The organism is Promicromonospora alba, assembly GCF_042654905.1.
Taxonomy (GTDB): domain Bacteria; phylum Actinomycetota; class Actinomycetes; order Actinomycetales; family Cellulomonadaceae; genus Promicromonospora; species Promicromonospora alba.
This window is the reverse complement of record NZ_JBHSFI010000003.1, coordinates 628,763-1,080,928: the sequence shown is the minus strand read 5'-3', so window position 1 is coordinate 1,080,928 and position 452,166 is coordinate 628,763. Positions and strand designations below refer to the sequence as shown.

The 452,166-nt window shown below is 71.1% G+C and carries 417 protein-coding genes, 3 tRNA genes, 1 other RNA gene, 3 pseudogenes and 1 riboswitch (2 of these 425 only partly in view); of the genes and pseudogenes, 247 read left to right on the top strand and 177 right to left on the bottom strand.

Features of this window, described 5'->3' with window-relative positions; translation table 11 throughout:
- On the top strand, nt 1-101 hold the 3' end of the coding sequence (locus ACFO6V_RS10110; RefSeq protein WP_377134818.1) for a hypothetical protein. The gene continues 973 nt to the left of window position 1, outside the view; the window shows 101 of its 1,074 coding nt (coding positions 974-1,074); the start codon falls outside the window, past its left edge; the stop codon is at nt 99-101.
- A 90-nt stretch (nt 102-191) separates the two neighbouring features.
- Nucleotides 192-1,076 (top strand): DUF2189 domain-containing protein, encoded by an 885-nt coding sequence (locus ACFO6V_RS10105; RefSeq protein WP_377134816.1) that lies wholly within the window; start codon nt 192-194, stop codon nt 1,074-1,076.
- A 132-nt stretch (nt 1,077-1,208) separates the two neighbouring features.
- On the opposite strand, the gene ACFO6V_RS10100 is transcribed toward ACFO6V_RS10105, so the two are convergent.
- From ACFO6V_RS10100 to ACFO6V_RS10085, 4 genes are all read right to left on the bottom strand, one after another.
- A complete protein-coding gene (locus tag ACFO6V_RS10100) occupies nt 1,209-1,766 on the bottom strand; it encodes a DUF4870 domain-containing protein (protein ID WP_377134814.1) in 558 nt (185 codons plus the stop codon).
- Nucleotides 1,767-1,802: 36 nt separating this feature from the next.
- Nucleotides 1,803-2,669 (bottom strand): DUF3097 domain-containing protein, encoded by an 867-nt coding sequence (locus ACFO6V_RS10095; protein ID WP_377134811.1) that lies wholly within the window; start codon nt 2,667-2,669, stop codon nt 1,803-1,805.
- Between the two features lie 81 nt (nt 2,670-2,750).
- On the bottom strand, nt 2,751-5,672 hold the full coding sequence (locus ACFO6V_RS10090) for a helix-turn-helix transcriptional regulator (RefSeq protein WP_377134809.1): 2,922 nt from the start codon (nt 5,670-5,672) through the stop codon (nt 2,751-2,753).
- 87 nt (nt 5,673-5,759) lie between these two features.
- The gene (locus ACFO6V_RS10085; protein ID WP_377134807.1) at nt 5,760-5,945 is read right to left on the bottom strand and encodes a hypothetical protein; all 186 of its coding nucleotides are present in this window, start codon (nt 5,943-5,945) and stop codon (nt 5,760-5,762) included.
- A 361-nt stretch (nt 5,946-6,306) separates the two neighbouring features.
- Here ACFO6V_RS10085 and hrcA point away from each other — a divergent pair, with 361 nt between their 5' ends.
- The 3 genes from hrcA to ACFO6V_RS10070 are packed head-to-tail and all read left to right on the top strand — an operon-like array spanning nt 6,307 to nt 9,265.
- Nucleotides 6,307-7,326 (top strand): heat-inducible transcriptional repressor HrcA, encoded by a 1,020-nt coding sequence (gene hrcA / locus ACFO6V_RS10080; protein WP_377134805.1) that lies wholly within the window; start codon nt 6,307-6,309, stop codon nt 7,324-7,326.
- A gap of 39 nt (nt 7,327-7,365) precedes the next feature.
- Nucleotides 7,366-8,487, top strand: a complete 1,122-nt coding sequence (gene dnaJ, locus ACFO6V_RS10075; RefSeq protein WP_377134803.1) for a molecular chaperone DnaJ — start codon at nt 7,366-7,368, stop codon at nt 8,485-8,487.
- Nucleotides 8,488-8,497: 10 nt separating this feature from the next.
- Complete coding sequence (locus tag ACFO6V_RS10070; protein ID WP_377134801.1) at nt 8,498-9,265, top strand: 16S rRNA (uracil(1498)-N(3))-methyltransferase; 768 nt, start codon at nt 8,498-8,500, stop codon at nt 9,263-9,265.
- A gap of 109 nt (nt 9,266-9,374) precedes the next feature.
- On the opposite strand, the gene ACFO6V_RS10065 is transcribed toward ACFO6V_RS10070, so the two are convergent.
- Nucleotides 9,375-10,238, bottom strand: a complete 864-nt coding sequence (locus ACFO6V_RS10065; RefSeq protein WP_377134799.1) for an OmpA family protein — start codon at nt 10,236-10,238, stop codon at nt 9,375-9,377.
- Nucleotides 10,235-11,965: a helix-hairpin-helix domain-containing protein gene (locus tag ACFO6V_RS10060; protein WP_377134796.1), complete on the bottom strand. Its 1,731-nt coding sequence runs from the start codon at nt 11,963-11,965 to the stop codon at nt 10,235-10,237. Before ACFO6V_RS10060 ends, ACFO6V_RS10065 begins: the two co-directional genes overlap by 4 nt.
- A gap of 250 nt (nt 11,966-12,215) precedes the next feature.
- On the opposite strand from ACFO6V_RS10060, the gene ACFO6V_RS10055 reads away from it, so the two are divergent.
- The 5 genes from ACFO6V_RS10055 (at nt 12,216) to era (ending at nt 16,636) form a co-directional block, all read left to right on the top strand.
- A complete protein-coding gene (locus ACFO6V_RS10055; protein WP_377134793.1) occupies nt 12,216-12,566 on the top strand; it encodes a histidine triad nucleotide-binding protein in 351 nt (116 codons plus the stop codon).
- Nucleotides 12,567-12,760: 194 nt separating this feature from the next.
- A complete protein-coding gene (locus ACFO6V_RS10050; protein WP_377134791.1) occupies nt 12,761-13,825 on the top strand; it encodes a PhoH family protein in 1,065 nt (354 codons plus the stop codon).
- Nucleotides 13,822-14,274 (top strand): rRNA maturation RNase YbeY, encoded by a 453-nt coding sequence (ybeY, locus tag ACFO6V_RS10045; protein WP_116676321.1) that lies wholly within the window; start codon nt 13,822-13,824, stop codon nt 14,272-14,274. Before ACFO6V_RS10050 ends, ybeY begins: the two co-directional genes overlap by 4 nt.
- Before the next feature lie 5 nt (nt 14,275-14,279).
- Complete coding sequence (locus ACFO6V_RS10040; RefSeq protein WP_417715005.1) at nt 14,280-15,671, top strand: hemolysin family protein; 1,392 nt, start codon at nt 14,280-14,282, stop codon at nt 15,669-15,671.
- Nucleotides 15,668-16,636, top strand: a complete 969-nt coding sequence (gene era / locus ACFO6V_RS10035; protein WP_377134786.1) for a GTPase Era — start codon at nt 15,668-15,670, stop codon at nt 16,634-16,636. The genes ACFO6V_RS10040 and era overlap by 4 nt, the downstream gene beginning before the upstream one ends.
- A gap of 178 nt (nt 16,637-16,814) precedes the next feature.
- On the opposite strand, the gene ACFO6V_RS10030 is transcribed toward era, so the two are convergent.
- Nucleotides 16,815-17,462, bottom strand: coding sequence for an FMN-dependent NADH-azoreductase (locus ACFO6V_RS10030; RefSeq protein ID WP_377134783.1), 648 nt, complete (start codon nt 17,460-17,462; stop codon nt 16,815-16,817).
- An 80-nt stretch (nt 17,463-17,542) separates the two neighbouring features.
- On the opposite strand from ACFO6V_RS10030, the gene ACFO6V_RS10025 reads away from it, so the two are divergent.
- Nucleotides 17,543-17,887: a winged helix-turn-helix transcriptional regulator gene (locus ACFO6V_RS10025; RefSeq protein WP_377134780.1), complete on the top strand. Its 345-nt coding sequence runs from the start codon at nt 17,543-17,545 to the stop codon at nt 17,885-17,887.
- A 7-nt stretch (nt 17,888-17,894) separates the two neighbouring features.
- Here the strand turns inward: ACFO6V_RS10025 and ACFO6V_RS10020 are convergent, their stop codons facing one another.
- Nucleotides 17,895-19,100, bottom strand: a complete 1,206-nt coding sequence (locus ACFO6V_RS10020; RefSeq protein WP_377134778.1) for an FAD-dependent oxidoreductase — start codon at nt 19,098-19,100, stop codon at nt 17,895-17,897.
- Between the two features lie 82 nt (nt 19,101-19,182).
- Between ACFO6V_RS10020 and ACFO6V_RS10015 the strand changes: the two genes are divergently transcribed.
- Nucleotides 19,183-19,788, top strand: coding sequence for a PadR family transcriptional regulator (locus tag ACFO6V_RS10015; protein WP_377134775.1), 606 nt, complete (start codon nt 19,183-19,185; stop codon nt 19,786-19,788).
- Between the two features lie 52 nt (nt 19,789-19,840).
- Complete coding sequence (locus ACFO6V_RS10010) at nt 19,841-21,421, top strand: alpha/beta hydrolase family protein (RefSeq protein ID WP_377134773.1); 1,581 nt, start codon at nt 19,841-19,843, stop codon at nt 21,419-21,421.
- Here the strand turns inward: ACFO6V_RS10010 and ACFO6V_RS10005 are convergent.
- Nucleotides 21,403-22,200, bottom strand: a complete 798-nt coding sequence (locus tag ACFO6V_RS10005; protein ID WP_377134771.1) for a 4'-phosphopantetheinyl transferase family protein — start codon at nt 22,198-22,200, stop codon at nt 21,403-21,405. The genes ACFO6V_RS10010 and ACFO6V_RS10005 overlap by 19 nt on opposite strands.
- A gap of 220 nt (nt 22,201-22,420) precedes the next feature.
- Here ACFO6V_RS10005 and ACFO6V_RS10000 point away from each other — a divergent pair, with 220 nt between their 5' ends.
- Complete coding sequence (locus tag ACFO6V_RS10000; protein ID WP_377134770.1) at nt 22,421-24,580, top strand: DUF7937 domain-containing protein; 2,160 nt, start codon at nt 22,421-22,423, stop codon at nt 24,578-24,580.
- A gap of 383 nt (nt 24,581-24,963) precedes the next feature.
- The gene (leuA, locus tag ACFO6V_RS09995) at nt 24,964-26,682 is read left to right on the top strand and encodes a 2-isopropylmalate synthase (protein ID WP_377135207.1); all 1,719 of its coding nucleotides are present in this window, start codon (nt 24,964-24,966) and stop codon (nt 26,680-26,682) included.
- Between the two features lie 62 nt (nt 26,683-26,744).
- Here leuA and ACFO6V_RS09990 read toward each other — a convergent pair whose 3' ends face one another.
- Entirely contained in the window at nt 26,745-28,346 is a 1,602-nt protein-coding gene (locus ACFO6V_RS09990) for a serine/threonine-protein kinase (protein ID WP_377134767.1), read from the bottom strand.
- A gap of 91 nt (nt 28,347-28,437) precedes the next feature.
- On the opposite strand from ACFO6V_RS09990, the gene ACFO6V_RS09985 reads away from it, so the two are divergent.
- Nucleotides 28,438-29,394, top strand: coding sequence for a hypothetical protein (locus tag ACFO6V_RS09985; RefSeq protein ID WP_377134765.1), 957 nt, complete (start codon nt 28,438-28,440; stop codon nt 29,392-29,394).
- Between the two features lie 157 nt (nt 29,395-29,551).
- Here ACFO6V_RS09985 and ACFO6V_RS09980 read toward each other — a convergent pair whose 3' ends face one another.
- The 4 genes from ACFO6V_RS09980 to ACFO6V_RS09965 are packed head-to-tail and all read right to left on the bottom strand — an operon-like array spanning nt 29,552 to nt 32,105.
- A complete protein-coding gene (locus ACFO6V_RS09980; protein WP_377134763.1) occupies nt 29,552-30,196 on the bottom strand; it encodes a GNAT family N-acetyltransferase in 645 nt (214 codons plus the stop codon).
- Between the two features lie 41 nt (nt 30,197-30,237).
- Nucleotides 30,238-30,753, bottom strand: coding sequence for an SRPBCC family protein (locus ACFO6V_RS09975; RefSeq protein ID WP_377134760.1), 516 nt, complete (start codon nt 30,751-30,753; stop codon nt 30,238-30,240).
- On the bottom strand, nt 30,750-31,157 hold the full coding sequence (locus ACFO6V_RS09970) for an ArsR/SmtB family transcription factor (protein ID WP_377134758.1): 408 nt from the start codon (nt 31,155-31,157) through the stop codon (nt 30,750-30,752). Before ACFO6V_RS09970 ends, ACFO6V_RS09975 begins: the two co-directional genes overlap by 4 nt.
- A gap of 33 nt (nt 31,158-31,190) precedes the next feature.
- Entirely contained in the window at nt 31,191-32,105 is a 915-nt protein-coding gene (locus tag ACFO6V_RS09965; RefSeq protein WP_377134756.1) for a DMT family transporter, read from the bottom strand.
- A 72-nt stretch (nt 32,106-32,177) separates the two neighbouring features.
- On the opposite strand from ACFO6V_RS09965, the gene ACFO6V_RS09960 reads away from it, so the two are divergent.
- The 16 genes from ACFO6V_RS09960 to ACFO6V_RS09885 all read left to right on the top strand — a co-directional run bounded on the left by ACFO6V_RS09960 (nt 32,178) and on the right by ACFO6V_RS09885 (nt 49,532).
- Nucleotides 32,178-32,780: a TetR/AcrR family transcriptional regulator gene (locus ACFO6V_RS09960; protein WP_377134754.1), complete on the top strand. Its 603-nt coding sequence runs from the start codon at nt 32,178-32,180 to the stop codon at nt 32,778-32,780.
- A gap of 85 nt (nt 32,781-32,865) precedes the next feature.
- Entirely contained in the window at nt 32,866-34,488 is a 1,623-nt protein-coding gene (locus tag ACFO6V_RS09955) for an FAD-dependent monooxygenase (RefSeq protein ID WP_377134752.1), read from the top strand.
- Nucleotides 34,485-35,108 (top strand): TetR/AcrR family transcriptional regulator, encoded by a 624-nt coding sequence (locus ACFO6V_RS09950; protein WP_377134750.1) that lies wholly within the window; start codon nt 34,485-34,487, stop codon nt 35,106-35,108. Before ACFO6V_RS09955 ends, ACFO6V_RS09950 begins: the two co-directional genes overlap by 4 nt.
- Before the next feature lie 21 nt (nt 35,109-35,129).
- Nucleotides 35,130-36,260, top strand: a complete 1,131-nt coding sequence (locus ACFO6V_RS09945) for an acetamidase/formamidase family protein (protein WP_377134748.1) — start codon at nt 35,130-35,132, stop codon at nt 36,258-36,260.
- A gap of 186 nt (nt 36,261-36,446) precedes the next feature.
- Nucleotides 36,447-37,589, top strand: coding sequence for an amidase (locus tag ACFO6V_RS09940; RefSeq protein WP_377134746.1), 1,143 nt, complete (start codon nt 36,447-36,449; stop codon nt 37,587-37,589).
- Between the two features lie 82 nt (nt 37,590-37,671).
- The gene (locus ACFO6V_RS09935) at nt 37,672-38,136 is read left to right on the top strand and encodes a DUF4383 domain-containing protein (RefSeq protein WP_377134744.1); all 465 of its coding nucleotides are present in this window, start codon (nt 37,672-37,674) and stop codon (nt 38,134-38,136) included.
- 70 nt (nt 38,137-38,206) lie between these two features.
- Nucleotides 38,207-38,974: a metallophosphoesterase family protein gene (locus ACFO6V_RS09930; RefSeq protein ID WP_377134742.1), complete on the top strand. Its 768-nt coding sequence runs from the start codon at nt 38,207-38,209 to the stop codon at nt 38,972-38,974.
- Between the two features lie 81 nt (nt 38,975-39,055).
- Nucleotides 39,056-39,574, top strand: coding sequence for a 2-oxo-4-hydroxy-4-carboxy-5-ureidoimidazoline decarboxylase (uraD, locus tag ACFO6V_RS09925; RefSeq protein WP_377134740.1), 519 nt, complete (start codon nt 39,056-39,058; stop codon nt 39,572-39,574).
- Entirely contained in the window at nt 39,571-39,864 is a 294-nt protein-coding gene (locus ACFO6V_RS09920; protein WP_377134738.1) for a hydroxyisourate hydrolase, read from the top strand. The genes uraD and ACFO6V_RS09920 overlap by 4 nt, the downstream gene beginning before the upstream one ends.
- On the top strand, nt 39,865-40,833 hold the full coding sequence (pucL, locus tag ACFO6V_RS09915; protein WP_377134736.1) for a factor-independent urate hydroxylase: 969 nt from the start codon (nt 39,865-39,867) through the stop codon (nt 40,831-40,833).
- A complete protein-coding gene (allB, locus tag ACFO6V_RS09910) occupies nt 40,830-42,296 on the top strand; it encodes an allantoinase AllB (RefSeq protein ID WP_377134734.1) in 1,467 nt (488 codons plus the stop codon). The genes pucL and allB overlap by 4 nt, the downstream gene beginning before the upstream one ends.
- Nucleotides 42,293-43,582, top strand: coding sequence for a pyridoxal-phosphate-dependent aminotransferase family protein (locus ACFO6V_RS09905; RefSeq protein ID WP_377134732.1), 1,290 nt, complete (start codon nt 42,293-42,295; stop codon nt 43,580-43,582). Before allB ends, ACFO6V_RS09905 begins: the two co-directional genes overlap by 4 nt.
- On the top strand, nt 43,579-44,871 hold the full coding sequence (locus tag ACFO6V_RS09900) for a Zn-dependent hydrolase (RefSeq protein WP_377134730.1): 1,293 nt from the start codon (nt 43,579-43,581) through the stop codon (nt 44,869-44,871). The genes ACFO6V_RS09905 and ACFO6V_RS09900 overlap by 4 nt, the downstream gene beginning before the upstream one ends.
- Nucleotides 44,868-45,701, top strand: coding sequence for a MurR/RpiR family transcriptional regulator (locus tag ACFO6V_RS09895; protein WP_377134728.1), 834 nt, complete (start codon nt 44,868-44,870; stop codon nt 45,699-45,701). Before ACFO6V_RS09900 ends, ACFO6V_RS09895 begins: the two co-directional genes overlap by 4 nt.
- An 11-nt stretch (nt 45,702-45,712) precedes the next feature.
- The gene (locus tag ACFO6V_RS09890) at nt 45,713-46,537 is read left to right on the top strand and encodes an FAD binding domain-containing protein (protein ID WP_377134726.1); all 825 of its coding nucleotides are present in this window, start codon (nt 45,713-45,715) and stop codon (nt 46,535-46,537) included.
- A 115-nt stretch (nt 46,538-46,652) separates the two neighbouring features.
- Nucleotides 46,653-49,532, top strand: coding sequence for a molybdopterin-dependent oxidoreductase (locus ACFO6V_RS09885; RefSeq protein ID WP_377134724.1), 2,880 nt, complete (start codon nt 46,653-46,655; stop codon nt 49,530-49,532).
- Here the strand turns inward: ACFO6V_RS09885 and ACFO6V_RS09880 are convergent.
- On the bottom strand, nt 49,492-50,466 hold the full coding sequence (locus tag ACFO6V_RS09880) for a DUF2332 domain-containing protein (protein WP_377134722.1): 975 nt from the start codon (nt 50,464-50,466) through the stop codon (nt 49,492-49,494). The genes ACFO6V_RS09885 and ACFO6V_RS09880 overlap by 41 nt on opposite strands.
- A 196-nt stretch (nt 50,467-50,662) precedes the next feature.
- Here ACFO6V_RS09880 and ACFO6V_RS09875 point away from each other — a divergent pair, with 196 nt between their 5' ends.
- The 10 genes from ACFO6V_RS09875 (at nt 50,663) to ACFO6V_RS09830 (ending at nt 58,920) form a co-directional block, all read left to right on the top strand.
- Nucleotides 50,663-51,175: a nucleoside deaminase gene (locus ACFO6V_RS09875; protein WP_377135205.1), complete on the top strand. Its 513-nt coding sequence runs from the start codon at nt 50,663-50,665 to the stop codon at nt 51,173-51,175.
- Nucleotides 51,176-51,325: 150 nt separating this feature from the next.
- Complete coding sequence (locus tag ACFO6V_RS09870) at nt 51,326-52,372, top strand: ABC transporter substrate-binding protein (RefSeq protein WP_377134720.1); 1,047 nt, start codon at nt 51,326-51,328, stop codon at nt 52,370-52,372.
- Nucleotides 52,373-52,404: 32 nt separating this feature from the next.
- Nucleotides 52,405-53,289 (top strand): ABC transporter ATP-binding protein, encoded by an 885-nt coding sequence (locus tag ACFO6V_RS09865; protein WP_464720923.1) that lies wholly within the window; start codon nt 52,405-52,407, stop codon nt 53,287-53,289.
- The gene (locus ACFO6V_RS09860; protein ID WP_377134718.1) at nt 53,282-54,064 is read left to right on the top strand and encodes an ABC transporter permease; all 783 of its coding nucleotides are present in this window, start codon (nt 53,282-53,284) and stop codon (nt 54,062-54,064) included. The genes ACFO6V_RS09865 and ACFO6V_RS09860 overlap by 8 nt, the downstream gene beginning before the upstream one ends.
- Nucleotides 54,061-54,924 carry an ABC transporter permease gene (locus tag ACFO6V_RS09855; RefSeq protein ID WP_377134716.1) on the top strand — a complete coding sequence of 288 codons (864 nt, stop codon included), beginning with the start codon at nt 54,061-54,063 and terminating at the stop codon, nt 54,922-54,924. Before ACFO6V_RS09860 ends, ACFO6V_RS09855 begins: the two co-directional genes overlap by 4 nt.
- Nucleotides 54,925-54,958: 34 nt before the next feature.
- On the top strand, nt 54,959-55,687 hold the full coding sequence (locus ACFO6V_RS09850; RefSeq protein WP_377134714.1) for a nucleotidyltransferase family protein: 729 nt from the start codon (nt 54,959-54,961) through the stop codon (nt 55,685-55,687).
- Nucleotides 55,688-55,828: 141 nt separating this feature from the next.
- Nucleotides 55,829-56,584 (top strand): cytochrome d ubiquinol oxidase subunit II, encoded by a 756-nt coding sequence (locus tag ACFO6V_RS09845; RefSeq protein ID WP_377134712.1) that lies wholly within the window; start codon nt 55,829-55,831, stop codon nt 56,582-56,584.
- 82 nt (nt 56,585-56,666) lie between these two features.
- The gene (locus ACFO6V_RS09840; RefSeq protein ID WP_377134710.1) at nt 56,667-57,296 is read left to right on the top strand and encodes a hypothetical protein; all 630 of its coding nucleotides are present in this window, start codon (nt 56,667-56,669) and stop codon (nt 57,294-57,296) included.
- A gap of 77 nt (nt 57,297-57,373) precedes the next feature.
- Complete coding sequence (gene recO, locus ACFO6V_RS09835; RefSeq protein ID WP_357509112.1) at nt 57,374-58,120, top strand: DNA repair protein RecO; 747 nt, start codon at nt 57,374-57,376, stop codon at nt 58,118-58,120.
- The gene (locus ACFO6V_RS09830) at nt 58,120-58,920 is read left to right on the top strand and encodes an isoprenyl transferase (RefSeq protein ID WP_377134707.1); all 801 of its coding nucleotides are present in this window, start codon (nt 58,120-58,122) and stop codon (nt 58,918-58,920) included. Before recO ends, ACFO6V_RS09830 begins: the two co-directional genes overlap by 1 nt.
- Before the next feature lie 191 nt (nt 58,921-59,111).
- Here ACFO6V_RS09830 and ACFO6V_RS09825 read toward each other — a convergent pair whose 3' ends face one another.
- From ACFO6V_RS09825 to ACFO6V_RS09805, 5 genes are all read right to left on the bottom strand, one after another.
- Nucleotides 59,112-60,161 (bottom strand): iron-siderophore ABC transporter substrate-binding protein, encoded by a 1,050-nt coding sequence (locus tag ACFO6V_RS09825; RefSeq protein WP_377134705.1) that lies wholly within the window; start codon nt 60,159-60,161, stop codon nt 59,112-59,114.
- Nucleotides 60,162-60,276: 115 nt separating this feature from the next.
- Complete coding sequence (locus ACFO6V_RS09820; protein WP_377134703.1) at nt 60,277-61,071, bottom strand: ABC transporter ATP-binding protein; 795 nt, start codon at nt 61,069-61,071, stop codon at nt 60,277-60,279.
- Complete coding sequence (locus ACFO6V_RS09815) at nt 61,068-62,123, bottom strand: FecCD family ABC transporter permease (RefSeq protein WP_377134701.1); 1,056 nt, start codon at nt 62,121-62,123, stop codon at nt 61,068-61,070. Before ACFO6V_RS09815 ends, ACFO6V_RS09820 begins: the two co-directional genes overlap by 4 nt.
- Nucleotides 62,123-63,169, bottom strand: coding sequence for a FecCD family ABC transporter permease (locus tag ACFO6V_RS09810; RefSeq protein ID WP_377134699.1), 1,047 nt, complete (start codon nt 63,167-63,169; stop codon nt 62,123-62,125). The genes ACFO6V_RS09815 and ACFO6V_RS09810 overlap by 1 nt, the downstream gene beginning before the upstream one ends.
- A 54-nt stretch (nt 63,170-63,223) precedes the next feature.
- A complete protein-coding gene (locus ACFO6V_RS09805) occupies nt 63,224-63,808 on the bottom strand; it encodes a hypothetical protein (RefSeq protein ID WP_377134696.1) in 585 nt (194 codons plus the stop codon).
- A 297-nt stretch (nt 63,809-64,105) separates the two neighbouring features.
- On the opposite strand from ACFO6V_RS09805, the gene ACFO6V_RS09800 reads away from it, so the two are divergent.
- Nucleotides 64,106-64,897: a helix-turn-helix transcriptional regulator gene (locus ACFO6V_RS09800; RefSeq protein ID WP_377134694.1), complete on the top strand. Its 792-nt coding sequence runs from the start codon at nt 64,106-64,108 to the stop codon at nt 64,895-64,897.
- Here the strand turns inward: ACFO6V_RS09800 and ACFO6V_RS09795 are convergent.
- On the bottom strand, nt 64,867-66,279 hold the full coding sequence (locus ACFO6V_RS09795) for a glycine--tRNA ligase (protein WP_377134691.1): 1,413 nt from the start codon (nt 66,277-66,279) through the stop codon (nt 64,867-64,869). The genes ACFO6V_RS09800 and ACFO6V_RS09795 overlap by 31 nt on opposite strands.
- Before the next feature lie 146 nt (nt 66,280-66,425).
- On the opposite strand from ACFO6V_RS09795, the gene ACFO6V_RS09790 reads away from it, so the two are divergent.
- The 7 genes from ACFO6V_RS09790 (at nt 66,426) to amaB (ending at nt 73,919) form a co-directional block, all read left to right on the top strand.
- Nucleotides 66,426-67,418 carry a metal ABC transporter substrate-binding protein gene (locus ACFO6V_RS09790; RefSeq protein ID WP_377134689.1) on the top strand — a complete coding sequence of 331 codons (993 nt, stop codon included), beginning with the start codon at nt 66,426-66,428 and terminating at the stop codon, nt 67,416-67,418.
- A gap of 14 nt (nt 67,419-67,432) precedes the next feature.
- Nucleotides 67,433-68,236: a metal ABC transporter ATP-binding protein gene (locus tag ACFO6V_RS09785; protein WP_377134687.1), complete on the top strand. Its 804-nt coding sequence runs from the start codon at nt 67,433-67,435 to the stop codon at nt 68,234-68,236.
- 2 nt (nt 68,237-68,238) lie between these two features.
- Complete coding sequence (locus ACFO6V_RS09780) at nt 68,239-69,168, top strand: metal ABC transporter permease (protein WP_377135200.1); 930 nt, start codon at nt 68,239-68,241, stop codon at nt 69,166-69,168.
- Entirely contained in the window at nt 69,168-69,566 is a 399-nt protein-coding gene (locus ACFO6V_RS09775; protein ID WP_377134685.1) for a Fur family transcriptional regulator, read from the top strand. The genes ACFO6V_RS09780 and ACFO6V_RS09775 overlap by 1 nt, the downstream gene beginning before the upstream one ends.
- 167 nt (nt 69,567-69,733) lie before the next feature.
- Nucleotides 69,734-70,951, top strand: a complete 1,218-nt coding sequence (locus tag ACFO6V_RS09770; protein WP_377134683.1) for an NAD(P)/FAD-dependent oxidoreductase — start codon at nt 69,734-69,736, stop codon at nt 70,949-70,951.
- Nucleotides 70,952-70,968: 17 nt separating this feature from the next.
- Entirely contained in the window at nt 70,969-72,378 is a 1,410-nt protein-coding gene (hglS, locus tag ACFO6V_RS09765; protein WP_377134681.1) for a 2-oxoadipate dioxygenase/decarboxylase, read from the top strand.
- A complete protein-coding gene (gene amaB, locus ACFO6V_RS09760) occupies nt 72,375-73,919 on the top strand; it encodes an L-piperidine-6-carboxylate dehydrogenase (protein WP_377134679.1) in 1,545 nt (514 codons plus the stop codon). Before hglS ends, amaB begins: the two co-directional genes overlap by 4 nt.
- 99 nt (nt 73,920-74,018) lie before the next feature.
- Here the strand turns inward: amaB and ACFO6V_RS09755 are convergent, their stop codons facing one another.
- On the bottom strand, nt 74,019-75,128 hold the full coding sequence (locus tag ACFO6V_RS09755; RefSeq protein ID WP_377134677.1) for a helix-turn-helix domain-containing protein: 1,110 nt from the start codon (nt 75,126-75,128) through the stop codon (nt 74,019-74,021).
- A 377-nt stretch (nt 75,129-75,505) separates the two neighbouring features.
- Between ACFO6V_RS09755 and ACFO6V_RS09750 the strand changes: the two genes are divergently transcribed.
- The gene (locus tag ACFO6V_RS09750) at nt 75,506-76,732 is read left to right on the top strand and encodes a hypothetical protein (protein ID WP_377134675.1); all 1,227 of its coding nucleotides are present in this window, start codon (nt 75,506-75,508) and stop codon (nt 76,730-76,732) included.
- A 25-nt stretch (nt 76,733-76,757) separates the two neighbouring features.
- Here the strand turns inward: ACFO6V_RS09750 and ACFO6V_RS09745 are convergent, their stop codons facing one another.
- Nucleotides 76,758-78,653, bottom strand: coding sequence for a serine/threonine-protein kinase (locus tag ACFO6V_RS09745; RefSeq protein WP_377134673.1), 1,896 nt, complete (start codon nt 78,651-78,653; stop codon nt 76,758-76,760).
- Nucleotides 78,654-78,780: 127 nt separating this feature from the next.
- On the bottom strand, nt 78,781-79,974 hold the full coding sequence (gene dusB / locus ACFO6V_RS09740) for a tRNA dihydrouridine synthase DusB (protein WP_377134671.1): 1,194 nt from the start codon (nt 79,972-79,974) through the stop codon (nt 78,781-78,783).
- Between the two features lie 122 nt (nt 79,975-80,096).
- Between dusB and ACFO6V_RS09735 the strand changes: the two genes are divergently transcribed.
- From ACFO6V_RS09735 to ACFO6V_RS09720, 4 genes are all read left to right on the top strand, one after another.
- The gene (locus ACFO6V_RS09735) at nt 80,097-80,984 is read left to right on the top strand and encodes a hypothetical protein (protein WP_377134669.1); all 888 of its coding nucleotides are present in this window, start codon (nt 80,097-80,099) and stop codon (nt 80,982-80,984) included.
- Complete coding sequence (locus ACFO6V_RS09730; RefSeq protein WP_377134667.1) at nt 80,981-81,418, top strand: GntR family transcriptional regulator; 438 nt, start codon at nt 80,981-80,983, stop codon at nt 81,416-81,418. Before ACFO6V_RS09735 ends, ACFO6V_RS09730 begins: the two co-directional genes overlap by 4 nt.
- Nucleotides 81,419-81,639: 221 nt before the next feature.
- Complete coding sequence (locus tag ACFO6V_RS09725) at nt 81,640-83,076, top strand: basic amino acid/polyamine antiporter (protein WP_377134665.1); 1,437 nt, start codon at nt 81,640-81,642, stop codon at nt 83,074-83,076.
- 120 nt (nt 83,077-83,196) lie between these two features.
- Nucleotides 83,197-84,411, top strand: coding sequence for an arginine deiminase (locus tag ACFO6V_RS09720; RefSeq protein ID WP_377134663.1), 1,215 nt, complete (start codon nt 83,197-83,199; stop codon nt 84,409-84,411).
- A 23-nt stretch (nt 84,412-84,434) separates the two neighbouring features.
- On the opposite strand, the gene ACFO6V_RS09715 is transcribed toward ACFO6V_RS09720, so the two are convergent.
- Nucleotides 84,435-86,210: a glycoside hydrolase family 13 protein gene (locus tag ACFO6V_RS09715; protein ID WP_377134661.1), complete on the bottom strand. Its 1,776-nt coding sequence runs from the start codon at nt 86,208-86,210 to the stop codon at nt 84,435-84,437.
- 96 nt (nt 86,211-86,306) lie between these two features.
- Nucleotides 86,307-87,350, bottom strand: a complete 1,044-nt coding sequence (locus tag ACFO6V_RS09710) for a LacI family DNA-binding transcriptional regulator (RefSeq protein ID WP_377134659.1) — start codon at nt 87,348-87,350, stop codon at nt 86,307-86,309.
- 184 nt (nt 87,351-87,534) lie between these two features.
- Here ACFO6V_RS09710 and ACFO6V_RS09705 point away from each other — a divergent pair, with 184 nt between their 5' ends.
- From ACFO6V_RS09705 to ACFO6V_RS09690, 4 genes are all read left to right on the top strand, one after another.
- Nucleotides 87,535-88,755 (top strand): sugar ABC transporter substrate-binding protein, encoded by a 1,221-nt coding sequence (locus ACFO6V_RS09705; RefSeq protein ID WP_377134657.1) that lies wholly within the window; start codon nt 87,535-87,537, stop codon nt 88,753-88,755.
- Complete coding sequence (locus ACFO6V_RS09700; RefSeq protein ID WP_377134655.1) at nt 88,755-90,323, top strand: ABC transporter permease subunit; 1,569 nt, start codon at nt 88,755-88,757, stop codon at nt 90,321-90,323. The genes ACFO6V_RS09705 and ACFO6V_RS09700 overlap by 1 nt, the downstream gene beginning before the upstream one ends.
- Nucleotides 90,323-91,234, top strand: coding sequence for a sugar ABC transporter permease (locus ACFO6V_RS09695; protein ID WP_377134653.1), 912 nt, complete (start codon nt 90,323-90,325; stop codon nt 91,232-91,234). Before ACFO6V_RS09700 ends, ACFO6V_RS09695 begins: the two co-directional genes overlap by 1 nt.
- Before the next feature lie 131 nt (nt 91,235-91,365).
- Nucleotides 91,366-92,550, top strand: a complete 1,185-nt coding sequence (locus tag ACFO6V_RS09690) for an SGNH/GDSL hydrolase family protein (RefSeq protein WP_377134651.1) — start codon at nt 91,366-91,368, stop codon at nt 92,548-92,550.
- Nucleotides 92,551-92,811: 261 nt separating this feature from the next.
- On the opposite strand, the gene ACFO6V_RS09685 is transcribed toward ACFO6V_RS09690, so the two are convergent.
- Nucleotides 92,812-94,302 carry an RNA-guided endonuclease InsQ/TnpB family protein gene (locus ACFO6V_RS09685; protein ID WP_377134649.1) on the bottom strand — a complete coding sequence of 497 codons (1,491 nt, stop codon included), beginning with the start codon at nt 94,300-94,302 and terminating at the stop codon, nt 92,812-92,814.
- Nucleotides 94,303-94,419: 117 nt separating this feature from the next.
- On the opposite strand from ACFO6V_RS09685, the gene ACFO6V_RS09680 reads away from it, so the two are divergent.
- Complete coding sequence (locus ACFO6V_RS09680) at nt 94,420-95,736, top strand: DUF6055 domain-containing protein (protein WP_377134647.1); 1,317 nt, start codon at nt 94,420-94,422, stop codon at nt 95,734-95,736.
- A 30-nt stretch (nt 95,737-95,766) separates the two neighbouring features.
- Here the strand turns inward: ACFO6V_RS09680 and ACFO6V_RS09675 are convergent, their stop codons facing one another.
- From ACFO6V_RS09675 to ACFO6V_RS09665, 3 genes are all read right to left on the bottom strand, one after another.
- Nucleotides 95,767-97,068, bottom strand: a complete 1,302-nt coding sequence (locus ACFO6V_RS09675) for a deoxyguanosinetriphosphate triphosphohydrolase (protein ID WP_377134645.1) — start codon at nt 97,066-97,068, stop codon at nt 95,767-95,769.
- A 123-nt stretch (nt 97,069-97,191) separates the two neighbouring features.
- Nucleotides 97,192-97,365, bottom strand: coding sequence for a DUF4236 domain-containing protein (locus ACFO6V_RS09670; protein ID WP_116676262.1), 174 nt, complete (start codon nt 97,363-97,365; stop codon nt 97,192-97,194).
- A 155-nt stretch (nt 97,366-97,520) separates the two neighbouring features.
- Nucleotides 97,521-97,973 carry a VOC family protein gene (locus ACFO6V_RS09665; protein ID WP_377134642.1) on the bottom strand — a complete coding sequence of 151 codons (453 nt, stop codon included), beginning with the start codon at nt 97,971-97,973 and terminating at the stop codon, nt 97,521-97,523.
- Between the two features lie 43 nt (nt 97,974-98,016).
- On the opposite strand from ACFO6V_RS09665, the gene ACFO6V_RS09660 reads away from it, so the two are divergent.
- Entirely contained in the window at nt 98,017-98,892 is an 876-nt protein-coding gene (locus ACFO6V_RS09660) for a helix-turn-helix domain-containing protein (protein ID WP_377134640.1), read from the top strand.
- A 111-nt stretch (nt 98,893-99,003) separates the two neighbouring features.
- On the top strand, nt 99,004-100,998 hold the full coding sequence (dnaG, locus tag ACFO6V_RS09655) for a DNA primase (protein WP_377134638.1): 1,995 nt from the start codon (nt 99,004-99,006) through the stop codon (nt 100,996-100,998).
- Between the two features lie 75 nt (nt 100,999-101,073).
- Here the strand turns inward: dnaG and ACFO6V_RS09650 are convergent, their stop codons facing one another.
- The 3 genes from ACFO6V_RS09650 to ACFO6V_RS09640 form a co-directional block, all read right to left on the bottom strand.
- The gene (locus tag ACFO6V_RS09650; protein WP_377134636.1) at nt 101,074-102,048 is read right to left on the bottom strand and encodes an NAD(P)/FAD-dependent oxidoreductase; all 975 of its coding nucleotides are present in this window, start codon (nt 102,046-102,048) and stop codon (nt 101,074-101,076) included.
- An 86-nt stretch (nt 102,049-102,134) separates the two neighbouring features.
- Entirely contained in the window at nt 102,135-103,577 is a 1,443-nt protein-coding gene (locus tag ACFO6V_RS09645) for an MDR family MFS transporter (protein WP_377134634.1), read from the bottom strand.
- Nucleotides 103,578-103,660: 83 nt separating this feature from the next.
- On the bottom strand, nt 103,661-104,212 hold the full coding sequence (locus tag ACFO6V_RS09640; protein WP_377134632.1) for a MarR family winged helix-turn-helix transcriptional regulator: 552 nt from the start codon (nt 104,210-104,212) through the stop codon (nt 103,661-103,663).
- 107 nt (nt 104,213-104,319) lie between these two features.
- Between ACFO6V_RS09640 and ACFO6V_RS09635 the strand changes: the two genes are divergently transcribed.
- Both ACFO6V_RS09635 and ACFO6V_RS09630 read left to right on the top strand, forming a co-directional pair.
- Nucleotides 104,320-105,726, top strand: coding sequence for an FAD-binding oxidoreductase (locus ACFO6V_RS09635; protein WP_377134630.1), 1,407 nt, complete (start codon nt 104,320-104,322; stop codon nt 105,724-105,726).
- A 111-nt stretch (nt 105,727-105,837) separates the two neighbouring features.
- Nucleotides 105,838-106,572, top strand: coding sequence for a lytic polysaccharide monooxygenase auxiliary activity family 9 protein (locus ACFO6V_RS09630; protein ID WP_377134628.1), 735 nt, complete (start codon nt 105,838-105,840; stop codon nt 106,570-106,572).
- A gap of 149 nt (nt 106,573-106,721) precedes the next feature.
- Here ACFO6V_RS09630 and ACFO6V_RS09625 read toward each other — a convergent pair whose 3' ends face one another.
- Together ACFO6V_RS09625 and ACFO6V_RS09620 are read right to left on the bottom strand one after the other, a co-directional pair.
- Nucleotides 106,722-107,654: an aldo/keto reductase gene (locus tag ACFO6V_RS09625; protein ID WP_377134626.1), complete on the bottom strand. Its 933-nt coding sequence runs from the start codon at nt 107,652-107,654 to the stop codon at nt 106,722-106,724.
- A gap of 40 nt (nt 107,655-107,694) precedes the next feature.
- Nucleotides 107,695-108,561 (bottom strand): aldo/keto reductase, encoded by an 867-nt coding sequence (locus ACFO6V_RS09620; RefSeq protein WP_377134624.1) that lies wholly within the window; start codon nt 108,559-108,561, stop codon nt 107,695-107,697.
- 119 nt (nt 108,562-108,680) lie between these two features.
- On the opposite strand from ACFO6V_RS09620, the gene ACFO6V_RS09615 reads away from it, so the two are divergent.
- Nucleotides 108,681-109,559 (top strand): LysR family transcriptional regulator, encoded by an 879-nt coding sequence (locus ACFO6V_RS09615; protein ID WP_377134622.1) that lies wholly within the window; start codon nt 108,681-108,683, stop codon nt 109,557-109,559.
- Between the two features lie 91 nt (nt 109,560-109,650).
- Nucleotides 109,651-111,087 carry an alpha/beta fold hydrolase gene (locus ACFO6V_RS09610; RefSeq protein ID WP_377134620.1) on the top strand — a complete coding sequence of 479 codons (1,437 nt, stop codon included), beginning with the start codon at nt 109,651-109,653 and terminating at the stop codon, nt 111,085-111,087.
- A 71-nt stretch (nt 111,088-111,158) separates the two neighbouring features.
- Here ACFO6V_RS09610 and ACFO6V_RS09605 read toward each other — a convergent pair whose 3' ends face one another.
- Both ACFO6V_RS09605 and ACFO6V_RS09600 read right to left on the bottom strand, forming a co-directional pair.
- Entirely contained in the window at nt 111,159-113,246 is a 2,088-nt protein-coding gene (locus ACFO6V_RS09605) for an NPCBM/NEW2 domain-containing protein (protein ID WP_377134618.1), read from the bottom strand.
- Between the two features lie 222 nt (nt 113,247-113,468).
- A complete protein-coding gene (locus ACFO6V_RS09600) occupies nt 113,469-114,356 on the bottom strand; it encodes an AraC family transcriptional regulator (protein WP_377134616.1) in 888 nt (295 codons plus the stop codon).
- Between the two features lie 130 nt (nt 114,357-114,486).
- Between ACFO6V_RS09600 and ACFO6V_RS09595 the strand changes: the two genes are divergently transcribed.
- The 8 genes from ACFO6V_RS09595 (at nt 114,487) to ACFO6V_RS09560 (ending at nt 126,209) form a co-directional block, all read left to right on the top strand.
- On the top strand, nt 114,487-118,041 hold the full coding sequence (locus ACFO6V_RS09595) for a DUF5107 domain-containing protein (RefSeq protein WP_377134614.1): 3,555 nt from the start codon (nt 114,487-114,489) through the stop codon (nt 118,039-118,041).
- A gap of 57 nt (nt 118,042-118,098) precedes the next feature.
- A complete protein-coding gene (locus ACFO6V_RS09590; RefSeq protein ID WP_377134612.1) occupies nt 118,099-119,403 on the top strand; it encodes an ABC transporter substrate-binding protein in 1,305 nt (434 codons plus the stop codon).
- Entirely contained in the window at nt 119,400-120,341 is a 942-nt protein-coding gene (locus ACFO6V_RS09585) for a carbohydrate ABC transporter permease (protein ID WP_377134610.1), read from the top strand. The genes ACFO6V_RS09590 and ACFO6V_RS09585 overlap by 4 nt, the downstream gene beginning before the upstream one ends.
- 1 nt (nt 120,342) lies before the next feature.
- Complete coding sequence (locus ACFO6V_RS09580) at nt 120,343-121,233, top strand: carbohydrate ABC transporter permease (RefSeq protein WP_377134608.1); 891 nt, start codon at nt 120,343-120,345, stop codon at nt 121,231-121,233.
- On the top strand, nt 121,230-123,326 hold the full coding sequence (locus tag ACFO6V_RS09575; protein WP_377134606.1) for an alpha-galactosidase: 2,097 nt from the start codon (nt 121,230-121,232) through the stop codon (nt 123,324-123,326). The genes ACFO6V_RS09580 and ACFO6V_RS09575 overlap by 4 nt, the downstream gene beginning before the upstream one ends.
- A 10-nt stretch (nt 123,327-123,336) precedes the next feature.
- Entirely contained in the window at nt 123,337-124,197 is an 861-nt protein-coding gene (locus ACFO6V_RS09570) for a hypothetical protein (RefSeq protein ID WP_377134604.1), read from the top strand.
- Nucleotides 124,198-124,353: 156 nt separating this feature from the next.
- The gene (locus ACFO6V_RS09565; RefSeq protein WP_377134602.1) at nt 124,354-125,103 is read left to right on the top strand and encodes a sugar phosphate isomerase/epimerase family protein; all 750 of its coding nucleotides are present in this window, start codon (nt 124,354-124,356) and stop codon (nt 125,101-125,103) included.
- Nucleotides 125,100-126,209: a Gfo/Idh/MocA family protein gene (locus tag ACFO6V_RS09560; protein ID WP_377134600.1), complete on the top strand. Its 1,110-nt coding sequence runs from the start codon at nt 125,100-125,102 to the stop codon at nt 126,207-126,209. The genes ACFO6V_RS09565 and ACFO6V_RS09560 overlap by 4 nt, the downstream gene beginning before the upstream one ends.
- A 28-nt stretch (nt 126,210-126,237) precedes the next feature.
- Here the strand turns inward: ACFO6V_RS09560 and ACFO6V_RS09555 are convergent, their stop codons facing one another.
- The gene (locus tag ACFO6V_RS09555) at nt 126,238-126,885 is read right to left on the bottom strand and encodes a TetR/AcrR family transcriptional regulator (RefSeq protein ID WP_377134598.1); all 648 of its coding nucleotides are present in this window, start codon (nt 126,883-126,885) and stop codon (nt 126,238-126,240) included.
- Here ACFO6V_RS09555 and ACFO6V_RS09550 point away from each other — a divergent pair.
- The gene (locus ACFO6V_RS09550) at nt 126,859-127,608 is read left to right on the top strand and encodes an NADPH-dependent F420 reductase (RefSeq protein WP_377134595.1); all 750 of its coding nucleotides are present in this window, start codon (nt 126,859-126,861) and stop codon (nt 127,606-127,608) included. The two genes, ACFO6V_RS09555 and ACFO6V_RS09550, sit on opposite strands and share 27 nt — an antisense overlap.
- A gap of 36 nt (nt 127,609-127,644) precedes the next feature.
- On the opposite strand, the gene ACFO6V_RS09545 is transcribed toward ACFO6V_RS09550, so the two are convergent.
- Nucleotides 127,645-128,448, bottom strand: a complete 804-nt coding sequence (locus tag ACFO6V_RS09545; RefSeq protein ID WP_377134593.1) for an SDR family NAD(P)-dependent oxidoreductase — start codon at nt 128,446-128,448, stop codon at nt 127,645-127,647.
- Between the two features lie 49 nt (nt 128,449-128,497).
- Between ACFO6V_RS09545 and ACFO6V_RS09540 the strand changes: the two genes are divergently transcribed.
- On the top strand, nt 128,498-129,259 hold the full coding sequence (locus ACFO6V_RS09540; protein WP_377134591.1) for a class I SAM-dependent methyltransferase: 762 nt from the start codon (nt 128,498-128,500) through the stop codon (nt 129,257-129,259).
- 13 nt (nt 129,260-129,272) lie between these two features.
- Here the strand turns inward: ACFO6V_RS09540 and ACFO6V_RS09535 are convergent, their stop codons facing one another.
- Nucleotides 129,273-130,244, bottom strand: coding sequence for an NAD(P)-dependent alcohol dehydrogenase (locus ACFO6V_RS09535; protein ID WP_377134589.1), 972 nt, complete (start codon nt 130,242-130,244; stop codon nt 129,273-129,275).
- A gap of 188 nt (nt 130,245-130,432) precedes the next feature.
- Between ACFO6V_RS09535 and ACFO6V_RS09530 the strand changes: the two genes are divergently transcribed.
- Both ACFO6V_RS09530 and ACFO6V_RS09525 read left to right on the top strand, forming a co-directional pair.
- A complete protein-coding gene (locus tag ACFO6V_RS09530; protein ID WP_377134587.1) occupies nt 130,433-131,479 on the top strand; it encodes a CobW family GTP-binding protein in 1,047 nt (348 codons plus the stop codon).
- Nucleotides 131,480-131,522: 43 nt separating this feature from the next.
- On the top strand, nt 131,523-132,740 hold the full coding sequence (locus tag ACFO6V_RS09525; RefSeq protein ID WP_377134585.1) for an MFS transporter: 1,218 nt from the start codon (nt 131,523-131,525) through the stop codon (nt 132,738-132,740).
- Nucleotides 132,741-132,750: 10 nt separating this feature from the next.
- Here ACFO6V_RS09525 and ACFO6V_RS09520 read toward each other — a convergent pair whose 3' ends face one another.
- The 3 genes from ACFO6V_RS09520 to ACFO6V_RS09510 are packed head-to-tail and all read right to left on the bottom strand — an operon-like array spanning nt 132,751 to nt 133,920.
- Entirely contained in the window at nt 132,751-133,194 is a 444-nt protein-coding gene (locus tag ACFO6V_RS09520; protein WP_377134583.1) for a hypothetical protein, read from the bottom strand.
- A complete protein-coding gene (locus ACFO6V_RS09515) occupies nt 133,181-133,444 on the bottom strand; it encodes a hypothetical protein (protein WP_377134581.1) in 264 nt (87 codons plus the stop codon). Before ACFO6V_RS09515 ends, ACFO6V_RS09520 begins: the two co-directional genes overlap by 14 nt.
- A 32-nt stretch (nt 133,445-133,476) precedes the next feature.
- Nucleotides 133,477-133,920: a VOC family protein gene (locus tag ACFO6V_RS09510; protein ID WP_377134579.1), complete on the bottom strand. Its 444-nt coding sequence runs from the start codon at nt 133,918-133,920 to the stop codon at nt 133,477-133,479.
- A 130-nt stretch (nt 133,921-134,050) separates the two neighbouring features.
- On the opposite strand from ACFO6V_RS09510, the gene ACFO6V_RS09505 reads away from it, so the two are divergent.
- The 3 genes from ACFO6V_RS09505 (at nt 134,051) to ACFO6V_RS09495 (ending at nt 137,084) form a co-directional block, all read left to right on the top strand.
- Nucleotides 134,051-134,626, top strand: coding sequence for a CGNR zinc finger domain-containing protein (locus ACFO6V_RS09505; RefSeq protein WP_377134577.1), 576 nt, complete (start codon nt 134,051-134,053; stop codon nt 134,624-134,626).
- A 153-nt stretch (nt 134,627-134,779) separates the two neighbouring features.
- On the top strand, nt 134,780-135,364 hold the full coding sequence (locus ACFO6V_RS09500; RefSeq protein WP_377134575.1) for an AAA family ATPase: 585 nt from the start codon (nt 134,780-134,782) through the stop codon (nt 135,362-135,364).
- Between the two features lie 205 nt (nt 135,365-135,569).
- Complete coding sequence (locus ACFO6V_RS09495; RefSeq protein WP_377135198.1) at nt 135,570-137,084, top strand: HNH endonuclease; 1,515 nt, start codon at nt 135,570-135,572, stop codon at nt 137,082-137,084.
- Between the two features lie 4 nt (nt 137,085-137,088).
- Here the strand turns inward: ACFO6V_RS09495 and ACFO6V_RS09490 are convergent, their stop codons facing one another.
- Complete coding sequence (locus tag ACFO6V_RS09490; RefSeq protein ID WP_377134573.1) at nt 137,089-137,424, bottom strand: CPBP family intramembrane glutamic endopeptidase; 336 nt, start codon at nt 137,422-137,424, stop codon at nt 137,089-137,091.
- A 326-nt stretch (nt 137,425-137,750) separates the two neighbouring features.
- Nucleotides 137,751-138,713 carry a zinc-binding dehydrogenase gene (locus ACFO6V_RS09485; RefSeq protein WP_417715004.1) on the bottom strand — a complete coding sequence of 321 codons (963 nt, stop codon included), beginning with the start codon at nt 138,711-138,713 and terminating at the stop codon, nt 137,751-137,753.
- Between the two features lie 153 nt (nt 138,714-138,866).
- Here ACFO6V_RS09485 and ACFO6V_RS09480 point away from each other — a divergent pair, with 153 nt between their 5' ends.
- From ACFO6V_RS09480 to ACFO6V_RS09455, 6 genes are all read left to right on the top strand, one after another.
- Nucleotides 138,867-139,745, top strand: a complete 879-nt coding sequence (locus ACFO6V_RS09480) for a bifunctional helix-turn-helix transcriptional regulator/GNAT family N-acetyltransferase (RefSeq protein WP_377134569.1) — start codon at nt 138,867-138,869, stop codon at nt 139,743-139,745.
- Between the two features lie 77 nt (nt 139,746-139,822).
- On the top strand, nt 139,823-140,242 hold the full coding sequence (locus ACFO6V_RS09475; RefSeq protein ID WP_377134567.1) for a CBS domain-containing protein: 420 nt from the start codon (nt 139,823-139,825) through the stop codon (nt 140,240-140,242).
- Between the two features lie 22 nt (nt 140,243-140,264).
- Nucleotides 140,265-141,398 carry an FUSC family protein gene (locus ACFO6V_RS09470; RefSeq protein WP_377134565.1) on the top strand — a complete coding sequence of 378 codons (1,134 nt, stop codon included), beginning with the start codon at nt 140,265-140,267 and terminating at the stop codon, nt 141,396-141,398.
- Between the two features lie 90 nt (nt 141,399-141,488).
- Entirely contained in the window at nt 141,489-141,746 is a 258-nt protein-coding gene (locus tag ACFO6V_RS09465; protein WP_377134563.1) for a CBS domain-containing protein, read from the top strand.
- Between the two features lie 7 nt (nt 141,747-141,753).
- Nucleotides 141,754-143,148, top strand: a complete 1,395-nt coding sequence (locus tag ACFO6V_RS09460; protein ID WP_377134561.1) for a cytochrome P450 — start codon at nt 141,754-141,756, stop codon at nt 143,146-143,148.
- On the top strand, nt 143,148-143,564 hold the full coding sequence (locus tag ACFO6V_RS09455; RefSeq protein ID WP_377134559.1) for a DUF6098 family protein: 417 nt from the start codon (nt 143,148-143,150) through the stop codon (nt 143,562-143,564). Before ACFO6V_RS09460 ends, ACFO6V_RS09455 begins: the two co-directional genes overlap by 1 nt.
- Nucleotides 143,565-143,573: 9 nt before the next feature.
- Here the strand turns inward: ACFO6V_RS09455 and ACFO6V_RS09450 are convergent, their stop codons facing one another.
- A complete protein-coding gene (locus ACFO6V_RS09450) occupies nt 143,574-144,761 on the bottom strand; it encodes an ROK family transcriptional regulator (protein WP_377134557.1) in 1,188 nt (395 codons plus the stop codon).
- A gap of 90 nt (nt 144,762-144,851) precedes the next feature.
- Between ACFO6V_RS09450 and ACFO6V_RS09445 the strand changes: the two genes are divergently transcribed.
- Nucleotides 144,852-147,608 (top strand): hypothetical protein, encoded by a 2,757-nt coding sequence (locus ACFO6V_RS09445; protein ID WP_377134555.1) that lies wholly within the window; start codon nt 144,852-144,854, stop codon nt 147,606-147,608.
- A gap of 20 nt (nt 147,609-147,628) precedes the next feature.
- Here ACFO6V_RS09445 and ACFO6V_RS09440 read toward each other — a convergent pair whose 3' ends face one another.
- Nucleotides 147,629-148,846, bottom strand: a complete 1,218-nt coding sequence (locus tag ACFO6V_RS09440; protein ID WP_377134553.1) for an MFS transporter — start codon at nt 148,844-148,846, stop codon at nt 147,629-147,631.
- 58 nt (nt 148,847-148,904) lie between these two features.
- Here ACFO6V_RS09440 and ACFO6V_RS09435 point away from each other — a divergent pair, with 58 nt between their 5' ends.
- The 3 genes from ACFO6V_RS09435 to ACFO6V_RS09425 all read left to right on the top strand — a co-directional run bounded on the left by ACFO6V_RS09435 (nt 148,905) and on the right by ACFO6V_RS09425 (nt 151,279).
- Nucleotides 148,905-149,486 carry a sugar O-acetyltransferase gene (locus ACFO6V_RS09435; RefSeq protein ID WP_377134551.1) on the top strand — a complete coding sequence of 194 codons (582 nt, stop codon included), beginning with the start codon at nt 148,905-148,907 and terminating at the stop codon, nt 149,484-149,486.
- A 17-nt stretch (nt 149,487-149,503) separates the two neighbouring features.
- Complete coding sequence (locus tag ACFO6V_RS09430; protein ID WP_377134549.1) at nt 149,504-150,049, top strand: TetR/AcrR family transcriptional regulator; 546 nt, start codon at nt 149,504-149,506, stop codon at nt 150,047-150,049.
- A gap of 72 nt (nt 150,050-150,121) precedes the next feature.
- A complete protein-coding gene (locus tag ACFO6V_RS09425) occupies nt 150,122-151,279 on the top strand; it encodes an NAD(P)-binding domain-containing protein (RefSeq protein WP_377134547.1) in 1,158 nt (385 codons plus the stop codon).
- Here the strand turns inward: ACFO6V_RS09425 and ACFO6V_RS09420 are convergent.
- Entirely contained in the window at nt 151,213-151,863 is a 651-nt protein-coding gene (locus tag ACFO6V_RS09420) for a DUF1345 domain-containing protein (RefSeq protein WP_377134545.1), read from the bottom strand. The two genes, ACFO6V_RS09425 and ACFO6V_RS09420, sit on opposite strands and share 67 nt — an antisense overlap.
- A gap of 77 nt (nt 151,864-151,940) precedes the next feature.
- A riboswitch (guanidine-III (ykkC-III) riboswitch) is annotated at nt 151,941-152,004 on the top strand.
- 11 nt (nt 152,005-152,015) lie between these two features.
- Between ACFO6V_RS09420 and ACFO6V_RS09415 the strand changes: the two genes are divergently transcribed.
- Genes ACFO6V_RS09415 through ACFO6V_RS09400 form a run of 4 tightly spaced genes read left to right on the top strand, consistent with a single transcriptional unit; the run spans nt 152,016 to nt 155,004 of the window.
- On the top strand, nt 152,016-152,330 hold the full coding sequence (locus tag ACFO6V_RS09415; RefSeq protein ID WP_377134543.1) for a DMT family transporter: 315 nt from the start codon (nt 152,016-152,018) through the stop codon (nt 152,328-152,330).
- A gap of 46 nt (nt 152,331-152,376) precedes the next feature.
- On the top strand, nt 152,377-153,315 hold the full coding sequence (locus tag ACFO6V_RS09410) for an alpha/beta fold hydrolase (protein WP_377134541.1): 939 nt from the start codon (nt 152,377-152,379) through the stop codon (nt 153,313-153,315).
- Nucleotides 153,284-153,913 (top strand): maleylpyruvate isomerase family mycothiol-dependent enzyme, encoded by a 630-nt coding sequence (locus tag ACFO6V_RS09405; protein WP_377134539.1) that lies wholly within the window; start codon nt 153,284-153,286, stop codon nt 153,911-153,913. The genes ACFO6V_RS09410 and ACFO6V_RS09405 overlap by 32 nt, the downstream gene beginning before the upstream one ends.
- Nucleotides 153,910-155,004 carry a hypothetical protein gene (locus tag ACFO6V_RS09400; protein ID WP_377134536.1) on the top strand — a complete coding sequence of 365 codons (1,095 nt, stop codon included), beginning with the start codon at nt 153,910-153,912 and terminating at the stop codon, nt 155,002-155,004. The genes ACFO6V_RS09405 and ACFO6V_RS09400 overlap by 4 nt, the downstream gene beginning before the upstream one ends.
- A 62-nt stretch (nt 155,005-155,066) precedes the next feature.
- On the opposite strand, the gene ACFO6V_RS09395 is transcribed toward ACFO6V_RS09400, so the two are convergent.
- Complete coding sequence (locus tag ACFO6V_RS09395) at nt 155,067-155,207, bottom strand: hypothetical protein (RefSeq protein ID WP_377134534.1); 141 nt, start codon at nt 155,205-155,207, stop codon at nt 155,067-155,069.
- Between the two features lie 120 nt (nt 155,208-155,327).
- Between ACFO6V_RS09395 and lanKC the strand changes: the two genes are divergently transcribed.
- Both lanKC and ACFO6V_RS09385 read left to right on the top strand, forming a co-directional pair.
- A complete protein-coding gene (lanKC, locus tag ACFO6V_RS09390) occupies nt 155,328-157,901 on the top strand; it encodes a class III lanthionine synthetase LanKC (RefSeq protein WP_377134532.1) in 2,574 nt (857 codons plus the stop codon).
- 278 nt (nt 157,902-158,179) lie between these two features.
- Complete coding sequence (locus tag ACFO6V_RS09385; RefSeq protein ID WP_377134530.1) at nt 158,180-159,982, top strand: prolyl oligopeptidase family serine peptidase; 1,803 nt, start codon at nt 158,180-158,182, stop codon at nt 159,980-159,982.
- Between the two features lie 231 nt (nt 159,983-160,213).
- On the opposite strand, the gene ACFO6V_RS09380 is transcribed toward ACFO6V_RS09385, so the two are convergent.
- Nucleotides 160,214-160,501, bottom strand: coding sequence for a LysR family transcriptional regulator (locus tag ACFO6V_RS09380; protein WP_377135196.1), 288 nt, complete (start codon nt 160,499-160,501; stop codon nt 160,214-160,216).
- A 289-nt stretch (nt 160,502-160,790) separates the two neighbouring features.
- On the opposite strand from ACFO6V_RS09380, the gene ACFO6V_RS09375 reads away from it, so the two are divergent.
- The 5 genes from ACFO6V_RS09375 to ACFO6V_RS09355 all read left to right on the top strand — a co-directional run bounded on the left by ACFO6V_RS09375 (nt 160,791) and on the right by ACFO6V_RS09355 (nt 167,459).
- Nucleotides 160,791-162,080 carry a glycosyltransferase gene (locus tag ACFO6V_RS09375; protein ID WP_377134528.1) on the top strand — a complete coding sequence of 430 codons (1,290 nt, stop codon included), beginning with the start codon at nt 160,791-160,793 and terminating at the stop codon, nt 162,078-162,080.
- Nucleotides 162,081-162,174: 94 nt separating this feature from the next.
- Nucleotides 162,175-162,969 carry an ABC transporter ATP-binding protein gene (locus ACFO6V_RS09370; RefSeq protein WP_377134526.1) on the top strand — a complete coding sequence of 265 codons (795 nt, stop codon included), beginning with the start codon at nt 162,175-162,177 and terminating at the stop codon, nt 162,967-162,969.
- Nucleotides 162,966-165,503, top strand: coding sequence for an FtsX-like permease family protein (locus ACFO6V_RS09365; RefSeq protein WP_377134524.1), 2,538 nt, complete (start codon nt 162,966-162,968; stop codon nt 165,501-165,503). Before ACFO6V_RS09370 ends, ACFO6V_RS09365 begins: the two co-directional genes overlap by 4 nt.
- Nucleotides 165,504-165,543: 40 nt before the next feature.
- Nucleotides 165,544-166,839, top strand: coding sequence for a sensor histidine kinase (locus ACFO6V_RS09360; protein ID WP_377134522.1), 1,296 nt, complete (start codon nt 165,544-165,546; stop codon nt 166,837-166,839).
- Nucleotides 166,824-167,459 (top strand): response regulator transcription factor, encoded by a 636-nt coding sequence (locus ACFO6V_RS09355; protein WP_377134520.1) that lies wholly within the window; start codon nt 166,824-166,826, stop codon nt 167,457-167,459. Before ACFO6V_RS09360 ends, ACFO6V_RS09355 begins: the two co-directional genes overlap by 16 nt.
- A 51-nt stretch (nt 167,460-167,510) precedes the next feature.
- Here ACFO6V_RS09355 and ACFO6V_RS09350 read toward each other — a convergent pair whose 3' ends face one another.
- From ACFO6V_RS09350 to ACFO6V_RS09290, 13 genes are all read right to left on the bottom strand, one after another.
- Nucleotides 167,511-168,848 (bottom strand): TIGR01777 family oxidoreductase, encoded by a 1,338-nt coding sequence (locus ACFO6V_RS09350; protein WP_377134518.1) that lies wholly within the window; start codon nt 168,846-168,848, stop codon nt 167,511-167,513.
- On the bottom strand, nt 168,845-169,714 hold the full coding sequence (locus tag ACFO6V_RS09345) for a prenyltransferase (RefSeq protein WP_377134516.1): 870 nt from the start codon (nt 169,712-169,714) through the stop codon (nt 168,845-168,847). The genes ACFO6V_RS09350 and ACFO6V_RS09345 overlap by 4 nt, the downstream gene beginning before the upstream one ends.
- Entirely contained in the window at nt 169,704-170,045 is a 342-nt protein-coding gene (locus tag ACFO6V_RS09340; RefSeq protein WP_377134514.1) for a lycopene cyclase domain-containing protein, read from the bottom strand. Before ACFO6V_RS09340 ends, ACFO6V_RS09345 begins: the two co-directional genes overlap by 11 nt.
- On the bottom strand, nt 170,042-170,368 hold the full coding sequence (locus ACFO6V_RS09335; protein ID WP_377134512.1) for a lycopene cyclase domain-containing protein: 327 nt from the start codon (nt 170,366-170,368) through the stop codon (nt 170,042-170,044). Before ACFO6V_RS09335 ends, ACFO6V_RS09340 begins: the two co-directional genes overlap by 4 nt.
- The gene (crtI, locus tag ACFO6V_RS09330) at nt 170,368-171,921 is read right to left on the bottom strand and encodes a phytoene desaturase family protein (protein ID WP_377134510.1); all 1,554 of its coding nucleotides are present in this window, start codon (nt 171,919-171,921) and stop codon (nt 170,368-170,370) included. The genes ACFO6V_RS09335 and crtI overlap by 1 nt, the downstream gene beginning before the upstream one ends.
- Nucleotides 171,918-172,802 (bottom strand): phytoene/squalene synthase family protein, encoded by an 885-nt coding sequence (locus ACFO6V_RS09325; protein WP_377134508.1) that lies wholly within the window; start codon nt 172,800-172,802, stop codon nt 171,918-171,920. Before ACFO6V_RS09325 ends, crtI begins: the two co-directional genes overlap by 4 nt.
- Nucleotides 172,799-173,842 carry a polyprenyl synthetase family protein gene (locus tag ACFO6V_RS09320; RefSeq protein ID WP_377134506.1) on the bottom strand — a complete coding sequence of 348 codons (1,044 nt, stop codon included), beginning with the start codon at nt 173,840-173,842 and terminating at the stop codon, nt 172,799-172,801. The genes ACFO6V_RS09325 and ACFO6V_RS09320 overlap by 4 nt, the downstream gene beginning before the upstream one ends.
- The gene (idi, locus tag ACFO6V_RS09315) at nt 173,839-174,402 is read right to left on the bottom strand and encodes an isopentenyl-diphosphate Delta-isomerase (RefSeq protein WP_377134504.1); all 564 of its coding nucleotides are present in this window, start codon (nt 174,400-174,402) and stop codon (nt 173,839-173,841) included. The genes ACFO6V_RS09320 and idi overlap by 4 nt, the downstream gene beginning before the upstream one ends.
- A 70-nt stretch (nt 174,403-174,472) precedes the next feature.
- Entirely contained in the window at nt 174,473-175,363 is an 891-nt protein-coding gene (locus ACFO6V_RS09310) for a VOC family protein (protein WP_377134502.1), read from the bottom strand.
- Between the two features lie 69 nt (nt 175,364-175,432).
- On the bottom strand, nt 175,433-175,927 hold the full coding sequence (locus ACFO6V_RS09305; RefSeq protein WP_377134500.1) for an NUDIX hydrolase: 495 nt from the start codon (nt 175,925-175,927) through the stop codon (nt 175,433-175,435).
- Between the two features lie 90 nt (nt 175,928-176,017).
- A complete protein-coding gene (locus tag ACFO6V_RS09300) occupies nt 176,018-177,262 on the bottom strand; it encodes an RICIN domain-containing protein (RefSeq protein ID WP_377134498.1) in 1,245 nt (414 codons plus the stop codon).
- A 72-nt stretch (nt 177,263-177,334) separates the two neighbouring features.
- Entirely contained in the window at nt 177,335-178,819 is a 1,485-nt protein-coding gene (locus ACFO6V_RS09295) for an RICIN domain-containing protein (protein WP_377134496.1), read from the bottom strand.
- Nucleotides 178,820-179,067: 248 nt separating this feature from the next.
- Complete coding sequence (locus ACFO6V_RS09290; RefSeq protein ID WP_377134494.1) at nt 179,068-179,670, bottom strand: VOC family protein; 603 nt, start codon at nt 179,668-179,670, stop codon at nt 179,068-179,070.
- Between the two features lie 115 nt (nt 179,671-179,785).
- Between ACFO6V_RS09290 and ACFO6V_RS09285 the strand changes: the two genes are divergently transcribed.
- Nucleotides 179,786-180,688, top strand: a complete 903-nt coding sequence (locus ACFO6V_RS09285; protein ID WP_377134491.1) for an ATP-grasp domain-containing protein — start codon at nt 179,786-179,788, stop codon at nt 180,686-180,688.
- Between the two features lie 68 nt (nt 180,689-180,756).
- On the opposite strand, the gene ACFO6V_RS09280 is transcribed toward ACFO6V_RS09285, so the two are convergent.
- Genes ACFO6V_RS09280 through ACFO6V_RS09270 form a run of 3 tightly spaced genes read right to left on the bottom strand, consistent with a single transcriptional unit; the run spans nt 180,757 to nt 182,815 of the window.
- Nucleotides 180,757-181,197, bottom strand: a complete 441-nt coding sequence (locus tag ACFO6V_RS09280; RefSeq protein ID WP_377134489.1) for an HIT family protein — start codon at nt 181,195-181,197, stop codon at nt 180,757-180,759.
- 7 nt (nt 181,198-181,204) lie between these two features.
- A complete protein-coding gene (locus ACFO6V_RS09275; RefSeq protein ID WP_377134487.1) occupies nt 181,205-181,612 on the bottom strand; it encodes a pyrophosphohydrolase domain-containing protein in 408 nt (135 codons plus the stop codon).
- Between the two features lie 60 nt (nt 181,613-181,672).
- Nucleotides 181,673-182,815: an epoxide hydrolase family protein gene (locus ACFO6V_RS09270; RefSeq protein ID WP_377134485.1), complete on the bottom strand. Its 1,143-nt coding sequence runs from the start codon at nt 182,813-182,815 to the stop codon at nt 181,673-181,675.
- Between the two features lie 63 nt (nt 182,816-182,878).
- Here ACFO6V_RS09270 and ACFO6V_RS09265 point away from each other — a divergent pair, with 63 nt between their 5' ends.
- On the top strand, nt 182,879-183,844 hold the full coding sequence (locus ACFO6V_RS09265) for a helix-turn-helix transcriptional regulator (protein WP_377134483.1): 966 nt from the start codon (nt 182,879-182,881) through the stop codon (nt 183,842-183,844).
- On the opposite strand, the gene ACFO6V_RS09260 is transcribed toward ACFO6V_RS09265, so the two are convergent.
- A complete protein-coding gene (locus ACFO6V_RS09260; RefSeq protein ID WP_377134481.1) occupies nt 183,816-185,612 on the bottom strand; it encodes a P-loop NTPase fold protein in 1,797 nt (598 codons plus the stop codon). The genes ACFO6V_RS09265 and ACFO6V_RS09260 overlap by 29 nt on opposite strands.
- A 138-nt stretch (nt 185,613-185,750) precedes the next feature.
- Nucleotides 185,751-185,823 (bottom strand) — tRNA-Asn (locus ACFO6V_RS09255).
- Between the two features lie 249 nt (nt 185,824-186,072).
- Between ACFO6V_RS09255 and ACFO6V_RS09250 the strand changes: the two genes are divergently transcribed.
- Nucleotides 186,073-187,194 carry an N-acetylglucosamine kinase gene (locus ACFO6V_RS09250; RefSeq protein WP_377134479.1) on the top strand — a complete coding sequence of 374 codons (1,122 nt, stop codon included), beginning with the start codon at nt 186,073-186,075 and terminating at the stop codon, nt 187,192-187,194.
- Here ACFO6V_RS09250 and ACFO6V_RS09245 read toward each other — a convergent pair.
- Nucleotides 187,183-187,752, bottom strand: a complete 570-nt coding sequence (locus tag ACFO6V_RS09245; protein ID WP_377134477.1) for a hypothetical protein — start codon at nt 187,750-187,752, stop codon at nt 187,183-187,185. The two genes, ACFO6V_RS09250 and ACFO6V_RS09245, sit on opposite strands and share 12 nt — an antisense overlap.
- Before the next feature lie 255 nt (nt 187,753-188,007).
- Here ACFO6V_RS09245 and ACFO6V_RS09240 point away from each other — a divergent pair, with 255 nt between their 5' ends.
- Entirely contained in the window at nt 188,008-189,012 is a 1,005-nt protein-coding gene (locus ACFO6V_RS09240) for a M15 family metallopeptidase (protein WP_377134475.1), read from the top strand.
- A 265-nt stretch (nt 189,013-189,277) separates the two neighbouring features.
- Nucleotides 189,278-192,352: a pectate lyase family protein gene (locus ACFO6V_RS09235; RefSeq protein ID WP_377134473.1), complete on the top strand. Its 3,075-nt coding sequence runs from the start codon at nt 189,278-189,280 to the stop codon at nt 192,350-192,352.
- 81 nt (nt 192,353-192,433) lie between these two features.
- Here the strand turns inward: ACFO6V_RS09235 and ACFO6V_RS09230 are convergent.
- Nucleotides 192,434-192,507 (bottom strand) — tRNA-Ile (locus ACFO6V_RS09230).
- A 161-nt stretch (nt 192,508-192,668) separates the two neighbouring features.
- On the opposite strand from ACFO6V_RS09230, the gene ACFO6V_RS09225 reads away from it, so the two are divergent.
- The 3 genes from ACFO6V_RS09225 to ACFO6V_RS09215 all read left to right on the top strand — a co-directional run bounded on the left by ACFO6V_RS09225 (nt 192,669) and on the right by ACFO6V_RS09215 (nt 195,870).
- A complete protein-coding gene (locus tag ACFO6V_RS09225) occupies nt 192,669-193,907 on the top strand; it encodes an RtcB family protein (RefSeq protein ID WP_377134471.1) in 1,239 nt (412 codons plus the stop codon).
- 86 nt (nt 193,908-193,993) lie between these two features.
- Nucleotides 193,994-194,902 carry a DUF5819 family protein gene (locus tag ACFO6V_RS09220; protein WP_377134469.1) on the top strand — a complete coding sequence of 303 codons (909 nt, stop codon included), beginning with the start codon at nt 193,994-193,996 and terminating at the stop codon, nt 194,900-194,902.
- A complete protein-coding gene (locus ACFO6V_RS09215) occupies nt 194,899-195,870 on the top strand; it encodes an HTTM domain-containing protein (RefSeq protein ID WP_377134467.1) in 972 nt (323 codons plus the stop codon). Before ACFO6V_RS09220 ends, ACFO6V_RS09215 begins: the two co-directional genes overlap by 4 nt.
- Before the next feature lie 40 nt (nt 195,871-195,910).
- On the opposite strand, the gene ACFO6V_RS09210 is transcribed toward ACFO6V_RS09215, so the two are convergent.
- From ACFO6V_RS09210 to ACFO6V_RS09180, 7 genes are all read right to left on the bottom strand, one after another.
- Nucleotides 195,911-196,408, bottom strand: coding sequence for a DUF3145 domain-containing protein (locus ACFO6V_RS09210; RefSeq protein WP_357449700.1), 498 nt, complete (start codon nt 196,406-196,408; stop codon nt 195,911-195,913).
- A 278-nt stretch (nt 196,409-196,686) separates the two neighbouring features.
- Entirely contained in the window at nt 196,687-197,172 is a 486-nt protein-coding gene (gene def / locus ACFO6V_RS09205) for a peptide deformylase (RefSeq protein WP_377134464.1), read from the bottom strand.
- A 156-nt stretch (nt 197,173-197,328) separates the two neighbouring features.
- Entirely contained in the window at nt 197,329-198,573 is a 1,245-nt protein-coding gene (fabF, locus tag ACFO6V_RS09200; protein WP_357449694.1) for a beta-ketoacyl-ACP synthase II, read from the bottom strand.
- Between the two features lie 130 nt (nt 198,574-198,703).
- Nucleotides 198,704-198,952 (bottom strand): acyl carrier protein, encoded by a 249-nt coding sequence (locus tag ACFO6V_RS09195; RefSeq protein WP_116676165.1) that lies wholly within the window; start codon nt 198,950-198,952, stop codon nt 198,704-198,706.
- Nucleotides 198,953-199,079: 127 nt separating this feature from the next.
- Nucleotides 199,080-200,081, bottom strand: coding sequence for a beta-ketoacyl-ACP synthase III (locus ACFO6V_RS09190; RefSeq protein WP_377134460.1), 1,002 nt, complete (start codon nt 200,079-200,081; stop codon nt 199,080-199,082).
- A complete protein-coding gene (locus ACFO6V_RS09185) occupies nt 200,078-201,064 on the bottom strand; it encodes an ACP S-malonyltransferase (protein WP_377134457.1) in 987 nt (328 codons plus the stop codon). The genes ACFO6V_RS09190 and ACFO6V_RS09185 overlap by 4 nt, the downstream gene beginning before the upstream one ends.
- A 119-nt stretch (nt 201,065-201,183) precedes the next feature.
- Complete coding sequence (locus tag ACFO6V_RS09180; protein WP_377134455.1) at nt 201,184-202,497, bottom strand: PucR family transcriptional regulator; 1,314 nt, start codon at nt 202,495-202,497, stop codon at nt 201,184-201,186.
- Between the two features lie 99 nt (nt 202,498-202,596).
- On the opposite strand from ACFO6V_RS09180, the gene ACFO6V_RS09175 reads away from it, so the two are divergent.
- Nucleotides 202,597-203,286, top strand: a complete 690-nt coding sequence (locus ACFO6V_RS09175; RefSeq protein WP_377134453.1) for a tetratricopeptide repeat protein — start codon at nt 202,597-202,599, stop codon at nt 203,284-203,286.
- Between the two features lie 91 nt (nt 203,287-203,377).
- On the opposite strand, the gene aceE is transcribed toward ACFO6V_RS09175, so the two are convergent.
- Nucleotides 203,378-206,128 carry a pyruvate dehydrogenase (acetyl-transferring), homodimeric type gene (gene aceE, locus ACFO6V_RS09170; RefSeq protein WP_377134451.1) on the bottom strand — a complete coding sequence of 917 codons (2,751 nt, stop codon included), beginning with the start codon at nt 206,126-206,128 and terminating at the stop codon, nt 203,378-203,380.
- A gap of 437 nt (nt 206,129-206,565) precedes the next feature.
- On the opposite strand from aceE, the gene ACFO6V_RS09165 reads away from it, so the two are divergent.
- From ACFO6V_RS09165 to ACFO6V_RS09155, 3 genes are all read left to right on the top strand, one after another.
- The gene (locus ACFO6V_RS09165; protein ID WP_357504485.1) at nt 206,566-206,973 is read left to right on the top strand and encodes a DUF3052 domain-containing protein; all 408 of its coding nucleotides are present in this window, start codon (nt 206,566-206,568) and stop codon (nt 206,971-206,973) included.
- Between the two features lie 21 nt (nt 206,974-206,994).
- Nucleotides 206,995-207,486, top strand: a complete 492-nt coding sequence (locus tag ACFO6V_RS09160) for a peroxiredoxin (protein ID WP_377134448.1) — start codon at nt 206,995-206,997, stop codon at nt 207,484-207,486.
- Nucleotides 207,487-207,549: 63 nt separating this feature from the next.
- Nucleotides 207,550-207,623: transfer RNA gene (locus ACFO6V_RS09155), tRNA-Val, on the top strand.
- A 117-nt stretch (nt 207,624-207,740) separates the two neighbouring features.
- Here ACFO6V_RS09155 and ACFO6V_RS09150 read toward each other — a convergent pair.
- Entirely contained in the window at nt 207,741-208,178 is a 438-nt protein-coding gene (locus ACFO6V_RS09150; RefSeq protein ID WP_377134446.1) for a hypothetical protein, read from the bottom strand.
- Between the two features lie 158 nt (nt 208,179-208,336).
- Nucleotides 208,337-208,993 (bottom strand): hypothetical protein, encoded by a 657-nt coding sequence (locus tag ACFO6V_RS09145; protein WP_377134444.1) that lies wholly within the window; start codon nt 208,991-208,993, stop codon nt 208,337-208,339.
- A gap of 78 nt (nt 208,994-209,071) precedes the next feature.
- Here ACFO6V_RS09145 and ACFO6V_RS09140 point away from each other — a divergent pair, with 78 nt between their 5' ends.
- The 3 genes from ACFO6V_RS09140 to ACFO6V_RS09130 all read left to right on the top strand — a co-directional run bounded on the left by ACFO6V_RS09140 (nt 209,072) and on the right by ACFO6V_RS09130 (nt 211,060).
- The gene (locus tag ACFO6V_RS09140; protein ID WP_377134442.1) at nt 209,072-210,118 is read left to right on the top strand and encodes an HAD domain-containing protein; all 1,047 of its coding nucleotides are present in this window, start codon (nt 209,072-209,074) and stop codon (nt 210,116-210,118) included.
- A gap of 147 nt (nt 210,119-210,265) precedes the next feature.
- On the top strand, nt 210,266-210,676 hold the full coding sequence (locus ACFO6V_RS09135; RefSeq protein WP_377134440.1) for a GNAT family N-acetyltransferase: 411 nt from the start codon (nt 210,266-210,268) through the stop codon (nt 210,674-210,676).
- 144 nt (nt 210,677-210,820) lie between these two features.
- Nucleotides 210,821-211,060 (top strand): Atu4866 domain-containing protein, encoded by a 240-nt coding sequence (locus ACFO6V_RS09130; protein ID WP_377134438.1) that lies wholly within the window; start codon nt 210,821-210,823, stop codon nt 211,058-211,060.
- A gap of 51 nt (nt 211,061-211,111) precedes the next feature.
- On the opposite strand, the gene ACFO6V_RS09125 is transcribed toward ACFO6V_RS09130, so the two are convergent.
- Nucleotides 211,112-211,897, bottom strand: a complete 786-nt coding sequence (locus ACFO6V_RS09125) for a tryptophan-rich sensory protein (RefSeq protein ID WP_377134436.1) — start codon at nt 211,895-211,897, stop codon at nt 211,112-211,114.
- Between the two features lie 95 nt (nt 211,898-211,992).
- Here ACFO6V_RS09125 and ACFO6V_RS09120 point away from each other — a divergent pair, with 95 nt between their 5' ends.
- Nucleotides 211,993-213,486, top strand: a complete 1,494-nt coding sequence (locus ACFO6V_RS09120) for an SDR family oxidoreductase (protein ID WP_377134434.1) — start codon at nt 211,993-211,995, stop codon at nt 213,484-213,486.
- A gap of 348 nt (nt 213,487-213,834) precedes the next feature.
- Nucleotides 213,835-214,482 carry a PAS and ANTAR domain-containing protein gene (locus ACFO6V_RS09115; protein ID WP_377134432.1) on the top strand — a complete coding sequence of 216 codons (648 nt, stop codon included), beginning with the start codon at nt 213,835-213,837 and terminating at the stop codon, nt 214,480-214,482.
- A 101-nt stretch (nt 214,483-214,583) separates the two neighbouring features.
- Here the strand turns inward: ACFO6V_RS09115 and ACFO6V_RS09110 are convergent, their stop codons facing one another.
- The gene (locus tag ACFO6V_RS09110) at nt 214,584-214,892 is read right to left on the bottom strand and encodes a hypothetical protein (protein WP_357504512.1); all 309 of its coding nucleotides are present in this window, start codon (nt 214,890-214,892) and stop codon (nt 214,584-214,586) included.
- Between the two features lie 185 nt (nt 214,893-215,077).
- Here ACFO6V_RS09110 and ACFO6V_RS09105 point away from each other — a divergent pair, with 185 nt between their 5' ends.
- The gene (locus tag ACFO6V_RS09105; protein WP_377134430.1) at nt 215,078-215,815 is read left to right on the top strand and encodes a hypothetical protein; all 738 of its coding nucleotides are present in this window, start codon (nt 215,078-215,080) and stop codon (nt 215,813-215,815) included.
- Between the two features lie 22 nt (nt 215,816-215,837).
- Here the strand turns inward: ACFO6V_RS09105 and ACFO6V_RS09100 are convergent, their stop codons facing one another.
- From ACFO6V_RS09100 to ACFO6V_RS09090, 3 genes are read right to left on the bottom strand one after another with little or no spacing between them, the layout of a single operon-like run.
- On the bottom strand, nt 215,838-216,497 hold the full coding sequence (locus tag ACFO6V_RS09100; protein WP_377134428.1) for a response regulator: 660 nt from the start codon (nt 216,495-216,497) through the stop codon (nt 215,838-215,840).
- Complete coding sequence (locus ACFO6V_RS09095; RefSeq protein ID WP_377134426.1) at nt 216,497-217,678, bottom strand: sensor histidine kinase; 1,182 nt, start codon at nt 217,676-217,678, stop codon at nt 216,497-216,499. The genes ACFO6V_RS09100 and ACFO6V_RS09095 overlap by 1 nt, the downstream gene beginning before the upstream one ends.
- On the bottom strand, nt 217,675-218,508 hold the full coding sequence (locus ACFO6V_RS09090) for a CPBP family intramembrane glutamic endopeptidase (RefSeq protein ID WP_377134424.1): 834 nt from the start codon (nt 218,506-218,508) through the stop codon (nt 217,675-217,677). Before ACFO6V_RS09090 ends, ACFO6V_RS09095 begins: the two co-directional genes overlap by 4 nt.
- Nucleotides 218,509-218,748: 240 nt before the next feature.
- On the opposite strand from ACFO6V_RS09090, the gene ACFO6V_RS09085 reads away from it, so the two are divergent.
- Genes ACFO6V_RS09085 through ACFO6V_RS09075 form a run of 3 tightly spaced genes read left to right on the top strand, consistent with a single transcriptional unit; the run spans nt 218,749 to nt 220,924 of the window.
- Nucleotides 218,749-220,047: an inorganic phosphate transporter gene (locus ACFO6V_RS09085; RefSeq protein WP_377135194.1), complete on the top strand. Its 1,299-nt coding sequence runs from the start codon at nt 218,749-218,751 to the stop codon at nt 220,045-220,047.
- Entirely contained in the window at nt 220,044-220,319 is a 276-nt protein-coding gene (locus ACFO6V_RS09080) for a hypothetical protein (RefSeq protein WP_377134422.1), read from the top strand. Before ACFO6V_RS09085 ends, ACFO6V_RS09080 begins: the two co-directional genes overlap by 4 nt.
- Nucleotides 220,320-220,333: 14 nt before the next feature.
- Nucleotides 220,334-220,924, top strand: a complete 591-nt coding sequence (locus ACFO6V_RS09075; protein WP_377134420.1) for a uracil-DNA glycosylase family protein — start codon at nt 220,334-220,336, stop codon at nt 220,922-220,924.
- 16 nt (nt 220,925-220,940) lie between these two features.
- Here the strand turns inward: ACFO6V_RS09075 and ACFO6V_RS09070 are convergent, their stop codons facing one another.
- On the bottom strand, nt 220,941-221,555 hold the full coding sequence (locus ACFO6V_RS09070) for a VOC family protein (RefSeq protein ID WP_377134418.1): 615 nt from the start codon (nt 221,553-221,555) through the stop codon (nt 220,941-220,943).
- 120 nt (nt 221,556-221,675) lie between these two features.
- On the opposite strand from ACFO6V_RS09070, the gene ACFO6V_RS09065 reads away from it, so the two are divergent.
- A complete protein-coding gene (locus ACFO6V_RS09065; RefSeq protein ID WP_377134416.1) occupies nt 221,676-222,638 on the top strand; it encodes a squalene cyclase in 963 nt (320 codons plus the stop codon).
- Nucleotides 222,639-222,650: 12 nt separating this feature from the next.
- Here the strand turns inward: ACFO6V_RS09065 and ACFO6V_RS09060 are convergent, their stop codons facing one another.
- Entirely contained in the window at nt 222,651-223,079 is a 429-nt protein-coding gene (locus ACFO6V_RS09060) for a DUF6069 family protein (RefSeq protein WP_377134413.1), read from the bottom strand.
- 111 nt (nt 223,080-223,190) lie between these two features.
- Between ACFO6V_RS09060 and ACFO6V_RS09055 the strand changes: the two genes are divergently transcribed.
- Nucleotides 223,191-223,682, top strand: a complete 492-nt coding sequence (locus ACFO6V_RS09055; protein WP_377134411.1) for a MarR family winged helix-turn-helix transcriptional regulator — start codon at nt 223,191-223,193, stop codon at nt 223,680-223,682.
- Between the two features lie 91 nt (nt 223,683-223,773).
- On the opposite strand, the gene ACFO6V_RS09050 is transcribed toward ACFO6V_RS09055, so the two are convergent.
- Both ACFO6V_RS09050 and ACFO6V_RS09045 read right to left on the bottom strand, forming a co-directional pair.
- A complete protein-coding gene (locus ACFO6V_RS09050) occupies nt 223,774-224,427 on the bottom strand; it encodes a TMEM175 family protein (RefSeq protein WP_377134409.1) in 654 nt (217 codons plus the stop codon).
- 358 nt (nt 224,428-224,785) lie between these two features.
- Nucleotides 224,786-226,522, bottom strand: a complete 1,737-nt coding sequence (locus ACFO6V_RS09045) for an L-aspartate oxidase (RefSeq protein ID WP_377134407.1) — start codon at nt 226,520-226,522, stop codon at nt 224,786-224,788.
- A gap of 202 nt (nt 226,523-226,724) precedes the next feature.
- Here ACFO6V_RS09045 and ACFO6V_RS09040 point away from each other — a divergent pair, with 202 nt between their 5' ends.
- On the top strand, nt 226,725-227,879 hold the full coding sequence (locus tag ACFO6V_RS09040) for a sensor histidine kinase (RefSeq protein WP_377134405.1): 1,155 nt from the start codon (nt 226,725-226,727) through the stop codon (nt 227,877-227,879).
- Nucleotides 227,876-228,538, top strand: a complete 663-nt coding sequence (locus ACFO6V_RS09035; protein WP_377134403.1) for a response regulator — start codon at nt 227,876-227,878, stop codon at nt 228,536-228,538. Before ACFO6V_RS09040 ends, ACFO6V_RS09035 begins: the two co-directional genes overlap by 4 nt.
- Nucleotides 228,539-228,589: 51 nt before the next feature.
- Here ACFO6V_RS09035 and ACFO6V_RS09030 read toward each other — a convergent pair whose 3' ends face one another.
- Nucleotides 228,590-228,979, bottom strand: a complete 390-nt coding sequence (locus ACFO6V_RS09030) for a DUF6223 family protein (protein WP_377134401.1) — start codon at nt 228,977-228,979, stop codon at nt 228,590-228,592.
- A gap of 160 nt (nt 228,980-229,139) precedes the next feature.
- On the bottom strand, nt 229,140-229,790 hold the full coding sequence (locus ACFO6V_RS09025) for a biliverdin-producing heme oxygenase (RefSeq protein WP_377134399.1): 651 nt from the start codon (nt 229,788-229,790) through the stop codon (nt 229,140-229,142).
- Nucleotides 229,791-230,110: 320 nt separating this feature from the next.
- On the opposite strand from ACFO6V_RS09025, the gene aspS reads away from it, so the two are divergent.
- The 7 genes from aspS to ACFO6V_RS08990 all read left to right on the top strand — a co-directional run bounded on the left by aspS (nt 230,111) and on the right by ACFO6V_RS08990 (nt 244,542).
- Nucleotides 230,111-231,493, top strand: coding sequence for an aspartate--tRNA(Asn) ligase (gene aspS, locus ACFO6V_RS09020; RefSeq protein ID WP_377134397.1), 1,383 nt, complete (start codon nt 230,111-230,113; stop codon nt 231,491-231,493).
- Between the two features lie 201 nt (nt 231,494-231,694).
- On the top strand, nt 231,695-235,492 hold the full coding sequence (locus ACFO6V_RS09015) for a DUF4132 domain-containing protein (RefSeq protein WP_377134395.1): 3,798 nt from the start codon (nt 231,695-231,697) through the stop codon (nt 235,490-235,492).
- A 78-nt stretch (nt 235,493-235,570) separates the two neighbouring features.
- Nucleotides 235,571-236,686, top strand: coding sequence for an ATP-binding protein (locus ACFO6V_RS09010; RefSeq protein WP_377134393.1), 1,116 nt, complete (start codon nt 235,571-235,573; stop codon nt 236,684-236,686).
- Nucleotides 236,683-239,484: a DUF5682 family protein gene (locus ACFO6V_RS09005; RefSeq protein WP_377134391.1), complete on the top strand. Its 2,802-nt coding sequence runs from the start codon at nt 236,683-236,685 to the stop codon at nt 239,482-239,484. The genes ACFO6V_RS09010 and ACFO6V_RS09005 overlap by 4 nt, the downstream gene beginning before the upstream one ends.
- A complete protein-coding gene (locus tag ACFO6V_RS09000; protein WP_377134389.1) occupies nt 239,481-240,737 on the top strand; it encodes a VWA domain-containing protein in 1,257 nt (418 codons plus the stop codon). Before ACFO6V_RS09005 ends, ACFO6V_RS09000 begins: the two co-directional genes overlap by 4 nt.
- A complete protein-coding gene (locus ACFO6V_RS08995; RefSeq protein ID WP_377134387.1) occupies nt 240,734-242,611 on the top strand; it encodes a hypothetical protein in 1,878 nt (625 codons plus the stop codon). The genes ACFO6V_RS09000 and ACFO6V_RS08995 overlap by 4 nt, the downstream gene beginning before the upstream one ends.
- A gap of 50 nt (nt 242,612-242,661) precedes the next feature.
- Nucleotides 242,662-244,542, top strand: coding sequence for a bifunctional 3'-5' exonuclease/DNA polymerase (locus ACFO6V_RS08990; protein ID WP_377134385.1), 1,881 nt, complete (start codon nt 242,662-242,664; stop codon nt 244,540-244,542).
- 61 nt (nt 244,543-244,603) lie between these two features.
- Here ACFO6V_RS08990 and mtnN read toward each other — a convergent pair whose 3' ends face one another.
- Nucleotides 244,604-245,317, bottom strand: a complete 714-nt coding sequence (gene mtnN, locus ACFO6V_RS08985; RefSeq protein ID WP_377134383.1) for a 5'-methylthioadenosine/S-adenosylhomocysteine nucleosidase — start codon at nt 245,315-245,317, stop codon at nt 244,604-244,606.
- Nucleotides 245,318-245,462: 145 nt separating this feature from the next.
- Nucleotides 245,463-245,912: pseudogene (locus tag ACFO6V_RS08980) on the bottom strand (S-ribosylhomocysteine lyase); the annotation flags it as partial.
- Nucleotides 245,913-246,032: 120 nt separating this feature from the next.
- On the opposite strand from ACFO6V_RS08980, the gene ACFO6V_RS08975 reads away from it, so the two are divergent.
- From ACFO6V_RS08975 to ACFO6V_RS08965, 3 genes are all read left to right on the top strand, one after another.
- Entirely contained in the window at nt 246,033-246,974 is a 942-nt protein-coding gene (locus ACFO6V_RS08975; RefSeq protein WP_377134381.1) for a Nif3-like dinuclear metal center hexameric protein, read from the top strand.
- Between the two features lie 119 nt (nt 246,975-247,093).
- Complete coding sequence (locus ACFO6V_RS08970) at nt 247,094-247,852, top strand: zinc ribbon domain-containing protein (protein ID WP_377134379.1); 759 nt, start codon at nt 247,094-247,096, stop codon at nt 247,850-247,852.
- The gene (locus ACFO6V_RS08965; protein WP_377134377.1) at nt 247,849-248,601 is read left to right on the top strand and encodes a histidine phosphatase family protein; all 753 of its coding nucleotides are present in this window, start codon (nt 247,849-247,851) and stop codon (nt 248,599-248,601) included. The genes ACFO6V_RS08970 and ACFO6V_RS08965 overlap by 4 nt, the downstream gene beginning before the upstream one ends.
- A gap of 67 nt (nt 248,602-248,668) precedes the next feature.
- Here ACFO6V_RS08965 and ACFO6V_RS08960 read toward each other — a convergent pair whose 3' ends face one another.
- Together ACFO6V_RS08960 and ACFO6V_RS08955 are read right to left on the bottom strand one after the other, a co-directional pair.
- Nucleotides 248,669-249,982 (bottom strand): MFS transporter, encoded by a 1,314-nt coding sequence (locus ACFO6V_RS08960; RefSeq protein ID WP_377134375.1) that lies wholly within the window; start codon nt 249,980-249,982, stop codon nt 248,669-248,671.
- 58 nt (nt 249,983-250,040) lie between these two features.
- Nucleotides 250,041-250,868, bottom strand: a complete 828-nt coding sequence (locus tag ACFO6V_RS08955) for a YaaA family protein (RefSeq protein WP_377134373.1) — start codon at nt 250,866-250,868, stop codon at nt 250,041-250,043.
- A 48-nt stretch (nt 250,869-250,916) separates the two neighbouring features.
- Between ACFO6V_RS08955 and ACFO6V_RS08950 the strand changes: the two genes are divergently transcribed.
- Nucleotides 250,917-251,300 carry a tautomerase family protein gene (locus tag ACFO6V_RS08950; RefSeq protein WP_377134371.1) on the top strand — a complete coding sequence of 128 codons (384 nt, stop codon included), beginning with the start codon at nt 250,917-250,919 and terminating at the stop codon, nt 251,298-251,300.
- Between the two features lie 53 nt (nt 251,301-251,353).
- Nucleotides 251,354-251,752, top strand: an RNA gene (gene rnpB / locus ACFO6V_RS08945) — RNase P RNA component class A.
- 3 nt (nt 251,753-251,755) lie between these two features.
- On the opposite strand, the pseudogene ACFO6V_RS08940 reads toward rnpB, so the two are convergent.
- Nucleotides 251,756-251,971: pseudogene (locus ACFO6V_RS08940) on the bottom strand (tyrosine-type recombinase/integrase); the annotation flags it as partial.
- A 334-nt stretch (nt 251,972-252,305) separates the two neighbouring features.
- Nucleotides 252,306-254,315 (bottom strand): cytochrome P450, encoded by a 2,010-nt coding sequence (locus tag ACFO6V_RS08935; protein WP_377134369.1) that lies wholly within the window; start codon nt 254,313-254,315, stop codon nt 252,306-252,308.
- Between the two features lie 294 nt (nt 254,316-254,609).
- Here ACFO6V_RS08935 and ACFO6V_RS08930 point away from each other — a divergent pair, with 294 nt between their 5' ends.
- Nucleotides 254,610-254,780, top strand: a complete 171-nt coding sequence (locus tag ACFO6V_RS08930; RefSeq protein ID WP_377134367.1) for a hypothetical protein — start codon at nt 254,610-254,612, stop codon at nt 254,778-254,780.
- 194 nt (nt 254,781-254,974) lie between these two features.
- On the opposite strand, the gene ACFO6V_RS08925 is transcribed toward ACFO6V_RS08930, so the two are convergent.
- A complete protein-coding gene (locus tag ACFO6V_RS08925) occupies nt 254,975-256,207 on the bottom strand; it encodes a cytochrome P450 family protein (RefSeq protein WP_377134365.1) in 1,233 nt (410 codons plus the stop codon).
- Nucleotides 256,208-256,480: 273 nt separating this feature from the next.
- Here ACFO6V_RS08925 and ACFO6V_RS08920 point away from each other — a divergent pair, with 273 nt between their 5' ends.
- Both ACFO6V_RS08920 and ACFO6V_RS08915 read left to right on the top strand, forming a co-directional pair.
- Nucleotides 256,481-256,612, top strand: coding sequence for a hypothetical protein (locus ACFO6V_RS08920; RefSeq protein ID WP_275001698.1), 132 nt, complete (start codon nt 256,481-256,483; stop codon nt 256,610-256,612).
- Nucleotides 256,613-256,614: 2 nt separating this feature from the next.
- On the top strand, nt 256,615-256,881 hold the full coding sequence (locus ACFO6V_RS08915; protein ID WP_377134363.1) for a hypothetical protein: 267 nt from the start codon (nt 256,615-256,617) through the stop codon (nt 256,879-256,881).
- A gap of 380 nt (nt 256,882-257,261) precedes the next feature.
- On the opposite strand, the gene ACFO6V_RS08910 is transcribed toward ACFO6V_RS08915, so the two are convergent.
- From ACFO6V_RS08910 to ACFO6V_RS08900, 3 genes are all read right to left on the bottom strand, one after another.
- A complete protein-coding gene (locus ACFO6V_RS08910; protein ID WP_377134361.1) occupies nt 257,262-257,783 on the bottom strand; it encodes a DUF402 domain-containing protein in 522 nt (173 codons plus the stop codon).
- Between the two features lie 296 nt (nt 257,784-258,079).
- Nucleotides 258,080-258,409, bottom strand: coding sequence for a hypothetical protein (locus tag ACFO6V_RS08905; RefSeq protein WP_377134359.1), 330 nt, complete (start codon nt 258,407-258,409; stop codon nt 258,080-258,082).
- Nucleotides 258,406-258,996: a helix-turn-helix domain-containing protein gene (locus ACFO6V_RS08900; RefSeq protein WP_377134357.1), complete on the bottom strand. Its 591-nt coding sequence runs from the start codon at nt 258,994-258,996 to the stop codon at nt 258,406-258,408. The genes ACFO6V_RS08905 and ACFO6V_RS08900 overlap by 4 nt, the downstream gene beginning before the upstream one ends.
- 109 nt (nt 258,997-259,105) lie before the next feature.
- On the opposite strand from ACFO6V_RS08900, the gene ACFO6V_RS08895 reads away from it, so the two are divergent.
- The 3 genes from ACFO6V_RS08895 (at nt 259,106) to ACFO6V_RS08885 (ending at nt 262,794) form a co-directional block, all read left to right on the top strand.
- Nucleotides 259,106-260,344: a DUF1684 domain-containing protein gene (locus ACFO6V_RS08895; protein WP_377134354.1), complete on the top strand. Its 1,239-nt coding sequence runs from the start codon at nt 259,106-259,108 to the stop codon at nt 260,342-260,344.
- 289 nt (nt 260,345-260,633) lie between these two features.
- Nucleotides 260,634-261,947, top strand: coding sequence for a glycoside hydrolase family 10 protein (locus ACFO6V_RS08890; RefSeq protein WP_377134352.1), 1,314 nt, complete (start codon nt 260,634-260,636; stop codon nt 261,945-261,947).
- Between the two features lie 319 nt (nt 261,948-262,266).
- Nucleotides 262,267-262,794, top strand: a complete 528-nt coding sequence (locus ACFO6V_RS08885; protein WP_377134350.1) for a flavodoxin family protein — start codon at nt 262,267-262,269, stop codon at nt 262,792-262,794.
- A gap of 38 nt (nt 262,795-262,832) precedes the next feature.
- On the opposite strand, the gene ACFO6V_RS08880 is transcribed toward ACFO6V_RS08885, so the two are convergent.
- From ACFO6V_RS08880 to ACFO6V_RS08870, 3 genes are all read right to left on the bottom strand, one after another.
- Complete coding sequence (locus ACFO6V_RS08880; protein WP_377134348.1) at nt 262,833-263,702, bottom strand: universal stress protein; 870 nt, start codon at nt 263,700-263,702, stop codon at nt 262,833-262,835.
- Between the two features lie 184 nt (nt 263,703-263,886).
- Nucleotides 263,887-264,831, bottom strand: coding sequence for a phosphotransferase (locus ACFO6V_RS08875; RefSeq protein ID WP_377134346.1), 945 nt, complete (start codon nt 264,829-264,831; stop codon nt 263,887-263,889).
- Between the two features lie 106 nt (nt 264,832-264,937).
- Nucleotides 264,938-265,678, bottom strand: a complete 741-nt coding sequence (locus tag ACFO6V_RS08870; RefSeq protein ID WP_377134344.1) for an SDR family NAD(P)-dependent oxidoreductase — start codon at nt 265,676-265,678, stop codon at nt 264,938-264,940.
- Between the two features lie 101 nt (nt 265,679-265,779).
- Here ACFO6V_RS08870 and ACFO6V_RS08865 point away from each other — a divergent pair, with 101 nt between their 5' ends.
- The 3 genes from ACFO6V_RS08865 (at nt 265,780) to ACFO6V_RS08855 (ending at nt 268,172) form a co-directional block, all read left to right on the top strand.
- Complete coding sequence (locus tag ACFO6V_RS08865; RefSeq protein WP_377134342.1) at nt 265,780-266,109, top strand: helix-turn-helix domain-containing protein; 330 nt, start codon at nt 265,780-265,782, stop codon at nt 266,107-266,109.
- A gap of 192 nt (nt 266,110-266,301) precedes the next feature.
- Nucleotides 266,302-267,072 (top strand): ThuA domain-containing protein, encoded by a 771-nt coding sequence (locus tag ACFO6V_RS08860; RefSeq protein WP_377134340.1) that lies wholly within the window; start codon nt 266,302-266,304, stop codon nt 267,070-267,072.
- A complete protein-coding gene (locus ACFO6V_RS08855) occupies nt 267,069-268,172 on the top strand; it encodes a Gfo/Idh/MocA family protein (protein ID WP_377134338.1) in 1,104 nt (367 codons plus the stop codon). The genes ACFO6V_RS08860 and ACFO6V_RS08855 overlap by 4 nt, the downstream gene beginning before the upstream one ends.
- An 86-nt stretch (nt 268,173-268,258) precedes the next feature.
- On the opposite strand, the gene ACFO6V_RS08850 is transcribed toward ACFO6V_RS08855, so the two are convergent.
- The 3 genes from ACFO6V_RS08850 to ACFO6V_RS08840 all read right to left on the bottom strand — a co-directional run bounded on the left by ACFO6V_RS08850 (nt 268,259) and on the right by ACFO6V_RS08840 (nt 271,865).
- Entirely contained in the window at nt 268,259-269,050 is a 792-nt protein-coding gene (locus tag ACFO6V_RS08850; protein ID WP_377134336.1) for an enoyl-CoA hydratase-related protein, read from the bottom strand.
- An 11-nt stretch (nt 269,051-269,061) separates the two neighbouring features.
- On the bottom strand, nt 269,062-270,246 hold the full coding sequence (locus tag ACFO6V_RS08845) for a ferredoxin reductase domain-containing protein (protein WP_377134334.1): 1,185 nt from the start codon (nt 270,244-270,246) through the stop codon (nt 269,062-269,064).
- 80 nt (nt 270,247-270,326) lie between these two features.
- A complete protein-coding gene (locus tag ACFO6V_RS08840; protein ID WP_377134332.1) occupies nt 270,327-271,865 on the bottom strand; it encodes an amino acid adenylation domain-containing protein in 1,539 nt (512 codons plus the stop codon).
- Nucleotides 271,866-272,370: 505 nt separating this feature from the next.
- Between ACFO6V_RS08840 and ACFO6V_RS08835 the strand changes: the two genes are divergently transcribed.
- The 5 genes from ACFO6V_RS08835 (at nt 272,371) to ACFO6V_RS08815 (ending at nt 277,817) form a co-directional block, all read left to right on the top strand.
- On the top strand, nt 272,371-273,537 hold the full coding sequence (locus ACFO6V_RS08835) for an acyl-CoA dehydrogenase family protein (RefSeq protein WP_377134330.1): 1,167 nt from the start codon (nt 272,371-272,373) through the stop codon (nt 273,535-273,537).
- A 42-nt stretch (nt 273,538-273,579) separates the two neighbouring features.
- Entirely contained in the window at nt 273,580-274,359 is a 780-nt protein-coding gene (locus ACFO6V_RS08830) for an electron transfer flavoprotein subunit beta/FixA family protein (protein WP_377134328.1), read from the top strand.
- 14 nt (nt 274,360-274,373) lie between these two features.
- A complete protein-coding gene (locus ACFO6V_RS08825; RefSeq protein ID WP_377134326.1) occupies nt 274,374-275,336 on the top strand; it encodes an electron transfer flavoprotein subunit alpha/FixB family protein in 963 nt (320 codons plus the stop codon).
- Between the two features lie 5 nt (nt 275,337-275,341).
- Complete coding sequence (locus ACFO6V_RS08820; protein ID WP_377134324.1) at nt 275,342-277,126, top strand: cytochrome b/b6 domain-containing protein; 1,785 nt, start codon at nt 275,342-275,344, stop codon at nt 277,124-277,126.
- Nucleotides 277,127-277,238: 112 nt separating this feature from the next.
- Nucleotides 277,239-277,817, top strand: a complete 579-nt coding sequence (locus tag ACFO6V_RS08815; RefSeq protein ID WP_377134322.1) for a dihydrofolate reductase family protein — start codon at nt 277,239-277,241, stop codon at nt 277,815-277,817.
- On the opposite strand, the gene ACFO6V_RS08810 is transcribed toward ACFO6V_RS08815, so the two are convergent.
- Nucleotides 277,798-278,442: a dihydrofolate reductase family protein gene (locus ACFO6V_RS08810; RefSeq protein WP_377134320.1), complete on the bottom strand. Its 645-nt coding sequence runs from the start codon at nt 278,440-278,442 to the stop codon at nt 277,798-277,800. The two genes, ACFO6V_RS08815 and ACFO6V_RS08810, sit on opposite strands and share 20 nt — an antisense overlap.
- Before the next feature lie 139 nt (nt 278,443-278,581).
- On the opposite strand from ACFO6V_RS08810, the gene ACFO6V_RS08805 reads away from it, so the two are divergent.
- Nucleotides 278,582-279,568 (top strand): ArsR/SmtB family transcription factor, encoded by a 987-nt coding sequence (locus ACFO6V_RS08805; protein ID WP_377134318.1) that lies wholly within the window; start codon nt 278,582-278,584, stop codon nt 279,566-279,568.
- A gap of 46 nt (nt 279,569-279,614) precedes the next feature.
- Here the strand turns inward: ACFO6V_RS08805 and ACFO6V_RS08800 are convergent, their stop codons facing one another.
- A complete protein-coding gene (locus ACFO6V_RS08800) occupies nt 279,615-280,280 on the bottom strand; it encodes an SDR family NAD(P)-dependent oxidoreductase (RefSeq protein WP_377134316.1) in 666 nt (221 codons plus the stop codon).
- 149 nt (nt 280,281-280,429) lie between these two features.
- Between ACFO6V_RS08800 and ACFO6V_RS08795 the strand changes: the two genes are divergently transcribed.
- Together ACFO6V_RS08795 and ACFO6V_RS08790 are read left to right on the top strand one after the other, a co-directional pair.
- A complete protein-coding gene (locus tag ACFO6V_RS08795; RefSeq protein WP_377134314.1) occupies nt 280,430-280,840 on the top strand; it encodes a winged helix-turn-helix transcriptional regulator in 411 nt (136 codons plus the stop codon).
- A gap of 68 nt (nt 280,841-280,908) precedes the next feature.
- Complete coding sequence (locus ACFO6V_RS08790; RefSeq protein WP_377134312.1) at nt 280,909-281,238, top strand: hypothetical protein; 330 nt, start codon at nt 280,909-280,911, stop codon at nt 281,236-281,238.
- Here ACFO6V_RS08790 and ACFO6V_RS08785 read toward each other — a convergent pair.
- Nucleotides 281,224-282,135: a LysR family transcriptional regulator gene (locus ACFO6V_RS08785; protein ID WP_377134310.1), complete on the bottom strand. Its 912-nt coding sequence runs from the start codon at nt 282,133-282,135 to the stop codon at nt 281,224-281,226. The two genes, ACFO6V_RS08790 and ACFO6V_RS08785, sit on opposite strands and share 15 nt — an antisense overlap.
- A 203-nt stretch (nt 282,136-282,338) precedes the next feature.
- Between ACFO6V_RS08785 and ACFO6V_RS08780 the strand changes: the two genes are divergently transcribed.
- From ACFO6V_RS08780 to ACFO6V_RS08765, 4 genes and pseudogenes are all read left to right on the top strand, one after another.
- A complete protein-coding gene (locus ACFO6V_RS08780) occupies nt 282,339-283,073 on the top strand; it encodes an SDR family NAD(P)-dependent oxidoreductase (protein ID WP_377134308.1) in 735 nt (244 codons plus the stop codon).
- Between the two features lie 21 nt (nt 283,074-283,094).
- Nucleotides 283,095-283,733 (top strand): annotated as a pseudogene (locus tag ACFO6V_RS08775) (NADPH-dependent F420 reductase); the annotation flags it as partial.
- A gap of 61 nt (nt 283,734-283,794) precedes the next feature.
- Complete coding sequence (locus ACFO6V_RS08770) at nt 283,795-284,739, top strand: SDR family oxidoreductase (RefSeq protein WP_377134306.1); 945 nt, start codon at nt 283,795-283,797, stop codon at nt 284,737-284,739.
- A gap of 69 nt (nt 284,740-284,808) precedes the next feature.
- Nucleotides 284,809-285,231, top strand: coding sequence for a hypothetical protein (locus tag ACFO6V_RS08765; protein WP_377134304.1), 423 nt, complete (start codon nt 284,809-284,811; stop codon nt 285,229-285,231).
- Between the two features lie 4 nt (nt 285,232-285,235).
- On the opposite strand, the gene ACFO6V_RS08760 is transcribed toward ACFO6V_RS08765, so the two are convergent.
- Nucleotides 285,236-285,727: an SRPBCC family protein gene (locus ACFO6V_RS08760; RefSeq protein ID WP_377134302.1), complete on the bottom strand. Its 492-nt coding sequence runs from the start codon at nt 285,725-285,727 to the stop codon at nt 285,236-285,238.
- Nucleotides 285,728-285,950: 223 nt separating this feature from the next.
- Here ACFO6V_RS08760 and ACFO6V_RS08755 point away from each other — a divergent pair, with 223 nt between their 5' ends.
- Nucleotides 285,951-286,526 (top strand): pyridoxamine 5'-phosphate oxidase family protein, encoded by a 576-nt coding sequence (locus ACFO6V_RS08755; RefSeq protein WP_377134300.1) that lies wholly within the window; start codon nt 285,951-285,953, stop codon nt 286,524-286,526.
- A 99-nt stretch (nt 286,527-286,625) separates the two neighbouring features.
- On the opposite strand, the gene ACFO6V_RS08750 is transcribed toward ACFO6V_RS08755, so the two are convergent.
- The 3 genes from ACFO6V_RS08750 to ACFO6V_RS08740 all read right to left on the bottom strand — a co-directional run bounded on the left by ACFO6V_RS08750 (nt 286,626) and on the right by ACFO6V_RS08740 (nt 288,764).
- Nucleotides 286,626-287,066 (bottom strand): roadblock/LC7 domain-containing protein, encoded by a 441-nt coding sequence (locus ACFO6V_RS08750; RefSeq protein ID WP_116676091.1) that lies wholly within the window; start codon nt 287,064-287,066, stop codon nt 286,626-286,628.
- 306 nt (nt 287,067-287,372) lie between these two features.
- Nucleotides 287,373-287,942 (bottom strand): TetR/AcrR family transcriptional regulator, encoded by a 570-nt coding sequence (locus ACFO6V_RS08745; protein ID WP_377134298.1) that lies wholly within the window; start codon nt 287,940-287,942, stop codon nt 287,373-287,375.
- Nucleotides 287,943-287,993: 51 nt separating this feature from the next.
- On the bottom strand, nt 287,994-288,764 hold the full coding sequence (locus ACFO6V_RS08740; protein ID WP_377134296.1) for a C40 family peptidase: 771 nt from the start codon (nt 288,762-288,764) through the stop codon (nt 287,994-287,996).
- 221 nt (nt 288,765-288,985) lie between these two features.
- On the opposite strand from ACFO6V_RS08740, the gene ACFO6V_RS08735 reads away from it, so the two are divergent.
- Both ACFO6V_RS08735 and ACFO6V_RS08730 read left to right on the top strand, forming a co-directional pair.
- Nucleotides 288,986-289,648 (top strand): histidine phosphatase family protein, encoded by a 663-nt coding sequence (locus ACFO6V_RS08735; RefSeq protein ID WP_377134294.1) that lies wholly within the window; start codon nt 288,986-288,988, stop codon nt 289,646-289,648.
- A 60-nt stretch (nt 289,649-289,708) separates the two neighbouring features.
- Complete coding sequence (locus tag ACFO6V_RS08730) at nt 289,709-290,452, top strand: class I SAM-dependent methyltransferase (protein WP_377134292.1); 744 nt, start codon at nt 289,709-289,711, stop codon at nt 290,450-290,452.
- Nucleotides 290,453-290,455: 3 nt separating this feature from the next.
- Here the strand turns inward: ACFO6V_RS08730 and ACFO6V_RS08725 are convergent, their stop codons facing one another.
- The gene (locus ACFO6V_RS08725) at nt 290,456-291,217 is read right to left on the bottom strand and encodes a MerR family transcriptional regulator (protein ID WP_377134290.1); all 762 of its coding nucleotides are present in this window, start codon (nt 291,215-291,217) and stop codon (nt 290,456-290,458) included.
- Between the two features lie 134 nt (nt 291,218-291,351).
- A complete protein-coding gene (locus tag ACFO6V_RS08720) occupies nt 291,352-293,442 on the bottom strand; it encodes a HelD family protein (RefSeq protein WP_377134288.1) in 2,091 nt (696 codons plus the stop codon).
- A gap of 201 nt (nt 293,443-293,643) precedes the next feature.
- On the opposite strand from ACFO6V_RS08720, the gene ACFO6V_RS08715 reads away from it, so the two are divergent.
- Together ACFO6V_RS08715 and ACFO6V_RS08710 are read left to right on the top strand one after the other, a co-directional pair.
- Complete coding sequence (locus tag ACFO6V_RS08715) at nt 293,644-294,000, top strand: DUF3467 domain-containing protein (RefSeq protein ID WP_377134286.1); 357 nt, start codon at nt 293,644-293,646, stop codon at nt 293,998-294,000.
- Between the two features lie 268 nt (nt 294,001-294,268).
- Entirely contained in the window at nt 294,269-294,637 is a 369-nt protein-coding gene (locus ACFO6V_RS08710; RefSeq protein ID WP_377134284.1) for an STAS domain-containing protein, read from the top strand.
- A gap of 51 nt (nt 294,638-294,688) precedes the next feature.
- Here the strand turns inward: ACFO6V_RS08710 and ppgK are convergent, their stop codons facing one another.
- Nucleotides 294,689-295,435 carry a polyphosphate--glucose phosphotransferase gene (gene ppgK / locus ACFO6V_RS08705; protein WP_377134282.1) on the bottom strand — a complete coding sequence of 249 codons (747 nt, stop codon included), beginning with the start codon at nt 295,433-295,435 and terminating at the stop codon, nt 294,689-294,691.
- Nucleotides 295,436-295,449: 14 nt separating this feature from the next.
- On the opposite strand from ppgK, the gene ACFO6V_RS08700 reads away from it, so the two are divergent.
- Nucleotides 295,450-295,635: an SPOR domain-containing protein gene (locus ACFO6V_RS08700; protein ID WP_377134280.1), complete on the top strand. Its 186-nt coding sequence runs from the start codon at nt 295,450-295,452 to the stop codon at nt 295,633-295,635.
- Nucleotides 295,636-295,700: 65 nt separating this feature from the next.
- On the opposite strand, the gene panB is transcribed toward ACFO6V_RS08700, so the two are convergent.
- Complete coding sequence (panB, locus tag ACFO6V_RS08695; protein WP_377134278.1) at nt 295,701-296,531, bottom strand: 3-methyl-2-oxobutanoate hydroxymethyltransferase; 831 nt, start codon at nt 296,529-296,531, stop codon at nt 295,701-295,703.
- 104 nt (nt 296,532-296,635) lie between these two features.
- On the opposite strand from panB, the gene glnA (ACFO6V_RS08690) reads away from it, so the two are divergent.
- The 7 genes from glnA (ACFO6V_RS08690) (at nt 296,636) to ACFO6V_RS08660 (ending at nt 307,786) form a co-directional block, all read left to right on the top strand.
- The gene (gene glnA, locus ACFO6V_RS08690; protein ID WP_357455313.1) at nt 296,636-297,970 is read left to right on the top strand and encodes a type I glutamate--ammonia ligase; all 1,335 of its coding nucleotides are present in this window, start codon (nt 296,636-296,638) and stop codon (nt 297,968-297,970) included.
- 102 nt (nt 297,971-298,072) lie between these two features.
- A complete protein-coding gene (locus ACFO6V_RS08685; protein ID WP_377134276.1) occupies nt 298,073-301,381 on the top strand; it encodes a bifunctional [glutamine synthetase] adenylyltransferase/[glutamine synthetase]-adenylyl-L-tyrosine phosphorylase in 3,309 nt (1,102 codons plus the stop codon).
- A 168-nt stretch (nt 301,382-301,549) separates the two neighbouring features.
- Complete coding sequence (locus ACFO6V_RS08680; RefSeq protein ID WP_377134274.1) at nt 301,550-302,431, top strand: serine/threonine-protein kinase; 882 nt, start codon at nt 301,550-301,552, stop codon at nt 302,429-302,431.
- Nucleotides 302,428-303,675, top strand: coding sequence for a hypothetical protein (locus tag ACFO6V_RS08675; protein WP_377134272.1), 1,248 nt, complete (start codon nt 302,428-302,430; stop codon nt 303,673-303,675). Before ACFO6V_RS08680 ends, ACFO6V_RS08675 begins: the two co-directional genes overlap by 4 nt.
- Nucleotides 303,676-303,718: 43 nt before the next feature.
- The gene (locus tag ACFO6V_RS08670) at nt 303,719-304,309 is read left to right on the top strand and encodes a hypothetical protein (RefSeq protein ID WP_377134270.1); all 591 of its coding nucleotides are present in this window, start codon (nt 303,719-303,721) and stop codon (nt 304,307-304,309) included.
- On the top strand, nt 304,302-306,827 hold the full coding sequence (locus ACFO6V_RS08665) for an Hsp70 family protein (RefSeq protein ID WP_377134268.1): 2,526 nt from the start codon (nt 304,302-304,304) through the stop codon (nt 306,825-306,827). Before ACFO6V_RS08670 ends, ACFO6V_RS08665 begins: the two co-directional genes overlap by 8 nt.
- A 5-nt stretch (nt 306,828-306,832) precedes the next feature.
- On the top strand, nt 306,833-307,786 hold the full coding sequence (locus ACFO6V_RS08660; RefSeq protein ID WP_377134266.1) for an OmpA family protein: 954 nt from the start codon (nt 306,833-306,835) through the stop codon (nt 307,784-307,786).
- On the opposite strand, the gene ACFO6V_RS08655 is transcribed toward ACFO6V_RS08660, so the two are convergent.
- Both ACFO6V_RS08655 and ACFO6V_RS08650 read right to left on the bottom strand, forming a co-directional pair.
- On the bottom strand, nt 307,787-308,356 hold the full coding sequence (locus ACFO6V_RS08655) for an AAA family ATPase (protein ID WP_377134264.1): 570 nt from the start codon (nt 308,354-308,356) through the stop codon (nt 307,787-307,789). It lies immediately after the preceding gene.
- 9 nt (nt 308,357-308,365) lie between these two features.
- On the bottom strand, nt 308,366-309,265 hold the full coding sequence (locus ACFO6V_RS08650; protein WP_377134262.1) for a LysR family transcriptional regulator: 900 nt from the start codon (nt 309,263-309,265) through the stop codon (nt 308,366-308,368).
- Between the two features lie 81 nt (nt 309,266-309,346).
- Here ACFO6V_RS08650 and ACFO6V_RS08645 point away from each other — a divergent pair, with 81 nt between their 5' ends.
- The 4 genes from ACFO6V_RS08645 to ACFO6V_RS08630 all read left to right on the top strand — a co-directional run bounded on the left by ACFO6V_RS08645 (nt 309,347) and on the right by ACFO6V_RS08630 (nt 313,204).
- A complete protein-coding gene (locus ACFO6V_RS08645) occupies nt 309,347-310,393 on the top strand; it encodes an EamA family transporter (RefSeq protein WP_377134260.1) in 1,047 nt (348 codons plus the stop codon).
- A gap of 183 nt (nt 310,394-310,576) precedes the next feature.
- A complete protein-coding gene (locus tag ACFO6V_RS08640; RefSeq protein WP_377134258.1) occupies nt 310,577-310,810 on the top strand; it encodes a DUF433 domain-containing protein in 234 nt (77 codons plus the stop codon).
- Complete coding sequence (locus ACFO6V_RS08635; protein WP_377134256.1) at nt 310,807-311,187, top strand: DUF5615 family PIN-like protein; 381 nt, start codon at nt 310,807-310,809, stop codon at nt 311,185-311,187. Before ACFO6V_RS08640 ends, ACFO6V_RS08635 begins: the two co-directional genes overlap by 4 nt.
- Before the next feature lie 193 nt (nt 311,188-311,380).
- Nucleotides 311,381-313,204, top strand: a complete 1,824-nt coding sequence (locus ACFO6V_RS08630) for a GTP-binding protein (RefSeq protein ID WP_377134254.1) — start codon at nt 311,381-311,383, stop codon at nt 313,202-313,204.
- Between the two features lie 49 nt (nt 313,205-313,253).
- Here ACFO6V_RS08630 and ACFO6V_RS08625 read toward each other — a convergent pair whose 3' ends face one another.
- A complete protein-coding gene (locus tag ACFO6V_RS08625) occupies nt 313,254-313,412 on the bottom strand; it encodes a hypothetical protein (protein ID WP_377134252.1) in 159 nt (52 codons plus the stop codon).
- A 343-nt stretch (nt 313,413-313,755) separates the two neighbouring features.
- On the opposite strand from ACFO6V_RS08625, the gene ACFO6V_RS08620 reads away from it, so the two are divergent.
- Nucleotides 313,756-314,307, top strand: a complete 552-nt coding sequence (locus tag ACFO6V_RS08620) for a hypothetical protein (RefSeq protein ID WP_377134250.1) — start codon at nt 313,756-313,758, stop codon at nt 314,305-314,307.
- A gap of 180 nt (nt 314,308-314,487) precedes the next feature.
- Here ACFO6V_RS08620 and ACFO6V_RS08615 read toward each other — a convergent pair whose 3' ends face one another.
- Nucleotides 314,488-314,964, bottom strand: coding sequence for a tyrosine-type recombinase/integrase (locus tag ACFO6V_RS08615; protein WP_377134248.1), 477 nt, complete (start codon nt 314,962-314,964; stop codon nt 314,488-314,490).
- 215 nt (nt 314,965-315,179) lie between these two features.
- On the opposite strand from ACFO6V_RS08615, the gene ACFO6V_RS08610 reads away from it, so the two are divergent.
- Both ACFO6V_RS08610 and ACFO6V_RS08605 read left to right on the top strand, forming a co-directional pair.
- Nucleotides 315,180-315,455 carry a hypothetical protein gene (locus tag ACFO6V_RS08610; protein ID WP_377134246.1) on the top strand — a complete coding sequence of 92 codons (276 nt, stop codon included), beginning with the start codon at nt 315,180-315,182 and terminating at the stop codon, nt 315,453-315,455.
- Nucleotides 315,456-317,599: 2,144 nt separating this feature from the next.
- The gene (locus ACFO6V_RS08605) at nt 317,600-318,232 is read left to right on the top strand and encodes a hypothetical protein (RefSeq protein WP_377134244.1); all 633 of its coding nucleotides are present in this window, start codon (nt 317,600-317,602) and stop codon (nt 318,230-318,232) included.
- Nucleotides 318,233-318,569: 337 nt separating this feature from the next.
- On the opposite strand, the gene ACFO6V_RS08600 is transcribed toward ACFO6V_RS08605, so the two are convergent.
- The 3 genes from ACFO6V_RS08600 to ACFO6V_RS08590 all read right to left on the bottom strand — a co-directional run bounded on the left by ACFO6V_RS08600 (nt 318,570) and on the right by ACFO6V_RS08590 (nt 324,134).
- Nucleotides 318,570-321,836 (bottom strand): NACHT N-terminal Helical domain 1-containing protein, encoded by a 3,267-nt coding sequence (locus tag ACFO6V_RS08600; RefSeq protein WP_377134242.1) that lies wholly within the window; start codon nt 321,834-321,836, stop codon nt 318,570-318,572.
- A gap of 484 nt (nt 321,837-322,320) precedes the next feature.
- Nucleotides 322,321-322,875 (bottom strand): GNAT family N-acetyltransferase, encoded by a 555-nt coding sequence (locus ACFO6V_RS08595; RefSeq protein WP_377134240.1) that lies wholly within the window; start codon nt 322,873-322,875, stop codon nt 322,321-322,323.
- On the bottom strand, nt 322,872-324,134 hold the full coding sequence (locus ACFO6V_RS08590) for a helix-turn-helix transcriptional regulator (RefSeq protein WP_377134238.1): 1,263 nt from the start codon (nt 324,132-324,134) through the stop codon (nt 322,872-322,874). The genes ACFO6V_RS08595 and ACFO6V_RS08590 overlap by 4 nt, the downstream gene beginning before the upstream one ends.
- 187 nt (nt 324,135-324,321) lie before the next feature.
- Here ACFO6V_RS08590 and ACFO6V_RS08585 point away from each other — a divergent pair, with 187 nt between their 5' ends.
- Together ACFO6V_RS08585 and ACFO6V_RS08580 are read left to right on the top strand one after the other, a co-directional pair.
- Nucleotides 324,322-324,609, top strand: a complete 288-nt coding sequence (locus tag ACFO6V_RS08585; RefSeq protein ID WP_377134236.1) for a hypothetical protein — start codon at nt 324,322-324,324, stop codon at nt 324,607-324,609.
- Nucleotides 324,606-325,727 (top strand): HAD family hydrolase, encoded by a 1,122-nt coding sequence (locus tag ACFO6V_RS08580; RefSeq protein ID WP_377134234.1) that lies wholly within the window; start codon nt 324,606-324,608, stop codon nt 325,725-325,727. The genes ACFO6V_RS08585 and ACFO6V_RS08580 overlap by 4 nt, the downstream gene beginning before the upstream one ends.
- A gap of 245 nt (nt 325,728-325,972) precedes the next feature.
- Here the strand turns inward: ACFO6V_RS08580 and ACFO6V_RS08575 are convergent, their stop codons facing one another.
- Nucleotides 325,973-326,254, bottom strand: coding sequence for a hypothetical protein (locus ACFO6V_RS08575; protein WP_377134232.1), 282 nt, complete (start codon nt 326,252-326,254; stop codon nt 325,973-325,975).
- Nucleotides 326,255-326,383: 129 nt separating this feature from the next.
- Between ACFO6V_RS08575 and ACFO6V_RS08570 the strand changes: the two genes are divergently transcribed.
- Together ACFO6V_RS08570 and ACFO6V_RS08565 are read left to right on the top strand one after the other, a co-directional pair.
- Entirely contained in the window at nt 326,384-327,010 is a 627-nt protein-coding gene (locus ACFO6V_RS08570; RefSeq protein ID WP_377134229.1) for a hypothetical protein, read from the top strand.
- Between the two features lie 41 nt (nt 327,011-327,051).
- Nucleotides 327,052-327,372 (top strand): response regulator transcription factor, encoded by a 321-nt coding sequence (locus ACFO6V_RS08565; protein WP_377134227.1) that lies wholly within the window; start codon nt 327,052-327,054, stop codon nt 327,370-327,372.
- 28 nt (nt 327,373-327,400) lie between these two features.
- Here the strand turns inward: ACFO6V_RS08565 and ACFO6V_RS08560 are convergent, their stop codons facing one another.
- The 4 genes from ACFO6V_RS08560 to ACFO6V_RS08545 all read right to left on the bottom strand — a co-directional run bounded on the left by ACFO6V_RS08560 (nt 327,401) and on the right by ACFO6V_RS08545 (nt 334,003).
- The gene (locus tag ACFO6V_RS08560; protein ID WP_377134225.1) at nt 327,401-328,264 is read right to left on the bottom strand and encodes a Dyp-type peroxidase; all 864 of its coding nucleotides are present in this window, start codon (nt 328,262-328,264) and stop codon (nt 327,401-327,403) included.
- A 275-nt stretch (nt 328,265-328,539) separates the two neighbouring features.
- The gene (locus ACFO6V_RS08555; RefSeq protein WP_377134223.1) at nt 328,540-329,166 is read right to left on the bottom strand and encodes a hypothetical protein; all 627 of its coding nucleotides are present in this window, start codon (nt 329,164-329,166) and stop codon (nt 328,540-328,542) included.
- A 568-nt stretch (nt 329,167-329,734) separates the two neighbouring features.
- Nucleotides 329,735-333,346: a MobF family relaxase gene (gene mobF / locus ACFO6V_RS08550; RefSeq protein WP_377134221.1), complete on the bottom strand. Its 3,612-nt coding sequence runs from the start codon at nt 333,344-333,346 to the stop codon at nt 329,735-329,737.
- A 453-nt stretch (nt 333,347-333,799) separates the two neighbouring features.
- The gene (locus tag ACFO6V_RS08545; RefSeq protein WP_108493932.1) at nt 333,800-334,003 is read right to left on the bottom strand and encodes a helix-turn-helix transcriptional regulator; all 204 of its coding nucleotides are present in this window, start codon (nt 334,001-334,003) and stop codon (nt 333,800-333,802) included.
- A 93-nt stretch (nt 334,004-334,096) separates the two neighbouring features.
- Here ACFO6V_RS08545 and ACFO6V_RS08540 point away from each other — a divergent pair, with 93 nt between their 5' ends.
- Nucleotides 334,097-334,678, top strand: a complete 582-nt coding sequence (locus ACFO6V_RS08540; RefSeq protein ID WP_377134219.1) for a helix-turn-helix domain-containing protein — start codon at nt 334,097-334,099, stop codon at nt 334,676-334,678.
- Nucleotides 334,653-335,816 (top strand): site-specific integrase, encoded by a 1,164-nt coding sequence (locus ACFO6V_RS08535; protein WP_377134217.1) that lies wholly within the window; start codon nt 334,653-334,655, stop codon nt 335,814-335,816. Before ACFO6V_RS08540 ends, ACFO6V_RS08535 begins: the two co-directional genes overlap by 26 nt.
- Here ACFO6V_RS08535 and glnA (ACFO6V_RS08530) read toward each other — a convergent pair.
- From glnA (ACFO6V_RS08530) to ACFO6V_RS08510, 5 genes are all read right to left on the bottom strand, one after another.
- Nucleotides 335,813-337,237, bottom strand: a complete 1,425-nt coding sequence (gene glnA, locus ACFO6V_RS08530; protein ID WP_377134216.1) for a type I glutamate--ammonia ligase — start codon at nt 337,235-337,237, stop codon at nt 335,813-335,815. The two genes, ACFO6V_RS08535 and glnA (ACFO6V_RS08530), sit on opposite strands and share 4 nt — an antisense overlap.
- 271 nt (nt 337,238-337,508) lie before the next feature.
- Nucleotides 337,509-338,252, bottom strand: a complete 744-nt coding sequence (locus ACFO6V_RS08525) for a DUF4191 domain-containing protein (RefSeq protein WP_377134214.1) — start codon at nt 338,250-338,252, stop codon at nt 337,509-337,511.
- Nucleotides 338,253-338,294: 42 nt separating this feature from the next.
- Complete coding sequence (lipA, locus tag ACFO6V_RS08520; protein ID WP_357511376.1) at nt 338,295-339,296, bottom strand: lipoyl synthase; 1,002 nt, start codon at nt 339,294-339,296, stop codon at nt 338,295-338,297.
- A gap of 91 nt (nt 339,297-339,387) precedes the next feature.
- The gene (gene lipB / locus ACFO6V_RS08515; RefSeq protein ID WP_377134210.1) at nt 339,388-340,116 is read right to left on the bottom strand and encodes a lipoyl(octanoyl) transferase LipB; all 729 of its coding nucleotides are present in this window, start codon (nt 340,114-340,116) and stop codon (nt 339,388-339,390) included.
- Between the two features lie 21 nt (nt 340,117-340,137).
- Nucleotides 340,138-340,857, bottom strand: a complete 720-nt coding sequence (locus ACFO6V_RS08510) for an HNH endonuclease family protein (RefSeq protein WP_377134208.1) — start codon at nt 340,855-340,857, stop codon at nt 340,138-340,140.
- A gap of 165 nt (nt 340,858-341,022) precedes the next feature.
- Between ACFO6V_RS08510 and ACFO6V_RS08505 the strand changes: the two genes are divergently transcribed.
- Both ACFO6V_RS08505 and ACFO6V_RS08500 read left to right on the top strand, forming a co-directional pair.
- Nucleotides 341,023-342,111 carry a Gfo/Idh/MocA family oxidoreductase gene (locus ACFO6V_RS08505; RefSeq protein WP_377134206.1) on the top strand — a complete coding sequence of 363 codons (1,089 nt, stop codon included), beginning with the start codon at nt 341,023-341,025 and terminating at the stop codon, nt 342,109-342,111.
- A gap of 119 nt (nt 342,112-342,230) precedes the next feature.
- Nucleotides 342,231-343,697: a serine/threonine-protein kinase gene (locus ACFO6V_RS08500; protein WP_377134204.1), complete on the top strand. Its 1,467-nt coding sequence runs from the start codon at nt 342,231-342,233 to the stop codon at nt 343,695-343,697.
- On the opposite strand, the gene ACFO6V_RS08495 is transcribed toward ACFO6V_RS08500, so the two are convergent.
- The 3 genes from ACFO6V_RS08495 to lpdA all read right to left on the bottom strand — a co-directional run bounded on the left by ACFO6V_RS08495 (nt 343,681) and on the right by lpdA (nt 348,071).
- Nucleotides 343,681-344,661: a TIGR01777 family oxidoreductase gene (locus ACFO6V_RS08495; protein WP_377134202.1), complete on the bottom strand. Its 981-nt coding sequence runs from the start codon at nt 344,659-344,661 to the stop codon at nt 343,681-343,683. The two genes, ACFO6V_RS08500 and ACFO6V_RS08495, sit on opposite strands and share 17 nt — an antisense overlap.
- A gap of 100 nt (nt 344,662-344,761) precedes the next feature.
- Nucleotides 344,762-346,573 (bottom strand): 2-oxoglutarate dehydrogenase, E2 component, dihydrolipoamide succinyltransferase, encoded by a 1,812-nt coding sequence (sucB, locus tag ACFO6V_RS08490; protein WP_377134200.1) that lies wholly within the window; start codon nt 346,571-346,573, stop codon nt 344,762-344,764.
- A 31-nt stretch (nt 346,574-346,604) separates the two neighbouring features.
- Nucleotides 346,605-348,071, bottom strand: a complete 1,467-nt coding sequence (gene lpdA, locus ACFO6V_RS08485; RefSeq protein WP_377134198.1) for a dihydrolipoyl dehydrogenase — start codon at nt 348,069-348,071, stop codon at nt 346,605-346,607.
- A 255-nt stretch (nt 348,072-348,326) separates the two neighbouring features.
- Between lpdA and ACFO6V_RS08480 the strand changes: the two genes are divergently transcribed.
- Nucleotides 348,327-348,683, top strand: coding sequence for an oxidoreductase (locus tag ACFO6V_RS08480; protein WP_116676058.1), 357 nt, complete (start codon nt 348,327-348,329; stop codon nt 348,681-348,683).
- Nucleotides 348,684-348,763: 80 nt separating this feature from the next.
- Here ACFO6V_RS08480 and ACFO6V_RS08475 read toward each other — a convergent pair whose 3' ends face one another.
- Nucleotides 348,764-350,305 carry a leucyl aminopeptidase gene (locus ACFO6V_RS08475; protein WP_377134196.1) on the bottom strand — a complete coding sequence of 514 codons (1,542 nt, stop codon included), beginning with the start codon at nt 350,303-350,305 and terminating at the stop codon, nt 348,764-348,766.
- 167 nt (nt 350,306-350,472) lie between these two features.
- On the opposite strand from ACFO6V_RS08475, the gene ACFO6V_RS08470 reads away from it, so the two are divergent.
- The 5 genes from ACFO6V_RS08470 to ACFO6V_RS08450 are packed head-to-tail and all read left to right on the top strand — an operon-like array spanning nt 350,473 to nt 353,348.
- Nucleotides 350,473-350,832 (top strand): hypothetical protein, encoded by a 360-nt coding sequence (locus tag ACFO6V_RS08470; protein WP_377134194.1) that lies wholly within the window; start codon nt 350,473-350,475, stop codon nt 350,830-350,832.
- On the top strand, nt 350,829-351,260 hold the full coding sequence (locus tag ACFO6V_RS08465; RefSeq protein WP_377134192.1) for a hypothetical protein: 432 nt from the start codon (nt 350,829-350,831) through the stop codon (nt 351,258-351,260). Before ACFO6V_RS08470 ends, ACFO6V_RS08465 begins: the two co-directional genes overlap by 4 nt.
- A complete protein-coding gene (locus ACFO6V_RS08460) occupies nt 351,257-352,348 on the top strand; it encodes a quinone-dependent dihydroorotate dehydrogenase (RefSeq protein WP_377134190.1) in 1,092 nt (363 codons plus the stop codon). Before ACFO6V_RS08465 ends, ACFO6V_RS08460 begins: the two co-directional genes overlap by 4 nt.
- The gene (locus ACFO6V_RS08455) at nt 352,345-352,554 is read left to right on the top strand and encodes a hypothetical protein (RefSeq protein ID WP_377134188.1); all 210 of its coding nucleotides are present in this window, start codon (nt 352,345-352,347) and stop codon (nt 352,552-352,554) included. The genes ACFO6V_RS08460 and ACFO6V_RS08455 overlap by 4 nt, the downstream gene beginning before the upstream one ends.
- Nucleotides 352,551-353,348 (top strand): putative hydro-lyase, encoded by a 798-nt coding sequence (locus ACFO6V_RS08450; RefSeq protein WP_377134186.1) that lies wholly within the window; start codon nt 352,551-352,553, stop codon nt 353,346-353,348. Before ACFO6V_RS08455 ends, ACFO6V_RS08450 begins: the two co-directional genes overlap by 4 nt.
- Here ACFO6V_RS08450 and yczR read toward each other — a convergent pair.
- Nucleotides 353,333-354,838: a MocR-like transcription factor YczR gene (gene yczR, locus ACFO6V_RS08445; RefSeq protein ID WP_377134184.1), complete on the bottom strand. Its 1,506-nt coding sequence runs from the start codon at nt 354,836-354,838 to the stop codon at nt 353,333-353,335. The genes ACFO6V_RS08450 and yczR overlap by 16 nt on opposite strands.
- 60 nt (nt 354,839-354,898) lie before the next feature.
- Between yczR and yczE the strand changes: the two genes are divergently transcribed.
- From yczE to ACFO6V_RS08430, 3 genes are read left to right on the top strand one after another with little or no spacing between them, the layout of a single operon-like run.
- Nucleotides 354,899-355,582: a membrane protein YczE gene (gene yczE / locus ACFO6V_RS08440; RefSeq protein ID WP_377134182.1), complete on the top strand. Its 684-nt coding sequence runs from the start codon at nt 354,899-354,901 to the stop codon at nt 355,580-355,582.
- A 55-nt stretch (nt 355,583-355,637) separates the two neighbouring features.
- Complete coding sequence (locus ACFO6V_RS08435) at nt 355,638-357,491, top strand: SigE family RNA polymerase sigma factor (RefSeq protein ID WP_377134179.1); 1,854 nt, start codon at nt 355,638-355,640, stop codon at nt 357,489-357,491.
- 47 nt (nt 357,492-357,538) lie between these two features.
- Nucleotides 357,539-358,552 carry an aldo/keto reductase family protein gene (locus ACFO6V_RS08430; protein WP_377134177.1) on the top strand — a complete coding sequence of 338 codons (1,014 nt, stop codon included), beginning with the start codon at nt 357,539-357,541 and terminating at the stop codon, nt 358,550-358,552.
- A gap of 102 nt (nt 358,553-358,654) precedes the next feature.
- Here ACFO6V_RS08430 and ACFO6V_RS08425 read toward each other — a convergent pair whose 3' ends face one another.
- Nucleotides 358,655-359,275 carry a DUF3043 domain-containing protein gene (locus ACFO6V_RS08425; protein WP_377134175.1) on the bottom strand — a complete coding sequence of 207 codons (621 nt, stop codon included), beginning with the start codon at nt 359,273-359,275 and terminating at the stop codon, nt 358,655-358,657.
- Nucleotides 359,276-359,331: 56 nt separating this feature from the next.
- Between ACFO6V_RS08425 and ACFO6V_RS08420 the strand changes: the two genes are divergently transcribed.
- Nucleotides 359,332-360,711 (top strand): dipeptidase, encoded by a 1,380-nt coding sequence (locus tag ACFO6V_RS08420; RefSeq protein ID WP_377134173.1) that lies wholly within the window; start codon nt 359,332-359,334, stop codon nt 360,709-360,711.
- Between the two features lie 2 nt (nt 360,712-360,713).
- Here the strand turns inward: ACFO6V_RS08420 and ACFO6V_RS08415 are convergent, their stop codons facing one another.
- The 3 genes from ACFO6V_RS08415 to nadA all read right to left on the bottom strand — a co-directional run bounded on the left by ACFO6V_RS08415 (nt 360,714) and on the right by nadA (nt 363,184).
- Nucleotides 360,714-361,265 carry an acyl-CoA thioesterase gene (locus tag ACFO6V_RS08415; RefSeq protein WP_377134171.1) on the bottom strand — a complete coding sequence of 184 codons (552 nt, stop codon included), beginning with the start codon at nt 361,263-361,265 and terminating at the stop codon, nt 360,714-360,716.
- Nucleotides 361,266-361,349: 84 nt separating this feature from the next.
- Nucleotides 361,350-361,943 (bottom strand): DJ-1/PfpI family protein, encoded by a 594-nt coding sequence (locus ACFO6V_RS08410; protein ID WP_377134169.1) that lies wholly within the window; start codon nt 361,941-361,943, stop codon nt 361,350-361,352.
- Nucleotides 361,944-361,969: 26 nt separating this feature from the next.
- Nucleotides 361,970-363,184, bottom strand: a complete 1,215-nt coding sequence (gene nadA / locus ACFO6V_RS08405; RefSeq protein WP_377134167.1) for a quinolinate synthase NadA — start codon at nt 363,182-363,184, stop codon at nt 361,970-361,972.
- A gap of 49 nt (nt 363,185-363,233) precedes the next feature.
- On the opposite strand from nadA, the gene ACFO6V_RS08400 reads away from it, so the two are divergent.
- A complete protein-coding gene (locus tag ACFO6V_RS08400) occupies nt 363,234-363,833 on the top strand; it encodes a hypothetical protein (protein WP_377134165.1) in 600 nt (199 codons plus the stop codon).
- Between the two features lie 141 nt (nt 363,834-363,974).
- A complete protein-coding gene (gene erpA / locus ACFO6V_RS08395) occupies nt 363,975-364,328 on the top strand; it encodes an iron-sulfur cluster insertion protein ErpA (protein WP_108495706.1) in 354 nt (117 codons plus the stop codon).
- Nucleotides 364,329-364,437: 109 nt separating this feature from the next.
- Here erpA and ACFO6V_RS08390 read toward each other — a convergent pair whose 3' ends face one another.
- Complete coding sequence (locus ACFO6V_RS08390) at nt 364,438-364,686, bottom strand: sulfurtransferase TusA family protein (protein WP_377134162.1); 249 nt, start codon at nt 364,684-364,686, stop codon at nt 364,438-364,440.
- Complete coding sequence (locus ACFO6V_RS08385; RefSeq protein WP_377134160.1) at nt 364,686-365,888, bottom strand: cysteine desulfurase family protein; 1,203 nt, start codon at nt 365,886-365,888, stop codon at nt 364,686-364,688. Before ACFO6V_RS08385 ends, ACFO6V_RS08390 begins: the two co-directional genes overlap by 1 nt.
- A 270-nt stretch (nt 365,889-366,158) precedes the next feature.
- On the opposite strand from ACFO6V_RS08385, the gene ctaC reads away from it, so the two are divergent.
- The 5 genes from ctaC (at nt 366,159) to ACFO6V_RS08360 (ending at nt 370,296) form a co-directional block, all read left to right on the top strand.
- Complete coding sequence (gene ctaC, locus ACFO6V_RS08380; RefSeq protein WP_377134158.1) at nt 366,159-367,070, top strand: aa3-type cytochrome oxidase subunit II; 912 nt, start codon at nt 366,159-366,161, stop codon at nt 367,068-367,070.
- A complete protein-coding gene (ctaD, locus tag ACFO6V_RS08375) occupies nt 367,070-368,887 on the top strand; it encodes an aa3-type cytochrome oxidase subunit I (protein ID WP_377134156.1) in 1,818 nt (605 codons plus the stop codon). Before ctaC ends, ctaD begins: the two co-directional genes overlap by 1 nt.
- Nucleotides 368,884-369,285 carry a cytochrome c oxidase subunit 4 gene (locus ACFO6V_RS08370; RefSeq protein WP_377134154.1) on the top strand — a complete coding sequence of 134 codons (402 nt, stop codon included), beginning with the start codon at nt 368,884-368,886 and terminating at the stop codon, nt 369,283-369,285. Before ctaD ends, ACFO6V_RS08370 begins: the two co-directional genes overlap by 4 nt.
- A 242-nt stretch (nt 369,286-369,527) precedes the next feature.
- Complete coding sequence (locus ACFO6V_RS08365) at nt 369,528-370,022, top strand: hypothetical protein (protein ID WP_377134152.1); 495 nt, start codon at nt 369,528-369,530, stop codon at nt 370,020-370,022.
- Nucleotides 369,964-370,296: a hypothetical protein gene (locus tag ACFO6V_RS08360; RefSeq protein WP_377134150.1), complete on the top strand. Its 333-nt coding sequence runs from the start codon at nt 369,964-369,966 to the stop codon at nt 370,294-370,296. The genes ACFO6V_RS08365 and ACFO6V_RS08360 overlap by 59 nt, the downstream gene beginning before the upstream one ends.
- A 39-nt stretch (nt 370,297-370,335) precedes the next feature.
- Here ACFO6V_RS08360 and trpD read toward each other — a convergent pair whose 3' ends face one another.
- Both trpD and ACFO6V_RS08350 read right to left on the bottom strand, forming a co-directional pair.
- Entirely contained in the window at nt 370,336-371,391 is a 1,056-nt protein-coding gene (gene trpD / locus ACFO6V_RS08355) for an anthranilate phosphoribosyltransferase (protein WP_377134148.1), read from the bottom strand.
- A complete protein-coding gene (locus ACFO6V_RS08350; RefSeq protein ID WP_377134146.1) occupies nt 371,388-371,873 on the bottom strand; it encodes a response regulator in 486 nt (161 codons plus the stop codon). The genes trpD and ACFO6V_RS08350 overlap by 4 nt, the downstream gene beginning before the upstream one ends.
- 178 nt (nt 371,874-372,051) lie before the next feature.
- Here ACFO6V_RS08350 and ctaE point away from each other — a divergent pair, with 178 nt between their 5' ends.
- The 6 genes from ctaE (at nt 372,052) to qcrB (ACFO6V_RS08320) (ending at nt 379,051) form a co-directional block, all read left to right on the top strand.
- Nucleotides 372,052-372,705, top strand: a complete 654-nt coding sequence (gene ctaE, locus ACFO6V_RS08345; RefSeq protein ID WP_116676037.1) for an aa3-type cytochrome oxidase subunit III — start codon at nt 372,052-372,054, stop codon at nt 372,703-372,705.
- Between the two features lie 105 nt (nt 372,706-372,810).
- On the top strand, nt 372,811-373,590 hold the full coding sequence (gene qcrC, locus ACFO6V_RS08340; RefSeq protein ID WP_377134143.1) for a cytochrome bc1 complex diheme cytochrome c subunit: 780 nt from the start codon (nt 372,811-372,813) through the stop codon (nt 373,588-373,590).
- Entirely contained in the window at nt 373,587-374,657 is a 1,071-nt protein-coding gene (gene qcrA / locus ACFO6V_RS08335) for a cytochrome bc1 complex Rieske iron-sulfur subunit (RefSeq protein ID WP_377134141.1), read from the top strand. The genes qcrC and qcrA overlap by 4 nt, the downstream gene beginning before the upstream one ends.
- On the top strand, nt 374,654-376,366 hold the full coding sequence (gene qcrB, locus ACFO6V_RS08330; protein ID WP_377134139.1) for a cytochrome bc1 complex cytochrome b subunit: 1,713 nt from the start codon (nt 374,654-374,656) through the stop codon (nt 376,364-376,366). Before qcrA ends, qcrB (ACFO6V_RS08330) begins: the two co-directional genes overlap by 4 nt.
- A gap of 165 nt (nt 376,367-376,531) precedes the next feature.
- Nucleotides 376,532-377,161 carry a superoxide dismutase gene (locus tag ACFO6V_RS08325; RefSeq protein WP_377134137.1) on the top strand — a complete coding sequence of 210 codons (630 nt, stop codon included), beginning with the start codon at nt 376,532-376,534 and terminating at the stop codon, nt 377,159-377,161.
- 189 nt (nt 377,162-377,350) lie between these two features.
- Nucleotides 377,351-379,051, top strand: a complete 1,701-nt coding sequence (gene qcrB, locus ACFO6V_RS08320) for a cytochrome bc1 complex cytochrome b subunit (RefSeq protein WP_377134134.1) — start codon at nt 377,351-377,353, stop codon at nt 379,049-379,051.
- A 51-nt stretch (nt 379,052-379,102) separates the two neighbouring features.
- On the opposite strand, the gene ACFO6V_RS08315 is transcribed toward qcrB (ACFO6V_RS08320), so the two are convergent.
- From ACFO6V_RS08315 to ACFO6V_RS08275, 9 genes are all read right to left on the bottom strand, one after another.
- Nucleotides 379,103-379,384, bottom strand: coding sequence for an Lrp/AsnC family transcriptional regulator (locus ACFO6V_RS08315; protein WP_116676031.1), 282 nt, complete (start codon nt 379,382-379,384; stop codon nt 379,103-379,105).
- The gene (locus tag ACFO6V_RS08310) at nt 379,378-381,237 is read right to left on the bottom strand and encodes a DEDD exonuclease domain-containing protein (protein ID WP_377134132.1); all 1,860 of its coding nucleotides are present in this window, start codon (nt 381,235-381,237) and stop codon (nt 379,378-379,380) included. Before ACFO6V_RS08310 ends, ACFO6V_RS08315 begins: the two co-directional genes overlap by 7 nt.
- A gap of 82 nt (nt 381,238-381,319) precedes the next feature.
- Nucleotides 381,320-382,150, bottom strand: a complete 831-nt coding sequence (locus ACFO6V_RS08305; protein WP_377134130.1) for a phosphoribosylaminoimidazolesuccinocarboxamide synthase — start codon at nt 382,148-382,150, stop codon at nt 381,320-381,322.
- 10 nt (nt 382,151-382,160) lie between these two features.
- Nucleotides 382,161-383,795 (bottom strand): alpha-amylase family glycosyl hydrolase, encoded by a 1,635-nt coding sequence (locus ACFO6V_RS08300; RefSeq protein ID WP_377134128.1) that lies wholly within the window; start codon nt 383,793-383,795, stop codon nt 382,161-382,163.
- A gap of 91 nt (nt 383,796-383,886) precedes the next feature.
- Nucleotides 383,887-385,467 (bottom strand): glucoamylase family protein, encoded by a 1,581-nt coding sequence (locus ACFO6V_RS08295; RefSeq protein ID WP_377134126.1) that lies wholly within the window; start codon nt 385,465-385,467, stop codon nt 383,887-383,889.
- A gap of 41 nt (nt 385,468-385,508) precedes the next feature.
- Nucleotides 385,509-386,696 (bottom strand): glycoside hydrolase family 1 protein, encoded by a 1,188-nt coding sequence (locus ACFO6V_RS08290; protein ID WP_377134123.1) that lies wholly within the window; start codon nt 386,694-386,696, stop codon nt 385,509-385,511.
- Between the two features lie 22 nt (nt 386,697-386,718).
- On the bottom strand, nt 386,719-387,585 hold the full coding sequence (locus ACFO6V_RS08285; protein ID WP_377135192.1) for a carbohydrate ABC transporter permease: 867 nt from the start codon (nt 387,583-387,585) through the stop codon (nt 386,719-386,721).
- 26 nt (nt 387,586-387,611) lie between these two features.
- Nucleotides 387,612-388,547 (bottom strand): carbohydrate ABC transporter permease, encoded by a 936-nt coding sequence (locus tag ACFO6V_RS08280; RefSeq protein WP_377134121.1) that lies wholly within the window; start codon nt 388,545-388,547, stop codon nt 387,612-387,614.
- Between the two features lie 2 nt (nt 388,548-388,549).
- Complete coding sequence (locus ACFO6V_RS08275; RefSeq protein ID WP_377134119.1) at nt 388,550-389,827, bottom strand: extracellular solute-binding protein; 1,278 nt, start codon at nt 389,825-389,827, stop codon at nt 388,550-388,552.
- Nucleotides 389,828-390,033: 206 nt separating this feature from the next.
- Here ACFO6V_RS08275 and ACFO6V_RS08270 point away from each other — a divergent pair, with 206 nt between their 5' ends.
- Nucleotides 390,034-391,041 (top strand): LacI family DNA-binding transcriptional regulator, encoded by a 1,008-nt coding sequence (locus ACFO6V_RS08270; RefSeq protein ID WP_377134117.1) that lies wholly within the window; start codon nt 390,034-390,036, stop codon nt 391,039-391,041.
- An 18-nt stretch (nt 391,042-391,059) separates the two neighbouring features.
- On the opposite strand, the gene ACFO6V_RS08265 is transcribed toward ACFO6V_RS08270, so the two are convergent.
- Nucleotides 391,060-391,824, bottom strand: a complete 765-nt coding sequence (locus ACFO6V_RS08265) for a lysophospholipid acyltransferase family protein (RefSeq protein WP_116676024.1) — start codon at nt 391,822-391,824, stop codon at nt 391,060-391,062.
- Between the two features lie 56 nt (nt 391,825-391,880).
- Between ACFO6V_RS08265 and ACFO6V_RS08260 the strand changes: the two genes are divergently transcribed.
- A complete protein-coding gene (locus ACFO6V_RS08260; RefSeq protein ID WP_377134115.1) occupies nt 391,881-392,498 on the top strand; it encodes a hypothetical protein in 618 nt (205 codons plus the stop codon).
- Nucleotides 392,499-392,578: 80 nt separating this feature from the next.
- On the opposite strand, the gene ACFO6V_RS08255 is transcribed toward ACFO6V_RS08260, so the two are convergent.
- Entirely contained in the window at nt 392,579-393,523 is a 945-nt protein-coding gene (locus ACFO6V_RS08255) for an ROK family glucokinase (RefSeq protein ID WP_377134111.1), read from the bottom strand.
- A 165-nt stretch (nt 393,524-393,688) separates the two neighbouring features.
- Between ACFO6V_RS08255 and ACFO6V_RS08250 the strand changes: the two genes are divergently transcribed.
- Nucleotides 393,689-395,521 (top strand): AMP-dependent synthetase/ligase, encoded by a 1,833-nt coding sequence (locus tag ACFO6V_RS08250; protein ID WP_377134109.1) that lies wholly within the window; start codon nt 393,689-393,691, stop codon nt 395,519-395,521.
- A 185-nt stretch (nt 395,522-395,706) separates the two neighbouring features.
- Here ACFO6V_RS08250 and ACFO6V_RS08245 read toward each other — a convergent pair whose 3' ends face one another.
- Nucleotides 395,707-396,240 carry a GNAT family N-acetyltransferase gene (locus tag ACFO6V_RS08245; protein ID WP_377134107.1) on the bottom strand — a complete coding sequence of 178 codons (534 nt, stop codon included), beginning with the start codon at nt 396,238-396,240 and terminating at the stop codon, nt 395,707-395,709.
- Between the two features lie 215 nt (nt 396,241-396,455).
- Between ACFO6V_RS08245 and ACFO6V_RS08240 the strand changes: the two genes are divergently transcribed.
- Together ACFO6V_RS08240 and ACFO6V_RS08235 are read left to right on the top strand one after the other, a co-directional pair.
- A complete protein-coding gene (locus ACFO6V_RS08240) occupies nt 396,456-397,682 on the top strand; it encodes a pyrophosphate--fructose-6-phosphate 1-phosphotransferase (RefSeq protein ID WP_377134105.1) in 1,227 nt (408 codons plus the stop codon).
- A 43-nt stretch (nt 397,683-397,725) separates the two neighbouring features.
- A complete protein-coding gene (locus tag ACFO6V_RS08235) occupies nt 397,726-399,096 on the top strand; it encodes a class II 3-deoxy-7-phosphoheptulonate synthase (protein WP_377134102.1) in 1,371 nt (456 codons plus the stop codon).
- Here the strand turns inward: ACFO6V_RS08235 and ACFO6V_RS08230 are convergent.
- Nucleotides 399,093-399,761, bottom strand: a complete 669-nt coding sequence (locus tag ACFO6V_RS08230; protein WP_377134100.1) for a 4'-phosphopantetheinyl transferase superfamily protein — start codon at nt 399,759-399,761, stop codon at nt 399,093-399,095. The two genes, ACFO6V_RS08235 and ACFO6V_RS08230, sit on opposite strands and share 4 nt — an antisense overlap.
- Between ACFO6V_RS08230 and ACFO6V_RS08225 the strand changes: the two genes are divergently transcribed.
- Nucleotides 399,760-400,494: an SDR family oxidoreductase gene (locus ACFO6V_RS08225; RefSeq protein WP_377134098.1), complete on the top strand. Its 735-nt coding sequence runs from the start codon at nt 399,760-399,762 to the stop codon at nt 400,492-400,494. The genes ACFO6V_RS08230 and ACFO6V_RS08225 overlap by 2 nt on opposite strands.
- Nucleotides 400,495-400,510: 16 nt before the next feature.
- Here the strand turns inward: ACFO6V_RS08225 and ACFO6V_RS08220 are convergent, their stop codons facing one another.
- Together ACFO6V_RS08220 and ACFO6V_RS08215 are read right to left on the bottom strand one after the other, a co-directional pair.
- Nucleotides 400,511-402,433, bottom strand: coding sequence for an AfsR/SARP family transcriptional regulator (locus tag ACFO6V_RS08220; protein WP_377134096.1), 1,923 nt, complete (start codon nt 402,431-402,433; stop codon nt 400,511-400,513).
- Between the two features lie 65 nt (nt 402,434-402,498).
- Nucleotides 402,499-402,864, bottom strand: coding sequence for an Rv2175c family DNA-binding protein (locus tag ACFO6V_RS08215; protein WP_377134093.1), 366 nt, complete (start codon nt 402,862-402,864; stop codon nt 402,499-402,501).
- A gap of 125 nt (nt 402,865-402,989) precedes the next feature.
- Here ACFO6V_RS08215 and pknB point away from each other — a divergent pair, with 125 nt between their 5' ends.
- Nucleotides 402,990-404,867: a Stk1 family PASTA domain-containing Ser/Thr kinase gene (gene pknB, locus ACFO6V_RS08210; protein ID WP_377134091.1), complete on the top strand. Its 1,878-nt coding sequence runs from the start codon at nt 402,990-402,992 to the stop codon at nt 404,865-404,867.
- Between the two features lie 60 nt (nt 404,868-404,927).
- On the opposite strand, the gene ACFO6V_RS08205 is transcribed toward pknB, so the two are convergent.
- Entirely contained in the window at nt 404,928-406,076 is a 1,149-nt protein-coding gene (locus tag ACFO6V_RS08205) for a polyprenyl synthetase family protein (protein ID WP_377134089.1), read from the bottom strand.
- Nucleotides 406,077-406,085: 9 nt separating this feature from the next.
- On the bottom strand, nt 406,086-406,673 hold the full coding sequence (locus tag ACFO6V_RS08200; RefSeq protein WP_377134087.1) for a hypothetical protein: 588 nt from the start codon (nt 406,671-406,673) through the stop codon (nt 406,086-406,088).
- Nucleotides 406,674-406,802: 129 nt separating this feature from the next.
- On the opposite strand from ACFO6V_RS08200, the gene ACFO6V_RS08195 reads away from it, so the two are divergent.
- From ACFO6V_RS08195 to ACFO6V_RS08180, 4 genes are all read left to right on the top strand, one after another.
- Entirely contained in the window at nt 406,803-408,176 is a 1,374-nt protein-coding gene (locus tag ACFO6V_RS08195) for a DUF4192 domain-containing protein (RefSeq protein WP_377134085.1), read from the top strand.
- Nucleotides 408,177-408,245: 69 nt separating this feature from the next.
- Complete coding sequence (locus tag ACFO6V_RS08190; protein ID WP_377134083.1) at nt 408,246-408,611, top strand: universal stress protein; 366 nt, start codon at nt 408,246-408,248, stop codon at nt 408,609-408,611.
- Nucleotides 408,612-408,937: 326 nt separating this feature from the next.
- Nucleotides 408,938-410,623: an RNA polymerase sigma factor gene (locus tag ACFO6V_RS08185; RefSeq protein ID WP_377134081.1), complete on the top strand. Its 1,686-nt coding sequence runs from the start codon at nt 408,938-408,940 to the stop codon at nt 410,621-410,623.
- 101 nt (nt 410,624-410,724) lie between these two features.
- Complete coding sequence (locus ACFO6V_RS08180; RefSeq protein WP_377134079.1) at nt 410,725-412,344, top strand: SpoIID/LytB domain-containing protein; 1,620 nt, start codon at nt 410,725-410,727, stop codon at nt 412,342-412,344.
- Between the two features lie 109 nt (nt 412,345-412,453).
- On the opposite strand, the gene ACFO6V_RS08175 is transcribed toward ACFO6V_RS08180, so the two are convergent.
- Nucleotides 412,454-412,660 carry a DUF7455 domain-containing protein gene (locus tag ACFO6V_RS08175; RefSeq protein ID WP_020014335.1) on the bottom strand — a complete coding sequence of 69 codons (207 nt, stop codon included), beginning with the start codon at nt 412,658-412,660 and terminating at the stop codon, nt 412,454-412,456.
- Between the two features lie 221 nt (nt 412,661-412,881).
- Between ACFO6V_RS08175 and ACFO6V_RS08170 the strand changes: the two genes are divergently transcribed.
- The 20 genes from ACFO6V_RS08170 (at nt 412,882) to ACFO6V_RS08075 (ending at nt 435,771) form a co-directional block, all read left to right on the top strand.
- A complete protein-coding gene (locus ACFO6V_RS08170; protein WP_377134076.1) occupies nt 412,882-415,005 on the top strand; it encodes a DNA gyrase/topoisomerase IV subunit B in 2,124 nt (707 codons plus the stop codon).
- Nucleotides 415,006-415,205: 200 nt separating this feature from the next.
- Complete coding sequence (locus ACFO6V_RS08165; protein ID WP_377134074.1) at nt 415,206-415,658, top strand: DUF4430 domain-containing protein; 453 nt, start codon at nt 415,206-415,208, stop codon at nt 415,656-415,658.
- Nucleotides 415,637-416,293 (top strand): DUF6580 family putative transport protein, encoded by a 657-nt coding sequence (locus ACFO6V_RS08160; protein WP_377134072.1) that lies wholly within the window; start codon nt 415,637-415,639, stop codon nt 416,291-416,293. The genes ACFO6V_RS08165 and ACFO6V_RS08160 overlap by 22 nt, the downstream gene beginning before the upstream one ends.
- Nucleotides 416,294-416,520: 227 nt before the next feature.
- Nucleotides 416,521-417,483: a pectate lyase family protein gene (locus ACFO6V_RS08155; protein ID WP_377134070.1), complete on the top strand. Its 963-nt coding sequence runs from the start codon at nt 416,521-416,523 to the stop codon at nt 417,481-417,483.
- Nucleotides 417,484-417,698: 215 nt separating this feature from the next.
- Nucleotides 417,699-418,988 carry a lipase family protein gene (locus tag ACFO6V_RS08150; RefSeq protein WP_377134068.1) on the top strand — a complete coding sequence of 430 codons (1,290 nt, stop codon included), beginning with the start codon at nt 417,699-417,701 and terminating at the stop codon, nt 418,986-418,988.
- Between the two features lie 207 nt (nt 418,989-419,195).
- Entirely contained in the window at nt 419,196-419,492 is a 297-nt protein-coding gene (locus ACFO6V_RS08145; RefSeq protein WP_357507476.1) for a WXG100 family type VII secretion target, read from the top strand.
- Between the two features lie 5 nt (nt 419,493-419,497).
- On the top strand, nt 419,498-419,779 hold the full coding sequence (locus ACFO6V_RS08140; protein ID WP_377134065.1) for a hypothetical protein: 282 nt from the start codon (nt 419,498-419,500) through the stop codon (nt 419,777-419,779).
- Nucleotides 419,780-419,841: 62 nt separating this feature from the next.
- Nucleotides 419,842-421,248 (top strand): hypothetical protein, encoded by a 1,407-nt coding sequence (locus ACFO6V_RS08135; RefSeq protein WP_377134063.1) that lies wholly within the window; start codon nt 419,842-419,844, stop codon nt 421,246-421,248.
- Nucleotides 421,248-421,892, top strand: coding sequence for a hypothetical protein (locus tag ACFO6V_RS08130; RefSeq protein ID WP_377134061.1), 645 nt, complete (start codon nt 421,248-421,250; stop codon nt 421,890-421,892). The genes ACFO6V_RS08135 and ACFO6V_RS08130 overlap by 1 nt, the downstream gene beginning before the upstream one ends.
- Complete coding sequence (locus ACFO6V_RS08125) at nt 421,889-422,587, top strand: hypothetical protein (protein WP_377134059.1); 699 nt, start codon at nt 421,889-421,891, stop codon at nt 422,585-422,587. The genes ACFO6V_RS08130 and ACFO6V_RS08125 overlap by 4 nt, the downstream gene beginning before the upstream one ends.
- Nucleotides 422,584-423,123 (top strand): hypothetical protein, encoded by a 540-nt coding sequence (locus tag ACFO6V_RS08120; protein WP_377134057.1) that lies wholly within the window; start codon nt 422,584-422,586, stop codon nt 423,121-423,123. Before ACFO6V_RS08125 ends, ACFO6V_RS08120 begins: the two co-directional genes overlap by 4 nt.
- A gap of 112 nt (nt 423,124-423,235) precedes the next feature.
- Nucleotides 423,236-423,532, top strand: a complete 297-nt coding sequence (locus ACFO6V_RS08115) for a WXG100 family type VII secretion target (RefSeq protein ID WP_116676002.1) — start codon at nt 423,236-423,238, stop codon at nt 423,530-423,532.
- A 4-nt stretch (nt 423,533-423,536) separates the two neighbouring features.
- Nucleotides 423,537-423,824, top strand: coding sequence for a hypothetical protein (locus ACFO6V_RS08110; RefSeq protein ID WP_377134055.1), 288 nt, complete (start codon nt 423,537-423,539; stop codon nt 423,822-423,824).
- A 48-nt stretch (nt 423,825-423,872) separates the two neighbouring features.
- Nucleotides 423,873-425,288: a hypothetical protein gene (locus tag ACFO6V_RS08105; RefSeq protein WP_377134053.1), complete on the top strand. Its 1,416-nt coding sequence runs from the start codon at nt 423,873-423,875 to the stop codon at nt 425,286-425,288.
- Nucleotides 425,288-425,944: a hypothetical protein gene (locus ACFO6V_RS08100; RefSeq protein ID WP_377134051.1), complete on the top strand. Its 657-nt coding sequence runs from the start codon at nt 425,288-425,290 to the stop codon at nt 425,942-425,944. Before ACFO6V_RS08105 ends, ACFO6V_RS08100 begins: the two co-directional genes overlap by 1 nt.
- On the top strand, nt 425,941-426,663 hold the full coding sequence (locus ACFO6V_RS08095; protein ID WP_377134049.1) for a hypothetical protein: 723 nt from the start codon (nt 425,941-425,943) through the stop codon (nt 426,661-426,663). The genes ACFO6V_RS08100 and ACFO6V_RS08095 overlap by 4 nt, the downstream gene beginning before the upstream one ends.
- Nucleotides 426,664-426,724: 61 nt before the next feature.
- On the top strand, nt 426,725-428,365 hold the full coding sequence (locus ACFO6V_RS08090; RefSeq protein WP_377134047.1) for a LysM peptidoglycan-binding domain-containing protein: 1,641 nt from the start codon (nt 426,725-426,727) through the stop codon (nt 428,363-428,365).
- Complete coding sequence (locus ACFO6V_RS08085) at nt 428,358-430,220, top strand: discoidin domain-containing protein (protein ID WP_377134045.1); 1,863 nt, start codon at nt 428,358-428,360, stop codon at nt 430,218-430,220. The genes ACFO6V_RS08090 and ACFO6V_RS08085 overlap by 8 nt, the downstream gene beginning before the upstream one ends.
- A 1-nt stretch (nt 430,221) precedes the next feature.
- Nucleotides 430,222-434,655 carry an FtsK/SpoIIIE domain-containing protein gene (locus ACFO6V_RS08080; protein ID WP_377134043.1) on the top strand — a complete coding sequence of 1,478 codons (4,434 nt, stop codon included), beginning with the start codon at nt 430,222-430,224 and terminating at the stop codon, nt 434,653-434,655.
- 99 nt (nt 434,656-434,754) lie between these two features.
- Nucleotides 434,755-435,771 (top strand): coiled-coil domain-containing protein, encoded by a 1,017-nt coding sequence (locus ACFO6V_RS08075; protein ID WP_377134040.1) that lies wholly within the window; start codon nt 434,755-434,757, stop codon nt 435,769-435,771.
- 84 nt (nt 435,772-435,855) lie between these two features.
- Here the strand turns inward: ACFO6V_RS08075 and ACFO6V_RS08070 are convergent, their stop codons facing one another.
- The 5 genes from ACFO6V_RS08070 to ACFO6V_RS08050 all read right to left on the bottom strand — a co-directional run bounded on the left by ACFO6V_RS08070 (nt 435,856) and on the right by ACFO6V_RS08050 (nt 440,185).
- Nucleotides 435,856-436,539, bottom strand: coding sequence for an SDR family NAD(P)-dependent oxidoreductase (locus tag ACFO6V_RS08070; protein WP_377134038.1), 684 nt, complete (start codon nt 436,537-436,539; stop codon nt 435,856-435,858).
- Between the two features lie 248 nt (nt 436,540-436,787).
- The gene (locus tag ACFO6V_RS08065) at nt 436,788-437,555 is read right to left on the bottom strand and encodes an SDR family NAD(P)-dependent oxidoreductase (protein WP_377134036.1); all 768 of its coding nucleotides are present in this window, start codon (nt 437,553-437,555) and stop codon (nt 436,788-436,790) included.
- Nucleotides 437,552-438,742, bottom strand: coding sequence for an NAD(P)/FAD-dependent oxidoreductase (locus ACFO6V_RS08060; RefSeq protein ID WP_377134034.1), 1,191 nt, complete (start codon nt 438,740-438,742; stop codon nt 437,552-437,554). The genes ACFO6V_RS08065 and ACFO6V_RS08060 overlap by 4 nt, the downstream gene beginning before the upstream one ends.
- A complete protein-coding gene (locus tag ACFO6V_RS08055; RefSeq protein ID WP_377134032.1) occupies nt 438,739-438,936 on the bottom strand; it encodes a ferredoxin in 198 nt (65 codons plus the stop codon). The genes ACFO6V_RS08060 and ACFO6V_RS08055 overlap by 4 nt, the downstream gene beginning before the upstream one ends.
- Nucleotides 438,937-438,979: 43 nt before the next feature.
- Nucleotides 438,980-440,185, bottom strand: a complete 1,206-nt coding sequence (locus ACFO6V_RS08050; RefSeq protein WP_377134029.1) for a cytochrome P450 — start codon at nt 440,183-440,185, stop codon at nt 438,980-438,982.
- Between the two features lie 168 nt (nt 440,186-440,353).
- Here ACFO6V_RS08050 and ACFO6V_RS08045 point away from each other — a divergent pair, with 168 nt between their 5' ends.
- Complete coding sequence (locus tag ACFO6V_RS08045; protein ID WP_377134027.1) at nt 440,354-441,007, top strand: TetR/AcrR family transcriptional regulator; 654 nt, start codon at nt 440,354-440,356, stop codon at nt 441,005-441,007.
- Between the two features lie 558 nt (nt 441,008-441,565).
- Here ACFO6V_RS08045 and ACFO6V_RS08040 read toward each other — a convergent pair.
- Both ACFO6V_RS08040 and ACFO6V_RS08035 read right to left on the bottom strand, forming a co-directional pair.
- Entirely contained in the window at nt 441,566-441,754 is a 189-nt protein-coding gene (locus tag ACFO6V_RS08040) for a hypothetical protein (RefSeq protein ID WP_377134024.1), read from the bottom strand.
- Nucleotides 441,755-441,989: 235 nt separating this feature from the next.
- Nucleotides 441,990-443,453: an RNA-guided endonuclease TnpB family protein gene (locus ACFO6V_RS08035; protein WP_377134022.1), complete on the bottom strand. Its 1,464-nt coding sequence runs from the start codon at nt 443,451-443,453 to the stop codon at nt 441,990-441,992.
- Nucleotides 443,454-443,542: 89 nt separating this feature from the next.
- Between ACFO6V_RS08035 and ACFO6V_RS08030 the strand changes: the two genes are divergently transcribed.
- A complete protein-coding gene (locus ACFO6V_RS08030; protein ID WP_377134020.1) occupies nt 443,543-443,908 on the top strand; it encodes a winged helix-turn-helix transcriptional regulator in 366 nt (121 codons plus the stop codon).
- A 73-nt stretch (nt 443,909-443,981) separates the two neighbouring features.
- On the opposite strand, the gene ACFO6V_RS08025 is transcribed toward ACFO6V_RS08030, so the two are convergent.
- The 4 genes from ACFO6V_RS08025 to ACFO6V_RS08010 all read right to left on the bottom strand — a co-directional run bounded on the left by ACFO6V_RS08025 (nt 443,982) and on the right by ACFO6V_RS08010 (nt 449,341).
- Complete coding sequence (locus ACFO6V_RS08025) at nt 443,982-445,496, bottom strand: lipase maturation factor family protein (protein WP_377134018.1); 1,515 nt, start codon at nt 445,494-445,496, stop codon at nt 443,982-443,984.
- 20 nt (nt 445,497-445,516) lie between these two features.
- Nucleotides 445,517-446,473: a TIGR03885 family FMN-dependent LLM class oxidoreductase gene (locus ACFO6V_RS08020; RefSeq protein WP_377134016.1), complete on the bottom strand. Its 957-nt coding sequence runs from the start codon at nt 446,471-446,473 to the stop codon at nt 445,517-445,519.
- The gene (locus ACFO6V_RS08015; protein WP_377134014.1) at nt 446,470-448,185 is read right to left on the bottom strand and encodes an alpha-amylase family protein; all 1,716 of its coding nucleotides are present in this window, start codon (nt 448,183-448,185) and stop codon (nt 446,470-446,472) included. The genes ACFO6V_RS08020 and ACFO6V_RS08015 overlap by 4 nt, the downstream gene beginning before the upstream one ends.
- A 157-nt stretch (nt 448,186-448,342) precedes the next feature.
- Nucleotides 448,343-449,341: a helix-turn-helix transcriptional regulator gene (locus tag ACFO6V_RS08010; protein WP_377134012.1), complete on the bottom strand. Its 999-nt coding sequence runs from the start codon at nt 449,339-449,341 to the stop codon at nt 448,343-448,345.
- A 119-nt stretch (nt 449,342-449,460) separates the two neighbouring features.
- Between ACFO6V_RS08010 and ACFO6V_RS08005 the strand changes: the two genes are divergently transcribed.
- The 3 genes from ACFO6V_RS08005 to ACFO6V_RS07995 all read left to right on the top strand — a co-directional run.
- Nucleotides 449,461-449,886 (top strand): VOC family protein, encoded by a 426-nt coding sequence (locus ACFO6V_RS08005; protein ID WP_377134010.1) that lies wholly within the window; start codon nt 449,461-449,463, stop codon nt 449,884-449,886.
- Nucleotides 449,887-449,978: 92 nt separating this feature from the next.
- On the top strand, nt 449,979-450,620 hold the full coding sequence (locus ACFO6V_RS08000; protein ID WP_377134008.1) for a cytochrome b: 642 nt from the start codon (nt 449,979-449,981) through the stop codon (nt 450,618-450,620).
- Between the two features lie 49 nt (nt 450,621-450,669).
- A protein-coding gene (locus tag ACFO6V_RS07995) for a peptide MFS transporter (RefSeq protein ID WP_377134006.1) crosses the window boundary here: on the top strand, nt 450,670-452,166 show its 5' portion. It continues 84 nt past the right edge of the window; the window shows 1,497 of its 1,581 coding nt (coding positions 1-1,497); the start codon lies at nt 450,670-450,672; its stop codon lies off the right edge, out of view.

The following is a 452,166-nucleotide window of genomic DNA, read 5'->3' as shown; positions in this document are numbered from 1 at the left end:
TCGCCACGTGCGGGATCGGTCTCGTCGTCGTGGTGCCCGCGATGCTGCTGGTGGGGGCATATCTGGTCCAGCGCTGGACCGGGGAGACCGTCCAGGGCTGACCACCCCGTAACGACTCGGCGGTTGCACATGCGCAAATGCGGAGAAGAGGTGAAGGTGGGGCTGGACCAACGACCAGCCAAGGGGAACACATGAGTGAGAACACGCCACAGAACCCGTACGAGCCGAACGCGGGTGGCGCCACCCCGCCGCCGTCGGGCGGACCGACGCCGCCGAATCCTGCCGGTCCGACGCCGCCGCCGTCGGGCCCCGCACAGCCGCCGGTCTACGGCGGCGCGAGCCAGCCCCCCGCCTACGGCGGACCGGCCGTGCCGTACGGAACACAGCCGACGAGCCCGTTCCAGACCGGTGAGGCGCTGCGCTTCGCGTGGGACCGGTTCAAGGGGAACTGGCTGTTCTGGGTGCTGTTCGTGCTGCTGACGTTCGTCGTCGGCGCCATCTTCAACTCCGGGTCGGCCGGTGACATCCAGGAGCAGATCAACGCGTCGTCGGACCCGGAGGCGATGCAGGAGCTCGCGGCCACCATGTCCGGTGGGAGCTCCCTGCTCGGGCTGATCGGGTCGCTGGTGCTCGGCGTGCTTCAGGCGCTCGGGATCAATGCCGCGCTGCGCGAGGTCTCCGGTGAGAAGGCGACGTGGGGCAACCTGTTCAAGGCGAACAACTTCGGGATGATCATCCTGGCCGCCCTCCTGCTCATGGTGGCGAGCTTCGTGGGTGTGCTGCTCTGCGGGATCGGGCTCATCGCGGTGGCGATCTTCGCGGTGTTCACCTACCACAACGTGGTCGACAGGGGCCTGAACGCCTGGTCTGCCTTTACGGGGTCCTTCTCCCTGGTGGGCAAGAACTTCGGCGCGGTGTTCCTGCTGGAGCTCGCGCTCTTCGGCATCAACATCCTGGGTGCGATCCCGTGCGGGCTCGGCCTCTTCGTCACGCTGCCGCTGTCGGTGCTCGCGATCGCCTTCGCGTACCGCCGGCTCACCGGCGGTCTGGTCGCGGCCGGGCCGGCCACGGCCTGACGTCGCCCCGGCGGTCCGCCGCCGTCGTCCCGCCGAAATGACCATGCACCTGCTGCCAGGATCCGAGTGATCCTGGCAGCAGGTGCATGGTCATTTCTTACCGACGGCCGACGACGGCGGCGGGCGAGCGGCTTACTTGATGAGGCGGATGTTCACCGGGTAGCGGTAGGGCGCGCCCTTGCTGTTCTCCACGGCGGCCAGAATCATGAACACCAGCGCGGCGATGAACACGAGGTACACGAACGAGCCCAGCGTGAACGTGATGACGGTGATGATCGCGGCGGCGATGTGCACGAAGATCAGCGTGATCTGGAAGTTCAGCGCCTCCTTGGCCTCCTGGTCCACGAACCGGCTGCGGTCCTTGAACACCAGCCAGATCACCAGCGGCGCGATGAACGACAGCAGGGCCGGGCCGACCTGGGCGAAGATCGCCCACATGCGCTCGTCCGACGGGGTGAGCGGCTGGGGCTGGTACGGCGCGCCGGAGCCGTAGGGCGGGCCGTACCCGGTGCCCGGCTGCGGCTGACCCGGCTGACCGGGCGCGGGCTGGTTCGGATAAGGCTGGTCCTGGTGCGGAGGCTGGCCGGGCTGGGGCGAGCCGTAGGCGGGGGGCTGCTGCGGCGGCGGGCCGGGCTGCTGCGGCTGGTCAGGCGGCTGGGGCGACTGCGGCTGCTGCGGGTTCTCGGACATGGCCATAACCGTAGAGGCTGCGGCCTACGAGATGGCTCATGACGTGGTCACGAAATCGATAAGTTCTTCGACCCGTCCCAGCAGCGCCGGGTCGAGGTCCCGGAAGTCGCGCACGGCGGAGAGGATCCGCTGCCAGCCGCGGGCGACGTCGGCCTGCGTCTCGGCAGGCCAGCCCAGGGAACGCAGGATGCCGAGCTTCCACTCGGTACCCCGGTCGATGACCGGCCAGCGGTCCAGCCCGAGCCGCTCGGCGCGCACCGCCTGCCACACGTCGACGTAGGGGTGGCCGAGCACCAGCACGGTGCCCTGCGGGACGTGGCGCAGTGCCTCGTCCGTCAGCCGCTGCTCCTTCGACCCGGGCACCAGGTGGTCGACCAGCACGCCGACGCGGCGGTCGGCGTCGGGCCCGAACTCGGCGAGGCGTTCGGCGAGGTGGTCCACGCCGTCGAGCATCTCGACCACCACGCCCTCGACGCGCAGGTCGTCGCCCCAGACCTTCTCCACCAGCTCGGCGTCGTGCTTGCCCTCCACCCAGATGCGGCTGCCCCGCGCGACGCGGGCCCTGGCGCCGTGCACCGCCACAGATCCGGACGCTGTGCGCGTGGGCTGAGCGGGCGCGCGGTGCAGGACGGGCGCGGTGAGCACCACCGGCTTGCCCTCCACCCAGAAGCCCGGGCCGAGCGGGAAGGTGCGGGTGCGGCCGCGACGGTCCTCGAGGACCACCACGTGCATCCCGCCCGACTTCTCGACGCGGACGACGGCGCCCACCCAGCCGGTCTCGACCTCTTCGACCACGAGCCCGGTATCGGCGGGCATCGGCTGCGACGTCGGCCGGCTCCGCCCCCGCTGCGCGCCAGGGAACGCGGGGGACAGCACATCAGGTCCATACCGTTCGTCAACCACGGGGTGACCCTAGTTCCGCCATCCCGTTGAGTGCTGGATATTCGCCCTTTCGGAGTGTCATCCAGGGCGAATACCCAGCACTCAACGAGGAACGCGGAGGGCCGCCTCCGTGCGGGTCGACACGCCCAGCTTCCGCAGGATCGCCGAGACGTGCACCGAAGCGGTCTTGGCCGAGATGAACAGCCGCTCCGCGATCTGCCCGTTGGTCAGGCCCTCCGCGACGAGCGCGAGCACCTGCTGCTCCCGTGGGGTGAGCGTGTCCGGCACGCCGCCCGCCGGTGACGACGACGACGCCGGCGCGGGCACTTCGGCGGGCCCGCCACGGCCGGTCAGACCGGCCCGGTCGACGAGGCCCTGCGCCCGCTGGACGATCAGCCCCGCGCCGATCTTCTCCGCCTCGGTGATCGCGGACCCGAGCGCCGCTCGTGCTCCGGGCCGGTCTCCCGCGTCGAGCAGCCGCGCGCCCTCGCGGTACAGCGCATACGGGCGCAGGTGGGCGGGCGCGGGGCCGGGCTGCTCGGCAACCGCCGTCCACGGACCGGTGCCGAGCTCCGCCTCGAACACCGCGGACCACACGGGGAACGTCTGCCAGTGGGCGCACTCGGCGAGCGCCGCGCGGTACGGGGCGTCGTCGATGTCCTGGCCGGCCGCCCGGAGCTCGGCGATCGCCCGGGCCGACAGAGCGAGGGACGTGAGGTCGTAGGCAGGGCTGCGCGGGTGGTCCGGCGCGACGACCACCGACAGGCGCTCCAGCGCCGCCGCCGGTTCGCCGCGCAGCAGCTCGAGCTCCGCCTGGGTGCCCCTGCTGCGCGACCGGATCTGTTCTTCCAGGCGGCCGAACCGCTCCCAGGTGGCTGCCCGGTGGCGCGCCTCGGCCTGGGCGCGCTCGACGTCGCCGCGCCACATCAGGAGCCAGGTGCGGCGCTCGGTCAGGTAGGCGGTGTACACGCTGTCGTGGATCAGGGGCACCGTGTGCTCGTACCAGGCGGCCGCCTCGGCCCAGTCGCCGCGCCCGATCCAGGCCTCGACGACGTTGCCCTCGATCATGATCCGCGAGCCCTCGGACGCGCCGTGCCGGCGTGCCTCCGTGACCCCCTCCTGGGCGATCTCGACCGCCCGGTCCCACTCGCCGACGAGGATCCGGGAGTCCGACCCGTTGGTGTAGTACCGGCTCAGCCCTCGCCAGGCGCCCTCTGCCGCGTCGCGTGCGGCGTCGATCTCGTCGAAGCCGCCGGCGTCACCGCGCTGGACCCGGCTCACGCCGCGCAGGTTCAGGGCCACCGACGCGACCTCGGGGCTGCCGATCGCGATCCCGGCCTCGTAGGCGGCGGTCGCTGCCTCTATCCCTTCCTCGGTCCGGCCGTCGAGCATGGCGTGGCGCGCCCGCAGCATCAGGAGGTGAGCGCGTACGGCGTCGTCCCGGCCGGGTTCGACGAGCGCGAGGGCCCGCTCGATGAGCTCGGGCCCTTCGCCCGAGCCGGCGTGACCCGCGATGAGTGCAGTGTCGGAGAGCATGCCGGCCAGGCCCGCGGGGTCGTCGGCGGGCCACTCGGCGATCGCCTCGTGGGCGACGGCCAGGGCGCGGGCGGTCCGGGTGGACCCGCGCAGCGACTCGGCGACGGTGCGCAGCAGCTCGTGGTGCGGCAGGCCGGCCACGGCCTCGGCGTCGGGCACCTGTTCCCAGAGCTCCAGGGCGCGCTCGCCCAGCGCCACCGCGGTGGACGACGCGGCGCCGTCCGCTGCCGCCTGGTGCCCGACGACGGCCGCAGTGAGCGCCTTGTCCAGCACGCCGGCCCGCCACCAGTGGTCCGCTATCCGCGACAGCTTGGCGACCGACCGGGCGCGCCGGACGAGGGCGCCTTCCAGCGCCCGCGCGTACGCGGCGTGCAGGCGGCGGCGCTCGCCCGGCAGCAGCTCGGCGTACACGGCCTCCTGGGCCAGCGCGTGCCGGAAGGCGTAGCCGATCTCGGTGGTCACCAGCACCTGCGCGTCGACCGCCTCGCGCAGCCCTTCCTCCGGTTCGGGTCCGACGCCGGTCGTGACGTCGGCCAGGACGTCGTCGAGCACGTCGTGCCAGACACGCGGTCCGGCGGCCGCGACGACGCGACAGAGGGCCTGGGCCTCGCGGCTCAGGTTCCAGTAGCGCAGCAGGAGGATGTCGCGCAGGGAGTCGGGCAGGTCGGTGTCCAGGAAGCCGACGAGCTCCTCGACGTAGAACGGGACGCCCTCGCTGCGGTCGGCCAGGTCGGCGAACGGTTCGGCGATCAGGCCGGCGTCCAGCCCGACGGCGGGGACGTGGTCCCGGCCGTGCGCCGGGCCGTTCCGGAGGCCGGCGGAGCCGCCGAGCAGGTCGCGCGCCATCGCCTGGACCTCTGCGACGCCCAGGCGCGCCAGGTCGAGGCGGGTGGTGAGGCGGGCCCGGTCGAGCTCGGCCATGACGGTGCGCAGGGGGTGCGCGCGTCCGACGTCGTCGCTGCGGTAGGTGAGCAGCAGGAGCAGGCCGGCGGGTGCGGTGCGGGCGAGGCGGAGGGCGACGGCGCGGGTGACGTCGTCGGACCAGTGCAGGTCCTCCATGATCACGACGACGGGGCGCTCGGCGGCGAGCCCGGTGAGCAGGTTCGCGAGGACCTCGGGAAGGCGGTCCGCTCCGGCGTCCGACGCCGGGGTGACGAGCTGGGGAGCGACGACGGACAGGGCACCTGCCGCGGGCCCGGCAGCGGCGACCACTGCCTCGGGGCCTACCGTCCGGACGATCCCGCGCAGCAGTCCGGCGAGAGCCGCGTAGGGGAGGGGTCCGGACCCCTCGTCGGCGCACTGCCCGGTGAGGACGGGGACGCCGTCGGCGTGCGCGGTGAGCTCGTCGAGGAGGCGGGTCTTGCCGATCCCTGCCTCGCCCGCGATCACTATCGTGCGGTTGCCACCCGAGCGGACTGCGTCGAGGGCGGCTGTGAGCTCGCCGAGCTCTCGGGCTCGACCCACCAGGCGGGCGCGGGGAACCGGCATGGGCTCATCGTCCCATGCCGGTCCTGTCGTCGGTCCGCTGGTCATCGTTGCTGGTCATGACTGTCCGGCACGGTCTGGCGCCGCGCGTCAGGCGACGCGGGGCCGGGCCGTGCGGGCAGCCTTGGCCCGGCTGGTCTGCTCGGCGGCGTGGTGCTCGGCCGCCTGCCGACGGGCGATCTCCTTGCGCTCACGGGCCACGCGGGACTGCTCGGCCCGGCGGTTGAGGTCCTGCTCGTTCCTGCGGTACTCGGCGAAGTCGGAAAAACCGAACATGGTGTTGCCTCCTGGTCGTCGCCGGCCCGTCGCCGGCGATGACTCAAGGTTCGTCCGTGAGGTACCCCCGGCGGATCGGGCGGTCGCCGCATCTTTCGGACCGGGTCTGCTGAGGTGTGAGGTGGTGCCTAAGGCATTGCCCTAGTCCGCCGCTCGCGAACGTGGCGTACGCCTCCGTCACCCGCGTGACCTGCGCGTCGGGCCTGCTCAGAGACGTTCTGTGCGAAGCAGTGGCGGGTCGGGGACTTGGCCTGTGGCGTGTGCCGCGTAGGATTGGCACTCGGCTGGCGAGAGTGCTGGAGCGCCGGCCGGAACCCGGGTGCAGGTCCCGGACGTTCTACCTGGGACGGAGGTGAGCGCGGTGAGCGAAGAACGCAGACTCGATGTCTTGCGAGCGATCGTGGAGGACTATGTCCGGACACGGGAGCCCGTGGGCTCCCGCATACTCACGGAGCGGCACAAGCTCGGTGTGTCCCCGGCGACCGTGCGCAACGACATGGCCGCCCTGGAAGAGGCCGGGCTCATCGCCCAGCCCCACACCTCGGCCGGCCGCATCCCCACGGACAAGGGCTACCGCCTGTTCGTGGACCAGCTGGCAGAGGTGCGGCCGCTGACCGTGCCCCAGAAGCGCGCCATCGAGACGTTCCTGTCCGAGGCGGTCGACCTGGACGACGTGGTAGCCCGCGCCGGACGCCTCATCGCGCAGCTGACGGGCCAGGTCGCCGTCGTGCAGTACCCGTCGCTGCGTCGTTCCGGGCTGCGGCACCTGGAGCTCGTCCCCTCCGCCGAGGGGCGGCTCCTCGTCGTCGTCATCACGGACACGGGACGGGTCGAGCAGCGGTACCTCGACGTGCCCCTCGGGATGGACGACGGGACGCTCGGCGAGCTGCGCGCGCGCTTCAACGCCGCGGCCGCCGGCCACCGGCTCACCGAGATCGGCACCGCCTTCGCGCGGGTCACCGAGGCGATGCCCGACGAGCATCGCGCGCTGGGTACGGCCGTCGCCGAGGTGGTGACCGCCGCGCTCGCCGAGGAGAGCGAGGAGCGCATAGTGCTGACGGGCCAGGCCAACCTGGCGCACTCCAGCATGCGGTTCGAGCAGGGCCTGCGTCCCGTGCTCGAGGCCCTCGAGGAGCAGGTGGTCCTGCTCGGCCTCCTCACCGACATGACCGACGACGCAGGCGTTGCCGTGAGCATCGGCCACGAGAACCGGCTGGCCGGCCTGTCCGAGACCTCGGTCGTCACGTCCGGCTACGGCTCGTCCGACGGGGACTCCGTCGCGATCCTGAGCTCGATCGGCCCCACCCGTATGGACTACCCGGGCACCATCGCCGCGGTGCGCGCCGTCGCGCGCTACCTGTCGCGTGTGCTGCCCAGCTGACATCCCCCTTTCCACACACCTCCTCACAAAGAGAGACCTGTGACCGACTACTACGAGATTCTCGGTGTTCCGCGCGACGCCTCGCCCGAGCAGATCAAGAAGGCATACCGCAAGCTGGCCCGCGAGCTGCACCCCGACGTGGCAGGCAACGTGGGCGAGGACCGGTTCAAGGATGTCGCGCGCGCCTACGAGGTGCTGTCCAACCCGGACAAGCGCCAGCAGTACGACATGGGCGTGGACCCGACCGCGCCGGGTGGCGGCGCCGGCGGTGGGTTCGGTGCCGGGTTCGGTTTCCAGGACATCTTCGAGACCTTCTTCGGCGGCGGCCAGCCCGCCGGGCCGGTCCCGCGCGCCCGGCGCGGCAACGACGCGCTGGTGCGGCTCGACCTCGAGCTCGCCGAGGCGGTGTTCGGCGCCAAGCGCGAGATCCAGGTCGACACGGCGGTGGTGTGCAACACCTGTGCCGGCGACGGCGCACGGCCCGGCACCTCGGCGCGCACCTGCGACGTCTGCCACGGCCGCGGTTCCGTGCAGCGGGTCGCGCGCTCGTTCCTCGGCCAGGTCATGACCAACCAGCCCTGCTCCGCCTGCGGCGGCTTCGGCACGGTCATCCCCGAGCCCTGCGCCGACTGCGCCGGCGAGGGCCGCGTGCGTTCGCGCCGCACCGTCTCCGTGAACGTGCCCGCGGGCGTCGACACCGGTACGCGCATCAAGCTCTCCGCCCAGGGTGAGGTGGGCCCGGGTGGCGGCCCCGCCGGCGACCTGTACGTCGAGATCCGGGAGCGCGCGCACGACACGTTCGTGCGGCGCGGCGACGAGCTGCACTGCACCCTCCAGGTCCCGATGACGGCGGCCGCGCTCGGCACCGTCCTCGAGCTCGACACCCTGGACGGGCTCCAGGAGATCGACCTGCGCCCGGGCACGCAGCCCGGCCAGGTCATGACCCTCAAGGGCCTCGGCGTGGGGCACCTGCACTCGACCGGGCGCGGCGACCTCAACGTGCACATCGAGGTCCAGGTGCCCACGGCCCTGGACGAGGAGCAGACGGCGCTCCTGCAGCAGCTCGCGGTCCTGCGCGGCGAGGAGCGGCCCGAGTCGCGCCTCGCGTCCGTGCACGGCGGTGTGTTCTCGCGGCTGCGCGACAAGCTCAGCGGGCGCTGACCGCCCACCCATGAGCGCGCCAGTCTTTCTCGCGGAGGCGTCCACCGCCCATCCGCTCTCGGAGTACGCCGCGGGCTCGGTCTACGTGCTCGACGGCGCGGAAGGCCGGCACGCCGGCGTCGTCCAGCGGCGCGGTCCCGGGGAGCGGATCGACGTCGTCGACGGCGCGGGCGTACGCCTGCGGACCGTCGTCGAGTCGGTGGCCGGCGCCGAGGTGCACCTCCGGGTCGAGGAGGTGGACGTCGAGCCGACGCCCGCCGTCGTCGTGACGCTCGTCCAGGCCCTCGCGAAGGGCGACCGCGACGAGATGGCCATAGAGGCCGCCACCGAGGTCGGTGTGGACGCGATCATCCCGTGGCAGGCCGAGCGGTCGGTCGTCGTCTGGCGCGGGGACCGGGCCGCGAAGTCGCGGGCACGCTGGGTGAGCACCGTGCGGGCCGCGACGAAGCAGGCCCGCCGCTGCCGCATACCCGACGTCGAGCTGCCGCTGAGCACCAAGCAGCTCGCGGCCAGGACCCGCTCCGTCGTCGAGGCGGGCGGGACCGTGGCCGTGCTGCACGAGGAGGCGAAGGCGGGCCTGGCGACGGTAGCGCTGCCCTCCGCCGGCGAGGTGCTTCTCGTCGTCGGCCCCGAGGGCGGGATCTCGGAGGCCGAGGTCGCCCTGCTGATCGAGGCGGGCGCGGTCACCGCGCGCTTGGGCCCGCACGTCCTCCGCACGTCGACGGCGGGCCCGGTGGCGATAGCCCTCCTGAGCACCCGCCTGAACCGCTGGACCTGACCCACCCCGCGAGGTAGAGCGCCTGTCCGGACACACGCTCTACCTCGCGCGCCCTGAGGCGCCGAGATAGAGCGTGTGTCCGGACAGGCGCTCTACTTCACGGTAATCGTCAGTTCTGGACGATGAACTCCACGCGGCGGTTCGTCTCCAGGTCGGCGAAGGTCTTCGGCACGACCAGCGGGTCCGACTCGCCGTAGCCCTTCGCGGTCAGCCGGTCCTCGTCGATGCCGAGGTCCACCAACCGGTCCAGCACCTCGTCGGCGCGGCGCTCGCTGAGCTCCTTGTTGGCCGCCCAGGTACCGCGCGAGTCCGTGTGCCCCTCGATGCGGACCTCGACCTCGGGGTGGTCCGCGAGCACCTCGGCGGCCTCCCGCACCACGGCGCGGCCGTTCTTGGTCAGCTTCGCGCTGTCCGTGACGAACGTGATGTTCGGGATCTCGACGAGGTCCTCCTGGGCCTCCTCGCGCTCCTCGTCCGTCGGCTTACGCTCCGGCTCGTCGTCCCCGGACTCGTCCTTCTCCGGGTCGGTCGATGCGTCGTCGGACGGCACATCGCTCGCCTCGGGCGAGGGCGACGCCTCGTCGGACATGTCGACCGTCGTGTCCACCGGCGTCGTGTCCTCGGACGCCGTGGGCTCGGGATCGTTCTCCGTCAAAGAGGCCTCGGCCGGCCCGATGTCACCCGACACCGGCCCGTTCGGCCCGAAGGCCGCCGCGGTACGGACACCCTCCACGTCGCTCACCACCTCGGTGGCCAGGAGCGCGTCGATGTCGGTCGCCGCTGTCACGTCGGCGTCCCGCCCGGCGAGCTCGACGTCCACACCGTCGAGGCCGGCGGCGGCGAGCGCGCTCTCCGCGCGCTCGGTCAGGTCGGCCTCGATCCCCTCACGGAACCCCGTGTCCTGGACGCCCGAGAGCGCGCCCAGCCCGAGGACCGCGACGATGACCGGGGGCAGTACCGACCTCAGGTTCATGCCTTCGCCCCGGAACCTGCCGACTTGGTGTCGTCGCCGGCTGCCGCCGCTTCTGCCTCGTCCTCGGCGATGGCCTCGGCCTTGGCGTCGGCGTCAGCGATCTCGTCGACGTCGGTGTAGTCGACGTCCTTCTTGAACTTCGCCGCGCGGTCCTGCCCGCCGACCAGGTAGTCCTGGAACTCCTGGAGGCCGTCCTCGTCGCCGTCCGCGAGGTACTGCGCCTGGTTCGCCCAGTTCGCGGCAGCGGGCGCGAACTTGATGCCGCCCGCGGCGGTCGCCTCGCGCAGCTCTGCCTCGGACGCCGCCGCGACCTTGGCGTACGTCGTGTACCCGGCGGCCTTGAGCGCGGCCTCGATCTTGGGGCCGATGCCCTCGATGCGCTGCAGATCCTGCGGCTCGGGCTCGGGCTCAGCGGCGGCGACGGCGGCGGCCTCCGCCTCGTCCTCGGCGATGGCCGCGGCCTTGGCGTCGGCGTCGGCGATCTCGTCGACGTCGGCGTAGTCGACCTTCTCGCTGAACTTGGCGCGCCGCTCCTGGCCGCCGACGAGGTAGTCCTGGTACTCGCGCAGGCCGTCCTCGTCGCCGTCGACCAGGTACTGGGCCTGGTCGGCCCAGCTCGTGGCGGCGGGGGCGAACTTGATGCCCGCCTCGGTCAGCGCCTCACGCAGCTCTGCCTCGGACGCGCCGGCGACCTTGGCGTACGTCGTGTACCCGGCCGTCTTGAGCGCGGCCTCGATCTTGGGGCCGATGCCCTCGATGCGCTGCAGATCCTGCGGCTCGGGCTCGGGCTCGGGCTCCGGCTCGGGCTCGGGCTCAGCGGCGGCGACGGCGGCGGCCTCTGCCTCGTCCTGCGCGATGGCCGCGGCCTTGGCGTCCGCGTCGGCGATCTCGTCGACGTCGGCGTAGTCGACCTTCTCGCTGAACTTGGCGCGCCGCTCCTGGCCGCCGACGAGGTAGTCCTGGTACTCGTCGAGGCCCTTCGTGTCGCTGTCCACCAGGTACTGGGCCTGGTCGGCCCAGCTGGCGGCGGCGGGCGCGAACTTGATGCCCTGGCCCGCGACGGCCGCGCGCAGCTCTTCCTCGTTCGACGCGGCGATCGACGCGTACGTCGGGTAACCGGCGGCGACCAGTGCGGACGCGATCTTCGGGCCGATGCCCTCGATCCGCTGCAGGTCGTCGGGCTCGGTGACAGCGGCGGCCTCCTCGGCGGCCTCCTCGGCGGGGGCGACGGCGGCGGCCTGGGCTGCGGCCTCCGCCTCGGCGGCCTTGCGCGCGACGGCCTCGGCCTCGGCGACGACGTCGGACCCGGCGGCCTCGACCTCAGCCTCGCCGGTGCCCGCCCCGTGGGTGGCGGGCTCGTCGTCAGATCCTGCCGCGCCGTCCGCGACCGGCAGGGCCGTGCCGGTGCCGGCTGCGGGCTCGGTCTCCGGCGTCTCGACGCCGGCCTCCGCCGCGGTGCCGGTGGACGCGACCGCAAGGGCGGGAGCGGGCTCGGCGGTCTCCGCCTCGGAGTCGGCGTCCGCCTCGGAGCCGGCAGCGGCCTCCGCCTCGGCGCCGGACACCGGTTCGGCGACGGCGGCCGTGCGTGCGGCTGCCTCCGCCTTCTCCGCCACGTGCTTGCCCTTGGCCCGGCCCCAGACGAGCCAGCCGATCCAGATGCCTATCGCGAGGCCGATCAGAGCCGCGATGATGATGAATGCGAGCGATTGGGCGATGAACCAACCCACGCGTACCTCCAGGTGACTTACTGCGGTGTGTGGTGTGAGGGTGACGACGGGACCCGCGAGACGGATGGCGGCGAAACGGTGTCGTAGCGCGCCAATCTCCATCGAATGCCGCAAACTCTCCCACATCCCTTTCACCCGGGCATGACGAACTGTGTAACGGTACGGAAAAATATGCCCCGAGCCCGCCGGGCCAGGCGCCAGGGGCCGCCTCCGGGGGTCGGTCCCGACCCTCGCCGGTAGCCTGCAGAGCATGACGAGCACCGACAGCCCTGACTGCCTCTTCTGCAAGATCGTGGCGGGGGAGATCCCCGCGGACGTCGTGGCGACGTCGGACACGGCGGTCGCGTTCCGGGACATCGCGCCCAAGGCGCCCGTGCACGTCCTCGTCGTACCGAAGGAGCACTACCCGGACGTGCCGGCGTTCGCCGCGACGGATCCCGCGGGCCTGGCGAGCGTCATCGGGCTCGCCGACGGCGTCGCGAGCGAGCTGGCCGACGGCCAGTACCGCCTCGTCTTCAACACCGGGCCCAAGGCCGGGCAGACCGTCTTCCACGTGCACGCGCACCTGCTCGCGGGCGGCGAGCTCCCCGGCTTCGCGTAGCCACTTGTCAGACCCTCCTGGACCTGTCAGACACACAGGTCACGCGAGTGGCCTGTACGTCTGACAGGCGCGCCGGCGTCTGACAGGTCCTCGGGAGCGGAAACACCGTGGCAGCGCACCTTCTGGTCGATAGGATGTGGACCATAGTCATCCCTAGCGCACGAAGGAGCAGATCGGCCCCGCGGGGCCGGCTCATGACAACTACGCCCAGCACACAGTCGCAGACCCGGATCGAGCACAAGATCGTCGTTCCGGCCCACATCCCGACGGTCGCGCTCCTCGGGAGCCGGGACTCGGTGCTGCGGGCCGTCGAAGAGGGCTTCCCCGGCGTCGTCATCCACGCCCGGGGCAACGAGATAGCGGTGAACGGACCGGCGGGCGACGTCGCCCTGGTCACCCAGCTGCTCGACGAGCTGATCGAGGTCGTCGAGGCGGGCACCCAGCTCACCCCCGAGGTCGTGAAGCGTTCGGTCGCCATGCTGAGCGCCGCGTCGGCGTCGCGCCCGGCAGAGGTCCTCACGTTCAACATCCTGTCCAGCCGTGGCCGCACCATCCGGCCCAAGACGGTCGGGCAGAAGGCGTACGTGGACGCGATCGACACCAACACCATCACGTTCGGCATCGGCCCGGCCGGTACCGGCAAGACCTACCTCGCCATGGCCAAGGCCGTCCAGGCGCTGCAGGCCAAGCAGGTCAACCGGATCATCCTCACGCGCCCCGCCGTCGAGGCGGGGGAGCGCCTCGGGTTCCTGCCCGGCACGCTGTCGGAGAAGATCGACCCGTACCTGCGCCCCCTGTACGACGCGCTGCACGACATGGTCGACCCCGAGCAGGTGCCCAAGCTGATCGAGGCGGGCACCATCGAGGTCGCGCCGCTGGCCTACATGCGTGGCCGGTCGCTGAACGACTCCTTCATCGTCCTCGACGAGGCGCAGAACACCTCGACCGAGCAGATGAAGATGTTCCTCACCCGCCTGGGCTTCGGCTCCAAGATGGTCATCACGGGCGACGCCACGCAGATCGACCTGCCCGGCGGCACCACCTCCGGCCTGCGCGTCGTCGAGGACATCCTCATGGGTGTGGACGACGTCGAGTTCTGCCGCCTCACGTCGTCCGACGTCGTGCGGCACCGGCTGGTCAGCGACATCATCGACGCGTACGCGCGGTGGGACGTCCTTACCGACGACCGCCGTCCGGGCCGTCAGCCGCAGGACTTCCGTCAGGGCGGCAACCAGGGGAGCAAGAGGCAGCGCCGGTGAGCATCGAGGTCAACAACGAGTCGGGGTTCGAGGTCGACGAGGCGGAGTTCGCCGCGCTCGGCCGGTTCGTGCTGGACGCCATGCGGGTGCACCCGCAGTCGGAGCTGTCGATCATCTTCGTCGACACCACCGTCATGACCGACCTGCACGTGCAGTGGATGGACGAGCCGGGACCCACCGACGTCCTCTCCTTCCCGATGGACGAGCTGCGCCCCGGACGCGACGGCGACGTCACCCCGGCCGGGACGCTCGGCGACATCGTCCTGTGCCCGGAGGTCGCGGTCACTCAGGCCAAGGCCGCCGGCCACTCCACCACCGAGGAGCTCCTGCTCCTGACGACGCACGGGATCCTGCACCTGCTCGGCTACGACCACGCCGAGCCGGAGGAGGAGAAGGAGATGTTCGCGCTGCAGCGGAAGCTTCTCCTGACCTTCCTCGCGACTCGGTGACCGGCGTGATCTCTCTGCTCCTCACGCTGGTCATGCTGGTCGGCCTCTCGCTGGCGGGCATGCTCTCGGCCGGCGAGGCCGCGCTCCTGCGGGTCACCCGCGCCTCCCTCACGGAGGCGCTCGCCGAGGCGGAGCTGGGGCGGTCACCCGATCCGGACCGCGCCTCGCGCATCCGGCGGGCCCAGGCGCTCGTCGTCGACCCGACGGCGATCGTCGCCTCCTTCGCGCTCGTGCGCGTGATGTCGGAGGTGGTCGCCATCGCGGCCGGGACCCTGCTGGTGCAGCAGACGATGCCCGGCGAGGGCGTTCCCGACGAGCTGCCCGTGATGCTCGTCGCGCTGGTCGTCGGGGTCGTCATCGGCGTGATCTTCGTGCGGGTCTCGCCGCGCGCGCTCGGCTTCCGCAACCCGGTGGCGGTGCTGCTCGCGCTCGTGGGTCCGCTGACCGGGGTGTCGCGTGCCGTCGCCTGGCTCACCAGGTTCTCGGTGCCGCGCTACGACCCGTCCCCGCCCACGGAGGCCGAGCTGCGCGACATCGCCGACCGGGTGGGCGAGAGCCTCTCGGAGAGCAGCGCGTTCGAGGAGTCCGACCGGGAGCTCATCCGCTCGGTGATCGAGCTGGGCGGCACCATCACCCGCGAGGTGATGGTGCCCCGCACCGACATGGTGACCGTCACCGCCGACACCTCCCTCGACCGGGTGCTGCGGCTGTTCCTGCGGTCCGGTTTCTCGCGCGTGCCGGTGGTCGGCGAGTCGGTGGACGACGTCGTCGGCGTCGCCTACCTCAAGGACGTCGTGGCCGCGGTGCACTGGCCCGTGGACGACGGCGCCCCGCGCCGGCCCTCGCAGCGTCCCGCCGCCGACGTCGCGCGCGACGCCGTGTTCGTGCCCGAGTCCAAGCCGATCGACGACCTGCTGCGCGAGATGCAGGCCTCCGCCAGCCACATCGCGCTCGTCGTGGACGAGTACGGCGGCGTGGCGGGGCTGGTGACCATCGAGGACCTTCTCGAGGAGGTAGTGGGCGAACTCACTGACGAGCACGACACGGTGCCCGTCCAGGAGGTCGAGGACCTCGGCGACGGCGTGTTCCGCGTCCCCGCCCGGCTGCCCGTCGACGAGCTCGGCGACCTCTTTGACCTGCGCCTGGACGACGACGACGTGGACACCGCCGGAGGCCTGCTCGCCAAGGTGCTGGGCAAGGTGCCGCTCGCGGGCTCGTCCGTCGAGGTGGGCGGCGTGCACCTGGAGGCGGAGCGCGTCGAGGGCCGCCGCAAGCAGATCTCGACGATACTCGTACATCGTACGGAGCCGGCCGCCGAGCCGGACGACAGCAACGGTGGTCCCGATCAGCACGACCACCGTGATCAGAAGCGTGACCAGAAGGAAGTGACCTCGTGAGCGACCAGCCCGCAGTGCATCAGACCGCCGTACACCGGAGCGGCTTCGCCTGCCTGGTGGGCCGCCCGAATGCCGGCAAGTCCACCCTGACGAACGCGCTGGTGGGGCAGAAGGTCGCGATCATGTCGGCTCGGCCGCAGACCACGCGGCACACGATCCGCGGCGTCGTGCACCGCCCGGACGCCCAGCTCGTCCTGGTGGACACCCCGGGCCTGCACCGGCCGCGGACCCTGCTGGGGGAGCGGCTCAACGACCTGGTGCGGGACACGCTGTCCGAGGTGGACGTCATCGCGTTCTGCATGCCCGCCGACCAGAAGGTCGGCCCCGGCGACCGCTACATCGCCGCGCAGCTCGCCGAGCTGATGTCCGGACGCCGGCGGGTGCCCGTCGTCGCCGTCGTGACGAAGGCCGACCTCGTCCCGCGCGAGACGCTCATGCAGCACCTCCTCTCCGTGGACCAGCTCGCCAGGGCCGTTGACCGCGAGTGGGCCGACATCGTGCCCGTCTCCGCGAAGGACGGGTACCAGGTCGAGGAGCTGGAGGCGGTGCTCATCTCGCACCTGCCCGAGGGGCCCGACCTCTACCCGGACGGCGAGCTGACGGACGAGCCGGAGGCCGTCATGGTCGCCGAGCTGGTCCGCGAGGCTGCCCTGGAGGGCGTGCGCGACGAGCTGCCGCACTCCCTCGCGGTGGTCGTGGACGAGATGGTCCCGCGCGAGGGGACGGGCGACCCGGAGAAGGGCAGGCCGCCGCTCCTCGACGTGCGGGTCAACCTGTTCGTGGAGCGCGACTCCCAGAAGGCGATCATCATCGGGCGCGGCGGCTCGCGACTGCGGGCCGTGGGCACCGAGGCGCGCCAGGGCATCGAGAAGCTGCTCGGCCAGCGGATCTATCTCGACCTGCACGTCAAGGTCGCGAAGGACTGGCAGCGCGACCCGAAGCAGCTGCGCCGCCTGGGCTTCTAGCGCTCGGCGTCTCGCCGTGCACGTTGTGCTGCCCCGAGATCGGTCAGCTGCACGGGGCTTGACGTGAGTTCGGTCGGTCGCCTTGAGATCGGTCGTTTAATGGACCGATCTCAAGGCAACCGACCGAACTCGGACGACGGCGGAGGCAACCGACCGATCTCGCGGCCGCTCGCCCCACCTACGCGTTGCGCGACTCCGCCAGCTCGCGCCCGTAGCGGACGGCGGCGGTCTCGGCGTCGCGCTTGAGCTCGGCGGCAGGTTCGGCGAAGGCGTCCAGCGCCGGGTTCACGCCGACGAGGGTGAACGCGCGGTGCACGATGCGCAGGTCGAGGCCCCAGACGTCCTCCAGCACGCGACGCAGCCATGCGGTGGAGTGGTCCCAGCCCTCCTTGGGCGAGCCCTCGGCGTAGTTGCCGCCGAGCACCGTGACCAGGGTGGCGGGCTTGCCGCGCAGTGCGGTGCCCTGCGGGTCGATGCGCGGCTCGGTGTATGCGAGGTCGAACCACGTCTTGAAGTGCTGCGAGACGCCGTAGTTGTACAGCGGCACGGTGAAGAGGAGGGCGTCGGCGTCGATGAGCTCGTCGGCGAAGGTGCGGGCCAGGGCGGTCGCCTCGCGCTGCGCCTCGGTCCGCTCGTTCTCCGGGGTGAACCCGCCCTGCACGGCGTCCTGCCATGCGGTGGTCGGCACCGGGTCGGCCGCGAGGTCGCGGCGCACCACGGTCGACGTGGGGTGGGCGGCGGTCCACTCCGCCTCGACGAGGTCGCCGAGGGAGCGGCTGGCGGAGGAGGCGGGGAGGATGCTTGCGTCCAGGCGGAAGAGGGTCACGACAGCTCCAGTCTCGTTTTCCAGAGTCGCTAAGAAAAGCAGAGCGACTGGCGAAACGGTAGCACGGGTAGACTTGAGCGATGGCGGCAGCGGATGACCTGCAGGTACACCAGTGCGATGCGGCGATCACGCTCGCCTTCTCGATCCTCGGCAAGCGCTGGAACGGCATGATCGTGGCCGTACTCGGCGCCGGACCGCTGTCGTTCGCGGCCCTGCGACGCGCCGTCACCGGCATCAGCGACGCGGTGCTGTCGGACCGGCTCTCCGAGCTCGCCGATGCCGGCCTCGTCACTCGGAGTGTCGATCCCGGACCGCCCGTCGCCGTGGCCTACGCGCTCACGGCCTCGGGTGAGGAGCTGCAGCCGGTGCTGCAGGAGCTCGGCCGCTGGGCCCTGGAGAACTTGGCTGACGCCGCCCACCGCTGATCGGCGATCACGCCCGCAGCGGAGCATGGTTCGTCGGCGCGTCCCAGTCGATCCGGTAGTCAGTGATCCAGTCGCGCGTGGTCCGGGCTGCGGCACGGCCCACGAGCGGCAGGATCACGCGGTCACGCAGCACCCGGGTCAGCGGGTTGGGGATCTTCTGGTTCGACGTGCGCTTCGCCTGGGCGATCAGCTTCTCCACCCGGGTCCGCCGGAATGCCTCGAAGGCGGTGAACGCCATGGTCGGGTCGCCGTGGTCGCGCAGGAACCGGGCGAGCAGCACCCCGTCCTCGATCGCGAGCGAGGCGCCCTGGCCGGAGGTCGGTGAGATGGCATGGGCCGCGTCCCCGATCAGCCCGATCGGGCCGCGGTGCCACACGGGCACCGTCGGCAGGTCGAGCGTGTTCCACGGCGCCATGATCTCCGGGGTCGCGGCGATCAGGTCCGGCGCGGGCCCGTCGTCGTCGGCGAAGAGGCTGGTCAGCTCGGCCCGCCAGCGGTCAGGGGTCCACGCTCTGAGCTCGTCGTCGGTCGCCGCTCGTGCCTGCGGCACGTTGGCGAACCACCAGACGTCGCCCGGCGCCCTGTTCGCGTAGGCGAAGAACGCGCGCCTGCCGAACGTCATGGTGAACGTGCCCTCGGGCGCGTCAACGTGGACACCCGAGGCGTAGCCGCCGGTGTTCAGCAGGCCGGTGTAGCGCGGCGGCGGGCAGGCCGGGTCGAGGATCGCCCGCACGCGGGAGTGCAGGCCGTCCGCGCCGACGAGCAGGTCGCCCTCTGCGGTGGTCCCGTCCGCGAACGAGGCCACGACACCGCCGTCCGGCAGCGTCGTGGCATCGACGAGACGCTTGCCGTACGCGACGGGGATGCCGCGGCGCGCCGCCTCGTCGCGCAGCCGGACGTAGAGGTCCGACCGCCGGACGGTCTGGCTGACCGTGCCCGCGGCGTCGTCGCGGCCCATCGGGAGGTGGGCCAGCGGCCTGCCGGACGACGACCGCAGCGCGAGGGTGTGCGTGTCGAACCCGCCGAGGTCGTGCTGGTCGATGCCCAGCACCTGGAGGGCGGCCAGGCCGTTCGGGGCGAGGTTGAGGTAGGCGCCGACGCCGTCCGCGGTGCGTTCGTAGGCCTCGTGGACCTCTGCGTCGATGCCCGCCTTCTGCAGGGCCATGGCGGTCACGGGTCCAGTGATGCCCGCTCCGATGATGATTGCTCTCATGTAGTGACCATAAGATGGGTAACCATAAAATGGCAAGACAATGGAGCGAGAAGCTGGACGGGGGCGACTTAGGCTGGCTCCCGTGACCCAGGACTCCCGGCCGCGCTCGCCGCTCGCGATGGTGCTGCTGGCGCTGCTCGCCGAGGAGCCCATGCACGCCTACCGCATGCAGCGGCTGATCAAGAGCCGGCGCAAGGACGACGTCGTCAACGTGGCGCGCAGCAACAGCGTCTACCAGTCGATCGAGCGCCTGCTCCGGGACGGCCTCATCGAGGTCCACGAGAAGCTGGCGGCCGAGACCGGCCCGGCCCGCATCGTCTACGCCCTGACGAGCGACGGCCGGGACGCCCTGACGCGCTGGATGGACGCCGCCCTCGCCACCCCCGCACGAGAGTTCCCCGAGTTCCGGGCGGTGCTGGCGGTGCTCGCGATCACCGGGCCGGACCTCGTCCGGGCCCGGCTCGAGGAGCGGGTGCGGGCGCTGGAGGCCGTGCTCGCCGAGGCCGATCGAGAGTCCGCCGCCGCGCAGGAATGGGGTCTGGCCAGGGTGCTCATGCTCGAGCACGAGCACCTCGTGGCCGTCACACGAGCCGAGCTGGACTGGGTGCGCCAGGTGGTCGCCGACCTCCGGTCGGGGGCGCTGACCTGGGACACGGAGGAGATGCTGGCGACCCGCCCGCCTGAATGACTCGCCGTGCCAGCCAGGGGAGGGTCCGGGCCTGCGGGCGTAGCATCCGATGGTGTTCTTTCGGACGGTCGCCACATCCGCCGCAGTCCTTGTCGCCCTCGCGCTGACCGGCGCCGTCGCCGGTCCCGTCTGGGAGCCCGCGCCCGTGACCTCGCACCTGCGCCTCGGCTCCGCGTCGACGGCGATCGGTGGCGCTCTGTCCGGCGGCGGGACCGGTGGCGGTGAGCCCGGCGACTTCGAGGTGCGCGAGTCCGAGGTGACGATCCCGCTCGCCGACGGGCTGGAGGTCGGCGGGCTGCTCCGCGAGCCGATCGACGCCGGCTCCGAGGGCCATCCGGGCATCGTGTTCGTGCACGGTGCGGGCACCGGCAAGGCGGTCGATGCGTTCACCCTCGCCGCCACGGCGCTGGCGAGCGCGGGGATCACCACGCTCGTGCCGGACAAGCGGCTGGACAACTACTCGACGCGGCACCGGGACTACGAGGCCATGGCGCGCGACTACGCCCACTCGGTGCGCTACCTGCGCGGCGTCCCGGGCGTCGACCCGGACGAGATTGGGCTGTACGCGGAGTCGGAGGGTGCGTGGGTGTCACCCGTGATGATGGTCGACGACCCGCGGCTCGCGTTCCAGATCCTGGTCTCCGCGCCGGTGGTCCCGCCCCGGCAGCAGGCCGCCTACGCGGTCGACAACTACCTGCGGAACACCGACGTGCCGGCCGGGGTCTTCCGCGCGATCCCGCGTGCGGTGGGGATGAAGCTGCCCGGCGGCGGTTTCGAGTACGCCGACTTCGAGGTGCGTCCCTGGCTCGAACAGCAGGACGACCCGATCCTCGCCGTGTACGGCACGAACGACGCGTCGATGCCGCTCGAACAGGGCACGCGCGAGCTCCTGGACACCGCCGGCGACGTGACGGTCCGGTTCTACGACCACGCGAACCACGGCATCAACGTCGAGACGCCCGACGGGCTGGTGCTGCACCCCGACTTCGCGACCGACGTCGCCGACTGGGTGCTCGGCCTCCCCGCGACGGCGTCGGCCGCACCCCAGCTCGCCGGCGCCCAGCCCCGGCAGGTCTACCTCGCCGCACCCGTGCCGCAGCCGCAGTGGTACGGCGACGGCGACTGGCTGGTGGGGGTGGTGATCACCGCGGCAGGGCTCCTGCTGGTGGGCCCGCTGCTGGTCGGCGGTACGGCGCTGGCGGGCCGCCTCGCCCGACGTCGTTCCGGTCGCCCGGGCACCCACCTCGCCCCGGGCCTGCGCGCGCCGCTGGCGGGCCTGGCGATCGGCGCGGTGGTGACCACCGTCGGGCTCGCCGTGTACCTGGCGGCGGTCGCGCGCCTCGCCCTGGACTACGAGAAGAACGCACTCGTGGTGCAGGGCGGCTGGATCGGCGTCCGGCTGCTCGGCATCGCGACGGTCGTGGCGGCGGCGCTGCTGCTCAACCGGCTTCGCGACCTGCGGGGCAGGGTTGCGATCACTGCCGGGGTCGACGCCCCGTCGCGGATCGTCGTCGCCGAGCCCGCCCGAGCCGCGACAGCGGTCGTCGCCACGGGCTTCTGGCTGACCGTGCTCGGCGCGACGGCGCTGCTCGTCACCCTGGCGTACTGGGGCGCCTACCAGCTGGGCATCTGACCGAACCCGCCGAGCCGCAACAGCTCCGGCGCCTGGCGGGCGAGCGGCCGCGGTACGACGTCGTCGGGGACCGTGTCCGGGAGGCGCAGGTGCCGCACCTGGTCCACGTGCGTGGTCGTCGCCAGCGCGGCGCTGTGGTTCGCCGGGGCGGGCACGTGCGTCAGGTACGGGCGGGGATGGGGGAGCCGTACCGACGGGTCCCGCCCCACGAGCGTCGGCCGTGGACCGGTGACGTCGAGATCGCGCAGCGGGATCGTCAGCCCGTGCCCGGTCAGCTTGGTGGTCGCCTCCTTGCGGGTCCAGTACGCGAGCAGCGCGTCCGCACGGTCGCGGGCCGGCAGGCGCCGCCAGGCCCGCCGCTCGGCAGGCGTGAGCGCGGCGGCCGCCAGGTCCTCCAGGTCGCCGTCCGCCGGCCGCGCGTCGAGGTCCGCGCCGACCCTGCCCTCACCCACCACCGCGACGAGCACCCAGGCCCGCGTGTGCGACACCGAGTAGTCGAGGGCCGCACCCGGCACGTGGGGTCGCCCGTGCTGCGGGTCGCCGCAGCGCTCGCACGACCGGTCCACGACGATCTCGTCGGGGAACACCCCGAGGTAGCGCGACAGGATCAGCCGCTGGGCTGCACGCGACGTCAGGTGGACCGCGGTGGCAACGTCGTCGAGCCCCACGAGGTGCTCGCGATCCGGTACGGTCAGCAGGCGCGTCCAGGCTTTCCGACGTCGGACCGGAACGAGCCAGACGTCGCAGGTGCGGGGTGACGGTGCGGCAGCTAGGTCCACTGCGTTCTCCCTGTGACCTCGGCGAGCTGTCGGCTGCGGCCGACGGCGGTGTTCCACCCACGTCGAATGTGATGGACGTGCGCAGAAATACAGGTGTGACCGGACTCGCCGTGGTTCGGCCTGACAGGCTCCGTCCCCGGCGGGTAGTAACGTCGGGGACCCAACGCCACCAGCCACACTTCCCCAGTCTCGACCAGCGGCGTTATCGAGGAGTGAACGGATGATGGACCAGCACGCTTCCGAGCGTGACGAGAGAGATTCGGCAGACGGCGCGCAGGACGCGAACGGCGCGCCGACCGAACGTCTCGGCCACGAGCACGTCGCAACGATCTCGGCAGAGACCGAGTCCGGGCACACGTCCGACGACGCCAGACCCTTCGCGAACATCGCGGTAGCCGACTACGTGCGCGACGCCATCGCCGCACTGGCCCTGCTCGTGTCGCTCGCGCTGCCGTGGAACCTGGCCGACCGGGGAGCCGACCGCGTCGAGGTGGTCCTGGCCGTCGCGCTGTCCCTCGCCTCGCTGACCCTGCCCTACCTCGCGCGCCTCGGCGTGCTGCCGGCCACGTGGACCGTGCACTCCACGCGCCGCGCACGCCTGCTCGCCGGGCTGCCGCTCGCCGTCATCGGCCTGCTGCACCTCATCTTCGACGTCCGCAGCGGTGCGGGCGTCGGCACCGGCCTGGGCCTCGCGCTGGCGGGTGCGGCGCTCGCCGCCACCCCGCGCGACAGCGAGCTCGGACCCATCGAGGAGGACGGCGCCGTCGTGCGCGGCTGGCGCCTCGGCCTCGCCGGCGTCGGCATCCTGATCGCGGCGGGCGCCGTCACCTCCACGCTGCTCGCCGAGTTCGCCGCGGACGCGACGCTCGGCGACCGCCTGCTCGCGCCCGTGTGGCTCGCGCTGGTCGTCGGCCTGGCATGGCTCCTGGTGGGCGGCACCGTCCGCCACGACCGTCCCTCGCGGCTCGTGCTGGTCGCCGCGGGCATCGTGCTGGCGCTGCTCTTCATCTTCACGTCGGGCGACTCGCTGACCGGCCTCGAGTCCATGCGCCCCGGCGTCACGGACCCGAGCCGGTTCGGCCTGGTGCTCCTGCCGCTCGCCGCCGCCGTCGCCGGTGCGCCCGCGGTGCGCCGCGACCCCGCGGCAGAGGAGGACGTCAGCACCGAGCAGGCCGCCGGCGTGTGGGTGCGGGTCGCCATGCGCGCGTTCGACGTCATCGTGCTGCTCGCGGTGTGCAGCGCGCTGGCCGCCCTCGTGCAGCTCATCGACCCCGGCTTCATCGGGTCCGGCGCCGGCGTGACGCTGGTGGTGCGGCTCGTGCTCGGCGTCGTCGTCGGCGGCATCGCCTGGTTCGCGCGGCGCTCGCTGCAGCGCGACCCCAGCACGGGGCACGTGCCCGCCGTCGGTGCGGCGTGCGTGGCCGGCGTGCTGGGGCTCGTCGTCGTCATCGCGACGTCCGGCGCGAGCCTCGGCGTGAACCTCGGCGACCTCCTGATGGCCCTCGGCCTGCCGGTCGTCGCGGCGTCCGCGCTGATGATCCCCAAGGCCGTGCGTGACCACTTCCAGACCGTCGGCATCGGCGGGGACACCGACGTCGACCGCAGCCAGGCCTACCTGTGGGCGCCGCCGCGCCCCAAGGGCGACAAGGCACCGCCCGTCTCGCTCCCGGAGCAGCCCGTGCGGTCGGCGCCCGAGCTGCGCCGGCCCGCCGAGCCGCGCCGGGTCACCTCGACGGGCGCCGTGCGCACCGTCGCGGGTGCCGCCGCGGTCCAGCACGGGGTGGTTCCCGTGCAGTCCGCGAAGCCGGAGTCGAGCGAGGTTCCGATCAGCGCGATGCGCACCGTCGAGGAGCTGCGGGCAGCGGGCGCGCCCGCCGGCTCGTCGACGAGCGAGACGGCGACCATGCCGCCGGTCCGGTCGGGCGCGACGCCGGTGGCGTCCGCTCAGCCGGTCTCCGCCGCGCAGCCCGTGGCGCCCGTCCAGCAGGTGGCCTCCGCCCAGCCGACGGCGCGCATCCGGCCCGTGACCGGTCAGCAGGCGGTCCAGGCCGACGCCGGTGCGGCCGCCGGTGACGCCGGTCAGGAGCAGGTCACGCGCCGCGTCGTCGTCGGGCAGGAGCAGAACCAGCGACCCGCGACCGCGGACTACGGGTCCGAGTCGGGTCACACGGCAGTGCTGCCGCCCGTGGGCGGCAGGTGGACGCCGGCAGTGGCGCTCGACCCGGCCACCCCGCTGGCCGACCTGGCGAAGATCGTGCAGGAGGCGCCGCACCTGCGTCCGCAGGTCGCCGCCAACCCGTCCACCTACCCCGCGCTGCTGGACTGGCTGGGCGCCCTCGGCGACCCGCAGGTGGACGCGGCGCTGCGCAGCCGCCGCTGACCCGTTGGCCGAAGTAGAGCGCCTGTCCGGACGCACGCTCTACTTCACCGACCACCAATCGGTGAAGTAGAGCGTGCGTCCGGACAGGCGCTCTACTTCGCCGAAGACGTCCGGATCGTGGGCGGGCTGGGTGGCCGAGGTCACCTCCGGGGGTACAGTGACGGCGTGCGCATGACGGTGATCCTTCTCCTTCCCTGCCGCGACGAGGCCTAGACAGGTCGGTCCCTCGTCGCGGAGGCTTGGTGTGCCGGCCAACCTCACCGAGCGAAGGAACCACGATGGAGAACAGCATCACCGCCACCACCCCCGGCGGAGTTCATGACGTAGCAGTGCACGGCGCAGCGGGCGGAATCATCGAAGACAACCCGCAGCAGACCTCTGGCATGCCGATCCAGAAGTACCTCCCGTTCCACGAGCAGATCACCGTGGACATCCCCGACCGCACCTGGCCCACCAAGCGCATCGAGAAGGCTCCGCGCTGGTGCGCGGTCGACCTGCGTGACGGCAACCAGGCCCTCATCGAGCCGATGAACCCGGAGCGCAAGCTCCGCATGTTCGAGCTGCTGGTCTCCATGGGCTACAAGGAGATCGAGGTCGGGTTCCCCTCCGCGAGCCAGACCGACTACGACTTCGTCCGCAAGCTGATCGACGAGAACCGGATCCCCGACGACGTCGTGATCCAGGTCCTGACGCAGGCACGTGCCCACCTGATCGAGCGCACCTACGAGGCGATCACCGGCGCGAAGCAGGCGATCGTGCACCTGTACAACTCGACGTCCGTGCTGCAGCGCGAGGTCGTGTTCCGGTCCGACCAGGACGGCATCGTGGGCATCGCGCTCGACGGTGCCAAGCTGTGCCGCAAGCTCGAGGAGACCGTCCCGGACACGCGGATCTACTACGAGTACTCGCCCGAGTCGTACACGGGCACCGAGCTCGAGTTCGCCGTGCGCATCTGCAACGAGGTCATCGAGGTCTTCGAGCCGACGCCGGAGCGCAAGGTCATCATCAACCTGCCCGCGACCGTCGAGATGGCCACGCCCAACGTCTACGCCGACTCGATCGAGTGGATGAGCAGGCACCTGAACCACCGCGAGAACGTCATCCTCTCGCTGCACCCGCACAACGACCGCGGCACCGCCGTCGCGGCCGCCGAGCTGGGCTACCTGGCCGGTGCCGACCGCATCGAGGGCTGCCTGTTCGGCAACGGCGAGCGCACCGGCAACGTCGACCTGGTGACCCTGGGCCTGAACCTGTTCTCCCAGGGCATCGACCCGCAGATCGACTTCCACGACATCGACGAGATCCGCCGGACCGTGGAGCACTGCAACCAGATGCCCGTCCACGAGCGGCACCCGTACGTGGGCGACCTGGTCTTCACGGCGTTCTCGGGCTCGCACCAGGACGCCATCAAGAAGGGCTTCGAGCACATGGCCGGCCGCGCGGAGGCCGCGGGGGTCACCGTCGACGAGCTGCACTGGGGCGTGCCGTACCTGCCGATCGACCCCCGCGACGTCGGCCGCTCGTACGAGGCGGTGATCCGGGTCAACTCGCAGTCCGGCAAGGGTGGTGTGTCCTACCTGCTCAAGAGCGAGCACAAGCTGGACCTGCCCCGGCGTCTGCAGATCGAGTTCTCCCACGCCGTGCAGAAGGTGACCGACGCCCAGGGCACCGAGGTGACCGGCGCGGACATCTGGCGCATCTTCACCGACGAGTACCTGCCGGTCGAGGAGAACGCGCCGTCCGGCCTGGAGCACTGGGGCCGGCTCGAGCTGCGCGGCACACGTGCCGTGTCGGCGGAGGGCGAGCAGGACACGCTCGAGGTCGACGTGCTGGACCGCGGGCAGGAGCTGACCCTGACCGGCACGGGCAACGGGCCCATCGACGCGTTCGTGAACGCGATCGCGCAGGTCGGCGTCAAGGTACGGGTGCTGGACTACGTCGAGCACGCGCTGTCCGAGGGCGGCGACGCCAGTGCCGCCGCCTACGTCGAGTGTGCGGTGGGAGACGACGTCCTGTGGGGCGTCGGGATCGACCCGTCGATCACGCTGTCGTCCCTGAAGGCGATCGTCTCGGCGGTCAACCGAGCGGAACGCACGGCCTGACAACCCGTTGAGTGCTGGGTATCTGCGGTGTTTCCGGCCCAGGATGCGCAGATACCCAGCACTCAACGGAGCTTGGTGTAGGTGGCCTCGAAACCTTCCGCCTGCTCCGTGTAGGTCGTCTCGGTGCAGGTGTACTCCAGCGGCTGGGTCCGGCCGTTCGGGTTGTAGGGGCCGCTCTCCTCGCCGACCTCGATGGTGACCGAGATATCCCTGAAGTCCGAGCCCTCGGTCGTGAGGACGCCGTCGTCGCTGGTCGAGACGATGTACGACGCCGTGCCGCGCCAGGTCTGGGTGATCTCGCCGACGGAGGACCCGGCGCGGATGGGCTCGGCGTCGTCGTAGTCGACCACCTGGGTCCCGTCGGCGCTGAACTCCGTCACGCGCCCCTCGAAGCCGGTGAACTTGACGGTCTCGTCGAGGCTGGAGATGTCCTGCGTCGAGGTCCAGCTCTCCAGCTGCCACGTGCCCACCAGGCACTCGTCGATGACGGCCGCCGGCGAGGCGGACGCGGACGGCGCCCCCGAGGCGGATGCCGAGGTCGACGGACCGGCGTCGGCGTCCGCGTCGCCGGACGGCATGCCCACCAGGAGCGCCGTGGCGACGCCACCCACGATCAGGACGCCCGCGGCCGCGACGATCCAGGTGAGGGGCCGGGACAGCAGGCCGCGGCGGGGTGCCTCCGGTTCGGGTGCGGGCGCCGACGGAGCCTGCGGCTGCGCCTTGAGCACCGTCTCGTCGTCCCGCAGTGCGGTGACGTCGTCGTCATCGAGGTCGGCGTTCGAGAGGTCCAGGCCGGGGGCGGGCCTCGTGCGCGCGGTCCGGAGGCTGTCCGGGGCGTCGTCCAGGAAGTCGAGCACCTCCTGCAGGCTCGGCCTGGCCTCGGGGTCCTTGGCCAGGCAGGCCTGCACGAGCGGGAGCAGCCAGGCGGGGCACGTGCTGAGGTCCGGGTCCTCGTGGACCACGCGGTAGTACACGACGGTGGTGTCGCCCTCGCCGAACGCACGCTGCCCGGTCGCGGCATAGAGCGCGACGGCGCCCAGGGCCCAGACGTCGGCCGCGGGCGTCGAGATGCTCCCGCGTACCTGCTCGGGCGCCATGAACGAGGGCGTGCCGACCTTCAGGCCGGTGCGGGTCAGCGACGTCGAGTCCAGCGCCTTGGCGATCCCGAAGTCGATGACGAACGGGCCCTCGTGCCCGAGCAGGATGTTGGACGGCTTGAGGTCGCGGTGCACGATGCCTGCCTGGTGCACGGACCGCAGGGCCTCTGCCACGCCGGCCACCACGCGGCGCACGTCGGGCTCGGGCAGCGGACCCTGGGCGCGTACGACGGCGGTGAGGGACGGTCCCGCCACGTACTCGACGGCCAGCCACGGCTGGGCCCCCTCCGGATCGGCATCGATCACCGTGGCGAGGAACCGGCCGCGCACCTTCATCGCCGTGGCGACCTCTGCCCGGAACCGGGTGCGGAACTCCGGGTCCTGGACATATTCCTTCAGGATTGCCTTGAGGGCGAGCTTGCGGCCGGTGCGGGTCTCCGCGAGGTAGACGACCCCCATGCCGCCCGCCCCGATCCGGCCCAGAAGCTCGTAACCACCGAGCTCCTGCGGGTCGGACGGCTCGAGCGGGTGGATCTGCGGGGCTGCCCCTGGGCCTGGCAAGATCATGGTGAAAACATACCGGATTTCCTTGTATTCACCCGACATATCCGTCATGGTGATTTGCGTTCGCTGGCCAGATGCAACTGCAGGGGGAGACATGAAGAGGAAGTTTGTGAGCCGCGCGCTCCCGTCCGCGCTCGTGGCGGGAGGGCTGCTCGTCGCGGGCGGGGTGTCCGCATCGGCGGCCGACGAGAGCAAGGCATCGAGCACCGAGCAGTCGGCCGATGGTCTGGGCGGCGCCCTCACGGGCACCGTCGACGCGGTCCTCGGGGACGACGGCGCCGTCGACAGCACGCTGACCCAGGTGACGGACACCGTCGAACAGGTCACCAAGAAGGACGGCGCCCTCGACGACACGGTGCAGGGCGTCACGGGCGCCGTCGACTCCGTGGCCGGCAAGGACGGCGCGGTCGACGACGTGGTGCAGGGCGTCAGGCGCAGCACGGCTGACGAGCCGGCCGACGAGCCGGACGCGGCGCCGGCCGCTGCCGATCGCGGCCCCGTCGAGGACGTGGTGGGCGGTGTCTCCGGTGTGCTCAACGCGGTGGCCGGCGAGAACGGCGCGGTGGACGACGTCCTGGGCGCGGACCGGCCTGAGCGAGGACTGACCGATGACCTCCCCGCGGAGCTGATCGACGACGTGGGTTCCATCGGCGAGAACGTCGGGAGCGGCGATCTCCCGGGCGCGATCGGCGCGGTCGCGGGCCCGGACGGCGTCGTGGACGACCTGCTCGAGAGCCCGTCGTCGGGCGGTCCCGGTGGCGGTGGCCCGGGTGATGGCGGCGGTCCCGGCGACGGTGGTTCCGGTGGCGGCGGCACTGGCAATGGTGGCTCGGGCGACGGTTCCGACGGCGGCACGATCCCGGTGGTCAACCCGGGCGGCGGCTTCGATCTCGGTGGGCTCCTCCCCGTCGGGCCGATCGGGGAGCTGCCGGGTGCGCTCGCGCAGACCGGTGGCCAGGTCGGCGCAGCGGTCGGGGCAGGACTCGCGCTGACTGCCGCGGGAGCCGCGATGATCCGCGCCCGGCGCAGGATTCTCGAGGTCCAGGGCTGACCGGGTACCGCGAGATCGGTCGGTTGCACGCTGCTTGAGATGAGTTCGGTCGGTTGCTTCGAGATCGGTCATTTAATGGACCGATCTCGAAGCAACCGACCGAACTCGAACTACGGCGGAGGCAACCGGCCGATCTCGCGGCCACCCGACCCCGTGCCTACGCCTGGTGATCGACGGCGGGCGCCGGCCGGCGCATGGTCCACAGGGGTGGTGACCCCGGGTACAGCTCGGCGAAGGTCCTGGTGACGTCGAAGCCGTGCCTCCGGTAGAAGTCGACGTTCTCGGGCGTGCTCGTCTGCAGGGAGACGGGCTGGTTGTCGAGGTCCGCCCGGTCGAGGCCGTCGCGCAGCAGCGCGGTGCCGACGCCCGTGCGCTGATGGTCCGGGTGCACCGCCAGCACGCCGAGGAACCAGCCCGGGTCGTTGGGGTACGACTGGCCGAGCGTGGCGTAGAGGGCGGAGAGCCGCGGCCAGTCGCTCGCGGCACGGCGGACGAGCTTTCGGGTGGCGCGCGCCATGTGCGGGTCGGCCGGCCGGGTGGCGTCGAACGGGTCGTACGGATCGTCGGATCCGGCGGCGGTCCAGGAGGAGAACCCGATGATCCGGTCACCGTCCAGGGCCACCCGGGCGACCTGCGGTGGACCGATCCGCCGTAGCGCCGTGCCGAGCATGATCAGGTGCGGCAGGCGCCGACGTTCCGGGTCCGGCAGGGTATGGGTCCAGAGCGGGTCGTCGGCGAACGCCGCGGCCGCGATCTGGGCGGCCTCCTTGCTCTGCCGTGGCCGGAAGTCGGTGATCCTCACCGCCGGAGCGTAGCGTCCGGCGGGCCCTCCACCGGCCGGGACTACGCGGTGCGGTAGTGCTCGGACATCGCCGGGTAGTAGTCGACGAAGTCGACAGCGGCAGGGTCGCCGCCGGTCTCGGCGGCGACGAGCCGGTCCAGGTAGTACTCCCATCCGGGCCCTACGTTCTCGGCCATCGCGGGGTCGTCCATCGACTGCGCGAAGGTGAGCGTGGTGACGCCGTCCGCCTCGGCCAGGTCGAGCTTCAGGTGCCAGGTCACGGGTGCGTCCTCGCCGTACGTCCCCTTCGAGGTGAGCTCGAGCTGACGGGGAGCGTCGCACGTGTCGATCGTGTACTCCTCGGGTTCGACGTCGTCGCCCTCGTAGAGCATCTCGACCGCTACCTTTCCCGTCGCCGGGTCGCCGGTCCAGCGGCCGATCCAGCGGGCCAGGCGGTCCGGTTCGGTGACCGCTGCCCACACGTCGTCGATCGGGGCGCGGAATGTGCGGGTGAGCACGATGTAACGCCCGTCGGGGCGCTGCTCCGTGCGGCCGGTCGCGGTGATGTCGGTGCTCATGCTGTCTCCTCGTCGATGTGCTCGGGTCTCATGTGCTCGGTGTCGATGTTCGCTGCGTCCGGGGCTGCCCTGCGGTCCCGGCCGACGCGCCGCACCTCGAGCTCCAGGCCGTCGAACGCCTGCTCGGCGATCGGCGGGGCAGGGGCCGGCTGTGCCGGCGCGAGCTCGGCGAGGAGCGCGGACACGGGCGCGAGCCCGGCCCGGTCGAGCCGGTAGTGCCGCTCCCGGCCGACGTCGTCGGCGGTCACGAGCCCCGCCGAGCCCAGGGCCCGCAGGTGCTTGCTGATGGCCGGGCGGCTGATCGGATGGGCCGCCGCCATGTCGACCACCCTCGCCGGCCCGGCAGCGAGCTGGCGCAGCAGCTCGCGACGGACCGGGTCCGAGAGCGCGGCGAAGGCATCCATGGTCATATTGGTAACCCGGGGGTTACCAATATGTCAAGAGCGGGCGTCCGCCAGCGGGCGATCTCGGCTGGTCCGCTCGCGGTCGGGCGCGGGGCGGACCACCAGCACCCCCGCGAGGCTGATCGCGAACCCCACCACCGTGAGCAGGGGGAGCCGCTCGCCGAACATCGCCCAGGCCCATGCCGCGGAGACCGCCGGGGTGAGGTACAGCCAGGTGCTCACCGCGACCGGCCCGCGCGTGCGCTGCACGTACAGGTACATGCCGTAGCCGCCGAGGAACGCGAGGCCCACCAGCCAGGCGATCGCCAGCCAGAACGACGGGTCGGCCGGCGGCGCCGCCTGGCCGCTCGCGAGCGCCACCACCGCGAAGAACGCGAGCGCCACGACTCCCTGCATGGCGAGGGAGTCCAGCACGTCGTGCTCCTCCTCGGGCGCCGGCCACAGGTCGCCGAGGACCGCGGCGGCCGAGAGCGAGAGCATGCCCGCGAGTGCCCAGAGGGCACCCTCCGTGCCCGTTCCCGCGACGGCGTCGGGCCCGACGGCGAGCGCGACTCCCGCGAAGCCGACGGCGAGGCCCACGGCCTGGCGGCGTCCGCCCTTCCTGCCGAACCCGGACAGGACGACGGCGACCAGGGCGGGCTGCAGCGAGGCGAGCAGGGCTGCCGTCCCGGCGGGCAGCCCTGCCTCGACCGCGCGGAACACGCCGTAGAGGTAGCCGGCCTGGCCGAGGGCGCCGAGCACGGCCTCGCGCCGCAGGTAGCGGGGCCTGTAGCGGCGGCGGAGCGCCAGCACTGCGACGAGCATCAGGGGTGCTGCGACGACGTAGCGCCACAGGAGCGTGGTCGTGGCCGGGGCGACGGGCGCCGCGAAGGTGGCGCCGACGAAGCCGGAGCTCCACAGCACGACGAGCAGGACAGGGGCGAGGTGTCCCAGGAGACTCTTTCGCATGATCGCCAGGTAACCACACAGGTCGGTATACTCGCAGTCCACCCAGACCGTAGCCCGGACGGAGCGACCCGCATGCCGCGACGCAGCCCCAACCCGCACACGCCGGCCGGGGAGAGGATCCTCACCACGGCGGCCGACCTCTTCTACCAGCGGGGGATCCGCGGCGTCGGCGTCGACCTGATCGCCGACCAGGCGGGGGTCACCAAGAAGACGCTCTACGACCGGTTCGGCTCCAAGGACGCCCTGGTGGCCGCCTATCTGACGCGCCGGCACGAGCGCTGGGTGACGTGGTTCGGCGAGCGGCTCGCGGCGCGCGGTGCGGCCGGATCCGGGGCCGGGTCCGCACGCGGCGTCGACCAGGTGGTGGCCGCGCTGGAGCTCGCGGAGGAGTGGGCGCAGGAGAACGAGCGAGGCTGCGCGTTCGTCAACGCCCACGGGGAGATCGGCGGGTCGGAGCACCCCGGCAACGCGGTGATCCTCGCGGACAAGCTGTACATGCTCGGTGTGTTCACCGACCTGCTGCGCGACGCCGGACGTCCCGACGCGGAGGAGCTCGGCGCGCAGGTCCACCTGCTCTACGAGGGTGCGATGGTCGCGTACACGACGCGGGCGCAGCCGAACGCGTTCGCCGCCGCCCGAGCCGCGGCGCGGGGGCTGCTCGCGCCCGCCGGCTGAGGCGGCTACCCGGCGGGGCCTTCCCTCCGCGACTCCTTCGCGCTATTTTGTTAACGGTACCGGTCCGTTAATAAAAGGAGTAACGATGGCAGCCGACGACGTCACCGACGTGCTCGTGGTCGGAGCCGAACCCACCGGGCTCGCCCTGGCGTGCGGGCTCCGGCTGCAGGGGGTCGGCGTGCGCGTCGTCGATCGCCTGCCCGCTCCGGCGACGACGTCGAGGGCCAACTTCGTGCACGTACGCGGGTCGGAGGTGCTCGCCCGGCTGGGCGCGCTCGGCGACCTGCCGCAGCGGTCCGTGCGGGCGATGCGGATCACCACCTACCTCGGCGACCGGCCGATGATGCGCATCCGGTTCGGTGACCCCGGCCTGCGGACCGCCGCACCGCCGATGGTCGTCTCGCAGGCGCTCGTGGAGGGCGAGCTGCGGCGGCGTCTGGCGGAGCTCGGGGTGACTCCCGAGTGGGGCGTGTCCCTCACGGCCCTCATGCAGGACGACGACGGCGTGACCGCCGGGCTCGACGACGGCCGGACCATGCGCGCGCGGTGGCTGGTCGGCTGTGACGGCACGGCCAGCGCGGTGCGGAAGGCAGTCGGCATCAACGCCCCGGGGGTGCGGCTGAGCGAGCGGTTCCTGCTCGCGGACCTGCACCTGGACTGGGACCTGGACCGGACCGGGACCTCTGGCTGGGTGCACCCGACGGGGATGCTCGGTGCCATGCCGATGCCCGACGACGAGGGCCGGGGCGACCTCTGGCGGCTGATCGCGTACGACCCCGCGAGCGCGGAGCTGGAGCAGACGGCGGACGCGTCGGTGGCCGCGACGGCTGGCGCGCCGCGGGCCACCGACGCCTACGGCCGGCGCAGCCGTCTGACCGAGGAGCAGATCCTTGACCGGTTCCGCGCGATCCTCCCGGAGCGCACCGGCCGCGACGTGCGGGTCCTGGACAGCGAGTGGCTGTCCGAGTTCACCATCCATCGCCGGCTGGCCGACCGGTACCGGCGCGGCCGCGTCCTCATTGCGGGCGACGCCGCGCACGCGCACGCGCCGTTCGGCGGGCAGGGCATGCTGACCGGCCTCGGCGACGCCGAGAACCTGGCCTGGAAGCTGGCCCTCGTCGCGCGCGACCGGGCCGCCGACGCGCTGCTCGACACCTACGAGGCGGAACGGCGTCCGCTGGCCACCGACGTGCTGCGCGGCACCGCCAACGTGACCCGGGTCAACGTGGCGCGCAGCCCCGTCGGGCGGTTCCTGCGGGACCAGGTGCTGATCCGGCTCTTCAACCAGCCGTGGGTCCAGCGCTGGGTCACGTTCACGACCTCCCAGCTCTGGGTGAGCTACCGGTCCGGGCCCCTGGGGGCCGGCAGGACCGAGCGGATGGCGGCCCGGCTCGGTCGGCGGATCTGCGTCGGCGACCGGGTGCCGGATCTCGACTGCGCCCGGGGCGACGGGACGCCTACCCAGCTCTACGCCGAGCTCGGCGGTCGGTGGGCGCTGCTCGTGCCGCCGTCGGACATCGCGGGTGCCGGGCCCGGCACCGAGCAAGGCACCGAACCGGCCGCCGAGCCGACGCGGCTGACCCGGACGGACGGCGTCGCCGAGGCCTGGCTCGTGCGGCCGGACGGGCACCTGGCCTGGCGCGGGACCGACCCGGCGTCGGCCACGCCATGGCTTGCCGAGCTGCTGCGCACCGGACGGACCCGGTGAGCGCCGCCGAGGCGACGCGTGGCCGCGGGCGGCCGCGAGACCCTCGCACCGACGAGGCGATCCTGCGCGCGGCGCTGGAGCTGTTCACCGAGCACGGCCACGCGGGGACCAGCATCGAGGCGATCGCGCGGCGGGCCGGCGTCGGAAAGCTCACCGTGTACCGGCGCTGGGGGAGCAAGGACGAGCTGATCGCGGCGGCCGTGGAGTCGGCCCGTGGCGAGATCCCGAACCCGGGCACCGACGACCTCGACGGCATGTCGTACGCCGAGATCTCTCAGGTGATCGTCGACGCGCTGCCGGTCAGTGCGCGGACCCTCGCCGAGCCCGGCTATCGCGCGATGCTCGCTCAGGTCTTCGGCTCCTGCGTCACCCACCCGGGACTCATGGCGGCCTTCTGGCAGAACCACATCCTGCCCAGACGCCGCACCGTGCACCTCGCGCTGTCGCGCGCCGTCGACGAGGGGGTGCTGCCGCCGGAGACGGACATCGAGGCGCTCATCGACATGACGGTCGGGGCCGTCCTCTACCGCCTCCTGCGCTCCGACCCGCCCGACGCCGACGAGCTGCTGGAGTACCTGCGCGCCGTCTACCGACAGGCCGGGATGATCCCGCGGCAGTGACCCGGTGGATACAGTCACCCCGTGCACCAGCAGACCATCCTCCAGCCCGGCAGCCACGTCCCCGACGGGGCCACCTACCTACCCACCTCCGTCGAGACCGCCTACTGGGGCCGCCTGCCCTGCGCGGCGGACCGCGCGGTGCTGTCCGTGGATCCCGGGCAGGAGGTAGTCGTCGACACCCTGTCCCACGAGGGCATCCTCGAGGACCAGGGCGGCGACCCGCTCGCGTACTTCGCGGAGTGTGGCGTCGCCGAGGACGCGGTCCTGGCCGACGCCGTCGAGCTGGCGGGCGCCCGCCGCTCCCTCCTGGGCGACCGGGTGCCCGGGCTGCCGGGCGTGGCCGGCGCGCACGGCGGCCACGTCGTGACCGGGCCGATCGAGGTCCGCGGCGCCCGGCCCGGTGACCTGCTCGCGATCCGCGTGCTGGCGACCGAACCCCGCGTGCCGTACGGGGTGATCTCCAACCGGCACGGCCGCGGCGCCCTGCCGGACGAGTACCCGGCCGGCGGCGCGGACAGCGTCAGCGTCTTCGCCGAGGTGGACTCCTGGTCCGACGGCGCGGGGCGCGGGAGCCTCCCGCTCTTCGAGGGGTCCGACCGGACGGTGGGCTTCGACCTGCACCCGTTCCTCGGCATCATGGGCGTCGCCGCCGCGGGGGACGAACGGCCGCACTCGGTGCCGCCCGGCCCGTTCGGCGGCAACATCGACATCAACCTCCTGGGCGCCGGGTCCACGCTCTATCTCCCGGTCCAGGCGGCGGGAGCGCTCGCCTACGTGGGCGACCCGCACTTCGCGCAGGGGGACGGCGAGGTGGCGCTCACCGCCTTCGAGGCGTCGCTGCGGGTGCGGCTGGGCTTTGACCTGATCCCGGCGTCGGACGCCGTCGCGACGTTCGGGAAGCTGGTGGGGCCGCTCGCCGAGACCGCCGAGTTCCTCGTCCCGACCGGCCTGGACCGCGACCTCGACGTCGCCGTGCAGAACTGCGTACGGGCCGCGATCGCGCTGCTGGAGGTCCGGTACGGGATGTCGCCGGCGCACGCCTACGCGTACCTGTCGGCCGCGACGGACTTCGACATCTCGCAGGTCGTCGACGTGGTCAAGGGCGTGCACGCGAAGATCCGCAAGGCGGACTTCGGCGGGCACGCGCACTAGCCGGCGCCCCCGAGCACTGGTGGAGGTCCGCTTCCGGCAAGCGGTCGGGCAAGCGTCTCGGTTCGAGACCATGCGCGAGCGCGTGCCGGAAGCGGACCTCCACCAGTGCTCTGTCCCGTCGTGGTTCCGGCTTGCAGGCGTTCGGAAGGTTCTTGCTCGGGGGCGGTCGGCTGGCAGCATGTGCGCATGGCTCTCGATCCCAGTGTGTGGCGCGTCCGGCCCGAGCCCGGCCCGCTGACGGCACCGACCGGCTCCGGCGTGCTCGACGGCGAGACCGTGGCCGTCAAGGACCTGTTCGCCGTCGCGGGCGAGCGGATCGGCGCGGGAAACCCGGCGTGGCTCGCGGCGGCGCCCGTCGCGCAGGAGCACGCCGTCGCGGTCGCGCGGCTGCTGGACGCCGGGGCCGCGCTCGCCGGGATCGCGCAGACCGAGGAGTTCGCCTACTCCCTGACCGGCGCGAACGCCCACTACGGCACGCCGCCCAACCCGCGGGCCCCCGGGCGCATCAGCGGCGGCTCGACATCGGGCCCGACGACGGCGGTCGCGGCCGGCGAGGCGAGCATCGCGCTCGGGACCGACACCGGCGGGTCCGTGCGGGTTCCCGCCGCCTACCAGGGGCTGTGGGGGATCCGCCCGACGCACGGCGCGGTGCCCGACGGCGGACTGCTGCCGCTCGCGCCGTCGTTCGACACGGTCGGCTGGCTCACACGCGACGCCGCCACGCTGGCCCGGGTGGGCGACGTGCTGCTCCCCGCCGACACGGCGGCGCTCCCCGATCAGGCGCCCCTCGTGCTGAGCGACGCCCTGCTCGCCCTGGCCGCGCCGGAGGGGCGCGACGCCGTCGGGCAGCTCGCGCGGGCTGCCGGGGCGCAGGCCATCGACTGGGCGCCCGAGCCTGCCTGGCTCGCCGCGTTCCAGACCCTCCAGGCGGCAGAGGCCTGGGCCGTCCACGGCGGCTGGCTCGAAGGCCGGATGGACACGCTCGGACCAGCGGTGCGCGGGCGGTTCGAGCGGGCGCGCGCCATCGGCGCCGCGGACGCGGACGCGGCGCGGACCGCCGTCGGGCAGGCAAGGGCGCAGATCCGGGAGCGGCTCGGGGAGCGGGTGCTCGTGCTGCCGTCGACGGCGACCGTGGCACCCCGTCCGCAGGAGGCCGAGGCCGCGCGCGAGGCGACCATGCTGCTGACCTGCATCGCGGGAATCGGCGGGCTGCCTGCCGTCTCGGTGCCGGTCACCACAGCGGAGGGACTGCCGGCGGGCGCATGCCTCGTGGGGCCGGCCGGGTCGGACCGGTCGCTGCTGGAGCTGGCGGGCCGTATCGGCGCCTGACGGCCGGTCACGATCGGCGTGCGAGTGGTCCCGGACGGCGTGACCGTGGAAAACACGGCATGAGTTGGACGGGAGAAGGATCATGGCCTACCCCACAGCACCTCGGATCGCCCGCGGACCCCACCAGTGGCTCGCACTCATCGTCGGCGTCGTCTACCTGCTGGTCGGTGCGGCCGGCTTCGCGGTGACCGGCCTCGACGGTTTCATGGAGCACGACGACACCCAGACGCTCCTGGGCTTCGCCATCAACCCGCTGCACAACATCGTGCACGTGGTCATCGGAATCCTCGGCATCAGCCTCTGGGCCTGGTCCGGCAGCGCCCGCCTCTTCGGCTGGCTCCTGCTGCTCGGCTACGGCGCGGCGTTCGCCTACGGCCTGTTCGCCGTCGACAACCCGGGAATCAACTACCTGAACATCAACGAGGCCGACAACTGGCTCCACCTCGGCAGCGCCGTGATCGGTCTGCTGATCGCGGTCTGGCCGCACCGCAGGCGCGTGGTGGAGCAGCCCGGAACCTCGGAGGCCCTGCCGCGCGACGTCAGGTAGCGCGCGACACCCGGTCGGGCGTACGCCGGCAGGACCGCTCCGGCGCCCGCCCGGCCGTTAGCCTGCGCGGATGACCCGTATCGCTGTCCTCTCCGACGTCCACGGCAACGCCCCGGCGCTCGCGGCGGTCCTCGCCGCCATCGACGCCGAGGGGGTGGACCTCGTGCTGAACCTCGGCGACATCATCTCCGGCGCCGTCGACCCGCGCGGGACCCTGGACCTGCTCGCCACGCGGCCCGACATCGTGACCGTCCGCGGCAACCACGAACGCCAGGTGCTGACGCTGCCGTACGACGAGAAGGGCACTGTCGACCGCATCGCCTCGGGCGTCCTGGCCGACGCCGACCGCGCGTGGCTCGGCTCGCTCCCGCTCACCGTCGAGCCTGTCCCCGGGGTGCTGGCCTTCCATGCGGTGCCGGACGACGACGCCACCTACCTCACCCAGACCGTCGTCGGGCCGACGGCGGAGTACCCGAGCGGAGTGCGCGAGGCGACCGACGACGAGCTGGTCGAACGCCTCGGAGCCGCCTACGGCGCGCACGCCCTGTACCTGTGCGGACACACCCACCAGGCCCGCATCCGTCCGCTGCCGGACGGGTCGCTGCTGGTCAACCCCGGCAGCGTGGGCTGGCCCGCCTACGCCGACGACGCACCGCTCCCGCACCGGGTCGAGGTAGGCGCGCCGGAGGCCCGGTACGCGATCCTGTCCGACGCCGCGGACGGGTGGACGGCCCAGCTGCTCGCCGTGCCGTACGACCACGAGGCGGCCGCGGCGTCGGCGGAGCGCCTGGGGCGGCCGGACATCGCGTATGTGCTGCGAACTGGCCGGCTCGTCTGACCAGCTGGGCCCAGTAAAGTTTTTACCCAGCTGAAACGCGTGTCTCACCGCAGACGACACTTTGAAACTAGGTTTGTCTCCGTGGACCTCGCTACCTTCAACGCCCTGCCCGTCGCCGACGCCGCCGCGACGGTCCGCCCGTGTGCCGACATCGGCTCCTGGGTCGACGACGTGGTGGCCGGCCGCCCCTACCGGTGCCGGGACTCGCTCCTGCTCCGCGCCATGCGGGCCGCGGCCGAGTGGACGGCCGCCGACGTCGACGCGGCGCTCGCGCACCACCCCCGCATCGGCGAACGCGCGTCGGGGGACAGCACCGAGGCACGGCTGTCCCGCACCGAGCAGCCGACGGCGGCCGAGGCGACAGCCGCCCGGATCGCCGCCGGCAACGCCGCGTACGAGGCGAAGTTCGGCCGGATCTACCTGGTCCGGGCCGCCGGGCGCACGGCGGACGACATCCTCGCCAACCTCACCGAACGCCTCGGCAACGACCCGGCCGCCGAGGCGCTGGTGACCGCTGAGCAGCTCCGCCAGATCGCGCTGCTGCGCCTGGAGACGCTCGTCGAGGAACCGGCGGCGGAACCCGCGGAGGCGGCGTCGTGAGCACCGCTTCGACGCACGTGCTCGACGCCGCACTCGGCCTCCCGGCCCGGGGACTGGCCGTCACGCTCGACAGCCGCCAGGCCGTGACCGACGACGACGGCCGCATCAGCTGGGGCGAGGTCACGCCCGGGCGGCACGTCCTGACCTTCGCCGCCGGCGACTGGTTCGCGGCGCAGGACCGGGAGACCTTCTTCGGCCAGGTGGTGCTCGACGTCGTCCTCGGGCCTGACCACACGCACGTCGCCCTCTTGCTGAGCCCGTTCGCCTACACCACCTACCGGGGGAGCTGAATGTCGATAGTCCTGGGACCCAACCAGTACGGCAAGGCCGAGGTGCGGCTCGTGCGGGTCGACCGTGACACCGCACGGCACCGCATCACCGACCTCAGCATCACCTCGCAGCTCCGCGGTGACTTCCGCGCCACGCACGAGTCCGGCGACAACACCGGCGTCGTCGCGACGGACACGCAGAAGAACACCGTGTACGCGTTCGCGCGGGACGGCGTCGGATCGCCGGAGACGTTCCTGCTGCGGCTCGCCCGGCACTTCCTCCAGGAGCCGCAGATCAGCGGCGGACGCTGGCTCGCGGAGCAGTACGGCTGGGAGCGGATCGCGGCGGATCCGCAGCCGGGTCCCGGGGTCGGCCACGACCACGCGTTCGTGCGGGGCGGCGCCGAGCGGCGGACCGCGCTGGTCCACGCCGACTCCGCCGGCCCGACCGTGCTCGCGGGGCTGCGGGACGTCACGGTGCTGAAGTCGACGGGCTCGGAGTTTGCCGGGTTCCCGCGCGACCGGTACACGACGCTGCCCGAGACCGAGGACCGGATCCTCGCGACCGACGTCAGCGGCTGGTGGCGGTACGAGCAGTCGTTCGTCGACACCGCGGGCCCCGAGGAGTACGACGAGCGCTTCGCGGCGGTCCGCTCGATCCTGCTGGCGACCTTCGCCGAGCTGCACTCCCTGGCCCTGCAGCAGACCGTCTACGCGATGGGCCGGGCGGTGCTGGAGGCCTATCCCGACATCGCCGAGATCCGGCTCTCGTGCCCGAACAACCACCACTTCCTCGTCGACCTGGATCCGTTCGGCCTGGACAACCCCGGCGAGGTGTTCTTCGCCGCCGACCGGCCCTACGGGCTGATCGAGGCGGCCGTCCAGCGCTCCGCGGCCGACGACACCTCGGCCGGCTCCGGCGCACCGGCCGGCTCCGGTGCACCGGCGGCCGAGCATCCCGTCTGGTCCACGATCGGAGGATTCGTATGAGCGGCGGTCCGCAGAGCAGCAGGAGCGTGGTCATCGCGTCCGAGCGGGTCCTGGTCGAGGACGAGCTCCGGCCCGCGGTGCTGCGGATCGAGGGCGACCGGATCGACCAGGTCTGGTGGGGCACGTCCGATCCGGCTGCCGTCCTCAAGCCGGCCGACGACCTGTTCGGCGAGGTGCTCGGTGCCGTCCCCGCACCCCCGCCGCAGGTCGTCGAGCTCGGCGACAAGGTGGTGCTGCCCGGCGTCGTCGATACGCACGTGCACGTCAACGAGCCGGGCCGCACCGCATGGGAGGGGTTCGCCTCGGCGACCCGGGCGGCGGCGCTGGGCGGGGTCACGACGATCGTCGACATGCCGCTCAACTCGCTCCCGCCGACCACCACCGTGCAGGCCCTGGAGACCAAGCGCGCGGCCGCCGAGGCCGTGCGGGCGCGGGGCGAGCTGCACTGCGACGTCGGCTTCTGGGGCGGCGCCGTCCCCGGCAACGCCAACGACCTCGAGCCGCTCTGGGACGCGGGGGTCTTCGGCTTCAAGTGCTTCCTCGCCGACTCGGGAGTGCCCGAGTTCCCGCCGCTCGGGCCGGACGCGCTCCTGGAGGCGGCGGACCGGATCGCGCGGTTCGGCGGCCTGCTCATCGTGCACGCCGAGGACCCGGCGGCCCTCGCGGCCGCCCCGCACGGGGGCAGCCGCGCGTACGCGGACTTCCTGCTCTCGCGCCCCGACGAGGCGGAGACGACGGCGATCGCCGGGCTGCTCGACGCCGTCCGCGAGACGGGTGTGCGCACCCACGTGCTGCACCTGTCCTCCGCGCGGGCGCTCGACCTGATCGCCGAGGCCAAGGACGAGGGCCTGCCCGTCACTGCCGAGACCTGCCACCACTACCTGGTCTTCGACGCCGAGCACATCCCCGACGGCGACGCCGCCTTCAAGTGCTGCCCGCCCATCCGCGACCGCGGCAACCAGGACGCGCTGTGGGACGGCCTCCGCGCCGGCATCCTCGACTGCGTGGTCAGCGACCACTCGCCGGCGACAGCCGAGGAGAAGTACCGGGGGGCGGCCCCGGGCGAGGTCGACCTGCAGCAGGCCTGGGGCGGTATCTCGGGCCTGCAGGCCGGGTTCCTCGCCCTCGCGGACGCCGCCCGAGGCCGCGGCGTCTCCCTCGCCGACGTCTCTCGCTGGACCTCGGCCAACACCGCCGCGCTGGTGGGCCTGGACCGGGGCGCGCGCCCGAAGGGCGTGATCGCGGAGGGCGCCGCCGCCGACCTGATCGTCTACACCCCTGACACGACGACGACTTTCCGGGCGTCGGAGCTGGCCCACAAGAACAAGATCAGCGCGTACGACGGCCTGACCGTCACCGGCGCCGTCGCTGAGTGCGGGGTATTTGCGGGGTCGGAACGTTTCGACGCCGCAAATAGCCAGCACTCAACGACGTTCGGGGTGCTTTTGAGGAGGCCCGCATGAGGCAGATCCATCCGCCCGCTCGGCTGCTGATGGGACCCGGGCCTGTCGATGCCGACCCGCGCGTGCTCCGCGCCATGGCGGCACCGCTCGTCGGCCAGTTCGACCCGTTCATGACCGACACGATGACCGAGGCCATGGCGCTGTGGCGCACCGTCTGGGACACCGCCAACGAGCAGACCTTCCTCGTGGACGGCACCTCGCGCGCCGGCATCGAGGCGGCTCTCGTGTCCCTGCTGGAGCCGGGTGACCGGGTGCTGGTCCCGGTGTTCGGCAGGTTCGGGCACCTGCTCGCGGAGATCTGCGCGCGCGCCGGGGCCGAGGTGCACACCATCGAGACCGAGTGGGGAACGGTCTTCGACCCGGGGCAGATCGAGGACGCCGTCCGCCGGGTGCAGCCGCGGCTGCTCGCCGTCGTGCACGGGGACACCTCCACGACGATGGCCCAGCCGCTCGCCGAGCTGGGCCGGATCGCCCACGAGCACGACGCCCTGCTGTACGTCGACGCGACCGCGACGCTCGGCGGCAACCCGTTCCACACCGACGAGTGGGGCATCGACGCGGCGACCGCCGGGCTGCAGAAGTGCCTGGGCGGGCCGTCGGGCAGCGCGCCCGTGACGCTCTCGCCCGCCGCGGCCGCGGCGATCGACCGGCGCAAGCACGTCGAGGCGGGTATCCGCACCTCCGACGACGTCGCCCCGCACGGCGCCCCGATCGTGTCCAACTACCTCGACCTCGCCCAGATCATGGAGTACTGGGGCCCGCGCCGGCTCAACCACCACACCGAGGCCACGTCGATGCTGTACGCGGCCCGCGAGTGCGCGCGGCTGCTCAAGGACGAGGGCATGGCGACGGCGGTGGGCCGGCACGCACGGCACGGCGGCGCGATGCTGGCCGGGGTGCTCGGCCTGGGCCTGGAGGTCTTCGGCGACGTCGGCCACAAGATGCACAACGTGGTCGCCGTGCGTATCCCCGACGCCGTGGACGGGGACGCCGTCCGCGGCGGCCTCCTCGACAACTTCGGGATCGAGATCGGCACGTCCTTCGGGCCGCTGCACGGCGTCGTCTGGCGGATCGGGACCATGGGCTTCAACGCCCGCCGGGACGCCGTCCTCACCACCCTCGCGGCCCTGGAGCACGAGCTCCGCCGCGCAGGGCTCGACGTTCCGCCGGGCGGCGGCGTCTCGGCTGCCCTGGTGTCGTACGAGACCGAGCGCGAACGGGGTTATGTCCCGGTGGGCGCCGGAACCGAACACAACCCCGTTCTCGCCTCGGAGGTTCAGCCGTGAACGGGACCGGGATCGGAACCGCATCTTGGGTGATGGAGCGGTGCGACGACCTGACGCGCCACTCGTCTCGGCCCGACGCGCTCGAACGCGTCTACCTGTCGCCCGAGCACTCCGCCGCCAACATGGCGGTCCGGGCCTGGATGCTCGACGCGGGCCTCGACACCGAGACCGACGCCGCGGGCAACCTCTGGGGCCGCCGCGCCGCAGACGGCACGCCGCAGCGTCCGGGCACCGCCGGTGAGCCGGCGCTGGTGCTGGGCTCGCACCTCGACACCGTGCCCGACGCCGGACGGTACGACGGCATGCTCGGCGTCGTCCTCGCCATCGCCGTCGCGCACCGGCTGCGGGACGTCCCGCTCCCGTTCGCGCTGGAGGTCGTCGGGTTCTCCGACGAGGAGGGCACCCGGTTCGGCAAGGCGCTGCTGGGCAGCTGCGCGGCGTCGGGCCAGTGGGACCCGGCCTGGTGGGACCAGGCGGACGCCGACGGCGTGACCCTGCGCGACGCCTTCCTGCAGTTCGGCCTGGCCCCGGACCGCGTGGGCGACGCCGCCCGCCGCCCTGAGGATCTCGTCGGCTACCTGGAGGCGCACATCGAGCAGGGCCCGGTGCTGGAGTCGGCGAACCTGCCGCTCGGGTATGTCACGTCCATCGCGGGGGCGCGGCGGTTCGTGCTCACGATCACTGGCGAGGCCCGCCACGCGGGCGGTACCCCCTTCAGCCGACGGCGGGACGCGCTGGTCGCCGCCGCGCACCTCGTCACCCGGATCGAGGAGCTGGCCAAGGCGACCGACTGCCTCGCCACCGTCGGCGACATCCGGGTGGAGCCCGGCGCCGTCAACGTGATCCCCGGCCTGGCGGAGCTCACGCTCGACCTGCGCGGCCGGACCGACAGCGGACGCGACACGCTGTGGGAGCAGATCTCGGCGGTCGGCCACGACATCGCGCAGGAGCGGGGCGTGAAGCTCGAGGTGGTCGAGACCCACCGGGCGCCGTCGACCGCCTGCGCCGAACGGATGCAGGCCGCCGTGGCGGCGGGGATCGCGGAGGCGACCCGTTCAACAGGCTCAGGGACCGCCGGGACGACGACGCTCGGGCTCTGGAGCCCCGCCGGGCACGACGGCATGGCGATGGACGCGGTGACCGACGTCGGCATGCTGTTCCTGCGCTGCCGCGACGGGATCAGCCACCACCCGGACGAGCACGTGGAAACCGAGGACGTCGCCGTCGCGCTCGACGCGTTCACCGAGGCGGTGCTCGCACTGGCTCGCGACCACGAGGAGACGCGATGAAGGCAGGGGGCACACCGCTCGAGGACCGGATATCCGCCGGCTACCGCGACCTGTCGCCGCAGGAGCGGCGCGCCGCCGACGCCCTGCTGGACCACCTCGGCGACCTCGGGACATACCGGGCCACGGAGCTCGCCGCGCTCGCCGGCGTCTCGAAGGCGACGATGAGCAGGCTGTTCCGCAAGCTCGGCTACGAGGACTTCGAGGGGCTGCGCGAGCACCTCCGCGTCCAGCGCGGGCGCGGGCTGCCGATCGCCGTCGACCCCTCGCCGGGCCTGCGGGAGCGGCTGGAGCAGGAGGTCAAGAACCTCGAGAAGGTCTACTCGGCCCTCGACGACACGATGCTCGACGACGTCGCCGCCGCGCTCGCCACCGCGCGCGACGTGGTGGTCGTCGGACGCCGTGGCTCGCTCGGGCCGGCCACCCAGCTGCGGCGCAACCTGATCCAGGTGCGCGGTCGGGTGCACCTCGCGCCCGGACCTGGCCAGTCGCTCGCTGACGACCTCGTCGGGCTCGGGCCCGAGGACGTGGTGGTCGTGGTCTCGATCCGCCGGCACGCGTTCAAGGTGGCAGCGATGGTCGAGGCCCTGCTGGCCGACGGCGTCCGGGTGCTCCTGCTCGCGGACTCCAGCCTCCGGCACCTCGCGAGCGCCGTGACCTGGTGGATCGAGTGCCCGATCACCACGGAGGGCGCCTTCGACTCGATGGTGGCGCCCGTGAGCGTGGTGGCGGTCCTGTCGGACCGGGTGCACGGGGCGCTCGACGGCGCGGCCGACCGCGTCGAGGCGATAGACGCCAGGTACGCCCTGCTGCGCGAGATCGACGAGAGCTGACCGGCGCCGCCATGGATCTCGACATCGACACCGTGCGGGTGGCGCGGACGCGAGCGGACTGCGTGCTGCGGCCCGGTGAGGCCTTCCTGGGCGGGGGCACGTACCTGTACTCCGAGCCGGTCCCCGAGGGGGTGACGGGCCTGGTGGACCTGACGGGGATGGGCTGGGAGCCGTGGTCCGTCGACGGCGCGGGGCTGCGGGTCGCCGGGACGTGCACGCTGGAGCAGCTGGTGTCCGGGCCGGGGTCGCTGGGCGCGGACACGGGCGGGCCCTATCGCGCGCTCGGGCTCGTGGCGCCGTGCGTGTCGGCGCTGACGCTCTCGTCCAAGGTGGCCAGGAGCGCGACGGTGGGCGGGAATCTTGCGCTGGGGCTGCCGGCCGGGTCCATGGCCGGGCTGTTCGCTTCGCTCGACGCGGTGGCGGTGATCTGGACGTCGGCCGAGGGTGGGTCGCGGGAGGTTCCCGTGGCGGATCTGGTCACCGGCGCGGGGGTCGTGGACCTGGCGCCAGGGGAGGTGCTGCGCGAGGTGCGGGTGCCTTCCGCGGTGCTCGCGCAGCGGACGGTGTTTCGCCGGGCGTCCCTGACCTCGACCGGCCGCACTGCGGCCATGGTGACGGGACGGACGGGCGACCAGGGTCCGACGATCATCGTGACCGCGTCCGTGGCGGCGCCGCTCAGCCTGCACGCTCGGGACCACGCGGCGGTCGACCACTGGATCGACCGGCTGGACAGCACCGACGCGTGGTTCGAGGACGTGCACGGCAGCCGCGAGTGGCGCGCGGCGATGACGCGGCGGCTCGCGCACGAGGCGCTCGACGAGTTGGTCAGCGCATGAGCCTCCCGGGGAAACAGGTACCCCTCGGGGTGTGTTGCTCTAAGTCGACAATGTCTACTCGCAGCAACACACCTCGATCGTGTGGTCTCTACCTGACGCACCTGAGGGGCGATGCATGAGGATCGACGGCATCGAGGCCGCGGCAGAGCCGCGCCCCGGCCAGTGCCTCCGCACCTACCTGCGCGAGCAGGGAGCCACGGCGGTCAAGAAGGGCTGCGACGCGGGCGACTGCGGCGCGTGCACGGTGCTGCTCGACGGCGCCCCGGTGCAGTCGTGCCTGGTCCCCGTGCACCGGGCGGCCGACTCCGACGTGGTGACGGCCGCGGGGTTGGGCCGGTTCGGGCCGGGCGGCGACCCTTCCGCGGACGCCGACCACCTGCACCCCGTCCAGCAGGCGTTCGTCGACGCCGCAGGGTTCCAGTGCGGCTTCTGCACGTCGGGCATGGTGTGCACCATCGCAGGGCTGGAGATCGCCGAAGTAGAGCGCTCGTCCGGGACCAGCGCGGGCCAGTCGGCCGAGGAGGCGGACAAGCGCTCTACTTCGGCGATCTCGGTGGGGGAGGCACTCAAAGGGAACCTGTGTCGGTGCACCGGGTACCGGTCGATCCGGGACGCCCTCGCCGGCCGCGTGAACACCGAGGTGGCGGAGCCCGGCGAGGCGTTCGGCCGCGCCGTCGTCGCGCCCGCCGCCGCCCGGGTCGTGAGCGGCCGCGAGTCCTACACGCTGGACGAGCCCGCCCCGCCCGGCCTGCTGCACGTCGCGGTCCTCGGCAGCCCGCACCCGCACGCCCGGATCACCCGCATCGACGCGACGGCGGCCCGCGGCGCGCCCGGGGTGCACCTCGTGCTCACCCATCACGACGTCCCGGACATACTCTTCTCGACCGCCCGCCACGAGAACCGCCTCGACGACCCCGACGACACCCGCATCCTCGACCCCGTGCTCCGGTTCGTGGGCCAGCGCGTCGCCGTCGCGGTCGCGGAGACGCCCCGGCAGGCCCGCGCGGCGCTCGCTCTCGTGGACGTCGAGTACGAGACGCTGCCCGCCGTCTTCGACCCGGAGGCCGCGAGGCACCCCGGCGCGCCCCTGCTCCACCCCGGCAAGACACCTGGCGAGCACCGCGTCGCGGAGGCGAGCAGGAACGTCGTCGCGCAGCTGCACGAGGAGTACGCCGAGCCGGGGCACGACGGCGTCGCCGCGGCGCTCGCGGCGTCGGCCGCCTCTGTGGAGGGCACCTGGACCACCGACCGCGTGAACCATGTGGCCCTGGAGACGCACGGCGCGCGGTCGTGGCTCGCGCCCGGGCCCGACCCTTCGACAGGCTCAGGGCGAGACGGCGATGTCCTGCACGTGCGCACCTCCACGCAGGTGCCTTTCCTCGTGCGCGACGAGCTGGCCCGGCTCCTGGACCTCCCCGAGGAGCGGGTCCGTGTGGTGGCGGGCCGCGTCGGCGGCGGGTTCGGCGGCAAGCAGGAGCTGCTCGTCGAGGACGTCGTGGCGCTCGCGACCCTGCGCACCGGCCGGCCCGTGCAGTGGGAGCTCAGCCGCGAGGAGCAGTTCACCACCGTGCCGTGCAGGCACCCGATGCGGATCGGCGTCCGCGCGGGCGCCGACGCGGAGGGGCGGCTGACGGCGCTGGCCATCGACGTCCTGGCAGACACCGGCGCCTACGGCAACCACGCGCCGGGCGTCATGTTCCACGGCGTGCACGAGTCGATGGCCGTCTACCGCGCCCCGAACAAGCGCGTCGACGCGGAGTCGGTCTACACGAACAACGTGCCGTCCGGGGCGTTCCGCGGGTACGGGCTGGGGCAGGTGCAGTTCGCCATCGAGGGCGCGATCGACGAGCTGGCCGCGCAGCTCGGCATCGATCCCGTCGAGATGCGGCGCCGGAACGTGATCCGGCCGGGCGACGCGTTCGTCGTCGGGCGGCCGGTGGACGGGGACCTGGAGTACGGGTCCTACGGCCTGGACCAGTGCCTCGACCTGGTCGAGAGCGCCCTGGCCCGGCCACGTCCGCCGGCCGACCCGCACCCGCCGGTCGACCCGCCCTCGCCGGTCGAGCCTGCCGAGACCGGGCTGGACGAGGAATGGTCGGTCGGCAGCGGCGTAGCCCTCGCGATGATCGCGACCATCCCGCCGCGCGGCCACTTCACGCACGCCAAGGTCTCGGTCGACGCCGACGGCGACTTCGTGGTCGACGTCGGGACCGCCGAGTTCGGCAACGGCACCACCACGGTGCACGCGCAGATCGCGGCCACGGAGCTCGGGGTTCCGGTCGAGCGGGTGCGGGTGCGCCCGTCGGACACCGCGACGGCCGGCTACGACACGGGCGCCTTCGGCTCGGCGGGCTCGGTGGTAGCGGGCTTGGCGGTAGCCCGAGCGGCGTCGTCCCTCAAGACCAAGCTGGACCAGCTGAGTGCTGGGTATTTGTCCTCTCGAAACGGTTCGGCAGGGCAAATACCCAGCACTCAACTGGCTGGGATCTGGGCCGAGGCCACGCATGACGGGTCGCCTCGGTCCGTCGCCTTCAATGTGCACGGGTTTCGGGTGGGCGTGCATCGGGGGACCGGGGAGGTGCGGATCCTGCAGTCGGTGCATGCCGCCGACGCCGGAGTGGTCATCAACCCGGAGCAGCTGCGCGGGCAGATCGACGGCGGCGTGGGACAGGCGCTCGGCTCGGCGATGACGGAGCGCATGGTGGTGCGCGACGGCGTCGTCGTGACGCGCACGCTGCGGCGCTACCGGGTGCCGCAGCTCGCGGACATCCCGGTGACCGAGGTGCTGTTCGCCGACACCGTCGACCGCCTCGGGCCCCGCGGCGCGAAGTCGATGAGCGAGGCCCCGTACAACCCGGTGGCCCCGGCGCTGGCGAACGCGATAGCCGACGCCACGGGAGTCCGGCCCCGTGACCTGCCGATCCAGCGCGACCGGCTGTGGGAGCTGCTGCGCACTACGTCAGCAGCCGCACCGACCGGCCGTGCGGGTCCGTGAGAGCCACCGGCTCGCCGTCGCGGGCCAGGATGAACTGGGGCGAGAGGCCCTGGGGAAGCCTGGCCGCGACGTCGGGCAGGACGGTCCAGCCCTCGTTGCTCAGCCAGACGGCGCCGCGCGTCCGCTGCAGGCCGGCCATCGTGGCCTCGAAGGTCAGCAGCTCGGCGGGCGTGAGGTAGTAGAGCACCGCTGAGTTCTGCACGACGACGGTGGCCTCGGCGGGTGCCGAGGCCACCAGGTCCGGCAGGCCGTCGAGCAGGTCGCCGGTGACCAGCCGCGGCGGGTCCTCCGCCACCACGCGCGCGGCCGCGCGGAGCGTCTCTGTCCGGTCGCTGTGCTCGGGCCAGACCAGCGCCTCCAGCCAGGCGAGGTCGGCGGGGTCGCGCACGTCCAGGGGGTTGAGGTCGATGCCGGCGCGCCAGACGACGTCGGGCATCCGCGTGGGAACGGGGCCCTCGATCTCGCAGGGCAGGACCACGTGGCCCGGGCTGTCGGCCGGGTCGAGGCGCGTGCGGCCGCCGTCGGGCGACGTGTACAGGTAGGAGTACCGGTCCGGGTAGAGGCACAGCCCCGCCGACGCGCCCACCTCGATCAGCGCGATCGGCCCCTCGACCGCGGCGAGGGCGGGCAGGAGCGTGGCGCAGCGCCGCGGCTCGTTGGTCTGGGTGGTGTGCGTGCGCATGACCTGCTCGACGTCGGGCCAGGCGGCGTGCAGCCAGGGCCGCACCTCGGCCCAGCCGCTGGCCGGCGCTCCGGCCAGCCGCGCCGCCGCGAACAGCAGGTTGGGCTGTCGCCTGGGCTCGGGCAGCGTGTCCAGCAGGGCGCACAGCTCCGGGTCGACGGCGACCCCGCGCGCCCAGTCCTGGTAGGTGGGCGAGCCGCCGTTGAGCGCCTGGCTCCCGGCGAACTGGCGGTAGACGGCGGCGGTGTCCATGTCGTCACGCTACCGACCAGACCGTGGGTACTGAACGTAGGAGTAGCCGCTCCGTGGGCGCTCCTGGAGCGGCCAGGCCTACGTTCGACGTGGGTGCGACCGTGCCTACGTTCGGCGCCGGAGCGAAACAGGTGTTTCGTGGGGGTGACCTGCTGGGAATGTGGTTGAAACGCCGCGGTGCGAGCATCGAAGGGTGATCAGCCATATCGAGAAGTCCGGCACGTCCCTGGCCTCCGTGAGCCCGGACGACGAGGCCTGGCTCGCCCGCGCCGTCGAGGTCGCCACCCAGAACGTGGCCGACGGCGGTGGCCCCTTCGGGGCCGTCGTCGTGCGCGACGGCGTCGAGGTGGCGGCGGCCGGGAACCGGGTGACGCGCGACCTCGACCCCACGGCACACGCCGAGGTGGTCGCGATCCGGGCCGCGTGCCAGGCCCTCAAGACGTTCTCGCTGGCCGGGGCGACGCTCTACGCGTCGTGCGAGCCCTGCCCGCTGTGCCTGTCCGCTGCGCTGTGGGCGCGTGCGGACCGTGTCGTCTTCGCCGCGGACCGGCACGACGCGGAGCGGGCCGGCTTCGACGACCGCGAGTTCTACGAGCTCCTGGCGCGGGACCGCTCGACGTGGCCCAACCCGGTGGTCGAGCACCGCATCCCGCGCGCAGGAGAACCTTTCGAGGCCTGGCGCTCCCACACGTCCCGCACCCCGTACTGACCGCCCCGGTAACGATTCGGCCGCGCGTCCCACGTTTTACGGCGGCGTAACGCGTGGACGCCGGGCGCGAAACCACGGGTCCCTAGCGTCCGGCTCGAAAAGAAACGCGGGTTTCGGCTCACCCCTCCCAGCACAACAGGAGAACCACACATGATGCTTTCCCGTCCTGGGCGCGCTGTGCGCCTGACGGCCGTCGCGGCCGCTGCCTCGCTCGCCCTCGCGGCGTGCGCCTCCGGCGACGACGCCCCTGCTGAGGGGGAGGGTCTCGGCGACCTCACGGTCCAGCTCTCCTGGATCAAGAACGCGGAGTTCGCCGGCGAGTTCATGGCCGACAGCAAGGGCTACTACGCGGACGCCGGTTTCGGCGAGGTCACGCTCAACGCCGGCCCCGGCGCCACCGAGAACCTGGTGGCCTCCGGCAAGGCCGACTTCGGCCTCACGAACGCCGTCACGGCGGGCCAGGTCGTCGCGAACGAGGACGCGCCCATCAAGATCGTGGGCACCACGTTCCAGAAGAACCCGTTCACGATCCTGTCCCTCAAGGACGGCGCGGACATCGCGACGATCGAGGACCTCAAGGGCAAGAAGATCGGCGTGCAGGACGGCGGCAACGGTCTGCTGTTCTCCGCCCTGCTGGCCGCCAACGGCCTCACCGAGGACGACGTCGAGATCGTGCCGGTGCAGTACGACCCGCAGCCGCTGGTCAACGGTGAGGTCGACGGGTTCCTCGCGTACGTGACCAACGAGTCGATCATCGTCGAGGCCCAGGGCGAGGAGGTCACCAACCTCCTGTTCGCCGACAACGGGCTGCCGTTCGTCGCCGAGTCGGTCATCGCGACCGACGAGACCATCGCCGAGCGCCCCGAGGCGGTCAAGGCGTTCCTCGAGGCCGAGATCAAGGGCTGGACCGACGCCTGCACCGACCTGGAGGGCGGCGCGAAGCTCGCCGTCGACGAGTACGGCGCCGACCAGGACCTCGACCTGGAGAAGGAGATCGAGCAGAACACCGTGCAGTGCGAGGAGCTGATCAACTCCGACGAGACCGCGGAGAACGGCCTCTTCACGATCAGCGACGAGCTCATGGCACAGAACATGGCGACGTTCGAGGCGGCCGGGATCGACGCCGCCCAGGAGGACGTCTTCGACCTGTCGCTCCTGGAGGAGCTGCTGGCAGAGAAGCCCGAGCTCAAGGGCTGATCGTGGCAGACCAGTCAGTCACTCAGTCCGTCATCCAGTCCGGCACAGATGTCACGCCCGGCGTCGGCCCCGCCCTGGAGGGTGGGGCCGGCACCGGCCTGCACATCGCCAACCTCTCGAAGACGTTCGGTTCGGGCCGCAAGACGGTGACCGCGCTCGACGACGTCACCCTGCACACCGACCAGGGCAGCTTCCTGTCGCTGCTGGGCCCGAGCGGCTGTGGCAAGTCCACGATCCTGCGGATCCTCGCGGGGCTGGAGGCGCCGACGTCGGGCACCGCCAAGGTGGACGGCAAGGACGCGCAGCAGCTGCGTGCGGGCCACGAGCTCGGCATCGCGTTCCAGGACTCCGCCCTGCTGCCCTGGCGGTCGGTCGAGTCCAACCTGCGGCTGCCGTTCGAGGTCTCGGGCGAGCCCGTGGACCGCGAGCTGATCGCCGAGCTCATCCGGCTCGTCGGCCTGACCGGCTTCGAGAAGGCGAAGCCGGGCCAGCTCTCCGGCGGCATGCGGCAGCGGGTGTCCATCGCGCGCGCCCTGGTGGTCAAGCCGTCGGTGCTGCTGCTCGACGAGCCGTTCGGTGCCCTCGACGACATGACCCGGCAGCGCCTCAACCTGGAGCTGCTGCGGATCTGGACCGAGAAGCCCGCCACCACGCTCATGGTCACGCACGGCATCTCGGAGGCCATCTTCCTGTCCGACCAGGTGGCGGTCATGAGCGCGCGGCCCGGCCGGATCAAGGAGATCATCGAGGTCGACCTGCCGCGTCCGCGCCTGCCCGAGATGATGCGCAGCCCGGAGTTCCACGCCCTGCACGACCGGGCGTCGGAGCTCCTGTTCGCGGACTCGGTGGCCGACGGCGGGAGCCCGGCCGACGGCGGCAGCCTGGCCGACGACGCAAGCGCGGCCGGCGATGCCTGACCGCGCCCGCGCCTGGCTGGGCGGCGGGGCAGGGCTGGCCGGCCTCGTCGCGCTGTGGTGGCTGCTCGCGGTCACGGTCTTCGACGGCTCGTCGATGCCGACGCCGCCCGGCGTGCTGCGCCAGTACGCCGTCGACGGCTGGGTCTTCTACGCGAACAACTTCGGCGGCACCGTCGTCGAGGCGCTGATCGGGTTCGCGTGGGGCAACGGCCTGGCGCTCGTGCTCGCGGCCCTCGTGCTGCTCACGCCGCGGCTGGAGCCGGTGATCTCGCAGATCGCGGTCATCAGCTACTGCGTGCCGACCATCGCCGTCCTGCCGATCCTGTACATCGTGCTCGGCCCGCCGGACTCGGGCGAACCCTCGCCGACGGCGGTGGTGCTGGCGGCGCTGTCCGTGTTCTTCACCACGGTCGTCGGGGCGGTGCTCGGGTTCCGGTCCGCAGACCGGGCGGCGCTCGACGTCGTGCGGGTCTACGGCGGCGGCCGCTGGAAGCAGCTCGTCACGGTGCAGCTCGTGTCCGCGCTGCCGGAGATCATCAGCGCGCTGAAGATCGCGGCCCCGGCGGCGTTCCTCGGTGCGATCCTCGGGGAGTACATCGGCGGCGTGGACCGCGGCGTCGGGCCAGCGCTCATCGCCGCAGGTCAAGGCCTCATGGTCGAGCGCGCCTGGGGAATCATGTTCGCCTGCGCGCTCGTCGCGGGCATCGGGTACGCGGTGTTCGGCGTGCTCGGCCGGGTAGCGGTGCCGTGGTCGACCGGAGGGGGACGAGGATGAGCGGGCTCTCGACAGAGCTGGTCCGGCTCCAGCTGGATGCGGCGAGCCGGGCCGCGAGGGTATCGACCAAGGGCGGCACCGGCCGCGCCCTCGCGACCGGCCTGGCCAGAGCGGTAGGCACCGCGCTGCTCATGCTCGCGATCCTCGCCGCGGTGTGGATCGTGTCCGTGGCGCTGGTGGACAACACCTTCGTCGCCAAGGGCCCCGCCGAGGTCTACGAGTTCCTCTTCGCCGACGACGACGCCGCCCGGACCCGCGCGGAGATTGCCACGGCGCTCGGCATCACGCTGGGCGACGCCGCCATCGGCTTCGTGGCGGGCATGCTCGCCGCGACCGTCGCGGCGGCCCTGATCGTGCTGTTCCGGCCGGTCGAGACCGCCGTCATGCCGGTCGCCCTGATCCTGCGCGCGGTGCCGCTCATCGCGCTGACGCCGATCATCCGGCTGCTCTTCTCCGACGAGCTGGTCCGCGTGGCGGTGGTCTCCGGGATCGTCGTGCTGTTCCCCGCCCTGGTGAACATCGTCCAGGGGCTGCGCTCGGTGTCCACGCAGATGTCCGACGTCGTGCACGTGTACGGCGGCGGACCGTTCGCCCTGCTGGTCAAGGTCGCGTTCCCGTCGGCGCTGCCCGCGCTGTTCGCGTCGATCCGCATCTCGGTGCCGGGCGCCATCACGGGCGCGCTGCTCGCCGAGTGGCTGATCACCGGCCGGGGGATCGGCAGCATGGTGGTCAACGCCGTCGGCCAGTCGGAGAACAACCTGGTCTGGACGTGCGTCCTGGTGGTGACGCTGGCCTCCCTGGCGCTCTACCTCCTGGCGCAGATCGCGGAGTCGTTCGTCCTGGCCCGCTACGGCCGCTGACCGGACCTACCGAGAACGGGGTTATGTTCGCGTCATGCGCGACGACGGCCAGAGCCCCGTTCTCACCGGTCTAGTTGGGGCCGGGTTCGTGAAAGGGGTCGGGATTGTGCTGTCCGGCGGGGCCGGGAGCCGGTTCGGGATGCCCAAGGCGCTCGCGCGGGATGACGACGGCGTCCCGTGGGTCCAGCTCGCGTGCCGCGCGCTGCTCGACGGCGGCTGCGCGGACGTCGTCGTGGTGCTCGGGGCGCGGGCCGACGAGGCGCGGGAGCTGGTGCCCGCCACCGCCACGGCGGTGGTCGCCGCCGACTGGGCGTCCGGGATAGCGGCGTCGCTCCGGGCGGGCCTCGCGGCGGCCGAGAGCGTGCCGGCCGGCGGGGAGACGGCGTCGGCGTCCGTGCGGTCGGCCGACCGGGCGAGCGGAGCCGACGTCGCCGTCGTCTCCCTCGTGGACCTGCCCGGCCTGCGGGCCGACGCCGTCCGCCGGGTGCTCGCCACCGCGTCCGGAGATCCGGAAGCCGCGCGCCACGCGCTGGCCCGCGCCGTCTACGGCGGCAAACCCGGGCACCCCGTGGTGGTGGGCCGTGAGCACTGGCGGCCGCTGGCCGACGCGGTACGGGGTGACACGGGCGCCGGCCCGTACCTGCGCGCCCATGCCGCCGTCGCCGTCGACTGCACGGACCTGGGCGGCGGGGACGACGTCGACCGGGCCGGCCCCGGTCCCGGTCCCGGTCCCGGTCCCGCGAGCTTTCCCGGCCGGGGGTAGGGCGAGCCCGATCACGTGCTCGGGGTGATCCCTGACCTTTCCCCAGTTCTGCCCGAATCCTGTCGCAGTGACCGGTCCGGCTACGTAGTCTCTGGAACGTGCCGGAATACCGGACGCGAGGCCCGAGCCGGAGGTGGTCGGATGAGTGCAGCGGCTTGGGCAGTCCTCCTGGCCGTCCTGGTGACGGGGTGGGTGCTGCTCGACGGAGCCGTCCAGGGCGCCGGCGCGACCCTGCTGCAGGAGCGCGGCCACGAGGGCGGCAACCGGCGGCGCGAACCGGCGGAGCGGCGCGTGGTGCTGGGCGCCGTCGGGCCGCTGCTGCTGCCCGGCGAGGTGTGGCTGCTGGCCGCGCTCGGGGTGCTGGTCGGCGTGTTCCCGCACGCCACGGCGGACCTGCTGGACGCGGGGTCACCGGTGGCGATCACACTGATCGGGTCGTGGGTGCTGCGCGACGCCGGGATGTGGCTGCGCAGCAGGCGACCCGGCAAGATCTGGCGGGACGTGTGGGACGTCGTGCTCGTGGTCGCGAGCATCGCGCTCGCCGGGAGCTGGGGCGCACTGCTCGGCGTGGCGTGGGGGAACGGCCTCGCGGCCCTGGGCCTCGGCATCGTGGCGGTGGTGGTGACGCGCCTGCACGGTGACGCCGTCGTCGCGTGGCGCCTGCGTCGCACGGGACCGCTGCCCGTGATCGTCACCTCGGTGATGATCGCGGCGCCCGTCGTCGGGACCGCCGTCGCCGCGTGGCCACGACTCGTCGAGGGCGGGATCTCCCCGGAGGCCATGGCCTCTCTCGGGTTCGTGGCGCTCGCGGTGCTGCCGGTGATCCTCGCGCTCCAGGTCCTCGCGTGGTGGCTCATCGCCCGCCCGCTGGGCAGGCGGGACACTCTGTTCTTCTGACGGTTCTTCTGATCTGTTCTTCCGATCGCTGCCGGACCTTTGCTACAGGTCAGGGCGAGATGCCGGTAAAGTCCTGCTCACCATGACCATGAAGAACCGCATAGTCTGCGCGCTCCTCGGCGCGCTGGCTTTCGCCACCGCGACCCTGCTCCTGCCGTGGCTCCCGGACGCGCTGGTGGCGCTGCTCGGGTCCGGTGGCGTCCTGCTGTTCCTGGCCGCGCTCGTGCTGCCGACGAACACGCGCCAGCCGCCGGTGCACAGCCTGACGATCCTCGACAAGGGCTACCTGACGCCCGCCGAGATCCACCAGATCCTCGGGATCTGGCTCCCGAGCGGAAGCTCCTCCCTGGACGCCAGGGACGCACAGTGGACGGTCGCCCGGCACGTCGCCAAGTGGCGCGCGGACCACGTGGTCAACGTGATGGACTTCCACGGTGTCCTCGCCGAACGCCGCGTCGAGCTGCTCTCGGTGGTGCAGTGGATCGGCGTGCACCTGCTGCCCGCCTTCCTCGGCCTGATGTTCCTGATCCCCACGCTCGCCCTCACCGGGTTCGAGAAGATCACCAACAACTTCCTGCAGACGGTCCTGCTCTTCGCGATCTGGGGGACGGTCGCGCTCATCGTCCGCGGTGTGCTCGAGAAGCACGTGATCCACCGGTTCGTGTGGGAGCCGGAGCTGACGTCGGACGGCACGCGGTTCGTGGAGCGCTGACGCGGAGCGCAGCGCGACCAGAAGATGGAGAGCGCTGACGCGTCCGGAGTGTCAGACGCACCTGGGATGATGTTCTCGTGCCCCTGTACCGAGACGACGCGATTGTCCTGCGCACCCACAAGCTGGGTGAGGCGGACCGCATCGTCACGTTCCTGACACGCGAGCACGGCAAGGTGCGCGGAGTGGGCAAGGGCGTGCGGCGGACGTCGTCCAAGTTCGGCGCGCGGCTCGAGCCCTTCATGGCGGTCGACGTGCAGTTCCACACCGGCCGCAGCCCGCGCCCCGGCATGGGGCTCGACACCGTGACGCAGGTCGAGACCATCGGGGCGTACGCCCGGGCCATCAGCCAGGACTACAACCTGTACACGACAGGCACCGTGATGCTCGAGGCCGCCGACCGGCTGGTCGCGCAGGAGCACGAGCCGTCTGTGCAGCAGTACTGGCTGCTCGCCGGCGGGCTGCGCGCTCTGTCGGAGCGGCATCACGACGCCGGCCTGGTGCTCGACTCGTACCTGCTGCGCGCGCTCGCGGTCGCGGGCTGGGCGCCGTCATTCGAGGACTGTGCGCGCTGCGGCGAGCCGGGGCCGCACCACTCGTTCAATGTCGCGCAGGGCGGCGCCGTCTGCCCGCGCTGCCGGCCGCCGGGTTCCACCGCGCCCGCGCCCGAGACCTTCGCCCTGCTGTCCTCGCTGCTCGCGGGCGACTGGGAGACCGCCGACGCGTCCGACGCGCGGCACCGCAAGGAGGCGAGCGGCCTCGTCGCCGCCTATGGCCAGTACTACCTGGAGAGAACGTTGCGATCGTTGAAGATGGTGGAGCGCTGATGGCCCGGACCGCGAGCCGCGAGCTGGTCGCGCCCTTCCCGCACCCGTCCGGCGCGCAGGCACCGCGGATCCCGAAGGAGTTCGTGCCGCGCCACGTCGCCATAGTCATGGACGGCAACGGGCGCTGGGCGAACGCCCGTGGCCTGCCCCGCATCGAGGGCCACCGGGCGGGTGAGATGTCGCTGCTCGACGTCGTCGCCGGGGCCGTCGACGTCGGCGTCGAGTACGTCTCGGCGTACGCGTTCAGCACCGAGAACTGGAAGCGCTCACCCGAGGAGGTGAGCTTCCTGATGAACTTCACGCAGGACGTGATGCGGCGCCAGTGCGACGTCATGGCGTCGTGGGGCGTGCGGATCCGCTGGGCCGGACGCCGTCCGAAGCTGTGGAAGTCGGTGATCAATGTGCTCCAGGAGGCCGAGGAGCGCACCAAGGACAACGACCTCTGCACCCTGACGATGTGCGTCAACTACGGCGGCCGGGCCGAGCTGGCCGACGCCGCCGCGGCCATGGCGCGCGACGTCGCAGCCGGTCGGCTGAACCCGAACCGGATCAACGAGAAGACGGTGCAGAAGTACCTGTACCTGGCCGACCTGCCCGACGTGGACCTGTTCCTGCGGTCGTCCGGCGAGCAGCGCACGTCGAACTTCATGCTGTGGCAGGCCGCGTATGCCGAGATGGTGTTCCTCGACGAGCCGTGGCCCGACGTCGACCGCCGGCACCTCTGGCGCGCCGTCGAGGAGTACGCGAGGCGCGACCGCCGCTACGGCGGTGCGCTCGACACCCCGCAGGCTGGGGCGTAGGGGTCTCGACAGGCTCGACCAGCGGGGCCGGCTCTGACGGCGGGGCGGGAGGCCCCTCGGGGTGACAGCACGAATTCGGGGTCGGTTGCTCTGAGTAGACGATGTCTACTCAGAGCAACCGACCCCGAATTCGTAGGCCTACCCTGCGGGCGTTACCTTGCCCAAGGCCTCCGCCAGGCGTCCATCAGCAATCAGCCCAGGACGTCAGCGAGCGCGTCGACCAGTGCGGGCACACCGTCCGGGTAGTTGTATGACAGGGCGGTCGGAGGGCCGACCGACGAGACGGGGATCGTGCCGGCGAGCTGGGCAAGCTTGCCTGCCTTGATGGCCGGGATCGCCTGCAGCTCGGGCTTGTCCGGAACCTCCGCCGCGAGCTCCTCGGTCTGGGAGTAGTTGACGACGACGTCCGACTCGAGCTTGTCCAGCTCCTCGTAGGACAGGGTGTACGTGAATTCCTTGCCATCGGTGGTGTCGAGCTCGTCGACCGCTGGCGCGGTGGTGAAACCGAGGCGCTCCAGGAAGCCGGCGCGAGCGTCGGACGAGTTGTACACGTACACCGCGTCGAGGTCCGGTGCGTCCCAGATCGCGGCGATCGTCTTGCCCTCGAACTCGGGGTGTTCCGCGGCGAGGCCGGCGAGGTACTCGTCGATGCCTGCGAGCACGTCTTCACCCGCGGCGCTGCGGCCGAGCGCATTCGCCGTCAACGTGATCGTGTCGTCCCACGACGTCTGCCACGGGCCGTCCGGGTAGGCGACGACCGGGGCGATCTCGCTGAGCAGGTCGTACTGCTCCTGCGTGATGCCCGAGTAGGTGGCGATGATGACGTCGGGCTCGGCGGCCGCGAACTCCTCGTAGGGCACGGACGCGCCGGCCTCGGCGTCGGTCAGCACCGTGGGCTTGTCGATGCCCGCCTCGTCGTAGGCCTCCTCGACCCACGGCAGGAGGTTGCCCTCGCCGACGGTCCAGGTCTGCTCGGCGACGGCGACCGGGTAGACACCCGCGGCGATCGCGGCCTCGGTCGAGCCCCAGCCCCACGTGGCGACACGCACGGGCGCCTCGTCGATGGTGGTCTCGCCGAGGGCGTGCTTGATCGTCAGCGGGAACTCGTCGGTGGCGCCGGAAGCATCGGCCGACGGCGTCGCGCCGTCCGCGGCAGGGGCTTCGGACGTGCAGCCTGACAGGGCGAGGGCGGACGCGGCGACAATGCCGACGGCCGCCGCGAGGGAACGGCGAGGGCGCACGGTTACTCCTGGGGTTCAGGCGAACGACCGGCGGTTGCCGGTCGAGATGAGGTAACCCTAACCACATTAGGTAACGACGATGTTGCGAAATTGGGGAGCGCTGAAGTGAGGTGCATTACTCGCCCGAGTGGAAGCGGCCCACCGGCACGACCAGCGGCGAGCCCGCCACGGGGTCGAGCACCACCTGGGCGCGCAGCCCGAACGCCTCGCTCACCACGTCCTGGGTCAGCACGTCCGACGGCGCACCCTCGGCGACGATCCGCCCAGCCGACATCACGACCAGGTGGTCGGCGTAGCGCGCGGCGAGATTGAGCTCGTGCAGCACCATGGCGACGGTCGTGCCGCGGTCGCGGTTCAGCTCCGTGAGCAGGTCCAGCAGGTCGAGCTGGTGGCGCACGTCGAGGAACGTCGTCGGCTCGTCGAGCAGCACGATGTCGGTCTGCTGGGCCAGGACCATGGCGATCCACACGCGCTGACGCTGGCCGCCCGACAGCTCGGCGACGGGCCGGTCCGCAAGCTCGGCGACGCCGGTGGACTCGAGCGCGGTGGTGACCACGGCGTCGTCGTCCGACGAGTGCCTGCCGAACCAGCCCTGGTGCGGGTACCGGCCGCGGCTGACGAGCTCGGCGACGCGGACGCCGTCGGGCGCGATGGACGACTGCGGCAGCATGCCGACCTTGCGGGCCAGCTCCTTGCGGGGCATCGCCGTGATGTCGGTGCCGTCGAGCGTGATCCGGCCGCCGTCGAGCGGGTGCAGCCGCGCGAGGCCGCGCAGCAGCGTGGACTTGCCGCAGGCGTTCGGCCCGACGACGGCGGTGATCTTGCCGTCGGGCAGTGTCAGGTCCAGGCCCTCGATGACACGCAGGCCCTCGTAGCCCAGGCTGACGCCTTCGGCGCGCAGGTTGGTCATCGGCTCCTCTTCTCGTTCGTGGCGAGCAGCCACAGCAGGTAGGGGGCGCCCACGAGCCCCGTGACGATGCCCACGGGGGCGGCGACGCCGAGCAGCGCATGCTGCCCGACGACGTCCGCCACCAGGGTCAGGGCCGCACCGGTAGCGGCGGACGCGACGAGCGCGGCGCCGCCGTCGTTCACCAGGCGGCGGGCGATGGCGGGCGCGACCAGGGCGACGAAGGCGATCGGGCCGGCCGCGCTGGTCGCGAGCGCGACGAGCGCGACCGCGAGCAGCAGCGTGCCGATCCGGGCCGCGTCCACGTGCACGCCGAGTGCGCGCGCGTTGTCGTCCCCGAGCGAGAGCGGCCCCTGGGCCCGGGCGACGACCGCGACCGCGACCGCGAGCACGAGCGTGCCCGCGGCGACGAGCGTGAGCTGTTCGCCGCGGATGTCGGACACGGAGCCGACGGTCCAGATGAGCACACCCGCCGCCTCGTTCTCCTCCGCTCGGGCCATCGCCCAGGCGACCATGGACGAGCACAGGTACGCGAACCCGACGCCGACCAGCACGAACCGGATCGAGTGCAGGCCCTTGCGCCAGGCCAGCAGCCAGATCGCGAGGGCGACGAGGCCGGCGCCCGCGAAGGCCAGGCCGGACAGCGCCACCCCGCTCATGCCCAGCGCGAGCAGGCCGGTCACTGCCCCGAGGCTCGCACCGCTGGAGATCCCGAGGATGTCGGGCGAGGCCAGCGGGTTGCGCAGGGTCGACTGGAACAGGGCGCCCGCCAGCCCGAACGCGGCACCGACCACCACGGCGGCCTCGATGCGGGGCAGGCGCAGCCTCTGGATGATGAAGACATCGCCCTTGTCGCCCAGCCCGACGGCCCCGGCGATCGCCTGGCCCGGGGTCAGCCCGGCGGCGCCGATCAGCAGGGCGCCGGTCCCGGCGACGAGCACCAGGAGGGCCATCCCGGCCACGACGAGGATCTGCCGGCGGCGCCGGACGGCGCGCAGGCCGGCGACGGTGGCGGCGAGAGTGGTGTCGACGGTGTCGGCGGTGTCGGCGGTCATCAGGCTCCCACCACGTTCCTGCTGCGGGCGACGGCGATCAGCACCGGCGCACCGAGGAGCGCGGCGACGACGCCGGCCTCGAGCTCCGACCGGGGCAGGATCAGCCGTCCGAGGACGTCGGCGGCCAGCAGCATCACGGGGCCCAGGAGTGCGCCGATCGCCATGACCCAGCGGTAGTCGGTGCCCACGAGGCGGCGCGCCGCGTGCGGGACCACGAGCCCGACCAGCGCGATCGGCCCGGCGAGCGACGTCGCGGTACCGGCGAGCAGCACGATGGCGATCGCGGAGAGGGTGCGCGTGGTGCCCACCCGCTGGCCGAGCGCGGTGGCGACGTCGTCGCCGAGGGCCAGCATGTTGAGCCGGTGCGAGAGCACGGCGGCGAGGATCACGCCGACCAGGATGAACGGCCACAGCCAGAGCACGGTGTCCAGGCCGCGGCCCGTGAGGGAGCCGACCGACCAGAACCGGTACAGGTTGAACGCCTGCTGGTCCTGCAGCAGCACCAGGGTGATGAGCGGCGTGATGAGCGCCGTCACGGCGGCGCCGACCAGCACGAGCCGCACGGGCTGGCCGCGCCCCACCGAGAACACGATCGCCGCCGCGGCGGCGGCGCCGAGGAAGGCGAACCAGACATAGCCGATCGGCGAGGTGATGCCGAAGAGCCAGACCGCGCAGACCACGGCGAGCGACGCGCCCGAGTTCAGGCCGAGCAGGCCGGGATCCGCGATCGGGTTCCGCGTGACCCCCTGGATCAGGGTGCCCGCGGTGCCGAGCGCGATCCCGGCCGCCAGGCCCACGACGGTGCGCGGCAGCCGCTGGTCCAGGACCACGTCGTGGTCCACGAACCCGGCGACCGGCGCCGTCAGTGCCCGCCAGACCTCTGCCGGGTTGATGTCGCGGACGCCGAGCGCGAGGCTCGCGAGGACGACGAGCAGCAGGGCGACGAGCGCCGTCGCCAGCGCGAGCGTCCTGCGGCGGGCACGGTGAGCTACGGCTTCCGCACCCTCACGGCGTCCCGCGGGCGCCGCCGCAGGTGAGGTAAGCATTGCCTAAGCATTCCACAATGCCTGGGATGGTCGGTACGTGCATCCCAGCGGAGGTCAGGAGTAGGACTCGCAGCCCCAGCCGTCGTTGTCGTTCCCATCGAGGCCGTGGTAGTCATTCGTCCCCACCCAGACCTTCTGACGGACGTCGTCACAGTCGAGGTCGGGGTTGGTGGGCGAGACGGGGCACTGCCACCTGCCTTCGGCGTAGACGCAGACGGAGTCGGTCGCCCGAGCGGGCTGGAAGCGGCTGTTGCCCGCGTACTTCACGATCCACGTTCCCGTGCGGGTCGCGGCGAACTTGTTCGTGTAGGTGCCGGTGCTGGTGGTTCGGACCGTGCCGACCTTGCTCATGCCGACAGGGCCGGCCGGGTCGAAGTAGATCGCCATGACCTGGTCGGTCAGCGGGTACCACTGCCCGCCCCGGCTCACCTCGAGGGTTCCTGTGACGGTGACCGGCTTCCGCCTGGCCACCGGTTCGGGCTTCGCATTGGCCGAGAGGTCGGTGTCGTAGGCGGTCTGGAGTGCCTGTGCCTGTGCCTGTGCGGGTGCGGGGGCCGCGTGCGCGGGCACCGACGCCGCGAGGGCCAGCGCGATAGCGCTCGCGGCGGCGGCGATGATTCGGCGGATGATGGGGATCAACCTCTTCTGGGTCCTGGGGCACCCTGGACGGGGCCCGCTACGACTACCAGACCTCCGGGGCCGCACATTCTGACTCGATCCGCGGTGACCTCACCCGGGTGAGGTACCGGTTCGGCACGCCTGCGGGGCCGGGGCCTCGGGGGAGAACGTACGTCTGCGAGGTCGGTTGCTCTGAGTAGACGTTGTCTACTCAGAGCAACCCACTCCGGATTCCTACAGTTCCCCTCGGGTCGAGGTTGTCCACAGGGTGTCCTCGGGTGCCCGGCATCGGCCCGCCGTAGCGGGCACGATGGCGTCGTGGAATTCGAAGGTGCACAGGTGAACGCGGCTCAGCTCGTCAAGGGCGCGCGATACGCCGCACAGCAGACGCAGGCGAGCCTGGCCGCCCGTGCCGGCGTCTCACGGGGCACCGTCGCGGCGATCGAGACGGGTGCCCGCTCCCCGTCGCTGGAGATGCTGTCGGCGCTCATGGCGGCTGCCGGCAAGCAGATGAGGATCGAGCTGGAGCCGCTCGACGACGACGTTCGCCGTGATCTCGCGGCTCATGTCGACGACAGCAGCGCAGCGGACGACCTGAGCATGACCGTGTCGCTCATGGAAGGTCTGGTGGACGTGGAGTACCGCTTCGAGGGGCTCACCGCGGCTGCAGTGCTCGGGGCGCCGATCCCGATGGCGGAGCCCATGACGCTCGCACTCCCCGACGATCCCGGAGGTGTGTCGTGGCTCGTCGGACTTGTTCGGACCGGAGTCGCCGCGGTGACACCTCTGGGCCGCGGGTTTCCGCTGGGCGGTGTCACCACTGCTGAGGGAGTTGCGCGCCTCGTCGAGCTGGGAGAGGGCGGGCAGTTCGAGCTCGAGGTCTGGCTGAACACGTTCATGGTGCGGTTCGTTCCGCCCGAGGACACCAGACGCGCGGTACTGGTCGTCGGTGAGCACGGGCCGCTTCGTGTCCAGCCCCTGCACGAGATCGAGACGACCGACAGGGACGCCGCGCGCGTCCTGCGCCTGCTACGAGAGCAGACGCAGGACGCGCGCGCCTCAACCAGCGAGCCGCTGCCTCAGGCTCCGACGAGGTGGCCGGCCAGGTAGCCGACGACCTTGTCCAGCGCCACGCGCTCCTGCTCCATGGAGTCGCGGTGCCGGATCGTCACCGCCTGGTCGTCGAGCGTGTCGAAGTCGACGGTGATGCAGAACGGCGTACCGATCTCGTCCTGGCGGCGGTAGCGCTTGCCGATGGCCTGCGTCACGTCGTAGTCGACGTTCCAGTACTTGCGCAGCTCGGCGGCGAGGGCCTCCGACGCCGGGAGCAGGTCCGACGTCTTGGACAGCGGCAGCACCGCTGCCTTGACGGGCGCCAGGCGCGGGTCCAGGCGCAGCACGGTGCGCTTGTCGACGCCGCCCTTGGTGTTGGGCGCCTCGTCCTCCGCGTACGCCTCGACGAGGAAGGCCATGAGGGACCGGGTGAGGCCCGCGGCCGGCTCGATGACGTACGGGTAGTACTTCTCGTTCGTCACCGGGTCGCGGTACGCGAGGTCCTTGCCGGAGCTCTCCGTGTGGGTCTTCAGGTCGAAGTCCGTACGGTTCGCGATGCCCTCGAGCTCACCCCACTCGCTGCCCTGGAAGCCGAAGCGGTACTCGATGTCCACGGTGCGGGTCGAGTAGTGCGACAGCTTGTCCTTGGGGTGCTCGAAGTGGCGCAGGTTGTCGGCCGAGATGCCGAGGTCGGTGTACCAGCTGGTGCGCTGGTCGATCCAGTACTGGTGCCACTCCTCGTCCTCGCCCGGCTTGACGAAGAACTCCATCTCCATCTGCTCGAACTCGCGCGTGCGGAAGATGAAGTTGCCCGGCGTGATCTCGTTGCGGAACGACTTGCCGATCTGGCCGATGCCGAACGGCGGCTTCTTGCGTGCCGCCGCTGCGACGTTGGCGAAGTTCACGAAGATGCCCTGCGCGGTCTCGGGGCGCAGGTAGTGCAGGCCGGACTCGTCCTCGACCGGGCCGAGGTACGTCTTCAGCATCATGTTGAAGTCGCGCGGCTCGGTCCACTGGCCGCGGGTACCGCAGTTCACGCACACCAGGTCCGTCAGCGGCACGGAGTCCGGGTCGTCGATGCCCTTCTTCTCCGCGTGCGCCTCCTGCATCTGGTCCACGCGGTAGCGCTTGTGGCACGAGAGGCACTCGGTGAGCGGGTCCGTGAACACGCCGACGTGGCCGGAGGCGACCCACACCTGGCGGGGCAGGATGACCGACGAGTCGAGGCCGACGATGTCGTCACGGCTCGTGACGGTCGAACGCCACCACTGGCGCTTGATGTTCTCCTTGAGCTCCACACCGAGGGGGCCGTAGTCCCACGCAGAGCGCGTTCCACCGTAGATCTCACCCGACGGGAAGACGAAACCTCGTCGCTTCGCGAGCGAGACGACGGCGTCGAGCTTGGCGGTCTGCGCAGAGCGCACTGACTTGTCGGACACGAGGGTCTCTCCAGGGGAACAGGCGGTAAACAATGTCCGCCCAGCCTACCGTCCGGGCAGGTTGAAGCCTGCGCGAATAAGCCAGTGACCGACCTCTCGGCGCCGATCTTTGACAACCGTTCTCAACAGGCGTGAGAATCGTTCTCATGATAAAGACTCGCGCCACCGGTGCTGCTCTCGCCGGCCTCGCTCTTGTCGCCACGGCGACCCTCGCAGGCTGTTCGACGCAGAACGCAGGCGGCTCCTCCGACGAGTCCGACGGCGTCACCGTACTCGCCTCGTTCTACCCGCTCCAGTACGTGGCGCAGCAGATCGGCGGCGACCTCGTCACCGTCGACAACCTGACGCCCCCGGCCGCCGAGCCGCACGACCTCGAGCTCTCCCCGGCGCAGGTCCGCGAGATCGGCACCGCCGACCTGGTGGTCTACCTGTCCGGCTTCCAGAACGCCGTCGACGAGGCCGTCGAGGCCCGTGCGCCCGAGCACGTGGTCGACGCCGCTGCCGCTGCCGAGCTCGTGGAGCACGCGGGAGTCGAGGACGAGCACGCCGAAGAGGGCGAAGAGCACGCCGGCGAGACGGAGGAGGAGCACGCGGAGCACGCCGAGGAAGGCGCCGCCGACCCCCACTTCTGGCTCGACCCGAGCCGGCTCGCCGCCGTCGGGAAGGTCGTCGCCGACGAGCTGGCCGCGACGGACCCCGAGCACGCCGACGAGTACGCCGCCGGTGCTCAGCGCCTCGGCCAGCAGCTCGACGAGCTGGACCAGGAGTTCGCGGACGGCCTCGCCGCATGCCAGGGCGCGGCCCTGGTGACGAGCCACGCCGCGTTCGGCTATCTCGCCGACCGGTACGCCCTGGAGCAGGTGGGGATCTCCGGGCTCGACCCCGAGGCGGAGCCCTCCCCGGCCCGCCTGCGCGAGATCGGCGACCTGGTCGAGGAGCGCGGCATCAAGACCCTGTACTCGGAGACCCTGGTGAGCCCCAAGGTCACCGAGACCCTCGCCTCGGACCTCGGCGTGAACACCGCAGTGCTCGACCCGCTGGAGGGCCTGTCCGAGGACGCGACGGCCGCGGGCGACGACTATGTGTCCGTCATGCAGGCCAACCTCGCCGCACTGGAGGAGGGCCTGGTCTGCGAATGACGGACACTAGGCAGGTGACCGAGACGAGCGAACCCGTCATCGAGGCCCGTGGCCTGCACTTCCGTGCGGGCGCGAGCCACATCCTGCGCGGCATCGACCTGACGGTGGACCGCGGCGAGGTGGTCGCCCTGCTGGGCGCCAACGGCTCCGGCAAGTCGACCCTCGTGCGCGCTCTCGTGGGCATCAACTCTCCGTCCGAGGGCACCGTCCGCCTGCTCGGCAGGCCCATCGGGGCCGGTCGGCGCGGGACCGCCGTCGACTGGAGCCGCATCGGCTACGTGCCGCAGCGCGCGACCGCCGGCGGCGGCATCCCGTCCACCGCGCAGGAGGTCGTCGCGTCCGGCCTGCTCCACGGCCGCCGGCTGTGGCCGCCGCGCGGCTGGCGCGACCAGGTCGACGCGGCCCTCGAACAGGTGGGCCTCGCCGACCGGGTGCGCGACCCAGTGCACCTGCTGTCGGGCGGCCAGCAGCAGCGCATCCTCATCGCGCGCGCCCTGGTCCGGCAGCCCGAGGTGCTCGTCCTGGACGAGCCCGTCGCGGGCGTGGACGTCGCCAGCCAGGAGGCGTTCGCCGCCACCATGAAGCGGCTGGTCGACGGCGGCCTCACCGTGCTCGTCGTCCTGCACGAGCTCGGCGAGCTCGAGCCGCTCGTCACCCGCGCCGTCGTGCTGCGGCACGGCAAGGTGGTGCACGACGGCGCCCCGCCGCGCGCTCGGCACGACCACGACCGCGTCGGACACCGGCACCAGCACCCGCACGCCGACGACAACGAGCTCGGCGCCGAAGCCAGGGCCCTCGACCTGGAGGTGCGACCGTGATCATGCTCATGCTGACCGACCCGTTCATGCAGCGGGCCCTGATCGCCGCGCTCCTCGTCGGCATCACCGCCCCCGTCGTCGGCACCTACCTGGTGCAGCGCAAGCTCTCCCTGCTCGGCGACGGGATCGGGCACGTCGCCCTGACGGGCGTCGCGCTCGGCTGGCTCGTCGGCGCGGGCATGGGGCTGACGCCGAACGATGCCCTCGCCATCCCCGGCGCCGTCGTCGCCGCGGTGATCGGCGCGGTCCTCATCGAGGTGGTCCGACGGCGAGGCCGCACCTCCGGCGACCTTGCGCTCGCCATCATGTTCTACGGCGGCATCGCGGGCGGCGTCTTCCTCATCGGGATCGCCGGCGGCTCCTCCGGGAACCTCATGCAGTACCTGTTCGGCTCCATCTCCACGGTGACCGACGCCGACCTCTGGCTCACCGTCGTGCTCTCCCTCGTGGTGCTGGCCGTCGGGGTCGGCCTGCGGCACGCGCTGTTCTCGGTGAGCCACGACGAGGAGTTCGCCGTCGCGTCGGGCCTGCCCGTCTGGGCGCTGAACATCATCGTCGCGGTGGTCTCCGCCCTCACGGTGACGGTCGCCATGCGCGTCGTCGGCCTGCTGCTCGTCAGCGCGCTCATGATCGTGCCTGTCGCCGTGGCGCAGCAGGTCACGCACGCCTTCGGGCGGACCATGTTCACGGCGTGCGTCGTCGGCGTCGTGGTCTGCGTGTCCGGCCTGAGCTTCACCTACTGGTACAACGTCTCGCCGGGCGCGACTATCGTGGTCCTTGCCATCGCGGTCTACGCGGTGGTCTCACTGGTGGCGCCGTTCCTGACCCGGCGGCGTCCCGCGCACGACCCGCATCCAGACCTGCCCGACGACGTCGACCTGCCTGCTGCCGCATCCGAACGTGCGGTGGCCGCCGCGAAGGAGTGCCGCTGATGGCCGCACGAATGACCCGCCAGCGGACAGCCGTCGTCGAGGCGCTCGACGAGATCGCGGACTTCCGCTCGGCGCAGCAGCTCCACGAGACCCTGCGCGCCCGCGGCGAGTCCGTGGGCCTCGCGACCGTGTACCGGGCGCTGCAGGCGCTCGCGGACGCGAGCGAGGTGGACGTCCTGCGGGCCGAGGACGGCGAGAGCCTCTACCGCCGGTGCGCGCGCCGCGAGCACCACCACCACCTGGTGTGCAGGCACTGCGGCCGGACCGTCGAGATCGACGGCCCCACGGTCGAGGCCTGGGCCTCGAAGGTCGCCGCGGCCCAGGGCTTCGACGACATCGAGCACACGATCGAGCTCTGGGGCACCTGCGCGGACTGCCGCGCGTCCGCGACGGCCTGACCTGTCAGACCCACCCCGACCTGTCAGACGTACAGGTCACTCGGGTGACCTGTACGTCTGACACGTGCGCATGCGTCTGACAGGTGCGTTCCCGGGTCTGGGCCGCCAGAACAGGAAGAGTTCCGGCGGGTGTCCGCATTCGCAGGAGCACGTGGCAGGATGCGTGCATGACCTCAGCACGGCACCCCGCGGACCGGCGGGGCAGGCTCCCCGCGCGGGCTGAGGTCGTTGTCGTCGGCGGCGGCGCGATCGGCGCGTCGGTGGCGTTCCACCTCGCCGAGGACGGCGTGGACGTGCTGCTCCTGGAGGCCGACGAGCTCGCCTCGGGCAGCTCCGGCAAGCCCATCGGGGGAGTGCGGGCGCAGTTCTCCGACCCCGCGAACGTCGACCTCGGCAACCGCAGCCTCGAGCTGTACGAGGACTTCGCCAACCGCCCGGGCGCGGACATCGGGCTGCAGCAGCCGGGCTACCTGTTCCTCCTGCCGGACGCCGACGACGTCACGCTCTTCGAGGAGTCGGTGGCCATGCAGAACGAGCGCGGGGTGGCGAGCCGCATGCTCAGCCCCGACGCCGTCCGCCGGCTCAACCCGTACGTCGACGTCGACAGGTACCGGGGCGCCGCCTACGCCGCGCGCGACGGGTTCGCCCACCCCAAGGCCGTCGTCGAGGGGTACGCCGCGGGCGCCGAGCGCCACGGCGCGACCGTCCGCACGCACGTGACGGCCACCGACGTCGAGACGAGGGGCGACGACGTCGTCGCGGTGTGGACGAACCAGGGCCGGGTACGGACCGGCGCCGTCGTGCTGTGCGCGGGCGCGTGGACGCGCGACGTTGCCACCAAGGCGGGGCTCGACCTGCCCGTCGACCCCTATCGGCGGCAGATCGGCTTCACCCCTGCGCTCGACCCGGCGCCGTCGCGGATCCCGTTCACCATCGACTACGGCACCACCTTCTACTTCCACAACGCGGCACCCGACGGCCTGCTGCTCGGGATCGCCGACCCGGCCACGCCCATCGCCTTCGAGCGCACGTACGACCCGGCCTGGCTGCCGCTGCTGCGCGGCGCGCTGGGGGCCTGCGCCCCCGAGCTGGTCGACGTGCCCGTCGCGCGCGGCTGGGCGGGCCTCTACGAGATGACGCCGGACCACAACGCCCTCATCGGCGAGGCGACCGGCGTGCCGGGTCGCGTGCTGTACGCCGCCGGCTTCTCCGGCCACGGGTTCCTGCAGGCACCAGCGGTCGGCGAGGCGGTGCGTGACCTGTACGCGGGCCGCACGCCACCGATCGACGTGTCCGGGTTCAGCGCCGACCGGTTCGCCACGGACGCCTCCGGCACGACCACCACCGGCCCGGGGCGACGAGGCCCCGAGGCCAACATCATCTGACGGAGAAGGAGACACCGATGTCGGCACCGACGTTCCTCGAGCCCTGGCAGCTCAGGGCCGCGTTCGCGCGCAGCCTCTCGGACATGTACGGCAAGGAAGTTCCGGCCTACACCACGCTGCTGGACGTGTCGCACGAGGTCAACGCCGACTTCGTGGCGAAGCACGGGGCGGACGCCGAACGGCTCGGCTCCATCGCACGCGTCACCGCGGAGCGGCACGGCGCGATCCGCGTGGGCACGCCCACCGAGATGGCGCAGGTGGCCCGGATCTTCGGCGCCATGGGCATGCAGCCCGTCGGGTTCTACGACCTGCGCGACGCGTCGTCGAGCTCCGTCCCGGTGGTCTCGACGGCGTTCCGCCCGATCGAGCGCGCGGAGCTGGCGAGCAACCCCTTCCGGGTCTTCACGTCGATGCTCGTCACGGCGGACCGCCGGTTCTTCACCGCGGATCTCGAGCGGCGCCTGGAGAACTTCCTGGGCGCCCGCACGCTGTTCGGCTCGGAGCTGCTGGCCCTCGCCGACCGGGCCGAGGCCGAGGGCGGACTGCCCGAGGACCAGGCGGCGGAGTTCCTGCGCCTGGCGACTGAGGCGTTCGAGCTGTCCCGGGAACCCGTGGACCAGGCCTGGTACCGCGAGCTGGAGGCGGTGAGCGCCGTCGCGGCCGACATCGGCGGCATCGCGTCCACGCACATCAACCACCTCACGCCCCGCGTGCTCGACATCGACGACCTGTACGCGCGCATGGAGGCCCAGGGCATCACGATGATCGACGCCATCCAGGGCCCGCCCCGCTGGGAGGGCCCGGACGTGCTGCTGCGCCAGACGTCGTTCCGCGCGCTCGCCGAGCCGCGCACCTTCCGCACGGCCGACGGCGAGATCGTGAGCGACGCCCTGCGCGTGCGGTTCGGCGAGGTCGAGGCCCGCGGCATCGCGCTGACCCGCGAGGGCCGTGCCGCGTACGACGCCGCGGTCGTCGAGATCGACGAGACCGCCGCCGCGGCCCGCGCCGAGACCCCCGGCTTCACGGAGGCGCAGCGCCAGGAGATCGCCCGCGCGGTCTGGCAGAAGACCTTCCCGACGACGGAGGCGGAGCTCGCCGCCCAGGGCCTCGGCTGGTTCACCTACGAGGTGGACGGCGACGGCACAGGCGTGCGCCGCGAGCCCGTCGTCTACGAGGACTTCCTGCCGCGTTCCGCGGCCGGCATCTTCCAGTCCAACCTGACCTCGGACGGCGCAAAGGACGCGAGCCAGGAGGGCATCAACCGCGACGCGGACTGGATGTCCGGCGCGCTCGGCCGCGAGCTCAACGATCCCTTCGACCTGTACGCCGACCAGGTGGCCAGGTCGCTCGCCGGCGCCGCCGAGACCCTCGGCGTCGACCCGGCCACCCTCACCACGCCCAACCGCACAACGGGAGCATCGCGATGACCAGCACCACCACCCACACCCCGCTGACCACCGAGCTGCGGGACGCCGCCCTCGCCGCCCTGGGGCGGCTGGGTGCCACGGCTCCGGAGGCCTCGACCGACGGTGACCTCGCCGTCGTGTCGCCGCTATCCGGCCAGCCCCTGCTGCACGTGCGTCGTGACGGCGCCGCAGAGGCCACCGCCGCCGTCGACCGGGCCGCCGAGGCCTTCACCACGTGGCGCTCCGTCCCCGCCCCCGTGCGTGGCCAGGTGATCAAGCGCCTGGGCGAGCTGCTGACCGAGCACAAGACCGACCTGGCCGAGCTGGTCACCATCGAGGCGGGCAAGGTCACGAGCGAGGCCCTGGGCGAGGTCCAGGAGATGATCGACATCTGCGACTTCGCCGTCGGGCTGTCGCGGCAGGTCGGCGGACGCACGATGCCGTCGGAGCGCCCGGGCCACCGCCTCATGGAGACGTGGCACCCGATGGGCGTCGTCGGCGTGATCAGCGCATTCAACTTCCCGGTGGCCGTGTGGTCCTGGAACACCGCCGTCGCGCTCGTCTGCGGCGACACCGTGGTGTGGAAGCCGAGCGAGAAGACGCTGCTCTCGGCAGTGGGCGCCTCCGCGCTGCTCGACCGGGCGCTGGCCGAGGCCGGCTTCCCGGCGGGCGTCTCGCAGCTGCTCCTCGGCGACCTCGAGGCCGGCGAGGCGCTCGTGGCGGACACCCGCGTGGCCCTGGTCTCCGCGACCGGTTCCGAGCGGATGGGCCAGCAGGTCGCCCCCGTCGTCGCCGCACGCGGCGGCCGGTACCTCCTGGAGCTGGGCGGCAACAACGCGGCGATCGTCGCGCCGTCGGCTGACCTCGACCTCGCCGTACGCGGCGCCGTGTTCTCCGCCGCCGGCACGGCCGGGCAGCGCTGCACCTCGCTGCGTCGTCTGATCGTGCACGAGTCGGTGGCGGACGAGGTGGTCGCGCGGCTCGCCAAGGTCTACAGCGACCTGCCGGTCGGAGACCCGCGTGCCGGGGGCACCCTGGTCGGCCCGCTGGTCGACGCCGGTGCGCGCGACCGCATGCTCGCCGCGATCGACGAGGCGGTGGCCGCGGGCGGCACGCTCGTGGTGGGCGGCACCGCGGTCACCGTGCTCGGTGCCGAGGACGCGGCCTACGTGCACCCCGCGATCGTGCGGATGGCGACGCAGGCCGACGTCGTCAAGCGCGAGACGTTCGCCCCGATCCTGTACGTGCTGACCTACTCGGAGCTGTCCGAGGCGATCGCCCTGCACAACGACGTGCCCCAGGGCCTGTCGTCGGCGATCTTCACGATGGACGTGCGCGAGGCCGAGACGTTCATGTCGGAGGCCGGCTCGGACTGCGGCATCGTGAACGTCAACATCGGGACCTCCGGCGCGGAGATCGGCGGCGCGTTCGGCGGCGAGAAGTCGACGGGCGGCGGGCGCGAGTCCGGTTCGGACGCGTGGAAGCAGTACATGCGCCGCGCCACGAACACGGTGAACTACTCGACCGAGCTGCCGCTGGCCCAGGGCGTCAACTTCGGCTGACCGGCAACCCGCCCGCGAAGTAGAGCGCCTGTCCGGTCTCCCCGGTGTTACCCAGGAGACCGGACAGGCGCTCTACTTCGCGGACAAGCCGACGACGGGTCAGGAGCGACCCGCGGGCACCGCGATCATGGAACCGGTGTCGGTGGTCGGGACGTCGGTGCTGGGCGCGTACCTGTTCACAGCGCTGACAGGGACCCCCACCCGCTCCGCGACCTCGTCGAGCGAGAGGTTCTGCTCCCACCGGAGCACGCGGATCTGGCTGATCTGGTGCGTGCTGAGCGACGGCGCCGAGCTGGTGACCGAGGGCGTCGCCCCGGTGACCGTGGGCACCGTCCCGGTGCTGGGGCGCGTCTCCCAGTTCGTCGCCGGCGTCACGGGCGCGTACTTGCGTTCCAGCTGCACGCGCTCGGTCTCGCCGGTCAGGGCGGGCTCGGACCGGATCCGCTCGGGCGCGGCGACCGGCTCGGGGTCGCTGTTGCCGGTGAGGGCAGGCTCGTCGTGCGCGGACCTGTCGTGCTCGCCGCCGTCGGTCACGGCCAGGCCGAGCTGGACGCCGGCGGGAAGGACGAGCTCGGGCAGGTTCACGCGAACCGGCGCGCGGTCGGCCGCGGTCCGCTCGAGCTCGCTCTGGTCCGGCATCCACTCGCCGGCCAGCGCCGCGGCCTCCTGGACGACGTCGCGGATCGTGCGCTCGGACTCCAGGTGCGGGCGCGTCACCTCAGCGGTGACGCCGGCGGGCACGTGGCGGTGGACGCGGGTCACGGCGGCGTTCACGTCCGCGATGCGTGCGTCACGCTCGTCCTCGGGGGCGATCTGCGCCAGCCGCACGGCGTCGAGCATGTCCAGCACGGCCGTCTCGCGGTCGAGCTCGATCTGCGCCAGCCGGTCGAGGTTGCGGGCACTCGACGCCGACTGGAAGAACAGGTGCACCGCGACCGCCGCGAGGACCGGGGCGACGGCGCGGGAGACGGCGAAGATGCCCTCACCGAGCAGCCAGCCGTGCCAGGCGGCGAGCGCGCCGGACAGTACGCCGACGACGATCGCACCGCCGAGCCAGCGCCCGTGCCCGGCCGGCTCACGGCCGCTCTCGAGCGCGCGGTCGGCCCGACGTCGTCCTTCCCAGGCCAGGCCGATCACCAGCGCCTCGTAGGCGATACCGAGCGCGTAGCCGAGCTCGGGGCCCTCATAGGCGGCGATGGTGTGCGACATGCCGATGTAGGCCCAGGCCGAGAGGCCGAAGGCCCCAAGGAAGAACCCTGGGTTTCTGCGTATGTCGGCGATGACCGCAGGAACGCGTCGGGGGCGTTTCTCCGATGCCATGATGGGTGTATCCCTTTCCGTCGGTACGGGTCGGTGAGGCGGTACTGCCGGGACGCGTGGTCGGAACCCGACTGAAGAAGACATGGTGCAAGGCTGATCTTGGACCATGTTGGGCCCTTTGTGCTCTTTACGCTGGAGATCCACGTGGATCGCTTCGATCAATCACCCCGTGTGCCGGGGTCCGCGACGGTTCCTGCCTCGTGTTTATCCACAGATGGCTCGTTTTGAGGCCCATCCATATCACTTGCCGTTGAATCATAGACGGCATGACGTGGACACCGATATCGATCTCGGCTGAGCAGGCCGGCCCGGACCCCGCGCTCGGGCCGCTCGGCCGGCTGACGCTTCACGAACGCCTCGACCTCGCGACCCGGCTGGAGCGGTGTCTGGTCGAGCACGTACGCCGGCCCGGCAATGCCGAGGCCGTCCGGAGGCAGACTGCCTACGTGCGGTCGGAGTCGCTGGTGCCCGACGACGTCGACACCGAGCTGCGCGACGCGATGACGCGCGACTGCGCGGTCGACATGCTGGTCCATGTGGGGCCGCGCGAGGCGGGCGGCTCGCTGGTGGGCAGGCTCCTCGGCGACGAGCCGACGGGTCTCACCGTGACCGACTCCGAGCGTGCGCTGCTCGAGCAGTGGCGTGACGGCGGCGTGCTGGGCTACTTCATGGTGACCGACCTGGTGGACGAGCACGCGGTGCTGCACAACCTCGAGGACGACCTGGAGTACCGGGTGTACACGGGGTGCTCCGAGATCCGTTCGACGGCGCTGGTGCCCGGCCTGCCCCTGTCGGTGCGCCTCCTCCCGGTCGGGGCGGCGTGGATCTTCGCGGACACCCCGCTGGTCTTCTCGCCGAGCTCTGTCGTCGGCGTCGTGCGGGGCGTCGTCGGGCTGCTGACCTCGACGCCGTGCCCCGCCTACCGCAACCCGCGCACCCTGGCCCGCGCCCGCGAGCTCGTCGCCGACCACCACCGTGCGTTCCGCGACCTCTTCGGGGACGTGCTGGTGCTGGGCACCGCGTCCCACGTCATGGACTGCTACCTGCGGTTCAAGGCCCGCATCGGCGTCCCGGCGGAGGAGTTCGCGCTGTTCCCGTCGCTCCGCGACGAACGCTGGCTGCCCGACGACGCCGCGGACCCGGACGACGAGGCGTTCGCCCTGGTGCACCACCCTGTCAAAGGGCTGCGACTGCTCGACTGGTACGCGCAGCTCCGCGAGGTGCACACCGCGCCCCTCGCGTCGTGGAAGCCGGAACGGCTCGCGCAGGTGCTCGCGGACCCCGACGTCCCCTCCTGGGTCCTGGACCTGCTCGCGGAGCGGCACCCGGACCACCTGGACGCGCTCTACGGTGCGGCGACGGGGCGGCAGGGCTTCGTCTGGGCGCGGGACGGAGCCGCTCTCCTGCGCGACCGTGAGCCGGCAGCGGGCAGGGACGAGCCGGGGATCGTCATGGCGTCGTCGATCATGGGGCGGGTGCTGCCGCCGGACTGAGTCGGACCGAGCCGCGCCGATCGGGTCACCCCTCGTTGGCGACCCACTCGTCCGGCAGGGTGAAGTTCGTGCCGAACTCGGCCGAGCGGTAGCCTTCCCGCTCCGCCGTCACCGTCACTCTCGCCTCGTGACTGGCCCGGCCGCCCCCGATCCAGATGCGTCGGCCGGGCGGGTAGTTCGCCCACGTGATGGTCTCGCCGCCCTGGGTGACGTCGACCCAGGACCACGTGTAGGTGACGTTCGGGTCCTGGTCGACCTCGCAGTGGGTCATCCAGCCGGAGTTCACATAGCCGGGTTCCATCCGGATCGAGCAGCTCGGCTGGGGCACGGTCGGCTGCGGCACCGTGTCGGTGGCGTTGGAGAGCGCCTCGGCCTCGGCGTACCCCGACCGGGCGGCGGTGAGCCTGACCTGGACGGCCTTGCCCACGTCGTCGAGCGCGACGGTGTAGGTGCACGACCCGAGGTTGTCCCGCTCCTCGCCGCCGATGCTCCACAGGCACGCCGTGGTGGTCGGCTGAGGTGTCCAGCCGGTCGCTTCCGCGACGACCTTCTGGCCTACCTGCACCTGCGCCGGGATCGCCACGGTGCCCGGCTGGAACTGGGCCGGGGCCGCGTCCTGCTCCGCGGCCGGCTCGTCGACGGGCGTGGCGACCGGGGAGCTCTCGGGCGACGCCGACGGCTTCGCTTTCGGCTTCTTCGGGGTCGGGCTGGGGCTGGGCTTGTCAGAAGGCTCGGCCGACGGCGAGGCCTCTGCTACCACGCCGGGCGTGTCGTCGGGGGTCAGGAAGTGCACGACTGCCGCTGCGACACCACCGCCGGTCAGCAGCAGACCCGCCGCGACCACGCCGATCATGACCCTGCGCCGGGTCTTGCCCGACGACGCGGGCGCCTCCGGGCGGTCCGGCTCGGCCGCGGCAGCGGACGCCGGTCCCGCGCCCAGCTCCGTGTCCTCGTGGGGCAGACCCAGCCCGGTGTCAACCGCCTCGACATACGGCAGGTCGGCGGCCGACAGACCCGCCGGCGACGGCTCGGCGGGCGGTGGATCCGCTAGCACCGGTTCGGCGAGCGACGCGAGCACCGCCGACGTCGTCGGACGCCTGGTGGGGTCCTTGGCCAGGCACGCACCGACCAGGCCACGCAGGCCCGGCGGCAGGGCAGCGACGTCGGGCTGCTCGTGCACGATCCGGTAGGTGAGCGTCGCGAGGTTGCCCCTCCCGAACGGCGGTGTCCCGGCGGCCGCGAGGTGGGCGACGGCGCCGAGCGACCAGACGTCGGAGGCGGTCGTGACGGTCTCTCCGCGGGCCTGCTCGGGCGACATGAACTGCGGCGTTCCCGGCTGCATGCCCGTGGTGGTCAACGACGTGGCGTCCGAGTCGGAGACGATGCCCATGTCGATCAGCACGGGCCCGGTGGGGCCCAGCAGCACGTTGGCTGGCTTGACGTCGCGGTGGACGAGGCCCTCGCGATGGATCACGTCGAGGGCCTCGGCGAGACCCTTGACGAGCTCGCGGACCGCCGGCTCGGGCAGGCTGCCCAGCTCGGCGATGGCCTGCGCAAGGGTCGGTCCGGGCACGTACTCGGTCGCCAGCCAGGGCTTGGGCGCGTTGACGTCGAAGTCGACGACGGCCGCCATGTAGCGGTTGCGCACCCTCGTCGCGGCAGAGACCTCGCGGGCGAAGCGGGCCCGGAACTCGCGCTCGTCGGTGCGTTCCGGATGGATGACCTTGATCGCCAGCAGCCGGCCGCTCCGGGTGGCTCCGAGGTACACCATGCCCATACCGCCCTGGCCCAGCCGGCCGCGGATCTCGTAGCCGCCGAGCTCGGGCGGGTCAGCCGCCGTGGGCGGCGCGATCTCAGGTGCGCGGACATGTCGCGCCACGTCGGACAGCACGGAGAACTCCCTCGGGTCGGGTGCGCTCACCCGGGCAAGGCTGATCTGCGCGCTCCCCCGGACGGCGGAAGGCAGCGTATCGGAACTGGTCCGAGCGTGATCACACCGGCCTGGTGTTCGCCTGCGGCACGGCGATGATCGTCGCGCCGGGGCGGGGTCAGCCGCCGCTGACGCTCAGCTCGGCCTCGCGCAGCTTCGCCTCGAACTCCTCGGACAGGTCGCGGGAGTCGAGCCAGCCGTACGGGAGGTGCGGCGTCTTCGGCGAACCGGCGCGGCCGCGCGGCCCCTCGGCGTCGTCCCCGGGGTACGGGGCGTCGAGGTCCAGGGCGTCGAGCCGCTCGCGCAGCTCGGCGAGGGTGTCGATCAGGGCGAGCTCGTGGCGCTTCTCGCCGCCCACCGCGTAGCCCTTCAGGTACCAGGCCATGTGCTTGCGCAGGTCGCGCATGGCCTTGCCCTCGTCGCCGTCGAAGTACTCGATCATGAGCTCGCCGTGCCGGTAGATGGTCTCGGCGACCTCGCGCAGGCCCGGCCGGACCCGCAGGTCGGAGCCGTTGAAGGCCGCGGCCAGGTCGGCGAACAGCCACGGCCGGCCCTGGCAGCCCCTGCCGACGACGACGCCGTCGGCGCCCGTCTCCTCGACCATGCGCAGGGCGTCCTCGGCGGACCAGATGTCGCCGTTGCCGAGGACCGGGACCGTGCGGACGGCCTCCTTGAGGCGCGCGACGGCCTCCCACTCGGCCTGCCCGGAGTAGTGCTGCGCGGCGGTCCGGGCGTGCAGCGCGACGGCGGCGACGCCGAGCGACTCCGCGATCTGACCGGCCTCCAGGTAGGTCAGGTGGTCGTCGTCGATGCCCTTGCGCATCTTGATGGTGACGGGCACGCCGTACGGCTCGGCTGCGTCGACGGCGGCCTTCACGATGTCGGTGAAGAGCTGCCGCTTCCAGGGCAGCGCGGCCCCGCCGCCCTTGCGCGTCACCTTGGGCACCGGGCAGCCGAAGTTGAGGTCGACGTGGTCGGCGCGGTCCTCGCCCGCGATGATCTTCACGGCGGCGCCCACGGTGGCCGGGTCCACGCCGTACACCTGGGCTGAGCGCGGCTGCTCGTCCTCGCCGAACGTCACGATCCGCAGCGCCTCGACGTTGCGCTCCACCAGCGCGCGGCTCGTCACCATCTCGGCGACGTACAGGCCCGGATCGAACCCCGTCGACTGTCCCGCCTCACGGCACAGCGTGCGGAAGGCACGGTTCGTGACCCCTGCCATGGGCGCGAGCACCACCGGCGTGGCGACGGTGATGGGCCCGATCTGCAGGGGCTTGAGCAGGGCGGTGGTCGTGTCGAGGGCGGAGGTCACGATGCCATTGTTCCACCTGCGCTGCGACGGGCGGCCGGGTGTGGCGACCTTCACGCCTCGTTGCTCCGAGGTGCCGCCCCATGCTGTAATGAGTCAACGCATTGATTCATTACGGAGGAACCGTGCACGCACTGGTCATCGTGATAGCCCTGGGACTGCCTGTCCTGACAGTCGCCCTCGTCGTGCTGCTGGTCGCCCGCCGGGGTGGCCCGCCGCACGACCTGGACGCCACGGTCGTGGCGGCCCGTGGGCACGAGACGCGTATCTCGGCCGTGGCTGCCACGACGAGCGTCGTGGTGGTCGTCGCCCTCTGGATCGCGGCGGCGACCTGGGGTGAACCCGGCGTGCTGCTCGGTGCGGCGCCCTTCGCCGCGGCACTCGCGTTCAGCCTGGCCCGAGCAGTAGGTGAGGCGCGCTGGCCGCGCCCCACCGGCGACGTCCGCAGCGCACCGCTGGTGCGGCGCGGCCTGCGGGACCAGGGCGGGTGGCGGCTGCCTCTCTTCGCGAGCACGGCGGCGGGGTTGGCCGTCGCTCTCGTGGTGTTCGGGCTGACCGCGGCCGGTGACGGGCGTAGCGTCGAGAGAGTGCTCGACGCCGGTCGTGAGACCCATGGCGCCGGGCCGTACCCCGGCTGGGCGATTGGCGTGCCCGCACTTCTCGTCCTCGGGCTCGCCGTCGGTGCGACGTTCGTGGCGCTGCGCGCCGTGACCCGGCGTCCGCCGATCGGACTGCTCTCCGCGGAGCAGGACGACGCGATCCGGCGCACGTCCGCGGCCCGGGTGCTCGCTGGTGCGCAGCTCTGGGTGGGGCTCGGGGGCGCCGCGTACCTGGCCTTTGCAGCCGGTGCGCTGCTCAGGGTCGACGCACCGGCGGGCGGCCTCGTCTGCCTGCTCCTGGCGCTCGTGGTCTTCGTCGGTTCCGTGGTGATCGCGGTCACGGCGTTGCCCTCTCGGCGCGCCACCGCCGCCCCGGACGCACAGCGCGCCGCCGCGCAGGGGCCCACGGCATGACTGCGCTCCAGGTCGACCTGGCTTCACCGGTACCGGTCTATGAGCAGATCCGGAGCCAGGTCGCGGCGCTGGTCGCGGTGGGCGGCCTGCATCCGGGGGACCGGCTGCCCGCCTCGCGGGACCTGGCCCGGGACCTGGGGATCGCCGTCGGCACCGTGCAGCGGGCCTACCGCGAGCTGGAGGCGAGCGGCGTGGTCACCAGCCGACGCCGCGTGGGGACGGTGGTTGCGGAGCCGCCCGCCGGCGGCCTGCGCGGTGGGTCAGAGCCCGGCGGTGAGCCGCAGCACCCGGCCGACGGTCCGACGTCGGACGCGGGCGGGCTGGTGGACGAGGCACGGGGCTTCGTCGCCCATGCGCGCGAGCAGGGACTGAGCGACGAGGCGGTGCTGGCCCTCGTCCGGGGCGCGCTGCTCCCGGAGCAGCGCGGAGGGTGACCCTGCGGCTCCTGCCGGCCGGGGATTTCATATGGCTGCAGGGTGCACGGTCATTTTGCGACGACGCGGAGGGGTATCGCCCGATTCCGCCGTCGCGGGATCTTTTGCCGATCCTCGCGGGCCTGTCTGTAATGGATCTGCCGGAGCATCGAGGGGCGCGAGGCCACCGGACACGTGGACCGTGCCACCGGGCCGCGTCCGACCGCTATGGGGGTCTCGCGATGCAGACTGAGGACCGCACACAGGAGCGCACGGCGAAGATCAGCGTCGGCACGCTCACCGCGATGGTGGTGGGCTCGATGGTGGGTGCCGGCGTCTTCTCGCTGCCGAGCCGGTTCGCCGGCGAGACCGGAGTGCTCGGCGCCCTCATCTCCTGGGCGATAGCGGGCAGCGGCATGCTCATGCTCGCCTTCGTGTTCCAGCGGCTCGCGATGCGCAAACCCGACCTCGACTCGGGCGTCTACGCCTACGCGAAGGCCGGTTTCGGCGAGTACCTCGGCTTCTTCTCGGCGTTCGGGTACTGGGCCAGCGCGTGCGTCGGCAACGTCACCTACTGGATCCTCATCATGTCGACGGTGGGCGCGATCCTGCCCGTGCTCGGCGAGGGCGACACGCCCGTCGCCTTCCTCGTGTCCTCGGCCTGCGTGTGGGGGTTCTACCTGCTGGTCCGCCGCGGCGTGAAGGAGGCCGCGGCGATCAACCGCATAGTCACCGTCGCCAAGGTGCTGCCGATCATCACGTTCGTGCTCATCGCGGTCTTCCTGCTGGACCCGCAGGTGCTCATGGACAACTTCGAGGGTTACGGCATCACCGGCCCGCTGTTCGACCAGGTGCGCGGCACCATGCTCGCCACGGTCTTCGTCTTCCTCGGGGTGGAGGGCGCCAGCGTCTACTCGCGGCATGCGCGGCGCCGGGAGGACGTCGGACGGGCAACCGTCCTCGGCTTTCTCATGGTGCTCGCGATCTTCGCCTCGGTGACCATCGTGTCCTACGGCATCCTGCCGATGGAGGAGCTCGCCCAGCTGCGTCAGCCGTCCATGGCGGGCGTGCTGGAGGCGGCAGTGGGCGGCTGGGGCGCCGTCTTCGTCAGCATCGGCCTGATCGTCTCGGTGCTGGGCGCCTACCTGGCCTGGACGCTCATGTCGTCGGAGGTGCTGTACGTCGCGGCGAAGGACCGGGACATGCCGCGGTTCCTCGCCCGGTCGGACGCGAACGACGTGCCCCGGGCGGCGCTCCTGCTGACCACCGCGCTCATCCAGGTGGTCCTGGTCGTCACCCTGCTGTCCGACGACGCGTTCACCTTCGCGCTGGACCTCACCAGCGCGCTCTCGCTGATCCCGTTCCTGCTCGCCGCGGGCTACGCGCTCAAGCTGGCCCTGGGCCGGGGTGGCCCGGCGGCCGGGAGCCCCACGGTGCGCGACCTCGTGATCGCGGCGCTCGCCGTCCTGTACACGGCGTTCCTGCTCTTCGCGGCCGGGCTGACGTTCGTGCTGCTGTCGTTCGTGATCTACGCCCCGGCGACGGTCCTCTTCGTGATGACCCGCCGCGAGCAGGGCCGGCGGGTGTTCAGCAGGGGCGAGCTGGTGATCTTCGTCGTCTCCGTGGTCGGCGGGGTGGCCGGCGTCGTCGCGCTCGCGACGGGCGCGATCTCCATCTAGGGAAGGCACACGATGACCATCCACAGCAGCGACACACCACAACCCTGGGCGTCACTACCCTCTGCGGCACTACCCGAGGCGCCACGACCCTCGGAGCCACTACCCTCGGCGTCCTACGGAGTGCACTCCGAGGTGGGACGCCTCCGCAAGGTGCTCGTCTGCCGGCCGGGCCTCGCCCACCGGCGGCTCACCCCGACCACCTCGGACGACCTGCTCTTCGACGACGTGCTCTGGGTGGACCGGGCGATCGAGCACCACGCGGGGTTCGTCGCCGACCTGCGGTCCCGCGGCGTCGACGTCGTCGAGCTGCACGACGTCCTCGCCGAGACCGTACGGGTGCCCGGGGCGCGGGACTGGCTGCTGGACCGCAAGATCGTCCCCGGCATCGTCGGGCCGGGGCTGATCGACGCGACCCGCGACTTCCTCGAGGACCTGGTGGCGGAGCAGCTCGCCGAGTACCTGATCGGCGGGCTGGCGACGCACGACGTGCCCGACCTGCCGGCGTCGTACCGCTCGCTGGCGGAGTACACGGCCGACTCGCGCGAGTACCTGATGGCGCCCGTGCCCAACACGCTGTTCACGCGCGACACCACCTGCTGGCTCTACGACGGGGTCACGCTCAACCCGCTGTACTGGCCCGCGCGGCACGACGAGACGCTGCTGATGAAGGCCGTCTACGAGTTCCACCCCGACTTCGTCGGGTCGACCGTTTGGTGGGGCGACCCCGAGACCGACCATCAGCGCGCGACGCTGGAGGGCGGCGACGTCATGCCCGTGGGCAACGGCACGGTGCTCGTCGGCATGAGCGAGCGCACGTCACGGCAGGCGATCACCCAGCTCGCGGCGGCCCTGTTCGAGGGCGGCGCGGCCGAGCGGGTGGTCGTGGCGGGCATGCCCAAGCTGCGCGCGGCCATGCACCTGGACACCGTCATGACGTTCGCCGACGTCGACACGGTCACCGTCTACCCGCGCATCGTGGGCTCCATCCACCCGTTCGTGCTGCGCCCGGGGGCAGGCGGCGACGTGTCGGTCACCGACGAGGGAAGCACGACGTTCCTGGAGGTCGTCGCCCGGGAGACCGGGCTGGGCTCGCTGCAGGTCATCGAGACCGGCGGCGACGTCTACGAGTCCGAGCGGCAGCAGTGGGACAGCGGCAACAACGCGGTGGCGGTCGAGCCGGGCGTGGTCTACACGTACGACCGGAACACCACCACGAACGACCTGCTGCGCAAGGCAGGCGTCGAGGTGATCGAGATCGCCGGCGCGGAGCTGGGCCGCGGACGTGGGGGCGGGCACTGCATGACCTGCCCGATCATCCGCGACCCGGCAACCTGACCGGACGCTCGACCAGCGGGATGTCAGGCGCGCAGCCACACCGTCGTGTCCGACGGCACGGCCCGTACGCCGTCCGACGTCGTGAGGTCGCCCGACGCCACCAGCACCTCCGCCTCGGCAGGCAGCGTGAGCGCGGCCTCGCCCAGGTTGCTGACCACCACGACGCCGGACACCTGGAAGGAGACGACGTCAGGGGACGCGGCCAGCGCGTCGACCCACGCGAGCCCCGCCGTGCCGATCTTCTCGGCCCGGCGCAGCTCGAGCGCCGTCCGGTACATCTCGTAGGTAGAGCCCGCGACGCCGTACTGCCGGTCGGCGGCGAGGTCGGCGTAGACGCCGGGCTGCGGCAGCCAGGTCTTGCCGGTCGGGCCGAACCCGTTGCCCGGCGCGCCGCCGACCCAGGGCAGCGGCACGCGGCAGCCGTCCCGGCCGGGCTCGGCGCCGTCGGTCCGGAAGAACGACGGGTCCTGGCGTACCTCGGCGGGCAGCGCGGTGTGGTCCGGCAGTCCCAGCTCCTCGCCCTGGTACAGGTACGCGGAGCCCGGCAGGCCGAGCATCAGCAGCGTCGCGGCGCGGGCCCGGCGCAGGCCGAGCTCGGCGTCGGGCTGCGGGTCGGTCGCCGCGATGCCGTTGAGCTGGCGGCCGCCGATCTCGGCCAGGCCGAAGCGTGAGGCGTGCCGCACGACGTCATGGTTGGACAGCACCCACGTGGTCGGCGCGCCGACGGCGTCCATGGTGCCGAGCGACACGTCGACGACCGTGCGCATCTTCGCCGCGTCCCACGGGGCGGTGAGGAACGAGAAGTTGAACGCCTGGTGCATCTCGTCGGGCCGCACGTAGCGGGCCAGGCGGCTCAGCGGCTCCACCCAGGCCTCGGCCACGAGGCAGCGGTCACCCGGGTACTCGGCGAGGACGCCGTGCCAGGAGCGGTAGATCTCGTGCACGCCGTCCTGGTCGAACATCGGGCCCTGGTTGCCGGCCCCGGTGGAACCGTCGTCCGGCTCGGCGGCATTCGCCGCGGGCCCGTCGACGGTGCCCTCGACCATGGCGGCCCGGCCGTCCCAGTCCGGCAGGCCGGGCGCCTTGATCATGCCGTGCGCGACGTCGACGCGGAACCCGTCCACGCCCCGGTCGAGCCAGAACCGCAGCACGTCCTCGAGCTCGGCGCGGACCTCGGGGTTCTCCCAGTTCAGGTCCGGCTGCGAGGTGTCGAACAGGTGCAGGTACCACTGCGGGCCCAGGGGGCCGTCATCGGAGCGCGGGGTCAGGCGGGTCCAGGCCGGGCCACCGAAGATCGACTGCCAGTTGTTCGGCGGCTCGTCCCCGGCCGGGCCGCGCCCGTCGCGGAACATGTAGCGCTCGCGCGCCGCCGAGCCGGGCGCCGCGGCCAGTGCCTCCTGGAACCAGACGTGCTGGTCGGAGGAGTGGTTGGGCACCAGGTCCACGATGATCTTGAGGTCCCGCTCGTGGGCGCCGGCGAGCATCTCGTCGAAGTCCGCGAGCGTGCCGAAGAGCGGGTCGATGTCGCGGTAGTCGGCGACGTCGTAGCCCGCGTCCTTCTGCGGGGAGCGGTAGAACGGGCTCAGCCAGACGGCGTCGACCCCGAGCTGCTTCAGGTGGTCCAGCTTGGCGGTGACGCCCGGCAGGTCGCCGATCCCGTCGCCGTTGCCGTCCGCGAACGAGCGCGGGTACACCTGGTAGATCACCGCGTCGCGCCACCACTCGCCGCTTGCGGCGGGCGTGTGGACGAGGGTCCCGGCGGTGAGGTCGTCGATGGTCAGCAGGGGGGTGCGGGTCACGTGTCGCGTCCTCGAAGTTCGGGGTTATGTCGGATGTAACGCTTGCAGAAAGCGTACGGGAGATTCAACCCCGTCCGACCACGCCCACAGCGAACTTCAGGGCCGCGGGGCCGCACCCGTCGAGCCACGGACCACCAGCTCCGGCGTGAAGAGGAGCTCCGAGCGGGGGGCGCGTTCCCCGTGGATCTCGGTGAGCAGGGCGCTGACGGCGGCGTGCGCCATGTCGGCGACCGGCTGGCGCACCGTCGTCAGCGGGGGGTCGGTGAACGCGACCAGCGGCGAGTCGTCGTACCCCACGACGCTCACGTCGTCGGGCACGGAGAGGCCGCGCGAGTGGGCGGCGCGGATGGCGCCGAGCGCCATCAGGTCGGATCCGCAGACGACGGCGGTGTGGCCGCCGTCGAACAGGTCGCCGGCCGCCGCCTGGCCGCCCTCCAGCGTGTAGAGGGTCAGCGCCACGTGCTCGCGCGCCTCCTGCTCGGTGGCCGCGAGGCCGTGCCGGACGAGCTGTGCGGCGAACGCCTCGATCTTGCGCTTGGCCGGCACGAACCGGTCGGGGCCGATCGCCATGCCGATGCTGCGGTGGCCCAGCGCGACCAGGTGGCGGACGGAGAGCTCGACGCTCGCGGCGTCGTCGGGGGAGACGAACGGGGCGTCGATGCCCGCGGCGTACCCGTTGATCAGCACGATCGGCAGGCCGCGCCCGCGCAGCCGCTGGTAGCGCTCGGTGGACGCCCGGGTGTCGGCGTGCTTGCCGGACACGAAGACGATGCCGTCCACGGCGTGGTCGATCAGCGTCTCGACGTACTCGTCCTCGGTGGTGCCGCCGGGCGACTGCGTGCAGAGCAGCGGCGTGTAGCCGCGCGACGCGAGCTGTGACTCGATGGCCTGCGCGAACGCGGGGAACACCGGGTTGGACAGCTCGGGGACCACGAGGCCGATGAGGCCGGCGGGCCGGGCGCGCAGCGCGGACGGGCGCTCGTAGCCGAGCACGTCCAGGGCGGCGAGCACCGCCTGACGCGTCTCGCCGGCCACGCCGGGCTTGCCGTTGAGCACGCGCGACACGGTCGCGGTGGAGACCCCTGCTTGCTCGGCGAGGTCGGTCAGTCGGGTGCGCACGCCTGGCAGCCTAAGTGACATACGACCTCCTCGTCCCCGGGCGTTCGCGGGTGTCGGCGCCGCGTTTCCGCCTCGTCGCCTGCCAGCCGTTGCAAGCGTTGCTGAAACTTTATCGCAACGCCTTGCAAGATTGTCCAGTCCGGCCTTACGGTTCGTGGCATCCAAACCAGGCCCGACGTCGGGCCGCGAACCACCGGGAGTGACGATGCGACGGAGCATCCTGACCGCCGCTGCGCTGACCGCGACGCTGGCGCTGGCCGCCTGCTCGGGCGGCGCGGAGGAACCAGCGGCCGAGGAGTCGGCCGCACCGAACGGCGAGGGCGCCACCCTCACCGTCTGGGTCGACGAGACCCGCCAGGCCGCCGTCGAGGACGCCGCGGCGGGCTTCGAGGAGTCCACGGGCGCCGAGGTGGAGGTGGTCCTGAAGAACTTCGAGGACATCCGCCCCGACTTCCTGGCCCAGGTGCCCACGGGCAAGGGCCCGGACATCACCGTCGGCGCGCACGACTGGCTGGGTGAGCTCACGACCAACGGCGTGGTGGCCCCGATCGAGCTCGGCGACACGGCCGCCGCGTTCGAGCCGGTCTCCGTCTCGGCCTTCACGCAGGACGGCCAGGTCTACGGCCTGCCCTACGCCGTGGAGAACATCGCACTCATCCGGAACACGGAGCTCGCCCCCGAGGCGCCCGCCACCTGGGACGACGCGATCGCGGCCGGCAAGGACTCCGGCACGAAGTATCCGCTGCTGATCCAGACCTCGACCGAGGGCGACCCCTACACCTACTACCCGCTGCAGACGTCGTTCGGCGCCCCGGTGTTCGAGCAGAACGAGGACGGCTCCTACCAGCCCGAGCTCGCGCTCGGTGGCGACGGCGGCACGAAGTTCGCGGAGTGGCTGGCCGAGCAGGGCGAGGCCGGCGTGCTGAGCACCGACGTCACCTACGACATCGCGCTGGCGGCCTTCGCCAAGGGCGAGTCGCCGTACATCGTCGGCGGCCCGTGGATGCTGGAGTCGTTCGGCGACCTCGACCTGGCGATCGACCCCATCCCGAGCGCCGGCGGCGAGCCCGCCCAGCCGTTCGTGGGCGTGGCCGGCTTCTACGTGAGCGCGCAGAGCGAGAACGCGCTGCTCGCCAACGACTTCCTGGTCAACCACATGGCCACGCCCGAGGCGCAGCTCGCGCTCTACGAGGCGGGTGACCGCCCGCCGGCCCTGATCGAGGCCGCCGACACCGCGTCGGAGGACCCGATCACCGCGGGCTTCCGTGAGGTCGGGGCCGACGCCGTCCCGATGCCGTCGCTCCCCGAGATGGGCGCCGTGTGGGCCTACTGGGGCGTCACCGAGGCCGCGATCATCTCCGGCAAGTCCGACCCGGCCGAGGGCTGGGACAAGATGGTCGCCGACATCCAGGGCGAGATCGGCTGATGTCGTCGCCTGCGATCCGGGGCTCCGGCCGGACCGGCTGGAGCCCCGGGTTTCTCGTCAAGCTCGCCCTGATCGCGCTGGTCGACGCCCTGGGCGTCTACGCGGTGCTGGCCGCCTGGGCCGCCGACTCGTGGGGCCTGCTCGTCGCGATGGTGGCGCTGCTGCTCGTGGCGAACTGGGCCTATTTCTCCAAGCGTGCGCTGCCCCTGAAGTACATCCTGCCGGGCCTGGCCTTCCTGCTCGTCTACCAGGTGTACGTCGTGGCCTACACGGGCTACGTCGCGTTCACCAACTACGGCGACGGGCACAACAGCACCAAGGAGCAGGCCATCGAGGCGCTCCTGGTGCAGAACGAGCGCCGGGTGGAGGGTTCGCCATCCTCGCCACTGACGGTCGTGGCCGACGGCGACTCGCTCGGCTTCGCGATCGTCTCGCCCGAGGGCGTGGTCGAGGCGGGCACGGCCGACGAGCCGCTCGCGGTGGTGGACGGCGCCACCGTGTCGGGCGGCCAGGTGACGGCGCTGCCCGGCTACGAGGTGCTGGAGTACGCGGCGGTCCTGGAACGGCAGCAGGAGGTCACCGACCTGCGGGTGCCCGTCTCCGAGGACCCGAACGACGGCTCGGTCCGCACGCAGGACGCCCGCACCGGCTACGTCTTCACGTCCACGCTGACGTACGACCCGGCGTCCGACACCATGACCGACACGACGGCCGGCGTGACCTACACGCCCAACGACGACGGCCAGTTCGAGGCCGCCGACGGGACCACCCTGCCGGTGGGCTGGCGCGTGCTCGTGGGGCTGGACAACTTCGTCACCGCGTTCGGCGACGACCGCTACGCCGGACCGTTCGGCAAGATCCTGCTCTGGACGTTCGCGTTCGCGGTGATCTCGGTCGCGTCCACGTTCCTGCTCGGCCTGTTCCTGGCGATCGCGTTCAACGACGCACGGCTGCGCGGACGGCGGGTCTACCGCACGCTCGTGATCCTCCCGTACGCGATCCCCGGGTTCCTCGCGGCCCTGCTGTGGTCGGGCCTGCTGAACCGGTCGTACGGGTTCGTCAACGAGGTGCTGTTCGGTGGGGCGTCGATCCCGTGGCTCACCGATCCGGTCCTCGCGAAGTTCGCGGTGCTCGGCGTGAACCTGTGGCTGGGCTTCCCGTACATGTTCCTCATCTGCACGGGCGCGCTGCAGTCGCTCCCGGGCGACGTGCTGGAGGCCGCGAAGATCGACGGCGCGGGCCGGTGGCGCACCTGGCGGTCCATCACCCTGCCGCTGCTCCTGGTCGCGACAGCGCCGCTGCTCATCTCCAGCTTCGCGTTCAACTTCAACAACTTCACGCTGATCTACATGCTCACCGGGGGCGGGCCACGGTTCGACGACGCCTCGGTGCCGCTCGGGCACACCGACATCCTGATCTCGATGGTCTACTCGGTCTCCGGGCTCGACGGGACCGCGGCGAAGGACTACGGCCTGGCCAGCGCCCTGTCGATAGTCATCTTCGTGGTGGTCGCGACCATCTCCGCCCTCGCGTTCCGGCGCACCCGCTCGCTCGAGGAGATCGCCTGATGAGCACGACGATTCCCCAGGCCCGCCCGGCGGCCCCGCCCCGGCAGCCCCTGGCCCGCCGGACCACGCCGGGCCGCTGGTTCTCCGACCTCGGCTGGCGCCACCTGGTCGGCGTCCTCGCCGTCGTCTACGCGGGCTTCCCGCTCGTCTACGTCGTCTCGGCCTCCCTGGCCGACGGCGGCACCCTGACCGGCTCCAACGACCTGTTCGCGTCGGTGTCGGGTGCCAACTACGTGGCGCTCGGGGGCACGAAGTTCTGGACCTGGATGGCCAACACCCTCGTGGTGGCGGTCGCGACCGGCGTCGGCACGGTGCTCATGGGCGCCGCGGCGGCCTACGCCTTCTCGCGGTTCCGGTTCAGCGGGCGCCGGGTGGGGCTCACGGCCCTGCTGGTGATCCAGATGTTCCCGCAGATGCTCGCGTTCGTGGCGATCTTCCTGCTGCTCATCTCGCTGGGCAACGTCGTGCCGGTGCTCGGCCTGGACTCCAAGCTGTCGCTGATCTGCGTGTACCTCGGCGGCGCGCTGGGCGTGAACACGTTCCTCATGTACGGGTTCTTCAACACGGTGCCGCGCGAGATCGACGAGGCCGCGAAGATCGACGGCGCCTCGCACGCGCAGATCTACTGGACCATCGTGCTGCGCCTGACCGCGCCGATCCTCGCCGTGGTGGGGCTGCTCAGCTTCATCAGCACGTTCGGCGAGTTCATCATCGCGCGCGTGCTGCTGCAGTCGGAGGAGAACTGGACGCTCGCCGTGGGCCTCTACGGCTGGGTGTCGTCGCTGCAGGACGCCAACTGGGGCCTGTTCACGGCGGGCGCCGTCGTCTCGGCGGTGCCGGTGCTCGCGCTGTTCCTGTTCCTGCAGAAATACATAGTGGGCGGTCTGACGGCGGGGTCGGTCAAGGGCTGAGGCAGGGCTGAGGCGACGGTCGGCGCGGGTGAAACAGTTAAGTGCTCACCCGGGCCTTGACCCGGTGCCCTGCTACCGAGCAGGATCGCGGGCCGCGGGTCAACGACGCCCGCCGACTGTCAGGAGCCAGGATGAGAGCGTTGCCAGCAGGGGGAACCACCACCGCTTCCGCGAACCGACGTGGCGGGGGACGTCTCACACAGGGCTGGCGGGCACTCGCCGCGGGCCTGTTCGCCGTCGCCGTGGCCATCACCGCGGTCCCGGCCACCGGCGCGGCACAGGCCGCCACGACCGGCCCGGCCACCTCGGCGTCCGACAGCGCGGCCAGCCAGGCGCACACCGCCGGCCGCGTCAAGGCCAGTGGCGACAGCCTCCTGTACAGCTGGCCGGGCGTGTACTTCGAGGGCCGGTTCCGGGGGACCGGGGTGGGGATCGTGCTCAACGACTCGGCCGCCGACTACGACGTCCAGATCGACGGCGCAACGGTCGCCACCCTCGTGCAGCCGGGGCGGACCACCCGGTGGGTCAACGGCCTGCGCGACGCCGAGCACACGGTGCGGCTCGTGAAGCGCAACGAGAGCCAGTGGGTGGGCAGCGAGTTCGGCGGGTTCGTCGCGGCCTCGGGCGGCGCGATCCTCAGCAAGCCGGCGGCCCGCAGCCGGCAGATCGAGTTCATCGGCGACTCGCTGACCGTCGGCTACGGCAACACGTCGGGCACCAGGGACTGCTCCGGCGACCAGGTGAACCGCACCACCAACACCGACCGCAGCTACGGCGCGGTGACGGCGCGCGGGCTGGGCGCCGACTACCAGGTCAACGCGTTCTCCGGCAAGGGGATGGTGCGCAACTACAACGGCGGCGACGCCGGCAACCACTACCGCGCCTACTACGACCGGGCACTGCTGCACGTGCCGGGCGACGTCTGGAGCCCCGGCACCTGGCGGCCGCGGCTCGTCGTGGTCTACCTCGGCACCAACGACTTCTCGACCGAGCTCAACCCCGGCGAGCCGTGGTCCTCGAGAGACAGCCTCGCCGCCGCCTACCGCACCGCCTACGGCGAGTTCGTGCAGAAGCTGCGGAACCGCTACGGCAGCGAAACGACCATCGTGGCCGTCGGCTCGGGCTCGTTCGCGAACGACGTGCAGCGGGTCGTGCAGGACCGGAACGGCGCGGGCGACAGCCGGGTCCGGTACTGGTTCCTCGACAGCAACGGCCTGGACTTCCAGGGGTGCCATTACCACTTCTCCGCCGCCGACCACCAGGTCGTCGCAGGTCGGTTCAGGACGTTCGTCGACGGCCTGGGAGTGCGCTGGTAAGCCGGGCGGTCACCCGTTCCTTCGGTGTGTTGATCCGGACTTTTCGGCGCTTTCGAATCGATTTTCGTTGGCAGTGATGCCTTTGACCGAAAAGACCGAAAACCATTGCGGTGTCCAGGTCTCGGATGTTTCACTGTTTCGGCCGTTCGCTATGACCGATTCGCGATGACCGATATCGAGGAGATTCGACGTGGAAGCTCTGACAGCGTGTCTGTGAACTGTGATGTCCACGGACATCGCCCTTCTCGGGCGCCCTCCGGTTCAGGCCACTGGTGCGGTCTGAACAGGGGTTCCTGCGTCGTCCGGACTGGTTTCACCCACACGAGTGTGTGGGCCAGTGCCGTCCCGTCGGCAGGCATTGATCACGGGGCCGGCTGCTTGACGGTCCCCGTCCCGGGCTCCACCACGCCCACCACCGTCTATGACGGCGGGGGTGTGGTCCTGCGCCCAGGCGGCGAGGTTAGCGGCGGCATTCAGGTCCCGGTCCCGGACCAGGCCGCAGTGACCGCACGTGTAGATGCGGTCCTTGAGGGTCAGGTCGAGCTTGACCTGCCCGCAGGACGAGCAGATCTTGGACGACGCGAACCACCGGTCCGCCACCACGATCTGCCCATGACGCCACTTCTGTTTGTAGGTGATCTGGCGGGCCAGCTCACCCCACGCCGCATCACCGACCGCACGCGCGAGACGTCGGTTGGACATGATGCCGGTGATGTTCAGGTCTTCCAGGACCAGCCGGTCGTGGGTCTTGACCAGCTGGTTGGAGACCTGATGCAGGAAGTGCTGCCGGGTGTCCCGCACCCGGAGATGATGTCTCGCCAGGCGCGTGCGCGCCTTGCGCTGGTTGGCGGAACCGCGCATCTTGCGCGACACGGCTCGTGCCAGACGCCGCTGCTGACGCAGCCGGGTGGTCAGGATCTTGGGCGCCTGGACGCGCAGGGTCTCGGTCCCATCACGGGTTCCGGCGACGCCGAGGGCGTGCAGGCCACGGTCGACACCGACCCAACCGGTTGCGTCGTCGTCCACGCGGGTGGGGTGCCGGACGGCGGGGTGCAGGTCAGCGGCCTCGATCGTGACCGACACCCACCACCTGCGGACCCCGTGGGTAACAGTGGCCTGCAGGATCCGGGCCCGACCCGTGGTGATCATCCGGCGCAGACGCCGGGTGTCCTCCTGGACCCGGATGGTGCCGAGCTTCGGCAGGGTCACCGACCGTGGTCGGTCCGCGGCTCCGACCCGGATCGAGGACCGCTTGCCGTGAGTCTTGTTCCGGATCCGGAACGACCCGCCTGTGCGTGTCTTCTTCTTGAAGCGAGGATGGCCGATCGGGCGGCCCCTGCGCTTCTCGGACCGGGATGCGGTCCACGCGGCCAGGCCACGACCGACGTCGACCGCACCTTCCTCAAGCACCTCCGCCGAGACCTCGCTCCGCCAGGCCAGCCCGGTCACCTCGACCTCGGCGACACCGTGACCCGTGATGAGGAAGCGCCGCCCGGCGGCCTCGGACCGCTTCCACTGATTGAACGCGTTGATCAGGCTGAACCGCGACCACGGCACCTCGGCCCGAGCCCGGTCCACGGCGTCGGTGCCGGCACCGCGACGGCTGAGGGTGCGGTGGTGTTCGCGGGCGTCCAGGTGCAGCCGAAGGCACTGGTTGTACGCGAACCGGGCCGCACCCACATGGCGTGCAAGTGCCACCGACTGCTCGACCGTGGGGTCGAGGCAGAACCGGAAGGTGGTGTGCCGAGCCATGCCGTGAACGCTAGACCGAGACACTGACATCGACCCGAGCGAGGACACATGCCAAGTTCACAGACGTTGAGAGAGGCACCAGCCCGGCACGGACGAGACAGACGGAGACGAACGAGGATGACGGCGGCCCTCTGCGCCGTCGTGGTCGCCTGGACGGCGGCCACGGTGACCGTCCCGGCGGTCGCCGCCGACGGCGCGGAGGTGTCCCGGGAGCAGGCCAAGCTCACGCGCACGCCCCGGTTCATGACCGGGGAGGGTGCCAGCACCAGGAACTTCGTGGAGTCGGAGAACTTCACCGTCCGGTGGGGCGACGCGGTCGACGCGGTCGCCTGGGGCAGGCAGCGCGGGTATGACAACTACCCCCAGTGGGTCGCGAACCACATGGAGACGATCTGGGACTACTACGTGAACGAGGTCGGCTGGGTCGACGTCGCGCGGCACGGTCCCGGATCGACGTACCGGATCAACGTGTACCTCTGCGGCACCTGGTCCGGAGGCTTTCTGCCGCCGGCCAACTGGGCGGGTCCGGACGACGCCGGCGTCGGGCACATCTGCCTGCCGTACGACAAGGTCTGGGACGACTGGGTCGAGTCGCACGAGTTCAACCACGTGCTGCAGTCCTACGCGTCCGACATCAACGCGCAGGACGGCAACGGCGGAGGCTGGGGCCACGGCAACCCGGTCTCGGGGCCGGTCTGGGAAGCGCACGCCAACTACATGGCGCGGATGAAGCGTCCTGAGGTCGTCGCCGGGTCGGGGTACTTTCCCGACCGCCAGCACCGCCGGTGGCTCTCGCAGGAGACGTACTACGGCGACTGGCTCCTGTTCAACACGATCCGGGACGTTCACGGTGGTGCCGCCGTCGACCGGCTGTGGCGCGAGGCCGAGCAGGGCGAGCACCCGATCAACACGATCAAACGCGTCCTGGACCTGGACCACCAGGAGTTCGCCGGGCTGCTCGCTCAGTACGGGTCCCGCCAGGTCACGTACGACTTCTCGGACGGCGCGGCGATCCGCGGGGACCTGTGGCGCGGCGGGAGCTACCGGCCGCTGCACACGGACGCCCTGGTGAACCTGGGCGGAGGCCGGTACCGGATCGCTGACGCTGACGCGCCGCACCAGTACGGGCACAACGTCGTCCGGCTGAACCCGCAGGCAGGGCAGGCGTCGGTGCGGCTGGACGGACGGTCGAACCTCTCCGGTGCCGACTGGCGGTTCCGGCTCGCCGCCGTGTCACCGGACTTCTCGGTCCGCTACAGCGGCGTGTTCGGCCCGGGGCAGACGGCGACCCTCGGCCTGCAAGGTGCGGAGACGCACCTGATGCTGGTCGTCGTGGCGACGCCCTCCGTGCACCGCGACTATCCGATGTGGCAGGTCGGCGTCGGGGACCCGTTCCCGTACGAGCTCACGGTCACCGGGGCCACCCCGGGGTGACGGCGCGCGCCGCCGGCAGGCACGTCCGGATCAGGAGCCGGGCGTGATCAGCCGGCGGTGCAGCGCCAGTGCCGACAGGTCCGTGAGGCAGGAGACCTGGTCGACCACTACGCGCAGGCGGGCGGCGTCGTCGGGCGCCGCCCGCCAGTCCGCGGCGAACGGCGGCTCCAGCTCGTCGGGGGCGCGGTCGGCGAGCACACCGACCAGGTCGGCCAGGATCTCCCGTTCTTGCAGGTAGCGGGGCTCCTGGCCGCGCGGTGCCATGACATAGGTGACCGCGATGCCCTTGAGCGCGAGGATCTCGTGCTCGGTCTCGGCGGGCACCACGAGCCGGGCGGCGTACCGCGTGAGCGGCCCCTCGCCGTACACGGCCCGCGTGGCGGAGATCGCCGCGCCGATGAACCGGCCGATGAGCTGGCTGGTCATGTCCTTGAGCGAGGCCAGCGAGCGGCGCGACCCGTCGTAGGCGCGCACCAGGTGGCCCTCGCCGCGCAGGTAGTCCTGCAGCCGCCCGATCGCCGCGTCGATCGCGTCCTCCGTGTACCACTCGCCGTACCAGGCGCGCACGTACTCGGCGACGCGCTGCCGCTCCCCGGCGTCCGCCATGAGGTCCAGGTCGATGCGGCCGGCCACCACGCCGTCCTCGACGTCGTGCACCGAGTAGCTGATGTCGTCGGCGAGGTCCATGACCTGGGCCTCGAGGCACTTCACGCCGTCCGGCGCGTCCTTGCGGAGCCATTCGAAGACGGGCAGGTCGTCGGTGTAGACGCCGAACTTCCGGCTCGCCGTGCCGTCGGGGCGGGCCGGTCCTGCCCCGTACGCCCAGGGGTACTTGACGCTCGCGTCGAGGCTCGCGCGGGTCAGGTTGAGGCCGGCGGGGGAGCCGTCGTCGGCCAGGACCTTGGGCTCGAGCCGGGTCAGGAGGCGCAGGGTCTGCGCGTTGCCCTCGAAGCCGCCGACCGGCTGCGCGATCTCGGCGAGCGCCGTCTCGCCGTTGTGCCCGAACGGCGGGTGCCCGAGGTCGTGGGTGAGGCAGGCGGTGTCGACGACGTCGGGGTCGCAGCCCAGGGAGCGGCCCATGCCGCGACCCACCTGCGCGACCTCGAGGGAGTGGGTCAGCCGGGTGCGCACGAAGTCGTCGTGCCCCGCGCCGAGCACCTGGGTCTTCGCGCCCAGGCGGCGCAGCGCGGAGGAGTGGACCACGCGCCCGCGGTCACGTTCGAACGGGGTCCGGGCCTGCGACTTGGGCGGTTCGGTCACCCAGCGCTCGACGTCCTGCGCGCTGTACGACGGCGGGATGCTCTTCCCGAGGGCTTGCTCCACGCGAGCCACTCTAGCCACGCTGGCTGACATCCCCGGAATCCGGGCCCGGCGGCGGCTGTGCGGGCGGCTGTGCCGGCTGCCGCGGAGGCGGGCGCTCGGCCTCGCCTCCGCCGCGGCGGTGCTACCTGCCGGCTACTTGTTGTTGCTGTACCAGCTCAGGCCACCGGGGAGGTTCAAGGAGTGCTTCTTCGTCTTCGAGTTCCAGGTCCACGGACCGATCTTGAAGCTCATGGACGACAAGCCCCTCTGGGTGATGTTGAACTTGAGCGGGCCGAGCGCCAGCCGCTTGCGATACCGGATTCCCATGATCCTGACTTACCTCCTCGGGTCGGGGCAAAGCGTACCGAACCTCGCTACCCCGGCAAACCGAACACGCCCCGAGTCTTGACCATGCAGTTGCTGCCAGCCGAGGGCCCCGTCTGGCAGCAGCTGCATGGTCAGCTCGCCTGCTCGGCGGGCGGTCAGTCGCCAGCCGCTACCCAGGCGTCGCTCGCCTTCTGGACGTCTTCCGGGGTCACCGAGTCGGCGACCGTGACGAAGTACCAGCGGTGTCCGAACGGGCAGCGGACCGCCGCCTGCCGGAACCCCTCGAACCAGTCGGCCGGCTCGGTGAGGCTGCTCGCGCCCGCCGCCATGGCCCGCGCGTAGGCGGCGTCGGTGTCCTCGACCGGGATCGTGAAGCTCGCGTGCGTGGGCGCGCCGAACTCGGGGGCCACGGAGTCCGGCGGGAACGCGGCGGCGACGGTGAACGTCGACTCGCCCGCGGCGGACCGCAGGACCAGGTCGGAGTGGATCACGGCATCGCCCGCCGTGATCACGTCGAGGGTCTCGGCGCCGAGCGCGGCCTCGTAGAAGTCGATGGCCGCGCGGGCGTCATCGACGGAGATGTTGGGGTGCAGGGCTGAGTTCTTCATGTGACCGATGCTTCCGCGGCCGGGCTGTGCCAGTCTTGGAAGAATGCGACAGCTGTTCGACGACGACCCCGCCGTCACGCGGGCGCTCGAGGCCGGGCCGACGCTCGGCATCGTGAACCCCGCGCGCGCCCGTGACCGGTTCACGCTCGCGCGCGTCGAGCCGGCCGGGGACCTCGCGGACCTCGTCGACTGGCACTGGGTGATCACCTGGGACCTGCCGCCCGGCGCCACCTTCACGCAGGCCGTGGTGCCCCACCCGGTGGGCCACGTCGTCGCGGAGGACACCGGATACCTCGCCTACGCGATGCCCTCGGCGGCCGTCGACCGGCGCACCCTGTCCGGCGCGGGCGGCGTGGTCGGCACCAAGCTGCGCCCGGGCGGCTACCGCGCGCTGCTCGGGCTCACGCACCCGGGCGAGCGGGGCGCCGTCGGCCCGGCGGACTTTCTCGGCCCGACGGCGGACCGGGCCGGCGCCGAGGCCATCGGCCAGGCCAGGGACGGCCGTCCTGATGACGCGGTCCGTACCGTCACCCCGCTGCTCCAGGCCGCGGCCGAGCGCACCCGGACACCACGGTCCACCGCCGCGCTGGCGGCGCTCCGCGAGACCTTCGCGGCCATCGCCGACGCGGTGCCCGGCACGACCGTCGCCACGCTCGCGGCACGGCTCGGCACGACCCCGCGCTCGCTGCAGCGCCTGTTCGCCGACTGGGTAGGGGTGAGCCCCAAGTGGGTGCTGCAGCGGCACCGGGTGCACCTCGCCGCCGAGATGCTGGGCCGCGATCCGGCGCTGGACCTGGCGGGGCTCGCGGCCGCCGTCGGCTACTACGACCAGGCCCACTTCACGGGGGACTTCGTCCGGGCGGTCGGCGTGGCCCCGGGCGAGTACGCCCGCAGCTGCGCGGCGGCCCTCGCCCGCTGAGCTCCCGACCTGTCAGACCCACAGGTCACCCGACTGACCTGTGGGTCTAACAACTCGGAGGGGTGTGGACGGCGGCCTTCAGGGCCGGTGGGCGCGGATAGACTTCGGAGCGTGGCCGGGCTGATCAGACGCGAGGACGTGGACCAGGTCCGCGAGCGCGCGCGGATCGACGAGATCGTCTCGGCGCACGTGACCCTCAAGCCCGCCGGGGTGGGCGCGCTGGTGGGTCTGTGCCCCTTCCACGACGAGCGCAGCCCCAGCTTCAACGTGCGGCCCAGCGTCGGGCGGTACCACTGCTTCGGCTGTGGCGAGGGTGGCGACGTCATCGAGTTCGTCATGAAGATGGACGGGCTGAGCTTCACCGAGGCCGTCGAGTACCTCGCGGGCAAGACCGGCGTGCAGCTGCGCTACGAGGAGGGCGGCAACGCTCGTCCGCGCGAGGAGCCCGGCAAGCGGCAGCGCCTGCTGGAGGCCAACAAGGTCGCCGCCGAGTTCTACGCCGAGCAGCTCATGGGGCCGGACGCCGCCGCGGCGCGCACCTTCCTCGCCGAGCGCAGCTTCGACCGGTCGGACGCCGAGCACTTCGGCGTCGGGTTCGCGCCCAAGGGCTGGGACGCGCTGCAGCGACACCTCCAGGGCCGCGGTTTCACGCAGGCCGAGCTGGTCGCGAGCGGGCTGATGTCGCAGGGCCAGCGCGGCATCTACGACCGGTTCCGGGGCCGGGTCATGTGGCCCATCCGGGACGTGACGGGCGCGGTGATCGGCTTCGGCGCGCGCCGCCTGTTCGAGGACGACCAGGGCCCCAAGTACCTGAACACCCCCGAGACCAGCCTCTACAAGAAGTCGCACGTGCTGTACGGGATCGACCTCGCCAAGCGGGAGATCGCCAAGGGCAAGCGCGTGGTGGTCGTCGAGGGGTACACGGACGTCATGGCCGCGCACCTGTCGGGCGTGACGACGGCGGTGGCCACGTGCGGTACCGCGTTCGGGGCCGACCACGCCAAGGTCGTGCGGCGTCTGCTCGGCGACACGACCGCGGGCGGCGGCATGCAGCTCACGTCCGGCGGGACCGTGGGCGGCGAGATCATCTTCACGTTCGACGGCGACGCGGCGGGCCAGAAGGCCGCCGAGCGCGCCTACGGCGAGGACCAGCGGTTCTTCGCGCAGACGTACGTCGCCGTCGCGGACGGCGGCATGGACCCGTGCGACCTGCGCATGGCCAGCGGCCCCGAGGCGGTGCGGGCGCTGGTGGACGGCCGCAAGCCCCTGTTCGCCTTCGTGATCCAGGCCAAGATCAAGCAGTTCGACCTGAACACCGTCGAGGGCCGTGTCTCCGCGGTGCGAGCAGCGGCGCCGGAGATCGCGGGGATCCGCGACCGCAGCCAGCAGGACGGCTACACGCGCGAGGTCGCGGGCTGGATCGGGACCGAGATCGACGAGATGCGGCGCGAGGTCGCCCGCGTCGCGTCCACCCCGTCACTGCGCCGCGCACCCGGCGGGCAGGACGGCGATCGCAGGTCTTCCGGCGCGCCGGGAGCCGACGGGGCGCGGGCCGGCGGGACGCGGCCCGGGCCGACCGGCCCGGACGAGCGCCCGGCGACGGGCGGCGTGCAGCAGCTGCCCGCCCCCGACCCGCGCGACCCCGTGGCCCGCGACGAGCGGCTCGCCCTGGTCGCCGTCCTGCAGTACCCGCAGCACGTACCGGCGTCCTTCGACGCGCTGGGCGAGGACGCGTTCTCCGTGCCCGCCTGGCGGGCCGTGCACGCGGCGATCCGGGCGGCCGGGGGAGCGGCGGCAGGGCGCGACGTGTCCGCGGCGCAGTGGGTCGGGGCGGTGCTGGAGCAGGCCTCGGAGACGGTGGCCGGCGTTGTCACGCAGCTGTCCGTGGCGTCCCTGCCGGAGGACCGGGAGGCGGCCATCGCGGCGTTCGTCGAGGGTGTCGTGAACCGGGTGCTCGACATGGGGCTGATGCGGCGCGTCGCCGACGCGCGGAGCCGCCTGCAGCGCCTGGACCCCTCGGACGCCGAGACCTACCAGGCCGCGTTCGCCGAGCTCCTGGCGATCGAGGCCGAACGCCGCACCCTCCGGGAGTCCACGACCGCCTGACCGCACCCGTTGAGTGCTGGATATTTGCGCTTCGGAGGGCCTCAAGAGCGCAAATACCCAGCACTCAACGAGCGGTCAGGAGGGGTGGTCTTGCGTTAGCAGGTCGCCGTCGGCTGCCGCCGCGGCTACCAGGCCTGCCGCCGCAGCCGTGAGTACCGAGGCCATCGGCATCGGCAGGGCCGCGGTGTGCGCCATGTCGCCCGCGGCGAACACGCCGGGCACGCTGGTGCGGCCCATCGCGTCGATCTCGACGGCGCCGGACTCCAGCATCCGCAGGCCCAGCTGCCCCGCGAACGGGGCGCGCTGGGCGAACTCGGCCGCCACGAAGATGCCGCCCACCTCCTCGTCGGGCCCCTCGGCGAACGACACGGTGGCACTGGCGGCGCTGCGGCTCAGCTCCTTGACGGGCTCGGGGCGGACGGCGACCCCCGCGCCGTCGAGCTGCGCGCGGATGCCCGGGTCGAGGTCGGCGCCGTCGGTCAGGACGGTCAGGCGGCTCGCTATGCGCTCCAGCAGGAACACGACCCGGGTCACGTGCGGGCCGCTGCCGAGCACCGCAACATGCTTGCCGCTCAGCTCGTGCCCGTGGCAGTACGGGCAGACGGCGGCGACGGTGCCGAACAGCGGCTCCAGGCCCGCGATCGCGGGGAGCGTGTCGCGCATCCCGGTCGCGAGCACTACCGCGCGGGCGGCCAGGACCTCCGGCCCGTGGGCGCCCCCGGCGTCCGTCGCGGCGCTCAGCTCTACCCGGAACCCGGCGCCGTCCCGCACGACGGCGGTCGCCGCCGCCTCGCGGACCGTCACCGTCGCGTAGGCGGCGAGCTCGGCGCGGGCCGCAGCCCGGAACTCGGCCGGCGGGGTGCCGTCGTGCGTCACGAAGTTGTGCATGCGTTCGGCGGGCGCGTTGCGGTACTCGCCGGAGTCGAGCAGCAGCGTGCGGCGGTGCATCCGGCCGAGCGTGAGCGCGGCCTGCAGCCCGGCGGGGCCGCCGCCGACCACGACCACGTCGTAGGGCGCGTCGGGGTTGTTCGAGGTGTCTGGTGCGGACATGCCTGGGCTCCGTCTCCTGGGGTGTCGTGCGGTACTGCCCCAGGATCTGACTTCATGTCGACATGAAGTCAAGCGCCGTGCGCCCGTTACGGGGCGGCGGGTGCGGTGCGCGGGTTGTCGCGGGGGAGCAGCAGCACGGTGCCGAACATCAGCGCGGCGGTGCCGACGACGCACCAGAACACCACGTGCACGGCGGTGGCGAGGCCCGGCCCGTCGGGCGTCCCGTCCGCCCCCACGGTGGTCATCGCGTTCACCACCGCGCCGAGCGCGGCGACGCCCACCGCCTGCCCGATCGACCGGGAGAACATGTTGGTCGCCGTCACGGCGCCGCGCTCGTTCCACTCCACGCTGTGCTGGGCGGCCACCAGCGTCGGTACGGCCACCAGACCCATGCCGATCCCGATCACGAAGACGGCAGCGGAGATGTGCCACACCGGGGAACCGGGGCCGAGGCCCAGCGTGAGCAGCGCGCCGAACAGCACGATCACGGAGCCGATGACGGCGGTCCAGCGGAACCCGATGGCCAGGTAGATCCGGCCCGCCACGGTGGCGGCCAGCGGCCATCCCACCATCAGCGCCGCCAGGGAGAACCCCGCGACGAGCGGCCCGACGCCGAGCACGCCCTGCGCGTAGATCGGCACGTACGTGGTCAGGCCGAGCGTGATGACGCCGACCCCGAGCCCGGCCGCCGTCGATGCCCCGACCGCCCGGCGCCGCAGCAGGCCCAGGTCGAAGATCGGGTGCGCGTTCCGGCGGGCGGTCACGGCGAACGCCGCGAGCAGCACGGCCGCGGCGGCGAAGATCCCCACCGACTCCAGCGACGCCCACGCCCAGGCGTGGCCGCCTTCGAGCAGGCCCAGCACCAGCGCCGTGCTGCCACCGGTCAGCAGCGCGGCGCCGAGGTAGTCGATCGGTTCGCGCTCGCCCTCGCGCTCCTTCTCGTGGAACCGGCTCCACAGGACGACGGCGGCCACGACGGCGATGGGCACGTTGACCCAGAAGATCCAGCGCCAGCTCACGAACTGGCTGAACACACCGCCGAGGGTCGGGCCGAGCACCGACGAGGCGGCCCACACGCTGGCGAGGTAGCCCTGGATCTTGGCGCGCTCGGCGAGGCTGTAGATGTCGCCGGCGATGGTCAGGGACATCGGCAGGATCGCGCCGGCCCCCAGGCCCTGCAGCACCCGGAACCAGATGAGCGCGGGCATGCTCCAGGCGACGGCGCACAGCACCGAGCCGAGCAGGAACAGAGCGATGCCGACCATCATCACCCGCTTGCGCCCGAACACGTCGGCCAGGCGTCCGTACAGGGGGACGGTCACGGCCTGTGCCAGCGTGTACGCCGAGAACAGCCACGGGACCTGCTCGAACGCACCGAGCTCACGCGCGACCGTCGTCGACGCCGTCGCCAGGATCGTGACGTCCAGGGCCACCAGGGCGGTGGAGAGCATCAGCGCCCCGAGGACCGGGCCGCGGTCGCCGCGCAGGCCGAGCCGCGCCTCGGCGGTGCCGGTGGATGGTGCGCTCATGTCTGGGGCTCCCGGGTGTGCTGCACGACACATATAAAGTTGCCTGAGGCAGCGTCTATTCCCGGTGCTCGGCCCCCGTCGTCCTACTTCGGGCGGTTGCCGGGCCAGCCCTCCGGGACCGGTCCGTTGCCACGGTCGGGCACCGACTCGGCGACGCGTCCGATCGTGTCCAGGAAGGCGCTGACGTCGGCCTCGTCCGCGCCGATCGCGCGCCGCAGGGTCCTGTCGAACGTGATCGCCGCCGACTTGAGCCGCCGGTAGAGGGTCTCGCCCGCGTCGGTGACCTCGATGCGCTGCACCCGGCGGTTCGACTCCTCGCGGGTGCGGACGACGAGCCCGCGGTCCTCCATGCCGCGCAGGTGGTGCGTCAGCGTGGCCTCCCGGATGCCGACGGCGTGGGCGAGCTCGCGCTGGGTGGCCGGCGTGCCCTGGTGCAGGGCGAGCAGGATGTGCCAGACCTGCCAGCTGCCGCCGTGCTCGGACAGCAGGGCGTCGAACGCCCGCATCACCCGCTGCACGGACTGCCACATCGTGGGAACGACGGGGAGCAGCCCGGGCCGGCTCTGCTGTGCCCGATGGTGTGACGGGTGATTCGTGCCGCCTGGTTCGCCGTCGGACTGCCCGCTTGGTTGCATGGACGAAGGGTAGTTCGGCTCACCCGGAAATGCATTGACGGCTAATGCTTAGATGTCTAACGTTAACGGCGGGAAGTCCCCCAGCACCCCCACCCGGAGGCTCGACGATGGCCACGCAAGAACCCGGCACCACCCAGCTCACTCCCGACCCGCTCGACAGCGCGCTGGCACCCCTCGCGGACGCGTTCGGCGACCGCCTGCTCACCCCCGCGTCGGCGGAGTTCGCCGAGGTCGCGACCGTGTTCGTCGGCGGCCCGGAGCGGACCCCTGCCGCGATCGCGCGCGTCCGGACGACCGAGGAGGTCGTGGCGGTGCTCGCCGTCGCGCGCGAGACCGGCCTGCCGCTCGCGGTACGCGGCGGCGGACATCACCAGGCGCGGCACGGCCTGGTCGACGGCGGCCTCGTGCTCGACCTGCGCCTCATGGACGGCGTCCAGATCGACACGGAGGCGCGCGTCGGGCACGCCCAGGGCGGCGTGCTCGCCGGTACCTACACCGCGGCGGCCGGGGCCCAGGGGCTGGCGACAGGCTTCGGCGACACGGGCACCGTCGGCGTCGGCGGCATCACGCTCGGCGGCGGCATCGGCTTCCTCAGCCGGCACGACGGCCTCACCGTCGACAACCTGCTGGGCGCCGAGGTCGTGCTCGCGGACGGCCGGGTGGTGGAGGCGAACGCCGACGAGAACCCCGATCTCTACTGGGCCCTGCGCGGCGGCGGCGGCAACTTCGGTGTCGTGACCCGCCTGGACCTGCGGCTGCGCGAGATCGGCACGATCACGGGCGGGATGATGATGTGGGAGCCGGCGCCGGCCGCGCTCACCACCGTCCTGCGGGCGTTCGCCGAGGGTCCGGACGAGTTCGCGGGCATGGTCAACGTGATGATCGCCCCGCCCGCCCCCATGGTTCCGGTCGCGCTGCAGGGCAAGCCCGTCATCATGGCGCTGCTGGTCCACTCGGGCACCGCCGCCGAGGCGGCGGAGGCGCTCGCCCCGCTGCGCGCGCTCGGGCCGGTGCTCGACGGCGTCCAGGAGATGCCGTACCCGGCGATGTTCGAGGGCGCCGGCGGTCCGCCGTCCGGCGCGGTGGGCGACGCCCGGAGCGGGTTCCTCGGTACGGGCGCGTGGTCGCCGGACGAGGCCTGGGCCGCGGCTGCCATCGACGCGGTCTCCACCGCGGGCGGGCCCGCCGCGCTGAACATCCGGGCCATGGGCGGCGCGATCGGGCGGGTCGACCCGGCTGCGACGGCCTTCGCGCATCGGGACCCGGCCTTCATGGTCACCGTCTACAAGGGCGCGCCGACCGTCGAGGCGTTCTCGGCGGCGAGCGCTTGGGTGGCGTCTACCGCGGAGGCGCTCGGCGTCAGCGAGCGCGGCTACGTCAACTTCATGGGGACCGCCACGGAGCAGGACGTGCGCAACGCCTACCCCGAGGCGACGCTGGAGCGGCTGCGCGAGGTGAAGCGCGAGTACGACCCGAACAACCTCTTCGCGTCGAACCACAACGTGCGGCCCTGAGCCGTGTCGCTCAGCCGTATCGCTTAAACGATACGGAGCATTGTCCGGCCTTCGTCGGGCTCCGAGGATCGAACGACCTGATCACTCGGAGCACCGACGAAGGAGCCGGACATGACGCTCTACAACACACTCGGCCGGATCCGGGCGACGGCACTGGCCGCCGTGCTGGTCCTGCTCGCGGCGGTGGCGATCGTCGTCGTGCAGCCCAGCCCGCCCGCCGCCTACGCGCACGGCGGCCTCACCTACCCGGCCACCCGCACCTACGCGTGCTACGTGGACGCGCTCAGCGGCAATCCGGGCGGCGACCTTGACCCGCAGAACGCCATGTGCGAGAACGCGCTGGCCGTGAACGGGAACTACCCGTTCTACAACTGGTTCGGCAACCTGCTCAGCAACGCGGGCGGCAACCACCGGGAGGTCGTCCCGGACGGGCATCTGTGCGGTCCGCAGGACCGGTTCTCCGCGTTCCGCGAGCCGGGCACCCAGTGGCCGACGACGACGCTCGAACCCGGCCGGACCATCACGTTCTCGTACAACGCCTGGGCCAAGCACCCCGGCACGTGGTCGCAGTACATCACCAAGGACGACTGGGACCCGTCCCAGCCGCTCGCCTGGGACGACCTCGAGCCCGCCCCGTTCAACGAGGTGACGAACCCGCCGCTGCGCTCGGGCGGCCCGCAGGGCGACGAGTACTACTGGGACGCCACGCTGCCGAACAAGTCCGGTCGCCACATCATCTACTCGATCTGGACCCGGTCGGACAGCCCGGAGGCGTTCTACAACTGCGCCGACGTGGACTTCCGCTTGCCGACACGTACCACGCCGACGCCCATGACGCCGCTGTAGAACCGCGGCGAGATGGAGCCGGTGGAAAGACCACGACTGCGGGGTGTGTTGCGCAGGGTAGACACCGTCTACTCTGCGCAACACACCCCGCAGTCCTGTACTCACCTCGGCACTGATCCCGCCGGTCCCGACGGCCGCAGCCCCCGGTGTTACGGCACGATGTGGCCGGCCGTGCGGAACAGCTCGTACCACTCGGCGCGCGTCAGCGGCACGTCGGAACCGAGGGCTGCGCCCGCCACGCGCTCGGGGCTGGTCGTCCCGAGCACCACCTGCATCTGCGCGGGGTGGCGCGTGATCCAGGCGGTCGCGATGGCGATGGCCGGGACGTCGTACTTCGCGGCGAGCCTGTCGATCACGGCGTTCAGCTCCGGGTACTCGGGCGAGCCGAGGAACACTCCGGTGAAGAACCCGGCCTGGAACGGCGACCAGGCCTGCACCGTGATGTCGTTCAGGCGGCAGTAGTCGAGGGTGCCGGAGTCGCGGCTGATCGACTGGTCCTGCGCCAGCATGTTCGCGGCCACGCCCTGCGCCACGAGCGGCGCGTGCGTGATCGAGAGCTGGAGCTGGTTCGCGACGATCGGCTGCGACACCGACTTGCGCAGCAGCTCGATCTGGCCCGGCGTGTGGTTGGAGACGCCGAACGAGCGCACCTTGCCCGACGCCGACAGGTCGTCGAACGCGCGCGCCACCTCGTCGGGCTCCACGAGGGCGTCCGGGCGGTGCAGCAGCAGGATGTCGATGTAGTCCGTGCCGAGCGCGGCCAGCGAGCCGTCGACCGACTCGATGATGTGCTCGTACGAGAAGTCGAAGTACGGCCCCTCGCGCACGATGCCGGCCTTCGTCTGGAGCACTATCTGCTCGCGCTCGGACGATGTGAGCTGCATCGCCTCGGCGAACCGCTTCTCGCAGCCGTGCAGGGCGGAGCCGTAGACGTCGGCGTGGTCGAAGAACGAGATGCCTGCGTCGCGGGCGGTCTTGACCAGGTCGCGTACCTCCTCGTCTGTCTTCTCCTGGATGCGCATGAGGCCGAGGACGACGTTCGGGACCGTGAGGTCGGTCCCGGGCAGGGTGAATGTCTTCACGGGGATGTTCTCCTGTGGTGGGTGGGGAGTCGGGGGAGGCTCAGACCGCGGAGAGCCGCGCGACCTCGTCGGCCGTGAGCTGAAGCTCCGCCGCGGCGGCGGAGTCGGTGATGCTCGCGGGCCGCGACGCCCCGGGGATCGGCACGATGACGGGCGCCAGCGCCAGCTCCCAGGCGAGCGTCACCTGGAACGGGGAGACGCCGTGCGCCTCCGCCACCTCGAGGAACGCCGAGTACTCGGTGCCGAGCTCGCCCGAACGGGCCAGCGAGATGCCGCCCAGCGGGCTCCACGGCAGGAACGCGATGCCGAGCTCGGCGCACAGCTCGAGCTCGGGCTCCGACGAGCGGAACCGCGGCGAGAACTGGTTCTGGACCGAGGCGAGGCGGCCGCCGAGGATGTCCTGCGCCTGCCGGATCTGGTCCGGGTTCGCGTTGGAGATGCCGGCCATCTCGATGACGCCGTCGTCGAGCAGGTCGCGGATCGCGCCGACCGAGTCGCCGTAGGGCACGTTCGGGTCGGGCCGGTGGAACTGGTACAGGCCGATGGCCTCGACCCCGAGCCGTTTGGCGGACGCCTTCACGGCCTCCTTGAGGTACTCGGGCCGGCCGTCCTTGGTCCAGGAACCGTCGCCGGGACGCAGGTGCCCGCCCTTGGTGGCGACCAGGACGCCGGAGGTGTCGCCGCCGTACGAACGCAGGGCCTCGGCGATGAGCTCCTCGTTGTGACCCACCTCGTCGGCGTGCAGGTGATAGGCGTCGGCGGTGTCGATGAGGGTGACGCCCGCGTCGAGGGCTGCGTGGATCGTGGCGATCGAGCGGTCGCGGTCGGGCCGCCCCTCGATGGACATCGGCATGCCGCCGAGGCCGATGGCGGAGACGGCACGGCCGCCGATGGTGCGCTGCTGCATGAGTTGGCTCCTCGTGTCACGACGGGTTCAGACCTGAGACTAGGAAGCGATAACCTAGAAGTCCAACAACTCTTCATCATCATTCCTAGAACTGGTACTGCTCAATGGAACTGCGTCAGATGGAATACCTGGTCGCCCTCGCGGACGAGCGGCAGTTCACCCGCGCCGCCGAGGTCACCGGCGTCTCCCAGTCCGGGCTGTCGGCCGCGATCCGTAACCTCGAGGTAGAGCTGGGCACCAGGCTGTTCACACGGACCACGCGCAAGGTCGAGCCGACCGAGGCCGGCCTGGCGCTGCTGCCCTTCGCCCGTTCCATGCTCTCCTCGGCAACCGAGGCGCGCGACGCGGTGGTGCAGGTCTCCCGCGAGCTCGCGGGAACGCTGCGGGTCGGGGCGGAGCAGTGCCTCGGCTTCGTCGATGTCGGCTCCCTGCTCGAACGGTTCCACCGCCGCTACCCGCGCGTGGAGATCGCGTTCACCCAGGCGGGCTCGCACGAGCTGCTGGCCGGGGTGCGTGACGGCGACCTCGACGCCGCGTTCGTCGCGACGTCGGACCATGTGGGCGTGCTGCCGCGCGCCGTCCTGGGAACGGAGCCGGTGGTGCTCCTGTGCCCGCCGGAGCACCCGTACGCGACCCGTGCGGCGGTGGACCGGGCAGAGCTGGGCGGCGAGACCTTCATCGACTTCCACCCCTCCTGGGCAATCCGCAGGATGAACGACGAGGCACTCGCCGCGCGCGGCGTGCACCGCCTGGTGCGGTGCACCGTCAACGACGTCCACACGTTGCTCGACCTGGTCGACCGCGGGCTCGGCGTCGCGCTCGTACCGCGGCATGTCGCGGCGAAGCCGCAGGCCGCGCGGCTGGCAGTGGTGCCCCTGCTGCCGGACGGCGGGGCGGACTGGGTCGTCTCGGTCGTCACCAACTCGGGGGAGCGGCAGGACTCGCCGGCCCCGCACCTGCTGGAGCTGCTCGACGACGCCCCGGTGCCCGCCACCTGATCCCGCACTCAACGATGAGTCCGCCGCCGGTCCGTCGTCGGACTGTGCAGGAGGCGCGCAGCGAGCGTGCCGCTCACCGAGGAGCGACACCATGAAGCATGTACGACCGGCGGCCCTGGCATCGGCCCTCGCCCTGATCGTGACGGCATCGGCCCTGCCGGCCGCCGCCGTGGAGGCGGTGTCCGGCGAGGTCGCCGAGTACACCGGAACGATCGACGGCGCGGACTACCGGGCCGTCGTCCCCGACGACTGGAACGGCACCCTCGTGCTGTTCGCGCACGGCTACTTCCCCACGCAGTTCGCGGAGCTGGGGTTCGAGATCCCCGACCAGCTGGCCAACAACTCCCGCGCCGAGGAATGGCTGACCAGCCAGGGCTACGCGCTCGCCGGCTCGATGTTCGGCGACGACGGGTTCGGCTACACGCTGCCCGACGCCGTCGACCACCAGGAGAACGTCCTGGACTGGTTCGCCGACGAGATCGGCGAGCCGGACACGACGCTCGCGAACGGTCAGTCCTTCGGCGGCGCGATCGCGACCCTGCACGCCGAGCAGGACCCGCGCGTGGACGGCGTGCTCGGAACGTCCGCGGGATTCGACCCGCTCGGCGGCTGGGACGCCGCCCTCGACGTGCAGTACGCGGCGATGACCCTCCTGTTCGACGGCCTGGAGGACGAGAACGGCAACCCGGTCGAGATCGTGAACCCCACCGATCCGGAGGCTTCGCAGGCCGCCCTGACCGGTGCCGCGTACGGGGCGCTGGGCGACCCCGAGGCGAACGCGCGCATGGCGCTCGCGGGATCGCTGGTCCAGGTCCCTGCCTGGTTCGACTTCGCGAGCCCGCGCCCGGAGGACCCGCAGGACGCCGCGCAGGCGCTGAGCGAATGGGTGGTGAACGCCTACCTCAACGGGCACGGGCCCGTGGACCGGGCGCACATCGCCGAGACGTTCGGGGGGAACCCGTCGACGAACGCCGACGTCGACTACCACGAGCTGTTCCGCCGGTCCGCGGAACGCCGGACCGTGGAAGCGGCCTACGAGGCCGCGGGTCTCGGCAAGGACCAGCTCCGTGCGGACCTCGCCGCCCTGGACGCCGGGACGCGGTACGACGCCGATCCGGCCGCGCGGGCACGGATGGCCGAGCACACCTCGCCGGGCGATCTCGACGTCCCGGTCCTCACGGTGCACGCCACCGGCGACGGCGGTGCCCCGGCGGCCGACGTCCGCTCCTACACCGACCACGTCCGCGCCGAGTGCGGGGACATCCGCAACCTCTGGGTCGCGCGCGGCGGGCACCCGACGGTGACCGCGGCAGAGGAGATCGTCGCGATCCAGGCCCTGGAGCACCGCGTACAGACCGGCGTCTGGCCGCCGCTCAACCCGCGCGCCACGGGCAGGTCCGCTGCCGCGCTGCCGGCGGAGACCCAGGTCGTGGCGACGTGGGACGAGACCTTCGAGACGATCTTCGTGACCACGGACGCAGCTTTCACCCGCTACACCCCACCCCGCGCCCCCCGCGCGACCTACTGACCCGTTGAGTGCTGGGTATTTGTCCTCCCGGAACGTTCCGAGAGGACAAATACCCAGCACTCAACGGCCGGTCAGCAGGTGGTGGTCAGCGACAGCCAGTCGGTGCGGTCGTTGTAGCCGCCGTCGGCTGCGTCGCCTACGCGGAGGGTCAGGTCGCGGACGCCCGTGACGTCTACGGCGAACGGGAGCTCCGCGCCCCGCGTCACCGTGCCGCTCGACCAGAGCGTCTCACCGTCGCCGACGATGTCGAAGGTCGCTGTGCCGCCCTCCGGGCCGACGTTGTTCACGGCGTCGTCGATCCCGACGCCACCCGTGAGTCGCGTGCATGCCCCGCCCAGGTAGTACCGGATCTGGGACGGGCTGGCGACGCCGATCCCCGTCGGGTGCACGGTGCCGGCCACCGTGAGCGGCGAGCCGCCGCCCACGCTCAGGTCCACGGCCGGCTCCATCCACCCGCTGCCGGCGCTCACCCACGGGTGGTGCGACAGCACGACGCCGCTCCCGCTGGGCGTGGCGGGCGCGACCGTCACGCGCGACGGCGGCGTCGTGCCGGCGGGGGCGCCGGCGTACGCGACTGTCGCGGCGACGTCGTAGCTGCCCGTGCCGGTGCCTGGCGGCACGTCCACGGTGAAGGCGACGGTGGCCGAGTCGCCGGGGCGTACCAGGCGCGGTGCCGGGCCGGCGGGGCTGACCGTCCAGCCGTCGGGCGCCGTGAGCGAGACGGCCGGACGGCGCACGCCCGTGCTGCCGTCGTTGTGCAGCGTCACCTCGGTCGTCAGCTTGTCGCCTGCCGCGGCCAGCAGGTCGGTGGTCGGCGCCACGACGTCGGACCCGACCGCCGTGAAGGCAGGCGGGGCGGCGACCAGGCGCGGGACGCCGCCCGCCCGGGTGGGCGTGACCCGCAGCAGGGCGGCGCCGTGCGCCGGGACGGCGGCGCGGATCGTGCCCGCCGACTGCGTGCGGCCGTCCGTCCACGTGTCCAGCACGGAGAACGACCGGCCCCGCAGGCCAAGGTCGCGCGCGGTGGTCGAGACCTCGGCGGGCCGGTCGCCGCGGTTCAGCAGCGCGACGGCGACGGAGCCGTCGGCCAGCGGCTTGGCCCACGTCTCGGTGGTGCCGGCCGCGCCGACGCGGGTGCCCTGGATGCCGAGCGGGTCCTGGTCGATGGCCAGCACGTCGTCGTCGAGCAGGATGTCCATCGACTCCTGGCTGAGCGTGCGCGGGTCGCTGGAGATGATCAGCGGCGCCGCCGCGATGGTCCAGAGCGACATCTGGGTGCGGAACTCCTCGGTGGTCATGCCCAGCTCCGGACCCAGGTAGTCCGGGTCACTGAAGTGCCCGGGGCCCGCGACCTCGGGGTGCCGCGCGTTGGCGTCGAAGTTGCGCAGCACGTCCTTGAACTGGATCTGCCCCACGAACCCGACGTCCGTGTAGGTGCGCCAGGACTCTGCGATGTCGGGCGCGTACGTCCAGGACCAGGTCGACTGCTGCTCCTCGGGGTAGTCGCCCCAGTCCGGGGAGGTCACCGGGTTGCAGAGGTTGAAGATCATCGAGCGCCCGGAGCTGTTGTTCCGCAGCGCTTCCGCGAACGCGGTGAACGCCTCCTGCGGGTCGAGGTCCGCGGTGATGCCGCACAGGAAGTCGACCTTGACGGCGTCGTACCCCCACTCGGCGAAGGTGTCGGCGTCGGTCTGGTAGTGGCCGCCGCTGCCCAGCCCGCAGGTGCCGGGGATGTACGGGCCGGCGTCGGTGTAGATGCCGGCGCGCAGGCCGCGGTCGTGGATGGCGTCGGCCAGCGCCGCCATGCCGTCGGGGAACCGCTCGGGGTCGCCCTGCAGGCGGCCGTCGGTGCCGCGCGGGACGTCGGCCTGCCAGCCGCCGTCGAGCCACACGATGTCGTAGCCCGCCTCGGCCAGGCCGGACGAGACCAGGAAGTCGGCCACGTCCAGCACCTCGTCGGCGCCGAAGTCGCCGCCGAGGCCGTAGTAGGTGTTCCAGCCCTGGTAGGGCGTGGGGCTGGGGCTCGAGGTCGGCTGGCCGACGGCGGGTGCGGGGCCGGGCGCGGCCGCTGCGGCGCCCGCGGCCAGCCCCGTCGCGGCCAGCGCTGTGGTGATCAGGGCGGCACTCGCTCTCGCCGCCCAGGTACGTACGGTGAACATCCAGGTCTCCTGACGTCGTCGTCGGTTCGGCGGTGCGCCGAAGGAGGAACCCGCCCAGCAAACCCCGCGCCCCCACCTGGACGGAATGCAGAACCCGACGCACCCACCTGGACGATCCGACGCGGCGGCTCGTCGGATGATCGGCAGAATGTCAGATGATCGGCACCTCGGAATGCCGATCACCTGACAGATTGCCGATCATCCGGGCAGGCGACGACGGGGTCAGCGGGCGTGGTCGTGGAGGTTGCGGCGGAAGGTCGTGGGGCTGCAGGAGTGGACGCTGCGGAACTGGCGCGAGAAGTAGAACGGGTCCGGGTACCCGACGGAGCGCGCGATGTCGGCGACCGGCAGCTCGGTGGTGATCAGCAGCTCGCACGCCCGCGCCATCCGCAGGCGCTTGGCGTACTCGACCACGCCGCCGCCCGTCGCCGCCCGGAACCGGGCCGAGAAGTGCGACGTGCTCAGGCCGAACCGGCGGGCGAGCGCGGCCACGTCGACCACGGTGTCCAGGTGGGTGCGCAGGTACTCCTGCGCGGCGCGGACGGGCTCGCCCCGGAGCGGGCTGCCCGCGGCGGCGTCGGCGGTGATCTGGGCGAGGACCGACCAGGCGGCGCCCGCGCAGCGCAGCAGGCTGGGGTAGGTCTCGTCCGTCTCGAGTGCCTGGACGACGCGTTCCAGGTCGGCGACGACGCGGACCAGGTCGTGCACCTCGACCACCGCTACGTCGTCGGGCCCGGCGCGTCCGGCGAGGTCGCGCTCGAACTCGTCCGCGTCGGGCCCGCGGGCGTGCATCCACCAGATCGTCCATGGATCGTCGTCGTCGGCCCAGTACTCGTGGGGTACCCCGGCCGGGATGACCAGGGCCTGCGCCGCCGAGATCCGGTGCAGACCGCCAGGTGTGCGGCACCAGCCGCGCCCGGCGGAGGAGACGATGACGATGGTCCCGATCGCGCCGTGCTTGCGGACCCGGCCGTGGTTGGCCGCATGCGGAAAGTAGCCCGCGTCCGTGACCAGCAGTCGCGAGGTGGGGCCGGCTTTCGCGGCCGCGCGGACCACGGCGGTCGGCAGCACCCGTAGGCGCTGTCCGGGGAAGCCGTCGCGGATTCGCACACCTGGAGCGTAGCCCCACCGGCCCGGACCCGTCAGTACGGGGGACTTCGGCGCGGATCGTCGGATCGTCCAGGCAGTTAAGTCGATACGTCGCTTCCGGCGTCGGCCGGTGGTTCGTACCGTCGGTCACATGCTCGATGTGGAGTCAGCGCTTGACCTGCCCGACCTTCCCGACCGGCCCGACGACCTGGCCGGCCGGGCAGCGGCCGCCTGGGAGGCGCCGCTCACCCTGACCACCTACGAACCCCTGCCGCCCGACAGGTTCCCCGCGTACCTGGACCGGCGGGTCTACCAGGGGTCGTCGGGGCGGGTGTACCCGCTCCCGTTCCACCACCAGATCGCCGACGAGCCCCAGCAGCGGGCCTGGCGCGCGGTGCACCTCGAGAACGAGTGGCTGCGCGTGGTGGTGCTGCCGGAGCTCGGCGGGCGCATCCACGTGGCCCGGGAACGCCGCACCGGCAGGGACTTCTTCTGGACGAACCCCGTGATCAAGCCCGCGCTCGTCGGCCTGGCAGGCCCCTGGGTGGCGGGCGGCGTCGAGCTCAACTGGCCGCAGCACCACCGCCCGGCGACCTACCTCCCGGTGGACGTCGAGATCGAGGAGGAGCCCGACGGCGCCGTCGTCGTCTGGTGCTCCGACCACGACCCGTTCACGCGGATGAAGGGCATGCACGGTGTGCGGCTGCGCCCCGACAGCGCCGTGCTGGAGCTGACGGTGCGGCTCTACAACCGCACCGAGCTGCCGCAGTCGTTCCTGTGGTGGGCCAACGTCGCGGCCAAGGTGGACGACGACTACCAGTCGTTCTTCCCGCACGACGTCACGTACGTGGCCGACCACGCACGGCGCGCGATCACCGCGTTCCCGCACGCCGACCGGCCCTACTACGGCGTCGACTACCCCGCCCGGGCCGGGGACGTCGGCACGGCGGCCGACGCCGCTGAGCTCACCGGCGACCAGCTCGACTGGTACCGCAACATCCCGGTGCCGACGTCGTACATGTGCCTGGCCAGCGGCGAGGAGTTCTTCGGCGGGTACGACCACGCCGCCCGCCTCGGCTTCGTGCACGTCGCGGACCGCGCGCTCTCGCCCGGGAAGAAGCAGTGGACCTGGGGCAACGCCCCGTTCGGGCACGCCTGGGACGAGAACCTGGCCGACGACGGCTCCCACTACGTCGAGCTGATGGCCGGCGTGTTCACGGACAACCAGCCCGACTTCGCGCACCTCGCCCCCGGCGAGACCAAGGTGTTCTCCCAGTTCTGGTACCCGTTCCGCGAGGTCGGGCCGGTGGACCGGGCCACGCTCGACGCCGCGGTCCGCCTGGAGCGGCTGGCGACACGTTCCGGCACGACGGCGCGGACCGGCGTCGTCGTGCCGCGTCCCCTGACGGGGATCGAGGTGACGCTGTCGCTGGAGGGCCGGGTGATCGCCACCGACGTCGTGGACGCCGATCCGGCGCACCCGGCGCAGCTCGCGCACGACCTGCCCGCAGAGGCCGGGCCGCTCACGGTGACGGTGACCCACGAGGGGAGGGTCCTGGTCACCTGGGCGGAGCAAGAGGTCTCGACCGGCTCAACCAGCGGCGTGGCGGGCTCGACCAGCGAAGAGCCCGCTCCCGCCGAGGAGCCGCCCGCCCCCGAGCAGGTCGGCAGCGTCGAGGAGCTGGCGCTGATCGCTGCGCACCTCGAGCTGTACCGGCACGCCACCCGCGCCCCCGAGCCGTACTGGCACGAGGCGCTGCGCCGGGACCCCGGGCAGACGGACAGCCTGATCGGTCTCGCGCGGCGCGCCTACGTGGCGGGCAGCTTCGCGGAGGCCGCGGAACACCTCGAACGCGCCGTCGGGCGCCTGACCAGGCTGCACCGCAGCCCCCGCGACACCACCGCCGTCTACCTGCTGGGCCTGGTGCGCGAGGAGCTCGGCGACGACTCCGGCGCCTACGAGGCCTACGCGCAGGCCGCCTGGGCACGGGCCTGGCGGGCCCCCGCCGGCTACCGGATGGCCCGGCTCGACGCGCGCGCGGGCCGCCACGAGCAAGCCCTCGCCCGGATCGCCGACGTGCGCCGCACCGAGCCGGACCACCTGCAGGCGCTCGCCCTCGCGGTGGTGTGCCACCGCCGGGCGGGGCAGCACGAGGCGGCCGCCTCCGCGCTGGCCGCGGCCCGCGCGCTCGACCCGCTCGACGCCTGGCTGCGGCACCTGGACGGGCTGCCCGCGAGCGACGACGCCCAGACCCTTCTGGACGTCGCGATCGAGCTCGCCGGGGTGGGGGAGCACGAGGCAGCGCTGGCCTGCCTGGCCGACGCCGAACGCCGCGAGGACCACCGGCCGGCGGGCCAGACCGCCGTCCGGCCGCTGCTGGCCTACCACCGCGCGCACGTGCTGCGGCTCGCGGACCGCGCCGCCGAAGCCGCCGAAGAGCGTCTCCGGGCCCGCACCCTCGACGTGACCTGGTGCTTTCCCGGCCGGCTCGCCGACGCGGCTGTGCTCCAGGAGGCGTCCGACGCCGAACCCGGCGACGCCGTCGCCCGGTCGCTGCTGGGGCACTGGACCTACGCCGCCGGACGCCGCGCGGACGCCCTGGCGCTCTGGCGTCAGGCCGTGACGCTCGACCCGGCTGACGCGGTTGCCTGGCGCAACATCGGCCTGGGCGCCGTCAACCACGAGCGGGACCTGACCGCGGCCCGCGACGCATACGTCCGGGCGCGTGCCGCCGCGCCGGGCGACGCGCGCCTGCTGTACGAGAGCGACCAGCTCGCGGCCTTGACGGGGACGGGCCCCGCGGCCCGCCTCGACGCCCTGATGACATCAGATGACCATGCATCTGCTGCCAGCCAGGCATCGAACCTGGCAGCAGGTGCATGGTCATCCGACGACGGCGGCCCCGCCGCCCTCGACCGCGACGACCTCGCGGTCGAGACGCTGCACCTGATGATCACCGAAGGGCGGGCCGACCAGGCGGTGACGATCCTCGGCCGACGCCGGCTCCACCCCTGGGAGGGCGGCGAGGGCCAGGCGCTGCTGGCCTGGGACCGTGCGCACACCCGGCTCGCGCTGGACGCGCTCGCCGATGCCCGGGCGCGCGACGCCGTCGAGCACGTGCGGGCGGCTCTTGCGCCGCCGCGCAACCTGGGGGAGGCGCGTCATCCGCTGGCCAGCACCGCGTACCTGCACCTGCTGCTCGGGGACGCGCTGGCCGCCGCCGGGAACCCCGGCGACGCCGCCGGCGCGTGGCGCACCGCCGCGGCGCAGCGCGGCGACTTCGTCGACATGAGCACGCAGGAGCACGGTGAGCAGACGTTCTGGACGGTGCTCGCCCTGCGCCGCACCGGGCAGCACGACGCGGCGGACGAGCTGACGGCGTCGCTGCGCGCCTACCGTGACCGGTACGCCGTCGAGGTACCCCGCGTGGACTACTTCGCCACCTCGCTGCCCGACCTCCTGCTGTTCGAGGAGGACCCGCTGCGCGTGCGCGACCGGCGCGTGCTGTTCCTGGACGCCCAGCTCGCCCTCTTGGCCGACGACACTGCGGCTGGCGAGGCCCTGCTGATGCGGTCGGAGCTCGCGGCGTCCCGGCACGCGGCCGACCTGCGGCACGGCGTCGCCCGCCGGGGCGCTGAGCTGCTGCACGGACCCACACCGGCCGGACCGACTACGGATGCGGACCTACCCGTTTCCGTGCACTGAATGCACTGCACCGAATTCACCAGTGCGCCAACGACGGCGCACGGAGGAGGAACCAAGATGTCCGAGCGAACCAAGATGTTCGAACTGACCCGCCGCCAGCTGCTCGCGGGCGGCATGACGCTGGGCGCCGCGAGCCTGCTGGCCGCGTGCGTGGGTACGACGCCGGGCGGCGGTGGCGGCGGTGGCGGTGCGAGCACCGGCGTCGTGACCCTGCAGAACTCGATCCAGGACGCCGACCCGAAGGCCGCGCTGGAGGCGCTCGTCAAGGCCTACCCGGGCGGCGACGTCACCATGAACTCGGTGGCGACCGAGCAGTTCCGGGCGCAGCTGACCAACTACCTGCGGTCCGGTGACGCGCCCGAGGTGCTGAGCTGGTACGCCGGTTCCGTCGCCCGGTCCTACGCCGAGGAGGGGCTGCTGCTCGACGTGTCGCCCCTGTGGGAGGGCGACGGCGCGTGCGCCGGGTACTCCGACGCGCTGCGTGGCCTCTCGTCGGGTGCCGACGGCAAGCAGATCTTCGTGCCCACCAACTACTACTGGTGGAGCGTGTTCTACAAGAAGTCGTCGTTCGAGAAGTGGGGCGTCGAGCCACCGACGTCGTGGGACGAGTTCCACGCCCTGTGCGAGAACCTCCGGGGCCAGGGGATCAACCCGCTGACGAACGGCCTGGCGTCCACGCCGTGGATGGCGTCGGGCTGGTTCGACTACCTGAACCTGCGGGTCAACGGCGCCCAGTACCACCGAGAGCTCCTGGCCGGCGAGCACGCGTTCAACGACCCCGAGGTCGTCGCCGTCATGGAGGAGTACAAGCGGCTCATCCCGTACTTCGACAAGAACATGGTGTCGTACTCGGCCCAGGAGGCAGCGACCCCGATGGCCCAGGACAAGTCGGCGATGTACCTCGTCGGGGCGTTCGTCACCTCCTACTTCCCCGAGGACCAGCAGGACGACCTCGACTTCTTCTCGGTCCCGGTCATCAACGAGTCCGTGCCCACCGCGGAGGAGGCGCCGACCGACGGGTTCTTCGCGGCCGCCAAGAGCGACAACCACCAGGGCGCACTCGACCTGCTGAGCTACCTCGCCTCCGCGGAGTCGCAGCAGAAGTTCATCGAGCAGTCCGGCTCCGCGAACCTGCCGACGTCGCCCGACGTCGACACGTCCGCCTTCAGCCCGCTCGTGCAGAAGGGCATCGAGCTGCTGAGCAGCACCGAGGAGATCACGCAGTTCTTCAACCGCGACTCCTCCGACGCCCTCCAGGCCACCGCCGACACCGCCCTGACCAAGTTCCTCGCCGAGCCCGACTCGATGAAGAGCATCCTGGACGAGTGGCAGACGGCGGCCGAGGGGGTCTTCGCGTCGTGAGCACCCAGACCTCTGTCGCCGCGACGCGGCAGGGCGACGGGGCCGGGAGCCGCAGGCCCCGCCGCCGCTCCCGGCTCGCTCGCGTCCCGCTGCTCGTCTGGGTGTTCCTGCTCGTCCCGTTCGTGCTCGAGCTGTTCTGGGTCTTCTGGCCCGCCGCGAACTCGTTCTCGCTCGCCCTGACCCGGTGGGACGGCATCGGCCTGGCCGAACCCGTCGGCCTGCAGAACTTCCGCGACCTGGCGGACGACCCGATCTTCCTGACCGCCCTGCGGAACAACGTGATCTGGGTCCTCGGCTTCGGCGGCCTGTCGGTGGTGGGCGGGCTCGTCCTGGCCGTCACCCTGAACAAGCCCGGGCCGCTGGTCGGCCTGTACCGCAGCGCCATCTACCTGCCCATGGTCGTCTCGCTCGCCGTCAGCGGCCTGTTCTGGCGCGTCATGTACGCGCCGGAAGGGCCCATCAACGGCGCGCTCGGCCTGCTCGGGCTGGAGCACCTGGAACGCCAGTGGCTCGCCGACCCCGCCGTCGCGCTGTGGGCCGTGCTGATCGCCGCCGTCTGGCGCCAGGTCGGCTACATCATGGTGCTTTACCTGGCCGGCCTCAAGGGCACCGACCCCACGCTCGAGGAGGCCGCCGCCGTCGACGGCGCCAACGCGTGGCAGCGGTTCTGGCGCATCGTCATGCCGCAGCTGCGCGGCGTGAACACCGTCGTCTTCGCCGTGACCGTCATCGACTCGCTGCGCACGTTCGACATCGTCTGGGCCATGACGCGCGGCGGCCCGTACAACGAGACCCAGCTGCTGAGCACCTACATGTTCCAGCAGGCGTTCACCACGGGGAACCTCGGCTACGCCTCGGCCATCGCCGTGGTCATCTTCGCCCTGGCGATCGGCTTCATCATCACCTACCTCGCCCGCCAGGCCCGGACGGAGGACTGACATGTCAGCACTCGCCTCACCCGTCGCGTCGCCCGGGCTCCGGCCCGGCACAGCCGGCCGACGTCGTCGGCCCCGCGCCGCCCGCTCCCCGTGGCTGCACGTCGCGATGATCCCGGTGACGCTCCTGTGGCTCAGCCCCATCGTGTTCGTCCTGTTTGTCGCCGTCCGGTCCTTCGACGACATCGCGAGCCGCGGCCTCGGCGCCCTCCCCGCGTCGTTCAGCACCGAGGGCTTCGCCACCGCGCTCACCGACGGCGGCGTGCTCCAGGCGCTCGGTAACAGCGTCGTCGTCACCGCGTGGGCGGTCTTCGCCTCCCTCGCGCTGTCGTCCGTCGCCGCCTACGCGCTCAGCCGCTTCGACATCCCCGGCCGCCGCACCATCCTGCTCACCATGCTCGCCGGGAACCTCCTGCCGCCGCAGATCCTGCTCGTCCCGGTCGCGGCCATCACCGAGGCCATCGGCATCGCTGACACCCGCACCGCGCTCGTCGTCGTCCAGGTCGGGTTCGGCATCGGCTTCTACACGTTCGTGCTGCACGGGTTCATGCGCAGCCTGCCCACCGAGGTCTTCGAGGCGGCACGGCTCGACGGCGCCGGACCCGGCGGCATCTTCTGGCGCATAGTGCTGCCCCTGTCCAGGCCGGCGCTGGCGGCGCTCGCGGCCCTGGCGACGACGTGGATCTTCAACGACCTGATCTGGGCGATGACGGTGCTGCGCACCGAGTCGAAGTTCCCGATCACCGCGGCCCTGCTCAACCTGCAGGGCGGCTACGCGAGCGCGTGGAACGTGGTGGCGGCGGGATCGTTGCTGGCGGCTGTCCCGACGGCAATCGTGTTCTTCATGTTCCAGAAGCAGTTCGTGTCCGGACTTCTCGTGGGGGCCAACAAATGACGTGGACGCTCCCGACCCGGTCGGGCCGGTACGTGGTGGCTCTCGCGCCGCGCGGGGCCGGGCTGGTCGCCGTCGGCTGGGGGCCCGACGGCGGTGACGGGCCCGCTCCTGCGGCCGCGACGTCGTCCTTCGAGGCGGACCTGGACCTGCTCCCGCTGGAGGCGACGGCGCTCGGCACCCGCAACGTGCACGGCGCCGAGCTCGTGGTCCGGCGGGCGGACGGCCTGCGGGGCGCGCGCCTCGTGCGCTCGGGCGAGGTAGTGCTCGGGCGGGACGACGACGGCGCGACGCACCTCGTGTGCCCGCTGGCCGACGACGTGCTCGGCCTCGGCGTGCGCCTGCACCTGCGGACCCACCCCGCGCACGACGTCGTGGAGAAGTGGACGGAGCTGCACAACGCCTCGGATCAGCCGATCGAGCTGCTCAGGGCCTGGGGCGGAGCGTTCGCGATCCCAGCCGGTTCCGGGGCCTCGGTGAACCTGCTCGGCGGCGCGTGGTCGCGCGAGTTCACGCCCTTCGACGTGACGCTCGGCGCGGGATCGCTGAGTATCGGCAGCCGGCAGGGCATCACGTCGCACACGTATGCGCCGGTGGTGACGGTCGTACCCGCCGTCACGGACGGGGTGGTCCGTTCTGCCGGAGCGGACGCCGGCGTCCGGTACGGCGTCGCGCTCGGATACAGCGGCTCCTGGCGCATGACGCTGGACGCCGTGCCGTTCGCCGACCACGTCCGGGTCGCCGCCGGCCCCGACGACGAGTCGGGCATCCTCACCCTCGCGCCGGGCGAGCGGCTGACCACCCCGGTGCTTGCCGGGGTGCGCGTGGAGGGCGACGCCGACGACCTGGCGCACGCCTGGCACGAGTACCAGGCGACGCTGGCCCGCACCCGCGGCCCCGAGCACCGGCCGGTCGTCTACAACTCGTGGTTCGCCACCACGTTCGACGTCCGCGTGGAGCACCAGCTCGAGCTCGCGAAGGCTGCCGCGGAGGTCGGCGCCGAGGTCTTCGTGGTCGACGACGGCTGGTTCCGCGGGCGCACGAGCGACCGCGCGGCGCTCGGCGACTGGGAGGTGGACCTCCACCGCAACCCGGACGGCCTGGCCCCGCTCGCCGAAGGCGTCCGCGCGCTCGGCATGCGGTTCGGCCTCTGGGTGGAGCCGGAGGCCGTGAGCCCCGACAGCGACCTGTACCGCGCGCACCCCGAGTGGGCGCACCAGGTGACGGGCCGTCCGCTGGAGACCCTGCGCAACCAGTACGTGCTGAACCTGGGCCGGCCCGAGGTCGAGGAGTGGGTGCTGGGCACGCTGCGCCGGCTGCTGGGCGACGGCGACGTCACCTACCTCAAGTGGGACATGAACCGCTCGATCGCCGACGGCGGGCAGAGCGTGCTCGGCGGCGACGACTGGTCCTGGCGGCACACCCAGGCCTACTACCGGATCCTCGACGCCCTGCGCGCCGAGTTCCCGCGGGTGGCCGTCGAGGCCTGCGCGGGCGGCGGCGGGCGGATCGACCACGCGGTGCTCGCGCGGACCGACGTCGTCTGGCCCAGCGACGAGACCGGACCGCGCGACCGGCTGGCGATCCAGCACGGATTCCTGGGCGTGCTGCCCGCCTGGACGATGAGCTCGTGGGTCACCGACCTGCCGGACCTGCTCGACCGAGACCGGGACGGCGCGCCGGCGAGCCTGGAGTTCCGGTTCGTCGTCGCGATGGCGGGGGTGCTGGGCATCGGCGCCGACCTCCTCGCGTGGGACGCGGCGACGCGGGAACGCGCTTCCTCCCTGGTGGACCTGTACCGGTCCATCCGGTCCGTGGTGCACACCGGTCGGGTGCGGCGGCACGGGGCGCCGTCGGACGAGGCGTGCGCGGTGCAGTACACGGGAGCGGACGCCGTCGTCGTGCTTGCATGGCGGCGGTCCGGTGCTGCCGATCTCACCGTCCGCCTCCGCGACCTGGACCCGGACGCGCGATACCGGCTGCGCGACGACGAAGCCGGGACCAGCACATTCACAGGAAAGGAGCTCGGGACCGAGGGTCTCGCCGTCGGATGGGCCTACCGGGACTGTGATGTCGTGATCCTGGACCGGGTGTGAGGATGCGCGGGTGACTGAACCGAGTGTGCCCGCACCTGACGCGGGCGAGGCCCGGCCCCTGACCGTACGGACCGACCTGGCGCTCGGCGGGCGCTGGACGTCGCTCGCCACGCCCGAGCGCGAGTGGCTCTGGCGCAACCCGCGGGTCCTCGAGGCCGAGCGGGCCGCCGTCGCTCCGGGCGACGCATTTGTCGACGCGGGCGGCGGCGAGGAGTGCTTCCCCACGCTCAACGGTCCGAGCGACCACGGCGAGGTGTGGTCGAGGCCGTGGGCCGCCGACGACGGCGAGCCGGGCCTCGACGTCGCGCCGGTCTCGGTCGGCGGTCTCACCCTGCGCCGTCGGCTGAGCGCGGACGACGGCGTCGTCCGCGCGCGGTACGCGATCGACGGCCCGCCGGGCGCGAGCGTGCTGCACGCGGTGCACCTGCTGCTCGACGTCGGTCCCGGCGCGCGGCTGGAGGTTCCCGGGCGGCCGGACGTGCTGGTGGTCGAGTGGCCGGAGCGGGGCGCGACGGTGCCGTCCGTCTGGCCGGACGGCGATGGGGTGTCCTTCGACGTCCTGGGCCCCGACGACGGGACGGCCCGCTGCGCCGTCGTCGCGACCGACCGGGTAGAGATCGTGGACGGCGCCGACCGGCTCTCGCTCACCTGGGGCGTCGATCCGGGCTTCTCGGCCCCGGTGTCGTTCGTCGTGTGGCGCAACCTCGGCGGCTGGCCCAAGGACGCGCCGTACCGGTCGATCGGCGTCGAACCGCTGCTGGGCGCGGAGTCCAACCTGGACCGGGCAGCACCGCATCAGCTCGCCCACCTGGACGACACGGGCCGGATCGGCTGGTGGCTGGAGGCTCGCGCCCAGCACGTGAGCCTGTAGCCGGTCTGCCTGGCCCACGGCCCTGACTCGACGTACCAAGTACACCGAGTCAGGGCCGCAGGCCTGTGCTCCGGCCGGCTTCTGAAAATAGAATCTTCCACTGTAAGAATTTCTGGGTACGATCGTCGTGCTGACCATGCCGAACGAAGGAGTTCCATGCCGACGACGAAGCCGCCCACCTCAGTACAGCTCTACACGGTCCGCGACGCGGTCGCCGAGGACCTGGCCGGCGCCGTGGCGCGCCTCGCCGAGATAGGGCTCGAGCACGTCGAGCCCTACGCCTTCCACGAGCGCACCGCGGAGTACGCCCGCGCCTTCGCGGCGGCGGGGATCACCGCGCCGTCGGGGCACGCGCCGGTGCTCGGCTCGGACACCCCCGAGGCGATCTTCGACGCCGCGGCGACGCTCGGCATGGCCACGGTGATCGACCCGTTCGTCCCTGCGGAGCACTGGCAGACGGCGGAGCAGGTGGCCGAGCTCGCCGAGCGGGTCAACGGGCTCGCGGTGCTGGCCGCCGAACGCGGCGTCGAGTTCGGGTACCACAACCACGCCTGGGAGCTGAGCACCCGTATCGGGGGCAGGCACGCCCTCGAGCTGTTCGTCGAGCGCCTGGACCCGGCGGTGGTCCTCGAGGTCGACACCTACTGGGCGAGCGTCGGCGGGGCCGACACCCCGGCGCTGCTGGGCGCGCTCGGCGACCGCGTGCGCCTCATCCACGTCAAGGACGGCACGCTCGACGGCGACGTCGAGGCGCAGCAACCCGCGGGCTTCGGCGCGCTGGACGTACCGGCGATCCTGGCCGCTGCTCCCCGGGCGACCCGCGTGATCGAGTTCGACGCGTACGCCGGCGACGTGTTCGCAGGCATCGCGCTGTCGTTCGCGTGGCTTGCGGAGAACGACCGGTGACCGGGCCCGGGGCGGCCGGGGTCGGCATCATCGGCGCCGGCAACATCTCGACCCAGTACCTGGAGAACCTGACCCGGTTCCCCGACGTCGAGGTCCGGTTCGTCGCCGACCTCGACCAGGCGCGCGCCGCCGCGCAGGCCCAGGCGTACGGGGTGCCGGCCTCGGGAACCGTGGACCAGCTGCTGGCGCGCGAGGACATCGACGTGGTCGTGAACCTCACCGTCCCGGCGGTGCACGCCGACGTCGGGCACCGCATCCTGGCCGCGGGCAAGCACGTGTGGAGCGAGAAGCCGCTGGCCCTCGACCGCGACGCGGCAGCGGTCCTGCTGGCGGACGCCGCGGCGCGCGGCCTGCGCGTCGCGTGCGCCCCCGACACCGTGCTGGGCTCGGGCATCCAGACGGCGCTGCGGGCGATCGCGCGCGGTGACATCGGGGAGCCGCTGACCGCGACGACCATGTTCCACGTGCCGGGCCCGGAGGCCTGGCACCCGAACCCCGACTTCCTGTTCGCGGTCGGCGCCGGCCCGCTGTTCGACATGGGGCCGTACTACGTGACCACGCTCGTGCACGTGTTCGGTTCCGCGACGCGGGTCCAGGCCGTGGCCTCGACCTCCCGCCCGACCCGCACCATCGGGAGCGGCCCCCGGGCCGGCGAGGTGTTCGACGTACTGGTGCCGACGCACCACGCTGCGCTCATCGAGTTCGGCCCCGGCCGCTCGGCGCAGTCGACCTTCTCGTTCCAGCACGCCCTGGACCGAGCCGGGCTCGTGGAGATCAACGGCACCGAGGGCACCATCGTCCTGCCCGACCCGAACACGTTCGACGGGGACTCGTCCCTGTGGCGCTACGGGTCGGACGAGCCGACGACGCTCCCCGCGGTGGGCCCGCAGCTCGGGCGCGGCGCCGGCGTGGTCGACCTGGTGCGCTCGGTCCGGGACGGCGGCGCCGAGCGCGCTTCCGGGGCAGTGGCCGCGCACGTGCTGGACATCCTGCTCGCGGTCCGGGATGCGGCCGACGCCGGAAAGCCCGTGGAGATCGACTCCGCCGTCGGGCCGGTGGCGCCGCTGCCGGAGGGCTGGGACCCCACGGTCGTGTCACCCGCGTAGTGGCGCGCGGCCGGGGCGGCCGGGGCGCTTACGCCTCGGCCGGCTCGCCCGCCCCGGTTGGCCCGGCGCCCGGCAGGAGCCGTTCCAGCAGCTCCAGCGACCGGCGGACGTCGACGTCGTCGGGCGCCAGCAGCCACTGCAGCTGCAGGCCGTCCGACGCTGCGACGACCAGCGCGGCGGCGTCGTCCGGGTCGACGTCGGCGGCGATCGCGCCCGACCGCTGACCGGCCCGGACCCGTTCGGCGAGATCGTTCCGGACGCGCAGGTAGCGCGCCTGGACGAACTCGCGCGTCGCCGGGTGCTGCTCGCCCTGGAGGGCGTCGGTGGTCAGCGTCGCGTAGAGCTCGACCAGCCCGGGGATGGAGCGGTTCCGCTCGGCACTCTTCTCCATCATCGCGACCGCCGAGACCTTCTCGGGAGCCGACGGTTCGTGCGCCTCGGCCTCGTGGACCTGGGACTCGTGCGCCCGGTAGACCTCCACGAGCAGCTCGTCGCGGTTGGCGAAGTAGTACCGCAGCGCGGCGTGCGAGACGCCGATGGCCTCGCCGATGGCGCGGAGCGAGGCGCCCACCCCGCGTTCTGCGAACAGTTCCATTGCGCGCAGGAGGATCTGCGCGCGCCGCTCGGGACCCTTCCGGTACGACCGCCCGTGGGATCCCGCATCGCCGTTCGCCATGGACGCCATCGTACGAACGCTCGTGACGTACGGAACTCGCGCGGACGGAATGCCCCGCGAATCCGTGAGGTTGCCGACCATATGACTACTTTCGGCATCATCGGAGCGGGAAACATCGGCAGCCAGGTGGCGCGCGTCGCCATCGCGCAGGGCAACGAGGTGGTGATCGCCAACTCGCGCGGTCCCGAGACCCTCGCGGACCTGGTCGCGGAGCTGGGGCCGAAGGCCCGGGCGGCCACGGTGAAGGAAGCAGCCGAGGCAGCCGACGTCGCCGTCGTGTCGGTGCCGTTCAAGTCCTACCGCGACCTCCCGGTCGAGCCCCTGGCGGGCAAGATCGTGCTGGACACGAACAACTACTACTGGGAGCGCGACGGCCGCGTCGAGGCGCTCGACCGGGGCGAGGCGACGGTCTCCGGCCTGCTGCAGGAGCACCTGCCCACCTCGAAGGTCGTCAAGGCGTTCAACCAGATCATGGCCGCGGCGATCACCACGGACGGCACCCCGGCCGGGACCGAGAACCGCCGGGCCCTCGTGACGGCGAGCGACTACCCGGAGGCCGTCGAGCTCGTGACCCGCTTCTACGACGAGGCCGGCTTCGACACCGTCAGCGCGGGACCGCTCAGCGAGTCGTGGCGCGCCGAGCGGGACCGGCCGGCCTACGTGACGCGTCAGAACGCCGAGGAGCTCAAGGCGAACCTGGCCAAGGCGCCGCGCACCGTCTGACCCGCCGCGAGCCGATCCGCTGCGAGGTGTTCGGGGTCACGCCCCGAACGCCTCCAGCGCGACGGGCTGCCACTCGCGCCAGGTGCGCAGGCGCTCGGCGTAGATCTTCTCGACCTCGGCGAGCGACTTGCCGAGGAACACGTGCAGCGGAGGTCGCTCGACGTCGGCGATCCGGAGCAGGGCCGCGCGGGTGGCGCGAGGGTCGCCGTTCTCGAACACCGGGGCCGTCGCGACGCGGACGTCGTCGTAGTCCGGGTTCGGGTCGCTCCTGTGCGCCGCCACGGCGAAGCCGGTGGCGTAGGGTCCTGGCTCGACGTTCGTGACGTGGATCCCGAAGGCCGCTACCTCCTGCGCGAGCGACTCGGTGATGCCCTCCACCGCCCACTTGGACGCGTGGTAGGCGCCGTACCCCGAGTAGGCGCGGACGCCGCCCTCGCTGGTGATCTGCAGGATCCGGCCCGAACGCTGTGCGCGCATGACCGGCAGGACGGCCTGGGTGACCCAGACGGTGCCGAAGAAGTTGGTGTCCATCTGGGCGCGCAGCTCCTCCTCGGTGATCTCCTCGACCATGCCGAGGTGCCCGTAGCCGGCATTGTTCACGACGACGTCGAGCCGACCGAGATGCTCGACGGCGTGCGCGACGGCGTCGAACACCGCGGTCCGGTCGGTGACGTCGAGGCGGATCGGCAGGACGGCTTCGCCGTACTTGCTGGTGAGCGGCTCCAGCAGGGTGACGTCCAGGCTGGTGGCGGCGACGCGGTCGCCGCGCTCGAGTGCCGCTTCTGCCCACTCGCGGCCGAGCCCCGTCGATGTTCCGGTGATGAACCATGTCTTGTGCACGTGACCATTGTGGCGTCAGGGCACGGAGGGGCTGAGCTAGTCTCCGAGCATGCAGTCGCGCAGCCCGGACGACCCCTGGTCCGCCGTCGCCGACGACTGGGGCCGGTACTGGGGCACCTTCGCGCGGCCCGCGTGGGAACCGCTGCTGCGCACCGCCGGGATCGGCCGCGGCACGCGGGTGCTCGACGTCGGCTGCGGCAGCGGTGAGCTGCTGGAGCACCTCCAGGACCGGGGCGCGGTGCCCAGCGGCGTCGACCCGGCGCCGCGGATGGCCGAGCTCGCGCGGGCGCGGGCGGTCGGCGCCGACGTCCGGCTCGGCGACGTCGAGCGCCTCCCGTTCGAGGACGGCGCCTTCGACGCGGTGCTCGCCGTGAACGCGTTCCAGTTCGCCGAGGACCAGGACGCCGCGCTGGCCGAGGTGGGCCGCGTGCTGGCGCCGGGCGGCGTCGTCGGCCTGGCGGGGTGGGCCGAGCGCGCGCGGAACGACCTGGACGCGATCAACGCCGCGCTCGCCGCGGCCGACGATGACGAACCGCCCGAGGACGGCCCGCTGCGCGTCGAGGGTGGGCTCACCGGCGTGCTGGGCGGCGCGGGCTGGGACGTGCTCGACGCCGGCGTCGTGCCGGTGGCGTGGACCGCGCGCGGCGACACGGACCTGGTGCGCGGGATCCTCTTCGGCGAGGAGGAGTTCACGATCGCGGACCTCGCGCCCGTCGTGGTCGCCGCCGCCGCGCCGTTCCGCCTGCCGGAGGGTGGCTACCGGCTCATGAACGCCTTCCGCTGGGCCGTCGCGCGGCGTCCCGGGCGCTGACCTGGCGGGCCGCTCACCCCTCCCGCGCGCGGCCCGCGATGTCGACGACCACCTTGCCGAGGGCGTGCCCTTCGCCGTGGAAGGCCAGCGCCTGGGGCACCTCGTCGAGGGGGTAGGTGCGGTCGATGTGGATGTCGACCTGCCCGGCGAGGCACTGATCGGCCAGCGGCTCGAAGTGCTTGGGGCCCAGGCGCACGGCCAGGACCTGGATCCGGCGGCCGGTCAGCAGGCCCGTGACGGTGCCGACGGTCAGGATCTCCAGCAGCGTCCGCACGGGCCCGCCGACGCAGAGGTACCGGCCGCCCGGCGCGAGCGCGCGGCGGTAGGCGAACACTGACCGGTGGGCGACGAGGTCGAGCACCAGGTCGTAGGGCCCGGTCCGGGTGTAGTCCTCGCTGCGGTAGCCGATGACGCGGTCGGCACCGAGGGACCGCATGTGGTCGAGCTTGCCGGCGTTGTCGACGCCGGTTACGTGCGCGCCGGCGTTCCTGGCGAGCTGGATCGCGAAGGAGCCCGATCCGCCCCCGGCACCGTTGATCAGCACCCGCTGGCCCGGGCCCGCCGCCGCGGTGCCCTGGATCGCGATCGGGCCGGCCTGCGGCAGCGTCGACGCCTGGGCGAACGTCAGAGCCGCCGGCTTGTGCGCGAGGGCCGACTCGGCGGCCACCGCGTACTGGGCGAAGCCGCCCATGAGCGCGAGGTTGTCGCCGTAGACCGCGTCGCCCGGCCGGAACCGCGTGACGTCGGAGCCGACGGACTCGACCCAGCCGGCGATGTCCGAGCCCAGGACCTGCCGGCCCGGCCTGCGCAGCCCGCCGAACCGCGCGTAGGCCGGAGTCCCGTGCAGGGCCTCCCAGTCGGAGAGGTTGACCGACGTCGCCGCTACCTCGACCAGCACCTGGCCAGGTCCCGGAGCAGGCTTCGGTATCTCCTCGACCCGCAGCACGTCCGGTGGTCCGTACTCGTCGTAGACGACTGCCCGCATCCCGCACTCCGCTCCGGTGGACCCGACATATCGGGCCGATGTGGTGCCCGGTCTACACGCTCCGGCTGTGGGCGACAAGGGTTCCGTGGGGCGAACCTCGTTGTGAGAACGGTTATCGTCTGACCCGGCGGCGCGCGGGTGCTGCCGGACCGCCGTCGGACCGCCGACGGACTGGGGAGAGAGGCGCGATGAGCAGGACTGCTGCGTCCGGGCGTGTGCCCGTGGTGACGCTGACCGGCCACCTCGGGGCGGGCAAGACGACGCTGCTCAACCACCTGCTGCTGCAGCCCGGGGCGCGGGTCGGCGTGGTCGTCAACGACTTCGGTGACGTCAACGTCGACGCGGGTCTGGTCACCGGCCAGATCGACGAGCCGGAGTCGATCGCGGGCGGCTGCCTGTGCTGCCTCGAGGACGCCGGCGGGCTCGACGACGCGCTCGAGAAGCTCACTCATCCGCGGCTCGGGCTGGACGTCGTCATCGTGGAGGCCAGCGGCATCGCCGACCCCGTGACGCTGTCGCGCATGATCCGGTTCAGCGGCGTCGAGCGGGTGCGGCCCGGGGGAGTGGTCGACGTGGTCGACGCCCTGGAGCACTTCGGCACCGTCGACCGCGGCGGCGACGCGCCCGCGCGGTACTCGGTGACGTCGCTCGTCGTCGTGAACAAGACGGACCGCCTGTCCACGGAGGACGGCGAGCGGACGCTCGCGCGCATCGAGGCCCGCGTGCACGAGCGCAACCCGGCAGCCCAGGTGGTGCGCACCTCGCACGGGCGCGTGGACCCCGCCCTGGTCTACGACGCCGCGTCCGCCGAGGACCCGCCCGACCAGCTCCCGCTCGCCGCCCTCCTGCGTGACGGCCGCGAGCACAACCACCAGCACGCGGACGCCGTGACGGTCGTCGCGTCCGGGCCGGTCAGCCCCGGGCTGCTGGTCGACCTGCTCGAGGACCCGCCGCCCGGCGCGTACCGGATCAAGGGCCGGGTGGTCGTCGACACCGGCCGGAGCCTGCGCGGATACGTCGTCAACGTCGTGGGCCGGTCGGTGCACGTGACCAGCAGCCGGCCCGGCGGCTCGGCGGGCGGCACCGCGGCCGGCTCGGGCGAGCTCGTCGCGATCGGCATGCACCTCGACGTCGAACACGTGCGGGCACGTCTGGAGCGGGCGCTGGCGCCGGCCGAGCGGCCGGACGCCCGGGGCTTCGCCCGCCTGCAGCGCTACCGGCGGCTGAGCGACTGAGGACGGCCGCGGGGCCCCGGACGACCTCGTAGGGTGAGTTCACGTGAGCCACGCCCCGACCGAGCAGCAGCAGCCGCCCATCCTGCGGATCCCCGGGATGCCGGCGCTGCTCGGGGTATCGCTGCTCGGCTTCGCCGGCTACGCCCTCCTGCTGCCGACGGCGCCCCTGTGGGCCATCCGCGGCGGCGCCGACGAGGGCGGTGCCGGGCTGGTCAACGCCGTCCTGATGCTCGCGACCGTCGCCTTCCAGACGACGGTGCCGTGGGCGCTGCGCCGATGGGGCTGGCGCACCACGCTCGTCGCCGGCGTGCTGCTGCTCGGCCTGCCCTCGTTCGGGCTCCTGCTCACCGACCAGCTCGCCGGGATCCTGGCGGTGTCCGCCGTCCGGGGCGCGGGGTTCGCCATCGTGACGGTCTGCGGCGCGAGCGCCATCGCCGAGCTGGTCGACGCCTCCCGGCGCGGGCGGGCGATCGGCGTCTACGGGCTCGCGGTCGCCGTCCCCCAGCTGATCCTCGTGCCGAGCGCCGCCTGGATCGCCGAGTCCGTCGACTTCCGGGTGGTGTTCGGGTTCGGCGCGTTGCCCGCGCTCGCCGTGCCCTTCGCGGCGGCCCTGGGCCGTCGGCTCGACGTCGTCGCCCGGCAGGACGCCGCCCGTGACGCCGCCGCCGAGCCGCGGCGGGCACGGGGGAGGGTGCTGCTGACGCTCGTCCTGCCGTCGCTCGTCCTGCTCGCCGTCACCACTCCTGGCGGGGCGCTGCTCACGTTCGCCCCGCAGTTCCGGCACGGGGCGGCGGTCGCCGTGCTCGGCCTGCTCGGCTTCACGGCCGCGGCGGCCCTGTCCCGCTGGCTGGTCGGCGGGCCGGCCGATCGGTTCGGGCCGGGCAGGTTCGTCCCGCCGCTGCTCGTGCTCTGCGCGGGCGGCCTGGTCCTGTGCGCCTGGTCCCTGTCCGACGGCGGCCCGGGGGCCGGCGTCCTGGTGGCCGGCATGACCGTCGTCGGCGTCGCCTACGGCAGCCTGCAGAACCTGACCCTGGTTGCCGCCTTCGCCGCCGTGCCCGACCGGGACCGCAGCGTCGCCAGCGCGGTCTGGAACATCGGGTTCGACGCCGGTACCGGGCTGGGCTCCCTGGTGGTCGGCTTCGTCGCGGCCGGAACCAGCTTCGCCGTCGGCCTGCTGACGACTGCCGCGCTGTGCGGGGTGATCGCCGTGCTCGCCCTTGTGGGCGGCAGGGGGTCGGGCCGACGGAGCACGTCGGCCTGACCACGCCGGCTCAGAAGTCGAAACCCCCGATCCCGCCGCCACCGAACGCGCTCTCCTCGTCGCCGTCCGCGGCCCAGGCCTCCCAGACCACCGACGATGCGGCATAGGCAGCGACGGCGCCGAGGATCGCGGCACCCACTGCGCTGCTGAGCGACGCCCCGGACGCGTCCGTCCCGAGCATCCGGGCCACCGCACCCCGCTCACGGGCCTCCGCGCGGGACGCCGACCGGGCCAGCGCCGCCGGGGAGGCGTCGGCGGGGCGCTCGCCGGCGCTCGCGGCCGCGCTGAGCCGGTCGAAGACGGCCGCGCGCTGCTCGGGGCTCAGCCGCTCGAAGGCCCGGGCGTGCACGCCCTCGACCACGGCCAGCGGGGCCGATCCGAGCATCTTCTCGTAGCGGCCGAGTGCGTGGGCGTCGGCGACGGCCACCCGGGTCCGGCGATCAGAGAGGCTCATGACCGTCTCCTACTTGTACATCGATGGTAGGTGCGTCGGTGGCAGGTGCGTCGGTGGCCGGTGCTTCGGCGGCCGGGACCAGGCGGTAGCCCTGCTCCGCCAGGGCGCGGGCCATGTGCGCGGCGTACCACTCGGGCCAGGCCTCGTCGTAGACGCCGCCCAGCTCCTCCTGCTCGTGGACTCCGTGCGCGGCGGCGGCCTGCTCGAGCAGGGCGAGCAGGATCTCGTCCGCTGCGGGGTTCTTCTCCATGACGGTCTCCGTCGTCCGGGTCGTTCGGGTCGTCAGCGGCCGGGGAGGCGGTTGACGACCTGCTGGAGCACCCACTCGTTGCCGTCGGGGTCGGCGAACGAGGCGAAGGACGCGTAGCTGTCGTGCTCCGGGTGCGGGCCGGAGACCCGGTGCGCGGTGCCGGCCCAGTGGAAGACGCCGTCCTCGTCGTGCCAGATCTCGCTGACGTCGGCGCCTCGCTCGATGAGCTCCGCGCGGGCGGCGGCGAGGTCCGTGACGATCAGGTGCAGGCCCCGCACGGAGCCGGGGGCGGCGTCGGTCAGGTGCTCGCCGAAGATGATCGATGCCGGCGATCCGGGCGGGGTGAGCTGGACGACACGCAGGCCGCGCTCGGTCGAGAAGTCAGCGTCGTGCCGCCAGCCGAGCCCCTCGTAGAAGGCCTTGGCGCGGTCCACGTCCGACACGGGCAGGACGACTACCTCGAGCTTGAGCTCCATGATGTTCCCTTCGACGGTGTAACCGGTCTGAACGGTTACTGCTGTGGAACCGACTGTGGCACGGGCTTCGTAACCTGTCAAGGCGGTTACGGGGCTTGTTTCCAGGGCGGTCACCAGTCAGACTGGTTACGTGAACCACGCCTTCCCGTGCGGGACGCCCGCCCTCGACTTCCTGGGCACGCTGCGCGCCCGTCGTAACCCGGTCCCGGGCGAGAAGCTCGGCACGCCCGAGCTGCTCGACGACTGGTTCGTGGAGTCCGGGATGTTCGACGGCGCGCCCGCCGCCGACGAAGCGGACCTCGTCGCGGCGCTGGAGCTGCGCGAGTCGGTGTACTCGCTCGTCGAGGCGCGGATCGCGGGGCGTCCCGTCGACGTCGACGGCGCCGCCGTCGCCGTCCTGAACCGGCATGCCGCACAGGCGCCCGTGGTGGTGCAGCTCGGCCCGGACGGCACGCGGCGCTCGGGCACCGCCGCGCAGGGGCTGGCGACGGTGGCCCGCGAGGCCGTCGAGATCCTGGGCGGCCCCGACGCGGCCCTGCTGCGCGAGTGCGGTCGGCCCGAGTGCACGCAGGTCTACCTCGACCGGTCCCGCGGTCACCGGCGCGAGTGGTGCGCCATGCGGACGTGCGGCAACCGGGTCAAGGTCTCGGCCTACCGCTCCCGCCACCGCACCGGGGAAGCTCCGGCCGCGGCGGGTCACGCGTAACCGCGGCGACCGGTTGGGTAGTGATGGTCGGTCCGGCGGAGCGGAGGCGACGTTGGTCGGGACGCTCGGCAGGGACGAGCCGGCCGAGCTGCTGCGCCTCCCTGATGGGGGCGGGCGTACTAAAAACCTTGCTGGTGCTGCGAGGGTGGCCGGGTGACTGTTGGAGAGACTCTGGCTGGTTGCCTGCTGATCACCGGGACACCCGGCGCCGGCAAGACGACGGTGTCGCAGCTGGTCGCTGAGCGGCTGCCGCGGGCGGCGCGCGTCGACGGTGACGTGTTCGGGATCATGCTCGTCAGCGGCGGGGCGAACATGCTCGACGAGGAGGGGCGCTGGAATCCCGGGCCCGACGGGCAGCATCAGCTGCGGCTCCGGATGATCAACCTGTGCTCGGTGGCGGACAACTTCGCCGAAGCCGGATTCACGCCCGTCGCCGACTCCGTCGTCGAGACGCGGGAGGAGCTGCGCTTCATCGCCGGGCGCTTGCGATCGCGGCCGCTGATGCTCGTGGTGCTGTGCCCGCCTCTCGAGGTGGCGCGGCACCGGAACGCGACCCGCGCCGTCGAGACCCGGGTGGACTACGACTTCGCTCCGCTGGCGCGGAATCAGCGGCGTGAGCTGGGCGACCTCGGGTGGTGGCTCGACTCCGGGGAGCAGGCGGCGGAGGAGACCGCCGACCTGATCGTCGCCGAGGCCGCTCGGCGGGCTGTCGTTCCGGAGTCGGTGCTGGGGTCGTAGGCGGTGACGTGCGGCTTCTGCTGCTGGCGTACGGGGCATCGTTCGGCGGGCGGTGCGAACGTGTGTGTCATATGTTGATGGCATGACATCAGACGGAGGTGTACCAGGAGCCGGCGACCAGCCCCGCGGGCTGGTGCTGCCCGCTGGTGGTGGTGCGGTACTGCGTGCGGCCGATGTCCGGGCGCTGCGCGAGGCGCTGGCCGGCATGATCCTGCCAGGCGGCACTGACACGGCGTCGTCCGTCTCGAAGGAGGCGCAGGCCGAGTGGGTGGACCTGCTCGGTGAGCTGGAGGCTGTGAAGAACACGGTGACGGCTACCCAGGGTCGGCTGGCGGTGGCGCTGGAGGAGGCCACGAAGGCGGACGAAGCGCGGCAGGGCATCCGGGCCGAGCGGCGGGGTCGTGGTGTGCCGAACCAGGTGGGTCCGGCGATGCGGCTCAGCCCGCATGCGGGAGGGGCGTTCCTGGGCACGGCCCGGGCGTGGATCACCGATATGCCGCACACCTTCGACGCGCTGCGCACCGGCGTGCTCTCGCAGTGGCGCGCGACGCTCATGGTGCGCGAGACCGCGCACCTCTCGGCGGAGCACCGGGCGCAGATCGACGAGCAGATCTGCGGCCCCGCGAACCTGCCCGCGCTTGCCCGGATGGGCACCCGGCGGCTGATCGCGCGGATCAAGGAGCTGGCGGGCGAGCTCGACGTGCACGCCTGCGTGAAGCGGAACGCGAAGGCCGTGTCGGAGCGGCGTGTCTCGGTACGCCCGGCGCCCGATCTGATGGTCTACCTGACCGCGCTGGTGCCGATGCAGCAGGGTGTGCAGGCGTACGCGCAGCTCAAGGCCCATGCCGACGCGGCGAAGGCGGCCGGTGACGAGCGGGGTGCTGGTCAGATCATGGCTGACACCCTGATCGAGCGGGTGGCCGGTCGTGAGCCGGGCAAGGCCGACGAGGTGCCCGTCGCGATCAACCTGCTGGTCAGCGACCAGACGCTGTTCGCCGGTGGTGAGGAGCCGGCAGTCGTCGTGGAGGGGGCTTCCGCCGGGGTGGGCGCGGTCCCGGCCCCAGTCGCCCGCGAGCTCGCTGCGCACGGGATCGACGCCGACGCGGCCTGGCTCCGCTCGATCTATGTCGATCCCCGTGGTCGTCTGCTGGCGACCACGTCGGTGTCTCGGTTCCACCCGCCGGGCCTTTCCGCGCTGCTTCGTGCCCGTGAGCAGGGCATCTGCGGCACGTCCTGGTGCGACGCCCCGGTGCGGCACATCGACCACGTGACGCCGTTCGCCGAGGGCGGTCAGACCAGCCTGGGCAACGGCCAGGGTCTGTGCGCACGCTGCAATCACGCGAAGCAGGCGCCGGGGTGGAGGCAGAAGGCCACCGAGATCGACGGCCGGCACGCGGTCGAGACGGTTACGCCGACGGGGCACACCTATGTCGCCGTCGCGCCCAAGCCGCCACGTCCCGTGAGGGAGGAGGTCGCGGACGGCGGGAGGCAGCCGGACCACACCGAGGAACCGGCACCGGGCTGGACTCCTGCCGTCGGCATGGGTGCGCCCAGCAGCGGTCGTGTCCCGCGAAGCCGCTACTCGATCGGCTGTCATACCGGTCCAGACCGAGGCGCGATTGCCTACCGGCCCGGCCGGAACACGGGCCCGGGTCGCCGGCCACGTCGGCGCACCGGCCTGGCAGACCTCTCCTGGGCGTATCCAGGACCTGAGCGATAGCTGGTCACACGATCCCCGGGAAGAGCGCATAGGCCACCACGGTGATCGAGTTGTTGAGCGCGTGCACCACCACACCCGGCCAGACCGAGTCACTGCGCCGGCGAAGCTCGGCGGTGATGACCCCGACGATGAAGGCAGTGGGCAGCACCACGTTGATCCCGTGCAGCAGCGCGAAGATCGCTGCGCTCCCGAGGGTCGCGAGCACAGGTCCGTACCGCTGCTCGCCCCGGCCGCATAGCTGGCCTGGGTGTCCGTCTCGGCGTCGGTCAGCATGACGAAGAGCGGGGTGAGTACACCCTTGGCGAGCAGCGCCACGACACCGCCGGCGACGCCGATCCACAGCCAGCGCGCGCTGGTCCGCCGCACGCCGAACACCTGCCAGGAGCGGTGTCGCAACACCGCCGCGGCGCCGAACCCGGCGAGCCCAGCCACGCCGGAGAGGCACGCCAGGGCGGCGCCGCCCACCGGGCTGGTCAGGTCGATCAGACCGCGGGTCACGAACGGCAGCCCCAATCCGACCAGGGCCATCGCGGCGATCCCGACCAGGGTCTCGGGCCAGCCCGGCCGGGCGATCCGCAGACCTGCGTCAGTTGTGGTTTCCATCCCGCCAGTAGAAACCGTGTCCTTGGCACACGGTCAACCGCACGTGCCGCGCCCCCGTGAACGTCAGGGCACCAGGACGATCCGCCCGAACACCGTGCCCGCATCCATCTGCCGGTGCGCCTCGGCTGCCTGGGCCAGGGGCAGCACGTCGTGCACGACGGCGTGCAGCTCGCCACGCACCGCGGCGGCGAACAGTTCGTCCCGGACGGCGTCCCGGGCCGGCGTCGGCACCGTGTCGAGGCTGAACGTCGCGACCGAACGGGACTGCTGGAACGTGCTCAGGAGCCGGGCGCCGAAGTCGGCCGCCGGGAACCCGGCGACTGCTCCGGCCAGGACGAGGCGCCCGTTCGGCGCGAGCCGGTCCAGGAACTCGGGAGTGTCCATTCCGCCGACGATGTCGATGATCACGTCGAACGACGCGGGGGCGTCCGGGTCCCCGCTGCCGGACCGGTCGAGCACATGTGTCGCCCCCAGATCGCGGAGACGACTGCCGCGCTCGGCCGACGACGTCGTCACGGCCACCGCGCTCGCGCCGCCCCGTGCCGCGAGCTCCACGGCCGCGATGCCTATGCTTCCCGCCGCGCCACGCACGAGGACGGACTCCCCGGGCACGAAGTGAGCGTGGGCGAGCGCGAAGTGCGCCACGGGCGCCGAGCTGCCGAAGGCCACCGCGTCGATCGACGACAGCTCCTCGGGAAGCGCGACGACTTCGGCCGCCTGGACGACAGCGTGCTCGACGTAACCGCCGGTGCCGCCCGTGAACGCCCATACCCGGCGACCCAGCCAGGCCCGGTCGACGTCCGCCCCGACGGCGGTCACTGTGCCCGCGACCTCACTGCCGGGGATCAGTCCTTCGGTGAAGCCGTATCCGGTGATCGTGCCGCGCCGGATGACGGCGTCGACCCCGCCCACCCCTATCGCCTGGGTCTCGATCACGAGCTGCCCCGGCCCGGGAACCGGGACGGGGATGTCCGTCACCGTCATACCGCTCGGGTCACCGAATCGCTCGATAGTCACTGCTCGCATCGTTCGTCTCCGTTGCTCTGTTCATGGTCCCTGCGCCGGCGACGCTAACGGACAGGGGCGTCCACTTAGCCGAACTGAGAGAGAGCCGCCGATCATTGCCCCATTTCGGCCGGCGGGTTCCGGCCGCCACAATCTCTGACTAAAGTCAGAGATGTGACCCTCGTCGAGACCGTCCGCCGTTTCAACCGCAGCTACACCCAGCGCATCGGCGCCCTGGAGGAGTCGTTCCTCGGCACGGGCCGGCCGCTCGGCGCGTCGCGCCTCCTCTTCGAGGTGGGGCCCGACGGCGCAGCGGTCCGGGAGCTGCGCGAGCGCCTGGACCTGGACTCGGGCTACCTGACCCGGCTCTTGTCCCGGCTGAGCGACGACGGGCTCGTCGAGGTGCGTCCCGACCCGGCCGACCGGCGTCGGCGGATCGTGCGGCTCACCGCCGTCGGGCGGACGGCGTACCGCGAGCTGGACGAGCGCTCCGAGCAGAAGGCGCGCACACTGCTCGAACCGCTCACCGAGCGGCAGCGCGCCCGGCTGGACGAGGCGCTCGGCACCGCCGACCTGCTGATCCGCGCGGCGACCGTGCACCTGCGCGTCGTGGACCCGGTGAGCGAAGCGGCCACCGCTGCGCTGGGGGAGTACTACGCCGAGCTCGACCGTCGCTTCTCGGGCGGGTTCGTGCCCGACCCGCCGCAGCACGGCGCCGACGCGCTGCGTGCGCCCGGCGGCGCCTTCGTGGTCGCGACCAGCGACGGCGTCCCCGTGGCCTGCGGCGGGGTGCGGAGGTTGGACGCGGCGACGGGCGAGATCAAGCGGATGTGGGTCGCGGCGAGCTGGCGCGGCGCCGGCCTGGGCACGCGGCTGCTCCGGCGGCTGGAGAGCGAGGCGCTGAGCCTGGGCTGCTCCCGCATCGTGCTGGACACCAACGGGGCTCTGACCGAGGCGATCACGATGTACGGCAGGGCCGGCTACCGCGAGATCGCGCCGTACAGCCAGGACAACCCGTACGCGGAGCTGTTCTTCGAGAAGCCGCTGGGCTGACCGCCCCGGGATGCGAGCTGGGCCCCGGCGCGACACGGTGAACGCCCGGCAAGCAGAACCGAGGGAAGGAGCGAGACATGGCCCAGCAGACAGTCGCGGACGTCATGACCCCAGCACCGACCACGATCGGCATGTCCGCGACACTTGAGACAGCCGCCCGCACGATGGCCGCGCAGGACGTGGGCGCGCTGGTCGTGCAGGCGGGGAACACCACCGTCGGCATAGTCACCGACCGGGACCTCGTGGTCCGCGGCCTGGCCGAAGGGCTCGGCCTCGAGGCGATGGTCGGGGAGGTGGCGAGCGAGGAGCTGCTCTCGATAGGCCCGAGCGTCCCCGTGGAGACGGCGGTAGAGCTCATGCGGGTCGCCGCCGTCCGGCGCATCCCCGTGATGGACGGCGACGACGCGGTCGGCATCATCTCCATCGGCGACCTCGCGATCGAACGCGACCCGACGTCGGCGCCGGCCGACATCTCGGCAGCCGAACCAGACTACTGAGACCTGAACAGGACTGAGCGCTGTGGGCCACCCGCAGAACTCCTGGATCGTGGCGTTGCCGGTCGGGTATCTCTCGGCCGGCCGCCGCGTCTGGGTGCGCCACCCGCGCTGGTCGCTCGCGATCAAGGGGGCGCTCGCGGCCACACTGGCCTGGTTCGTCGGGACCCTGGCGCCCGCGCCCTTCTCCGAGTACCCGTACTACGCCCCGCTGGGCGCCGTGCTCGCCACCACCAGCACCGTGGTGCGCTCGGTGCGCGAGTCCGTCCAGACGGTGGCGGCGGTGCTGATCGGTGCGGCCATCGCGCGCGCCGTCGACCTCCTGCCGCTCCCCGGCCCGCTGGAGGTCGGCGTCGTGGTCGGCATCGCGCTCCTGTGCGTGGGCTGGCGCATCTTCGGCGACATGGGGAGCTGGGCCGTCAACTCGGCAATCTTCGTGCTCATCCTCGGCTCCGGCGAGGGGATGGGGTTCATCGGCTCCTACGCGGGCCTGATCGTGGTCGGCGCGGCGATCGGCATCGCCGTGAACCTGCTGCTCCCGCCCCTGCCCCTCACCCCGTCCGAGGTCGCCCTGACCCGGCTGCGCGACGAGCTCGCCGAACAGATCGAGACGCTGGCGGCCGGGCTCGAGGACAGGGGCACCCTCGACCCCGACGCGTGGGAGGACCGCCGCCACCGCCTCATCCCGACCATCGAGAGCGCGCGGGCGGCCGTCGGCCAGATGCGCGAGGCCTCACGCGCCAACCGCAAGGTGCGACGCACCGGCTACCGCGACTGGGTGGCGTCGCAGACCCGCCGTGCCGGCGCCCTGGGTACGGCGGCCGAGGTGGTCGACGAGATAGTGCGCCTGCTCGTCGAGTGGGAACGCGACGGACGCGAGGACGTGGCGCTCGGCCGGCAGCTGAGGCCCTCGTTCGCCACCACGCTCCGCGCGTTCGCCGCGGCGCTGCGGGTCGCCGAGACACAGGACGCGGCGAACAGACCGGACGGTGGGGCCGCGGCCCAGGCGGCCGCCGACGCCGTGCGCCGGCTCGACGACTCGCTCGGTGAGCTCCGCCACCAGGTCCGCGAGACCCGGCGCACCTCCGAGCAGGACTACTTCGTCGCAGGCGCGCTCATCCTCGACGTCGCACGCGGGGCCGACGCCCTACGCCTCTGACAGCCGGCATGCGAGCGACAGGCCACCGGGGGATGGTGGACATGTCGGTGAAGCAGCCCGCCGTCGGCCCTACCGAGGGAGGAGTGCGACATGGTCCAGACCGTTGCAGACGTCATGACCGCAGCGCCGACCAGCGTCGACGTGACGGACACGATCGAGGCAGCCGCCCGCGCGATGGCCTCGGAGGACGTCGGTGCGCTGATCGTCCGGTCCGAGTCCAGGATCGTCGGCATCATCACCGACCGGGACATCGTGGTCCGCGGCCTCGCCGAAGGGCGCGACCTCGCCGTCGAGCGCGACCCGTCGTCGGCGCTCGCGGACATCTCCGAGGAACCGCCGAACCGCTGAGCCGGCCATGAGCCAGACGTCCGCGGCCCGCATGCCCGCCCATCGCACGCGCATCCCTACGCCCGCCAACCGCACGCCCGTGGACCTGAGCACGGGAGAGGCCGTACGCGTCGTCGGTCAGGTGCTCGCGCCGCTGGTCGCCCAGGGCGCGATCATCCGCCGACCGCGTGCGACCGCGTGGGCGGAGCGGCACCAGGTGGACCGCACGGCGCGCGCGGTACTGAGCGGGCTGCGGGAGCGGCACGACCGGGCCCCGCTCGCCTTCGGCGTCGGGCCGCGGCGGTTCGTCGTGGTCACGGAGCGGGAGGACGTGCGCCGCCTGCTCGAGGACTCGCCGGAGCCCTTCTCGCCGGCCACGAAGGAGAAGCGCGGCGCGCTCGCGCACTTCCAGCCCGAGGGCGTGCTCATCTCGTCCACCACCGAGCGCTGGCACCGGCGGCCGTTCAACGAGCATGCGCTCCAGATGGACCAGCCGGTGCACGACGACGGTGCCGCCTTCGTCGACGCCGTACGCCGCGGCGTGGTGGAGCTGACCCGGCAGCTCGACTCGACCGGGCGGTTCGACGCCTATGCCTTCCACGAGGCGTGGTGGGGCATCGTGCTGGAGGTGGTCCTCGGCACGAAGGCCCGCGGGGACCGGGAGCTCGTGGCGATCCTCAACACCCTCCGGCGGGATGCGAACTGGTCGTGGCTGCACCCGAGACGCACGCGGCTCCGCGAGGAGCTGGACCGCCGGATCGCGTCCTACCTGCGTGCGCCCGAACCCGGCTCGCTCGCGGACGCGGCCCACCGGAGCGGCCCCGCGACGGCGGTGGGTCAGGTTCCGCACTGGCTCTTCGCGTTCGACGCCGCCGGCGCGGCGACCCTGCGGGCACTCGCGATGGTCGCCGCCCGGCCCGGGGTCCGCGAGCGCGTGCTCGCGGAGGCGGGCCAGGGCGGTCCGGCGGCGTTGTGGCAGGCCGGGCAGGGCCCGGCGCTCCTGCCCTACGCGCGGGCCTGCGTGCTGGACTCGGTACGCCTGTGGCCGACGACGTTCGTGGTGCTGCGCGAGTCCACCGGTCCCACCATCTGGGGCCGGCGGACCCTGCCCGCACACACGGGGTTCATCGTCGTCAGCTCGTTCTTCCACCGGGACCCGGCCGGGCGTCCGCACGCCGACGCCTTCGTCCCGGAGGCGTGGCTGGACGGCCGCAACGACGGCGACTGGGGGCTCGTCCCGTTCAGCGGCGGGCCTGCCGCGTGCCCCGGCCGGAACGTGGTGCTCCTGGTCGCGAGCCACCTGCTGGCCCGGCTGGCGACGCGGGACCTGCGCGTGGCCCGCGGGCGGTACCTGGCCCGGGACCCGCTGCCCGCCACCGTGGACCACCTGGGTCTGCGCTTCCGGACGGCGGGGAGCGCCTGATGCTGCCCGGTGTGCCGCACCTGCGTTCGCTCGCGGAGGTGGCGGAGCTGGTCGAGGCGGTGTCGCCGCTCTACGTGCGGTTCAGCGGGGGACCGGTGGCCGACGCCGCCACCGTGAGCCAGGACCACGAGAGCGGGTGCCTGCTGCCCGGGCTCAGCGTCAACCCGCTGACACCTGAGCCGTGGTGGGACCGGAAGCTGGAGCACTGGCTGGCGCGGCAGCTGTGCCAGTACGCCCACCTGCTGGCGCCCGACCGGTACCCGTGGGCGCTGACCGGCGAGATCGCGGGCCGCGGGCCGGACTGCGAGCCGCTGCTGGTCAGTACGACCGCCGTCGCGACCATCGACCAGTCGGTGGTCGACGAGGCCGCTGAGACGTACGAGCGGGAGTTCCGCGCCGGCGCGGCCGGGCGGTGACGGCGTCCGTCACGACCTGCCGTAGTGCGTGACGAAGTCCTCGACGGCGCAGGCTGCCGCGCCCCGCGCCCAGTCGACGAACCGCAGGGGGCGCAGCTCGATGGCCGAGCGGGCCGCCGACCCGAAGGCCCGCTGCTCGAACGCGGCGCGAACGTGCGGGTCCATGACGTCGTAGTCGCGCTCATCGTCGGCGGGTTCCGGGCTGCTGCCGATGGCCTCGCCCGTGATGACGATGTGCTGGGCGCCGAGCAGGTTGGCGATGGTCGCGATCCCGGTGCCGACGGCGCTGCCCGCGTCGGCGAGCACCCGGACGGCGTCGGGCTGGCCGGAGCGGGCGAGCTCGGCGACGTCGCCGATGCCCAGTCCGGGGAACCCGGCCTGCGCCATGCGCTCCAGGATCGAGGCGGACCCCGCGACGGCCTCGACGCAGCCCCGGTTTCCGCAGTGGCACAGCGGGCCTTCGGGGTCCACGAGCACGTGCCCCACCTCGCCGGCCACGCCGAAGCTGCCGTGCACCACCTGGCCGTTGACCAGCAGCGCGCAGCCGATGCCGGTACCGACGGTCACCAGCGCGAGCGACGACAGCCCTCGTCCCACGCCGTACCAGCGCTCGCCCGTGAGGAGCGCGCGGACATCGTTCTCGACGGTGGTCGTCAGGCCGGTGCGACGTGCCACCTCCTGGCCGAGCGGCACGTCGTGCCAGCCCAGGAACGGTGAGTAGGCCACGTGCCCCGAGGCGGCGTCGATGTCGCCCGACACGGCCAGGCCCACGCTGCCGACCTGGGGACGCCCGGCCCGCAGCCGCTCCACGAGGTCCGCGACCTGCGCGACGAGGGCCTCGGGCCCGTGGTCGCCGACGGGCACGGTGAGCTCGTCCAGCACGCGGCACCGCAGGTCGCACAGCACGCCGAACAGCTGGTCGGCCGTGACCTTGATGCCGATCGCCAGGTGTGCCTCCGTCCGCACGGTCACCACCGTGGCGGGCCTGCCGAGCGCGCCCTCGGTGGACGCCCGGCCGCCGGTCTCGTCCAGCAGCCCCGCCTCCAGCAGCGGGCGCACCGCCCGGGTGATGGCACCCGGAGTCAGTCCCGTGTCGGTGGCCAGGGCGGTGCGCGACGCGTCGCCGGTCATGACGAGCTGCTGGAGGACACGCGTCCCGGCCGGGCTCAGCGTCGGCGCCTGGGGTCTGGCGGGCATGCGCCGACTCTAGCCGGGCGACTTAATTGACAGCAACAAAAAAAGACTGTTGAGTGTGCGGCACCCAGCAACGTCGCCGGAGGAGCCTCCATGTCAGTCACGTCCGAACCCGTCCGGACCCGCAGAGCCGCCCGTTCGTGGCTCGCCGTGGGCCTGGCCCTCGCCGTCGTCGGCACCGTCGGTGCGGCGCCCGTGACGGCCGCGCCCCTGTCCGCGTCCGACACCCCGCCGTCCGCGGCCCAGCCGTCCGGCGCCCGGCCGTCCGCAGCCATCGAGGCCGAGGCCACGCAGGTGGTCCTGGACGGCGCGAGCCGGTCCGGCTGCTCGTCCTGCTCGGGCGGGGGCAAGGTCGGCAGCATCGACCCGTCGTCCACCGTGTCGGTGCCGGGCGTCCTCGCGCCCGAGGCGGGCTCGTACGACGTCACGCTGCACTACCTGAGCGGCGACGACACCCGCGCTCTGACCGTGACGCCCGACGGCGGCGACACCGTCGCCGTGCCCGTCGCGTCCACGGGCGGCTGGGACCGGGTCGGCACCGTCGTCGTCTCCCTGCCCCTGCGCTCGGGCGAGAACCGGCTGATCATCAGCGCACCGGCCGGTTCGCTCGGCCCCGATCTGGACCGCGTGGTGGTCGCGGGCACGACCGCGAAGGACTACGCGCTCGCCGACCCGGCGGCGGCCGACCCGGTGCCCGTCGACCCGACCCCCGCCGCCCCCGGCGGCAGGCACGTCACGCTGCGCGGCGGCGACGTCACCGTCGACTACTCGCTGTCCAGCGGCACCGCCGACGCGCGGTGGGGCCGGCACCAGGCGGTGACCGGGTTCTACAGCGGCGTGCGCCTGGTCGACGACTTCGTCACCACCAAGCAGTACGACGGCGCCTGCCGGCTCACCGGAACGCGCACGGTCATCTGTGCCAAGCCGGGGCTGCCCACGCTGCGTCAGGTCTTCGTGTTCGACGGCGACCGCTCCTTCTCGGTGCGGCTCGACGTGACCGGAACGGACGGCCCGGTCACCACCTCGATGATGGTGCCGGTCATGACCGACCGGCCCGGGTCGGTGGACCTCGGGCACGACGGCGACAACCGGATGGTGCTGGTGCCGTTCGACAACGACCACTGGGTCCGTTACGAGACGCCGGCGATCCAGGACGTCACGCCCGCGCAGCGCAGCTTCGAGGTCACGTCGTTCATCGATGACGTCTCGCGCCGCGGCCTCGTGGTCGGTTCCCTGGACCGGGACACCTGGAAGTCCGGCGTCGTGGCCGACGGGAACGCCGACGGCGGGCTGGACCGGCTGCAGGCCGCCGCGGGCCTGACCGACTGGAGCTACGACTACGGCGACGGCCTGAACAAGTACCAGTTCAACCGCGAGCTCAAGCCGCACGGCGACGTCAGCGGCACGACGGTGAGCTCACCGCGCATGTTCGTGGGCTACTACGCCGACTGGCGCGAGGGCATGGAGACGTTCGGCCGCGCGGCGGCCCAGGTGGCGCAGTCGCGCACCTGGTCGGACGGCACGCCGTTCGGGTTCAACAGCTGGGGCGGGCTCGGCGCCCGCGGGGGCGACGCCGCCGTCATGGACGAGGTCTCCGAGTTCCTCGCCGAGGAGGCGCCCGCCTTCCGGAACACGCGGTCCGCCAACGGCCCGTACGTGGGCGTGGACTCGTACTGGGACAAGATGCTCGCGCCCGAGTACTCGTTCGAGGACCCGGACACGTCCTGGGCGGAGCTCGAGCAGTACGTCGCGGACGTCAAGGCCCGCGGCCAGGAGCCGGCCCTCTACTTCCAGCCGTTCGCCAACTTCTGGAAGGAGGGGCTCGACGAGCGCATCGGCGGCACCAACCTCTGCGACACGTGCGAGAACCAGACGTACCGCGAGATGGCGCTCAAGGTGAACGGCGTGCCGGTGAACATCGACGGGGCCTGGGCGCTCGACCCGACCAACCCCGGCGTGCAGAACCGCGCGCGGATCGCCCTGAGCAAGTTCCGCGAGCTGGGGGTGCGCTACGTCAAGCTCGACTTCCTGACCCACGGCTACGTCGAGGCCGACAGCTGGTCGGACGAGTCGGTGCGCACGGGCCAGCAGGCGTTCCGCCAGGGCATGGCACAGGTCGTGGACCACGTGGGCGACGACATGTTCATCGACCTGGCGATCTCGCCCCTGTTCGCCTCGGAGTTCGCGCACGCCCGCCGCATCTCGTGCGACGTGCACGGCGCCCTGAACAACTGGCACCCGACCCAGCCCGACCGGTACCAGAAGAGCACGGAGTACCTGCTCAACTCCCTGACCTACGGCTGGTGGCTCGACGAGGTCTACGCCTTCAACGACGGCGACCACGTCCAGTTCGGCAACTACGAGTACGACGGCGACGCGAACGCCTACCTGCTCCAGGACCCGTACCCCAGCATCTGGCCCGAGGGGCAGAACCGGGCGCGCGTCACGTCCGCCGTCATCACGGGTATCTACCAGGTCAGTGAGGACCTCACCGCCACCGGCCACCCCGTGATCAAGCAGCGGGCGCGCGACCTGCTGCAGAACCCGCGGATCAACCGGATCGCCGAGATCGGCCGCTCCTTCGCCCCCGTGCAGGCGGGCCCGGACCGGTTCACCGCCGCCGACACGTTCGTGCTGCGCGAGGGCGCGACCACCTACGTCGCGGCGTTCAACTACGGCGCCTCGTCCCGCACCACCGACGTCGCCCTGCGCGACCTCGGCCTGGGCGGCGGCCGGTACGAGGTCACCGAGCTCTGGACGGGTCAGCGGGGCCACGCCACCGGCCGGCTCCAGGCCGCCGTCCCCGCCGAGGGCGTGCGCGTCTGGGCCATCACGAAGGGCCGGCACTGATGGCGCAGGCTCTCCGCCGCTCAGCGGCCCGGGGCGGCGCGCTGGTTCTGCAGGACGCCGGCTAGCAGCACGACCAGGAGCCCGGCGACCGGCACGACCAGCAGGCCGTAGCGCAGGCCTACGGCGTCGGCCACCATCCCGACCAGCGGCGGCGAGGCGAGGAAGCCGAGCCGCATCAGCCACGACACGATGGTCAGACCCGTGCCGGCGCGCAGGCCGGGCAGCTCGTCGGCCTCGTGCATGGCGGCGGGGACCAGGGTCGCGCTGCCGAGCCCGACCGCGGCGAAGCCGAGGATCGTGCCCGGAACGGTCGGGAAGGCAAGCGCCAGCCCCATGCCGAGCGCGATGACCACGCCTCCGGCCCGGGCGACCGTGCGCTGGCCGAACCGGTCGACCATGCGGTCGCCGAGCATGCGTCCGACGAACTGCGCGCCGACCAGCGCGACGAAGCCCGTGGCGGCCAGGGCGGCGGGGGCGCCGAGCGAGCCCGACAGGTAGAGCGTGGCCCACGAGCTGCCGGCGTCCTCCACGAGGGCGCCGCCGACGGCGATCAGGACCAGGGCGGCGACGAGGAACAGCGTGCGCGGGCTCAGGCCGGGGCGCCCCACGGCGGAGGTGGGCGTCTCGGTGGCGACGGCGGCGTGGTCCTCGCCGTCGCGCCCGGGGAGCCGGAACCGCAGCGCCACGAGCGCGACCGTGGCGAAGACCGCCGTGGAGATGCCGAGGTGTACGCCGAGCGGCAGGCCGAGTGCGATGGCGGCGGCGCCCATCGACCCGCCCAGGACGGCGCCGATGGACCACACCGCGTGGAAGCCGTTGATGATCGACCGCCCGTAGCGGCGCTGCACCCGCAGGCCGTGGGCGTTCTGCGCGACGTCGGTGATGGCGTCCATGGCACCGCCCAGCAGCAGGGCGGCCACCAGCAGCCCGAACGACGGCGCGAGGCCGGCGGCCAGCACGCCGAGACCCGTGAGGATGGTGCCCACCACGGCCGCCTGCGCGGACCCGAACTTCCGCACCAGGAAGCCGGCGCCGAGCCCCGCGATGATCGCCCCGGCCGGGAACGCCGCGACGGCGAGGCCGTAGACGGTGTTGTCCAGGTCGAGCGTGGCCTTGATCTCGGGGTAGCGGGGGACGAGATTGGCGAACAGGGCGCCGTTGGTCAGGAACAGAGCGGCGACGGCGGCGCGGGCGCGCCGGTCGGCGGGCTGCGGGCCCAGGCCCGGAGTAAGTGCCATGTGTACGAGCGTACCCATCCAGCGTACGAACGTACACATCGCCCGCTAGGCTGTGCTCATGGCCCAGGACTACTTCGCCGACGACCCCCGGACGAACCGCGAGCGCATGCTCGCCGGCGACCTGTACATCGCCGACGACCCGGAGAACGCCCGGCTCGCCCAGCGCGCCCTACGGCTCGCCGACGCCTACCACCGCGCCTCCGTCGCGGACGACGCCGGTGCCCGGTCGCTGCTGGTGGAACTGCTCGGGACGCTGGGGGAGGACGCGTACGTCAAGCCGCCGCTGTTCGTCGACTACGGCGAGAACCTCCACATCGGCCCGCGCACGTTCGTCAACTACAACCTGACGGCCCTGGACGTCGCGACGATCACGATCGGCGCGGACTGTCAGCTCGGTCCGGGCGTCCAGCTCCTCACGCCGACCCATCCGGTCGAGCCGGGGCCGCGCCGGGACAAGCTCGAGGCGGCGCTGCCGATCGTGCTGGGCGACAACGTCTGGCTCGGCGGCGGGGTCATCGTGTGCCCCGGCGTGACGATCGGGGACAACACGGTGGTGGGGGCCGGCGCGGTGGTCACCAAGGACCTGCCGGCGAACGTCGTCGCCGTCGGGAACCCCGCCCGCGTGGTCCGCGAGATCTGACGGGACGGGACGCCGAGATGACCGTGCGCCGCCACGATCCCGACCGCAGGAGCCGGATCATCGACGTCTGCCTCGACCTGATCGCGGAGGTGGGGCTCTCGGGGGTCTCGCACCGCAAGGTGGCGGCAGCGGCCGACGTGCCGCTCGGGTCGATGACCTACCACTTCGCCGGGATGGACGAGCTGCTGCGCGAGGCGTTCGGCCGGTTCTCGCGGAGCGTCAGCGACGGCTTCGAGCAGCGGATGAGCCAGGCGACCGACCTGGCGAGCGCGCGGGCCGCCGTCGTCGAGATCATCACGCGGGACGTGTTCGGCACCCAGCGGGACCTCGTGCTGACCCACGAGCTCTACACGCTCGCGGCCCACGAGCCCGCGTACCGCGAGCTGACCAACGCGTGGATGGCGCAGTCCCGGGCGGCGCTGGAGCGGCACTTCGACCCGGTCACGGCGCGGATGCTCGACGCGCTCATCGAGGGGCTGACCATCCACCGCGCCCTGGACACGGAGGCGCCGCGGCTGGAGACGGTCACGGAGGCGGTGCGGCGGATCACCACTCCCGCCTGAGCCCGCCGCACCCGTGGGCAGCGCCACAGGCCGGCGCGGGAACATCCGTGCACCAGCGATGTTGTCCCCGGTGTGAGCGACGAACTGCGCCGGGCGACCGTGGTGGTGATCGGCGGCGGGCAGGCCGGTCTCTCGGCGGCGTACCACCTGCGGCACCGGGGTTTCGTGAGTGCCGTCGAGCAGCCGGACGCCGAACGCACCTTCGTGGTGCTGGACGCGAACCCCGCGCCGGGCGGTGCCTGGCAGCACCGCTGGGAGTCGCTGCGGATGGCCACCGTCAACGGCATCTTCGACCTGCCCGGGCTGGCCCAGCCCGCCGTCGACACGACGGAGGCCAGCCGCGCCGCCGTCCCGCGGTACTTCGCCGGCTACGAGCAGGCGTTCGCGCTCCCGATCCTGCGCCCCGTCCACGTGGTGGCGGTGCACCGGGCAGACGACGACCCGGACGGCGACCTCGTCGTGACGAGCGACAGGGGCTCCTGGACCGCGCGGGCCGTCATCAACGCGACGGGAACCTGGACCAACCCCGTGCTGCCGCGATACCCGGGGCAGGACACGTTCGTGGGCCGCCAGCTCCACACCCGCGACTACGTCCGGGCCGAGGACTTCGCCGGGCAGCGCGTGGCGGTGGTCGGCGGCGGCATCTCCGCGCTCCAGCTCCTGGAGGAGATCTCCCGCGTCGCGACCACCCGCTGGTACACCCGCCGGGAGCCCGTCTTCCTCGACCGCGAGTTCCAGCCCGAGACCGTGGGCCGCGAGACCATCGCCAAGGTCATGGCCGACGTCGCCGCGGGCCGGCCGACGGGGAGCGTCGTCTCGTACACGGGTCTGAGCTGGACGTCGTACGCGCTCGCGGCGAAGGCCCGCGGTGTCCTGGAGCGCCGGCCGATGTTCAAGGCGATAGAGCCCATGGGCGTGCGCGAGGCGGACAACACCTTCACCCCGGTGGACACCATCCTGTGGGCCACCGGCTTCAAGGCCGACCTGACGCACCTCGACCCGCTGCGCCTGCTGGGCGAGCTGGGCGGCATCGCGCTGACCGGCACGCAGGCGGCGACCGAGCCGCGGCTGCACCTCATCGGCTTCGGGCCGTCGCAGTCGACGGTCGGGGCCAACCGCGCGGGCCGGGAGGCAGCAGCGGCAGTGGTGCGGCTGCTCCGGGCTCAGGTCCCGGCCAGGCCCGCGACCAGGTTGATGAGCAGCGCGACCACGACCGTGCCGAACAGGTAGGCCAGGAGGGCGTGGACCTGGGCGATCCGGCGCATCGCCGAGGAGGCGAGGTCCGTGTCCGAGACGGCGAAGCTCATGCCCACGGTGATCGCCAGGTAGGTGAAGTCGGTGTACCGGGGCGGCTCCGACTGGTGGAATTCGATCCCGCCCGCCGGGGCGGAGTAGTAGGCGCGGGCGTAGCGGAGCGCGAACACCGTGTGCACGCAGGCCCAGGAGACCACCACCGAGGCGAGCACCGTGGCCATCGTGATGTCGCCGCTGCCCAGCACACCGCCCACGAGCGTCACCGCCACGCCGGCCAGGCTGGCCACGGCCGCGAGCAGCACTATCAGGTGCGCGACGGTCCGCGCGGGCTCCTCCCGCACCGCGTGCTCGCTAGTCGCCTCCGGATCCATCGGGACGATCACCAGCGCGGTCCAGGTCACGAACACCAGCCCGGCTCCGGCCCACCCGCCCAGCAGCGCGGCCGCCACGGAGTCCGGGGAGAGCAGCCAGCCCACCAGCGCGGCGACCAGCAGGGCCGTGCCGAACCGCACCCAGTTCGGGCCGTCCAGCGCCCGGCTCACCCGCCGCATCCCCGTCATGCGCACAGTCAACCAGCGGGTGGCCCACACCACCGTGCGACGACCTGCCGCGGCGACCGGGCGTGTGCGAGGATCGGAGCAGGACCCGGAGGGTCCCCGGACGAGGGTTGCCGTACCCGGTGTGCGAAAAGACGGCAACTGAGGAGCACACCATGTCGTGGATCGTCCTTGTCGTCTCCGGCCTTCTCGAGGCCGTCTGGGCCACCGCCCTCAGCCGTTCCGACGGGTTCCACAACGTCGGGCCGAGCATCGTCTTCGGGGTGGCGCTCGTCGCCAGCATGGGCGGCCTCGCGTTCGCCCTGCGGGACCTGCCCGTCGGGACCGCCTACGCGGTCTGGGTGGGTATCGGGGCCGCGACCACCGTCGTCTGGGCCATGGCCACCGGCGCCGAGCCCGTCTCCGTCGTCCGCGTCCTGCTGATCGCCGGCCTGATCGGCTGCGTCATCGGGCTCAAGCTGACGCACTGACCAAGAACTCGGGCGAGCGGGTCGATCCCGCACGACAATGTTTCGGGTGACCGATACAGACACCTGGTCGCCGACCACGTACGTGCGCAGCGGCGACATCGAGCTCGCCTACGACCACTTCGGGGAGCGCGGGGGCGTCCCGCTCCTGCTCATGATGGGCCTCGCGATCTCCCGCTTCTGGTGGCCGGACGGCTTCTGCCGGGCACTCGCGGACGAGGGGTTCGACGTCGTCCGCTACGACCAGCGCGACACCGGCGCGTCCACCAGGTTCAGCGGCACCGTGCGGCACGGGCACTGGCGCATGCTGCGCCCCGGGACGGGTGCCTACACGGCCGAGGACCTGGCGGACGACGCCGTCGCGGTGCTCGACGCCGTCGGCTGGGACCGTGCCGTGGTGTTCGGGCACTCGCTCGGCGGGATCGTCGCGCAACGGGTGGCGCTGCGCCATCCTGACCGGGTGCTCGGGCTGGTCTCGTGCGACGCCCCGCCGAGCGACGCCGTCGGGTACCGCGCCCTGCGCTACCTGCGGTTCGGGCTCGTCGCGCGCAACGTGACGAAGCGCCATCCGGCGGGCCACGAGGGCGACGTCGCCGCGTCGCTGGCCATCGCCAAGGGGATGGCCTCTCCGGCGAACCCGTGCGACGAGGCGGCGGCCCTGGAACGGATAGAGCGCGGGCTGGAGACCGGGCCGAGGGACATGGCCGGGATCGGCCGGCAGCTGCACGCGAGATGGCAGGGCCCACGGCTGCGCGAGATCAAGGCGCCCACCCTCGTGCTGCAGGGCGCCGACGACCCGCTCATCCGGATGTCGGCGGCCCGCACCGTGGCGCGCGAGATCCGCGGCGCGAAGCTGGTGGTCCTCGACGGCATCGGACACGACCTGCCGCCGGTGGCCTGGCCGACTATCGCGCAGCAGACCCGGCAACTTGTCGCGACGTCGGTAAGGTCACACCGTGACCAGCCTGTCAGAGATCCAGGACCGTGAGCGTTCGGCGCTCGTCGACGACCTGCGCGCGTTGACGTCCGAGCAGTGGCGCTCGCCGACCCTGTGCGACACGTGGGACGTGGAGGACGTCGTCGCGCACCTCGGAGCCGCGTCGATGCTCTCGACCTGGGGCTGGATCCGCAGCATCGTCGGCGCGCGGTTCGACTCCGACGTGCACAACCGGCGCCGCCTAGAGGAGTTCCGCGGCGCGACGCCGGCGGCGACGCTCGAGCGCTTCGCGGAGACCGGCCCCATCGGGCTGCCCAGCAGGGAGAGCCCGGCGGGCCTGGGCGAGCTGGTCGTCCACGCCGAGGACATCCGCCGGCCGCTGGGGATCCGGCACGAGCCGGACGCCGAAGGACTCCTCGCCGTCGCGCGGTTCTTCGCCGCCAAGGACTTCGCGGTCAACAGCCGGTCGCTGGTCAAGGGTCTGCGCCTCATCGCGACCGACGCCGACTTCCGGTCGGGTTCCGGCCCGGAGGTCGGCGGGCCGCTGCTCTCCCTCGTCATGGCGATGGCGGGCCGGCCCGCGGTGCTCGACGATCTGAGCGGCGACGGCGTGCCGGTGCTGTCCCGGAGAACGGCCGGCGTCCGGTGATCACACCGGAGGCGCTGCTGAGCGGATGGCGCGGGCGCCGGTTCCTGCTGGAGCTCGCGCTGGCCGCCGAGGCGTTCCCCGCGGACCGCTTCACGACCGATACGCCGCTCGCGCTGGCGGTGATGTCGGCGGCCCACGCCCTCGACCCTGGCCAGGGGCAGATGGTCGTGTCGTTCTCCGGCCCCGGCCCGCACGAGATGCCGCCGACCGCGACCGCCGAGTCCGTGGCGACCCTGCTGGAGACGTCCCGCCTCGCCGACGTCGACCAGGGTGCGGCACTGCGTGTGCTCGCCGACGCGGTGGCCAACGCCCGCTACTGGCAGGAGCCCGACGGCAGCGACGTCCTCGCAGCCATGCCGGTGGTGCGGGCCGCCCTGGGGCGCATGGCCCGGCACGTCGCCGCATCCGTGACCGGCATCGACTGGTGGAGCGCGCCTCTCGACCGCGCCGACCAGCACGCGGTCACCTGGGAGGGCGGCCAGAGGGAGCAGGCGCCGCGCGCGGCCGACCGGCTGGCCCGGTGGCGCTCCGACATCGCGGTCCAGGAGGCGCGGGCCCGGGCGTACCGGCTCGCCGACCCGGAGGCGTCGTGGAGCGGCGAGTGGTGGTCGACCCCGCCGTCGGACCTCCTCCGGACCACCAGGAGCCTCGACAGGTTCGGACCCGTCGGCGTCTGGCTGGTCGAGGACGCCATGAGCTGGGAGCGCGCCGTCACGCACCGCGTAGCGACGCCGGCAGGCGCTCGCGTCTACGAGATCGACGGCCCCGGCGCGTGGGCGGCGCTGTGCCGCGCGTACCCGCTGGAGGTGACCGAGCAGAAGCGGCACGACTGGTACAGCACCACCGGGCGCTACGGGCGCTGGCTGCTGCCCGACTGGTCCGCGGTCGCCGTCGACCACGACGCCGTCCACCTCACCGCCGCCGCGTACCTCGCCGCGGCCGGGACCGCCGTCCCGGTCGAGGACGACATCGCGAGCGTCATCGCCGGATGGAACCCCGACGAGACCTACTGGCTCTCCGACGATGCCCGGCCAGGGGAGGACGGCGCGGTGTGGGTACGCGCCGACCAGGACTGGGTGCCCGGGGCCTGATCGTGTGACTGCGCCCGATCGTCCCGCTTGCGCCGGGGGCCGGGTCCACGCCGTATCGGCGGTCAGCGCTGCGCGCCTTTGCGCGCCATAAATCGGCACCAGCTGTCCGCCGCCACGTGCCGTCCGAACGGTCGGGCCGCCACGCAGACAATGAATGATAAATCACGGACCGCCCAGGCTTGCGCGGCGATGATTGCAATCATCTGACGACTTCTTGCCGATTCCGCAAGAACCGGTTCCTAAACCCTGCGAGGGCTGCTTGAGTAGTACCAGAGCGCGAATGGTGGGGATGTGGTCGTCACGACCAGATCTCCGTTGTCAGAGTGGGTTTCTTTGATAGCTTCGCACGAAGGGCGTGGTCCGTGCCGATTGATTTGGAGTATCTCCGCTACTGCCAACCTGGTAGCGAATTCTACGAACCTTCTCAGACTTCGGCCCTGTCCCCGCGCCTTGATCAGAGGGTCGAGTTCCCGTCTGACTGGACGGTGAGGCGTGGCAGCCCGTGGACGATGTGCTCACACCCCTCGGTATCGCTACCGCGGCAGGGCTGGAAGATCCACCTCTCTTCCACGCGTGGGCGGTCACGGGAGGTGCTTCGCCTCGCGGCCGACTACTGCTTTGCCAACAAGATGCCCTTCAAATATCTGTCGACCGAGGCGGAGTTCGATGGGCAGAATGCCAAGTACGCGGATCGGGGCTCGGCCGGCAAGTTCGTCACCGTGTACCCGCCCACCATCGACCACTTCCGGACTGCTTTGGAGTCGCTGGAAGAGCTGCTGGGCAACGAGGAAGGGCCATACATCCTCTCCGACCGCCGTTGGGGCCGGGCGCCGATCTACTATCGCTACGGGGCATTCGTGCCTCCCGCAAGCGGCTCCAAGTTCGCGACGACATTGATCACGCCGGACGGGCTTGAGGTCGAAGACGTTCGCAGACCGACATTCATCATTCCCGACTGGATCGACACGCCGGACTTCCTGCACAAGAACAGCGGAATGGCGGACGAGAACGACTTCCCGTTTCGCATGGTGGAGGCTCTCCACTTCTCGAACGGGGGCGGGGTCTATGTGGCGGAAGCCATCACGGACGAATTTGTCCCCGCAGGGACGACAGTGGTCCTCAAAGAGGCGAGACCGCACGCAGGAATCGACCTGGACGGCGTCGATGCTGTCGAGAGGCTCGCTCATGAGGCCGAGGTGCTGAATGACCTGCAGGATACCGGCTACGCCCCGAGGTACTTCGGAACGTTCCAGGCCTGGGAGCACCACTATGCCGTGATGGAGCATATTCCCGGGCACGACCTCAAGCGCACGTGGATGCTACGGACGCCGGTGCTGAAGCCCCATCCGTGGGAACTCTCCCAGAAGGGGTACCTGGAATGGCTCTCGACAACTGTCTCCGAGCTCGATCGAGCCGTATCGGTTTTCCACGATCGAGGCTGGCTCCTGGGTGACATCCATCCAAAGAACGTGATAATGCGCGACGGCGTCCATCCCGTGTTCATCGATTTCGAGTTCGCACATCCGATGGATGATGACTGGCGAAGCAATCAAGGGGCACCTGGGTACGAGCCGGCACCAGGGCTGGGTGGAGCCGAGGCTGACCGGTGGTCACTAGGAATGATGGAGCTGGACCTCATCCTTCCACAGGCGACGGTCGCCGATCAGTCCAACCACTACAAGATCGAGGAGATACTGCGCCACGGCGAGACGGTGTTTTCTGTGCCGCGGGCGACGACGGACGCGGTTCGCGCCAAGACCGTCCGTGTCATCGGATACGAGTCCACTCCGTTGCCCGATCCGGACTCGCTCTCCGTCCAAGAACTGATGAGAGCATTCGCTGACGGGGTATCGGCAAACATCTCCTTCGATCACGACGGCCCGGTGGTGCCGGCTGATATCGCCGTATATGGAGTCGATGGCGACCAGGCAAGGATCGGATTTCCATACGGGCTGGTCGGCGTCCTCGCCGCTCTGAACGTCAGCGGCCAGCCATTGGATGATGATCTCGTCAGTCGATCGAAAGCATGGATTCGAGAGCGTCTTGGTTCGATCAGGTCGCGCGGGTTCGCGGGTCGTGAAGGGATCGAGTTCGGACTTCGCGAGGCGGGCATCACCGATCTGCTGCCGGAGGTCCGTAGCGTGGAGGTGGACGCTCCCGCCGACCATTCATATTGGTCCGGGTGGGCCGGTGTCGGGCTCCACGCGCTGTCAGACGCGGACCGGACGGCAGATGATGCCGAAGAAGCGGCCGAGGCTCTGAAGAAGCTGATCGAAGAGGCAGAGGCGGGTGCGGACTCCGCAGGGCTGTTGTACGGCTGGAGCGGTCCAGCACTCTTCTGGGGGCAGGCCTATCAGCGGCACGAACGACGGTCTGAGTTCCTCGACCTCGCCCGTGAAGCCATCAAGCTCGACCTGGCCCGGTGCTCGGAGACGAGCAACAACACGATGGAGCTCGACGAGACCTGGCGAACTCTGCCGTACCTCGGCGTCGGATCGGTTGCGATCGCGCTCGCCATCCGCGAGCTCGCGAAGGCGACCGGTCGGACCGAGTTCGGCCGGGAACTTGACCTGATTCACCGAGCCGCGACGTACAACCAGTACGCGCAGGCCGGATTCGCGACCGGAGTGGGCGGCTTCCTCTCTTATCTCAACAGATACGAGGACCGGACTTCGAGGGACCGCGATGTCATTGATTCGCATATCGGCGGAATCAGGCTTCACGCGCTTCGAAAGAACGGTGGCCTGTTGACGCGCGGAAATCAAGGCCTACGGCTTTCCTGTGACTTTCAGACCGGGACGGCCGGTGTCGTTGGCGCACTGGCCGCACTCGATGGTCGCTGGTCAGGAATTCCGTTCCTCCCTGGAACGGGTACCGTCCATGTCGAGAGGAGGTGAATGAGCCCATGGATAAGATTCTCGAGTTCCAGACGATGGCCACCGAGACGGAGGTCAACGACGCAGCTCGCGTAAGCACCTTTAGCGTGAACTCGCCGTGCCCCGGTTGGCCGAGTGCGTTTACCTGGAGTAACTGCTGACGCACTCCATGCAAATGGTAGTGGTGGTTGCGTGCGAGACATGCAACCACCACTACTGCACGTTTCCGGGCATGTCTGTAGAAGGCTCAGGCTCGTAGTGCGGTCGCGGTCGCAAAGGAGTGGCGCGGGATGACAGGTATGAACTTCGACGATGCTGTCGCCAGCGAGGCGCTCCGCCTGCGTTCGGTGACCGATCGGCTGTTGTCGGAACTGGGAACGGCGGATGCGGCGAGTGAGACGCGGGCGCCGGCGACGCGTTCACCGGTGTGGATCGAAGATGGGCGACTCCTGTACCGCGCCGTCGGCGAGGGTGGGGGACCAGACGTTGCGGAGCTGGTAGCCGGACGTCCCGTCGGGAACGTCGCATCGTGGTTGGCGCTCCACGACAAAGGTCTCGTGGCGGTCTGCCTGCGCGATCCCGGCGGTGACGAGTACGAGCTGCTGGTATTCAGGGTGGCTCAAGGCCTTGGCAGGCTGATCCACTCGGATGCAAGAGTTTCGCCGGCCGTTCGTTCGTGCGGCGATTGCCTCGTGTGGGTGCAGCGGGACCACGCCCACCGGCCGCACCGAGTGCTTGCGTGGTCGGAAGATGACGGTTTGCGCGAGCTGTACATTGATGACGACCCGCGATTTCGGGTCTCGCTCGGGAGTGCAGACGGCCGGCAGGTAGTGGTCTTCTCGCGTGGCGCCGGATGTTCGGAGATCGCTCTTGCGGAGCACCAGAACAGCTCTGTGGGCTTCTCGGTGGCCATTGTTGTTCCACGCGAGGAGAACTCCGTGTGCGCGGCAGCTCTCACCGGGGGTTACCTCACCATCCTGGACCGGAAGGCGCAGCATCTGCGGGTCGGCCAGCGAGGCCGGATGGATCGGACGGAGTTCCCGTCAGGGTTCTTCGGGGAGCGGGTCGGTGTCGTCGACGGGCTGGTCTACGTCGAGGGAAGAATGGACGGACGGGCGGCCGTGTGGTGCCCCGCGTGGGGTGTTGCTGCACTGTGGGTCGCGCCGTACGGCGGTGTGATCCAGCCGGCTCGTGTCGATGGTCGCCGTCTCCACCTCGGAGTTTCTTCTCCGATTCATCCCCTTGAGATGTGTATCGGCGCGGACGACGGCAGCTGGGACGTTGCACCGACACCGCGGCCTGACGTGGACGCGGGACGTCTATGGGCAGGCGGTCGCGACGGGACTGATATTCCGATCACGTTGTTTCGCTCGGCACCTGCAGACGGTGATCGGCCGAGGCCTGTCCTGGCAATGGTCTACGGCTGCTACGGGATACCTCTGGACAGTATGTTCGACCCCTTGATCGCTCTTCTGATCGAGTCGGGGATCGGTGTTGCACTGTGCCATGTTCGTGGCGGAGGGGAATGGGGCTCAGACTGGCATTCTGCGGCGAAGGGTCGCTGGAAGTCTCGTTCGATAGACGACTACCTGGCCTGCGTGGAGTACTTGGCCGACCGGCCTGATGTGGATGACCGCCGGATCGGGTGCTTGGCTTCGAGTGCCGGCGCGTTGGTCGCGACGTCCGCGGTGCTGCGAAGACCGGACCTGTTTGCCGCGGCCGAGCTGGTTCATCCGTTCTTGACCCCAGAACTGATACTTGCGGACGAGGATGCTCCGCTCGCGGCTACTGATTGGGAGGAGTTCGGTAACCCGGTCTCCGGTGATGGCTGGGTGCCCTCTGTCTCGCCTTTGGCGTTTGCGGAGCAGATGGAGAGGACCGACCTCCCGAAATTCTGGATCCGGGCCGGATCCAGTGACTTCCGGACGCCGTTGTGGAGCATCGAGGCGTGGTTGGACGTCATGACTTCGGTTCAGGGTCAGAGCTGGCCAGCGCCTGTGGTTCAGGTAGGCGCCCATGCTCACTCGGGCCCGTCCGACGGACCTGAGGCGCGAGCCGCGAACTGTCTCGCGATCGGATGGCTTGTCGACGCGCTCGGTTGAGGGCAGGAGCTCAAGCCGGTCCGTTGGACATGAGCGTCGCGACTGAAGGGCCCCTCCGGGTGTCGACGCGCTCGCCCTTGATGGCTTCGTGCTCACCCGGAGGCCCCTTCGGTCGATCGAGCACCTGGTGTCAAGGGCCTCGCGAACCCTCGACGGGGGGGCTTGCCCCTCTCCTTCGTCCGCCGATCGTGACGCACGCCAGGCCGCATGCGCTGGTCGGGGATCAGATTCCTAGGTCCGTGCGATTCCGTCAGTCCGGCGTGTCGTCAGTTCGTTCGCCTTGGCTCGTGCCTGTTGTCTCGCGATGGCGTAGGCGTGCGCGAACGTGAGTAGTTGCTTGCCGTCTTCCGTGAGCGGATCGGCGCCGATCGCTGGTCGGCGGACGACGAGTACGAGGCCGGTTTCGCGCTCGAGTGTCTTGATGTGTCGGCTCAGCTTGCTCTCGTGCATTCGGAGTTTCCGTGCTGCGGCCGCCATGCTGCCTTGCCGGGCGATCACTGCGAGCAGAGGTAGATGCAAGAGTTCCAAGGAGTTGTATCCCTTCGATCTGGGGTCGATCGAGCCACGGTCACCTCAACATAAATCCTCAAACGGACACAAGCCTCTAAATGCCCTGCCGTCTTGCAAGGTGCGCAAGAAGATCTTGTTCGAAGGTCTGGTCGGAGGAAGGCTTGCGCTGCCCGTCTCCTGGTGCTCCGCTGCGCAGTCGCTCCGGCGGGTTCCTCGTGGAGCGGGTGCCATGAGCTGCGGGCGTGACCTGACGCTCGGAAGCTGCTCGCCATCGCACCGGCGTCATCCGGAGGTCACTGTGAAAGCACTCATCTACGCCTATGGAACGCGTGGGGACGTCGAGCCGGCCGTCGCCCTGGCTCAAGCGATCTTGCGAGACGGTGGTGACGCGGTCGTCGCGGTGCCGCGGTCGCTCGTGGCGTGGGTCGCTGGGATGGGGGTGTCGGCAACGGGGGTCTCCGACGAGGCTCTGCAGAGGATCTCCAGTCCTGAGGTGAGGAAGATGTTCGAGGGTTCGCTGACCCGCAGCGAGCACAGAAGGATTGCCGAAGCCCTCATGCAGGAGAGCGTGGACGAGTACGGGCAGATCCTGTCGGACATCGCTCGAATCGCAGAGGAATCGGGCCCGGTCGAGGTAGTCGTTCATGCGCAGGGCCTCGCGGAGGCAACTCATCAGATCGGAGAGTGGCTGGAAGTCCCGACGGTTCTTGCGACGCTGTACCCGAACTACGCGCCATCCGGGCGGTACCCGAGCATGTTGCTCGCAGGGTCGCGCTTCACCAGTCGCGCGCTGAACAGGATGAGTCACTCCGTCGCGAACCTCATCGCTCCGCCTGCCGTGTTCCGACGCCAGCTCCGGAGCTGGCGGTCCGAGCGCCTGGGTCTTGGGGAAAGGCGTGGCTACTGGAACTTCCGGGACAGTCCCTCGTCCTCGAAGAAGATCCTCCATGCGTTCAGCCCTACGCTCGTTCGACCGGCCGACGAGTGGGGAGGATCGGTCTCGACACGCGGATTCTGGTTCGCGGAGGAGGGGCGATATCGAGATGACGACGGCCTCGGCGAGTACCTGGCGTCGGCAAGCCCCATCGTGGTGACCCTGGGGAGTCTGAGGCCGAGCGACGAGGCGGGAACTGACGAGATCATTCGTGAGGTCGCCGAAGCCCTTCAGGTCCACCTTCTCGTCGTCAGCGGAACGAGTGAGTTCGTCACCGCTGGTTCCGATCTGGTCCGCGTCATCGACAACGTGCCCTTCTCGTGGCTGTTTCCACGAGCGACGGCTGTCGTCCATGCTGGTGGCGCTGGTGTCTCGCACCATGCAGTGCGTGCAGGTGTTCCGCAGGTCACGCTGCCCATCCACGGTGAACAGCTGATGTGGGCCAAGAGCCTTGCGGAGCTAGGGGTTGCACCCGCGCCGATCATGATGCGGGAGCTGACTGCTGAAGCACTCGGGCGTGCGCTCTCCGAGGTGCTCAACAGCGCCGGCATCGCCCGCTCGGTCGCGGCCGGCGCGCTCTCGATGCGCCGAGAAGACGGCGTGGACGGGGCGGTACGAGACCTCGAGGAATGGGTCGTCGCGCACAGTAGCTAGGTGCGAACAGTGGTGGTGCGGTAGTGCCAGCGTTACCACCGAGACTGTTGCCAGCGCCATCGACCTCGTCGCACGCGTGGCGTGGGATGAACCCATGTCGTTCCCCTCATCGCCATCGATTCCACCGGCATCGTCCGGCCCTTCGTCGAGCACCGGGCAGTCGCCCGTCGTGCGCACGGTCGAGATCACCCGCACGTTCGGTCACGACCCGGCGCTGGTCACCGCGCTGGACCGGGTCTCCGTCGAGTTCGAGACGGGTCGGTTCACCTCGATCATGGGGCCGTCGGGTTCGGGCAAGTCGACCTTGCTGCACTGCCTGGCGGGTCTTGAGCGTCCGACCTCGGGCTCGGTGTTCGTGGACGGAACCGACCTCGCGAGTGTCTCGGACGCGCAGCTGACGACGTTGCGACGCGACCGGCTCGGGTTCGTCTTCCAGGCGTTCAACCTGATCCCGACTCTGACCGCCGAGGAGAACATCACCCTGAGCGAGCGCATCGGTGGACCTCGGATCCAGCGGGAGTGGATGTCTCTCCTGGTGCAGGTACTGGGGCTCGGTGATCGCCTGAAGCACCGGCCGAGCGAGCTGTCTGGCGGACAACAGCAGCGTGTGGCGATCGCCCGTGCGCTGGCACACCGTCCGGCGGTCGTCCTCGCCGACGAACCCACGGGCAACCTGGACTCCCACGCCAGCGGTGAGGTGTTGAGCTTCCTGCGTCTGGCGGTCGAGCGGTTCGGTCAGACAGTGGTGATGGTGACGCACGATCCCGTCGCTGCCGCGGGCACCGACCGAGTCGTGTTCCTTCGGGACGGCCGAGTGGACGGCGAGCTCCAGGACCCGTCGGCCGACGGCGTGCTGGCGCGCCTGGCCCCCCGGGGGTCTGCGGCATGATCACTCTCGCCTGGCGCAGTCTGAAGGCACGAAAGCTCGCTATTCTCGCCGCCCTGCTCTCGATCGTCGTGGGCTCGTCACTGGTGACGGCAGGGTTGCTGGTTGCCGGTTCGCAGGAACAGCAAGGCGCGGCGAGCGTGACGAGCTGGCGGTTCGACGGTGTCGACGCTGTCGTCAAGCCGCCCGCGAGCGTCCGGCTCAACAGCGGCCTCGGGCTCGACCTGCCGTCCATGCCACGACTGAGCCCCCAGGAGATCGAAGACATCCGCCGCGCACCCGGGGTCACCGCGGTCACGCTCGAGTCGCCGTTCCCTGCCTATCTGGTCGCGCCCGACGGCACGGTGACCGGCGATGCCTTCACACGTTCGTGGGGTCACCCGTGGTCGACGGCGGTGGCCGACAGCGCGTCGCTCGTCGCGGGCCGGGAACCGAGTCGGCCAGGCGAGGTGGCGGTGGACGAGTCCGTGGCGACGTCCGCCGGAGTCAGCGTCGGCAGCAGCGTCCCCGTGGTGCTGGCTGCAAGCACCGAAGAGTTCACGGTGAGTGGCATCGTGCGCCGTCCGGGAGAGCAGTTCGAGCACGCCTTGTTCTTCACGGACGAGGCAGTGGCACGGTTCGGCGGCGCTCCCGTCGCAGCGCTGGTCTCCACGACCGACGCCGAGGGGCTGCGTCACGCTGCCCCTGGCCTCCAGGTCTTCACCGGCGGGGATCGTGCGGGCAGCCTGCAGCTCGACCTGCGTCAGGCCGAGCTCGCTGGTGGGTCCAGCCAGTTCGTGATGGTGATCGCGTTCCTGTCCTTGACGATTGCCGTGTTCGTCATCTCCAGCACACTCACCGTCTCCATCGGGCAGCGCCGACGCGAGCTGGCGATGCTGCTGATCGTCGGTACCAGGCCGGGGCTGATCCGGCGCATGGTCACCTGGGAAGCAGTCATCGTCGGTGCCTTCGGCGGCGCTGTCGGCGCGGTCGTCGGTATCGCGCTCGCGGAGCTGGCGCGCGGGTTCTTCGTCGCACAGGGGCTGATGGCCCGTGGGGCGGTCGTGTCCGTGGAGCCGCTCCCCTTGGTGGCCGGCGTCGGTGCCGCGGTGCTGGCCGCGCTGGTGGCGGCCTGGCTTCCTGCGCGCCGCGCAACGCGCATCGCACCGCTGGAGGCGCTCCGCGAGTCCGACCTACCCATGAGCAGCGCAGGGCGAGGCAGGGCGGTGTTCGGTGGGGTGCTGCTGGGGACAGCCGTGGCCTGCCTCGCGGGAGCCTTCGTTCTGGGCGGCCCCGTGATGACGCTGGGCGGCACGGTCGCCCTGATGCTCGTCCTCACGGCGTTCCCGCTGCTGATCGGGGCTGCGGTTCTCCTGGGACCCACCCTGCTGCGTGGAGTGCTGGCGCCCTTGGGTGCGCTGTTGCGCCGGTGGTTCGGGGGCTTCGTCGCAGAGCGGTCGATCCGCTCCGATCTGCGCCGGGCCGCAGGGGTCTCCGTCCCGTTGACCCTGCTCGTCGCGGTCAGTGCGGTGCTGCTCTTCCAGGACAGCGCGAACTACCAGGCGCGGTCCCATGTGTACGCCGACCAGGTGACCGCCGACGTCGTCGTGATGGGTGGAGTTCAGCTCGGCGTGCCGCTCAGCGCCGCCGACGCACTCGACGGCGTACCGGGCGTCGCGGCAGCGTCCAGCAGCATGTCCTCGCAGCTGGTCTTCGACGACCCCCCGACGATGCGCTCCAACGGGACCGTCACCGGCGTGGACCCCACCGGGTTTGATGAGGTGTTCGACTACGAGGTCACGGCGGGGGCCTGGTCGGACTTCACAGCAGGCAGCATCGCCGTGTCTCAGATCATCGCGGAGGACAAAGGTTGGCGCATCGGTGACACCGTGACGTTCCTGTACCCGGACGGGACGCCGGGCGACGCCGTTCTCAGCACGACCTATGTGGATCCCATGGGCGTCAGTGACACGCTGTTGCCGCTGGACGCGTTGACCCCGCACGTCCTGGAGCCGTTCGCCTCCGCGGTGTACGTCGCCCTGGAGCCCGGCTCCGACACGGGCGAGGTCGTGACGGCGATCAACGAAGCTCTCTCCGCGGTGGCCCCGGGCGCTCAGGCCACGGATCGCGAACAGCATCTTGCACAGGTGGCGGCGCAGGCCTCCGGCGACAACTGGATCATCCTCATGGTGGTCGTCATTCTCGGCGGCTACGCCGGCGTCTCCGCGATCAACGTGCTGGTCGCGTCCACGATGTCGCGCAGACGGGAGTTCGCCCTGCTCCGGCTCGCCGGAGCGCGGCGCCGGCAGATCACCGGATCGCTCCTGATCGAGGGCCTCGTGATCGGGACGACCGCGGTCATCGCCGGAACCGCCATCGCGGCGGCCACGATGACCGGCTACGGATACCTGCTGACCGATACGGTCTGGCTGCCCTTCGTGGGACCTACCTACCTGGTGATAGTGGGCTGCGCCTATCTGGCCGCTCTGATCGGAACCCTCGCGCCTATCCGGACCGCAATGACGGCTGCTCCGCTCGCGGGAGTCCGCGCATGGTGACGCTCGTCCCCACCCGGACGAGCACGCGAAGATGGACGGCGTGAGACTCCCGATGCCAACCGATTCTCCGGCGCGCGCCAGAGCCTCGACTCCGGCTGCGGCGCTGCGCCGTCATCCGGTGCGCCTCCTGGCGACGTCGTGGCCCTGGCGATCGCTTGCCTACGTCGCGACGACCCCGGCCATCGCCGTGATGTGGGTGCTGACGTGCTGGCCACTTTTGGCACTGGCGGGGGTGCCTCTCGGTCATGCCGAACGGTGGCGCCTGCGCTGGGTGGACCGCGGGCGTGTGCCGAGTCCCCACCGGCACGAAGCCTGGTCCGGGCTGCCCGCCTGGATACGGTTGCGGATCAAGGAACGCGCGACCTGGACCGAGCTGCTGCACGGCGTGCTCATGGTCCCGATGTCGTTGCTCGGCCTGGCCGTCGTCTGGGTCGTCTTGGTCATGCCCGCCATGATCATCGCCAGCAGCGGCGCGCTGTTCGTGATCTTCGCGCTCGGCATCGATCCCACCGCCGTCACCGCGCTGTCGGACCTGCCGACGTCGACCATCAGCGATGATCCCCTCACCCATGTCGGATTCGGCGCGCTGGGACTGCTGATCCTGGCTTTCGGCCTGTATCTCGTCACGCTCGTTGCCGAGGGCCAGCGATACCTGACGCGCCTGCTCGTCAGCGAACCGACCACCGAGATCGCGGAGCAGCTGAAGGACCTCACCCGCTCTCGCGCGCGGCTGACGACCGCTTTCGACGACGAGCGACGACGAATCGAACGGGACCTGCACGACGGCGCCCAGCAACAGCTGACCGCGCTCATCATGACCCTCGGCACCCTGCGCTATCAGTACGACCGCGGAGACGACGTCACGCCGCTCATCGAGCAGGCGCACGCCGATGCGCGACGGTCGATCGAGGAGCTCCGAGACATCGTGCACGGGATCTATCCCGCGGCACTGAGGGAGCACGACCTCGCCGACGCTCTAGAGGACCTCGCGGCACGTGCTGAGACTGCCGGGCTGAAAGCGACGGCGGACATCGACCTTCCGGCCGATCTTCCCGTAGACGTCGAGGTCGGCCTGTACTTTGCGGTGAGCGAGCTGTTCACCAATGTCGCGAGGCACGCGCGGGCCGAGACGGTCCGGCTGTCGGCGCGGCAGACAACGGAGGGCACCGTTCTCGTCACCGTGCACGACGACGGGCGCGGCGGCGCCCGCCTCGACGGCACCGGCCTCGTCGGCATCGTCGACCGCATCGAGACCCTGGGAGGGAACGTGACCATAGACAGCCCTGCCGGCGGCCCCACCCGCGTCACCCTGGAGGTCTCGTGCGCATCGTCATAGCGGAAGATGCGGTCCTCCTCAGGGAGGGACTGGCCAGGCTCCTCGCGACCGCGGGCCACGAGGTCGTCGCTGCGGTGGCTGACGGTCGGGCTCTCCTCGAAGCGGTGGACGCGCACTGCCCCGACCTCACGATCATTGACGTGCGCATGCCGCCGACCCACACCGACGAGGGTATTCAGGCAGCGCGAGCGCTGCGGGTCGTGAACCCTTCCGAACGCATTCTCGTACTGTCACAGATCGTCTCCGGCCGGGCGGCAGCGGACCTGTTCACCACGGATGCAGGCGGGATCGGGTACCTGCTCAAGGACCGAGTCGGCGACGTCGCCGACTTCCTCCGCACTCTCGACACCATCGTCGCCGGTGGTGAGGTGATCGACCCCCTCGTCGTCCGCCAGCTCCTTCGGCGTCGGTCCGGCCTCGAGGAGCTGACGCCGCGCGAGACGGAGGTGCTTGCCCTCATGGCCGAAGGCAGGACGAACTCCGCGATCGCCGTCGCGCTGGTCATCACCGAAGCGGCCGTCGCCAAGCACATCAACCGTATCTTCGCCAAGCTGGAGCTCAGTGCAGACGACACCACGCACAAGCGAGTACAGGCAGTTCTCACCTATCTCCGGCAGTAGCCCGTGCTTCCAAGACCTGACAGTTCTGGTCAGGGGACAGCCCGGCCACTGTCACGTACCGAGCAGATGGCGCAGCGCCGGTTCGAGGGTCGGATGCCGGAACCGGTGGCCCCGCCCGAGCAGGGCCGCCGGGTACAGCCGCTGGCTGGCCTCGGCGAGCTCGGTCGCGCCGTCCTCGCCCAGCAGCAGGCGCGGACCGAAGCCGGGTACGGGCAGGAGCACGGGCCGGTGCAGCACCCTGGCCAGGGTCTTCGCGTACTCGGCGTTGCGTACCGGCTCGGGTGCGACGGCGTTGACCGGGCCGGACAGCCCGGCGTCGTAGAGCGCGCGGTGGTAGACGTCCACCAGGTCGTCGATGCCGATCCAGGACTGCCACATCCGGCCGTCGCCGAGCCTGCCGCCCAGCCCCGCCGCGAACAGCGGGTGGAACAGGCGCAGCGTCCCGCCGCGCGGTGACTGCACCAGGCCGGTCCGGACGTTCACCACCCGCAGCCCGGCCGCGGCGGCGCCGGCGGTCGCCTGCTCCCAGTCGGCGACGAGGCCGGCGAGGAAGCCGTCGCCTCGCGCGGCGGACTCGTCGAGCATCTCGTCCCCGCGGTCCGGGCCGTAGTACCCGATCGCCGAGGCCGAGACGAAGACCTTCGGTCCGTCCGGGGTACGTCCGGCCAGCTCGGCGAGCGCCCTGGTCGGCCCGATCCGGGAGTCGCGGACGGCGGCGCGGTGTGCCGGCGTGAACCGGCCGGCGATCGAGGCACCCGCGAGGTGGATCACCGCGTCCACGCCGTCGAGCAGGTCGTCCGCGGGGGAAGCGGGGTTCCAGTGACGTTCGTCGGGGCCGTGCGGCCGGCCGCGGACCAGCCGGATCACGCGGTGGCCGGCGGTGGTCAGGAACGGCACCAGGGCGCTGCCGACGAACCCGCTGCTGCCGGTCATCGCGACGACCATCGGCCGGTCGCCGCTGTTCCGCGCGGTGGCCTGGGCCGCCAGGTCCATGCGGAGCTGGCGGTGCCGGTACGCGAACATGGCGCGCAGCAGCGCGGGCGGCACGTTGGTGTGCACGGTGTCGGTGATGCGGGTGCGCAGGCCCTCGTCGCGGAGCTCGTGCACGTGCCGCCACCGCACGCCCCAGCGCAGCGGCGCGGAGACCAGCTCGTCGACGAACCGTTCCGGTGGCTCGTAGCCCGAGTGCCTGGCCACCCAGCGCAGCCCGAGGGGGAGGCCCAGCACCGCCTCGCCGTCGGCCAGGGACGTCGCCTCCCGGACCACCCGCAGGGGTACCCACGGCGGCGTGAGCCGCCGGACCGCGCCGGGTCGTTCGTGCCAGGCGAAGACCTCGGCGCGCGGGTAGGCGACCACGCTCGACCAGGTCAGCGGCTTGACCGGTGTCATGGCAGCCCTCCGTTCCGTAGGACGTGCACGATGAGGATCATGGTCACGGCGGCGCCCACCGCATAGTTGACCCAGAGGAAGTGCCGCCATCCGCCGTTCGCCCGGGCGGAGTCCTCGTCGCGCAGCCGCGCGTAGGGCAGAGCCAGGGTGAGGTAGGGGAGCGCGAGGAGGCCGGCGAGCGCGCCGGGCCAGCCCGTCGTGGCGACCAGGAGGCCGGCGGCGGTCCAGGCCCCCAGGGCGAGGCGCACCGTGCGGGCGGCGCCGAGGGCGGTGGCGACCGAGGAGATGCGCCCCTCGCGGTCGGGCACGATGTCCTGCACCGCACCGAAGGCGTGGCTCGCCATGCCCCACAGGAGGAAGGCGCCGAGCACTGCGTACGTCCCGGCCGTGGGGGAGGCCTGGGCCAGCGTGAGCCCGTAGACCGCCGGGCTGACGAAGTGGACGCTGGAGGTCAGCGAGTCGAGCACCGGCACCTCCTTGAAGCGGAAGGGCGGCGCGGAGTAGGCGACGAGCGCGAACAGGCTGACCGCGAGCGCCACCCACGACAGCGGTGGGCCGAGCACGACGAGCGCCACGACGAACGGGACGCAGGCGATCACGGAAGCGACGAGGATCGTGCGGTGGCGTGCGGGCGGGAGCAGGGCACCTTCTACGCCGCCCTTGCGGGGGTTGGTCAGGTCGGACGCGTAGTCGAAGACGTCGTTGACGCCGTAGAGCGCGAGGTTGTACGGCACGAGGAAGAACAGCGTCCCGATGACGAGCGAGGCGTCGATCTCTCCCGTGGTCAGCAGGTAGGCCGCCGCGAACGGGTAGGCGGTGTTGATCCAGCTCAGCGGCCGTGAGGCGCGGGCGAGGTCAGCGATCATCGCGGCCTCCGAACTTGTGTCCGAACCTGTCCCCGAACAGGGACCACAGCGCCGGCAGCAGGATGACGGCGGCCAGGGGGTAGGAGAAGTCCTCGACGGGTGCCAGGCCGATCCGGGCCCCGGAGATCTGCGCGTCGGCGTAGGTGAACAGCCCGCTCGCGATCATGACGTTGTCGAACACGGCGGTCAGGAGCAGGAGGGCGCCGGCGGCGAGCGCGAGGGCCCGCCATCCGGCGACGGGCCTGCCGGTCCGCCGGGCCACGCGCCGGGCGACGAGGGCGACGGCCGTGGCGAACGCGAGGAAGGCGAGCGCGAGCAGGAGGTAGGTCATCGCCGGGCCTCCGCGCGGTCCAGGACGCGCTGCGCACCCAGGACGAGCACCATCGTGAGCTCGCACAGGAAGAGCAGGAACACCAGCTCCTCCAGCGGCAGCTCGGGGGCGAGCATGAGCCCCGTCATGTACTGGCCGGTGCCGTGGAAGAACACGCCGAGCCCGATGCCCGCGAGGTCCCACGCGAGGAAGAACGCGGTGCCGACCACGAGGACGGCGGCGGCCCGCCCCGGGGACCGCCAGCAGAAGAGCCGGTAGCGGGCGTCCAGGATCAGCACCCCGGCCGCCGAGAACAGCAGCACGGCGAGGTAGGCGAGGCTCATCAGTCCTCCCGCAGGGGGCCGGCGCTGGTGTCGCCGCGGAGCCGTTTGAGCACCAGCTCCGCGCTGATGAGGCACATGGGCAGGCCGATACCGGGGATGGTCGTCGCACCGGCGTACAGAAGGCCGTCGACGCGGGAGGACACGTTCTTGCCGCGGAGCATGGCGCTCTGCCGCAGCGTGTGGCCGGGGCCGAGGGCGCCGCCGCGCCAGGCGCCGAAGTCGCGTTCGAAGTCGGCGGGTCCGATGGTGCGCCGTACCACCACGCGCTCGGCGAGGTCGGGTGTGCCGGTCCACCGCGCGATCTGGGCGATCGCCTGGTCGGCCACGCGCTCCACCTCCGGGTCCCCGGCGCCGTCGATACCGCCGGCACCCATCGTGGTGTCGGCGGGCACGGGGACCAGGACGAACAGGTTCTCGTGCCCGGGCGGGGCGACGTCGTCGGTGGCGCTCGGGCGGCAGACGTAGAGCGACGTCGGCGACGGGACGGACCGGTGATCACCGAAGATCGCGTCGAACCCCTGCTGCCAGTCCTGGGCGAACAGCAGCGAGTGGTGGGCGAGCGCCGGGAGCTCGCCGCGTACCCCGAGGAGCGCCAGCACGGCGCCCGGACCGGGGTCCCGCCGTCGCCACCAGCGGTCGCTGTGGCTGCGGTGCGCGGGGCCGAGCAGCTCGTGCTCCGTCACGCGCAGGTCGGCGGTCGACACCACGACGTCGGCCTCCAGGTGGTGGGTGCGGCCGGTGCCGTCGTCCACCTCGACGCCGCTGACGGCGCCGTCGGCCACCGTGATCCGTTGCACGCGCTGCCCGGTGAGCAGCTTGGCGCCCGCGCGCTGGGCCACGCGGGCGACGGCGTCGATCACCGCGCCGAACCCGCCGCGCGGGTAGAGCACGCCCTGGGTCACGTCGAGGTGGCTCATGAGGTGGTACATGCTGGGCGCTGCGCTGGGCGACGTGCCGAGGAACACGGCTGGATAGCCGAGGATGCGGCGTACCCGGTCGTCAGTGGTGTGGCGCGCGATGAAGTGGTCCAGCGGTTCGCCGAGCAGGCGCGCCAGGCGTGGTGCCTGGCGCACGAGGTCGGGGTCGACCAGCGGCCCGAGCGAGGCGAACGTCGCGTACAGGAACCGTTCGGTGGCGATCCGGTAGGTCTCGGCCGCCGAGTCCAGGTAGGCGTCCAGCTTCGGGGCGGACGGCGGGTCGAGCGCGAGCAGCGCCTCGCGGGCGCCGTCGGCGGGCAGGTCGAACGGCTCGGGGTCGCCCTCGAAGAAGACGCGGTAGGACGGGTCGAGCCGCACCAGGTCCAGCTCCTCGCGGGCGCTCGTGCCGAGCAGCCGGAAGAAGTGGTCGAACACCTCCGGCATCAGGTACCAGGAGGGTCCGGTGTCGAACCGGAAGCCGTCGCGCTGCCACCGTCCGGCCCGGCCGCCGAGCTCCGGCCTGGCCTCCAACAGCGTGACCTCCGCGCCGTCCCGTGCGAGCAGGGCAGCGGTCGCCAGCCCCGAGATGCCGCCGCCCACGACGACGGCCCGCCGGTCCCGGAGGTCGCCGGTCATGCCCGCCCTCCCGCATGCGTGGTGGCGAGGACGGTGGCGACGATGCGCAGCCTGACGGCCGTCGGCACGGACACCCGGTGCCCGCGCAGCCTGGCGGCGGGGATGTGCCGCAGCCGGTCGTTGAGCTCGGCGAAGAGGCCTGCGGCGAGCGCCGTGGCCCGGCGCGGCCCGGCGGGCAGCAGCGGGATGACGGCGCGTGCGGCGGCCAGGTCGGCGTCGATGTCCTTGACGATCACTGCCTTGTGCTCGTCGTCCAGGTGGTCCGGGCCGGTGCCCGGGAAGTAGGAGCGGCCCAGGCGGTCCTCGTCGTCGCCGAGGTCGCGCAGGAAGTTGATCTTCTGGAACGCCGCGCCGAGCCGGCGGGCGCCCTCCTCGAGCTTGCCGCGTGTCGCGGGCAGGACGGGGTAGCCGTGCAGGAAGGCGCACAGGCACATGAGTCCGACGACCTCGGCGGAGCCGTGCACGTAGGTGCGGAACTCGCCGACGCTGAGCGTGGCCATCGGGTCCAGGTCGCGGCGCATGGAGGCGAAGAAGGGACGCACGAGCGATTCGTCGATGCCGACGGTCCGTGCGGTGCTGGCGAAGGCGTGGACCACTATGTTCGCGCTGAACCCGCTCCGCAGGGCCGCGTACGTCTCGTTCTCGAGTCCGTCGAGAGTGCTGCGGCACTCGGCGGGCGCGAGGCCTGCCTCGTGCGCCGGGCCGTCCACTATCTCGTCGGCCACCCGCACCAGCGCGTAGATGTCCTCGATCATCGCGCGGGTGGCGGGCGGCAGCAGCCGGGTGGCCAGGCTGAACGACGTCGAGTAGGCGCCGAGCACGCGGGCCGCGGCGGTGTGGGCGGTGTCGGAGTAGAGCGCGAGGGACGACGACGGGTTCATGCCGCACGCCCCGCGAGCTGGTCGGCGAGGCCGGTGAGGTCCTGCTGGAGGCCGGGGGGCAGCGTCGTCCGGCCGATGGTGGCGACGACCTCTTGACGCCTGGCCTCGATGAGGTCCGACATCCCCGTGCGGGCGCCACTGGCGATCAGGGCGTCCCGGAGCAGGTCCGCGCCGGGCTCGTCCAGGTTCGGGTCGCCCCACAGGTACCGCACCGCGTTCCAGGCGGGGTGCTCCTCGGCGAACGCGACGAGCAGGGTCTGCTTGCGTTCACGCAGGTCGCCGGTGGTGCTCTTGCCCGTGCGGCGGGCGTCACCGAAGACGCCGAGCATGTCGTCCCGGAGCTGGTAGAGCACGCCGAGCGCCGTCCCGACCCGTTCGAGCTCGGCCTTGGTGCCTTCGTCCGCCCCGGCCAGCGCGGCACCCGCGCGCAGCGGTGCGGCGAACGAGTAGCCGCCGGTCTTGTTCTCCATCATCCGCAGCAGCTGCTCGGGGGTGCCGGAGGCGGTGCCCAGGCCGAACGCGACGTCGTCGTGCTCCCCCGCGGCCGCGCGGAACAGGCAGTCCTCGACGATGTCGGTCAGCTCCTCGCGTGCGGGCCCGCGGACCCGTGCGACGAGGGCGTACGTGGCGCTGAGCAGCAGGTCGCCGCCGAGGATTCCCGACGCCTGCCCCCAGGCCGCCGCGGATCGCCTCGGCAGTCCGCTGGTCAGCGCGTCGTCGGCGAACTCGGCGGTGACGGTGGGGCGGCCGCGCCGCCTGAGGTCGCCGTCGATGACGTCGTCGTGCAGCAGCAGGGCGGTGTGGAGCAGCTCGAACGCGGCGGCGGCGACCGTCGCGTCCTCTGGGTGGGTGCCGCCGAGGGCCCGGTGGGTGTCGAGCAGCAGCCGGGGACGCAGACGCTTGCCGCCCTCGCTGGAGCGCGCCAGCCGCCGCCACAGGAGCGCGTAGTGCTCCGCGAGCGGGGTGGCGCGCCTGATCCGGTCCTCGAAGAACTCGGCCAGGACGGTGTCGACCGCCTCGCGGGGGAGGGTCTCGGTCATCGCGGCGCTCCTTCGGTGCGGGCCGTCTCGGTACCCGACGGCGCGTAGAGCTCCATGTCCCGTGCCTGGCCCACGAACCACGGGGAGAACGCCCAGGGCGTCGCCCGCAGGGCGCTGCCCAGCAGGCCGGGGTCCACCCAGCGCAGGTCCATCACCTCGTCCGGGTTCGGCTCCGGCTCCTCGTCGGCGAACGCGACGTAGACGGGGCACACCTCGTTCTCCACGACTCCCGAGGCGTCGGTCGCCCGGTAGCGGAAGTCGGGCAGCACGGGCCGGAGCTCGCGCAATGCCAGCCCGAGCTCGTCCCGGGCGCGGCGGACGACGGCGTCCTCCATCGGCTCGTCCGGCTGCGGATGACCGCAGACGGAGTTGGTCCACACCCCTGGCCAGGCGCGCTTGCCGAGGGACCGCCGGGTGACCAGTACCTGGCCCTCGACGTTCAGCACGTGGCACGAGAACGCCAGGTGCAGCGGGGTGTCCGCGGTGTGCACGAGGTGCTTGAGCTGGGTCCCGACCGGCACGCGGTCCTCGTCCAGCAGGACGACTCTCTCTGGCGGCACGTGCCCTCCTCGGTGATTTAACTAGCCAGGCTACATTCAAGCACAGGAAGTAATAAGCCAAGAAGTCCTGTCAGCTCTTCCCGGCCTGCGCCTCCGCCTCGAGGAACTCCTCCGGAGGGTCGAACTGAGCCAGGATGAGTTCGGCGCCGAACGGGTCTTGGATGGTCGCCCCTTTCGACCATTCGCTGTCCTCCGTCTCCAGCACCCTCGCGCCCGCGCGCTCCGCCTCTGCCGTGGACCCGTCCCGGTCAGCGACGGCGAACACGACGGACCACCGTGCGGGCCCGTCGGCCGGCACAACTCCGGCGACGGCGTCGGCGAAGCCGGGTGGCAAGTGCTCCTGACGCTCATGGATGCCGGGGTCGACGGTGCGGGCCAGGTGGTCGCCGTACCCGGGGACGCGCGCCATGCCGACGGCGAGGTCGTCGCTCCGTACCCACCCGAGCAGCGGACCGTAGAACTGGAGCGCTCGGTCGACGTCAGGGGTGAGCAGGTTGCTGAAGTTCCAGGTGCCCGGCGCGTTGACCACCTGTGCGCCGAGCCGGGTACCCGCCTGCCACAGGCGGCTGGGCGCACCCTGCGCGTCGATGATCCGGGCCATCCATCCCGCCGGCTGGTCGGGCGGCCCCACGGCCTCCGGCGCCGAGCTCACGCCGCCGCCCAGCCCGGCGACCGAGGCCGCGGCGACAGCGACGTCGTCGACGGCGAGGTAGGTGTTCCAGGCGGCCTCGCCGACGAAGCCCTTGTCCGGTGTGGCGATCGCGGCGATCGCCGTCGCGTCGGTGCCGTCCCGGGACGCGACGACATAGCGCCCCGGTGCACCAGGTGGCAGCTTCTCCTCGAAGCGCCAGCCGAACAGGTGGCCGTAGAAGGCGAGCGCCGCGTCGACGTCCGGCACCTCCAGGTCGATCCAGCAGGGCACCCCGTGCGGATAGGTGTGAGCGGTGTGCGCGTCGTCCATGACGTCCTCCAGATCGGTTGCTTGTACCGATGCTGCCCCGGACCACTGACACTCGCCCCAGGGAAACCGTCAGTTATCCCCAGGGGACGCGATTGCCTCCTCCAGCCGGTCGACGAACGTGGCCTGCGCGCTGACCGCAAGGCGTCGTGCGTCGTCGGGCGAGAGCCAGGCGACGCGGTCGATCTCGGGGACCTCGATACGCCGCCCCGACCGCGGAGGCCACTCGATCTCCACGGTGTTGCTGGCGATCTGCGCGAGGTCGGGTCCGTCCGTCGGCCACTCGCGCGCCCAGGCGAGGACCTTCTTGCCCGAGCGCTGCCGGACCTCCCCGAGCTCGATATCGGGGGCCGACGGCGGCGGTAGGGCTATTCCCAGCTCCTCGCTCGCCTCGCGCAGCGCTGCGGCGTGGGGTTCCTCGTCGGGGTCGAGCTCGCCCTTGAGCAGGGTCCAGGCGCCCGCGTCCTTGCGTGCCCAGAACGGTCCGCCCATGTGGCCGAGCAGGACCTCGAGCCCGCCGCCGGGCAGTCGTCGGTAGGGCAGGAGGCCCGCACTCGTCGTCGGCATGGGTCCAGTCTTGCCGACGGGAGACGACGAGGCCCTGGATCCCCGGGGAGAAGGGGATCCAAGGCCTCGTCCGGGCTCTGCCGAACCCTCTTATCGCACGTGGCCCGCGATCGGCAGGGAGAGCGCCGCAGCACCCTCGGAGACGATGCGCGCCATCTGGTTGGCACCGTTCTCCTGGAAGTGCGTGTTGTCGGCGACCCCGTCAGGGAAGGCCGGGTACTGGCCCGGGCTCGTGTGGAGGAACACGCCCTTGGCGGCCTCCGGACCGATCGAGTTGAGGTACGCCCGCGAGCGCGCCGACAGGTCGATCATCGCGACGCCGGTCTCGCTGACCAGCTCGTGCACCTTGTTGACGTAGTCGGGGAACGAGACCCGGAACTGGCCGTTCGCGTCGTAGTCGCGCCGCGAGACCGGGGTGAGCAGGACGGGTGTGGCACCGCGTGCGGTAGCACCGGCCATGTAGTTGTCGCGCAGGTACCGCTTGTAGTCGGTGGGCGACGTGTACCGCTCGGGGTTGCCGGAGCTGGCGTCGTTGTGCCCGAACTGGACGAACAGGTAGTCGCCCGGCTGGATGGCGGCCAGGATCGTGTCCAGGCGCCCCTGCTCGATGAACGAGCGCGACGAGCGCCCGCCGATGGCGTGGTTGGCCACCGTCGTGTTCGTGTCGAAGTAGTTCGCGAGCTTCTGGCCCCAGCCCATCTGCGGCCGGAGCGAGGTGCTGTAGGTCTGGGCGGTCGAGTCCGAGGCGATGTAGATCGTCGGCGTCCCGTCGCCCGTCGCGGCCACCGGGAGGGGGCGCCACTGCTGGTTGGTGCCGCCGTTGTTGTCGTACTGCGAGATGCGGGTCCCCGGGGTGGTGGACCGTTCCCACAGATCGAGGGCCTTGCCGGAGTTGCGGTTGACGAAGCGCAGGTAGGTGCCGTCGTCGATGATCTGCCAGTGCTGGTTCGTGGTGCCGCTGTCGCTCCACTGGACGATGTCGGCGCCGTTCGCGGTGCTCTTGGCGTAGACGTCGATCAGCAGGTTCGAGTGGCGGGCCTGGATCTTGTAGTAGCCGCCACCGGCGTCGACGAACCGGAACTGCTGGTTGGTCGCGTTGGTGCGGGTGCCCTGCACGAGCTTCGCGCCGTTCGCCGTCGACGCGCCTTCGATCTGGAAGACCAGGCCGGAGAGGCGGGACTGCAGGACGTACCAGGCGCCGGGCGTGAACGCGGCATACGCCGGGGTGGCGGTGAGGAGGCCGCCGGCGGCCGCGGCGGCTCCGGCCGCGAGACCGAACAGCGACCGGCGGGTGAGTCCGGCCCCGAGCGGGCCGGGGGTTTCGGGATTGCGCATCTGTGCTCCAGGTGGATGGGTGGTGGGCCTCGGCGTCGTCGCGGAGGCCCACCAGGAGGAATTGCGCTCGGGCTAGATGTACTGGTCGATGATCGGGATCAGCCGGTTGGCGATCTTCCGGTGCCCGGCATCGGTCGGGTGGACGTTGTCGCTGGTGTCGGTCGCCGGGTCGACCCAACCGGTCGTGTCGACGAAGTGGACCCGGGTGTCCCCGGCATCGACGCGGGTCTGGACCGCATTGCGCGTCTCGGTCACGTACCGGCCCCTGAAGACGCCCATCGCGAAGATGTGGGCGTTCGGATAGGCCTGCCGGACGCGCTGCAGCAGCACCACGTAGTTCTGGTTGAACTCGACGGTGGAGACGCTGTGCCCGCCGTCGTTGGTGCCCAGGTTGATCACGACGGCGGTGGCCTGGTACGTCGAGAAGTTCCAGTCGTCGCTGGTCGCCCCGATGTGTGAGCGGCGGAACCCGTTCACCATCCCGTAGCAGCCGTCCGCTGCGGCGACCAGGCAGACGCCGCCGTTGGCGACCTGGCTGTGCCCGGCGTTGAGGTCCTCGCCGACCAGATAGGGATAGGCGGTGAAGGGCCGGTTGCCGTTGGGCTGGCCGACGGTGATCGAGTCGCCGACGAACTCGATGAAGTTCGCCGGGCGTGCGATCGACGTCGTCGCGCCGCCCGAGGCGAGGATGAAGCCGCCGAACGTCGGGTCGCCGGTGTACGACCCGGCGCGCTCGCGGAATCCGATGCGGACGGTGTGCGTGCCACCGCTGAGGCCGGACGCGATGGTCAGGTTGCCCGTCACGTTGCGGTGCCACTGCTCGGGTGCGCCGTCGACCGAGTAGTACACGTCGATCGTGTTGCGCAGCCGGACGCCGATCGAGGAGCCGGTGAACGCCGCCTCGACGTAGCCGCCGGCCCAGCCCATGGTGCGCCAGGAGCCGTCGGTCCTCCAGCGGCCGTAGTACTGGAGGTTCGAGTCGGTGACGGAGCCGTTGCCGGCCTGAGCGGCGCCGATCGGGTTCAGCCGCCAGCGCTGCACGGCGCTGCCGCTACGGGTGTACTGGGAGACGCGGCTGCCGGAGGTGGTAGCCCCCTCCCAGTTGTCGAGGGCCTTGCCGGAGTTGCGGTTGACGATCTCGTAGGAGCCGTCGGACTGCTCGAGGACCTGCCACTGCTGGTTGGTGCCGCCGTTGCTCGGGTACTGGATGATGTCGGCGCCGTTCGCGGTGCTCTTCGCGTTGACGTCGAGCACCTGGCCGCTGTGCCGGGCCTCGATGCGGTAGTACCCGCCTCCCGCGTCGATGAAGCGGAACTGCTGGTTGGTCGCGTCGTTGCGGGTCTGCAGCTGTGCCACGGCCCCGTTCGTCGTCGAGCTGCCCGTGATGCCGACCGCGAGCCCGGAAAACTGGTTGGAGATGGCGTACCAGTTGCCTGGGATGACGGCCGCAGTGGCCGTGGGTGCAAGTCCGGGCAGGACCGTCACGACGAGGACCGCGCCGAGGGCGGCGGCGATCCATCGCAGAGGGTTCCTGCGCCGGTAGGAAGAAGAGGGCAAGGCATGCTCCTTCGGTTGGGATGGCTCGCTCGCCGGATCGGAGCGGCGTCGCCCCCCGGCCTTGAGCCCTGCAGAAAAGTTGGTCGCCTCGTTGCTGACCAGTGGAGATCGGCTCAACCTGAATCGATACAATGTCCGGTTTAAGATAGCGCGCGCAGGACCCAGGTCAAGACCCCGGGTGAAACTAATCGATTTGCATGCGGATATTGGTGCAGCGGCGGGCGCGGTGTACTACTGGTCGCCGACCCTCAGCGCAGCACGATCTCGCCCTGATCGGTGGCGATCCCCATGGCCGCAAGGCGCGGCTCGCCGCCAACCATGCGCAGCTGCACATCGACGTCGCCCACCCACTGCCGCACACCGGACTCGTCGCCACCGACCTCCAGGTACGTCACCCGGCCGGGCGCACACTCATGGGCTGCCTCGGCGTACGTCCGACGCCATCCCTCGACGCGACCCGGGCGAGCGACGTCGTACTCGATGAAGAACGGCAGATCCTGCTCTACCTCGCCGAGCAGGCGCCACCGACCGGTGTCGCCGCCGCCGCTCATCGGCTCGATCCCCAGGCTTGCGGCGCGGGCGCCGATGTCATCTGGCTCGATCGCCCAGGTGAACAGGCGGTCTCCGGCCGCGGTCGCAGCCGCCAGGCGCGCCGCGGCGTCACTGGCGCCGGCATCCGTCGCGGTCACGAGTTCCAGGTAGAGCGGAGGCTCGAGAGGCACAACGGCATTGATGACCCCCGGAGCCGGCGATCCGCCGGGCACTGCTCCCAGACCTAGCTCGCGACGGAGCCGGCTTACCGTGGCTTCGAGATCGCGTGCTCCTAGAAGGACATGGTCGAGGAGGTTCATCGTGCCGACGGTAGTTGGTCGGTCCTGCACGCTTCAATGAAAGAGCCCGGCTCGAATCCCCTGTACGGCGCGGAATGTCGTGTCCCCTGCTCTCGCCGGTCGGTACCGTCCACGCATGGCCTCGCCTCTGCTCCTGGTCCCGTCCGACCCCCTCGCCCCGCGGGCGCCCGACGAGCACTTCGCGCGCGAGGCTGACGCCGCACGGCTGGCGGGCATGGAGGTCGCGGTGGTGGACCACGACGCGATCCTCGCCGGAGACGTCCGGGCGGCAGTACGCCGGGTTCCGGCGTCCGACGGCGAACAGGCCGCCTGGTACCGAGGTTGGATGATTCCGTTCGCCGCGTACGCACGGCTCGACGCCGAGCTAGGTACCCGCGGAGTCCGGATGGTCACCGACTCCACCGCGTACCGGTCCGCGCACGAGCTGCCCGGCTGGTACGGCACATTCGCGGACCTGACTCCCGCGAGCGTCTGGTCGCCATGGGAGGCGGGCAGGATGCCGACGAGCGCGGACGTCGGAGCGCTGACCGGAACACTGGGCGGCGGTCCGGGCGTCGTGAAGGACTACGTGAAGTCCCGCAAGCACGAATGGCACGAGGCGTGCTTCGTGCCTGATCTTGCCGACGTCACGACCACCACCCGCGTGATCCGACGGATGATCGAGCTGCAGGGAGATGACCTGGCCGGCGGGATCGTCGCGCGTGCCTTCGAGCAGTTCACGCAAGACGCCGACGGGCACACCCTGGAAGCGCGGATCTGGTGGGTCAGGGGATCGGCGGTGCTGATCGCTCCGCACCCTGACACGCCCGCCGGCACCACTGTCGATGTTCCGACGGCGGTGTGCGATGCCGTCGGCGCGAGCGTACGTGCGCTGGGCGCCCCGTTCGTCACCACAGACCTCGCACTACGGTCCGACGGGGTGTGGCGCGTGATCGAGGTCGGTGACGGACAGGTGAGCGATCTCCCCGCCGCAGAGGACCCGGGGCGGCTCATGCGAGCGCTCGCCGCGGGTTACTGACGGCACGCCACGGTGCTCCTGCATCTGACACCACGCGGGGGCCAGGCCGCCCCCCAGCGATGCCTCGTTCAGTTGAGTGCGGCGCGCAGCCGCTCCGCATAAGCGCGGCGGCGGTCGACGGGCAGCCAGTCGGGCTGCGGGAGGGTGCCGTAGAGATCGTCGCCGGGGTAGCGAGGAAAGAGGTGCTGATGAAAGTGCCAGACATCCTGGTTGCCGGCGGGCTCGTTGTGCTGGCGGGTGGAGACGCCTTCGCACTCGTAGACGCGGCGCATCACCCGGGCGAGCATCTGGGTGGCGTCGAAGATTGCATGACCGTCGGCAGCCGGGAGGTCGTACAGGTTCTCGTGATGGGCGACGGGGATGACCAGCAGGTGGCCTGCGTTCCGCGGCCACCAGCGAGGAGCGATGATCGCGAAGACCCGCTCGTCTCGGTAGACCACCTCGGCCTCCCGCTCGGTCGGGAAGTCGCAGAACGGGCAGTCGTAGTCGACAGGTTCGTGGTTGTGCACGAGGCGCCTACGATTCGATGGTCGACGGCCATTCGACGAGACCGTCGAGGACCGGCGGCCGGTAGCCGGGGCCCTTGAGCACCTTGCCGTCGGCTCGGCGCAGGACCTGGCCGTCGGCATCGACCTTGCTCATGTTGGACCGGTGGACCTCGACGAAGACGGCCGGGAGGTCGATGCCCAGTGCGTTCGCGGCGCCGTAGGTGACGTAGAGGACGTCGGCCAGTTCCTTGGCCACTTCCCGGTACGCGGTGGCCGGGTCATCTCCGTCTCGCAGCGCCTTCGCGAGGTCGGTGAGTGCCTCGACAGCTTCGCCGGCCTCTTCGGCCAGCAACGTCCGTCGGTGTTCCGCTACCTCGGGGCGTTGGGTGCTGGCCTCACCGTCGAATGCCTCGAGGAACTCGGCGACACGGCGCATCGGCTCATGGTCCATGGCCTGAGCCTAGGCGCGGGCGCGTCGTCGCTGCCCCGACGCGGGTCAGGAGATGCCGCGGAAGAACGCGCGGATGTCCTCAGCGAGCAGCTTCGGCTCCTCCATCGCCGGGAAGTGGCCGCCCTCTGTGAAGTCGCTCCAGTGGCTCATCGCGTTCCACGGGTCGATCGCGCGGCGCACGAGGGGGTGGGTGTCGAACACGGCCCACCCGGACGGCACGTCGGCGGCCATGGCCCAGGTGAGTCCCGCGTGCTCGCCCTCGTAGTAGAACTGCGCGCTCGACGCCCCGGCACGCGTGAACCAGTACAGGCTGACGTTCGTGAGGAGCTGGTCACGGTCGACCGAATCGTCCGGCGTCCGATACCCGCCGCTGGTCCTGGTCCTGAACTTCTCGGCGATCCACGCGAGCTGTCCCACGGGCGAGTCGGTGAGCGCCGCGCCGATCGTGTCGGGACGGTGGTTCTGCATCTCGAGGTACCCGCGGTCGGCCGCAATCTCGGCGCGCGCTACCTCGACCTGGGCGATCTCGTCGTCCGACAGGCCCTCGGGGTAGGGGAACTTGTCGCCGACGAACCCGAGCAGCCGGCCGTCGGCGCCGACATGCGTGCCGATGACACGCTCCGGGTAGACGGCAGCGAGCCGGCCGGTGACGCCTGAGCCGATGTCGGTGCCGTGGGCCGCGAACCGCTCGTAGCCGAGCCGCGTCATGATCTCGGCGTACGCCTCGGCGGTGCGCGCCAGCTCCCAGCCGGTCCCCGACAGCGGCGTCGAGAAGCCGAAGCCCGGCAGCGACGGGATGACCACGTGGAACTCGTCCGTCAGCAGCGGGATGAGGCGCTGGTACTCGATGAACGAGCCGGGCCAGCCGTGGTTCAGGATCAGCGGGGTGGCCTCCGGGTTCCCCGATCGCACGTGGACGACGTGGAACGTCTGCCCGTCGATGAGCGTCGTGAATTGCTCGTACTCGTTGAGCTTCGCCTCCTGCGCGCGCCAGTCGAACCCGTCGCGCCAGTACTCGGCGAGCTCGGTCAGGTAGGCCTGGGGGATGCCGCGGCTGAAGTCGGTGCGATCGTCTCGACCCGGCACGGGGAGCGGCCAGCGAGTGTGTGCCAGCCGGTTGCGCAGGTCGTCGACGTCGGCCTGCGGGACGTCGATGCGGAACGGTGTGAGTGCGTTGTTCTCGTTCATGCCCCCGACGATCCAAGGCAATGCGGCAGGTTAGCTTCCGCGATTGCTGAAATGATCGGGAACATGTTGGAGACCTCGGCCCGCCTGCTCGAGCTCTTGTCGTTGCTCCAGCTCAAGCGCGACTGGACGAGCTCCGAGCTAGCCGCCCGGCTCGACGTGAGCACGAGGACGGTGCGCGCCGACATCGGCAAGCTGCGGTCGCTCGGCTATCCCGTGGACGCGCGCCCCGGCGTCGCGGGCGGGTACCGGCTGGTCGCCGGGACGGCGATGCCCCCGCTGCTGCTCGACGACGACGAGGCGGTCGCCGTAGCGGTGGGGCTCGGCGCGGTCGCGACCCGGGGGATCGGCGTCGAGGAGACGTCGCTCACCGCGCTCGCGAAGCTGGAGCAGGTGCTGCCCTCGCGCCTGCGCCGGCGCGTCGAGGCGGTACGTGAGGCGACGAGCGCCGTGCCGGGAGCCGAACCGCCGCTCGATCTCCCGGTGCTCGGCGGGGTCGCCGCCGCGATCCGCGGCCATGAACGGCTCCGGTTCGGGTACACGAAGCCTGGGGGCAGCGAAGCGGCGCGCCACACCGAACCGCAGCGGCTGGTGAGCTGGGGGCCGCTCTGGTACCTGCTCGCCTGGGATCTCGACCGTGACGACTGGCGGGTCTTCCGGGTCGACCGCATGGCTCTCCACGCACCGACGGGTGCGCGGTTCGCGCCGCGCGTGATCCCGGAGGACAAGGTTGTCGAGTACGTCGTCGGACGCGTCAGCAAGGGGTCCTGGAAGTACCGTGCCCGGATCCTCGTGCACGCTTCCGCCGCCGAGGTCGCCGCGAAGATACAGATCCCGGTCGACATCGAGGCGGTCGACGAGTCCACGTGCCGTGTCGTGCTGGGCGCCGACGACGCAGACCAGCTCGCGCTGTGGATCGCACAGCTCGACGTCGACATCGAGGTGATCGAGGGAGACGGGCTCGCAGCGGCGTTCGATCGCCTCTCGACGAGGTTCCGCCGGGTCAGTGCCGCTCCGTCAGGTGGAAGCTGAACCGCGCCACCTCCCGCGCCCACACCCGGTGGCTGCCCACCTCAGCGGGGACGCCCGCGGTGACCGCTTGCTCCGTGACGTCGCGCATCCGCCGCCAGGCCGCGCACGCGGCGCACCGGTCGTGGTCCAAGGCCGCATGCCTGCCGCTCAGGGTCTCGATCACCGCGGCGAGGTGCACCGCGTCGGCGTGCTCGTCGAGCTCGCCGAGCAGCTGCGAGGCCTGCTCCGGCGCGCCCACGAGCAGGGCCAGCAGGAGGGCGGCGGGCCGCAGGTCGTCGTCGGGCCCCGTCGCGTACCGGACCAGCTGGTACAGCGTGAGCAGCTTCTTCGCCGCCCGCGGCGTGGTCACTGCCTCGCAGACCAGAGCAAGGAGCCCCGCCTCCTGGGCGCTCAGGGTGCTCGACGCTGGACGCTCGGCCAGGGCACCGTCGTCGCCCGGGTCGAGGGCCAGGTCAACCGGTAGGAGTCCCTGGTCGGCGGCGGTCCGCAGGAGGTAGCGGCCGCTGACCGGGGGCACGAGGCGGGGGAGCGCGTAGGGCACCTGGAAGAGGGTGTCGAGGTGGTCGAGCGCCCCGGCTGCGCGGCCCTCCAGGTGGGTGGCTGCCGCGGCATCCTGTTCGAGGGCGTGCCGCAGGGTCCGCGGGTCGGCGGCGACCACGATGACGAACAGGCTCGTCGACAGCAGCAGCGTGACGGCCTGCAGCACGTCGACGACCCGCTCGGGCGGGCACCGGTCGAGGTCGTCGACGTGGAGCACGATCCGCTCGACCCGGCCGTCGGCGTCGGTGTCGCCCGGACGCCGCAGGTACTCCTCGGCCTGGGCGAGCTGGTCGGCGAAGGTCCCGAGGTCGTCCCGCAGGTTCCCGACGAACCCGTGGGCGCGCTCCAGGCGGCCCTGGTGGTCGTCGCCGTGCAGGAGGGTGGACAGGCCGTCGATGGCGTCGTCGGCGTCGAGCTCGGCGAGGCGCGTCTCCGCCTTGGCCCGCTCCTGGTCGAAGGTCATGAGGACGAGCTGCGACAGAGTGCCGATCACGCCGGTGCGCGCAGGGTCCAGCTCGGCCACCCGGCTGCGGTAGCCGGCGACGAGCGCCGTCAGCGCCGCCACGACGCCCGAGGAGGCGAGCAGCCCGCTGACCCAGGTGCCCGACTCGGCGAGCCAGGCTGCGACATCGGGCGCGACAACGGGGAGGAGCGCCAGTCCGGCGGCGACCAGTCCGGCGAGCACGAGCACGACGACGAGCGGCAGAGCCTGGCGCCATCCGCTGCGCAGCAGCGCCCACGGCAGCAGGAGGAGCACCCGGGCCTTGTGCAGGGCAGCGACGAAGGAGCTCGCGTCCTTGGCGGTCCCGATCTCGCGACCGAGCCGGGCAGCTCGCGCACGCATGCGCTCGGCCCGGTTCGTCGTCGCGGTGCGCTGCCTGGCCCGCCGCTTGGCATCGAGCGGCCCGCGACGGCGTCCCCTCACGTCCTCGCCGGGCAGCGCGGCGACGACCTTCGCGACGATCCCGACCAGTACGGAGCTCTCACCGTGCGCCCAGGCGTTCCACCGGACGACCCGCACCGACGCCACGGCCTCCGGGTCGCCCGAGGCGGCCCGTGCCTCGATCTGCATCTGGAGGCGCCGCAGGAACGCGGACTTGCCGCCGCCCCACTCGCCCAGGACGGCCACGGCGTACGACGGCGGTGCCGTGCGTGACGTGAGGAGGTGCGCCAGGGCCTCGACGTGGGGCCGTAACCCGAGGTCGTCGCGCACGGCGGTCGAGGTCAATCTTCCTGAGCTGGACATTAGGGACGCACGCTAGCGCATCGGCTGGGCGCCTCGCCGGGCCGGGTCATCAGGGTCGGCGGCGAAAACGACGAGGCCCTGAATCCCCACATCAAGAAGGGATTCAGGGCCTCGTTTCGGCTCCCGCGGTTGGACTTGAACCAACGACCGTCCGATTAACAGTCGGATGCTCTGCCAGCTGAGCTACGCGGGAATGCGTCCGCCCCAGTCCCGTGCACCGGGAGGGCGACCGGTGAAAACTCTAACAGGTTCTGGCGGGTAGTCCTGTCGTGTTTTCGGAGGGCTCGGTCACAGGTCGGCGACCCGTCCGCACCGGCGCCTGGACCCACCCCATCGACATGCCGGACAACACGCCGTTCCGGGGCGAGATCGGGGGCCTGCCATGTCGTTCGCCGCCGTCTTGTGCCACCATCTTCGGGTGCGGGCAGCAGACACCCAGAGGGTGACCGATCCTCCGCCCGAGGACACCTGGGTAGTCGGCCTGGACCTCGGCGGAACAGGTTCGCGCGCCGCCGCGAGCCCAGGGCCCGGCCGACCGCATATCCGCGTCGAAGGCCCGCCGCTCCATGTCGTGGACGGGCGCTCCGACGCCCCCGACGTCGTCCGCGGGCTCTGCCAGGACCTGATGCGCGAGCTCGACGCCGCACAGGCCGGCGCCGGAACGCCGCGGATCGCGGCGGCTGCCGTCGGGCTCCGCGGGATGATGGCCATGGACCGGGCTGGTCGCCTCGATCCCTACGCCCTCCACGACGTTCTGGCCGACAGCCTGGGCACCGAACGGACCGCCGTGTCGACCGACGCCGTGACGGCGCACCTGGGCGCCCTCGGCGGGCGTGGCGGCGCCGTGCTCGTGGTGGGCACGGGTGCGGTCGGCGTCGCCGTCGACGAGTACGCGCGCTGGTACCTCGCGGACGGGCTGGGATACCTGGTCGGGGACCAGGGCAGCGGCGGATGGATCGGCCGCGAGGGGCTCGCTGCCGCGAACAAGGCTCGCGACGGCCGCGAGGACGGCGCCTCGCAGGTCCTGCTCCGGGCCTCCGAGCGGCACTTCGGCCGTCAGCGGCACGGGATCACTCTCGACAGCACTCCGGACGCGCTCAGCCTGCTGGCCGGGTTCGCCAGAAGCGTGCTGGCCGCGGCACGGGCCGGCGACCCCACGAGCGTCGCCATCCGCGCGGCGGCCGCGAGAGGGCTGGCGGACACCCTGCGCGCGGCGCTCAGCCACCCGGGGGTCGAGCCCCGGGTCGCGACGACGGGCAAGCTGATAACCAAGGTCCCGGAGCTGCGGGCCCTGGTCATGTCGCACCTGACCGACGTCCGCCCCGACGTCGAGATAGTCGACGCCGCGGGGGAGCCCCTGGACGGTGCCCTCGTGCTGGCCAGGCGGCTCCTCGAGACCCCGGAGGGCGTGCCGTCCAACCGGCCGTTCCTGTCGGTCCGGATGGGGACGCCCGACCTCGCCGCAGAGCCGTTCGAGACCGCTACCGTCGCCAGGGCGCCCCGGCGGCGCAAGAAGCTGCCCGACGGCGACCCGGTCACCCTGCGCGCGGGTTCAGGCAGGTAGTCCCGCCGCGCTGCGCACCCGGGCCTCGGCCGCGTCGATCGCGCCGGCCGTGCCCGGATCGGCCAGGTCGACGTCGCCTCCGCCGATCACCTGGGAGAACAGCTCGCCGTCCGCCCGACGTCGGACCGCCACACGAGCGGAACGCCCGCCCGGCAGCTTGACCGGCTCCGCGAGGACCACCGACCACTGCACCCGCTCACGCAGCACCTGGGGCAGCACGGAGCGCCGGTCGTCGAGGGGGAGCGGCGTCGGCTCGTCGCCGTCGACCCAGTGCACCTGGATGACGTTGGACTCCGTGTCGTAGGTCGCCCGGTCGACGTCGGACCACTCGCGCTGCACGACGACGGACGGCGCGCCCCGCGACTCGGCGTCGCCCTGGCCGGTTGCCACCTCGGGCGCGGAGATCATCAGCAGCTCGGCGCGCGTCGCGAAAGCCCACGCCTCACCGGTGGACGTGACCAGCGCCGCCTGCGCCAGCACAGGGCCGGTGCGGTGCGAGCGGACGGTACGGCGAACGGCCTGCTGCGGGCCGTGCCCGAACCATGATCGGAACCCCATGCCTCCACCGTAGTACCGCAGACCGGGCGCACGAACGACGTTGATCCCGCGGCGCCCGGCTCCGTCCCGCCCGGCCCATAGTTCACCCGCTGGTCGGTCAGCCCCGAGGCGTTCAGTGACGTAAGTTCTGGCCTCGTGACCTCGACGAACGCCATGCCTCATGTCGATCCCCCTGACGTGAAGCCCGGCGGGACCGCGAGAGAGCGGCGCGAGGCAAAGGTCCGCCGTCGCCGGAGCATGCGTACGGTCATCGTCGTGACGCTCGTGGTCGTCCTCGCGATGGGCGGTGGCGGCCTCGCCTGGTACGCCGCGGAGGAGACGGCGGACCTCTCCACCCAGAGCACCACGGCGAAGCAGCTGCTGGCAGCCTCTGACGGCAAGGTCGCCGAGGAGACGACGCGCGACGGCCTCTCCGCGCAGATCGCCGAGGCCGAGACGGTGCTGGCGGAACCGGTCCTCACCCGGCTCCTGACCGGGACCGGTGACGCCCGGGACTCCCTGGGGGCCGCGTCGGCCGCCGTCGAGGCATCCATGGTCGAGTTCGCGCGCAGCCAGGTCACGGCCGCCCGCAAGGGCGTCACGAGCGCTCAGGCCCGCGCGGAGAAGGTCCACACGGCGACGAAGGGCATGGGCGTCGACGACGCGGTCCGGGCGCAGCTGCAGGCCGCCATCGACACGCTCGCCGCCGTCGACGCCGCCGCGAACGACGCCATTGCCGGTGCCGACCTGACGGAGCTCGAGAAGGCCGCCACCGACCTGAGCACGAACCGCTCGGCCCTCACCCTCGCCACGCAGTCGCTGACGGACGCGCAGGACGCGATCACCTGCCCCTGGCCGGACCAGGTGTGGGACCCGGACAGCGGCAAGGTGCCGAGCTCCGCGCTGGCGGCGCTCCCGTGGGCGCCCACGCACCTCGTGCGCTCCGACGTGCTGCAGGGTCTCGTCGAGCTCGACGCGGCCTACAGCGAGGCGTTCGGCGAGCACCTGACGATCAACTCGTCCTACCGCACGTACGAGTCGCAGGACGCCCTGTACGACCCGGCGTCGCCGACGGCCGCGCCGCCCGGCTGCTCCACCCACGGCCTGGGGCTCGCGGTGGACATCGGCGGCGGGGTCCAGACGTTCGGCACCCAGCAGTACAACTGGCTCAAGCAGCACGCCGAGACCTACGGCTGGACCCACCCGGACTGGGCCGAGCCCCGCGGCCGGATGCCGGAGCCGTGGCACTGGGAGTCGGTCCTCGTCGGCGCAGGGTCGTAACGCCCGGGCGTACGCCGTCGGCCCCGTGACACCGGGTCTCGTGACGCCTCACCCCTGAATCCCAGGTGATTCCCAGATCCGCATACCCGAAGGGGTTGCCATCTGAGAAACCGGTTGCTAGGTTCCGGGAAACCGGTTACCCACGTGGGGTCAGTATCACCCGGCGGATCGCTCCAGAGTCGGGGCGGGCGTGTCCCGGAGCTCCACGTCGCACGAAGAACCACAGCAACGTCCCGCTTTCAACGACGAACGTGAGGCAACGACGATGAGAAGACCAAGAGCAGCACAGCTCCTGTCGGCGGTGGCAGCCTTGACCCTCGCGGTCACGATCGGGGTGACCGCGCAGTCGGTCCCGGACGCGGCCGCCGCGACAGGTAGCGCAACGGGCTTCGCCACCCAGAACGGCGGCACCACCGGCGGCGCCGGCGGGCAGACGGTGCGGGCGAGCACGGGGACCGCGATCCATACGGCGCTGTGCAACCGCGCCACCAAGAGCACCCCGATCGTCATCGAGGTCTCGGGCACCATCAACCACGGAAACACGAGCCAGGTCTCGGGCCCGGGGTGCAGCACCGCATCCGGCGTGATCGAGCTCAAGCAGATCAGCAACGTCTCGATCATCGGCGTGGGGAGCGGCGCGGTCTTCGACCAGATCGGCATCCACATCCGCGAGTCCAGCAACATCATCATCCAGAACGTGACGGTCCAGAACGTCAAGAAGTCCGGCTCGCCCACGTCCAACGGCGGCGACGCCATCGGCATGGAGAGCGGCGTCCGGAACGTCTGGGTCGACCACGTCAACCTGATCGCCTCGGGCGGTGAGTCGGAGGGCTACGACGGCCTCTTCGACATGAAGAACGACACCAAGTACGTGACGCTCTCCTACAGCATCATGCGCAACTCCGAGCGTGGCGGGCTGGTCGGCTCCAGCGAGACCGACGTCTCGAACAGCTTCATCACCTACCACCACAACCTGTACCAGAACCTGAACTCCCGGGTGCCGCTGCTGCGTGGTGGCATCGCGCACGTCTACAACAACCACTACACGGGCATCGTGGAGTCCGGGATCAACTCGCGGGCCGGGGCCAGGGCGAAGGTCGACAACAACTACTTCGAGGACTCCACGGACGTGCTCGGCACGTTCTACACCGACCAGGCCGGCTACTGGCAGGTCGCGGGCAACGTCTTCGACAACGTCACCTGGTCCCCGCGCAGCGGCGACCACAACCCGGCAGGCCCGAACCCGACGTCGAACACCTCGGTCAGCATCCCGTACTCGTACCCGATGGACGCCGCCAGCTGCGTGCCGTCCGTCGTGAGCCAGACGGCGGGCGCGAACAAGGGCAACCGGGTCTCGGACGGCAGCTGCACGCCGACCAACCCCGACCCGGACCCGACTCCGACCGACCCCACGGACCCGACGGACCCGACGGACCCGCCCACCGGAACCAACCTGAGCCTGGGCGCGGGCGCCGACGGCTCCAGCAAGGCCAGCGGCACCAGCTACGGCAACGTGCTCGACGGGAACGCCGGCACCTACTGGTCACCCTCGGGCTCGACCGGACGCGTCTCGGTCAAGTGGAGCTCCGCGAAGACGGTGTCCAGCGTCAACATCCGCGAGGCCTCCGGCGCGGTCGGCCGTATCGGCTCGTGGCGCATCGTCAACAACGACAACGGCACGGTCCTCGCGACCGGCAGCGGTGCGAGGGCCGTCAGCTTCGCCGCGACGTCGCTGACCAAGATCAACTTCGAGATCACGAGCTCGAGCGGCACACCCCAGGTGGCCGAGTTCGAGACGTACGCGGGGTCGTCGGCCGCTTCCGCTGGAACTATGGAGGCGTCGGCAGTCGCCGCGGTGGAGCGGTTCGAGGCCGAGTCGTCCGCGGCAACCTGCGGCGGCACCATCGACACGAACCACTCCGGCTACTCCGGCACCGGGTTCTGCAACACCACCAACGCGTCCGGCGCGGCGCTGCAGGTCAACGTGGGCAACGGGGCCGCAGGGGCCACGACCCTCGCGGTCCGGTTCGCCAACGGCGGCACCACCGCACGCACGGCGGACCTCGTCGTGAACGGCACCAGGGTCCAGGCTGTCTCGTTCGAGCCGACGGGCGCCTGGAACACCTGGTCCACCAAGTCCCTCCCGGCCACGCTCGTCGCGGGCGCCAACACGATCAGGCTCGTCGCCACCAACTCGGGTGGTCTGGCGAACATCGACTACGTCGAGGCTCCGACCGGGGGCACCACCGAGCCGCCCGTCGGGGACGCGCTGTACGTCGCGCCCGGTGGTACGGACAGCGCCGCGGGGACCCTGGCGAACCCGACGACGCTCGCGTCGGCGATCAACCGGATCGCCGCCGGCGGCACGATCTACCTGCGTGGCGGTACCTACAACTACTCGCAGACGATCGCGATCCCGCCGGGCAAGAACGGCCTGTCGGGCAACCGCACCGAGATCTTCGCGTACGCCGGTGAACGGCCCGTGCTGAACTTCTCGGCGCAGAGCGAGGACCCGGCCAACCGCGGCCTCGCGATCGGTGGCGACTGGTGGCACGTGCGCGGCATCGTCGTCGAGCGTGCGGGCGACAACGGCATCCTCCTCGGTGGCGACAACAACGTCATCGAGCGGGTGGTCACCCGGCACAACCGTGACTCGGGGCTCCAGCTCTCCCGCTACACCGCGGGAGCGCCCCGGGCCGACTGGCCCGCGAACAACCTCATCGTGTCCTCGGAGTCGCACGACAACGTCGACTCCGACGGTGAGGACGCCGACGGGTTCGCGCCGAAGCTCACCGTGGGCACCGGCAACGTCTTCCGGTACACCGTGGCCCACAACAACATCGACGACGGCTGGGACCTGTACACGAAGTCCGACACCGGCGCGATCGGCGCGGTCACCATCGAGGACTCGCTCTCCTACGAGAACGGGACCCTGTCCAACGGCGGCCAGGCCGGCAACGGCGACCGCAACGGCTACAAGCTCGGCGGCGAGGACATCGCGGTGAACCACATCGTGAAGCGCAGCATCGCCTTCGACAACGGCAAGCACGGGTTCGGCTACAACCGGAACCTCGGCTCGCTGACGGTCGAGAACAACCTGAGCATCGGCAGCACGGAGCGCAACTTCAACTTCGACGGCGGCTCCTCGACGTTCCGGAACAACACGTCCTGCAACAGCGGGTCGAACGACCGGATCATCGGCAACGACGCGGGCGGCAACCAGTGGTACGCCGGCTCGAACGGGTCCCGGTGCGCGCAGTACTCCGGTTCCCTGAGCTGGTCCTTCGCGTCCGACGGGCGCCTCGCGGTGACGATCGGGGGCACCGCCGTCAACCTGTGACCTGACGGCGGTACCAACGCAACAACAGCGGCCCGGATCCACGTGTGGATCCGGGCCGCTGCTGTGTTCCGCGACGATCGGTGCCCCGTACAGGACTTGAACCTGTGACCGAGAGATTATGAGTCTCCTGCTCTGACCAACTGAGCTAACGGGGCCGGTCCGCAGCACGAAGCCGCGGGAGGATCTTACTGCCTGGAGCAGGGAATGCGGGCACACCTACGCGGCCCTGGACACCGGCGCGCCGAAATGTCCTGGCGCCCCCTCGGCGTCCGCCCTTAGGTTCTGCGAGCCAACCCCAAAGAACTGGAGCAATGCCATGTCCTCGAACTTCCCGGTCGCTCTGTCGGGCGCCCGGGCCCAGACCCTCATGTGGGCGCACGAGCACGACGTCGACCACGCTGCGCTGAACCAGCTGCGCAACATCTCGGCCCTGCCGTGGGTGGCCGGCGTGCGCGTGATGCCCGACGTCCACCTCGGCAAGGGTGCGACCGTCGGCTCCGTGATCGCCATGCGCGACGCCGTGTCGCCGAACGCCGTCGGCGTCGACATCGGCTGCGGCATGATCGGCGTCCGCACCTCGCTGACCGCCCCCGACCTGCCGGATGACCTCTCGCGCCTCCGGGCACGCATCGAGGCCGCGGTCCCCGTCGGGTTCCACGCGCACGGCGAGCAGGTGGACCTGCGTCGTCTGCGGCCCGTGAAGGGTTCGGGAGGACAGGAGCGGCTGCGGGGCGAGCAGGCGTTCTGGGACAGGTTCGAGACACTGAACCCGAAGGTGCGGCAGCTGGAGACGCGAGCGCGCAAGCAGCTCGGGTCGCTGGGTGGCGGCAACCACTTTGTAGAGCTGTGTCTGGATTCGTCCGATCAGGTCTGGCTCCAGCTCCACTCCGGCTCGCGCAACATCGGTAAGGAGCTCGCGGAGCACCACGTCGGCATCGCTAAGCGCCTCGAGCACAACGTGGGGCTCGTGGACCGCGAGCTGGCCGTGTTCCTCGGCGGCACGCCCGAGATGGACGCGTACCTCAACGACCTCTGGTGGGCGCAGGAGTACGCGGCCAGGTCGCGCGCGGTCATGATGGCCCTGACCGTCCAGGCGGTCCGCGACGAGTTCGCGGCGATGTCCGACGGCGGCCGCGAGCTCACCTTCGACGAGGGCGTGAACGTGCACCACAACTACGTGGCGCGCGAGCAGGTCGACGGCGAGGAGCTGATCGTCACCCGCAAGGGCGCCATCCGGGCGGGCAAGGGCGACCTGGGGCTCATCCCCGGGTCGATGGGCACCGGCTCGTACGTGGTGCGCGGCCTGGGCAACCCGGAGTCGTACTGGTCGGCGTCGCACGGCGCGGGCCGGCGGATGTCCAGGACCCGGGCCAAGCAGGAGTTCACGCTCGACGACCTCGCCGCCCAGACCGAGGGCGTCGAGTGCCGCAAGGACCGGGGTGTGCTCGACGAGATTCCCGGCGCCTACAAGGATCTCGACGCGGTGATCGCGGCGCAGTCCGACCTCGTGGAGGTCGTGGCCCGGCTGCGGACGGTGCTCTGCGTGAAGGGCTGACCGCGGTCGCAAGCCGGGGGCCCGGGCGGCAGGGCGGGAACTGACGGGCTGGAACGGGAGCCGGTGCCTCTGGCAACCTGTGCGCGGTGAGCACCGCACAGGATGCCGGGAGCGCCGGCTCCCTCTCGGCAGAGCCGTCGGGAACGGCACCCGCCGCTCCCGCCGTCTCCCGGCGCGTGCGCTTTGTGGTGATCGGGGTCTGGGCGCTCCTACTCACGCACTTCGCCGCCACGTTCCTGTGGACGGCGCCCGGCTTCCTGACCGGCCGGCCCGACGACGGGACGGCCGGACCGCCGAGGACCAGCGCCCTGGCCGCGTACATGACGCCGGTCTTCGCGCAGAGCTGGTCGATCTTCGCGCCGTCGCCCCTGCACGTCGAGTACACGCTGCAGGTCCGCGGCATGTACGAGCGGGGGAGCGACGGCGCCCTGTTGCCCGGGCCCTGGATCGACACCACTGCCGTGGAGGCCCGTGCCCTGACCGGGCACCTGCTCCCTGCGGCGACCGAGCGGCCGGCCCGCCGGCTGGCCTCCGACGCTCGCGCCGCGTACCTCAAGCTGCCCGAGAAGGCGCGGCTCGTCGTCCTGCGGTCGCCCGCGGCCGGCCCGGCCCCGAGGCGGATACCGCCCGAGCCCTGGCCCGCCCTACGGGCCGCGTTGCTCGACGACGGCGCCCCACCCGCCGTCGTCGATGAATATCTCGCTCAGGACCGCGCCCTGGCCGCCTACGCGACCCAGGTGCTGCGGGCCGACGGCGCCACGGGCGGCCCCGCGAGCGGCGCCGGCAGGCCAGGCCGGGCCCTGATGTACGTCCAGGCGAAGGTGGTGCGCCACGGCGTCACGCGGCACGGGGCGCAGGTGCGGCCCGGACCGGACGGGCTCACCGTCGGGGCCCGCCCGCCGTACGCCGTCGCGGGCCAGGACGATGCCGCGTTCCGCAGCGCATGGGACGCGCTCCGCTACGAGTCCCCGGCGGACGACGGGGGCGCCCCGTGACTCGTGTGCTCGCCCTGCCTGCCGCGCGCTCCCTGACGACCCTGCTCGACGACGGCGTCCGCTGGATGACCGAGTCCGCCCACGCGACCTACGGCGTCGCCCTGATGCGCATCCTCTTCGGCCTGGGCATCGGCGGGTACGTAGCGGTGAACTTCCCGGCGCGGGACGCGCTGTGGGGCGCTGGCGCCCGCTGGACGACGCCGCTCGGCGGGCAGGCGCTCCCCGGCGACCTGCTGCTCACGCAGGCCTGCCTGGCGCTGCTCCTGGTGGCGGCCCTGGTCGCGGTGGGCTGGCGGGCCCGCTGGACGGTGCCGCTGCTGCTGGTCGGCTGGACCGCGCTGACCGCGATCAACCCGCTGATCGCCGACCAGGGACACAACATCTCGCGCATCCTGCTGGTCTACCTCTGCTTCGCGGACTCGTCGGCCCGCTGGTCGCTCGATGCCCGACGGCGGGGGAGCGGTCCCGGGCCTGCCCGCGACGACTCGACCCGCGACGACCCAGCCCGCACCGCCCGCAACCTCGCCCACAACGCGGCAGTGCTCGCGACGGGCGCGCAGATCTGCCTGGCGTACGTGCTGTCGGGGCTGTTCAAGCTGCAGGGCGCGGAGTGGCGCGACGGGTCGGCCGTGTACTACCCGCTGCTCCTACCGCAGTTCCGGCCGTGGCCGGCGGTGGCCGACCTGATCGCCGGGAGCGGCTGGCTCGTGGCGGCGGCGACCTGGGGGACGCTCGCGCTCCAGCTCACGTTCCCGCTGCTCCTGCTGCACCGGCACCTGCGGACGGTGGCGGTGACCGGTGCGCTGCTGATGCACGCGGCCATCGCCGTCGTCATGGGCCTACCGTTCTTCTCGCTCTTCATGATGGCCGGCGACTGCGTCTTCCTGAGGGATGCGAGCTTCACTCGCCGAAGTAGAGCGCCTGTCCGACACGCGCTCTACTTCGGCGGCCAAAGGCCCGCGAGATAGAGCGTGTGTCGGACAGGCGCTCTACCTCGGCGAAGTGAGGTCAGCCGACCTGGTGGAGCCAGCGGACCGGGGCGCCCAGGCCCGCGTAGCGGAACGGTTCCAGCTCGTCGTCCCACGCCGCGCCGAGAGCGAGGTCCAGGGCGTCTCGCATGGCACGCGGGTCGGCGAGCTCCAGGGCCGCACGGACGCGGTCCTCCTGGACCACCACGTTGCCGTGTACATCCGTCATGGCGTGGAAGATGCCGAGGTCGGGGGTGTGCGACCAGCGGGCGCCGTCGGCCCCGTTGCTCGCGTCCTCGGTGACCTCATACCTGAGGTGGGACCAACCGCGCAGGGCGGACGCGAGCTTGGCGCCCGTACCCTGCAGGCCCTGCCACGAATATTCGGCACGGTACAGACCACGTCCCGCGGGCTGCGCGGTCCAGTCCATGGATACGCGCACGCCAAGTACGTTCCCCGCTGCCCACTCGATGTGGGGGCACAGGGCACGAGGCGCCGAGTGCACAAAAAGCACACCCCGCGTGATGACACCGGCCATGTCTTCCTCCCTGGGTCGAGGTACGTCTTCCCCTACGTCCTCACCAGGGCGGTGACGCTGTGGTCGGCTGCACAGCGGTGCTTCGGACCACATACTGCCCGATCCGCCGACGAGATGCGAGGCGAAACGGCGCGCAGGCGTCGAGTTAATCACCACGTACGACGAGTTCGTGCGGCACATTCTTGCCTAAAAAGCCGCACCACCACTAGTGCCCCTTAGGACTTTCTTGAGATTGATCCCACAGGGCGTGGCACGTATCAAACAGGGCGGTCAGACCCTCACAGGCGCGCGCGAAGCTCCCGCATCGCCGCGCGGCGCGTCTCCTTCTGGAGGCGGTCGAGATAGACCATGCCGTCCAGGTGGTCGCACTCGTGCTGGAGGCAGCGGGCCATGATCCCGGTGCCCTCCACGGTGATCGGCTCGCCGTCCAGGTTGATGCCCTCGACCTTGGCGTAGTTGGCGCGCACCGTGGGGTACCAGAGGCCCGGGACGGACAGGCAGCCCTCGCCGCCGTCCTGCTGCTCGTCACCCAGCTCGACGATGCGCGGGTTGATCACGTAGCCGATCTCGCCCTCGATGTTCCACGAGAAAGCCCGCAGCGAGACGCCTATCTGGTTGGCGGCCAGTCCGGCACGCCCCTCGTCGTCCACCGTGTCGACCAGGTCCGCGACCAAGCTGCGGACGCGGTCGTCGATAGTCGTCACGGTGTCGCACGGGGTGCGCAGTACTGGGTCGGGAACCACACGGATCTCACGCATTGCCATGCGGACATTCTCCCATGTCAGACGGAGGGGGCGCGGGCAGGACGGACTCGCGCGTGGCGCTTGGTCTCGACAGGCTCGACCACCGGCACACGTGTCAGGCGCTCAGGTCACCTGGGTGACCTGAGCGCCTGACACGTGCTTGACCCGCGGGCGGGGTCAGTGGTTCTGGACCACCAGGGCGACGTTGTGCCCGCCGAAGCCGAAGGAGTTGTTGATGGCGGCGATGTCGCCACCGGGCAGCTTCGCCGGCTCGTCGCGCACGAGCGGCACCTGCAGCTCCGGGTCGGGGTTGTCCACGTTGATCGTCGGCGGGGCGAGGCGCTCGGAGATCGCCTTGACCGCGAACAGCGACTCGATGGCGCCCGCACCACCCAGCAGGTGGCCCGTCATGGACTTCGTCGCCGAGAGCAGCACGTGGTCGGCCTCGGAGCCCAGCAGCGTCCGGATGGAGGACGTCTCGGTGAGGTCGCCCACCTTGGTGGAGGTGGCGTGCGCGTTGACGTGCACGATGTCGGCGGCGGTCACCCCGGCGTCCTGCATCGCGAAGCGCATGGCAGCGACCTGACCCTTGCCCTCGGGGTCCGGAGAGGTGATGTGGTACGCGTCGGACGACAGGCCCACGCCGCTGATCTTGGCGTACACGCGGGCGCCGCGGGCGGCGGCGTGCTCGGCGCTCTCCAGCACCAGGACCGCCGCACCCTCACCGAGCACGAAACCGTCGCGGTCGACGTCGTACGGGCGCGAGGCCCGCTGCGGGTCGTCGTTGCGGAGCGAGAGCGTGCGCGAGGCAGCGAACGCGCCGAGCGGCATCGGGTGGATAGCCGCCTCGGTGCCGCCGGCGACGACGACGTCGGCGCGGCCGGAGCGGATCATCTCGACGGCGTAGCCCACGGCCTCTGCACCCGAGGCGCACGCGGACACCAGTGCGTGGGTGCCTGCGCGGGCACCGAGCTCGAGCGACACGTAGGCCGACGGGGAGTTCGGCATGAGCATGGGGACGGTCATGGGCAGCATGCGCCGGGCGCCGCGCTCACGGAGCGTGTCCCAGCCGTCCAGGATGGTCTGGATGCCGCCGATGCCGGACGACACCACGGCGCCGAGCCGGTCGCCGTCGATCTCGGGGCTGCCCGCGTCGGCCCATGCCTCGCGCGTCGCGACGATCGCGTACTGCGCGGACGGGTCCATGCGCTTGGTCTCGGGACGGGAGAGCACCTCTGCCGGGTCCACCTTGATGGTGGCGGCGAAGGTCACGGGGATCCCGTACTTCTCTGCCCAGTCGTTCTCGAGGGTCCGCGCCCCAGATACACCGGCGAGTGCGGCCTCCCACGTGGATGCCACGTCCCCGCCGAGGGGTGTGGTGGCGCCGAGGCCGGTGACGACGACTTCGCGTGCGGAGGACATGATGATGCTCCCGGGAGTGGTGGGACGAAGGGGGCAGGTGCGAAAGGGTGCTACCTCGTGGGCAGCGAGTGCCCGACGGCGGCACGGGCCCGGTGAAACAGGGGCCGCGCCGCCGCCGTCGGGGGGCGGCTCAGGCCTGAGCGCCCTTGATGAAGCTCACTGCGTCGCCGACGGTCGAGAGGTTCTTGACCTCTTCGTCCGGGATGCGAACCTCGAACTTGTCCTCGGCGTGCGTGACGATGGTCATCATCGACAGGGAGTCGATGTCGAGGTCGTCCTGGAAGGACTTCTCGAGCAGGACGTCGGCCTTGTCGAGGCCCGTCTCCTCGGCAACGATCTCGGCGAGGCCCTCGAGGATCTCCTGGTCCGTGTTGGCCATGGGACTTCCTTATCTTTCGTAACGGTCACCGGCGCCGTCGGGCACCGGAGTCTTGCTGGTCAGATCTTGGCGTATCTCGCGACCGGAATGCACGGCGGGTCATTTCGATACGACCCGCCGCATGCGGCTACGGCAGCACCACGACCTGCGCGGCGTAGACGAGTCCCGCGCCGAACCCGATCTGGAGGGCGAGGTCGCCCGACTTGGCCTGCCCCTCCGCGAGGAGGCGCTCTGCGGCCAACGGGATCGACGCCGCCGACGTGTTGCCGGTCTCGGCGATGTCGCGCGCTATGACCACGGTATCCGGCAGGCCGAGCTGCTTCTTCATCTGGTCGATGATCCGCATGTTGGCCTGGTGCGGGATGAAGACCTGGATGTCCTCGGCGGTCACGCCTGCCTCGGCCATCGCCTTCTCCGCGACGGGCGCCATCTGGAAGCTCGCCCACTTGAACACGGTGGGCCCGTCCTGGCGCAGCGTGGGCCAGCCGAGCGAGGGGTCCTCGCGCAGCTCGGTCCAGGAGTGCGTCTGGCGGATCGCGGTGGCCTTGGCGCCGTCCGAACCCCATACGGTCGGGCCGATGCCCGGGGTGTCCGACGGGCCGACGATCGCGGCGCCCGCGCCGTCGCCCAGCAGGAACGAGATGGAGCGGTCCGTCGGGTCGATGATCTCGCTGAGCTTCTCGGCGCCGATCACCAGCACGTGCCTGGCCAGGCCCGAGCGCACGAGGGCGTCCGCCTGGCCGATGCCGTAGGCGTAGCCGGCGCACGCGGCCGACACGTCGTAGGCGGCGGCCGGCGTCGCGCCGATGCGCTCGGCGAGGATCGCGGCGCCCGACGGCGTCATGTGCATGTGCGTGATCGTCGACAGGATGACGGCGTCGATGTCGGCGCCGGTCAGGCCCGCGGCCTCCAGCGCCTTGTTCGCGGCGGCCTCGGACAGGTCGAGCACGTCCTTGTCCGCGCCTGCCCGGCGGCGCGTGACGATGCCGGTGCGCTGGCGGATCCACTCGTCCGAGGAGTCGATGGGACCGGCGATGTCGTCGTTGGTCACGACGAGCTCGCCGCGCTCCCCGCCGATCGCCAGGATCCGCGAGAACTGCGTGGGCTGGGCCTGCTGCAGGATGGTCACTGGTCTGCTCCGGTCGCGCTCGTGCCGCTGGAAAGGACAGTGCTGTGTGCCGCGATGAGCGCGCGCGCCGCATCGAGGTCGGCGGGCGACTTCACCGCTACGGTCTCCACGCCCTTGAGGCCGCGCTTGGCGAGGCCCGTCAGGACGCCGCCCGGGGCCAGCTCGAGCAGGCCGGTCACGCCGCGCTCGGCGAGGCTCGTCATGATCAGGTCCCACCGGACCGGCGCCGTGACCTGGCCCGCGATGTTGCGCAGCACGTCGGCGCCGGTGCCGTGGCCGTTGGCGCCGCCCGTGTAGGCGGTGCCGTCGAGGTCCGCGAGGAACGGCAGCGTCGGGTCGGTGGCGTCCCAGCCGAGGGCCACCGGCTCGAACTCGGCGCGCGCCGCGTCCATGAACGGGGTGTGGAACGCGCCGGCGACCTGCAGCGGGATCACTCGGGCGCGGGTCGGCGGGTTCTCGGCCAGCTTGGCGAGGTTCTCCAGCGCGCCGGCCGCGACGGTCTGGCCCGCGCCGTTGACGTTGGCGGGCCACAGGCCGGCGGCCTCGATCGCGGCCAGTACCTCGTCCGGGTCGCCGCCCACGACGGCGCTCATGCCCGACGGCGCAGCGGCTGCCGCCGTGGCCATCGCCCGGGCGCGGCGTGCGACCAGGCCGGCCGCGCCGTCGTCCGACAGGGCACCTGCCACCGCAGCCGCGGACAGCTCACCGACGGAGTGACCAGCGGTGACGTCGACGACCTCGGCGGCAGCGCGGCCGTCCAGTAGGGCGCGCAGCGCGAGCAGCGACGTGGTGACGATCAGGGGCTGGGCCACGGCGGTGTCGCGGATCGTGTCGGCGTCCGACGTCGTTCCGTGCGCCACCAGGTCCAGGTTCGAGGCCTCGGATGCTGCGGCGAGGCGTTGTTCGGTTCCGGGCAGCTCGAGCCAGTCGCTGAGCATCCCGGGGGTCTGAGAGCCCTGTCCAGGGCAGACGACGGCGAGCACGCGTCCACTCTGCCAACCCGGAGAGCCCGCAGGACGTCGCGACCTGTACCAACCTGGTAGAGGCCCCTTGTGGGGAACCTACAAGGTGCTGGCCCCGGCGAAGATTCAGGACAAGACGGTCAGCCGCGGCCGAGCTGGCCCAGTGCCAGGGCCACCTGCAGCACGAACGACTCGCGGGCGTCGAGCGGGTCCCACCCTGTGATCTCCGACACCTTGCGGAGCCGGTAGCGCACCGTGTTGGGGTGAACGTACAGATGACGCGCCGCGGCCTCGAGCGAGCGCCCGGTGCCCAGGTAGGCCGACAGGGTCTCCAGCACGGCGCCGCCGGCGTCCTGCAGCGGGGTGAAAGCCTGGGCGATCAGCGTGGCGCGGGCGGTGTAGTCGCCGGTCAGCACGCGTTCGGGCAGGAGGTCGTCAGCCATGACCGGGCGGGGCGCCTGCGGCCACGCCGGGGCGGCGGTCAGGCCCGCGAGCGCGGACCGGGCCGACCGGGCGGCGTCGGTCAGGCTGGGCACCTGGGTGCCGATCACCACCGGGCCCATGCCGAAGCGGCTCAGGAGCGACGTGGCGGCGGCGACGAGGTCGCCCTCGCCGCCGAGCACGAGGACGAGCCGGTCGCCGTGGATCCCGACGAGGGCGTCGCCCGCGGCGCGCCGGGCGACGCGGCGGATCTCGGCCGTGCGGATCTCGTCGAGCTGCTCGGTGGCGAGGCCTACGACGACGAGCGCGTTGCCGCGGCCGCTCCACCCGAGCGCCGAGATGCGCGAGCGGAGCGAGTCGTCGCCGTCGCCGCGCACGAGCGCGTCGACCACGAGGGCTTCGAGGCGGGCGTCCCAGGCGCCGCGCCACTCGGCGGCGCGGGCGTAGACCTCGGCCGCGGAGAACGCGACCTCGCGGGAGTAGCGCAGGACCGCCTCGCGCAGGTCGCGCTCGCCGCCGGGCGCGGCGATCCGGTCGGAGTGCGTCTCGACGACGTCGACCACCACGCGCACGAGCTGCAGGGTGTGCTGCAGCGAGATGGAGCGGGTCAGCTCGGTGGGTGCCGCGGCGAAGATCTCGCTGACGCCGTGCGGCGGCCGGTCCGGATCGGTGAACCACGAGGTGAACGCGTTGATGCCGGCCTGAGCGACGAGGCCCACGTACGAGCGGTCCTCGGCGGGGAGCTCGCGGTACCAGTTGAGGTCCTCGTCCAGCCGCCGCATCGCGGCGGCGGTGAGGAGGCCGCTGGCCTCGCGGACGCGCTGGAGGTTCATCGGGAACCCGGCGGGGTCGGTCGCTGCCGTCTCCGTGGCGGGCTCCGTCACGGGCGTCGCGGTCACGGGCGCCGGAGCGTCCTGGCCAGGGTCCTGGCTGCCGCCGCGGTCGGCTGCCGGCCCGGCCTCCCGGTCGGTCTTCTGAGCGCTGGTTCGCGCGCCCCGTCGAGTTGCTGGCACCCTGGCAGCATACGAGTCCGAGTTGTGGGGAGTCCACAAACGGACTTTCAAGGCAGGGTGATCCCAGTGAGTTGGGGAGGAAAACTGTAGGGTCGAGGCATGGCCCTGATGCATCGGCTCCGCCGCCTCATCCGTCGGCCCCTGTCTGCGTCCACGGTCGGTGCTCGCCGCCCGTCGCCGTCGGCGCCCCGACGAGGGGACGCGGGACACGAGGACGCGCTGCGCGCCCAGCTGACCGACGATCCGAACAACGAAGAGGCTTTCGGCGCTCTGGCAGAGATCGTGCGCCGCCGTGCCGCCGAGGACCCCACGCTGGAGGACCCGTTGCGGGACTCCGACGAGATCCCCGAGTCCAAGCAGCGCGAGGCGGACCTCGCGGTCTGGGCGCTGGCCGAGGAGCTGGCCGGGCATCCACGCGGCTGGTACCCGCTGATCGAGCTCGGCCGGCTGTCGCTGGCCGACGACCCGGAGGGCGCCGTCCGGCGGTTCACCACGGCCGCCGAACGTGATCCTGACGGTCGGGCGCTGGTGGAGGGCTTGGCGATCCTCCGTGATGCGGGGATGCCCGTGGAGGCCCTGGGCCTGGGTATCGGGCACTGGCGCGTGAAGGAGCACTCCCCGGTGGTCGGGAAGCACCTCGTGCTCGCCGCGCTCGAGGCCGACCGGGTGCTCGAGGCCCGGCAGCACCTGCGGGCGCTGGAGATGCACCCGGACACGAAGGCGGTCAGGTCGCTGCGGGACGAGCTGGACAAGGCGATCACCGCAGCGGAGCAGACCCCGCCGAGATAGACCCCGTCCGCGAAGTAGAGCGCCTGTCCGGCTCTCCCCGGGGTGACCCAGGGGAGAGCCGGACAGGCGCTCTACTTCGCGGACCCGGAGGTCAGCTGTCGCCGCCCGCGGTGCCGGACGTGCCGGCGGTGACGTCGAGCAGGCGGTACTTCTCGACGGCCTTCGCGACGACGTCGGTCGGCACCTCGCCACGACGGGCGAGGACCTGCAGCGTCCGGACCACCATCGACGGGCCGTCGATGAGGAAGAACCGCCGCGCGGCGGCACGGGTGTCGGAGAAGCCGAACCCGTCGGCGCCGAGCACCGCGTAGTCACCGGGGACCCAGGCGCGGATCTGGTCGGGGACCAGGTGGTCGTAGTCGCTGGTGGCGATGAACGGCCCCTGGGCGCCGGAGAGCTTCTCCGTGACGTACGGCGTGCGCACGGGCGCCGTCGGGTTGACCAGGGAGTCGTGCTCGGCAGCCAGGGCGTCGCGACGCAGCTCGTTCCAGCTCGTCACCGACCACACGTCGGCCGAGACACCCCAGTCCTCCTTGAGGAGCTGCTGCGCCTCGAGCGCCCACGGCACACCCACGCCGGAGGAGAGGAGCTGGGCCTTGGGGCCTTCGGCGTCCGACACCGAGATGCGGTGGATACCGCGCTTGATGCCCTCGACGTCGACGTCCTCCGGCTCGACCGGCTGGACCATGGGCTCGTTGTACACCGTGAGGTAGTACATGACGTCCTGGTCGCGGCCGTCGGAGCCGTCGCCGTACATGCGCTCGATGCCGTCGCGCATGATGTGCCGGATCTCGTACCCGTAGGCAGGGTCGTACTGCACGATCGACGTGTTCGTGCCGGCGATGAGCGGGCTGTGCCCGTCGGCGTGCTGCAGGCCCTCACCCGTGAGGGTGGTGCGGCCCGCGGTCGCGCCGATGATGAAGCCGCGCGTCATCTGGTCGCCGGCCGCCCAGAACTGGTCGCCCGTGCGCTGGAAGCCGAACATCGAGTAGAAGATGTAGACCGGGATCATCGGCTCGCCGTGCGTGGCGTACGACGTGCCCACCGACTGGAACGCGGCGGCGGAACCGGCCTCGTTGATACCGGTGTGCATGATCTGGCCGGACTCGGACTCCTTGTAGCTCAGCATGAGCTCGCGGTCCACGGCGAGGTAGTTCTGGCCGAGCGTGTTGAAGATCTTGGCGCTCGGGAAGATCGAGTCGAGGCCGAAGGTGCGGGCCTCGTCCGGGATGATCGGCACGATGCGGTTGCCGAAGTCCTTGGCCTTGAAGAGGTCCTTGAGCAGCCGCACGAACGCCATGGTCGTGGCGATCTGCTGCGTGCCGGAACCCTTCTTCAGCAGCTCGTAGGTCTTGTCCTCGGGCAGCTTGAGGGTCGTCCTCGCGACGGTCCGGCGCTCCGGTACGAAGCCACCGAGCTGACGGCGGCGCTCCAGCATGTACTGGACCTCCGGCGCGTCGGCCCCGGGGTGGTAGTACGGCGGCAGGTACGGGTCGGCCTCGAGCTCGGCGTCCGAGATCGGGATGCGCAGCGAGTCGCGCAGCGTCTTGAGGTCGTCGCCCTTGAGCTTCTTCATCTGGTGCGTCGAGTTGCGGCCGGCGAAGCCGGAGCCCAGGCCGTAGCCCTTGACGGTGTGCGCCAGGATGATCGTCGGCTGGCCGGTGTGCGCGCGCGCCGCGGAGTAGGCCGCGTAGAGCTTGCGGTAGTCGTGCCCGCCGCGCTTCATGTTCCAGATGTCGTCGTCGGTCATGTTCTCGACGAGGGCCTTCGTGCGCGGGTCGCGCCCGAAGAAGTGCTCGCGGATGAACGCGCCGGACTCCGCACGGTAGGTCTGGTAGTCACCGTCGGGCGTGACGTTCATCAGGTTGACCAGCGCGCGGTCCTTGTCGGCGTTGAGCAGGGTGTCCCACTCGCGGCCCCAGACGACCTTGATGACGTTCCAGCCGGCGCCCTTGAACTGGGCCTCCAGCTCCTGGACGATCTTGCCGTTGCCGCGCACCGGGCCGTCGAGGCGCTGCAGGTTGCAGTTCACGACGAACGTCAGGTTGTCCAGCTGCTGCTGGGCGGCGTGCTGGATCATGCCGCGGCTCTCGGGCTCGTCCATCTCGCCGTCGCCGAGGAAGGCCCAGACGTCCTGCTGGCTGGTGTCCTTGATCCCGCGGTTGTGCAGGTACTTGTTGGTCCAGGCCTGGTAGATCGCCGACGCCGGGCCGAGGCCCATGCTGACGGTCGGGAACTCCCAGAAGTCCTGCATGAGGCGCGGGTGCGGGTAGGACGGCAGGCCGCCACCCGGGTGCGACTTCTCCTGGCGGAACCCGTCGAGCTGGTCCGCGGTAAGGCGACCCTCGAGGTACGCCCGGGCGTAGACGCCGGGGGAGGCGTGGCCCTGGAAGTAGATCTGGTCACCGCCGCCCGGGTGGTCCTTGCCCCGGAAGAAGTGGTTCAGGCCCACCTCGTACAGCGTCGCCACGGACGCGTAGGAGGAGATGTGCCCACCGACGCTGAGGCCCTCGCGCTGTGCGCGGGTCACCATGACTGCCGCGTTCCAACGGATCCAGGAGCGGTAGCGCCGCTCCATGGCCTCGTCGCCCGGGAAGTACGGCTCCTCGTGGACACCGATGGTGTTCACGTAGGGCGTCGCCATCGACGCGGGAATGCTCACATTCCGCTCGCGCGCCCGCCGGAGCAGGTTGAGCATGACGTACCGGGCGCGGGGTCCGCCCTTGTCGTCGATCAGCCCGTCGAAGGACTCGACCCATTCCTCGGTCTCGGCCGGGTCGATGTCAGGTACGGCGCTGAGCAGACCGTTGATCAGCGGTCCGGTCTCGTCAAACGAAGCCACCAGCAACCTCTCTCGGTGTCGCGCGGCGGGGTCGCGGTTCGCGCTCCTCGCCGCCTCGTCAGGACCCGTCGCGTCGGCGTAGCGTCGCCACAGCTGGGGTTGCGACTGTGCACGCCCACGCACAGGTGGTCCTAGCCATTCTGTCCCCTCACAGCGTGCGCTCACACCATAGGGCGGTCAAGAGTGCGTGATCTGCGTTACGTCTGTACCGGTTCGCGCCTTTATTGATACGGGGTATCGCAATGATGAGACTGAGTGCATGACTCGTGCGTTGCCGAGGTCTCATCGATTCATCAAAAAGACACCACGCGACCTGGTTGCGAGGCATGGCCGGGGTGCGTGCACTACCTTTGGCGACGGAGGGCCCGCGTAGGGTCGGACAGACACGCATACGACCCGGCTGCGAGTGCCGGACAGAGAGAGGGACGATCAACCAAGTGAGCACGGACACCCAGGGCGCCGGGCGCCTCGGTTTCGAGGCCGGCCAGGTGGTGCAGGAGTTCGGCTGGGGCGACGACGTCGACGACGCACTCCGGGCGGACATCGAAAAGATCATCGGCAGCGAGCTGGAGGACGAGGACTTCGGCGACGTGACCGACGGCGTCATCCTCTGGTGGCGGGAGGACGACGGAGACCTCACCGACGCACTCGTGGATGTGCTGACCGTGCTGGACGACGGCGGCATCATCTGGATCTTCACGCCCAAGCCCGGCCGGGACGGCGAGGTGGGCCACAGCGACATCCAGGAGGCCGCCACGACCGCCGGCCTGCAGACCACCAGCACCTTTGCCATCGCGGAGGACTGGTCGGCGACCCGACTCGCATACCGGGGCCGCGGCAAGTGATGGCGCGACAGGTCTGAAGCCGTGACCGAGTCCGCCGCCGCGTCGACCGCTCCTACGGAGTCGCTGAAGCCGGGTGACCCCGCACCCGACTTCACGCTCCCTGACACGCACGGCACCCCGACCACGCTGTCGGACCTGCGTGGGACGCCGGTGCTCGTCGTCTTCGTCCCGTTCGCGTTCTCCGGGACGTGCACCAGCGAGCTGTGCGAGCTGCGCGACAACATCGAGGACTTCGAGACCGCCGGCGTGCGGCTGCTCGTCATCTCCACGGACGCCGTCTTCACGCTCAAGGCGTGGCAGGCGGCGGAGGGCTACCAGTTCGACCTGCTCTCCGACTTCTGGCCGCACGGCGAGGTGGCACGCGACTACGGGGTCTTCGACGAGAGCTCGGGGATCGCGCTGCGGGGCACGTTCCTGATCGACGCCGACGGGATCGTCCGCTGGTGCGTGGTCAACCCGCGGGGTCAGGCACGCGACCTGGAGGACTACCGGCGGGCGGTAGTGGAGATCTGATCCGGTCAGTTCGTAAAATTGACCTGGTTCGGGGCCGGGGCCAGGTATTGTGGTCCGCTGCCAGGGCTCATAGCTCAGTTGGTTAGAGCGCCACGTTTACACCGTGGATGTCGGGGGTTCGAGTCCCTCTGGGCCCACCTCGGGATGACGCGGGACATCGTTGATCGATGTCCCGCGTCATCCTTCGTTTCGGGGCTGTGGCGGGTCTTGTTCGGTCCGCTTCGACCATGCAGTCCGGCCTGCTCTGAGGGTGCCTACCAGCCGAGGCGAGAGACGCCGAGGACTGCTCGGGCCTCGGCCTCGGCAGCGATCGCGTCGGGATGCCGGCCGAGGCAGCCAGGGCTCACCTTGGGCCATGGCTCGGCGGCGTAGAGCCCGTCGAGCGCCTCGACCAGCGGTTCTCGGACGTCGGGTACGGAGTGCCCGAGGCGTTCGGCGTTGTCGGCATAGTCGATCCCGGCCCGACAGAACGCCTCGAAGAACACGTCCTTGTCCGCAACAGCTCTGCGGCGTCTGTGCCCCTCATAAGCGAGGCAGACCATGCTCGACCGCTGCGCGCCGATCATGAAGCGGACGGGTGCGTCGGGAAACCAGGTCGCCGCGTACGACCCGCCACGGTGGAACGTCTGGACCATCTGCGCGAACGATGCCCATAACCAGTCTGTGTCGGTCCACTGGTCCAGGTCGATCATCACTCGTCCGTTCACGACGAGCCGCACCCCACCAGTCAGGTCTGTTGCGTGTCGTGAACGGGCGACATCCTCGATCGGTGAGAAGTCTGCTCGACGAGAGGTGCGCAGGTAGGTGCGAATCTCGACTGTCCCGAGCCAGGGCCGTTGCGGCGGGCGCATCAGTGCGATTCGGAGCGCGCGAGCCGGTACGGTCCGGCTTCGAGCGCGTGTGCGACGGCGTCGGGCAGCAGCTCGGCGTGCATCGGGGCATGAGCAGCTGCCCAGGGTGCGAGCTTGCTACAAAACCCGTCAAGGTCCGCCTCGGCCTGTGCGAGGGCGGCGCGGGCCTCGTCAGGGGCGACCCGGAAGATGGGCCGGGCCGGGTCCTCGGCGTCCTGCACGATCTCGACGAGTCCGTCGCGCAGGGTGACCCCAGCGTCGGGGCTGTGTCCGAGCCAGCACCCCGGAAGGCTCCCCTCAAGCACGTCGAAAATCTCGGAGCGCTCGTCGATCGAGTAGCAACAGCCGGGCGTGATCGAGATTCCGGTGCTCGTCTCGATGAACCGCAGACCGCCCATCGCGATCGGTTGGGCGTCACCCGGATCGTGCGGGCCCAGTGCCCGTCCGAGGTAGACGGCGAGGTTTGCTGCCTCGTCGCCCTTCTCGTCAGTGTGGAACCAGCGCAAGACCTGGTGCACTGCTGTCCCGACCTCGGCGTCGGACATGTCGCCGTGCAAGGCCTGATACCAGAAGCCCTTGCGCCCGACGACGGGCCACAGGTCGAACGTGTCGTCGCCAAGGACCTCGATCACCGGCTCGGCACGCAGGGCTGTCATGCGGGCAACCGTGCCAGCGGCAGGTAGCCGCGGTCAACGAGAAACCGTTCGGTGCGGCGGCCGGTAGGGTGCCGCATCGTGACGCAGCGACCCATCGTGTTCCTCGACATCGACGGAACACTCCTGCCGTTCGGCCCGGGCGACCGTTCGCAAGCCGTCCATGACCCTCGCGCGTGGCGGGCACACTCCAACCCGCAGCTGGGCAAGCTGCGCCGGGCGCCCAGCTACGACCTGGTCCGGCTCGGAGGCGAGCTGGTGTGGGCCTCGGCCTGGGGCCACGACGCGAACGACGTCGTCGCGCCGATCCTGGCACTGGGTCGGTTGCCCGTGGTCGACTTCGACGAGGGCGACGACGACGTAGTGCCCGGCGGCGTGCACTGGAAGACGGCGTCCCTGGTTCGACACGCGGCAGGGCGGCCGTTCATCTGGCTCGACGACGAGATCCGCGACCTCGACCAGCAGTGGGTCGAGGCAGCGCACCCAGGTCCGGCACTCTTGCACCGGGTCAGTCCGACGTCAGGCCTGACCAAGGATGATCTGGCCGTGGTGACGGCCTGGATACGCGAGGCGGTCGGCCCGCCTGCTGCTGACGACATCCCGCCGCCGCTACGCGCGATCATGGACGCGCGGTTCGATTACGACGACGGCAAGGGCGTCGACTTGGAGCCCTACCCTGCGCTCGAACCGGTCGCGGAGACGGGATGGTGGCTGCGTCACTGGACGGGAAACCCGGATGTCACTGGCGAGAAGCTTCGTCCCTTCGCGCAGGACAGCAGCGGTGGATACGTGTGTTCGTGGATGATCCGCCCTGATGCCGAACTGGTGGACCAGCCCGTGGTCTACGTCGGGTCGGAGGGTGACGTCGCGGTCCTGGCCGGTGACGCCTGGGACGCACTGTGGTTCTTCGCTCACGGGTTCGGCCCGCACGACGTCCCGAGCGAGTTCGAGGTGGGGGAGCGCTATTTCAAGCCCGACCCGGAGCGGACCGTACGAACGCACATCGAGCTGACGCGGGCTGCTGGCCGGCTCGCGCCGGGCCGCCGTCGGCCCGTGGAGCAGATCGTCGCCGACGCGTCGGCAGGGCTGCCTGACCTGCGTGCCTGGGTCGACGACCTGTGCCGTTGAGTCGCTAGCTGCCGGCTCGGACGACGTCCATGGTCTCGGCGGCGAGGGCCCGGAATCGGTCCCGGCTCGTGGTCGGCGATGTCATGGCCGCAATGCTGGGCGCTGGAGACCTGACGGTCCACCGGTTTCTCGTGTCAGGCTGGAGCGATGTCTGCTGATGAAGTGGTTCTGGACTGGCGCGGGCCGGTGTCTGACGCCGAGATCGTCGACCTCACCGAGTCCCACGGCGGCAACCCGGAGCCCGGATGGTGGGACCGGATCCGAGGCCATTCGCTGGGGTGGGTATCCGCCCGGAGCCGCGAGGGTCAGCTGGTCGGGTTCGTGAACGTCGCCTGGGACGGCGGGGGCCACGCGTTCCTGATCGACACCAAGACGCGCCCCAGCCACCAGCGGCAGGGACTCGGTACCGCCGTCGTGCGGCGCGCGGTCGAGGAGGCCCGGGCGGCGGGATGCGAGTGGCTGTTCGTCGACTTCGAGCCGCACCTCGAGGCGTTCTACCTGGAGTCCTGCGGTTTCCGACCGACGGCCGCCGGGCTCGTCCACCTCACCGACTCCTGACCGGACAGCGACGTCGTCAGCCTGGGTGCCGTACACCCCGGCATACCGCAGCCTGGTTGCCTGCGAGCGCCCCGGGCAACCTGGTGATCGTCGGGCGAGAACGCCGGGCATCGGATCGCCGCAGGGCGGGAACGGGAGACGGACATGACGACGGACGGCTACGTCGGGCTGTGGGTCACGGCGGACGGGCACGTGCGGCAGCGGTTGCTGCCCGACGGCCGGTACGACGAGGCACGCGGTGAGCGGGAGAGCGCCTACACGGGGCGGTACTGGATCGAGGGCGACCACATCCGCTACAAGGACGACACGGGGTTCAGCGCGGACGGCGACTTCCGTGACGGGGTGCTGTACCACGGCGGCATGGTGATGTACCGGCGGGACTGACGGCGTCGGGCCCACATCCCGCCGTTGGCCGGCCCGCGCCGCCGGTGCAGGTCAAACTGCACTGGTCGCCGCGCGCACGCGCAGGCTCAGCGCGACCCCGAGGACGACGACGGCGGCCGCGCCCGCCGCAACGGCCGTCGGCACGGAGTGCGGCGCGCCGTCCCACCTCGCTACGGCGATCCAGGCGAGGCCCCACGCGATGGCCGCGGCCACGGCGACGCGGCCCTTGCTGCGCACAGCGAGTGCGACCCCGACGCCACCGACCGCCACCAGAACCGCGACCGCCCACCAAGCCGGGTCGATCCCTGCGCCGTCGAATCCCGAGCTGGTGAGGGCTGCTGCGACGTTGGCGGCAGTGGCCACGCAGACCCAGCCGAGGTAGACGCCGAGCGAACCGTCGACGAGCAGGCGTTCCAGCAGTCCGCTCGCCCGGGACCGCATCAGGATCACGAGGACCCGGCTGAGCAGCGCGAGCAGCGCCGCGATGACGGCGACGCTCACCCAGAGCCAGCCCGCCTGCACCACCAGGATCCACACCGCGTTGAGCAGCATGGTCCCGGCGACCGGTATCCGCAGGCTGCGCTGCCGGTCCGCGGACGCCGCGGTGGGGAACCACTGCAGCACCGTGTACCCCGCGAGCCCGAGGTACACGACCGTCCACACCGAGAAGGCGGGGGACGCCGGTGCGATGAGCGTGGCATCTGCCGCGAGCGCCCCTCCGGCCGCCGAGGCGATCGGTGTGCCGCCGAAGATGCCGACGCCGATCATCGAGCCGATCACGCAGAACGCGAAGCTGACGGTGACGACGACCTGCTGGATCCGGTCGGTGAGATGCATGCGGTCCTGGCTCCTCGAGTCGCTGGTCCGGGATATTGCTAGCCTATCTAGTAATCTGCCAGGATTTACGTTGTCGAGCGAGAGGCGGTAACGCCATGAACGACGGCGGTCAGGTCCTGGTCACGGGGGCCACCGGATACATCGGCGGGCGACTGGTGCCCGAGCTGCTCTCTGCCGGGTATCGCGTCCGTGTCCTGGCCCGGCACCCCGAGCGCATCTCGTCCCGCGACTGGGCCGACGACGTGGAGGTGTTCGCCGGTGATGCCACGGCGCGGCCGGACCTGCGCCGGGCGCTGGAGGGCGTCGACGTGGCTTACTACCTGATCCACGCCCTCGGCTCCGGGTCGGGGTTCGCCGAGCGTGACCGCAGCACGGCCCGCGGGTTCGCGGTGGTGGCCAGGGAGGCCGGCGTGCGTCGCATCGTCTACCTCGGCGGCCTGCACCCCGACGCGGAACGGCTCTCGCCGCACCTGGAGTCCCGGCGGGAGGTCGAGGAGATCCTGCTCGACAGTGGTGTGCCGACGATCGTGCTGCGGGCGGCGGTGATCCTCGGGTCGGGCAGCGCGTCCTTCGAGATGATGCGGTACCTCACCGAACGGCTGCCGGCGATGATCGCGCCGCGCTGGATCAACAACCGCATCCAGCCGATCGCCGTGCGCGACGTGCTGCGCTACCTCGTGGGCGCGGCGAGCATCCCGCCCGAGGTGAGTCGGGGGTTCGACGTCGGGGGCCCGGACGTGCTCACCTACCGCGAGATGATGCAGCGCTATGCGGCCGCCGCCGGGCTCCGTCCTCGGATCATCCGCGCCGTCCCGGTCCTGACCCCGCGGCTCGCCAGCCTGTGGGTCGGTCTGGTGACGCCCGTGCCGCCGGCGATCGCCCGCCCGCTCGTGGGATCCCTGGTGCACGAGGTCGTAGCACGTGAGCACGACATCGCGGAGTACGTGCCCGACCCGCCCGAGGGGCTGATCGGCTTCGACCGGGCGGTCGAGCTGGCGCTGGCGCGCATCCGGGACCTGGACGTACGGACGAGCTGGGTCTCGGCGTCTACCCCGGGGGCGCCGTCCGACCCGCTGCCCGAGGACCCCGACTGGGCGGGCGGGAGCCTGCTCTTGGACGACCGGTCGATAGAGGTGGATACGACGCGCGAGGCGCTCTGGTCGGTGATCGAGGGCATCGGCGGGGCGCACGGCTGGTACTCCTGGCACCTGGGCTGGGTGGCGCGCGGTCTCCTGGACCGGCTGTTCGGAGGTCCGGGGCTGCGCCGCGGACGCCGACACCCGCAGCACCTCGCACCCGGTGACGCGCTCGACTGGTGGCGCGTCGAGAAGGTGGTTCCGGGCGAGCTGCTGCGACTGCGGGCCGAGATGCGCCTGCCGGGTCTCGCGTGGCTCGAGCTGTCCGTCGAGGGCGAGCCCGGCGACCGGCCGACGTTCCGCCAGCGCGCAGTCTTCTCGCCGCAGGGGCTCCCGGGGCAGCTGTACTGGTGGGCCATCAGCCCGTTCCACGGCATCGTGTTCGGCGGCATGCAGCGCAACATCGCCCGCGCGGCGAAGGAGCACGGCGCCGGGCGCAGACCAACCGACTGAGACGGTCCGTCCGACCCGGGTCGACGGGGTGCAACCGGTCGAACCTCGCTGTTCGGGACCTGGCTTACTCGCTGGTGCACCTGTTCTCCGGTACGAACGTCACGGAGGTGCCGACCCGTGAGGCGATCGACAAGTTCCTTGCCGACCCGATCCGGCCCGACCTCTGCCCTCGAAGGTCCTCTGACCTGCGGAGTTGACGTTCCACGCTCGACCAGGAGCGAGGAGACACGGCGAGTTCTTGATCACTTGTTTACCGTCCGGGTATCAGAAATCCTGTTTCAACGTTACCCTGGGTAAAGAGTCAGGCAACGGCTCAACGGCGCACGTAGCGCACGGAGGGCTGTACAAATGAATGTTGAACCGTCGGAGATAGAGCGTGCTCTTACGCTCGGCATCAACCATCTCGTGGGACGTTACCGGTACGAGCTCGCCACTCAGCGGTGGTGGTGGTCGGACGAGACGTACCAGATCCACGGCTTCGAACCCGGCGAGGTGGTTCCGACCACGAAGCTCATCCTGGCTCACAAGCATCCGGACGACCGCGTCCGTGTGTCCCGCGTCCTGAAGACGGCAGCGGCGACCGGGGAGCCGTTCAGCAGTGTTCATCGCGTCATGGACGCCCGAGGGGCAGAGCGGACGCTGACGGTGGTCGGCCAGGGGCGCCGCGACCCGGCGACGCACCAGATCTGCGAGCTCGTGGGCTATTTCGTCGATATCTCCGCCACGGTCCAGGCGCTGGCGAGTCAAGCCGCATCGGAGTCCATCCGTGCGTCTGCGGCTACGCGTGCCTCGATCGAACAGGCCAAGGGCATCATTGCCTTCGTCCTGGGTGTCGAGCCTGCCGAGGCGTTCGAACGCCTGCGCGTCACCTCCAACGAGACGAACGTGGCCGTGCGTGACGTGGCCCGAGAGATCGTTGATCTGACGAGTACCGGGGGTTCGACCGCGGACGTCCTCGCTGCCCTGGCGCCGCAGGTACGGGAGCCGCAGCTCTGACGCTGTCAGCACGGTGGGACGACACGGGGCATCGCTGACGGGTGCCCGGATCCCGACGCCCGGAGGCAGCTCGACGCCTCCGGGCGTCGGTCGCGCGGCCGCTACTCCTCGAACGCGATGTTGCCGCGGCAGGCCTCACCGGGGCTCGGGACAGCGCCCTTGAGGCCGTGGCTGACGTACTTGCCGTAGCTCTGGACGTGCCCGCCCGTGACGAAGTCGTCGTCGAACTCCGGCGGCTGGACCTCCTGGTCGTCGGGCAGGTCCCGGCCCGAGAATGCGCACGCCGAGCTGGCGTTGAATGCTCCCGGGATCGGGTCACCCTTTCCGTTGGTCTCGCCGGCGTGCGCTGACATGGAGCCACCCACGGTCAGCCCTGCGGCGACGACGCACGTCAGGAAGACGCGCTTCATGCTCACCACCTCCTTGTGGCGAGGAGCGTCCGGGTAGGTCGGGCGAACCCGGTCCGCCCCCTGTGGCCAACGTACGTCCGGGCCCCTGCCGGCACAGCCCGGGGCGCAGAGATCACCCGTGCCGTCGGCTGACCCGAGGTCGAGGATGCTCCAGGCACCCTCTGAGGCTCTGCCAGGATGACACCGTGACCAGTCATATTGCCCGGTATCAAGCCGGGGACCACGACGGCGTCTGGCGGGACCTGCGAGCCCTGGGCCTGGACGCGTTCGGTGTGCGCCACAGGGAGGACGCGCAGGCGGTCGCGCGCGAGATGGCGAGCCGGGCGCGACAGAACGTGGAGACGCTCGTCGACCGGCTGCAGGCGGACGGCTTCATCGCCACCAGGAACGATGACGACGCGACGCCTCGCCCGCCCCACTTCCCGCCCACCGACGGCGCGTCCGCGCTCGCCGACTGGATGGAGGAGACGTTCGCGCCGTTCCCGATGACCGTCGCCGCGTGGATCCGCCAGGTCGGGGACGTGTGGCTCGTGGGCGAGCACCCGAGGTGGTCCGAGAGCGTCCTGGCCGACCCGCTCGTGGTCGAGTTCGAGCACACCGTCTACGGCGGCGGGTCGCGCGAGTACTACGAGGGGGAGTGGAAGCTGTGGGCCGAGGACGCCGACGAGGACACCTCCCCGTTCCAGCTCGACTTCGCGCCTGACGCCCTGCACAAGGCCAACATCAGCGGCGACGGGCCGTACGGGGTCGACGTGCCGGGTCCGGGCGTCGACGGCCTGGTCGGTCCGACGACGTGGTTCGTCGACGACCTCAACGACGCGTTCGCGGCGGGAGGTTTTCCCGGGGCGCTGCGCGCCGAGGGGTACGTGGACCCGCCCGCCGGCCTGCGCGAGGGACTCGCCCGGGACCTGTTGCGGCTCTGACCCGCCGCTCCACCGGGCGACGTCACGTCACCAGCCCGTTGCGGTAGGCGTAGACCACCGCCTGCACGCGGTCGCGCAGGCCGAGCTTGGCCAGGAGGCGGGAGACGTACGTCTTGACCGTCTCCTGGCTGATCACCAGCGTCGCGGCGATCTCGCCGTTCGACAGGCCGTTGGCGATGAGGCGCAGCACCTCCAGCTCGCGCGGCGTCAGCGCGGTGTCGCCCGGGACGCTCTCGGCGGGCCGGATCCGTGCCGCGTACCTGCCCACCAGCTGCCGGGTCACCTCGGGTGCCAGCAGCGCGGCCCCCGACGCGACGGTGCGGATGCCGTTCAGCAGCTGCGCGGCCGGGGCGTCCTTGAGGAGGAACCCGCTGGCCCCGGCGCGCAGCGCCTCGTAGACGTACTCGTCGAGGTTGAAGGTCGTCACCACGAGCACCTTGACGGGATGCTCCACCCCGGCGCCGGCGAGCAGGCGGGTCGCCTCGATGCCGTCGAGGACCGGCATCCGGACGTCCATCACGACGACGTCGGGGTTCAGCCGGCTGGCGAGATCGACGGCGGCTCGCCCGTCACCACAGTCGCCCACCACCTCGAGGTCGGGCTGGGCGTCGATGATCGTCGCGAACCCGGTGCGGATCAGTACCTGGTCGTCACAGACCAGCACGCGGGTCGGCGAGGTCACTACCGGCCCCCGGTCGGGATACGGGCCAGCACGACGAAACCGCCGTCGTCCGACCGCTGGGCGCTGAACTCGCCGCCCAGGGCGGCTACCCGTTCGCGCAGCCCGGCCAGGCCCCGCCCGCTGCCGCCCGGCGAGACGCTGCGAGCCCGTCCGCCGGCTCGTGGGCCCGGCCCGTCGGTGCTGACCTCCACCGTGATCTCCCTGTCGTCGTAGTGCACGGTCACCGCCGTCGGGCGGCCGTGGGCGTGCTTGAGGGCGTTCGTCAGCGACTCCTGCACCACGCGGTGCGCGGCGCGTTCGGCGCTGCCCGACGACGTCGCCGGCGTGCCGTGCTCGGTGAGCTCCACCGGCTGCCCGGCCCGCCGGGTCTGCTCGACGAGCGCGCCCAGGTCGCCGTCCGGCTGCGTCCGGGCGGGGCCCTCGTGGCCGGGGTCCAGCAGGTCGAGCAGGTTCCGCAGGTCGCTGATCGCGAGCCGGCCCGTGTCGCCGACGGCGGTCAGCGTCTCGGCGAGACGGTCGGGCGAGGCGGTCAGGTACCGCGCCGCCTCGGTCTGCACGACCATCGCCGTGACGTGATGCGTCACGACGTCGTGCAGCTCGCGGGCGATGCGGGTGCGTTCGGCGGTGCGGGTCTCCTCGGCGACCCGGTGCCGTCGCTCGGCCTCGGCCGCCCGGGTCGAGCGCACCCAGGCGCCGACACCCCACGCGAGGGCCATCACCAGGTAGAACGTCAGGTACTCGTCCACCCGCTCGGCGCCGGTCAGCCGGTCGAGCGCGACCGCCAGCCCCACGTATGCCACGGAGAGCGCGGCGACCACGAGCCGACGGCGGTGCGCCAGGTGCGCCCCGGCGCTCACCAGCGCTACGCCCAGCGCGTTGGCCGCGAACGAGTGGTAGCCCTGGACCTGGCCGAGCACGAAGCCGAGCGAGACCAGCGCGACGCATACGGCCGGCCACCGCCGACGCACCGCGAGCGGGAGGCACTGGAGCGCGATGAGCAGCACCGCTGCGCCGTCGAACGGACGGGCGGGCATCTCGCCGACCTGCGTCCCGTACTCCCGCAGCACCGGCACGAACGCCGCACCGGCGAGCGCGAGGGCGAGCGGCAGGTCCCGGACCGTGACGTCGAGCCGGTGCCACCGGTCGCGCCACCGGTCCGGGACCCGCCGAAGTTCGATCACCGGGGGAGCGTAACGGCCGCATCGGCCCGGGCGGAGCGGCGCAGCGGAACAATGTGCCCGCGCCGGTACGCCATCCGGATGAACACCGCGGCGACCGCCACGCAGAACACGATCGAGTAGACGCTGCCCTCCGGGCCGAACTCGCCGCCCGTGATCAGCATCGGGCCCGACGTCGAGGCGTCCAGCAGGCCCTGCGGGGTGTTGTTGCCCGAGACCTCGGTGCTGAAGATCGCGCTCCCGGCGATGTTCCAGCCGAGGTGCAGACCGATCGGCACCCACAGCTTGCGGGTGGCGACGTACGCGGCGGTGAGCATGCCGCCCGCCTCGACGGCGATGGCGAGCGCGCCCCACAGGCTGGCGTTCGGGTTGATCAGGTGCGCCAGGCCGAACAGCAGGCTGGTCGCCGTCAGGGCGATCCACGTGCCGGTCCACCCCTCGATGATCCGGAACAGGACGCCGCGGAACATCAGCTCCTCGCTCACCGCGACCGCAGCCATGAAGCCGACGAGCCCGACCGCTCCCGTCACCGTGCCCAGGCCGTGCACCGTGTAGCTGCCCAGGAAGGCGAGGTTGACGATGACCAGGGCGAACAGCCCGACACCGAGCAGCGTGCCCCACCCGAGCCCGGACACCGCTCCCTCCCGGGACACCTCCACCACGTCACGGTGTTCCGTGCGCCGCACCACCCAGGCGTAGACGAGGACGGCGAGCACGGCCGTCGCGAACCCCACGACGAGCGCCAGCCAGGGGTTGTCCCCGGCCAGCGCCAGCGCTTGGCTGCCGAGGAACGAGACCGCCAGAACGGCTACGAGCTGCCACACCAGACGCACGATGACTCCTTCGAGAAGCCGCGGCCGGAGCGCCGCGGACTACCCAGAACGCTATGGATCGAGCGGCGCGCGGTAGTCACCGCAGGGTGGACATTCGCGGGTAGCTCGCACGGGGGACAGGCAAGATCCGTCGGCCCCGGAAGATGAACACCATGTGAACAGAAATCGAACTGTTCACCTGAACGTCACCCGCTGGTCAAGTGTGATCTGCGCACACGTCACCATGGTGTGGTGACCGAGATGATTCTTCTCGTCGTGGTCGTGCTCACCGCACTCGCCTTCGACTTCACGAACGGCTTCCACGACACGGGCAATGCCATGGCGACCTCCATCGCCACCCGAGCTCTTACGCCTCGCCGGGCGGTCCTGCTGTCCGCGGCCCTGAACCTGGTCGGCGCGTTCCTGTCGCTGTCCGTGGCCGCGACCATCGCCAAGGGACTCGTCGACGCCGACGTCATCACCCTGGAGGTCGTGTTCGCCGGGCTGGTCGGCGGCATCGTCTGGAACCTGCTCACCTGGCTGGTCGGCCTGCCGTCCAGCTCGTCGCACGCGCTGGTCGGCGGCGTCGTGGGTGCGGTGCTGGCGGCCGCGGGCACCTCCGGCGTGCTGTGGGAGGGCGTCCTCGCGAAGGTCCTGGTCCCGGCTCTGATCGCCCCGATGGTCGCCATCGCGGTCGCCGCGACGGGTACCTGGCTCGTCGCGCGGCTGACCCGAGGCCTGCCGCAGGACGTCACCTCGCGCGGGTTCCGCTGGGGCCAGGTCGGCTCCGCCTCGCTGGTCTCCCTCGCGCACGGCACCAACGACGCGCAGAAGTCGATGGGCATCATCCTGCTCGCCCTCATCACGGCCGGCGCGGTACCTGCGGACTCGGGCGTCCCGTTCTGGGTCATCCTGTCCTGCGCCCTTGCCATGGCGCTCGGCACCTACACCGGCGGCTGGCGCATCATCCGCGCGCTCGGCAAGGGCCTCGTCGAGATCGACACCCGGCAGGGGATGGCGGCGGAGACGTCGTCGGCGGCCGTCATCATGCTGTCGAGCTACTTCGGCTTCTCGCTGTCCACGACCCACGTCGCCACCGGCTCGATCCTGGGCTCCGGTGTCGGCATGCCGGGCGCGACGGTGCGCTGGGGGCTCGCGGGCCGCATGCTCGGCGCCTGGATGCTCACGCTGCCCGCTGCGGGCCTGATCGGTGCGCTCTGCTTCTGGGTGCAGCACGGGGTCGGCGGTGTGCTCGGCAGCGTGCTGGTGCTCGGCATCCTGCTCGCGTCGGCCGCGGCCATCTGGATCGCCTCGCGCCGCAAGCCCGTCGACCACACCAACGTCAACGAGGCCTGGGACGAGGAGCGCGGGGCCGGGATCGAACCGGTCGCCGCGACCACCGGCGAAGCCGGTCCGCTGCACGTCGCACCGGTCGAGGCGGGCCCGACGACATCGGCAGCCGCCGCCGCGATCGACAGCGTGACGGTGGGCGTGGGAGCGGCCGGATCCTCAGCGGCCGGTGGGACACCGAACGCCTCCGGGAAGGGAACAGCGGAATGAGCGGCATCATCGAGTGGGGCGCGCTGGGGCAGGTCGTCCTCGTCGGCCTGCTGGTCGGCGCGGGCGTCCCCGCACTGTTCGCACTGGGGCTCCGGCTGCTCACGCTGCCGGTCCGGGCCGACGTCGAAGCCGGTGGCACGCACGACGGCGACACGACGGCCGCCGTCGCCGCACCTGGCCTTGCACGACGGCTGGGCGGCTACCTGTGCCTGGCCCTGTGCGTCGCGGCCATCGCCACCGGGCTGGCATTCCTGGTCTCCGGCGGGCACTGACCGAGGCTCGCACCTTGACGAGCAATCTCGACCGGATCCGGGCGGAGATCGCCGCCCACGAGTCCAACGCCTGGGCGCGGGACCTCGGCTACGAGCCGCTCTACTCCGCGGCGGCCGGCGCCCGGATCGCGCTCATCGGCCAGGCGCCCGGCCGCAAGGCGCAGGAGAGCGGCGTGCCGTGGAACGACGCCAGCGGCGTCCGACTGCGCACCTGGCTCGGCGTCGACGACACCCAGTTCTACGACCCGGACCGGGTCGCCCTCGTCCCGATGGACTTCTACTACCCGGGCAAGGGTGCCTCCGGCGACCTGCCGCCGCGCAAGGACTTCGCTGCGCTGTGGCACGGGCGGATCCTCACCGAGCTGCCGGACCTCCGGCTCACGATCCTGGTGGGCGGCTACGCCCAGAAGTACTACCTGGGCGCCCGGGCGAAGCCGACCCTCACCGAGACCGTGCGCGCCTACACCGAGTACCTGCCGTCGACCATCCCCCTGGTGCACCCGTCGCCGCTCAACTTCCGCTGGCAGTCCAAGAACCCCTGGTTCGAGGAGGAGGTGGTCCCGACGCTGCGCACGCTGGTGGCCGGAGCGCTCGCGGGGACGTGACGACGGCAGCCCGGCGCTACCGGCTCACCCGGACCGGCTCCCACGCGAACCCGTCCGGGTCGGTGAACGTGCCGAGGTCGCTGTTCACCGCGATCCGGTGCGAGCCGGACCCCTCGGGGGCCACCCCGCCGTCCTTGGCCAGCGCAGCCCGCTTGTACAGGCCGAACCCGATGGGGCTGGAGCCCATCTTGAAGTCGACGTACGAGCCGAAGCTCTTGCCCACGGTCAGGCCGTGCGCGACGTAGAACTTCTTGCTCGCCGACACGTCGTCCGCCCCGATGAGGAGCACTATCTCGTCGGCCTTCCGGGAGACGGGGGCGGTGTCCTTCTTGGCGGACGTCGCGATCTTCCAGATGGTGCCGTCGGGCGCCTGGACCGCGCCGCCGTGGCCCCACATGGACTTCGCCACCGGCTTGAGCACGGTGGCTCCCGCGGCGACGGCGGCGTCGAACAGGGCGTTGACGTCACCCGGCTGAGAGCAGACGAGGGACAGGTGGAACCCGCGGAACCCGCTGGTGGGTGCGTCGGACTCGCGGAGCTGGAGCCGGTCGCCCAGGTCGAGGGCGTCGTAGAAGGAACGTGCGGAGCTGAGGTCGGTCACTTCGAGGGTGACGGAGTCGATGTTTGCCATGCCCACCACGTTAGGTTCGGCATGCCGCCGGGTGCTTCTCGATTCCTGACCGACCTTCCTGACCGACCTCCTGACCGGCATTCCTGAGTGTCTCGGATCGGCTCGCGGTAGCCTCCTGAGGTGCCTCCCGCACCGGAGCTGCTCACCTGGTTGCTCGACGCCGACCCAGCGCTGCGCTGGCAGGTCGAACGCGACCTCGTCGGCGCGCCCGAGGACGTATGGCAGGCAACCCGCGCCCGCGTCGCCACCGAGGGATTCGGGGCCCGCCTCCTCGCGCAGCAGGACCCCGACGGGCAGTGGGCGGGCGGCGCCTTCTTCCCGGCCGGCTTCCAGGGCGACGAGGAGGGCCAGCCCTGGACCGCGACGACCTGGTCGCTCAGCAGCCTCCGCGACTGGGGCCTCGACGCCGCAGCGCTGGCCGGGACCGCCGAGAAGATCGCCGCGAACAGCCGGTGGGAGTACGAGGACCTGCCCTACTGGGACGGCGAGGTCGACTGCTGCATCAACAGCTGGACGCTCGCCAACGGGGTGTGGCTGGGCGTCGACGTCTCCGGCATCGCCCAGTGGTTCGTGGACCACCGCCTCCCCGACGGCGGTTGGAACTGCGAGTGGGTCGAGGGCTCGACGCGCTCCTCGTTCCACTCCACGCTCAATTCCCTCAAGGGCCTCCTGTACTACGAGACCGACGCGCGGACCGGCGCCGACGTGCGCGCCGCACGCCGGGCCGGCGAGGAGTACCTCCTGGAGCGCCGGCTCCTCCGCAGGCTCTCGACCGGCGAGCCCGTCGGCCCGTGGGCCACCCACTTCGGGTACCCGTTCCGCTGGGGCTTCAGCGCCCTCAACGCCCTCGACTACTTTCGCGCGGCGGCGCTGCACGACGGCGTCGGGCCTGATCCCAGGCTTGCCGACGCCGTCGCCGTGGTCCGCGCCGCCCGCCGCCCGGACGGCACCTGGCTGCAGGAGGGGCGCCATCCGGGGCGGGTCTGGTTCGAGATCGACGTCCCGCCGGGGGAGCCGTCGAGGTGGCTCACCTTCTACGGCACGCGCGTGCTCGACTGGTGGGACGGCGCCCGTCCCGCATAGCGCTCGGGCCGCTCAGGCCTCGTCGCTCCCGCGCGGTACCCGGAGCAGCAGCGGGACCAGGACGGCTCCGACGACGAGGTGGACAACGCCGAGCACCACCGCCGAACCGGTAGTCATCTGGGCCGACAGGAACGGCAGGAACGACACGAGCACGACGGCGACCGCGAGGCCCGTCCAGATCCGCCTGCCGTACCGCGTGATCTTCTCCAGCAGGGCGAGCACCGCCCAGCCCGCGAGGGACGCGCCGAGCGTGATGATCACGAACGAGGCCAGGCTCAGGTCCAGGGGAGCCTGGCCGGGCTGCTCGACCACCAGATCGTTGCCGAGCAGCGGTTCGCCCACCAGCCAGACGAGGGCGGCGGCGGCCACTGTTGCGGCGACCGCCAGAGCACGGGCACCGACGCGGTTCGGGGTGCGGGTCTTCTGCTGCAGGTCCGACACGAGGAACTCCTTCAGGTTGTGAATGGTTCAGGTGCTGAAGCATGGCGAACCTAGCAGATCCTTCAGTACCTGAACAGTTCAGTCTCTGAAGTAGGGAGTAGGGTGGGCCTCATGAGCGCGCAAGCCGACCCGATCCTCGAGGAGCTGATCGGCCTCGTCTTCGGCGCGGCCGGGCACCTCAGCGCCGACTTCAACGCGGCCGGCGCGGAGCACGGCCTGCCGCACGCTCAGGCGCTGCTGCTGGTGAACCTGGTCGAGCCCATGCCGATGCGGGCCATCGCCGACTCGCTCTCGTGCGAGCCGTCGAACGTGACGGGCATCGTGGACGGGCTCGAGCGCCGGGGTCTCGTCGTCCGCCAGGCCGATCCGGCGGACCGCCGCGTCAAGCAGGTGGTCCTCACGGCCGACGGGAAGCGCACGCGCGACCTGCTCCGTGCGCGGGGTTACGCCCACGCCGAGAAGTTCTTCGACGTTCCTGGTGAGGTCAGGGTCCAGCTCCGCGACATCCTGGCCGGCCTGCTGGCGGGTGCCGCGGACGGCGTCACGAATCACCACTGCGGCGAGCCGCGCGCACAGAAGTCCTGGGGCAGGGCCGCTCACTGACGGGTGCGGGGGCGGATCCCAGGCTCGCCGACGCCCTCGGCTTGGTCGTGGTCACCCGCCGCCCGGACGGTCCTGGCTGCAGGAGGGGTGGCTACGAGCCGTCCGTCGCTGACGCCGTTTCCCGGCCGACCACGCCGAAACGGATCAGCAGCCCGCGCACCGGACCGGTCAGCGCCATGACGAAGAGCCAGAAGTACGAGGGCACGACCATCCCGAGCAGCAGGGTCAGCGTGAAGATCAGGGCCATGGACAACGGCGCGGCCGCCAGGGTGGCCGTGTACGGCAGTCCGACCGCCGCACGCGTCCGCCGTTCGACGACGGCGATGGCGAACAGCAGCCACGCGCTCGCTGCGAGGGTGCCGATGTAGGAGGCGACCAGTGGCCGGTCGGTCTCCAGCCCGCCGGTGAGCGCCGTGACCACGGGCATGATCGTGATCGTGAACAGCCACGCGAACTGGAGCATGGTCCGGCCGCGGCTCGTCGGCGTGTCCGGCAGCAGCATCGCGTGGTGCAGCCGCCAGAACATGGCAATCATCACGAAGCTGAGCCCGAAGGCCAGGAGCTGCGAGGCGTGCGCGCCGACGTACTCCGCGAGGCTGCTTCTGTCGGCGGACGCCTCGGACACGCCCTCCATGAGCGGCAGGATGAGCAGGGTCAGCGCGATGGCGATCGCGGCGTCAAGGAAAGCGATGAGGCGCTCGCTGGTGTACGCCGACGGTGTCGTCTGCTCGATCTTGTCGCTCACGCGGGAGATCCTGCCATGACTCGGAGACTTGTCCTCTGCCGTGCCGTAAAAAGGAGTAGGAAGGATCTACGAGGACGGACCGGTACGAGGAGGAACCATGTCCAGACTGCGAGGGCCCATCTCACGAGGAGCGAAGGTTGTCGTCGGAGTGGGGCTGACCGTCCTGCTCCTCGCGACGAGCTGTGGCGGAGGCGGCGACGGCGGAGGGGGCGGCGGCTACAGCCGTGGTGACGCTGACACCGGAAGCATCGAGCTCACCACGTCATGAACCGACTCCACCCCGTTCGTTGAGTGCTGGATATTTGCGCTTTTCGGGACGAGAACAGGGCAAATATCCAGCACTCAACGATCCCGGGGGCTACTCGACCAGCTTGCCCTCCGTCGAGACCTCCTGGGTCTGGATCAGGGCGGCGATCTCGTCCGGGACCTCCGGGATCGCCTCCCGGACCACGCCTGTGCGCGGGGACCACACCAGGTTCACCTGCAGCGCGGGGTCGAGGTCCGGGTAGTCCGACCGGTTGTGGCACCCGCGGGTCTCGCGGCGCTCGCGGGCGGCCTCCAGCGTCGCCCGGGCGGCGATGAGCGACGCCTTCAGGTCGAAGGCGTGCGCCAGGTCCTGGAACCCGGCGATGTCCGGGTGGATGCCCACGTTCTTGGTGCGCACCTCGATCTCGTCCAGCTCACGCAGTCCGGCGGTCAGCCCCTGCTCGTCCCGGACGACGCCGGCGTGCTCGGTCATCGTGTTGCGCACCGCCCGCTGCAGGGCGCGCACGTTCTCGTGCCCGTCGGCGGCCAGCAGGTCGGCGACCTCGGCGCGGGCCTCGGCCTCGGCGTCGTGCGAACGGTTCTGCGCCTCCAGGCCTGCCGAGTAGGCGGCGGCGGCCCGGCCGACGATCCGGCCGAACACCAGCAGCTCGATCAGGGAGTTTCCGCCGAGGCGGTTGGCGCCGTGCAGGCCGCTGGACGCCTCGCCGATCGCGTACAGACCGTCGACCTCGGTGCTGTGGTCCTCTGGCCGGACCCACACGCCGCCCATCGAGTAGTGCGCGGTGGGGGCGATCTCGATGGGCTCGGCCGTGATGTCGAGCATCTGCAGCTCGAGCATCGTCTGGTAGACGCGCGGCAGGCGCGTCATGATCGTCTCGCGCGGCAGGTGCGAGACGTCGAGCCAGACGCCGCCCTTCTCGGTGCCGCGTCCCTCCTTGATCTCCGTGTAAGCCGCCAATGCCACGCGATCGCGGGTCGACAGCTCCATCCGTTCGGGGTCGTAGTTCTGCATGAACCGCTCGCCCAGGGCGTTGCGCAGGATGCCGCCCTCGCCGCGCGCCGCCTCGGAGATGAGCGTCCCGGCCGCGTTCTCCGGCTCGAGGATGCCCGACGGATGGAACTGGACCAGCTCCGGGTCGCGCAGGCGCGCCCCGGCCTCGACCGCCAGCCGGAACGAGTCGCCCGTGTTCTCGTCACGGCGGGAGGACGTGCGCCGCCAGATGCGGTTGTGGCCGCCCGCGGCGAGGATCACGGCGTCCGCGTGGATCAGGTACGGCGTGCCGTCGGTCAGGTCGAACCCGTAGGCGCCGAACACCGCGCCGTCGCGGGTGAGGATCCGGGTGACGTAGACCGAGTCGAGGATCGGGATGTTCAGCTGGGTCGCGCGATTGACCAGCGAACGCTGGATCTCCAGGCCGGTGTAGTCGCCCGCGAAGGCGGTGCGGCGGTACGTGTGCGCGCCGAAGAACCGCTGGGAGATGCGCCCGTCGTCCTCCCGCGCGAACGCCATGCCGTACCGCTCGAGGTCCGCGATGCCCTGGGCGGCGCCCTTCGCGACGATCTCGGCCGTGTGCGGGTTGGCCAGGAAGTAGCTCTCTTTGATGGTGTCCGCGGCGTGCTGCTGCCAGCTGTCCTCCGCGTCCATGGTGCCGAGCGCGGCGTTGATCCCGCCCGCCGCGAGCGACGTGTGGGTGTCCATGCGCGGCCGCTTGCCGAGGGCCAGTACGTCGACACCCTGTTCTGCGAGCTCGATCGCGGCGCGTAGGCCGGACCCGCCCGTCCCGATGACCAGCACAGTTGTTGAGATTCGACGTTCGGTGGTGTTCATCCGATTACCTCTGCCTCACGTGTTCTGCCAGGTCGGCATAGCCGCGGCCGCACTGCCGGCGGCCCTTGTCCATCCGACCACCGGGGCTCGCGATTCGTGACAGGGTTGCGGTGTGAACAATCCCATCAGGTGAGATGGGTCATGCCGGCGGGGCCCTGCGGCAGCCCTTCTCGCGACCACCCGGGGCACGTAGGCTCGGCCCATGTCGAGGTGGCGATGGCGTGGCCGGACGGCGGACGCGGGGCTCGCGCTCGCGGTCGGCCTGGTCGCCGTCGTCGGCCTGGTGGTGCAGACCGGCGGCATCGGTACCGGTGCCGAGTGGGCGGCGCTCGCCGTCGTGCTCGTCTCCTCCGGTGCGCTCTACCTCCGCCGCCGCTTCCCGGTGCCGGTGGGCCTGGTGGCGCTGGCCGGCGTCACCGCGTACGGGGCGCTGCTCCAGCAGCCCGGGCTCATCATGCTGGTGTTCGTCGTGGCGCTCTACACGGTGGTCGACGAGGGTCACGTCGCGGTCGCCATCGGGCTCGGGCTGGCCTCGGTGGTGTCCTTCGCGATCGCGGACGGCTACGACCGGGAGACCTCGAACGGGGCGACGTTCCTGCACGCCGGCTGGCTGGTCGCCGTCATCGTCGGTGTGACCCGCAACCGCCGTGCCTACCTCGCCGAGGCCCGGGCGCGGGCGCTCGCGTCCGAGCAGCGCGTCGAGGAGGAGTCCCGGCGACGGGCCACCGAGGAACGCCTGCGGATCGCGCGCGAGGTGCACGACGTGCTGGGCCACCACCTCTCCCTGATCAACGTGCAGGCCAGCGCCGCGCTGCACCGGCCGGACCCCGAACGGTCCGAGCAGGCGCTCACCGCGATCAAGCAGGCGAGCAAGGAGACGCTGCGCGAGCTGCGCACGACGCTGGGCGTGCTGCGGCAGGACGGCGAGGCGCCGACCGCCCCGGCGCCCGGCCTGGCGCGGGTCGACGACCTCGTGGCCGTGGCCGGGGCCTCCGGGCTGCGCGTCCGGACGGAGCTTGGCGAGGACCGGCACCTGCCGGCGGAGGTCGACCTGGCCGCGTACCGGATCGTCCAGGAGGCGCTCACCAACGTGACCCGGCACTCCGCGGCGTCGTCGGCGGTGGTGCGGGTCCGGTCCGCGCCCGACGAGGGAGACGTGCTGGTGGAGATCGAGGACGACGGAACCCGCACCCCGGGCGAACCCGGCAACGGCATCCTCGGCATGGCGGAACGGGCCAGGGCGCTGGGCGGATCGCTGGAGACCGGCCCACGCCCGGGCGGCGGGTTCCGGGTGAGCGCGCGTCTGCCGGTGCCGGACGCGGGGCCGGTCGGGTCGGCGTCCGGGGAACCGGCATGATCCGGGTGCTGCTCGCTGACGACCAGGCCCTGGTCCGCGCCGGGTTCCGGTCCATCCTGGAGGGCGAGGACGGTATCGAGGTGGTCGGCGAGGCGGCCGACGGCGGCGAGGCGACCCGGCTCGCCCGGCAGCTGCGCCCCGACGTCGTCCTCATGGACATCCGGATGCCCGGGGTGGACGGCCTCGCCGCCACCCACGAGATCGCAGCGAGCACCGAGGCCCGCGTGCTCATCCTGACGACGTTCGACCTGGACGAGTACGTCTACGGCGCGCTGCGAGCCGGCGCCAGCGGCTTCCTCGTCAAGGACAGCGAGCCGGCGGAGCTGATCCACGCCCTGCGGGTGGTGGCCCGGGGCGACGCGCTGATCGCGCCCGCGATCACGCGCCGGCTGATCGCCGAGTTCGCCGCGCGGGCCACGTACCCGGACCCCGGCCCGCGGCTGAGCGCCCTCACCGAGCGGGAGCGCGAGGTGATGGCGCTGGTCGCCGCGGGCCTGTCCAACACCGAGATCGCCGCACGGCTGGTGCTGAGCCCGGCCACGGCCAAGACGCACGTCAGCCGCATCATGACCAAGGCCCAGGTCCGGGACCGCTCGCAGCTCGTGATCCTCGCGTACGAGTCCGGTCTGACCGTGCCCGGCTGGCTCGCCGACGCCTGACCTGGCGGGCCCCGCCTGACGTGTCAGGCGTGATCCGGCAGGTCAGGCGGCTCAGGCGGTGCGGCGGGCGCGGACCAGGGCCAGCCCGCCGAGGGCGACGCCGACCAGCCCGAGCACGACGGCGACGCCGCCGCCCGCGAGCCCGCCGCCGGTGCCGAGCTGACCGCCCGAGGTGGCAACGACCACCGCGCCGCCGACGGCCCCGACCAGCCCCGCACCCAGGGCCAGCGCGGCACCGAGCCGGCCGGTCTCGATACCGAGGCGCCCGGCGGGCCTGGCCAGCGCGAGCCCGCCGACGACCACCCCGACCAGCCCGAGCCCGATGGCGACGAAGCTCCAGAAGCGCCCGGGAGTCAGGGCGTACGAGCTCACGGCCTGCTGCGCCGCGACGTGGACGGCTGCCGGGACCCCGGCGGTGACGAGCAGGTGCTGGACGAACATGATGGTTCCCTTCGTTCGCGTGACGGGTACAGGTCGCACGCTATGGAAGGGGGCTGCCCGCCGTCGTCCCGCTGGGGTTGCGACCGGCCTGCCCACGCTGGTCGTACGGCTGCCCGCCGTCGTACCACCCGGGTTGTTACCGCCCGGGCGCCTCGGGGGTTCAGCAGTGGATCTCGGCGAGCTCCGTGAACACCGCACGGTTCAGGTGGAACGCGTGGTGCGTCTCCGCGACGGTGGCGGCCACCTCGTCCTCGTCCAGGTCGAGCTGGTCCAGCTCGTTGCGGTACGCGTCCTTGAAGACCTTGACCTTCGGGATGTCCGGGAACGTGTAGAACGCCAGCCCTTCCTCGTCCAGGCCGTAGTGCTGCTTCATCATGCGCTTCACGATCTGGCCGCCCGACAGGTCACCGAGGTAGCGCGTGTACGAGTGCGCCGCGTAGTGCGGCAGGCTGCCGCCGATCTCGCGGACGCGGTCCGCGTACCGGCGCGTCGCGGGCAGGATGCGGATCTCCTCGCGCCACGCGGGTCCGTACAGGTAGGCCAGGTCGCGCTCGATGGCCGGGACGCGTGTGAGCTCGTTGAAGACGAGGCCGGCGCCCCGCTCGTCGTCGCGCACGGCGACGCTCGCCTCTTCCAGCGCCTCGTAGACCACGAGGAGCTGGGCCGAGAGGTCGGCGTGAGCGGCCCGGGTCAGCGCCCCGGACATGAGCTCCTCGATGAACTGCTCCGAGTTGGCGGCGTCGTGCTCGTCGCGCGTGCTCTGGCGCAGCAGGGCGGACAGGGGGAGTTCTTCCTCGACGGGCAGGCTCACAGGATCTCCTCCGACAGGACGGCAACGTGCTGACAAACTGTCATCACATCGCGAGCATAGCAACTCCGGTTAGGTGAGCCTAACTTGTTGCCGGATCGTGGGACAGGAGTCTGAAACGTGTGGCGATGCGGGCGCCGTCGGGCATAACCTCTGGGTGGCGAGCGTGAGGCGTGACGAACCTCGGTCCGGGTCTCCGGGCAGACGCACCGCCCGCGCGTGCGGCGTACCGACGAGAGGCCGGGGTCTCCCGGCGAAGGAGTGGTGGCACCGCGACCTAGCCCCCGCCCGCTCCTCCAGGGCCTTCGCTCTCTGGAGGACTGATGAGACCACCTTTGCAAGCCCCGGCTACGTCTGCAGCCCCGTCTGCGGTAGCCACATCCACGGACGCGCCGGCTCGCACGCTCGCCCGCGACCTGTCCGCCGCCCCGCCGGGTTCGACGGCGCGGCTGCAGGGCTGGGTCCACCGCCGTCGTCAGCTGGCGACCGTGACGTTCCTCGTGCTGCGGGACCGCACCGGCCTCGCCCAGGTGGTGGTGCGCACCGGCGTCGGGCAGGCGCTGGAGGTGCCGCCGGAGGAGACCACTGTCGAGGTGACCGGCACGGTCACCGCCAACGCGCAGGCCCCGGGCGGGGTGGAGGTCACGGAGCCCGTGATCACGCCCCTCACCGACGACGCCGAGACCCCGCCCGTGGAGCTATGGCGGCCGGCGCTCACCGCCGCGCTGCCGACGATGCTCGACCACGCGGCCGTGACCTGGCGGCACCCCGCGCAGAAGGCGCGGTGGGAGGTCGCGGCGGCGAGCCTGCGCGGCTTCCGGGCGACGCTGGACGCGGCAGGGTTCACCGAGATCTGCACGCCGAAGCTGGTCGGGACGGCCACCGAGTCGGGCGCGAACGTGTTCCCCGTGGACTACTTCGGGCGGCCCGCGTACCTGGCGCAGTCGCCGCAGTTCTACAAGCAGCAGATGGTCGGGGTCTTCGAGCGGGTCTACGAGGTGGGCCCGGTCTTCCGCGCCGAACCGCACGACACGGTGCGGCATCTCGCGGAGTACCGCTCGCTCGACGTCGAGCTCGGATTCGTGCGCGACCACCGCGACGTGCTGGCCGTGCTGCGTGACGTGCTCGCCGGGATGGCCGACGCCGTACGCGGCTCGGGAGCTGCCGGACGGCTGGGCATCGAGGTGCCTGAGATCCCTGCGGAGATCCCGGTGCTCCACTTCGCGGACGCGCTCGCGCTGGTCAGCGCGCCGTCCGACGAGCCGGACCTGGCGCCCGAGCACGAACGGGCGCTGGGGGAGTGGGCCCTGGCCGAGCACGGGTCCGACTTCGTCGCGATCGAGGGCTACCCCATGGTCAAGCGGCCGTTCTACACGCATCCGGAGCCGGGCTCGGGGCCGGGCGGCCCGGGTGCTGCTCCGGGCGGCGAGCGGTGGAGCAACAGCTTCGACCTGCTGTTCCGTGGCCTCGAGCTCGTCACGGGCGGGCAGCGGCTGCACCGGTACGCCGACTACGTCGCCGCACTGGAGGCGCGCGGCGAGGACCCGGCGTCCTACGTGTCGTACCTCGCCGCGTTCCGGCACGGGATGCCGCCGCACGGCGGGTTCGCGATCGGTCTGGAGCGCTGGGTGGCGCGCCTCGTCGGGGCGGCCAACGTCCGCGAGGTGACGCCGTTCCCGCGCGACCTGCACCGCCTGGTCCCGTAGCTCCCGCGGATGCGGAGGGTGGTCGGTAGAACGTCAGGTGATCGGCAGCTCGGAATGCCGATCACCTGACGTTCTACCGACCGTCTGAAGGATCGCGGTCACTGTCAGTGGTCACCGCTACCTTTTGGCGCGCACTGCTTTTGCGGTGAGCCACAGGGGCGAGGTGTGCCCTGTGCCCGACGGCTGGGTGAGGAACGCGAGATGCTGCAGGAACTGGTTGACCGGGTCAAGGGCGGCGACACGACGGCGAAGGCGGTGCGTGACGCACTGGCCCCGCTGAAGCTGCTGGGCACCGGGCTGTACGACGACGCCGTCGGGTACGTGCTCGAGGGCGCGACACCCGAGGTGCTCGTGAACGTGCAGCAGTCGGGCAACACCGACCTGGACGGTTTGTTCGGCGCACCCCTCAAGCTCTGGTCGAGCTGGGTGTCGCCCGATGTCATCAAGCAGGTCGCGGCGGTCCACAAGGGCTGGAGCGAAGGCTCGGGCATCACGGCGCGCGGACGCGTCTACGCGACGGCCGACGCGGCGGTGCTGGCCCGGCTCGGCCGGCTGCTCGCGCAGGTGTGCCACACCGACGAGGCGCCCGACACGGTGCCCGAGTGGTTCTACGTCCTGGTGTACGACGGGGCACGGCGGGGGACCAACGAGCGGCACCGCTCCGGCAAGATGGTTGCCGAGGTCGCCGCCCGGCTGACGCCCTCGTTCCTGGAGCAGGTCGCCGTCGAGGGTGGGATACCCGCCGCCGACGCGGCACGCACCTTCTTCACGGCGATCCTGCACCGGGGATCCAACGAGCGTTCCTGGTACCAGGACCCGCGCCAGGCAATGGCCGCGCGTCAGGAGTTCGACCAGTACGTGACCGAGCACGTCGGCACGCTCGCCGAGGTCACCACCCAGCTCGGCGCGCATGGCAAGCAGGAGGTGCTGAACCGCATCGGGAAGCGCACGGCCGAGGCCGGGCTGGTCGAGATCGTGGCGGCGCTCGCCGTGGACAAGGCGAAGGGCGTGCGGACGAGGGCCCTGGGCCACCTCGCCGTGCACGACGACGCCGCGCAGGTCGCACTGCTGCGGCCCTACCTCGCCAAGGTCCCGACCGGACAGCTGGGCGAGGTCGTGACCCGGCTGGTCGGCCTGGACGGCGGTATCGAGGCGCTCGACGAGGCACTGGCCGCGCTCCGCGACGAGAACGGCAAGGTGGCGGCAGGCCAGAGCGCACGCGTGCGGCTCCTGGAGCAGACCGTGGAGCGGTCCCGCGCCCTGGACGAGCCCGGCACAGATGCCGGCGTGGAGCTCGTGATCGAGGTCCCGGGCTACGAGCCCCTCCCTGACCCGGTGGTGGAGCCCGGCTGGGCCGCGGGAGCCCGCAAGGTGCTCGACGAGCAGATCGCCAAGGCGCGTGTGCAGCTCGATCTCGCCAAGAAGGGCGGCAACGCGAACAAGTACTGGGCCGAACGCGCACAGCGCACCCTCAAGGAGCTCCAGTCGATCACCGACGCCGACCTCGCGGCGGTCCCCGACCGCGTGACCGGTGCCGTGGCCACCACGAACAAGACGCGCCACCAGAACGTCGTGCTCTTCCAGTGGCTCGCGGGCGAGCTCCGGAACCTGTTCCCCGAGCCCGGGCTCATGCTGGCGATCCGCGTGCTCACGCTCCAGGGCGTGGACACGCGGCGAAACTTCGTGTGGCCCCTGCGGCCCTACCTCGACCAGGCCACCGACCTGCGCCAGGTCCACGACGGACTGGCGCGCGCCGGGTTGCCGAACGTCGACGAGCAGGTCTGCAACATGGTGTTCGAGACCTGGTGGAGCGGCGAGGTGCTCGCGCCGTCCGTGGCCTGGCCCTACTTCGCCGAGCGCATGGAGATACTGGACCGCTACCTCGGCACGGAGGAGCCCTACCGCAACGGCACAGGCACCGCGCTGCGGCTCCTGCGGGAGTTCCCCGCCGTCCCGCCGAGCCTGCTGCCCAGGCTCACCGTGCTCGCGCTCGGGACTGGCAAGACCCACCGCCGCGCCGCGCAGGAGGTGCTGGAGGCGCATGCCGGGGCACGCAACCTGGCCGAGCAGGCGCTCGCCGACCCCAAGGCTGAGGTGCGCGCCTCGGCGGCCGCCTGGCTCGCCCGGATCGGTGACCCGGCGGCGGTACCGGCCCTGCGCGCCGCGCTGAAGAAGGAACGCCGGGAGGCCGCACGCGCGATGCTGCTCTCCGCGCTGGAGACCCTCGGCGACGACATCAGTGCCGACCTCGCGCCGGCGATCCTGGAGGCGGAGGCCACCAAGGGACTGAAGAGCAAGCTGCCCGCGAGCCTCGACTGGTTCCCGTTCGAGCAGCTTCCCGAGGTGCGATGGGCCGGCTCTGCGGGCGAGCGGGGCGCCGTCGTGCCGCGCGACGTCGTCCGCTGGTGGGTGGTGCTGGCCACCAAGCTGAAGTCGCCGAGCGGGGAGGGCCTGATCGCCCGGTACGTCGGCCTGCTCGACGCCGGGTCCCAGGCCGCGCTCGGCTCGTTCGTGCTGCGGGCCTGGGTGGCCCAGGACACGCGCGGCCCGTCGGTCGAGGACTCCCGTGCCTTCGCGGACCGGCACGCGCAGACGAACTGGACCAACCTTCAGGCCTCGATCAAGCGGTACCCGGAGTACTACGCCAGCCAGGCGGCGCAGACGGTCGAGGACCTCTGGAAGAACCTCTACCGGCAGAACCAGGCCACCTACCTCGGGTCGGCGACGCAGGAGAAGGGGCTGCTCGCGCTCACCGTCGGGATGCCCGGCGCGGAGCTCGCCACCACCGCGCAGCACTACTTCGCCGCCCACAAGGGCCGCCGCGCGCAGGCCGAGTACCTGGTGCGGGCGCTCGCCGCCAACGGGGACCGGGCAGCGGTGCAGCAGCTTCTCGCGGTCTCGCGCCGCTTCAAGCAGCGCAGCGTCCAGGAGACCGCGTCCGTGCTCGCCCAGGACATCGCCGACCGCAACGGCTGGGACGCCGACCAGCTCGCCGACCGCACGGTCCAGACCGCAGGCTTCGACGACGACGGGATCCTGCGCCTGGACCTCGGTTCGCCCGACGGCGAGCGCGTGGTCACCGGGCGCATCACCGAGGCCTTCACGCTGGAGCTGCGCAACCCGGCGGGCAAGGTCGTCAAGGCCCTGCCGGCCCAGCGCGCGTCCGACGACGACGAGGCCTACGCCGAGGCGAAGAAGCAGCTCAAGGAGTCGCGCGCCGAGCTCAAGGCAGTCGTGGCGCTGCAGACGCAGCGCTTCGCCGAGGCCATGGTCACCGGCCGCACCTGGACCTTCGCCGACTGGCGCGAGTTCGTCCTGGGGCACCCGCTGATGTCGCGCCTCGCCGCGCGGCTGGTGTGGGCCGCCGAGGCGCCGGGCGTCTCCGAGGCGGTCACGTTCCGGCCGGGCGACGGCGGCGCGCTGATCGGCGTCGACGACGAGGACGTCACGCTCCCCGACGACGCGCAGGTCTCGCTGGTGCACGCGGCAACCCTCGGGGACGACGACGAGACGGGCGCACCGGCCTGGCGCTCCCACCTCGCCGACTACGAGGTCACGCCGCTGTTCGACCAGGGCCTGGGCGCCGACGCGGCGTCGTCGTCCGGCCTGCTGCCGGACGTGCCGGGCACCGCCGAGACGATCGAGACCCGCAAGGGCTGGCTCAGCGACTCGTTCACGATCCGCGGCCGGGCCACGAAGCTCGGGTACGTGCGGTCGCAGGCGGAGGACGCGGGCTGGTTCGACGCCTACCGCAAGGAGTACCCGACGCTCGGGCTCTCCGTCGAGATCGAGTTCACCGGCGCGTTCCTGCCGGAGGAGAACATCACCGCCGCCGTCCGGCAGCTCGTGTTCCGGCGCAACGGCACCTGGGGCGAGCGGGGACGGCTCGCGATCAAGGACGTACCGAAGGCGCTGCTCGCGGTGTCCTACCGGGACTACCTGACGGTCGCCGACGGCGGTGCCTTCGACCCGGACTGGGAGAAGAAGAGCGAGTACTGACCCGGCGCGCCAGCGCCAGAACCGTCGCCACCCCAGCCATCCACCCAGCACCGCCAGATGCGAGTACCGAAGGAAGTCATGACCATCACTGAGACCGCCACCTCGGCCGAGATCCGCCCGCCCGCCGAGGTCCGCTACGCGGGCGAGCTCGCCGCGCTCGACGCCTGGGACACCGAGCGCGGCCACGAGCGGCCGCCTGGCTGGCAGCTGAGCCCGCGGGCCGTGCGGGCGTTCATCATCGGCTCCGAGGAGCTCGGGGTGCGGCGCAAGTTCTACGGTGACGACCCGCTGGTGGACCGTGCGGTCGTGTCCCTGATGGGGCGGCAGGGCCTGATGCTGGTGGGCGAGCCGGGCACCGCGAAGTCGATGCTGTCGGAGCTGCTGTCCGCGGCCGTGTCGGGCACGTCGACCCTCACGGTCCAGGGCACCGCCGGGACCACCGAGGACCACGTGCGCTACTCGTGGAACTACGCGCTCCTGGTGTCCGAGGGGCCGAGCGAGCGGTCGCTCGTGCCGTCGCCCGTCTGCACGGGAATGCGGGAGGGCCGGGTCGTGCGCTTCGAGGAGATCACGCGCTGCGCCCCGGAGATCCAGGACACGCTCGTGTCGATCCTGTCGGAGAAGCAGCTCATGGTCCCTGAGCTCGGGCCCGACGCCCGCGTGGCCGCCCGGCCCGGCTTCACCGTGATCGCCACGGCGAACCTCAAGGACCGTGGAGTGCACGAGATGTCCGCGGCGCTCAAGCGTCGGTTCAGCTTCGAGACCGTCGCCCCGGTGCGCGACCGCGCGTTCGAGATCGAGCTGGTGCAGCATCAGCTGGAGGCGGAGCTCGGGCCGGACAGCGGCAGGCCCGCCGTGCCGCTGGACGTCCTGGAGGTGCTGGTCACGGTGTTCCAGGACCTGCGGACCGGCAGCACGCGCGAGGGCGCGCCCGTGAAGCGGCCCGAGACGGTCATGTCCACGGCGGAGGCCGTCAACGTCGCTGTCGCCGCGTCCCTGGAGGCCCGGTACCTCGGCGACGGCACGGTGACCGCGGCTGAGGTCGCGCGCCAGATCTCGGGGGTGGCGCTCAAGGGCGAGGAGGAGGACGCGCGCCGGCTGCGGCACTACGTCGACAACGTGGTGCGCGAGCGCGCCCGGAATGACAAGCGCTGGAAGGCGTTCTTCACGGCGGCAGAGCCGCTGTGGCGGTGAGCGGCACGGCGGTGAGTGGCACGGCGGTGAGCGGTGGTGTCGCGTCGGGCACCGGCACGGGACGGCGCACGGACACCGTCTGGGAGCTCGCACCCGAGCGCCTGCGGGCGGCCGCTGACGCCGTCGGCCGGCTGCGGGACGAGCGTGGTATCCACTTCGCACCCGTGCGGCATCACAGTCCCGCGTGCGCGGTGGCGGTGCGGGCGGCGATCGAAGAGCTGCGCCCGGCGGCCGTCCTCATCGAAGGGCCGGAGGAGTTCACGCGGCTCATCCCGGACCTGCTGCACGAGGAGACGCGGCCGCCGATCGCGGTGCTGAGCCTTGGGGGCTCGAGCGCCGGGTCCGGCGCCGGAGGTGGTGCGAAGGCCCGCGACGCCGAGGACGAGCCTGCGGGTGCCGGCTTCTACCCGCTCGCGTCCTTCTCCCCGGAGTGGGTGGCGTTGCGTGCAGGGCACTCCGTCGGCGCGGAGCTCGCGTTCGTCGACCGCTCCTTCGGTGAGCGGTCGGCTGCCGAGCGGGCGCTCTCCGGTTCTGCCGCGCCGGGACAGGACGGGGTAGGCGAGGGCGGGATCGAGGACGGCGCCGGGAGCGGCACCGCGCGACCCGACCCCTTCGCGCGGACCCTCATGTCCGAGCGGTATCTGGCGCACTCGGAGGCCATCGCCGCGCTCGCGCGTCGCCTCGGCTGCCGGGACCACGACGAGGTCTGGGACCAGCTGTTCGAGGCACGGGCGAGCGCCGAGCTGGCCGACTGGCGGACCGTGTTCGACGACGTCTTCGCGTGGTCGGCGCTCGCGCGTCTGGACTACGAGGAGGGCGTGCTCGCCGGCGACGGTTCGCTGGACCGAGAGGCTCGGATGGCGGCCAGGATCGCCGAGACCGTCGATCGGCTCTCCGCGGACCGCCCGACCGGCGGCGGAGCCGGCCCGGTGCTCGTGGTGACCGGCGCGTTCCACACGCTCGCGCTGGTCGAGGCGCTGTCCGGCGCGCCGGAGGGTGCGCCGGTCCGCGACCGGCAGCCGGACGGCGGTTTCGGCCCGCCGGTGGAGGGTGAGGCGTGGCTGGTCCGATACGACCATGAGCGGCTCGACGGGCTGCGCGGCTACGGCGCGGGCATGCCGTCGCCCGGCTACTACGAGCGGCTGCACGCGGCGCACCTCCGGGAGCTGGGCCTGGCGCCTGAGCCGGCAACACCTGGTCCCATCGGTGCCCGCGCCCTCGCCACGGAGATCCTGGTCGACGTCGCGCGCAGTGCGGCCGGCCGCGGTCACGGGGTGAGCCTGCCGCAGGTCGGCGCGGCGGCCGAGTCCGCCGTCCGGCTCGCGGAGCTGCGCGAACGCAGCTTCGCGTGCCGCACGGACCTGCTGGACGCGGTGCGGTCCTGCTACGTGCAGGACGACGGCGGCGTCGGCGGGCCGGGCGAGCCCGAGCGACCGCTGGGGCTCGCCGTCGCCGAGGTGTTCGGCGGCCGGTCGCTCGGGGACGTGCCGCCGGGCAGCGCCTCGCCGCCCCTCGTGCGGGACGTCCGGGAGCGGGTGCGAGCCGTGCGGCTCGTCATCGACGACTCCGTGCCGCGTACGACCCGCCTCGACGCGCGCCGGACGGCGTCCCATCGGGCGAAGCGGCAGGTCCTGGCGCTGCTCGACTTCGTGGGAGCCGGCTTCGGGCAGCTCGTCTCCGGTCCGGACCATGTGGCCGGCCGCGGGCTCGGCCTGATCACCGAGGAGTGGCAGTACTGCTGGACACCCCTCGTCGAGGCGCGTCTGGTGGAGATGGTGCACCTCGGCGCGACGCTGGACGCGGTTGCGGTCGCGCGGCTGTACGAGGCGGAGGCCCGGCTCGCGGGCACCGGAACCGGGGCCACGGCCGGAGCGGGTGCCGGAGCCGCAACTGTCGACGCCCTCGCCCGGCTCGTCGCACAGGCGCTGGTGATCGGGATGGGCGCGCACCTGCCCCGGATCGTCTCGCTGCTGCGCACCACCCTGGACACCGACCGCGACCTGGGCTCCGTGGTGTCGGGCGCGCGGCGCCTGCTCGGCCTGTGGCACGCCCGGGTGGAGCTCGGCGCCGAGGAGCACGCGCACGAGCTGCTCGACCTGGTGAGCCAGGCGCTCGCGACGGCCGCCTACCTGGTCAGCGACCTGGGCAGGACGCGAGCCGAGGACGAGGACGCCGCCATCGGCACGCTGATCGACCTCCGCTCCCTGCTCCGGGACGCGGCGGCGGCGGGCGACGGCGGCCAGGAGGGAACGGGCGGGGAGAACCGCACTGCCGTCGTGCGTGAGCTCGCGCGCCTGCGGGACGACAGGAATACCGCGCCGGCCGTGTCGGGCGCCCTGCTCGCCCTGGGCTTCACCGACGGCGAGGTGCCCGACGACGTCCTGGTCACCCGGGTGCGCGGCGCGCTGACCGCCGGCGCGGACCCGGGCACCGCGGTGCGGTTCCTGGGCGGCGTGATGCGCGCGGCCCCGGACCTGATCCTGCACACGCCCGAGATGTTCGACGCCGTGGACGACGCCCTGCGCGCGCTCCAGGGCGACGCGTTCCTGGCCGTCCTGCCGGACCTGCGGCGGGCCTTCACCTGGTTGCGCCCCACCGAGACGCACCGGCTGGCGAAGCGGGTGGCCGAGAGCACCGGCGCCCGGGTGGATCAGGTGGACGTGCGGGTCGCGCTGTCCGAGGAGGACCTGGCGGCAGGCCTCGCCCTCGACCACGAGCTGGCGGCGGTGCTGGAGCGGGACGGCCTGGCCCACTGGGCCGGCAGCCCCGGAGCCGATACGACACGAGGAGAAGCATGAGCACCACCGGCTCCGGGACGCCTGGACCCGTAGGTACTGAACCCGCCAGCACCAAATCCGCTAGTACCGAACCCGCGAGCACCGAACCCGCGACGGTGATCTCCGACGACGAGGCCGCCCGTCGCTGGCGGCTGGTGCTGGGCCGGTACGCGGCCGACCAGCTCTCGGTGGGGCAGCAGGACGCCGGCCTCGAACGGTCGCTGCGGTACCTGTACGACCGCGAATACACGTCACGCGGCCACCGCGTGGGCCAGGGCGGGGACGACTCAGGGCGGCCAGGCAGGGGAGCCGGCCTCGGCGGGTCCCAGCCGCACGGCGTCGACGTGACCGCCCTCGGCTGGCTCAACGAGGCGGGCAGCCTGTTCCCGCGCGAGACCTTCGAACGCATGCAGGTCGACGCGGTGAGCCGGTACGGCCTCACCGAGCTGCTGCAGGACGAAACTGCCCTGGAGACCCTCGAACCCTCGCGCGAGCTCGCCGTCGCGATGCTGCAGGTGCGGGGCGCCCTGGACGACCGAGCGGCGGCGGGCCTGCGCCGCGTGATCCAGCGCGTCGTCGAGGACATCGTGAAGCGGCTGCGCACCCGGTTCACCACGGCGGTCAACGGACGCATCGACCGGTCACGCCGGTCGATGCACCGGGTGGCGCGGAACTTCGACTGGAAGCGCACGCTGCGCGCCAACCTCGGCCGCGTCGACGCCGACGGCCGCATGACGGTGCAGGACGTCCGCTTCTCGTCCCGGGCCCGGCGCACGCTGACCTGGGACGTCATCCTGCTCGTCGACCAGTCCGGTTCGATGGCGCCGTCGCTGCTGTACTCCGCCGTCTGCGCCGGGATCCTCTCCGGCCTGCCCGGCATCAACGTGCAGCTCTACCTGTTCGACACGTCGGTCGTGGACATGTCGCACGTGGCCGACGACCCGGTCACCGTGCTGATGACCGCGCAGCTCGGCGGCGGCACCGACATCGCACGGGCGGTGCGCCACGCCGAGCAGCAGGTGCGCAACCCGTCGCGCACGGTCGTGGCGCTGGTCAGCGACTTCTACGAGGGCGGTTCCGTGTCCAGCCTCCTGTCGACGGTGCGCCGGATGGCGTCGTCGGGCGTGACGATGCTGGGACTCGCCGCCTTGGACGAGGCGGCGGAGCCGGTCTACGACCAGGGCACCGCCAGGCATCTCGCCGAGTGCGGCATGGAGGTCGCGGCGCTCACCCCTGAGCGGTTCGCCGAGTGGCTGGGAGAGGTGCTCTCATGAGCGAGCCGACGACGAGTGTGCCCAGGACTTTCGCCTGGGCCGCGCCGTACGCGGGCCTGGACGACGACGCGCTCAAGGCGCTTGGCAACGCCGGGCTGTTGCGCCGCGCCCGCAAGGACTACGCCGGTGTGACCGAGCTGTCCCACGATCTGAAGGGTGCGGTGCTCGGCGTGTCCGGGGCGTCGGTCCGGGTGGACGGCCGCGGCCCGGCGGCAGTCTCCTGCGACTGCCCGACGGCGGGGGTGTGCCAGCACGTCCTGACCGCCTGCCTGTGGGCCGCCGAGGTCGCGCCCGAGGCGCCGCCGCAGGGTGCGGCGCCCGTCGTCGCGCAGTCGGCGCCCAGGACGTCCGGTCCCGGATCGGAGAGTGGCACCGGGGCCGCACCCGCGTCCGGGGCCCGGCGGACGGCGGCCCCGCGCGGCCCCTCCGAGGTGGTGCTGCGGCGCCGCCGGGAGGCGCTCGCGGAGGTGCGCGACGTCGTCGGACGGCTCATGTCGGGCGGCCTGTCCCACCTCGGTCCGGACGACGCCGAGTCCCTGCTCGCGCTGGCCGGCCGGGTACGTCTGGCCGGGTTCGAGCAGGTCGAGCCCGGTCGGGTCAGCGGCGTGCGGTTCGTCGGCCTGCTGCGGGTGACGGCAGGCTTCGTCAGCGGCTTGGCCGGGCGGGACGACGCCGTCACCGAGTCCGACCTGCTCGATGCCTTCGCCGAGGTCTGGGCGATGGGCGAGGTGCTGCAGCGCGCCCTGGACACGGGCAGCGGCAACGGCCCCGCCGGCGGGGAGGACCCCGCGAAGCCCACGGGAGCCGCGAGCCGCGCCGAGGCCGAGGAGCTGGACGTCGCGCGGTGGGTGCCGCTCGGAGCCCGGTGGTGGAACTCGCCGAGCGGTTCGCGAGGGTTCGCCTACCTGGGCTGGGACAGCGTGGCTGACACGGCATCCGGGACGGATGCTGGTCAGGTGCGGCAGGTCGTGACCGGCCGTCCGTCGGGCACCGACCCGAGCTTCCAGCGCAGCTGGACCAGCCCGCTGCTGTGGGGCCGGTCCCTGAGCACGCTGTGCGAGGGCGCCTTCACGCTGACCGCGGTGCGGGCCAAGCCCGACGGCACCCTGGGCGCGGGCGGTACCCCGGCGGTCCACCGTCTGGACGGTGACGGTTTCGATCTCGCCGAGCTCCAGCAGATCGCGGAACGGACGGGCGCCGGGGTGGCGCCGCGCGACGTCGTCGGGTTCGGGCGCCGCCCGGCGAACGTGCGGCTCGTGCTGGTGCGCGACGTGGGTGAGATCGGGATCGACGAGGTGCGGCAGGAGCTGACGCTCGCGATCGTCACGTCGGAGGGCGAGGAGCGCGCGCTGCGTCTGCCCGCGACGAGCGAGCAGGCGGTGCAGACGCTGCTGTCCGTCAGGTCGAGGCTCGTGGCGGTCACGATCGAGCGGCGCGAGGACCGGGACGAGCCGGTAGGCCTGTTCGTGCGCGACAAGGGCGCGATCCGGCTGGTCAGCCCCACCATCACGCCCGCCTGGACGTTCGAGAGCAGCCACTGGGACTTCTGGCGCCGGCGCATCCGCAAGCTGCGGGCACAAGCGGCGTCGGCGAAGACAGTCCGGGCGGTGGCCGCGCCGCCGACCCCGGTGCGCCGGGTGACGCTGCTGCTGGGCGACGTCCTCGTCGCGGCGGCGGCGACGGGACGGCCGGTGCTCACGGCGCGGCAGCGGTCCGACGTCGAGCAGGCGCGCACCCTGGCCAGGGATCTCGGGCTCGCGACGCTGGAGCGGACGGCCGGCGGACTGCTTCACGGTGAGCTGACGCCGTCGACAGTGCTGCACGCCGCCTTCGTGGTGGGCAGGGCCCGGGCGGTCGCGGACGTCGCGGGCTGACCGGCCCGCTGCTGCCGTGGAGTGTCAGAGGGCCGGTGCAGACTGAGCCCATGCACACGGTGATCTCGCGGGAACCCTCGGGCACCGGCCTACGGCCGGTTTCCGACTCCGGCGCGCCCGCGGGGGAGCCGCGCATCATCGATGCCGCCGGCCTGGCCGACGAGGTCGGCACGGATGAGTCGTCCCAGGTCCGCTGGACCTGGGACGACACCAACAACTGGTACCCGGCCCTGCTCGCCGAGGGCGTCCGGGTCGACCGGGCGCACGACCTGCGCCTCGCGCACGCCGTCCTCCGCACGTCGGTGCTCTCGGCTCGCACCGCGCTCGCCGAGGCAGGTCCCAGCGCCTGGGACCGCCTCGCACCCGTCCCGCCGCCGGGCGGGCCGACGGCGGCCGCGCTGCTTCGTCCCGACCGGCACCCCGGCGCCGAACCGCTCTTCGACCTCGGCGAGATCACCGCGCCCCCGGCCCGGCCCGGGACCGACCGGAACAGTGACCGGAACAGTGACCGGAACAGCCGGCGCGAGGGCGACGAGCGGCCGAGCGGCCCGGAAGCGCCGAGCGGCAGACAGGGCAACGGCGAGACCCTCGACCCCGCCGCCGAGCTGGCCGCCCAGCTCGCGGCGCTCAAGGACAGCACCGAACCCGGCCGCCTGAGGCTCCTGCTGGCGGCCGAGTCGGCCGGGGCGCTCGCGGCCGCCGAGATGCACCATGCCGGGCTCCCGTGGCGCGGCGACATCCACGACGAGATCCTCACGGAGGCACTCGGCCCGCGACCCCGGCCGGGTGCGCGCCCGGCGAAGCTCGAAGCGCTCGCCCACCAGATCCGGGAGGCAATCGACGCCCCGCCGACGCTCAACCCCGACTCCCACCCGGACCTGTTGCGCGCCATGGAGTACGCGGGCGTGGGCGCCCGGAGCCTCCGCAAGTGGGAGCTGGAGAAGCTCGATCACCCGGTGATCGCCCCGCTCCTCGAGTACAAGGGCCTCTACCGCCTCTACACCGCCAACGGCTGGAACTGGCTGGACACCTGGGCGCCGGACGGCAGGTTCCGGATGGAGTACGTGGTCGGCGGGGTCGTCACGGGCCGCTGGGCCAGCACGGGAGGCGGCGCGCTGTCGCTGCCCCACAACGTCCGGCGCGCGGTGACCGCCGATCCGGGCTGGACGTTCGTCGTCGCCGACGCCGCCCAGCTCGAGCCCCGGGTGCTGGCCGCCCTGGCCCGCGACGAGCGCATGGCCGCGGCGGGGCGCAGCAAGGACGGCGCGAACACGGACATGTACGCGGGGATCGTCGCGACGGGCGCCGTCGACTCCCGCGAGCACGCCAAGGTCGGCATGCTCGGCGCCATGTACGGGGGCACCACGGGCGTCAGCGCACAGGTGCTGCCGCGGCTCGCCCGTGCGTTCCCGCAGGCCATCGACCTGGTCGAGCGTGCGGCGCGGGCGGGTGAGCGGGGCGAGAGGGTGACCACGCGGCTCGGCCGCAGCTCGCCGCTGCCCGGCGACTCGTGGGCCGCGGTCCAGGGTTCCGCGTTCGACGAGGACGCCGGCGCCGACGCCCAGTCACGGGCCCGGAGCCAGACCCGGTCCTGGGGACGGTTCACGCGGAACTTCGTGGTCCAGGGAACCGCCGCCGAGTGGGCGCTGTGCTGGATCGCGTCCATCCGCCGCCGGCTCTGGGCGCTGGGGGAGGCCTCTGCCGAGGTCGCGCCCGGGCTCGCGCCCGCGCCGTTCGACAGGCGTCCGCACCTGGTGTTCTTCCTGCACGACGAGGTGGTGGTGCACGCACCGGCGGCCCTCGCCGAGGAGGTGGCGCGCGAGGTGCGCGCCGCCGCGGACGAGGCCGGGCGCCTGCTCTTCGGCGACTTCCCGGTGGACTTTCCGCTCAGTGTCGCGGTCACCGAGAGCTACGCGGACGGCAAGGGCTGAGTCCGGGTCGCGGCAGTCCGGGAAGCAACGGCCAGAAGCGAGTCAGTCAGAGGCGCACCGGTCAGCCCGCGAGCAGCCCGACCGCTGCGGTGACCACCTGAGCCGAGCGCAGTGCCGCGTCGTCCACGTGCGTGAGGAACTCGGTGCCGTCGGGCGCGCACAGGTCCGAGACGGCCCGCACCGAGACGAAGTCGGTGCCGAAGTTGTGGCACAGCTGCGCGAGCGCCGCCGACTCCATGTCGATGGCGAGCATGTCGGGGAAGTCGGCGCGGAGCCGCAGCGCTAGGTCGGCGGTGGCGAACTTCTCGCCCGAGCCGATGGTGCCCTCGCGCAGCACCTGACCGGCGACGGTCGCGGCGGCCTGCCGGACGGCGTCGGTGAGCCCCGGCGCGGCGTCGTACGCCTCGGGCATGCCGGGCACCTGGCCGAGCACGTACCCGAAGGCGCGGGCGTCGGCGTCCGCGTTGACGAGGCGCGCGCCCAGTACCACGTCCCCGACCGCGACGTCCTTGCCGAGCCCGCCGGCGCTGCCCGCGCTGATCAGCGGCACGCCCACGCCGTGGCGGAGGATCGCACTCGTGCCCGCGGCCGTCGCGTTGACGAAGCCGATGCCGGTGCGCGCCAGCACGACCGGCTGCCCGGCGAGCGTGACGTGCCGGAGCTCGGCACGGCCCACGCGCTCCGGCTCGCCCACCTCGGACGCGAGGTCGAGGAACGGCGCGGCCTCGTCGTCCATCGCGACGAGCACGACGGCGACGGGCAGCTCACTCCCCACTGGTCTGTCCCGGCGGCAGCGAGATGCCCGGCAGCGGCGCCCCCGGACGCTGCATCCCGGCTGCCGCGTCGCGGGCCGCGGCCTCGCGTGCCGCCGCGTCGCGGGCTGCGGCGTCACTCGCTGATGCCTCGCCCGGGGCGCCGTCGGCGAACACCTGGGACCAGACACCGCGCGCCGACAGGAACACGGAAGCGGCCTCCTGCGCGCCGGCCAGGGTGTGGTTCGCGCCCCAGCCGCACTGCACCTCGTTGGCGGCGGGCACCTCGGTCGCGGCGACGATGTCGCGCATCGTCGCCTCGATGAGGCGCAGCACGTCCTCGTAGGCGGGTTCGCCCTGCAGCATCAGGTAGAAACCGGTCTGGCAGCCCATGGGGGAGAAGTCCAGGACGGCGTCGGAGTGGTTGCGCGAATGCTCCGCGAAGAGGTGCTCCAATGAGTGCACGACTGGCATCTCGAGGTGCGCGACGTTGGGCTGCGTGAACCGCACGTCGTACTTGACGAGCACGCCCCCGGCCGCAAGCTCCTTGCGGTCGGCGAGGCGCACGTACGGGGCGGCCACGGCGCGGTGGTCCAGGTTGAACGACTCGACGTTCATGCGGGGTGCTGGCTCGGTCACGGTACGAGCCTATGCCGTTCGCGCCCGCGGAACGACGTCACCACGAACCCCTCACCCGGTGCACGGCCCGGCGAAGGGCCCCGTACTACGCTGCGATGCGTGAGCAGCACCGACGCCCCCGCGCCCGACCCGTCACCCGAGCAGTCCGGCACCACAGCCCCCAAGCTGGCCCAGGTCGTGCGTGCCCTCGACGGCCTCTACCCGCCGTCGACGGCGGAGGGCTGGGACGCCGTCGGGCTGGTCGCCGGCGACCCGGCCGCACCCGTACGCAAGGTGCTGTTCGCGGTCGACCCGGTCACCGCCGTCGTCGACCAAGCCATCGAATGGGGCGCCGACCTGCTCGTCACGCACCACCCGCTGTTCCTCCGCGGCGTGAGCTCCGTGGCCGCCACCACCTTCAAGGGCTCCGTGGTGCACCGGCTCCTGACCGGCGGGTGCGCCCTGCACGTCGCGCACACCAACGCCGACGCCGCCCCGCGCGGCGTGGCGGACGCCCTCGCCGACCTCGTCGGCATCACCGACCGGCGTCCCCTCGAGGTGAGCGCGGCAGGCGAGAAGGACGGTCACTACGGCACCGACCGCGGCATCGGCCGCGTCGGGCGCCTCGCCGAGCCCACCACCCTCGCCGACTTCGCCCGCCGCGTCGCGGCAGCGCTGCCCGCCACCGCACAGGGCATCCGCTTCTCCGGCGACCCGGACGCCGTCGTGACGACGGCCGCCGTCCTCGGCGGCTCCGGCGACGGCTACTTCGACGCCGTCCGCGCGGCCGACGCCGACGTCTACGTCACCTCCGACCTGCGCCACCACCCGGCCTCCGAGCTGCGCGAACGGGCCGAGTTCGAGGCCCGTGCGGCCGGGACCGACGGACCTTCCGGCACCCCGTTCCTCGTCGACACCGCCCACTACGCCAGCGAGTGGCCCTGGCTGCGCTACGCCGTCGAGGACCTCGCCGCGGCGCTCGCGGCAGACGGGCTCGCGATCGAGGCGCGGGTCAGCGAGCTCGTGACCGACCCCTGGACGGGTCAGGTCCCGTCCCGCTGAACCGCCTGCCGGGCGCACTCCGAGACCACCCACGGACCGGCCCCCGGAGTGGCTTCCGCGCGGGCACGCGCGAGGTAGCGTTGGACAGCCCCCCAGAACCCGACCGAGAGGACGCCCTCGTGGCTACTGCACCACTCGAAGACCAGCGCAGGCTGCTGGACGTCCAGGCGCTCGACACCCGTGTCCAGCAGCTCGCCCACCAGCGCAAGAACCTTCCCGCGCTGACGAAGCTGACCGAGCTCGACGGCCGGATCGCGGACCTGCGTGCCTCGCTCGTCGAGTCGCGCACCCGGGTGGCCGACCTCAAGCGAGAGCTGACGAAGGCGGAGTCCGACGTCGAGCAGGTCCGCAACCGCGCCGACCGGGACCAGAAGCGGCTCGACTCGGGCGGTGTCGGCGCCAAGGATGCCGTCGCGCTGACCGACGAGCTCCGTTCGCTCGCCGCGCGCCAGGCCGCGCTGGAGGAGGTCGAGCTCGACGTCATGGAGCGGCTCGAGGCGCATCAGGAGGCGCTGGCTACCGTCGAGGCCGCCAACGGCGAGCTCGTCGCCGAGAAGGCGAAGGTCGAGGCCGAGCGCGACGCCGGCTGGGCCGAGATCGACGCGCAGATCCAGGCGATCGCGGGCGAGCGGGCCAAGGCGGTGGACGGGCTCGACACGGCCCTCGTCACGCTGTACGAGAAGATCCGGGTGCAGCAGGGCGGCACCGGCGCCGCGCTGCTCAACGGCAACCGCTGCGACGGCTGCCGGATGGATCTTCCGCCGGCCGACCTGGCGACCATCAGGAGCGCGGCCCCCGACGCCGTGGTGCGTTGCGAGGAGTGCGGCCGGATCCTGGTGCGTGGCGCCGGCGCGACGACCGGCGCTGCCGCCGGATGAGCGAGGCGCCCGGGTTCGACACGCACCGGCGCCCGCCGGCCGCGGCCACCCGGTTCGACGACGCCCTCCCCCTGACCGTGGTGCTCGTCCGGCACGGGGTGACGGCCCTGACGGAAGCCGCCGCATACTCCGGGTCGGACGGCCCGGGCCCGTCCCTGACGACGCGCGGCCGGCTGCAGGCGGCGCAGGCCGCCGACGCCGTCTTCCGCGTCGGACGCGCGGCCCGCACCGGGGCGGGTTCGACGGGCGGCATGCGCAGCGGCGGCCTCTGGCCGGACCTGCCCCGCCCGACGGCGCTCGTCGCCTCGCCGACGGCGCGTACCCAGGAGACGGCTGCCGCGGTCGGACGGCGGCTCGGGCTGCACATCTCCACCGATGAGCGCTTCGCCGAGTGCCGGTTCGGGGAGTGGGACGGGCTCACCGCGCCGCAGATCGAGCAGGGCTGGCCCGGTGAGCTGGCCCAGTGGCACTCGACGGGCACGTTCGTGCCGCCCGGCGGGGAGTCCTACGCGCAGCTCGGCGCCCGGGTCTGGGACGGGCTCACCGACCTGCTGGCCGGCGGCGTGGACCGCACGGTGGTGGCGGTGGGCCACGCGGCGCAGATCCGCACCGCCGTCGGGCAGGCGCTGGGCGCTCCCGCGTCGCACTGGGCGCGGCTGCGCGTCCCGCCCGCCTCGCTCTCGGTCGTGCGCCTGTGGGAGGACGGCACCACCGAGGTGACCGCTGTCGGAGTCCCTACCGACGGCTGAACGACACCCGTGCGGTGGCGGCGGCGGTGCCGCCCGGGGAGCGGGTCTTCCTCCACGACCTTGCGCGCTAGTGTCCGGCAGCCGGGTCGGTGACCGGCTCGCTCTCCGGACGGCGCAGCGTTCCTCGGGCGAAAGCCGGCGCGAGCGGTATCAGGGCCAGCACGAGCACGGCGGACAGCATGAACCCGACCCGTAGGCTGAACGCGCCGACGAACCCCGTGAGCACTGCGCCGAGCAGGGCGCCCGCATAGTTGAACTGGTTGAAGCGCGCGATCACGGCGTCGGTGCGGGCGCGGTCGGGCTCGGTCGCCGAGCCGCCGGTCGCCGAGTCGGCCGAGACCCCGGCGATGCGCCCCGCCGCCGAGAAGCTGAGCGGCGCCACGAGGGCGATCGAAGCCCCGAGGACCGCGAAGCCCGCCACTGCGACCTGCCAGGACGGCGCGAGCGCGACCAGTGCCAGCGCCCCGAACGCCACGACTGCCCCGATGCGGAGCAGCGGCACCACGCCGAACCGGGTGACGAGAAGCCCGCCTGCCAGGCGCACCAGCATCGAGGCCACGAGGTAAGGGAGGCTGGCGAGCGCGACCAGGTTGCCCGGGGCGCCCAGATCGAGCGAGAGGAGGACGGGGCCCCACGCGGCCGCGGCGGTGTCGGCCATGTAGAACACGACCAGCCCGGATCCCACGAGCCAGATGGGCCGCCACGGGATCGGTCCCGCGGCAGCAGCCACCACCGGGCTCGCGATCGGCGGCGTCAGGCCGGCTCCGCCGTAGGACATCCCGGGCATACCCTGCGGCTCGCGTGCGACCCGCGGCAGGTACGGCGCAAACGCGATCACCAGCGGTACCACGGCGACGAACACGCCGACCGTGAGGGAGAGGTGCCCTGTGGCGAGCGCGATGACGGCGGCGCTGATGCCGCCGGTGGTCCAGTACCCGTGGGATGACGGCAATATCGGCCGGCCGTACCGGTGCTCGAGATCGACGGCCTGCATGTTGGTGGTGGCGTCGACCAGGCCGAGTGCGATGCCGTAGACGGCGATGGCGCCCGCGAAGATGCCGACCGCGGGGGCCAGCGTAAGTGCCGGGACTGCCACGACCATCAGGAGCAGCCCGAGCCGGAGCATGAGCGCACTGCCGGAGTGGCGCACCACGTGCTCGGTGACGAGTGATCCCACGCCGGCGAGCAGCACCATCATGAGCAGCAGCAGGGAGAGGGTCACCTCATCGAGCCCCCACCGTTCCAGGAACCGTGGCAGGCGGGTGGTGAGGCTGATGAAGACGAAGCCTTGCGCGAAGAACGCCGCTGCCACTGCGACTCTGGCGCCCGTCAGGCCGCTGCCTCCGGCGACGTCGCTGCCGCCCGTCTGGATGATGCTCATGAGGCGCCATCCAACCGCTCTATGGGCGCGGGCGCCAGACCTGTTGCCGAGGTTGTGCTCAGGCGAGCACGAGCTCCAGTGTTCGCGGCCCGCGCGGCCTGCCGTCCAGGAGGTTCGCCTCGATGAGCGTCTGGTCCTTGCCCGAGCCGATCTCGGTCAGCATCACCGAGCCCACCAGCTCCTGGGCGGCCTTCAGCACGTCCTCGCTGGTCCGGGCCTCGTGCTCGCGGCGCAGCAGGTGCCCGGCCAGCACCCCGCGCGTGTGCTTCGCGTTGTGCGAGACGACGGTCCGCTTGCCGTCGGTCTCTCGGAGCACCCGCACCTCGACCCATTCGGCGGCCCCGTCCCCGGTCGTCCGGGGCTTCCAGGCAGCGACGTAGGTAGCGGACCGGCAGTCGACGACGACGTCGCCCGCGGCCCGGGCGTCGAGCACCTCGGCGAGGGCAGGCTTCCAGAACGTGGCGAGCCGCCCGACGTCGGGCAGGCCGATGCCCATGCTGAGCCGGTAGGCGGGGATCCGGTCACCGGGCGCGACGACTCCCCACAGCCCCGAGAAGGTCAGCACGCTCGCCTGGGCGCGCTGCGCTGCGCCGTCGGGCAGCGTGGCCAGGCCGGCTGCCGCATACAGGACCCCGGTGTACACCTCCGCCGCGCGGGCCGACGGCGCGTCGTGGAGCGCGATGTTGCGCGCCACCTCGTCGGCGAGCCCGTCGCTGACGCCGAGGGCGGTGGTCGCGTCGGGCCCGGCGCTGACCCGCGCGAGATTCGCGAGGACCTGCTTGCGTCGCTCGGTGAGCTCCGGGTGGACCAGGGCGCCCAGGTCGAGCGGGGCCGCGCCGTCGGGCGCCGGCGTCTTGCCCTCGGAGGGCGGGAGGAGCAACATCACCCGCCCAGCCTAATTTGCCGGGCGGGATGGCTCGGTAGGTTGGCGCACATGGCCCAGGTCAAGGTGTACGGAAACCGGTCGGTATGGGGCGAGCGGCGCGCGGAGATCTCCGACGCGCTGCACGAGGCGCTCGTGCGCACCTGGCAGCTCCCTGAGGACAAGCGGTTCCACCGCTTCCTCCTCCTGGACGACGGCGACCTGGTCGCCCCACGCTCGGACGCCTACCTGGTCGTGGAGGTCATCTGCTTCACGGGCCGCAGCCGTGAGGCCAAGCGCGCGCTGATCGCGGCGCTTTACGACGACGTCGCGCCGCGCCTCGGGCTGGACGTCAACGATCTGGAGATCGTGATCGTGGAGAGCCCGAAGGAGAACTGGGGGATCCGCGGGATGTCGGGGGACGAGCTGACGCTGAGCTACCGGGTCGACGTCTGACGGGCTCTGTGACGGGCGGTATGGAGGGTTGACGGTACGCTTCTACCTGCGGACGAGTCGGTCGGACGGTCGCGTTGGGTGCCCTCGGGCGCCCGCCGAGGAACGTCCGGGCTCCACAGGGCAAGGTGGTGGTTAACAGCCACCCGGGGTGACCCGCGGGACAGTGCCACAGAAAACAGACCGCCCTCGGTCTCAGGACCGGGGGTAAGGGTGAAACGGTGGTGTAAGAGACCACCAGCGCTGCCGGTGACGGCAGCGGCTAGGTAAACCCCACCTGGAGCAAGGTCAGACAGACTGTGTTTGAGGGCTGCCCGCCCGATTCTCTTCGGAGAAGCACAGTTGGGTAGACCGCTCGAGCCCTGCGGCAACGCAGGGCCTAGATGGATGGCCGTCGCCTGCGCAGGGGTAACCCGGCGCGGGAACAGAACCCGGCGTACAGACCGGCTCGTCCGCTTTTAAGGCCCTGACCTGCATCGGAGCACCAGTCGGAGGCTTCCAGGCGCGAGATCACGTTCGCAGTTGCGCCATGGTCGCCTGGCCTGAAGGCCGTGGTGATACCAGTAGGTGTCCAGGGTCTCACTCGCGTCCTTGTGGCCCAGTCGTGCCTGAACCGCCTTGACGGACACGCCGTGGCGGATGCGCGGGCTCGCGTAGTAGTGACGCAGATCGTGGAAGTCGACTGGATGTCCTCGGAGTCGATCGGGGCTAGCGGCAGGTGTCCCAACCGTGGGTAGGTTCGGATCTCAAGAACCACGTCGACCTGGTCCTCTGTGTTGCCGCGATGGACCTGGAGCGTCCGCCAGTGCTCGGCGTGCTCCTTGAACGTGAACTTGCCGGCGTCCGGGTCGACGCGTCGTCGTCTCCAGACCGCCAGGACGACGGTCGCCGCGAGTTCCGGCCCAGCACCTCGCTCGGGCCGACCGGAATGCTGACGATCGTCTCGGGCGCGCTTCCCGGGGCCAGCATTGTCGCTGGCCCCGCCGGCCTTTCGTCGACGAGGAGTCGCTACCTCGCGTTGCCAAGGGTGATCCGGCGCCGCAGGGCCTGGGCTAGTGGTGCTTCCCACACGTCGGTGCCCTCCGTCGGATCGGGACCGTCGTGCGGAAGCCGGGCCATCGTCTGCTTGGTGACGCGGATGGCCTCCCGGTCGCGCCGGGCGATGCGCCGGGCCAGGCGCTTGGCCTCGGCCCACACGTTCTCGGTCGGGACGACGGATTGCACGAGCCCGCCCTCCAGCGCCTCCTGGGCGTTGATGGCATCGCCGAGCAGCAGCATCGCGCGGGTCCAGCCGGAACCGATCTCGGCGACCAGGCGGTCCAGCACCTCGCTCGGACCCACCGGGATGCTGACGACTGTCTCGGGCGCGCGGAACCGTGCGTCCTCGGCGGCCACGCGCAGGTCGCTCGCGACCGCCAGCCCGAGCCCTGTTCCGGCGACGTTGCCGTGCAGCGCCGCGACTGTCACCGCCGGGCAGGTGCGCCAGGCGCGCAGCACCTCGTCGCTGAGCTCGACGAGGTTCCGGTAGCCGTCGGGGTCATTGGTGGCGAGCTGGGCGAGCTCGTCCAGGTCGCCGCCTATGCAGAAGTGGCGCCCTTCGGCGCGCAGCACGATGGCGGCGATGTCGTCGGGCAGCGTCGTGAGCACGTCGCCCAGGGCGGTCAGCGTCGCTCGGTCGAGCCGGTTGTCGCCGTCGGGCCGCGTGAGGGTCACCACAAGCACGGCGTCCTCGCGGTTGACCACGACAGGTCCGGCGGCGGACGCGCTCTCACCAGCGGCCACCGCCGCACCAGCACCCGCGGTGGCGGCTGGACGGGGTCGCCGCCGTACCGGCACCGAACGTGTTCCGCGGAAGGCGAGGGTCTCGTCGTAGCCCACTGGCCCGGCGAACTCGAGATCGAACCGCTGCAGCACCTCGGGGAACAGTGTCGTCGCTTCGAGACGGGCCAGCGGCGCGCCTAGGCAGTAGTGCATGCCCACGCCGAAGGCGAGGTTGCGGCGAGGCGGGCGCGAGAGGTTCAGGTCGTGCGGCGAGTCGTAGGCGTCGGGGTCGTGGTTGGCCGCGGCGACCACGGCGTGCACGATCTGCCCGGCTGTCACCGGGATGCCGCCCGGCAGCTCCGTGTCCTGCGCCGCGTACCGGGTCATGAGCTGTACGGGCGATACGAAGCGGACCAGCTCCTCGACGGCGCCGTGCACGGCTTCCGGGTGCTCGAGCATCCACGTGGCCTGGTCGGGCCGGCGCAGGAGCTGCACCACGCCGTCGGACAGCAGGGACGTCGTCGTCTCGAGGCCCGCCTCGATCATGACGTTGAGCTGGGAGCCGGCCACCGCGCGTACCGCGGGGTCGGTCTCTGTGTCGAGCCACTCTCCCAGCGGGGAGTCCTCCGTGAGCCGGGGTCTGGGCTGGGCTACGAGCTGTTCCCAGTACGCGTTCCACAGCTTGCCCGCGCGGTCGGCCTGCGCCATCCGCGCCTTGCTCGGCGCGAGGTCGTGCACGTTCGAGAGCCTGCGGCTCATCTCGCACAGCAGCGGGATGTCCTCGCGCGGCAGCCCGAGAACGATGCAGAGCACCGCCATGGGCAGCCGGTCGCCGACCAAGGCCCCGAAGTCCGCCTCGCCGTCGGCGCGCAGCACCGCATCGAACCGGTCGAGGTACTCGTGGACTGTCTGGACGATCTGCGGTGTGAGGTCAGCGACCGACTGCGGCGAGACGAACGAGCCAAGACTGCGGCGCAGCCCGGCGTGCCCGGGCGGGTTGGTGCCGAGCGCGGAGTCGTGCAGGAACTTCAGGCCCGGGTGCCGCACCCACGTCGGCTGGCGCGCGGTGCGCCAGGCGGCGTCCACGGTCCGCCAGCCGGATCCGCTGAGCACCTCGTGGCTCGCGCCGTGCGAGGTGACCATCCAGGCTCCCCACGGCATGCGTACCGCCGGGCCCATGGCCCGCAGCTCGTCGTAGACGGCGTGGGGGTCGGCGCGCCCTTCGGGCGTGCTCAGGTGCCGGATCAGCTTGGTCACGCGGCGGCGGGCATTGTGGTCCGAACTGGCTGCGACGGCGTCTGTCGTCTTCCGGGATCTACCGCTGTGGTCAGGCACTGGGGGCTCCTTCTTCAGCCAAGACACCATCTCGTCTGCCGACGGACAACGTTAAACATAACGTGCATACCGGGCAGAACATTCGGCCCTAGCGAGTCACCGTGTAACCATTGCGTAAAGAAGTGACTATGAGGCAGCCATGTGGCGGTGTGGGTAGTCTTGTGCGCCGTTGGCGCAACCTGGCAGCCTCGGCAACCGCCTGGCACGCCGACCCCGATGTCGAAGACCCCCTGTCGGTTCGTCACGAACGACACCGTCATTGCCGGGTCGGTCGGCGGAGAGGTGCGACGCCTCGGGGAGGCTGCCGTGGACGAGGTCGAGTCCTGGGTGCGCACCGGGACGTTCCGTACGCCGGTGCACCCGGAGACCCTCGCCATCACGGCCTGAGTCCCCCAGCCGCTGGTGCTCGTCCCGAGCATCGGTAGATCGAGTCGCCAACATCCTCGACCAGGCACGCTGGAACCTCGAGTTCATGCTCAAGATGCAGGTCCCCGACGGCGAACCCCGCGCGGGCATGGCGCACGAAGACTTGCGTGAACGGCAAGGCGCACGTCGATGCCGTCTGACGCTCCAGGGGCAGGTCAGACGCGGGCAGGCGTGCGGGCGGCCTGGCGCTCGGGAGTGAACGTCACCGGCAGCGTGGACGGGTAGCGCGACCACGGCGATGGCGCCCACGTCACCACCGGGTCGGTGAGCCTCAGGTCGAGCCGCTCCATGAGGCTCTCCACCGCGATCTTGACCACGAGCCGCCCGGGGCGCTTGGCGGGGCACGCGTGCGGCCCGACGCCGAAGGACAGGTGCGACCGGTTGTTCGCCTCGAAGAGGTCGTCCGCGGTGCGTACCCGCGGGTCGTTGTTCGCGGCGGCCACGCCCATCACTATCGCGTCGCCGGCGCGGATCCGCGCCGTGCCGAGGGTGCAGTCGGTCACGGCGTACCGGGCGGGCAGGTTCGCCACGGGCGGCTCGCTCCACAGCGTCTCGTCCATCGCGTCGTCCAGGCCGCGGCGCACGCCGGTGACGCGGCCGGTGTACCGGGGGTCGGTGAGCATGCGGCGCAGCGTGGCCGCGATCCAGGTGACGAGCATCTCGTTGGCCGCGCAGATCGCCACGACCATGGAGTGCACGATCTCCGTGTCGTCCTCGAAACTCGGGTGCTTGATGAAGCTGGCGGTCAGGTTCGGGCCTGGCTCCGCCCGGGTCGCGATGACGTGGTCCATCACGATCTGGTCCATCCGGACCAGGGCTGACACGGGATCGCCGCCGTGCCCGAAGATCTCGCTCGCGCAGAGCAACAGGTCGAACCCCTGCCGCTCGTCGAACCCGAACATGCCCGACACCGCCAGGAACGACACCGCCGCCGCATACTCGCCCATCAGGTCCGCACTGCCCTTGGCGGCGAACGAGTCGATGAGCCGGGCGCAGACGACGCGCACGAGCGCTGCCGTCCGGACCTCGTCCATGTCGGCGAACGCCTCGTCCACCGGGAGCCGCAGCCGCCGGTGCTCCGCGCCGTCCGAGAAGTACAGGTTCCGCCGTCCGGTCGGGGACAGGATGGCGTGCAGGGTCGACTGCGGTGGTAGCTGCTCTCTCCAGTGCCGTGGGTTCCGGGCGAAGACGCTCTCCGTGCGCATCACCTCCATGACCTCGGCGTGCCCCAGCACGAGCCAGCCCGGTACGCCTGGCTCCAGGTCCACGGGGGCCACCGGCCCCCACTGGTCCTGCAGCTTGCGCAGTGCCGCAGTCATGTCCTCTGCACCGGTCAGGTCCACCAGCGCGACCCGGCCCCCGCTCCGCTGCGGTTCCAGGTCAGGCATGCCCCTCCACCCGTCGACATTCATCCAAATTATCCATCGAAGTATGGGGCGACCTGCGTAGACGCCCGATCAGGCGTTTCTATCACGGGCAGCAGAGAACACGAAACACGCGGCGTTCTTCCCCCCACGGCGGCCAGGTCCGGGCTCATCGCCGTCGCGAACGCCAGCACCCGGAGCGCCTCTCGCGAGACCCACGCTCTGCTCATGACCGCTCAGGGCCAGCTCGACCCCATCCTGTGGTGACCTGCTGTCCGTTCCGGTAGAACGATCGCTATGAGCTGGGTGGCGAACGTGATGATCTCGGTCGACGTGGACGACAACGAGAACGCGGAGGCACTGAGCGAGTGGCTACGGACAGAAGCCCCCGCCGGTCGAGTCCTGAGCGTGGCGGAGTGGGGTACCTGAGGTTGCTCACCAGCGCGCAGGACAACCAATGGGGCGGGTGGAAGGCGCCCGAGTGCGAGGTGTGGGCGGGTGCGCTGAACCATGCTGACCTCGATGCTCTCCGGCAGCGATTCTTCGAGATGCCGTGGCGCGAGCCGAACGCGGCGCAACTGTTCGTGATGGACCAGGAAGAGGGCTTCTTCCGGCTGTGGATGATCCGCGGTGCCGAGCTTCGGCAGTTCGCGCCGCTCGTACCGAGCGAGGACGACGAGGTCTTCTATCGGGAGTGAAGAGCCAAGCACAAGGCCGTTCACACCCGGACGGCGGCGAGCCTGCACGCGGTCCGATTGAAGAGCCGCTCGGTACACATCGGGTACACATGAGCGCTGTCTGAGCCCATGCGACGCCACCTCCACCAACGCGCCCCGGACCCGGCAGAACAGCGAAGTTCCAACGATCTCGCGGTGCCCAACCAACTTGTCGGACACCGCGAGACATACCGGCACACCCTCCGGGAGAACCCGGCGTACAGGCCGGCTCGTCCGCTTTTAACGCCATCGTCGGCATGCGCGCGCCAACGGGTAACCCGAGTTACGTGATCCTGATGGCGGCATGGTCAGGCGCGATCACCGCAGCGAAGCCCTGTCCCCCTGCGTATCACTGCTCGGGATCATTCGAAGAAGCAAGGAAGCCGGTCAAGGGCGGTGATGCATTCCGGCGGAAACCGGTGGGGAGGATCAACGGAACCCATCTGAGTGGCGCGCAGGTGCCGCTCGATGAAACGTTGCGTGTTGCTGAGGACAGTGGAGCATTGGGCGGCTGTGATGTGACCCTGGCTGAGGGCATCGCCAAGCTCGTCGAGGTCCAGGACGTGATAGCGATCAGCACCTGGCGGTACCAGGAAGTCAACGTAAAGGTCATGGACGACCAGTCCAGCCTCGGTGACCTCGACCTCGACCAGATCCACGTACCACCAACCTTCTACTGGTCCCTGGAAGGCAACGGGCCTGGTCAGCTGAACGCCCTGGTCCAGCAACAGGTAGCTGCGATCGATGGTTGGCCGTCCAGGTACCTGATACTCGGGCAAGATCCGCACGTCGTAGGCGGCGACATCATCGATCCGCCGGCCGGGACACCACTGACCCGTGCGGTGCAGGACCCGGATGTCTTCGATGGGTGGCGTCGTAGTCACCACGGGACTGTCTCATGAGCTATCAGGCCCGGGATGCCCAACGTTTCTCTTCGCACCGTGACGACGTGCCCCTACCTCGGCATTGAGGGCTACCAGCCGGGCTGGCTGCGAGGCCCTGCGTCGATCAGGGCCAGGCATGGGCGACGCCTCACCGGGCTGATGGACCGCTGGCTCACCGATGTCTGGCTCCTCTGGAACCGTGGAGCCGACCAGTGGTTCGCCGATGGTCCAGTACGTCAGCCACCGGCCCGCATGACACGAGCATTCTTTGGCGGTGGTATCCGTCGGAAGACTGGTCACGACCGCAGGATTGATCCGTCGTCACTGACCATGGCGACTGCCACTTCGTGCTTGGCGCCCAGCTCTGTGAAGGTGTCTCGCGCCGTCCTTGCCTGGCTCCAGGAGAACGCCCCGTAGACCAGCAAGGTACCGACGCTGTAGTCCGACATCCGGCCTAAGAGCTCGGCGTCACGACGCCAGGCTTCCTCCGTCGGCGCGCCCGGACCGTTCATCGGTGGGAAGGTCTGGATCAGCTCGTTGTAGAAGGACCGGAGATTCGCCTGCTTGTCGCTTCGGCAAACGCCACGGGGGACGGCCGTGGTTGCCCGGCTGCCGACCGAGTTCATCTGCTCGAGGTGGTGCGAGCGCGGATGTGTGCGCGCTCGCCCTGCCGTCCGATGAGGCAGAGGTACTCCACGGGCTGGTTGGTCGCGGCGCCGAACCAGTGCGGTGTGCGGGTGTCGAACTCGGCGGCTTCACCGGGTGAGAGGACCAGGTCGTGCTCACCGAGCACGAGCCGTAGCTGTCCGTTGAGGACGTAGGCCCATTCGTACCCCTCGTGGGTCTTGGGGGTGGGCTGATCCGAGGGGCGACCTCCGGGGATGATGAACTTGTAGGCCTGGATGCCACCGGGGCGCCGGGTCAACGGCAGGACCGTCATTCCGCCTTTGCAGCTGATGGGGCGTAGGTGAATACGCGGATCACCGGTGGCGGGGGCGTCGACCAGCTCGTCGAGCGTGACGCCGTGGGCTCTCGCTAGTGGTAGCAGCTGCTCCAGGGTGGGCCGCCGGGAGCCGGACTCCAGCCGGGACAGCGTGCTGATGGAGATGCCGGTAGCGGCCGACAACTCGGCCAGCGTCGTCTCACGTTCATGGCGGAGGTTGCGCAGCCGGGGCCCGACGGCGTCCAGGCCCCCGCCTTTCTCTTCCTTCATGGCTGGGAGTTTGCCAGAACAGCAACAATGTTTGCTAGATCCTGTTGCGTCCTCGCAAGGTGGCATCTGAAGGCGCTCGTTCCGGGCGTCAACAGGAACAGGAGGATCTATGTCCACTGAGGACTCTGGCCACCCAGGTGTACCGGTGGAGTACGCGACCTGGCGGAAGAGCCGTTGGGAGGAGGTCGCCGGCTCTGGCGGCAAGGCGGGCACCGTCCAGCTGGCCATGGTCTCGCATCCCGAACCGGGGGTGCCGGGCCTGCCTGGTCGATGGGAGGTGAGTGCATCGGGGGTCTTGACTCTCACCGTCACCGCTGCGGACGGCGTGTCGATCGGCGGGCGGCCGGTGACCGGTGCGGTGGACGTGGAATCCGGCAGCCAGGTGAAGCTCGCTGACGGGCGGGTGTGTTTCGTCCAGGGACGGGGCGGAACCTACGGCATGGTCGTCTGGGACCCTTCCGCACCGGTTCTCACGCGGCTGCGCGATATCGCGAGCTATCCCTACGATCCGAGCTGGGTCGTCGACGCCGAGTACCGGGCGACGCCCGGCCGCACCGTCGAGGTGGAGCGGCTGACCAGCCCTCGGAGCACGGAGACTGCGTCCGCCCCGGGCGACCTGGTCGTCGAGATCGGCGGCCGGGAGTACACCCTGGTGGTGGTAGAAACCGTCCCCGGCCTGCGCATGGCGATCTTCACCGACCCCAGCAGCGGGGCAGACACCCCCGAGATCGGTCGATGGCTGATCCTCCCCCCGGACGAGGGGAGCGCCCTCCGGGTCGACTTCAACCAGGTGATCCTGCCCCACCACGTGTTCTCCACGGCGTTTCCCTGCCCGATCCCGCTTGAAGCGAACCATCTTCCGGTCGTCGTCGACGCCGGAGAACGTGCGCCTGTCCTCGACGAGAGGAACAGGAGCACGGTGACAGAGCCCGACAAGAAAGGACAGGACGGAACCATGGAACCCGAGCTGACGGAGAAGGCGGTCCAGTACCTGCGGCACCTGGAGAAGTTCGACTTCGCAAGCATGCGTGCGATGTGCGCGGACACAGCCACCGTCTGGCACAACGACGGCAAGGGCGAGCAGACGATCGAGGCGAACCTCGAGCAGCTCGAGCAGATGTCGAGCGGCGGGGGCGTCGTTGCCTTGCGGTACGAGATCACCCGTCAGTTCCAGAAGCCCGACGAGGTGCTCCAGCAGCACGTGCTGCACATCAACATGCCCGACGGGTCCGGCACCGAGCTGCCCGTGGCGATGTACTTCGGTTTCAAGGACGGACTCATCGACCGGATCGAGGAGTACGCGAACATGATGCCGCCCGACGAAGGCAACGTGAGCGGCGACAGCTGATCCGACGCTGGGGGATCTGCGGCACCTGGGCGCGACCGGCGCCCAGGTGCCAGCGCCTCCCATCAACTTGCCCAGTCGCGCCTTGACCGCCTAATCGTTTAAGTCCTTGCCAGGGTGCCGGCCCGCGAAGTTATGTGATGTCACATGACCGGAGTCTCGGTTCGGTCCCCCACCTGTCGAAGACGCCAGGTGTCGTAGAAGAGGAGTTGCGATGAGGACTACATCAAGACCTGGCCGTCGCGCCTTGGTGGGTGCGGCCTTGTGCGTCGCATCAGTGGTCGCCGGTTTGATGGCTGCCGCGCCGGCGCAGGCCGCGGAGAGCACGTTGGGTGCCGCGGCTGCGCAGAGCGGGCGGTACTTCGGTGCGGCGGTGCCGGCTGGGCGGTTGAGCGAGTCGGCGTACACCACGATCTTGAACCGTGAGTTCAACATGATCACGGCCGAGAACGAGATGAAGATGGACGCGACCGAGCCGTCGCAGAACCAGTTCAACTTCTCACGCGGCGACCAGATCGCAAACTGGGCGATCCAGAACGGCAAGCAGGTGCGCGGCCACACTCTCGCGTGGCACGCCCAGCAGCCGGGCTGGATGCAGGGCATGGAGGGCAGTGCGCTGCGCAACGCGCTGCTCAACCACATCACGCAGGTCGCCACCCACTACCGCGGCAAGATTCACTCGTGGGACGTCGTCAACGAGGCGTTCGCCGACGGCGGTTCGGGTGGTCGGCGGGACTCGAACCTCCAGCGCACGGGGAACGACTGGATCGAGGCGGCGTTCAGGGCCGCGCGGGCGGCCGACCCGGGCGCCAAGCTCTGCTACAACGACTACAACACCGACGGGATCAACGCGAAGTCGACCGGGATCTACAACATGGTCAGGGACTTCAAGGCCCGTGGGGTGCCGATCGACTGTGTCGGGTTCCAGTCGCACCTGGGGACCTCACTCTCCAGCGACTACCAGGCCAACCTGCAGCGGTTCGCGGACCTGGGTGTCGACGTGCAGATCACCGAGCTGGACGTGGAGCAGGGCAACAACCAGGCCAACATCTACGCGGCGGTGACCCGGGCGTGCCTGGCGGTCTCGCGGTGCAACGGCATCACGGTGTGGGGCGTGCGCGACGACACCTCCTGGCGCACGGACAACCCCCTGCTGTTCGACCGCTCGGGCAACAAGAAGCCCGCCTACCACGCGGTCCTCGACACGCTCAACGGCGTCTCCCCGGGCAACACGTTCCGGCTGCGGAGCGAGTCCGCGGGCCGGTGCCTCGACGTGCCGAACGGCACCACCACCAACGGCACGGGCCTGCAGATCTGGGACTGCCACAACAACTCCAACCAGCAGATCACCCAGAACGGACAGACGCTGCGGATACTGGGCAAGTGCCTGGACGTCCCTGCGGACGCCGCGAACGGCACCCGGGTCCGCCTGTGGGACTGCAACGGAGGCAACAACCAGCAGTGGACGTCCAGCGGCAGCGCGATCAGCAGCGTTCGGTTCCCGTCGCTGTGCCTCGACGTGAACGCCGCGGCCACAGCGAACGGCACGGCCGTGATCCTGTGGTCGTGCCACTCCAACGCGAACCAGCGGTGGAGCCGGGTCTGACCGGCAGCCGCTGAGCCACGGGGGACTGGTTGGACGGGCACAACCATGCCGTCGGCTGGGACCGTTGGAATTCCAACGATCCCAGCCGACGGCGTGTCCAACCGTGCCGCCGCGCTTCTCCAGTGGTGGCGACTGCCACCGCGATCGACCCGACCACCCGCACGCGGCACGGCAACGGGGGCGGGGACGGGCGGGCGAACGCGGGGCAGGAGGCCAAAGGTCCCTGGGAACTGGGGCCGGACGGCCCTGATGGCCGACGGATCCAAGGGGTGACCGTTGCGGTACCCAAACCACGGAGCGGTCCAAGGAGGTGACAGCGATGCGTGCGCTTGTTGTCTATGAGTCGATGTTTGGCAACACCGAGGCTATTGCGCGGGCGATCGGGGAGGGGATCGTGGCGTCGATGCCCACCGACCTCGTCGAGGTGGGGGCGGCTGCCGACACCGTGCCCGCAGACGTCACACTGCTCGTCGTCGGCGGCCCGACTCACGCCTTCAGCATGTCCTGGCCCTCGACACGGTGGGATTTCGCCGGGCAGTCGCCGAGGATCGTCTCGCGCGGTCGTGGTATTCGCGAGTGGCTCGGCGGTCTTCCGCGCCTGACGGCTACCACTGAGGCGACAACGTTCGACACGCGGCTGGGTTCGCGTGTCACGGGTTCGGCCGCGCGTGCGGCGAGCCGCAGGCTGGACCGGCTCGGCTGCTCTCTGGTCGCTGCCCCAACGCATTTCCGGGTCAGCGGTGTGATTGGTCCGCTCCCCGACGGTGAGCTCGACCGAGCCCAGAAGTGGGGGAAGGGGCTGGGTGCCGAGGTCGCGGCGCGACGTTCCGCGGGGCGGACCTCCTGACCCTGCCCCCACCTGATCCCGGACGCCCTGACGACCGGTCAGTCCCGCTGGTGCGCCACGATCACCGGGCTGGGCGACCGGCGCAGCACGGTGTCCGAGACGGAGTACCGGATCCGTCCGATCGTGGGTGAGTGCGGTCGCCCGCCGACCACCACCAAGTCGTCCGGCCGGAGCTGCTCCAGGAGCGCTTCCGCGGCGTTTCCGCTGTGGAAGGTGACGGTCTGGGGCACGGTCGGGTACTTTTCGGCCCACCGCGCCACCTGGCGCTGCACCTCGTCGCGCTCCGCCGACTCGCGCCTCAGGTCCGGCCCGCCGAAGTCGAGGCCCGCCCCTGGGCCGGGCTCCATCGCGTGAACCACGATGAGCGGGCACGACCGCTGCTGCGCCTCGGCGAAGGCCAGGTCGAGCTGGGGGCCCGCGTCGTCGTTGCTCACGCCCGCCACAACCCGGCGCGGGTCGTGGATACCAGCCTTGGCGGGAATCACGGCCACAGGCCCTGGCGCCGACGCGGCGAGGGCTCCCGACACCGAGCCGAGCATGGCACGGTCCCATGTGCCGAGCCCGCGCCTGCCGACGACCACCAGGTCACTGGACGCGGACCGTTGCGCCAGCACGTACGCGGGTGCGCCGTGCACGATTCGCTGATCGACCATGTGCCCGCCGGGCCACGCGCCGTCCAGCCGGGCGACAGCGCGCTCGACGGCGTCGCGGGCGTCCGCTCGCAGGTCCGCGATGCTGACGCCGATCGTGGCGGACATGGTCGCGGGTGGTGGGGTCATATAGGCGCCCAACACTGTGAGCCGTGCCTCGTGCCGGTCTGCCGTGAGGGCCGCCCAGTCGACGGCGGCCATGCTCTCCGCGGATCCATCGACGCCGACGACGATGCCGCGGTACCAGGTGTTGTGCATGATGTCCTCCCTCGTCGACAACCCGCTCGGGTCATGTCTCCCAGACCACCACCGTTCGCTGGGTACGAGGCAGTGCTGGAAGACCCGGTTGACCGGTCGAAGGTCCCGTCTGCGGCCGTCTGAAGGTCCCGCCGAACCGGTGACTCTCGCCCACCTTCTCGACAGCCTCGCTTTCGCCGCGCGACTAGCGACGCGCGTGCAGCTCGTCGAGGGCGCGATGGCCGCGCTCGACCACCCCTGGAACGACATCGTGGCGCCCATCACGGACGGGGATCTCGAGCATGTGGAGGATGTGCGCCGCTGTGAGCACCGCCGCTCCCTCCCGGCCGACCAGGTCGAGGATTCTCGTCCACAGCTGCCTTCGGACATCGTCCAGCAGCGGGTCCTGGAAGGTGTACCAGACGAGGGCGGTGAGATCGATCGCCCGGGTACCGCTACCTGCATTCCCGATGTCCACGACCGCCACCACCACTCCGTCATGGACCAGGATGTTGCCGGGGGTCGCGAGATCGGCATGGACCATGTCTGGCGCGTCTCGTGGTGGTGGGACGTCGGCACACACGAGCCGCAGGCGCTCGACCAGGGCCGACACCTCGGACGAGTGCCCCGAGAGCCTGGATATGGCCTGGCGGAGCAGCGAATGTTCGGGTGCCTCGTCGAGAACCTGCCCGGCGGCAGCCGAATCCCTACCGGTGGCGACCCGCCAGGCGTACGACCAGTGGTCGTAGGGCTCGAAAGCCTGGCCGGCCTGAAGCTCGATGATCTCCATCAGCTGCTCGACGAGGGACGGGGTCAGCTCACGCGCGGGAGCCGCGTCGACGAAGTCCATCAGATGCCACACGTGAGTTGCTGTGGCCCCCACTGCGAGCCAGGCCGGCGTCGGATAGCCGTGCCTGCGCATGTGCTCGACCACTCTCTGGGCGCGCAACGTCTCGTCAAGGTGCCCCGGGTGTGCCCGGGGTACTGCTTTGAGAACTGCCGGTGCCCCTCCGGCCAGCTGGACGCGCATGGCGCCCCCGTTGACGCCTCCGGTGAGGCGACTGAGAAGGGTGACCTCTGCCCCGACCACGCTGGCCACGTCGTCCAGGACCTCGGCCGGCATCTCTTCGGGATGGGTTCCCTGGTTCATCGGCTCGTGGCCGCAACGGCGGAAGCGCAGCACATGCTCGACACCTTACGGTCGAACCCGACGTACGGACCGACTCGTCAGCGCTCAACGGTCGGCTTGTATCCGGCTATGTCCCGCCGGTCAGCCCGACCACCTGACCGTTGACCGCGGTATTCGCAGCGGAGCCCAGCCAGACGACGGCGGTCGCCACCTCCGACGCGTCCAGCAGCCGGCCGAGCGGGGACCGCTCCGCGTACATCTGCCCCACCTGGTCGACGATGTGGGTGTTCGTGGCCGTCCGGGTGAGGCCCAGCATCGCCACGTTGGACAGCAGGTCGCCGTCCTGCCCGAGCGAGAACGCGACCGACCGGCTGAAGCCGTGCAGCGCCGCCTTGGCGGCGCTGTAGTACTCGGCGCCTGCCACGCCGTCGGTCACGAGCGACGACGAGAGGTGCACGAGCCGCCCCCAGCCCGCAGCTCGCATCAGCGGCGTCACGGCACGCGTCAGCCGGATCGCACCCTCGACGTTGCTGCGGATCAGCCCCGTCCACTCCTCGTCGGGCACCGTGTCGAAGGGCACCATGTCACCCCAGGCCACCGCGTTGTTGACGAGTACGTCCACCCGTCCGGTGGCCTCGACCGCTGCGGCGACGAGCGCCCCGGCCGCGCCCGGGTCCGCCTGGTCGTACTGCACGACGACGGCGCGGTCGCCGATCTCGTCGGCGACCTTCTGCGCCTCGTCGCGGGCGTTGCGGTAGGTGACCACCACGTTCGCGCCCTCCGCCGCGAAGGCGGTGGCGATCCGTCGCCCGACGCCGCCCGACGCGCCGGTCACGATGACTGTCCGATCCTGAAGTCCGATGTCCATGGCTCAACCGTGCGCGGACCGCCGTCGGCCAACCAGACCGGCCGGAGACTGGCCCTGAGCGGGCCACCCTCCGCGCACCCCGCCCGTCTAGGCTGACGCACATGACCAGTGAGCTCGGAGCGCTCCTGCGCGCACATCGGGAGACCCTCGCGCCGGAGGACGTGGGCCTGCCCCGCGGTATCCGACGCCGGACGCCCGGCCTGCGCCGTTCCGAGCTCGCCACCCTGGCCGGGGTGAGCGTCGAGTACCTGACGCGCCTGGAGCAGGGCCGGGACAAGCATCCGTCTCCGGAGATCCTCGGCGCGCTGGCCGACGCGCTCCGCCTGGCCTCGACGGAGCGCCTGATCGTGCTCCTGCCGGCGGACGAGGCGACGTCGGCCGCGCTCTACGGGCTGGCGGGCCGGCGCCCCCGCGCGCTGCGCGCCGTCTGACCGCTCAGCTCCCGGATCGGGCGCGGCGTCGACTCGGCTTCGCGCTCTGCAGGCCTGTGACCGGCAATACCGTTGGTCTTGGCCGGTCCGTACTGCTTCGATTGGCATGCCCCGCCGCCACGTCTGGCGGGCAGCCCAGGCACGCTCTACCCGGTGCCGTGGACAGGGTTCGGAAAACTGGAGGAAGCAGCCATGCCAAACGCACCGATCCGGGTCCTCGTATGGGGCGAGAACCGGCACGAGCAGGTAGAGCCGTCAGTCGCCGAGCGCTACCCGGACGGCATGCACGGCGCGATCGCCAAGGGAGTCGGCGAGTGGCTCGGGGACAAGGCCCGCATCGCCACGACCACCCTCGACGAGCCCGAGCACGGGCTGACCTCCGACGTCCTGGATCAGACCGACGTGCTCGTCTGGTGGGGACACGCTGCCCATGGCGACGTCGCCGACGAGGTGGTCGAGCGGGTCCACCGCCATGTCCTGGCCGGTATGGGCCTCATCGTGCTGCACTCCGGACACTGGTCCAAGATCTTCGTGAAGCTCATGGGCACCACCTGCTCGCTGCGCTGGCGCAGCGAGCACGATCGCGAGCTGGTGTGGACCGTGAACCCGCAGCACCCCATCGCCCGCGGTATCCCCAACCCGATCGTCATCCCCGAGCAGGAGATGTACGGCGAGTACTTCGACGTGCCGACCCCCGACGAGCTGGTCTTCATCAGCGGCTTCAGCGGCGGCGAGGTCTTCCGCAGCGGCCTGACCTACCGCCGCGGCTTCGGCCGCATCTTCTACTTCAGCCCCGGCGACCAGGACTTTCCCGTCTACCACCACCGGGACGTCAACCACGTGATCGCCAACGGCATCGAATGGGCCCGGCCCGACCGGGAGCGCGAGACGCCGACGCTCCTGCGCTACGACACCGACGACTTCTTCAACGGCCAGGGCTACCGCGGGGCGTTCGAGCGATGACCTTCCGGACCATCGAGACCGAAGGCCCCCTGCGCCTCGTCGTGGTCGGCGCGGGTGGCATGGGCCGGGCCTGGACCCGCGCGATCCAGGCGGATGCCGATACCGAGCTCGTCGGCATCGCCGATCTGTACTCGGCAGCGGCCGAGTCGGCCGCCGCGGAGACCGGCATCCCTGGTCTCGCGGTCGGGGCCGACGCCGTCGAGCTCGCTCGCCGTACCGGCGCGGACGCGATCCTCAACGCCACCATCCCCGAAGCGCACCACCCGGTCACGACCGCCGCGCTGCTGGCCGGGATCCCGGTCCTGGGGGAGAAGCCGGTCGCCGCGACCGTGGCCGAAGGGCTCTCGCTCGCGGCGGCGGCCGAGCACACCGGGCAGCTGTTCATGGTCAGCCAGTCCCGCCGCTATCACCGGTCGCTCTTCGACGTGAAGCGGCGGGTGGCGGCGCTCGGCGCCGTCGGCCTCGTCGCGGTCGAGTTCTTCAAGGCCCCGCACTTCGGCGGCTTCCGCGACGAGATGGCCAGTCCTCTGCTGCTGGACATGGCGATCCACCAGTTCGACATGGCCCGGTTCCTGCTCGACGCCGACCCCGTCTCGGTCTCCTGCGAGGAGTACAACCCGCCGTGGAGCTGGTACGACGGCGACGCAGCCGCCACCGCTGTCTTCGCCATGGAGGGCGGCGCCCGCTTCACCTTCAACGGCTCGTGGTGCAGCCCTGGCTTCGAGACCTCCTGGAACGGCGCCTGGCGGATCTCCGCCGAGCGCGGCACCGTGCTCTGGGACGGCGACGGCGAACCCGAGAGTGCCCCGGAGACCTCCGTCGCCGACGCCGAAGACCCCGGGCACGAGATCGCGGGCTCCCTGCGCGAGTTCGTCACCGCCCTCCGCCTCGGCACCGAGCCGATGGGGCGTGTGCACGCCAACGTCATGAGCCTCGCCATGGTCGAGGCGGCGATCCAGAGCGCGGCCCAGGGGCGCAGGGTCGCGATCGACGACGTGCTCGAACGGTCCTACGAGTCGGCGCTCGCGGCCGAGCGGAACGCCGAGGTCCTCGGGGTCCTGAAGTCCTGGCCGTCGGTACGGGCCGCCTTGAGCAGGTGAGTGCGCGGAGGCAGTCGGATCCGCTGTCAGACCAGCGGATCCGACTGCCGGAGTCGATCCGTAGCGCGCTTCACGCGACCCGTCGCTCAGCGTCCCGGAAACGACGGCGGCCGCTTGGCCAGGAACGCCGCGGTGCCTTCGCGCATGTCGTCCGTCGTGAACGCCTTCCGGAAGGCCGCCTTCTCGATATCGAGCGCGTCAGTAGTGGTTCTCCCGACCGAGTCGTTGATAGCTGACTTGCACAACGCGACCGCGACCGGTGAGCGGGTGGCGATCTCAGCGAGCGTCGCGGCAGCGGAGCCGAGCATCTCGTCTCGGGTGTCGAAGACCCGGTTGACCAGTCCGATCCGCCGCGCCTCCAGGGCATCGATCTTCCGGCCCGTGTAGATCAGCTCCCTTGCCCAGCTCGGACCGACCCGGTGGTGCAGACGCGCGCAGCCGCCGAAGCCCGGGATCAGGCCGAGCGACACCTCGGGCTGGCCGAACACCGCTGAGCTGGTGGCGTAGATGAAGTCAGCGGCCATGGCCAGCTCGCAGCCCCCGCCGAGCGCATAGCCCGACACACAGGCGATCACCGGGACGGGCAGCTCTTCGAGCAGCCGGGTGACCCTCTGGCCGAGCGCGCCGAATGCCTCGCCCTCGTCGGGGGTCATCAGAGACATCTCGCGGATGTCGGCTCCCGCGACGAACGCGCGCTCACCGGCTCCGGTCAGGATGACGCCGCGGAGGTCGCCGTCGACCAGTGGAAGCCGGCTTTCCAGCACGGTGCACAGCTCGGTGAGCACCACCGCGTTCAGCGCGTTGAGCGCGTCCGGCCGGTTCACGGTGATGGTGAGGACGCCGCCGTCGTCCGACAGCAGCAAGGTCTTGTCGCTCAAGGTGGTTCCCTTCAGGAGTCCCAGATGGCGCCATAGGCCGGGATGCCGCGCATCTCCAGCTGCTCGACGATGTTCCAGGTGGTCTTCTTGTTGGAGATGCAGATCACCGCTTCCGCGTCGAACTCCCGGTACACCTGGTAGGCGAGCGCCACCAGGTCGGGCTTGCCGGAAGCCGTGGTGTCCCAGATGACCGGATCAGGTTGTACCGCGAGGATCTCGTCGACCAGGTCGTCCCCGTAGGTCGCCCGCGGGTCGCGAGTGGACCAGACCAGGCGAGAGGGTGTCTCACGCGAGAGCAGGTGTGGCAGGCAGGGACCGATGCCGCTGCCGGTCGCCACCCACACGACGCGGCGGAACAGCCGGTCGACGTTCCCGACGCCGGCTGTCGGGATGCCCTTGACCCACAGGTGCGACGGGCGGTCGTCGATCAGCGCCCCGGTCCAGTCGCCCGCACGCGAGATGGTGAGCCGGAACCCGGGCGCACCGGGAGACGGCACGTTGGCGAAGGAGTGCCATTCGCGCAGTGGGTTGCGGCTGACCGTGGTGGACGATCCGGCGAACGGCGTCACGCCGTAGTCGAAGCGCACGAGCGCGACATGCGTGGAGGGGGAGGTGATCCGTACCGGCACACGGCGCAGCCGGAGCCAGGGCAGGGCGACGCTGACCGACACGACGAGCAGCACCAGGAACGGCACCGGCCCGGCCTCGGAGAAGAGGAAGGAGTGCAGCCAGAACAGGGCGAGCAGGCTCCAGCCACCGAAACGGTGCATCAGCTCGAAACGGTTGTGGTGGCTCGCCCGGAGCGTCGGCAGCGCGAACGCGATCATGGCGAGCAGCAGTGCGGCGATCAGGTAGGTCACCACGAGCACCGCGGCGCCCACCGGCCGCACCGTCGCGGTGGCCGCGAAGAGCAGGAACCACGCGGTCGCGGACACCATCCCGCCGACGTGGATGCCCCCGAACACGTGGTAGACCTTGCCGAGCAGGGCGCGAACCCGCAGTGGCCAGGTCACCGGCGCACTGGTCGCGGACAGGAAGATCGCGTTGATCACGTACTGCTGCCGGATCAGCGTGGCGACCGCGACGTTCGCGAGCATCATGCTCGAGATCGTGCCCAGGTCGCCCAGCCAGCCGCCGCCGGCGAGGACCACGACGTTGACCGCGACCACGCCCGCTGCGAGCCGGTTGTGGTGCATCAACCACCTGTGTCGCCACACGCGGCGCCACCTTCCGCGAACCGGTGGCAGCGAGTGAGTCAGCTCGGTGTCGGCCGCCGTCACGCCATTGCCTCCTCAGCGGTCAGTCCGGCGACCAGGGTTCGCTTGTCGACCTTGCCGCGGTGTGTGGTCGGCAGCTCGGCGACAGCGCGGACGACGGCCGGCACGCAGTAGTAGGGCAGGGTGCCCGCGACCACGTGGCGGGCCGCGACGGCGTCCACTCCCACCGGGGTGACGAAGCCGACGAGCTCGCCGTCATGCAGAACGGTCGTCGCCCGCTCGCACCCGGGCGTGCGTTCCAGCGCTGAGGTGACCGCGTCCAGCTCTACCCGGAAGCCCCGGACCTTCACCTGATCGTCGGTGCGCCCGTGGTGCTCGAGCCGGCCGTCGGAGGTCCAGCGGCCGAGGTCGCGGGTGCGGAACATGCGGTTCTCGCCACCGAGGAACGGGTCTGGAAGGTAGCGCTGCGCGGTCAGCTCAGCCTTGCCCAGGTAGCCCTGGCTGACGCAGGCCCCGCCCGCCCACAGCTCGCCGACCTCGCCGATCGGACACGGCCGAAGGTGCTCGTCGAGCACATAGACGGTGGTGTTGGGCAGCGGCGAGCCGATAGTGGGCTGCTCGCCGCGCCGGTGCGGCGAGGCGATCGTGTTCACGATGGTGACCTCGGTGGGTCCGCAGGCGTTGTGGAACCGGGTGAACGACGACCAGGCGTCCGCGAGCGGCCGCGGGCAGCGCTCCCCGGCCACCGCCACCACGGAGACGTTGCGGCACAGGGCCGGATCCAGGCTCGCCAGCACGCTCGGTGTCGCGATCACCACGTCCACCGACTGCACCGCCTGCAGGATCGAGCCGCCCCTGATCACCAGTTCCGCGCCACGGCAGAGCGCCACGAAGATCTCCCACGCCGCCATGTCGAACGCGATGTTGAGCAGCTGCGACACCTTCGTGCCCGGCCGGACGCCGAGCGCTCCCGGCCCGTGCGTGACCACGTTGCACAGGTTCGCGTGCGTGACGACGACCCCGTTCGGTGTGCCCGTGGTGCCCGAGGTGAAGATGACCACCGCCGGATGCCCCGGCGTGCTCGCGACCGCGGGCGGCTCCGCCCGCTCACCGGAGAGGTCGTCCACTGCGAGCACCACCCGACCGGGCAGCGCGGGCAGGGCGGTGACGCAGTCGGACAGCGTCAGCACGACTCGGATGTCAGCGGTCGCGACGATGTGCGCCAGGTGCGCGCTCGACGTGATCCGGGCGTCCTGGGGCACGTAGGCGGCCCCCGCCTTCAACACCCCGAGGATGCCGACGATCATCGGGATCGAGCGCCTCACGAACAGTCCGACTCGATCACCTGGGCTGACACCGAGCCGCACGAGCCTTTCAGCGAGCAGGTTCGCCCGTCGGTCGAGCTCGCGATAGGTCAGCGACTCGCCGGCGTGCGTCACCGCGACTGCCTCCGGTCGACGCCGGGCCGCGGCCTCGAACGCCTGATGCAGCAGGAGGAACGGCGGTCGTGCCGACGGCCCCGTCCCGAAGCGCCGGAACAGCGCTTGGTCGGATGGCGTCAGACCAGTCAGGGCGGACCGGTCGATGTGAGTGGTCATGTGCGGCAACTCCGTTTCGGGACGCGCTCGCGAACGAGAGCGACTCCGAGGCCCTCGTTGGCAAGACCAGGCAGAGATTCGACGCGCAGGCCTTCGGACGCACTCACCCCCCGACACGGGTAGCTCGGCGGAATACACGGACGAGGTCTCACTCGCCGGTCACCGTACGGTGGAATGTCCTTGATTTGGCATCTACTTAATCGTTTCAGTCTCTGGGATCGCCGGTGCCCGGGGCCTGGTCCGTCGTTTCGGGACCTCGTCAGTGCAGTCGGCCGCGCAGATGGGAGACGCCGTTTCAGACGTCGGCTCGGGTCGGACTTCCGCGCAGACACCGCCGTCGGCCTCTGGCGCTTGATCTGATACTGGGTCTCAGGCATACTCGCCAGTGCCCGGGTGGCGGCGCGACGCCGACGGACGAGACACTCGACGACGAGCGGCCGGAACACGGTATTTCCCCTCCATGCGCCGGGCACCACAGCCGCCCGGCCCAACGAAAGGCGAAGCCATGCAGCGTGACATCTATGACGAGGACCACGAGGCGTTCCGCGAGGTCGTGAAGGAGTTCGTCAAGCGCTACGTCACCCAGGAGAAGGCGCAGCAGTGGGACGCCGACGGTGAGGTCGACCGCGCGACCATGAAGGCAGCGGCGGAGCACGGCATCGTCGGGCTCTCCGTGCCGGAGGAGTTCGGCGGCGCCGGGATGCTGATGGACTACCGCTTCCGCAGCGTGGTCAACGAGGAGCTCATCGGCTGCGGTCACGGCTCGGCGCTGGCCGGGGCCGTGGGCATCCACGACGACCTCGCGGTGCCGTACATCGCCCACTTCGGCACCGACGCCCAGAAGGCGAAGTGGCTCCCGAAGATGGCGACGGCCGAGGTCCTCGGCGCGCTCGCGATGACCGAGCCGGGTGCGGGCAGCGACCTGCGGGCCGCGCGGACCACCGCGAAGAAGGTCGACGGCGGCTACCTCGTCAACGGCGCCAAGACGTTCATCTCCAGCGGCAAGACGGCGGACATCATCGTTACGTTCGTCAAGACCGGTGAGGGCAACCGCCCGGACGCCTTCAGCCTCATCATCCTCGAGGACGGCATGCCGGGCTTCGAGCACGGCAAGAAGCTGCACAAGATGGGCTTCCCCGGCCACGACACGGCCGAGCTGAGCTTCAGCGACGTCTTCGTGCCGGACGAGAACCTCATCGGCGGCGTCGAGGGCCGCGGGTTCGTGCACCTCATGATGAACCTGCCGCTGGAGCGCCTCTCGATCGGTGCCGTCGCCGCCGCGGTGGCCCAGGCCGGCGTGAAGTGGACGATCGACTACACGACCAGCCGCGAGGCGTTCGGCAAGCCGGTCATCGACTTCCAGAACACCCGGTTCCGGCTGGCCGAGATGGCCACCACCGTCGACGTCATGTGGGCCTACGTCGACCGCGCGATGAACCTCTACCGCCAGGGCAAGCTCAGCGCCGACGAGGCCGCGAAGGTCAAGTTCTGGTGCACCGAGCGCGAGTGGGAGATCCTCGACCAGGGTGTCCAGCTGCACGGCGGGTACGGCTACATCCTGGAGTACCCGATCGCGCGTGCCTTCCTCGACGCCCGTGTCCACCGCATCTACGGCGGCACGAACGAGGTCATGCGCGAGATCGTCGCTCGCAGCATCACCGGCCGCAAGTAGTCTCTCCACGTCAGCCGTTCGAGGAAAGAGCAGAGTCCGCCCATGAGGATCGTCGTCCTGGTGAAAGTCGTGCCCGACACCAACGCTGAGCGCACGCTCAGCCTGGAGACGGGTCTCGCCGACCGTGCCACGGCAGCTCTCGTCGCCGACGAGATCGGGGAGCGCGCCCTGGAGGTCGCGCTCACCTACGCCGAGGCGCACGAGGGCACCGACGTGCACGTACTGGCCGTCGGTCCCGAGGAGTCGACGACGTCGATCCGCAAGTGCCTCGCGATGGGCGCGGCGAGCGCCACGCACGTCGTCGACGGCGGGCTCGTCGGCGCTGACCTCGGGCTGACGGCCGAGGTCATCGCCGCGGCGCTCGGCCGGATCGGGTACGACCTGGTGCTCGCCGGCAACCAGTCCACGGACGGCATGGGCGGTGTGCTGCCGGTGATGGTGGCCGAGCACCTGGGGCTGCCGAGCCTGACGAACCTCACCGCGGTGACGATCGGGGACGCCGAGGTCAGCGGCACGCGTCTCTCGGAGGACGCGGCGCTGAGCCTGAGCGCCCCGCTGCCGGCGGTCGTTTCGGTGACCGAGGCGCTCCCGGACCCCCGCTTCCCGGGCTTCAAGGGAATCATGGCGGCGAAGAAGAAGCCGGTCGAGGTGCTCTCGCTCGCGGACCTCGGCATCGACGCGGACGACCTGAGCACGTCGCGCTCGATCATGCTCGCGATCGACGCCCGTCCTCCGCGAGGCGGGGGCGTGAAGATCACCGACGACGACGGCGACGCCGCCGTCCGACTGTCGGCCTTCCTGGCCGAGAACCACCTGATCTGAGAAGGGGGACGACGATGACTATCGCTGCTGACTCGATCCTGGTGCTCCTCGACACGACGCCCGACGGCGCGCTCGCGAAGTCCTCGGCCGCGCTGCTGGGTGCGGCCTCGACCGTGGGGACGCCCGTCGCGCTCGTCCTCGGCGACGAGGCGGCCGCCAAGGCCGCCGCCGAGCTCGGGGCCGCCACCGTGCTGCGTGCCCCCGCGCCGGCCGCCGGTCAGGTGGGCGTGGTCGACGCCCTGGTCGCCGCTGCGGCCCTGGCCCGGCCCGACGCCGTCCTGGCATCCCACTCGGTCGACGGTCGGGAGGCCGCCGCCCGCTTCGCCGTGCGCGCCCGCTCGGGCCTGGTCATGGACGCGATCGAGGTCGCCCGTGACGACCAGGGCGTCATCGCCCGCAGCTCCGCCTACGGCGGTTCCTACACGGTGACCTCGACGGTGACGCACGGAGCGCCGGTCATCACCGTGCGTCAGGGCGCGGTCGAGGCGCGTGCCGAGGCGCAGCCGCTGGCCGAGATCATGCTGGAGGTGGCCGCGAGCGGTGTTCCCGCCGCCACGATCGGTTCGGTCGAGGTCGCCGAGAAGACCGCCGGGCGCCCCGATCTGCGCGGAGCCGCGAGGGTCGTCTCGGGCGGCTGGGGCCTGGGCTCGAAGGAGGACTTCGCCCTCGTCGAGCAGCTCGCCGACGCGCTCGGCGCCGCGGTCGGTGCGTCACGCGCCGCGGTCGACGCAGGGTTCGTGCCGTCGTCTGCCCAGGTGGGCCAGACCGGCGTGCAGGTCGCGCCGCAGCTCTACATCGCCCTGGCGATCTCCGGGGCGATCCAGCACCTGGCCGGCATGCAGACCGCGAAGACCATCGTCGCGATCAACAAGGACGAGGACGCCCCGATCTTCGAGATCGCCGACTTCGGGATCGTGGGCGACGTGTTCACCGTCGTGCCGCAGCTCATCGCCGAGATCGAGAAGGCGAAGGCGTAACCACCGTGGCGACGTTCACCCAGGGTCTTCGTCAGGGGCTGCCGCGTCATCCCGGCGGACCGGGCTGGCCTCCGGCCGGCGCGGCGGCGGCTCCGGCAGCGGCCGAGGGCACCGCTGCGCAGGAGGCGGCCGAGCCTGCGCCCGCCGTGGTGGCTGCTGAGCCAGCACATGCTGTGTCGGCTGCCGAGCCCGCGCTCGCAGCGACGGCTGCCGAGCCCGCGGCTGGTGCCGCGCAAGCCCCGGCTCCGGCCGACGCCGTCGAGGTCACCGTGCGCCGCGGCCTGCCGCGCGTCGCCGGTGGCGAGCCCTGGCCGCCGACGGCGGTCGTCCGGGTGGACCGCTCCCCGGCCCTCGCGGTGACCCCGGACGCCGGCCCGCCTGCCGTGGCTAGCAGTACCGCCGTCGTGGACGAGGAGACGGTCGCAGCGACCGCGGACTCGCCCGCCACCGCGGACGTCCCGGCCGCCGTCGGGCCGGCTGGACCGAGCGCCGACACCGTCACGGAACAGGTGGCGCTGCGCCGTGGCCTGCCGCGGATCGCCGGCGGCGAGCCCTGGCCTCCGGCGGAGACTGTCACGGTCCAGCGACGGGTCGCCGTCGCCCCCGTTGCGGCGACCGTGCCGACGGCGACAGAGCCTTCCCGTGCCGAGCTGGCCGACGGCAGGTCATCCGCGCCCGAGCCTGCGCAGCCGGTCCCGGTGCCGAGCGCTGCCGAGAGCGAGAGCGCACCGGCCGTCCAGGCGCCTGCCGCCGTCGAACCCGTCCTGGAGACCCCGGCCGCGCCTGTGAGCGCGACCGAGCCGGCACGCCCGACCGAGCCCGCACGATCGACCGTCCCCGCACGCCCGACCGCGCCCGCACGACCCGCCGAGCCCGCGCGGGAGCCGCGCAGGATCGGCTCGCGCACCCTGGGCGAGTGGGCGCGGCTGCTCGGGTGGGGTCTGGCCGGCGTCGTCGCCGCTGCGGGGATCATCGTGCTGGCCGCGCGCGGCGTGACCACGCTGCCGGGCGTGCCCGAGTTCCTGGAGCGCTACCCCGGGTCCTACGAGCTGCCCGAGTCCGCCCCCGTCGGCTTCCCCGTCTGGGCGAACTGGATGCACTACCTCAACTTCTTCTTCCTGGTGCTGATCGTCCGCACGGGTCTGCAGGTGCGGTACCAGAAGACCCCGCCCGCCTACTGGACGCCCGCCAAGGGCGGCAAGAAGATCAGCATCAACCTGTGGCTGCACACCGGCATCGACCTGCTGTGGCTGGCCAACGGGGCAGCGTTCGTGGTGCTCCTGTTCGTGACCGGCCACTGGATACGGATCGTGCCGACCTCGTGGGAGGTCTTCCCGAACGCGGCGTCCGCGATGCTGCAGTACCTCACGCTGAACTGGCCCACCGAGCACGGCTGGGTGAACTACAACAGCCTGCAGCAGCTCATGTACTTCACGGTGGTGTTCGTCGCCGCCCCGCTGGCGGCGATCACCGGGCTGCGCATGAGCGAGTGGTGGCCCAAGGACGCGGACCGGCTGAACAGGATCTACCCGGCGCCGGTGGCCCGGGCGATCCACTTCCCGACGATGCTCTTCTTCGTGCTGTTCGTGATCGTGCACGTCACCCTGGTGTTCGCCACGGGAGCGCTGCGCAACCTGAACCACATGTTCGCGGCCTCGGACTCGGTCAGCTGGGTGGGCTTCGCCTGGTTCGCGGGAGGACTCGTCGTCGCGGTCGCGGCGGTCGTCGCGGCGCGGCCGCTGGTGATCGCGCCGATCGCCTCCCTGGTCGGCAAGGTCAGCAGCCGCTGAGCGGCCGGCGCTGTCGTGGTGGATCGGGGCACCGATGAGTAGGGGCCTCGGTGGTCGTCTGAGTTGAGTACGTTCCGCGAACGCGGGCGCGCCTCAAGGGAGACCACCAAAGATGAGACCACTCCGATACTCCATCAACGTCACGCTCGACGGCTGCTGCCATCACGAGGCAGGACTCCCTCCGGACGAGGAGTCGATGGGCTACTGGACCGCTGAGATGGAGCGGGCCGATGCCCTGCTCTTCGGCAGGGTGACCTACGAGATGATGGAGTCGGCATGGCGGAGGCCGGCCGACGGCTCCTGGCCCGACTGGATGGGGGAGTGGGAGGTCCCGTTCGCCGAGGCCATCGACCAGGCGAAGAAGCACGTCGTGACGAGCACGCTGAGCGAGGTCGACTGGAACGCAGAGCTGGTGCGAGGCGACTTGGGGCCAGCCGTTCAGCGGCTCAAGGAGCAGCCAGGCGAGGGCCTGTGGGTGGGTGGCGTGACGCTTCCTCTCGCGTTGGCAGACCTGGGACTGATCGACGAGTACGAGTTCGTCGTGCAGCCGGTTGTCGCCGGACACGGGCCGACGTTGCTCGCCGGTCTGCGCGAGCGCATCCAGCTCGAGCTCGTGGATCGCCACGAGTTCCGGTCGGGGGCGGTCGCGATGCGATACCGGCCCTCGCGCGTCAGCCTTCCGTCCGCGTGAACGTCAGGTGCGTGACACCGCTGGGTGAGGTGACGGCCTCGACGTCGAAGTCCTTCTCCAGCCCCTCCAGGCCGTCCCAGAGGCGAGAGCCGCGGCCCAGAAGGATCGGCACCTGGACGACGTGCAGGTGGTCGATCAGCCCGGCGGAGAGGAAGTCGCGGATGATCGTGGCGCCGCCGCCGATGCGCACGTCCTTGCCGCCTGCCGCCTCGCGGACCTGCTCGAGCACCTCCTGGGGAGTGCCCTCGACGAAGTAGAAGGTGGTCCCGCCCTCCATCTCGATCGGCTCGCGGGCGTGGTGCGTGAGCACGAACGTCGGAGTGTGGAACGGCGGGTTCGGACCCCACCAGCCCTTCCAGTCCGGGTCCTCGTGCCATCCGGGCGGGCCGAACTTGTTGGCCCCCATGATCTCGGCTCCGATGCCCGGCTCGAACTGACGGGCGAAGGCGTCGTCGACGCCGCGGCTGCCGCCGGGCTCGTTCGCCCCGCGCCACCACCGGGTGGCGAACATCCACTCGTGCAGTCGTTCGCCGGCATGGCCGAAGGGGGTCTCCCGGGTCTGGGGCTCACCGGTGCCGAACCCGTCGAGCGAGATGGCGAAGCTGGTGACGCGAGTGCGTGACATGGCCGGTTCTCCTTCGGTTCGCGCTGGATTTCGGATGAGGTCGAAACGTGCGACCGACTCTGGCCGAAGCGCTCGGAGGCGGCGAGACTTTTAGCGTGGGCTAAAGGCCCGCTGCGTGCAGCCGGGGTGTCGAGGAGACGTGAGAGTGATCGAGTGGCGCATGCGCACCGAGGACGTCATCCGGATCAGGTTCGCCTACTCACCGCTGATGGAGCTGGTGCTCAGCCTCATCACGTTGCGTGCGCCCAGGGAGCACTCGGCGCACCTGCCGTGGGTGCGGGCGACCCGCCCCTTGGTCGCCGGGCTCGATCTGGCCGAGGTGTACGCGCTGGTTCCGGTGCACGGTTGGATGGCCGACTTCGTCTCCTTCACCCCGACCGAACCACAGCCCGACATCACGACCGAGCTCGACACGATCCGGCGTACGCCACCGCTGCGAGTCATCTCTGACCTCGCCGATACGGCAGACGTGCCCCAGGAGATCGCCGACCGGATTCGCGCGGACCCTCGAGCCGCCACGGCTCGCATCGCCGACACGCTCGAGTCCTACTGGGACACGGCACTGGCCCAGCACTGGCCGAGCATCCTGCGACTCCTGGAGGCCGAGGTGTGGCGGCGGTCGAAACGCCTGGCCGACGGCGGCCTGCAGGCGCTCTTCGACGACCTGCACGAGTCCGTCAGCCTCGACGGAGACCGCCTCCGCGTGGCGGATCCGGTCGAGTGGAGCGGCGAGCTGACCGGTACCGGGCTGACGCTGGTGCCGCATGCGATGGGCTGGCCCTCGGTACGCAAGATGACCGGCAGGCTCAAGCCCTGGTCGACCGACGACCGGTACCAGCCGATGATCGCCTACCCGGCTCGCGGCGTCGCCACGCTGTGGGAGACCACACCGCCGCCTCCACCCGATGCGTTGGCGGGCCTGATCGGGCGAACCCGTGCCACCATCCTGCTGGCTCTCGCGGAGCCTGCGACCACTACCTCGCTCGCCGGCCGGCTGGGACTCACCCCGGGGGGTGTCAGCCAGCACCTGTCGATCCTGCGGGCGAGCGAGCTCGTCACCCGGACACGGGTCGCCGGGACGGTGCTGTACAGCAGGACCACGCGAGGCGACGCCCTGGTCGGGTGACCCCTGGGGGCGACTTACTCCCGCAAGGCACCGCTCCGCACCGTGGCTACTCGTCGAGGGCGACGTAGTGCAGCTCCGGCTCGGTGCGGGTCTCGTAGAGCTTGGGGTAGACGGCGGCGATCACGCTGGCCTCGGCGTCGGGGTTCCCGCCTCCGATCCAGGCGCTGATGCCGACGTGGGCGACGTAGATGCCGTGCTGGCTCAGTTCCTTGTGCAGGTTCAGGGTCCAGTTGCGCAGGCCCGCGGCGGCGATGTTGATGTCGGCCAGGAAGGGCACCGGGTCGATGGCGCCGCCTCCGTTGGTCACCAGGATCGTTCCGCTCCCGGCTTCGATCATGTCCGGGATGACCTGCTTGATCGCGTGGATCCCGCCGTGCAGGTAGAAGTCGAGCTGAGGTCCGAGAGTGGCGGGGTCGACGTCCAGGACGCTCGTCATGCCGAGGCCCCGGTCGGCGGGGGAGAACTCCAGGACGTCGATGCGTCCGAAGCGCTCCTTGATCTCGGCGAAGGCGCGGGTGATCGTGTCGGGCTGGGCGATGTCGGCGGGGAAGCCGGCGGCCTCGATGCCCTCGTCCTTCAGCTGGGTTGCGAGCGTGTCGAGCTTGACGGCGTTGCGGGCGATCAGCGCGACAGTGAAGCCCTTGGCGCCGAAGGCGCGGGCGATCTCGATGCCCAGGCCGGGTCCGGCTCCGATGATGGCGAAAACAGGCACGGGTGGTTCTCCTCAGCTTGGGGGAGTGTCGGTCCATCTCAGGGTGAACCCAATACTCACTATTTGTGCGTAGCCCCATCATGCGTGAGGATTGGGAGCCTTACAAAAGGCACATGCGTGTGCGTAACCGGAGAGAAAGGTGCGTGCCGATGGATTCCGTCGCAGCCCAGGACGACAACGCCGCGCTCCCGGGCCCGTGCTCGCGCTGGCCCGCCGAGAGCATCGGCACCATCCGCCAGGTCATGGCCAGGGCAGGCGACAAGTGGAGCACCCTCGTGGTCGCGACCTTGCAAGACGGGCCGCTGCGGTACACCGATCTGCAGCGCGCCATCCCCGGCATCTCCCAGCGCATGCTGACGTTGACCCTGCGCCAGCTCCAGCGCGACGGCCTCGTCACCCGAACCGCCTACGCCGAGGTCCCACCCCGCGTCGAGTACGCCCTCACGGCTCTCGGGACGACGCTGCTCGGCGTCGTGCTGTCCCTCATCGACTGGGCCGGCACGCACCACCAGGACATCCACCAGAACCAGATCGCCTACGACGCCGCCCAGGCCGACTGACCAGCTGATCCGCTGTTCACGCCCTACTTCCGTCGATTCCCGGACGGTTCGATGGCACGCTTCACCTCGTGAGCTACGAGACGAGCGACGACCTGACTGGCACCACGAAGGCTGCTTCCGACGAGCGGGAGGTCCACAGCTCGGCCGGTTCGCTCGCGCTGGGGCTCGGCCTGATCTTCGGGGGAGTTGCCGTCGTGCTTCTGGCGGGTGTGTTGGTCGCGGTGAACGGGACAGCTGTGGTGATGGCATGGTTCTTCGGGGGCGCGGCGATCATCGCCGGCGTCATCCAGTTCATCGTCGGGGTCTATCAATGCGCCGACAACATCGACAGGGCGGCGAAGGTGCTGATCGACGGACAGCGGGCCAGCCAGAAGTCGGACGACTCAACCGCGCTTTGAGACGGTGTCGTTCATCAGCTGCCACATCTCGTAGTTACCGCATTCTGCCGTGATCTCGGCGGTCGCCTGGGCGGCGGCGAAGAAATCGTCGGCCATCGCCGAGATGCGTGATTCCGCCATCGCGATAAATACCTGGTCGGGTGCCAGGTCCGAGACCGGTACATAACTGATGTCCGGCCGCGAATAGAACACCGTCTCCGAACGCGCCACGAACGAGATGCCGCGGCCGGCCGCGACGTGCTCGAGCTTCTCCTCCACCCCGCGCACCCGGAGCCCGGAGTCGGGGTGCGGACGCCTGGTGGGCTGCGTGCCCGCGCCGGCATGCCAGACGAGCGGCTCGCCGGCCAGGTCGACCTCGGTGACCTCCTCCTTGCCGGCCAGCCGGTGACCGGTGGGCAGCGCCACCATGAGCGGCTCGGTGTAGAGGGGAGTCAGGCGCAGGCCGGCCTCGTCGATGGGTAGCCGCACATAGCCGACGTCGACGCGGCCGTCGAGCAGCATCGGGACCTGGTCGTCCCACTCCATGCGCTGCACGTCCACGACGACGTCCGGATGTCGGCCCCCGAACTCTCGCGCCGCGGGGATGACCGGGATACCGGCCCGAAAACCGACCACGAGCCGCTGGCTGCCGCGGGCGGTCCCGGACACCCGGCGCCTGACCGCGTGCGCGGAGGCGAGCAGCGGGCCGGCGTCGTCCAGGAGCTGTTGACCCGCTTCGGTGAGCTCGACGCCGTGGCTGTCCCTGATGAACAGCGAGGCACCCAGATCCTGTTCGAGCGCTCGGATCTGCCGGCTGAGGACCGGCTGCGCGATGTGCAGATCTTCGGCCGCGCGGCCGAAGTGCAGCCGGTCGGCGACGGCGACGAAGTAGCGCAGCTTGCGCAGGTCCAGATCCATGAGGCCTCCCGGTGCGGCAATGCCCCCAAGGTATCACCACGGCTGAAAAGGGTCTTGGACAACCCGTTCAAGCCAATGGCATCGTTCATGGGACGGGCCGAATTCGGCACAAGAATTCGGCACAAGAATTCGGTCCGGGAATCCGGTCCGAAAAACTCTGGGTCGGGTTGCCCAACAATGCCAAACAATGCGACGGAGTGACCGTGGGAAAGCTCGATGGAAAAGTAGCGGTGATCACCGGCGGATCCGCCGGTATGGCACTGGCCGGCGCCAGGCTGTTCGTCGAGGAAGGGGCGCACGTCTTCATCCAGGGCCGTCGGCAGGAGGCGCTGGACGAGGCGGTCAGGCTGATCGGCCGCAACGTCACCGCCGTCCAGGGTGACGCGGCCGACCTGGCAGACCTGGACCGCTTGTACGACACCGTCAAGCGCGAGAAGGGCTCGATCGACGTGCTGTGGGCTCATGCCGGGATGGGTGAAGCCGCCGTCCTCGGCGAGATCACCGAGGAACAGTTCGACCGCGCTTTCGGGCTCAACGCACGCGGCACCCTGTTCACCGTGCAGAAGGCGCTCCCGCTGATGAACGACAACGGATCGATCCTGATGACCGGATCCAACGCCTCCCTCGGCGCCTTCCCCGGCTGGAGCGTCTACGCGGGAAGCAAGGCCGTCCAGCAGGCGTGGGCCCGCGTCTGGCTCAACGAGCTGCGCGACCGCAAGATCCGGGTCAACGTCCTGACCCCCGGCCAGGTCGCCACCGCGAAGCAGGAAGAGCTGTTCGACGACGAGACCAGGGCCGCGTTCGAGTCCCTCATTCCCCGGGGGCAGATGGGCCGCCCCGAGGAGATCTCCACTCTCGCCCTGTTCCTCGCCTCCGACGACTCCAGCTACGTCAACGGCCTGGAGCTCGTCGCCGACGGCGGCACCACCGCCATCTGAACCACCCGCCTCGCAAACAGGAAGAGAGCACACCTCATGAGCAGCATCACCATCATCGGCACGGGAAACATGGCCCGCGCCATCGGCACGCGCGCGGTGGCGGGCGGCAGCACCGTCGAGGTCATGGGACGCGACCGGTCCAAGGTCGACGGCCTGGCCAAGGCTCTGGGCGGCGGCACGACGGCGGGCACGTGGGGCGCCGTACCGGCCGGGGACATCGTCATCACCGCCCTGCTGGCCGACGGCGTCGTCCCGGTCGTCGCCGAGTACGGAGACGCCCTCGCGGGCAAGGTCGTCGTCGACATCAGCAACCCCTTCAACACCACGTTCGACGGCCTGGCACACCGTGAGGAGACCTCGATCGCGTTGGAGGCCGCCAAGGTGGCCCCGGCCGGCACCAGCGTGGTGAAGGCGTTCAACACCATCTTCCGCAACGTCCTGGAGCAGGGCCGGCCCGACGTCTTCATCGCCGGTGACGACGCACAGGCCAAGGCGGACGTGGCGGCATTCGTCGAGAGCCTCGGGCTGCGCCCGCGGGACGTCGGCGGCCTGAAGATGGCGCACTGGCTCGAAGGGATGGGCCTGGTCACCGTGGGCCTCGCGGGCAACGGCGTCGGCCACTGGGACTTCGCCCTCGGCGTCGACGAGTTCACCGGCTGAGCGCACCTCGCGCCGCTCACCAGCAACCACCCACAGAGCAGCACTCACAAGGAGCAGCAGCTTGCGCGTCCTCGTCACTGGCGGGACCGGCCATTCCGGTTCGCACATCATCCCCGAGCTCGTCGCCGCGGGGCACGAGGTCACCGGCCTGGCCCGGTCGGACACCGCCGCGGCGGCCCTGTCCGCGCTCGGCGCGCAGGTCCGCCGCGGCGACCTCCAGGACCTCGACGGGCTCAAGGAGGCCGCAGCGGACTCCGACGGCGTCATCCACGTCGCGCACCGGCAGGACCAGCTGCCGTCCGGCGGGATCGCCGCCGTCGCCGCCGCGGAGCTCCCGGTCGTGCTCGCGTACGGCGAGGCACTCGCGGGAACCGGAAAGCCGCTGGTCGCGGCGGGGAGCATCGGCTCGCCGGGAAACGGGACGAGCCTGGGCCGGACGGCCACCGAGGAGGACCCGGCTCTTCCCGTCGGCGACGAGCACAGGGGCACCCTGCGGGCTCGCAACGTCGTGGAGAGCGCCGTGATCGGCCTCGCCGAGCGGGGAGTGAGGTCCTCGGTCGTGCGGATCGCCAACATCGCGCACAGCACGACCGACCGAGCCGGCTTCCTGCCGATACTGATCGCGCTCGCGAAGGAGAAGGGCTTCGCCGGCTACCCCGGAGACGGCGCGAACCTGTGGAACGCCGTGCACGCCCGCGACCTCGCCTCCGTGTTCCGCCTGGCGCTGGAGAAGGGCGAGGCCGGCAGGTACTGGCACGCGGTGGCGGACGGCGGCATCCCGGTCCGCGAGATCGCCGAGGCCATCGGCAGCAGGCTGGACCTGCCCGCCGTGAGCGTGCCCCTGGACGAGCTGATGCTGCCGGGACACTTCGGGTTCCTCGCGAACGTGGTCACGCAGAGCTATCCGGCGTCCAACCTCATCACCCGCCAGGCCCTCGGGTGGGAACCGGCTCAGCCCGGCCTGCTCGCCGATCTGGACGACGGTCACTACTTTCCCGCCGGCTGACTGCAGCGACTGCCGCGACGGGCCGGCACATTCCTGGTCATCCCGGCGGGCAGCAGTCACTATGAGCCCATGCAGACCGTGCGGCGGTTCCTGGTCCTGGCTCCGGTGGCGGTCGTCGTCACCGCGGCGGCGTACCTGATCTATCTGATGGTCGGCCCAGGTGGCTCCGTCGATCTGAGGCTCGTCGGCGCCGCGCTGCTGGTAGGGCTCTTGGGGGCGGCGATCGTGCTCGTGGCCGTCCTCGCCGTCGTCGGCCTGCTTCGTCTGTGGGGTGTCAGCAACGCCTGGGCCGCGCTGGGGCTGGCCTTCGGCGTGGTCGCAGTCATCCAGGGAATCGACTACGCGACCATCGGGGACGACGACTGGAGGATGCTCACCTTCCAGGTGCTCGCCGGCGTCCAGGTCCCCAGCTGGCTGACATTCGCGGCCGGGCTCCTGGTCGGCGATCTGCGGAACCGGGCGACGCGGAACGCTGTCCGCCCCGCCGCCTAGCCGGTCAGTCCTTCGCCTCGCGGACGTCCGTTCCCTGCTCGGCGAACGCCTTGAAGTCCCGCATGTGCTGTTGCGACTGCTTGCGGAAGACCCCGCGCATGAAGGGCGCCAGAAGTCGCATCAGCAAGCCGCTGAACCGGTACTCGTTCTCGCTCACCCAGAGCGTCGTCTCCGGCCCGGTCTCGGTGAACCGCTCGCGTGCGCCGTTCCACATGCCTTCGGCGACGATCTCGCGCTCGTAGTGGACGACGCTGTCCTTCGGGATCCCGTGCAGGTCGGCCGGTTCCCGGCGCGTGATCGTCTCGATGGCCTCCATCTCCTGCTGCCCCGTCCGCATGACGACGCGCGACCTCGTTCCTGCCTGCCCGTGCGGCCCGTTCAGCGGCTCGTGCAGCACGACTCCGCGCACCCACTTCGGCACGTGTGCGGAGTCCGCGAGCAGCTGGACCACCCGCTCCCGCGGCAGGTCGATCTCGATCGAGACGGTGTACTTCATGGCGAACGGCTCCATCTTTCCGGGAGGTACAGGTTGCCGGCAGGCCCTCTCGCCGAGACTAGGTCAGCGCCCCGGAACTTCGGTAGGGCGCCGTCCACCCCTACACACCGCACGCGACACGCGACACGTCGATGATGGCGTGCAGTGTGTAGGGGGCGCTCCCGGCTCGTCCATGTGCTGGGCGGCTCCTGACCCGTGACGGCGGTCTGGCAGCATGCGGGTCATGAAACTCCACGAGCGGATCGACGGCAGGCTGCGCGAGTTCGTCGAGCGGCAGCACCTGTTCTTCGTCGCGACGGCGCCGCTCGCCGCGGACGGGCACGTCAACGTCTCGCCGCGCGGCGTACCCGGCACCTTCGCCGTGCTCGACGAGCACACGTTCGCGTGGCTCGACGCGACCGGGAGCGGCAGCGAGACGGTGGCACACCTCCGCGAGAACGGCCGGATCACGGTGATGTTCTGCGCGTTCGACGGAGCGCCGAACATCGTCCGGTTCCACGGGACCGGCCGCGTGGTGACCCGGTACGACGACGAGTACCCTGCCCTCGCCGGTGGGTTCACCGACGTCCCCGGTGCCCGTGCGGTCATCGTGGTCGACGTCGAGCGGGTCTCGGACAGCTGCGGCTGGGGCGTTCCCCTCATGGCGTACGAGGGCGAGCGGGACCTGATGGGGCCCTACTTCGAACGCAAGGGGGAGGCCGGGCAGCAGGAGTACCGGCGGCGCAAGAACCTCACGAGCATCGACGGACTGCCGGCCTACGACGCCGACCCGGCTGTCGAGCCCAAGCCGGTCGCGTAACGCGACGAGGTGGACCCCGGCGACCCCCTGGACGCCGTCGGCCAGGGGGTCGCCGGTCGCCGCCAGACCGGTCAGCAGCGACCGGTCGGCACCAGACGGTCAGATGCCGCGGGGCTGGCGGTCCGTCGGGAGGCTGCCACGCATCTCCGAGATCAGCTGCGGCGTCAGGGTCGCCTCGGTACGGGACACGAGCAGCGCCATCTCGTAGCCGACGAGGCCGATGTCACACGTGGACTCTGCCACCACGCCCAGCACCGACCCGTTCGAGACGCTCATCAGGAACAGGAATCCCTTGTCCATCTCGATGATCGTCTGCCGGACGTTGCCGCCGTTGAGCTGACGGGAAGCTCCGCGCGTCAGGCTCGACATGCCCGAGACGATCGCTGCGAGCTGGTCACCGCTGGTGCGGTCGAGCTGGTCGGACATCGCCATGAGCAGGCCGTCCGCCGACACGACGAGCGTGTGCCGGCTGCCAGGGACGGTGCGCACGAAGTTGTCGAGCAGCCACCCGAAATTCGTTGCTTCGGTACTGAGGGTCACTCTTGTCTCTCCTACTGCGTCTGTCGTGCGCTCTCGCTGCTGGGCTGGGCGCTCGATGGTCGGCGTCCGAACCTTGCCACGTTGGTCTTGGAGTTGCGGAGCCTTTCAGCGGGCGCCCCGGCAGCGTTTCCAGCAAGTCTGTGACGCCACGGTACCCCTCGCCGCCGACTAGCCGGTACAAGGTCTTGCGATGTTCACCGAGCGCCGTCCGGGCACACGGTAAACCGATCGGTTTCCTTGCGCAAACATGGATGTCGTGAAGGTGGCTCTCGGGGCCCTGCGGGGTGGCGCGCTGGGCCGCGGCGGTCAGCGCATCCCCGCCGCGTCCAGCAGGGTGCCGACGGTGGGCATCATGAGTCCCGCCAGATGGTCGGCCCCGATGCCCGCACGCGCGCTCGCGCCGTCGAAGACCAGGATGAGCTGCCGTGCCAGCAGGTCCGGGGCACGGGCCCCGCCCGCGGCGCCCTCGGCGCGGAAGAACTCCGCGAGACCCTCCTTGACCTGGCGAGCGACCCGGCTGGCCGGATGGTCCGGGTGCTTGAGCTCGATCTGGACGACGAGGTATCGGCAGCCACGGAACTCAGGCGCCCCCGCCTGGTTCTCCAGCTGCTCGAAGACGTGCAGGATCCGCTCACGGTGCCCACGGGCGTCGTCGGCCGCGGGCAGGAGCGATGCCGCATAGGCGGCGGCGCCCCGTTCCAGGCTCGCTGCCAGCAGCTCGTCCTTGCTGTCGAAGAGCTGGTACATGGAGCGCTTCGACACGCCCGCCGTCCTGCACAGCGCCTCGATGCCGACGCCGATGCCCTGCTCGTACGAGAGGCCGGCCGCTGTCTCCAGCAGTCGCTCCCGAGGGCTGGGCCTCGTCGCTGTCGTCATGCCGGGAGTCTAGCCAGGCAACGACACGCCGAAAACTGATCGGTCTACCGGTCAGCCCACGCGGATGAAGACGGGGCCCGACTGCCAGATGCTCGTGTACCGGACGTTCTTGCCGGGTACCGGGGCCTCGATCTGCATTCCGTCGCCCGCGTAGATCGCGATGTGCCCGGGGGACCAGATCAGGTCGCCCGGCAGTGCCTCGCTGTACGAGACGGCGGTCCCGGCATAGCGCTGCGCGGCCGACGTGCGCGGCAGGTCGATCCCGACCTGGGCGAAGACGTAGGACGTGAACCCGGAGCAGTCGAAGCCGGACGGGGTGGTCCCGCCCCACACATACGGGACACCGATGTAGCGCATCGCGATGGACACGATCGACGCGCGGCGCTGCTCGGCCTCCTGCTCAGCGATCTCGGCGGCGCGCTCCGCCTGGTACGCCTCGTTCTCTGCGGCCGAGATGACGGTGACTGCCGACTTCTCGACCTTCAGCTCAGCGGTGGGGTTGACCGCGACGACGTTCGCGGCAGCCACGGTCTGGCGCGCCTGGGAGGCGAGGGCGTTGATGTCGGTCGTGTTGAGCTTGCCCTTCATCGCCGTACCGGTCAGCGACGTGCTGATCTCGGTGGACGGCGCGGCCTGCGCGGGCGGCGCGATCAGGGAGAGCAGGACGCCGGAACCTGCCGCGGCGATGACTGCTCCGCGACCAGTGATCACACCGGCCTGGCCGGTGGCGGCCTGGGCCACGGCGGTCAGGAGGGGGCGGTGTGCGGCGCGGTGACGACCACGACGGACCTGGGACGTGGCCGTGCTGGACTGGGGATCCATGAAAGCGGGGGCCTTTCAGATGGAAGGGGACCCGTGCGCGACCCGCGTGAGACCGCGCCGGGAACCGGCAAGCAGGGGACGAAGGCGACATGTCAGGCTCATAGCGAGCCCAAGAGTAACGGAACGGATACGAGGTTGACACCCCCCAACTTTCCCTGCCGTTGTTTGTCTGTTTCGGACGGCGTCTCCCGCCGCCCGAGGTCTCGGCGAGAATGCTCCCCATGAGACTTCTGCTCCTGCGGCACGGACAGACGCCCTCGAACGTGCACGGGCTCCTCGACACCGCGCACCCCGGCCCCGGGCTGACGGCGCTCGGGCAGCGTCAGGCCGCCGCGGTGCCCGGCGCGCTGCGCGACCGTCAGATCGACGCGATAGCCGTCTCCCCGCTGGTCCGGACGTCGCTCACCGCCGCCCCGCTGGCCCGGGCGCGGGAGCTGGAGCCGCTCGTCGTGGACGGCCTCCAGGAGATCGAGGCGGGCGAGCTGGAGATGGCCGGTACCCACCAGGCACACCTGCGCTACCTCAGCACCGCCTTCGCCTGGGCGCGCGGCGACGTCGGCCGCACCATGCCGGGCGGTGCGGACGGCACGGCATTCCTGGGCCGCTACGACGCGGCGGTCGCGCGGGTCGCCGCGCGAGGTGGTGACAGCGCGGTGCTGGTCTCGCACGGTGCGGCGATCCGGGTGTGGGTGTCGGCTCGGGTGGCCGGCGTGGACGTCGACCACGCCGAGCGGTCGGCGCTGGCCAACACCGGCCTGGTGGAGATCGAGGGCGACCCCGACGGTGGCTGGCGGCTGATCAGCTGGAGCGCTGACCCCGTCGGTGGCCGTGGGCTCGACGCTCCGGCGGCCGACGACCCGACCGGGGAACCGGTAGAGGACTGAACCCCGGAAGGCGCCGGAAAACAGCTGGGCCGCCGGCAACGGCGCTGGCAGGCTGGCCGGATGGACGTCACGGGGGACGAGACACGGGCCGCTTGGGCCATCGCTTCGCGCAAGTACGAGGACGAGTACGCCGAACACCTCGAACGAGCCCGAACCGCTGAGCTGCTGCCGGCCGAGGTCGACGTGCTGAGCGAGATGGTCGTCGGCGCCGACGTCGTGCACCCGATGAGCGGGCACGGCCTGGACGACGTCGCGCTGGCGCGCCTCGGCGCACGCTCCGTGCACGGACTGGACTACAGCGACGCTGCAGTCTCTAGCGCGCAGCGCCGGGCCGACGAGCTCGGCATGCCCTGCCGGTACACGCGCACGGTCATGCCCGCGAGCGGGCTGGACGACGCGTGCGCCGACCTCGTCTACACCGGCAAGGGCGCGCTCATCTGGGTCGCCGACCTGTCCGCCTTCTTCGCGGAGACGCACCGGCTGCTCCGGGCGGACGGCCGGTTCTACGTGTACGAGGCGCACCCGCTGGTGCCGCTGTGGGACTGGGACCCGGACGCGATCCGCGTCCGCCCTGATCGCGGCTACTTCGCGTCCTCGCACGTCAACGACTCGTACCCGGGCAACGGCGCGGTCGAACGCCAGCACACGCTCTCGGAGATCGTCATGGCGTGCCTGGAGGCAGGGTTCGAGATCGAGCACCTCGCCGAGCACCCCGACCCGTTCTGGCGCCCGGGCGGGATGACGGCGGCCGCGTGGGACGGGCGGCTCCCGAACGCGTTCAGCCTGCTCGCGCGGCGCGCCTGAGCGTCAGCGGTCCGTCCGTTCGCCGTCGGCGCCGGGCCGTTCGTCGGTCGTGCCGTAGATGATCTGGTTGGCGCGCGAGAGCACGTCGAGCTGGGCAGGGTTGTAGAGCTCCCGCAGCGACTCCACCATGGTGTGCTCGAGCGTGGCGGCATCCTTCGAGGCGCGGGTGGCCGGGTTGTTGAGCCACGGGTAGTCGGCCTGCTTCTGCTTGATGACGGGGGCGAAGTACTCCGCCAGCCGGACGCGCGTGGCCGTGTCGGCGTCCGGCGGCAGGGCGTCGAACTCCTCGTCCGCCTCCGTGCGCGGGTGCTCCTCCACGAGCCGCCGGATGTCGTCCATCGCCGACTCGTCGTAGACCTGCGAATAGATCATGACCAGCGACCGGTCCCGCTCCGAGAGCGTCTCCGCCACCGAGCTGAAGCCCGCCGGCAGGTCGATGGGTGCGCGGTGCCGCATGATCAGGGCGAGCTCGGCCCGCGCTCGCTGCAGCCGCTCGATGGTCGCCTCGAGCTCGGCGTCGAGCACCCGGAAGGCCTCGACGGGGTTCTCGTCCGCACGGCCCATCGACTCGATCTGCGCGAGGGGCACGCCGAGCTCGCGGAGCCGCCGGATCTGCAGGAGCCGCACCAGGTGTGGCACGCCGTACTGCTTGTAGCCGTTCGACCTGCGCTCGGGCTGCTCGAGCAGACCCGCCTCGTGGTAGTGCCGCACGGTGTTGACCGTCGTGCCCGCGAGGTCCGCGATCTGCCGGGTGCTCCACGCCACGATTGGCTCCTCTGGTCTGATCCGCCCATCGGCCGGTACACCGCCGCCGACATGCCCCAGTGGAAACTATGTCCCTGGAACATGGTCAAGCGCTCGGATCGATCGGGCCCCGGCGGGCTCCGGCAGCCGCCCGATCAGCCGACCAAGGTCTCGTCCAGGCGTTCGGCACCGAGCTCCGGCGGCAGGTCGCCGTCGTGCCGGACGACGAGGGACGTGACCGCCCGGGTGAGGCAGACGTAGAGCCGCCGTAGGCCCGTGGCGTGGTTCGGCTCGGCCGCCACTATCGCTGCCGGGTCGTGCAGCACCACGTGGTCGAACTCGAGACCCTTTGCCAGCGAGGCGGGTACCAGGTCCAGGTGCGCGTCGAACTCGGAGGCGTCGTCGGGGTCGACGTCGCCCTCGTCCGGCCCGGGTCGTTCGTCGTCCTGCTCGCCGACGACGGCGAAGGCGACGCCCGTCGCGGCGAGCGTCGTGCGGAGGTGCGCCACGGCGTCGTCGGGCACGATGAGGCCTACCGAGCCCTCGAGGCCGGCGACACCGGCGAGCACGTCGTCGAGCGGCACGTCGGTGATCGTGAGGCGGCCGCGGGCGCGGCGGACCGCCGTCGGCGGTTCGAGGCCGGGCGCGATGCTCGGCAGGAGCCGGGCGGCGAGCTCGATCACGTCGCCGGGCACGCGGAACCCCGCGGTCAGCTGCTCCACGTGCCCGTCGGGCTTCGCGAGGTGGCCGAGGACGTCCGACCAGTCGCGCGAAGCCCAGGGCGTGGTGGCCTGGGCGAGGTCGCCGAGCACGGTGAGCGAGCCCGTCGCGGCGCGGCGCCCGAGGGCGCGCAGCATCATCGCGGACAGGTCCTGCGCCTCGTCGACGACGATGTGCGCCACCGACTCCATCCGGTCCAGCAGGTCGACGATCTCGTCGAGAAGCACGAGGTCCGCGGTCGTCCAGCGTGCCGAACCGGGCGTGCGAGGTGGGCGCTCCCATGTCAGGAGGAGTTGTTCGGCCTCGGAGAGGATGCCCTCCGCGCACTCGGCGAGGAAACCGGGGTCGGAGAGCAGCCGGAAGAGCAGCCGCCGCGGCTCGACCGCCGGCCAGACGGCCGCCGCGTAGTCCCGGACCGGCTTGGTGCGGGCCAGCACGTCCCACGCCTTGTCGTCGAGCGCGTCACCGGTCTCCTCGATCTGGACGAGGACACGGTGGGCGAGAGCGTGGCGGAGCTGGGCGGCGCCGAGGGCGTACCGCACGTCCCTGGCCCTGACCTGCTCGATGGCCTCACGCGCCTCGTACGCGGGGACGCGCCAGCGGAACGAGCCGCGCGGCAGGACGAGCGTGTCCTGCGGCGTGCCGACATGCGACCAGACGGCGTTCCGCAGCACCTCCGCCATCCGGCCGTCGCCCTTGAGCGTCGCGACGTCGGCGGCCTCGGCGGCGCGGACCGGCGCGTGCGTGCCGACGATCTCCTCGATGGTCGCCTGCCTGGCGTGGATCTCGCCGAGCGCGGGCAGCACGTCGCGGATGTAACGCAGGAAGCTCTTGTTGGGCCCGACGACGAGCACACCGCGGCGCGTGAGCTGGTCGCGGTGTGCGTACAAGAGGTACGCAGCGCGGTGCAGCCCGACCGCCGTCTTGCCCGTGCCGGGCGCACCCTGCACGACGAGCGTGCGCTCGAGCGGCATGCGGACTATGACGTCCTGCTCGGGCTGGATGGTCGCGACGATGTCGCGCATCGGCCCGGTGCGCGGGCGTTCGATCTCGGCCTCGAGGATGTCCGAGTGCGCGGTGCCCGTGCCGTCCGTAGGCAGACCGGCGCGCGTCAGGTGCTCGTCCTCGAACCCGGTCAGGTGGCCGCGGGCGAAGCCGTAGCGGCGTCGGGCAGTGATGCCCATCGGCTCCTTCGGCGTGGCCCGGTAGAACGGGGTGCTCACCGGGGCGCGCCAGTCGACGACCATCGGCTCGCCGTCGCCGTCCGAGACGTGGCGCCGTCCGATGTGGAAGATCTCGGCGCTCTCCTCGATGTTGATGCGGCCGAAGAAGAGCGGGATCTCAGGGTCGTCGGTGAGCTGTTCCATCCGCCGCGCGAGCGCGGCCTCCAGCGCGTCCGCGCTGATCGGGTCCCCGGCGTAGCGGCCGTCCAGCGCGGCCACCCGATCGCGCATCCGGCCGAGCTGGGTCCGTGCCTCGGCGAGAAAGTCTCGTTCCTTGGCGAGCTCGGGCGCGTCGGCAGGCATGGGTGACCCTCCAGGAGTCGGCGTGGGATGTTCGCGGGAGCGAACGCGAGAGTCTAGTGCCGGGGACCCGATCGAGGCGGCATCTTTTCGGTGATGTGCGGGCGGCTCGCGATACATATGTCCTCGGAGTCCGTTTCCACTGTCGCACCAACGGGCCCCACGGTACGGTCGGGGAACCGCCCGGCCAATCGAGGAGCCCCAGTGTCGTCCGACGAGCTGCCCCAGGAGTTCCAGATCGACGTGCCAGACGAGATGGAGACCGGTGTGCCGGCCGACTTCGCCTCGGTATGGCATACGCCGACGTCGTTCATCCTGGACTTCATCGCCGTGAAGCAGCCCCCGAGCCCGGTCTCCGACCCCGAGTCGGGAGAAGTCACTTCGATAACGGTGCCGGGCCGTGTGGTGTCGCGAGTGCGCATTCCTCCGCAGCAGGTGTTCGAGCTCGCCAAGGCGCTCACTATGCAGCTCGACGCATGGGAGAAGGAAAGCGCACCGACCGTTCGCAATCCCGGGCTGGCAGAGGGGCCGGATGGCCCGAATCGATCGTCAGAGAAATGAATCTTGTGAATCTTTTTCTTGGACGATTGTCCAACTGGGCGCCCATATGCCCGGTCTGACCGGGTGGAATGTTCCAGTTTGGCCGGAGAAATGGTGGGTTATACCAGTCCTGAGGGGGAAATGTAAGTCTCCGAGGCTGTTCCACTTGCGATCTTCACGGATGTAGGCTTCCCGTGATCGCGACGAAGGCGTTGCAATCTCCCAGAGTTGCCCGGGGGGTCGGGCGACCCGTTCCGGCGGCCATGTCGGGGAGCAATGAACAGGGGCGATGCAAGTGAGCAACTCGGAATTCGATAACAGGGGGCGCACGGGCGGGATCATGTTCGAAGAACAGTCCCGCACGAGTGTCGTGAGTATGTGGGGAGAGATCGATGTCTCCCTGCGCGGTGAGTCCAGTGCTGCGATAGCTAATGCCCTGGAGAGGGCCAAGTCGGTAGTGATCGACACCTCGCGGGTGACGTTCATGGACTCGACGGGCGTCGCATTTCTCATGCAGATGTACACCTACGGAACGCAGGACGGACTGACCGTCACCCTTCCGGACCCACCACCGGTGGTCCGGAGCGTCATCGAGATGCTCGGGGTCGACGTGCTGTTCGCCCGGCCGGCTCAGCCCGCAGTGGCGCGGGAGGCCTGACCCGGCTCCGTCGGTGTGACCGTGCCCGGCCCGGAGGCCGGGCTCTGCTGATCAGCGCCCCGCGGCCAGCGCCGCGGCCCCCACGATGCCCGCCGCGTTCCGCAGTTGCGCGGGAACGATCGGCGCCCGCAGGTGCAGGTGCGGCAGGTACTTCTCGTGATGCTTGCTCACTCCGCCGCCCACGACGATGAGGTCGGGGGACAGCAGGTCCTCGACGACGCCGAAGTAACGTTGCAGGCGCTCGGTCCACGCCTCCCAGGACAGGTCCTCCCGCTCGCGCGCGGAGTCGGCCGCGCGGGACTCGGCGTCGTACCCGTCGATCTCGAGGTGCCCCAGCTCGGTGTTCGGCACCAGGACGCCGTCGACCACCAGTGCCGAACCGATGCCCGTGCCCAGGGTCACCACCAGCACCACGCCCTCGGTGTTGCGAGCGGCTCCGTACCGGACCTCGCCGATGCCCGCCGCGTCGGCGTCGTTCACCGCGGTGACGCTCCGGCCGGTCGCGCGCTGCACGAGCGCGGGCAGGTCGACGCCGGTCCAGGACTGGTCGAGGTTCGCCATGAACCGCACCACGCCGTGCTGCATCGGCGCGGGGAACGCGACGCCGATCGGCACGTCGTCGGCCAGGTGATAGCTGTCGACGAGCTGGGCGAGCACGTCCGCCACGGCCTGCGGGGTGGACGGTTGGGGGGTCGGGATGCGGGTCCGCTTGTCCGCGTACTCGCCGGCCACGAGATCGACGGGCGCACCCTTGATCCCCGAACCTCCGATGTCGATGCCAAACGCCAGGTCAGTCATGTCAGGATCGTCTCATGGGCACTGAGGAGCAGTACTGGTACAACACTGATACGGGCGAGGTCGAGGAGGGGCGCCGTTCCTCCTGGACTCATCTGATGGGGCCGTACGGCACTCGCGCCGAGGCGCAGCGGGCGCTGGAGAGCGCGAAGTCGCGCAACGAGTCCTGGGAGAAGGACGACGAGGACTGGCGCAAGAAATGACGCGCTGGGCACCTGTCAGACGTACAGGTCACCCGGGTGATCCGTAGGTCTGACACGTGCCGCTCCTACTTCTCGAACGAGTGCTCCGCGTCCGGGAACGACGAGTCCTTGACCTCGGAGACGTAGTCCTCCGCGGCCTGCTGCAGGGCTGCGCCGAGCTCGGCGTAGCGCCGGGCGAAGCGCGGCGACCAGCTGGTCATGCCCGCCATGTCCGTCCACACGAGGACCTGGCCGTCGCAGTGCGGCCCGGCGCCGATGCCGATGGTCGGGATGCGCACGATCTCGGTGATGCGCGCGGCGACACCCGAGGGCACCATCTCCAGGACGACGGCGACGGCGCCGGCCTCCTCGATGGCCTGCGCGTCCGCGGCCAGCGCCTCTACAGCGGAGTCGCCGCGGCCCTGGACGCGCGGTCCGCCGAGCAGGTTCTCCGACTGCGGCGTGTACCCGAGGTGCGCGACGACGGGGATACCGGCGTCGGTCAGCGCGCGGATCTGCGCCGCCGAGCGGATGCCGCCCTCGAGCTTGACCGCGTCGGCGCCGGTCTCCTTGAAGACCCGCACCGCCGTCTCCAGCGCCTGCTGCGGTCCGGCCTCGTACGAGCCGAACGGCAGGTCGATCACGACGAAGGCCCGCTTCGTGGCCCGGGCCACGGCCCGCGCGGCCGGGATCATGTCGTCGACGGTCACCGGGATGGTGGTGGCGTGGCCGTGCATGACGTTCCCGATGGAGTCACCCACGAGCAGGATGTCCATGCCGGCGGCGTCGAAGATCGCGGCCGTCACCGCGTCGTACGCGGTGAGCATCGCGAGCTTCTCGCCTCGGGCCTTGGCCTCCGCCAGGTGGTGCACACGGACCCTCTTGGGACCCTGAGTGGGTGAGGTGTGGGCGGACATGGTCCTCCTGTGGTTCGGGCGGCCTCGGTGCCGCAGGAAAGCCTACGGCCGGTCGTCCATGCCCGGTACACGCGCCTGTAACAGGTTTAGTGCAAGATGGGCCCATGGACAGGCAGCAGGAGTTCGTGCTCCGCACGGTCGAGGAGCGCGACATCCGCTTCATCCGGCTCTGGTTCACCGACGTGCTCGGTGTGCTCAAGTCTGTCGCGGTGGCGCCCGCAGAGCTCGAGTCGGCGTTCACGGAGGGCATCGGCTTCGACGGCAGCGCCATCGAGGGACTCACCCGGGTCTTCGAGGCAGACATGGTCGCCAAGCCCGACCCGACCACGTTCCAGGTACTTCCCTGGCGGGGTGAACGGCACGGCACGGGGCGCATGTTCTGCGACATTCTGACGCCGGACGGGGAACCGTCGCTGGCCGACTCCCGCAATGTGCTCAAGCGCACACTCGCCAAGGCGAGCGACCGCGGGTTCACGTTCTACACGCACCCCGAGGTGGAGTTCTACCTCTTCAATCAGATGACCAAGGGCGACCCGACGCTCGAGCCGGTCGACCAGGGCGGGTACTTCGACCACCTGGCGCGGGGGTCGACACACGACTTCCGGCGTGCGGCCATCACGATGCTCGAGTCCATGGGTATCTCGGTCGAGTTCTCCCACCACGAGGCGGGCCCGGGCCAGAACGAGATCGACCTGCGCTACGCCGACGCGCTGACCACCGCCGACAACCTCATGACGTTCCGCACGGTCGTCAAGGAGGTGGCGCTGGAGCAGGGCGTGTTCGCGTCGTTCATGCCCAAGCCCCTGGCCGACCAGCCGGGCTCCGGCATGCACACCCACGTGTCGCTGTTCGAGGACGACCGCAACGCGTTCCACGAGCCGGGCGCCCAGTTCGAGCTGTCCAAGACGGCGCGCCAGTTCATCGCCGGCCTCATGGTGCACGCGGGCGAGATCACCGCGGTCACCAACCAGTACGTCAACAGCTACAAGCGGCTCTGGGGCGGGCAGGAGGCCCCGAGCTACGTGAGCTGGGGCCACAACAACCGGTCCGCGCTGGTCCGGGTGCCGATGTACAAGCCGGGCAAGGGCAACTCGGCACGCATCGAGTACCGCGCGCTGGACTCCGCCGCGAACCCCTACCTGGCCTTCGCGGTGCTCCTGGCCGCCGGCCTCAAGGGCATCGAGGAGGGCTACGACCTCCTCGACCACACGGAGGACGACGTCTGGGAGCTCACGGCCGCCGAGCGGCGCGCCCTGGGCATCGCGCCGCTGCCGCGCGACCTCGACGAGGCGATCCAGTTCATGGAGAAGTCCGAGCTCGTCGCGGAGACCCTCGGCGAGCACGTCTTCGACTACTTCCTGCGCAACAAGCGCGAGGAGTGGGAGGCGTACAGCGCCCAGGTCACGCCGTTCGAGATCAAGCGCTTCCTGCAGCTCTGACCGTCGCGCCGAAGTAGAGCGCGTGTCCGAGTCTCCCTGCTGCAACCAGGGAGCCTCGGACACGCGCTCTACTTCGGCGAGTTCGCGTCGTAGGGTCAGGGGGTGCAGAGCCGCCGACCCGAGACCCTGACGACCCACCTGATCCGGGCCGGGTTCGCCGACCTCACCCGCTCGGCCTCGCTGTGGCGGGATCCCGACCTGGTGTCGGTCCTGGACAGCAGGCCGAAGGGCGCCCGGGGCGCGGACCACGCGGCCGGACCGGACCGCGGCGCCGTCGAGCTCGCACCGGCGGACGCCGCGCTGCTGCGTGCGCTCGCGGTCGTCGCCGACCCGGACCTCGCGCTGCTGCAGCTGGTCCGGCTCGCGGCCGCCGCCCCGGACCGGCTGCGTCCGGTCCTCGCCGTCCCTGACGGGGAGCCGGCGGAGTCCCGCGACGCGGACGACGACGAGGCGCCCCAGCCGTCCGCACGCGACCGGCTGCTGCGCGTGCTGGGTTCCTCCTCGGCGCTCGGCGACGAGCTGGTGCGGCACCCCGCGCTGCTGGACCTGATCGCCGACCGCACGCCGGGCACCGGCGTACCGGCCGAGCTCGTGCGCGCCGAGCTGCTGCGGGCCGTCGACGCGGATCCCGAGTCGGCGGAGCCGGTCGCGGGGACCCACGCGCCGAGCGACCGGACGGACCCGACCGACGGCGGGTCGCCGTCGTACACCGACCGGCTGCGCCGGGCCTACCGGGCGCGGCTGCTGCGGATCGCGGCCACCGACGTGACCGCGCCGGACCCCATGGTGGTGCTGCCCGCGGTGGCCGCCGCGCTCGCCGACCTGGCAGCGGCGGCGCTGGAGGGTGCGCTCGCGATCGCGCGCGCCGACGAGGAGGACCACGCCGTCGGCGTGCGCCTGGTGGTGCTGGGCATGGGCAAGACCGGTGGCCGGGAGCTGAACTACATCTCGGACGTCGACGTGATCTACGTCGCCGAGCCGGGGGTGCTGCCCGACGGTGCGCCGGCGTGCGACGAGGACCACGCCCTGCGGGTTGCGGCCCGGCTCGCGGGGCGGCTCGCGCAGGTGTGCTCCGGCCCGTCCGCCGAACCCGCGCTGTGGCAGGTCGACGCGGCGCTGCGGCCTGAGGGTAAGCAGGGGCCGCTCGTCCGCACGCTGGCCAGCCACGTCGCTTACTACGAGCGGTGGGCGGTGACGTGGGAGTTCCAGGCGCTGCTCAAGGCGCGCCCGGTCGCGGGTGACCTGGCGCTGGGGGAGGAGTACGTGGCCGCCGTCGGGCCGCTGGTGTGGCAGGCGGTGGAGCGGCCCAACTTCGTGGAGGACGCCCGCGCGATGCGCAAGCGCGTCGAGGACAACGTGCCGGTGGCCGAGGCGGACCGGCAGGTCAAGCTGGGCAAGGGCGGCCTGCGGGACGTCGAGTTCACCGTCCAGCTGCTGCAGCTCGTGCACGGGCGCGCGGACGAGGACATCCGGTCCCGGACCACGCTCGACGCCCTGGCCGCCCTGTCGAAGGGCGGCTACGTCGGACGCGAGCACGCCCGCCGGATGGGGGAGTGCTACCGGTTCCTGCGGGCCCTGGAGCACCGGATCCAGCTCTTCCGGCTGCGCCGCACCCACCTCATGCCGACCTCCGAGGCCGAGCTGCGCCGCATCGCGCGCGGGCTGGGCCAGGGCGGCGCCGACGACCTCGTCAAGACGTGGCGCTCGGTGCGGCGCGAGGTCCGCGACCTGCACGAGGCCGTCTACTACCGGCCGCTCCTGCCCGCGACCGCGCTGCTCTCCACGGGCGAGGCGTCGCTCGCGCCGAAGGCCGCGATGGCCCGGTTCGCCGCGATCGGCTACCGGGACCCGGCCGGCGCCATGCGGCACGTCCAGGCCCTGACCGACGGCGTCTCGCGCCGGGCGTCGATCCAGCGCCAGCTGCTTCCGGTGCTGCTGGGCTGGTTCGCCGAGGGTGCCGACCCGGACGAGGGGCTGCTCGCGTTCCGCAAGCTGTCCGACACCCTCGGCTCGACGCACTGGTACCTGCGGCTGCTGCGCGACTCCGCCGAGGCGGCGTCGCGGCTGGCGCAGGTGCTCTCCTCCTCGCGCTATCTCGCCGACGCGATCGGGCGGTCGCCGGAGTCGGTGCGCTGGCTCGCGGAGTCCGACTCGCTGGCGCCCCGCGGGGTGCGCAGGCTGGCGGCGGAGGCGGACGCGCTGCTCGGCCGCGCGCAGGAGGTGGACGCCGCCACCGTCGCGCTCCGCGCGCTGCGGCGGCGCGAGCTGGCGCGCACCGGCGTCGCCGAGGTGCTGGGCGCGCTGGGCCCGGTCTCGGCGGCCAGGGCCATCTCGGACGCCGCCGACGTCGTCCTGGCGGGCGGGCTGCGCATCGCCGAGCACGACGCACGGGCCGAGCGCGGGGTCGCCCGCGGGGACGAGCCCGCCCGGCTGCTCATCGTCGCGATGGGCCGGCTCGGCGGCCAGGAGCTCGGCTACGGGTCGGACGCCGACGTCATGTTCGTGTACGAGGCGGTCGGCGGCGCGCCGGACAAGCAGGCCAACGACTACGCCCTGACCGTGGCGAAGAACCTGCGGCGCATCCTCTCCGCCGTCGGGCCCGAGCCCGGCCTGCCCGTGGACGCCGACCTGCGCCCGGAGGGCCGTAACGGGCCACTGGTGCGGTCCTTCGAGTCCTACGTGGAGTACTACGACCGCTGGTCGTCGCCCTGGGAGGCGCAGGCGCTCCTGCGGGCGCGGGCCCTCTCGGGGACGCTGAGCGTGGTCGCGGCGGGCGGCCCGGAGGAGGGTGCCGTGGCGGCCCTGCTGTCGGACGGCGGAACGGCCGGCACCGGCGAGCTCGACCTGGGGCCCGGCGCCGAGGGCGGCGTGTCACTGGGAGCGCGGTTCACCGCGCTCATCGACCCGCTGCGCTACCCGGAGGGCGGCCCGGACGCCGCGGTGCTGCGCGAGGTGCGGCGCATCAAGGCGCGCGTGGAGTCGGAGCGGCTGCCCCGCGGAGCGGACCCGGCGCGGCACCTGAAGCTGGGCCGCGGCGGGGTCTCGGACGTCGAGTGGACGGTCCAGCTGCTGCAGCTCCAGCACGCGTTCGAGGTGCCCGGCCTGCGGACCACCGGCACGGTCGCCGCGCTGAAGGCGGCGCGGGACGCAGACCTCCTGGCGGACGACGACGCCGAGGTGCTGCTGGACGCCTGGCGGCTCGCGTCGCGGCTACGGTCGGCGATCGTGCTCTGGTCCGGGCGGACGACGGGCTCCGGCGTCGACATGCTGCCGCACGACAGCCACGCCCTGACCGGGCTGGCGCGCCTGCTCGGTGACGTCGGCACCGGACCGGAGCTCGAGGAGCTGTACCTGCGACTCGCCCGGCGGGCGCGCGGAGTGATGGAGCGGGTGTTCTACGGAGCGGAGTGAAAAGCCGGATATCCACCCTATTGCGGCGATAGGGTGCAGGCGGCTTCGTCGATAGCCCACCTCGGGAGGGGTCCCGGGCCGTGCGTGCGACGGTTCGGTCGGGCACCTCGATCGGGCACCTCGATCGGGCAGAGCCGTGCGAGCGAGACGTCGTCGGAGGGAGACCGGATGCGCCTGCTCACCGAGGGCAGCCAGATCGGCGACACGTACGAGATCGAGCGCTACCTCGGCCAGGGCGCCTACTCCGAGGTCTACCGGGTGCGGCACCGCTTCCTGGGACGCCAGGCCATGAAGGTGCTCAAGCGGGTCGGCACGCTGGCCGAGACGCGCCGGATGCTCGGCGAGGCCGTGCTCCTGTCCAGGCTGGGCCACCCCAACATCGTGCGGGTCTTCGACGCAGGGACGGTGCCGACGCCTGCCGGGGACCGCGGCTTCTTCACCATGGAGTACGTGGCGGCGGGCAACCTCGACGACTACCGGCGCTCGCGGCCGACCGGGTCCGTCCCGGTCGACGACGCGGTCGAGATCCTCGTGCAGCTCTGTGCAGGGCTCGCCGTGGCGCACCGGTCGGACCCGCCCGTAGTGCACCGCGACATCACGCCCTGGAACGTCCTGGTCGGGTACGACCAGGACCGGCTGCGGGTGCGGGTCGGTGACTTCGGGCTCGCCCGGCGGGTCGAGGCCAGGTCCGGGCTGACCAGCTCCGAGGGCACGCTCGCGTTCATGGCTCCGGAGGCGCTGCGGTACGGCCAGGGCGCGTCCCCGGCCGGGGACGTGTACGCCGTCGGGACGGTCGCGTACCTCCTGCTCACGAACCTGCTGCCGTACGAGGACGTGCCGGCCACGACTTTCGGCGCCCGGCACCGGCCGCCGCCGATCTCGCCGCACGACCTCAACCGCGACGTGCATCCCGGCCTGGCCGGGATCGTGCTCGGCGCGCTCGAGGCAGACCTGACGCGCCGGTTCTCCGACGCGGCCGAGCTGGGCAGCGCCCTGACGGCGTGGCAGGACGCTCACCAGGGCACGTCCGAGGAAGAGGAGAGCCGATGAGCACCACCTCCGACGTCGCGCGCGACATCGACCGCGTGCTGCGCCCGCTCGAGGGGCACGGGCTGTACCGGAACAATGCGTTCCGGGTCACGGGGCTGGCCACCGACGTGTCGAACCGGCAGGTGCGCAGGCACCGGGAGGAGACCCAGAACCCGTACTACGTGACGCCGCTGCCCGACGGCGACGTGCCGCTCCCGCCGTCGGACGACCCGGACGCGTTGCGCGCCGCCTTCGAGGTGCTGCGCGACCCCTTGGCCCGGCTCGTGCACGAGCTGTTCTGGATCCGGCCGGACCAGCCGAGCTGGCACGAGCACGCGGTCTTCGCGCACTGCCGGGCGCTGGAGGCGACCACCCCCGACGGGAGGGTGGCGCACGACGACGCCTGGGGCGACTGGAGGGCGGGCCTTCGCCTCCTGGCGCAGGCGTTCGCTGCCGAGGAGACGTGGGAGTGGGTCCGGCGGCGCGCGGCGGAGATCGACGACCCACGCCTGTCCGTCGCGGTGCTCCGCGCGCTGCGTGACCGGGTGCCGGAGCACGTCATCGGGGTGTCCGTCGGGCTGGCGGTACAGGCCACAGGCTTCGGCCAGGAGCTGGCGGAGCCCCAGATGAAGGTGCTGCGCGGGGCGGGTTTCGAGCCGAGCCTGGTGCGGGACGTCGCCCGCGCCGCGGTCGAGCCCGTCACGGCGCGGATACGGAGCGCCTGCGAGAGCGCGTGGGAGGCCGCCCCGTCCGCCGGGCTCTCGGCGGCGTCGGCGCTGCTCGACGAGACGACGCCGGCGCTGGCGACCTGCGCGGCGGTTCTCGGGAACGACGACGAGGTGGTCGGCGCCTGCCGGGACGAGGTGGCGCGCTCTGTCAACAACTGCGTGCTCGGGTTCGTCAACTTCTACGTGGAGACGGCACCGGCGGCGTTGTCGACCGAGACCGTCCTGGACCTGCTCCGCGACGCCCGCGCCCTGGCGTCGTCGCAGTCGGTCACCACGCTCCTGGACAACAACATCGCGGACATCGAGGGCTATCAGGCGCGGCGCGCGGTAGTGAGTGGCCCCGACCTGGGCTGCGCGCCACTGCTCTTCTTCTTCCTGATCGGCGGCGTGGCGTCCTGGCTGCTCGTGCACAACGTGTTCGGGCTCGGGCCGGTCTGGTCCGTCGTGCTCTCCATCTTCGGCGGGTTCATGGCGGTGGGTCTGGTCGCGCAGGTCGTCGAGTTCTTCCAGGGCGTCTTCGGTTCCCGAACCCGATGAGGCTGTCACAACCGCTGTCACAACCGACGCAAGGAGTGGATGGGTGAACGCCGCACCACGACGCCGGCCCGGCGCCCGCAGCCTGTCGGCCTGGTCCCGGCAGCACCGGTTCCCGGCCGAGTTCCGGATCCCGCCGCCTGCCGTGCCTTCAGGTCTGGCCTCGGACCTGGCTTCGGGCCCGGCTTCAGGTCCGGTCGCGGACCCGGCGGTCGAGCAGGCGCCGGTCGCCTTGCCTGGTCCGCAGCCCGCCGCGCCGCCGGACGACCTGCCCGACGACGTGGTCGCGGGCCTGGTGACGGAGCTCTGGCGGGCCCGCAACAAGGTGGACGGCCCGGGGGCCGAACAGGACCCGCCGCGCGCCGTGCGCTGGGCGAGCCGGTATCTGGCCGCCGCGGACGACCGCCTGGTCCGGGCCGGGATCGAGGTCGAGGGACACGACGGGCTGCGGTTCGACGTGGGCATGGACCTGCGCGTGCTCGCCTACCAGGACGACCCGGACGTCACCGAGGAGACGGTGGTCGAGACGGTCCGCCCTTCGGTCCGCCGTGCGGGGCGCCTCATCCAGGAGGGCGAAGTGATCGTGGCTGTGCCCGAACGACCAGAAGCTGAGAAGAGAGGACAGGACGATGCGTGACACGATCGACATCGGGATCGACCTCGGCACCACCAACAGCGCCGTCGCCGAGGCGAAGGGCGCGAGCGCCGAGGTGGTCCGCAACGCCCAGAACCTGGAGTTCACGCAGTCGGCGGTGTACGTGAGCCGCACGGGCAGCGTGCTCGTCGGGCAGAAGGCGGGCGCGCGCGTGGTGTCCGACCCGGACAACGCGTGCGCCGAGTTCAAGCTCCGCATGGGCCGCCGCGACCAGGACAAGGTGTTCGAGGCGTCGGGCCGCACCTTGTCGCCCGAGGAGATGTCGGCGGAGGTGCTCAAGTCGTTGCGCCTCGACGTGCAGCGGCGCACGGGCGAGCCGATCGAGACGGCGGTGATCACCGTGCCGGCCGCGTTCACCGCGGACCAGACGGCTGCCACCAGCAGGGCCGCCGAGCTCGCCGGCCTGAGGGCCGCGCCCCTGCTGCAGGAGCCCACCGCCGCCGTCTGGGCGTACACGGCGGACGTCGAGGCGCCGGACAAGGGGTTCTGGCTGGTCTACGACTTCGGTGGCGGCACGTTCGACGCCGCCGTCGTGAAGATCGAGGACGGCGAGTTCACGGTGGTCAACCACGCGGGCGACAACTCGCTGGGTGGCAAGCGGATCGACTGGGCGATCGTCGAGGACTACCTGCTGCCCCGGCTGCAGCAGGACCACGGGCTGACCGACGTCACGGTCGACGACCCCCGTTACCGGGGTGTGCTCGCGCAGCTCAAGCGCCTGGCCGAGGCGGCAAAGGTCGAGCTGTCGCAGCAGGAGAGAGTCGAGATCGAGGCAGAGATCAGGGTCGACGCCGGCCGCGACGTCGAGTTCTACTGCGAGCTGACGCGCGACGACCTGGCAGACATCGCGCGGCCGCTGGTGGCGAGCTCGATCCGGCTGTGCCGCCAGTCGCTGTCCGAGAGCGGGATCCCGACGACGGCGTTCGAGCGGCTGCTGCTGGTCGGCGGCTCGTCCCAGCTCGCCCTGGTGCGCGAGATGCTGGCGGACCCGGCCGACGGCCTCGGCATCCCGCTCGACTTCAGCCTGGACCCGATGACGGTGGTGGCGCGCGGCGCCGCGATCTACGCCGCGACGCAGCGCATCCCCCGGGAGGTGCGGGCGGCGGCACCGGCTGCCCCGGGCCGTGCGCAGCTGAACCTCGAGTACTCGGCAGCCGGGCTGGACCCCGACCCGCTGCTCGGCGGCCGGGTCCAGGCGGACGGCGTCGCCGACTGGACCGGCGGGACCGTCGAGATCCGCAACACGACGACCATGCCCCCGTGGACCACGGGAGCCGTGGCGCTGCGCCAGGACGGGTCGTTCTCCGTACGGCTGAGGGCCCCGGAGATCGCGACGCACTCGTTCACGGTGACCGTGCACGACCCCGCGGGCACCGAGCTGGCCACGGACCAGGCGAGCCTGACCTTCCAGCGCAAGAGCGGCGGGATGGGCGGCGCGCCGACCATGAGCCACTCGCTCGGCGTCGGCCTCATCGACAACACCGTGGCGCCGCTGGTCCGGCGCAACACCGAGCTGCCGAGCACGGGACGCCTCAACGGCCTGCGGACCACGCAGGCAGTCGACCGGCGGTCCGGCGCCGGCCTGCTGCGCATCCCGATCCTGTCGGGGGAGCACGCGCGCGCCGACCGCAACACCGTGGTGGGCCAGCTCGTCGTCCGCTCGGACGACATCGAGCGTGACCTGCCGCTGGGCACGGAGGTCGAGGTGGTCGTGCGCGTCGACAGCAGCTTCGGTATCCAGGCCGAGGCGTACATCCCGTTCCTCGACGCCGAGTTCGAGATCGACGTCGACCTCGTCCGCACGGTGCTGCCAGATCTCGCGGACCTGCGGGCCGCCCGTGCTGCGCTCGACGCCAGGTACCACGACCTGCGCAGCCAGGGCGACCAGATCCGGGCCTCCGAGGCGCTGGCCCGGCTGGACCGGCTGGACGCCGACGGCATCCTGGAGGAGATCGACCGGCTGCTGCGGCAGTCCGAGGCCGACCCGGACGCGACAGCCACCTGCCAGGCCCGGTTGCTCGACGCCGACTCCGCCCTCGACGAGGTCGACGAGCTCCTGGAGCTGCCCAAGATCGTCGAAGAGGGGCGCGAGGCGCAGGGGATCGCCAACGAGGTCGTCGCGGAGGCCGGCAACGGCCGCTACACCGACGAGCTCAGGCGGGCCGAGGCCGAGCTCGAGGACGCGATCGCGGAGGGCAACCGCACGGTGATCGAGCGGCGGACCAACGAGGTCCGGTCCATCGCGATCCGGGTGTTCGAGGACAACGGGCAGCTTCCGCTGATCCGGTTCGCGGCCCTGGAGAGCGAGCTGGACGGCGACCCGCGCCGGGAGGTGCAGCGCCTCCTCGGCGACGGCCGCTCGGCGGTCGCCGCCGGCGACCTGAACCGGCTCACCGGTGTCAACGCGCGGCTCGACCGGTTCGTGGACCGGAGCGGCGGGGGCAGCAGCACGCCGTCGATCCTCGGGGACGGGCTCCTGGGTAGCGGGGGCGGGCAGTGAGCGCCATGGTCGAGAGAGCCGGTGCTGCCGGGCCCGGCCTTGCCTCCGTCAGGACCGCGGTGGCCGACGCCGCGCTGCACGCGCGGGCCGGCCGGTACGACGACGCACGACGTCTGCTCGACGCGGTCGGCGGTCAGGACAGCGACGACGTCGCGGTCCTCGACCTGCTGGCCCGCGTGCACGCCCAGCGCGGCGACCTGACCCGGGCCGACGCCTGCTGGGCACGCGTCGAGCGCCTGGACCCGGAGCACGCCGGAGCCCTCGACGGGCGCCGGCGGATCCGCACGATGTGGTCCGGGAAGCGCCCGGGCGGTGGCCTCATGCTGGGCGCCGCCGCGGCCTGCCTCCTGCTCGCGGGCGGCGGGGTGGCGACCGGGTGGGCGCTCGCGTCCCGTCCCGCCGACCAGCAGGCGGACCCTGCCGTGGCCCAGGAGCTCACACAGCTCCGGCACGACCTGAACCAGATCCGTACGGCGACCCCGCCGCCGTCGGACGGGGCGACCGCGGAAGGGACGACGTCGCGCGAGGCAGCTCTGCGGGAGGTGCGGGACGCCCTGGGCGACCCACGATGGACGACCACGCTCGACGCGCGATCCGTCCTCGTGACGTTCCGCGACCCGGTGTTCGAGGCCGGAGGCGCGGAGACGTCCCGGGGCGGGGCCGGCACGCTGACCAGCCTGGCCGGACGGCTCCGTGACCTGGCCGACGTCGAGGTGACCGTGGTGGGCCACACGAGCGACACCGCGCCGGTGCCGGGGAGCCGCTACCGCGACAACGCCGAGGTCAGCCTCGCTCGGGCGCTCGCGGCGGCGCAGGTCGTCTCGTCGGGCAGCGGGATCCCGCTGAGCGCGATCGACGTGGCCGGCGCGGGCGACGTCGACCCGCCGTACCCCAACACGGACGAGGCGAACCGGACCCGGAACCAGACGGTGACGGTGGCGATCGAGGTGGTGCCGTAGTCACGCCGGAGTCACTGGAAGGCCGACCCGGCCCGCGATCTCCTTGGCGACCTCGGCCGGGCGCAGCAGGGTCGTGTCGATGACCGCGGTGCGTTCGGCGAGCCAGGGGAGAGCCGCGCGGTAGTCGGGGGCGCGGTGCCGCCGCCAGCCGACGACGGCACCCTCGTGAAGCTTGATCTCCTCGATGGTGGCGTTCGTGACGGTGTCGCCGGCGATCCGCCGCTCGTGCTCCTCAGGCGTGGAGTCCAGCGTGAAGGCGCGCACCACGACGCCGGCGGCGGCCAGGCCCGACATGATCTCGTCCCAGTACTGCTCGACGACGACCGTCTGCGGGGCGACGACCGTGCGGTCCGTGTAGCGGTCCAGCGACACGAGGGCCGCCACGACCAGCTCGCGCCAGGGACGCCAGTCCTGGAAGTCCGGCACCGGTTCGATGCTGCTCAGGGCGGGGACTATCGCCTCGCCCATCTTCTCCGGGTCGAATACGACTGCCTCGGGCAGGAGGGCGACGAGCTCCGCTGCCGTGGTCGTCTTGCCGCCGCCGAACGGTCCGTTGAGCCACACGATCATGGGGGCAGGCTAGCGTCCGCCGACCAGCGCCGTCGGGAGCCCGATCGCCGTCAGGAACGCACGCGTCGCGGGGGTGGGCCCGGGCTTGCCCCAGACGACGTACTCGACGCGGCTCGGTGCGTCGGTGACGGTGGCCGTCGCCAGGCCGCCGAGCTCGGGCGCACGCCGGAGATAGGTGGAGGGCAGGAAGCCTATCGCCAGCCTGTGCCGGATGATCTGGGCCATGAGCGGCGCGTCGGTGACCTCGAAGGCGACGTCCCGGCCGAGGCCGGCGTGAGCGAAGGCCTGATCGGTCTGGGCCCGGCCCGCCGACCCGTACGGGAAGTCGACGAACGGTTCGGCGGCGAGGTCCGCGAGAGCCAGACCCTCCGCGCCCGCCAGGGGATGGTCCGCGGCGAGGACGGCGACCAGGCGGTCGCGCGCCAGCTCGTGGCGGTGCACGCCGCTCGGCCGGGCGGAGCTGGGCAGTCCCAGGAACGCCACGTCGAGCCGCCCGGCAGCGACGTCGGCCGTCAGCAGCTCGCTCGGGCCGGTGCGCAGGGAGACGCGCACCTGCGGGTGCCGTCGTCGCAGGTCACGCAGGGCGGCGGGCACGTCGACGGCGGCGACCGTCGGGATGACGCCCACGCTGAGCCGCCCGCGCACCTCGCCGACCGTGGCCGCGGCGTCGGCCGCGGCGCGTTCGGCGGCCTCGAGCGCCTGCCGGGCGGCGGGCAGGAACGCCTCGCCCGCCGCCGTCAGGCGCACCTGGCGGCTGGTGCGGGCGAAGAGCGCGGCACCGAGCTCGTGCTCGAGCCGCTTGATCTGGTGGCTCAGCGCCGACTGGACGACGTGGCAGCGTTCCGCGGCCCGCGTGAAGTTCGACGTCTCGGCGACCGCGACGACGTAGCGCATCTGCTGGAGCTCCATGCGATCAATCGTGCATCACGATCGATCGCATGAAAAGGATGTGTTGGACTCATCGGTGGTCGCGGGCGAAGACTGGAGCACATGGACACCACGACACTCCGGCAAGGCCGCCGCCAGGGCCGGACGGCGGCACTCACCGCCGTCGCCGCCCTCACCGCCGTCACGGCGCTCGCTCCGATGGTCTGGGGCACCACGTACTTCGTCACCACCGAGATGCTCCCGGCTGGGCACCCGCTCTTCGCCGGGCTCGCGCGTGCGCTGCCCGCCGGACTCGTCGCCGTCGCGATCGGCGCCGCGCTCAGCCGCGCGACCGCTGCGCGGAACGGCTCGGCGGCCCGGGCACTGCCCCGCAGCGCCTGGTGGTGGAAGAGCGCGGTGCTCGGCACGCTCAACATCGGGCTCTTCTTCCCGATGCTCTTCATCTCCGCCGAGCGGCTGCCCGGTGGTGTCGCGGCCACCCTCGGCGCCGTCGGACCCCTGTTCGTCGCACTCCTCGCCGTGCCGGTGCTCCGCGAGCGCCTGTCCGTGCGCCGGGTCGCGTGGGGCGTCGCGGGCGTCGTCGGCGTCGGCCTCGTCGTGCTCGGCCCGGGCGCCCGCCTCGACGCGGCAGGCGTCCTCGCCGGGCTGGCCGGCGCCGTCTCGATGGCGCTCGGCGTCACCCTGACCAAGCGCTGGGGGCGCCCCGAGGGCGTCGGCCCGGTCTCGGCCGCAGGCTGGCAGCTCACCGCGGGAGGGCTGTTCCTCGTCCCCGTCACCCTCGTCGCCGAGGGCCTACCGCCGGCCATCGACGGCCGGGCGGCGCTCGGCTACCTCTGGCTCGGCCTGGTGGGCGGCCTCATCGCCTACGTGCTCTGGTTCCGCGGCATCGGACGCCTGCCGGTCACCTCCGTCGCGTTCCTCGCCCCGCTCTCGCCGATGGTCGCTGCTGCGATCGGCGTCGGGGTACTCGGCGAGAGCCTGTCCGGGATCCAGGTCGCCGGCTTCGCGCTGGCGCTCGCGGCGGTGCTGGCGGGGCAGCTGCCGCCTCGGGGCCGGCGGGCGGTGTCGGCACCGGTGCCAGCAGGGGTCGGGGCATCGGCACCGGCGCCCGCTTTGGCCCCGATTCAGCGGTTGCAGGTCGCGCGATGAGAATCGTCGTCCTCGGGGCCACGGGCATGGTCGGCACCCGTGTGGTCGGTGAGGCGTCGGCGAGGGGCACGGCGCCGCGTGGACCTACCTCAGCCCACCGGCGGTCCTCGAACCCGGGACACGGACAGGCGGTACAACACGGATCCCACTGTGTAAGAGACCGCTTCTCGCTACGATTGCGTCATGTCCCGTCTTGAGCGCATCACCTCAGACCCGCAGATCTGCCACGGCCAGCCGGTTGTGCGCGGCTTGCGGTACCCGGTGCAGATGCTCCTGGAACTGATGGCTTCGGGTATGAGCATTGACGAGATCCTGGAAGATTATCCCGACCTGGAGCGGGATGACTTCCTTGCGGCGCTGGAGTACGGCGCGCTGGCATCGGGTGGGCACACCGTCGTGTCCGTCAGCGCAGCGTGAAGTTTCTCGTCGACGCGCAGTTGCCTGCGCGGCTGGCGCGTGCACTGGCCAAGGCAGGTCACGATGCGAAGCACACGACTGAGCTGCCGGACGGCAACCACTCGTCGGATACCGATGTGACGGCGATCGCAGACGCCGAGGACCGAGTAGTTGTTTCCAAGGACGCTGACTTTCGCATCTCGCACCAGCTGCACGGGCGGCCACGTCGGCTGTTGATAGTGGCGCTAGGGAATGTCACGAATAACGACCTCTTGGCAGCGTTCGATATGCACCTAGAGGTGATCGTCGCGACGTTCGAGGAAGCCGATCGGGTCGAGATCCAAGCGACCCGGATCGTGGCTTGGACGCGCAAGCCGCTTGAGACCGACACGATCTGATCACTGCAAGACCCTGTCGTTCTCGCCCACGGCGTCGCGCCATGCCCGCCCGGCTGCTGGGCGGTCGCCCGAAAAACCGTTGCCCTGATCGCGCGGCTCGGAGCATCGTGGTGCCCTCCCGAGCGAAAAGGAACTCCGATGACAGCTGTCACGCCCCGTGCCCTGACCCTCCGCACAACGGACGTGACAGCCTTTGTCGTACCTCAACCTCGGGATCGTCGCCCATGTCGATGCCGGTAAGACCAGCCTGACCGAACGCCTGCTGCACCACGCGGGCGTGATCGACCGCCCCGGCAGCGTGGACCGCGGCGACACCACCACCGACTCGCTCGCGCTGGAGCGGGAGCGTGGCATCACCATCCGCGCCTCGGTGGCGTCGTTCCCTGCCGGGGACGTCACCGTCAACGTGCTGGACACGCCGGGCCACCCGGACTTCATCGCGGAGGTGGACCGCAGCCTCGCCGTGCTCGACGGCGCGGTGCTCGTGCTGTCCGCCGTCGAGGGCGTGCAGGCCCAGACCCTCGTGCTGATGCGCGCCCTGCAGCGGCTGCGGCTGCCGGTGATCGTGTTCATCAACAAGATCGACCGGCGCGGCGCACGCCCGGAGGCGGTGGCCGACGCCGTCGCGCGCCGCCTCAGCCCCGACGTGCTGCCGGTGCAGCGGGTCGTGGCCGCGGGAACGCCGTCCGCCCGGGCAGTGTCCCTGCCGGACGACGGCCTGCGTGCCTGGCTAGCCGGCGAGTCACGGCGGGGTGCCGCCCACCCGGTCCTGTTCGGGTCGGCGGTGACGGGCGCCGGTGTGCCCGAGCTGACTGCCGCCCTGGGGCGCTACCTGCCCGCTGTCGATACCGACCAGAGCGCCGCTGCGCGTTCGGGAGTCGTCTTCGCGATCGACCGGGAGGGCGGGCGGAAGCGCTCCTTCGTCCGGATGCGGTCCGGTGCGCTGCAGGTCCGGGACAAGCTCGACCTGGGGCACGGCCGGGCCGAGCGGGTCACGGGCCTGAGCGTCGCGCACCGCGGGGCGCTCGAACCGCGCCGGACAGCGGAGGCAGGCCAGATCGCCGTCGTGCACGGGCTCTCGACGGCGCGGGTCGGCGACGTCGTCGGGCGTGCGCTGCCCGGGGACGAGCGGGCAAGCCAGTTCCCGCCGCCGTCGTACGAGACGGTGGTCGGCGTCGCCCCGGGCGACCGCGGCCGGCTGTACGCGGCGCTCACCGAGCTGGCCGAGCAGGACCCGCTGATCCGGGTCCGGCGGCGCGGCGAGGAGATCACCGTCTCGCTGTACGGCGAGGTCCAGCGGGAGGTGCTGGCCGCCGTCCTGCAGCGGGAGTACGCGGTGGACGCGCGGTTCGGGGAGGTGCGCACGGCGCGCCAGGAACGGATAGTCGGTACCGGGCACGCGCTCGAGGTGAAGAAACAGGACGGCAACGAGTTCCTGGCCACGATCGGCTTGCGCGTGGAGCCCGTGCTGCCCGGGTCGGGCGTCACGTTCGAGCTGGAGTGCGAACGTGGGTCGATGCCGCCGGCCTTCTTCGACGCCGTCGAGGACACCGTCCGCAGAGAGCTGGCCCGCGGTTCCCTGCGGTGGCCGATCCCGGATGCCCGGGTGGTCATGACGCACTCGGGCTACGCACCCCGGCAGAGCCACATGCACCAGAAGTTCAACAAGGCGATGTCCAGCACGGGGGCCGACTTCCGTGGGCTGACGCCGCGCGTGCTCGCCGCCGCGGTCCGGCGGGCCGGGACGGTGGTGTGCGAGCCGGTCCACCGGTTCGTCATCGAGATGCCTGACGACGTCGCCGGGTCGGTCACGTCCCTGGTCGGACGGCTGGGCGGCGTGCCGACGGAGTCGGGCGCCGGGGGTGTCGCCGGCGGGGTCGGGATCGCCGTCGTGCGCGGCGAGATCCCGGCGGGCAGCGTCGCCGCGCTGCAGCGGGACCTGCCCGGGCTGACGCACGGCGAGGGCGTGTGCCAGACGGTGCACGACCGGTTCGAGCCGGTGGTGGACCGCGGTTGACCATGCATCTGCTGCCAGGATCACGCCCGTCCTGGCAGCAGATGCATGGTCATCCGGGCGGCGCCACCAGATCGACGACGACGCCGTAGTGGTCGCTCGCCCACACCCCGTCCACGGGGCGGTCCAGCACCCGCCGGCAGTCGGCGACGCCCAGGGTCGGACCGCGCAGCCCGCTGCGGACCAGGACGTGGTCGATCTTTCGCGACACGGCTGTACCGAAATCCCCGGCACGGCCAGGGGGGTTGGCCAGCTCGAACGTATGCCCCGGATCGTCAGGATCTGCGTACTCCCAGGCGTCCTGATAACAGACGTTCAGCTGCTGCACCGGCTGCCGGCCCCGCCAGAACCGCATGCTGGCCGAGTCGGGAGCGGCGTCGAAGTCGTCGTCGACTGTGCGGTGGACCGTGCCATCACCTCACCGTGCAGCGATTGTGTGCCGCTGGCCAGCAGAGATCCGGCGTGCGGCCCGTGCGGGAGTCACCCGACCGGGGGAGGCAGGCTCGTACAGGCGGGTGATCCGGTCAGCGCGCATCCCGACCACGATCGACGACATGAGCATTCCAACCGACTCCATGCCTCGGGCTGCCTCGGGTGTCACTCCTGGCGCACACCGACTGGCGCACGTCCTCGCCTTGATCACGCTCCCGTCCGGCCTGTGGCGGATCGCCCTGGTGGCCGGGCTGCCGGTCGCGAACGCGGCGATAGTGCTCCCGTTCTCCGAACGGGTACAGATCGTCGGGCTCTCACTGGTCGCCGAGGTGCTGGCCCTGCTGTCCCTGGGCCTGGTTCAGCGGTGGGGCGAGATCCTGCCGGGGTGGCTGCCCCTCGTCGGCGGGCGGCCGATCCACCGGCTTGCCGCGACGATTCCCGCGGCGCTCGGGGCCGCCGCGCTCACCGGGATCTGGACGTTCGCCGTCGTCAACGTGTGGCGCGGGACGACCAGCGGGGGCCTCGACTACTTCTTCCCGACGGTCGCGCAGAAGGTGATCCTGCTGGTCTGCTACGTGCCGCTCCTGGCGTGGGGCCCGCTGCTCGCGGTGCTGACCGTCGCATATTTCCGACGTCGGACGCCGGCGCCGCCCGTCGAGGCCGGCGGCGCTTGACCACGGCAGCCGCTGACGAGAAACGGCGACCGACACTGCACGACGTCGTGAGACGTAAGCGCAGGTCAGCCGCCGTTTCGGGGCATCTCAGCAGGTCACGGGGGACCGGCTGTCAGATGTCGTAGGTCAGATAGCGATTTGGCCGCTGACCTGGGCAGACGCGTCCTCAGCGGGCCCGAGTTACACGCGGGTTACACCAAGCAGAGAGTCGACGGCCTTTCGCGTGCGCTTGTCGCTGCCCGGCATGAGGTGCGTGTAGGTCCGCAGCGTGAAGCCGGGGTCCGAGTGGCCCAGGTACTCGGAGACGGCCTTGATGCTCTCGCCGTCGTGCAGGAGCGTGCTCGCGTACACGTGCCGCAGCATGTGGCAGCCGTTGTCTCGTTCATCGGGGACACCGGCCTTTTCCAGAGCCTTTTTCCAGATGAACGGGTTGAAGTAGTTTCGGTTGAGCGCTTTGCGTTCGCGCGACGTGATGATGAGGTTAACCGTCGTCGGTGGGCCGTCCGTATCCTTCCAGGGAAGTGTCACTGCTACGGCGGGATTCCGCTTGAGATGGTCCTTCAACTCTTTGCTCACCGTCGCGGGAAGAGGTACTTCGCGGGTCTTCTCAAATTTCGGAAGCGCGAACGCCTGGCGATTGCCATTGAAGAGCTTCACCTGTCGGTTGACCATTACGCGACCGCGTTCAAGGGCGCGCTCCGCGCGCCGGGCCGTCCGTCCGGCAGGGGCCCCGCGAGGCGGGGCCCCGCGCCCCGCTCGCTGACGCTCGCTCTGCGCACCCCCGCCACGCACCCCTGACGGCCTACCGGCCCTGGACACATCGAGGGCAGTTTCCCTGGTCCTCCGTCACCAGGCGACGGTACATTCCGCCAGTGATCATCGAGGACCAGGCTGTCGCAATCGCCTTCGGCATCGCCTCCATAGCTGCGGGCGTTGCGCTGAACGTCTGGAATCGGCCCATCGCGGGACACATGCTGAAGGCGCAGTTCAGAGACCCTGATGCACCGAAGAACCAGTGGTTCTATGCCTTCGCCAAGGTCATCGGCTGGTTCTTGATAGTCCACGGCATCGCAACCCCTTTGCTCGTCCTCACAGGCTTCCTCTCCGGCCCGGACGTGGTCGTTACGTGGCCACCCGACCAGCAGTAGAGATCTGGTCCCGCCTCAGTTGTCTGCCTCCGGCGGGCACCTGCTGGAGTCAAGAGGATAGGGGCGCTGCCCCTATCCTCCGTCGTCCTTTGGCTTGACCGGGACCCTGACACCGAACCCGCCGGCATGGCAACCGGCCCCGCCGACCAGGTGCACCCTGTACCGCAGGTGCATCGGAGCGGGACCGGTTGCCATGCCGGCAGAACCGACGTCCGAGACGGGGCCCGCGCCAAAGGACGACGGAGGACAGGGACACCGAGCCAGAAGCATGGTCGGGTTACAGACCCGCACGGCCGACCTGGGGAATTACACGAGAGTTACACAGGATGACGAGAAACGGCGGCTAACGCTGCACAACGTCGCAAGACGTAAGAGCAGGTCAGCCGCCGTTTCGGGGACATCACCAGGCCCTACAGGGCCACCGGATCAGATGTCGTAGTAGAGCTCGAAGTCGTACCTGGGCGACGGCCGGTGCTGGCCACGTTGGAATCGTTGGAATCTAGCGGTTTCTGCGTTGGCCAGCGCCGGTCAGTTCTGGCGGCTGTCGGACATCTTGTGGACTTTTCTTGGACTCGGCGACGACCCGACGCTGTGCCCGGCCACGCAGCGGAAGGTGCCGAGGAGCCCGTGGCCTTGTGATGCCGGATCCTTCGTCGTGCCGACCTAGGCTTCGGCGGAGTCGAGGATCGCGGCAAGACTGGGCCACCGCAAATCCACCGAGGCGACCAAACTGAGTCGCAGTTCGACAGACCGGCCAGCCGCTACCATCGGCCCCTCTTGAACTTGTAGCTACGGCGACCGCGAAGAGTAAATGCCAGTTAGTCAGGGCGATGGCAGCCCTACGCCCGATTAGCACCCTGCGTGGGCTCCTCCGGTATCAGTGTGAGTTCCTGTCCGCGCACGAAGCTCCCCACAATAATCTCGGAACTCGGGTGATAGTACCGCTGCTCGAATACTTTTCCGATACCCGACAGCTCGTGGCGCGCAAAAATCTGAACACGAATCGAGGCGTTTGATTGATCTCTGAGAAGGGCGCGGATGTCGGAACTTATTCGCAGGCGATACGCGTTGTCGTGATCCTTGTTTGAGCGGTCGCGGCGAGGAAACATGAGTGGCGCGTTCCCACAATGGAGTGGCACTCGTCGGTTAATGTTGCCACCCTTCGCCCGGACCAACGTCATTAGATCAACCTGAAATCGTAAGTCTGTGGCCGCTCGCCGACTCCGGTTCACGACCTTGATTCGAAAGATGGGCGAATCAGAACTCGATTTTGGATCTTCTGCAATTTCTGACGATATAACGAGCCTCGGCCTGATTCGGCTAAGTGCAAGTATCCAAAGAACAGATGCCGCGATACTCGACAAGACGCCCAATGCGATCGTCTCTACGATTCCCACTATCCACCCTCTTCTAGTCGCTCCAGAACCGCCGACTTGCCTTGCCCTGTTCTACGTGCCAGTAAGAACCGGTGGTCCGTAGGCAATTTGATCGTCAGGTAGTTCCGGGCTCGACATAAGCACCATCCAGGAACGCCTCGACCTCGGCCGCTTCGGCTCTGAAACTGAGGCCCAATCTCATTCGAGCGTTGCGGACCATCGCGCCTGCTATTCCATCGCTTGCCAGGCATGATCCCAGCAGCTGGACCTCGTGTCTCGGGTGAAACTGCCTCACGACAGGGTGAACTGCTTGACGAAGACACCCTGCGGACCGAGAAGATGCGAAGTGACCCGTTGGATCACGCGAGCGTGCTTAGCGGTTCGATCGAACTGCTAGTCCGCATGCTCAGCGGTAGTTCGTGAATCGCAGCCCAGGCATATGGCACGGGTTGGCACCGGCGACAACGGCCGAGAGCGTTGGGATTCCAACGCTCCCGGCCGTTGGTCACGTTGAGGCCGGATGGGCCCGTGCGGACCTCTTGCGGACTATCTGCGGACCGGCACCGGACCGGGATCTGCGAGCGCGCAAGCACCGGTCGTGCGTCTCGGCGATCTGCCTCGTGTCGGCAGAGTCATGAGGTTCAGCCCACCTCAGTCGTACCGGTCCACCAGACACCGTCTCCACTAGCGTGTGCGCAAGGTCGGCCCGGGAGGGTGCCGACTCTTCAGGTCTCGCAAGATTGGCATTCCACGAGAGGGAGACAGTCCATGCGGTTCGAGGCACTGACCGGGTTGGCAGGCTGGGCTTCACAGTGGGCGGAGTTCTTGGGCGCAATCGGCACTCTCCTGGCCGTCCTGGTGGCTCTGTACTTTGGGATCGGCGAGTCGTGGCGCGTGCGGAATGAGTCGGCCCAGGAGCAAGACCGGCTGCGGGAAGAACGGGATGCTGCGCGGGCTGAGGCAACAGCACGTGAGACGCGCGACCGGCGGGCGCAAGCAATGCAGGTGGTTGGGTGGGTTGACCGAGTCGAAGTTGTCCAGGTGGAGCTCAACCGCTATCACGTCACTGTTGGCGATCAGGGAGCCGCATTAGCACTGCACGGCTTCTTGGCGAACTACTCGTCCGCGGGAGTCTTCGATGTCACGTACCAGGTCCACGATCGCGGAACCGGTGACGTCCTTGCAGAGAGACATCTGAGGCATCTACCTCCTAACACCGAGCCCATACGAGTGGATGTGGTGGAGCCGGACCATGAGGCTGATGTTGTCGCCTCTGTCAGGTTCCGCGACGCGCAGGGCCGACGCTGGCGCTGGCAACGAATCCAGGAGGGGCACCTCGACGAGGGGCGTCTCGAGCGCCTTGACGATCGCTGGCAGCCGATGCCGGATCTGGCCGACTAGTTGAAGGGCTCGATGCCTCCGGCGGGCACCGCGGGAATCGATCGAGGAGACGCGGCGCAGCTGGTCCTCCGCGCCGGGAGGGTGGCCGGGGCCAGATCTGCAGACTGAACGCGGGCGGTCATAGTCCCGGTTCGGCCTGTCTGTCGCGCCGGTCGCGTAGCTCAGCCGTTCGCGTCTGTGCCGACCCAAGTATTGAAGCGGACCAAGGGCTCGTTCGCGTGTCGGTGGGCGCACGTCATCATGCGCAGCACCTCGCGGGTGGTGGGGTGGCGACGTGTCTGCTGCGCACAGCGCCGCCAATGAGGCTTCCGGCACCATCGCTCAATCCATAGGTGTACTAGGAAAGGTAGATCTTGTGTCCGCGCTCTCGCGCGGAGTCGATGCCGCGCACGTCGGAACTACGCGAAGCCAAGAAGATCATTTTCTGAGGCAGATCCAAAAGCGGTGCCAAATCGAGACCCTTCGGGCAGCCGCGAACATCGATCAGACGCAGTTCGGAAAGATGCGAGAGGGGCGACAAATCGGTAACGAGGGTTCCATCGAGGCGAATATCGAAAAGTTTGGTAAGACCTTGCAGAGATCCGATATCGGACACTGGACAGCCACTTAGGCCGAGGTGTCTGAGACGCGAAGCGAGTGCCAAGTTAACCGTATCGAGCTCCTTACTCGTGATGCTGAAGTTGGTAAGTTGCGGGAGGACTGTTTCGAGTGCCGCGACACCTCCGGAAGGCAGTGCTCCAAGGGAAATGCTGTCAAGGTTGGGCAGGCTCATAATCAGCGCCGTTGGATCTGTGGTGTGGCCGAAAAGCCCCAGAGTCGTAAGTCGCTGAAGTTCGCGGATCGGCGTGAGGTCAACAGAACCAGCACCTCTGAGATAGAGCCTCTGCATCATTTCTATTTTTGCTATAGGGCACAAGTCCGCTGGCTCATCCCGCAACTGGAGCCCGAGGCTCAATAACTTCAGCTGCGCCAACACCTCCAGCGAGTTTTGCGCACCTTCACCCCATATATTTAGTTCCGCGATTTCGCCATGCTGGTGTAGCGGCGCCAGATCAACGGGCTTATTAGAGATGCACCACAGCCGGGTTAGGTGATTTCCGCCATCCAAGAATGACAGGTCCTCGATGTTGTGATCGAGCTGGACCTCCAAAGCCGAGAGATTGCGCAGAACGTGGGACCAACGAACATGCTGGGCCCGTCCAACCATGGCCTCGCCTTCATCAAGAGGTGCGCCAGCGAGGACATCCTTCGCATATACCTCTGGGGCGAAGTAACGCCACGCATCGACAAGCGCGCGCTGCACGCGCGGCCGCGAATCGGTGGCGTAGCTGGCCAGCAGTTGCAGGGCATCGGGTCCATTAATTAACGCTGCAGTTTCCACGCAGGCCGCAGCGCTTGCATCGGACAACTCTTCGAGGCGGGCCGGCAACTTGCGCAGCACACCGGCACCCGAACGGGCCAGGGATCGGGTTTCCCGGCTGCTGCGGGGTGGGACTATCGCGTCGAGTGCGGCATCGATCCTTGCGTTGACCTCGGGGTCTACTTTTTCGGCGGTCTCTCGGCACGCGGCGGCTAGAAGCCGCAGGGCCCGCGTGTTACGGCGATCTGTCTTGGCGTCCGCGCGATCGAGCAGGCCGGTGAGAAGTTGAGTGCATTGCTTGCGTGCGGCGTGCCCTGCCGCCATCACCACCGTCTCACGCCACTGATCGAGGTGTGCGTGGCCGACCAGAATGCCGATGTCGTCTTCGTCGACGGCCTCGCGGGCAGCTAGATACTCTTGAAACGAGCGGTGCACAAAGTCGACTCGATTCTCTGCGGGAGCCTGGATGATCCCGCTGCGCTCGATTAGAAACTCGACGGCGGCGTCGGCCTCAACGCTGGTGTCGAGCAACTGTTCCAGTGTGCGAGCGGCACGGTGGGCCACGTCGATGCGTGAGGCCTCTACCCGACCGTTGCGAGTCAGCCACCAGGCAAGGTCACGCAGGATAGCGAGCTTAGCCTTCAGCGGCAGAGCTAAGGTGTGCTGCACGCCGCGTTCGGTGTCGCGTCGCTCGGTCAGCATGGTTACTGCCACCTCGTAAAGCGCCATCCGGTCCTGAGGCAACTGCATGTGGCGGCTTAAGTTCACGGCACACAGTAGAGCGCACATAAGCGGAGTAGTTGCCAGCGACCGCAGGTGCGGTGCTGAGTCGAGCTGCCGCAGCATCGCTGCTTCGTAGCTGTCGACCTCGTCGACGGCGCACGGGGCAGCAGAAGGGTTGGCCTGGGCAGCATCGCGGATGGCCGTGTGCCACCGGCGGACGAACTCTGCGACCTCGCTGGAACCCATCCGTTCCAGAAGTACGGGCCCGAAGCCTAGATCCCGTAGCCACGTCTTGCGCACCGCGGGTGGCCGAGTCGTAACGACAATCGGCAGTTCGGGATAGTCGTCCACCAGATCTTCGAGCCAGCGACGAACCCGGAGCCGTTGGGCTGGCGCCACCTCATCGACGCCATCGACCAGCAGAAGTGCATTGTCGCCGAGCTGACGATGCACCCAGCCTTGGGGCATCAACCCCGCATCGGCGTCGGCGACACCGTGAAGAAAACGATCCGGGGCGGGCAAACCACCATCTGCATGCTCGCGTAACCGGATCAGGAATGGCACCCGCCCGTTCCACGCCGCGAGTGGACCGGTGAAGGTGCCTCGCGCGCTGTGCACGCCGAGCCACTGCAACAATGTGGTCTTGCCAAGTCCCGCGTCACCAAGCAGAAGCGTGCGTCGATGTTCAGCTAGTGCGTCTTCGGCTCGGACGCCGCCGCGCTCGCGCTGGTCAGTTCGATCGGCGAACCAGTCGTCGTCGCCGCGTCGAAGATCTCGCGCTCCGTCGGAAGTGACGGTGAGGCTTAGATAGGCCACGGACACGCGCGTGCGCGGACTGTGCTGAGGATCGACACCCAACAGACGCAAGTGGTCGAGGCGCCGGCTAACCGTTGTCAGGTATCGGTCGCGGAACGCCACATCCAGCTCGGTACCTACCGGGGCCATCAGGCTCGTCCGTGGCAACCGGTGCAGCACCTCGCCGATGTCTTCTGCCAGGCGGGCAAGCCGCGCCAGCTGTTCGCTGCTCGCCCGCGGGGCAAATTCCGGCAGCTGCTGGGAGATGTGCACCAAGGCCAAGCAGCACTGGTCCAAGACCTGGTCGTACAGGCTGGCGGCGCCCTCGCTGAGGGCGCTACGCCGGGTGGCGTCTGGCATGCGGGCACGGATCGTCGATGCGAGCTTGCGAGGGTCGACATCGGCAGCAAACAGGGCATCGTCGCTGAGGTCCGCAACCATGAGAGTGTCGGTCACGGTTGTGAGTGCAGCCGCCCGTTCCTCTTGTGGAACATCGCGGAATTCCTGTTCGTAGAGCGGGGTCAGCCGGTCTGCGACTTGGTCGACAATGTCCTCAAGTTGGCGACCGAGCTTGCGCCGGGTGAGTACATCGGAAATCGAAACTGTGAGCATGTCGGTCAACTCCGCGTCGCGTTCGCGCTGCTCTCTGCGCAGGCCCAGCCACCGACTGACAACATGCTTGACGACTTCGCTGCCTACACGAAGTCCTTGCTCCTGAAGGCCCACGCGCACCCCTCGGTCGTCTGTTAGGGACCTACGATAGGACGTTCCACTGCGTATTACCGCAAATCGCGGTGATACAGGTGTGGCTACCGACTCGTTCACCACGCAGGTGGCTACGTTTCGGCTGTGCCCGTCCAGACCCCATGTGCCAGGCCCGGTTGCTCGCCGCCCGCCGCCTTCAAGACCCCGGACCAAGACCCGTTTCAGAGTGATCGGCCGGGTAGCTTGCGCCAGCAGATCAAGGCGCAGGCCAAGTGGAGCAGGCCGAGGTGGAGATCGGCCTGGACCCCGTAGCGGGCACACAGACGTTTTGAACTGGTGGGGCCATCGGCTGGCCGTGGTGCCGCTACAGACGCGGCGTCGGCGCCAGGAGCAGCGGCACGACCTGCTCCCAAAGCCCGTCAGGGACCAAATCCTCGATCGCGAGTCGGCAGCCTGCACTGCAGACCGGACATAGCGGATACTCCGATCATTCTGAAAGGAGGTCTTAGTCGACGGGCGCTGGTTCGTGGATGGTGCGGAGCATGGCGGTCAGGACGGGCCCGTCCGATGCTGGCTGTTGTGTGCTGATCTCGTAGTAGCCCCACCGTTCGTACAGCGCTTTCACCTTGCCGTTCCCGGCCAGCGGGTTGACCAGGAGGGAGACCTGCTCCTCGGAGCGGCTGCCAAGGAGTTCGTCGTGGATGCGCCGTGCGGTTCCAGTCCCCCGCCACGGCACCTTGAGCATGATCTCTTTGAGGGCCACAGTGGACCGCTCGGTGCAGCCCTCGGGCAGGGGCGTGGTCATCCGTTGCCACCAGCGGTCGTCGGGCTGGAGGGTGTTGACGTAGGCGTATCCCACTGGTTCGTCTCCGTCGAACCCGATGACGGTCTCCCAACCGGGTTCGGCGCCGTGCCGAGCGAGCCGTTCCCCGTACCGCTCCACCGAGTAGTGAGGCTCGTGGAGCTGGTCGGCGCGCACTTCGGCGTAGATCTCGATCAGGGTGCTCCAGACACCGTCGAGGTCGGTGGCGTGGCGCAGCTCGATGCCGTCACTGATCACTGTGGGTTCCTTCGGCCGTCGTGGATGTACTGGTCCCAGCTGCGGGTGTGCGGGCTGGAGCCCGCGGTGAGGTGCAGGGCGTTGCCGAAGTCGTGCAGCATGCCGGTCACGCGGGGGTGCTGACCGGTGGGGTCGGCCGGGATAGACATGGCAGTGACTACGGCCGGTTCCAGATCGCCCTGGCCGAGCTGGGCGCGGGCGAGGCGGGCGGTTGTGATGGCACGGGTGCGTCGCATCTCCGGGCGAAGGAGCGCCAGGCTTCGGTGCGCGCGGGCTTCGGCGCCCTCGTAGTCACCCAGGGCTAGGTGCGCGGCCACGGCGAGATTCTCCAGTTCCGCCTGGTCGTAGAACGCGGTGATCCATACCGGCCGCTGTTCATCCGGGTCGGCCTGCAGCAGAGCGTTCTGGGCGTGCCCCACAGCCTGGCGGACTGCTCCGGCGTCGCCCGTCAAGCCATGGATGGCCGCGTGCCGCGCATGACCGAGAGAAGCGAACAGCGGGTCACGGCGCGCGATGGGTAGACGGCGCGCGACGTCGTTCGCGGCCAGCGCGTCGACGGGCCTGGCCATGTGTCGGTACAGGCTGCCGGCGTGGGACCAGATACGGAACTGGATGGTCGAGTCCCCGGAGAAGGCCGCGAGGCTGGCCGCTCGATCGAAGTGACGTTGCGCCGTATCGAACCGGCGACCGTCGATCGCGGCCCACATCGCGCTCGAGGTGAAGGACGCGGCACAGCCGTACAGGGCGGACCGCACCCGCTGGCTCGCCGTGCCCCGCGCCTGGAGCGCGAGGGCTTCCCCGGCCAGTGCGGCGGCCTGAACCTCGATGGTGAGCTTTCCGCCATACCGGTGGTCATCGGCGATCACGAGCGCGAACTTCGCCAACAGCCGCTCCACGTCGCCGAGACCGACGCGCTGTCGAGGACCTAAGGACGGGACAGCGACCGTTGGGCGGATCGTTCTGACCGTGTCGCTGACCGGGCGACGCACCCCACCCTGCGGTGGCGCCGTCGGGGTGCGGTCTCCTTGGGTCGTGAAGCCCAGCTCCGTCACGGGGCAGTTGAACAGCGCCTCCAGAGCGGCGCGCTGGCGATGGTGGGGCCATCGAGTTTTTCCGGTCAGCCAGTTGCGGACCGTCCGGTCGCTGACGGTGCCTTCGTATCCGGCCGCGCGCAGGTCGGCGTTCACGGCTTCAGCCAGTTCTGCCTGGGTGAAGCCCGATTCCGCCATGCGCGTCTTGAGGATCTGGTTGCCTCCCACTCGTTCACGGTAGCCACACGACGGCATCGAGAAGAAGCGATCGCCCCGGAAATTTCCGGTTGCCGCCGATGAATGCCCCGGCGCTTTTTCCTCACGCGTTCACGGTTACGGGTATTTCACTGGATCCCAGCCCTCCCCGGCTACCGAGTCACCGTTCCACCACCCCCCTACACACAAGGGCAAGCCCATGACCACGACCCGCTTGGCCGACCAGCTCACGTTCGCCATGGACGTCGCCGCCGAGGCGATCCGCGCCGTGGGACCGGAACACATCGAAATCGTCACGTTGACCCGAGGCCGCATCTGCGTGCAGCCCGTGGACCTGAACGAGGGCGAGCAGATCGCACGCACCCTGGGGTGCGATCTTCCGCTCGATCACCGGATGTTCGTGCCCGGGCACACCCTCTGGACGGGTGTGGTCGAGGGCCTGGAGGTCCAGGTCCGGTCGGTCCTTCGCCAGGTGGCGGTCCGATGAGTGCCACGACCACCACGTGCACCCGCACGCTCGTCGCCCTCGACATCGACGGGACCCTGGTCGACGACGGCAACAAGATCCCCTCCGGCACCATCCCGGCGCTCGACCTGGCACGGTCTGCCGGGCATCAGATCGTGCTTGCCACCGGTCGCTCATTGATCGGGCTGGTGCCAATCGCTATCCGACTGGGGCTAACCGACGGTTGGGGTGTGTGCTCCAACGGCGCCCTGACCGTGCGCCTGGACCCGTCTGCACCGTCGGGGTACGAGGTCGTTGCCGCTCGCACGTTCGACCCGGAACCGGTGATCCGCCGTGCCATGGAGATGGCTCCGGAAGTGCGGGTCGCCGTAGAGGAGGTCGGGTGGGGCTGGCGCACGAATCATCCGTTCGCGCCGGGAGAGCTCAACGGCCAGCAGAAGCTCGTCCCGCTGGGCGACCTGGTGGCTCGGCCCGCCACCAGGATCGTCATCGTGGCGCCCGAGATCCGCCGGGTCACCGATGCGCTGCACGCCACAGGGGTCACGGTCACGCCGACGGGTCCGGACTGGCTCGATATCGCAGCACGGGACGTGAACAAGGCGGTCGCGCTCGACGATGTGCGCCGACGCCTGAAGATCCCGGTCGAGCGCACCATAGCTGTCGGGGACGGGATCAACGATCTGAGCATGCTGGCCTGGGCCGGACGCTCTGTCGCGATGGGATACGCACCCGCAATCGTGCGCAGCGCCGCTGATGAGACCACCGGCACTATCGACCAGGCCGGGGCCTTGTCGGTACTGCGTTCTCTGGTCCCGGAAATCGACGGTTCGTTGTCGTCACTGGCCGCGCAGATCGCCACCGCAGAGGCCAGCGCGCCAAGCCCAGTGGTCCTGCGCGTGTGGCACGGCACCGGACCGAACCTGTCCCGGTGCGAGGCATGGACCCTCCAGAACGGCCACTGGATCAAGCACTCGCCGATCCCGTCCGGCGTCGGGACCACCATGCGCGCCATCGAGGCCGCCGCACTGGAGGCAGATCTGCCCTACCCCCGCGGGGATGAAGGCCGCCGCCGCGCCCAATGGCGCAGCGTCACTGGTGATGGTCCGGCCGGGTTCGAACTCCCCCTGAGCGGCCTTTAGCCATTCCTATTGATCTTGCGGCTGGCCGGCGCCCCAGCCCCCTTCATCACTACCCAGCCGCAAACCGCTTCTGGCGGGCATGTACAGCACTACCTGCAAGAGGAGGAGGTACATGACCAACCCGACCCACGCTGCGCGCAACTGTGGACGCGGTACCGGCTCTCGTCAGCCAACCGCCTCAGGGAGCCCGGGTGTGCGATCACTGATCGCCCGGGCTGCCGAGCAGACTCCAGCAATGGGCGGCGCTAGTCACGCCATGACGGTGGTACTGGCTCGCTCTCGGGTAGAACGTCGTACTCTCCGGCCGCGTAGCGAAGCCGCTGCCCAAGATCGTCCAACGCCTGCCGGACATTACGCTCGATGTCTTCATCCTGGTAACCCGCGTCGATGACCAGACGCTGGCCCAAAGCGATCACTGCGTCGGCTGAGACCTCGCCCGTGGAAATCCTGCCCTGCAACACGGCAAGCACCCCGATCAGTGCTGCCAGATCAGCAGGATCTACTCCTCTGGCTGAACTTCTGTCCATCTTCCGATGATACGGGAGGGGCCCTGTGCTTCTCCAGCACAACCGCAAACGCAGCGTAGAGCACCTCTGTCGGCACGCCCGGACGTCCGCGCGGCGAGAGCCCGGACTTCACCCGCACTTTCGTTGCCCATGGCATTTGTGGACCAGGAAGATACTGATATGGCAGGTCACGTTCGCCTGACGCCCGGTAGCGACATCGCTGCCGTTGCATGTATGCCGGCGAATAGACAGGTCACAGTCGGCCGATTGCGCCGTGCGTTCGTGGCGACGGTGGCGCTCGCGTGCAGCGCCTGCGCGGCGGGGGATGCGGAGCCCGAGCAACCTCCCACGACGGCCGTCACGACTACTGCCGGCGATCTCACAATCACTGTCGAAGCAACCGCCAGTGAGACCCGAGGCGAAGTCTGCGCGACTGTCACCATCGCCCGATCGCAAGAGGTTCTCGCGATCGATGAAGAGTGCGGGTCGACCGCAGTGCCGCCACCTCTCGTGGGCGGCTACTCAATCTCGGATCTACAGGCAGAAGAGGTCGCGTACAGCTGGGGACTGCTCCGCGACGATGCGCAGCTCTCAGAGACGTCACAGGGCTTAACCACAGAAACCGCAGCCATCAGTCTGAGCGGTGTGCCCGACTGCTGCCTCGTCTATGTAGCCGCCATGTCGGGTGACTCGGATAATCGGAAACAAGCGTTTATAAAGATCACCTCGCCGGACGGAAACGAAAGCGAACTGGTCGAACTTGGGCCTTCTCAATAGCAGGGTGCGGCTAGGCGCGACAGACGAAGCTAGGGGGGCTCATGGGGGCCGCGCAGGACGGCGAGAGTTCAAGTCAGGTTTCTGTCACCGATCTTTCGGCACCATGTTGCTGCAGTTCCAGACACTTCACTGTGAGGGAGGTCGATGTAATCGCGAAACTGGCCCTAGGGCATACAAATGCCAATATTGCGGCGGCGCTTAATCTGAGCAGCACTACCGTGTCTCATCATATCGAGCGGATGCTCACAAAGTCGGGGGCGGCCAGTCGGACGGAACTAGTTGCACGGTCCATCGTGTGGGGGATCGTGCGGAAAGACGTTTGGCCACCTGCTCCGACGGGACGGCTGTGCGTCCCCTGGTAGACCGATTGGCGCCTGTGCCTGCGCACCGCTACTGGTCCCATGGGCGGTCAGGGAAAAAGTAAAGACCACCATCGATATCATGCACATACCTCGCCACAGGGTCGCTGCTCAATGCAAGCTCAGCGAGCTTTACAAGCGAATTTGGCCTGCCGGCATACGCGATGAAGAGCATTCCCGCGTCGATCCCGCCATTTGGAATGGGGCCATAGGTATAGGAATATGGCCGCCTCAGGATCCTGGTTGCGGCTGACGACATAAGCGCCACGTGGGAATCGTGTACACCCTTGAGGGGAACGCCTGTAGCCTTCGAGCGGCCGATTATCTGCTCCTGGCGGCTGAGGCTTTCAGTGTCCCAGCGCTCAACCGCGAGGCGCAGTTGACGGAAGATCATGAACGTCCCGCCAAGGCTACCGCTAGCCGGTCGATCGAATTCCATTCGTAGATCATGATCCGGAGGAGTGATTGCACCTCCGGCAGCGTCAGTGATGCCATCGTGAAAACCGAATGTATTGCGCGGCGCGGGGCCCGCTTGGCGTGAATCAACGGATCCAAAGTGGGTAAATCTCGGCTCTGCTCTACCAATACTCAATGCGGTGAGGGTCCGGACGATTTCCCATGCAGATCGGAAATCGTTGCTGCAGACCTGCACAAAGAGATCACCCGCTGCCTGATCCCGTGCCGACACTTCCACCTCTCGAAACCTTGAATTCGTCTGGGGGTAGAGGATGGTGCTGACATTTTCACCGTAACCCACAGAAATGCTTGCATTTTCGGCAATCACATCTGTCAATATCGTCTCCGTGACGGTGTCGATAGCGGCGGTTGGAGTGTCGCCTTCAATGAAATTCAAGAACTGCTGCCAAATCGACATGAGTCGATGAAGAGAATCCATGTCTTTTGGGTCGATCAGCCTATACTCGACGATTGCGGTATGGCTTTGTCGTGGGGCCTTGAATGATGCAAGGGCGTTGGTTGCGCTTGTAAGCCTCGGAGGGGCAGGTGCCGGGAGGGCAGCGTTCGAGCTCGAATTGGCCCTTGTGATCCCTGAGGCGATTGCGGCCCCGCCGACGGACCCGGTTGCGAAGGCGGCGAGTAGGTGTCGACGGGTTACCGCGTTCTTTGGTGCCGCAAGGGTGCCTTCCGGCACCACGGAATCAGGCATGACAGTCACTGCCTTCGCGCCGGTAAGGTTGCGGTATTGTGAACGATTTCCGCATACTCTGCCTCGTAGGAGCCGAAAAACTCGATCGTGACTCGGCAATCGGACAGGCGACCTTCAAGGTTATTGTTTTTCTGATGAAACTCCTCGAGCTTTCCGGCGTTGTCCCATTCGGCAACAACATCAAACGAGTCGCCGATAGGACAACCGCTCAAAGTGTTGTCACCTTCCGAGTCGGTGCACCACTCCACGACAAATTCACCTTCGACGCGGGCCGAAGCCAGCTCTCTGCTGGTGAAGAATGTGACCCCCGTGTTACTTCGGGCAACGGCGAAGAACGTAATGCCTTCTCTGTACGCGCCGCCCTCCGGCACTGGGCCCCTAAGGTGAGCCGTAACCTCCCCGGTGCGGTCCCTTTTCTCGGCCGAGAGCACCAGACCGTATCCGTTCACCACACCGGGGACGTTTCGATCCTTGATCTCGGCAGATACGGAAGTCCACTCGTGGGTTTCTGGCTTCTCTGACTCTTTTACCGCGCTAGTCGGCTCGGCTCCCCCGCAGCCGACTAGCGCGACAAGGCCAAGAGCGGCGAGGAGAACGTGTCGGCTCCTCACCCACCCCTGTCGACTCCTCACCCATGCCTCCAGTGGGAGTCAGAGCTTGAACCGTCGTTGTAGCCCGCAACTGCGTTGACTGAGAACACCGCGTTAGCGGTGCGGTAGTAGTACGTCGGGGTCGACTTGCCCGAGCCGGTCCAGTTCCCGCCATGCTCGGAGAGGATGACCCTGGGTTCGAAGGTGTAGAAGTCGCACTGCCAGTATTTTGATGGGCCGGCCCAACCCGCGTAGGTGCATTTGTAGGTCTTGGACCACGCGGTGACGTCGTACCCGAGGGGCGCGGCTACGGCGCTTCCAGGTTCGTAGTACGGGGTCACATCAGCTGTGGCGCTCTGATAACCCCCACCGCCGATCAAGGACGCGATCAGGAGGGTGATGACCCCCATAGTCCGGCGACGCCGGCTTCTCGTTCGCATGCTGGTTCCCATCGATCGTTCGAAGGTGCGGAACACTTCATAGAGTCCGCGCTGTTGGCTCTCGGGGCTAGGGCCGAACTGCCCGTTTTACCCGGGCAGAAGGACCGCTGCGGCTTCTGATCCGCCCAGGCCAGTAGCTGCACTGGCATCTGGTCGGTGACGGCGTCTCGTCAGACCGTGGGCCCCTCGATCTGAGGGCGCCGGGGGCCGGACCAATCCCTTTGACCGGCATGAATCAGGTACCGCAACCGGCCGTGGATACGGTGTGCGTCGGCGCGCTGGGCCGGGGTGGTGGGCGGTTCACCTAAGAGGCTGTCTCCTGTCACGCCGTAGAGGTCGCGGTAAGCAGCGACGGCATGGACAGCGTTCTGCCATTCGTGTTCGGTAGTGCCCAGCGGGCGTTGGGGGAGATGCCTAGTCCAGGGCTCGCGGTCGTGCAGGGCCTGGGTCGCGCGGGTGCGGGCTTGGCGCTCGATGAGGTCGGCGCGCCGGTCCAGGGCTTCGCAAACGTCAGGCGGGAACTCCCCCTGGGCTTGTGGAACCAGCCCGGCGACCCGGTTGCGTCCGTTGGCTGTGCGGGTGGCAGCGTGGGTGAGCCGGTCGTGCAGGACGGCGGCGATGTCGTCGGCGTCGTACAGGCTCCGGGCGGCGGCGATCCGGGGTAGGAGGCGGTAGACGTCGTGGCCGTCTGCTTCGGCTCGGCGTAGTTCGGCGCACAATGGCCCGAACGCGTCGGACTCCACGACTTGGGCGATGTCGCGTCGGGTGAAGCCTTCCACGGCCAGGGTGTGCGCGACGAGTTGGGTCCAGCGTGGTCGCTGGGCGTGGGTGGCGATGGTGTCGTACTCGGCGGCGAGCTGTGCGATGGAACCCCAGCGGTGTTCCTTGTCGTGCCGGGTCTGGTGTGCGGAGGGTTCGGCGCCGACCCGGGGCAGGATGCCCGCCAGGGCGGCGCGGGCCGCGTCGAGTTCTGGCAGGTCGGGGTCGATGTTCGCGCCGATGGCGTGTTCGTGGTTGTGGTTCCGGTCGGGCTGGTCGACGGGCACGAACACGGTGTTCGTCACGCGGCCTCGGGTCAGCGCCACGTACAGGTTCTCCCGGCTCATGCTCGGGCTCGCGACCGTGTATGCGGTGTCGACGGTGAGGCCTTGGGCGCGGTGTGCGGTGATCGCGTAGCCGAGGTCGACGTGCTCGGCCACGTAGGCGGCGGGCAGGTGGACCGTCGGACCGCTGAGTTGCTGGCGGTCGGCGTTGCGGGCATCGGTGTGCGCATCCGGGTCGATGCGCTGAGCAGTAACCGACCCGTCGGGGTGGACGGTGGTGAGCTGCCACCGGTCGCCGTTGCGCACCCATCCGGCGCGTCTGTAACGCAGGGTGCGGTCGTTGCGGCGGGTCAGAATCAGGTCTCCGGCCGAGGCGCGGGTCTGCCCGGCCAGGCGGACCGTGTGGCCGTCGGAGACGCGTCCGGTCAGGACGCGTTCGGCGCGGGCTCGGCGGTTGAGGTCGTTCATCGTGGCGGTGTCCGGGACGACCAGCACCGACGACAACCCCGTCTCGGTGTCGGCCTTCCACGCCCTGTACGCGGCGTCGGTTATGTCCTCGGTGATGCCCGCCTGGATGCGTCCGTGCTCCTGGTAGGTGGTCAGGATGTCGGTGTCGCCGTCGCGCAGGCGGAGTGTGGCGCGCTTCTCCCAGTCGGCGTGGAAGCGGTGCACCTCGGTCAAGGTCGGGACGTCGCCAGTAGTGCGGGCCCGCTCGCCGGCCAAGAGAGTCAGGGCGCCGCCGGTCTCCACGGCGGGGAGCTGAGCGGGGTCGCCGACCAGGAGCACCTTGGCGCCGGCCTCGACGGCCGCGCGCGTGAGGCGGTCCAGGGTGTGCGTCCCGGCCAGGGAAGCCTCGTCCACGATGACCAGTTGCCCCGGCTCGAATCGGGCGCGGCCGTGGTGGTGGCGGGTGAGCCACATGGCGGTGTTCTCGCACGCGATCCCGAGCTCGGTGCCCAGGACGTCGGCAGCGGCGGCGGAGGGTGCTAGACCGACGACTGTCCCGGGTCCGTGCTGGCCTTCCCATAGGGTGCGCAGCGCGCGCAGGGTGGTGGTCTTCCCGGTCCCAGCGGGACCCACCAACAGGTCCAGGCGACGCCCTGAACTGGCCACCGTGGCTATCGCGTCAGCCTGCGACGCGTCCAGCGCACCGTCCCGCACACCGTGGCTCAGGATGGCCCGCAGCCGCTCGCCGCCTAGGCGTGGTGCGGTGCGGTCGCCCATGAGTCCAAGGAGGCGTTTCTCGGCGTTCAGGACGGCTTGGGAGGTGAACACGACCGAGTGCTTGGGCCGCAGCGTGCTGGACCCATCCGCACGCCGCATTGCCAGGGGTGTTGGTGCCAGCTCGGGTGGGGTCAGGGTGACCGAGCCGCCCTCCGCCTGGGCGACGATCCGGGTCACGACCTGGACGCGGTCGTGGTGGGTAGCCATGCGCCAGTGCATGGTCTGGCGTTCGGCTTCGGCCCACAGGTTCCAGTGCTTCCAGGTGGCCCTCTTGTCCCCCACCACGCTCAGCACCACCGAGGCCGCCATGTCCACCACGTCCTGGGGGACATCGGCGGCCGTGAACACCTGGCCCGGTTCGGCCAGGGCAGCGGACAACAGTCCCTGCGCCCACGCGGTCGGGTCCTGGCCCAGGATGCGTCCGGCCCGCTCCCGCCACTGCACAGTCAGGTCGGCCAGAGACTCGATCGTCTTGGGCGGGCGGGTCTCCAAGGTGGCCTGTTCCCGCAGCCGGTTGATCGTGCCCGGCGACGGGGTGCGCCCGTGCTTATCGCGGTACTCGTCGATGAGCTCGTCGGCGCAGTGCTCGATCTCGGCCGACCGGTTGGAGAACTCCTCGATCAGCTCGTCACTGACACCGACGATCTCCATCCGCGGGTTGCGGTCCTTGCCTCGGACACGTCGTTCCCACTTCAAACCCAGGGCGCCGGTCAGTCGGTCGGCCAGGACGGCGTTGTAATGCTCGCTGAACGCTACGTTCGCGTTGAACAACGCCCGCGAGTCCAGCGTGCGCCACTTGCCATCGACCACGGCCCGGACCTTATTCGCGATCACCAGATGCGTGTGCAGCTGCGGGTCGTGCGCACGCGAGTCCCAGTGGTCGTACGCGGTGGCGATCACCCCGGTGACGTCGGCCTGCATGATCGACCCGTTCCCGGTGTCGGTCCCCATTCGGGTGGCGGCGATGTAGTTCTCGATGAACTTGATCGTCTCGGCCATCGCGGCCCGGTGCGCGCCCAGGATGATCGCCTGCGTGTTCCGATCCGAGAGGCCCCACAGGACCGAGACCGACTTCGCGGGCGAGAACGTCAGATCGAACCCAGCGACCGCTGTCCGCCTCCCCGCCAGCGTCTCGTCCCGCACGATGTCATCAACGGCGGCTTGCCGGTCCGCGGGGCTCAGTGCCGGGTCCAGGGCAGCGGCACGGTTCTCGATCCGCTCACGCAACGGAACGATCTTCGGATACGCCCGCCCCAACGGCTCGGTCGTGACCGGGTCCCGGCCCGCCTCCAGGAGGCGCTGGAGCTGGGTGGTGGTCACGCGGTCCCCCGGAACGAGGACACCCCCACCGAGGTCCGCGACGCCGCTTCCGAGCCAGTACCCGGGCGGGGTGCCCACGGCCGTGTAGTACGCAGTGACCGGGTCCAGGCCGAGGCCGTCACCGAGGCTGGGGAAATCGCAGTCGGCGTTGGCCACGGAACCGGTCAGGTACTCCGTGCCGTTGCCGACGCTCATCGGAACGATGCTCACCGCCACCAGCGCTCACCGCCCTTGGGGTGTGCGAGCGAGGTGTGCGGGCCGTCCGCCAACGGCGCCGAAACGCACCAACGCCAACGGTGCCGTCGCTCCTCAACTGCCTGAGGTGTGCTGGATTTTGGGGAGGTGAGGGGATGGGAGGAGGAGGTGGGAGTGGGGTTGGGGAAGGGGTGGGAGGGGGTGATGGGGGTGGAGGTGGGCGGGGTGGAGAGGGGGATGGTTGGGAAGGTTGGGGAGGTGTGGATGGGGAAGGGCGGGCGGGATGAGTCGCGGGGGTGGGACCCCCGCCCCAGCGGGGGTACGGCCCGCCCCGTGGTCACGGGGCGCAGCGCCGAGACCGGCCGACGCGAGCCAGTGGCGTTGCCACCAACGACAACGGGGCCCGGACACCGAAGTGTCCGAGCCCCGTTCATCCGCCTACCCCGAGAGGAGTCAGGCCATCGTGTGCTTGGCACCGGCCGCCTCCTGCGCCGCGAGCCAGGCCATCACCTTCGAGCGCCGGTAGACCACCCGGCGCGGGCCGAGTCGGAACGAGTCCGGCCCTTTCCCGATGTACCGCCACCACCGCAGTGTGTTCTCCGGCACGCCCAGCAGGTCAGAGACCTCCCGGGTGCGCAGCAACGGATCAGACTCCACGCCGACCACTCTCCTCGGTTTTCAGATGCTTGGAGATTAATTTCATCACGGTTTCTGGTGGCAGTCAATCAGAATCGCCGATACCGTTGGAGTGTGTCAGTAGACGAACGAGACATCCACATCGGCAAGAACCTCACCAGCCGGCGAGGCGTCCGCAGCCAGGAAGCGCTAGCCCGCGCCATGCGCAACCGAGGCTGGAAGTGGTCCCAGGCCACCGCCTCAGCCATCGAGAAAGGAGAACGACCACTCAAACTCGCCGAAGCGATCGACCTTGCCGACGAGCTACACGTCCGTCTCGAAGACCTCATCCAGGAACCCGAACAGGCAGCCGCAACCCGCGAGGTCGGCTACCGAACCCGCCAGGTCGGGTTCCACGCCTCCACCGCTCTCAAGATGCTGGTCGAGTTCGAGCGCGAACGACGAGCACTCCTGGCCGCCATCGAGGAAGCGACGAAGATCCCCGGCTGGGAGCACCCCCAAGCCGCAGTAGAAGCCCTGGATCAGCACACCCTCGACAAGCTGATCGATATGGCCAGATTCTTCCTCGACAGCGAGCAGCTCACACCGCTCAACCTCGAATCCCTAACACCCGAGGAACTGGCCCGAGTCATTACCCGAGACGACCTGGAACCTACGGAAGGAGATCCCGATGGCATCGGTCACCAAGCGTCCTAGTGGAACGTGGCGAGCGGTCTTTACATGCGAAGGCTGCGAGCGGCACAAGGGCGTTTCCAAGCAGCACACAACCCACCATGACCGGAAGAAGGACGGCGAGGACTGGATCGACGAGCAGAAGACAGCGCTCCGGACGGGCAAGTGGACGGATCCGAAGAACGCGCGAATGACGGTCGGCCAGTGGTGCGACCGCTGGCTCGAAGGCTACGCGGTCAAGAAGCCGTCGACGGTCAGGCAGGCGCGCACGCATGTCGCGAAGATCAAGGAGACCTTCGGCGGGCGCAAGCTGCGGAATTTGAAGCCCTCGGACGTGAAGGCGTGGACCGGCGCGCTGGCGGATGGCGGTGCTGAGGCGTCCTACGTGTATGCGCTCCACGCACGGCTCTCGCAGATCCTTACCGACGCCGTCTTGGACGGCATCTTGGCGATCAACCCGTGCTCGCGGCGCACTGCTCCGCCGTCAGGCAAGCAGCGGGCGTTCATCGCGACCACGGACCAGATGTGGGCGCTGCACGACGCGATGCCTGAGCACTTGCGGCCCGCGATCCTCTTGGGCGCGTTCGCCGGTCTGCGGGTTGCCGAGGTATGCGGTCTCCGTGTCGCGGATGTTGACTTCCTACGGGCGATCATCAACCCGGCCGTCCAGTACCCGGCCGAGGACTTGAAGACGGACGAGTCCAAGACGCCCATCCCGGTAGCGCGCGAACTCATCGAGGTGCTGTCGGCCTCGATGGTCGGGCGACCGGCGTCAGCATGGATGATCACCGACGAAGCGGGGGAGCAGGTCGGCCCCTGGCAGATCCAGCGAGCGGTGCGCGCTGCTCGGCTGGCCGCGTCGTACAAGGACGCCGAGGGGGAGGAGGTGGAGGGTCTGCCGGACGAGTTCCGGTTCCACGACCTGAGGCACTACTACGCCTCGCTGCTCATCTCCGAGGGCTCGGACGTGAAGGTGGTCCAGGCGCGCCTCCGGCACGCAAGCGCGAAGACGACGCTGGACACGTATGCGCACCTGTGGCCGGACACAGAAGAGTCCACGCGGACCGCCACCGGGAAGGTGCTCGCGGCTCGCGTGGACTCTTCATGGACTAAGGGGTCAAAGAAGGCCCCGAAAGCCCGGAATCTAGCCGATCAGGCTTAGATGTCGTAGTAGAGCTCGAACTCGTGCGGGTGCGGCCGCAGGCGGATCGGGTCGATCTCGTTCTCGCGCTTGTACGCGATCCAGGTCTCGATCAGGTCCTCGGTGAACACGTCACCGGCGGTCAGGTACTCGTGGTCGGCCTCGAGCGCGTCGAGCACGCCGTTGAGCGACGTCGGGACCTGAGCGATCTGCGCGTGCTCCTCCGGGGGCAGCTCGTACAGGTCCTTGTCGACCGGTGCGGGCGGCTCGATGCGGTTCTTGATGCCGTCCAGGCCGGCCATCAGCATCGCCGAGAACGCCAGGTACGGGTTCGACGACGGGTCCGGCGCGCGGAACTCGATGCGCTTCGCCTTCGGGGAGGTACCCGTGATCGGGATACGGATCGAGGCGGAACGGTTACGAGCCGAGTAGACGAGGTTCACGGGAGCCTCGAAGCCCGGGACCAGGCGGTGGTACGAGTTCACCGACGGGTTCGTGAAGGCGAGCAGCGACGGCGCGTGCTTGAGCAGGCCACCGATGTACCAGCGAGCCAGGTCGGACAGGCCGCCGTAGCCCTTCTCGTCGTAGAACAGCGGCTCGCCGTTCTTCCAGAGCGACTGGTGCGAGTGCATGCCCGAGCCGTTGTCACCGAAGACCGGCTTCGGCATGAACGTGGCCGACTTGCCGGCCTCGAACGCGACGTTCTTGATGACGTACTTGAACTTCATCAGGTCGTCGGCGGCGTGCAGCAGCGAGTTGAACTTGTAGTTGATCTCCTGCTGGCCGGCGGTGCCCACCTCGTGGTGCGCGCGCTCGACGGAGAGACCGACCTGGCCGAGGACCTTGACCATGTCGTCGCGCAGGTCGGCGAAACGGTCGCTCGGCGACGTGGGGAAGTAGCCACCCTTGTAGCGGGTCTTGTACCCGAGGTTGCCACCCTCCTCCTCGCGGCCGGTGTTCCACGCGGCCTCGACGGAGTCGATGGAGTAGAAGCTCTCGTTCGCGGACGTCTTGAAGCGCACGTCGTCGAACACGTAGAACTCGGCCTCGGCACCGAAGAAGACGGTGTCGGCGATGCCGGTCGACTTGAGGTAGGCCTCGGCCTTGGCCGCGATGTTGCGCGGGTCGCGAGCGTAGGCGTCACCCGTGAACGGGTCCACGATCGAGAAGTTCACGATCAGGGTCTTGGCCTTGCGGAACGGGTCGATGAACGCCGTCGTGATGTCCGGCACGAGCTTCATGTCGGACTCGTGGATCGCCTGGAATCCGCGGATGGACGAGCCGTCGAACATGAGGCCCTCGCTGAAGGCGTCCTCGTCGAACTGCTCGACCGGGATGTTGAAGTGCTGCGTGATGCCCGGCAGGTCGATAAACCGGACGTCGACGAACTCCACCCCCTCGTTGCGGGTGAAGGCGATCGCCTCCTCGGCGTTCTTGAACATCTGCGCTCCTTGCTCGCTCGATAAGTTCAGGGGGAGTCCGTCGGACCTTGCCGGACGAGCAGGGCGGGGTCGCACACGGATCGCCATGAACCTATGGGCAGGTGGTTTCTCTCGGGTTAATGATTGTTGCCGGGATGTTTCTCGGGCCTCTCGGCCGTGTGACCCCGGGAAGATGTGCTGGTCGAGGGTCCGGCAGCGGTCCTCAGCGTGCCAGAAGTCACATGACCGGGCCCGGCGGCGTCCGTCCATCGGACAGCCGCGGAGTGGCCGGTCAGCGGCCGCGCATGCCCTTGCGGTCGGGGCGGGCGCGGGTCGGGTCGATGCCCTTCGGGATCGGCAGCTTCATGCCGCCGATGGCCTTGAGGCGCTTGCTGATCTCGGCGACCTCGGCCCTGGTCAGGGTCGACTTGAGCTTGGTGACGGCGCGCGCGAGCTTGGTGAGCGGCACCTGTCCCTCGCCGTCGCCGCACTGGATCAGCGTCACCGGGACGTTCGAGAGGATGCGGCTGACCCGCTTGCGCTCCTGCTCGAGCAGGCGCCCTACGCGGTGCGGCGGCCCCTCGGAGACGAGCACGATGCCGGCCTTGCCGACGCCCCGGAACACGAAGTCCTGGTTGCGTGCGTCGACCGCGACGGGCTCGTCCTCGAAGGTCCAGCCGCCACGGACCGTGCCGAGCGCCGCACGCGCGGCGCCGGGCTGGCCGGCGATCTGCGTGTAGGCCGCCTTCTCGGCGCTGCGCGACAGCACGAACATCGCAGCGAGCACACCGAACGGCACGCCGATGACCAGCGCGTAGACCCACGGCCCCGAGAGGACGCCGATGAGCAGCGCTACCGCTACGACCCCGACGAACGCGGCGAGCATCCACCAGGTGACCAGCGGGTTCTGCTTGCGGGTCATCTTGTAGACGTCCCACAGCTGGTGATACCAGCGGCGCTTCTTGGGCTTCTTCTGCTTGGAGGCAGACGCTGCTACGTCGTCGCGCGCGTCGCCCCCGGACGAGTTTCGGGCCATGGTCGTCAATTCTAGTGCGCTGCGGGTGGTCGGGTTGCCGGGTCAGCGGGCCAGCAGGCTCGCCGCCTCCTGGCGGGAGGTGGTCGGCTGTGCGAGGTGCGCGAGCGCCTCGGGGATGGCGCGGCCGTGCTTGGTCATCGCCTGGCCCCAGAGCCGGCCCGCGCGGTACGACGAACGCACCAACGGCCCTGCCATGACGCCGAGGAAGCCGATCTTCTCGGCCGTCTCGGACAGCTCCACGAACTCCTCGGGCCGCACCCAGCGGTCCACCGGGTGGTGGCGCAGCGAGGGCCGGAGGTACTGCGTGATCGTGATGATGTCGCAACCGGCGTCGCGCAGGTCCTGGAGCGCCTGCTTGACCTCTTCGATGGTCTCGCCCATGCCGAGGATCAGGTTCGACTTGGTGACGAGGCCTGCGTCGCGGGCCCGGGTGATCACCGAGAGCGACCGCTCGTAGGTGAACGCCGGGCGGATCTGCTTGAAGATGCGCGGCACGGTCTCGACGTTGTGCGCGAGCACCTCGGGGCGGGACTCGTTGACGGCGTCGAGCAGCTCGGGGATGGCGTTGAAGTCCGGGATCAGCAGCTCGACGCCGGTGCCGGGGTTCAGCGCGTGGATCTGGCGCACGGTCTCCGCGTAGAGCCAGGCGCCGCCGTCGGCCAGGTCGTCGCGTGCGACGCCCGTGACAGTCGAGTACTTCAGGCCCATGGTCCGCACGGACTCGGCGACGCGACGCGGCTCGTCCTTGTCGAAGTCGGCGGGCTTGCCGGTGTCGATCTGGCAGAAGTCGCAGCGGCGGGTGCACTGGTCACCGCCGATGAGGAAGGTGGCCTCGCGGTCCTCCCAGCACTCGAAGATGTTGGGACAGCCTGCCTCTTCGCAGACCGTGTGCAGGCCCTCGCCCTTGACGAGAGATTTCATGTCGCGGTACTCGGGACCCATCACCGCCCTGGTCTTGATCCACTCGGGCTTCTTCTCGATGGGCGTAGCCGAGTTGCGCGCTTCGATGCGCAACATGCGTCGGCCTTCAGGTGCGATGGTCACGCAGGTCCCTCCCAGGTCAGCGGGTCCGCCCAGCCTAAGCCTCGGCCGCCCGCGCTCGCGCGGTCGTCCCGGGGCCTGGCAGTGGCGTTCGTCACGCGGTGGCGACGCCGGCCGCGACCGGCACCGGTACCGACACCGGGGACACCGCGGCGCCCGGCGTCTCCTGGCGGGCCAGCAGCGGCGCGAGACGTTCGACCAGGGCCGCCTCCAGCAACGGTCGGACGTCGTCGACGGTGACGCGCCGGCCGAGCTCAGCGGTCAATGAGGTGACGTCGGCGTCCTCCGCGGGGATGCCGCAGGGCACTATGTGGTCGAACGCGGTGAGGTCGGCGTCGCAGTTCAGGGCGAGCCCGTGCATGGTGACGCCCTTGGCCACGCGCGCGCCGATGGCGCAGACCTTCCGCTCCAGCCGCGGTGTCTCGACGTCGGGGGAGTCCGCGGCGACCCACACGCCCGAGCGGCCCTCGACCCGGATGGTCTCGAGGCCGAACGTGGCGCAGACGTCCATCACCGCCTGCTCGAGGGTGCGGACGTACTCGACGACGTCGAACGGCTTGGCCAGCTTGATGATCGGGTAGGCCACGATCTGGCCCGGCCCGTGCCACGTGATCTTGCCGCCGCGGTCCACCTTGATGACCTCGGTGCCGTCGGTCGGGTACTCGGCGCGGTTCGTCCGGGCGCCCGCCGTGTAGACGGAGGCGTGCTCGAGGAGGAAGACCGTGTCGGCCCGTTCCTCGGCGCGGACGGACTCGTGCGTGCTGCGCTGCAGGTCCCAGCCCTCGTGGTACTCGACGTGCCCGGTGAGGTGACGGATGTCCATGCCCGCCACCCTACGTCCGGATCAGGGGGTCGGGAGCGGGAGCGGCTCCGCCGGGCAGCTGGTCAGGACGTCCTCCATGGCGTCGTGCTCGGCCGGCGTGACCCACAGCCCGTACTCGGTCTTGACCGCGATCTGCCGGGCGACGTACTCGCAGCGGTAGGCCTGGTTGTCGGGCAGCCACTCGGACGCGTCCTTCGCACCCTTGCCCATGTTCGCGGGGCCGTCGGAGGCCACGAGGTTGAGCGGGTCGTTCGCGATCGCGACGCGCTTCTCCTTGTCCCAGTCCGCCGCTCCGGTCGTCCAGGCGTTCATCAGGGCCACCACGTGGTCGATCTGCACGTCGCCCGAGTTCTCGCCGCGCTCGAAGGCGATGGTCTCGCCCGTGTACGGGTCGTTGAGCGTCCCGGACGCGACCTCGCACGCGTCGCCGGTGGAGAACTTGATGTCCTCGAGGTCGCGCTGGAGCATGTCGTTGCGGGTGTCGCAGCCGTTGTCGTCGGTGTCCTGCCACGCGCTGCCGAAGTCGGCCTCGCGGTCGTAGCCGTCCTTCGTGGCGGCTTCCCGCACCGTGAGCGAGTCGAGCGCCGAGAGGGCCGAGCCCTCGGCGCCCTCGGCGGGGGCCACGTCGTCACCAAGGGACTTGATGATGAAGTTCCCGGCCAGCACGAGTGCCGCCACCGCGATGAGTACGAGCTGCAGGGTCTTGCGGGCCTGGCTGGACTTCTTGGCTGTGGCGGACACAAGCCCCTCATTCTTTCGGCAGGTGTGGTCCGGACGCACTTGGCCGGACACGCTAAGAACGTGCGAAACGTACCTCTTGCCCCAGTCTGCCAGAGTTGCGTTACGGCAGTTAACCCGCTGACCAGTGATCTCGCGTTGCCGCGCGCCGCGGGGCACCATGGGGCCATGGCTCTTCGGATCGGGATTGTCGGCTACGGAGGTGCGGGCAGGCAAATCCACGCCCGCCTGGCGCGAGCTGCGGGAATGTCGGTATCGGCCGTCGTCGCGCGCGACTCGGGACGGCGCGTGCAGGCGGCCGGCGACTGGCCCGGCGCACGCCTGTTCAACGACCTCCCGTCGATGCTCTCCGAACCCGGGCTCTACGACCTCGTGGTCATCGCGAGCCCCTCGTCGCTGCACGCCGAGCACGCGCACGCCGTCTCCGTCGCCGGAAAACCCTTCGTGCTGGACAAGCCCATAGCGACCACGGCGGCGGAGGCCCGGCGGGTGCTGAGCGCCGCGTCGTCGTCCGGCACGCCGTTCACCGTGTTCCACAACCGCCGCTGGGACCCGGAGCAGCTGACCCTCGCGGCCCTGCTGAAGCGCGGCGACCTCGGCAAGGTGCACACCTTCGAGCGGCACTGGGAGCGCTGGCGGCCCAAGCCGCAGCAGCGCTGGAAGGAGAACGACGCGGTGGGCGGCGGGCTCCTGCTCGACCTCGGCCCGCACCTCGTGGACTCGGCCACCCAGCTGTTCGGCCCCGTCGTCGCCGTGTACGCGGAGACACGCGCGCTCTCCACGCCCACCGAGGACGACGTGTTCCTCGTGCTGCACCACGCCGCGCCCGGGAGCGAGCCCGGCGTCGTCCCGGGACGTGCCGCCGGCACCGACGTCCTCTTCGGGGCCGAACCGCCCGCCAAGGGAGTGGTCTCCCGCCTGTGGGCAGGCTCCCTCGTCGGTGCGCCGGGACCGCGCACGCGCGTGCTCGGCGACGGCGGCGCCTACCTCGTGAACTCGTTCGAGGGCGACCCCTCACCCTTCGACGTGCTCGACGGCGAGCAGCCCGAAGGGACGCACGGCTGGCTGGTGCGCGGCAGGGAGCGGACGGCGGTACCCCAGCCGCGCGGCGGGCACGGCGACTTCTACACGGCGGTCGCCGAATGGCTGGCCGGCGAGGCGGACGTCCCCGTCGACCCGGCGGACGCCGTCCGCACCGCGGAGGTGCTGGACGCCGCCCGGCGGTCCGCCAAGGAGGGCCGGCTCATCGACGTCTGATGCCGTCCGGGCCCCGTGCCGGGAAGGTCCGCCTTGGAGCGGTCCACCCACAGGGCACCAGATTCAGCAAATCGTGTGGATAAAGAGCGGCCCGTGAAACGGGGGGTTCTCATGAATGCGTGCACTACATCGAATCTGCGGAACTGGTCCGCGTGGCCGTCCCCACGGAGGCCGCGGCTCGCGCCCTCCTGGTGCGCCGTCTAGACACCCTCGCGACACTGGACCACCCCAATCTGGTGCCGCTCATCGCCATCTCCCCGAACGGTCCGGACAACCTGGACGTACGGCTGTCGCGGACGGGAGCTGTCGATCTGCCCACAGCCGTCGGATCGCGGGGTCCCCTGACCGCCGCGGAAGGCGCGGGCGTCACCGTCGCGATCGCACAGGCACTCGCGGCCCTGCACAGCGTGGGCCTCGTCCACGGCGGGGTCCGCCCGACGGACGTGCTGCTGCGCTCCGACGGGAGCGCGATGCTGCGACCCCGCGTGACGCTCCCGGACCACAGCGACGACCCGGTCGACGTCACGTCCCTGGCCACGCTCGTCGAGTCGGTGCTCGGCTTCCCCGGCCCGAGCCTGAACTCCGAGGCCGACGAGGCCCTGCGTGCGGTCCTCGCCAGCGCCCGCGCCGAGGACCCGCGCGACCGGCCCGAGCCGGGCACCCTCGCGGCGCTCGCGCACGACGCCGTGAAGCCGGAGCCGGTCCGCCTCCCCGCGGGGTCCGCGCTGATCTCGGCGGCCATCAGCGGCCCCGTGCCGCTCGCGGGTCACGTCCCGCTCGGCGCGCACACGCCGTCGGCCTGGCGCACGGCGGCCAGGACGCTCACCGGTTCCATCGCGGCGGTCGACGGCAGGGCCTGGGCGGCCCAGGCGCGGCGTCGGGCGACGATGCCGATCAACGGGCGGTCCCGTGCGGAGCTGGTCGCGGAAGGCGCCGAGCCCCGGACCACCACCGTCTCCGTGTTCGCCACCATGATGATCGCGGCGGGCGTCGTCGCGGGTATCACGGCGGGAGTCACCGCCATGCCCCAGGTCTTCGGCGGTGACAGGCCCGCGGCAGCGGCGCCGTCGCCCGAGGCGTCCGCGACGAAGCTGGGCGGCATCAGCCCGGTGGCCAACGCCAAGGACCCGGCGGGTGCCGCAGCCGAGCTGACGTCGCGCCGCCTGGCGCTGCTCGCGGGCGCCGTGTCCGACATCAAGACGGTCAACGTGGAGGGTTCGCCCGCCTACCGGGCCGACAAGAAGATCCTCGACGAGCTCCGGCGGGCCGGCGCGCAGGTGATCGGCGCGTCCGCCGAAGTGCAGTCGATGGAGGTCGTGACGGTGGGCCCGGGTGCCGCGTCCGCTCTGCACAACGCGACCACCGCGTCGCGTACCACGACGTCCGAGACGGACGGCGCGGCCGTGGGCGAGCAGGCGGCGAGCAAGGACGCGCCCATCGAGGCAGTCGTCCGGATCGCGTACACGATCACCGCGCACATGCAGGTGTCGGACCGCGGTGAGACGGCGGTCCCGGCGTCGAAGGAGTCGGCCGACCTGACCCTCGTGTGGACCCCGCAGGGCTGGCGCGTCAGCGAGGTGCGCTGACCTCGTTCGCCTCCACCACCCAGCGGGCCGCGTCCTGAGGACTCGCGTGCGTCCAGGTGAAACCGGTCCTGGACAGCACACCGGGCACGACCCGCTGGGAGGCGACGAGGTCGTCGGCGAACTGGCCGACGGCGATCCGTAGCGCGAACCGGGGTACGGCGAGCACCGCGGGGCGGTGCAGGGCCTGCGCGAGCGCACGGGTCAGCTCCCGGTTGGTCGTCGGCTCGGGCGCGACGGCGTTGACCGGACCGGCGACGTCCGCGCCGATGACATGGCGGATCGCCGCTACCTCGTCGGTGAGGCTGATCCAGCTCCACCACTGGCGGCCGCTGCCCAGCGGTCCGCCGAGGCCGAGGCGCAGGAGAGGCAGCAGCTTGCCGAGCGCACCGCCCGAGGGGGCCAGTACCAGGCCGCTCCGCAGCCACACGACGCGCGCCCCGGCGTCCGACGCAGGGGTGGTCGCGGTCTCCCACGCCTTGACGAGGCCGGCGAGGAAGTCGTCTCCGCGCGTCGACGCCTCGGTGAGGACCTCGTCCGTGCGACTGCCGTACGCCCCGACCGCCGAGCTGTTGACCAGCACCGGCGGGTCGTCCAGGCGGGCGACCGTGCGGGCGAGCAGGCTCGTCGTCGTGGTGCGCGAACCGAGCAGCGTCTGCTTGTAGGCGGCGGTCCAGCGGTGGTCGCCGATCCCGGCGCCGGCCAGGTTCACGACCGCGTCGACACCCTCCAGCGCCGTCGGGTCGAGCTCGCCGGTCCGCGGGTCCCACAGCACGTCGCGGATGCCCGGTGTGCCGGTGCCGTCTGTACCAGCGACGTCATCGGCACCAGTACCGTCCGTACCAGCGCCGTCGGACGCCGCGGCGCCGCGGCGGACCAGCCGCCGCACGGTGTCCCCGCGTGCGAGGAGGTCCGCGACGAGCGCGGAGCCGATGAGGCCGTGCGAGCCGGCGATCGCCACATCCATGCTGCGAATCTACCGGCCAGACGGCTGTGGCCGGTCCCGAACCCGGGACCGGCCACAGCCACCTGCTCGACGCGCTAGCTACGCGCCGGGAGCTTCCGCGTCAGAGACCGACCTCGGCCTCGAACGCGCCCTCCTCGATCCGGTTCTTGATGGCCGTGAGGAAGCGGGCCGCGTCCGCGCCGTCGACCAGACGGTGGTCGTAGGAGAGGAAGATGTACGCCATCGAGCGCACCGCGATGCTCTCGTTGCCGTCCGGGTCCGTCACGACGACCGGGCGCTTCGTGATCGTGCCGGTGCCCAGGATCGCGGCGTGGCCCAGCGGGACGATCGGGGTGTCGATGAGCGACCCGCCCGAACCCGTGTTGGTGATGTTGAACGTGCCGCCCGACAGCTCGTCCGGCGTCACCTTGTTGGCCCGGGTGCGGGCACCGAGGTCCTGGATCTGCCGCGCGATGCCGGCGAGGTTCAGGTCACCGGCGTTCTTGATGACCGGGACCACGAGGCCACGCTCGGTGTCGACGGCGATGCCGACGTTCTCCGAGCCGTGGTAGGTGATCTCGCCCTTCTCGGTGTCGATGGTGGCGTTGATCTTCGGGTAGGCCTTGAGCGCCTCGATGGCGGCCTGCGTGAAGAACGGCAGGAACGTCAGCTTGGCGCCCTCGCGCGCGGCGAACGGCTCCTTGGCCTTGGCACGGAGCTGTGCGACGCGCGTGACGTCGACCTCCATGACCGTGGTCAGCTGGGCCTGCGACTGCACCGCCTCGAGCATCCGCTCGGCGACGATCTTGCGCAGACGCGACATCTTCTCGGTGGTGCCCCGCAGCGGGGAGACCTCGAGCTTGGCCGGAGCGGACGGCGCCTTGGCCGGCGCGGGCGCAGCTGCTGCGGGAGCAGGGGCGGCCTTGGCCTCCGCGGCGGCGAGCACGTCCTCCTTGCGGATGCGGCCACCGACGCCGGTGCCCTTCACCTCGTTGACGTCGACGCCCTTCTCCGCGGCGAGCTTGCGCACGAGCGGTGTCAGGTACGAGCCGATGGTGCGACCGCCGGAGGCCGGGGCGGGCGCCGCCGGAGCCGGGGCAGCGGGAGCCGGAGCTGCCGGTGCGGGCGCGGGTGCCGGAGCGGGCGCCGGGGCAGCGGGTGCCTCGGCGGCCGGAGCCGGTGCGGGCGCCGACGCCTCGGGTGCAGGAGCGGCGGCCTTGGCCGGCTCCGGGGAATCGGCGGCAGGGTCCGGCACGGGAGCAGGGGCCTCGGCGGCGGGTGCGGCGGCACCCGAACCGACGAGCGCCAGGACGGCGCCGACCTCGACGGTCTCGTCCTCCTGGACCAGGATCTTCTGGAGGGTGCCGGCCACGGGCGACGGGATCTCGGTGTCGACCTTGTCGGTCGATACCTCGAGCAGCGGCTCGTCGACGGCTACGTCGTCACCGACCGCCTTGAGCCAGCGGGTCACGGTGCCCTCGGTGACCGACTCGCCCAGTGCGGGCAGCGGGACCTCGGTGCCCTCCCCGGCCGGAGCCTCGGCGGGCGCGGCGGGCGCGGACTCCGCGGCGGGCTCCTCGGCGGGCGCTGCCTCGGCAGCGGGTGCCTCGGCGGGTGCTGCCTGCGGCGTCGGCTCGGAGGCCTCGGCGGCGGCCGGCTCGGCCGCGGGAGCGGCCGGTGCGGCGCCGGAACCGGAGCCGTCGCCGATGACGGCGAGAGTGGTGCCGACCTCGACCGTGTCGTCCTCCTGGACGAGAATCTGCTCGAGGACGCCCGCGACGGGCGACGGGATCTCGGTGTCGACCTTGTCGGTCGACACCTCGAGCAGCGGCTCGTCGACGGCGACCTCGTCGCCGACAGCCTTGAGCCAGCGGGTGACAGTGCCCTCGGTAACGGATTCGCCGAGGGCCGGCAGCTGCACGTTCTCAGACATGACCTGTGAGGTCTCCTTTGTCGTTAAGGGGTCAGTTGTGGGCGTGCAGAGGCTTGCCGGCCAGCGCCATGTGTGCCTCTCCGAGTGCCTCGTTCTGGGTGGGGTGTGCGTGGACGAGCGAGGCGACGTCCTCAGGGAACGCCTCCCAGCCGACGATGAGCTGGCCCTCGCCGATCAGCTCGCCCACACGCGAGCCGATCAGGTGCATGCCGACCACTGGTCCGTCCTTGCGGCGCACGAGCTTCGCGAAGCCCTGGGTACCCAGGATCTTGCTCTTGCCGTTGCCCGCGAGGTTGTACTCGATGGTCTCCACCTGGTCCGGCCCGTACAGCTCGGCGGCCCGCGCCTCGGTGACTCCGACGGACGCCACCTCGGGCTCGCAGTAGGTGACGCGCGGGATCGCTGCCTCGTCGATGGCCGCGGGCGCCAGGCCCGCGATCTGCTCGGCCACGAAGATGCCCTGGGCGAACCCGCGGTGGGCCAGCTGCAGGCCGGGCACGATGTCGCCGACCGCCCAGACCTGCCCGCCACCGGGGGTCGCGACGCCCGTCCTCAGCTGCTCGTCGGTCAGGACGAAGCCACGGTCGATGCGCACGCCGGCCGCCTCGAAGCCCAGGTCGGCGGTCCGCGCACCGCGCCCGACGGCGACCAGCAGCAGGTCGGCGTCGAACGTGGTGCCCGACTCGAGCTCGACCTGTACGCCGTCCTCCGACTGCTTGACCTGGGCGAAGCGCTCGCCCAGGGAGAACTTGATGCCGCGCTTGCGGAACGCCCGCTCCAGCGCCTTGGAGAGCGCGACGTCCTCGTTCGGCACGAGGTGCGGCAGCGCCTCGACGATCTGCACGTCGGCGCCGAAGGACTTCCAGACCGAGGCGAACTCGACGCCGATCACGCCGCCGCCGAGCACGACCACCGACTTCGGCACCGTGTCCAGCTTCAGCGCGTCGTCGGAGGTGATGACCCGGCTACCGAGCTCGAGGCCCGGCAGGCTGCGGGCGTAGGAGCCCGTCGCGAGCACCACGTGGGTGCCGGTCCAGCTGCTCTTGGCGCCGTCCGCGGAGGTGACCTCGACGACGCCGGGGCCCGCGAGCGTGCCGTGCCCCTCGACGACGGTGATCTTCCTGGAGGCGATGAGCCCCTGCAGGCCCTTGTACAGGCCGGCGACCACCGAGTCCTTGTAGGCGAGCACGGCCGGCATGTCGATGCCGTCCAGCGTGGTGCGGACGCCGAACTGCGCGCCGTGCGCTGCGGCATCGGCCACCTCGGCGGCGTGCAGCAGCGCCTTGGTGGGCACGCAGCCCACGTGCAGGCAGGTACCGCCGACCTTGCCCTCTTCGACGAGGGCCACGTTCAGACCCAGCTGTGCCGCCCGGAGCGCGGTGGCGTAGCCGCCGCTGCCCCCGCCGAGCACGACGACGTCGAACGTGGCCGGATTGTCATGCGTAGGCACGTGCTGGCTCCTCGTTGACTTCGCTGGTAGCGCTGTGAGCGCCCACATCGGGTGGATAGTGAGCACCGCATGCCATCTTGACACTTCAGCGGGCGTGGCCCCAATCGTGAACCCGGCTCGGCGGGTGTGACCGTGGCGACATTGACGGGCAACCCGGGCTGTGAAAAGAGGATGTCCGGCCTGATGCCGGGCGTGAGGCCAGGTGGAGGGCCGGACGGCGGGCCTGTGAACAGGACCTGTGGGTTTCCTGGAATGGTACTGAGATGCCTAGGACAGCGCGGGTCTCGCTAGTAGGCTCGGTTCATGCCCCGCCAGTCCCGTAGCTCGCTCGCGCGTTTCTTCCAGCGACGCTCATCGTCTTCCGGTAGCGGATCACGCCCGAGCGGCAACGACGCACGCCGTCAGACCCTGGCGCACCTCGGTGAGTTCATCGGGTCGCGGGTAGGCGTCGAGGCCTACGTGGAGCCCCCGACCACCGACATCCCCAGCACGATCCTGCTCGTGGCGACCACGGGGGAGTGGACGCGCCGCCGGGTACCGGACGAGCGCGCCGCGTTCGAGATCGCGAACCAGCTCGGGGTACCGGTGTACAACGTGCGGTTCACCGGCTACCCGCAGCGGATGCGCGACTGGAACAGCGCCCAGCGCAAGCCGAAGTAGCGGTTCGCGAAGTAGAGCGCCTGTCCGAGTCTCCCGGCTTCACCCGGCAGACTCGGACAGGCGCTCTACTTCGCGAACCACTACTTCGCGGCGGCGCGGCCCTCGAGGAAGCTCAGGAGGGTGCGGACGCCCACGCCGGTGCCGCCGCCGGGCGTGTACCCGTGCCCGCTGCCCTCGTTGAACGCCGGGCCCGCGATGTCCAGGTGGGCCCACGGGTGGTCGCCCACGAACGTCCGCAGGAACAGGCCGGCGTTGAGCATGCCGCCCCAGCGCGGGCCCGAGTTGGCGACGTCGGCCACCTTGGACTTGATGTTCGACTTGAGCTCCTCCGGCAGCGGCATCGGCCAGAACAGCTCGCCCGAGGTGTCGGCGGCGGCCTTGACCTCGTCGCGGACCTCGTCGGTGCCCATGACGGCGGAGGTGCGGGTGCCGAGCGCGACCATCTGGGCGCCCGTGAGGGTGGCGATGTCGAGCACGACGTCGTGGCCGTCCTCGATCGCGGACACGAGGCCGTCGGCCATGACCAGGCGGCCCTCGGCGTCGGTGTTCAGCACCTCGACGGTCTTGCCGCCGTAGATGGTGATGACGTCGGCGGGGCGCTGCGCGTTGCCGCCCGGCATGTTCTCGGCGAGGCAGAGGTAGCCGGTGACCGCGACGGGCAGGTTCAGCTTCGCGGCGGCGACCACGGTGGACAGGACGGCGGCGGCGCCGGCCATGTCCGACTTCATGGCCTCCATGCCGCCGGCCGGCTTGATGGAGATGCCGCCGGTGTCGAACGTGATGCCCTTGCCGACCAGCGCCACCTTCCCGTTCGGCTTGGCCGGCGTGTAGGCGACCTTGACGAGACGCGGGCCGCGCGACGAACCCTGGCCGACGGCGGTGAGCCCGCCGTAGCCGCCGGACGCGAGCTGCTTGTCGTCCAGGACGGTCACCTTGACGTGGCGGACGTCCTTGGCGGCGGTCTTCGCGGCGTCGGCGAACGTGGCCGGGTACAGCTCGTTGGGCGCAGTGTTGACGAGGTCGCGGGCGGCGTGGACCGCCGCGGCGACGATCTCGGCGCGCTCGGCGGCGACCTTGGCCTTCGCGTTCTTGTGCAGCGGCGTCAGGATCTCGATGCTGGCGACCGGGTCCTTACCGTTCTTGGCCGCCTTCGCGCCGTCCTTGCCGGTGCTGTCCTTGCCGGCGTCCTTGCCGGAGGTGCGGTAGCGGTTGAAGGCGTAGGCGCCCAGCAGCGCGCCCTCGGTCACGGCGGTGATCTCGTCGTCGTCGGACGCGGGCAGCGCGATGGCTGCCGACCTGAGGCCGGCCAGCTCGCGGGTCGCGGCGCCCGCGGCGCGCCGCAGGGTCTCGGTGGCGAAGGTGCCGTCCTCGGCACGCTCGCCCAACCCCGTCAGGACCAGGACGTCGACCGCGAGCTTCGGGCCGGCCGGGATCTTGCGGACCTCGTCGCGCGCACCGGTCACGCCGAGCTGCGGCGCGAGCGACTCGAGCTCGGTCAGCAGATCCGTGGGGAGCTGGTCGGACACGACGGCTACGCCGTCCGACGTCTGGGCGGTCGCCACCACAAGTGCTTCGGCCTTCACGGCGGTGGGATTCTTGCTGGAGAGGGTCACGTCGGTCACGAGCCCGATCGTATCCCGCGCCCCTGACTCCCTGTCCGGCTCCCGGTCCGCTGCGCCTTTCCGGGGTGTTCGTCCGGTTCGGAGCTGGGCCCCGCGCATGGATAGAGGCGCAGGTCACGCGCGATCCGATTGCCGCCCCGTGGGTGCCGCCCGGTAGTCTGCGGGACGTGATCCTTGCCCTCCTGCTCCTCGTGGTCGCGCTCTGCGTGGTCCTGGCCGGGTGGGCCGGCTGGTTCGTCGCTCGCGACCGTGCGGTCATCCTGAACCAGCTCTGGGGCGGTGCCGTCATCGAGGGCGTCGTCCTGGTCCAGGGCCTCGTGGCGATCGTGCAGGGCGCCACCGGCGCCGGCGCGGACGACCCGCTGCTGTTCTGGGGCTACTACGCCACCACCCTGGTGATCCTCCCGGTCGCAGCGGCCTGGGCCTTCGCCGAGCGCACCAGGTGGAGCTCCGTCGTCCTGCTGGTGGCGTCCCTGACCGTGGCCTTCCTGGAGTGGCGCATGTGGCAGATCTGGATGGGGGCATGATGGCGCGAGCGGTGGCCGGACGGCGGACCGGGCAGGGCTTCGGCCGGGTCCTGGTGACCGTCTACGGGATCCTGGCGTTCGCGGCGCTCGGCCGCTCGTCCTACGAGCTGGTCGTGAAGTTCGGCGAGGCACCGGTGGCGTACTCGCTGTCGACCCTCGCCGCCGTCGTCTACGTCGTGGCGACGTTCGCCCTCGCGATCGGGACACCCGTCTGGCGGACGATCGCATGGATCACAGTGGGTATCGAGGCCGTCGGCATCCTGACCGTCGGCGCGCTGTCGCTCGCCGACGAGCACGTGTTCGGCGAGTCGACAGTCTGGTCCGGGTTTGGCCAGGGCTACGGTTACGTGCCCCTTGTCCTGCCTTTCGTGGGGTTGTGGTGGCTGTGGCGGACGTCGCCCAGCGCATCCGAGGAGAGGACTGCATGAGCTGGCCGTACTCGTTGTTGTTCAACGCCGCCTTCCGTCGCATGGACCCGGAACAGGCGCACGAGCTCGCGTTCTCGCTGATCGAGCGTGCGGGCAGCACGCCGGTGCTGCGTGACCTCGTGCAGGGCGCTGTCGCCCCGTTCCTCGGCCAGCGCGCCGGCGGACCGGGCAGCGTGCGCCTCTTCGGCCGCGTGGTGCCCGCCCCCTTCGGCCTGGCGGGAGGCTTCGACAAGAACGCGAGAGCGGTCCGGGGCCTGACGATGCTCGGCTTCGGGTTCATCGAGATCGGCACGGTCACCGCACAGCCTCAGCCGGGCAACGAGAAGCCGCGCATGTGGCGCGAGCTCGACGTGCGCGGGGTGCGCAACCGGATGGGCTTCAACAACGAGGGTGCCGCGGCCGCGGCCGCCCGGCTGCGGGAGCTGCGGAGCACCGCCGCGGGCCGCGCGATAGTGGTCGGCGCCAACATCGGCAAGACCAAGGTGACACCGCCGGAGGACGCCGCCGCGGACTACGCGACGTCGGCCCGGCTGCTGGCGCCCTGGGCGGACTACCTCGTGGTCAACGTCTCCTCGCCGAACACCCCCGGCCTGCGCGACCTGCAGGCGACGGAGTCGCTGCGACCCATCCTGCAGGCGGTACGCGCCGCGGCCGACGAGGCCAACGCCACCGGCTCCGCCGGGGCCGGCCGGCGCATCCCGCTGCTGGTGAAGATCGCCCCGGACCTCGCGGACGACGACATCGACGCGGTCGCCGACCTCGTGCTCGAGCTGGGCCTCGACGGCGTAGTCGCGGTCAACACGACGATCGGCCACGACCGCGGCCCCGGCGGCCTGTCCGGCCCGCCGCTGCTTGGCCGGGGCATCGAGGTCGTCGCCCGGCTGCGGAAGCGGCTCGGCACAGGCCCCGTCATCATCGGCGTCGGCGGTATCACCAGGGCCGACGACGTCCGCGCCTACCTGCGCGCCGGAGCCGACCTGACTCAGGGCTACACGTCATTCGTCTACGAGGGGCCGCTGTGGGCGTCGCGGATCAACCGCGCGCTGACCCGTTCGGCAGGCTCGACAGCAAGTGGGAGGCTGGAGTGATCCGTCCGCAGTGGGAGTGGGCCCTGGACGACGCCGAGGGGCGTCGCCTGAACGAACCCGTCACCCCCGTGTTCACGGCGCAGTACGACGCCGAGCAGTGGCTGGGCGAGCACTGGCGTGCGCTGGCCGAGGCCGGCGCGGTGCAGGCGCGCCTGCTGCACGACGGCACCCAGGCGGCACCGGGCGTGGAGCTGCGGGTTCCGTGACCGCCCCGGACCAGCTCACGCCTGACCTGCTCACGCCGGATCAGGCGCGGGCGCGGTTCCGCGCCGGGCTACGGGTGCCCACGTCGGGCTGGGCCGCCGGGTGGACGCAGGCCAACCTGGTCGCCCTGCCCCGGGCCGAGGCGTACGACTTCCTGCTGTTCGCGCAGCGCAACCCGAAGCCGTGCCCGGTGCTGGACGTGACCGAGCCCGGCGAGACGTCCGCGTCGATCTTCGCCGGGGACCTCCGCACCGACCTGCCCGCGTACCGGGTGTACCGCGACGGCGAGCTCGCCGAGGAGCTGGCCGACGTCACGCACCTGTGGCGCGACGACCTGGTCACCTTCCTCGTGGGCTGCAGCTTCACCTTCGAGAGCGCGCTGCTGGAGGCGGGCGTGCCCGTGCGCCACATCGAGGCCGGGTCCAACGTGCCGATGTACCGCACCAACCGGGAGTGCCGCCCGGCGGGAGCCCTGTCGGGCCCGCTCGTGGTGTCGATGCGGCCGGTCCCGGCGGGCCAGGTGGCGGACGCCGTCCGGATCACCTCGAGGTATCCCGCCGTGCACGGAGCCCCGGTGCATGTGGGCGACCCGGCCGCGCTGGGGATCGCCGACCTGGCGGCCCCGGACTTCGGGGACGCCGTGGAGATCCGCGACGGCGAGGTTCCCGTGTTCTGGGCGTGCGGGGTGACGCCGCAGGCCGCCGTGATGCGGTCGCGCCCGTCGTTCGCCATCGGCCACGCGCCCGGGCACATGGCGATCACCGACGCCCGGAACTCGAGCTACCTGGTGCCGTGAGCGGTGCCGTGAGTGCGGCGCTGACTGCCCGCCACGCGTCCCCAGGCACGGACCAGGCGCGGCACGGCTTCGGTCAGCTCGACGGGTGACCGGGTGAAGGTGAGCCGTACGTGCGAGGCGGCGCCCGCGTTGTCCGGCGTGAACAGCGGGCCGGCGGCGACGAGCGCGCCCTCGGCCGCGGCCGCTGCCGCGAACGCCTGGGCGACGGGTAGGCCGAGGTCCACCCAGCAGAACAGCCCGCCGGGCGGCGTGGGCACGTCCCACGGGAACGACTCCCGCAGGCGGCCGACGAGCAGGTCCCGACGCTCGCGCAGCATGTGCCGCCTGCCGACCATCACCTCGGCCCGGCGTCCGAGCAGCTCCGTCACGGCCAGCTGCTCCAGCACCGCCGTCGCGATGTCCGCGGACTGCCGCGCGCGGGCGAGCTGGGCGATCACCTGCGGATGCGCCCGGACCCAGCCGACGCGGAGCCCGCCCCAGAACGCCTTCGAGGCGGAGCCCACCGACACCACGTGCGGCGACGTGCCGTCCCCGGCGAACGGAGGCGGTGTATCGGAGTCCGACAGCCCGAGCTCGACGAGCGTCTCGTCGCCCACGACCGTGACGCCGTGCCGGTCGGCGATCTCCCGGACGGCCGCACGCTCGTCGGCGGAGAGTACGGAACCGGTCGGGTTCTGGTAGTCCGGCACGAGGTACACGAGCCGCGGCCGGGCGCGGCGCACGGTCGAGGCGAGCAGGTCGACGTCCAGGGGCCCGGCGGGCACACCCACCACCCGGCCTCCGGCGTCGCGCATGGCCTCCATGGCGTGGAAGTAGGTGGGCGACTCGACCACGGCGCGGTCGCCCGGGCGCAGGTGGGTGTGCGCGAGCAGCGCGATCGCCTGCTGCGCGCCGGTGGTGATCAGGATCTCGTCGGCAGTGGTCGGCACGCCGCGCTCGCGGTAGCGCGCCGCGACGGCCTCGCGCAGCGGTGCGAGGCCGTACGGCTCGTAGCCGCCGGAGTCCAGGTAGGCGGGCAGCCCTTCCAGCGCTCGGGTGAAGGCCTCGTGGAGCTCGGGCGGGGCGGGCGGCGTCGCCTGCCAGAGGTCCAGGTGTCCGGTTCCGGACAGGCCGACCGCCCGCACGGCGCCCCGCAGGGTCTCGCCGGCCACCGGGGCGTCGCCGCCGGCCGGCCGCCCCGGAACCGGCCCGGCGGCGCGCTGCGGCAGCGTGGTGACGGTGCCCGACCCGACGCGGCTCGTCGCGAACCCGAGCTCGCGCAGCCGCGCGTAGGCACCGGACGTCGTGGTGCGGGAGACGCCGAGGACCGCCGCGAGCTCGCGCTCGCTCGGCAGGCGGGTGTGCGGGGCCAGCGTTCCGGACAGGACCGCCGCCCGCAGCGCATCGGCGAGGGCCAGGTATGCGGGTCCGCCCGCATGCCACGCGCCGAGCAGCCGGGCGGTGGTGGCGGGGGAGAGCTGACGCAGCACGGTAGGACTCGCGACGGACATGGGGCCACTCTTCTCCGATTGGCCATGGAAGACAAGGCCAATGACGAGCACCATGGGTGCATGACCACGACCACCGGCCGCCCGGCCGACCACGGAATGCTGCCCGCGACCGCACCGGAGGAACAGGGCCCCGCAGTGGTCCTGATGCACCCCGTGCGCCGGGTCGCCCAGCTGCTGCTGGGCCTCGTCGGCTTCGGCGTCGCCACGGCGATGATGCTGCAGTCGGGCCAGGGAGCGATGCCGTGGGCAGTGCTGGACCAGGGCATCGTGGACCGGACGGGACTGGCCTACGGGTGGGTGGTGCTCGGGATCGGGCTGCTGGTGATGCTCGCCTGGATCCCGCTGCGCCAGCGGCCGGGCGTCGGCACGGTCGCCAACATCATCGTGATCAGCCTGGTGATCGACCCGGCCCTGTGGGTGCTGGAGCGGCTGCTGCCCGCCCCGGGGCTCCCGGCCGGGATCGGTCTGGCCCTGGGCGGGATCGTGCTGCTCGGGGTGAGCACCGCCGCCTACGTCGGGGCCCGGTTCGGCCCGGGCCCGCGCGACGGGCTGATGACCGGCCTGGTGCAGCAGACCGGCTGGCCCGTCTGGCTGGTCAAGACCGGTATCGAGGTCAGCGTCGTGCTGCTCGGCGTGCTGCTCGGCGGGACGTTCGGCTGGGCGACGGTCGTGTTCGCCTTCGGCGTCGGCCCCGTGGTGCAGGTCTCCGCGCGGTGGCTCGCGCCGCGTGGCCTCGTGGGGTAGCTGCTCTCGCCGTCGGCGGATAAACCTGAGACCCTCGTCGAACGTGGTGGGGGGTATGAGCATCGATACCGAAGAGACCGAGCGCACCACGGTCCGTGTGACCCGGTCCCGCGACGACGACTTCGTCGCGTTCGTCGAGACGGCCGGACCGTACCTCTACCGCACGGCGTACCTCCTGGCCGGCGACAGCCACCGCGCCGAAGACCTCGTCCAGACCGCGTTCGAGCGCACCTACCGCGTCTGGGACCGGGTGCGGTACCGCGAACCGCGTGCGTACGCCCGGCGCATCCTGGTGAACCAGCGCATCGACACGTGGCGGCATTTCCGGCGCGAGGTGATACCGGGCGACGACCATATCCCGGCAGGGGCCGCCCAGGACGGATCCGGGGAGGTGGCGTTGCGGGACGCGCTCGTGCGGGCCCTCGCGCGGCTCGCACCTCAGCAGCGGCGCGTCGTCGTGCTCCGGCACCTGCTGGATCTCTCGGAGGCGGACGTCGCGGCGGAGCTCGGCCGGAGCGTCGGCACCGTCAAGGCGACCAACGCCCGCGCGCTGGAACGGCTGCGCGGCATGGTCGCGGGGGCCGATCTGGAGATGGTCGACGCTCCGGCCGTGGACGCCGCCGACGTGCTGCGCGGCAGCCGGGCCGCGCTGCACCGCCGTCGGGTGGCACAGGGCGCGACGTCGGGTGTCGCCGCGCTGCTGCTGGTGTGGTTCCTGCTGGGACCGGTGCGCGTGCCGGGTCTGGGCTACGTCGCCCTGCCGGGCAGCGAGTGGTTCCGGGAGGTCACGGGCATCGAGCGGCTGCTCGAGAACCCGGAGCCTGGGCCTGGCCTGACCGCCGCCCCGACCGTTCCCGCCGCGGAGGTGGAGCCGCTGCGCGAGACGTTCGCCGTCCTGGGCGACGACACCGCTACGGCGACGCTCGCCGAGGACGGCTCGTACTTCATGCTGAAGACCTTCGCTGGGGATCCAGGAACGCCCGACGTCATCGGCTACTCGGTGATCGACGCCGTGGAGATCCAGGAGGACGGCGTCCCGCACGCCGGTGAGTACAACGGTTCGGGAACCGTCGACGGCCAGGACGCCCTGATCTTCGACCTGGTCCGCCAGGGCGACCGGATCGCCTGGGTCGAGTCACCGGTGGTCGACGGCGGCGACCCGGCCGTCTGGGCGATCCGCGTGTACGGCCCTTCGGCCTCGCCCGATCTGGTCACCGTGATGGAGCACGGCGCGGCGGACCATGCGGCGGACGGCGCGGTCCTCGGTGACCCCTGGATCGGGCTCACCCCCGGACGAGCCGTCTGGCTGACCGTCGCTCCGGGGCCGGACGGCGAGCCAGTGCGCACGGTCTCGGCGACGGCCGCGAACGGCGAGGGCGACGAGCAGGTCGTCGCGACCGATGTGCTGACGTTCGTGATCAACGACGACGAGGTGGTCACCACGACCGCGAAGAGGGGCGCCGACGGTGTGACGCGGCACGCCATCACCTCGTACCGGGACGACGGGCGCACGGAGACCATCCGGCCCGGCATCCTCGCCGGCTCCGGGGAGATCTCCGGCTGGGGCACGGAGCTGGCGGCGTCCGACAGGCTCGTGGCCTGGAACGACGGCGCAGCGGTTCACGTGCTGGATCGCAGGACCGGGCGAGAGCGGACCTTCGAACCGGGAGCCGCCGGAGACGTCGTGACGTCGATCGACGTGGCCGCGGACGACGTCGTGTGGAGCACGGTGGGCGACGACGGGAACACCGTGTACCTGGTCGAGGACGCGCTCGGTGAGGGGCGGCCCCACCTCCTGGACCGCGGCGCCGGTACGGCGTCGGTCGCGATCGCCGGGGATCTCGTCGCCTGGCGGGTGGAGGACGTGGACGCCGGCACGGCGGCCCTGCACCGCGCCAGGATCGAGTGATGAAAGAGGGGGTCGATTCGATTCGACGGTTGTCATAGGGTGACGACATGGTCAACTATCGGTACCTCGGCAACAGTGGTCTCAAGATCTCGGAGATCACCTACGGCAACTGGCTCACCCACGCCTCGCAGGTGGAGAACGACGTCGCCACGGCGTGCGTCCGCGCCGCCCTCGACGCGGGTATCACCACCTTCGACACCGCCGACGCGTACGCCAACACGGCCGCCGAGCAGGTGCTCGGCGACGCGCTGAAGGGCGAGCGCCGCGAGTCGCTGGAGATCTTCACGAAGGTCTACTGGCCCACCGGCCCCAAGGGCCCCAACGACGTGGGCCTGTCCCGCAAGCACATCATGGAGTCGATCAACGGCTCCCTGACCCGCCTCGGCACCGACTACGTCGACCTGTACCAGGCGCACCGGTACGACGTCGAGACCCCGCTCGAGGAGACGATGCAGGCGTTCGCCGACATCGTGCGCCAGGGCAAGGCCCTCTACATCGGCGTCTCGGAGTGGTCCGCCGACCAGATCCGCGCGGGCGCCGCGCTCGCCAAGGAGCTCGGCTTCCAGCTCATCTCCTCGCAGCCGCAGTACTCCATGCTGTGGCGGGTCATCGAGGACGAGGTGGTGCCCGCCTCGAAGGAGGCCGGTGTCTCGCAGATCGTCTGGTCGCCGATGGCGCAGGGCGTGCTCTCGGGCAAGTACCTGCCGGGCCAGCCTGCCCCCGCCGGCTCGCGTGCGACCGACGAGAAGGGCGGCGCGCAGACGATCAGCCGCTTCATGACCGACGAGACGCTGACCGCCGTGCAGAACCTCAAGCCGGTGGCCGCCGAGCTGGACCTGTCGATGGCGCAGCTCGCCGTCGCGTGGGTGCTGCAGAACGACAACGTCGCCGCCGCGCTCGTGGGTGCGTCGCGTCCGGAGCAGGTGGCCGAGAACGTCAAGGCGTCGGGTGTGACGATCCCCGCCGATCTCATGAAGCAGATCGACGACGCGCTGGACGGCGTGATCGAGCGCGACCCGGCCAAGACCCTCGAGGGCATGCCGAAGAAGCGCCCGGCCTGACCCAGTGCGCTGAGTCGTCAGACGGCGCCGCACGTGTCAGACGTACAGGTCACCCTGGTGACCCGTGTGTCTGACACGTGCGGCGCCGTCTGACAAGCGGAGTTACTCCGGGTAGCTGCCGCGCTTCTTGCTCATCGGCTTCGGCAGGCGCGAACGGCGCAGCTGGTAGGCGCGCGTGATCGTGTACATCAGCAGACCGCGCTGCACCTCGCCGAACTTCGCGGTCAGGCGCTTCTTCAGCGACCGCCACAGGAGCCACGCGTCGATGATCGTCAGGAACAGGAACCCGTAGAGGCCGAGCATCACGATGATGCTGAGCTGTGGGTACTGCGAGGTGAAGAACGTCGCGAACAGGAAGATGAACGCGACCGGCAGGAAGAACTCACCGAGGTTCCAGCGCGCGTCCACGAAGTCGCGCACGTACCGGCGGACCGGGCCCTTGTCCTTGGCCGGCATGTACTTCTCGTCGCCGGTCTGCATCGCCTGGTAGGCGCGCTCGCGGTCGATGCGCGACTTCTCGCGTTGCGTCTTGCGTGCGGCCTTGCGGTCGTTCGGGACGAGGGGGCGCTTGTTCGCTGCCTGCGCGACGTTGCGCTTGGGCGTCGGACGCCCCTTCTTCAGGGCGCTGTCCGACGTCGTCGCGGACGCTGGCGTCACGTCGTCGGGGGAGTCGCCCACGGGGGTCACGCCGTCGGGTGTCGGAGTCTTGCTGCGGGAGAACACCTCCCCAGCCTAATCGGTCGCGGCGGTGCCCCGCTGCGAGCCGTTAACGTGGGGCGGTGACTTCCGAGACAACCGCGGCCCTCCGCGCCCGCGTCGCCGAGCTGTTCCCCGCCCTGCAGGCCGATCTCGAGGCGCTGGTGCGCATCCCGAGCGTCTCGGCCGCCGCGTTCGACCAGGCGCACGTCGCCGCGAGCGCCGCAGCCACCGAGCAGCTCCTGCGGGACGCAGGCCTGCCCGACGTCCAGATCCTGTCCGCGCCGCGGCCTGACGGCACGCCGGGCGCACCCGCCGTCGTCGCGCGCAGGCCGGCGCCCGAGGGCGCGCCGACCGTGCTCCTGTACGCGCACCACGACGTGCAGCCGCCGGGTGATCCCGCGACCTGGGACACCGCGCCGTTCGAGCCCACCCAGGTGGGCGAGCGGCTCTACGGCCGTGGCGCCGCCGACGACAAGGCAGGCATCGTCGCGCACCTGGGTGCGCTGCGTGCGCTCGGCCTGCCCGACGGCGCGGACCTGCCGGTCGGCGTCACGGTCTTCCTCGAGGGTGAGGAGGAGTCGGGGTCGCCGTCGTTCCGTACGTTCCTGGAGACGCACCGCGACCTGCTGGCGGCCGACGTCATCGTCGTCGCCGACTCCACGAACTGGAGCGTCGGCGTCCCCGCCCTCACGACGTCGCTGCGCGGTCTGGTCGACGGCGTGGTCGAGCTGAAGGTTCTCGAGCACGCCGTGCACTCGGGCCAGTTCGGTGGTGCGGTGCTGGACGCCGTCACCCTGATGTCCCGCCTGGTGGCGACGTTCCACGACGAGGCGGGCGACGTGGCGATCGACGGTCTGGTCGTCGCGTCCGAGCCGGAGGTCGACTACTCCGAGGCCGCGTTCCGCGCGGACTCGTCGCTGCTCGACGGCGTCTCGCTCGCCGGGACCGGCACCGTCTCTGGGCGGCTGTGGGCCAAGCCCGCGCTGTCCGTGATCGGGATGGACGTGACGTCAGTTGCCGAGGCGTCGAACACGATCGCTCCGAGCTGCACGGCGAAGATCTCGCTGCGTCTCGCCCCGGGGCAGGACCCCGTGGCGGCCGACGCGGCGCTCGCCGAGCACGTGGCGAAGCATGCGCCGTTCGGCGCGCAGGTCACCTGGCGGTCCGGCGAGCAGGGCAAGCCGTTCCTCGCGGCCGGCGACACGGCGGCGATGCGCGCGGCGCGCGCGGCGTTCGCCGAGGCGTGGGGCGTCGAGCCGGTCGACATCGGCGTGGGCGGGTCGATCCCGTTCATCGCGGACCTGCTCGAGGTCTTCCCGGAGGCCGCCATCCTCGTGACCGGCGTCGAGGACCCGGACTCGCGGGCGCACGGCGCGAACGAGTCGGTACACCTCGGCGAGCTGCAGAAGGTGGTCCTGGCGGAGGCCCTGCTGCTGACGAAGGTCGGCGAGGGGCTCTAGCTCTAGACCTTGCTCGTGGTCGAGGGCTCGCGCGGTGCGACATCCATCGCGCGGGCCCAGGCCGCGACGTCCGCGGGGAGCTCGGGGGAGGCCAGGTTCTCGCCCATGGCGTCCCGCACGACATCGAGCGCGGAGATCCGGTTGCCCTTGCGGTCCAGGAACCGGCTGGCCACGATCCCGCGGGCGTACAGCTTGTCGTCCCGCGTGAACACCTGCTCCAGGTAGAACATGCGCTCGTCCCAGCCGATGATCCGCGTGGTGATCTCGAACCGCTCGAACGGCCGCAGGGACCGGCGGTACTTCATGGTCGACGCCGCGACCACGGGCGCCCAGCCCTTCTGGCGGGCGACCGGGAACATGCCGAGGTCGGCGATCTGGTTGTTCCGGGCCACGTCCATCATCTGCAGGTACGAGCCGTTGTTGACGTGGAGGTTCGAGTCGAGGTCGAGCAGCCCGACGCGCATCCGGGTGACCGACGGGTCGAGCAGGGTCTGCCCCGGGCGGGCCTTGCGCGGGAAGAGTCCGGTCCAGGTGAGCTGGAACATGCGAGCCATGCGACGAAGGTTATACCGAGAACCGGCAGTATCAGATACCCGTGGTCCGGATGCCTCAGCGCGTACCGCCACGCACCTGTCCGGTCAGCCGGCGGGGTACTGGATCTCGCGCCGCACCGCCGCGGCGACGTCGACCGTCTCCAGCCGTTCGACCAGGTGCAGGGCCATGTCGATCCCCGCCGCGACGCCCGCGGAGGTGACCACGTCGCCGTCGTCCACGAACCGCGCCTCGGTGTCCACGAGGATGCTCGGGTCGAGCTCGGCGAGCTCGTCGTAGTAGTCGTGGTGCGTGGTGGCCGGCCGCCCCGACAGCAGCCCGGCGGCCGCGAACGAGAGGGCGCCCGTGCAGACGCTCGCCATGACCGGGGTCTGCTTGCGGATCTGGCGCAGCCACTCGAGGTGCCCCGCCTGGGCGATCAACGGTCGCGTGCCCAGGCCGCCCGGGTAGATCAGCACGTGCAGCGGCCCGACGTCGTCCGCGCCGTGCGCCGGCAGGATCCGCAGGCCCTTCGCGAGCCGCACGCCGGAGCCGTCCCAGGAGAACGTGCTCACCGACGGCCGTAGCTCCTGCGAGTGGGAGCCCCACTCCGCGAACACCTCGAAGGGCCCGACGACGTCGAGCTCCTCCGCCCCGTCGAAGACGAAGATCCCGATGCGCAGCCCGCCGTTACCGGTCATGTGCTCGCTCCGTGTCAGATTCCGTGTCAGATTCCCGGGAGGGCCAGCATCTGGTCGAGCGCCACGCGGGCCCAGTGGGCGTCGTCGGCGTCCACGACGATCCGGTTCACCATGCGTCCCTCCACGAGCGACTCCATCGCCCACACGAGGTGGGGCAGGTCGATCCGGTTCATGGTGGAGCAGAAGCACACCGTCGAGTCGAGGTAGTGCACGTTCTTGTCCGGGTGCGCCTTGGCGACCCGGCGCACCAGGTTCAGCTCGGTGCCGATCGCCCAGGACGAGCCGGGTTCCGCGGCCTCGAGCTGCTTGATGATGTACTCGGTGGAGCCCACGTAGTCGGCGGCCGTGACGACCTCGTTCTTGCACTCCGGGTGCACCATCACGTTGACGCCGGGGACCGCTGCGCGGATGTCGGTGACGTTCTGCACCGAGAAGCGGCCGTGCACCGAGCAGTGGCCGCGCCACAGGATCATCCGGGCGTCCCGCAGCTCCTGGTCGGTCAGCCCGCCGTTCGGCTTGCGCGGGTCGAACACCACGCACTCCTCCAGCGACATCCCGAGCGCGAGGACCGCGGTGTTGCGGCCCAGGTGCTGGTCGGGGAGGAACAGCACCTTCCCGGTGCCGTCGACGCCGCCCACCTGGTCGAACGCCCAGCGCAGCGCGACCTCGGCGTTGGACGACGTGCACACCGTGCCGTCGTGCCGACCGGTGAACGCCTTGATGGCGGCCGACGAGTTCATGTAGGTGACGGGGATCGTCGAGTCGGCGATGCCGACGTCCTGCAGCACCGCCCACGCCTCCTCGACCTGGCCGATCGCCGCCATGTCCGCCATGGAGCAGCCGGCCGCGAGGTCGGGCAGCACCACCTGCTGCTGGTCCGAGGTGAGGATGTCGGCGCTCTCGGCCATGAAGTGCACCCCGCAGAACAGGATGAACTCCGCCTCCGGGCGGGCGGCGGCCTCGCGCGCGAGCTTGAAGGAGTCGCCGGTGACGTCGGCGAAGTCGATCACCTCGTCGCGCTGGTAGTGGTGACCCAGCACGAACGCGCGGCTGCCCAGGGCGGCGCGCGCCGCACGGGCCCGCTCGACGAGGTTCGGGTCGCTCGGTGCGGGCAGCTCGCCCACGCACTCGACGCCACGCTCGGAAGCCAGGTCACGGCCCTGGCCGAGCAGCAGCAGCGGGGACGGGGCGGGCTCGGAGAAACCGGGGTGTTCAGCCAGCAGGGTGCTCACGGTCACCATCATGACACGCGGTGGTGACAGCCAGACAGGACGGTGTCACGATGCGTCGGTGCACGTGCTGCTGCTTGCCGAGAACCTGCCCGACGCCGAGCGACTCGCCTCCGCGTGGCGCACCGCCGCGCCCCACACGACCGCCGCGGCCCGCGAGGTGCGGCTCCCGGGGCCTTCGCGGGTGCCCGCCGACGGTCCGACGTTCGGCACGGCGCGAGCCGGCGAGGATGCCGCCGGGTCCGGCCACGGAGCGGGCAGCGGCGGAGTCCTGCTGGCCGGCGCGGCGATCCCGGTGGGCCCGCCGGCCGCCGTCGGGCCGCAGGAAGTCGGTCCGGCCCATCCCGGCCCCAGCGCGCCCGGCCCCGCGCCGTCCGCCCTGCCCCGTGGCGAAGGCGCGGTGCTCGCGGAGGCGGCCGCGCGGGCCGACGTGGTCGTGGCGTACGTCACGCGGCTCGACGGCGAGGGGCTGCACCGCGGCGTGGTCGTCGAGGCCGCGGCGGCGGCGGCCCCGCATGCCGTTCCCGTCGTCGTGATCACGGACCGCAGCGAGGTGAGCAGGCGCGAATGGTCGACCGCGGGCCTCAGCGGGGTGCACGAGACGACCGACGGAGACGTCACCCGCGTCGCCAGGACCTGGACGCCGGGCTGGGCGCGCTGAACGCCGGACGGTGATGGGCGCGGCCGGTCCGTGGGCGTACGATCTGAGAACAGACCGGCGACGGGAACAGACGGACGGCCCGATGGGTTGGCACCGCTGAGACATCGACTACCGGTATGTCGAACACGATCGGGAGATGACATGACCGACACGACCACGGACATCGGGACCCACGGCGTCAACGTCACCGACGTCGCCGCGGGCAAGGTCCGTAGCCTGCTCGAGCAGGAGGGCCGCGACGACTTGCGCCTCCGTGTGGCGGTGCAGCCTGGTGGCTGCTCCGGGCTGATCTATCAGCTCTACTTCGACGAGCGCGTGCTCGACGGGGACGCACTGCGTGACTACGACGGCGTCGAGGTCGTCGTGGACAAGATGAGCGTGCCGTACCTCGAGGGCGCCACCATCGACTTCAAGGACACCATCGAGCAGCAGGGCTTCACGATCGACAACCCGAACGCAGGCAGCGCATGCGCCTGTGGCGGGTCGTTCTCCTGATCTGAGCCCTGCGTCGGTAACACGTCGCACGAGGACGGGCCGGTCACCTTCGCGGTGACCGGCCCTTTCTCGTTCCAGGACAGCTAGTTCCAGGACATCTCGTTCCGGGTCAGGCCAGACGGACCATGACGGACCAGCCGCTCCAGTCGCTGCCGTCGGAACCCGTCACGTGCTCGTGCGTCGCCACGTGCTCGTGCCCGCGCATGCGGCACCACGCGGGCACGTCCAGCTTCGCGGCGGGATCGGTCGACAGGACGGTCAGCTCGGTGCCCGCGGGCAGGCCCTTCGCGGCGGCCGCCAGCCGGATCACCGGTATCGGGCAGCGCAGTCCTCTCGCGTCCACCAGCGTGCCGGTCATCACAGGCCGCCCACGCCGAGCATCTCCCGCACCCGGGCCACCGCTCCGGGCAGCACCGCGCAGAAGCGGTCCACCTCGTCGGCGGTCGTGGTGCGGTCCAGGGCGATCCGCACGTTCCCGTGCGTAAGCACGCCCATCGCCGCCAGCACGTGGGAGGGCTCCAGCGTGCTCGACGTGCATGCCGAACCGGAGCCGACGGCGAACCCGTGCCGGTCCAGCTCCGTCACGAGCGCCTCCCCGTCCACGTAGAGGAACGAGAAGGTCGCGACGTGGGGGAGCCGGCCGTCCGGATCGCCCACCACCTCGACGTCGGGGATGCGGGACACCTCTGCCCGCAGCCGCTCGACGAGCTGCCGGCGCCTCGTCTCCTGCGCTGCCCGGTCCGCCTCGACCGCCTGCAGCGCCACCGCCGCGGCGAACGCGAGCGGCACGCTGACGCCGCCCGGCGCCCAGGGATCCTCGTCCTCCGGCCCGACCGGCGCGGTGCGGACCCGCTGCCGGACGGCGAGCACCCCGACGCCGGCCGGGCCGCCCCAGTCGGCGGGGTCGGCGGCCAGGAGGTCCCAGGCCGCGGGCACCGCCACGTGCCCGACGCTTGCGCCAGCGTCGACCAGGAGCGGGACGCCGGCCGTGCGGGCGGCGTCGTGCACCGCCTCGACCGGCTGCAGCGTGCCGACCTCACCGTTGGCGTGCTGCAGTGCGGCCAGCGCGACACCCGGTGCCTGGACGGCGGCGATCATCGCGTCGGCGTCCACCCGCCCCAGCCGGTCGACGGGGACTGGGTCGACCCGGGATGGCTGCGCGCCGCCTGCCGGGTGCCCGCCGCCTGCCGGATGTCCGCCGCCAGCCGCGTACGCGGCTGCCTGCAGCAGCGCCGACCGTTCGACGGCGCTTGCCACGATCGCGGTGCCCGCGCGCCGTCGTCCGGCGGCGGCGGACATGACGGCCGAGTGCAGCGAGGCCGTGTGGCTCGGCGTGAGGTGGACCTCCTGGGTCCGTGCGCCCAGCACCGCTGCGATCGCCTCGCGGGCGCCGTCGAGCAGACGGGCGGCGCGGCGCCCCTCGGCGTGCAGCCGACGCGGATCGGCCCACCCGTCGCCGAGCGCCTGCTCGAACGCCTGCCGGGCGAGCGGGTGCCACGGGGCACGACCGCCGTTGTCGAGATGCACCCGGTCGGGCGTATCGGGGGTGGCGTGGCTCACACGTCCTCCTGCTCCTGAGTCGTCCACCTGATCCTCGCACCCGCACGGACCGGCCCGCCGCCACCATTGTTCTGACACGACTTGCGCGCATGTCCTGAACAGCCCGGATGGGCGCCCCGGGTGCGGAGTGCGTCACGTCCCCCGGGCCCTCCTCCGGGCATCATCAGGCCCCGGAGCGCGCTAGGCTGCATCCCATCGAGGACGAAGGTTCTGCGTGGAGCTCGGGAGGAAACCGGTGCGACGCGCCGGACGAGACGTGAAAGGCCTCCCTTGCACTCGAAGGCACCTACCCGCACCCGTCGGGCCATCCTGCGTACGTCGGCTCTAGCCGTCGCTGTCGCAGTTGTGGCTACCGGCTGCGCAAGCGAATCCGTCCAGCGCGGATACCTGCCCGGCTACAGCGACGGGGAGGTGACTAACCAGACTGCGCGCATCACCGATCTTTGGGTGGGCTCGTGGATCGCTGCCCTGCTCGTGGGCATCGTGACGTGGGGCCTGATCCTTTGGTGCATCGCGGCGTACCGGAAGCGTAAGGAAGACCACCAGCTCCCGATACAGACGCGCTACCACCTGCCGCTCGAGCTCATGTACACGGCCGTGCCGCTGATCATGGTGCTCGTGCTGTTCTGGTACACCGACCGGGACGTGTCCGAGATCAACAGGGTCGACGGCACCGCGACCGAGCACATCCAGGTCATCGGCAAGCAGTGGAGCTGGGACTTCAACTATCTCGACGCCGATGTCTACGACTACGGCGAGCACGAGAGCGACCCCGGCAGCGTCACGGCGGAGGACGAGCTCGACGGTGCCGTCGGCACCTCGACGTCGTTCCCGACGCTCTACCTGCCGGTCAACGAGACGGTGGAGTTCACGCTCGACTCGCGCGACGTCATCCACTCGTTCTGGATCCCTGCGTTCCTGTACAAGCAGGACATGATCCCGCAGCGGACCAACACGTTCCAGGTCACGCCGACCCGTGAGGGCACCTACGCCGGCAAGTGCGCGGAGCTCTGCGGCGAGTTCCACTCCGGCATGCTCTTCAACGTGAAGGTCGTCTCGGCGGAGGAGTACGACGCTCACATGGCGGAGCTCGCGGCCAAGGGCCAGACCGGCGCACTGGGCATGGACCTCGCCCGTACGCAGGGTCCCGTCAACACCGAGGAACCGGAGGCTGAGCACTGATGGCCGCAGCAACCACGACCGAGCTGATCCCGGGCCTGGCGCCCGGACGTCAGACGCTCGGCCGGACCGTCATCAAGTGGATCACCTCCACTGACCACAAGACGATCGGGTACCTCTACCTGATCTCGTCGTTCCTGTTCTTCTGCATCGGCGGCCTGATGGCCCTGCTGATCCGCGCGGAGCTCTTCGAGCCGGGTATCCAGCTCGTGCAGAGCAAGGAGCAGTACAACCAGCTGTTCACGATGCACGGCACCGTGATGCTGCTGCTGTTCGCCACCCCGCTCTTCGCGGGCTTCGCGAACGTGATCATGCCGCTCCAGATCGGTGCGCCCGACGTCGCGTTCCCCCGCCTGAACATGTTCGCCTACTGGCTGTACCTGTTCGGCGGCCTCATCACGGTGGCCGGGTTTCTGACCCCGCAGGGTGCCGCGTCGTTCGGCTGGTTCGCCTACGCGCCGTTGTCGACCACGACCTACAGTCCAGGGCTAGGTGGTGACCTCTGGGTCTTCGGCCTCGCCTTGGCCGGTTTCGGCACGATCCTCGGTGCGGTCAACTTCATCACCACGATCATCACGATGCGCGCGCCGGGCATGACCATGTTCCGGATGCCGATCTTCACGTGGAACACGCTGATCACCAGCCTCCTCGTGCTGATGGCCTTCCCGCCCCTGGCGGCCGCCCTGTTCGCGCTCGGCGCGGACCGGCGCCTCGGCGCGCAGATCTTCAACCCGGAGAACGGCGGCGCCATCCTCTGGCAGCACCTGTTCTGGTTCTTCGGGCACCCCGAGGTGTACATCATCGCGCTGCCGTTCTTCGGCATCGTGTCCGAGATCCTGCCGGTGTTCAGCCGCAAGCCGATCTTCGGCTACAACGGCCTCGTGTACGCGACCATCGCCATCGCCGCGCTGTCGGTGACGGTGTGGGCGCACCACATGTACGTGACCGGCGCGGTCATGCTGCCGTTCTTCGCCTTCATGACGATGCTCATCGCAGTACCTACCGGTGTGAAGTTCTTCAACTGGATAGGCACGATGTGGCGAGGGAAGCTCACCTTCGAGACGCCGATGCTCTGGTCCATCGGCTTCCTCGTGACGTTCCTCTTCGGCGGCCTGACGGGCATCATCCTGTCGAGCCCCGCCCTGGACTTCCAGCTGTCCGACTCGTACTTCGTGGTGGCGCACTTCCACTACGTGGTGTTCGGCACCGTGGTGTTCGCGATGTTCGCCGGCTTCTACTTCTGGTGGCCGAAGATGACCGGCCGCATGCTGTCGGAGCGCCTGGGCAAGCTGCACTTCTGGCTGCTGTTCGTCGGCTTCCACACCACGTTCCTCATCCAGCACTGGCTGGGTGTCGAGGGCATGCCGCGCCGGTACGCGGACTACATGCCCCAGGAGGGCTTCACCTGGGAGAACCAGGTGTCCACGATCGGCGCGTTCATCCTCGCGGCGTCGACCCTGCCGTTCCTCTGGAACGTGTACGTCACCTGGCGCAAGGCGCCCAAGGTCACGGTCGACGACCCGTGGGGCTACGGCCGCTCCCTGGAGTGGGCCACGTCCTGCCCGCCGCCCCGGCACAACTTCGCCTCGCTCCCGCGCATCCGCTCGGAGTCGCCTGCGTTCGACCTGCACCACCCTGAGGTCGTCGCGATGGAGCACCCGGAGTACAACCGCGGCGTGCTCGACAACGTATACGGCGAGGCCGACCGGCGCGGCCAGGACACCCAGGCCCAGCGCCGCGCGGCCGGCGACGGCGGCGAGTCGGGTCAGAGCAGCACGACGATCATTGACGAGCAGCCGGACGAGGGGACCAGCAAGTGAAGATCGAGAGCAGGCTGTTCCTCTGGGGCACGCCCTTGTTCGTCGGAGCCGGGATCGTCTACGGCTTCATGACGGAATGGAGCGAGCCCGTCGGCTATCTCGGTATGCCGCTGGTCGGGGGCCTCGTGGCGATGATCGGCGCGTACCTGGCCCTGACGGCCCGTCGCATCGACGCTCGCCCCGAGGACGACCCGAACGGCAACATCGAGGACGGTGCCGGAGACCAGGGCGTCTACGCGCCCTGGAGCTGGTGGCCGCTGGCGATCGCCGGGTCCGCCGCGATCTGCTTCCTCGGCCTGGCCGTCGGCTGGTGGGTGCTCTACATCGGCTTCTGCCTGGCGATCATCGCGCTCGTGGGCTGGGTCTTCGAGTACTCGCGAGGTATCCACTCGCACTGAGCCCGTTCGAGCGGGTATCCCGCTTTGAGTGCGCAGCCCGGCGCCGGCACGCTCCTCCTTGTGAGGGAACGTGCCGGCGCCGGGCTCTTTCCTGTTGCGCCCGGCGTGCCGCCGCTCGGCCGTTTCACCCGCCGTTTCATCCGTTGACCAGCGGATTCGCCGTGCGGTTCGTGGTGAGATCGGACGTCCGCCGACCAGCCCCAGGCGCATGGTGTGCGCCGGCCGGACGGGGGGAGGCGACAGTGCGTGACGCGAACATGGCAGCTCTGACCACGGCGGGCGTGCTCGCTCTGGGGCTCACCGGCTGTGGGGCAGCCGCCGATGGTACCGGCGACACGGCTGACGCGTCGGCGTCGGCGTCGGCTTCGGCCCTTGTCGAGCTGGCCAAGGACTCGTTCGTCGAGGAGCTGTACGCGGCGACGAACCAGGCGGGGACGGCGGACATCGACCTGACCGACCCGGATTCCCCCGCGATGGCGATGCAGCTGGACATCGGGGGAGGGGTCTACGACGTCATCAAGATCGCCGATGAGATCTATCTGAATATGGGGGAGATGGCGGACGGCACGTACATCAGCGTGACCGCGGCAGGCCAGAGTGATCACCCCATGGCGGACTTCTTCGCTGGTATGGGTGGAACCATGCGCTCCAGTGCCGACAGCATGAATCCCGCAGCCCATGAAGGGTCTGGAAGGCGCTGTCACGTCCTTCGAGAAGACCGGCACCGAGAGTGTTGACGGCATCGAGACCGACGTCTACACGATGGTCGTCGATCCGACGGCGGCGGCCGTCCCCCCTGCCGGTGCGGACGCGATGGGTGAGATGACGGTCGTCCACAACGTGGACAAGGAGAGTCTGCCCCGGAAGGTGGTCAGCACGATCGGCGACGAGGGCGAAGAGATGGTGACTACCTCCATCTTCTCCGCGTGGGGCGAGGCGCCTGGCGTCGTCGGACCGACCGGAGACCAGATCATCCGCATCGAAGACCTGCCGGAAGGCACGTTCGACTGACTGCCGGCCGACGTAGGGCCCTGCACGGGCCCTACGCCCTTACTTCGCGGCCTCCGCCCAGCGGCGCAAGGTCTCCTGCGCCGCTCCGGAGTCCACAGCCTGGGCCGCGAGGTCGATCCCGGCGGCGAGCCGCTCGACGAGCGTCCCGGAGTCGGCTCCGGTGCCCGGCAGGGTGCCGTCGGCGACGAGGCCGGACGCCGCATTGAGCAGTACGGTCTCGCGAACCGGTCCGTCTTCTCCGGCGAAGACGGCGCGGGCGACCGCGGCGTTGTAGGCGGCGTCCTGACCGCGCAGGTCCTCGACCTTGATGCGGGTGAGCCCCAGGTCGGCGGCGGGGTCGAGCCGGTGCTCCGTGACCGCGCCGTCGGCAACCTCCCACACGGTGGAGCCGGCGGTGGCCGCGAGCTCGTCCAGGCCTTCGTCACCGCGGAACACCAGAGCGGACTTGCCGCGCTCCGCGAACACGCCGGCCATCAGCGGGGCCATCCGTGCGTCGGCGCAGCCGACGGCGGCCGCACGCGGCTGGGCCGGGTTGGTGAGCGGGCCCAGGAAGTTGAAGGCCGTCGGCACGCCGAGCTCCCTGCGGGTGACTCCCGCGTGGCGCATCGAGGGGTGGAACACCATCGCGAAGCAGAAGGTGATGCCCGCCTCGCGCGCGATCTGCGCCACCCGCTCGGGGGTGTGGTCCAGCCGGATGCCGAGCTCCTCGAGCACGTCCGCGCTGCCCGACGACGACGAGGCCGCCCGGTTGCCGTGCTTCACGACGCGCAGGCCCGCGCCCGCGATCACCACCGACGCCATCGTGGAGATGTTCACGGTGTGCGCGCGGTCGCCGCCCGTTCCGACGATGTCCACCGAAGGGCCGGGCACGTCGATCCGGGTCGCGTGCCGGACCATGGACTCGGTCAGGCCGGCCAGCTCCTCGACGGTCTCGCCCTTGGCGCGCAGCGCCACGAGGAAGCCACCGAGCTGGACGGGGGAGACCTCGCCGCTCATCACCTGGTCCATCGCCCACGCGGCTTCGGCCTGGCTCAGGTCGGTGCCGGTGATGAGCCCGGACAGCAGGCCGGACCAGGTGGGTGCCTCGAGGTTCACGCGGTACCCGCCCCGGGGGCGGCAAGGAGCTTCGCCACTGCCTCCTGGACCTTGATGGCGTCGAGCGGGCGGGACACCACGCCGTCGGCCAGGGACCACGAAGCCAGCCAGGTGTCCGCGGGCCGGCCCGTGAGGACGAGCACCGGAGGGCACTCGTAGATCTCGTTCTTGAGCTGGCGGCACAGCCCCATGCCGCCGGTCTGGTCGGCCTCACCGTCGAGGACGAGCAGGTCCCACGTCTCGTTGTCAGCTTTGTCCACCACCGCGGCGGGGGTGGCGATCTCCAGCCACTCGATGTCGGGCGCTCCGGCGTGCAGGCGCGGTCCGACGGCGAGCCGGACCTGCTCACGCACGGTGCGGTCGTCGCTGTACAGGAGGACTCGCGGGCTGGACGTCGCCCCACCGGACGCTCCGCCGGACTCAATACCGGACTCAGTACCGCTCGTACCTGCGCTGGTCACATCCGTCGTCATGCCGGTCATGCGTCGATCGTGGCACAGTCCCCGCTCTCGCGGCAGATTTGTCCGTGCTCTTTTCATGGCACTCTGTTCAATCGCGTCAGCAAGAGACGCCGCAGGTAGGGCGTTGGAAGGACTTTGTGAGATTCGACGCGAGCGTCGCTGGTGCTTCGGCGTTCGAGACGGTCGAACGTCGGCCATAATGGCTGTCGTGTCGACCGCAACGGCTGCAGCCACCCCCACACACCAGCACGTGACAGTCAATCGTCCGAACCCGGTCTCGGTCGGAACGATCGTCTGGCTCGCGAGCGAGCTCATGTTCTTCGCAGCGCTCTTCGCGATGTACTTCACGGTCCGGCAGACCATGCCGGCCGAGGAGTGGGCGCTGCAGGCGGACAAGCTGAACATCACCTTCTCGACGATCAACACGATCGTCCTGGTGCTGTCCTCCTTCACCTGCCAGTGGGCGGTCTTCAAGGCTGAGCAGTTCAAGCCCTCGCGCTCCGGCAAGCTGTACCAGTTCTGGACGTGGGGCATGCACGAGTGGCTCACGATGACCTACGTGATGGGCGCCTTCTTCATCGGCGGTCAGATCTTCGAGTACACCGAGCTGGTGCACCAGGGCCTGACGATCTCGTCCAGCGCCTACGGGTCGGTCTTCTACATGACCACCGGCTTCCACGGCCTGCACGTGACCGGCGGCCTGATCGCCTTCCTCTTCGTGCTCGGCCGCTCCTTCGCCGCCAAGCGCTTCGGTCACCACGAGGCCACCACCACGATTGTCACGTCCTACTACTGGCACTTCGTCGACGTGGTGTGGATCGCGCTGTTCGCGGTGATCTACCTGCTGCAGTGACCTCGTAGTGCCTGCGCCCCTGGCGCGAGTGCGACGTGGCCACGTGCGGTGGCATAGGTTCAAGACAGAGAAGCTCAACACTCAAAGCGAGACGAGGACATTTTCGTGAAGGCACTCGCCGCCCGCAGGCACCACCGGTTGGCTCCGGTCGTGCTCCTGCTGCTGGCGCTGCTGACCACGGGTGGCATCTATGCCGCCCTGGCTCCGAGCACGGCTAACGCCGAGACCGTCAGCACCGCGGACATCGAGACCGGTAAGAAGCTGTTCCAGGCCAACTGTGCGACGTGCCACGGTGCGAGCGCGGAGGGCAGGGACGGCGTGCCGTCCCTGGTGGGCGTCGGCGCCGCCGCCGTCGACTTCCAGGTGTCGACCGGCCGTATGCCGATGGCGATGAACGGCCCCCAGGCGGAGGCCAAGCCGCCGCAGTTCGACGAGGAGCAGACCGCGGCCCTTGCCGCCTACGTCGCCTCGATGGGTGCCGGCCCCGCCATCCCCACCGACGAGCAGGTCGACGCCGCAGAGGGTGACCCCTCCAACGGCATGGCCCTGTTCCGCACCAACTGCGCCATGTGCCACAACGCCGTGGGCGCCGGCGGCGCACTCTCGGAGGGCAAGTTCGCCCCCTCGCTGTGGGAGACGTCGGAGCGGAACATCTATCAGGCCATGCTCACCGGCCCGCAGTCGATGCCGGTGTTCAACGACGCGAACATCACGCCGGACGAGAAGCGCGACATCGTCTCGTTCCTCGTCGAGCAGCGAGAGGGTTCGGCGGGCGGTAACGCGCTCGGCGCCCTCGGGCCGGTGTCCGAAGGCCTGTGGGCCTTCGCGATCGGCCTCGGCCTGCTCATCGGCGCCGCTGTGTGGATCGGAGCCAAGTCCTCGTGAGCCAGAACCAGAACCCCCCAGCCGACACGTCCAAGGACGTGACGGTCGCCCCTGAGGCGGGCACCGCGGTCGGGCCCGCCGACCGGTTCGCCGACCCGGGCATCCCGGAGCACAAGCACCGCCTCACCGACACCGACCCGCGCGCCGCGAAGCGTGCGGAGCGGACGGTCACCCTCCTGTTCGTGCTGTCGATCCTCGGCACCATCGGCTCGATAGTCGCCTACGTGATGGTCCCGCCGGACGGCACGACGTCGGGCGTCCGGCTGTCGACGCTGCTGATCGGCCTCGGCCTCGCGGTGTCGCTGCTCGGCATCGGCGTCGCGGGCATCCACTGGGCCAAGGCGCTCATGGGCGACCGCGAGATGGTCCAGGAGCGGCACCCGCTCGCGTCGTCGGACGAGGTCCGCGCGGACGCGGTCAAGGACCTCACCGACGGCCTCGAGGACTCGGGCGTCGTCGGACGCCGCGGCGTGCTCAAGGGCGCGTTCTTCGGGGCCCTGGCGCTCTTCCCGCTGGCTATCGCCGTGCCGCTGATCGGCTCCGTGGGTGGCGACTGGAACATCTCGAAGTTCAAGCACACGATGTGGAAGCAGGGCACGCGCCTCGCGATCGACCCGTCGGGTCGTCCCATCAAGGCCTCCGACGTCACCGTGGGCTCCGTGTTCCACGTCGTCCCGGAGACCACCGAGGAGTTCCGCGAGACGCACGAGTGGATCACGGAGAAGTCCAAGGCCGTCGTCCTGATGGTGCGCCTCAACCCGGAAGACCTCCGGACCGACCAGTCGCCCGAGGGCGCGACCTGGTCCCACGAGGGCATCGTCGCCTACTCGAAGATCTGCACGCACGTGGGCTGCCCGGTGGCGCTCTACGAGCAGCAGACCCACCACCTCCTGTGCCCGTGCCACCAGTCGACGTTCGACATCGCGGACAGCGCCAAGGTCGTCTTCGGCCCGGCCAACCGCCGGCTGCCGCAGCTGCCCATCACCGTCGACGACGAGGGCTACCTCATCGCGCAGGACGACTTCGCCGAGCCCATCGGCCCGAGCTTCTGGGAGCGTCTGAAGTGAGCACCGCGACCCACGACACCAAGCGCGAGGCACCGGCCAAGCCGACGACGACAGTCGGCAAGGCGGCCGACTACCTCGACCAGCGCACCACGATCGGCGTGATGGTCAAGGAGTTCGCGCGCAAGGTCTTCCCGGACCACTGGTCCTTCATGCTGGGCGAGATCGCCCTGTTCTCTTTCGTCGTCCTGATCGCCTCGGGCTTCTTCCTGACGATGTTCTTCGAGCCGTCGATGGCGCTCGAGACCTACGAGGGCGAGCACCCGGCCAACATGCACGGGCAGCTCATGTCCGTCGCGTTCGCCTCGACGCTCGACATGTCGTTCGAGGTGCGCGGCGGTCTGCTCATGCGGCAGATCCACCACTGGTCGGCCCTGATCTTCATGGCCTCGATCGTGGTGCACATGATGCGCGTGTTCTTCACCGGCGCGTTCCGCAAGCCGCGCGAGATCAACTGGATCGTCGGCATCGTCCTGATGATCCTGGGCCTGGCGGCCGGCTTCACCGGCTACTCGCTGCCCGACGACGTGCTGAGCGGCAACGGCCTGCGCATCACCGACGGCGTGATCAAGTCGATCCCGCTGATCGGCTCGCCCCTGTCGTACTTCGTCTTCGGCGGCGAGTTCCCGGGCCACCACATCGTGCCCCGCCTGTTCACGCTCCACATCTTCGTGGTCCCCGGCATCCTGCTGGCGCTCATCGCGCTGCACCTGTTCCTGATGGTGCTGCAGAAGCACACCCAGTACCCGGGTGGCGGCCGCACGGACAAGAACGTGGTGGGCTACCCGGCGGCGCCGGTGTATGTCGCCAAGATGACCGGCAACTTCTTCATCGTCGCCGGCGTGCTGGTGCTCATGGGCGCCACGATGTCGATCAACAACGTCTGGAACTACGGACCGTTCGACCCGTCGCCGGTATCCGCCGGCGCACAGCCGGACTGGTACATGCTGTTCCTTGAGGGTTCGCTGCGACTGATGCCCGGCCAGGGCACGGAGTGGGTCATCTTCGGATACACGCTCCCGCTCAACGTCCTGGTTCCCGCGGTGGTCATCCCGGGCATCCTGTTCACGTTCCTGATCGTCTACCCGTTCCTCGAGGCGCGGGCGACCGGTGACGACAAGGAGCACCACGTGCTCGACCGCCCGCGCAACAAGCCGGTGCGGACGGCGCTCGGTGTCGCGTTCCTCGCGGCGTTCATCATCCTGGCCCTGGCCGGGTCGAACGACCTCATCGCCACGCACTTCGGGCTGTCGATCAACGCGATCACGTGGGTCTTCCGCTTCCTGCTCTTCCTCGGCCCGGTGTTCGCGTACTACATCACCAAGCGCATCTGCCTGGGGCTGCAGCGCAAGGACCGCGAGCTCGTGCTGCACGGTCACGAGTCGGGCCGCATCGTCCGCTTCGCGAACGGTGAGTACATCGAGGTCCACACTCCGCTCGACGAGCAGGAGCGCTGGCTGCGGGTCAACTACGAGGCGCCGGCTCCGCTGGAGATCGCCCCGAAGACCGACGCGCGCGGTGTGAAGCGCAAGGGCTACGGCGCCGACAAGCGCTGGCAGGGTCTGTCCCGGTTCTTCTACGAGGACCGTGTCGCACCTGTCAGCCCGGCGGAGGTCGCGGCCGCGCACTCGCACGGCGAGCACGACGAGCTGACCGGATCCGAGCGCCAGGCCGTCGAGGCCGGCGCAGGAACCACCTCGCGGGAGCACTGAGCGACCTGCGACACCAAGCGATGGCCTGTGTCTCCCGGTCCGCGAATGCGGCCGGGGACACGGGCCATTGCCGTCCCGGCGGGCACCACACAGGCGCACGACCAGGACGGCGTCTTCCCCTGCGCACCGTCCGGTGCGCGGACCGATCCTGGAGGTACCTCAGCAATGGCTGTTTACACGCTCCCTGACCTCACCTACGACTACGCCGCGCTCGAGCCGCACATCTCGGGCAAGATCATGGAGCTGCACCACTCCAAGCACCACGCGACGTACGTCAAGGGCGCCAACACTGCCCTGGAGCAGCTCGAGGAGGCCCGCGAGACGGGCAACCTGGGAGGCGTCAACAAGATCGAGAAGGACCTGGCGTTCAACCTCGGTGGTCACATCAACCACTCGATCTTCTGGACGAACATGGCGCCCGAGGCCGGCGGCGAGCCCACCGGTGACATCGCGAGCGCGATCGACGAGCACTTCGGCTCGTTCGAGAAGTTCAAGGCGCACTTCACCGCTGTCGCCGCCGGTGTGCAGGGTTCCGGCTGGGCAGTGCTGGCCTGGGACTCCATCGGCCAGAAGCTGGTCGTCGTCCAGCTGTTCGACCAGCAGGGCAACATCCCCTTCGCGCTCACCCCGGTCCTCATGCTGGACTGCTGGGAGCACGCCTACTACATCGACTACCTGAACGTGCGCCCGGACTACATCAAGGCCTGGTGGAACCTGGTGTCCTGGAGCAACGTCTCCGAGCGCCTGGCCCGGGCCAAGACGCAGACCGCCGGTCTCATCGTCGCGTCGGCCTGACGGTCTGACCGTCTGATCGCCTGACCAGATCCGGCGCGCCTCGGGGAGACTCCCGCGGGTGCGCCGGATCTGTCATGTCACGGATCGCCCGGCTATTTCGTCGTCAAGGTGGCAAGCTGCGCCCGGATCGGTGTCTACTGGTGAGGCAGGGACCGATAGGCGCGTACCTCCTACCCCAGGGGTGATGACGTGGCAAAGCCGCAACGTCCGACCACCGCGATCGGCAAGACCGCCGACTATCTGGACCAGCGCACGACCATCGGTGTGCTGGTGAAAGAGCTCGCGCGCAAGGTCTTCCCGGACCACTGGTCCTTCATGCTGGGCGAGATCGCCTTGTTCTCGTTCGTCGTGCTGATCGCCTCGGGCTTCTTCCTCACGATGTTCTTCGAGCCGTCGATGGCCCTGGTGCGCTACGAGGGTGAACATCCGGCGAACTTGCACGGTCAGCTCATGTCCGCGGCGTTCGCCTCGACCGTGGAGATGTCGTTCGAGGTGCGCGGCGGTCTGCTCATGCGGCAGATCCACCACTGGTCGGCTCTGATCTTCGTGGGCTCGATCGTGCTGCACATGTTCCGTATCTTCTTCACCGGCGCGTTCCGCAAGCCGCGTGAGATCAACTGGCTGATCGGTCTCACCATGCTGATCCTGGCGCTGGCGGCCGGCTTCACCGGCTACTCGCTGCCCGACGACGTCCTGTCCGGCAACGGCCTGCGCATCATCGACGGCGTCGTGAAGTCGATCCCGGTGATCGGCTCCTTCATGTCGTTCCTGGTCTTCGGCGGCGAGTTCCCCGGGCACCACATCATCCCGCGCCTGTTCACGCTCCATATCTTCGTGATCCCGGGTCTGCTGATCGCACTGATCGGCCTGCACCTGTTCCTCATGGTGCTGCAGAAGCACACCCAGTACCCCGGTGCCGGTCGCACGGACAAGAACGTGGTGGGCTACCCGGCGGCGCCCGTCTATGTCGCCAAGATGACCGGCAACTTCTTCATCATCGCCGGCGTGCTGACCCTGATGGGCGCCACGATGGCGATCAACAACGTGTGGAACTACGGCCCCTACGACCCGTCGCCCGTCTCCGCGGGTACGCAGCCGGACTGGTACATCCTGTTCGTCGACGGCGCGCTGCGGCTCATGCCGGGCCCGGGCTGGGAGTGGGTGATCGGCGGCTACACGCTGAGCATGAACCTGCTGATCCCGGCTCTGATCGTGCCAGGCATCCTGTTCACGCTGCTGGGCGCATGGCCGTTCATCGAGGCCCGCGTCACCGGGGACCACCGTGAGCACCACGTGCTGGACCGGCCGCGCAACCGGCCGGTGCGCACGGGGGTCGGTGTCGCGCTGTTCGTCGCGTTCATGGTCTGTTCCCTGGCCGCCACGAACGACCTCATCGCCACGCACTTCTCGCTCGATATCTTCGCGATCACGTGGGCACTGCGCGTGCTGCTGTTCGTGGGTCCGGTGTTCGCGTTCTGGGTGACCAAACGCGTGTGCCTGGGGCTGCAGCGCAAGGACCGCGAGCTGGTGCTGCACGGGCACGAGTCCGGCCGCATCGTGCGGTTCGCCAACGGGGAGTACGTCGAGGTGCACACCCCGCTCGAGGAGGACGAGCGCTGGCTGCGCGTCAACTACCAGTCGCCCGCGCCGCTGGAGATCGCGCCGCTCACGGATGCGCGCGGCGTGCGGCGCAAGGGCTACAAGTCCGACCGCCGTTGGCAGAGACTGTCCCAGTTCTTCTACGAGGACCGCGTGTCACCTGTCACGCCCGCCGAGCTTGCGGCCGCGCACTCGCACGGCAAGCACGACGAGATCGAGAAGCACGACGAGATGGAGGCGGTGACGCCTACCGGTGCAGGCACCGCTGTCGGGCAGCGGGACGGCGGCTAGGCAGACCAGACTCTGCTTGTCTGACGACTGAGCCTGCGGTTCCGCTCCGGCTCAGTCGTCGAGCCCCAGGGCGAACGCCTGCTCCAGGTCAGCCTTCGAGAAGGCGCGGAAGGCGATGAGGGTCTCGGTGTTCTGCACGCCGGGCACCTTGTTCACGGCGTCGGACACGACTCCGGCGAGCTGCTCGTGCTCGGGTACGCGCACGATGGCCACCAGGTCGGTCTTGCCGGTCACGGAGAAGACTTCGCTCACTCCGTCGATGTTCGCGACCTCCTGCGCGACCTCGGGGATGCGGGACGTCTCGGCGTCGATGAGGACGATCGCGGTCAGCATGCCGTCATCGTATCCACGTGCAGCGGGTTCCCGGGTTCAGGAGCGCCGCCGGCCGTGCTGATCTCGGTGCGGGTCTCCGTGCTCACCTCCGTGCCGGGCGTGCTGCCGAGCTCCGTGCTGATCTCGGTGCGCACCCGGTCCGACGCCCACGTCAGCTCGGCGTGCGCACCGGCCGCCCGCACCGGACAGGCCCAGGTGTCGCTGAGATGCACGAGACGCACGCCGGGGGAGTCGAGCCAGGCGATCAGGAGGTCGGTCTCCTCCGGGTGCGCCGCGGGCGCCGGAGGGACAGGGGGCTCGACGTGCTCTGCGGTGGTGCGCAGCGCCGAGACCAGGGGAAGCGGGTTGGCCCCGGGGCCCGAGACGTCGGTGGCCGCGAGCCTGCCGTGCTTGATCACCACGATCTCCCAGCCGCCTGGCCGGCCCGGTGCGTCGCCGATGCCGGAGGGGCGGGCAGCGACCAGCTCTGCGCACGTCGCGAGGGGCGCCAGCTTCTGCGCCCGGTGCGCGCCGGAGACGAACGCGCGCAGCCGCCGGGTGACCTCGCCCGCCTCCTCGTACCGTTCCTGGTGGGCGAGCGTGGCGATCCGGTCCGAGAGCGCGCGCACCACCGGTGACGGATCGCCGGTGAGGGCGCGGCGGGCGGCGTCGGCCACCTGCTCGTAGGACGTGTCGGGACCCTCCGTCGCGACGCACGGCGCGGAGCAGCGGCCCATACCGGCCAGGGCGCACGGGCTGCCGGGCTTGCGGGAGACCAGTGGGATACGCGCGGTGCACTGCCGCAGGTTCAGGGCGTCGTGCAGGGCGTGCACGGCTTCCTGTGCGGTGCGCCGGGACGCGAACGGGCCGATGTGTACGGCGCCGGCCACCACGCCGCCCACCACGGAGAGCCGCGGATAGGCCTCGTCAGTGAGCCGTACCCAGGAGTGCCGCTCCGGGAACTTCGACCGCCGGTTGTAGCGAGGCGCATGCTCGGTGATCAGCCGCAGCTCGCGGACCTGTGCCTCCAGCGGCGTCGCGCACGCCACCGGGGTGACCCGCTCGGCGATGCGCACCATCTCGGTGATCCGCTTCCGCTTCTCGGCGGCGGTGAAGTACGAGCGCACCCGCTTGCGGATGTTGACGGACGTGCCGACGTACAGCACCTCGTCGCCCGGTCCACGGAACAGGTAGACGCCGGGCGCTGCGGGCAGGTCGTCGGCGAGGTGTCGCTTGCGGCGCACCTCGGGCGGTACGGGGTCCGCGGCCGTGGCCAGGTCCTCCAGGTGCGTGATGCCCATGGGCGCGAGGCGGTCGAAGAGCGCGTGCAGGACGTCGACGGTCGCCCGCGCGTCGGCCAGCGCGCGGTGATCGGGCGAGACGCTGGCGTGGAAGAGGTTGGCGAGCGTGGACAGCTTGTGGTTGGGCGCCTCGTCCCGGGTGACCAGGCGCCGGGCCAGCGGCACCGTGTCGACGACGGTGAACCCGGGCCACTCGTAGTCGAGCCGTGCGCACACGGCCTTGAGGAAGCCGACGTCGAACGGCGCGTTGTGCGCCACGAGCACCGTGTCGCGCGCCCACTCCAGGAAGCTCGGCAGCACCAGCGCGATGTCCGGTGCGGTGGCGACCATGGCGTTCGTGATCCCCGTCAGCCGCGCGACGAACGCGGGGACCGGCTGGCCGGGGTTCACCAGCGACTGGAACTCGCCGAGCACCTCGCCGCCGCGGACCTTCACGGCGCCGATCTCGGTGATGCCGCCCTCTTTGGCGTTCGTGCCGGTGGTCTCGAGGTCCACCACCACGAAGGTGACGTCCCGCAGCGGCGTGCCGAGCTCCTCGAAGGTTGCCTGGTATGCCGACGCGCTGATGCTCACGGGGCAGAGGCTAGCCGGAGACACTGACACGCTTGTTCGAGCATCGCCGTCATGCTGGAAGGCTTCCCGGTCCGGCGGCGGTTCAGACCCAGGTCTCGCCGGTCAGCTGCTCGTAGATCTCGATGTAGCGGGCGCGGGTCTCCGCGACGACGTCGGCGGGGATCTCCGGGCCGGGGTAGGTGCGGTCCCAGTCCGTGAGCGTCGAGGACCAGTCGCGCACGAACTGCTTGTCGTAGGACCACTGCCCGCGGCCGGGCTCGTACTCGCTCGCCTTCCAGAAGCGCGAGGAGTCCGGCGTGAGCACCTCGTCGGCGAGCGTCAGGACGCCGTCGGCGTCGGTGCCGAACTCGAACTTGGTGTCCGCGATCAGCACGCCGCGCTCGCGCGCGATCTCGGCGCCGCGCTCGTAGATCGTCAGCGACAGGTCCCGCAGGCGGTTCGTCGTCTCCTCGCCCAGGTCCTTGGCGATCTCCTCGATGGAGATGTACTCGTCGTGGCCCTCGTCGGCCTTGGTCGACGGCGTGAAGACGGGCTGCGGCAGCCGGTCCGCCTCGACCAGCCCTGGCGGGAACGCGACGCCGGACACGCTGCCCGACTCGCGGTAGCTCTCCAGCCCGCCGCCCGCGAGGTAGCCGCGCACGATGCACTCGACGGGGACGATCTCCAGGCGCTTGCAGCGGACCGCGCGGCCCTTCCACTCCTCCGGGACGTCCTCGTTGATCACGTGGTTGGGCACGAGGTCGGCGAACTGCCGGAACCACCACAGCGAGATCTGCGTGAGGATCGCGCCCTTGTCGGGTACGGGCGTCGGCAGGACGACGTCGTACACCGACACGCGGTCGGAAGCCACCAGGATTACGTCGTCGCCGTCCGCGTAGACCTCGCGAACCTTGCCCTTACGGATCAGTTCCACGCGGCCAAGGTTAACCCGCGAGCCGGGACCGTTCAGGCGCGTCCAGGTCGAGCACGGCGTACCCGTGCCCGTCCAGGTGCACGACGTCGTATCCGTCGTCGCCCGCCCTGACCCGGAACCCCCGGGCGACGAGGGGCCGGGCAGCCGCCGCGCCGTCGAGCGGCAGGCTCACCGCGGCGCGGCCCGGGTTGAGCACCACCGCGAGCGTGCCGCCCCGGAGGAAGGCCAGGGGGTACGCGGTGGTGAGCACCTCGACGGTCGCGGCGGCGTCGAGGCGGTCGTCGTCGTGCCGCAGGGCGATCAGGTCCCGGACCAGGTGCAGCAGGGAGTCGGCGTCGTCCACCTGGCCGGCGACGGTGGGGCGGGCTGGGTCCGGGTCCTGCGGCAGGTACGTCGAGGTCGCGGGGCTGCCCGGCCCGAACGTGTCCGCCGGCAGGTCGCCCCACTGCATGGGGGTGCGCGATCCCGCGCGGTCGTACGTGGGGCTCAGGCGCGAGCCCTCCAGGGTCGGTGTGCCCGGCACGTACCGCATGCCGATCTCGTCGCCGTAGTAGACGGACGGCAGGGCGGGCCACGTCATCGTCAGCACGTGGGCCACGCGGGCCTGCTCGGCGTCGCGCGCGCCCGCCACCAGCCGCGTGAAGTCGTGGTTCGACGTCGGCAGGCCGACCACCCCGCCGCGGCCGGTCGCCGCGATGGCGTCGGCCGCGGCCCGCCAGGCGTCGACGAACGTGCGGGCGTCGCCCGTGCCGTCGCCGCCGGCCCAGGCCGGCACCTCGCCCCAGGCCGGGTTCACCGTGCCGGCGCCGTTGTTCCACAGCGAGCGGAACGGCAGCCCGTCGTCGTCACCTCCGAACTGGAGGAAGAAGTCGACGTGGAAGCCCGCCGGGACGGCGACCCGCGGGTTGCCCCACTCGCTGATCAGCACGCGGCCGGGGTAGGCGTCGTCGAGCCAGGCACGCGTCTCCTGCCACAGGCGGCCCGTCTCGACGTGGCCCGGATCGTCCTTGACCAGGGACGACGCCATGTCGACGCGGAATCCGGCGACCCCGAGGCCGAACCAGTGCGCCATGATCTGCCGCAGCGCGGCGCGGTTGGCCAGCGGGCCCGGGGCGTCGACGGGCTGGCGCCACGGCTCGGCGGGGTCGGGACGCGCGTAGCCGTAGTTCAGCGCGGGCTGGACGGGGAAGAAGTTCGGCCGGTAGTACCCGCCGCGTGCGCCCAGCCCGGGCTGGAAGCCCTCCACCGGCACGTCGCTCCAGACGAAGCGGTGGTCGTCCGGGTCGTCGGCGGACGCACGGAACCACGGGTGCTGGTCGGAGGTGTGGCCCGCCACGAGGTCGAGCAGCACGGAGATGCCGCGGCGGCCCGCCTCCTCGGTCAGCCGGGCCATGTCCTCGTTCGTGCCGTAGCGCGGGGCGACCTGGAAGAAGTCCGCGACGTCGTACCCGGCGTCGGCGAACGGGGACACGAAGCAGGGGCTGAGCCAGAGCGCGTCCACCCCGAGCCACGCGAGGTAGTCCAGGCGCCCGGTGATGCCGGCGAGATCGCCGATCCCGTCACCGTCCGCGTCCGCGAAGGACTGCGGATAGATCTGGTACAGCACGGTGCGCCCCAGACGCGAGGCGAGGTCGACGGAGGTCACGGGCAGGCTCCTGGGTAGGTGGTGCGGACGACGTGTCAGACGCTCAGGCCACCATGGTGACCTGAGCGTCTGACATAGCGGGGGTGGCGCGCTACGGGCGGCCCACGTTGAACTTCTCCATGGCCATCAGCGGGCGGACCTTCCGCTCCAGCTCGCCGGGCGCGACGTAGCGGCGCATCGCGTCGTCGGCCAGCTCGTTGCCGAGCGCGGCCATGATCATGCCCTGGTCCAGGGCCAGGTACCGCTGGGAGACCTGGCCGCTGCGGACCGCCACGGCGTCGTAGAAGCCGCCCGGGCCGTAGGCGTCGAAGTCCCGCGCGATGCCCCGCAGGTTGGCCATCGCCTCCCGGGGCGCGTACCGCAGCGCGAGGAACGACGCGTGCGGTGTCACGACGCCGTCGCCGTATTCCGTAGGCGCGGGGGAACCCTCGCGGCACCCCTCGTACGGCTGGTCGACTCCCGTGCGCTCCTGGTCGGAGGTGTAGCCCGGACCGTCGAGGCCCAGCTGGTCGACGCCGTACTCCCGGTACCCGCCGGCGGGGTCGTTCGACGGAGAGAAGCCCCAGTACCCGTAGTCCGCCTCCCGCAGGCCGTGCTCGATCTGTCCCCGCACGTACAGCGGGTGGTTACGGCCCCACGACCGCGGCCCCCACGTCTCCTCGGGGACGAACAGCGGCACCATGAGCGCCTCGAACATGCTGCCGCCCCAGGTCGGGACCACCCGCATGCCGCGGTAGGGGAGGGCGCCCTCGAAGACCGGGACCCCCAGGTACTCGGCCCACTCGCCGACCGGCCGCGTCTCGGTCCAGTCCCAGTCGCAGCTGTCGGGGAACGTGCGGTACGTGCCGAAGTAGTGCTTCGCCGGGATCTGCCCCTCGGCGATCCCGAGGTACGAGGCGATGCGGGGCTCGGTGTTGAACGCGCCGTAGTGGTGGCCCGTGTACCAGACGTCGGCCCCCATGCCGCAGTAGTCACCGGGGACAGGCGCGGTCTCCTGCGGGTCGGCGTCCCAGAACCCGCCGCGGATCTGGTTCTGCGCCGGGTCGTAGTAGCAGCCGAAGTCCATGCGCTCGCGGACGGCGTCCGCCTCCTCGGCCAGCGACGGCTCCGCACGGCTCGCCAGCAGCAGGCCGGTCGCGAGCCAGCCGTTGTCGACGCTCGACAGGAACGGCTTGACCGGGTCGCCGCTCGTCGGGAAGGTCGTGAGCTTGGCGCCTGTCGCCGGGTCGTACCAGTTGTAGAACATGCCGCTGGGCTCGTGCTTCTCCAGCCCCGCGACGGTCTCCACGGTGGTCGCCATCCGCTCGCGCGCCGCGCGGCGGCTGATGAACCCGAGGTCCCGGGCCACCACCGTGCTCCACAGGTACGCGCCGATGTTCGTCGGCGAGGTGTACCCGCCGCGGCTGCCGGGATCCAGGTCGCCGTCGATGTTGTCGTCGGGCAGCCCCGTCTCGTCGACCACCAGCGCGTCGAACGAGCGCCAGGTGTCCGCCGCCCAGGTGCGCAGCTGACGGCGGTCGTCGCCGGAGGTCCGCGCCACCCCGGCGTCGGCGACGCTCGTGGCCGTGCTGCCGCTAGTGCTCCCGCTCGCCGGGACCGCGGTGAACGTCAGCGCGGCGACGGCGGCCGCCGCGACCACCGCCCGGTGCCTTCTGATGATCTGGCTTCTCATGATGTGTCTCCTCTACGTCGTCGTAGTCGTGACAGGTCGTCTCAGGCGGGCAGCTTGCCCGTGCGCGCGACCTCGCCGAGCCACGCGAGGCTCGGCTTGGGCGTGCGCTCGAAGGTGGTGCGGTCGACGGCGACCAGCCCGAACGTCGGGGCGAAGCCGCTCATCCACTCGTAGTTGTCGAGCAGGGACCAGTGGAGGTAGCCCTCGACGTGGCAGCCGCCGGCCATGGCGCGGGCCATGGCCTCCAGGGCGCCACGGGTGTAGTCGATACGGCGGGCGTCGTCGGCGGTGGCCATGCCGTTCTCGGTGACGATCATCGGCACGCCGCCCGTGATGCGGTGCGTGTACTCCAGCGCCTCGCCCAGTGCCTGCGGGTAGTACTCCCAGCCGGTCAGCGTCTTCTCGACGTCGTCGCCGAACGGCACCGGCTCGCCGTCGGCCCCGATGATGGTGCGCAGGTAGCTCTGCACGCCCACGAAGTCGTCGCCGCGTGCCACCTCCAGGAAGAAGTCCTCACGGGGGTAGGCGTAGGCGTCCCGGGCGGCCTCGGCGCCGGGCGCTGCCTGGAACACCTGGTTGGCGATGGTCCAGCCGGCCCGCACGTGCCCCAGGCCGTGCAGGATCTCGACGGCGCGCCGGTGCGCGGTGGCCTGGATCTCGGAGGCGGCCTGGTCGGGGGCGGCCAGGCCCGCGGCGTCGAGGTTCGTACGGCGGCTCGCGCCGAGCATCATCGAGGTGATGTTGGGCTCGTTGATCGTGACCACGTGGCCGACGTCGCCCAGGATCTGCGTGGCCGCCTCGACATAGCGGCTGAACGCGTCGACGGCGTCCGGCGCGAACCACCCGCCGCGCTCGGCGAACCAGCGCGGCAGCGTGAAGTGCAGCAGCGTCACCACCGGCGTCACGCCCGCCTCCAGGCAGGCGTCGATCATGCGTCGGTAGTGCGCGAGCTGCGCCCGCGAGATCTCGCCCTCCGCGGGCTCGACGCGCGCCCACTCGATCGAGAACCGGTACGCGTTCAGGCCGGCGTCGGCGAGCAGCCGGACGTCCTCGGGGTAGCGGTGGTAGCTGTCGACGGCGTCGCCGGAGCTCTCCGCGCACAGCGTCCCCGCGACGTGCTCCTTCGCCCACCAGTCGCTGTTGACGTTGCCGCCCTCGATCTGGTGCGCGGCGGTCGACGCGCCCCACAGGAAGCCGGGTGCGGTGGGCAGCGTGATCTCTTCGGTCACGGAGTACTCCTTGCTGGTACGACTACTTGAGGCCGGTGGTGGAGATGCCCTGCACGATGTGCCGCTGCAGGACGAGGAAGACGATGAGGATGGGCAGCACGATGACGGTCGCTCCCGCGACCAGCAGGCCGTACTGCACGGTGTTCTGGCCGGTCGAGTAGAGGGCCAGCGCGACGGGCAGCGTGTACCGGTCGGCCGACTGGACGGCGACCAAGGGCCACAGGAAGTTGTTCCAGGACCCGAGGAACGTGAGGATGCCGAGCGTCGCCAGCGCTGGCCGGGCCTGCGGCAGCACGATGCGGAAGAACGTGCGGAACTCGCCCGCGCCGTCGACGCGTGCGGCGTCGAGCAGCTCGTCCGGCACGTCGAGCATGAACTGCCGCATCAGGAAGACGCCGAACGGTGCCGCGAGGAACGGCAGGATCAGCGCCGCGTACGTGTTGATCAGGTCCAGGTTGGCCACGAGCACGAACAGCGGCACGAACGTGACCATGCCCGGCACCATCAGCGTGCCCATCACCAGCGCGAACAGGGTCTGCTTGCCGGGGAAGTCGAGCTTGGCCAGGGCGTAGCCCACCATCGCGCTGAACAGGACCGACCCGACCGTCACGACCAGCGCGACGACCACCGAGTTGAGGAAGTACCGCGGGAAGTTCAGCGAGGAGAACAGCTCGGTGTAGTTGGACCAGGTGACCTGGTCGGGGATCAGGGTGGGCGGGAACTGCCGGATCTCGCCCTCCGGCTTGAGTGACGACACGACCATCCAGACCAGCGGCCCGATCGAGGCGGCCAGCCCGATCAGGAGCGCGACGTTGAGGACTACCGCGCGCGGGGTCGGACGGCGGCGTCGAGTCACGGCGTCGTGTGCCGTCACTCCTCGGTCCGTCATTTCTGGGGCCGTCACTTCTGCGGCCATCACTTCTCCGTCCTGAGCAGGCGGAACTGCAGGTACGACAGGACGACGATGGCCACGAACAGCACGTAGCTCATCGCGGCCGACAGGCCGTAGTTGCCGAACCCGAACTGGTTGAAGACCTCGTAGGCCACCGAGTTGGTGGCGCCCAGCGGCCCGCCCTGCGTCATGACGAACGGCTCCTCGAAGAACTGCAGGTAGCCGATGCCGGTGATGACCGCGCAGAACAGCAGCGTGGGCCGCAGCAGCGGGACCGTGATGGACCGGAACTGGCGCACTGCGCCGGCGCCGTCGATGGCGGACGCCTCGTACACGTCACGCGGGATGCCCTGCAGCCCGGCCAGCAGGATCACCATCGAGTACCCGACGTTGCGCCAGGTAGCCATCACGATGAGGGACGGCATGGCCCAGACCTCGTCGGTGAGCCAGCGTGGCCCGTCGATCCCTATGACGCCGAGCGCCGAGTTCACCAGCCCGAAGTCGGGCTGCAGCAGGAACCGCCACACGACCGCCACCGCGACGATCGAGGTCACCACGGGGGCGTAGAAGCCGACGCGGAACACCGACCGGAACCACACCAGGCCCGAGTTGAGCAGGACCGCCAGCAGCAGCGCGATCCCGAGGGTCAGCGGCATGGCCACGCCCACGAAGTAGAGCGTGTTGCCGGCGGCCTGCTGGAACTTCGGGTCCGTGAGGGCCTCGACGAAGTTGTCGAACCCCACGAAGTTCACTGCCCACGGCGTCCGGAGGTCGGCGCCCTGCATGTCGGTGAACGCCATGTACAGGGACGACGCGACCGGGACCAGCATGAAGACCGCGAACAGCACGGTGAACGGCAGCGCGAAGCCCCAGGCCGCGAGGCCCGTGCGGCGGCGGCGTGCGGAGGCACGCCGCACCGGCACGGTCGCGGGAGGGACGGTCGCTGTGGAGGCGGCCACGGTCAGTCCAGACCCGTCCCGATCGAGGTAGCGGCGTCCTGCATCTGCTTCGCCGCGTCCTCCGGGCTGATGTCACCGGCGATGACCTGCTCGATGATCAGGTCCAGCTCGTGCTCGATCTCGGCCCAGGTCGGGATCGCGGGGGTCGAGCGAGCCGTCTCCAGCACGTCCTGGTAGACGGCGACCGCCTCGTCGTCGGCCAGTGCCGGGTCGTCCCAGGAGGCCTGCACGGCGGGCAGGTCGTTCGAGATCTCGAACCAGTCGACCTGGGTGGCCGGGTCGGTAGCGAACTGGACGAACTTCCAGGCGGCATCGGGGTTGGCGGCGTCGGCCAGGACACCGAGGTTGGAGCCGCCGATGAACGAGCCGGTCGCCTCGTCCGCGGGCAGGGGCACCACGCCGAACGAGTCGGCGAAGTCGTCGCCCGCCGTCGTCAGCAGGTTGGCGCGCTCCCAGGGGCCGGAGACGAACGAGCCGAGGTTGCCGTCGATGAAGTTCTGCACCTTCTCCTCCTCGACGAGCACCGGCGGGGCGAGCCCGTCGCGCATGAAGGAGGAGTAGTACTCCAGGGCCTTGACCTGGGCGTCGTTGTCGAGCGTGAACTCGCCAGCGTCGTCCAGGATCTCGCCGCCCGCCTGCCAGTAGAACGGCAGGTACATCAGGGCGGTGGAGTTGCCGCGCGTCTGGAGCGCGATGCCGTGCTCGGCGCCGGCGTCCTGCAGCCCGGCGGCGAAGTCCGTGAGGTCCGCCCAGGTCTTGGGTGCCTCCAGGCCCTCCTGCTCGGCGAGGTCCTTGCGGTAGTACAGGACGCGCGACTCGACGTACCAGGGCACGCCGTAGGACGTCCCGTCGACGACCGTGGTGTCCCACGCGCCCGGGAAGAAGGCCGCGGAGTCGATGTCCTCGGGCGTGGGCGCGAGGCCGCCGAGCTCCACGAAGCCGCTCACGAGGGTGGTGCCGACCTGCATGACGTCGGGCACCTCGCCGGTGGCGATGGCCGTGTTGATCTTCTCGGTGGACGACTCCCACGGTACGGGCGTGACGTTCACCGTGACGTCGGGGTTGTCGGCCTCGAACTGCTCGGCGAGCTCGGGCAACAGCTCGCCCTCCGTGCCCATCGCCCAGACCTCGACGGTGCCGGTGGCGGGACCGTCCGCGATGCCGCTGGGGCCCTCTGTCGTGGTGCCGGCCTCGTCGCTGCGGCCGCACCCGGTGAGGGCGAGGGCCAGCGTGAGGGTCGACGCCGTCGCCGCTGCGACGAGGCGAGGTGTCCTGTTCACGATCACTCCTTTGTTGATCCGCTGTTCCGAAATTTCGAAGTACCATCTCGGAAAGACCTGCGGAGGTTAGACGCGACTCGACGGCCTGTCAATGGCGGAAGTCCGGGAGTGTGCGCTCAACACGGCTGAAGTGCGGGTGTGCTGCATGACATCCGCTACGATCCTGATTTCGGAAACTCGATCTCGCCCAGGCCGACGGAGGACCCATGGCACACGACCAGTCCCGCATCCCGCTCGCGGTCGTCGCGGCCGAGGCGGGCGTCTCGGTTCCGACGGTCTCGAAGGTCCTCAACACCCGGCCCGACGTCGCGGGCGCCACCCGCGCGCGGGTCACGGAGGTGCTGGAGCGCCACGGGTACGTCGTCCGCCCGCCGTCGGCGAAACCCACGGGCATGATCGACGTGCGGATCGTCGACTTCGAGGGCACGTGGTCCGAGGCGGTGGTCCGCGGCGCCGTCGCGGGCGCCCGGCGGTTCGGCCTCGACGTCGTCCTGGCGGTCGAGCCGGACCCCGACGACTGCAGCGCCTGGGTGCGGCACGCGCTGGAGCGCGGCACCGACGGCCTGGTCAGCATCGTCGCGGTGCCCGACGCCGAGGCGCGGCGTGCGCTGGAGGACACGGGTACGCCGCTCGTCGTCGTCGACCCGCGGCAGCGGCCGCCCGAGGGGATGCTGAGCGTGGGGGCGACGAACTTTCAAGGCGGGCTCGAGGCGACCGCGCACCTGCTGGGGCTCGGCCACCGGCGCATCGCCACGATCACCGGCGCGCTCGAGCAGGACAACGCCATCGCGCGGCTCGCCGGCTACCGCGCCGCGATGATCCGGGCCGGCGCCCCCACGGACGACGAGCTCGTGTACGTCGGCGCCTACGGCGTGACGTCGGGGTACGAGGGCGCCCAGCGGCTCATGGCCCTGGACGAGCCGCCCACCGCGATCTTCGCCAGCAGCGACGACACGGCCCTCGGCGCGCTACGCGCCCTGCGCGAGGCCGGGCTCTCGGTGCCGCGCGACGTCTCGCTCGTCGGCTTCGACGACATGCCGATCGCGCCGTGGATCGACCCGGCGCTCACCACGGTGCGCCAGCCGCTCGCGGAGATGGGCGCGACCGCGGTCGACCTGGTGCACCGGGCCCGCACGGCCAGCGGCCACACACTCCGCACCGAGCTGGCCACCACCCTGGTGGAACGCTCGTCGACGGCTCCACCACCCCGCTGAACCGCTCACGACCGACGGTCAGCGGGTGGGGCGCTGCGGCTTCTCGACCTCAGGGAGGGGCAGGCCGCCGGGGCCTTCCTCGGACGCGGGCGGCAGGGGTTCGCCGCGGGCCATGCGCTCCTTGGCGCTGGCCGCGTACGCGTCGACGTACTCCTGGCCGGACAGCGCCAGGATCGCGTACTCGATCTCGTCGGCGACCGCGCGCAGCACGAACTTGTCGGTCTCCATGCCCTTGTACCGGCTGAAGTCGAGCGGCTCGCCGATCACCGCGCCGAGCGGCATGAACGTGGGCAGGCCCCGGCCGGGCGGCTGGGCGACGTCGGTGTCGACCATGGCGACCGGGATGACCGGGGCACCCGACTCCAGCGCCATCCGGGCTACGCCGGTCTTCGCCTTGTAGAGGCGGCCGTCGGGGCTGCGGGTGCCCTCGGGGTAGATGCCGAACAGGTTGCCCTCGCGCAGCACGCGCAGCCCCGTGCGCAGCGCGGCCTCGCTCGCGGCGCCGCCGGAGCGGTCCACGGGGATCATGCCGATGCCCGTCATGAACCAGGCCACGATCTTGCCCTTGACGCCCTTGCCCGTGAAGTAGTCGGACTTGGCGAGGAAGGTCACCCGGCGCGGGACCACGAGCGGCAGGATGAACGAGTCGATCACCGCGAGGTGGTTGCTCGCCATGATCGCCGGGCCTGTTCGCGGCACGTTCTTGGCGCCGATGACCCACGGCTTGTACGCGAGGCGCAGCCACGGGCCGACCAGCAGGTTCCGCATCACCCAGTAGAACAAGATTTCCTCCTCCAGACCCGGCCCCGCGGGCCCCCCGACGACAATAGAGTGTGCGCATGGCCGCATCGAACACCGACGACCGCGACGACGACGTGCCCGGCGACACCCCACGCGAGCTGGGCGACGACGACGTGGCCTCGCGCTGGGCCGACATCGTCGCAACCCTCGGCGACCTGGGTGCCTCGCGGGCCGACGGCACGGCCGACGACCCGGAGAAGCCCGCCGAATCCTCTCAGACTTCGCGGCCGGATGACGAGAGCACCGCCGACGACGGCGCCGTCGACCGTATCGACGACCGTGCCGGTGACCGCGCCGGCGACCGCTCGGACGAGCCGGCGACCGGGGCGCGCGTGATCCTGCCCGCCGGCCCGCGCGACTGGCCCCTGACGCCGGAGATCGAGGCGCTCGAGGAGGCGGAGTCCCACTTCACGCCGCCGGAGCCGCCGCCGCTGATGTCGCGCGACCCGCTGCTCACGATGGCCTGGAGCTTCGTCGTGGGTGTCCCCACGCTGGCCCTGGTCGGGATGGTCGTGTCGGCGGCGTCGTCGCTGTCGATCCCGCCGCTGGCCGGGCAGATCGGCCTCGGGCTGTTCGTGGCAGGCCTCGGCGTGCTGATCTGGCGCATGCCCCACCAGCGGGACCCCGACGACGACGGGCCGGGCGCCGTCGTCTGACGCCGCAACACGCCGTAGAACGTGTCAGAAGCTCAGTTCACCCGGGTGAACTGAGCTTCTGACATCTTCGGCTGGGGCTCTCAGCGGCGGGCGAGGTCCGCCGCGCCGACGATGCCGGCCTCGTTACCGTGCTCGGCCAGCTCGATCTTCGCCACGGGCCGGTGGCCCATCGCGGACAGCTGGGCCTCGAAGCCTCGCCGGACCGGACCGAGCAGCAGCTCGCCGGCCGCGCCCACGCCACCGCCGATGACGATGAGCTCCGGGTCGAGCAGGGCTGCCACCGACGCCGAGCCCTCACCGATCCAGCGCCCGAGCGTGGCGAGCAGCTCGATCGCGAGCTCGTCGCCCTCCTGGGCGGCCTGCGTCACCATCTTGCCGCGGATCCCGGCAGGGTCGCCGCCTGCGAGCTCCAGCAGCCGCTTCGCCTGCCCGTCGCGCGCGACCGCGGCGTGCTGGGCGTCGCGCTCCAGCGCGCTGCCCGACGCGTACTGCTCCCAGCAGCCCTCGTGGCCGCAGCCGCAGTAGTGCCCCTCCGGCACCACGCGCATGTGGCCCACCTCGGCGGCCATGCCCCATTTTCCGCGCACGAGCTCCCGCTCGGAGACGACGGCGCCGCCGAGTCCGGTGCCGACCGTGAGCATGAGCATGTCGGTGGCGTCGCGGCCCGCGCCGAACCGGAACTCGGCCCAGCCCGCGGCGTTCGCGTCGTTCTCCACGACGATGGGCAGGTCGGCGTCGACCAGCTCGGCCACCTTCGCGGCCAGCGGGTACTCCCGCCAGGCGATGTTGGGGGCGAAGTTCACGGACGTCCGGTCCGGGCTGACGAAGCCCGCCGCGGCGAGCCCGATCGCACCGACCTCGTGCTCGCGGACCAGCTCGTTGCAGGCGTCGGCGATCGCCTTGTCGATGTGCGCGACGTCGTCGGCGTCGGTCTCCCGGCGTACCTGGGCGAGGATCTTGCCCTCCTCGTCGACGACTCCCACAGCGATCTTCGTGCCGCCGATGTCGACCCCGATGGCGTGCATTCGTCCTCACGTTCTCTCGTTTGCACGACGGCCGCCCGGGCCGTCGAGAAGGGGACTGCACCGAAAGGTGCACAGAACCAGGGTAGCGACCGCCCGGAGTGCAACACGCGGCGTCCGTTTCCCGGTATCTTTGCAGGCACGGTCAGTACTGCCACTGGAGTCAGAATGGACGAGATCAACAGCGCGATCCTCATCGAGCTGCCCCCCACCTCCAATCTCAACGATGTACTCGCGGATCGTGTCGGCGCCGGTGCCGACAAGCCGATGATGGAGGTCCCGGTCGGCAAGGGCGAGCCCTGGCGGGTCGTCACGGCCGGCCAGTTCGACGCCCAGGTGGTCGCCGTGGCGAAGGGCCTCGTGGCCCGCGGTATCGAGCCCGGCGACAAGGTCGGGATCATGTCCCGCACCCGGTACGAGTGGGCTGTGCTGGACTTCGCGGCCTGGGCCGCCGGCGCGGTGCCGGTACCGGTCTACGAGACCTCTTCGGCCGAACAGGTCGAGTGGATCCTGTCCGACGCCGACGTGAAGCTCGTCTTCACGGAGTCCGCGGCCAACGCCGCCACCGTCGAAGAGGTCCGTGCCGCCTGCCCCCACGTGCTCAACGTGCTCGTCATCGACGACGGCGCGCTGGACGCACTCGAGGCCGACGGCGTGGACGTGCCCGACGACGAGATCACCCGTCGTCGCGCCCTCGCGGACCTCGACGACCTCGCCACGATCATCTACACGTCGGGCACCACGGGCCGCCCCAAGGGTGCAGAGCTGACGCACCGCAACTTCGCGTCGCTCGCGGTGAACGCCGTCGAGGCCGTGCCGGAGGTGTTCGCCAAGGACGGCGGACGCACCCTCCTGTTCATCCCGATGGCGCACGTGTTCGCGCGCTACGTGCACGTGCTCGCCGTGGCGGGCGGTGTGGTCACCGGACACTGGGGTGACACGACGACGCTGGTCGACGGCCTGGGCGAGTTCAGGCCCACGTTCATCCTCGCGGTGCCGCGGGTGTTCGAGAAGGTCTACAACACGGCCGAGCAGACGGCGGCGGCCGGCGGCAAGTCGAAGATCTTCCACTGGGCGACGGCGACGGGTATCGCATGGTCGCGGGCGCTCGACACGCCGTCGGGCCCGAGCCTCGGCCTGAAGCTGCAGCACTCGGTCGCCAGCGCGCTGGTGTTCTCGAAGCTGCGGGCCAAGCTGGGCGGCCAGGCGGAGTTCGCCGTCTCGGGCGGCGGCCCGCTGGGCGAGCGCCTCGGTCACTTCTACCGCGGGCTGGGCCTCACCGTGCTCGAGGGCTACGGCCTCACCGAGTCCACGGCCCCGGCAACCGTGACCCGCCCGACGGCGACGAAGATCGGCACGGTCGGCCCGCCGCTGCCGGGCTGCTCCGTCAAGATCGCGGCGGACGGCGAGATCCTCCTCAAGGGCTCGAACATCTTCCGGGCGTACCACAACAACGAGGCCGCCACCGCGGAGTCGTTCACCGAGGACGGCTGGTTCCTCACCGGCGACCTGGGCGTGCTGGACGCCGACGGGTTCCTCACGATCACCGGTCGCAAGAAGGAGATCATCGTCACCGCGGGCGGCAAGAACGTGGCGCCCTCGAACCTCGAGGACCGGATCCGGTCGCACGCCCTGGTCAGCCAGTGCGTGGTGGTCGGTGACAACAAGCCGTACATCGGCGCGCTGGTGACGCTCGACGCCGAGGGTCTGCCGGGCTGGCTGAAGATGCACGGCAAGCCCGCGCTCTCCGTGGACGAGGCCCGCAAGGACCCCGACGTCCTGGCCGCGCTGGACGAGGCGGTCCAGCGCGCCAACAAGGCCGTCTCGAAGGCCGAGTCGATCCGCAAGTACACGGTGCTGGCGGAGGACCTGACCATCGAGAACGGATACCTCACGCCGAAGCAGAGCGTGAAGCGGTCGGTGTTCCTGAAGGACTTCGACGCGGACGTCGAGCGCCTCTACGCGGACAAGAACAAGGAGAGCCTGCACCTCATCGGCTGAGCTTCCTCGGCCGGTTGCTGACTTCGGTCGGTTGCTGGTGGGACGGCACGACTTCGGTCCGTTGCTCTGAGATCGGTCAATCAAACGACCGATCTCAGAGCAACGGACCGAAGTCGTGTCGGCGTTGACGCAACCGACCGAAGTCGCACGGCCGCGCTCCGCCGTCGTGCCGTGTCCGGTGCCCGCTATCCCGTCGTGAACGAGATCCAGGAGTCCGGCGGCAGCTCCGGCCGGCCGGGCACCGCCCGGTGCTCCTCGGTCCATGCCTGCCCGACGGCGTCGGTGGCCACGGCCCGCCAGAACCGCACCGCCGGCGGGTTGGCGTCCTGGAACGCGATCTCCCAGTGCCCCGGGAAGGTCGCCAGGACGTGCGCCGCGAGCTCCCGCCCGACGCCGCTCCGGCGTGCCGCACGGACCACGAAGAACGAGGTGAGCACGCGGGCCGGGCCGTCGAGCGCCCGGACCAGCGCGAAGCCGACGGGTGACGGCGGGGCGCCGTCGGGCTCCAGGTGGGCGAGGAAGCCGCACCTGTCCGGGTCGGTGAACGTCGCGTCGAGCCGTTCGCGCCGGAACTGGCCTGCCGCGTCGGGGAGCGCCCCGGTGATCTCGGACATGTCGTGCTGGAACAGCAGCCAGAGCCGTTCCAGGACGGGGAGGTCGGCCGGAGTCGTGGGGCGGATCGTCAGCCGTGCGGCCGCGGAGGCAGGGGAGTTCGTCATAACAGAAAGCCTCCCGGGCCATTAGGCAACCGGGAGGCTCAGGACAATTCTCTCACGCGCTGCGGCTCCGAGTCGAGACGCAAGTCGCGTGCTCATTCACCGGACGTGCCGGGCACTGTCGGCGGCCGTCAGTAGGATGACGACGAAGGGTGCCGCGCGGGCGATCGCCGGCAGCGGCGCCCGTGAACTTTTCCCGATGAGAGGTGCTCCTGAAGATGGCTGTTCGTCGTGTGGCTCTGCTGACCGCCGGCGGCTTCGCGCCCTGCCTGTCGTCCTCGGTCGGTGGCCTGATCGAGCGTTACACCGAGCTCGACCCCGAGATCGAGATCATCGCCTACCTGCACGGCTACCACGGCCTGCTGACCGGCAACAAGATCGAGATCGGCGAGGAGGCCCGCGCACAGGCTCATGTCCTGCACCGCTTCGGCGGCTCGCCGATCGGCAACTCGCGCGTCAAGCTCACCAACGTCAAGGACGCGGTCAAGCGCGGCCTCGTCAAGGAGGGGCAGGACCCGCTGCACGTCGCCGCGGAGCAGCTCAAGGCCGACGGCGTGGACGTGCTGCACACCATCGGCGGCGACGACACCAACACGACGGCCGCTGACCTCGCCGCCTACCTGCACGACAACGGCTACGAGCTCACCGTCGTGGGTCTGCCGAAGACGATCGACAACGACGTCGTGCCGATCAAGCAGTCGCTGGGCGCGTGGACCGCCGCCGAGGAGGGCGCGAAGTTCGCGGCCAACATCATCGGTGAGAACCGCGTGGGCCCGCGCATGCTGATCGTGCACGAGGTCATGGGCCGCCACTGCGGCTGGCTGACGGCGGCGACGGCCGGCAAGTACCGCGAGTGGCTCGACGAGCAGGAGTGGGCACCCGCCCTCGGCCTGTCGCGCGAGCGCTGGGACGTGCACGCGGTGTTCCTGCCCGAGCTGGAGATCGACCTCGAGGGTGAGGCCAAGCGCCTGCGCGGCGTCATGGACGAGATCGGCAACGTCAACATCTTCCTGTCGGAGGGTGCTGGCATGCACGAGATCGTGGCCCAGCTCGAGGCGGCGGGCGAGACCGTGGAGCGCGACCCCTTCGGCCACGTCAAGCTCGACACGATCAACCCCGGCCAGTGGTTCGCCAAGCAGTTCGCGGAGAAGCTGGGCGCCGAGAAGACCATGGTGCAGAAGTCGGGCTACTACTCGCGCGCCGCGGCCGCGAACAGCGACGACCTGCGCCTCATCAAGTCGATGACCGACTACGCGGTGGAGTGCGCGCTGCGCGGCGAGTCCGGCGTCATCGGCCACGACGAGGAGGACGGCGACCGCCTCAAGGCGATCGCGTTCCCGCGGATCGCCGGCGGCAAGGCGTTCGACGTCTCGCAGGAGTGGTTCGGCGAGCTCCTCGCGGACATCGGCCAGCCGCTCGTCCCCGCCGCCCCGGCGGAGCACTGAGCACCGTGCGGGCACCACTGGTAGCGGACGGGCCGGCGAGCCGATGAGCACTGTCACTGATCCGGCCGAACGGTCGGCCGACCCGGCAGGTCCGGCAGGTCTGGACCACTACCGCACGCTCACGGCGCTCCAGCAGCCCACGTGGCCGGACCCGGCGGCGCTCGCGGCCGCCACCGGCCGCCTGGCGCAGGCCGCGCCCATAGTGGTGCCCGCACAGGCCGACATCCTGACCGAGCGGCTCGCCGCCGCCGGTCGGGGTGAGGCGTTCCTGCTTCAGGGCGGGGACTGCGCGGAGACGTTCGCCGAGGCGAACGCGGACCGCATCCGCAACAAGATCCGCACGATCCTGCAGATGGCTGTGGTGCTGACCCACGGCGCGAGCACGCCGGTCGTGAAGATGGGCCGCATGGCGGGCCAGTACGCCAAGCCCCGCTCCAGCGACACCGAGACGCGCGACGGCGTGACCCTGCCGGCCTACCGCGGCGACATGATCAACGGGTTCCCGTTCACACCGGAGGCCCGCATCCCCGACCCGGAACGGCTCGAGCAGGCCTACCGGATCTCGGCCGCCACGGCGAACGTGGTGCGCGCCTTCACGCAGGGCGGTTTCGCCGACCTGCGCCAGGTGCACGAGTGGAACCGCGGCTTCATGCGGAACCCCGCCTACGCGCGGTACGAGAAGACGGCGGACGAGATCGACCGCGCCATCCGGTTCATGCACGCGTGCGGCGCCGACTTCGACGCCCTGCGCTCCGTCGAGTTCTTCCTGAGCCACGAGGCTCTCGTGCTCGACTACGAACGCGCGCTGACCCGTACGGACCAGCGCACCGGGAAGGCCTACGACACGAGCGCGCACTTCCTCTGGATCGGGGAGCGCACCCGCCAGCTCGACGGCGCCCACGTCGACTTCATGTCCCGCATCGCCAACCCGATCGGCGTGAAGCTCGGCCCGGGGACGACGCCGCACGACGCCCTGGCGCTCACCGAACGCCTGAACCCGGACAACGTGCCGGGACGGCTCACGTTCATCACGCGCATGGGCGCCGGGCGGGTCCGCGACGTGCTTCCGACCATCGTCGAGGCCGTGACCTGGTCCGGCGCGAACGTCACGTGGGTGACGGACCCGATGCACGGCAACACCATCACCTCGGACAGCGGGTACAAGACCCGCCGGCTGACGGACGTGCTCGACGAGGTCGCCGGTTTCTTCGAGGTGCACAAGACGCTGGGCACCGTGCCGGGCGGGCTGCACATGGAGCTCACGGGCGACGACGTCACCGAGGTGCTGGGCGGAGCCGAGGAGATCTCCGACGCGGGCCTGGCGCTGCGCTACGAGACCCTCGTGGACCCGCGCCTGAACCACCAGCAGTCGCTGGAGCTGGCGTTCCAGGTGGCGGAGATGCTCCGCGCCTAACCTGCGGGCAGCACCAGCGCGGTGATCACGACGCCGTTCCCCCGGGCCCAGCGGCCGCTGACCACCCGGAGGAGTGGCGCGGTGTCCGCGCGGCGGATGTGCGCCTGGAACGTACCGTCGGTGCTCAGCTCGATGGCGACGTCCTCGAAGCCGAGCCACTCGTGCCGCAGCGGGTACCACGCCTTGTAGACAGTCTCCTTGGCGCTGAACAGCAGCCGCTCCCACGGCGTCACCGCGTCCTGCGCCGCCAGCCGCTCGATCGCCTGGTTCTCACCGGCGTCCATGACGGATCGCACCACGTTCGCAGGCACGGGGGCGTCGGTCTCGACGTCGACCCCGATCGCGAGCGTGCGGCCGAGGCGATGACGCGAGCCTCGGCGGGAGTCAGCGGCGACGACGGCGTCGCGGCGCCCCAGAGGGCGTGCACCGCGGGACCGGGACCGACGGCACGGCGGAGGAGGCCCGCCGACTCGCTGAGCTCGACCACGCAAACCGCCTCGGGCCGGACCGGCAGGGACTGGCCAGTCACTGGCAGGGACTGGCACACGGACAGAGTGATGATGGCACGTCCGCAGAGTCGCCTGAAGGTATGTCTCTTGGTGCGCGGTGCGGATTGGGCGCTCCTTGGTCAGGCCTTGGTCGGCCCGCCAGAAACTCGGTCCCATGGAACTAGAAGGCAAGAACGCGCTCGTCACCGCCGGCTCGCGAGGCATCGGTCGCGCCATCTCCCTGGCCCTGGGGGAACGAGGTGCCAACGTGGTGGTCAACTACGTCGCCGGCGCCGAGGCGGCACACGAGGTGGTCGAGGAGATCGGCGCTCGCGGAGGCAAGGCGGTGGCGGTCCAGGCCGATCTCGGCGTCCCCGCGGACGTCGCCCGGCTGTTCGAGGAGGCCGAGCGGGCGTTCGGCGGGCTCGACATCGTCGTGAACAACGTCGGGATCAACCTCGTGGCGCCGCTCGCCGAGACCACGGAGGAGGACTTCGACCGGACCGTGGCCGTCAACTTCAAGGGCTCGTTCCTCGTGCTGAAGAACTCCGCGCGAATCGTCTCCGACGGCGGCCGGATCATCAGCATCTCGACGGGGAACACCCGGGTGACCATGCCGATGATCGGCGTGTACTCCGCGACCAAGGCCGCCGTCGAGCAGATGACCTACTCGCTCGCCAAGGAGGTCGGGGGACGAGGTGTCACGGTCAACGTGGTGCTGCCGGGACTGACGGACACCGAGGGCCTGCGCCCGGAGATCCGGGCGAACGCGGACGGGATCATCGGCATGACACCGCTCGGCCGGATGGGTCGTCCCGAGGACATCGCCGACGTCGTCGCGTTCCTCGCCTCCGAGCAGGCCCGCTGGGTGACCGGCCAGGCGATCGGCGCCTCGGGCGGCCTCTCCTGACCGCCGCCTCCGCGCGTCACGCGACGTGAGAGGCGTGCGTCGGTGATCGGGTAGCTTGCCTCGTCGCGTCGTCCGACGCGGGCGCGTTCCACCGGGCGCCGTGCGACGTCCACTGCCGCACGTCGGCCGGGACGTCGACGGCGTGCGCGGGCTCGTGGCGCAGCAGCGCGTGCAACCTGACCAGCTCCGGAAAGCGGTAGGTCGCCCGACCGTCCGGGCGCGGCTCGGCGACGGTGAGGAGGCTGGCGTCGTCCAGCTCGGCCACCGGGCACTCCGCGTCGGCGAGCCCGGTACCGAGGACCCGCGCGGCGTCCTGCATGGTGAAGTCCGGGCCGTCGATGGCACACAGCCGCCGGAAGGCCCATCGGTATGCGGGCGCCAGCCGGAGGTAGGCGTCCTCGAACGACGCGCTCGGGTCCAGGCGTCGCGTGACGAGCTCCTGCAGCCGCTGGTCGCGGTCGCGCATGCGGTCGACGAGCTCCACGACCCGCCACGAGGGACGTGCGGCCAGCTTCTCGGCGGCGGCCCGGATCGCCAGGGGCAGGTTGTCGCACAAGCGCACCAGCTCGTTCGCCGCACCTGGCTCCTCGGTGACCCGTGAATCACCGGCCACCTGGCGCAGCAGGTGCACGCCGTCGGCGACGGGAAGCGGGCCGACGTCGACGCGCCGTGCGCCCTCCAGACCCTGCAGGCCGACCCTGGTGGTGACGAGAGCGGCACACGCACGACCCGCCGGGATCAGGTGGCGCAGCGTCTCGGCGTGCACGGCGTCGTCGAGGACGACGAGGACCCGCCGTCCCGAGGTCCAGCTCCGGTACAGGCCCGTGCGTTCGGACAACGTGTCCGGGACCTGGCTCCTCGGTATGCCGAAGGCGAGCAGGAAGTGCTCGAGCACGTCGAAGGGATCGGCGGCGGGACCAAGAGCGGCGAAGAGCTGCCCGTCGGGGAACTCGGGCCGCAGCTCGTGTCCCATGTGCGTCGCGAGCATCGTCTTGCCCGCGCCGGCCGCGCCCTTGAGGACGACCACCCGAGGCGCGTTCCCAGCAGACCCGTGGCGTACGTGTGCCGCCAGCTCGCGGTGTTCGGACCGCCGTCCGACGAAGTCCTCGCTGTCCGGGGGCAGCTGCGCGGGTGCGATGGTCCGGAACGGATCGGCGGGCGGCGGCGCCTCGACGCGGACCAGGGGCGCGGGTTCGAGAGTTCCCTCGATGATCTGCCTCTGGAGCTCCACCAGCCGCGCGGACGGATCCAGCCCCAGCTGCGCGACCATCCGGTCACGCAGCTCCGTGAAGACGGTGAGCGCGCGGCTGCGGTCGCCGGCTCCGCCGAGGGCCGTCATGAGCTGGGCGTGGAAACCCTCGTGCAAGGGATTGGTCGCGGCGAGGAGCTCCAGCTCGGGAAGCAGGTCCCGGTGCTCGCCGAGGCCGAGGGCGACGTCGATCGTCTGCTCCCGCAGCCGGAGCCGGTCTCCCTCGACTCGCGTGACGATCGGTTGCAGCAGCGGACCCAGGTGGACGTCGGCCAGCATCGCACCGCGCCACAGCCCCAGTGCCCCGCGCCACCGTTCCAGCGCTCCGCGGGGGTTGCCGCCGCGCAGCGTGACCAGCCCCTGCTGGACCGCGGTCTCGAACTCCCGGTAGTCGAGCTCTCCTGGCTCCACGCGGATCTTGTACCCGAGCGGTGACGACTCGATCCTGCTCGCCTCGGCACCGGCGCCGTCCAGGTGCTTCCGCAACGTGTAGACGTAGGTCTGCACCGTCTTCCGCGCCAGCTTCGGCGGGTGGGCGTCCCAGAGCTCGTCGACGAGCGAGCTCACCGTGACGGTCCGGTCGTAGTTGAGCAGCAGCATGGCGAGGACCCGGCGAGGCATCGCTGCTGAGACGGTTCCGCGAGCTATCGGGCCTTCGGCCTCGAGAGACCCCAGGATCTGGAACTTCATGCTCCTCCTCTGCGGTCGCCACACCGCCGACCCCGGTGATCGATCTTCGCCGTCGCCCCTATGGGCTAGAGCAGCGTCTGCGCCACCCGGCGCACCGCCGCGCGCTTGCCGCTGATCAGGGCGTCGACCGGCGGCTCACCGAGCTCGTCGTTCGGCGTGAACAGCCACTCGAGGATCTCCTCGTCGGTGAACCCGGCGTCGGCCAGCACGATCACGGTGCCGCGCAGCGTCGGGATGACACCGGGGCGGCCGTCGACCTCCGGCAGCACGAACTTGGCGGGCACCTGGAAGATGGTGCGCTCGCCGCGCTTGATACCGACGACGTGCCGGTCACGGACCAGGCCGCGGGCCTTGCCGACCTCGATGCCGAGGATCTCGGAAAGGTCGGGCAGGTTCAGCCATTCGCCAACGAGGGCGTCGAGATCTGTCACGGTAGAAGGGTATGCGACGGGGCACGGGCCGGGGCGCCGCAACGATCCGGCAACGGCCTGGTGTCCACAATGAGAGTTTCAGTCCGGGCGTGGGTGGTCACCCGTACACTCCCACCGTGGCTCAGGTGACGGCAGACCCTCTCATCGGCCGCCTGGTCGACAGGCGGTACCAGATAGTCGCGCGCGTGGCGCGTGGCGGCATGGCCACGGTGTACCGCGCACACGACAGCCGCCTGAACCGTGAGATCGCCCTCAAGGTCATGCACCCCCACCTGGCGGACGGCGAGCAGGCCGCGAGCTTCCGGGAGCGCTTCGAGCGTGAGGCGCGCTCGGCGGCGGGCCTGCAGCACCACGGCGTGGTGGCGGTCTACGACCAGGGCACCGACGGCGACATGCGCTACCTGACCATGGAGTACGTGCCGGGCACCAACCTGCGCCACCTGATCAGCAGCGGCGAGCTCACGCTGCGCCGCTCGTTCGCGGTCCTCGACGTGGTGCTCTCGGCGCTGGCCGCCGCGCACGCCAAGGGGATAGTGCACCGGGACATCAAGCCCGAGAACGTGCTGCTGGAGGCGGGTACGGGCCGCCCGAAGGTCGCGGACTTCGGCCTGGCCCGCGCCATCTCCGAGGTGTCCAACACCACGACGGGCACCGTGCTGGGCACCGTCGCCTACCTCGCTCCCGAGACCATCTCGACCGGGCACGTCGACATGCGCGCCGACGTGTACGCCGTGGGCATCCTCGCCTTCGAGATGTTCACGGGCCGCCTGCCGCACGCGGGGGAGGGGCCGATCCAGGTGGCGTACGCGCACGTCAACAGCGACGTGCCGCCCGTGAGCGCGTTCGCGGGCCATCTGGGCCGCCCGCTGGACCTGCTCGTCCGTGCGCTCACCGCCCGCGACCCGGACCGCCGCCCGCGCGACGCCGCCGTCGCGCTGGACGCGCTCCGGAACACGTTCCAGCAGATCCCGAACGAGGTGCTGGACATACCCGCCAACGCGGCGCCGCCGCCGTCGCCGGCTGCCGTCAAGGCGGCGCGTACCGCAGTGGTGGAGCGGCCGGCGGCCGGGCGCTGGGTCGCCCAGCAGCCGCCCCCGCCTCCGCCGCCGCCCGCGGAGAAGCCCCGGCGAGGCGGCAAGGTCCTGCTGGCCCTCGCACTGATAGCCGTCCTCGCCGGCGCCTGGTGGTACACCGAGAGCGGCCCTGGTGCCTATTCGGTGGTGCCCGACGGCGTGGTGGGTGCCAGCGAGCAGGTTGCCGAGGAGGCACTGACCGCGGCCGGGTTCAAGTCGTCGAGCGACGAGCAGCACGACTCCGACGTGCCGGAGGGCGAGGTCATCTCGGTGGTGCCCGACGAGGGGCAGCGCTGGCACCGCGACCAGCCGGTACGTCTGGTGGTCTCGCTGGGGCAGGAGCTGGCCGAGGTGCCGGAGGGCCTCGTCGGCATGCTGGAGGCTGATGCGCGGTCCGCCCTGAAGGGTGTGGGCCTCGCCGACGTCGAGGTCTCGCGCGAGTACACGAACGATGCCCCGCGGAACGAGGTCATCTGGGCCTCGGTCCGCGACGGCGACATGGTGCCGACGGACGAGCGCGTCCGGCTCACCGTCTCGGACGGCCCGCCGCCGGTCGTCGTGCCCGACGTCACGGGGCTGGACGTCGACGACGCGACCGACACGCTGAGCGACGAGGGGTTCGAGGTGGCGCGGGACGACGCCTTCGACGAGACGGTGGAGGCCGGCACGGTGATCCGGACCGACCCCGGCGAGGGCGAGGGCGCCGAGCAGGGCAGCACGGTCACGCTGGTCGTCAGCATGGGGCCGGAGGGCACCGTCCCAGACGTCGTCGGGATGACCGTCGAGGAAGCGGAAGGACTGCTCGAGAAGGCCGGCTACGAGGTGGAGGTGCGCGGCTTCGGCGAGCTGTTCGGCGGCGTCCTGGAGTCCGATCCGGCCGCGGGGGAGCAGCTGGAGCAGGGCGGCGTGGTCACGATCTGGACCCTGTGACTGGACCTGTGACTGGACCCTGTGACCTGACCGCCGCGGACGCCGCCCGGATCGAGCGGGTTACGCGGCCCGGTCGACGGCGGCGTGAGCCAGGTCGGTCAGCACGCTCCGGCCGGGCTCGCTCAGGTCCGCCAGGTCGAGCAGGGCGTGCGCCCGGACGGCGAGGTCGTCGATGAGGTGCTCGACGGCGTCCAGCGCGCCCGAGCCGACGATCACCTCGCGGACCCTGGTGACGTCCTCCTCGGAGAGGTGGGGGTCGCCGAGCGCCGCTGTCAGCGTCGCGGCGTCGGGCCCGTCCGGGTCGGGCAGCAGGGCGAGGGTGCGTGCCACGACCACCGTGCGCTTGCCCTCCCGCAGGTCGTCACCGGCGGGCTTGCCCGTGACCACGGGGTCGCCGAACACACCGAGGACGTCGTCGCGGAGCTGGAAGGCCTCGCCCAGGGGCAGGCCGGCCGCCTCGATCCCGGCCGCCGCCTGCGCTCCCCGGCCGGCCAGCAGCGCGCCCAGCGCGAGCGGAGCGGCCACGGAGTAGCTGGCGGACTTGGCGCGCAGCACCTTTCGGGCGCGCTCCTCGTCCGCGGCGGGGTCGTCTCCCCAGGGCTCGGCCTGGACCAGCACGTCGAGGTACTGGCCCACGACCACCTCGCTCTGCATGGTGTCGAACCGGACGCGGGCCGCCTCGGCGACGTCGGCGGGGAGCGGCGCGAGCGCCGCGGAGAGCTCACGCTGTGCGGCGAGGAGCACGAGGTCGCCGAGCAGGATCGCGGTGGCGTCGCCGAACCGCACCGGCTCGCCGGACCAGCCGGCGGAGGCGTGCCTGGCGGCGAACGCGCGGTGCGTGGTGGGGCGGCCGCGGCGGGTGTCGGAGTTGTCCATCACGTCGTCGTGCAGCAGAGCCGCGGCCTGGAAGAGCTCGAGCGCGGCGCCCACCCGGACCGTGGCGACCCTGGCCAGGTCGGTGGGATCGGCGGAGCCGCCGTGGGCACGGAAGGACCAGTAGCAGAACGCCGCCCGCAGCCGCTTGCCGCCCATCAGCAGACCTGCCGCTTCCTCGACGATCGCCTCGGCGCTCGGGCTGATCGCGCCGACCTCGGCGACCAGCCCGTCGAGATGAGCGGTCACGGCGGCGTCGACGTCGGCACGGAGGTTCTCGGTGTCGAGCAGGGCTGCGGGGTTCAGGGCACCGGTACGGGCGGGTGATACGGACACGGCACCAGCCTATGGGGTGCGGACCGTGCCGCTGATCGAGGCGAGGCGCCGCTTCCCGTCGTCCAGCACGCCCACGACCAGCGACTCCTGGATCTCGCCCGACTTCGTCCTGGAGACCCGCCGGAAGGCGGTCTGAGCGGTCAGGCCGCTCGACTCCGGCGCCGCGATCCGTTTGAAACCCTGCCCGACCAGGATCCGCTCCGCCTGGGCGACCACTTCTTTGGTCGACAGGCGCGACGCCAGGTTGAGCGTCACCTGTGTCATCGGGACCGGCTTGGCCTTCGAGTCCTTCGTGTTCTCCGGAGCGGGTGCGGGACTCGCCGACGAGGCGAGCAGGGTGGCGCCCTCCGGCATCGGGAACAGGTCCTCCGGGAATCCCTCGGCGTAGGTGGCGACCGCCGACGAGGGGTCGAAGGTCGGTAGCTCGGCAGGTCCGCCGGACGCCGCCGCGCGGGCCTCCGGCGCGCTCTCCGCGGTGGCACCCGACGCCCGCGGCTCCGTCCCGGCGCTCCCGGTGCCGCACCCCGCGGTCGCGAGCGCCAGCCCGAGGGCGGCGGCGAGCGCTGCCGTGCGGCGGGTGGTGGCGAGGTGGGGCACGTTGCACACGGTAGCGGGAGAGACCCGCGCGAGGACAGCGTGCGGCGCGGAGGTCGACCACAGGAGATCCGTTGTCCACACGGCCCTCCTGGGCGCGCCGCGGCCCCGGCGGGCGGCTGAGATCGAGGCATGAACCCCAAGGACATCACCTCGAAGAACCTCGGCCGGCGATCGGCGGCGCCGAACGCCACGGTGGTCCGCGTCGCCGGACCGGAGGACCTGCTCGCCTACATCCCGTACCGGCTCGGCTTCGAGCCCGCTGAGTCGGTGGTCGCGGTGAGCCTTACCGGGCCGCGCCAGCGGGTAGGGCTCGTGGCCCGGGTCGACCTCGCCGACCTCCGCCTGCGGCAGCCGGACGACCCGCACGGGCCCGACGGCGCGGCCACGGCCCGCTGGCTCACCGACCATGTGGTGGCCGACGGCGCGGACCGCGCGGTGGTTGTCCTGTACACCGCCACCGACCCGACCGCGCCGTCGGGGGCCGCGCGCCGTGCCGTCGACCTGCTGCGAGCACGGCTCGAACGCAGGCTCCCCGGCACAGAGGCCTGGCTCGTCGCCCCGACGGGCTTCCGGGCGCTCGACTGCGCCGACCCGATGTGCTGCCCGGCCCAGGGCCGACCGTTGTCCGCGCTGAAGGGCAGCCGGGTCGCCGCGCACATGGTGCTCGAGGGCCGCATCGTGGCCGGCACCCGCGAGGAGCGGTACGCCCTGCGTGCCGCGCCAGAGCAGGCAAGGACCCAGGCCCGGCGCGCGGCGGCCCGCTGGACCGACACCTACCGGCGGCTCCTGAACGCGACCAGGTTCCCGGACGGCGGTGGGCCCATCGACCTCCCGACCCCTCCCCGTCGCACCGAGCAACGGCAGGGGGTCGCCTTCGGCCCGCGGGCGGTCGAGGCGCAGGCCCTGCGCGCCGAGCGGGAGCTGGGCGACTGGGGCGCCGAGAGCCTCGGCCTGTGGCGCTCCGCGATGCGTGTCGCGGTCGACGTGCGGCCCGGGCAACCGCTGACGCTGTCTCCGGTCGACCTCGGGAAGATAGGCGCGGCGCTCGCGGACACGCCGGTGCGGGACGCGGTGCTGCTGAGCCTGGCGCCGGGCACGGAGGAGGCGGCGCTGCGGACCGCGCGCCGGGAGGTGGACGGTGACACGGATGCGGCGACGGGGGCGGTGATGGCGCGGATCGTCGACCCGGAGCAGGGTGTTCCGCCCGACGAGGCGATCACTCGTGCGGCACGCCATGTGCTGGAGGCCGTGGTCACCCACGTCCCACGGAACCGGCGAGCCCCCGCCTACCTGCTGCTGGCGCTCGTCGCGTGGTGGCGCGGTGACGGCGGCCTGGCTGCCGAGCGGGTCTCCGACGCGCTCGGCGTGGACCCGGGCTACCGGCTCGCGCTCCTGCTCCGTGGGGCGATCGCCGGCGGAGTGCCGCCGGGCTGGGTGCGGCGCGAGCAGGGTTCACGGCAGGTGACGCACAGCGGGGAACCGGAGGAGGTGGCGGCTGTGTGACGCGCCGCGGGTGAGGTGCTGCGCGGGTGAGGCACTGAGAGGGTCGTGGCGTGCGGTAGCGTCGGGATCATGACGATCGTCGTCGGCCACCTCGCCACGCCAGAGGGCCAAGAGGCTCTCAGCTCCGCTGTCACCGAGGCCAGGGAGCGCAACGTCCCGCTGGTCGTCGTCACCAACGGCAAGCGCCCGGAGGACGAGTGCAGGGCCGAGGCCGACGAGCTCGTCAGCAGCCTCGCCGGCGACGTCGACGTGCGGGTGGAGCACGGCACCGGCGACCTCGCCGAGGACCTGATCCGCACCGCCACGAGCACCGGCGCCGATCTCATAGTGATCGGTCTGCGCAAGCGGAGCCCGGTCGGCAAGCTCATCCTGGGCGCGGGTGCCCAGCGGATTCTCGTCGAGGCGCCGTGCCCGGTCCTGGCCGTGAAGGTCTGACCTGATCTGGCCTGCCTGATCCTGGCCTGACCGGCCGTTGGTCCCGGCCCTGGTCAGTCCCGGTCGGTCCCGGCCCTGGTCACGAGCCTGCCACCCAGCAGTTCCCCGGAAACGGGAATGGTCGGGCCGCCTGGTTCGTTGACTCTTGGCACGCGAAATGAGATACACCCGCGGGGCTGCCCCGCCAGACGTGACTTCGCACTGACTTTGCCCATATCACCGCGTTCGTCGCGGCGTACATGGAGGCCGACGGTACAATATATATGTTCGCCGGCGGAAGAAGAAGGTCCAGTGAAGGCCCCGCCGGCGGTACACCGCCCCCTCGAATGCCGAAAGGTCGGTTTGTGGCGCCCACTCCGCTGAAAGCCCCCCAGGATACCGCTCCTGTCCCTGCACGCGACAACCTGCCCCGAGAGTTCGAGCATCCTGCCCTGCAGGAGCTCCTTGCTCGAGGTGCCGCCGACGGCTCGGTCGACGCCGAGAGCTTCCGGCGCGCATGCGAGAACGCGGAGGTCGGTGACGCCAGGCGGCTCAAGGCGGTGCTGCGCGCACTGGCCAACGCCGGCGTGCAGGTTGGACTGCCTACCGTGACCAAGGTCGCCGCCGCCGCGGCTACCCGCTCCACCGCGGTCGCCAAGGCGCCCGCCGACGGCGACGCCGAGGCGAAGCCCGCTCGACGCACCCGTGCGACGGCCGCCAAGGCCCCCGCCAAGAAGGCTCCGGCGCGCTCCACCGCGAAGCCGAAGGACGCCGACGAGATCGACGAGGTCGACGACATCGAGCTGATCGACGTCGACGACGTCGACCTCGACGACGAGACCGCCACGACCGCGCGCAAGAAGCCGGCGGCGAAGACCGCTGCCAAGAAGCCTGCCGCTCGGGGCAAGTCGAAGTACGACAACATCGAGCCCGACGGCGTCGCCGTCGAGGACCCCGAGGAAGAGTCCGACTCCGGCCCCGAGATCGTCACCAAGGCGACCCGCGGTCGCGGCGGCAAGGCGGCCAAGGAGGGTGACGAGAGCGCAGGCTTCGTCGTCTCCGACAAGGACGACGACGACCAGCCCGCGCAGCAGGTCGTCACCGCCGGCGCCACGGCCGACCCGGTCAAGGACTACCTGAAGCAGATCGGTAAGGTCGCGCTGCTGAACGCGGAGCAGGAGGTCGAGCTCGCGAAGCGCATCGAGGCCGGCCTGTTCGCGGAAGAGCGCCTTGCCACCACGGAGTTCAACCGGGACGACAAGGACCAGCGCCGGTTCGAGCGTGACCTCAAGTGGATCGCGCACGACGGCAAGCGCGCCAAGAACCACCTGCTGGAGGCCAACCTCCGACTCGTGGTCTCGCTGGCCAAGCGCTACACGGGCCGCGGCATGCTGTTCCTGGACCTGATCCAGGAGGGCAACCTCGGTCTGATCCGTGCGGTCGAGAAGTTCGACTACACCAAGGGCTACAAGTTCTCGACCTACGCCACCTGGTGGATCCGGCAGGCGATCACGCGTGCCATGGCCGACCAGGCCCGCACCATCCGTATCCCGGTGCACATGGTCGAGGTCATCAACAAGCTGGCCCGTGTGCAGCGTCAGATGCTCCAGGACCTGGGCCGCGAGCCCACGCCGGAGGAACTGGCCAAGGAGCTGGACATGACCCCCGAGAAGGTGGTCGAGGTCCAGAAGTACGGCCGCGAGCCCATCTCGCTGAGCACCCCGCTCGGCGAGGACGGCGACAGCGAGTTCGGTGACCTCATCGAGGACTCCGAGGCTGTCGTCCCGGCCGACGCGGTGTCGTTCACGCTCCTCCAGGAGCAGCTCCACCAGGTGCTCGACACGCTCTCCGAGCGCGAGGCCGGCGTGGTCTCCATGCGGTTCGGCCTGCAGGACGGCCAGCCCAAGACGCTCGACGAGATCGGCAAGGTCTACGGCGTGACGCGTGAGCGCATCCGCCAGATCGAGTCCAAGACGATGTCGAAGCTGCGCCACCCCTCGCGGTCCCAGGTGCTGCGCGACTACCTCGACTAGGTAGATCGACGAGGTAGAACCTCTACGCCGGGCGGGTGAATCTTCTTCGGAAGGATTCCCGCCCGGCGTCGTCGTATGGAAACGTGCCCGATGTGTCCCTAATGTTCAGCACCACGTCCCGAGTAGCGTCCCGAGCACGGCAGGCTGGAACACAGCGGGCCCGGGCAGTCTCCGGGCGCGCTCCGTTCCTCGCACTGGTCCTCGCTCTGCTCGTCGGGACGGGCCTCTTCGCGCCGCCCGCCTCCGCGGCGGCGGGCTACACGCTCACCGCGTCGGGCACGTCGACGACCACGGCGGGCGTGGCGAGGACGCTCACTGTGCTCTACCAGCGGGACGGCGCTCCCGTGGCGAACGCCGCCGTGGCGCTGCAGAGGTACAGCAACGGCTCGTGGGTCGGGGACCGGACCGTGACCACGGGCTCGACCGGGAAGGCGACGGCGTCGGTCAAGCCGTCAGCGACCACGAAGTACCGGTTCAAGACGACCCAGGCGACGAGCGCCACCCTGACCGTGACCGTGGTGCCCGGCTCGTGGAGCTTCGCGGGCTCCGGCGCGGGCCACGGTGTCGGCATGTCGCAGTACGGCGCCTACGAGATGGCGCGCACCGGCAGCACGGCGTCGGACATCCTGCGCTACTACTACCCGGGCGCGACGGTGAGCACCGCGAACAACCCGTGGACGTCCGTCGACGTCCAGGTGCTCGGCAGGACGAGCGACCCGGTCGCCACCACCCTCAGCCTGTCCGCCGGCTCGTGGCGCCTGCTCGACGGCGCCGGGGCCCAGCTCGCGACGGGCACGTCGGCACGCAAGATCTCGATAGCCCGCACGACGGCGGGCCTCACCGCGAAGATCACCGAGAACGGCACGGTGCGCCAGACGATCGGCGCCCTCCCGGCTCTTCACCTGGAGTGGACGGGCACCGACTACTGGGCCGGGACCGCCGGCACGGTGACCGTGTCCGGGGCCCAGGGCACCTACCGTCACGGCAGGCTGCGTGTCACCGACCTCAACGCCCGGCCCAACGTGGTCAACCAGGTGGTCATCAACGACGAGTACCTCTACGGGATCGAGGAGATGCCGGCGCTGTGGGGGACGAGCGCCTACGGCGGCGCCGCCGCGCTCGAGGCGCAGGCGATAGTCGCCCGCAACTACGCGATCCTGGACAAGGTCGAGGGCCTGAAGGCCTCGTGCGACTGTCATCTGTACGACGACACCAGCAGCCAGAACTACACCGGCTGGACGAGGGAGGGCGGCGAGGCGGGCGAGGCGTGGCGCGCGGCGGTCGACGCCACCCGCCAGGACGACGCCTCGACGGTCACGGTGGTGCGCAACGCGTCGGGCGGGATCGCGGAGACGCCGTACTTCGCGTCGTCAGGCAGCGGCGGCGGCTTCTCCGGTACCGCCGGCAACCAGGACGCCTTCGGCACGGCTCCGCAGTCCCACCTCGCGCACGTGGCGGACCCCTACTCGGCGCAGGCACCGGGCAACCCGAACACGTCGTGGACGGGCACGCTCACGCAGGCGACCGCGAAGAGCATCTTCGGGCTCGGCTGGGTCAAGTCGGTAGCAGTCACCGAGCGCTACTCGAGCGGCCAGGTCAAGACCATGCGGGCGGTGGCGCCCAACGGTGCCACCCGAACGCTGACCGATACGGCGGAGGGCTGGCGGACCGCTCTCGGCTTCCAGGGCTCCTGGGTGGACACGGTGACCGCGACGAGATAGCGGACCCGCACCACCGCGACAGCGGGCATGACGACGGCGGTGAGTCACCTCGCTGGGTGACTCACCGCCGTCTTGGATCTAGGGGTCCGGTGGGTGTCCGGCCTGGATCTCAGGCCTGGCCGTGCTCCGCGTGGAGCCGGTCGGTCTCGTCCTGGACATGGGTGGCGACGTCCGCATAGGCGGACGCGTGTGCGCGGGCGTGGTGGCCGCAGAAGAGCAGCTCGCCCACGGGCAGAACGACGCGCACATAAGCCTGCGCGCCGCAGCGGTCGCAGCGGTCGAGGGCGGTGAGCGGTTCGGTCGTCAAGGTCGTCACATCTCCATCCAACCATTCGCTCGCGCGGTTCATGCCAGCCCGGGTGGCCGGTTCGCTGCGAGCATAGCGGCGTGCCTCACAGTCTTGGGCCCCATCCGCCCCCAATTGCGCTGAAAGGGTAATTTCCGTCATGGGGTGAATTTGTTCGCGGCGACCGACCGTGAGGCGCCTCACCGGCCCTCCTCACCTGGGTTGTCGGTGACCTCGTCTACGCTGTCGCCGTGACCGCAACGTCCGAGTCGTACACCGCTCGCCACCTGTCCGTCCTCGAGGGTCTCGAGGCGGTTCGCAAGCGTCCCGGTATGTACATCGGGACCACCGACTCCCGGGGCCTGATGCACTGCCTCTGGGAGATCATCGACAACTCCGTCGACGAGGCCCTGGGCGGGCACGCCACGAAGATCGGCATCGTGCTGCACGCCGACACGTCCGTGACGGTGTCCGACGACGGCCGTGGCATCCCGGTCGACATCGAGCCCAAGACCGGCCTGAGCGGTGTCGAGGTGGTCTTCACCAAGCTGCACGCCGGCGGTAAGTTCGGCGGCGGTTCCTACCAGGCGTCCGGCGGTCTGCACGGCGTGGGCGCTTCGGTGGTCAACGCGCTGTCCGCGCGCCTCGACGTCGAGGTGGACCGCGGCGGCAAGACGCACCGCATGACCTTCCAGCGCGGCGAGCCCGGGCTGTTCTCCGACCCGGCCTCCGGGCCCGACCCGGACGCGGCGTTCCAGCCGTTCGTCGACCACTCCGAGCTCGTCGTGTCGGGCAAGGTGCCGCGCGCCCGCACCGGCTGCCGCGTGCGCTACTGGGCCGACCGGCAGATCTTCCCCAAGTCCGCGGTGTTCAGCTACGACGAGCTCGTCACCCGCGTGCGGCAGACCACGTTCCTCGTCCCGGGCCTCGAGATCCGGGTGCGCGACGAGCGCGGGCTGCCCGGCACGCCGGGCGAGGACGGCCCGCACGAGGAGGTCTTCAAGCACGACGGCGGCGCTGCCGACTTCGTCGAGTTCCTGGCCCCCGACTCGCCGGTCACCGCGACCTGGGTGCTCCAGGGCGCCGGCACCTTCAAGGAGACCGTCCCGGTGCTGGACGAGCGCGGCCACATGACGCCGCGTGAGGTGCTGCGCGACTGCGAGGTCGACATCGCGCTGCGCTGGGGCACCGGCTACGACACCGAGGTGCGCTCCTTCGTCAACATCATCTCGACGCCCAAGGGCGGCACGCACCTGACGGGCTTCGAGCAGGGGCTCCTCAAGGTGATCCGCAAGGGGGTGGAGACCAACGCGCGCAAGCTCAAGGTCTCGGCCAAGGACGGCGCGGAGCGTATCGAGAAGGACGACGTGCTCGCGGGCCTCACCGCCGTGGTCACCGTGCGGCTCTCGGAGCCGCAGTTCGAGGGGCAGACCAAGGAGGTGCTGGGCACCGGCCCGGTGCGCCAGATCGTCTCGCGTGTGGTCGAGAAGGAGATCCAGGAGCGCCTGACCTCCGCCAAGCGCGACGAGAAGACGCAGGCCTCGCTGCTGCTCGACAAGGTCGTCGCGGAGATGCGTGCGCGCATCACCGCCCGCAAGCAGAAGGAGATCTCGCGCCGCAAGAACGCGCTGGAGACCTCCTCGCTGCCCGCCAAGCTGGCGGACTGCCGCTCGAACGACGTGGACCGCTCAGAGCTGTTCATCGTCGAGGGCGACAGCGCGCTCGGCACGGCCAAGCTGGCGCGGTCCAGCGACTTCCAGGCGCTGCTGCCGATCCGCGGCAAGATCCTCAACGTCCAGAAGGCCTCGATCAGCGACATGCTCCGCAACGCGGAGTGCGCGGCGATCATCCAGGTGCTCGGCGCGGGCTCCGGCCGGTCGTTCGACCTGGAGGCGGCTCGCTACGGCAAGATCATCATGATGACCGACGCCGACGTCGACGGCGCCCACATCCGCACGCTCCTGCTGACGCTCTTCTACCGGTACATGAAGCCGATGGTGGAGGCCGGCCGCGTGTTCGCGGCGGTACCGCCGCTGCACCGGATCGAGGTGATCGGCAACGGCCGGCGCAAGAACGAGTACATCTACACGTACTCGGAGGCCGAGCTGGGCGCCACGCTCAAGAAGCTCGACCGGGCCGGACGCCGCTACAAGCCCGACATCCAGCGGTACAAGGGTCTGGGCGAGATGGACGCCGACCAGCTCGCGGAGACCACCATGGACCCGCGCCACCGCACGCTGCGCCGCGTCACGGCCGAGCACGCCGAGGCGGCCGAGCGCGCGTTCGAGCTCCTGATGGGCACCGACGTGGCGCCCCGCAAGGAGTTCCTCATCGCCGGCGCCGCCGAGCTGGACCGCTCCCGCATCGACATCTGACCCGTCGACATCTGACCCGTCGACATCTGCCACGTCGACATCTGCCACGTCGACATCCGGTCCGTCGACATCTGACGGGTCGACAGCTGACCTATCGAGATCGGACCCGGGGTGCGCGATCTGACCCGGGTGCGCGCGGCAGTGCGCCGAGGGTTGGGACGGCTGCGCCCAGCCGAGCGCGCCGACCTAGAATCGGCGGCGTGAACAAGACCTCTGTCCGCCCGCTCCGGGCCCTCGGTGCGGCGACCGCCGCACTTCTCCTGACCGGCCTGCTGGCGGGCTGCGGCGGCGACGCGGCCGGGCGCGATCCGGTGGTCCCGGCGACGCTGAACGCGCAGTCGGACGCCGCCTCGCCGTCGGCCAGCGCCTCGCCGTCCGACGACGCCTCGCCGTCCGCCGGGGCGGAGACCCTCAGCTACGCGGGCCGCACCGGAGCCACCGCGCTCGAGCTGCTGCTCGAGGCGGACCCGTCCGCCGAGGTCACCGGTGAGGGCGAGAACGCTTTCGTGACCGCCATCGGCGGCCGCGCGGCGGACGACTCGAAGAAGGAGTTCTGGTCGCTGTCCGTGGACGGCGAGCCCGCTCAGGTCGGGGCGGGCACACTGGAGACCGAGGACGGTCAGGAGATCACGTGGACGATCGAGACGTACTGACACCCGCCGCCGGCGACCGTGCGCGGGACCCGCGTGCGCAGGACCCGCGTGCGCGCGACCTGACGGTCGCGGAGCTGGCACACCGCTGGTGGCGTCCCGCGACGGTGGTGCTCGTGCTGGCCGCCGCCGTGGCGTGGCGCCTGGTCGCGCCCGGGCTGGGCGCGCCGCCGAACCTCGAGATCGCCACCGCCGCGACGTTCCTCGCGGTGCTCTTGCTGCGCAACCGCTGGGCGGCGGTCGTGCCGTTCGCCGTGGTGGCCGTCAGCGACGCGGTGCTCGGCAACACGCAGATCATGTGGTTCACCTGGTCGGCGTGGGCGGTGATCGGGCTCGGTGCGATCCTCGCGCGGCACCTGCGCGGCCCGGGCCGGTACGCCGCCGCGCTCGGGGTGGGCGTGGGCGGTTCGCTGTGGTTCTTCGCGTGGACCAACTTCGGCGTCTGGCTGATGGACGGGATGTACCCGGCGACCCTGGACGGGCTCCTCGCGAGCTACGTCGCGGGCCTGCCGTTCCTGCGCACCATGCTGCTGGGCAACCTTGTCCTGGTCCCGCTCGCCGCCGTGATCGCCTCGATGGTGGAGCGGGCGGAAACCCGGGCAGAGGCCGCGGGCAGCCTGCGCGCGGTCCAGCACTGAGCTCGGAACGTCCCGGATGAAAAACCGATACAAAGCAGGTACTTAGTACTCTGTTGACTTCACCCCTCGGTTGCCCCAATCTCATACGAGCCAGGGGGAAACCGGTTTCTGTGTGCGGTCGCGCACGGGAGCTGCCTGGATCGACGACGCTCGAGGGCAGCACCGTGCAGGACCGGCCGATGTGGCTGCGCTGTCCCCGATCGACCTCAACGAGGAGGAAGATCAACATGGCTGGAACACGACGTATGGCAGTGCTCATCGGCGGCCTGGGAGCGGGGGCCGTGCTCGTCGCGAGCACCGTCCTGGTCCCGGGTCCCGCCAGCGCGGAGCCCGCGCCGGCCGCGGTCACCGCCACGGCGGTCGGCTGGGCCGCACAGAACGGTGGCACCACGGGTGGCGGTGGCGCCTCGAAGGTCACCGTGCGGACGGTGTCGGAGCTGACCGCTGCCCTCGACGGCAGCACGGCGAAGGTCGTCGAGGTCTCGGGGAACATCTCCTGCAGCGGCATGATCCGGGTGGGCTCGAACAAGACCCTCCGAGGTGCGTCCGGCGCGCGGCTCAGCGGCTGCGGCCTGAACGTCCGCCAGGTCAAGAACGTGATCGTCGAGAACCTGGCGTTCAACGGCTGGGACGACGACGCGATCAACATCGAGACGTCCACCAACGTCCTGATCGACCACAACACGTTCGGCACGGGCTATGACGGCTCGGTCGACACGAAGCGCGGGTCGGACTTCGTCACCATCTCGTGGAACCACTTCGACGGGCAGGACAAGAACTCGCTCGTCGGCCACTCCGACGACAACGGGTCCCAGGACCGCGGGCACCTGCGGGTCAGCTACCACCACAACTGGTTCGACGGGACCAACCAGCGCAACCCGCGCGTCCGCTTCGGCAACCCGGTGCACGTGTTCAACAACCTGTACACGAACGTCGGCAGCTACGGCGTGGCCTCGACCCAGGAGGCAGGCGTGCTGGTCGAGGGCAACTACTTCGAGAACACCGGGGACCCGTTCCACCGCGGCGAGGGATCGTCCAGCGCGGGCGGGCTCCTGGCCCGGAACAACCACTTCGTGAACTCGGGCGGAGGGCAGCAGGGCGGCTCGGTCGCGAGCGTTCCCTACTCCTACCGGCTCGACTCGGCTTCCCAGGTGAAGTCGATAGTGAGCGCGGGAGCCGGCCAGTCCTGACCGGCCAGTCCTGCCGGTTGGGCGGGGCTGAGGCCCCTGCAGTGGTTCGCCGCCCGACGGCGGTGCGTGTGCTCGCCGGCGCGCACCGCCGTCGGGTGGCCTCTTTCCTCCCGGCACTTTCACCCGAACACTATTGCAGTTAGAGTCAGTATCGGCCCGCTCGTGGGCCCGGACGCTCAGTGCCGAGTGTCCGAGGACCTCAACGAGGAGATCCGATGCCGAACATCACCCGCCCGCGTGCCTTCATCGTCGCAACCCTGGTCGTGCTGGCTCTTCCCGCGGCTGCCCTGCCCGCGGCTGCCCTGCCCGCGGCTGCCCTGCCCGCCGTCGCAGCGCCGTCGACCACCGCGTCCACCACATCCGCCGCGCCCGCCCCCAGCGCATCCGACGTCCCGGACCTGCAGGACCTCCCCGACGTACCCGCGCAGGCGCGAGCCGCCGACGACTTCTACACCCCGCCGACCCCGTTCCCGGACGGCGCGGACGGCGAGGTCGTCCGCTGGCGTGAGGAGCCGCGGCAGCTCAGCGCCCGCAGCTACCTGCTCATGTACCACTCGACGAACGCGACGGGGCAGGACATGCCGGTGACCGGCCGGGTCCTCGTGCCGAGCGCGCCGTGGCGGGGCGAGGGGCCGCGGCCGATCGTCTCGGTGGCGAGCGGTACGCGCGGCGTCGGCGACACGTGCGCGCCGTCGCGCTGGCTCGACTACGAGCGGCCCTTCATCGAGCCGATGCTGCTGGCGGGCTGGGCCGTGGTGGTCACCGACTACGAGGGCCTCGGCACGCCGGGCATGCACACCTACGTCGTCGGGCAGTCGGAGGGGCGGGCCGTCATCGACATGGTGCGCGCCGCCACCAACCTGCCCGCCACGGGCCTGGAGGCCGGGGGCAAGGTCGCGTTCTCCGGCTACTCGCAGGGCGGCGGGGGAGCGATGTGGGCGGGCGAGCTGCAGCCCGGGTACGCACCCGAGCTCGACCTGGTGGGCGTCGCGGCGGGCGGCGTGCCGGCGGACCTCACCGAGGTGGCCGAAGGGCTCGACGGGAAGGTCGGATTCGGCTTCCTGCTGCTGGCGGCCTACGGGATGGACGCCGCCTATCCTGAGCTCGACCTCGAGACGTACCTCAACGAGCGCGGCCGGGAGACCTACGAGCGGGAACAGGACGACTGCGTGGACGCCACGCTCACGCACGCGTTCCAGAACATCGGGATGTTCACGACGACGAACCCGCTGCACTCCCCTCAGTGGCAGGCGCGCCTCGACGAGAACCGGCTGGGGGCCAACCCGCCGGACGTGCCGATCCACCTGTTCCACGGGACGGCCGACGAGATAGTCGCCCCTGGGCAGGCGCGGACGCTCCGGAACGAGTACTGCGCGGCCGGCGCGGACGTGCGGTGGGAGTGGCACCTCGGGGAGCACGTGTCCACGTTCGTGACCGGCGCTCCGGGCGTGATCACGTTCCTCGACCGGCGGTTCAGGGACCGCCCCTTCCTCGGCCACTGCTGAGGCGCTCAGCCAGGGTGAAATCCCTGGTGAGAGGCACTTTTTGCGCGATATGACGACGGGTCCGGGAGCTGTTCCGGGCCCGTCGTCGTCGTGTCGCGCGCCGTTCGTCATCCGTTCACACGCGCGTCGCCGTCCGGTTAGTCCGATTGATGACGATTGAGGCGCACTTACAAGACCGTCAGCGACCCGTGAGCGAGAGGTTCTGTCATGGCCAACATCAACGTGACCTTCCAGCAGATGGAAGACGCCGCGCAGCGCATCAAGCAGGAGTCGGACGACATGCAGGCCAAGCTCGACCAGCTGCGGTCGCTGGTCGACAACCTGGTGCAGGACGGTTACGTGACGGACAAGTCCTCCAAGCGGTTCGACGAGTCCTACAAGGAGCTCGACAAGGGTGGCAAGCAGGTCATGGAGGGGCTGACCGGTATCGGCGAGTACCTGAAGCAGGCCGCCGAGGCGCTGCGCAAGACCGATGAAGAGCTCGCCAACGCGCTGAACAAGTAGTCCCGATGGCGGATCTTGTCGTCACCAAGGCGGTCCTGGAGGACTCGGCCAAGGATCTCAAGGCGATCAGCGACGAGTTCAAGAACATGTCCAAGCGGTGGGACAACGGCAGCATCTGGGGCCACGACGTCGTGAAGAGCGCCATGGACGACTTCATCGACGACTGGTGGGTCAAGCGGGAGAAGCTCCAGGTCCAGCTCGACAACCTCACGAAGAAGATGGACGAGGCCGCGCAGACCTGGACCGACACCGAGGACCAGCTGGCCTCGACCTTCGACCAGAAGTAGGCCGCCGCCCGCTGCCCAGGCAGCGGCCACCGCACATGTGACAGCAGCAGAAGAGGAGACGGATGAGCGCCGCCCGCACGGGGGACTGGCCACTGGTCGGTCACGACTCGGACCCGGTCCCGGCCGATCCCTCGGAGTTGGACGAGGTCATCGCCCACTACAAGACGATGTCCGAGGCGATGACCGAGCAGGCAGCCCTGCTCAAGAGGATCGGTGACGGCGACGTCCGTCTCCTCAAGGGACAGTCAGCGGACGCCCTCCGCAAGCGCGCCCGGGAGAGTGCCGGGGCCCTCGACAAGGCGGCCGCCCGCTACTCCGACGTGCACTCGGCGCTCGACGCCTACGAGCCGTCGCTGACCACCGCCCGGACCGACACGTGGAACGGCCTGCTCGAGGCGGAGAAGGCCGCGCGCGAGCTCCAGAACGCGGAAGGCATGCCGGACCCGGCGGGCACGACCAGACCGGACGACGCCAAGCCGCTGACCGACGAGGAGAAGACCCAGTCGTCGGAGCGCGCGTCGGCGATCAGTACCGCCAGCTCCGGCATCGCCGGGGCCAAGCAGAAGGTGGCCGGCGCCCTCGAGGCGCTCAGGGTCGCCGCCGAGGCGGCGTCCGCGAAGATCCGGGAGAACTGGAAGGTCGACGGCCTGCACACCTCGGGCTGGGACGCCTTCGTGCACCGGCTCAACAAGTTCCTGAAGGCGCTGGTCGAGATCCTGACGTACATCGGGATGGCGCTCGCGGTGCTCGCGATCCTCATCCCCGGGCTGAACGTCATAGCGCTCATCGGCATCGGCGTCGCCGTGGTGTCCGTGGTGGCGAGCGTCATCCTGGCCGCCCAGGGGGAGGGCAGCTGGCTCGGCGTCATCCTCGGAGTGCTGAGCCTCGTGGGGATCGGCATCGCGGCGAAGATGGCGAACAACCTCAAGGGCATCCAGGCGATCGGTCTGACGAAGGCCGGGCCGGTACAGCTGAAGCTGGCGAAGGACAAGATCGGCGCAATCGCGTTCGCCCTTCGTAACCTGGGCCCGAACGCGCCGCGTGCCGGGCTCAGGGACCTGCTGTCGAAGTCCATCGGAAACTTCCGGAGCATGGGGGACTTCCTGCTCAAGCAGCGGGTGAGTCCTGGCTGGTGGCACATCTTCAAGAATCCGAAGTGGGTCCTCAAGGAGGACTGGACCCGCCTCAAGACGGCGTGGCCCAATGGCGCCTATCGCTGGGACCGCCTCATCGGCATCAGCGATATCAGGGACGTCAGCAAGATCTCGGGCAATCTCGGGCTGCTGGGGAACCTCTACCAGATCAAGCCGTGGATGTACGTCGGGCCTATCGCCTACGGGATCGGCTGGTTCGGTCGACCGTTCAGCATGTTGAACCCCTCGTTCCTGAACCCGTTCGACCTGCGGAACACCAACAGCGGCTGGCACGACGCGGTCTATTCCGGTCCGACCAGCGAGAACCCGGTCTGATGGCGGCGCACGGATGGACCTGGACCGTCGACGAGCCCGAGGGCTGGGTGCTCGTCCCCACCGCTGATGCCGTGCCGCCCGAGCTGCTCGAGACGTGGGAACGGGAGATCACCGAGGTGGTCCGTGTCTCGTTCGACGACGGTCCCGTGGAGACGACCGACGCCGAGACCCTCGAGGCGCTCGAGGCGCTGCGTGAGCGCGTGGCGGTGGAGTCCGTGGCCGGCCTGCGCGCCTTCGCCGAGGGCGTGCTCGACGCGGGCGCCCTCGTCGTCGCCACCTTCCGGGTGCCGGACTCGGCGCCCGTGCCGGTGCTCGTCACGGTCGCCATCGAGCCTCCTGGCGATCCCGGCGACGACCTCATGACGGCGCTCGGTGCCACCGGCGGTCATCCCGTCGCCCCACCCAGGGTCGAGCACGTCGACCTGCCCGACGGGGACGGGATGCGCGTGACGCGCCTCGACCTGGACCCGGTCAGCGGCGGCGCGTGGGTGAGCGTGTGCCTCGGCCGGCGCACCGAGCACGCGGATGCCGTCGTCGACACCGTGCTGCAGTGGCGGTCCCAGGACCTGCTGCACGGACCCGCCATGACCGAGCTGCTCGACGAGCTGCTGCCGGCCGTCAGCATCGTCAGGAGCACACAGTGACCGACCAGTCCGACCAGTCCGACCAGCCCGCCCAGCCCGTCGACGGCAGACCGACCGACGCCTGGGCCCTCCTGCTCCCCGCCGGCTGGGTCCGGTTCCCGACCGGTGAGGAACAGCTTCGCGAGCTGGACGAGGCGATCGAGGAGGTGGTCGCGAAGGCCCTGCCTGCGGACCTGCCGCGCGACTCGGTAGAGCCGCACCGGCGCATGCTCGCCGACGGCCTGCGCTCCTCGCTCGCCGACGCGCGCGCCGCCGGAGCCGGGGCGGTGTACCTGCCGACGGAGCCGATGAACGGCGTGATGATCCCCGGCTCGCTCACCGAGCTGGAGCTGGTCAGTGATCCCGGCAGCAACCCGCTCGAGGTGGTCGCGGAGGTGCTGGTCGACGGCTACGAGGAGAGCGAGCTCGTCGAGATCGACGGCCGGCCCGGCGTGCGCGTCGTCGAGACCACCCTCGACGCGCACCCGGACGGCGATCTCCCCGACGCCTCGACGCGCCAGGTCGTGTACGTCGTGTCTCGCGACCAGGCCGACGGCGAGTGGCTGGTCCTCTCGTTCAGCACCGTCTGGACCAACGAGGAGGGTGAGCGGCTCGCCGAGGCGCTCGTCTTCTTCTTCGACGCCGTCATGACCACCTTCCGCTGGGCGGGTCCCGGTGCGAACCCGCTGCACGTGCCGGAGGAGAGTGTCTCGTGACGTACGCGACGAACGGGAAGCCGACCGACAAGTGGGCCTTCCTGCTTCCGCCGGGCTGGGCGCGGTTCCCGACGCCCGGCACCGGCGTGGTGTACCTCCCCACCGAGCCGATGGCCGGGATCGCGGTTCCGGCGTCCATCATCGAGACGGAGCTCTTCGGCGTCGTGGGCCGGAGCGCGACCGAGGTCGCTGAGAGCATCCTGGGCGAGGTCCAGGAGAGCACCGCGGTCGACGTCGACGGGCGTCCGGGTGCGCGGCTGGCGAGCACGCTGATGGAGACCCCACGCGCCGCCGGCCGGTCGGCGGCCGGAACCCGTCAGGTCACGTACGTCGTCTCGCGGGACGAGGCGGCGGGCGACTGGCTGGTGCTGTCCTTCAGCAGCACGTTCAGCACCGGCCCGGACAGCGGGTCTTCCGAACGGCTCGCCGACACCCTCGTGGCCTTCTTCGACGCGGTGATGACCACCTTCCGGTGGACCGGCCCGGGCGCCGACCCGGTCAGCCTGCCGGAGCGGACGATCCCGGGCTCGGCATGAGCGAGCGGCGTCGGCCCGGTTCACTGACCCGGTTGTCAGCGTTCACGTTCTAGTATGTCCGGTTCGTGTACGATCGCGCTGTTTTCCCACGAGGCAATCGAGAGGACCGATCATGGCCAACATCAATGTGACCTTCCAGCAGATGGAAGATGCGGCGCAGCGCATCAAGCAGGAGTCGGACGACATGCAGCACAAGCTCGACCAGCTGCGGTCGCTCGTGGACAACCTGGTGCAGGACGGTTACGTGACGGACAAGTCCTCCAAGCGGTTCGACGAGTCCTACAAGGAGCTCGACAAGGGTGGCAAGCAGGTCATGGAGGGGCTCACGGGCATCGGCGAGTACCTCAAGCAGGCCGCCGAGGCGCTCCGCAAGACCGACGAAGAGCTCGCCAACGCGCTGAACAAGTAGTCCCGTGCCTGACCTGGTAGTCACCTCGATCGCGGTCGACGACGCGGCCACCCAGCTCAAGTCCGTCCTCGAAGAGCTCAAGGGGATGGACGCTATGTGGGACGGCGGCGACATCTGGGGTCACCGGACGGTGAAGAACGCCATGGACGACTTCATCGACAGCTGGTGGGTCAAGAGGGAGAAGCTCCAGAGCAACCTCGAGGACCTGCAGAAGAAGATGGAGCAGGCCGCGGAGACCTGGAACAACACCGAGATCGAGCTGGCGAAGTCGCTGGAGAGCGACGAACCCTGAGCCGGTGGATTTTTTCAAGCGTAGTCAGTGCGACCTCGAGGAGACTGGATGAGTGCCGCCCGCGTGGGTAGGTGGGATCTGCTGGATCACGACGACGACCCCGTGCCCGCCGAGGCATCCGGTCTGGACGCGTTGATCAAGCACTACACCGATATCACCACGATGATGACCACGCAGGCGGCGCTCCTCAAGAAGATCGGCGACGGCGACGAGACCCTGCTCAAGGGCCAGTCGGCCGATGCGATGCGCAAACGGGCCGGCGAGAGCCACGAGCACCTGGGCAAGGCCGCGGACCGGTACGACGACGTGCGGGCCGCGCTGGCGGAGTACCAGCCCGCCCTCGAGACGGCGCGGTCGGAGACCGGCACGGCTCTGAAGGACGCGGAGGCCGCTGCGGACAAGCAGCGGGGTGCCGAGGGCATGCCCGACCCGGTGAACGCGGACCGGCCGGACGACGCGCCGCCCCTGACCGACAGCGAGGAGCAGGACTCGCGCAACCGGTCGAACGCGATCGCGGGCGCGAAGGCCGACCTGGACGCGGCGAAGGCCAAGTGCGCAGCGGCGCTGGAGACCCTCCAGGCGGCGGCCGACCGGGCCGCGACCAAGATCAAGGAGAACTGGGGCGACGACGGCCTCGGTCACAGCGGCTGGGAAGCCTTCATCCACAAGATCCTCAAGATCATCGTCGAGGTCCTCGGCTGGATCGGGATGGCGCTCGCGATCATCGCGATGCTCGTGCCAGGACTGCAGTTCATCGCGATGGCCGCGCTCGTCGTCGCCGTGACCGCCTTGGTGGGCAGCCTCATCCTCGCCATCACGGGCGAGTCCAGCTGGGTCAACGTCATCTTCGGCGTGCTCGCGGTGCTGACCCTCGGCGCGGGAGCCATCGCGATGAAGCTGGCCACGGCCGGCAAGGGGCTGCTCGACCTGGTGAAGAACTTCACGAAGATCATGCCAGGCCTCATGGCAAGCCTCAAAGGACTGCCCGGCATCACCAAGGCGCTGGGCAACATCAACATCGCCAAGTTCTTGCAGAACTTCAAGCCACAGCTGCTCCTCGGTGCGGGACCCGGCGGGCTGCCCGCCATCACGACCAAGATCGGGTCCTCGAGTTGGGGCGCTTTCTTCGGGAAGCTCTTCAAACCGGGGTCGTGGTTCAGCCCGGAGAGCCTGAAGATCCTGAGGAACCCGATCGCGAACTGGAAGTTCACGGACATGGTGGGCCTGCCGGACCTGAGTGTCCTCAAGAACCTGAGCATCTTCGGACGGCTCGGGATCCCCGGAGCCTCGGCCATCAGCTGGACGGTCTGGGTCGCAGGACCCCTGAACTTCTTCTGGGGCTTCGCGTCAGCGGCCATCCCGCTGATCATGGCGCCGTCGGACATCTTCTCCGACACCGATACGCGCGGCGAATGGGCCTGGGCCGAGTGGGACTACCTCCACAACTTCACGGATCCGGTCTAGTGGGCGCGCGCTCCACCGCCGTCGGCGGAGACTGGAACTGGACCATCGACCCGCCGCAGGGGTGGCTGGTGGTACCCGCCGCGGCCACGGAGAGCCCCGAGGCGATCAGCGCGTGGGAGCAGGAGGTCACCGAGTACGTCCGTGCGTCGTTCGAGCAGGACGTGCCTGACGGCTGGGACCTGTCGGACGACGACCGGGCCCAGATCCTCGAGACCGTCACGGAATCCATCACCAGCCTGCGGGCGCTCGCGGACGGCGCGGCGGGCGACGGCGAACGGGTGGTTGCCGCGTTCGGGGTCGCCGACCGAACTCCTGTACCCGTGCTCGTGGCCGTTGGCATGAGCGATCCGGGGGAGCCGGACGACTCGCTGCTCGAGGCGCTGGGCGCCAAGGGCGGCGGCGCTCCGCTGTCCCCGCCCTCCGTGGAGTACCTCGACCTGCCCGACGGCGACGGTGTGCGCGTCAGCCGGGTCGACATCGACAAGGACGGCGGCGCCTGGATGGGCCTCGGACTCGCGCGGCGGACCGAGTACCCGGACGCAGTGGTCGACACGGTGCTCTTCTGGCGCGGCCAGGATCTCTTCGTGGTCCCGCTGATGCTGGAGCGGCTCGACGAGCTGCTGCCGACCATCACCATCACCCGGAGCGACTCATGAACGACGTACCGGCCGCCTCCGCGGGCGTGGCCCCAGGGACGGGCCGGAAGCCCACGGACGGCAAGCCGACCGACGCCTGGATCATGCTCCTGCCGCCCGGCTGGGCGCGGTTCCCCACCGGCGAGGGCCGTCAGCGGGAGCTGGACGACGCGATCGAGCAGGTGATCGCCCGCGCGCTGCCCGACTCGATGCCCCGCGACAAGGCCGAGCCGTACCGGCGCATGCTGCGCGACGACCTGCACAAGACCCTCGCCGAGTCCCAGGAAGCCGGCACCGGTGCGGTGTATCTACCGACCGAGCCGATGGAAGGCGTCTTCGTCCCGGCGTCCATCTCGGAGGTGGAGATCGTCAGCGACGCGGGCCAGGACCCGCTGCGGGTCGCCACCAGCATCCTGGCCGACGGTTACGAGCAGAGCGATCTGATCCTGCTCGACGACCGGCCGGCCGTGCGCGTCGTGAGCACCCGGCACAAGATGCAGCGTGGCCCCGACTGGCCCGAGGTGTCGACCCGGCAGGTCCTGTACGTGATCTCTCGCGACGAGGCGGCGGGGGAATGGCTGGTCATCTCCTTCAGCACCCTCTGGAACAGCGAGAAGACCGAGCTCCTCGCCGAGGCACTGGTCCTCTTCTTCGACGCCGTCATGTCCACCTTCCGGTGGGCAGGCCCCGGAACCAACCCCTTGAACCTGCCTGAGCGGAGCGTCCCCGGCTCTGCATGAGCCCGGTTCCACGTCCGACGAGCACCACGACTGACGCGACACATCTGAAGACGGAGCAACCGTGCATCACGCCCATCGCGCTGCCGCGGCACTTGCTGCTGCCGCCCTGTTCATGACCGCCGTCGCGGTGCCCGCCGCGACAGCCGCACCGCCCGCCGCCGGCCAGGTCGTCGGGGGCACCGCTCTCGCCGCGGACGAGAGTGCCGCGGACGAGAGCAAGGGCGAGAAGGTCAAGTACTACGTCATGAAGTCCAGCCCGGACGGGGAGCCGGAGTTCCTCTTCCAGATCGCCGAGCGATACCTGGGCGACGGCCAGCGGTACACGGAGATCTTCGAGCTGAACAAGGGCCGCGTCCAGCCCGACGGCGGCACCCTGACCGACCCGGCCGCAGTGCTGCCGGGCTGGGTGATGCAGCTGCCCGACGACGCCGAGGGCGAAGGCATCGAGGTAGGCGTGCTGCCGACCGGGCCCGCGGCCGGCACGCCATCAGGCGACCCGTCCTCGGACGGCTCGGCCGCGCCGTCCGTGCCGTACTACGTGATCGGCAAGACGCGGAAGGGCGAGACCGAGTACCTGTACCTGATCGCCGAGCGGTTCCTGGGCGACGGCGAGCGGGCCAGGGAGATCTTCAAGCTGAACGAGGGGCGCGTCCAGCCGGACGGCGGCGTGCTCACCGACCGGGACCAGGTCGAGGTGGGCTGGGTGCTCCAGCTTCCCGAGGACGCCAAGGGCAAGCTGGTGAAGCACGGCCCGCTCCCGGGACCGACCGCCGAGCCGAGCGCCTCGGCGTCGAGCACAGCCGGAGGCGCGGACGCGGGGCAGCAGGCCGCCGCGAGCCCGTCCTGGGTCGTGCTCGTCCTGATCGGCCTCGGCGTCCTGGCGCTGCTCGGCGCCATCGGGTTCGGCATCGTGCTCGTGGCCCGGCGGCTGCGTGGTCGCGAGGAACCGTTCGACGACAGCCTGCTGCGCACCGACACGTCGGCGTCGTGGATGGTGGACCGGGCGCTGCGCGTGCTGCTCGCCTCGTGCGAGCGGGAGGGCGTCGAGGTGCCCGGCGTGACCGGCGTGTTCATCGAGGGCGGCACCATGCGGCTGCGGCTGGCGAGCCCGGCCTCCCCGGCGCCGGACCCGTGGGTGGCCAACGAGGACGGCCAGAGCTGGTCCGCACCGCTCGCCCGGCTCCAGTCGGCGCCCGCCAGCGAGGCCTCGACGGCGCAGTTCGCGCGGCTGGTCACCCTCGGCATGGCGGAGACCGGCCGGGTCCTCGTCGACTTCGTCCGGGCCAGGGGCGTGATCAGCCTGGACGGTCCCACGCGGGCGCGGCACGAGGTGCTGCGGCGCTGGCTGGGCGAGCTGACGGGCAACCCGTGGTCGAACGATCCCCGCGTGGTGATGGTCGGCAACGGCCTGCCGCAGGCGGAACAGGCGGAGTACCTGTCGGCGATCGAGCAGGTGATCCCCGAGCTGGGCGTCGGTGACGGAGGCGTGCTGGTGCTGTCGCAGGCGCCGTCCGTGACGCAGCAGGACCTCCTGGCTGCCCGGTTCGCCGACCCGCGCTTCACCTGGGTCGTGATCGTGCTCGGCGAGTCGAGCTCGGCCAAGTGGCGCATCCGCGCAGGCGACGACGGCTGGCTGCGCAGCGGGTTCCTCCCCGACGTCCGCTACACCGAGCAGACCGCTGTGAGGCGGGCCGGTGAGTGACCGCCGAGCGATGAGAGCGGTGCGTGCCGTGGCGGCCGTCGTCCTGACGGCGCTCGCGGGCTCCGTCGCGGCGACGCTGCCGGCGCTGTCCGTCCTGCCGGTTCCGTCGGCGCAGGCGGCCGAGGAGGTGGTGCTGGTGTCGCAGGGCAGGTCTGCCGTGGCGTCCTCGGTCGAGAAGCCCGAGTTCCTCGCGCGCAACGCGGTGGACGGCAATCCGGAGACCCGCTGGTCCAGCGCCTTCAGCGACCCGCAGTGGCTGCGGATCGACCTGGGGCGGTCCACCGTCGTGCACCGGGTCGAGATCGACTGGGAGGTCTCGCACTCGACCGGCTACTCGATCCAGCTCTCGGACGACGGCGAGACGTGGGAGACGCACTGGTTCGGTGCGGGCGACGGCGGCCAGGACGTGCACAACATCCTGGGCGAGGGCCGGTACGTGCAGATGTACTCCACCCAGCGGAGCGGCACGGCCGGCAACTCGATCTGGGAGCTGCGCATCTACGGCGAGCGCGAGAAGAAGGCGGCGGCCCCGGCACAGCCGGCGAGCCCGAAGCCGGAGCCGAGTGCCGAGGTGAGTCCGAGGCCGAGCGCCACGCCGACCGCGCCGTCGAGCCCGTCGCCGGAGGCGTCACCCGTGCCGAGCCGCAGCGGGCCGCCGGGTTCCGTCCTGTACTACGTCATCAGGACGGCGCCGGACGGGAGCGTCGAGAAGCTCAACGACATCTCCGAGAGGTTCCTCGGCGACCGCGACCGGTGGCCCGAGATCGCCGAGCTGACCGAGGGGCACCGGCAGCCCGACGGCGAGTACATGACCGACCCGAGGAAGCCGAAGCCCGGCTGGGTGCTCAAGATGCCCAGGGACGCCACGGGCAAGGGGCTGCGGTTCGGTCCGCTCCCCGGCTACGAGCCGGCGTCGGCGTCACCGTCGCCGTCCGCGACGCCGTCGGCGTCACCGAGCCCCGTCGACGTGTCGGACGCCGAGGCGGCGAGCAGTTCCGTCCCGTGGCCCACGATCGGCTGGGCCGGGGCGGCGGTGCTGGTGCTCGGCCTGCTGGCCGGCCTCGCGATCTGGCTCGTGCGGCGGCGGAAGCGGCACGAACCGTTCGACGACAGCCTGCTGCGCACCGACACGTCAGCGGCGTGGACCGTCGACCGGGCGCTGCGGGTGCTGATGGCGGCGTGCGAGCGCGACGGGCTGGAGGTGCCCGGCACGACCGGAGTGTTCATCGAGGGCAGCTCGCTGCGGCTCCGGCTGACCAACCCGGCGTCGCCCGCCCCGGAGCCGTGGACCGTGAGCGAGGACGGGCAGAGCTGGTCCGCGCCGCTGGCGAAGCTGCAGTCGGGCGCGGCGTCGGAGGGCTCTACCGCCCCGTTCGCCCGGCTGGTGAACCTGGGTATGGGGGAGACGGGCCGGGTGCTCGTGAACTTCTCGGTGGCCAGGGGCGTGATCAGCCTGGACGGCCCGACCCGGGTGCGGCACGAGGTGCTGCGCCGGTGGCTCGGCGAGCTGACCGGCAACCCGTGGTCGAACGAACCACGCGTCGTGATGGTCGGCAACGGCCTGCCGCAGCCCGAGCAGGTGGAGCACCTGGCCGGGATCGAGCAGGTGGTTCCCGAGCTGGAGGTCGGTGAGGGCGGCGTGCTGGTGCTGTCGCAGGCGCCGTCCGCCGCACAGCAGGACATGCTCGCGGCCCGGTTCGCGAGCCCGGAGTTCACCTGGGTGGTGATCGTGCTGGGCCAGTCCCCGTCGGCGAGGTGGCGGTTCACCGCCGGCGACGACGGCTGGCTGCGTAGCGGGTTCCTGCCCGACGTGCGCTTCGACGAGCAGACCGCCGTGCGGCGGGGAGGCGAATGACATGCATGCACTGATCACCACGCGGCACGGGGCGCGTGAGGCGCTCCTGTCCCTCGACCTGGACGAACGCACCCGCACCGCGGACCTGGCCGAGCGCCTGGCCGCCGAGGTCGGTGCACCCAGAGGCAGCACGATGTACGTCGACGGCCGGGGGGTGTGGGACGGCGGCGTGCAGGACCGCCCGGTGCAGGACGGTCCGGGGCCGAACGGCGGCGCGGCCGCCGGCACGCTCGTCGCGGCGTCAGGCATCCGGGACGGTGCCGTCGTGACGTTCGGCGAGCCGGACCTGCGGAACGGCGTCCTGGGCGGTCCGGTCGACCTGTGCGTCACGGGTGGCGCGGGTGCGGGCTCGGTGGTCCGGCTCGGCGTCGGCGAGTCGGTGCTGCAGGTGGGACCCGACGGCCGCATCCGGGTGGACGAGCCCCGCGAGGGCGGGCGGCCCGCGGTGGTGGTCGTCGTCGCGCTGGACGGCGAGGTACGGGTGCGCCGTCTGCCGGACCCGCGGTCCGCGGCCCACGTGCTCCACCTGGACCGGCTGGACGAGCCGCTGGGTGAGGACGAGGCGCCGTGGGCGGTCGGTACGCAGCTGCGGATCGACCCGAGCGTGCTGACGGTCCAGCCGGCCACGCGGCCCGACGCCGACCTGCGCCCCGCCAAGGAGCCGGGCCACCTCGACTACAACCGGCCGCCGCGGCTGCTGCCGCCGATGCCCGCCACGCACTTCCGCCTGCCCGCCGAGCCGCAGCCGCCCGCGCGGAACCCGCTGCCGTGGCTCGGTATGGCCATGCCCGCGGTGCTGGGCATCGTGATGGCGATCGTGTTCCGGCAGCCGTACTACCTGATGTTCGCGCTGGCCTCGCCGCTGATGGGCTGGGGCAACTGGTGGATGCAGAAGCGCAACGGCGTGACCACGCACAAGGAGCGCCTCAAGCAGCACGCCGAGGAGCGGGCCGCTCTGGAGGAGGAGGTGCTGGACGCCGTGCGCCGCGAGCAGCACCGGCGCCGGGTCTCCAGCCCGGGGGCTGGGGAGCTGCGTCTCATCGCGACCACGCCGACGCGCCGGCTCTGGGAGCGCCGCAGCACCGACGGGGACCACCTCACGGTGCGGCTCGGGCTGGCGGACGCGACCAGCCGGGTCGAGGTCGAGGACAGCGCCGAGCCCGAGCACCGCCGCAAGACCCGCGCGACCGTGCGGTCGGTGCCGGTCACGGTGCCGCTGAAGGAGGCGGGCGTGGTGGGGCTGGCCGGCCCGGGGGACTGGCCGCGCCGTCGGGCGCGATGGATCGTGGGCCAGCTCGGTGTGCTGCAGAGCCCGCGCGACGTGCAGGTCTACGTGCTGACCAGCTCCGAGCACGTGCAGGAGTGGGCGTGGGCCGCGTGGCTGCCGCATGTGCGGCCGTCGTTCGGCCAGGAGGCCGTGGCGCTGATCGGGACCACCACGGACACGCTCTCCGCGCGGGTCGCCGAGGTGAACTCGCTGATCACCCAGCGCCGCGCCGCCATGGAGGGGGCCGGCGGCAAGGTCATGTCCGGCCCGCAGGTGGTGGTGGTGCTCGACGGCGCCCGCCGGCTGCGCGCGCTCCCCGGCGTCGTCTCGATCCTGCGTGACGGTCCGGGCGTCGGCGTGAGCGTCGTCTGCCTGGACGGCGACGAGCAGCTCCTGCCCGAGGAGTGCACGGTCGTGGCGCTCGCGCGTGTCGACGGCGGCATGACGCTGCGCCGGCAGGACGCCGACGACCTGCGGTCCGTGCTGGTCGACGAGGTGCAGGACGCCTGGTACGAGCCCGTCGCCCGCGCCGTCGCCGCGGTGCACGACGTGACCGCCAGCGAGGGCGAGGGGCTCATCCCCGACTCGGCGCGGCTCGTCGAGGTGCTCGGCATCGAGGAGGTCGACGCCGACCAGATGGTGGCCCGCTGGCGCATGATCGACAGCAGCGGCAAGGGCAGCACCGCCGCCGTCGTCGGCGTGTCGCTGGACGGGCCGTTCGCGCTCGACATGGTGCGCGACGGGCCGCACGCCCTGGTGGGCGGCACCACCGGTTCGGGCAAGTCGGAGTTCCTGCAGACCGTCGTCGCGTCGCTCGCGGTGGTGAACACGCCCGAGACCATGAACTTCGTGCTCGTCGACTACAAGGGCGGCGCCGCGTTCAGCCAGTGCGAGCAGCTGCCGCACACCGTCGGCATGGTCACCGACCTCGACTCCCACCTCGTGGAGCGGGCGCTCGACTCGCTGCGCGCCGAGCTCACCTTCCGTGAGCACATCCTCGCCGCGGCCGGGGCCAAGGACCTGGAGGACTACCTCGACGCCCAGGGCCGTGGCTATGTGGGACCCACGCTGCCGCGCCTGATGATCGTCATCGACGAGTTCGCCTCGATGGCCCGCGAGCTGCCCGACTTCGTCGCCGGGCTCGTCAACATCGCCCAGCGAGGCCGCTCGCTCGGCATCCACCTGATCCTCGCGACCCAGCGTCCGTCCGGCGTGATCTCCCCGGAGATCCGCGCCAACACGAACCTGCGCGTCGCCCTGCGGATGACGGACAAGAGCGAGTCCAAGGACGTCATTGACGCGAACGAGGCGGCGGACATCACCAAGTCGCAGCCCGGCCGCGCCTATGCCCGGCTCGGGAGCACGTCGCTGATCCCGTTCCAGTCCGCCCGCGTGGGCGGACGGCGGCTGTCGCTGACCGACCTCGGCCAGGTCGACCCGCCGTTCGTCGCACGGGTGTCGGTGGCCGACCTCGGCGCCCCGCCGCCGAGCCGGCCCCGCGTGAAGCGGCAGGAGAACGTCGAGACCGACCTCGCCGCGCTCGTCGAGACGCTGCGCGAGACCGCCACGCTGGGCGGCTGGCCCGCGCCGCGCCGGCCGTGGCTGCCCGCGCTCCCGGACCTGCTGTCCCTCGACGCACTGGTGCAGCCGACGGCGCGGTCGCAGTTCGCGTGGGCGCTGGAGGACTCGCCGGCGGACCAGCGCCAGGGTCCCGCCCTGATCGACCTCGACGACTTCGGGCACCGGTACGTGATCGGCGCCCCGGGCAGCGGGCGTTCGACGACGCTGCGCACCGTGGCGTTCGCCGCGGCGCACGGCATGTCCGTGGCCGACCTGCACCTGTACGCGCTCGACTGCGGGAACGGTGCGCTGACGGTGCTGAACGAGCTGCCGCACACGGGCGCCGTCGTGCAGCGCGGGCAGGCCGAGCGGGCCAAGCGGCTGCTCACGCGCCTGCAGGCCGAGCTCGGGCGGCGCCAGCAGGTGCTCGCGGCCGGCAACTTCGCCAGCGTCACGGAACAGCGTGAGCTCGCCGAGGCGGGAACCGGGCTGCCGCGCGTGCTCGTGCTGATCGACCGCTGGGAGAGCTTCATGAGCACCTACGGCGAGATCGACAGCGGCAAGCTCGTCGAGATCGTCCAGGAGCTGCTGCGCGACGGTGCGAGCGCGGGCATCCACCTCGTGGTCGCCGGCGACCGCAGCCTGCTCTCCAGCCGGATGAGCGTGCTGACCGACGACTCCCTCGTGCTGCGGCTGACCGACCGGTTCGACTACGGGATGGTCGGCATCAACCACAAGAAGCTGCCCGAGGAGATCCTGCCCGGGCGGGCGTTCCGGTCCGGCAGCGGGCTCGAGGTGCAGGTGGCGATCCTCGGCGACGACCCGTCGGGCCGGGCCCAGACGGGCGCCGCCCGCCGGATGGCGGCCGAGATCCGGGAGCGCTCGCGGGTGGCGCCCGGGACGGGTCCGTTCCGCGTGGACGACCTGCCCTCGACGATCACCGTGGACGCGGCGTACCAGTACGTCGGCCCGGAGGCGGCCCAGCCGATGTGGGCGCTGCTCGGTGTCGGCGGCGACGACCTGACGGCGTTCGGCATGGACCTCGCCGGGGACGCGCCCGCGTTCCTGGTGGGCGGCCCGTCCAAGTCGGGCCGGTCCACGATGCTCGCGGTCATGACGGAGTCGCTGCTGCGTGGCGGCACCCAGGTCGTGATCCTCGCGCCACGGCCGAGCGTCCTGCGCGACTTCGAGGGCCGGGACGGCGTGCGCGCCGTGTTCACCGGCGCGGAGGTCACGGAGGAGGACCTGGCCCCGCACCTCGACCCGGACGGTACGCCGGTGGTGCTGGTCGTGGACGACGGCGAGCTCGTGGCCGACGCCCCGGCGAAGACCTGGCTGCGCGCCTACCTGCGCACGGCCGCCGACAACCGCCGCGGCCTGATCCTCGGCGGCGACGCGTCCGAGGTGGCCGGCGGGTTCTCCGGCTGGCAGGTCGACGTCAAGAAGAGCCGGCGAGGCGCCCTGCTCAGCCCCCAGGACCGGTTCGACGGCGACCTGGTGGGCGCGAGCCTGGCGCGTTCCGCGGTGTCGACCCAGGTGACGCCGGGCAAGGCGCTGGTGCACCTCGGGTCGGGGGAGCTGATGACCGTGCTGGTGCCGACGCTGTAGGGGTTCGGGGCTGGGCTCGCGGTTGGGTTCGGGGTTGGTTCGTGCGGGGGCGGGCGTGGCGGTCGCGCGCGTCGTCCGTCGTCGTGCCACGGTAGGTGCGTGCCAGCGGACGATCAGTTCGATCTCGACACCGCCGTCGACGCGCTCTACGCGCGGCCTCTCGACGAGTTCATCGCCGCGCGCGACGCCGCCGTCCGACAGGCGACGGACAGCGGCGACCGCCTGGGTGCCGCGCGGGTCAAGCGACTGCGGAAACCGTCGGTCGCCGCCTGGGTGATCAACCAGGTCGCGCGGGAGCACCCCGACGAGATCGGGGCGCTCGCGTCGCTCGGCGACGAGCTGCGTGCCGCTACGCAGGACCGGGACCGCGCCCGGATCCGGGCGCTGGACCACCTGCGGCGTGAGCGCACCGACGCACTGGTCCGCGTGGTCCGTGAGGCGGGCGAGGTGGGCGGACGGTCCGTGTCGTCGGCCGTGCTCGACCGGATGACCGAGACGCTGACCGCTGCCGTGATGGATCCGGACGCTGCGGCAGTGGTCCGTGCTGGACGCCTCTCCCGGGCACTGCAGCACGTCGGGTTCGGGATCGTGGACGAGGAGGGCGAGGAGGCCGAGCTCGTCGAGCTGCGTCCCGCGACGTCGGAGGCCGGACGGTCGAAGGATGCCGGAGGACCGGAGGACGGGGAACGGCCGAAGGTGGCTGAGGCGTCGAAAGGGACTGGGGCGTCGAGAGCGGCTGGGCGGTCCAGGCCGAAGGAGACACCGGCCGCCGACAAGACCGATCCCGCGGAGGCGGACCTGGTCGCTGCGGAGCAGGCGGTCGAGGAGGCCTCCGCACGTGTCGACGAGCTGGAGGCGCGCCGCGACGAGGTTCGCGAGCGGCTTCGCACCGCAGACGAGGTGATCGAGCGCGGGGAAGGCGAGGTCGAGCGTCTCGACCGGGAGCTGGAGCGGCTCGCCGCCGAGCGGGACACGGTGAGCGAGGCCCTCGACGACGCTCGAGAGACGGCGGACGAGGCGCGCACGGACCTGGAGGCCCTCGAGGACGAGCTCGACGACGCCGTGGAACGTGCCGCCGAAGCCCGCCGCCGGCGCCGGGCGGCCCGCGGGCGGTAGGGGTGGCGTTGCGCGGTGTCCGGCTCCCAGATCGGAGCCGGACACCGCATGGGCGGCTCAACCTGGCGGCTCAACCAGGCGTGCTCAGGACGCGGGTTGTTCGCTGGGGAAGAAGACCTTCTCGACCTGGTCGTGCTGGGTGTGCAGCTCCCAGTACAGCGGCGCGATCTCTTCCGGTGCGGTGGCGCCCGGCTGGCGGCCGATCCACGCGCCGATCGCGATGTGGCCGACCTGTACTCCTCGGGGAGCGGCGGCGGCGTGCAGACCGTGGGCCCAGTTGCGCAGCCACGCCGCGGCAGGGGCGACGTTGCCGAACACGTCGTAACCGAGCTCCGGGCGCACGGACGAGGCACCGGTGGTGAACAGGATCGTGCCCGAGCCTCGGGCGAGCATCTCCGGAAGCACCTGGTTGACCGCCGCCACGGCACCGTGCACGTAGAAGTCGAGCTGGATCTGCACGTTGTCGTGAGTCAGCTCGGTGGAGGAAGCCATCGGCAGCGTCGAGTTGCCCGGCGAGTACTCGAGGACGTCGATCTGCCCGAATCGCTGCTTGACCGCCGCTAGGCCAGAGACGATCGACGGCCGGTCGAGCACGTCAGCGGCGAAGGCCGCCGCTTCGATGCCCTGGTCTGCCAGCTCAGCCACGACCGGGTCCAGCTTGGCTGGAGTACGCGACAGCAGCGCGACCTGGTGGCCTTCCTTGCCGAAGGCCTGGGCGATGGCGAGCCCCATTCCGGGACCGGCACCCACGATGGCGATGGTAGGCATGACTTCTCCTTCATTGAGAACAGGTTGGCGAACGGTGTCAGTTGCTGACGCGCAGCTCCTGCTGCGCGTAGTGCAGGTCATCGATCTGAGCGAGCATGAACTCCGCGAGGTCGGCCCTGGCGATGCGCGAGCCGACCCGGTCCCCGGATCCGGTCGCGGTGCGTACCTTGACACGTCTCGTTGACCATGGAGCGGGTGGTGGGGAACAACCGGAAAAGAGCGAAGATCGCGCCGCATGGGTGGCTGGGTCAGACGGCCGACCAGCCGTCGTCGACGGGGAGCACGGCGCCACTGATATTGCTCGCCGCGTCCGAGGCGAGGAACACGATGGCCGCGGCGACTTCCTCCGCCGCGGCTATTCGGCCCAGGTTCTCCTGGTAACGGCCTACGATCGAGGCGCCGTAGCCGTCGAACGTCACAGTGTCGGTGATGTGGGTCTGGGTGCCGCCGGGGGCGATGGCGTTGACGCGGATGCCACGGTCCCGGTACATGACCGCGGTCGACTTCGTCAGGCCGATGATCCCGTGCTTGGAGACGGTGTACGCGGTGCCGGCGGCGCTGCCGCGCAGGCCCGCCTCCGAGGCCGTGTTGACGATGGCGCCGTTGCCGCGGGCCAGCATGTGGGGCAGGGCGGCGCGGGTGAGCAGGAACGGGGCTGTCAGGTTGATGCGGATGACCCGATCCCATTCCGCGTCGCTCACGTCCGCGGTCGCGGCCATGTGGTCCATGATGCCCGCGTTGTTGACGAGCACGCCGAGGTTGCCGAAGGACTCGACCGCGGTGGTGATGACCTCCTCGGCCGTGGCCTGGTCGCTGAGGTCGCCGACGACCGTGCGGGCGGTGCCGCCGTTCGCCTCGATCTCCTTGGCGACGGCCTGGGCGCCGGCCGGGTCGATGTCCGCGACGAGAACCTTGGCTCCCAGGCTCGCGAACTGAAGCGCGGTGGCGCGTCCGATGCCGGACCCGGCGCCGGTGACGACGACGCCCCGCCCTTCGAAGTCGCTCGTGTAGCTCATGCTGCCGTTCCTTCCAGGAGGGATGTCGCGTGATGCCAGGGGCTGCGGGCGGCGATGGCCTGCTGCCAGGGGCGGAGGCTCCTGGGCGGTACGCCGACTGCCAGGACGCCGGTGAGACGGTCGCCGGTGCGGTAGACGGCGATGAACTGGCGTTCTTCGAGGCTGCCTTGGGCGATCCGCATCTCGTCGTGGCCGCGCAGGTTGCCGTAGGCGCGGATCTTCATGTCGTACTGGTCGGACCAGAAGTAGGGGACGGGCGCGAAGGGCCGCTGAGCGCCCAGGAGGTTGCGGGCGGCAGCCGTGCCCTGCTCAGCGGCGTTGGTGCGGTGCTCGATGCGCATCGAGGTGTCGAAGGTCGGGTTGTGCCAGCGGGCCACGTCTCCCGCGCCGTACACGCCGGGTGCGGCGGCGCAGAACTCGTCGCAGACCAGCCCGTCGTCGAGGGTGAGGCCGTTGCCGGCCAGCCACTCGGTGTTGGGCCGGGAGCCGATGGCCACCAGCACCGTGTCCGCCTCGATCACGCTGCCGTCGTCGAGGCGGACTCCGCCGGGGACGACCTCGCTGACCCCTGTCCCGGTGCGCAGGTCCACGCCGTGGTCGAGGTGGACCTGCGCGAGCATGCGGCCGACCTCCTCACCGACCCCGTGGGCCAGCGGGACGGGGGCAGGTTCCAGGAGGGTCACGTGGGTGCCCAGGCCGGCCGCCACCGACGCGGCCTCGGCGCCGAGGAACCCGGCGCCGACCACGGCCAGCGTGCAGCCGGGACCGAGGCGGTCCTTCAGGGCGAGCGCGTCGTCCAGGCTGCGCAGGACGTGGGCCGGTGTGCCGGGCAGGTGCCGGGGGCGGACTCCGGTGGCCACGATCAGTCCGTCGTACGGCACCTCCGTACCGTCGGCCAGCAGCACAGTGCGCTCGGCGACGTTCACACCGATGGCCTCGCGGCCGTAGCGGGTGTCCAGGTCGAGAGCGTCGAGGGTGGCCTCGGTGCGCAGAGGCAGTCGGTCCGCGGTCCAGGCGCCGGAGAGGATCTCCTTCGACAGGGGTGGGCGGTCGTAGGGGGCGTCGGGTTCGTCGCCGATGAGGGTCAAGGTGCCGGTGTGGCCCTCTCGGCGCAGGGTCTCGGCGGCGGCGAGCCCGGCCGCCGAAGCGCCGACGACGACCATGCGGCTGGTCGGGGTCGGGCTCACGACTCCACCAGGCGGATGGCGGCCGCGGGGCAGACGGTAGCGGACTCGCGGACGGCGTCGTGGAGCTCGGCCGGTGGGGTGTCGTCGAGGAGGACGACCAGACCGTCCTCGTCGCGTTGGTCGAAGACGTCGGGGGCGAGCAGTACGCACTGGCCCGACGCGACGCACTTGGGAACGTCGACCTCTACATGCATGATGCTTCTTCCCTGCTCTCGGTGGGGGATCGGGTGGTTGCCGTCACCAGGTGACGGGCAGCTCGCGGACGCCGTAGACGGCGGTGGCCTGCTTGAAGGCGATCTCCTCCATCGGCACGGCGATCTTCAGGCTGGGCAGCCGACGGAAGACCTCGGGTAGCACGATCTGGAGCTCGGCGCGTGCCAGCGGCTGGCCGAGGCACTGGTGGATGCCGTACCCGAAGGCCAGGTGCTGGCGGACGTTGGCGCGTTCCGGGTCCAGGTCGTCGGGGTTGGTGAAGAACTCCGGGTCGCGGTTGGCGACGTTGACGGGAATGATCACGCCCTCGCCCGCGTGGATGGTCACGCCGCCGATGGTGACGTCGTCGATGGCGGTGCGGCGCAGGCCGCCGTGCACGATGGTCAGGTAGCGCAGCAGCTCCTCGACCGTGCTCGCGACCTGGTCCGGTCCGCCGAGGATGTGTGGAATCTGGTCGGGGTTGTTCAGGAGGGTGATGGTGCTCAGCGCGATCATGTTCGCCGTCGTCTCGTGCCCGGCGAACAGTAGGAAGGCGCTCAGGTCGGCGGCGTCCTGGTCGGTGATGACGCCGTCGTCGGCCTGTGCGGCGAGCCGGGTGACCACGTCGTCGCCGGGGGTGGCGCGCTTGGTCCGCACGAGGCGCAGCAGATACTCGCCGAGGTTGGCGAACGCCCGGGCGGACTCCTCCCCCGTGGCATTCAGGTCTACGAACGTCCGCGACTGCTCCTGGAAGAACGGGTGTTCCTCGTAGGGGACGCCGAGCAGTTCGCAGATGACCAGGGAGGGAAGCGGCAGCGCGAAATGCTCCACGAAGTCGGCGGGGCCGCTCAGCTCGGTCAGGTCGGTGAGGAGTTCGTCGGTCAGGTGGGCGATGGCCGGGCGCAGCGCGTCGACGCGTTTGATCATGAACTCGCGGGTCAGGGTGCGCCGCATCGCCGCGTGGATGGGGTCGTCGTAGTTCTGGAAGAAGCCGCGCGGGCCCTGCTGGGCACCTTCATTGAAGGTGGGTGCGCCGGGGTGCGTCTGGTCGGTGCTGAACGCCGGGCTGCCCAGTACCGCCCGTGCGTCCTCCCAGCGGGTCACCAGCCACGGCGTGAGGCGCCCTTCCCACAGGGAGACGCGCGTGACGGGCTGTTCCTCACGCAGCTGCGCATACAGCGGCGGAGGGTCCAGGGGCGCGGCCTGCGGGCGGGTGAGCGTGAACGCGGGGACGGTTGGTGACGAGGTCATGACGGTGTCCTTTCCGGCATCGACTAACACTGTTAGCCGAACTGTAGGCTAACAGTGTTAGTCGACGCAATCGGAAGCCGGAGGACCGGGCCTGACGAAGCGCCGGCATCGTCAGAGGCAGGTCGTGGCCAGGGCCGGTAGGCTGCTGCGGACAGCGAGGAGGAGGCGATGAAGTCGCAGGTCAAGCGGGTGCCGAACGTGCGGGGCGAAGGCGAGCGGCTGCGGCAGGAGATCCTCGACGCGGCGACCCGCATCCTGGAGGAGGCGGGACGCGAGGACGCCCTCTCCCTGCGAGGGGTTGCCCGCGAGGTCGGAATCTCCGCACCCAGCGTCTACCGGCACTTCAAGGACAAGGCCGACCTGGTCTCCACCGTCCTCGACGCCACCTACCGCGCACTGGCCGTCGCGATGAGCGAGGCCAGCGAGTCGGCCGCCACGGCGGGCGCGGACCCACGGGCGCGCGTGCAGGCCACCGTCACGGCCTACCGCAGGTTCGCCATCGAAAAACCCCACCGCTACCGGCTGATGTTCAGCTTGGAATACGAGCCCGAGCGCCTCCCCTCGGCCGACAACCCCATCGAAACCGTGCTCCAGGCGTGGACCGAGACGGCTGACGCCTACCTCGCCGAAGCGGCCCCCGACCGTCGAGCGGAGGCGCGGGACCTAGGCATCCACCTGTGGACCGCCCTGCACGGCCAGCTCGTCCTGTGGCGCACCCTGCCGAGCCCCGTCGCCGGCAGCGAAGCCATCCTGATCGAGCTGGAAGAGTCCTTGCTGCGACACCTGCTCCCCACACCGGACGCTCCAAGCTCCACCGGGTGACAGGCTGGGGACGCTTCCTGCTCGCCGATGGTGGACGGGAGCGCCCGGACGCTCGTTGAGCGGTCGGTATGCCGATCAGGATGTCGGCAAGCTGCGATCCCTAACTCGACAGACCCCACTGTCGCCGGGCTCGCAACGCGGGTGGAGATGGAGCTCGAGTTCGTTGCGGCCACGGAACCAAGGGCATCACCATGCACTGGACCGGCGAGCCCACTACCGACACGACGGCCGGTGCCCTGCTGGAGACCGGGTGGGCGTTCACCGACGCCTACGGTCACCGCATCCGCCTACCCGAAGCCATCGAAGCCCAACCCCCACGCCCACCCGCCGAAGTCGCCTGACCGAGCCCAGCCGCCCGACCGAGCCCAGCCATCCGACCGAGCCCAGCCATCCACCCGACCGACCTGACCGACTCGACGGACCAGTGCCAAGCCCCGGACGGGCGGATCCCGCGCGCCGGACCCGCCCGCCGCAATCGCCAAACGGTGGCCGCAACGGCCTGGTCTTCGTCGGCCCGGTTCCAGAGAACACGGCTCGAACCCGAGGGGCGAACCCGGACTACACAGTGATGGCGTCCGCCACGATCTCGCGCTCGGAGACAGCGGCGATCCGCCAGACGGCGTCGGCCAGGTCGTCGGGGTCGAGGGTCGTGGTGGGAAGGTCCAGGCCGGGTGTGCCGTCGGCGTTCGCGGGCAGGGAGGTCAGCATGCGGTGGATGTCGCCCCGTTCGATGAGTCCGCCGACCACCAGAGAGCCGACGTGGACGCCGTCGGGCGCGGCGGCCTCGGCGAGAGTCAGGGCATAGGTGCGCAGGGCGGCCGACGCCGGCGCGAACGGTCCGAGGAACGGCAGCGGGACCAGCGCGCTGAGCCCCGCGACGTAGACGATCGCGCCGCTGCCGCGCTCGAAGGCACTTTCATGTCACAGCGTGTCTGTGAACGGTGATGTTCACGGGCACCGCCCTTCTCGGGCGTCCCTCGGTTCAGGCCGCGGGAGCGGTCTGGACCGGGGTTCCTGCGTCGTCCGGGCTGGTTCCACCCACACGAGCGTGTGGGCCAGTGCCGTCCCGTCGGCAGGCCTTGATGTCGGGGCCGGCTGCTTGACGGTCCCCGTCCTGGGCTTCACCACGGGTGTGGCCCTCGGCCCAGGCGGCGAGGTTGGCGGCGGCATTCAGGTCCCGGTCCAACACCAGACCGCAGTGACCGCATGTGTAGGTGCGGTCGCTGAGGGTCAGGTCGGACTTGACCTGACCACAGCCTGAGCAGGTCTTGGACGACGCGAACCACCGGTCCGCGACCACGACCTGCCCGTTACGCCACTTCTGCTTGTAGGTGATCTGGCGGGCCAGCTCACCCCACGCGGCATCGCCGACGGCTCGGGCGAGTCTGCGATTGGACATGATGCCGATGATGTTCAGGTCTTCCAGGACCAGCCGGTCGTGGCTCTTGACCAGCTGGTTGGAGACCTGGTGCAGGAAGTGCTGCCGGGTGTCCCGCACCCGGAGATGATGCCTCGCCAGGCGCATACGCGCCGAGCGCTGGTTGGCGGACCCGCGCTTCTTGCGCGAGACCGCACGTGCCAGACGCCGCTGCCGCCGCAGGCCCGCGGCCAGCGTCTTAGGAGCCTCGACTCGTAGGGTCTCGGTTCCGTTGCGGGTTCCGGCGACGACCAGGGCGTGCAGCCCGCGGTCGACACCTGCCCAGCCCGTCTTGTCGTCGGTCCGTCGGGCGGGATGCTGGACGGCGAGGTGCAGGTCAGCGGCCTCCACAGTGATCGAGACCCACCACCTACGGACCCCACGGGTGACGGTGGCCTGCAGGATCCGGGCGCGGTCCGTGGCGATCATCCGGCGCAGGCGGCGGGTGTCCTCCTGGACCCTGATGCTGCCGAGCTTCGGCAAGGTCACCGACCGTGGACGGTCTCCGGTTCCGACGCGGATCGAGGACCAGGTGGCCTTGGTCTTGTTCCGCATCCGGAACGACCCGCCCGTGTGGGTCTTCTTCTTGAAACGTGGGTGCCCGACCGGGCGGCCCGTGCGTTTCCCGGACCGGGACGCGGTCCATGCGGCCAGGGCGCGGCCGAGGTCGACGGCGGCTTCCTCAAAGACTTCGGAGGACACCTCAGCCCGCCAGGGCAGCCCGGTCACCTCAACCTCGGTGCTCCCGTCACTGACGACGAGGAACCGCCGTCCCGCGTCTTCCGACCGCTTCCACTGGTTGAACGCGTTGATCAGAGCGAACCGCGACCACGGAACCGCGTCATGGGCTCGGTCCACGGCATCAGGGCCGGCACGACTACTGAGGGCGCGGTGGTGTTCGCGGGCGTCCAGGTGCAGCCGCAGGCACTGGTTGTACGCAAAGCGGGCCGCACCCACATGGCGGGCGAGCGCCATCGTCTGCTCGACCGTGGGGTCGAGGCGGAACCGGAAGGTGGTGTGCCGAGCCATGACCCGAACGCTAGACCGAGACACCGACATCGACCCGAACGAGCACACAATGCCCAATTCAAGACACGTTCTCAGATGGGAACACCGGTGTGCCCCACATCGTCGCCGCCGCCGTCAGCGCCGGGCTGCCGGGAAAGGTCCCGGTCGCGGACTACGAAGCGTGCCCGGTCACGCACGCGGTCCGGATGCTGGGCGACAAGTGGACGCTGCTCGTCCTGATGCTGCTCGCCGAGCGTGCGCACCGGTTCAACGAGCTCCACCGGCGGGTGGACGGGATCAGCCAGCGGATGCTGACGCGCACCCTCCGGACGCTGGAGGACGACGGGCTCGTCGTCCGGACCGTGTTCCCGACGATCCCGCCGGGCGTCGAGTACGGCCTCACGGCGCGGGGTCGTGAGCTGCTGGTCCCGCTGTCCGCCCTGGCCGACTGGGTGGTGCGGGACAGCGCGGCGTAGGCCGGGCGGATTGGTGGTGCGGGACAGCGCGGCGTAGGCCGGGCGGGCGGCGGTCGTCAGCCGGCGGCGGTCGTTACGCGGCCGGCAGGCGCACCGGGTCCACCGCGAGCTGGAGCCGCTCCCGGACCCACCAGTCGCCGGTGCGGCGCCGCTCCTCCGGCGTCGTGTACCGGTAGCGGTGCAGGACCGCCCGGACGGCGCGCGGCGGCCGACCGTCGAACGGGTCGCGGCGCAGCAGACGCAGCGTCTCGGGGTCGGCCTCCAGCAGCCGGCGCAGGAACACCGTGAACCACCGCGCGGAGTGGCCCAGCGGCAGGAACCACATGAGCCAGTCCAGGCGCAGGTGATAGGGCGCGACCTGCGGCGGACGCCGGCCGACCGGGCCGGGCTTTCCCCGGAACTCGTACTCGACCCAGTCGTCGGGCCCGGGATTGTCCGTGAGGGTGCCCTCCACGGTGATCTCGTCGCGACGCCGGGTGATCGAGCCGAACGCCCCGTAGGCGTTGACCAGCCGGAACGGCTCGAAGCTCGCGTTCATCCGCTGGTGGCGGGAGGCGAGGTTGAGGGCCGGCCGGACCGACAGCGCCAGGAGCAGCAGGGCCACGGCGCTGACCACGACCACGAAGTCGAGCGGTGCGGCGGGTGCGGCGGCGGCCCCAGCGGACGAGGCAGCCCCGGCGGACGACGACGCCGGCGCCCCGCCGCCGTCGGGCAGCCCGAGCAGGCCGCCCAGCCAGGCCCACGTACCGTCGTCGACCACGCCGAGCGACAGGACGATGGTGGCCCAGTTGAGCCAGGCGAAGTTCCCGGTCAGCACCAGCCAGCCCTGGGTGAGGACGAACGCCAGGGCGGCGACCGACGGGAACGGCTGCGGGAGCAGCAGCAGCCACGGCAGGAGCAGCTGGGTGACGTGGCTGCCGGCGACCTCGACCCGGTGCCACCAGCGCGGCAGGTGGTGGGCGTGCCAGGAGAACGGGCCCGGTAGCGGCTGCGTCTCGTGGTGGTAGTTCAGGGCGGTGAGGTCGCGCCAGGCCGTGTCGCCGCGCCACTTGATCAGGCCGGCGCCGAGCTCCAGCCGGAACAGCAGCCAGCGCACCGCGAAGATCATCAGGAGAGGCGTGCCCACGGCGTCGGACCCCAGGAACGCCACGAGGAATCCCGCCTCGCACAGCAGGGTCTCCCAGCCGAAGGCGTAGAAGGTCTGCCCCACGTTCACGAGCGACAGGTAGAGCCACCACAGCGCGAGGAACACGAGCGCCGGCACCCACCAGGGACCGGCCTGCGGCAGCCCGACGACGACGCTCGCGCCCAGCAGCATGCCGCACCAGTCGACCGCCACGAGCAGCCGGTCGGAGTAGCGCAGGCCACGCAGCCGGAACAGGGAGGGCCCGTCGCGCCAGTGCGTGCGTGCGATGAACCTCGGGACGGGCTGGAGGCCGCGTTCCCCGAGCAGTGGCCGGAACTGACGCAGCGCGCCGAAGAAGGCGAGCGCGTACAGCGCGCCGAAGCCACGCTGGAGCAGCGTGCGCGCTACGTCGTAGTCCGCGCTCGACCACCAGCCGAGCCAGTCGGGCAGTGTGCCTGCCATATGGTCACGCTAACGGACGGTCAGCGCAGCGCCGGCAGCACGTGCTCCCCGAACGCCTCGATGAACGCGTCCTGCTGCTTGCCCACGTGGTGCAGGTAGAGGCGGTCGGCGCCGGCGTCGCGCAGGGCGGCCAGGCGCGCGGTCAGCTCACCGAGGTCAGCGGAGACCAGCACGGCGCGCCGGACGTCGGCGACATCAACGTCCGCGGCCAGGGCGTCGAACTCCGCGGTCGTTGCGGTGTCTGCGGCGACCTCGGGCGGGCCGGTGAGCGTGCGCCACTGGTCCAGCGCCGTCGCCTCGGCCTCCGCCTCGGTGGGCGCCCACGAGAGGTGCACCTGGACGGCGATCTCGCCCTGGCCCCCGGCCTCCCGGTACGTCTCGATCATCTGCCGCAGCTCCTCGACCGGCTTGTTCACGGTGACCAGGCCGTCCGCCCACGGGGCGTGCCGGCGCGCGGTAGCGACGGTGAGGGCCGGGAGGATCAGGAGCGGCATGATCTCCGGCAGTGTCCAGAGCCGGGCCCGACGCGCGACGACCAGACCCGTGTGGTCCACCTCCTCGCCGCGCAGGAGTGCCCGGATGACCTGCACGCACTCCGCCAGCCGGGCGTCGCGCTCGGGCTTGGGCGGCCACGGGTCACCGGTCACGTGCTCGTTCAGGTTCTCTCCCGAGGCGAGGGCGACCCAGAGCCGCCCCGGGTACATCGCCCCGAGGGTCGCGATCGCCTGCGCGACGATCACCGGGTGGTAGCGCTGGCCTGGCGCGCACACGGTGCCGAAGGACAGCTGTGTGGTGGCGAGCGCGGCGCCGAGCCAGGACCACGAGAGCCCGGACTCGCCCTGCCGCTCGCTCCACGGCGCGACATGGTCGGAGCACATCCCGGCGTCGAAGCCGGCGTCCTGCGCGAGCCGGGCCACGCGGAGCCCCTCGGCGGGGTGGAGCTGCTCGTGGGAGACGTGGAAGCCGACGACGGTCATCGCTTCTTCTCACCCTTGGCAGCGACACGCTCCGGGTCCCCGCCCGCCGGCTCCACCGCCGGGTCGTCCACCGCGCCGCCGTCGACCGTGCGCCGCAGCCACCGGTAGCCGTACCCGGCGATGGGGATGCGTCCGTCTGTCTCGACGGGCGGGTAGTCCTGGTCCACGTGCACGTCGACGTAGCGTGCGAGGCCTGCCTCGAGCGCCGAGGCCTCGTCGGCGGGCAGCTTCGCGACGACGTCCTCGTCCGCGAGGTTGGCGATCAGGAGCACGCTGGACTCCGCGACCTGGTAGCGCAGCGCCAGGACCGACGAGACCCCCAGGTCCCACGGTTCCGGGCGGACCCGGCCGAGCTCGCTCAGCCCCAGCCGGGCGCGCACCAGCCCGCCCACCCGGTGCAGCAGCGAGCCGTCGCGCACGTTCTGCTCGTCCACGCTCACGTGCTCGGGACCGTAGGGACCGGTGACCACGGGCGCCTGGAACTGGTCCGACGGGGCGTTCGAGAAGCCCGCCGTCGGTGTGTTCGACCACTGCATGGGGGTGCGGACGGCCTCGCGCTCCGGCCGGTCGAGGTCGTCGCCCATCCCGATCTCGTCGCCGTACCGCAGCACCGGCGGCCCGGGCAGGGACAGCGTGACGGCGTGCGCCAGGGCGATGCGGCGCGGGTCGCCGTCGAGCATGGGGGCAAGGCGCCGCCGGATGCCGCGGCCGTAGACCCGCATCGAGTCCTCGGGGGCGAAGGTGTCGAGCACCTCCGTGCGCTCGTCCTCCGCGAGCCGGACCAGGTTCAGCTCGTCGTTGTTGCGCAGCCAGTGCGCGTACGTGGCGCCGTCCGGGGGTGCGGCCTGGTGACGCAGCGCCCGTTCCAGCGGCTCGGCCTGGCCCCGGGCCAGGGCGAGGAAGAGGTGGTTGTTCGTCCAGAAGTCGAGCAGCATCGTCATGCCCTGGCCGTCGGACCCGAAGTACTGGGCGGCCTCGGCCGGTGCCTCGTCCACCTCGCCGAGCAGGACGGCACCCGTGCGCTGCCCGGTCACGGCGGCCCGCATGTCGCGCACGAGCCACTGGCCGTCGGTGTCGGGGCGGGCGGCGCGGGCCCGTTCGAGCATCATCGGCATGGCGTCCACCCGGAAACCCGAGACGCCCATGCGCAGCCAGAACGCGACGATGCGGTACAGCTCGTCCCGGACGCGCGGGTTGTCGAGCGCGAGGTCCGGCTCGTGCGCGTAGAAGGCGTGCCGGTAGAACTGCTGCGCCTCGTCGTCCCAGGTCCACGTCTTGGGCTCGACGTCGGGGAACATCGGCTTGATGTCGTCGTTCGGCTCGTCGGCCCAGATGTAGTAGTCGCGGTACGGCGAGTTCCGGTCCTGCCGCGCCTCCTGGAACCAGCGGTGCTGGTCGGAGGTGTGCTGGGCGATCAGCTCCACCAGGACGTGCAGGCCGAGGTCCTCGGCGGCCTCGAGCAGGTGGGCCATGTCGGCCAGGTCGCCCAGCCGCGGGTCGATCGCGAGGTGGTCGACGACGTCGTAGCCGCCGTCCCGGAAGGGCGAGGCGTAGAACGGCAGCAGCCACACGCACGTGGCGCCGAGCCCGCGCAGGTAGTGCAGGCGTTCGGTGATGCCGCGCAGGTCGCCCCAGCCGTCGTCGTTGGAGTCGGCGTAGAGGCGGGGGTCGAGCTGGTAGATGATCGCGTCGGAGTACCAGGAAGAGCGCATGGTCACCTCGGGCTCGGGAGGTCACGGTCCTGAGGTCATAGGTCCTCAGGTCACGGCGGCCGGGGCTGGACCGCTGACTTCTCGCACCGTGTCACATGTCCGGTTTGCTCGCACGTGGCTGGTGGCTGGTGGCTGGTGGCGCGCGGTGCTCGGCTCGTCAGGCCGGCGACGCGGTCGCGGCGAAGCGGGCGGCCAGCAGCCCGAACGCCTCCTTGAGCTCTGGCGGTCCGACGACCTCGACGTCGGCGTCGAACCGGCCGAGCGTGGCGGCCAGCGCCACCCAGGACCAGGAGCCGAACTCCAGCCCGCACCGGTCCGGGCCCAGGTCCTCGACGGTGCCGTCCCCGGCGAACGGGAGGACGGCGGCGGCCGGCAGGTGGATGACGACCCGGCCCGTGCAGGGCCAGGCGTCCGCGATCTCGGATCCCTTGCTCTCGGAACCTTTGAAGCGGACCGACACGAAGTCGCGCACGCTGCCGCCCGGGACCTCGCGCGGGGTGAAGCGAGGCCCGTTCGGGGTGCGCGGGCTGATCCGGTCGGCGCGGAAGATACGCCAGTCGTCGTGGTCCAGGTCCCAGGCGACGAGGTACCAGCGGCCGCGCGACATGACGACATGGTGCGGTTCGACACGACGCGGTTCGACACGGCTCGGTTCGACACGGCTCGCGTAGTCGAATCGCAGCACCTCATGGGCGCGGGCGGCCGTGGACAGCGTCAGCAGCACGTCGGGAGACACCGGCGCCGTGGCTTCCGGTGTGCTGCCGGGGATCGCGGTGAACCGGACGGCGTCGACCCGGTGTCGCAGGCGCGACGGCATGACCTGCCGCACCGTGGTCAGGGCGCGCACCGCTGCCTCCTCGATGCCCGCGCCCGCGACACCGGCCGCCTGCAGCGCGACGGCGAGGGCGATCGCCTGGTCGTCGTCGAACAGGAGCGGGGGGAGCTCCGAGCCGGCGTCGAGGTGGTAGCCGCCGTCGGGCCCCATCGTCGCCTGGATCCGATAGCCCATCTCCCTGAGCCGGTCGACGTCGCGCCGGACCGTGCGGTGGCTGATGCCCAGGCGATCGGCGAGAACCTGCCCCGGCCAGTCCCGGCGCGTCTGCAGCAGGGACAGCAGGGCGAGCAGCCGCGAGGTGGTGGTGGTCGTCGGGGTCACGGTCCGAGACTACGGAGAGTAGAGGACCTTCTCTGTCCTCGACTGTCGCCAGAGTGGGACGTGCCGGGAAGCGCCCGGCGCAGGCACCAGCTGCCAGGCACAGACTGCAAGGAGCAGACATGTCCATCAACACCACCCCGCACCTCAACTTCCGTGGCGACGCCCGGGCGGCGCTGGAGTTCTACCAGTCGGTCTTCGGCGGTTCGCTGGCCGTCGTCACGTACGCGGACGGCCACAACGTGACGGACCCCGCCGAGGCCGACCAGATCATGTGGGGCCAGGTCACGTCCGACGAGGGCTTCCGGGTGATGGCCTACGACGTCCCCGCCCACACCGCCTACGAACCGGGCGTGATCCCGCTGTTCGTCTCGGTCCGGAGCACCGACGCGGAGGAGATCTCCCGGTACTGGAAGCGGCTCGCCGATGGGTCGACGGTCGTCGTCCCGCTGGCCGAGGCAGCCTGGGCTCCGCTGTACGGCATGGTCAGGGACCGGTTCGGTGTGACCTGGGTGTTCGACGTGGAGGTGGCCTGGAGCGCCTCCTGAGCTGATGACCTGAGCTGATGACCTGAGCTGATGACACGGGTGGTGCGCGGCAGGGCTGGACGGCACGGCTGATCTGCGGTGGGGTAACGCCCATGAGGTGGCGCAACGGCGAGCTCGGCTACGGGATCGTCACGAAGGTCCTGCACTGGTCGACGGTGGCGCTGCTCCTGGCCCAGTTCGCCGTCGGCTACATGATGGACGACAAGGCCGACGTGCCCGCCGTCGACTGCGACCCTCCGGGCGAGGACCGCAGCGGCGGCGACACGTCGGACGCCGAGGAGCAGCGCCTCGACGAGCTCGAGGACCGGTGCGAGCAGGCGCAGGAGGTCCGCGAGGAGGATGCGGAGGACGCCGTCGGCTCGGCCTGGTCCGACCTCTGGGCGGGTGACCTGCCCGGCGACCCAGCCGGCGGCGTCCTCACGCTCGCCGGCTGGCACGTCCTGCTCGGCCTCGCGATCATCGCGATCGGCATCGCCCGCGTCGTGTGGCGCCGCGCGACGACGCTGCCGCCCTGGGACCCGCGGCTCACCCGGACCGACCGCAAGGTGCTGCACCGGGCCGAGCAGACCCTGCTCGCGCTGCTCTTCGTCGTCCCGGCGACCGGTATCGCGCTCGTGGTCGGCAGCAGCGACCTCGTGCCGCTCCACATCGCCGCGCACATCTGCTTCTACGTCGCGCTGGCGGTGCACGTCGGCGTCGTCGTCCGGCGCCGGGTCGTCGGCCGCATGCTCTGACATGACGCTCTGAGGTGCGCACCTCTCGTAACCCGATGACGATCGGGTGATGAGCACCGGCCCCACAGGCTCCGCGCCGCCACCCCCTGAATCCCTGCCTCCCGGATCCCCGCCCGAATCCCCTTCCGGACCGTCTCCGGCCGCCGCGCTCGCGGGTGACCGCCGGTTCTTCGGGCATCCGCTCGGCCTGATGACGCTGTTCACCACCGAGCTGTGGGAGCGGTTCAGCTACTACGGCATGCGCGCGATCCTGGTCTACTACCTGACCGACACCATCGCCGACGGCGGCCTGGGGCTCGACCAGACGCTCGGCGAAGCGATCGTCTCGATCTACGGCACGGGTGTCTACCTGCTCTCGGTGGTCGGTGGCTGGCTCGCGGACCGCGTGATCGGCGCACGGCGGTCCACGCTCTACGGCGGCGTCATCATCGCCGCGGGGCACGTCCTGCTGGCGATCCCCGCGGCCGGGTTCTCCTACCTCGGCATCGTGCTGGTCGCGCTCGGCACCGGCCTGCTCAAGCCGAACGTCTCCTCGATGGTCGGCTCCCTCTACCGCAGGGACGACCCCAAGCGCGAGGCCGCGTTCCAGATCTTCTACATGGGCATCAACATCGGCTCGCTCTTCTCGCCGATCGTCGTCGGCGCCGTCCGCGCCGCCTGGGGCTACCACGCCGGGTTCTCCGTCGCCGCGTTCGGGATGGCGTTCGCGCTCGTGTTCTTCGTGCTGGGCCGCAAGAACCTGCACGGCGCCGGCGACGACGTACCGAACCCCGTCCGGCCCGAGGAGCGCCCCGCCGTCGCGCGGATGTTCGTCAGCATCCTGGCCGCCGTCGGCCTCGTGTACCTCGTGGCGCGGCTCGTCTCGGGGGAGTGGGGCGTGTACGCCCTCATCGACACCCTCAGCTACGTCGCGTTCCTCGCGCCCGTCGTGTTCTTCGTCGTCATGTACCGATCGCCCCGCGTGACCGACGCCGAACGCCCCCGCCTGCTCGCCTACATCCCGCTGTTCGTCGCCGCGATGCTCTTCTTCATGATCTTCGAGCAGGCGGCCACCACGCTCGCGACCTTCGCGGCGGACCGGACGTCACGCGAGGTGCTCGGCCTCACCGTCAGCCCCGAGTTCTTCCAGTCCGTGAACCCCGCCTCGATCATCATCCTCGCGCCGGTCTTCGCCTGGCTCTGGGTCCGGACCAAGGACCGCCCGCCCACGCCGTACAAGTTCGCCATCGGCCTGGCGCTCGCGGCCGTGTCGTTCCTCGTGCTGGCGGCGGCCTCGGCGATGGCGGGCGACGGCCTGACGCCGGGCTGGGTGCTCGTGTCCGTGTTCGTGATCCAGACGCTCGGCGAGCTGTGCCTGTCGCCCGTGGGACTGGCCGCGACGACGCTGCTCGCGCCGCGCGCCTACCAGGGGCAGGCGATGGCCCTCTGGTTCCTGGCGCCCGCCGCCGGGCAGGCGATCACCGCGCAGCTCGTCCAGGCCACTGCCGGGGCGTCCGACACCGTGTACTTCGGCGGCATCGGCGTCGTCGCGCTCGTCTTCGCCGGC

Excerpts from the sequence above, each read along its gene's own strand:
- ACFO6V_RS09750 (WP_377134675.1), top strand. The coding sequence starts at position 75,506 with ATGACGTGGACACCGATATCGATCTCGGCTGAGCAGGCCGGCCCGGAC.
- ACFO6V_RS08410 (WP_377134169.1), bottom strand. The coding sequence starts at position 361,943 with ATGACCGGTAACGGCGGGCTGCGCATCGGGATCTTCGTCTTCGACGGG.
- ACFO6V_RS08525 (WP_377134214.1), bottom strand. The coding sequence starts at position 338,252 with ATGGCCCGAAACTCGTCCGGGGGCGACGCGCGCGACGACGTAGCAGCG.
- erpA (WP_108495706.1), top strand. The coding sequence starts at position 363,975 with ATGACCGACACGACCACGGACATCGGGACCCACGGCGTCAACGTCACC.
- ACFO6V_RS08080 (WP_377134043.1), top strand. The coding sequence starts at position 430,222 with ATGCATGCACTGATCACCACGCGGCACGGGGCGCGTGAGGCGCTCCTG.
- glnA (WP_377134216.1), bottom strand. The coding sequence starts at position 337,237 with ATGTTCAAGAACGCCGAGGAGGCGATCGCCTTCACCCGCAACGAGGGG.
- ACFO6V_RS09690 (WP_377134651.1), top strand. The coding sequence starts at position 91,366 with ATGAGAGCGTTGCCAGCAGGGGGAACCACCACCGCTTCCGCGAACCGA.
- ACFO6V_RS09515 (WP_377134581.1), bottom strand. The coding sequence starts at position 133,444 with ATGGAGAAGAACCCCGCAGCGGACGAGATCCTGCTCGCCCTGCTCGAG.
- ACFO6V_RS08900 (WP_377134357.1), bottom strand. The coding sequence starts at position 258,996 with ATGAAGGAAGAGAAAGGCGGGGGCCTGGACGCCGTCGGGCCCCGGCTG.
- ACFO6V_RS08190 (WP_377134083.1), top strand. The coding sequence starts at position 408,246 with ATGACGATCGTCGTCGGCCACCTCGCCACGCCAGAGGGCCAAGAGGCT.
- ACFO6V_RS08855 (WP_377134338.1), top strand. The coding sequence starts at position 267,069 with ATGACCTTCCGGACCATCGAGACCGAAGGCCCCCTGCGCCTCGTCGTG.
- ACFO6V_RS08660 (WP_377134266.1), top strand. The coding sequence starts at position 306,833 with ATGGTCGAGAGAGCCGGTGCTGCCGGGCCCGGCCTTGCCTCCGTCAGG.
- ACFO6V_RS08180 (WP_377134079.1), top strand. The coding sequence starts at position 410,725 with ATGTTCAGCACCACGTCCCGAGTAGCGTCCCGAGCACGGCAGGCTGGA.
- ACFO6V_RS08150 (WP_377134068.1), top strand. The coding sequence starts at position 417,699 with ATGCCGAACATCACCCGCCCGCGTGCCTTCATCGTCGCAACCCTGGTC.
- ACFO6V_RS08360 (WP_377134150.1), top strand. The coding sequence starts at position 369,964 with ATGAAGGGTCTGGAAGGCGCTGTCACGTCCTTCGAGAAGACCGGCACC.
- ACFO6V_RS08460 (WP_377134190.1), top strand. The coding sequence starts at position 351,257 with ATGAGCTGGCCGTACTCGTTGTTGTTCAACGCCGCCTTCCGTCGCATG.
- ACFO6V_RS08415 (WP_377134171.1), bottom strand. The coding sequence starts at position 361,265 with ATGGCTCGCATGTTCCAGCTCACCTGGACCGGACTCTTCCCGCGCAAG.
- ACFO6V_RS08055 (WP_377134032.1), bottom strand. The coding sequence starts at position 438,936 with ATGCATGTAGAGGTCGACGTTCCCAAGTGCGTCGCGTCGGGCCAGTGC.
- ACFO6V_RS09660 (WP_377134640.1), top strand. The coding sequence starts at position 98,017 with ATGCGACAGCTGTTCGACGACGACCCCGCCGTCACGCGGGCGCTCGAG.
- ACFO6V_RS08655 (WP_377134264.1), bottom strand. The coding sequence starts at position 308,356 with ATGATCGTGTGGCTCAACGGACCGTTCGGCGGCGGCAAGACGACCACG.
- ACFO6V_RS09555 (WP_377134598.1), bottom strand. The coding sequence starts at position 126,885 with ATGGCGAACGGCGATGCGGGATCCCACGGGCGGTCGTACCGGAAGGGT.
- ACFO6V_RS09705 (WP_377134657.1), top strand. The coding sequence starts at position 87,535 with ATGCGACGGAGCATCCTGACCGCCGCTGCGCTGACCGCGACGCTGGCG.
- ACFO6V_RS09055 (WP_377134411.1), top strand. The coding sequence starts at position 223,191 with ATGAGCGCGCAAGCCGACCCGATCCTCGAGGAGCTGATCGGCCTCGTC.
- ACFO6V_RS08745 (WP_377134298.1), bottom strand. The coding sequence starts at position 287,942 with ATGACGACAGCGACGAGGCCCAGCCCTCGGGAGCGACTGCTGGAGACA.
- ACFO6V_RS08645 (WP_377134260.1), top strand. The coding sequence starts at position 309,347 with ATGGACACCACGACACTCCGGCAAGGCCGCCGCCAGGGCCGGACGGCG.
- ACFO6V_RS09725 (WP_377134665.1), top strand. The coding sequence starts at position 81,640 with ATGCAGACTGAGGACCGCACACAGGAGCGCACGGCGAAGATCAGCGTC.
- ACFO6V_RS08105 (WP_377134053.1), top strand. The coding sequence starts at position 423,873 with ATGAGTGCCGCCCGCGTGGGTAGGTGGGATCTGCTGGATCACGACGAC.
- ACFO6V_RS08765 (WP_377134304.1), top strand. The coding sequence starts at position 284,809 with ATGCAGACCGTGCGGCGGTTCCTGGTCCTGGCTCCGGTGGCGGTCGTC.
- ACFO6V_RS08025 (WP_377134018.1), bottom strand. The coding sequence starts at position 445,496 with ATGGCAGGCACACTGCCCGACTGGCTCGGCTGGTGGTCGAGCGCGGAC.
- ACFO6V_RS08035 (WP_377134022.1), bottom strand. The coding sequence starts at position 443,453 with ATGGCTCGGCACACCACCTTCCGGTTCCGCCTCGACCCCACGGTCGAG.
- ACFO6V_RS08245 (WP_377134107.1), bottom strand. The coding sequence starts at position 396,240 with ATGACGAACTCCCCTGCCTCCGCGGCCGCACGGCTGACGATCCGCCCC.
- ACFO6V_RS09790 (WP_377134689.1), top strand. The coding sequence starts at position 66,426 with ATGATAAAGACTCGCGCCACCGGTGCTGCTCTCGCCGGCCTCGCTCTT.
- ACFO6V_RS08270 (WP_377134117.1), top strand. The coding sequence starts at position 390,034 with ATGGCACACGACCAGTCCCGCATCCCGCTCGCGGTCGTCGCGGCCGAG.
- ACFO6V_RS08140 (WP_377134065.1), top strand. The coding sequence starts at position 419,498 with ATGGCGGATCTTGTCGTCACCAAGGCGGTCCTGGAGGACTCGGCCAAG.
- ACFO6V_RS09665 (WP_377134642.1), bottom strand. The coding sequence starts at position 97,973 with ATGAAGAACTCAGCCCTGCACCCCAACATCTCCGTCGATGACGCCCGC.
- ACFO6V_RS08640 (WP_377134258.1), top strand. The coding sequence starts at position 310,577 with ATGTCCCGTCTTGAGCGCATCACCTCAGACCCGCAGATCTGCCACGGC.
- ACFO6V_RS09465 (WP_377134563.1), top strand. The coding sequence starts at position 141,489 with ATGGTCCAGACCGTTGCAGACGTCATGACCGCAGCGCCGACCAGCGTC.
- ACFO6V_RS08960 (WP_377134375.1), bottom strand. The coding sequence starts at position 249,982 with ATGAGCATCATCCAGACGGGCGGCAGCGACGTCGCCGGAGGCAGCGGC.
- ACFO6V_RS09930 (WP_377134742.1), top strand. The coding sequence starts at position 38,207 with ATGACCCGTATCGCTGTCCTCTCCGACGTCCACGGCAACGCCCCGGCG.
- aspS (WP_377134397.1), top strand. The coding sequence starts at position 230,111 with ATGAGACCACCTTTGCAAGCCCCGGCTACGTCTGCAGCCCCGTCTGCG.
- ACFO6V_RS09310 (WP_377134502.1), bottom strand. The coding sequence starts at position 175,363 with ATGGACGACGCGCACACCGCTCACACCTATCCGCACGGGGTGCCCTGC.
- ACFO6V_RS08845 (WP_377134334.1), bottom strand. The coding sequence starts at position 270,246 with ATGCACCACAACCGGCTCGCAGCGGGCGTGGTCGCGGTCAACGTCGTG.
- ACFO6V_RS09855 (WP_377134716.1), top strand. The coding sequence starts at position 54,061 with ATGAGCGGGCTCTCGACAGAGCTGGTCCGGCTCCAGCTGGATGCGGCG.
- ACFO6V_RS08965 (WP_377134377.1), top strand. The coding sequence starts at position 247,849 with ATGAGCGAGGCGCCCGGGTTCGACACGCACCGGCGCCCGCCGGCCGCG.
- ACFO6V_RS09325 (WP_377134508.1), bottom strand. The coding sequence starts at position 172,802 with ATGAACCCGTCGTCGTCCCTCGCGCTCTACTCCGACACCGCCCACACC.
- ACFO6V_RS09335 (WP_377134512.1), bottom strand. The coding sequence starts at position 170,368 with ATGAGCCTCGCCTACCTCGCCGTGCTGCTGTTCTCGGCGGCCGGGGTG.
- ACFO6V_RS08390 (WP_377134162.1), bottom strand. The coding sequence starts at position 364,686 with ATGACCGGCACGCTGGTGGACGCGAGAGGACTGCGCTGCCCGATACCG.
- ACFO6V_RS09520 (WP_377134583.1), bottom strand. The coding sequence starts at position 133,194 with ATGAGCCTCTCTGATCGCCGGACCCGGGTGGCCGTCGCCGACGCCCAC.
- ACFO6V_RS08195 (WP_377134085.1), top strand. The coding sequence starts at position 406,803 with ATGAACCCCAAGGACATCACCTCGAAGAACCTCGGCCGGCGATCGGCG.
- ACFO6V_RS09700 (WP_377134655.1), top strand. The coding sequence starts at position 88,755 with ATGTCGTCGCCTGCGATCCGGGGCTCCGGCCGGACCGGCTGGAGCCCC.
- ACFO6V_RS09010 (WP_377134393.1), top strand. The coding sequence starts at position 235,571 with ATGACCATCACTGAGACCGCCACCTCGGCCGAGATCCGCCCGCCCGCC.
- ACFO6V_RS09000 (WP_377134389.1), top strand. The coding sequence starts at position 239,481 with ATGAGCACCACCGGCTCCGGGACGCCTGGACCCGTAGGTACTGAACCC.
- ACFO6V_RS09110 (WP_357504512.1), bottom strand. The coding sequence starts at position 214,892 with ATGAAGCGCGTCTTCCTGACGTGCGTCGTCGCCGCAGGGCTGACCGTG.
- ACFO6V_RS08885 (WP_377134350.1), top strand. The coding sequence starts at position 262,267 with ATGCGTGCGCTTGTTGTCTATGAGTCGATGTTTGGCAACACCGAGGCT.
- ACFO6V_RS09650 (WP_377134636.1), bottom strand. The coding sequence starts at position 102,048 with ATGTCCGCACCAGACACCTCGAACAACCCCGACGCGCCCTACGACGTG.
- ACFO6V_RS09530 (WP_377134587.1), top strand. The coding sequence starts at position 130,433 with ATGAGCAGGACTGCTGCGTCCGGGCGTGTGCCCGTGGTGACGCTGACC.
- ACFO6V_RS09265 (WP_377134483.1), top strand. The coding sequence starts at position 182,879 with ATGTTGGAGACCTCGGCCCGCCTGCTCGAGCTCTTGTCGTTGCTCCAG.
- ACFO6V_RS10025 (WP_377134780.1), top strand. The coding sequence starts at position 17,543 with ATGGCGGCAGCGGATGACCTGCAGGTACACCAGTGCGATGCGGCGATC.
- ACFO6V_RS10105 (WP_377134816.1), top strand. The coding sequence starts at position 192 with ATGAGTGAGAACACGCCACAGAACCCGTACGAGCCGAACGCGGGTGGC.
- ACFO6V_RS08050 (WP_377134029.1), bottom strand. The coding sequence starts at position 440,185 with ATGACCTCGTCACCAACCGTCCCCGCGTTCACGCTCACCCGCCCGCAG.
- ACFO6V_RS09120 (WP_377134434.1), top strand. The coding sequence starts at position 211,993 with ATGAACGACGGCGGTCAGGTCCTGGTCACGGGGGCCACCGGATACATC.
- ACFO6V_RS08505 (WP_377134206.1), top strand. The coding sequence starts at position 341,023 with ATGGCTCTTCGGATCGGGATTGTCGGCTACGGAGGTGCGGGCAGGCAA.
- ACFO6V_RS09195 (WP_116676165.1), bottom strand. The coding sequence starts at position 198,952 with ATGGCCAACACGGACCAGGAGATCCTCGAGGGCCTCGCCGAGATCGTT.
- ACFO6V_RS08045 (WP_377134027.1), top strand. The coding sequence starts at position 440,354 with ATGAAGTCGCAGGTCAAGCGGGTGCCGAACGTGCGGGGCGAAGGCGAG.
- ACFO6V_RS08795 (WP_377134314.1), top strand. The coding sequence starts at position 280,430 with ATGGATTCCGTCGCAGCCCAGGACGACAACGCCGCGCTCCCGGGCCCG.
- ACFO6V_RS10020 (WP_377134778.1), bottom strand. The coding sequence starts at position 19,100 with ATGAGAGCAATCATCATCGGAGCGGGCATCACTGGACCCGTGACCGCC.
- ACFO6V_RS08700 (WP_377134280.1), top strand. The coding sequence starts at position 295,450 with ATGGGCACTGAGGAGCAGTACTGGTACAACACTGATACGGGCGAGGTC.
- ACFO6V_RS08285 (WP_377135192.1), bottom strand. The coding sequence starts at position 387,585 with ATGACGGACCGAGGAGTGACGGCACACGACGCCGTGACTCGACGCCGC.
- ACFO6V_RS08605 (WP_377134244.1), top strand. The coding sequence starts at position 317,600 with ATGCGGTTCGAGGCACTGACCGGGTTGGCAGGCTGGGCTTCACAGTGG.
- ACFO6V_RS09175 (WP_377134453.1), top strand. The coding sequence starts at position 202,597 with ATGGCCCTGATGCATCGGCTCCGCCGCCTCATCCGTCGGCCCCTGTCT.
- ACFO6V_RS08925 (WP_377134365.1), bottom strand. The coding sequence starts at position 256,207 with ATGCCTGACCTGGAACCGCAGCGGAGCGGGGGCCGGGTCGCGCTGGTG.
- ACFO6V_RS09245 (WP_377134477.1), bottom strand. The coding sequence starts at position 187,752 with ATGGGGTTCCGATCATGGTTCGGGCACGGCCCGCAGCAGGCCGTTCGC.
- ACFO6V_RS08435 (WP_377134179.1), top strand. The coding sequence starts at position 355,638 with ATGAGCATCGATACCGAAGAGACCGAGCGCACCACGGTCCGTGTGACC.
- ACFO6V_RS09460 (WP_377134561.1), top strand. The coding sequence starts at position 141,754 with ATGAGCCAGACGTCCGCGGCCCGCATGCCCGCCCATCGCACGCGCATC.
- ACFO6V_RS09780 (WP_377135200.1), top strand. The coding sequence starts at position 68,239 with ATGCTCATGCTGACCGACCCGTTCATGCAGCGGGCCCTGATCGCCGCG.
- ACFO6V_RS08785 (WP_377134310.1), bottom strand. The coding sequence starts at position 282,135 with ATGGATCTGGACCTGCGCAAGCTGCGCTACTTCGTCGCCGTCGCCGAC.
- ACFO6V_RS09455 (WP_377134559.1), top strand. The coding sequence starts at position 143,148 with ATGCTGCCCGGTGTGCCGCACCTGCGTTCGCTCGCGGAGGTGGCGGAG.
- ACFO6V_RS08860 (WP_377134340.1), top strand. The coding sequence starts at position 266,302 with ATGCCAAACGCACCGATCCGGGTCCTCGTATGGGGCGAGAACCGGCAC.
- ACFO6V_RS08230 (WP_377134100.1), bottom strand. The coding sequence starts at position 399,761 with ATGGGACCGAGTTTCTGGCGGGCCGACCAAGGCCTGACCAAGGAGCGC.
- ACFO6V_RS09815 (WP_377134701.1), bottom strand. The coding sequence starts at position 62,123 with ATGACCGCCGACACCGCCGACACCGTCGACACCACTCTCGCCGCCACC.
- ACFO6V_RS09960 (WP_377134754.1), top strand. The coding sequence starts at position 32,178 with ATGCCGCGACGCAGCCCCAACCCGCACACGCCGGCCGGGGAGAGGATC.
- ACFO6V_RS09610 (WP_377134620.1), top strand. The coding sequence starts at position 109,651 with ATGAAGCATGTACGACCGGCGGCCCTGGCATCGGCCCTCGCCCTGATC.
- def (WP_377134464.1), bottom strand. The coding sequence starts at position 197,172 with ATGGCAATGCGTGAGATCCGTGTGGTTCCCGACCCAGTACTGCGCACC.
- ACFO6V_RS08720 (WP_377134288.1), bottom strand. The coding sequence starts at position 293,442 with ATGCCTGCCGACGCGCCCGAGCTCGCCAAGGAACGAGACTTTCTCGCC.
- yczE (WP_377134182.1), top strand. The coding sequence starts at position 354,899 with ATGACCACGACCACCGGCCGCCCGGCCGACCACGGAATGCTGCCCGCG.
- ACFO6V_RS09450 (WP_377134557.1), bottom strand. The coding sequence starts at position 144,761 with ATGCCCGCCAGACCCCAGGCGCCGACGCTGAGCCCGGCCGGGACGCGT.
- fabF (WP_357449694.1), bottom strand. The coding sequence starts at position 198,573 with ATGTCCTCCGCACGCGAAGTCGTCGTCACCGGCCTCGGCGCCACCACA.
- sucB (WP_377134200.1), bottom strand. The coding sequence starts at position 346,573 with ATGTCTGAGAACGTGCAGCTGCCGGCCCTCGGCGAATCCGTTACCGAG.
- ACFO6V_RS09770 (WP_377134683.1), top strand. The coding sequence starts at position 69,734 with ATGACCTCAGCACGGCACCCCGCGGACCGGCGGGGCAGGCTCCCCGCG.
- ACFO6V_RS10065 (WP_377134799.1), bottom strand. The coding sequence starts at position 10,238 with ATGAACCTGAGGTCGGTACTGCCCCCGGTCATCGTCGCGGTCCTCGGG.
- ACFO6V_RS08730 (WP_377134292.1), top strand. The coding sequence starts at position 289,709 with ATGGACGTCACGGGGGACGAGACACGGGCCGCTTGGGCCATCGCTTCG.
- ACFO6V_RS09415 (WP_377134543.1), top strand. The coding sequence starts at position 152,016 with ATGTCGTGGATCGTCCTTGTCGTCTCCGGCCTTCTCGAGGCCGTCTGG.
- ACFO6V_RS08315 (WP_116676031.1), bottom strand. The coding sequence starts at position 379,384 with ATGCTGACCGCGATCGTCCTCATCGACGCCGAGACGTCCCGCATCCCC.
- ACFO6V_RS09275 (WP_377134487.1), bottom strand. The coding sequence starts at position 181,612 with ATGCGCCGTGTCGCCGAGTTCCTCGAGGCATTCGACGGTGAGGCCAGC.
- ACFO6V_RS09300 (WP_377134498.1), bottom strand. The coding sequence starts at position 177,262 with ATGCGCAATCCCGAAACCCCCGGCCCGCTCGGGGCCGGACTCACCCGC.
- ACFO6V_RS08735 (WP_377134294.1), top strand. The coding sequence starts at position 288,986 with ATGAGACTTCTGCTCCTGCGGCACGGACAGACGCCCTCGAACGTGCAC.
- ACFO6V_RS08350 (WP_377134146.1), bottom strand. The coding sequence starts at position 371,873 with ATGACCGGCATGACGACGGATGTGACCAGCGCAGGTACGAGCGGTACT.
- ACFO6V_RS08005 (WP_377134010.1), top strand. The coding sequence starts at position 449,461 with ATGTCCATCAACACCACCCCGCACCTCAACTTCCGTGGCGACGCCCGG.
- ACFO6V_RS09435 (WP_377134551.1), top strand. The coding sequence starts at position 148,905 with ATGGCCCAGGACTACTTCGCCGACGACCCCCGGACGAACCGCGAGCGC.
- ACFO6V_RS08135 (WP_377134063.1), top strand. The coding sequence starts at position 419,842 with ATGAGCGCCGCCCGCACGGGGGACTGGCCACTGGTCGGTCACGACTCG.
- ACFO6V_RS09535 (WP_377134589.1), bottom strand. The coding sequence starts at position 130,244 with ATGCGGGCAGTCGTCTACGACGAGTACGGACCACCGGACGTGCTGCGG.
- ACFO6V_RS09345 (WP_377134516.1), bottom strand. The coding sequence starts at position 169,714 with ATGATCGCTGACCTCGCCCGCGCCTCACGGCCGCTGAGCTGGATCAAC.
- allB (WP_377134734.1), top strand. The coding sequence starts at position 40,830 with ATGAGCGGCGGTCCGCAGAGCAGCAGGAGCGTGGTCATCGCGTCCGAG.
- ACFO6V_RS09540 (WP_377134591.1), top strand. The coding sequence starts at position 128,498 with ATGCAGTCGCGCAGCCCGGACGACCCCTGGTCCGCCGTCGCCGACGAC.
- ACFO6V_RS09350 (WP_377134518.1), bottom strand. The coding sequence starts at position 168,848 with ATGACACCGGTCAAGCCGCTGACCTGGTCGAGCGTGGTCGCCTACCCG.
- ACFO6V_RS09320 (WP_377134506.1), bottom strand. The coding sequence starts at position 173,842 with ATGACCGAGACCCTCCCCCGCGAGGCGGTCGACACCGTCCTGGCCGAG.
- ACFO6V_RS09365 (WP_377134524.1), top strand. The coding sequence starts at position 162,966 with ATGATCACTCTCGCCTGGCGCAGTCTGAAGGCACGAAAGCTCGCTATT.
- ACFO6V_RS09045 (WP_377134407.1), bottom strand. The coding sequence starts at position 226,522 with ATGAACACCACCGAACGTCGAATCTCAACAACTGTGCTGGTCATCGGG.
- ACFO6V_RS08070 (WP_377134038.1), bottom strand. The coding sequence starts at position 436,539 with ATGCCTACCATCGCCATCGTGGGTGCCGGTCCCGGAATGGGGCTCGCC.
- ACFO6V_RS08325 (WP_377134137.1), top strand. The coding sequence starts at position 376,532 with ATGGCTGTTTACACGCTCCCTGACCTCACCTACGACTACGCCGCGCTC.
- ACFO6V_RS09135 (WP_377134440.1), top strand. The coding sequence starts at position 210,266 with ATGTCTGCTGATGAAGTGGTTCTGGACTGGCGCGGGCCGGTGTCTGAC.
- ACFO6V_RS09225 (WP_377134471.1), top strand. The coding sequence starts at position 192,669 with ATGTCCTCGAACTTCCCGGTCGCTCTGTCGGGCGCCCGGGCCCAGACC.
- mobF (WP_377134221.1), bottom strand. The coding sequence starts at position 333,346 with ATGAGCGTCGGCAACGGCACGGAGTACCTGACCGGTTCCGTGGCCAAC.
- hglS (WP_377134681.1), top strand. The coding sequence starts at position 70,969 with ATGTCGGCACCGACGTTCCTCGAGCCCTGGCAGCTCAGGGCCGCGTTC.
- ACFO6V_RS08000 (WP_377134008.1), top strand. The coding sequence starts at position 449,979 with ATGAGGTGGCGCAACGGCGAGCTCGGCTACGGGATCGTCACGAAGGTC.
- ACFO6V_RS09475 (WP_377134567.1), top strand. The coding sequence starts at position 139,823 with ATGGCCCAGCAGACAGTCGCGGACGTCATGACCCCAGCACCGACCACG.
- ACFO6V_RS09730 (WP_377134667.1), top strand. The coding sequence starts at position 80,981 with ATGACTGCGCTCCAGGTCGACCTGGCTTCACCGGTACCGGTCTATGAG.
- ACFO6V_RS09495 (WP_377135198.1), top strand. The coding sequence starts at position 135,570 with ATGATCCTGCCAGGCGGCACTGACACGGCGTCGTCCGTCTCGAAGGAG.
- ACFO6V_RS09070 (WP_377134418.1), bottom strand. The coding sequence starts at position 221,555 with ATGGCAAACATCGACTCCGTCACCCTCGAAGTGACCGACCTCAGCTCC.
- ACFO6V_RS09620 (WP_377134624.1), bottom strand. The coding sequence starts at position 108,561 with ATGCAGCAGCGCACCATCGGCGGCCGTGCCGTCTCCGCCATCGGCCTC.
- ACFO6V_RS09880 (WP_377134722.1), bottom strand. The coding sequence starts at position 50,466 with ATGGACACCGCCGCCGTCTACCGCCAGTTCGCCGGGAGCCAGGCGCTC.
- ACFO6V_RS09940 (WP_377134746.1), top strand. The coding sequence starts at position 36,447 with ATGGCTCTCGATCCCAGTGTGTGGCGCGTCCGGCCCGAGCCCGGCCCG.
- ACFO6V_RS08115 (WP_116676002.1), top strand. The coding sequence starts at position 423,236 with ATGGCCAACATCAATGTGACCTTCCAGCAGATGGAAGATGCGGCGCAG.
- ACFO6V_RS10000 (WP_377134770.1), top strand. The coding sequence starts at position 22,421 with ATGATGGACCAGCACGCTTCCGAGCGTGACGAGAGAGATTCGGCAGAC.
- ACFO6V_RS08895 (WP_377134354.1), top strand. The coding sequence starts at position 259,106 with ATGTCCACTGAGGACTCTGGCCACCCAGGTGTACCGGTGGAGTACGCG.
- ACFO6V_RS09965 (WP_377134756.1), bottom strand. The coding sequence starts at position 32,105 with ATGCGAAAGAGTCTCCTGGGACACCTCGCCCCTGTCCTGCTCGTCGTG.
- ACFO6V_RS09015 (WP_377134395.1), top strand. The coding sequence starts at position 231,695 with ATGCTGCAGGAACTGGTTGACCGGGTCAAGGGCGGCGACACGACGGCG.
- ACFO6V_RS09870 (WP_377134720.1), top strand. The coding sequence starts at position 51,326 with ATGATGCTTTCCCGTCCTGGGCGCGCTGTGCGCCTGACGGCCGTCGCG.
- ACFO6V_RS09905 (WP_377134732.1), top strand. The coding sequence starts at position 42,293 with ATGAGGCAGATCCATCCGCCCGCTCGGCTGCTGATGGGACCCGGGCCT.
- ACFO6V_RS08065 (WP_377134036.1), bottom strand. The coding sequence starts at position 437,555 with ATGAGCTACACGAGCGACTTCGAAGGGCGGGGCGTCGTCGTCACCGGC.
- ACFO6V_RS08740 (WP_377134296.1), bottom strand. The coding sequence starts at position 288,764 with ATGGATCCCCAGTCCAGCACGGCCACGTCCCAGGTCCGTCGTGGTCGT.
- leuA (WP_377135207.1), top strand. The coding sequence starts at position 24,964 with ATGCCGATCCAGAAGTACCTCCCGTTCCACGAGCAGATCACCGTGGAC.
- ACFO6V_RS09830 (WP_377134707.1), top strand. The coding sequence starts at position 58,120 with ATGGCCCGGACCGCGAGCCGCGAGCTGGTCGCGCCCTTCCCGCACCCG.
- ACFO6V_RS09895 (WP_377134728.1), top strand. The coding sequence starts at position 44,868 with ATGAAGGCAGGGGGCACACCGCTCGAGGACCGGATATCCGCCGGCTAC.
- ACFO6V_RS09640 (WP_377134632.1), bottom strand. The coding sequence starts at position 104,212 with ATGCAACCAAGCGGGCAGTCCGACGGCGAACCAGGCGGCACGAATCAC.
- ACFO6V_RS09030 (WP_377134401.1), bottom strand. The coding sequence starts at position 228,979 with ATGTTCGTCCAGCACCTGCTCGTCACCGCCGGGGTCCCGGCAGCCGTC.
- ACFO6V_RS08095 (WP_377134049.1), top strand. The coding sequence starts at position 425,941 with ATGAACGACGTACCGGCCGCCTCCGCGGGCGTGGCCCCAGGGACGGGC.
- ACFO6V_RS10090 (WP_377134809.1), bottom strand. The coding sequence starts at position 5,672 with ATGCCGGTTCCCCGCGCCCGCCTGGTGGGTCGAGCCCGAGAGCTCGGC.
- ACFO6V_RS09085 (WP_377135194.1), top strand. The coding sequence starts at position 218,749 with ATGATTCTTCTCGTCGTGGTCGTGCTCACCGCACTCGCCTTCGACTTC.
- ACFO6V_RS08905 (WP_377134359.1), bottom strand. The coding sequence starts at position 258,409 with ATGAACTCGGTCGGCAGCCGGGCAACCACGGCCGTCCCCCGTGGCGTT.
- ACFO6V_RS08575 (WP_377134232.1), bottom strand. The coding sequence starts at position 326,254 with ATGGACAGAAGTTCAGCCAGAGGAGTAGATCCTGCTGATCTGGCAGCA.
- ACFO6V_RS09635 (WP_377134630.1), top strand. The coding sequence starts at position 104,320 with ATGGCCACGCAAGAACCCGGCACCACCCAGCTCACTCCCGACCCGCTC.
- ACFO6V_RS09210 (WP_357449700.1), bottom strand. The coding sequence starts at position 196,408 with ATGGCCGGTGTCATCACGCGGGGTGTGCTTTTTGTGCACTCGGCGCCT.
- ACFO6V_RS09645 (WP_377134634.1), bottom strand. The coding sequence starts at position 103,577 with ATGAGCGCACCATCCACCGGCACCGCCGAGGCGCGGCTCGGCCTGCGC.
- ACFO6V_RS08675 (WP_377134272.1), top strand. The coding sequence starts at position 302,428 with ATGAGCACCACCTCCGACGTCGCGCGCGACATCGACCGCGTGCTGCGC.
- ACFO6V_RS09670 (WP_116676262.1), bottom strand. The coding sequence starts at position 97,365 with ATGGGAATCCGGTATCGCAAGCGGCTGGCGCTCGGCCCGCTCAAGTTC.
- ACFO6V_RS09860 (WP_377134718.1), top strand. The coding sequence starts at position 53,282 with ATGCCTGACCGCGCCCGCGCCTGGCTGGGCGGCGGGGCAGGGCTGGCC.
- ACFO6V_RS09145 (WP_377134444.1), bottom strand. The coding sequence starts at position 208,993 with ATGACAGCCCTGCGTGCCGAGCCGGTGATCGAGGTCCTTGGCGACGAC.
- yczR (WP_377134184.1), bottom strand. The coding sequence starts at position 354,838 with ATGTCCGTCGCGAGTCCTACCGTGCTGCGTCAGCTCTCCCCCGCCACC.
- ACFO6V_RS08260 (WP_377134115.1), top strand. The coding sequence starts at position 391,881 with ATGGCCGCATCGAACACCGACGACCGCGACGACGACGTGCCCGGCGAC.
- ACFO6V_RS08920 (WP_275001698.1), top strand. The coding sequence starts at position 256,481 with ATGAGCTGGGTGGCGAACGTGATGATCTCGGTCGACGTGGACGACAAC.
- ACFO6V_RS08480 (WP_116676058.1), top strand. The coding sequence starts at position 348,327 with ATGCCCCGCCAGTCCCGTAGCTCGCTCGCGCGTTTCTTCCAGCGACGC.
- ACFO6V_RS08495 (WP_377134202.1), bottom strand. The coding sequence starts at position 344,661 with ATGGATGTGGCGATCGCCGGCTCGCACGGCCTCATCGGCTCCGCGCTC.
- ACFO6V_RS08680 (WP_377134274.1), top strand. The coding sequence starts at position 301,550 with ATGCGCCTGCTCACCGAGGGCAGCCAGATCGGCGACACGTACGAGATC.
- ACFO6V_RS08930 (WP_377134367.1), top strand. The coding sequence starts at position 254,610 with ATGTCGAAGACCCCCTGTCGGTTCGTCACGAACGACACCGTCATTGCC.
- ACFO6V_RS08830 (WP_377134328.1), top strand. The coding sequence starts at position 273,580 with ATGAGGATCGTCGTCCTGGTGAAAGTCGTGCCCGACACCAACGCTGAG.
- ACFO6V_RS09340 (WP_377134514.1), bottom strand. The coding sequence starts at position 170,045 with ATGACCTACCTCCTGCTCGCGCTCGCCTTCCTCGCGTTCGCCACGGCC.
- ACFO6V_RS09845 (WP_377134712.1), top strand. The coding sequence starts at position 55,829 with ATGAGTGCAGCGGCTTGGGCAGTCCTCCTGGCCGTCCTGGTGACGGGG.
- ACFO6V_RS08130 (WP_377134061.1), top strand. The coding sequence starts at position 421,248 with ATGGCGGCGCACGGATGGACCTGGACCGTCGACGAGCCCGAGGGCTGG.
- ACFO6V_RS09125 (WP_377134436.1), bottom strand. The coding sequence starts at position 211,897 with ATGCATCTCACCGACCGGATCCAGCAGGTCGTCGTCACCGTCAGCTTC.
- ACFO6V_RS08870 (WP_377134344.1), bottom strand. The coding sequence starts at position 265,678 with ATGGACATCGGACTTCAGGATCGGACAGTCATCGTGACCGGCGCGTCG.
- ACFO6V_RS09775 (WP_377134685.1), top strand. The coding sequence starts at position 69,168 with ATGGCCGCACGAATGACCCGCCAGCGGACAGCCGTCGTCGAGGCGCTC.
- ACFO6V_RS08710 (WP_377134284.1), top strand. The coding sequence starts at position 294,269 with ATGCAAGTGAGCAACTCGGAATTCGATAACAGGGGGCGCACGGGCGGG.
- ACFO6V_RS08875 (WP_377134346.1), bottom strand. The coding sequence starts at position 264,831 with ATGAACCAGGGAACCCATCCCGAAGAGATGCCGGCCGAGGTCCTGGAC.
- ACFO6V_RS09955 (WP_377134752.1), top strand. The coding sequence starts at position 32,866 with ATGGCAGCCGACGACGTCACCGACGTGCTCGTGGTCGGAGCCGAACCC.
- ACFO6V_RS08995 (WP_377134387.1), top strand. The coding sequence starts at position 240,734 with ATGAGCGAGCCGACGACGAGTGTGCCCAGGACTTTCGCCTGGGCCGCG.
- ACFO6V_RS09890 (WP_377134726.1), top strand. The coding sequence starts at position 45,713 with ATGGATCTCGACATCGACACCGTGCGGGTGGCGCGGACGCGAGCGGAC.
- ACFO6V_RS09040 (WP_377134405.1), top strand. The coding sequence starts at position 226,725 with ATGTCGAGGTGGCGATGGCGTGGCCGGACGGCGGACGCGGGGCTCGCG.
- ACFO6V_RS09235 (WP_377134473.1), top strand. The coding sequence starts at position 189,278 with ATGAGAAGACCAAGAGCAGCACAGCTCCTGTCGGCGGTGGCAGCCTTG.
- ACFO6V_RS09565 (WP_377134602.1), top strand. The coding sequence starts at position 124,354 with ATGCCGACGACGAAGCCGCCCACCTCAGTACAGCTCTACACGGTCCGC.
- ACFO6V_RS09590 (WP_377134612.1), top strand. The coding sequence starts at position 118,099 with ATGTCCGAGCGAACCAAGATGTTCGAACTGACCCGCCGCCAGCTGCTC.
- ACFO6V_RS08185 (WP_377134081.1), top strand. The coding sequence starts at position 408,938 with ATGCCGAAAGGTCGGTTTGTGGCGCCCACTCCGCTGAAAGCCCCCCAG.
- ACFO6V_RS08020 (WP_377134016.1), bottom strand. The coding sequence starts at position 446,473 with ATGACCGTCGTCGGCTTCCACGTCTCCCACGAGCAGCTCCACCCCGCC.
- ACFO6V_RS08155 (WP_377134070.1), top strand. The coding sequence starts at position 416,521 with ATGGCTGGAACACGACGTATGGCAGTGCTCATCGGCGGCCTGGGAGCG.
- ACFO6V_RS09685 (WP_377134649.1), bottom strand. The coding sequence starts at position 94,302 with ATGGCTCGGCACACCACCTTCCGGTTCTGCCTCGACCCCACGGTCGAG.
- ACFO6V_RS08580 (WP_377134234.1), top strand. The coding sequence starts at position 324,606 with ATGAGTGCCACGACCACCACGTGCACCCGCACGCTCGTCGCCCTCGAC.
- ACFO6V_RS08295 (WP_377134126.1), bottom strand. The coding sequence starts at position 385,467 with ATGAGAAGCCAGATCATCAGAAGGCACCGGGCGGTGGTCGCGGCGGCC.
- ACFO6V_RS08890 (WP_377134352.1), top strand. The coding sequence starts at position 260,634 with ATGGCTGCCGCGCCGGCGCAGGCCGCGGAGAGCACGTTGGGTGCCGCG.
- ACFO6V_RS08560 (WP_377134225.1), bottom strand. The coding sequence starts at position 328,264 with ATGGATTCTCTTCATCGACTCATGTCGATTTGGCAGCAGTTCTTGAAT.
- ACFO6V_RS09630 (WP_377134628.1), top strand. The coding sequence starts at position 105,838 with ATGACGCTCTACAACACACTCGGCCGGATCCGGGCGACGGCACTGGCC.
- nadA (WP_377134167.1), bottom strand. The coding sequence starts at position 363,184 with ATGGTGACCGTGAGCACCCTGCTGGCTGAACACCCCGGTTTCTCCGAG.
- ACFO6V_RS10055 (WP_377134793.1), top strand. The coding sequence starts at position 12,216 with ATGACGAGCACCGACAGCCCTGACTGCCTCTTCTGCAAGATCGTGGCG.
- ACFO6V_RS09440 (WP_377134553.1), bottom strand. The coding sequence starts at position 148,846 with ATGGCACTTACTCCGGGCCTGGGCCCGCAGCCCGCCGACCGGCGCGCC.
- ACFO6V_RS08430 (WP_377134177.1), top strand. The coding sequence starts at position 357,539 with ATGGTCAACTATCGGTACCTCGGCAACAGTGGTCTCAAGATCTCGGAG.
- ACFO6V_RS08235 (WP_377134102.1), top strand. The coding sequence starts at position 397,726 with ATGAGCACTGTCACTGATCCGGCCGAACGGTCGGCCGACCCGGCAGGT.
- ACFO6V_RS09985 (WP_377134765.1), top strand. The coding sequence starts at position 28,438 with ATGAAGAGGAAGTTTGTGAGCCGCGCGCTCCCGTCCGCGCTCGTGGCG.
- ACFO6V_RS08220 (WP_377134096.1), bottom strand. The coding sequence starts at position 402,433 with ATGAAGTTCCAGATCCTGGGGTCTCTCGAGGCCGAAGGCCCGATAGCT.
- ACFO6V_RS09150 (WP_377134446.1), bottom strand. The coding sequence starts at position 208,178 with ATGATCGACCTGGACCAGTGGACCGACACAGACTGGTTATGGGCATCG.
- ACFO6V_RS08240 (WP_377134105.1), top strand. The coding sequence starts at position 396,456 with ATGGCTGTTCGTCGTGTGGCTCTGCTGACCGCCGGCGGCTTCGCGCCC.
- ACFO6V_RS08815 (WP_377134322.1), top strand. The coding sequence starts at position 277,239 with ATGAGACCACTCCGATACTCCATCAACGTCACGCTCGACGGCTGCTGC.
- ACFO6V_RS08755 (WP_377134300.1), top strand. The coding sequence starts at position 285,951 with ATGAAACTCCACGAGCGGATCGACGGCAGGCTGCGCGAGTTCGTCGAG.
- ACFO6V_RS08565 (WP_377134227.1), top strand. The coding sequence starts at position 327,052 with ATGGGGGCCGCGCAGGACGGCGAGAGTTCAAGTCAGGTTTCTGTCACC.
- ACFO6V_RS09810 (WP_377134699.1), bottom strand. The coding sequence starts at position 63,169 with ATGCTTACCTCACCTGCGGCGGCGCCCGCGGGACGCCGTGAGGGTGCG.
- ACFO6V_RS08570 (WP_377134229.1), top strand. The coding sequence starts at position 326,384 with ATGGCATTTGTGGACCAGGAAGATACTGATATGGCAGGTCACGTTCGC.
- ACFO6V_RS08950 (WP_377134371.1), top strand. The coding sequence starts at position 250,917 with ATGGCCCAGGTCAAGGTGTACGGAAACCGGTCGGTATGGGGCGAGCGG.
- ACFO6V_RS08620 (WP_377134250.1), top strand. The coding sequence starts at position 313,756 with ATGAGCATTCCAACCGACTCCATGCCTCGGGCTGCCTCGGGTGTCACT.
- ACFO6V_RS09370 (WP_377134526.1), top strand. The coding sequence starts at position 162,175 with ATGTCGTTCCCCTCATCGCCATCGATTCCACCGGCATCGTCCGGCCCT.
- ACFO6V_RS09970 (WP_377134758.1), bottom strand. The coding sequence starts at position 31,157 with ATGGATGCCTTCGCCGCGCTCTCGGACCCGGTCCGTCGCGAGCTGCTG.
- ACFO6V_RS09420 (WP_377134545.1), bottom strand. The coding sequence starts at position 151,863 with ATGACGGGGATGCGGCGGGTGAGCCGGGCGCTGGACGGCCCGAACTGG.
- ACFO6V_RS08760 (WP_377134302.1), bottom strand. The coding sequence starts at position 285,727 with ATGAAGTACACCGTCTCGATCGAGATCGACCTGCCGCGGGAGCGGGTG.
- ACFO6V_RS09975 (WP_377134760.1), bottom strand. The coding sequence starts at position 30,753 with ATGAGCACCGACATCACCGCGACCGGCCGCACGGAGCAGCGCCCCGAC.
- ACFO6V_RS09430 (WP_377134549.1), top strand. The coding sequence starts at position 149,504 with ATGACCGTGCGCCGCCACGATCCCGACCGCAGGAGCCGGATCATCGAC.
- lipB (WP_377134210.1), bottom strand. The coding sequence starts at position 340,116 with ATGGACATCCGTCACCTCACCGGGCACGTCGAGTACCACGAGGGCTGG.
- ppgK (WP_377134282.1), bottom strand. The coding sequence starts at position 295,435 with ATGACTGACCTGGCGTTTGGCATCGACATCGGAGGTTCGGGGATCAAG.
- ctaE (WP_116676037.1), top strand. The coding sequence starts at position 372,052 with ATGGCTGTCGTGTCGACCGCAACGGCTGCAGCCACCCCCACACACCAG.
- ACFO6V_RS08255 (WP_377134111.1), bottom strand. The coding sequence starts at position 393,523 with ATGCACGCCATCGGGGTCGACATCGGCGGCACGAAGATCGCTGTGGGA.
- glnA (WP_357455313.1), top strand. The coding sequence starts at position 296,636 with ATGGACAGGCAGCAGGAGTTCGTGCTCCGCACGGTCGAGGAGCGCGAC.
- ACFO6V_RS10085 (WP_377134807.1), bottom strand. The coding sequence starts at position 5,945 with ATGTTCGGTTTTTCCGACTTCGCCGAGTACCGCAGGAACGAGCAGGAC.
- ACFO6V_RS09115 (WP_377134432.1), top strand. The coding sequence starts at position 213,835 with ATGAATGTTGAACCGTCGGAGATAGAGCGTGCTCTTACGCTCGGCATC.
- ACFO6V_RS09575 (WP_377134606.1), top strand. The coding sequence starts at position 121,230 with ATGACGTGGACGCTCCCGACCCGGTCGGGCCGGTACGTGGTGGCTCTC.
- ACFO6V_RS09680 (WP_377134647.1), top strand. The coding sequence starts at position 94,420 with ATGACGGCGGCCCTCTGCGCCGTCGTGGTCGCCTGGACGGCGGCCACG.
- ACFO6V_RS09445 (WP_377134555.1), top strand. The coding sequence starts at position 144,852 with ATGTCAGTCACGTCCGAACCCGTCCGGACCCGCAGAGCCGCCCGTTCG.
- ACFO6V_RS09385 (WP_377134530.1), top strand. The coding sequence starts at position 158,180 with ATGAACTTCGACGATGCTGTCGCCAGCGAGGCGCTCCGCCTGCGTTCG.
- ACFO6V_RS08880 (WP_377134348.1), bottom strand. The coding sequence starts at position 263,702 with ATGCACAACACCTGGTACCGCGGCATCGTCGTCGGCGTCGATGGATCC.
- ACFO6V_RS09885 (WP_377134724.1), top strand. The coding sequence starts at position 46,653 with ATGAGGATCGACGGCATCGAGGCCGCGGCAGAGCCGCGCCCCGGCCAG.
- ACFO6V_RS09395 (WP_377134534.1), bottom strand. The coding sequence starts at position 155,207 with ATGATTGCAATCATCGCCGCGCAAGCCTGGGCGGTCCGTGATTTATCA.
- ACFO6V_RS10100 (WP_377134814.1), bottom strand. The coding sequence starts at position 1,766 with ATGTCCGAGAACCCGCAGCAGCCGCAGTCGCCCCAGCCGCCTGACCAG.
- ACFO6V_RS09485 (WP_417715004.1), bottom strand. The coding sequence starts at position 138,713 with ATGCGAGCAGTGACTATCGAGCGATTCGGTGACCCGAGCGGTATGACG.
- ACFO6V_RS08810 (WP_377134320.1), bottom strand. The coding sequence starts at position 278,442 with ATGTCACGCACTCGCGTCACCAGCTTCGCCATCTCGCTCGACGGGTTC.
- ACFO6V_RS09130 (WP_377134438.1), top strand. The coding sequence starts at position 210,821 with ATGACGACGGACGGCTACGTCGGGCTGTGGGTCACGGCGGACGGGCAC.
- ACFO6V_RS09035 (WP_377134403.1), top strand. The coding sequence starts at position 227,876 with ATGATCCGGGTGCTGCTCGCTGACGACCAGGCCCTGGTCCGCGCCGGG.
- ACFO6V_RS09270 (WP_377134485.1), bottom strand. The coding sequence starts at position 182,815 with ATGAACGAGAACAACGCACTCACACCGTTCCGCATCGACGTCCCGCAG.
- ACFO6V_RS08840 (WP_377134332.1), bottom strand. The coding sequence starts at position 271,865 with ATGACCACTCACATCGACCGGTCCGCCCTGACTGGTCTGACGCCATCC.
- ACFO6V_RS09755 (WP_377134677.1), bottom strand. The coding sequence starts at position 75,128 with ATGTCGCACACCATCGCCGCCTATGAGGGCCCCGAGCTCGGCTACGCG.
- crtI (WP_377134510.1), bottom strand. The coding sequence starts at position 171,921 with ATGACCGGCGACCTCCGGGACCGGCGGGCCGTCGTCGTGGGCGGCGGC.
- ACFO6V_RS09710 (WP_377134659.1), bottom strand. The coding sequence starts at position 87,350 with ATGTCACTTAGGCTGCCAGGCGTGCGCACCCGACTGACCGACCTCGCC.
- ACFO6V_RS09840 (WP_377134710.1), top strand. The coding sequence starts at position 56,667 with ATGACCATGAAGAACCGCATAGTCTGCGCGCTCCTCGGCGCGCTGGCT.
- amaB (WP_377134679.1), top strand. The coding sequence starts at position 72,375 with ATGACCAGCACCACCACCCACACCCCGCTGACCACCGAGCTGCGGGAC.
- ACFO6V_RS09935 (WP_377134744.1), top strand. The coding sequence starts at position 37,672 with ATGGCCTACCCCACAGCACCTCGGATCGCCCGCGGACCCCACCAGTGG.
- ACFO6V_RS08665 (WP_377134268.1), top strand. The coding sequence starts at position 304,302 with ATGCGTGACACGATCGACATCGGGATCGACCTCGGCACCACCAACAGC.
- ACFO6V_RS09285 (WP_377134491.1), top strand. The coding sequence starts at position 179,786 with ATGGCCTCGCCTCTGCTCCTGGTCCCGTCCGACCCCCTCGCCCCGCGG.
- ACFO6V_RS09850 (WP_377134714.1), top strand. The coding sequence starts at position 54,959 with ATGCGCGACGACGGCCAGAGCCCCGTTCTCACCGGTCTAGTTGGGGCC.
- ACFO6V_RS09615 (WP_377134622.1), top strand. The coding sequence starts at position 108,681 with ATGGAATACCTGGTCGCCCTCGCGGACGAGCGGCAGTTCACCCGCGCC.
- ACFO6V_RS08535 (WP_377134217.1), top strand. The coding sequence starts at position 334,653 with ATGGCATCGGTCACCAAGCGTCCTAGTGGAACGTGGCGAGCGGTCTTT.
- ACFO6V_RS09510 (WP_377134579.1), bottom strand. The coding sequence starts at position 133,920 with ATGGAGCTCAAGCTCGAGGTAGTCGTCCTGCCCGTGTCGGACGTGGAC.
- panB (WP_377134278.1), bottom strand. The coding sequence starts at position 296,531 with ATGTCCGCCCACACCTCACCCACTCAGGGTCCCAAGAGGGTCCGTGTG.
- ACFO6V_RS09990 (WP_377134767.1), bottom strand. The coding sequence starts at position 28,346 with ATGATCTTGCCAGGCCCAGGGGCAGCCCCGCAGATCCACCCGCTCGAG.
- ACFO6V_RS09695 (WP_377134653.1), top strand. The coding sequence starts at position 90,323 with ATGAGCACGACGATTCCCCAGGCCCGCCCGGCGGCCCCGCCCCGGCAG.
- ACFO6V_RS08145 (WP_357507476.1), top strand. The coding sequence starts at position 419,196 with ATGGCCAACATCAACGTGACCTTCCAGCAGATGGAAGACGCCGCGCAG.
- ACFO6V_RS08225 (WP_377134098.1), top strand. The coding sequence starts at position 399,760 with ATGGAACTAGAAGGCAAGAACGCGCTCGTCACCGCCGGCTCGCGAGGC.
- ACFO6V_RS09820 (WP_377134703.1), bottom strand. The coding sequence starts at position 61,071 with ATGACCAACCTGCGCGCCGAAGGCGTCAGCCTGGGCTACGAGGGCCTG.
- ACFO6V_RS10070 (WP_377134801.1), top strand. The coding sequence starts at position 8,498 with ATGAGCGCGCCAGTCTTTCTCGCGGAGGCGTCCACCGCCCATCCGCTC.
- ACFO6V_RS08825 (WP_377134326.1), top strand. The coding sequence starts at position 274,374 with ATGACTATCGCTGCTGACTCGATCCTGGTGCTCCTCGACACGACGCCC.
- ACFO6V_RS08835 (WP_377134330.1), top strand. The coding sequence starts at position 272,371 with ATGCAGCGTGACATCTATGACGAGGACCACGAGGCGTTCCGCGAGGTC.
- ACFO6V_RS09605 (WP_377134618.1), bottom strand. The coding sequence starts at position 113,246 with ATGTTCACCGTACGTACCTGGGCGGCGAGAGCGAGTGCCGCCCTGATC.
- ACFO6V_RS09305 (WP_377134500.1), bottom strand. The coding sequence starts at position 175,927 with ATGCCGACGACGAGTGCGGGCCTCCTGCCCTACCGACGACTGCCCGGC.
- ACFO6V_RS08250 (WP_377134109.1), top strand. The coding sequence starts at position 393,689 with ATGGACGAGATCAACAGCGCGATCCTCATCGAGCTGCCCCCCACCTCC.
- ACFO6V_RS08990 (WP_377134385.1), top strand. The coding sequence starts at position 242,662 with ATGCACACGGTGATCTCGCGGGAACCCTCGGGCACCGGCCTACGGCCG.
- ACFO6V_RS09080 (WP_377134422.1), top strand. The coding sequence starts at position 220,044 with ATGAGCGGCATCATCGAGTGGGGCGCGCTGGGGCAGGTCGTCCTCGTC.
- pucL (WP_377134736.1), top strand. The coding sequence starts at position 39,865 with ATGTCGATAGTCCTGGGACCCAACCAGTACGGCAAGGCCGAGGTGCGG.
- ACFO6V_RS08650 (WP_377134262.1), bottom strand. The coding sequence starts at position 309,265 with ATGGAGCTCCAGCAGATGCGCTACGTCGTCGCGGTCGCCGAGACGTCG.
- ctaD (WP_377134156.1), top strand. The coding sequence starts at position 367,070 with ATGGCCGCAGCAACCACGACCGAGCTGATCCCGGGCCTGGCGCCCGGA.
- lpdA (WP_377134198.1), bottom strand. The coding sequence starts at position 348,071 with ATGTGGGCGCTCACAGCGCTACCAGCGAAGTCAACGAGGAGCCAGCAC.
- ACFO6V_RS08585 (WP_377134236.1), top strand. The coding sequence starts at position 324,322 with ATGACCACGACCCGCTTGGCCGACCAGCTCACGTTCGCCATGGACGTC.
- ACFO6V_RS08865 (WP_377134342.1), top strand. The coding sequence starts at position 265,780 with ATGACCAGTGAGCTCGGAGCGCTCCTGCGCGCACATCGGGAGACCCTC.
- ACFO6V_RS09290 (WP_377134494.1), bottom strand. The coding sequence starts at position 179,670 with ATGAACCTCCTCGACCATGTCCTTCTAGGAGCACGCGATCTCGAAGCC.
- ACFO6V_RS08465 (WP_377134192.1), top strand. The coding sequence starts at position 350,829 with ATGATGGCGCGAGCGGTGGCCGGACGGCGGACCGGGCAGGGCTTCGGC.
- ACFO6V_RS09595 (WP_377134614.1), top strand. The coding sequence starts at position 114,487 with ATGCTCGATGTGGAGTCAGCGCTTGACCTGCCCGACCTTCCCGACCGG.
- ACFO6V_RS09580 (WP_377134608.1), top strand. The coding sequence starts at position 120,343 with ATGTCAGCACTCGCCTCACCCGTCGCGTCGCCCGGGCTCCGGCCCGGC.
- ACFO6V_RS10050 (WP_377134791.1), top strand. The coding sequence starts at position 12,761 with ATGACAACTACGCCCAGCACACAGTCGCAGACCCGGATCGAGCACAAG.
- ACFO6V_RS08015 (WP_377134014.1), bottom strand. The coding sequence starts at position 448,185 with ATGCGCTCTTCCTGGTACTCCGACGCGATCATCTACCAGCTCGACCCC.